The sequence below is a fragment of the Pyrobaculum neutrophilum V24Sta genome, from assembly GCF_000019805.1.
Taxonomy (GTDB): Archaea; Thermoproteota; Thermoprotei; order Thermoproteales; family Thermoproteaceae; genus Pyrobaculum; species Pyrobaculum neutrophilum.
Genome location: NC_010525.1, coordinates 1,153,575 through 1,586,924 on the forward strand (window position 1 = coordinate 1,153,575; position 433,350 = coordinate 1,586,924).

Annotated in this window: 511 protein-coding genes, 22 tRNA genes and 3 pseudogenes (2 of these 536 running past the window's edge); 262 read left to right on the plus strand and 274 right to left on the minus strand. The window is 58.4% G+C overall.

The features are described 5' to 3' along the window. Window positions 1-376, plus strand: partial view of a dCTP deaminase gene (gene dcd, locus TNEU_RS06520; RefSeq protein WP_012350639.1) — the 3' portion only. Its footprint begins 155 nt before the window's first position; the window shows 376 of its 531 coding nt (coding positions 156-531); its start codon lies off the left edge, out of view; it ends in the stop codon at window positions 374-376. Here the strand turns inward: dcd and TNEU_RS06525 are convergent. After that, a complete protein-coding gene (locus tag TNEU_RS06525; RefSeq protein WP_012350640.1) occupies window positions 373-1,212 on the minus strand; it encodes a metallophosphoesterase family protein in 840 nt (279 codons plus the stop codon). The genes dcd and TNEU_RS06525 overlap by 4 nt on opposite strands. Next, a complete protein-coding gene (locus TNEU_RS06530) occupies window positions 1,200-1,904 on the minus strand; it encodes a TatD family hydrolase (RefSeq protein ID WP_012350641.1) in 705 nt (234 codons plus the stop codon). Before TNEU_RS06530 ends, TNEU_RS06525 begins: the two co-directional genes overlap by 13 nt. Before the next feature lie 128 nt (window positions 1,905-2,032). Between TNEU_RS06530 and TNEU_RS06535 the strand changes: the two genes are divergently transcribed. Beyond that, complete coding sequence (locus TNEU_RS06535; protein WP_012350642.1) at window positions 2,033-2,818, plus strand: ArsA-related P-loop ATPase; 786 nt, start codon at window positions 2,033-2,035, stop codon at window positions 2,816-2,818. A gap of 93 nt (window positions 2,819-2,911) precedes the next feature. On the opposite strand, the gene TNEU_RS06540 is transcribed toward TNEU_RS06535, so the two are convergent. Then, window positions 2,912-3,646 (minus strand): amino acid ABC transporter ATP-binding protein, encoded by a 735-nt coding sequence (locus tag TNEU_RS06540; RefSeq protein WP_148682390.1) that lies wholly within the window; start codon window positions 3,644-3,646, stop codon window positions 2,912-2,914. 136 nt (window positions 3,647-3,782) lie between these two features. Continuing rightward, complete coding sequence (locus tag TNEU_RS06545) at window positions 3,783-4,472, minus strand: amino acid ABC transporter permease (protein WP_012350644.1); 690 nt, start codon at window positions 4,470-4,472, stop codon at window positions 3,783-3,785. Window positions 4,473-4,534: 62 nt separating this feature from the next. Between TNEU_RS06545 and TNEU_RS06550 the strand changes: the two genes are divergently transcribed. Continuing rightward, the gene (locus TNEU_RS06550) at window positions 4,535-4,915 is read left to right on the plus strand and encodes a putative metallopeptidase (protein WP_012350645.1); all 381 of its coding nucleotides are present in this window, start codon (window positions 4,535-4,537) and stop codon (window positions 4,913-4,915) included. A 30-nt stretch (window positions 4,916-4,945) separates the two neighbouring features. Continuing rightward, window positions 4,946-5,152, plus strand: coding sequence for a hypothetical protein (locus TNEU_RS06555; protein WP_012350646.1), 207 nt, complete (start codon window positions 4,946-4,948; stop codon window positions 5,150-5,152). Here TNEU_RS06555 and TNEU_RS06560 read toward each other — a convergent pair. After that, a complete protein-coding gene (locus tag TNEU_RS06560) occupies window positions 5,149-6,432 on the minus strand; it encodes a Glu/Leu/Phe/Val family dehydrogenase (RefSeq protein WP_012350647.1) in 1,284 nt (427 codons plus the stop codon). The two genes, TNEU_RS06555 and TNEU_RS06560, sit on opposite strands and share 4 nt — an antisense overlap. Window positions 6,433-6,515: 83 nt before the next feature. Here TNEU_RS06560 and TNEU_RS06565 point away from each other — a divergent pair, with 83 nt between their 5' ends. From TNEU_RS06565 to TNEU_RS06580, 5 genes are read left to right on the plus strand one after another with little or no spacing between them, the layout of a single operon-like run. Then, window positions 6,516-7,409 (plus strand): ATP-dependent glucokinase, encoded by an 894-nt coding sequence (locus TNEU_RS06565; RefSeq protein WP_012350648.1) that lies wholly within the window; start codon window positions 6,516-6,518, stop codon window positions 7,407-7,409. A gap of 43 nt (window positions 7,410-7,452) precedes the next feature. Further along, entirely contained in the window at window positions 7,453-7,923 is a 471-nt protein-coding gene (locus TNEU_RS06570) for an uL15m family ribosomal protein (RefSeq protein WP_012350649.1), read from the plus strand. Further along, the gene (secY, locus tag TNEU_RS06575; RefSeq protein WP_012350650.1) at window positions 7,923-9,302 is read left to right on the plus strand and encodes a preprotein translocase subunit SecY; all 1,380 of its coding nucleotides are present in this window, start codon (window positions 7,923-7,925) and stop codon (window positions 9,300-9,302) included. The genes TNEU_RS06570 and secY overlap by 1 nt, the downstream gene beginning before the upstream one ends. Before the next feature lie 29 nt (window positions 9,303-9,331). Continuing rightward, window positions 9,332-9,457: a hypothetical protein gene (locus TNEU_RS10485; RefSeq protein ID WP_281011705.1), complete on the plus strand. Its 126-nt coding sequence runs from the start codon at window positions 9,332-9,334 to the stop codon at window positions 9,455-9,457. Continuing rightward, window positions 9,457-10,248, plus strand: coding sequence for a putative RNA uridine N3 methyltransferase (locus TNEU_RS06580; RefSeq protein ID WP_012350652.1), 792 nt, complete (start codon window positions 9,457-9,459; stop codon window positions 10,246-10,248). Before TNEU_RS10485 ends, TNEU_RS06580 begins: the two co-directional genes overlap by 1 nt. On the opposite strand, the gene TNEU_RS06585 is transcribed toward TNEU_RS06580, so the two are convergent. Genes TNEU_RS06585 through TNEU_RS06595 form a run of 3 tightly spaced genes read right to left on the minus strand, consistent with a single transcriptional unit; the run spans window position 10,245 to window position 14,330 of the window. Beyond that, a complete protein-coding gene (locus TNEU_RS06585) occupies window positions 10,245-11,468 on the minus strand; it encodes a nucleotidyltransferase family protein (RefSeq protein WP_148682391.1) in 1,224 nt (407 codons plus the stop codon). The genes TNEU_RS06580 and TNEU_RS06585 overlap by 4 nt on opposite strands. A 38-nt stretch (window positions 11,469-11,506) precedes the next feature. Continuing rightward, window positions 11,507-12,955, minus strand: a complete 1,449-nt coding sequence (locus TNEU_RS06590) for a glycogen/starch synthase (RefSeq protein ID WP_012350654.1) — start codon at window positions 12,953-12,955, stop codon at window positions 11,507-11,509. Window position 12,956: 1 nt separating this feature from the next. Continuing rightward, window positions 12,957-14,330, minus strand: a complete 1,374-nt coding sequence (locus tag TNEU_RS06595; RefSeq protein WP_012350655.1) for a glycoside hydrolase family 57 protein — start codon at window positions 14,328-14,330, stop codon at window positions 12,957-12,959. A 42-nt stretch (window positions 14,331-14,372) separates the two neighbouring features. On the opposite strand from TNEU_RS06595, the gene TNEU_RS06600 reads away from it, so the two are divergent. The 3 genes from TNEU_RS06600 (at window position 14,373) to thiI (ending at window position 19,469) form a co-directional block, all read left to right on the plus strand. Next, a complete protein-coding gene (locus tag TNEU_RS06600) occupies window positions 14,373-16,202 on the plus strand; it encodes an aldehyde ferredoxin oxidoreductase family protein (RefSeq protein WP_148682392.1) in 1,830 nt (609 codons plus the stop codon). A gap of 360 nt (window positions 16,203-16,562) precedes the next feature. Further along, window positions 16,563-18,014: a glycogen/starch/alpha-glucan phosphorylase gene (locus TNEU_RS06605; RefSeq protein ID WP_012350657.1), complete on the plus strand. Its 1,452-nt coding sequence runs from the start codon at window positions 16,563-16,565 to the stop codon at window positions 18,012-18,014. 27 nt (window positions 18,015-18,041) lie between these two features. Continuing rightward, complete coding sequence (thiI, locus tag TNEU_RS06610) at window positions 18,042-19,469, plus strand: tRNA uracil 4-sulfurtransferase ThiI (RefSeq protein ID WP_012350658.1); 1,428 nt, start codon at window positions 18,042-18,044, stop codon at window positions 19,467-19,469. A 6-nt stretch (window positions 19,470-19,475) separates the two neighbouring features. Here thiI and TNEU_RS06615 read toward each other — a convergent pair whose 3' ends face one another. After that, window positions 19,476-19,694 carry a hypothetical protein gene (locus tag TNEU_RS06615; protein ID WP_148682393.1) on the minus strand — a complete coding sequence of 73 codons (219 nt, stop codon included), beginning with the start codon at window positions 19,692-19,694 and terminating at the stop codon, window positions 19,476-19,478. A 104-nt stretch (window positions 19,695-19,798) separates the two neighbouring features. Here TNEU_RS06615 and TNEU_RS06620 point away from each other — a divergent pair, with 104 nt between their 5' ends. From TNEU_RS06620 to TNEU_RS06645, 6 genes are all read left to right on the plus strand, one after another. Further along, complete coding sequence (locus TNEU_RS06620) at window positions 19,799-20,746, plus strand: MBL fold metallo-hydrolase (RefSeq protein ID WP_012350659.1); 948 nt, start codon at window positions 19,799-19,801, stop codon at window positions 20,744-20,746. Between the two features lie 145 nt (window positions 20,747-20,891). Continuing rightward, window positions 20,892-22,187: a BMP family ABC transporter substrate-binding protein gene (locus TNEU_RS06625; RefSeq protein WP_012350660.1), complete on the plus strand. Its 1,296-nt coding sequence runs from the start codon at window positions 20,892-20,894 to the stop codon at window positions 22,185-22,187. 4 nt (window positions 22,188-22,191) lie between these two features. Further along, window positions 22,192-23,583, plus strand: coding sequence for an ABC transporter ATP-binding protein (locus TNEU_RS06630; RefSeq protein WP_012350661.1), 1,392 nt, complete (start codon window positions 22,192-22,194; stop codon window positions 23,581-23,583). Beyond that, the gene (locus tag TNEU_RS06635) at window positions 23,580-24,545 is read left to right on the plus strand and encodes an ABC transporter permease subunit (RefSeq protein ID WP_012350662.1); all 966 of its coding nucleotides are present in this window, start codon (window positions 23,580-23,582) and stop codon (window positions 24,543-24,545) included. The genes TNEU_RS06630 and TNEU_RS06635 overlap by 4 nt, the downstream gene beginning before the upstream one ends. Then, on the plus strand, window positions 24,536-25,402 hold the full coding sequence (locus TNEU_RS06640; RefSeq protein WP_012350663.1) for an ABC transporter permease: 867 nt from the start codon (window positions 24,536-24,538) through the stop codon (window positions 25,400-25,402). The genes TNEU_RS06635 and TNEU_RS06640 overlap by 10 nt, the downstream gene beginning before the upstream one ends. A gap of 44 nt (window positions 25,403-25,446) precedes the next feature. Beyond that, window positions 25,447-25,555: transfer RNA gene (locus TNEU_RS06645), tRNA-Thr, on the plus strand. Here TNEU_RS06645 and TNEU_RS06650 read toward each other — a convergent pair. Continuing rightward, window positions 25,556-25,906, minus strand: coding sequence for a hypothetical protein (locus tag TNEU_RS06650; RefSeq protein WP_012350664.1), 351 nt, complete (start codon window positions 25,904-25,906; stop codon window positions 25,556-25,558). Between the two features lie 139 nt (window positions 25,907-26,045). Here TNEU_RS06650 and TNEU_RS06655 point away from each other — a divergent pair, with 139 nt between their 5' ends. Further along, complete coding sequence (locus TNEU_RS06655; RefSeq protein WP_012350666.1) at window positions 26,046-28,400, plus strand: DNA-directed DNA polymerase; 2,355 nt, start codon at window positions 26,046-26,048, stop codon at window positions 28,398-28,400. Here TNEU_RS06655 and dnaG read toward each other — a convergent pair. Next, on the minus strand, window positions 28,397-29,608 hold the full coding sequence (gene dnaG / locus TNEU_RS06660; RefSeq protein WP_012350667.1) for a DNA primase DnaG: 1,212 nt from the start codon (window positions 29,606-29,608) through the stop codon (window positions 28,397-28,399). The two genes, TNEU_RS06655 and dnaG, sit on opposite strands and share 4 nt — an antisense overlap. 139 nt (window positions 29,609-29,747) lie before the next feature. On the opposite strand from dnaG, the gene map reads away from it, so the two are divergent. Next, the gene (map, locus tag TNEU_RS06665) at window positions 29,748-30,623 is read left to right on the plus strand and encodes a type II methionyl aminopeptidase (protein ID WP_012350668.1); all 876 of its coding nucleotides are present in this window, start codon (window positions 29,748-29,750) and stop codon (window positions 30,621-30,623) included. Between the two features lie 65 nt (window positions 30,624-30,688). Continuing rightward, window positions 30,689-32,335: a thermosome subunit beta gene (gene thsB / locus TNEU_RS06670; RefSeq protein WP_012350669.1), complete on the plus strand. Its 1,647-nt coding sequence runs from the start codon at window positions 30,689-30,691 to the stop codon at window positions 32,333-32,335. A 229-nt stretch (window positions 32,336-32,564) separates the two neighbouring features. Here the strand turns inward: thsB and TNEU_RS06675 are convergent, their stop codons facing one another. From TNEU_RS06675 to TNEU_RS06705, 7 genes are all read right to left on the minus strand, one after another. Then, window positions 32,565-34,130 (minus strand): ATP-binding cassette domain-containing protein, encoded by a 1,566-nt coding sequence (locus TNEU_RS06675; protein WP_012350670.1) that lies wholly within the window; start codon window positions 34,128-34,130, stop codon window positions 32,565-32,567. Next, window positions 34,127-34,588 (minus strand): SPASM domain-containing protein, encoded by a 462-nt coding sequence (locus tag TNEU_RS06680; RefSeq protein WP_148682394.1) that lies wholly within the window; start codon window positions 34,586-34,588, stop codon window positions 34,127-34,129. The genes TNEU_RS06675 and TNEU_RS06680 overlap by 4 nt, the downstream gene beginning before the upstream one ends. Window positions 34,589-34,839: 251 nt before the next feature. Next, entirely contained in the window at window positions 34,840-35,574 is a 735-nt protein-coding gene (locus TNEU_RS06685; RefSeq protein WP_148682395.1) for a TrmB family transcriptional regulator, read from the minus strand. Then, window positions 35,564-35,887 carry an archaellum operon transcriptional activator EarA family protein gene (locus TNEU_RS06690; RefSeq protein ID WP_012350672.1) on the minus strand — a complete coding sequence of 108 codons (324 nt, stop codon included), beginning with the start codon at window positions 35,885-35,887 and terminating at the stop codon, window positions 35,564-35,566. The genes TNEU_RS06685 and TNEU_RS06690 overlap by 11 nt, the downstream gene beginning before the upstream one ends. A 146-nt stretch (window positions 35,888-36,033) precedes the next feature. Then, window positions 36,034-36,573 carry a hypothetical protein gene (locus tag TNEU_RS06695; protein WP_012350673.1) on the minus strand — a complete coding sequence of 180 codons (540 nt, stop codon included), beginning with the start codon at window positions 36,571-36,573 and terminating at the stop codon, window positions 36,034-36,036. Then, window positions 36,563-37,591: an ATPase, T2SS/T4P/T4SS family gene (locus tag TNEU_RS06700; RefSeq protein ID WP_012350674.1), complete on the minus strand. Its 1,029-nt coding sequence runs from the start codon at window positions 37,589-37,591 to the stop codon at window positions 36,563-36,565. The genes TNEU_RS06695 and TNEU_RS06700 overlap by 11 nt, the downstream gene beginning before the upstream one ends. Further along, on the minus strand, window positions 37,572-38,039 hold the full coding sequence (locus TNEU_RS06705; protein ID WP_012350675.1) for a TFIIB-type zinc ribbon-containing protein: 468 nt from the start codon (window positions 38,037-38,039) through the stop codon (window positions 37,572-37,574). Before TNEU_RS06705 ends, TNEU_RS06700 begins: the two co-directional genes overlap by 20 nt. A gap of 124 nt (window positions 38,040-38,163) precedes the next feature. On the opposite strand from TNEU_RS06705, the gene TNEU_RS06710 reads away from it, so the two are divergent. Further along, a complete protein-coding gene (locus TNEU_RS06710) occupies window positions 38,164-38,478 on the plus strand; it encodes a hypothetical protein (RefSeq protein ID WP_012350676.1) in 315 nt (104 codons plus the stop codon). A 194-nt stretch (window positions 38,479-38,672) separates the two neighbouring features. After that, a complete protein-coding gene (locus TNEU_RS06715) occupies window positions 38,673-39,104 on the plus strand; it encodes an Lsm family RNA-binding protein (RefSeq protein ID WP_012350677.1) in 432 nt (143 codons plus the stop codon). A gap of 4 nt (window positions 39,105-39,108) precedes the next feature. On the opposite strand, the gene TNEU_RS06720 is transcribed toward TNEU_RS06715, so the two are convergent. Both TNEU_RS06720 and TNEU_RS06725 read right to left on the minus strand, forming a co-directional pair. Next, window positions 39,109-41,847 (minus strand): DEAD/DEAH box helicase, encoded by a 2,739-nt coding sequence (locus TNEU_RS06720; RefSeq protein WP_012350678.1) that lies wholly within the window; start codon window positions 41,845-41,847, stop codon window positions 39,109-39,111. Between the two features lie 28 nt (window positions 41,848-41,875). Beyond that, a complete protein-coding gene (locus tag TNEU_RS06725) occupies window positions 41,876-42,481 on the minus strand; it encodes a FumA C-terminus/TtdB family hydratase beta subunit (protein WP_012350679.1) in 606 nt (201 codons plus the stop codon). A gap of 73 nt (window positions 42,482-42,554) precedes the next feature. Between TNEU_RS06725 and TNEU_RS06730 the strand changes: the two genes are divergently transcribed. Beyond that, on the plus strand, window positions 42,555-43,421 hold the full coding sequence (locus tag TNEU_RS06730; protein WP_012350680.1) for a fumarate hydratase: 867 nt from the start codon (window positions 42,555-42,557) through the stop codon (window positions 43,419-43,421). 81 nt (window positions 43,422-43,502) lie between these two features. Here TNEU_RS06730 and TNEU_RS06735 read toward each other — a convergent pair whose 3' ends face one another. Continuing rightward, on the minus strand, window positions 43,503-43,655 hold the full coding sequence (locus tag TNEU_RS06735) for a ribbon-helix-helix domain-containing protein (RefSeq protein ID WP_012350681.1): 153 nt from the start codon (window positions 43,653-43,655) through the stop codon (window positions 43,503-43,505). 16 nt (window positions 43,656-43,671) lie between these two features. Here TNEU_RS06735 and TNEU_RS06740 point away from each other — a divergent pair, with 16 nt between their 5' ends. Beyond that, a complete protein-coding gene (locus TNEU_RS06740; protein ID WP_012350682.1) occupies window positions 43,672-44,112 on the plus strand; it encodes a flavin reductase family protein in 441 nt (146 codons plus the stop codon). A gap of 14 nt (window positions 44,113-44,126) precedes the next feature. On the opposite strand, the gene TNEU_RS06745 is transcribed toward TNEU_RS06740, so the two are convergent. Both TNEU_RS06745 and TNEU_RS06750 read right to left on the minus strand, forming a co-directional pair. Beyond that, window positions 44,127-44,408 carry a ubiquitin-like small modifier protein 1 gene (locus TNEU_RS06745; protein WP_148682396.1) on the minus strand — a complete coding sequence of 94 codons (282 nt, stop codon included), beginning with the start codon at window positions 44,406-44,408 and terminating at the stop codon, window positions 44,127-44,129. A 36-nt stretch (window positions 44,409-44,444) separates the two neighbouring features. Further along, on the minus strand, window positions 44,445-44,825 hold the full coding sequence (locus tag TNEU_RS06750) for a 6-pyruvoyl trahydropterin synthase family protein (RefSeq protein WP_012350684.1): 381 nt from the start codon (window positions 44,823-44,825) through the stop codon (window positions 44,445-44,447). A 39-nt stretch (window positions 44,826-44,864) separates the two neighbouring features. Between TNEU_RS06750 and TNEU_RS06755 the strand changes: the two genes are divergently transcribed. From TNEU_RS06755 to TNEU_RS06765, 3 genes are read left to right on the plus strand one after another with little or no spacing between them, the layout of a single operon-like run. Then, the gene (locus TNEU_RS06755) at window positions 44,865-45,758 is read left to right on the plus strand and encodes an N-glycosylase/DNA lyase (protein ID WP_148682509.1); all 894 of its coding nucleotides are present in this window, start codon (window positions 44,865-44,867) and stop codon (window positions 45,756-45,758) included. Next, entirely contained in the window at window positions 45,758-46,723 is a 966-nt protein-coding gene (locus TNEU_RS06760; RefSeq protein WP_012350686.1) for a DUF711 family protein, read from the plus strand. The genes TNEU_RS06755 and TNEU_RS06760 overlap by 1 nt, the downstream gene beginning before the upstream one ends. 15 nt (window positions 46,724-46,738) lie before the next feature. Then, window positions 46,739-47,308, plus strand: a complete 570-nt coding sequence (locus tag TNEU_RS06765; RefSeq protein WP_012350687.1) for an ASCH domain-containing protein — start codon at window positions 46,739-46,741, stop codon at window positions 47,306-47,308. On the opposite strand, the gene TNEU_RS06770 is transcribed toward TNEU_RS06765, so the two are convergent. Genes TNEU_RS06770 through TNEU_RS06815 form a run of 10 tightly spaced genes read right to left on the minus strand, consistent with a single transcriptional unit; the run spans window position 47,305 to window position 54,886 of the window. Then, window positions 47,305-48,486: a DNA double-strand break repair nuclease NurA gene (locus TNEU_RS06770; RefSeq protein ID WP_012350688.1), complete on the minus strand. Its 1,182-nt coding sequence runs from the start codon at window positions 48,484-48,486 to the stop codon at window positions 47,305-47,307. The two genes, TNEU_RS06765 and TNEU_RS06770, sit on opposite strands and share 4 nt — an antisense overlap. Before the next feature lie 3 nt (window positions 48,487-48,489). Beyond that, a complete protein-coding gene (locus tag TNEU_RS06775) occupies window positions 48,490-49,845 on the minus strand; it encodes an ATP-binding protein (protein WP_012350689.1) in 1,356 nt (451 codons plus the stop codon). A gap of 11 nt (window positions 49,846-49,856) precedes the next feature. Then, on the minus strand, window positions 49,857-50,492 hold the full coding sequence (locus TNEU_RS06780) for a DUF120 domain-containing protein (RefSeq protein WP_012350690.1): 636 nt from the start codon (window positions 50,490-50,492) through the stop codon (window positions 49,857-49,859). Then, window positions 50,480-51,049, minus strand: coding sequence for a class II aldolase/adducin family protein (locus TNEU_RS06785; protein ID WP_012350691.1), 570 nt, complete (start codon window positions 51,047-51,049; stop codon window positions 50,480-50,482). Before TNEU_RS06785 ends, TNEU_RS06780 begins: the two co-directional genes overlap by 13 nt. Before the next feature lies 1 nt (window position 51,050). Further along, window positions 51,051-52,412, minus strand: coding sequence for a digeranylgeranylglycerophospholipid reductase (locus tag TNEU_RS06790; RefSeq protein ID WP_012350692.1), 1,362 nt, complete (start codon window positions 52,410-52,412; stop codon window positions 51,051-51,053). 30 nt (window positions 52,413-52,442) lie between these two features. Then, on the minus strand, window positions 52,443-53,120 hold the full coding sequence (locus TNEU_RS06795; RefSeq protein ID WP_012350693.1) for a metal-dependent hydrolase: 678 nt from the start codon (window positions 53,118-53,120) through the stop codon (window positions 52,443-52,445). A gap of 20 nt (window positions 53,121-53,140) precedes the next feature. After that, window positions 53,141-53,380 (minus strand): hypothetical protein, encoded by a 240-nt coding sequence (locus tag TNEU_RS06800; RefSeq protein WP_012350694.1) that lies wholly within the window; start codon window positions 53,378-53,380, stop codon window positions 53,141-53,143. Between the two features lie 29 nt (window positions 53,381-53,409). Continuing rightward, window positions 53,410-53,814 (minus strand): Holliday junction resolvase Hjc, encoded by a 405-nt coding sequence (gene hjc / locus TNEU_RS06805; protein WP_012350695.1) that lies wholly within the window; start codon window positions 53,812-53,814, stop codon window positions 53,410-53,412. Beyond that, the gene (locus TNEU_RS06810; RefSeq protein WP_012350696.1) at window positions 53,811-54,296 is read right to left on the minus strand and encodes a hypothetical protein; all 486 of its coding nucleotides are present in this window, start codon (window positions 54,294-54,296) and stop codon (window positions 53,811-53,813) included. The genes hjc and TNEU_RS06810 overlap by 4 nt, the downstream gene beginning before the upstream one ends. Further along, window positions 54,293-54,886, minus strand: a complete 594-nt coding sequence (locus TNEU_RS06815) for a TATA-box-binding protein (RefSeq protein ID WP_012350697.1) — start codon at window positions 54,884-54,886, stop codon at window positions 54,293-54,295. Before TNEU_RS06815 ends, TNEU_RS06810 begins: the two co-directional genes overlap by 4 nt. Window positions 54,887-54,981: 95 nt before the next feature. Here TNEU_RS06815 and TNEU_RS06820 point away from each other — a divergent pair, with 95 nt between their 5' ends. After that, a complete protein-coding gene (locus TNEU_RS06820) occupies window positions 54,982-55,323 on the plus strand; it encodes a 30S ribosomal protein S25e (protein WP_012350698.1) in 342 nt (113 codons plus the stop codon). Here the strand turns inward: TNEU_RS06820 and TNEU_RS06825 are convergent. From TNEU_RS06825 to TNEU_RS06845, 5 genes are all read right to left on the minus strand, one after another. Then, the gene (locus TNEU_RS06825) at window positions 55,313-55,915 is read right to left on the minus strand and encodes a hypothetical protein (RefSeq protein ID WP_012350699.1); all 603 of its coding nucleotides are present in this window, start codon (window positions 55,913-55,915) and stop codon (window positions 55,313-55,315) included. The two genes, TNEU_RS06820 and TNEU_RS06825, sit on opposite strands and share 11 nt — an antisense overlap. Window positions 55,916-55,942: 27 nt before the next feature. Further along, the gene (locus tag TNEU_RS06830) at window positions 55,943-56,167 is read right to left on the minus strand and encodes a FaeA/PapI family transcriptional regulator (protein WP_012350700.1); all 225 of its coding nucleotides are present in this window, start codon (window positions 56,165-56,167) and stop codon (window positions 55,943-55,945) included. Window positions 56,168-56,243: 76 nt separating this feature from the next. Continuing rightward, a complete protein-coding gene (locus TNEU_RS06835) occupies window positions 56,244-57,299 on the minus strand; it encodes a hydroxymethylglutaryl-CoA synthase (protein WP_012350701.1) in 1,056 nt (351 codons plus the stop codon). Window positions 57,300-57,301: 2 nt separating this feature from the next. After that, complete coding sequence (locus tag TNEU_RS06840) at window positions 57,302-57,700, minus strand: Zn-ribbon domain-containing OB-fold protein (RefSeq protein ID WP_012350702.1); 399 nt, start codon at window positions 57,698-57,700, stop codon at window positions 57,302-57,304. Between the two features lie 34 nt (window positions 57,701-57,734). After that, entirely contained in the window at window positions 57,735-58,841 is a 1,107-nt protein-coding gene (locus TNEU_RS06845) for a thiolase family protein (protein ID WP_012350703.1), read from the minus strand. 36 nt (window positions 58,842-58,877) lie between these two features. On the opposite strand from TNEU_RS06845, the gene hmgA reads away from it, so the two are divergent. Beyond that, window positions 58,878-60,065, plus strand: coding sequence for a hydroxymethylglutaryl-CoA reductase (NADPH) (gene hmgA / locus TNEU_RS06850; protein ID WP_012350704.1), 1,188 nt, complete (start codon window positions 58,878-58,880; stop codon window positions 60,063-60,065). On the opposite strand, the gene TNEU_RS06855 is transcribed toward hmgA, so the two are convergent. Then, the gene (locus TNEU_RS06855; protein WP_148682511.1) at window positions 60,055-60,468 is read right to left on the minus strand and encodes a hypothetical protein; all 414 of its coding nucleotides are present in this window, start codon (window positions 60,466-60,468) and stop codon (window positions 60,055-60,057) included. The two genes, hmgA and TNEU_RS06855, sit on opposite strands and share 11 nt — an antisense overlap. A 347-nt stretch (window positions 60,469-60,815) precedes the next feature. Here TNEU_RS06855 and TNEU_RS06860 point away from each other — a divergent pair, with 347 nt between their 5' ends. After that, window positions 60,816-63,380 (plus strand): DNA-directed DNA polymerase I, encoded by a 2,565-nt coding sequence (locus TNEU_RS06860; protein ID WP_012350706.1) that lies wholly within the window; start codon window positions 60,816-60,818, stop codon window positions 63,378-63,380. Here the strand turns inward: TNEU_RS06860 and TNEU_RS06865 are convergent. Genes TNEU_RS06865 through TNEU_RS06895 form a run of 7 tightly spaced genes read right to left on the minus strand, consistent with a single transcriptional unit; the run spans window position 63,372 to window position 68,000 of the window. Further along, the gene (locus TNEU_RS06865) at window positions 63,372-63,779 is read right to left on the minus strand and encodes a DUF2286 domain-containing protein (protein ID WP_012350707.1); all 408 of its coding nucleotides are present in this window, start codon (window positions 63,777-63,779) and stop codon (window positions 63,372-63,374) included. The genes TNEU_RS06860 and TNEU_RS06865 overlap by 9 nt on opposite strands. Before the next feature lie 30 nt (window positions 63,780-63,809). Beyond that, complete coding sequence (locus TNEU_RS06870; protein ID WP_012350708.1) at window positions 63,810-64,370, minus strand: CDP-alcohol phosphatidyltransferase family protein; 561 nt, start codon at window positions 64,368-64,370, stop codon at window positions 63,810-63,812. An 18-nt stretch (window positions 64,371-64,388) separates the two neighbouring features. Continuing rightward, window positions 64,389-64,880, minus strand: coding sequence for a tRNA (pseudouridine-N1)-methyltransferase (locus TNEU_RS06875; RefSeq protein WP_012350709.1), 492 nt, complete (start codon window positions 64,878-64,880; stop codon window positions 64,389-64,391). Beyond that, entirely contained in the window at window positions 64,877-65,173 is a 297-nt protein-coding gene (locus tag TNEU_RS06880) for a 30S ribosomal protein S26e (protein WP_012350710.1), read from the minus strand. Before TNEU_RS06880 ends, TNEU_RS06875 begins: the two co-directional genes overlap by 4 nt. Before the next feature lie 42 nt (window positions 65,174-65,215). Beyond that, the gene (gene proS / locus TNEU_RS06885) at window positions 65,216-66,679 is read right to left on the minus strand and encodes a proline--tRNA ligase (RefSeq protein WP_012350711.1); all 1,464 of its coding nucleotides are present in this window, start codon (window positions 66,677-66,679) and stop codon (window positions 65,216-65,218) included. Between the two features lie 50 nt (window positions 66,680-66,729). Continuing rightward, complete coding sequence (locus tag TNEU_RS06890) at window positions 66,730-67,494, minus strand: tRNA (adenine-N1)-methyltransferase (RefSeq protein ID WP_012350712.1); 765 nt, start codon at window positions 67,492-67,494, stop codon at window positions 66,730-66,732. Window positions 67,495-67,511: 17 nt separating this feature from the next. Next, window positions 67,512-68,000 (minus strand): hypothetical protein, encoded by a 489-nt coding sequence (locus TNEU_RS06895; protein ID WP_012350713.1) that lies wholly within the window; start codon window positions 67,998-68,000, stop codon window positions 67,512-67,514. Window positions 68,001-68,134: 134 nt separating this feature from the next. Between TNEU_RS06895 and TNEU_RS06900 the strand changes: the two genes are divergently transcribed. Beyond that, window positions 68,135-68,235 (plus strand) — tRNA-Arg (locus TNEU_RS06900). A gap of 5 nt (window positions 68,236-68,240) precedes the next feature. Here TNEU_RS06900 and TNEU_RS06905 read toward each other — a convergent pair. Further along, entirely contained in the window at window positions 68,241-68,870 is a 630-nt protein-coding gene (locus tag TNEU_RS06905; protein WP_012350714.1) for a KEOPS complex kinase/ATPase Bud32, read from the minus strand. A gap of 46 nt (window positions 68,871-68,916) precedes the next feature. Here TNEU_RS06905 and TNEU_RS06910 point away from each other — a divergent pair, with 46 nt between their 5' ends. Then, window positions 68,917-70,038, plus strand: a complete 1,122-nt coding sequence (locus TNEU_RS06910; protein ID WP_012350715.1) for a radical SAM protein — start codon at window positions 68,917-68,919, stop codon at window positions 70,036-70,038. On the opposite strand, the gene TNEU_RS06915 is transcribed toward TNEU_RS06910, so the two are convergent. Both TNEU_RS06915 and TNEU_RS06920 read right to left on the minus strand, forming a co-directional pair. Then, window positions 70,006-70,932 carry a hypothetical protein gene (locus TNEU_RS06915; protein WP_012350716.1) on the minus strand — a complete coding sequence of 309 codons (927 nt, stop codon included), beginning with the start codon at window positions 70,930-70,932 and terminating at the stop codon, window positions 70,006-70,008. The two genes, TNEU_RS06910 and TNEU_RS06915, sit on opposite strands and share 33 nt — an antisense overlap. 45 nt (window positions 70,933-70,977) lie before the next feature. After that, window positions 70,978-71,136, minus strand: a complete 159-nt coding sequence (locus TNEU_RS06920) for a metal-binding protein (protein WP_245521949.1) — start codon at window positions 71,134-71,136, stop codon at window positions 70,978-70,980. Window positions 71,137-71,183: 47 nt separating this feature from the next. Between TNEU_RS06920 and TNEU_RS06925 the strand changes: the two genes are divergently transcribed. Then, window positions 71,184-71,726 carry a hypothetical protein gene (locus tag TNEU_RS06925; RefSeq protein ID WP_012350718.1) on the plus strand — a complete coding sequence of 181 codons (543 nt, stop codon included), beginning with the start codon at window positions 71,184-71,186 and terminating at the stop codon, window positions 71,724-71,726. On the opposite strand, the gene TNEU_RS06930 is transcribed toward TNEU_RS06925, so the two are convergent. From TNEU_RS06930 to TNEU_RS06980, 11 genes are all read right to left on the minus strand, one after another. Then, window positions 71,723-72,610 carry a DHH family phosphoesterase gene (locus TNEU_RS06930; protein ID WP_012350719.1) on the minus strand — a complete coding sequence of 296 codons (888 nt, stop codon included), beginning with the start codon at window positions 72,608-72,610 and terminating at the stop codon, window positions 71,723-71,725. The genes TNEU_RS06925 and TNEU_RS06930 overlap by 4 nt on opposite strands. Beyond that, window positions 72,595-72,867 carry a hypothetical protein gene (locus TNEU_RS06935; protein ID WP_012350720.1) on the minus strand — a complete coding sequence of 91 codons (273 nt, stop codon included), beginning with the start codon at window positions 72,865-72,867 and terminating at the stop codon, window positions 72,595-72,597. Before TNEU_RS06935 ends, TNEU_RS06930 begins: the two co-directional genes overlap by 16 nt. 4 nt (window positions 72,868-72,871) lie before the next feature. Next, a complete protein-coding gene (locus TNEU_RS06940; RefSeq protein ID WP_012350721.1) occupies window positions 72,872-73,252 on the minus strand; it encodes a prefoldin subunit beta in 381 nt (126 codons plus the stop codon). 30 nt (window positions 73,253-73,282) lie between these two features. After that, complete coding sequence (locus tag TNEU_RS06945) at window positions 73,283-73,495, minus strand: hypothetical protein (RefSeq protein ID WP_012350722.1); 213 nt, start codon at window positions 73,493-73,495, stop codon at window positions 73,283-73,285. Further along, window positions 73,488-74,027 (minus strand): ribosomal biogenesis protein, encoded by a 540-nt coding sequence (locus TNEU_RS06950; RefSeq protein WP_012350723.1) that lies wholly within the window; start codon window positions 74,025-74,027, stop codon window positions 73,488-73,490. Before TNEU_RS06950 ends, TNEU_RS06945 begins: the two co-directional genes overlap by 8 nt. Window positions 74,028-74,051: 24 nt before the next feature. Beyond that, window positions 74,052-74,357, minus strand: a complete 306-nt coding sequence (locus tag TNEU_RS06955; protein ID WP_012350724.1) for a 50S ribosomal protein L37ae — start codon at window positions 74,355-74,357, stop codon at window positions 74,052-74,054. A gap of 63 nt (window positions 74,358-74,420) precedes the next feature. Next, window positions 74,421-75,242: an exosome complex protein Rrp42 gene (rrp42, locus tag TNEU_RS06960; protein WP_012350725.1), complete on the minus strand. Its 822-nt coding sequence runs from the start codon at window positions 75,240-75,242 to the stop codon at window positions 74,421-74,423. A 1-nt stretch (window position 75,243) separates the two neighbouring features. Then, window positions 75,244-75,984, minus strand: coding sequence for an exosome complex exonuclease Rrp41 (gene rrp41 / locus TNEU_RS06965; protein WP_012350726.1), 741 nt, complete (start codon window positions 75,982-75,984; stop codon window positions 75,244-75,246). 19 nt (window positions 75,985-76,003) lie between these two features. Next, window positions 76,004-76,720: an exosome complex RNA-binding protein Rrp4 gene (rrp4, locus tag TNEU_RS06970; RefSeq protein WP_012350727.1), complete on the minus strand. Its 717-nt coding sequence runs from the start codon at window positions 76,718-76,720 to the stop codon at window positions 76,004-76,006. Further along, the gene (locus TNEU_RS06975; RefSeq protein ID WP_012350728.1) at window positions 76,720-77,418 is read right to left on the minus strand and encodes a ribosome assembly factor SBDS; all 699 of its coding nucleotides are present in this window, start codon (window positions 77,416-77,418) and stop codon (window positions 76,720-76,722) included. Before TNEU_RS06975 ends, rrp4 begins: the two co-directional genes overlap by 1 nt. A 62-nt stretch (window positions 77,419-77,480) precedes the next feature. Then, complete coding sequence (locus TNEU_RS06980; protein ID WP_012350729.1) at window positions 77,481-78,350, minus strand: thiamine-phosphate synthase family protein; 870 nt, start codon at window positions 78,348-78,350, stop codon at window positions 77,481-77,483. A 39-nt stretch (window positions 78,351-78,389) separates the two neighbouring features. Here TNEU_RS06980 and TNEU_RS06985 point away from each other — a divergent pair, with 39 nt between their 5' ends. After that, entirely contained in the window at window positions 78,390-79,313 is a 924-nt protein-coding gene (locus tag TNEU_RS06985) for a hypothetical protein (protein ID WP_012350730.1), read from the plus strand. Between the two features lie 15 nt (window positions 79,314-79,328). Here TNEU_RS06985 and TNEU_RS06990 read toward each other — a convergent pair whose 3' ends face one another. Both TNEU_RS06990 and TNEU_RS06995 read right to left on the minus strand, forming a co-directional pair. Further along, window positions 79,329-79,553: a hypothetical protein gene (locus tag TNEU_RS06990; protein WP_012350731.1), complete on the minus strand. Its 225-nt coding sequence runs from the start codon at window positions 79,551-79,553 to the stop codon at window positions 79,329-79,331. Between the two features lie 14 nt (window positions 79,554-79,567). Next, a complete protein-coding gene (locus TNEU_RS06995; RefSeq protein ID WP_012350732.1) occupies window positions 79,568-80,008 on the minus strand; it encodes an RNA-binding domain-containing protein in 441 nt (146 codons plus the stop codon). Window positions 80,009-80,183: 175 nt separating this feature from the next. Between TNEU_RS06995 and TNEU_RS07000 the strand changes: the two genes are divergently transcribed. Next, entirely contained in the window at window positions 80,184-80,453 is a 270-nt protein-coding gene (locus TNEU_RS07000) for a hypothetical protein (RefSeq protein ID WP_148682398.1), read from the plus strand. A 409-nt stretch (window positions 80,454-80,862) separates the two neighbouring features. Here the strand turns inward: TNEU_RS07000 and psmA are convergent, their stop codons facing one another. Beyond that, window positions 80,863-81,588, minus strand: coding sequence for an archaeal proteasome endopeptidase complex subunit alpha (psmA, locus tag TNEU_RS07005; RefSeq protein ID WP_012350734.1), 726 nt, complete (start codon window positions 81,586-81,588; stop codon window positions 80,863-80,865). 249 nt (window positions 81,589-81,837) lie between these two features. On the opposite strand from psmA, the gene TNEU_RS07010 reads away from it, so the two are divergent. The 3 genes from TNEU_RS07010 to TNEU_RS07020 are packed head-to-tail and all read left to right on the plus strand — an operon-like array spanning window position 81,838 to window position 85,612. Next, entirely contained in the window at window positions 81,838-83,421 is a 1,584-nt protein-coding gene (locus TNEU_RS07010; RefSeq protein ID WP_148682513.1) for a DNA topoisomerase VI subunit B, read from the plus strand. A 40-nt stretch (window positions 83,422-83,461) separates the two neighbouring features. Beyond that, entirely contained in the window at window positions 83,462-84,565 is a 1,104-nt protein-coding gene (locus TNEU_RS07015; protein WP_012350736.1) for a DNA topoisomerase IV subunit A, read from the plus strand. 39 nt (window positions 84,566-84,604) lie between these two features. After that, entirely contained in the window at window positions 84,605-85,612 is a 1,008-nt protein-coding gene (locus TNEU_RS07020; RefSeq protein WP_012350737.1) for a phosphate signaling complex PhoU family protein, read from the plus strand. 32 nt (window positions 85,613-85,644) lie between these two features. On the opposite strand, the gene TNEU_RS07025 is transcribed toward TNEU_RS07020, so the two are convergent. After that, complete coding sequence (locus TNEU_RS07025) at window positions 85,645-86,133, minus strand: methyltransferase domain-containing protein (protein WP_012350738.1); 489 nt, start codon at window positions 86,131-86,133, stop codon at window positions 85,645-85,647. Next, complete coding sequence (locus TNEU_RS07030; protein ID WP_012350739.1) at window positions 86,133-86,930, minus strand: helix-turn-helix domain-containing protein; 798 nt, start codon at window positions 86,928-86,930, stop codon at window positions 86,133-86,135. Before TNEU_RS07030 ends, TNEU_RS07025 begins: the two co-directional genes overlap by 1 nt. A 118-nt stretch (window positions 86,931-87,048) precedes the next feature. Between TNEU_RS07030 and albA the strand changes: the two genes are divergently transcribed. From albA to TNEU_RS07055, 5 genes are read left to right on the plus strand one after another with little or no spacing between them, the layout of a single operon-like run. Continuing rightward, window positions 87,049-87,327 (plus strand): DNA-binding protein Alba, encoded by a 279-nt coding sequence (gene albA, locus TNEU_RS07035; protein ID WP_012350740.1) that lies wholly within the window; start codon window positions 87,049-87,051, stop codon window positions 87,325-87,327. 32 nt (window positions 87,328-87,359) lie between these two features. Then, window positions 87,360-88,634 (plus strand): UbiD family decarboxylase, encoded by a 1,275-nt coding sequence (locus TNEU_RS07040; RefSeq protein ID WP_012350741.1) that lies wholly within the window; start codon window positions 87,360-87,362, stop codon window positions 88,632-88,634. Between the two features lie 30 nt (window positions 88,635-88,664). Beyond that, window positions 88,665-89,786, plus strand: coding sequence for an aconitase X (locus TNEU_RS07045; protein WP_148682399.1), 1,122 nt, complete (start codon window positions 88,665-88,667; stop codon window positions 89,784-89,786). Then, window positions 89,779-90,186, plus strand: coding sequence for an aconitase X swivel domain-containing protein (locus TNEU_RS07050; protein ID WP_012350743.1), 408 nt, complete (start codon window positions 89,779-89,781; stop codon window positions 90,184-90,186). Before TNEU_RS07045 ends, TNEU_RS07050 begins: the two co-directional genes overlap by 8 nt. Continuing rightward, a complete protein-coding gene (locus TNEU_RS07055; protein WP_148682400.1) occupies window positions 90,116-90,409 on the plus strand; it encodes a hypothetical protein in 294 nt (97 codons plus the stop codon). The genes TNEU_RS07050 and TNEU_RS07055 overlap by 71 nt, the downstream gene beginning before the upstream one ends. Here the strand turns inward: TNEU_RS07055 and TNEU_RS07060 are convergent. Genes TNEU_RS07060 through TNEU_RS07075 form a run of 4 tightly spaced genes read right to left on the minus strand, consistent with a single transcriptional unit; the run spans window position 90,324 to window position 94,151 of the window. Then, a complete protein-coding gene (locus TNEU_RS07060; RefSeq protein ID WP_012350744.1) occupies window positions 90,324-91,127 on the minus strand; it encodes an N-glycosylase/DNA lyase in 804 nt (267 codons plus the stop codon). The genes TNEU_RS07055 and TNEU_RS07060 overlap by 86 nt on opposite strands. Beyond that, window positions 91,093-92,142 (minus strand): DNA primase large subunit PriL, encoded by a 1,050-nt coding sequence (locus tag TNEU_RS07065; protein WP_012350745.1) that lies wholly within the window; start codon window positions 92,140-92,142, stop codon window positions 91,093-91,095. Before TNEU_RS07065 ends, TNEU_RS07060 begins: the two co-directional genes overlap by 35 nt. A 28-nt stretch (window positions 92,143-92,170) precedes the next feature. Further along, complete coding sequence (locus TNEU_RS07070) at window positions 92,171-93,244, minus strand: vWA domain-containing protein (protein WP_012350746.1); 1,074 nt, start codon at window positions 93,242-93,244, stop codon at window positions 92,171-92,173. Further along, window positions 93,231-94,151, minus strand: coding sequence for an AAA family ATPase (locus TNEU_RS07075; RefSeq protein WP_012350747.1), 921 nt, complete (start codon window positions 94,149-94,151; stop codon window positions 93,231-93,233). The genes TNEU_RS07070 and TNEU_RS07075 overlap by 14 nt, the downstream gene beginning before the upstream one ends. 87 nt (window positions 94,152-94,238) lie before the next feature. Between TNEU_RS07075 and TNEU_RS07080 the strand changes: the two genes are divergently transcribed. After that, window positions 94,239-95,516: a Clp1/GlmU family protein gene (locus TNEU_RS07080; RefSeq protein ID WP_012350748.1), complete on the plus strand. Its 1,278-nt coding sequence runs from the start codon at window positions 94,239-94,241 to the stop codon at window positions 95,514-95,516. A gap of 326 nt (window positions 95,517-95,842) precedes the next feature. On the opposite strand, the gene TNEU_RS07085 is transcribed toward TNEU_RS07080, so the two are convergent. The 3 genes from TNEU_RS07085 to rimI form a co-directional block, all read right to left on the minus strand. Beyond that, entirely contained in the window at window positions 95,843-96,625 is a 783-nt protein-coding gene (locus TNEU_RS07085) for a metallophosphoesterase (protein ID WP_012350749.1), read from the minus strand. Window positions 96,626-96,637: 12 nt separating this feature from the next. Continuing rightward, window positions 96,638-97,123 (minus strand): hypothetical protein, encoded by a 486-nt coding sequence (locus tag TNEU_RS07090; protein WP_012350750.1) that lies wholly within the window; start codon window positions 97,121-97,123, stop codon window positions 96,638-96,640. Between the two features lie 159 nt (window positions 97,124-97,282). Next, window positions 97,283-97,762, minus strand: a complete 480-nt coding sequence (gene rimI, locus TNEU_RS07095; protein WP_012350751.1) for a ribosomal protein S18-alanine N-acetyltransferase — start codon at window positions 97,760-97,762, stop codon at window positions 97,283-97,285. A gap of 238 nt (window positions 97,763-98,000) precedes the next feature. Here rimI and TNEU_RS07100 point away from each other — a divergent pair, with 238 nt between their 5' ends. From TNEU_RS07100 to TNEU_RS07110, 3 genes are read left to right on the plus strand one after another with little or no spacing between them, the layout of a single operon-like run. Beyond that, on the plus strand, window positions 98,001-100,853 hold the full coding sequence (locus tag TNEU_RS07100; RefSeq protein ID WP_012350752.1) for a hypothetical protein: 2,853 nt from the start codon (window positions 98,001-98,003) through the stop codon (window positions 100,851-100,853). Further along, window positions 100,843-101,355 (plus strand): hypothetical protein, encoded by a 513-nt coding sequence (locus TNEU_RS07105; protein ID WP_012350753.1) that lies wholly within the window; start codon window positions 100,843-100,845, stop codon window positions 101,353-101,355. Before TNEU_RS07100 ends, TNEU_RS07105 begins: the two co-directional genes overlap by 11 nt. Beyond that, window positions 101,355-102,104 carry a DNA double-strand break repair nuclease NurA gene (locus TNEU_RS07110; protein WP_012350754.1) on the plus strand — a complete coding sequence of 250 codons (750 nt, stop codon included), beginning with the start codon at window positions 101,355-101,357 and terminating at the stop codon, window positions 102,102-102,104. The genes TNEU_RS07105 and TNEU_RS07110 overlap by 1 nt, the downstream gene beginning before the upstream one ends. Before the next feature lie 16 nt (window positions 102,105-102,120). Here TNEU_RS07110 and TNEU_RS10280 read toward each other — a convergent pair whose 3' ends face one another. Further along, window positions 102,121-102,261 (minus strand): hypothetical protein, encoded by a 141-nt coding sequence (locus tag TNEU_RS10280; RefSeq protein WP_187146718.1) that lies wholly within the window; start codon window positions 102,259-102,261, stop codon window positions 102,121-102,123. A gap of 88 nt (window positions 102,262-102,349) precedes the next feature. On the opposite strand from TNEU_RS10280, the gene TNEU_RS07115 reads away from it, so the two are divergent. Both TNEU_RS07115 and TNEU_RS07120 read left to right on the plus strand, forming a co-directional pair. Continuing rightward, window positions 102,350-103,531 (plus strand): pyridoxal phosphate-dependent aminotransferase, encoded by a 1,182-nt coding sequence (locus tag TNEU_RS07115; RefSeq protein WP_012350755.1) that lies wholly within the window; start codon window positions 102,350-102,352, stop codon window positions 103,529-103,531. Further along, entirely contained in the window at window positions 103,528-104,004 is a 477-nt protein-coding gene (locus tag TNEU_RS07120; RefSeq protein WP_012350756.1) for an 8-oxo-dGTP diphosphatase, read from the plus strand. The genes TNEU_RS07115 and TNEU_RS07120 overlap by 4 nt, the downstream gene beginning before the upstream one ends. On the opposite strand, the gene TNEU_RS07125 is transcribed toward TNEU_RS07120, so the two are convergent. Further along, a complete protein-coding gene (locus TNEU_RS07125) occupies window positions 103,984-104,547 on the minus strand; it encodes a transcription factor (protein WP_012350757.1) in 564 nt (187 codons plus the stop codon). The genes TNEU_RS07120 and TNEU_RS07125 overlap by 21 nt on opposite strands. A gap of 74 nt (window positions 104,548-104,621) precedes the next feature. Between TNEU_RS07125 and TNEU_RS07130 the strand changes: the two genes are divergently transcribed. The 10 genes from TNEU_RS07130 (at window position 104,622) to TNEU_RS07180 (ending at window position 114,651) form a co-directional block, all read left to right on the plus strand. Further along, entirely contained in the window at window positions 104,622-105,494 is an 873-nt protein-coding gene (locus tag TNEU_RS07130) for a radical SAM protein (RefSeq protein ID WP_012350758.1), read from the plus strand. A 42-nt stretch (window positions 105,495-105,536) separates the two neighbouring features. Continuing rightward, window positions 105,537-105,842, plus strand: a complete 306-nt coding sequence (locus TNEU_RS07135) for a hypothetical protein (RefSeq protein WP_012350759.1) — start codon at window positions 105,537-105,539, stop codon at window positions 105,840-105,842. A 237-nt stretch (window positions 105,843-106,079) separates the two neighbouring features. Further along, a tRNA-Ala gene (locus TNEU_RS07140) sits at window positions 106,080-106,151 on the plus strand. 61 nt (window positions 106,152-106,212) lie between these two features. Continuing rightward, window positions 106,213-107,373: a glucodextranase DOMON-like domain-containing protein gene (locus tag TNEU_RS07145; protein ID WP_012350760.1), complete on the plus strand. Its 1,161-nt coding sequence runs from the start codon at window positions 106,213-106,215 to the stop codon at window positions 107,371-107,373. 229 nt (window positions 107,374-107,602) lie between these two features. Then, window positions 107,603-110,194, plus strand: a complete 2,592-nt coding sequence (locus TNEU_RS07155; RefSeq protein ID WP_012350762.1) for an ABC transporter substrate-binding protein — start codon at window positions 107,603-107,605, stop codon at window positions 110,192-110,194. Between the two features lie 60 nt (window positions 110,195-110,254). Beyond that, window positions 110,255-111,331: an ABC transporter permease gene (locus TNEU_RS07160; protein ID WP_012350763.1), complete on the plus strand. Its 1,077-nt coding sequence runs from the start codon at window positions 110,255-110,257 to the stop codon at window positions 111,329-111,331. Then, entirely contained in the window at window positions 111,328-112,743 is a 1,416-nt protein-coding gene (locus TNEU_RS07165) for an ABC transporter permease (RefSeq protein ID WP_012350764.1), read from the plus strand. The genes TNEU_RS07160 and TNEU_RS07165 overlap by 4 nt, the downstream gene beginning before the upstream one ends. 28 nt (window positions 112,744-112,771) lie before the next feature. Then, window positions 112,772-113,233: a 30S ribosomal protein S13 gene (locus TNEU_RS07170; protein WP_012350765.1), complete on the plus strand. Its 462-nt coding sequence runs from the start codon at window positions 112,772-112,774 to the stop codon at window positions 113,231-113,233. 33 nt (window positions 113,234-113,266) lie between these two features. Continuing rightward, window positions 113,267-113,746: a 30S ribosomal protein S4 gene (locus tag TNEU_RS07175; protein WP_012350766.1), complete on the plus strand. Its 480-nt coding sequence runs from the start codon at window positions 113,267-113,269 to the stop codon at window positions 113,744-113,746. Further along, a complete protein-coding gene (locus TNEU_RS07180) occupies window positions 113,743-114,651 on the plus strand; it encodes an isoaspartyl peptidase/L-asparaginase (RefSeq protein WP_012350767.1) in 909 nt (302 codons plus the stop codon). Before TNEU_RS07175 ends, TNEU_RS07180 begins: the two co-directional genes overlap by 4 nt. Before the next feature lie 18 nt (window positions 114,652-114,669). Here TNEU_RS07180 and TNEU_RS07185 read toward each other — a convergent pair whose 3' ends face one another. After that, window positions 114,670-114,873: a hypothetical protein gene (locus TNEU_RS07185; RefSeq protein WP_012350768.1), complete on the minus strand. Its 204-nt coding sequence runs from the start codon at window positions 114,871-114,873 to the stop codon at window positions 114,670-114,672. Between the two features lie 36 nt (window positions 114,874-114,909). Beyond that, window positions 114,910-115,263 carry a hypothetical protein gene (locus tag TNEU_RS07190; protein ID WP_012350769.1) on the minus strand — a complete coding sequence of 118 codons (354 nt, stop codon included), beginning with the start codon at window positions 115,261-115,263 and terminating at the stop codon, window positions 114,910-114,912. Between the two features lie 30 nt (window positions 115,264-115,293). On the opposite strand from TNEU_RS07190, the gene TNEU_RS07195 reads away from it, so the two are divergent. Both TNEU_RS07195 and TNEU_RS07200 read left to right on the plus strand, forming a co-directional pair. Next, entirely contained in the window at window positions 115,294-116,010 is a 717-nt protein-coding gene (locus tag TNEU_RS07195; protein ID WP_012350770.1) for a DUF72 domain-containing protein, read from the plus strand. Between the two features lie 25 nt (window positions 116,011-116,035). After that, window positions 116,036-116,136, plus strand: a tRNA-Lys gene (locus tag TNEU_RS07200). Window positions 116,137-116,143: 7 nt separating this feature from the next. Here TNEU_RS07200 and TNEU_RS07205 read toward each other — a convergent pair. From TNEU_RS07205 to TNEU_RS07240, 8 genes are all read right to left on the minus strand, one after another. Then, window positions 116,144-116,719, minus strand: a complete 576-nt coding sequence (locus TNEU_RS07205) for an HAD family hydrolase (RefSeq protein ID WP_012350771.1) — start codon at window positions 116,717-116,719, stop codon at window positions 116,144-116,146. 29 nt (window positions 116,720-116,748) lie between these two features. Next, window positions 116,749-116,860 (minus strand) — tRNA-Pro (locus TNEU_RS07210). A gap of 91 nt (window positions 116,861-116,951) precedes the next feature. Continuing rightward, window positions 116,952-117,081, minus strand: a tRNA-Val gene (locus TNEU_RS07215). A 73-nt stretch (window positions 117,082-117,154) separates the two neighbouring features. Continuing rightward, window positions 117,155-117,388 (minus strand): hypothetical protein, encoded by a 234-nt coding sequence (locus TNEU_RS07220; RefSeq protein ID WP_012350772.1) that lies wholly within the window; start codon window positions 117,386-117,388, stop codon window positions 117,155-117,157. Beyond that, window positions 117,388-117,546: a DNA-directed RNA polymerase subunit P gene (locus TNEU_RS07225; RefSeq protein ID WP_012350773.1), complete on the minus strand. Its 159-nt coding sequence runs from the start codon at window positions 117,544-117,546 to the stop codon at window positions 117,388-117,390. Before TNEU_RS07225 ends, TNEU_RS07220 begins: the two co-directional genes overlap by 1 nt. Window positions 117,547-117,553: 7 nt before the next feature. Next, window positions 117,554-118,069 (minus strand): nicotinamide-nucleotide adenylyltransferase, encoded by a 516-nt coding sequence (locus TNEU_RS07230; RefSeq protein ID WP_012350774.1) that lies wholly within the window; start codon window positions 118,067-118,069, stop codon window positions 117,554-117,556. 128 nt (window positions 118,070-118,197) lie between these two features. Further along, window positions 118,198-119,004 carry an agmatinase family protein gene (locus tag TNEU_RS07235; RefSeq protein ID WP_012350775.1) on the minus strand — a complete coding sequence of 269 codons (807 nt, stop codon included), beginning with the start codon at window positions 119,002-119,004 and terminating at the stop codon, window positions 118,198-118,200. Continuing rightward, window positions 118,997-119,878: a cation diffusion facilitator family transporter gene (locus TNEU_RS07240; RefSeq protein ID WP_012350776.1), complete on the minus strand. Its 882-nt coding sequence runs from the start codon at window positions 119,876-119,878 to the stop codon at window positions 118,997-118,999. The genes TNEU_RS07235 and TNEU_RS07240 overlap by 8 nt, the downstream gene beginning before the upstream one ends. A gap of 74 nt (window positions 119,879-119,952) precedes the next feature. Here TNEU_RS07240 and glyS point away from each other — a divergent pair, with 74 nt between their 5' ends. From glyS to TNEU_RS07260, 4 genes are read left to right on the plus strand one after another with little or no spacing between them, the layout of a single operon-like run. Further along, window positions 119,953-121,704, plus strand: coding sequence for a glycine--tRNA ligase (glyS, locus tag TNEU_RS07245; RefSeq protein ID WP_012350777.1), 1,752 nt, complete (start codon window positions 119,953-119,955; stop codon window positions 121,702-121,704). Between the two features lie 28 nt (window positions 121,705-121,732). Next, a complete protein-coding gene (locus tag TNEU_RS07250; RefSeq protein ID WP_012350778.1) occupies window positions 121,733-122,083 on the plus strand; it encodes a hypothetical protein in 351 nt (116 codons plus the stop codon). After that, complete coding sequence (gene endA, locus TNEU_RS07255; protein ID WP_012350779.1) at window positions 122,080-122,631, plus strand: tRNA-intron lyase; 552 nt, start codon at window positions 122,080-122,082, stop codon at window positions 122,629-122,631. The genes TNEU_RS07250 and endA overlap by 4 nt, the downstream gene beginning before the upstream one ends. 22 nt (window positions 122,632-122,653) lie before the next feature. After that, window positions 122,654-123,274: a hypothetical protein gene (locus tag TNEU_RS07260; protein ID WP_012350780.1), complete on the plus strand. Its 621-nt coding sequence runs from the start codon at window positions 122,654-122,656 to the stop codon at window positions 123,272-123,274. Here the strand turns inward: TNEU_RS07260 and TNEU_RS07265 are convergent, their stop codons facing one another. Further along, on the minus strand, window positions 123,275-123,661 hold the full coding sequence (locus tag TNEU_RS07265; RefSeq protein WP_012350781.1) for an Hsp20/alpha crystallin family protein: 387 nt from the start codon (window positions 123,659-123,661) through the stop codon (window positions 123,275-123,277). It abuts the gene before it with no gap. Window positions 123,662-123,708: 47 nt separating this feature from the next. After that, entirely contained in the window at window positions 123,709-123,933 is a 225-nt protein-coding gene (locus TNEU_RS07270) for a hypothetical protein (protein ID WP_012350782.1), read from the minus strand. 44 nt (window positions 123,934-123,977) lie between these two features. On the opposite strand from TNEU_RS07270, the gene TNEU_RS07275 reads away from it, so the two are divergent. From TNEU_RS07275 to rkd4, 6 genes are read left to right on the plus strand one after another with little or no spacing between them, the layout of a single operon-like run. Beyond that, window positions 123,978-124,694, plus strand: coding sequence for a nitroreductase family protein (locus TNEU_RS07275; RefSeq protein ID WP_012350783.1), 717 nt, complete (start codon window positions 123,978-123,980; stop codon window positions 124,692-124,694). Between the two features lie 30 nt (window positions 124,695-124,724). Further along, window positions 124,725-125,066 carry an arcadin 1 gene (locus TNEU_RS07280; protein ID WP_012350784.1) on the plus strand — a complete coding sequence of 114 codons (342 nt, stop codon included), beginning with the start codon at window positions 124,725-124,727 and terminating at the stop codon, window positions 125,064-125,066. A gap of 23 nt (window positions 125,067-125,089) precedes the next feature. Next, window positions 125,090-126,379 carry a crenactin gene (locus TNEU_RS07285; RefSeq protein WP_012350785.1) on the plus strand — a complete coding sequence of 430 codons (1,290 nt, stop codon included), beginning with the start codon at window positions 125,090-125,092 and terminating at the stop codon, window positions 126,377-126,379. Continuing rightward, window positions 126,361-126,978, plus strand: coding sequence for an arcadin-2 (gene rkd2 / locus TNEU_RS07290; RefSeq protein ID WP_281011706.1), 618 nt, complete (start codon window positions 126,361-126,363; stop codon window positions 126,976-126,978). Before TNEU_RS07285 ends, rkd2 begins: the two co-directional genes overlap by 19 nt. Before the next feature lie 28 nt (window positions 126,979-127,006). Further along, entirely contained in the window at window positions 127,007-127,177 is a 171-nt protein-coding gene (gene rkd3, locus TNEU_RS10285; RefSeq protein WP_012350787.1) for an arcadin-3, read from the plus strand. Then, complete coding sequence (gene rkd4 / locus TNEU_RS07295; RefSeq protein ID WP_012350788.1) at window positions 127,155-129,542, plus strand: arcadin-4; 2,388 nt, start codon at window positions 127,155-127,157, stop codon at window positions 129,540-129,542. The genes rkd3 and rkd4 overlap by 23 nt, the downstream gene beginning before the upstream one ends. A 258-nt stretch (window positions 129,543-129,800) precedes the next feature. On the opposite strand, the gene TNEU_RS07300 is transcribed toward rkd4, so the two are convergent. Continuing rightward, window positions 129,801-130,520: a TrmB family transcriptional regulator gene (locus TNEU_RS07300; RefSeq protein WP_012350789.1), complete on the minus strand. Its 720-nt coding sequence runs from the start codon at window positions 130,518-130,520 to the stop codon at window positions 129,801-129,803. 82 nt (window positions 130,521-130,602) lie between these two features. On the opposite strand from TNEU_RS07300, the gene tes reads away from it, so the two are divergent. After that, window positions 130,603-132,324 (plus strand): tetraether lipid synthase Tes, encoded by a 1,722-nt coding sequence (gene tes, locus TNEU_RS07305; protein ID WP_012350790.1) that lies wholly within the window; start codon window positions 130,603-130,605, stop codon window positions 132,322-132,324. A gap of 6 nt (window positions 132,325-132,330) precedes the next feature. Here tes and TNEU_RS07310 read toward each other — a convergent pair whose 3' ends face one another. The 3 genes from TNEU_RS07310 to TNEU_RS07320 are packed head-to-tail and all read right to left on the minus strand — an operon-like array spanning window position 132,331 to window position 136,054. Continuing rightward, window positions 132,331-134,166 (minus strand): hypothetical protein, encoded by a 1,836-nt coding sequence (locus tag TNEU_RS07310; RefSeq protein ID WP_012350791.1) that lies wholly within the window; start codon window positions 134,164-134,166, stop codon window positions 132,331-132,333. After that, a complete protein-coding gene (locus TNEU_RS07315; RefSeq protein ID WP_012350792.1) occupies window positions 134,163-134,927 on the minus strand; it encodes an ABC transporter ATP-binding protein in 765 nt (254 codons plus the stop codon). Before TNEU_RS07315 ends, TNEU_RS07310 begins: the two co-directional genes overlap by 4 nt. Continuing rightward, a complete protein-coding gene (locus TNEU_RS07320; RefSeq protein ID WP_012350793.1) occupies window positions 134,918-136,054 on the minus strand; it encodes an ABC transporter permease in 1,137 nt (378 codons plus the stop codon). Before TNEU_RS07320 ends, TNEU_RS07315 begins: the two co-directional genes overlap by 10 nt. 53 nt (window positions 136,055-136,107) lie before the next feature. Between TNEU_RS07320 and TNEU_RS07325 the strand changes: the two genes are divergently transcribed. Genes TNEU_RS07325 through TNEU_RS07345 form a run of 5 tightly spaced genes read left to right on the plus strand, consistent with a single transcriptional unit; the run spans window position 136,108 to window position 140,770 of the window. Beyond that, a complete protein-coding gene (locus TNEU_RS07325) occupies window positions 136,108-138,699 on the plus strand; it encodes an MMPL family transporter (RefSeq protein WP_012350794.1) in 2,592 nt (863 codons plus the stop codon). Between the two features lie 42 nt (window positions 138,700-138,741). Beyond that, the gene (locus tag TNEU_RS07330) at window positions 138,742-138,924 is read left to right on the plus strand and encodes a hypothetical protein (protein WP_012350795.1); all 183 of its coding nucleotides are present in this window, start codon (window positions 138,742-138,744) and stop codon (window positions 138,922-138,924) included. Beyond that, on the plus strand, window positions 138,921-139,532 hold the full coding sequence (locus TNEU_RS07335) for an HAD family hydrolase (RefSeq protein WP_012350796.1): 612 nt from the start codon (window positions 138,921-138,923) through the stop codon (window positions 139,530-139,532). Before TNEU_RS07330 ends, TNEU_RS07335 begins: the two co-directional genes overlap by 4 nt. A 24-nt stretch (window positions 139,533-139,556) precedes the next feature. Then, window positions 139,557-139,778, plus strand: coding sequence for a hypothetical protein (locus tag TNEU_RS07340; RefSeq protein ID WP_012350797.1), 222 nt, complete (start codon window positions 139,557-139,559; stop codon window positions 139,776-139,778). Window positions 139,779-139,780: 2 nt separating this feature from the next. Continuing rightward, window positions 139,781-140,770, plus strand: coding sequence for a TIGR00269 family protein (locus TNEU_RS07345; protein WP_012350798.1), 990 nt, complete (start codon window positions 139,781-139,783; stop codon window positions 140,768-140,770). Here the strand turns inward: TNEU_RS07345 and TNEU_RS07350 are convergent. Next, window positions 140,754-141,413, minus strand: coding sequence for an ACT domain-containing protein (locus tag TNEU_RS07350; RefSeq protein ID WP_012350799.1), 660 nt, complete (start codon window positions 141,411-141,413; stop codon window positions 140,754-140,756). The two genes, TNEU_RS07345 and TNEU_RS07350, sit on opposite strands and share 17 nt — an antisense overlap. A gap of 73 nt (window positions 141,414-141,486) precedes the next feature. Here TNEU_RS07350 and TNEU_RS07355 point away from each other — a divergent pair, with 73 nt between their 5' ends. Then, complete coding sequence (locus TNEU_RS07355) at window positions 141,487-143,886, plus strand: valine--tRNA ligase (protein WP_012350800.1); 2,400 nt, start codon at window positions 141,487-141,489, stop codon at window positions 143,884-143,886. Here TNEU_RS07355 and TNEU_RS07360 read toward each other — a convergent pair. The 3 genes from TNEU_RS07360 to TNEU_RS07370 are packed head-to-tail and all read right to left on the minus strand — an operon-like array spanning window position 143,878 to window position 147,679. Then, a complete protein-coding gene (locus TNEU_RS07360) occupies window positions 143,878-146,112 on the minus strand; it encodes a DEAD/DEAH box helicase (protein ID WP_012350801.1) in 2,235 nt (744 codons plus the stop codon). The two genes, TNEU_RS07355 and TNEU_RS07360, sit on opposite strands and share 9 nt — an antisense overlap. Beyond that, window positions 146,109-147,188 (minus strand): MFS transporter, encoded by a 1,080-nt coding sequence (locus tag TNEU_RS07365; protein ID WP_012350802.1) that lies wholly within the window; start codon window positions 147,186-147,188, stop codon window positions 146,109-146,111. The genes TNEU_RS07360 and TNEU_RS07365 overlap by 4 nt, the downstream gene beginning before the upstream one ends. After that, window positions 147,185-147,679 (minus strand): adenosine-specific kinase, encoded by a 495-nt coding sequence (locus TNEU_RS07370; protein WP_012350803.1) that lies wholly within the window; start codon window positions 147,677-147,679, stop codon window positions 147,185-147,187. The genes TNEU_RS07365 and TNEU_RS07370 overlap by 4 nt, the downstream gene beginning before the upstream one ends. Before the next feature lie 77 nt (window positions 147,680-147,756). Between TNEU_RS07370 and TNEU_RS07375 the strand changes: the two genes are divergently transcribed. From TNEU_RS07375 to sucD, 5 genes are all read left to right on the plus strand, one after another. After that, window positions 147,757-148,149, plus strand: coding sequence for a Fur family transcriptional regulator (locus TNEU_RS07375; RefSeq protein WP_012350804.1), 393 nt, complete (start codon window positions 147,757-147,759; stop codon window positions 148,147-148,149). A 195-nt stretch (window positions 148,150-148,344) separates the two neighbouring features. Further along, window positions 148,345-149,595, plus strand: coding sequence for an NAD(P)/FAD-dependent oxidoreductase (locus tag TNEU_RS07380; protein WP_012350805.1), 1,251 nt, complete (start codon window positions 148,345-148,347; stop codon window positions 149,593-149,595). Continuing rightward, on the plus strand, window positions 149,592-149,762 hold the full coding sequence (locus tag TNEU_RS10290) for a hypothetical protein (RefSeq protein ID WP_012350806.1): 171 nt from the start codon (window positions 149,592-149,594) through the stop codon (window positions 149,760-149,762). Before TNEU_RS07380 ends, TNEU_RS10290 begins: the two co-directional genes overlap by 4 nt. A 43-nt stretch (window positions 149,763-149,805) precedes the next feature. Next, window positions 149,806-150,951 carry an ADP-forming succinate--CoA ligase subunit beta gene (gene sucC / locus TNEU_RS07385; RefSeq protein WP_148682401.1) on the plus strand — a complete coding sequence of 382 codons (1,146 nt, stop codon included), beginning with the start codon at window positions 149,806-149,808 and terminating at the stop codon, window positions 150,949-150,951. After that, window positions 150,948-151,826, plus strand: coding sequence for a succinate--CoA ligase subunit alpha (sucD, locus tag TNEU_RS07390; protein WP_012350808.1), 879 nt, complete (start codon window positions 150,948-150,950; stop codon window positions 151,824-151,826). Before sucC ends, sucD begins: the two co-directional genes overlap by 4 nt. On the opposite strand, the gene TNEU_RS07395 is transcribed toward sucD, so the two are convergent. Then, window positions 151,803-152,063: a zinc finger HIT domain-containing protein gene (locus TNEU_RS07395; protein WP_012350809.1), complete on the minus strand. Its 261-nt coding sequence runs from the start codon at window positions 152,061-152,063 to the stop codon at window positions 151,803-151,805. The two genes, sucD and TNEU_RS07395, sit on opposite strands and share 24 nt — an antisense overlap. A gap of 47 nt (window positions 152,064-152,110) precedes the next feature. Between TNEU_RS07395 and TNEU_RS07400 the strand changes: the two genes are divergently transcribed. Genes TNEU_RS07400 through TNEU_RS07415 form a run of 4 tightly spaced genes read left to right on the plus strand, consistent with a single transcriptional unit; the run spans window position 152,111 to window position 156,762 of the window. Beyond that, a complete protein-coding gene (locus TNEU_RS07400) occupies window positions 152,111-153,310 on the plus strand; it encodes an aminotransferase-like domain-containing protein (protein WP_148682402.1) in 1,200 nt (399 codons plus the stop codon). Beyond that, window positions 153,307-154,518 (plus strand): threonine ammonia-lyase, encoded by a 1,212-nt coding sequence (ilvA, locus tag TNEU_RS07405; RefSeq protein ID WP_012350811.1) that lies wholly within the window; start codon window positions 153,307-153,309, stop codon window positions 154,516-154,518. The genes TNEU_RS07400 and ilvA overlap by 4 nt, the downstream gene beginning before the upstream one ends. 25 nt (window positions 154,519-154,543) lie before the next feature. Further along, the gene (gene alaXM / locus TNEU_RS07410; protein WP_012350812.1) at window positions 154,544-155,260 is read left to right on the plus strand and encodes an alanyl-tRNA editing protein AlaXM; all 717 of its coding nucleotides are present in this window, start codon (window positions 154,544-154,546) and stop codon (window positions 155,258-155,260) included. After that, window positions 155,260-156,762, plus strand: a complete 1,503-nt coding sequence (locus TNEU_RS07415; protein ID WP_012350813.1) for a cation:proton antiporter — start codon at window positions 155,260-155,262, stop codon at window positions 156,760-156,762. The genes alaXM and TNEU_RS07415 overlap by 1 nt, the downstream gene beginning before the upstream one ends. Here TNEU_RS07415 and TNEU_RS07420 read toward each other — a convergent pair. Further along, on the minus strand, window positions 156,715-157,089 hold the full coding sequence (locus TNEU_RS07420; protein ID WP_012350814.1) for a hypothetical protein: 375 nt from the start codon (window positions 157,087-157,089) through the stop codon (window positions 156,715-156,717). The genes TNEU_RS07415 and TNEU_RS07420 overlap by 48 nt on opposite strands. Before the next feature lie 82 nt (window positions 157,090-157,171). On the opposite strand from TNEU_RS07420, the gene TNEU_RS07425 reads away from it, so the two are divergent. Then, window positions 157,172-158,146 carry a hypothetical protein gene (locus TNEU_RS07425; RefSeq protein ID WP_012350815.1) on the plus strand — a complete coding sequence of 325 codons (975 nt, stop codon included), beginning with the start codon at window positions 157,172-157,174 and terminating at the stop codon, window positions 158,144-158,146. On the opposite strand, the gene TNEU_RS07430 is transcribed toward TNEU_RS07425, so the two are convergent. Next, complete coding sequence (locus tag TNEU_RS07430) at window positions 158,136-158,906, minus strand: HD domain-containing protein (RefSeq protein WP_148682516.1); 771 nt, start codon at window positions 158,904-158,906, stop codon at window positions 158,136-158,138. The genes TNEU_RS07425 and TNEU_RS07430 overlap by 11 nt on opposite strands. Before the next feature lie 186 nt (window positions 158,907-159,092). Here TNEU_RS07430 and cutA point away from each other — a divergent pair, with 186 nt between their 5' ends. Further along, on the plus strand, window positions 159,093-159,404 hold the full coding sequence (cutA, locus tag TNEU_RS07435; protein WP_012350817.1) for a divalent-cation tolerance protein CutA: 312 nt from the start codon (window positions 159,093-159,095) through the stop codon (window positions 159,402-159,404). Beyond that, complete coding sequence (locus TNEU_RS07440) at window positions 159,397-160,632, plus strand: 2,3-bisphosphoglycerate-independent phosphoglycerate mutase (protein WP_012350818.1); 1,236 nt, start codon at window positions 159,397-159,399, stop codon at window positions 160,630-160,632. Before cutA ends, TNEU_RS07440 begins: the two co-directional genes overlap by 8 nt. A gap of 6 nt (window positions 160,633-160,638) precedes the next feature. Here TNEU_RS07440 and TNEU_RS07445 read toward each other — a convergent pair whose 3' ends face one another. Beyond that, the gene (locus TNEU_RS07445; RefSeq protein ID WP_148682404.1) at window positions 160,639-161,259 is read right to left on the minus strand and encodes a hypothetical protein; all 621 of its coding nucleotides are present in this window, start codon (window positions 161,257-161,259) and stop codon (window positions 160,639-160,641) included. Window positions 161,260-161,424: 165 nt separating this feature from the next. Continuing rightward, window positions 161,425-162,183, minus strand: a complete 759-nt coding sequence (locus TNEU_RS07450) for a D-aminoacyl-tRNA deacylase (protein ID WP_012350820.1) — start codon at window positions 162,181-162,183, stop codon at window positions 161,425-161,427. A gap of 47 nt (window positions 162,184-162,230) precedes the next feature. Between TNEU_RS07450 and TNEU_RS07455 the strand changes: the two genes are divergently transcribed. After that, window positions 162,231-163,430: a M20 family metallopeptidase gene (locus TNEU_RS07455; protein WP_012350821.1), complete on the plus strand. Its 1,200-nt coding sequence runs from the start codon at window positions 162,231-162,233 to the stop codon at window positions 163,428-163,430. Here TNEU_RS07455 and TNEU_RS07460 read toward each other — a convergent pair. After that, window positions 163,427-164,254 carry a SagB/ThcOx family dehydrogenase gene (locus tag TNEU_RS07460; RefSeq protein WP_148682405.1) on the minus strand — a complete coding sequence of 276 codons (828 nt, stop codon included), beginning with the start codon at window positions 164,252-164,254 and terminating at the stop codon, window positions 163,427-163,429. The genes TNEU_RS07455 and TNEU_RS07460 overlap by 4 nt on opposite strands. A gap of 4 nt (window positions 164,255-164,258) precedes the next feature. Between TNEU_RS07460 and TNEU_RS07465 the strand changes: the two genes are divergently transcribed. Continuing rightward, window positions 164,259-164,585, plus strand: a complete 327-nt coding sequence (locus TNEU_RS07465; protein ID WP_012350823.1) for a hypothetical protein — start codon at window positions 164,259-164,261, stop codon at window positions 164,583-164,585. 4 nt (window positions 164,586-164,589) lie between these two features. After that, on the plus strand, window positions 164,590-165,288 hold the full coding sequence (locus TNEU_RS07470) for a class I SAM-dependent methyltransferase (RefSeq protein ID WP_148682406.1): 699 nt from the start codon (window positions 164,590-164,592) through the stop codon (window positions 165,286-165,288). Here the strand turns inward: TNEU_RS07470 and TNEU_RS07475 are convergent. Genes TNEU_RS07475 through TNEU_RS07495 form a run of 6 tightly spaced genes read right to left on the minus strand, consistent with a single transcriptional unit; the run spans window position 165,254 to window position 168,908 of the window. Beyond that, window positions 165,254-166,213 carry a hypothetical protein gene (locus tag TNEU_RS07475; protein WP_012350825.1) on the minus strand — a complete coding sequence of 320 codons (960 nt, stop codon included), beginning with the start codon at window positions 166,211-166,213 and terminating at the stop codon, window positions 165,254-165,256. The two genes, TNEU_RS07470 and TNEU_RS07475, sit on opposite strands and share 35 nt — an antisense overlap. Next, entirely contained in the window at window positions 166,210-166,503 is a 294-nt protein-coding gene (locus TNEU_RS07480; protein WP_012350826.1) for a hypothetical protein, read from the minus strand. The genes TNEU_RS07475 and TNEU_RS07480 overlap by 4 nt, the downstream gene beginning before the upstream one ends. A 53-nt stretch (window positions 166,504-166,556) precedes the next feature. Then, on the minus strand, window positions 166,557-167,189 hold the full coding sequence (locus TNEU_RS07485) for a hypothetical protein (RefSeq protein ID WP_012350827.1): 633 nt from the start codon (window positions 167,187-167,189) through the stop codon (window positions 166,557-166,559). Beyond that, complete coding sequence (locus TNEU_RS07490; protein WP_148682407.1) at window positions 167,189-167,551, minus strand: hypothetical protein; 363 nt, start codon at window positions 167,549-167,551, stop codon at window positions 167,189-167,191. The genes TNEU_RS07485 and TNEU_RS07490 overlap by 1 nt, the downstream gene beginning before the upstream one ends. Before the next feature lie 44 nt (window positions 167,552-167,595). Then, window positions 167,596-167,982, minus strand: coding sequence for a transposase (locus tag TNEU_RS10455; RefSeq protein WP_245521951.1), 387 nt, complete (start codon window positions 167,980-167,982; stop codon window positions 167,596-167,598). Then, window positions 167,979-168,908, minus strand: a complete 930-nt coding sequence (locus TNEU_RS07495) for a transposase (RefSeq protein WP_245521952.1) — start codon at window positions 168,906-168,908, stop codon at window positions 167,979-167,981. Before TNEU_RS07495 ends, TNEU_RS10455 begins: the two co-directional genes overlap by 4 nt. 501 nt (window positions 168,909-169,409) lie before the next feature. Between TNEU_RS07495 and TNEU_RS07500 the strand changes: the two genes are divergently transcribed. The 6 genes and pseudogenes from TNEU_RS07500 (at window position 169,410) to TNEU_RS07520 (ending at window position 174,672) form a co-directional block, all read left to right on the plus strand. Beyond that, window positions 169,410-169,880 carry a hypothetical protein gene (locus TNEU_RS07500; RefSeq protein ID WP_012350829.1) on the plus strand — a complete coding sequence of 157 codons (471 nt, stop codon included), beginning with the start codon at window positions 169,410-169,412 and terminating at the stop codon, window positions 169,878-169,880. 87 nt (window positions 169,881-169,967) lie between these two features. Continuing rightward, window positions 169,968-170,099, plus strand: coding sequence for a hypothetical protein (locus TNEU_RS10490; RefSeq protein WP_281011707.1), 132 nt, complete (start codon window positions 169,968-169,970; stop codon window positions 170,097-170,099). A 346-nt stretch (window positions 170,100-170,445) separates the two neighbouring features. Further along, a complete protein-coding gene (locus tag TNEU_RS07505) occupies window positions 170,446-171,939 on the plus strand; it encodes a hypothetical protein (protein WP_148682408.1) in 1,494 nt (497 codons plus the stop codon). A gap of 251 nt (window positions 171,940-172,190) precedes the next feature. Continuing rightward, window positions 172,191-173,108, plus strand: coding sequence for a hypothetical protein (locus TNEU_RS07510; RefSeq protein WP_012350832.1), 918 nt, complete (start codon window positions 172,191-172,193; stop codon window positions 173,106-173,108). A 774-nt stretch (window positions 173,109-173,882) separates the two neighbouring features. Next, window positions 173,883-174,020: pseudogene (locus TNEU_RS07515) on the plus strand (exosome complex exonuclease Rrp41); the annotation flags it as partial. A 1-nt stretch (window position 174,021) separates the two neighbouring features. Further along, window positions 174,022-174,672, plus strand: a complete 651-nt coding sequence (locus tag TNEU_RS07520) for a hypothetical protein (RefSeq protein WP_012350835.1) — start codon at window positions 174,022-174,024, stop codon at window positions 174,670-174,672. Between the two features lie 22 nt (window positions 174,673-174,694). Here the strand turns inward: TNEU_RS07520 and TNEU_RS07525 are convergent, their stop codons facing one another. The 6 genes from TNEU_RS07525 to TNEU_RS07550 are packed head-to-tail and all read right to left on the minus strand — an operon-like array spanning window position 174,695 to window position 179,333. Next, a complete protein-coding gene (locus TNEU_RS07525; protein ID WP_012350836.1) occupies window positions 174,695-175,336 on the minus strand; it encodes a trimeric intracellular cation channel family protein in 642 nt (213 codons plus the stop codon). Further along, window positions 175,318-175,770, minus strand: a complete 453-nt coding sequence (locus TNEU_RS07530) for a hypothetical protein (RefSeq protein WP_012350837.1) — start codon at window positions 175,768-175,770, stop codon at window positions 175,318-175,320. The genes TNEU_RS07525 and TNEU_RS07530 overlap by 19 nt, the downstream gene beginning before the upstream one ends. Then, window positions 175,763-176,230 carry a 2'-5' RNA ligase family protein gene (locus TNEU_RS07535; RefSeq protein ID WP_012350838.1) on the minus strand — a complete coding sequence of 156 codons (468 nt, stop codon included), beginning with the start codon at window positions 176,228-176,230 and terminating at the stop codon, window positions 175,763-175,765. The genes TNEU_RS07530 and TNEU_RS07535 overlap by 8 nt, the downstream gene beginning before the upstream one ends. A gap of 2 nt (window positions 176,231-176,232) precedes the next feature. After that, a complete protein-coding gene (locus TNEU_RS07540; protein ID WP_012350839.1) occupies window positions 176,233-178,005 on the minus strand; it encodes a ribosome biogenesis/translation initiation ATPase RLI in 1,773 nt (590 codons plus the stop codon). A 42-nt stretch (window positions 178,006-178,047) separates the two neighbouring features. Next, the gene (locus TNEU_RS07545) at window positions 178,048-178,272 is read right to left on the minus strand and encodes a hypothetical protein (protein ID WP_012350840.1); all 225 of its coding nucleotides are present in this window, start codon (window positions 178,270-178,272) and stop codon (window positions 178,048-178,050) included. Then, on the minus strand, window positions 178,269-179,333 hold the full coding sequence (locus TNEU_RS07550) for a glycosyltransferase family 2 protein (protein ID WP_012350841.1): 1,065 nt from the start codon (window positions 179,331-179,333) through the stop codon (window positions 178,269-178,271). Before TNEU_RS07550 ends, TNEU_RS07545 begins: the two co-directional genes overlap by 4 nt. 132 nt (window positions 179,334-179,465) lie before the next feature. Here TNEU_RS07550 and TNEU_RS07555 point away from each other — a divergent pair, with 132 nt between their 5' ends. Beyond that, window positions 179,466-179,975, plus strand: a complete 510-nt coding sequence (locus TNEU_RS07555) for a ribbon-helix-helix protein, CopG family (RefSeq protein WP_012350842.1) — start codon at window positions 179,466-179,468, stop codon at window positions 179,973-179,975. A gap of 29 nt (window positions 179,976-180,004) precedes the next feature. Continuing rightward, window positions 180,005-180,289: a hypothetical protein gene (locus TNEU_RS07560; RefSeq protein ID WP_012350843.1), complete on the plus strand. Its 285-nt coding sequence runs from the start codon at window positions 180,005-180,007 to the stop codon at window positions 180,287-180,289. Here TNEU_RS07560 and TNEU_RS07565 read toward each other — a convergent pair. Next, a complete protein-coding gene (locus tag TNEU_RS07565; protein WP_012350844.1) occupies window positions 180,277-181,002 on the minus strand; it encodes a hypothetical protein in 726 nt (241 codons plus the stop codon). The two genes, TNEU_RS07560 and TNEU_RS07565, sit on opposite strands and share 13 nt — an antisense overlap. Window positions 181,003-181,043: 41 nt before the next feature. Between TNEU_RS07565 and TNEU_RS07570 the strand changes: the two genes are divergently transcribed. Further along, complete coding sequence (locus tag TNEU_RS07570) at window positions 181,044-182,048, plus strand: sugar phosphate transferase (RefSeq protein ID WP_012350845.1); 1,005 nt, start codon at window positions 181,044-181,046, stop codon at window positions 182,046-182,048. Here the strand turns inward: TNEU_RS07570 and TNEU_RS07575 are convergent. Then, entirely contained in the window at window positions 182,025-184,808 is a 2,784-nt protein-coding gene (locus TNEU_RS07575) for a DEAD/DEAH box helicase (protein ID WP_148682409.1), read from the minus strand. The two genes, TNEU_RS07570 and TNEU_RS07575, sit on opposite strands and share 24 nt — an antisense overlap. Window positions 184,809-184,849: 41 nt before the next feature. Here TNEU_RS07575 and TNEU_RS07580 point away from each other — a divergent pair, with 41 nt between their 5' ends. Beyond that, window positions 184,850-185,383, plus strand: coding sequence for a hypothetical protein (locus TNEU_RS07580; RefSeq protein WP_012350847.1), 534 nt, complete (start codon window positions 184,850-184,852; stop codon window positions 185,381-185,383). Here the strand turns inward: TNEU_RS07580 and TNEU_RS07585 are convergent. From TNEU_RS07585 to TNEU_RS07615, 7 genes are read right to left on the minus strand one after another with little or no spacing between them, the layout of a single operon-like run. Continuing rightward, window positions 185,360-186,208 (minus strand): CBS domain-containing protein, encoded by an 849-nt coding sequence (locus tag TNEU_RS07585; protein ID WP_012350848.1) that lies wholly within the window; start codon window positions 186,206-186,208, stop codon window positions 185,360-185,362. The two genes, TNEU_RS07580 and TNEU_RS07585, sit on opposite strands and share 24 nt — an antisense overlap. 53 nt (window positions 186,209-186,261) lie before the next feature. Next, window positions 186,262-186,822 carry an XTP/dITP diphosphatase gene (locus tag TNEU_RS07590; RefSeq protein ID WP_012350849.1) on the minus strand — a complete coding sequence of 187 codons (561 nt, stop codon included), beginning with the start codon at window positions 186,820-186,822 and terminating at the stop codon, window positions 186,262-186,264. Beyond that, window positions 186,823-187,554 (minus strand): protein disulfide oxidoreductase, encoded by a 732-nt coding sequence (pdo, locus tag TNEU_RS07595; RefSeq protein WP_148682410.1) that lies wholly within the window; start codon window positions 187,552-187,554, stop codon window positions 186,823-186,825. Between the two features lie 41 nt (window positions 187,555-187,595). Further along, entirely contained in the window at window positions 187,596-187,985 is a 390-nt protein-coding gene (locus TNEU_RS07600) for a hypothetical protein (protein ID WP_012350851.1), read from the minus strand. A 28-nt stretch (window positions 187,986-188,013) separates the two neighbouring features. Further along, window positions 188,014-188,940: an NAD-dependent malate dehydrogenase gene (gene mdh, locus TNEU_RS07605; protein ID WP_012350852.1), complete on the minus strand. Its 927-nt coding sequence runs from the start codon at window positions 188,938-188,940 to the stop codon at window positions 188,014-188,016. Window positions 188,941-188,987: 47 nt separating this feature from the next. Further along, entirely contained in the window at window positions 188,988-190,334 is a 1,347-nt protein-coding gene (locus tag TNEU_RS07610; protein WP_012350853.1) for an FAD-dependent oxidoreductase, read from the minus strand. A gap of 28 nt (window positions 190,335-190,362) precedes the next feature. After that, a complete protein-coding gene (locus TNEU_RS07615) occupies window positions 190,363-190,785 on the minus strand; it encodes a thioredoxin family protein (protein ID WP_012350854.1) in 423 nt (140 codons plus the stop codon). 79 nt (window positions 190,786-190,864) lie between these two features. Here TNEU_RS07615 and TNEU_RS07620 point away from each other — a divergent pair, with 79 nt between their 5' ends. Then, window positions 190,865-191,746, plus strand: coding sequence for a UbiA-like polyprenyltransferase (locus TNEU_RS07620; protein WP_012350855.1), 882 nt, complete (start codon window positions 190,865-190,867; stop codon window positions 191,744-191,746). On the opposite strand, the gene TNEU_RS07625 is transcribed toward TNEU_RS07620, so the two are convergent. From TNEU_RS07625 to TNEU_RS07680, 13 genes are all read right to left on the minus strand, one after another. Beyond that, entirely contained in the window at window positions 191,700-192,827 is a 1,128-nt protein-coding gene (locus TNEU_RS07625; protein WP_012350856.1) for an MFS transporter, read from the minus strand. The two genes, TNEU_RS07620 and TNEU_RS07625, sit on opposite strands and share 47 nt — an antisense overlap. Then, window positions 192,787-193,377 (minus strand): 50S ribosomal protein L6, encoded by a 591-nt coding sequence (locus tag TNEU_RS07630; RefSeq protein ID WP_012350857.1) that lies wholly within the window; start codon window positions 193,375-193,377, stop codon window positions 192,787-192,789. The genes TNEU_RS07625 and TNEU_RS07630 overlap by 41 nt, the downstream gene beginning before the upstream one ends. A 38-nt stretch (window positions 193,378-193,415) precedes the next feature. Next, window positions 193,416-193,538, minus strand: a tRNA-Ile gene (locus TNEU_RS07635). A 90-nt stretch (window positions 193,539-193,628) separates the two neighbouring features. After that, window positions 193,629-193,716: transfer RNA gene (locus TNEU_RS07640), tRNA-Leu, on the minus strand. A gap of 48 nt (window positions 193,717-193,764) precedes the next feature. Continuing rightward, window positions 193,765-193,929, minus strand: coding sequence for a hypothetical protein (locus tag TNEU_RS10295; RefSeq protein ID WP_187146719.1), 165 nt, complete (start codon window positions 193,927-193,929; stop codon window positions 193,765-193,767). 40 nt (window positions 193,930-193,969) lie between these two features. Then, the gene (locus TNEU_RS07645) at window positions 193,970-195,358 is read right to left on the minus strand and encodes a gamma-glutamyltransferase (protein ID WP_012350858.1); all 1,389 of its coding nucleotides are present in this window, start codon (window positions 195,356-195,358) and stop codon (window positions 193,970-193,972) included. 124 nt (window positions 195,359-195,482) lie between these two features. Continuing rightward, complete coding sequence (gene guaA, locus TNEU_RS07650) at window positions 195,483-197,000, minus strand: glutamine-hydrolyzing GMP synthase (RefSeq protein ID WP_012350859.1); 1,518 nt, start codon at window positions 196,998-197,000, stop codon at window positions 195,483-195,485. Between the two features lie 28 nt (window positions 197,001-197,028). Beyond that, on the minus strand, window positions 197,029-198,243 hold the full coding sequence (locus TNEU_RS07655; protein ID WP_425357491.1) for a tRNA pseudouridine(54/55) synthase Pus10: 1,215 nt from the start codon (window positions 198,241-198,243) through the stop codon (window positions 197,029-197,031). 41 nt (window positions 198,244-198,284) lie between these two features. Next, a complete protein-coding gene (locus TNEU_RS07660; RefSeq protein WP_012350861.1) occupies window positions 198,285-198,761 on the minus strand; it encodes a hypothetical protein in 477 nt (158 codons plus the stop codon). Then, a complete protein-coding gene (locus TNEU_RS07665; RefSeq protein WP_012350862.1) occupies window positions 198,758-200,059 on the minus strand; it encodes a signal recognition particle protein Srp54 in 1,302 nt (433 codons plus the stop codon). The genes TNEU_RS07660 and TNEU_RS07665 overlap by 4 nt, the downstream gene beginning before the upstream one ends. A 29-nt stretch (window positions 200,060-200,088) precedes the next feature. Beyond that, window positions 200,089-200,934, minus strand: a complete 846-nt coding sequence (locus tag TNEU_RS07670) for an ATPase domain-containing protein (RefSeq protein WP_012350863.1) — start codon at window positions 200,932-200,934, stop codon at window positions 200,089-200,091. A gap of 78 nt (window positions 200,935-201,012) precedes the next feature. Continuing rightward, on the minus strand, window positions 201,013-201,426 hold the full coding sequence (locus tag TNEU_RS07675) for a class I SAM-dependent methyltransferase (RefSeq protein ID WP_012350864.1): 414 nt from the start codon (window positions 201,424-201,426) through the stop codon (window positions 201,013-201,015). Further along, window positions 201,405-202,502, minus strand: a complete 1,098-nt coding sequence (locus tag TNEU_RS07680; protein ID WP_012350865.1) for an MFS transporter — start codon at window positions 202,500-202,502, stop codon at window positions 201,405-201,407. Before TNEU_RS07680 ends, TNEU_RS07675 begins: the two co-directional genes overlap by 22 nt. A gap of 109 nt (window positions 202,503-202,611) precedes the next feature. Here TNEU_RS07680 and TNEU_RS07685 point away from each other — a divergent pair, with 109 nt between their 5' ends. Continuing rightward, window positions 202,612-202,806, plus strand: coding sequence for a hypothetical protein (locus TNEU_RS07685; protein WP_012350866.1), 195 nt, complete (start codon window positions 202,612-202,614; stop codon window positions 202,804-202,806). Here TNEU_RS07685 and TNEU_RS07690 read toward each other — a convergent pair. Genes TNEU_RS07690 through TNEU_RS07710 form a run of 5 tightly spaced genes read right to left on the minus strand, consistent with a single transcriptional unit; the run spans window position 202,772 to window position 207,171 of the window. Further along, window positions 202,772-203,101 carry a DNA-directed RNA polymerase subunit K gene (locus tag TNEU_RS07690; protein ID WP_012350867.1) on the minus strand — a complete coding sequence of 110 codons (330 nt, stop codon included), beginning with the start codon at window positions 203,099-203,101 and terminating at the stop codon, window positions 202,772-202,774. The two genes, TNEU_RS07685 and TNEU_RS07690, sit on opposite strands and share 35 nt — an antisense overlap. A gap of 40 nt (window positions 203,102-203,141) precedes the next feature. After that, entirely contained in the window at window positions 203,142-204,803 is a 1,662-nt protein-coding gene (gene thsA, locus TNEU_RS07695) for a thermosome subunit alpha (RefSeq protein ID WP_012350868.1), read from the minus strand. A gap of 51 nt (window positions 204,804-204,854) precedes the next feature. After that, complete coding sequence (porB, locus tag TNEU_RS07700) at window positions 204,855-205,760, minus strand: pyruvate synthase subunit PorB (protein WP_012350869.1); 906 nt, start codon at window positions 205,758-205,760, stop codon at window positions 204,855-204,857. Next, a complete protein-coding gene (locus tag TNEU_RS07705; RefSeq protein ID WP_012350870.1) occupies window positions 205,757-206,905 on the minus strand; it encodes a pyruvate ferredoxin oxidoreductase in 1,149 nt (382 codons plus the stop codon). The genes porB and TNEU_RS07705 overlap by 4 nt, the downstream gene beginning before the upstream one ends. After that, complete coding sequence (locus tag TNEU_RS07710) at window positions 206,902-207,171, minus strand: 4Fe-4S binding protein (protein ID WP_012350871.1); 270 nt, start codon at window positions 207,169-207,171, stop codon at window positions 206,902-206,904. Before TNEU_RS07710 ends, TNEU_RS07705 begins: the two co-directional genes overlap by 4 nt. Before the next feature lie 125 nt (window positions 207,172-207,296). Between TNEU_RS07710 and TNEU_RS07715 the strand changes: the two genes are divergently transcribed. Then, complete coding sequence (locus TNEU_RS07715; protein WP_012350872.1) at window positions 207,297-207,830, plus strand: 2-oxoacid:acceptor oxidoreductase family protein; 534 nt, start codon at window positions 207,297-207,299, stop codon at window positions 207,828-207,830. Here TNEU_RS07715 and TNEU_RS07720 read toward each other — a convergent pair. After that, complete coding sequence (locus TNEU_RS07720; RefSeq protein WP_012350873.1) at window positions 207,827-209,176, minus strand: nucleotide sugar dehydrogenase; 1,350 nt, start codon at window positions 209,174-209,176, stop codon at window positions 207,827-207,829. The genes TNEU_RS07715 and TNEU_RS07720 overlap by 4 nt on opposite strands. Window positions 209,177-209,222: 46 nt before the next feature. On the opposite strand from TNEU_RS07720, the gene TNEU_RS07725 reads away from it, so the two are divergent. The 4 genes from TNEU_RS07725 to TNEU_RS07740 all read left to right on the plus strand — a co-directional run bounded on the left by TNEU_RS07725 (window position 209,223) and on the right by TNEU_RS07740 (window position 212,137). Continuing rightward, on the plus strand, window positions 209,223-209,930 hold the full coding sequence (locus tag TNEU_RS07725) for an MBL fold metallo-hydrolase (RefSeq protein ID WP_012350874.1): 708 nt from the start codon (window positions 209,223-209,225) through the stop codon (window positions 209,928-209,930). Next, the gene (locus TNEU_RS07730) at window positions 209,927-210,433 is read left to right on the plus strand and encodes a DUF359 domain-containing protein (protein WP_012350875.1); all 507 of its coding nucleotides are present in this window, start codon (window positions 209,927-209,929) and stop codon (window positions 210,431-210,433) included. Before TNEU_RS07725 ends, TNEU_RS07730 begins: the two co-directional genes overlap by 4 nt. A 22-nt stretch (window positions 210,434-210,455) precedes the next feature. Continuing rightward, entirely contained in the window at window positions 210,456-211,070 is a 615-nt protein-coding gene (locus TNEU_RS07735; protein WP_012350876.1) for a thioredoxin domain-containing protein, read from the plus strand. Between the two features lie 74 nt (window positions 211,071-211,144). Next, entirely contained in the window at window positions 211,145-212,137 is a 993-nt protein-coding gene (locus TNEU_RS07740) for a pelota family protein (RefSeq protein ID WP_012350877.1), read from the plus strand. 14 nt (window positions 212,138-212,151) lie between these two features. Here the strand turns inward: TNEU_RS07740 and cc1 (TNEU_RS10300) are convergent, their stop codons facing one another. Continuing rightward, window positions 212,152-212,325 (minus strand): DNA-binding protein CC1, encoded by a 174-nt coding sequence (cc1, locus tag TNEU_RS10300; RefSeq protein ID WP_187146720.1) that lies wholly within the window; start codon window positions 212,323-212,325, stop codon window positions 212,152-212,154. A gap of 232 nt (window positions 212,326-212,557) precedes the next feature. On the opposite strand from cc1 (TNEU_RS10300), the gene TNEU_RS07745 reads away from it, so the two are divergent. After that, entirely contained in the window at window positions 212,558-213,046 is a 489-nt protein-coding gene (locus TNEU_RS07745) for a Rab family GTPase (RefSeq protein WP_148682412.1), read from the plus strand. Here TNEU_RS07745 and TNEU_RS07750 read toward each other — a convergent pair. The 3 genes from TNEU_RS07750 to TNEU_RS07760 are packed head-to-tail and all read right to left on the minus strand — an operon-like array spanning window position 213,043 to window position 214,650. Then, complete coding sequence (locus TNEU_RS07750; RefSeq protein ID WP_012350880.1) at window positions 213,043-213,570, minus strand: NTPase; 528 nt, start codon at window positions 213,568-213,570, stop codon at window positions 213,043-213,045. The genes TNEU_RS07745 and TNEU_RS07750 overlap by 4 nt on opposite strands. 43 nt (window positions 213,571-213,613) lie before the next feature. After that, window positions 213,614-214,405 (minus strand): polyprenyl synthetase family protein, encoded by a 792-nt coding sequence (locus TNEU_RS07755; RefSeq protein ID WP_012350881.1) that lies wholly within the window; start codon window positions 214,403-214,405, stop codon window positions 213,614-213,616. 53 nt (window positions 214,406-214,458) lie between these two features. Continuing rightward, window positions 214,459-214,650: a helix-turn-helix domain-containing protein gene (locus TNEU_RS07760; protein ID WP_012350882.1), complete on the minus strand. Its 192-nt coding sequence runs from the start codon at window positions 214,648-214,650 to the stop codon at window positions 214,459-214,461. Between the two features lie 82 nt (window positions 214,651-214,732). On the opposite strand from TNEU_RS07760, the gene ribH reads away from it, so the two are divergent. Further along, entirely contained in the window at window positions 214,733-215,185 is a 453-nt protein-coding gene (ribH, locus tag TNEU_RS07765) for a 6,7-dimethyl-8-ribityllumazine synthase (protein WP_012350883.1), read from the plus strand. 3 nt (window positions 215,186-215,188) lie between these two features. Here ribH and ilvC read toward each other — a convergent pair whose 3' ends face one another. The 4 genes and pseudogenes from ilvC to TNEU_RS07785 form a co-directional block, all read right to left on the minus strand. Next, complete coding sequence (gene ilvC / locus TNEU_RS07770; RefSeq protein WP_012350884.1) at window positions 215,189-216,172, minus strand: ketol-acid reductoisomerase; 984 nt, start codon at window positions 216,170-216,172, stop codon at window positions 215,189-215,191. Between the two features lie 12 nt (window positions 216,173-216,184). Further along, a complete protein-coding gene (locus TNEU_RS07775; protein ID WP_012350885.1) occupies window positions 216,185-216,418 on the minus strand; it encodes an ACT domain-containing protein in 234 nt (77 codons plus the stop codon). After that, window positions 216,405-218,126, minus strand: a pseudogene (gene ilvB, locus TNEU_RS07780) (biosynthetic-type acetolactate synthase large subunit); the annotation flags it as partial. The pseudogene ilvB and the gene TNEU_RS07775, both read right to left, overlap by 14 nt. A gap of 68 nt (window positions 218,127-218,194) precedes the next feature. Next, on the minus strand, window positions 218,195-218,644 hold the full coding sequence (locus tag TNEU_RS07785; RefSeq protein ID WP_012350887.1) for an NUDIX hydrolase: 450 nt from the start codon (window positions 218,642-218,644) through the stop codon (window positions 218,195-218,197). 45 nt (window positions 218,645-218,689) lie between these two features. Here TNEU_RS07785 and TNEU_RS07790 point away from each other — a divergent pair, with 45 nt between their 5' ends. Continuing rightward, on the plus strand, window positions 218,690-219,181 hold the full coding sequence (locus tag TNEU_RS07790) for a hypothetical protein (protein ID WP_012350888.1): 492 nt from the start codon (window positions 218,690-218,692) through the stop codon (window positions 219,179-219,181). On the opposite strand, the gene TNEU_RS07795 is transcribed toward TNEU_RS07790, so the two are convergent. The 3 genes from TNEU_RS07795 to TNEU_RS07800 all read right to left on the minus strand — a co-directional run bounded on the left by TNEU_RS07795 (window position 219,178) and on the right by TNEU_RS07800 (window position 221,375). Further along, entirely contained in the window at window positions 219,178-219,465 is a 288-nt protein-coding gene (locus TNEU_RS07795; protein WP_148682414.1) for a hypothetical protein, read from the minus strand. The two genes, TNEU_RS07790 and TNEU_RS07795, sit on opposite strands and share 4 nt — an antisense overlap. After that, entirely contained in the window at window positions 219,437-219,607 is a 171-nt protein-coding gene (locus TNEU_RS10305) for a hypothetical protein (protein WP_012350890.1), read from the minus strand. The genes TNEU_RS07795 and TNEU_RS10305 overlap by 29 nt, the downstream gene beginning before the upstream one ends. Before the next feature lie 490 nt (window positions 219,608-220,097). Further along, complete coding sequence (locus tag TNEU_RS07800; protein WP_012350891.1) at window positions 220,098-221,375, minus strand: MBL fold metallo-hydrolase; 1,278 nt, start codon at window positions 221,373-221,375, stop codon at window positions 220,098-220,100. A gap of 203 nt (window positions 221,376-221,578) precedes the next feature. Between TNEU_RS07800 and rplX the strand changes: the two genes are divergently transcribed. Then, window positions 221,579-221,947 carry a 50S ribosomal protein L24 gene (gene rplX, locus TNEU_RS07805; protein WP_012350892.1) on the plus strand — a complete coding sequence of 123 codons (369 nt, stop codon included), beginning with the start codon at window positions 221,579-221,581 and terminating at the stop codon, window positions 221,945-221,947. Between the two features lie 3 nt (window positions 221,948-221,950). Then, window positions 221,951-222,667, plus strand: coding sequence for a 30S ribosomal protein S4e (locus tag TNEU_RS07810; RefSeq protein WP_012350893.1), 717 nt, complete (start codon window positions 221,951-221,953; stop codon window positions 222,665-222,667). Here the strand turns inward: TNEU_RS07810 and TNEU_RS07815 are convergent. From TNEU_RS07815 to TNEU_RS07825, 3 genes are all read right to left on the minus strand, one after another. Continuing rightward, entirely contained in the window at window positions 222,664-223,095 is a 432-nt protein-coding gene (locus TNEU_RS07815) for a hypothetical protein (protein WP_012350894.1), read from the minus strand. The genes TNEU_RS07810 and TNEU_RS07815 overlap by 4 nt on opposite strands. 211 nt (window positions 223,096-223,306) lie before the next feature. Then, window positions 223,307-224,281 carry an ABC transporter ATP-binding protein gene (locus TNEU_RS07820; protein WP_012350895.1) on the minus strand — a complete coding sequence of 325 codons (975 nt, stop codon included), beginning with the start codon at window positions 224,279-224,281 and terminating at the stop codon, window positions 223,307-223,309. 1 nt (window position 224,282) lies between these two features. Then, window positions 224,283-225,251: an ABC transporter ATP-binding protein gene (locus TNEU_RS07825; RefSeq protein WP_012350896.1), complete on the minus strand. Its 969-nt coding sequence runs from the start codon at window positions 225,249-225,251 to the stop codon at window positions 224,283-224,285. A 47-nt stretch (window positions 225,252-225,298) separates the two neighbouring features. Here TNEU_RS07825 and TNEU_RS07830 point away from each other — a divergent pair, with 47 nt between their 5' ends. Then, window positions 225,299-226,069: a PfkB family carbohydrate kinase gene (locus TNEU_RS07830; protein WP_012350897.1), complete on the plus strand. Its 771-nt coding sequence runs from the start codon at window positions 225,299-225,301 to the stop codon at window positions 226,067-226,069. Here TNEU_RS07830 and TNEU_RS07835 read toward each other — a convergent pair. Continuing rightward, window positions 226,047-226,907 (minus strand): CBS domain-containing protein, encoded by an 861-nt coding sequence (locus tag TNEU_RS07835; RefSeq protein WP_012350898.1) that lies wholly within the window; start codon window positions 226,905-226,907, stop codon window positions 226,047-226,049. The two genes, TNEU_RS07830 and TNEU_RS07835, sit on opposite strands and share 23 nt — an antisense overlap. A 154-nt stretch (window positions 226,908-227,061) precedes the next feature. On the opposite strand from TNEU_RS07835, the gene TNEU_RS07840 reads away from it, so the two are divergent. Genes TNEU_RS07840 through TNEU_RS07850 form a run of 3 tightly spaced genes read left to right on the plus strand, consistent with a single transcriptional unit; the run spans window position 227,062 to window position 229,776 of the window. Next, entirely contained in the window at window positions 227,062-227,985 is a 924-nt protein-coding gene (locus TNEU_RS07840; protein ID WP_148682415.1) for a D-2-hydroxyacid dehydrogenase, read from the plus strand. Next, on the plus strand, window positions 227,982-228,992 hold the full coding sequence (locus TNEU_RS07845; protein WP_012350900.1) for a pyridoxal-phosphate-dependent aminotransferase family protein: 1,011 nt from the start codon (window positions 227,982-227,984) through the stop codon (window positions 228,990-228,992). The genes TNEU_RS07840 and TNEU_RS07845 overlap by 4 nt, the downstream gene beginning before the upstream one ends. Then, window positions 228,982-229,776 (plus strand): ARMT1-like domain-containing protein, encoded by a 795-nt coding sequence (locus tag TNEU_RS07850; protein ID WP_148682416.1) that lies wholly within the window; start codon window positions 228,982-228,984, stop codon window positions 229,774-229,776. Before TNEU_RS07845 ends, TNEU_RS07850 begins: the two co-directional genes overlap by 11 nt. Here TNEU_RS07850 and TNEU_RS07855 read toward each other — a convergent pair. From TNEU_RS07855 to TNEU_RS07880, 6 genes are all read right to left on the minus strand, one after another. Then, window positions 229,760-230,179, minus strand: coding sequence for a hypothetical protein (locus TNEU_RS07855; RefSeq protein WP_012350902.1), 420 nt, complete (start codon window positions 230,177-230,179; stop codon window positions 229,760-229,762). The two genes, TNEU_RS07850 and TNEU_RS07855, sit on opposite strands and share 17 nt — an antisense overlap. Window positions 230,180-230,375: 196 nt before the next feature. Then, window positions 230,376-231,623 (minus strand): CCA tRNA nucleotidyltransferase, encoded by a 1,248-nt coding sequence (gene cca, locus TNEU_RS07860; RefSeq protein WP_012350903.1) that lies wholly within the window; start codon window positions 231,621-231,623, stop codon window positions 230,376-230,378. Next, on the minus strand, window positions 231,620-232,180 hold the full coding sequence (gene thpR / locus TNEU_RS07865) for an RNA 2',3'-cyclic phosphodiesterase (protein WP_012350904.1): 561 nt from the start codon (window positions 232,178-232,180) through the stop codon (window positions 231,620-231,622). Before thpR ends, cca begins: the two co-directional genes overlap by 4 nt. After that, the gene (locus TNEU_RS07870) at window positions 232,177-232,617 is read right to left on the minus strand and encodes a helix-turn-helix transcriptional regulator (protein ID WP_012350905.1); all 441 of its coding nucleotides are present in this window, start codon (window positions 232,615-232,617) and stop codon (window positions 232,177-232,179) included. Before TNEU_RS07870 ends, thpR begins: the two co-directional genes overlap by 4 nt. A 34-nt stretch (window positions 232,618-232,651) precedes the next feature. Then, complete coding sequence (locus tag TNEU_RS07875; protein ID WP_012350906.1) at window positions 232,652-233,548, minus strand: TFIIB-type zinc ribbon-containing protein; 897 nt, start codon at window positions 233,546-233,548, stop codon at window positions 232,652-232,654. After that, window positions 233,545-233,790 (minus strand): Gar1/Naf1 family protein, encoded by a 246-nt coding sequence (locus TNEU_RS07880; RefSeq protein ID WP_012350907.1) that lies wholly within the window; start codon window positions 233,788-233,790, stop codon window positions 233,545-233,547. The genes TNEU_RS07875 and TNEU_RS07880 overlap by 4 nt, the downstream gene beginning before the upstream one ends. A 151-nt stretch (window positions 233,791-233,941) precedes the next feature. On the opposite strand from TNEU_RS07880, the gene TNEU_RS07885 reads away from it, so the two are divergent. Genes TNEU_RS07885 through TNEU_RS07895 form a run of 3 tightly spaced genes read left to right on the plus strand, consistent with a single transcriptional unit; the run spans window position 233,942 to window position 235,370 of the window. Then, window positions 233,942-234,337, plus strand: a complete 396-nt coding sequence (locus tag TNEU_RS07885) for a 30S ribosomal protein S8e (protein WP_012350908.1) — start codon at window positions 233,942-233,944, stop codon at window positions 234,335-234,337. Next, window positions 234,334-234,621: a signal recognition particle subunit SRP19/SEC65 family protein gene (locus TNEU_RS07890; protein WP_012350909.1), complete on the plus strand. Its 288-nt coding sequence runs from the start codon at window positions 234,334-234,336 to the stop codon at window positions 234,619-234,621. Before TNEU_RS07885 ends, TNEU_RS07890 begins: the two co-directional genes overlap by 4 nt. Beyond that, entirely contained in the window at window positions 234,621-235,370 is a 750-nt protein-coding gene (locus TNEU_RS07895) for an ATP/GTP-binding protein (protein ID WP_148682417.1), read from the plus strand. Before TNEU_RS07890 ends, TNEU_RS07895 begins: the two co-directional genes overlap by 1 nt. Here TNEU_RS07895 and TNEU_RS07900 read toward each other — a convergent pair. Continuing rightward, on the minus strand, window positions 235,355-235,657 hold the full coding sequence (locus TNEU_RS07900) for a 50S ribosomal protein L21e (protein ID WP_012350911.1): 303 nt from the start codon (window positions 235,655-235,657) through the stop codon (window positions 235,355-235,357). The genes TNEU_RS07895 and TNEU_RS07900 overlap by 16 nt on opposite strands. 85 nt (window positions 235,658-235,742) lie before the next feature. Here TNEU_RS07900 and TNEU_RS07905 point away from each other — a divergent pair, with 85 nt between their 5' ends. Then, entirely contained in the window at window positions 235,743-236,081 is a 339-nt protein-coding gene (locus TNEU_RS07905) for an RNA polymerase Rpb4 family protein (protein ID WP_012350912.1), read from the plus strand. After that, window positions 236,078-236,659 (plus strand): DUF655 domain-containing protein, encoded by a 582-nt coding sequence (locus TNEU_RS07910; RefSeq protein ID WP_012350913.1) that lies wholly within the window; start codon window positions 236,078-236,080, stop codon window positions 236,657-236,659. The genes TNEU_RS07905 and TNEU_RS07910 overlap by 4 nt, the downstream gene beginning before the upstream one ends. On the opposite strand, the gene TNEU_RS07915 is transcribed toward TNEU_RS07910, so the two are convergent. Continuing rightward, the gene (locus tag TNEU_RS07915) at window positions 236,660-237,058 is read right to left on the minus strand and encodes a translation initiation factor IF-5A (protein WP_012350914.1); all 399 of its coding nucleotides are present in this window, start codon (window positions 237,056-237,058) and stop codon (window positions 236,660-236,662) included. 29 nt (window positions 237,059-237,087) lie between these two features. Further along, on the minus strand, window positions 237,088-237,930 hold the full coding sequence (locus tag TNEU_RS07920) for an S-methyl-5'-thioadenosine phosphorylase (protein ID WP_012350915.1): 843 nt from the start codon (window positions 237,928-237,930) through the stop codon (window positions 237,088-237,090). Between the two features lie 31 nt (window positions 237,931-237,961). Between TNEU_RS07920 and TNEU_RS07925 the strand changes: the two genes are divergently transcribed. From TNEU_RS07925 to TNEU_RS07935, 3 genes are all read left to right on the plus strand, one after another. Further along, window positions 237,962-238,453, plus strand: coding sequence for a hypothetical protein (locus TNEU_RS07925; protein ID WP_012350916.1), 492 nt, complete (start codon window positions 237,962-237,964; stop codon window positions 238,451-238,453). A gap of 375 nt (window positions 238,454-238,828) precedes the next feature. Further along, window positions 238,829-239,191, plus strand: coding sequence for an SUI1 family translation initiation factor (locus TNEU_RS07930; protein ID WP_148682518.1), 363 nt, complete (start codon window positions 238,829-238,831; stop codon window positions 239,189-239,191). Continuing rightward, entirely contained in the window at window positions 239,169-239,510 is a 342-nt protein-coding gene (locus tag TNEU_RS07935) for a hypothetical protein (protein WP_012350918.1), read from the plus strand. Before TNEU_RS07930 ends, TNEU_RS07935 begins: the two co-directional genes overlap by 23 nt. On the opposite strand, the gene TNEU_RS07940 is transcribed toward TNEU_RS07935, so the two are convergent. Next, the gene (locus tag TNEU_RS07940) at window positions 239,440-239,997 is read right to left on the minus strand and encodes a VRR-NUC domain-containing protein (RefSeq protein ID WP_012350919.1); all 558 of its coding nucleotides are present in this window, start codon (window positions 239,995-239,997) and stop codon (window positions 239,440-239,442) included. The genes TNEU_RS07935 and TNEU_RS07940 overlap by 71 nt on opposite strands. After that, on the minus strand, window positions 239,994-241,892 hold the full coding sequence (locus TNEU_RS07945) for an arginine--tRNA ligase (protein ID WP_148682418.1): 1,899 nt from the start codon (window positions 241,890-241,892) through the stop codon (window positions 239,994-239,996). Before TNEU_RS07945 ends, TNEU_RS07940 begins: the two co-directional genes overlap by 4 nt. Window positions 241,893-241,968: 76 nt before the next feature. Here TNEU_RS07945 and TNEU_RS07950 point away from each other — a divergent pair, with 76 nt between their 5' ends. Both TNEU_RS07950 and TNEU_RS07955 read left to right on the plus strand, forming a co-directional pair. Beyond that, window positions 241,969-242,202, plus strand: a complete 234-nt coding sequence (locus TNEU_RS07950) for a 30S ribosomal protein S28e (protein ID WP_012350921.1) — start codon at window positions 241,969-241,971, stop codon at window positions 242,200-242,202. Next, a complete protein-coding gene (locus TNEU_RS07955; protein WP_012350922.1) occupies window positions 242,199-242,375 on the plus strand; it encodes a 50S ribosomal protein L24e in 177 nt (58 codons plus the stop codon). Before TNEU_RS07950 ends, TNEU_RS07955 begins: the two co-directional genes overlap by 4 nt. A 1-nt stretch (window position 242,376) precedes the next feature. Here the strand turns inward: TNEU_RS07955 and rpl7ae are convergent, their stop codons facing one another. From rpl7ae to TNEU_RS07970, 3 genes are read right to left on the minus strand one after another with little or no spacing between them, the layout of a single operon-like run. Then, window positions 242,377-242,832, minus strand: coding sequence for a 50S ribosomal protein L7Ae (gene rpl7ae, locus TNEU_RS07960; protein WP_012350923.1), 456 nt, complete (start codon window positions 242,830-242,832; stop codon window positions 242,377-242,379). Window positions 242,833-242,862: 30 nt separating this feature from the next. After that, window positions 242,863-243,954, minus strand: coding sequence for a branched-chain amino acid ABC transporter permease (locus TNEU_RS07965; RefSeq protein ID WP_012350924.1), 1,092 nt, complete (start codon window positions 243,952-243,954; stop codon window positions 242,863-242,865). Further along, window positions 243,951-244,919 carry a branched-chain amino acid ABC transporter permease gene (locus TNEU_RS07970; protein WP_012350925.1) on the minus strand — a complete coding sequence of 323 codons (969 nt, stop codon included), beginning with the start codon at window positions 244,917-244,919 and terminating at the stop codon, window positions 243,951-243,953. The genes TNEU_RS07965 and TNEU_RS07970 overlap by 4 nt, the downstream gene beginning before the upstream one ends. Before the next feature lie 92 nt (window positions 244,920-245,011). On the opposite strand from TNEU_RS07970, the gene TNEU_RS07975 reads away from it, so the two are divergent. The 5 genes from TNEU_RS07975 (at window position 245,012) to TNEU_RS10310 (ending at window position 248,032) form a co-directional block, all read left to right on the plus strand. Next, window positions 245,012-246,397, plus strand: coding sequence for an ABC transporter substrate-binding protein (locus tag TNEU_RS07975; protein WP_148682419.1), 1,386 nt, complete (start codon window positions 245,012-245,014; stop codon window positions 246,395-246,397). A 30-nt stretch (window positions 246,398-246,427) separates the two neighbouring features. Continuing rightward, the gene (locus tag TNEU_RS07980) at window positions 246,428-247,195 is read left to right on the plus strand and encodes an ABC transporter ATP-binding protein (protein WP_012350927.1); all 768 of its coding nucleotides are present in this window, start codon (window positions 246,428-246,430) and stop codon (window positions 247,193-247,195) included. Window positions 247,196-247,264: 69 nt separating this feature from the next. Then, window positions 247,265-247,352 (plus strand) — tRNA-Ser (locus TNEU_RS07985). Between the two features lie 129 nt (window positions 247,353-247,481). After that, window positions 247,482-247,569: transfer RNA gene (locus TNEU_RS07990), tRNA-Ser, on the plus strand. A 322-nt stretch (window positions 247,570-247,891) separates the two neighbouring features. Further along, the gene (locus tag TNEU_RS10310; protein ID WP_187146721.1) at window positions 247,892-248,032 is read left to right on the plus strand and encodes a hypothetical protein; all 141 of its coding nucleotides are present in this window, start codon (window positions 247,892-247,894) and stop codon (window positions 248,030-248,032) included. Between the two features lie 3 nt (window positions 248,033-248,035). Here TNEU_RS10310 and TNEU_RS08000 read toward each other — a convergent pair whose 3' ends face one another. Continuing rightward, the gene (locus TNEU_RS08000; RefSeq protein WP_012350928.1) at window positions 248,036-248,764 is read right to left on the minus strand and encodes an ABC transporter ATP-binding protein; all 729 of its coding nucleotides are present in this window, start codon (window positions 248,762-248,764) and stop codon (window positions 248,036-248,038) included. Window positions 248,765-248,822: 58 nt separating this feature from the next. Between TNEU_RS08000 and TNEU_RS08005 the strand changes: the two genes are divergently transcribed. The 6 genes from TNEU_RS08005 (at window position 248,823) to TNEU_RS08030 (ending at window position 252,294) form a co-directional block, all read left to right on the plus strand. Next, window positions 248,823-250,103: an ABC transporter substrate-binding protein gene (locus TNEU_RS08005; RefSeq protein WP_012350929.1), complete on the plus strand. Its 1,281-nt coding sequence runs from the start codon at window positions 248,823-248,825 to the stop codon at window positions 250,101-250,103. A gap of 33 nt (window positions 250,104-250,136) precedes the next feature. Further along, window positions 250,137-250,228 (plus strand) — tRNA-Gly (locus tag TNEU_RS08010). Window positions 250,229-250,267: 39 nt separating this feature from the next. Beyond that, a tRNA-Leu gene (locus tag TNEU_RS08015) sits at window positions 250,268-250,352 on the plus strand. A gap of 33 nt (window positions 250,353-250,385) precedes the next feature. Further along, window positions 250,386-250,841: an aspartate carbamoyltransferase regulatory subunit gene (gene pyrI / locus TNEU_RS08020; protein WP_012350930.1), complete on the plus strand. Its 456-nt coding sequence runs from the start codon at window positions 250,386-250,388 to the stop codon at window positions 250,839-250,841. Then, window positions 250,838-251,419, plus strand: a complete 582-nt coding sequence (gene pyrE, locus TNEU_RS08025; protein WP_012350931.1) for an orotate phosphoribosyltransferase — start codon at window positions 250,838-250,840, stop codon at window positions 251,417-251,419. The genes pyrI and pyrE overlap by 4 nt, the downstream gene beginning before the upstream one ends. Next, entirely contained in the window at window positions 251,407-252,294 is an 888-nt protein-coding gene (locus tag TNEU_RS08030; RefSeq protein WP_012350932.1) for a beta/alpha barrel domain-containing protein, read from the plus strand. Before pyrE ends, TNEU_RS08030 begins: the two co-directional genes overlap by 13 nt. Here TNEU_RS08030 and TNEU_RS08035 read toward each other — a convergent pair. Genes TNEU_RS08035 through TNEU_RS08045 form a run of 3 tightly spaced genes read right to left on the minus strand, consistent with a single transcriptional unit; the run spans window position 252,272 to window position 255,461 of the window. Then, window positions 252,272-252,760 (minus strand): Mut7-C RNAse domain-containing protein, encoded by a 489-nt coding sequence (locus tag TNEU_RS08035; RefSeq protein ID WP_012350933.1) that lies wholly within the window; start codon window positions 252,758-252,760, stop codon window positions 252,272-252,274. The genes TNEU_RS08030 and TNEU_RS08035 overlap by 23 nt on opposite strands. Then, a complete protein-coding gene (rqcH, locus tag TNEU_RS08040; RefSeq protein ID WP_012350934.1) occupies window positions 252,754-254,595 on the minus strand; it encodes a ribosome rescue protein RqcH in 1,842 nt (613 codons plus the stop codon). The genes TNEU_RS08035 and rqcH overlap by 7 nt, the downstream gene beginning before the upstream one ends. A 35-nt stretch (window positions 254,596-254,630) precedes the next feature. Further along, window positions 254,631-255,461: a TIM barrel protein gene (locus tag TNEU_RS08045; protein WP_012350935.1), complete on the minus strand. Its 831-nt coding sequence runs from the start codon at window positions 255,459-255,461 to the stop codon at window positions 254,631-254,633. Window positions 255,462-255,508: 47 nt separating this feature from the next. On the opposite strand from TNEU_RS08045, the gene truD reads away from it, so the two are divergent. From truD to TNEU_RS08070, 5 genes are all read left to right on the plus strand, one after another. Next, window positions 255,509-256,747: a tRNA pseudouridine(13) synthase TruD gene (truD, locus tag TNEU_RS08050; protein WP_012350936.1), complete on the plus strand. Its 1,239-nt coding sequence runs from the start codon at window positions 255,509-255,511 to the stop codon at window positions 256,745-256,747. 135 nt (window positions 256,748-256,882) lie between these two features. Then, window positions 256,883-257,680 (plus strand): DUF362 domain-containing protein, encoded by a 798-nt coding sequence (locus TNEU_RS08055; RefSeq protein ID WP_012350937.1) that lies wholly within the window; start codon window positions 256,883-256,885, stop codon window positions 257,678-257,680. An 87-nt stretch (window positions 257,681-257,767) separates the two neighbouring features. Continuing rightward, window positions 257,768-258,202, plus strand: a complete 435-nt coding sequence (locus TNEU_RS08060) for a 50S ribosomal protein L14 (RefSeq protein WP_012350938.1) — start codon at window positions 257,768-257,770, stop codon at window positions 258,200-258,202. A 65-nt stretch (window positions 258,203-258,267) separates the two neighbouring features. Beyond that, window positions 258,268-258,588, plus strand: a complete 321-nt coding sequence (locus TNEU_RS08065) for a hypothetical protein (protein WP_012350939.1) — start codon at window positions 258,268-258,270, stop codon at window positions 258,586-258,588. After that, window positions 258,570-258,941 carry a hypothetical protein gene (locus TNEU_RS08070; protein WP_012350940.1) on the plus strand — a complete coding sequence of 124 codons (372 nt, stop codon included), beginning with the start codon at window positions 258,570-258,572 and terminating at the stop codon, window positions 258,939-258,941. The genes TNEU_RS08065 and TNEU_RS08070 overlap by 19 nt, the downstream gene beginning before the upstream one ends. A 35-nt stretch (window positions 258,942-258,976) precedes the next feature. Here the strand turns inward: TNEU_RS08070 and ahcY are convergent, their stop codons facing one another. Further along, window positions 258,977-260,287: an adenosylhomocysteinase gene (gene ahcY, locus TNEU_RS08075; RefSeq protein ID WP_012350941.1), complete on the minus strand. Its 1,311-nt coding sequence runs from the start codon at window positions 260,285-260,287 to the stop codon at window positions 258,977-258,979. Between the two features lie 48 nt (window positions 260,288-260,335). On the opposite strand from ahcY, the gene TNEU_RS08080 reads away from it, so the two are divergent. The 3 genes from TNEU_RS08080 to TNEU_RS08090 are packed head-to-tail and all read left to right on the plus strand — an operon-like array spanning window position 260,336 to window position 262,276. Then, entirely contained in the window at window positions 260,336-261,181 is an 846-nt protein-coding gene (locus TNEU_RS08080) for a KaiC domain-containing protein (protein WP_148682421.1), read from the plus strand. A 4-nt stretch (window positions 261,182-261,185) separates the two neighbouring features. After that, window positions 261,186-261,611 carry a helix-turn-helix domain-containing protein gene (locus tag TNEU_RS08085; protein WP_012350943.1) on the plus strand — a complete coding sequence of 142 codons (426 nt, stop codon included), beginning with the start codon at window positions 261,186-261,188 and terminating at the stop codon, window positions 261,609-261,611. Further along, window positions 261,611-262,276 (plus strand): B3/B4 domain-containing protein, encoded by a 666-nt coding sequence (locus tag TNEU_RS08090; protein ID WP_012350944.1) that lies wholly within the window; start codon window positions 261,611-261,613, stop codon window positions 262,274-262,276. Before TNEU_RS08085 ends, TNEU_RS08090 begins: the two co-directional genes overlap by 1 nt. Here the strand turns inward: TNEU_RS08090 and TNEU_RS08095 are convergent. Then, on the minus strand, window positions 262,268-263,569 hold the full coding sequence (locus TNEU_RS08095; protein ID WP_012350945.1) for a cyclic 2,3-diphosphoglycerate synthase: 1,302 nt from the start codon (window positions 263,567-263,569) through the stop codon (window positions 262,268-262,270). The genes TNEU_RS08090 and TNEU_RS08095 overlap by 9 nt on opposite strands. A 47-nt stretch (window positions 263,570-263,616) precedes the next feature. Here TNEU_RS08095 and TNEU_RS08100 point away from each other — a divergent pair, with 47 nt between their 5' ends. Further along, on the plus strand, window positions 263,617-264,216 hold the full coding sequence (locus TNEU_RS08100; RefSeq protein ID WP_012350946.1) for a metallophosphoesterase family protein: 600 nt from the start codon (window positions 263,617-263,619) through the stop codon (window positions 264,214-264,216). On the opposite strand, the gene TNEU_RS08105 is transcribed toward TNEU_RS08100, so the two are convergent. Further along, window positions 264,178-264,660 carry a hypothetical protein gene (locus tag TNEU_RS08105; RefSeq protein ID WP_012350947.1) on the minus strand — a complete coding sequence of 161 codons (483 nt, stop codon included), beginning with the start codon at window positions 264,658-264,660 and terminating at the stop codon, window positions 264,178-264,180. The two genes, TNEU_RS08100 and TNEU_RS08105, sit on opposite strands and share 39 nt — an antisense overlap. After that, complete coding sequence (locus tag TNEU_RS08110) at window positions 264,657-265,157, minus strand: DsbA family protein (protein ID WP_148682422.1); 501 nt, start codon at window positions 265,155-265,157, stop codon at window positions 264,657-264,659. The genes TNEU_RS08105 and TNEU_RS08110 overlap by 4 nt, the downstream gene beginning before the upstream one ends. Before the next feature lie 127 nt (window positions 265,158-265,284). On the opposite strand from TNEU_RS08110, the gene TNEU_RS08115 reads away from it, so the two are divergent. From TNEU_RS08115 to TNEU_RS08155, 10 genes are all read left to right on the plus strand, one after another. Further along, complete coding sequence (locus TNEU_RS08115; RefSeq protein ID WP_148682423.1) at window positions 265,285-266,019, plus strand: thioredoxin; 735 nt, start codon at window positions 265,285-265,287, stop codon at window positions 266,017-266,019. 81 nt (window positions 266,020-266,100) lie between these two features. Then, window positions 266,101-269,823: an intein-containing adenosylcobalamin-dependent ribonucleoside-diphosphate reductase gene (locus tag TNEU_RS08120; protein ID WP_012350950.1), complete on the plus strand. Its 3,723-nt coding sequence runs from the start codon at window positions 266,101-266,103 to the stop codon at window positions 269,821-269,823. A 42-nt stretch (window positions 269,824-269,865) separates the two neighbouring features. After that, window positions 269,866-270,339 (plus strand): hypothetical protein, encoded by a 474-nt coding sequence (locus TNEU_RS08125; RefSeq protein ID WP_012350951.1) that lies wholly within the window; start codon window positions 269,866-269,868, stop codon window positions 270,337-270,339. 63 nt (window positions 270,340-270,402) lie between these two features. Further along, window positions 270,403-270,675, plus strand: a complete 273-nt coding sequence (locus TNEU_RS08130) for a hypothetical protein (RefSeq protein WP_148682424.1) — start codon at window positions 270,403-270,405, stop codon at window positions 270,673-270,675. Window positions 270,676-270,714: 39 nt separating this feature from the next. Then, the gene (gene serS / locus TNEU_RS08135; protein ID WP_012350953.1) at window positions 270,715-272,058 is read left to right on the plus strand and encodes a serine--tRNA ligase; all 1,344 of its coding nucleotides are present in this window, start codon (window positions 270,715-270,717) and stop codon (window positions 272,056-272,058) included. Between the two features lie 102 nt (window positions 272,059-272,160). Next, window positions 272,161-272,682: a hypothetical protein gene (locus TNEU_RS08140; RefSeq protein ID WP_012350954.1), complete on the plus strand. Its 522-nt coding sequence runs from the start codon at window positions 272,161-272,163 to the stop codon at window positions 272,680-272,682. Then, window positions 272,666-273,319: a UMP kinase gene (gene pyrH, locus TNEU_RS08145; protein WP_012350955.1), complete on the plus strand. Its 654-nt coding sequence runs from the start codon at window positions 272,666-272,668 to the stop codon at window positions 273,317-273,319. The genes TNEU_RS08140 and pyrH overlap by 17 nt, the downstream gene beginning before the upstream one ends. 108 nt (window positions 273,320-273,427) lie before the next feature. Beyond that, a complete protein-coding gene (locus TNEU_RS10315; RefSeq protein ID WP_187146722.1) occupies window positions 273,428-273,565 on the plus strand; it encodes a hypothetical protein in 138 nt (45 codons plus the stop codon). A 174-nt stretch (window positions 273,566-273,739) separates the two neighbouring features. After that, window positions 273,740-274,159 (plus strand): HIT family protein, encoded by a 420-nt coding sequence (locus tag TNEU_RS08150; protein ID WP_012350956.1) that lies wholly within the window; start codon window positions 273,740-273,742, stop codon window positions 274,157-274,159. 18 nt (window positions 274,160-274,177) lie between these two features. Next, entirely contained in the window at window positions 274,178-274,636 is a 459-nt protein-coding gene (locus tag TNEU_RS08155) for a sigma factor-like helix-turn-helix DNA-binding protein (protein WP_012350957.1), read from the plus strand. On the opposite strand, the gene TNEU_RS08160 is transcribed toward TNEU_RS08155, so the two are convergent. After that, entirely contained in the window at window positions 274,637-275,842 is a 1,206-nt protein-coding gene (locus TNEU_RS08160; RefSeq protein WP_012350958.1) for a redox-regulated ATPase YchF, read from the minus strand. Window positions 275,843-275,873: 31 nt separating this feature from the next. On the opposite strand from TNEU_RS08160, the gene TNEU_RS08165 reads away from it, so the two are divergent. Genes TNEU_RS08165 through hsp20 form a run of 4 tightly spaced genes read left to right on the plus strand, consistent with a single transcriptional unit; the run spans window position 275,874 to window position 281,898 of the window. Continuing rightward, a complete protein-coding gene (locus tag TNEU_RS08165; RefSeq protein WP_012350959.1) occupies window positions 275,874-277,085 on the plus strand; it encodes a hypothetical protein in 1,212 nt (403 codons plus the stop codon). Window positions 277,086-277,114: 29 nt separating this feature from the next. Beyond that, window positions 277,115-279,085 carry a CBS domain-containing protein gene (locus tag TNEU_RS08170; RefSeq protein WP_012350960.1) on the plus strand — a complete coding sequence of 657 codons (1,971 nt, stop codon included), beginning with the start codon at window positions 277,115-277,117 and terminating at the stop codon, window positions 279,083-279,085. A gap of 31 nt (window positions 279,086-279,116) precedes the next feature. Beyond that, window positions 279,117-281,330: a CDC48 family AAA ATPase gene (locus tag TNEU_RS08175; protein WP_012350961.1), complete on the plus strand. Its 2,214-nt coding sequence runs from the start codon at window positions 279,117-279,119 to the stop codon at window positions 281,328-281,330. Window positions 281,331-281,379: 49 nt separating this feature from the next. Then, window positions 281,380-281,898, plus strand: coding sequence for an archaeal heat shock protein Hsp20 (hsp20, locus tag TNEU_RS08180; protein ID WP_148682425.1), 519 nt, complete (start codon window positions 281,380-281,382; stop codon window positions 281,896-281,898). Here the strand turns inward: hsp20 and TNEU_RS08185 are convergent. Continuing rightward, the gene (locus TNEU_RS08185; protein WP_012350963.1) at window positions 281,895-282,344 is read right to left on the minus strand and encodes a DUF2258 domain-containing protein; all 450 of its coding nucleotides are present in this window, start codon (window positions 282,342-282,344) and stop codon (window positions 281,895-281,897) included. The genes hsp20 and TNEU_RS08185 overlap by 4 nt on opposite strands. A 102-nt stretch (window positions 282,345-282,446) precedes the next feature. Here TNEU_RS08185 and TNEU_RS08190 point away from each other — a divergent pair, with 102 nt between their 5' ends. The 6 genes from TNEU_RS08190 to TNEU_RS08215 all read left to right on the plus strand — a co-directional run bounded on the left by TNEU_RS08190 (window position 282,447) and on the right by TNEU_RS08215 (window position 286,926). After that, the gene (locus TNEU_RS08190; RefSeq protein WP_012350964.1) at window positions 282,447-283,541 is read left to right on the plus strand and encodes an SPOUT family RNA methylase; all 1,095 of its coding nucleotides are present in this window, start codon (window positions 282,447-282,449) and stop codon (window positions 283,539-283,541) included. A gap of 20 nt (window positions 283,542-283,561) precedes the next feature. Beyond that, window positions 283,562-283,969: a 30S ribosomal protein S11 gene (locus tag TNEU_RS08195; RefSeq protein WP_012350965.1), complete on the plus strand. Its 408-nt coding sequence runs from the start codon at window positions 283,562-283,564 to the stop codon at window positions 283,967-283,969. Next, window positions 283,969-284,244, plus strand: a complete 276-nt coding sequence (locus tag TNEU_RS08200; RefSeq protein WP_012350966.1) for a hypothetical protein — start codon at window positions 283,969-283,971, stop codon at window positions 284,242-284,244. The genes TNEU_RS08195 and TNEU_RS08200 overlap by 1 nt, the downstream gene beginning before the upstream one ends. 139 nt (window positions 284,245-284,383) lie before the next feature. Further along, entirely contained in the window at window positions 284,384-285,475 is a 1,092-nt protein-coding gene (gene amrS, locus TNEU_RS08205; protein ID WP_012350967.1) for an AmmeMemoRadiSam system radical SAM enzyme, read from the plus strand. 30 nt (window positions 285,476-285,505) lie between these two features. Next, entirely contained in the window at window positions 285,506-286,162 is a 657-nt protein-coding gene (locus TNEU_RS08210) for a DUF47 domain-containing protein (protein ID WP_012350968.1), read from the plus strand. Then, window positions 286,162-286,926, plus strand: a complete 765-nt coding sequence (locus TNEU_RS08215; RefSeq protein WP_012350969.1) for a hypothetical protein — start codon at window positions 286,162-286,164, stop codon at window positions 286,924-286,926. The genes TNEU_RS08210 and TNEU_RS08215 overlap by 1 nt, the downstream gene beginning before the upstream one ends. On the opposite strand, the gene TNEU_RS08220 is transcribed toward TNEU_RS08215, so the two are convergent. Together TNEU_RS08220 and cc1 (TNEU_RS10320) are read right to left on the minus strand one after the other, a co-directional pair. Then, on the minus strand, window positions 286,883-287,548 hold the full coding sequence (locus TNEU_RS08220; RefSeq protein ID WP_012350970.1) for an MBL fold metallo-hydrolase: 666 nt from the start codon (window positions 287,546-287,548) through the stop codon (window positions 286,883-286,885). The two genes, TNEU_RS08215 and TNEU_RS08220, sit on opposite strands and share 44 nt — an antisense overlap. Before the next feature lie 22 nt (window positions 287,549-287,570). Then, window positions 287,571-287,744, minus strand: a complete 174-nt coding sequence (gene cc1 / locus TNEU_RS10320; RefSeq protein ID WP_187146720.1) for a DNA-binding protein CC1 — start codon at window positions 287,742-287,744, stop codon at window positions 287,571-287,573. 163 nt (window positions 287,745-287,907) lie between these two features. Here cc1 (TNEU_RS10320) and TNEU_RS08225 point away from each other — a divergent pair. The 7 genes from TNEU_RS08225 (at window position 287,908) to TNEU_RS08255 (ending at window position 291,284) form a co-directional block, all read left to right on the plus strand. Next, window positions 287,908-288,016: transfer RNA gene (locus tag TNEU_RS08225), tRNA-Gly, on the plus strand. A 35-nt stretch (window positions 288,017-288,051) separates the two neighbouring features. Continuing rightward, window positions 288,052-288,129, plus strand: a tRNA-Arg gene (locus TNEU_RS08230). A 32-nt stretch (window positions 288,130-288,161) separates the two neighbouring features. Beyond that, window positions 288,162-288,974: an aldo/keto reductase gene (locus TNEU_RS08235; protein WP_012350972.1), complete on the plus strand. Its 813-nt coding sequence runs from the start codon at window positions 288,162-288,164 to the stop codon at window positions 288,972-288,974. Next, entirely contained in the window at window positions 288,962-289,489 is a 528-nt protein-coding gene (locus TNEU_RS08240) for a GNAT family N-acetyltransferase (protein WP_012350973.1), read from the plus strand. The genes TNEU_RS08235 and TNEU_RS08240 overlap by 13 nt, the downstream gene beginning before the upstream one ends. Window positions 289,490-289,527: 38 nt before the next feature. Continuing rightward, a complete protein-coding gene (locus tag TNEU_RS08245) occupies window positions 289,528-289,755 on the plus strand; it encodes a hypothetical protein (protein ID WP_012350974.1) in 228 nt (75 codons plus the stop codon). A 468-nt stretch (window positions 289,756-290,223) separates the two neighbouring features. Then, window positions 290,224-291,147: an ATPase domain-containing protein gene (locus TNEU_RS08250; RefSeq protein WP_012350975.1), complete on the plus strand. Its 924-nt coding sequence runs from the start codon at window positions 290,224-290,226 to the stop codon at window positions 291,145-291,147. A gap of 43 nt (window positions 291,148-291,190) precedes the next feature. Beyond that, window positions 291,191-291,284: transfer RNA gene (locus TNEU_RS08255), tRNA-Trp, on the plus strand. Window position 291,285: 1 nt separating this feature from the next. On the opposite strand, the gene TNEU_RS08260 is transcribed toward TNEU_RS08255, so the two are convergent. Together TNEU_RS08260 and TNEU_RS08265 are read right to left on the minus strand one after the other, a co-directional pair. Then, window positions 291,286-291,975 carry an acetate--CoA ligase family protein gene (locus tag TNEU_RS08260; RefSeq protein ID WP_012350976.1) on the minus strand — a complete coding sequence of 230 codons (690 nt, stop codon included), beginning with the start codon at window positions 291,973-291,975 and terminating at the stop codon, window positions 291,286-291,288. Then, window positions 291,972-293,357: an acetate--CoA ligase family protein gene (locus TNEU_RS08265; protein WP_012350977.1), complete on the minus strand. Its 1,386-nt coding sequence runs from the start codon at window positions 293,355-293,357 to the stop codon at window positions 291,972-291,974. The genes TNEU_RS08260 and TNEU_RS08265 overlap by 4 nt, the downstream gene beginning before the upstream one ends. 83 nt (window positions 293,358-293,440) lie before the next feature. On the opposite strand from TNEU_RS08265, the gene TNEU_RS08270 reads away from it, so the two are divergent. Beyond that, complete coding sequence (locus tag TNEU_RS08270; protein ID WP_012350978.1) at window positions 293,441-294,151, plus strand: hypothetical protein; 711 nt, start codon at window positions 293,441-293,443, stop codon at window positions 294,149-294,151. Here TNEU_RS08270 and TNEU_RS08275 read toward each other — a convergent pair. Continuing rightward, the gene (locus TNEU_RS08275; protein ID WP_012350979.1) at window positions 294,148-294,717 is read right to left on the minus strand and encodes a mechanosensitive ion channel domain-containing protein; all 570 of its coding nucleotides are present in this window, start codon (window positions 294,715-294,717) and stop codon (window positions 294,148-294,150) included. The two genes, TNEU_RS08270 and TNEU_RS08275, sit on opposite strands and share 4 nt — an antisense overlap. A 97-nt stretch (window positions 294,718-294,814) precedes the next feature. Between TNEU_RS08275 and TNEU_RS08280 the strand changes: the two genes are divergently transcribed. Beyond that, on the plus strand, window positions 294,815-295,273 hold the full coding sequence (locus TNEU_RS08280) for a Rab family GTPase (RefSeq protein WP_012350980.1): 459 nt from the start codon (window positions 294,815-294,817) through the stop codon (window positions 295,271-295,273). Here TNEU_RS08280 and TNEU_RS08285 read toward each other — a convergent pair. Further along, window positions 295,257-297,188, minus strand: a complete 1,932-nt coding sequence (locus tag TNEU_RS08285; protein ID WP_012350981.1) for a hypothetical protein — start codon at window positions 297,186-297,188, stop codon at window positions 295,257-295,259. The two genes, TNEU_RS08280 and TNEU_RS08285, sit on opposite strands and share 17 nt — an antisense overlap. 407 nt (window positions 297,189-297,595) lie before the next feature. Between TNEU_RS08285 and TNEU_RS08290 the strand changes: the two genes are divergently transcribed. Continuing rightward, window positions 297,596-297,757, plus strand: a complete 162-nt coding sequence (locus TNEU_RS08290; RefSeq protein ID WP_012350982.1) for a 50S ribosomal protein L40e — start codon at window positions 297,596-297,598, stop codon at window positions 297,755-297,757. Here the strand turns inward: TNEU_RS08290 and TNEU_RS08295 are convergent. Beyond that, window positions 297,744-298,043, minus strand: coding sequence for a transcriptional regulator (locus tag TNEU_RS08295; protein WP_012350983.1), 300 nt, complete (start codon window positions 298,041-298,043; stop codon window positions 297,744-297,746). The genes TNEU_RS08290 and TNEU_RS08295 overlap by 14 nt on opposite strands. Then, a complete protein-coding gene (locus TNEU_RS08300) occupies window positions 298,043-298,351 on the minus strand; it encodes a hypothetical protein (RefSeq protein WP_012350984.1) in 309 nt (102 codons plus the stop codon). The genes TNEU_RS08295 and TNEU_RS08300 overlap by 1 nt, the downstream gene beginning before the upstream one ends. Before the next feature lie 141 nt (window positions 298,352-298,492). On the opposite strand from TNEU_RS08300, the gene TNEU_RS08305 reads away from it, so the two are divergent. Genes TNEU_RS08305 through TNEU_RS08325 form a run of 5 tightly spaced genes read left to right on the plus strand, consistent with a single transcriptional unit; the run spans window position 298,493 to window position 303,415 of the window. Beyond that, window positions 298,493-299,704, plus strand: coding sequence for a BMP family lipoprotein (locus tag TNEU_RS08305; protein WP_012350985.1), 1,212 nt, complete (start codon window positions 298,493-298,495; stop codon window positions 299,702-299,704). After that, window positions 299,704-301,140: an ABC transporter ATP-binding protein gene (locus TNEU_RS08310; RefSeq protein ID WP_012350986.1), complete on the plus strand. Its 1,437-nt coding sequence runs from the start codon at window positions 299,704-299,706 to the stop codon at window positions 301,138-301,140. The genes TNEU_RS08305 and TNEU_RS08310 overlap by 1 nt, the downstream gene beginning before the upstream one ends. Then, entirely contained in the window at window positions 301,137-302,144 is a 1,008-nt protein-coding gene (locus TNEU_RS08315; RefSeq protein ID WP_012350987.1) for an ABC transporter permease, read from the plus strand. Before TNEU_RS08310 ends, TNEU_RS08315 begins: the two co-directional genes overlap by 4 nt. Further along, complete coding sequence (locus TNEU_RS08320) at window positions 302,141-303,040, plus strand: ABC transporter permease (RefSeq protein ID WP_012350988.1); 900 nt, start codon at window positions 302,141-302,143, stop codon at window positions 303,038-303,040. Before TNEU_RS08315 ends, TNEU_RS08320 begins: the two co-directional genes overlap by 4 nt. A 27-nt stretch (window positions 303,041-303,067) precedes the next feature. Continuing rightward, complete coding sequence (locus TNEU_RS08325; RefSeq protein WP_012350989.1) at window positions 303,068-303,415, plus strand: Hsp20/alpha crystallin family protein; 348 nt, start codon at window positions 303,068-303,070, stop codon at window positions 303,413-303,415. Here TNEU_RS08325 and TNEU_RS08330 read toward each other — a convergent pair. From TNEU_RS08330 to TNEU_RS08400, 15 genes are read right to left on the minus strand one after another with little or no spacing between them, the layout of a single operon-like run. After that, on the minus strand, window positions 303,412-303,840 hold the full coding sequence (locus tag TNEU_RS08330; protein WP_012350990.1) for a RecB-family nuclease: 429 nt from the start codon (window positions 303,838-303,840) through the stop codon (window positions 303,412-303,414). The genes TNEU_RS08325 and TNEU_RS08330 overlap by 4 nt on opposite strands. Window positions 303,841-303,864: 24 nt before the next feature. Next, on the minus strand, window positions 303,865-304,101 hold the full coding sequence (locus TNEU_RS08335) for a hypothetical protein (protein ID WP_012350991.1): 237 nt from the start codon (window positions 304,099-304,101) through the stop codon (window positions 303,865-303,867). After that, window positions 304,082-304,858, minus strand: a complete 777-nt coding sequence (gene udp, locus TNEU_RS08340; RefSeq protein WP_012350992.1) for a uridine phosphorylase — start codon at window positions 304,856-304,858, stop codon at window positions 304,082-304,084. The genes TNEU_RS08335 and udp overlap by 20 nt, the downstream gene beginning before the upstream one ends. Before the next feature lie 8 nt (window positions 304,859-304,866). Then, a complete protein-coding gene (locus TNEU_RS08345) occupies window positions 304,867-305,109 on the minus strand; it encodes a CBU_0592 family membrane protein (protein WP_012350993.1) in 243 nt (80 codons plus the stop codon). Further along, entirely contained in the window at window positions 305,106-306,050 is a 945-nt protein-coding gene (mvk, locus tag TNEU_RS08350; RefSeq protein ID WP_012350994.1) for a mevalonate kinase, read from the minus strand. Before mvk ends, TNEU_RS08345 begins: the two co-directional genes overlap by 4 nt. After that, window positions 306,050-307,075 carry a 50S ribosomal protein L10 gene (locus tag TNEU_RS08355; protein WP_012350995.1) on the minus strand — a complete coding sequence of 342 codons (1,026 nt, stop codon included), beginning with the start codon at window positions 307,073-307,075 and terminating at the stop codon, window positions 306,050-306,052. Before TNEU_RS08355 ends, mvk begins: the two co-directional genes overlap by 1 nt. A 33-nt stretch (window positions 307,076-307,108) precedes the next feature. Beyond that, window positions 307,109-307,777 carry a 50S ribosomal protein L1 gene (locus tag TNEU_RS08360; protein ID WP_012350996.1) on the minus strand — a complete coding sequence of 223 codons (669 nt, stop codon included), beginning with the start codon at window positions 307,775-307,777 and terminating at the stop codon, window positions 307,109-307,111. Further along, window positions 307,774-308,277 (minus strand): 50S ribosomal protein L11, encoded by a 504-nt coding sequence (locus TNEU_RS08365; RefSeq protein ID WP_012350997.1) that lies wholly within the window; start codon window positions 308,275-308,277, stop codon window positions 307,774-307,776. Before TNEU_RS08365 ends, TNEU_RS08360 begins: the two co-directional genes overlap by 4 nt. 30 nt (window positions 308,278-308,307) lie before the next feature. Then, window positions 308,308-308,772: a transcription elongation factor Spt5 gene (locus tag TNEU_RS08370; RefSeq protein ID WP_012350998.1), complete on the minus strand. Its 465-nt coding sequence runs from the start codon at window positions 308,770-308,772 to the stop codon at window positions 308,308-308,310. Beyond that, window positions 308,772-309,071, minus strand: coding sequence for a preprotein translocase subunit SecE (locus tag TNEU_RS08375; RefSeq protein WP_012350999.1), 300 nt, complete (start codon window positions 309,069-309,071; stop codon window positions 308,772-308,774). Before TNEU_RS08375 ends, TNEU_RS08370 begins: the two co-directional genes overlap by 1 nt. A gap of 29 nt (window positions 309,072-309,100) precedes the next feature. Further along, window positions 309,101-310,018 carry a signal recognition particle-docking protein FtsY gene (gene ftsY, locus TNEU_RS08380; RefSeq protein ID WP_012351000.1) on the minus strand — a complete coding sequence of 306 codons (918 nt, stop codon included), beginning with the start codon at window positions 310,016-310,018 and terminating at the stop codon, window positions 309,101-309,103. After that, window positions 310,019-310,417: a prefoldin subunit alpha gene (pfdA, locus tag TNEU_RS08385; RefSeq protein WP_012351001.1), complete on the minus strand. Its 399-nt coding sequence runs from the start codon at window positions 310,415-310,417 to the stop codon at window positions 310,019-310,021. Between the two features lies 1 nt (window position 310,418). Continuing rightward, window positions 310,419-310,655, minus strand: coding sequence for a 50S ribosomal protein L18Ae (gene rpl18a, locus TNEU_RS08390; RefSeq protein WP_012351002.1), 237 nt, complete (start codon window positions 310,653-310,655; stop codon window positions 310,419-310,421). Between the two features lie 38 nt (window positions 310,656-310,693). Further along, window positions 310,694-311,359, minus strand: coding sequence for a translation initiation factor IF-6 (locus TNEU_RS08395; RefSeq protein WP_012351003.1), 666 nt, complete (start codon window positions 311,357-311,359; stop codon window positions 310,694-310,696). Next, the gene (locus TNEU_RS08400) at window positions 311,356-311,631 is read right to left on the minus strand and encodes a 50S ribosomal protein L31e (protein WP_012351004.1); all 276 of its coding nucleotides are present in this window, start codon (window positions 311,629-311,631) and stop codon (window positions 311,356-311,358) included. Before TNEU_RS08400 ends, TNEU_RS08395 begins: the two co-directional genes overlap by 4 nt. 503 nt (window positions 311,632-312,134) lie before the next feature. Here TNEU_RS08400 and TNEU_RS08405 point away from each other — a divergent pair. From TNEU_RS08405 to TNEU_RS08415, 3 genes are all read left to right on the plus strand, one after another. Then, window positions 312,135-312,899 carry a radical SAM protein gene (locus tag TNEU_RS08405; RefSeq protein ID WP_012351005.1) on the plus strand — a complete coding sequence of 255 codons (765 nt, stop codon included), beginning with the start codon at window positions 312,135-312,137 and terminating at the stop codon, window positions 312,897-312,899. After that, window positions 312,896-313,639 carry an HhH-GDP family DNA glycosylase gene (locus tag TNEU_RS08410; protein WP_012351006.1) on the plus strand — a complete coding sequence of 248 codons (744 nt, stop codon included), beginning with the start codon at window positions 312,896-312,898 and terminating at the stop codon, window positions 313,637-313,639. Before TNEU_RS08405 ends, TNEU_RS08410 begins: the two co-directional genes overlap by 4 nt. A gap of 121 nt (window positions 313,640-313,760) precedes the next feature. After that, window positions 313,761-314,894, plus strand: a complete 1,134-nt coding sequence (locus TNEU_RS08415) for a tryptophan--tRNA ligase (protein ID WP_012351007.1) — start codon at window positions 313,761-313,763, stop codon at window positions 314,892-314,894. On the opposite strand, the gene TNEU_RS08420 is transcribed toward TNEU_RS08415, so the two are convergent. Next, window positions 314,887-315,126 (minus strand): TRAM domain-containing protein, encoded by a 240-nt coding sequence (locus TNEU_RS08420; protein WP_012351008.1) that lies wholly within the window; start codon window positions 315,124-315,126, stop codon window positions 314,887-314,889. The two genes, TNEU_RS08415 and TNEU_RS08420, sit on opposite strands and share 8 nt — an antisense overlap. 74 nt (window positions 315,127-315,200) lie before the next feature. Here TNEU_RS08420 and TNEU_RS08425 point away from each other — a divergent pair. From TNEU_RS08425 to TNEU_RS08450, 6 genes are all read left to right on the plus strand, one after another. After that, window positions 315,201-315,296, plus strand: a tRNA-Lys gene (locus TNEU_RS08425). 58 nt (window positions 315,297-315,354) lie between these two features. After that, window positions 315,355-315,446 (plus strand) — tRNA-Val (locus TNEU_RS08430). A gap of 42 nt (window positions 315,447-315,488) precedes the next feature. Further along, complete coding sequence (locus tag TNEU_RS08435; RefSeq protein WP_012351009.1) at window positions 315,489-315,914, plus strand: hypothetical protein; 426 nt, start codon at window positions 315,489-315,491, stop codon at window positions 315,912-315,914. 21 nt (window positions 315,915-315,935) lie between these two features. Continuing rightward, window positions 315,936-316,961: an RAD55 family ATPase gene (locus tag TNEU_RS08440; protein WP_012351010.1), complete on the plus strand. Its 1,026-nt coding sequence runs from the start codon at window positions 315,936-315,938 to the stop codon at window positions 316,959-316,961. A gap of 123 nt (window positions 316,962-317,084) precedes the next feature. After that, window positions 317,085-317,837: an inositol monophosphatase family protein gene (locus tag TNEU_RS08445; protein ID WP_012351011.1), complete on the plus strand. Its 753-nt coding sequence runs from the start codon at window positions 317,085-317,087 to the stop codon at window positions 317,835-317,837. Then, window positions 317,821-318,207, plus strand: coding sequence for an SWIM zinc finger family protein (locus TNEU_RS08450; RefSeq protein WP_012351012.1), 387 nt, complete (start codon window positions 317,821-317,823; stop codon window positions 318,205-318,207). Before TNEU_RS08445 ends, TNEU_RS08450 begins: the two co-directional genes overlap by 17 nt. Window positions 318,208-318,343: 136 nt before the next feature. Here the strand turns inward: TNEU_RS08450 and TNEU_RS08455 are convergent, their stop codons facing one another. Beyond that, complete coding sequence (locus TNEU_RS08455) at window positions 318,344-318,922, minus strand: hypothetical protein (RefSeq protein ID WP_012351013.1); 579 nt, start codon at window positions 318,920-318,922, stop codon at window positions 318,344-318,346. Window positions 318,923-319,080: 158 nt separating this feature from the next. On the opposite strand from TNEU_RS08455, the gene TNEU_RS08460 reads away from it, so the two are divergent. Then, entirely contained in the window at window positions 319,081-320,082 is a 1,002-nt protein-coding gene (locus TNEU_RS08460; protein ID WP_012351014.1) for a hypothetical protein, read from the plus strand. A 32-nt stretch (window positions 320,083-320,114) separates the two neighbouring features. Further along, window positions 320,115-320,777, plus strand: coding sequence for a phosphoribosyltransferase (locus TNEU_RS08465; protein WP_012351015.1), 663 nt, complete (start codon window positions 320,115-320,117; stop codon window positions 320,775-320,777). Here TNEU_RS08465 and TNEU_RS08470 read toward each other — a convergent pair. Continuing rightward, window positions 320,774-321,994, minus strand: coding sequence for a molybdopterin molybdotransferase MoeA (locus TNEU_RS08470; RefSeq protein ID WP_012351016.1), 1,221 nt, complete (start codon window positions 321,992-321,994; stop codon window positions 320,774-320,776). The genes TNEU_RS08465 and TNEU_RS08470 overlap by 4 nt on opposite strands. 174 nt (window positions 321,995-322,168) lie before the next feature. Here TNEU_RS08470 and TNEU_RS08475 point away from each other — a divergent pair, with 174 nt between their 5' ends. Then, the gene (locus tag TNEU_RS08475; RefSeq protein WP_012351017.1) at window positions 322,169-322,459 is read left to right on the plus strand and encodes a hypothetical protein; all 291 of its coding nucleotides are present in this window, start codon (window positions 322,169-322,171) and stop codon (window positions 322,457-322,459) included. Beyond that, window positions 322,446-323,165 (plus strand): phosphoglycerol geranylgeranyltransferase, encoded by a 720-nt coding sequence (locus TNEU_RS08480; RefSeq protein WP_012351018.1) that lies wholly within the window; start codon window positions 322,446-322,448, stop codon window positions 323,163-323,165. The genes TNEU_RS08475 and TNEU_RS08480 overlap by 14 nt, the downstream gene beginning before the upstream one ends. Here the strand turns inward: TNEU_RS08480 and TNEU_RS08485 are convergent. From TNEU_RS08485 to TNEU_RS08495, 3 genes are read right to left on the minus strand one after another with little or no spacing between them, the layout of a single operon-like run. After that, window positions 323,162-323,317 carry a 50S ribosomal protein L39e gene (locus tag TNEU_RS08485; RefSeq protein ID WP_012351019.1) on the minus strand — a complete coding sequence of 52 codons (156 nt, stop codon included), beginning with the start codon at window positions 323,315-323,317 and terminating at the stop codon, window positions 323,162-323,164. The two genes, TNEU_RS08480 and TNEU_RS08485, sit on opposite strands and share 4 nt — an antisense overlap. Before the next feature lie 29 nt (window positions 323,318-323,346). Then, entirely contained in the window at window positions 323,347-323,679 is a 333-nt protein-coding gene (locus tag TNEU_RS08490; RefSeq protein ID WP_012351020.1) for a DNA-binding protein, read from the minus strand. Next, on the minus strand, window positions 323,679-324,155 hold the full coding sequence (locus TNEU_RS08495) for a 30S ribosomal protein S19e (RefSeq protein ID WP_012351021.1): 477 nt from the start codon (window positions 324,153-324,155) through the stop codon (window positions 323,679-323,681). The genes TNEU_RS08490 and TNEU_RS08495 overlap by 1 nt, the downstream gene beginning before the upstream one ends. A gap of 77 nt (window positions 324,156-324,232) precedes the next feature. On the opposite strand from TNEU_RS08495, the gene TNEU_RS08500 reads away from it, so the two are divergent. The 8 genes from TNEU_RS08500 to TNEU_RS08535 all read left to right on the plus strand — a co-directional run bounded on the left by TNEU_RS08500 (window position 324,233) and on the right by TNEU_RS08535 (window position 328,385). After that, on the plus strand, window positions 324,233-324,565 hold the full coding sequence (locus TNEU_RS08500; RefSeq protein ID WP_012351022.1) for a transcription factor S: 333 nt from the start codon (window positions 324,233-324,235) through the stop codon (window positions 324,563-324,565). Window positions 324,566-324,669: 104 nt separating this feature from the next. Continuing rightward, a complete protein-coding gene (pcn, locus tag TNEU_RS08505) occupies window positions 324,670-325,419 on the plus strand; it encodes a proliferating cell nuclear antigen (pcna) (protein WP_012351023.1) in 750 nt (249 codons plus the stop codon). Continuing rightward, window positions 325,416-326,354, plus strand: coding sequence for a DNA primase catalytic subunit PriS (gene priS / locus TNEU_RS08510; RefSeq protein ID WP_012351024.1), 939 nt, complete (start codon window positions 325,416-325,418; stop codon window positions 326,352-326,354). The genes pcn and priS overlap by 4 nt, the downstream gene beginning before the upstream one ends. Continuing rightward, window positions 326,347-326,823 (plus strand): DNA replication complex subunit Gins51, encoded by a 477-nt coding sequence (locus tag TNEU_RS08515; RefSeq protein WP_012351025.1) that lies wholly within the window; start codon window positions 326,347-326,349, stop codon window positions 326,821-326,823. The genes priS and TNEU_RS08515 overlap by 8 nt, the downstream gene beginning before the upstream one ends. Before the next feature lie 37 nt (window positions 326,824-326,860). Continuing rightward, the gene (locus tag TNEU_RS08520; RefSeq protein ID WP_012351026.1) at window positions 326,861-327,136 is read left to right on the plus strand and encodes a 50S ribosomal protein L44e; all 276 of its coding nucleotides are present in this window, start codon (window positions 326,861-326,863) and stop codon (window positions 327,134-327,136) included. Between the two features lies 1 nt (window position 327,137). Beyond that, window positions 327,138-327,341 (plus strand): 30S ribosomal protein S27e, encoded by a 204-nt coding sequence (locus TNEU_RS08525; protein WP_012351027.1) that lies wholly within the window; start codon window positions 327,138-327,140, stop codon window positions 327,339-327,341. 28 nt (window positions 327,342-327,369) lie between these two features. Continuing rightward, window positions 327,370-328,164 carry a translation initiation factor IF-2 subunit alpha gene (locus TNEU_RS08530; RefSeq protein WP_012351028.1) on the plus strand — a complete coding sequence of 265 codons (795 nt, stop codon included), beginning with the start codon at window positions 327,370-327,372 and terminating at the stop codon, window positions 328,162-328,164. Continuing rightward, complete coding sequence (locus TNEU_RS08535) at window positions 328,161-328,385, plus strand: RNA-protein complex protein Nop10 (protein ID WP_012351029.1); 225 nt, start codon at window positions 328,161-328,163, stop codon at window positions 328,383-328,385. The genes TNEU_RS08530 and TNEU_RS08535 overlap by 4 nt, the downstream gene beginning before the upstream one ends. Here TNEU_RS08535 and TNEU_RS08540 read toward each other — a convergent pair. Genes TNEU_RS08540 through TNEU_RS08545 form a run of 3 tightly spaced genes read right to left on the minus strand, consistent with a single transcriptional unit; the run spans window position 328,382 to window position 331,505 of the window. Then, window positions 328,382-330,727 (minus strand): STT3 domain-containing protein, encoded by a 2,346-nt coding sequence (locus tag TNEU_RS08540; protein ID WP_012351030.1) that lies wholly within the window; start codon window positions 330,725-330,727, stop codon window positions 328,382-328,384. The genes TNEU_RS08535 and TNEU_RS08540 overlap by 4 nt on opposite strands. Before the next feature lie 30 nt (window positions 330,728-330,757). Further along, complete coding sequence (locus TNEU_RS10325; protein WP_012351031.1) at window positions 330,758-330,928, minus strand: hypothetical protein; 171 nt, start codon at window positions 330,926-330,928, stop codon at window positions 330,758-330,760. Between the two features lie 43 nt (window positions 330,929-330,971). Further along, entirely contained in the window at window positions 330,972-331,505 is a 534-nt protein-coding gene (locus tag TNEU_RS08545; RefSeq protein WP_148682429.1) for a hypothetical protein, read from the minus strand. 42 nt (window positions 331,506-331,547) lie between these two features. Here TNEU_RS08545 and TNEU_RS08550 point away from each other — a divergent pair, with 42 nt between their 5' ends. The 5 genes from TNEU_RS08550 to TNEU_RS08575 all read left to right on the plus strand — a co-directional run bounded on the left by TNEU_RS08550 (window position 331,548) and on the right by TNEU_RS08575 (window position 337,126). Next, a complete protein-coding gene (locus tag TNEU_RS08550; protein ID WP_012351033.1) occupies window positions 331,548-332,498 on the plus strand; it encodes a DHH family phosphoesterase in 951 nt (316 codons plus the stop codon). 50 nt (window positions 332,499-332,548) lie between these two features. After that, complete coding sequence (gene glmS / locus TNEU_RS08555) at window positions 332,549-334,351, plus strand: glutamine--fructose-6-phosphate transaminase (isomerizing) (protein WP_012351034.1); 1,803 nt, start codon at window positions 332,549-332,551, stop codon at window positions 334,349-334,351. After that, a complete protein-coding gene (locus TNEU_RS08560) occupies window positions 334,351-335,442 on the plus strand; it encodes a nucleotidyltransferase family protein (protein WP_012351035.1) in 1,092 nt (363 codons plus the stop codon). Before glmS ends, TNEU_RS08560 begins: the two co-directional genes overlap by 1 nt. Before the next feature lie 38 nt (window positions 335,443-335,480). Then, a tRNA-Gln gene (locus tag TNEU_RS08565) sits at window positions 335,481-335,592 on the plus strand. Between the two features lie 769 nt (window positions 335,593-336,361). Continuing rightward, entirely contained in the window at window positions 336,362-337,126 is a 765-nt protein-coding gene (locus tag TNEU_RS08575) for a TM1812 family CRISPR-associated protein (protein WP_148682430.1), read from the plus strand. A gap of 858 nt (window positions 337,127-337,984) precedes the next feature. Here TNEU_RS08575 and TNEU_RS10515 read toward each other — a convergent pair. Both TNEU_RS10515 and TNEU_RS10520 read right to left on the minus strand, forming a co-directional pair. Then, window positions 337,985-338,326, minus strand: coding sequence for a carbon-nitrogen hydrolase family protein (locus TNEU_RS10515; protein WP_342606865.1), 342 nt, complete (start codon window positions 338,324-338,326; stop codon window positions 337,985-337,987). After that, complete coding sequence (locus TNEU_RS10520) at window positions 338,298-338,741, minus strand: carbon-nitrogen hydrolase family protein (protein WP_342606866.1); 444 nt, start codon at window positions 338,739-338,741, stop codon at window positions 338,298-338,300. The genes TNEU_RS10515 and TNEU_RS10520 overlap by 29 nt, the downstream gene beginning before the upstream one ends. A gap of 47 nt (window positions 338,742-338,788) precedes the next feature. On the opposite strand from TNEU_RS10520, the gene TNEU_RS08585 reads away from it, so the two are divergent. Beyond that, window positions 338,789-338,885, plus strand: a tRNA-Pro gene (locus tag TNEU_RS08585). 136 nt (window positions 338,886-339,021) lie between these two features. On the opposite strand, the gene TNEU_RS08590 is transcribed toward TNEU_RS08585, so the two are convergent. Both TNEU_RS08590 and TNEU_RS08595 read right to left on the minus strand, forming a co-directional pair. Then, window positions 339,022-340,365: a hypothetical protein gene (locus TNEU_RS08590; RefSeq protein ID WP_012351037.1), complete on the minus strand. Its 1,344-nt coding sequence runs from the start codon at window positions 340,363-340,365 to the stop codon at window positions 339,022-339,024. Then, window positions 340,362-341,078, minus strand: coding sequence for a PaRep2b protein (locus tag TNEU_RS08595; protein WP_012351038.1), 717 nt, complete (start codon window positions 341,076-341,078; stop codon window positions 340,362-340,364). Before TNEU_RS08595 ends, TNEU_RS08590 begins: the two co-directional genes overlap by 4 nt. Window positions 341,079-341,957: 879 nt before the next feature. Between TNEU_RS08595 and TNEU_RS08600 the strand changes: the two genes are divergently transcribed. The 6 genes from TNEU_RS08600 (at window position 341,958) to TNEU_RS08625 (ending at window position 346,608) form a co-directional block, all read left to right on the plus strand. Beyond that, window positions 341,958-342,049 (plus strand) — tRNA-Thr (locus TNEU_RS08600). A gap of 571 nt (window positions 342,050-342,620) precedes the next feature. Continuing rightward, complete coding sequence (gene tsaA, locus TNEU_RS08605; RefSeq protein ID WP_012351039.1) at window positions 342,621-343,103, plus strand: tRNA (N6-threonylcarbamoyladenosine(37)-N6)-methyltransferase TrmO; 483 nt, start codon at window positions 342,621-342,623, stop codon at window positions 343,101-343,103. 459 nt (window positions 343,104-343,562) lie between these two features. Beyond that, on the plus strand, window positions 343,563-344,588 hold the full coding sequence (locus TNEU_RS08610) for a hypothetical protein (RefSeq protein WP_012351040.1): 1,026 nt from the start codon (window positions 343,563-343,565) through the stop codon (window positions 344,586-344,588). A 561-nt stretch (window positions 344,589-345,149) separates the two neighbouring features. Continuing rightward, on the plus strand, window positions 345,150-345,599 hold the full coding sequence (locus TNEU_RS08615) for a hypothetical protein (protein WP_012351041.1): 450 nt from the start codon (window positions 345,150-345,152) through the stop codon (window positions 345,597-345,599). A gap of 102 nt (window positions 345,600-345,701) precedes the next feature. Beyond that, entirely contained in the window at window positions 345,702-346,361 is a 660-nt protein-coding gene (locus tag TNEU_RS08620; RefSeq protein ID WP_245521953.1) for a hypothetical protein, read from the plus strand. After that, entirely contained in the window at window positions 346,333-346,608 is a 276-nt protein-coding gene (locus tag TNEU_RS08625; RefSeq protein ID WP_012351043.1) for a helix-turn-helix domain-containing protein, read from the plus strand. Before TNEU_RS08620 ends, TNEU_RS08625 begins: the two co-directional genes overlap by 29 nt. Window positions 346,609-346,979: 371 nt before the next feature. On the opposite strand, the gene TNEU_RS08630 is transcribed toward TNEU_RS08625, so the two are convergent. Together TNEU_RS08630 and TNEU_RS08635 are read right to left on the minus strand one after the other, a co-directional pair. Continuing rightward, on the minus strand, window positions 346,980-347,183 hold the full coding sequence (locus TNEU_RS08630) for a DUF1646 family protein (RefSeq protein ID WP_245521955.1): 204 nt from the start codon (window positions 347,181-347,183) through the stop codon (window positions 346,980-346,982). 143 nt (window positions 347,184-347,326) lie between these two features. Beyond that, window positions 347,327-347,773: a hypothetical protein gene (locus TNEU_RS08635; RefSeq protein WP_012351045.1), complete on the minus strand. Its 447-nt coding sequence runs from the start codon at window positions 347,771-347,773 to the stop codon at window positions 347,327-347,329. Between the two features lie 236 nt (window positions 347,774-348,009). Between TNEU_RS08635 and TNEU_RS08640 the strand changes: the two genes are divergently transcribed. Then, complete coding sequence (locus TNEU_RS08640) at window positions 348,010-349,272, plus strand: zinc ribbon domain-containing protein (protein ID WP_012351046.1); 1,263 nt, start codon at window positions 348,010-348,012, stop codon at window positions 349,270-349,272. A gap of 122 nt (window positions 349,273-349,394) precedes the next feature. On the opposite strand, the gene TNEU_RS08645 is transcribed toward TNEU_RS08640, so the two are convergent. The 4 genes from TNEU_RS08645 to TNEU_RS08660 all read right to left on the minus strand — a co-directional run bounded on the left by TNEU_RS08645 (window position 349,395) and on the right by TNEU_RS08660 (window position 351,488). Next, window positions 349,395-349,934 (minus strand): DUF6036 family nucleotidyltransferase, encoded by a 540-nt coding sequence (locus TNEU_RS08645; protein WP_012351047.1) that lies wholly within the window; start codon window positions 349,932-349,934, stop codon window positions 349,395-349,397. A gap of 619 nt (window positions 349,935-350,553) precedes the next feature. Further along, entirely contained in the window at window positions 350,554-350,967 is a 414-nt protein-coding gene (locus tag TNEU_RS08650; protein ID WP_012351048.1) for a pepsin/retropepsin-like aspartic protease family protein, read from the minus strand. Beyond that, complete coding sequence (locus TNEU_RS10330) at window positions 350,939-351,079, minus strand: hypothetical protein (RefSeq protein WP_167827602.1); 141 nt, start codon at window positions 351,077-351,079, stop codon at window positions 350,939-350,941. The genes TNEU_RS08650 and TNEU_RS10330 overlap by 29 nt, the downstream gene beginning before the upstream one ends. Window positions 351,080-351,296: 217 nt before the next feature. Beyond that, entirely contained in the window at window positions 351,297-351,488 is a 192-nt protein-coding gene (locus TNEU_RS08660; protein WP_012351050.1) for a hypothetical protein, read from the minus strand. A 273-nt stretch (window positions 351,489-351,761) separates the two neighbouring features. On the opposite strand from TNEU_RS08660, the gene TNEU_RS08665 reads away from it, so the two are divergent. Further along, complete coding sequence (locus tag TNEU_RS08665; RefSeq protein ID WP_012351051.1) at window positions 351,762-352,826, plus strand: hypothetical protein; 1,065 nt, start codon at window positions 351,762-351,764, stop codon at window positions 352,824-352,826. Window positions 352,827-353,414: 588 nt separating this feature from the next. Further along, on the plus strand, window positions 353,415-355,052 hold the full coding sequence (locus TNEU_RS08670) for a hypothetical protein (RefSeq protein WP_012351052.1): 1,638 nt from the start codon (window positions 353,415-353,417) through the stop codon (window positions 355,050-355,052). 78 nt (window positions 355,053-355,130) lie between these two features. Here the strand turns inward: TNEU_RS08670 and TNEU_RS08675 are convergent, their stop codons facing one another. From TNEU_RS08675 to TNEU_RS08685, 3 genes are read right to left on the minus strand one after another with little or no spacing between them, the layout of a single operon-like run. Further along, a complete protein-coding gene (locus TNEU_RS08675) occupies window positions 355,131-355,760 on the minus strand; it encodes a hypothetical protein (protein WP_012351053.1) in 630 nt (209 codons plus the stop codon). Beyond that, the gene (locus TNEU_RS08680) at window positions 355,739-356,053 is read right to left on the minus strand and encodes a hypothetical protein (RefSeq protein ID WP_012351054.1); all 315 of its coding nucleotides are present in this window, start codon (window positions 356,051-356,053) and stop codon (window positions 355,739-355,741) included. The genes TNEU_RS08675 and TNEU_RS08680 overlap by 22 nt, the downstream gene beginning before the upstream one ends. A 22-nt stretch (window positions 356,054-356,075) precedes the next feature. Beyond that, a complete protein-coding gene (locus TNEU_RS08685; protein WP_012351055.1) occupies window positions 356,076-356,450 on the minus strand; it encodes a RidA family protein in 375 nt (124 codons plus the stop codon). Window positions 356,451-356,494: 44 nt separating this feature from the next. Here TNEU_RS08685 and TNEU_RS08690 point away from each other — a divergent pair, with 44 nt between their 5' ends. After that, window positions 356,495-357,100: a cysteine hydrolase family protein gene (locus TNEU_RS08690; protein WP_012351056.1), complete on the plus strand. Its 606-nt coding sequence runs from the start codon at window positions 356,495-356,497 to the stop codon at window positions 357,098-357,100. Between the two features lie 1,759 nt (window positions 357,101-358,859). Here the strand turns inward: TNEU_RS08690 and TNEU_RS08700 are convergent. Beyond that, a complete protein-coding gene (locus TNEU_RS08700; RefSeq protein ID WP_012351057.1) occupies window positions 358,860-359,861 on the minus strand; it encodes a THUMP domain-containing protein in 1,002 nt (333 codons plus the stop codon). Window positions 359,862-359,903: 42 nt separating this feature from the next. Here TNEU_RS08700 and TNEU_RS08705 point away from each other — a divergent pair, with 42 nt between their 5' ends. Together TNEU_RS08705 and TNEU_RS08710 are read left to right on the plus strand one after the other, a co-directional pair. Next, the gene (locus tag TNEU_RS08705; protein WP_012351058.1) at window positions 359,904-361,460 is read left to right on the plus strand and encodes a PINc/VapC family ATPase; all 1,557 of its coding nucleotides are present in this window, start codon (window positions 359,904-359,906) and stop codon (window positions 361,458-361,460) included. After that, window positions 361,457-362,236, plus strand: coding sequence for a class I SAM-dependent methyltransferase (locus TNEU_RS08710; RefSeq protein ID WP_012351059.1), 780 nt, complete (start codon window positions 361,457-361,459; stop codon window positions 362,234-362,236). Before TNEU_RS08705 ends, TNEU_RS08710 begins: the two co-directional genes overlap by 4 nt. Here TNEU_RS08710 and TNEU_RS08715 read toward each other — a convergent pair. Together TNEU_RS08715 and rsmA are read right to left on the minus strand one after the other, a co-directional pair. Beyond that, a complete protein-coding gene (locus TNEU_RS08715; protein ID WP_012351060.1) occupies window positions 362,226-363,089 on the minus strand; it encodes an MBL fold metallo-hydrolase in 864 nt (287 codons plus the stop codon). The two genes, TNEU_RS08710 and TNEU_RS08715, sit on opposite strands and share 11 nt — an antisense overlap. An 18-nt stretch (window positions 363,090-363,107) precedes the next feature. Then, entirely contained in the window at window positions 363,108-363,791 is a 684-nt protein-coding gene (gene rsmA, locus TNEU_RS08720; RefSeq protein ID WP_012351061.1) for a 16S rRNA (adenine(1518)-N(6)/adenine(1519)-N(6))-dimethyltransferase RsmA, read from the minus strand. A 32-nt stretch (window positions 363,792-363,823) separates the two neighbouring features. Here rsmA and gatE point away from each other — a divergent pair, with 32 nt between their 5' ends. Genes gatE through TNEU_RS08735 form a run of 3 tightly spaced genes read left to right on the plus strand, consistent with a single transcriptional unit; the run spans window position 363,824 to window position 367,676 of the window. Further along, the gene (gatE, locus tag TNEU_RS08725) at window positions 363,824-365,647 is read left to right on the plus strand and encodes a Glu-tRNA(Gln) amidotransferase subunit GatE (protein ID WP_012351062.1); all 1,824 of its coding nucleotides are present in this window, start codon (window positions 363,824-363,826) and stop codon (window positions 365,645-365,647) included. A gap of 21 nt (window positions 365,648-365,668) precedes the next feature. Next, on the plus strand, window positions 365,669-366,931 hold the full coding sequence (locus tag TNEU_RS08730; RefSeq protein ID WP_012351063.1) for a Pre-mRNA processing ribonucleoprotein: 1,263 nt from the start codon (window positions 365,669-365,671) through the stop codon (window positions 366,929-366,931). A 37-nt stretch (window positions 366,932-366,968) separates the two neighbouring features. Continuing rightward, window positions 366,969-367,676 carry a fibrillarin-like rRNA/tRNA 2'-O-methyltransferase gene (locus TNEU_RS08735; RefSeq protein ID WP_012351064.1) on the plus strand — a complete coding sequence of 236 codons (708 nt, stop codon included), beginning with the start codon at window positions 366,969-366,971 and terminating at the stop codon, window positions 367,674-367,676. Here the strand turns inward: TNEU_RS08735 and TNEU_RS08740 are convergent. The 3 genes from TNEU_RS08740 to TNEU_RS08750 form a co-directional block, all read right to left on the minus strand. Continuing rightward, a complete protein-coding gene (locus tag TNEU_RS08740; RefSeq protein WP_012351065.1) occupies window positions 367,663-368,712 on the minus strand; it encodes an FAD-dependent oxidoreductase in 1,050 nt (349 codons plus the stop codon). The genes TNEU_RS08735 and TNEU_RS08740 overlap by 14 nt on opposite strands. A 108-nt stretch (window positions 368,713-368,820) precedes the next feature. Further along, the gene (cmk, locus tag TNEU_RS08745; RefSeq protein ID WP_012351066.1) at window positions 368,821-369,375 is read right to left on the minus strand and encodes a (d)CMP kinase; all 555 of its coding nucleotides are present in this window, start codon (window positions 369,373-369,375) and stop codon (window positions 368,821-368,823) included. A 3-nt stretch (window positions 369,376-369,378) separates the two neighbouring features. Beyond that, the gene (locus TNEU_RS08750) at window positions 369,379-369,633 is read right to left on the minus strand and encodes a 50S ribosomal protein L34e (RefSeq protein ID WP_012351067.1); all 255 of its coding nucleotides are present in this window, start codon (window positions 369,631-369,633) and stop codon (window positions 369,379-369,381) included. A 77-nt stretch (window positions 369,634-369,710) separates the two neighbouring features. Between TNEU_RS08750 and tuf the strand changes: the two genes are divergently transcribed. Continuing rightward, complete coding sequence (gene tuf, locus TNEU_RS08755) at window positions 369,711-371,045, plus strand: translation elongation factor EF-1 subunit alpha (RefSeq protein ID WP_012351068.1); 1,335 nt, start codon at window positions 369,711-369,713, stop codon at window positions 371,043-371,045. 48 nt (window positions 371,046-371,093) lie between these two features. On the opposite strand, the gene TNEU_RS08760 is transcribed toward tuf, so the two are convergent. Genes TNEU_RS08760 through TNEU_RS08775 form a run of 4 tightly spaced genes read right to left on the minus strand, consistent with a single transcriptional unit; the run spans window position 371,094 to window position 375,741 of the window. Further along, complete coding sequence (locus TNEU_RS08760) at window positions 371,094-372,668, minus strand: helicase HerA domain-containing protein (protein WP_012351069.1); 1,575 nt, start codon at window positions 372,666-372,668, stop codon at window positions 371,094-371,096. A 39-nt stretch (window positions 372,669-372,707) separates the two neighbouring features. Continuing rightward, window positions 372,708-373,013: a hypothetical protein gene (locus tag TNEU_RS08765; protein WP_012351070.1), complete on the minus strand. Its 306-nt coding sequence runs from the start codon at window positions 373,011-373,013 to the stop codon at window positions 372,708-372,710. Between the two features lie 15 nt (window positions 373,014-373,028). After that, window positions 373,029-373,940: a diphthamide synthesis protein gene (locus tag TNEU_RS08770; RefSeq protein WP_012351071.1), complete on the minus strand. Its 912-nt coding sequence runs from the start codon at window positions 373,938-373,940 to the stop codon at window positions 373,029-373,031. Next, window positions 373,927-375,741, minus strand: a complete 1,815-nt coding sequence (locus TNEU_RS08775; RefSeq protein WP_012351072.1) for a DNA topoisomerase — start codon at window positions 375,739-375,741, stop codon at window positions 373,927-373,929. The genes TNEU_RS08770 and TNEU_RS08775 overlap by 14 nt, the downstream gene beginning before the upstream one ends. A 71-nt stretch (window positions 375,742-375,812) precedes the next feature. Here TNEU_RS08775 and TNEU_RS08780 point away from each other — a divergent pair, with 71 nt between their 5' ends. After that, window positions 375,813-376,274 carry a hypothetical protein gene (locus tag TNEU_RS08780; protein WP_012351073.1) on the plus strand — a complete coding sequence of 154 codons (462 nt, stop codon included), beginning with the start codon at window positions 375,813-375,815 and terminating at the stop codon, window positions 376,272-376,274. Between the two features lies 1 nt (window position 376,275). On the opposite strand, the gene TNEU_RS08785 is transcribed toward TNEU_RS08780, so the two are convergent. Continuing rightward, complete coding sequence (locus TNEU_RS08785; RefSeq protein ID WP_012351074.1) at window positions 376,276-378,000, minus strand: ATP-dependent DNA helicase; 1,725 nt, start codon at window positions 377,998-378,000, stop codon at window positions 376,276-376,278. A gap of 30 nt (window positions 378,001-378,030) precedes the next feature. On the opposite strand from TNEU_RS08785, the gene TNEU_RS08790 reads away from it, so the two are divergent. Then, complete coding sequence (locus tag TNEU_RS08790; RefSeq protein WP_012351075.1) at window positions 378,031-379,188, plus strand: nicotinate phosphoribosyltransferase; 1,158 nt, start codon at window positions 378,031-378,033, stop codon at window positions 379,186-379,188. Here the strand turns inward: TNEU_RS08790 and TNEU_RS08795 are convergent. Then, window positions 379,189-380,283, minus strand: a pseudogene (locus TNEU_RS08795) (geranylgeranyl reductase family protein); the annotation flags it as partial. Between the two features lie 35 nt (window positions 380,284-380,318). On the opposite strand from TNEU_RS08795, the gene TNEU_RS08800 reads away from it, so the two are divergent. Continuing rightward, a complete protein-coding gene (locus TNEU_RS08800; protein ID WP_012351077.1) occupies window positions 380,319-380,732 on the plus strand; it encodes a YkgJ family cysteine cluster protein in 414 nt (137 codons plus the stop codon). Here the strand turns inward: TNEU_RS08800 and TNEU_RS08805 are convergent. The 3 genes from TNEU_RS08805 to TNEU_RS08815 are packed head-to-tail and all read right to left on the minus strand — an operon-like array spanning window position 380,716 to window position 382,711. Next, window positions 380,716-381,375, minus strand: coding sequence for a 3,4-dihydroxy-2-butanone-4-phosphate synthase (locus TNEU_RS08805; protein ID WP_012351078.1), 660 nt, complete (start codon window positions 381,373-381,375; stop codon window positions 380,716-380,718). The genes TNEU_RS08800 and TNEU_RS08805 overlap by 17 nt on opposite strands. A gap of 20 nt (window positions 381,376-381,395) precedes the next feature. Beyond that, window positions 381,396-382,049 carry a 2,5-diamino-6-(ribosylamino)-4(3H)-pyrimidinone 5'-phosphate reductase gene (locus TNEU_RS08810; RefSeq protein WP_012351079.1) on the minus strand — a complete coding sequence of 218 codons (654 nt, stop codon included), beginning with the start codon at window positions 382,047-382,049 and terminating at the stop codon, window positions 381,396-381,398. Further along, the gene (locus TNEU_RS08815; protein WP_012351080.1) at window positions 382,046-382,711 is read right to left on the minus strand and encodes a GTP cyclohydrolase IIa; all 666 of its coding nucleotides are present in this window, start codon (window positions 382,709-382,711) and stop codon (window positions 382,046-382,048) included. The genes TNEU_RS08810 and TNEU_RS08815 overlap by 4 nt, the downstream gene beginning before the upstream one ends. A gap of 89 nt (window positions 382,712-382,800) precedes the next feature. On the opposite strand from TNEU_RS08815, the gene TNEU_RS08820 reads away from it, so the two are divergent. Further along, entirely contained in the window at window positions 382,801-383,430 is a 630-nt protein-coding gene (locus TNEU_RS08820; RefSeq protein ID WP_012351081.1) for a creatininase family protein, read from the plus strand. Here TNEU_RS08820 and TNEU_RS08825 read toward each other — a convergent pair. After that, window positions 383,411-383,602 (minus strand): hypothetical protein, encoded by a 192-nt coding sequence (locus TNEU_RS08825; protein WP_012351082.1) that lies wholly within the window; start codon window positions 383,600-383,602, stop codon window positions 383,411-383,413. The genes TNEU_RS08820 and TNEU_RS08825 overlap by 20 nt on opposite strands. Window positions 383,603-383,661: 59 nt before the next feature. Between TNEU_RS08825 and TNEU_RS08830 the strand changes: the two genes are divergently transcribed. Next, window positions 383,662-384,672 carry a histone deacetylase family protein gene (locus tag TNEU_RS08830; protein WP_012351083.1) on the plus strand — a complete coding sequence of 337 codons (1,011 nt, stop codon included), beginning with the start codon at window positions 383,662-383,664 and terminating at the stop codon, window positions 384,670-384,672. Here the strand turns inward: TNEU_RS08830 and TNEU_RS08835 are convergent. From TNEU_RS08835 to TNEU_RS08845, 3 genes are read right to left on the minus strand one after another with little or no spacing between them, the layout of a single operon-like run. After that, window positions 384,667-385,524 carry a ribose-phosphate diphosphokinase gene (locus TNEU_RS08835; protein WP_012351084.1) on the minus strand — a complete coding sequence of 286 codons (858 nt, stop codon included), beginning with the start codon at window positions 385,522-385,524 and terminating at the stop codon, window positions 384,667-384,669. The genes TNEU_RS08830 and TNEU_RS08835 overlap by 6 nt on opposite strands. Before the next feature lie 48 nt (window positions 385,525-385,572). Next, the gene (locus TNEU_RS08840) at window positions 385,573-386,346 is read right to left on the minus strand and encodes a class I SAM-dependent methyltransferase (protein ID WP_012351085.1); all 774 of its coding nucleotides are present in this window, start codon (window positions 386,344-386,346) and stop codon (window positions 385,573-385,575) included. Then, the gene (locus TNEU_RS08845; RefSeq protein ID WP_012351086.1) at window positions 386,333-387,370 is read right to left on the minus strand and encodes an L-threonylcarbamoyladenylate synthase; all 1,038 of its coding nucleotides are present in this window, start codon (window positions 387,368-387,370) and stop codon (window positions 386,333-386,335) included. The genes TNEU_RS08840 and TNEU_RS08845 overlap by 14 nt, the downstream gene beginning before the upstream one ends. A gap of 46 nt (window positions 387,371-387,416) precedes the next feature. Here TNEU_RS08845 and TNEU_RS08850 point away from each other — a divergent pair, with 46 nt between their 5' ends. The 4 genes from TNEU_RS08850 to TNEU_RS08865 are packed head-to-tail and all read left to right on the plus strand — an operon-like array spanning window position 387,417 to window position 390,343. Next, window positions 387,417-388,217 carry an NAD(P)-dependent oxidoreductase gene (locus TNEU_RS08850; RefSeq protein WP_012351087.1) on the plus strand — a complete coding sequence of 267 codons (801 nt, stop codon included), beginning with the start codon at window positions 387,417-387,419 and terminating at the stop codon, window positions 388,215-388,217. Then, window positions 388,214-388,468: a hypothetical protein gene (locus tag TNEU_RS08855; protein WP_012351088.1), complete on the plus strand. Its 255-nt coding sequence runs from the start codon at window positions 388,214-388,216 to the stop codon at window positions 388,466-388,468. Before TNEU_RS08850 ends, TNEU_RS08855 begins: the two co-directional genes overlap by 4 nt. Then, the gene (gene asnS / locus TNEU_RS08860) at window positions 388,468-389,763 is read left to right on the plus strand and encodes an asparagine--tRNA ligase (protein ID WP_012351089.1); all 1,296 of its coding nucleotides are present in this window, start codon (window positions 388,468-388,470) and stop codon (window positions 389,761-389,763) included. Before TNEU_RS08855 ends, asnS begins: the two co-directional genes overlap by 1 nt. Then, a complete protein-coding gene (locus TNEU_RS08865; RefSeq protein ID WP_012351090.1) occupies window positions 389,738-390,343 on the plus strand; it encodes an adenylate kinase family protein in 606 nt (201 codons plus the stop codon). Before asnS ends, TNEU_RS08865 begins: the two co-directional genes overlap by 26 nt. Before the next feature lie 479 nt (window positions 390,344-390,822). On the opposite strand, the gene TNEU_RS08870 is transcribed toward TNEU_RS08865, so the two are convergent. From TNEU_RS08870 to TNEU_RS08885, 4 genes are read right to left on the minus strand one after another with little or no spacing between them, the layout of a single operon-like run. Further along, window positions 390,823-391,200, minus strand: coding sequence for a hypothetical protein (locus TNEU_RS08870; RefSeq protein WP_012351091.1), 378 nt, complete (start codon window positions 391,198-391,200; stop codon window positions 390,823-390,825). Between the two features lie 39 nt (window positions 391,201-391,239). After that, complete coding sequence (locus tag TNEU_RS08875) at window positions 391,240-392,232, minus strand: DUF354 domain-containing protein (protein ID WP_012351092.1); 993 nt, start codon at window positions 392,230-392,232, stop codon at window positions 391,240-391,242. Then, the gene (locus TNEU_RS08880) at window positions 392,225-393,937 is read right to left on the minus strand and encodes a glutamate--tRNA ligase (RefSeq protein ID WP_012351093.1); all 1,713 of its coding nucleotides are present in this window, start codon (window positions 393,935-393,937) and stop codon (window positions 392,225-392,227) included. Before TNEU_RS08880 ends, TNEU_RS08875 begins: the two co-directional genes overlap by 8 nt. Next, on the minus strand, window positions 393,927-394,613 hold the full coding sequence (locus TNEU_RS08885; RefSeq protein WP_012351094.1) for a nucleotidyltransferase family protein: 687 nt from the start codon (window positions 394,611-394,613) through the stop codon (window positions 393,927-393,929). Before TNEU_RS08885 ends, TNEU_RS08880 begins: the two co-directional genes overlap by 11 nt. Window positions 394,614-394,702: 89 nt before the next feature. Between TNEU_RS08885 and TNEU_RS08890 the strand changes: the two genes are divergently transcribed. From TNEU_RS08890 to TNEU_RS08910, 6 genes are read left to right on the plus strand one after another with little or no spacing between them, the layout of a single operon-like run. Further along, a complete protein-coding gene (locus TNEU_RS08890; RefSeq protein WP_012351095.1) occupies window positions 394,703-394,915 on the plus strand; it encodes a hypothetical protein in 213 nt (70 codons plus the stop codon). Further along, window positions 394,912-395,049, plus strand: a complete 138-nt coding sequence (locus TNEU_RS10335) for a hypothetical protein (RefSeq protein ID WP_012351096.1) — start codon at window positions 394,912-394,914, stop codon at window positions 395,047-395,049. Before TNEU_RS08890 ends, TNEU_RS10335 begins: the two co-directional genes overlap by 4 nt. Continuing rightward, on the plus strand, window positions 395,046-395,471 hold the full coding sequence (locus TNEU_RS08895; protein ID WP_012351097.1) for a hypothetical protein: 426 nt from the start codon (window positions 395,046-395,048) through the stop codon (window positions 395,469-395,471). The genes TNEU_RS10335 and TNEU_RS08895 overlap by 4 nt, the downstream gene beginning before the upstream one ends. Then, window positions 395,468-395,797, plus strand: a complete 330-nt coding sequence (locus TNEU_RS08900; protein ID WP_012351098.1) for a hypothetical protein — start codon at window positions 395,468-395,470, stop codon at window positions 395,795-395,797. The genes TNEU_RS08895 and TNEU_RS08900 overlap by 4 nt, the downstream gene beginning before the upstream one ends. Window positions 395,798-395,819: 22 nt before the next feature. Next, window positions 395,820-396,239, plus strand: coding sequence for a CBS domain-containing protein (locus tag TNEU_RS08905; protein WP_012351099.1), 420 nt, complete (start codon window positions 395,820-395,822; stop codon window positions 396,237-396,239). Continuing rightward, window positions 396,236-396,760 (plus strand): DUF309 domain-containing protein, encoded by a 525-nt coding sequence (locus TNEU_RS08910; protein ID WP_012351100.1) that lies wholly within the window; start codon window positions 396,236-396,238, stop codon window positions 396,758-396,760. The genes TNEU_RS08905 and TNEU_RS08910 overlap by 4 nt, the downstream gene beginning before the upstream one ends. On the opposite strand, the gene cobB is transcribed toward TNEU_RS08910, so the two are convergent. The 4 genes from cobB to TNEU_RS08930 all read right to left on the minus strand — a co-directional run bounded on the left by cobB (window position 396,723) and on the right by TNEU_RS08930 (window position 399,369). After that, window positions 396,723-397,481 carry an NAD-dependent protein deacetylase gene (cobB, locus tag TNEU_RS08915; protein ID WP_148682431.1) on the minus strand — a complete coding sequence of 253 codons (759 nt, stop codon included), beginning with the start codon at window positions 397,479-397,481 and terminating at the stop codon, window positions 396,723-396,725. The two genes, TNEU_RS08910 and cobB, sit on opposite strands and share 38 nt — an antisense overlap. Then, window positions 397,409-398,035, minus strand: coding sequence for a hypothetical protein (locus TNEU_RS08920; protein WP_148682432.1), 627 nt, complete (start codon window positions 398,033-398,035; stop codon window positions 397,409-397,411). The genes cobB and TNEU_RS08920 overlap by 73 nt, the downstream gene beginning before the upstream one ends. Before the next feature lie 132 nt (window positions 398,036-398,167). After that, complete coding sequence (locus TNEU_RS08925) at window positions 398,168-398,578, minus strand: DUF192 domain-containing protein (RefSeq protein WP_012351103.1); 411 nt, start codon at window positions 398,576-398,578, stop codon at window positions 398,168-398,170. Next, complete coding sequence (locus TNEU_RS08930) at window positions 398,560-399,369, minus strand: ABC transporter substrate-binding protein (RefSeq protein WP_148682433.1); 810 nt, start codon at window positions 399,367-399,369, stop codon at window positions 398,560-398,562. Before TNEU_RS08930 ends, TNEU_RS08925 begins: the two co-directional genes overlap by 19 nt. Window positions 399,370-399,535: 166 nt before the next feature. On the opposite strand from TNEU_RS08930, the gene TNEU_RS08935 reads away from it, so the two are divergent. Further along, window positions 399,536-399,730, plus strand: a complete 195-nt coding sequence (locus tag TNEU_RS08935; RefSeq protein ID WP_012351105.1) for a hypothetical protein — start codon at window positions 399,536-399,538, stop codon at window positions 399,728-399,730. Here TNEU_RS08935 and TNEU_RS08940 read toward each other — a convergent pair. After that, window positions 399,690-400,823 (minus strand): hypothetical protein, encoded by a 1,134-nt coding sequence (locus tag TNEU_RS08940; RefSeq protein ID WP_012351106.1) that lies wholly within the window; start codon window positions 400,821-400,823, stop codon window positions 399,690-399,692. The two genes, TNEU_RS08935 and TNEU_RS08940, sit on opposite strands and share 41 nt — an antisense overlap. Window positions 400,824-400,875: 52 nt before the next feature. On the opposite strand from TNEU_RS08940, the gene TNEU_RS08945 reads away from it, so the two are divergent. From TNEU_RS08945 to TNEU_RS08955, 3 genes are read left to right on the plus strand one after another with little or no spacing between them, the layout of a single operon-like run. After that, window positions 400,876-401,184, plus strand: a complete 309-nt coding sequence (locus TNEU_RS08945) for a hypothetical protein (protein WP_012351107.1) — start codon at window positions 400,876-400,878, stop codon at window positions 401,182-401,184. Between the two features lie 32 nt (window positions 401,185-401,216). Continuing rightward, window positions 401,217-401,438 (plus strand): hypothetical protein, encoded by a 222-nt coding sequence (locus TNEU_RS08950; protein WP_012351108.1) that lies wholly within the window; start codon window positions 401,217-401,219, stop codon window positions 401,436-401,438. After that, window positions 401,435-402,202: a MinD/ParA family ATP-binding protein gene (locus TNEU_RS08955; RefSeq protein ID WP_012351109.1), complete on the plus strand. Its 768-nt coding sequence runs from the start codon at window positions 401,435-401,437 to the stop codon at window positions 402,200-402,202. Before TNEU_RS08950 ends, TNEU_RS08955 begins: the two co-directional genes overlap by 4 nt. Here TNEU_RS08955 and TNEU_RS08960 read toward each other — a convergent pair. Further along, window positions 402,189-402,944, minus strand: a complete 756-nt coding sequence (locus tag TNEU_RS08960; RefSeq protein ID WP_012351110.1) for an HAD family hydrolase — start codon at window positions 402,942-402,944, stop codon at window positions 402,189-402,191. The two genes, TNEU_RS08955 and TNEU_RS08960, sit on opposite strands and share 14 nt — an antisense overlap. A 70-nt stretch (window positions 402,945-403,014) precedes the next feature. Between TNEU_RS08960 and TNEU_RS08965 the strand changes: the two genes are divergently transcribed. The 6 genes from TNEU_RS08965 to metG (TNEU_RS08990) are packed head-to-tail and all read left to right on the plus strand — an operon-like array spanning window position 403,015 to window position 409,224. Beyond that, a complete protein-coding gene (locus tag TNEU_RS08965; protein ID WP_012351111.1) occupies window positions 403,015-405,432 on the plus strand; it encodes a hypothetical protein in 2,418 nt (805 codons plus the stop codon). 6 nt (window positions 405,433-405,438) lie between these two features. Continuing rightward, window positions 405,439-405,834, plus strand: coding sequence for a hypothetical protein (locus TNEU_RS08970; RefSeq protein WP_012351112.1), 396 nt, complete (start codon window positions 405,439-405,441; stop codon window positions 405,832-405,834). Window positions 405,835-405,857: 23 nt separating this feature from the next. Further along, the gene (gene metG / locus TNEU_RS08975) at window positions 405,858-406,184 is read left to right on the plus strand and encodes a methionine--tRNA ligase subunit beta (protein ID WP_148682435.1); all 327 of its coding nucleotides are present in this window, start codon (window positions 405,858-405,860) and stop codon (window positions 406,182-406,184) included. Next, window positions 406,162-406,878, plus strand: coding sequence for a polyprenyl diphosphate synthase (gene uppS, locus TNEU_RS08980; RefSeq protein ID WP_012351114.1), 717 nt, complete (start codon window positions 406,162-406,164; stop codon window positions 406,876-406,878). Before metG (TNEU_RS08975) ends, uppS begins: the two co-directional genes overlap by 23 nt. A 5-nt stretch (window positions 406,879-406,883) precedes the next feature. Next, on the plus strand, window positions 406,884-407,501 hold the full coding sequence (locus TNEU_RS08985; RefSeq protein WP_012351115.1) for a DedA family protein: 618 nt from the start codon (window positions 406,884-406,886) through the stop codon (window positions 407,499-407,501). A 25-nt stretch (window positions 407,502-407,526) separates the two neighbouring features. After that, window positions 407,527-409,224 carry a methionine--tRNA ligase gene (gene metG / locus TNEU_RS08990; RefSeq protein ID WP_012351116.1) on the plus strand — a complete coding sequence of 566 codons (1,698 nt, stop codon included), beginning with the start codon at window positions 407,527-407,529 and terminating at the stop codon, window positions 409,222-409,224. On the opposite strand, the gene TNEU_RS08995 is transcribed toward metG (TNEU_RS08990), so the two are convergent. Next, window positions 409,216-410,463, minus strand: coding sequence for a tRNA (N(6)-L-threonylcarbamoyladenosine(37)-C(2))-methylthiotransferase (locus TNEU_RS08995; protein ID WP_012351117.1), 1,248 nt, complete (start codon window positions 410,461-410,463; stop codon window positions 409,216-409,218). The two genes, metG (TNEU_RS08990) and TNEU_RS08995, sit on opposite strands and share 9 nt — an antisense overlap. A gap of 22 nt (window positions 410,464-410,485) precedes the next feature. After that, entirely contained in the window at window positions 410,486-410,788 is a 303-nt protein-coding gene (locus tag TNEU_RS09000; protein ID WP_012351118.1) for a hypothetical protein, read from the minus strand. Window positions 410,789-410,821: 33 nt separating this feature from the next. Here TNEU_RS09000 and TNEU_RS09005 point away from each other — a divergent pair, with 33 nt between their 5' ends. Further along, window positions 410,822-411,754 (plus strand): dihydropteroate synthase, encoded by a 933-nt coding sequence (locus tag TNEU_RS09005; RefSeq protein ID WP_012351119.1) that lies wholly within the window; start codon window positions 410,822-410,824, stop codon window positions 411,752-411,754. On the opposite strand, the gene TNEU_RS09010 is transcribed toward TNEU_RS09005, so the two are convergent. After that, window positions 411,683-412,276, minus strand: coding sequence for an alpha/beta fold hydrolase (locus TNEU_RS09010; protein ID WP_012351120.1), 594 nt, complete (start codon window positions 412,274-412,276; stop codon window positions 411,683-411,685). The genes TNEU_RS09005 and TNEU_RS09010 overlap by 72 nt on opposite strands. After that, window positions 412,273-412,797, minus strand: coding sequence for a THUMP domain-containing protein (locus tag TNEU_RS09015; protein WP_012351121.1), 525 nt, complete (start codon window positions 412,795-412,797; stop codon window positions 412,273-412,275). Before TNEU_RS09015 ends, TNEU_RS09010 begins: the two co-directional genes overlap by 4 nt. Window positions 412,798-412,853: 56 nt before the next feature. On the opposite strand from TNEU_RS09015, the gene TNEU_RS09020 reads away from it, so the two are divergent. After that, window positions 412,854-413,612, plus strand: coding sequence for a hypothetical protein (locus TNEU_RS09020; protein WP_012351122.1), 759 nt, complete (start codon window positions 412,854-412,856; stop codon window positions 413,610-413,612). Between the two features lie 12 nt (window positions 413,613-413,624). On the opposite strand, the gene TNEU_RS09025 is transcribed toward TNEU_RS09020, so the two are convergent. Next, window positions 413,625-413,745: transfer RNA gene (locus TNEU_RS09025), tRNA-Gly, on the minus strand. A 57-nt stretch (window positions 413,746-413,802) separates the two neighbouring features. Between TNEU_RS09025 and TNEU_RS09030 the strand changes: the two genes are divergently transcribed. From TNEU_RS09030 to TNEU_RS09040, 3 genes are all read left to right on the plus strand, one after another. Continuing rightward, window positions 413,803-414,756: an aldo/keto reductase gene (locus TNEU_RS09030; RefSeq protein ID WP_012351123.1), complete on the plus strand. Its 954-nt coding sequence runs from the start codon at window positions 413,803-413,805 to the stop codon at window positions 414,754-414,756. Window positions 414,757-415,193: 437 nt separating this feature from the next. Beyond that, window positions 415,194-415,742 carry an NADH-quinone oxidoreductase subunit B gene (locus TNEU_RS09035; protein ID WP_012351124.1) on the plus strand — a complete coding sequence of 183 codons (549 nt, stop codon included), beginning with the start codon at window positions 415,194-415,196 and terminating at the stop codon, window positions 415,740-415,742. Between the two features lies 1 nt (window position 415,743). Next, complete coding sequence (locus TNEU_RS09040; RefSeq protein ID WP_012351125.1) at window positions 415,744-416,277, plus strand: NADH-quinone oxidoreductase subunit C; 534 nt, start codon at window positions 415,744-415,746, stop codon at window positions 416,275-416,277. Window positions 416,278-416,900: 623 nt separating this feature from the next. Here the strand turns inward: TNEU_RS09040 and TNEU_RS09045 are convergent. The 14 genes from TNEU_RS09045 to TNEU_RS09110 form a co-directional block, all read right to left on the minus strand. Then, window positions 416,901-417,170: a hypothetical protein gene (locus tag TNEU_RS09045; protein WP_148682436.1), complete on the minus strand. Its 270-nt coding sequence runs from the start codon at window positions 417,168-417,170 to the stop codon at window positions 416,901-416,903. Between the two features lie 2 nt (window positions 417,171-417,172). Then, complete coding sequence (locus tag TNEU_RS09050; RefSeq protein WP_012351127.1) at window positions 417,173-418,396, minus strand: NADH-quinone oxidoreductase subunit D; 1,224 nt, start codon at window positions 418,394-418,396, stop codon at window positions 417,173-417,175. After that, window positions 418,383-418,826 carry an NADH-quinone oxidoreductase subunit B gene (locus tag TNEU_RS09055; RefSeq protein WP_012351128.1) on the minus strand — a complete coding sequence of 148 codons (444 nt, stop codon included), beginning with the start codon at window positions 418,824-418,826 and terminating at the stop codon, window positions 418,383-418,385. The genes TNEU_RS09050 and TNEU_RS09055 overlap by 14 nt, the downstream gene beginning before the upstream one ends. 90 nt (window positions 418,827-418,916) lie before the next feature. Continuing rightward, the gene (gene ndhC, locus TNEU_RS09060) at window positions 418,917-419,276 is read right to left on the minus strand and encodes an NADH-quinone oxidoreductase subunit A (protein ID WP_012351129.1); all 360 of its coding nucleotides are present in this window, start codon (window positions 419,274-419,276) and stop codon (window positions 418,917-418,919) included. Continuing rightward, entirely contained in the window at window positions 419,270-420,232 is a 963-nt protein-coding gene (nuoH, locus tag TNEU_RS09065; RefSeq protein WP_012351130.1) for an NADH-quinone oxidoreductase subunit NuoH, read from the minus strand. Before nuoH ends, ndhC begins: the two co-directional genes overlap by 7 nt. Before the next feature lie 81 nt (window positions 420,233-420,313). Beyond that, on the minus strand, window positions 420,314-420,712 hold the full coding sequence (locus TNEU_RS09070; RefSeq protein ID WP_012351131.1) for a NuoI/complex I 23 kDa subunit family protein: 399 nt from the start codon (window positions 420,710-420,712) through the stop codon (window positions 420,314-420,316). Next, on the minus strand, window positions 420,709-421,719 hold the full coding sequence (locus TNEU_RS09075; RefSeq protein ID WP_012351132.1) for a thiamine pyrophosphate-dependent enzyme: 1,011 nt from the start codon (window positions 421,717-421,719) through the stop codon (window positions 420,709-420,711). Before TNEU_RS09075 ends, TNEU_RS09070 begins: the two co-directional genes overlap by 4 nt. 46 nt (window positions 421,720-421,765) lie before the next feature. Next, the gene (locus TNEU_RS09080; protein WP_012351133.1) at window positions 421,766-422,974 is read right to left on the minus strand and encodes a transketolase C-terminal domain-containing protein; all 1,209 of its coding nucleotides are present in this window, start codon (window positions 422,972-422,974) and stop codon (window positions 421,766-421,768) included. Continuing rightward, complete coding sequence (locus tag TNEU_RS09085; RefSeq protein ID WP_012351134.1) at window positions 422,971-423,909, minus strand: 2-oxoacid:acceptor oxidoreductase family protein; 939 nt, start codon at window positions 423,907-423,909, stop codon at window positions 422,971-422,973. The genes TNEU_RS09080 and TNEU_RS09085 overlap by 4 nt, the downstream gene beginning before the upstream one ends. An 81-nt stretch (window positions 423,910-423,990) precedes the next feature. Beyond that, window positions 423,991-425,094 (minus strand): proton-conducting transporter transmembrane domain-containing protein, encoded by a 1,104-nt coding sequence (locus TNEU_RS09090; protein WP_012351135.1) that lies wholly within the window; start codon window positions 425,092-425,094, stop codon window positions 423,991-423,993. Beyond that, window positions 425,082-426,698, minus strand: coding sequence for a proton-conducting transporter transmembrane domain-containing protein (locus tag TNEU_RS09095; protein WP_012351136.1), 1,617 nt, complete (start codon window positions 426,696-426,698; stop codon window positions 425,082-425,084). Before TNEU_RS09095 ends, TNEU_RS09090 begins: the two co-directional genes overlap by 13 nt. Beyond that, entirely contained in the window at window positions 426,686-427,975 is a 1,290-nt protein-coding gene (locus TNEU_RS09100) for a complex I subunit 5 family protein (RefSeq protein ID WP_012351137.1), read from the minus strand. Before TNEU_RS09100 ends, TNEU_RS09095 begins: the two co-directional genes overlap by 13 nt. Then, complete coding sequence (locus TNEU_RS09105) at window positions 427,968-428,204, minus strand: hypothetical protein (RefSeq protein WP_012351138.1); 237 nt, start codon at window positions 428,202-428,204, stop codon at window positions 427,968-427,970. Before TNEU_RS09105 ends, TNEU_RS09100 begins: the two co-directional genes overlap by 8 nt. Beyond that, a complete protein-coding gene (locus tag TNEU_RS09110) occupies window positions 428,197-428,604 on the minus strand; it encodes a hypothetical protein (protein WP_012351139.1) in 408 nt (135 codons plus the stop codon). Before TNEU_RS09110 ends, TNEU_RS09105 begins: the two co-directional genes overlap by 8 nt. Before the next feature lie 164 nt (window positions 428,605-428,768). Between TNEU_RS09110 and TNEU_RS09115 the strand changes: the two genes are divergently transcribed. After that, window positions 428,769-428,861, plus strand: a tRNA-Phe gene (locus TNEU_RS09115). Here TNEU_RS09115 and TNEU_RS09120 read toward each other — a convergent pair. Both TNEU_RS09120 and TNEU_RS09125 read right to left on the minus strand, forming a co-directional pair. Further along, window positions 428,840-429,949: a branched-chain amino acid ABC transporter permease gene (locus TNEU_RS09120; RefSeq protein ID WP_012351140.1), complete on the minus strand. Its 1,110-nt coding sequence runs from the start codon at window positions 429,947-429,949 to the stop codon at window positions 428,840-428,842. The genes TNEU_RS09115 and TNEU_RS09120 overlap by 22 nt on opposite strands. Continuing rightward, on the minus strand, window positions 429,946-430,917 hold the full coding sequence (locus tag TNEU_RS09125; RefSeq protein WP_012351141.1) for a branched-chain amino acid ABC transporter permease: 972 nt from the start codon (window positions 430,915-430,917) through the stop codon (window positions 429,946-429,948). Before TNEU_RS09125 ends, TNEU_RS09120 begins: the two co-directional genes overlap by 4 nt. Window positions 430,918-430,964: 47 nt before the next feature. On the opposite strand from TNEU_RS09125, the gene TNEU_RS09130 reads away from it, so the two are divergent. The 3 genes in view from TNEU_RS09130 to TNEU_RS09140 are tightly spaced (each overlapping or abutting the next) and all read left to right on the plus strand, a layout consistent with a single transcriptional unit that may run on beyond the window. Further along, on the plus strand, window positions 430,965-432,356 hold the full coding sequence (locus TNEU_RS09130; RefSeq protein ID WP_012351142.1) for an ABC transporter substrate-binding protein: 1,392 nt from the start codon (window positions 430,965-430,967) through the stop codon (window positions 432,354-432,356). Then, window positions 432,328-433,068 carry an ABC transporter ATP-binding protein gene (locus TNEU_RS09135; protein WP_012351143.1) on the plus strand — a complete coding sequence of 247 codons (741 nt, stop codon included), beginning with the start codon at window positions 432,328-432,330 and terminating at the stop codon, window positions 433,066-433,068. Before TNEU_RS09130 ends, TNEU_RS09135 begins: the two co-directional genes overlap by 29 nt. Continuing rightward, window positions 433,065-433,350: the beginning of a branched-chain amino acid ABC transporter ATP-binding protein gene (locus TNEU_RS09140; protein WP_012351144.1), read on the plus strand. Its footprint extends 416 nt past the window's final position; 286 of the gene's 702 nt are visible here — the first part of the coding sequence; its start codon is at window positions 433,065-433,067; its stop codon lies beyond the right edge, outside the window. The genes TNEU_RS09135 and TNEU_RS09140 overlap by 4 nt, the downstream gene beginning before the upstream one ends.

The window sequence follows — 433,350 nt, forward strand, 5'->3', positions numbered from 1 at the left end:
CTGCGAGCTGGATTCCGCTAGGCCGCTCTTTAGGGTGGTCAAGGCAGACGAGGTGGTGATCCCCCCGCGGAACTTCGTCCTCTTGACGACGGAGGAGTACGTCAAAATGCCCGACGACGTGGTGGGCCTCGCCAACCTGCGCTCCACGCTGGCGCGGTACGGCTTAGTCATACCTCCCACCGTGGTAGACGCCGGCTTCGAGGGCAACATCACCATCGAGGTGGTGAACGAGTCGCCGAACACCATAGTGCTGAGGAGGGGGATGAGGTTCCTCCACCTGATACTAGTCAAGGCGGAGGGCCGCGCCCTCTACTCCGGCACTTACCAGGGGCAACGGGGCGTCACCCCGCCGAAGGGCCTCAGGGGCGAGTGCTAGAGGAGGTCGGGGTCTTCTGGACACCGGGCTGGCTCCTTCGTGGATAGGTCGTAGACCTCGACGTTTTGCCGCACGGCCGCCACCTTCGGCTTTGTCTTACGGTACGGCCCCACCGCCGATGTAAACACGGTGACTACGGCTCCGCCGTGGTGTACGGCGCAGCCGGCGGGCACGTATGTGTGTCCCCTGAGGAGGACGGCTGTGTCGTTAGCCGCGTGGAACTCCTTCGTGATTTTTCTGCCGAAGAGCCACGCGCCTGGGCCCCGGGGGCTTGGCGCGTATGTGTCGCACGGGCACGGGTCGTTCCAGAGGGCTTGGAAGACTAGGGGGTCCGCCGGGGTCACCAAGTCTCCGCCCGCCCTCCTCAAGTCCTCTAGGGAGGCGGGGGTCATGTCCTCCTTTAGCGGGATCCCGCCGTGTAGCGCCACGATCTTCCCATTTACCACCGCAGCTACTGGGAGCGAGGCGAAGGTCTTCTCGAACTCCTTGTAGACGGCGCCGCATCTACTGCCGATTTTTTCGCAGAGCTCGTCCAGGAACCCCCCCTCGATGTTCATAACCGGCGACTCGTGGTTGCCGCGGAGGACAACCGCCTTGCCCTCTACGTAGAGCTTGAGCACCTCGGCGACCACCTCCAAGCCCATGTCTCCCCTATCTACGTAGTCCCCCAGGAAGAGGTAGGGGCTTTCCCACTCTTCGAGGATCTGGCCTAGAGTTCTGTAGTCGCCGTGGATATCGCCCACGGCTGTGAAGCGGCCCTCCGCCTCAACCACGAGACTCCGCGTCTTCTCCCTCGCCTTTGCCAGGAGGTCGACCAGGGCCTCTACAGACGCCATAGCCTTCTGGCGTTTGACTCCACGGTCTCCACCACCTGATCCCTCGGCGATTCCCAGAGCTCCGCCAGCTTCTCCACGGTCTTGTTTATCAGCGGGGGCGCCAGCCTCATCCCCCGGTACTCGTACGGCCCATCGCTTTCGAGCAACACGATCCGTCTGTCGGCAACCTTCGCCACCTCCTGGTGCTTCTTCTGGATCACCACGGCTGGGTTTATGGAGATGTAGTAGCCCAGGTCTCTGATCGTCTCCAGTAGGTCGAGGGGGCCTGTGTACCAGTGTATCAACGCCCTATCGACGTCGGCTCTCCTAAGCTCCTCCACCACGTCGGCCCATGCATCCGGCGCGTGGACGTTAACCACGAGGTCGAGCTCCCTGGCCAGCCTTAGGAAGGCTCTGAAGAACTCGCGCTGTTTGTCAAACGTCTGGGGGACAAACCTCCTGTCTAGCCCCACCTCGCCTACGCAGGGCACCTCCGCCTTTTCGGCGAGGCGGACTACAGCCTCTAGATCCCCCGGCTCGGCCTTGTCCACCTGCCAGGGGTGTATCCCCACGCAACGCACGGCTCCCCTCAGCTCCGCGGTCCTCTTCGAGGTGGCTAGGTCGTCTGAGACGCAGACCAGAGTCCACTCCCTGGTGTACCCCTCCAGCTCCTCCCTCGGAAACTCGTGACAGTGGACGTGGTTGTCAAACACATGGCGCAATGCGTTTGGTATTTAATTACTCCCTCCGCAGTTCGCACGGAGCGCCTTAATGAATGAGCCAAGTTCCTTAGTAGGTCATCGACTCCAATAATTTTTTATATCTCGCATGTATAGGAACCGTGTACAAGAGTTTGATTCTCGGAGTTTTTGGAAAAGGTGGTGTTGGCAAGACAACCGTATCTTTGGCTTTAGCTCTTTCGCTCAAGAAGGCGGTTGTCATAACAACAGACCCTTACCCTGGGCTTAAGGAGCTCCTCCCCAACCCCCCTAACGGAATAGAGCTTGTTGAGATTAGCTATGAACATCTAAAGCAGGAATGGAAAAAGGAATTTGGAAAGGAAGCCTATGAACTTTTCAGAGGAGTCGCCGACGTCGACGAAGAGTTTATTGAATACCTTTCATCTGCCCCAGGCTTAGTTGAGCAATATGCTGTGTACAGGGTAATGAAAGAAAGGGATAGAGGCCATGTTGTTATATGGGACACGCAAGCGGCGCCTGGGGCGATGAGCCTTATAAAGGCCGAGCTCGAATTCTATAACCACCTGAATAAGGCTATATTCTACTGGGGCAAACTAAAGAAGCTTCTAAGCAGGGACGTCAATTTAGAAAAAATCATAAAAAAGTGGAGAGACGTAGCAGAGTTCACTTTAAATTCGCTGAAGGACACAAGAACAGTTATAGTAGCAAATGAAGACAAGCTTAGCCTTAAGGTTGCAGAGAGCATCGCTAACGAGCTGAAGGAGTTTACAGACTTTAGAGGTTTTATTCTCAACAAACTCAAGTCCACAAAACCCATCCAATTAAGCGGGGAAGTGCTAGCGAAAATACCTGAGCTAGATAATCCAAGTCCAGAATCGGTATCTCGATTCATTAGCCCAAAGCTCCTCGATTTGTTACTGCGCTAGAAAAGCATAAACCGTGAAAATAAAAGGCAATTCGCAAGAATTTGGTTACCGGCTCGAATATGCATGTATCGTAGCAGTCGCGGGCGCAGGCGATCACGCCATGCGCTTGTGTAGCCTTTTGAGGAACTGGCGGAACCGCTCCGTCTTGGGGTTGTAGAGTATGTCGACGGGGCCCTCCTCGACGATCTTCCCCCCTTCGAAAAACACCACCCGGTCTGCCACGTCAAGCGCGAAGTCCACCTCGTGTGTGACAATGAGCATGGTGGTGCCGCGGCGCGCTATATCCTCAAGCACCTGCAGAACCTCCTCCACCAGCTCCGGGTCGAGGGCTGAGGTGGGCTCGTCGAGCATCAAAACTCTGGGGTTTTTAGCCAGCGCTCTTGCGATGGCGACCCTCTGCTGCTGGCCGCCCGACAGCTGTAGAGGATAGGCGTCGGCCTTGTCCTCAAGGCCCACGAGGCGGAGGGCCTCCCTAGCTCTCACCAGGGCCTCCTGGGGCGGCACGTTGTGTATTTTGACGAGGGGGAGTGCTATGTTTTGGATGACCTTGAGGTGGGGGAAGAGGTTGTAGTGCTGGAAGACGAACCCAACCCTCATACGCACCTCCCTCAGCGTCCCAGGCCCCACCTCCAGCCCGTCTATCACAACGCGCCCCTCTCTAGGCTTTACCAGCCATATCAAGGATCTGAGAAACGTCGACTTGCCGGAGCCCGAGGGGCCCATTATGACGATCTTCTCCCCCTGGGACACCCTCAGGCTCACCCCCTTCACCACGTCCTGGCTTCCGTAGGCCACGTATAGGTTCTCCACCGATACGATCGTAGCCACGGCCCACACTACCACACGTTAAAAAGGTGTTTACACCCACATCGCCCCCGCCTAACGTCTACACCTCTGGAGCTGGCCGACACACGGCTGTGTCTGGGCGTCCTGCCGCTACCCCGGCGGCCCCGTCGGGCGGCCGTCATATTACGCCTCTCCTCAGGTAGCCGGGTATTGCGTATTTGCGTTCTATGTGGTGGCTTATCTTGACCATGGCGTAGCAGATGATGAAGTACACCACTGCGGCCGCCAGATACGCCTCGAAGTATGTGAACTTGGAGGCGGCGTAGTAATCCGCCCTTCTGAAGATGTCGGGTGGGGCTACGCCGATGACGGCCACGAGGGAGGAGTCTTTTATCAGTAGGACGAGCTCGTTCATGAGCGCCGGTAGCGCAATCCTGAGCGCCTGCGGGAGTATTATGTAGCGGAAGGTCTGGGTTTTGGTGAAGGCGTACGCCTCGGCGGTTAGGTACTGCTCCAACGGTATCGCCTGTACAGCCGAGCGGAATATCTCGGCTTGGTAGGCGGCGCTGTTGAGGCCGAGGGCTATTACGCCTGCCGTGAAGGGGTCGATGTTTAGCCCGTAGTCTTTGAGGTAGCCGCCTACGCCGAAGTATATTATGAAGATCTGGACGAGGAGGGGCGTACCCCTGAACGCCTCCACGTACGCGGAGGCCAGCCAGGGCAGCGGTCTCGGAAGGAAGAGCCGGACGAGGAGCAGGACTGCGCCGAGGAGGAGGCCTATTGTGAAGGAGAGGAGAGCCAGGGAGAGCGTCGTCGGTATACCTTGGGCTACGTAGGGGAGCGCCTCTATAAAGTCTTGGAGAGCCACGCGAGGGGGGCCAGGGCGTGTTATATAGTTTTCGAGTTTAAATACCGCGTAGAGCTGGGGCCGTGTACAGGAGGCTGTGCGACGTGGAGGAGGACATAAGGAGGGCGGCGGCTAGGTACGGGCTGAGACATCTACTCGGCGTGGAGATCTCCGTTCTCTACAACCCCGCCTCTAGGTCTAGGGCTGTGGCCAGGATCTGGGGCCTCGGGCGGATCTTCCAGGTAGCCTTCGGCTTGAGGCCTGGCTACGTCATAGAGCTTCTCCCTCCCTTCGCCCAGCTCGGGTGCGAGGACAGGCTTAGGGCTGTGGCCCACGAGCTGGCGCATGTGCCAGACACAGCCAGCGGCTCGCTGAGGCCGCACAACAAGGCCTTCTGGAGGACGTATAGGAGCTATCTACGGCTCTTTAAGTGCGACGACTTCCCCTCTCTAACCTATGTATAAAGCTTATATCTCCCGAGGCCGGGTGTGCATATGTACTACCTCGCCGACCAGCGGCTTAAGGTGGCGGCTGAGAGGTTCTCAGCGGATAAGGCCCTCAGGTGTAGGACCGTGTACCAGATATATAAGCTCTACAAGCAGGGGCTGGTGACTCAGAAGGTGGGCGAGAAGGCGGCTGAGATATTGGAAAAGGAGTGCCCCCGGGAGCTGCTGGAGCTCGTGGCGCCTACGGTCGACTAGATCCAACCTCTGAGCTTCATGGCGTTGTATATCCTCTCAAGCGCGGTCACTATCGCGGCGTCCCGCATCGTCCACCCCTTCTCCGACTGCCACCTGTTGTAGACCCGAGCCACGTTGTTGGCCATTATGGACTCCAGCCTTTTCCTCGTCTCCTCCTCATCCCATATGAACCACTGGAGGTTCTCCACCCACTCTAGGTAAGACATGATTACCCCGCCTGCGTTCGCCAAGATGTCGGGCACCACCAAGGTCCCCCTCTCGTAGAGCGCCTTCTCCGCCTCGGGCGTCGTGGGGCCGTTGGCGCCCTCCACGACGAGCTTCGCTTTTACGAGCTTGGCGTTGTCTAGCCTAATCACGTTCTCGATGGCGGCTGGGACCACTATGTCCACGTCCATATACAGCGGGAGGCTCGGGTCCTTGCTCTTCTCGCCGTCCAGCTCCAGCACAGACCTATCTCTCGTCTGGGCCTTCGCTCTATATATCTTTATGATGTCCTCGGCGGGGATCCCCGACTTGTTAACCACAGACCCTTTGGAGTCCGAGATCGCCACCACCTTCGCGCCCATCTTCTCAAGCCAGTAGGCCGCCCACGCGCCGGTGTTTCCAGCGCCTTGGACAGCCACGGTTCTGCCCTCGATGCCTCCCCACAGCCTTCTGGCCATCTCTCTGGCGGCCACCGCGACGCCGAATCCCGTCGCGTACTCCCTCACTGGGTTCCCCCAGAGCTGAGGAGGCTTCGAGGTAAATACCGCCGGCACGTTGTACCCCCTGAGCTTCGAGTACTCGTCAACCATCCACGCCATGATCTGGGCGTTTGTGCCGACGTCTGGGGCGGGGATATCCACGGTCTCGCCTATGAGGGGGGCTATGGCTCTGGCGTAGCCTCTTGAGAGCTCCTCCAGCTCTCTGGGGGAGAGCCTCTTTGGGTCTACGCGCACGGCGCCTTTAGCTCCGCCGTAGGGGAGGCCGGCGAGGCTGTTTTTCAGAGTCATGAGGGTGGCCAGCGCTATGTCGTCGGCTAGGGTGACCTCTGGGTGGAAACGTATGCCTCCCTTGTAGGGGCCAAGCGCGCCGTTGTGTTGCACCCTATAGCCCTCGAAAACCTCGTACCGGCCGTTGTCCATCTTGACAGGTATGTTGACGATGAGTATGCGCTGGGGTCTAGCCATCATCTCGAAGAACTCCGGAGGCAGGTTGGCAAGCTCTACGCCGCGTTTGACCATGAGGATGGTGTTTTCAAGGAATGCGCTTATTGTGTAGGCCCAACTGGCGTGAGCCATGTTTTCTCCTTCTTTCCTAAATATAAATCTTTTTTTACATAGTGCAAATGTAGATCTATATATCCACGTTTTTAATCCGGTTCATGGCGGAGAGATACCTCGGAGTCGACATAGGGGCGACCTGGACGCGGGTTCTCCTGGTAGATAGGGAGGGCCGGGTCCTGAGGAGGGCCAAGTTTAGAACCGGCGTAGATCCGGCGGCTCAGGTTGTTGAGGCCGTCTCGGGGTGGGAGTTCGACGCGGTGGGGGTGGGCTCCATAGGGCCTCTCGACTTACGGAGCGGCTGGGTTGTGAATTCCCCAAACTCGCCGGCGAGGCGTTTTCCGCTCGTCGAGCCTCTTAAGGCGTTGGGAAAGCCGGTGGCCGTGGCTAACGACTGCGTAGCTGCCGTCTGGGGCGAGCGCGTGTTTAAATACGGCGTGGAGAACATGGTTTACGTCACGCTGTCGACGGGGGTGGGAGTTGGGGCAATCGTCGACGGCACTCTGCTCCTCGGGAAAGACGGGAACGCCCACGAGCTGGGCCACGCCGTGATCCAGTTCATGGAGGGGAGGCGGTGCGGATGTGGGGGGCGTGGACACTTCGAGGCGTATGTAGGCGGCGCCCACATACCCTCTCTCTACCGCGAGCTTACTGGGGACGACCCGCTGGACCCCGCCGAGATCTTCAGAAGATACAGAGAGGGGGAGGAGAGGGCAAGGCGGTTCGTAGATCTCTGGCTTGAGGCCCTTGCAGCTGGCTTAGCCACAGTAGCCGCGGCCTACGACCCCGAGCTACTTATCATGGGGGGATCCATAGCCTTGAACAACTGGGACTTGATAAGCCGGGAGGTGCCGAGGAGGCTCAGGGCTTATCTGGGCGTGAGGCCGCCGGAGCTTCTCCAGGCCTCCTTTGGCGACGACGAGGTTGCCGTGGGGGCCGCCGCGCTTGTGTATAAAGTCCCCGAGAGCTTGAGGAGGTTTGGATACCCGAGGTAGGGGTTGTAGAAAAGTTTAAAAAACGTCATAGACGGGGCTTTGTATGGTTCGGCGTTTTAAACGCGCAGTGAAATACAGACGCGGTAGCAGGACACACGGCTGGGGTAGGGTGGGACAGCATAGGAAGAGCGGCGGCTCCGGCGGCAAGGGCATGGTGGGGTTCCACAAACATAAGTGGTCTCTAGTTATGAAATACGGCGAGAGCGGAACGGGCTGGCCCTTCTACGGTAAACACGGGTTTAAGCAGCCACAAGCCATATCTATAGAGTGGAGGCCTATCAACGTGGGGACCCTCGCCGAGGTCGTCAGAGGGCTCAAGAGGGAGGGCCGCGTGAAGGAGGAGGGCGGGCGCTACGTGGTGAACCTCGTAGAGCTTGGCTTCAACAAGCTACTGGGTGGAGGCGACGTGGATCTGCCGATCGTGGTGTACACGCCGGCGGCGAGTAGATCAGCCGTTGAGAAGATAGAAAAAGCCGGAGGAGAGGTCAGGATCGTCCCCGCCGTCCATAGGTGATGGATTTCCTGACGCTTATTCCCACAGTCTCAAGGCCACCTGGCAGAGTTCCCCTCTCTCGGAGGCTTTTCTGGACGGCCGTCGTAGCGACCGTCTATATACTGATGACGATTACGCCGCTTTACGGCGTACGAACTCAACAGGAGGGGACCCACGCAGCTCAGCAACTACTCTCCATAATATTCGGCACAGCATACGGCACCTTGGCCCACTTGGGCATCGGCCCTATCGTAATCGCGGGCATCCTTCTAGAGGTGTTCGCCTTCTCCGGCCTGCTGAACCTCGACCTCAACAAGCGCGAGGACCGCCTCAAGTTTACTCTACTGCTCAAGTGGGTGGCCTTGGGCATAGCGGCGCTGGAGGCAACCGCGTATGTACTCAGCGGGCAGTTTGGGCAGGTGGGGCCTGTCGCCGGCTTCCTCATAGTTGTCCAGCTCTTGGTAGCGACCGTGATCATAATCCTCCTCGACGACCTAATGTCGAAGGGCTGGGGCATCGGTAGCGCCATAAGTCTCATAATCTTCCTCGGCGTAACCCGCCAGATCTTCCTAAGTCTCTTCTCGTGGGACGTGGTGACCGACGTGCATAACCAGACGCACGTGGTCGGCTTAATCCCCGCGCTTGGGGCGGCGCTCTACGACTTGTTTGCAAGGGGGGACGCGGCTCCTCTGGTAAATCTGATAAATAGGCCGGTGTTTCTACCGGGGCAACCGACACCCACGTATCTTCCGGACCTCTTCGGACTTCTGTCAACCGTGCTCCTCGGCTACATAATCCTCTACCTGGAGATGATGAAGGTGAACATCCCGGTGACCGCTGGGCAGTACAGAGGGATCAAGTTCAACATACCGCTTAGGTTCGTCTACGTGTCTGTGCTACCGATTATCTTCACCACGTATTCGCTCCTTCTGGTCGGCCAGATGCTTTTCCCGCTTAGCCGGGACAATCCCGTGATCGGGGCCGTGGTCAGCGTCGTGTTTCCACCCCACCGCTACTTTTTCGACGTCCCGCTTCTGGTGGCCCACTTCTTGATCTATGTGGCGTTGGCAACCGCCTTCGCCTGGGTGTGGGTCCAGCTGGCTGGGCTAAGCGCCGAGGATCAAGCGAGGCAGTTTACCCAATCCCAACTCCACGTGCCTGGCTTTAGGCAGAGCGAGAAGATTCTGGCCAAGCTACTGGAGAGGCCTATCAACGCGTTGACTGTAATTAGCGGGTTTGTGGCAGGCGCCTTCGCGGCGCTGGGCAACATACTGGGGGTCTGGGGAGGCGGCACTGGGCTTATACTTCTCGTCGAGATCGCGCTTCAGTACTACGCCCTAGTCATGAGGGAACAGATCATGGAGATGTACCCAGGTCTGAAGGACGTACTGGGAAGATAGTTTAAAAAACCAGCTCTTCTCTAATGGGCATGGGCGGACGCCAGAGGACGTCTCTCTTCATGACGACCGAGGAGGAGGCGAAGAAGCTCGGCATAGAGGCGGAGGGCGAGAAGAAGGAGGAAAAGAAAGGCGGAGAAAAGCAGAAGAAGAAGTAGTGTCTTTTTCCATCGCCGTACCCCACGACTTTCTTTTGGAGGCGCCGGACGAGGCGGGTAAGGTCAGGAAGCTTGGCTACCTGGCGAGGGCGGCGGCTATATTTAGGGTGGAGGAGGTCGTTATATACCACTACGGCGAACCTCTGAGGGAGGAGATAGACTTCGCCAAGACCATCCTCGAGTATATGGTCACGCCTCCCTACCTCCGTAGGAGGGTGTATAAGCTCGACAGAAGACTTAGGCTGGCCGGCCTCCTGCCGCCTCTGAAGATCCCCAGCCACACCGTGCCGCGTGAGCCCGCGGTTGGGGAGATCCGCGAGGGAGTGGTGGAGAGGTGGGACGGGTACTACTCGCTTGTCTACATCGGTGGGGGGAGGTACGCCAAGATCCCTAGGCCGTACCCCATAGGCACGCGCCTCCTCGTCAAGATAGAGGCGCCCACTGGGCGGCCCGACACCTACAGAGCTTCGGTGTACAGGGGCGCCCCGCCTAACTACTGGGGCTTCAGAGTGGAGGTTAGGTCTCTACGGGAGCTCGCCGAGGGTTTCGACGCGGTTGTGTTGACGGGGAGAGAGGGCAGGTCGATCTGTGAGGTGAAGCCTAGGCTTGGCAGAAGGACTCTTGTGGTGTTTGGGGGGCCTAGGAAGGGCGTAGACGAGATCTATAGGGAGGAGGGGGTCGAGATGCCGGGGGAGTTGATAAACTTCGTGCCGGGCCAGGGGGTTGAAACCATTAGGACCGAGGAGGCCGTCTTCATAGTGCTGTCTGTTTTGAACTTGAGGAGGTGCTAGACCAGCGAGAAGCCCTCTAGCTTCACCCCCCTTTCCACCGTCTTGTGCGGCCACACCCTTACGTTTTTTAGCTGGGCCCCCTCGCCCACGTAGGCGTTGTCAGCTACAACTGAGTCCTCCACGACGGCGCCGTCTCCGATGTATACATGGCGTCCTATGATAGACCGCTTTATAGAGACGCCGCTACCGACGTAGGTTCTGTCCATCACCACGGACTCCTCCACCGCCGTTTTTTCCCCTATTATGACGTAGTTGTCCACCACGGACTCTCTTAGGTATGCGCCGCCTCCGATTTGTACATGGCGCCCTATCAACACGGGGCCCTCCACCCTTATCGCGTTATTGACGATGTCCTCTCTGATCTTGGCCTTCAGCGACTTAGACCGCTCGCTGGTGCCTTGGGCGTATATCTGCGGCGCGATTTCCTCGGCCTCGAGCTCCTCCGGCGGGAGGTGTCTAAGGAGGAACCGGACGGCTTTTAGGTAGCGTTCTGGGGTCCCCACGTCGAACCAGTAGCCGCTTGTCACGTAGCCGTAGACGGGTAGGCCCGTCTCTATGCAGGCCGGTATGACGTCTCCGCCGAAGTCCATCTTGCCCTCGCGGTAGAGCTTCTGGCCAACTTCGCCTTTGAAGAAGCTTCTGAAGTCCTCCGATAGTATGTATAGGCCGGTGTTGACCAGGTTGCTGGGGGCCTCCTCCCTCCTCTTGGGCTTCTCCACGAACTTCAATATACGCATGTCTTCCCCCACCGCCGCAACGCCGAACTCGCTTAGGTTGCCGGCCTCCTCCTTTAGGGCGATGGTGATGAAGGCCTTATGCGAGCTGTGGAACCTGTACATGTCTTGGATGTCGAGTTTAAAGATGTTGTCGCCTTGTACGACGAGGACCGGCTCTGCGATGTCGTAGTACTCAAGAGTGGCGAGGACGGCCTCGGCGTTGCCTCTGGTCTCAACCCTGGGCATGTATCTAATTCTGACTTTTCTGCCGTATCTCTCGTAGAGCCAGCCCCCCTCCCTAAAGTAGTCGTATATGTCGCGGTAGTTGTGGTAGCCTCTAACGCCGAAGTAGAACTCCTCAACCCCCTGCTGAGCTAGGTGTAAAATCGAGAGCTCCACGAGGGGTCTGTTGAGTATGCGGACCATGGCCTTGGAGGTCTCGACGGTGAGGGGCCTGAGCCTAACCGCCTCCCCACCTACCGGTATCACAGCTATCTTTACCATGTAATAAACTCTTTCCATTTTTTTATTTTGCGGACGCGCTAGCTTACGGCGCGGAAGTAGGCGAATTGTCTTGCTTTTTCGTAGCAACGCTCCAACATGTCTACGACGTTTCCAATTCTGAACTTGGCGTCGACGTAGCTCGCTATATATTGTCTCGGCGGCGGTTTGTAGCGCCCTGAGGCAACGGCCTCCATGGCTCTCCCCAGCCCCTCCACGTCTTCGGGCTCCACCAGTAGGCCTAACCCGTCTACTACCTCGGGCAACCCGCCGACCTTAGCCGCTATCACCGGGGTGCCCAACGCCATGGCCTCTATGGCGGAGATGCCGAAGGGCTCCCACCTAGACGGCATAACCAACGCCTTCGCCACGTAGTGTAGGGCTTTGTAGAGCCTCGGCGGGATTTTAGCCGTCGAGAGCGCCGCCCTACCCCGCCTCTCCCACACCAGCCTTTTGACGTATTCCTCGTAGCCGAAGTCCCCCGACGGGATGCCCAACACGAGGAGTCGGGCGGAGGGGGCGTGGTCCAGCGCTCTTACGGCTAAGTCGATGCCCTTCTGGGAGGTGAGTCTCCCCACCGCGAGGAGCAGTCCGCCGTTTTTGTCTAAGCCGCCTACGACGCCGAGGCGTTCCACCTCCTCCACCAGCCGCCAGACGTCTCCCTCCGACACCCCCTCCACCTCCTTAAGGCTCCAGTCCGTGGCGTTGTATACGACGCAGGTCTTCGGGCGTATCCACTCGCCGTATTTACGCAGGAGCTCCTCAAGATACCCATAGCTGACCGTAGACACCGCGTCTGCCTCCACTACGCCGAATCTCTCCACGCTCCCCCAGCCCTCGTCCCACACAGCGCTGTAGTGCTCCCACCGGTGGCAACAGACCCGCCAGACTGGGTGCCGCCGGTTCTGTAGCCCGCTCCACTCCGCGTAGTGCCAAGGGAAGCGGTAGTCCCAGGAGAGGTGTACCGTGAAGAGGAGGGGGATGGCGAGGCCTCTCCTCTCCGCCGCATCGCGTAGCGCAACGCCGGCTAGGACGGTGGGCCAGTCGTTGACGTGTATTAGGTCCGGTAGGCCGAAGCGCTCCGCAAAGGCGGCCGCCGCCCTCGCCAGGAGGGAGGCCTTCTCCTCGGCGTATTCGTAAACCCCCCACCTGTCGAAGATGTGCCCCGTCGTGTAGTCTAGCCCTTTAAACATCACGACCTTGACGCCTTCTACGTACGTTGCCTCTGCCCCTAGGCAGTAGGGGTACGCCCCCCCGTCTTGCCCCCGCCGTTCTCCACACGCTCGAAAGTCCAGGGGGTAAAGATCGAATCCTCTGTTTGGGTCGAGGTGTCTGCCGTGGCTGGGCATCAGGACTGTGACGTCGTATCCCCTCCTCGCGAGGCCAACGGCGTACTGCCTAACGGCTTCGCCGAGGCCGCCCACTTTTACCAAGCCGCCGAACTCCATAGCTATGATGTAGACGCGTCTTATCTTCTCCGGCGCCCGCATGTCAGCCGAGGATCCTCTCCGCCTCTTGTGGAGAAAGGAGGAAGACGTCTGTGAGCCACCTTTTGAGGTCTTGGCGGTGGCGTTTCTTGAAGCCGGCGTCTGTGTTCCTCAGCTCCTTCAGCGAACAGATCCTCGCCCCGTGGCCGTGGAAGCACCTCTCGTCGTTAAACACAAGCCTTTCTGCGGCCTCTGCGCTCCACTTCTCCCTGATCTCCACCAACAAGGCCGTCAGAGCCGCCATGTAGACGTCGTGTGCCTTGTAGGCGGAGCCGTAGGGGCTGAAGTAGGAGTGGACCTCCCCCGCGGGCCCCGTCTTGGTCGCTTGGTAGTAGAAGTGGTCGCTTGTGGAGAGCTCTCTCCAGAGCTTCAGCGTTTCCCCGCCGAGGGCTTTCGCGTATGGGTAAAGCCACGTGAGTAGGGCGAAGGAGCTGCGCTGCATCTCGTTCCCCAGCCACGCAGATAGGTCTCTTTCGTCCGCCCAGCTGATGGTGGCCCAGGGGGGGACGTCGTATGTATCCCTTGGCGGGTGGAGGGACGCCGCCTCTGAGACCGTGGCGAATCTAAGACGCGGCCTCTTCGCGATTTCTCTCGGGAGCCACCTGAGGAACTCGTGGATGCCGGACTCCGGCCAGTGGTGTTCCCCAAACGTCTCGTAGTCTACTGCTATGAACGCCACGTCGCCTGGGGTTGCGTCAAGCCACGAGGCGTACTTGTCCGCAGTCAGCGGCCACTGGTCCCACCACCTAGCCCCGAACCTGAAGCCTATGTCGTCGCTTAGTCTGTAGTTGCGGACCAGCACCCTCGCGTCGCAGCCCCAGGCCTTGTAGACGTAGTTGGGGGAGCGCCACCCCAAAACCCAGTCCACCCCCTCCGTCACCACCGTCTCGAAGCCCATGGAGTGGAGGAAGCACGCGATGTCGTTGTTGTAGATGAACTCGGTGTTTTCGGCAGCTCTCGGCCTTACGCCGATTAGCTCCTCCACGGCCTTCCTCTGCATCTCCACCTGCTCCCTGAACTCCTCCCTGTCTATGAACCATGCCAGGCTGTGGTAGTAGGTCTGGGCGGTGAACTCAGCCGCCTCCCGCGATGCCAACGCCCGGAAGAGGTCTAGGACGTCTGGGGCGTGCCTCCGGAACTGTTCAAGGGCTAGGCCGCTTAGGCTGAAGGTCACCTTGAAACCCGGCGTTTCCAGCGCCGCCTCATATATGATCTTGGTGGCCTTCCGGTAGACTCTTTCGGAGACCCTCCTGAAGATGGCGGCGTTTAGCTCATCGTAGAAGATCTCCACGTCGCTCGGCCTTCTTGGGTATACCCTGTGGAGGTCCGGCCTTATCCTCCGGGGCTGGTGCACCTCTAGAAAAAGCACAACGTGCATAGGGCTTAGCACACCTTTAAATATATCCGCATCGTGGATTCTGTGGCTGGTTGGCAGGGGAGGTTGCTGAGGGTGGACTTGACGCGGAGGAAGGCTGTTGTACAAGGGCTTGACGCCGCGGTGGCGCGGGATTTCATAGGGGGGCGCGGCCTCGCGGCTAAGATACTGTGGGACGAGCTCCCTCCGGGAGTCGACCCCCTGTCGCCCTACAACAAGCTGATCTTCGCCGCCGGGCCGTTGACGGGCTTGCCGGGGCCTAACTTCGGGAAACTCGTCGTAGCGGCTAAAAGCCCCCTCACGGGCGGCTACGGCGACGGAAACATAGGGACGTGGGCAGCCGTAAATTTGAGGAAGGCAGGGTACGACGCCTTGGTCGTGGAGGGGAGGGCCGAGAAGCCCTCCTACATCTTCATAGACGGCGATAGGGTGGAGATCCTAGAGGCGGGGGACCTCTGGGGGCTAAACGCGTGGTCTGTGGAGGAGAAGTTGCAGAAGATCCACGGGAGAGATGCGGCGGTGATAACCATAGGGCCGGCTGGGGAGAACTTGGTCAGATTCGCCACGGTGGTTTCCCACAAGGGGCGCTCGGGAGGCCGGCCGGGCATGGGCGCAGTTATGGGGTCGAAGAACTTGAAGGCTGTGGTGGTTAAGGGCAAGGGGGAGGTCCCCCTGGCGGACAAGGCGGCCTATCAGCGCCTCGCCGTAGAGGCGGTAAGGGAGGGCTCCTCAAGCCCCAGCTACGGCTTCTGGATGAGGCAGGGGACCACCTCCACCGTGGAGTGGGCGCAGGAGGCGAGCGTTCTACCCGCCTACAACTACTCGGAGGGGCAGTTCGACGATTTTTCCAAGATCGGCGGCGGCGCTGTGGAGAAGCTTGAGACGGATCTCAAGTCATGTCCGCTCTGTTTTATGGCGTGTGGCCACTGGGTCCCCGCGGAGTCGGGGAGCGTGGAGGTGGACTACGAGAACTTGGCCATGCTGGGGTCTAACCTTGGGATAGGCGATCTATACAAGGTAGGGGAGTTAAACAGGATCGCAGACGTGATGGGCATGGACACCATTTCGCTTGGCAACGTGCTGGGCTACGTGATGGAGGCCTCGGAAAGGGGATACGGCGATAGGCTGGGCTTTGTGGTTGAGTGGGGCGACTACGAAGCCGCGAGACAGCTGGCCCTCGACATCGCATACAGGAGGGGGGTGGGGGATCTTCTGGCAGACGGCGTTAGGAAGGTCGCGGAGAGGATAGGCGGGCAGGACTTCGCGATGCACGTCAAGGGGCTTGAGATCTCGGCCTACGACTGCCACGCGGCGCCTGCCATGGCTCTTGCCTACGCCACCTCCCCCATCGGCGCCCACCACAAGGACGCTTGGGTTATCGCCTGGGAGGTGAAGACGGACCGCTTTGGGTACACGAGGGATAAGGCGGCGAAGGTGGTGGAGCTACAGAGGATCAGAGGCGGTTGGTTCGAGACCTTCGTCGGGTGCCGCTTCCCCTGGGTGGAGGTGGGGCTCTCCCTCGACTGGTACCCGAGGCTCTTCAAGGCTGCCACTGGGGTAGACGCCACGCCTGAGTACTTCAACGAGGTTGGCGACAGGATCTACGCGCTTATCCGCGCCTTCTGGGTGAGGGAGTACGGGTGGTGGAGTAGAGAGCTGGATATGCCCCCGGCTAAGTGGTTCAAGGAGCCGCTTACGAAGGGGCCATTAAAGGGCGCCCGCCTAGACCCCGAGGGCTACGGCCGACTCCTCGACTACTACTACGAGCTACGCGGCTGGGACAGGCGGGGAGTGCCCAGGCGGGAGACGTTGGAGAAGCTCGGCCTCGGCTACGTCGCGGCGGAGCTGGAGAGGCTTGGGCTAGCCGGAGGTTAAGACCCCCTTCGAGGCGTCTGCCGCCCCGGAGGTAGCCCGCCCACCGCCGCCGTTGGGTCTCTCAAGGCGGAGGAGGCGTCGGGATCCAGCGGCTCTGCGCTTGGATAGTTTTCTTCAAATTCGGCTGGGCTCTTCGGCGGAGGAAAGCGGCTTGTTATGCATCTACAGCTGTGCGGGGGCCGACCCATGTGTCTGCCCCGGCCGGGGCCGCAGGAGACCTCCCTCGATGCCCCCGCGCGCCTGGGTGTCTGCCGATGGGGGCGCCGGCGGGCGGCGTGGGCCTGCGACTGATGCCGGCGTCCGCCTTGGGCGCGTCGGCCCAATAGTAAAAAATATTTTGGGATTCTTGAGGGGCTCCTCATGATCGTGTCTATCACGCCTGAGATCGGCATTGGGGAGCTTAGGAACTTCGCCGGCGGTCTCGGAGTGTTGGAGGGCGATAAGTTCTACGCCGCGGCGAGGCTGGGGGTGCCCTACACGGTCATCACGCTGTTTTACCCAGAGGGCTATGTCTCATATGCCGAGGAAAACGGCGAGCTTGTCCCAACCGCTGAGGGGAATCTCCTCGACAGACTTACGTACCTGGGCGGGTGGGAGGTGGAGGCGCGGGGAGAGAGGGTTTCGGGGGGGTACTACATCTATAGGGCGGGGAGCGCCGCCGCTGTGTTTGTGAAAGTGGACGCTCCCGAGTGGGCCGCGAGGGCTACCAGGAGGCTGTACTACGAAGACACCGAGAGCGACCGCTTCTACAAGTACCTCATATTGGCCAAAGCCGCCGTCAGCTATGTCGAACGCTACATCGGGTGGGACAACGTGAGGTATCTCGACCTACAGGAGGCCTACACGGTATTCGCCCTGCTGGTCAAGAGACATCCGAGGGCCAGGCTCGTGGTCCACACCCCGGCGCCGTGGGGGCACCCGACGTTTAACAAGAGGTTTTTCAGAGACGAGTTCGGCTTCGAGATGGCTATGGAGCCCGTGGTGCTCACGGAGTTGGGCCTCTCTATGGCTCAGGAGGGCATCGCCGTGTCGAAGAAGATGGTGGGGCAGCTCTGCAACACCTTCCCCCATCACTGCCACAAGATCAGGGGGGTTACAAACGCTGTGGAGGTGCCGAGGTGGGAGCACCCGGCTCTCGCCGGTCTCAAAAGCGCTGAGGAGCTACGGAGGGCCAGGGAGAGGGCGAAGGAGGAGGCGCTTAGGGCACTTGGCGTAGAGGCGAGGGGCAAGGTGGTTATCTCCTGGGCCAGGAGGATGACCCACTACAAGAGGCCCCATTTCGTACTACAGCTCATAGAGGACGTCGATAGAGACGTCGTCTTTATACTCGGGGGGCGGGCCCACCCGAATGACAGATACGGGGTGGAGATGATGAAGAAGTTTAGAGAGGCGTCGGCGAGAGACAACGTCTACTACTTCCCGCATCTGGACGTGGAGACGGAGAAGAGGATCATATGGGCGTCTGACATATGGCTCTTCACGCCGTTTAGCGGCTGGGAGGCGTCGGGGACGTCCTTCATGAAGGCCGGCATAAATGGGGTGCCCTCCGTGGCCTCCCGCGACGGCGCTGTGGTTGAGGTTATGGAAGACGGCCGCAACGGGTGGCTCTTCGGCGGAAACCGCGAGAGGCTGTTGCCGCTGGACAGCCCCGACATAGATCAAAACGAGTATAGAGAGTTTAGGCAGAAGGTCGAGGAGGCCTTGGACGCGTACAGCAGCGGGCGGTACTGGGAGATCGCCTACAACGCGTACGTAACCTTCCGTAGCTACTTCTCCATGGAGAGGCTTTTTAGAGACTACGGCTACATCTAGCTTATATAGCTACGCCTCGGCTGAGCCGTGGAGAGGGTTCTCCTCGTGAGGGTGGGGGAGCTCACCGTAAAGAGGGGCTGGACCCGCGTCGAGATGGAGAGGCTGTTGCTACGGGCGGCGAAGGAGGCGGCTGGCGAATGCGGAGGGGCGAGGTTCGCGAGGGAGCCGGGGAGGATATACGCATATGGCGACGTCAATTGCCTCAAAAAGGCGCTGTCTAGAGTCTTCGGGGTTAAGTCGGTGAGTCCTGCGTACGTCCTCCAGTTTAAGGATCTGGCGGAGGTGGCGGCCGCCGCCGCGGAGCTCTGGGGCGGGGAGGTGGCCGGGAGGCGGTTCGCGGTTAGGGTCCACAGGGTGGGGACGCACGGCTTCACCTCAAGAGACGTGGCCGCCGCCGTGGGCGCGGCGTTGGTTAAAGCAGGAGGTTCGGTGGATCTCGAGACCCCGGAGGTGGAGCTTTATGTGGAGGTGCGGGGGGACCGGGCCTTTCTATATAGGGAGGTGCTGGAGGGGCCGGGGGGCCTCCCCCTGGGGTCTGAGGGGAAGGTGCTGGCGTTGGTCTCCGGCGGCATCGACTCGCCGGTTGCAGCGTGGATGCTCATGCGTAGGGGGGCACACGTGGACGTCTTCTACTGCCACCTCGGCGGGACCTACGCGCTAAGGCTCGTTGTGGAGGTGATAAAGAGGCTACTGTCTTGGTCCTACGGCTACAACGCGAGGGTGGCCGTGGCGGACTGCTCCCCAGTGGTGCGGGCCTTACGGAGGGGGGTGAGGGAGGAGCTCTGGAACATAGCCTTTAAGAGGGCGCTCTACCTCGCCGCTTCCAAGGTGGCTGAGGCCGTGAAGGCGGCCGCCTTGGTCACGGGGGAGTCGCTTGGCCAGGTGTCTTCGCAGACGTTGCAGGCGCTTGCGGCGGCTGAACGCGGGCTCGATATGCCCATCTTTAGGCCTCTGGTGGGCATGGACAAGGACGAGATCGTGCATCTCGCCGAGAGGATCGGGACGTACGAGGTTTCGGCTAGGCTTCCCGAGTACTGCGCCCTCTTGAGCAGAAGGCCTAGGAAGTGGGCAACGCGTCAGGAGGTGGAGGAGATAGATCTGGCGATCCACGACGCCGTGGCGGAGGTCGTAAACGGCGTTAAGGTAATTAGGAAGAGCGAGCTGGAAAGCTTCGCGTCTTCTCTAAAGCCGCCGCACGACCTAGAGCTGGAGACCCCGCCCCCGGACTCCGTGTTGGTTGATCTACGAAGCGCGGAGGACTACAGAAGGTGGCACCTCCCAGGCGCTCTCAGGGCGGACCCAGACGACGTTTTAACGCTGGTCGACCGCCTAGGCAGAGACAAGACCTACGTCTTCTACTGCTACGGAGGAGGCACAAGCTTAGACGTGGCGGAGAGCCTCCGGAGGCTTGGGATCAAGGCCTACTCCCTCAAGCTTAAACCGCAGGGCGGTTGAACGACCTCAGCCTGTGGCGTACCTCGTCACCGCCTCTGCAAAGGGACACCGCATCACCGCGTGGAGACCCCCGACTGTCCATAGGCGGTCACCGCCGGCGGTTGCCGGCTCGCGCCTGGGGGCTTTCTCCTCGCCCGCGCCCCCACCGGCATCCAGCGCGGGCAACAGCCCATCTGCAGAGCTCGGGGCAGACCCAGTCAGCCCCTCATGGAGCTGCCCCCTCACAGCTATAGAGGCATGCATTTAAGCCTTCCGCCCGCGCCAAAGACGCGGGATTTTTCGGCGACGGAGACACCCCACTACATAAAAACTTGGCGCTTTTCAGCCACGTGAATCTTTACTACGACGGCGGGATATACGTGGAGGGGAGGGGCGTGAGGTTTGTGGTCGACCCCGTGGGGCCCATCAAGGGCCGAGTCGATTTCGTCTTGATAACCCACGGCCACAGCGACCACATCTCCAGATACGCCTTGAGGTACCCCGTGGTGGCCACCAGGGAAACCCTAGCCGCCATGTCGGTGAGGCTCGGCGCGGCGCCGGCTAGGCGGATCACCGTGGCGGCTGGGAGGGTGGTGGAGGTGGACGGCGTGGAGGTGGCTGTGTTGGAGGCTGGGCACATCCTGGGAAGCGTCATGTATCTAGTGGAGGTGGACGGCCTCCAAGCCCTGTTCACCGGCGACTTCAACACGGTGGGCACCATCTTGACAGACGCCGCGGAGCCCGTGGAGAATGTGGACGTGTTGGTGATGGAGGCCACCTACGGCGACCCAGCCTACGTGTTTCCCAACAGAGCCGAGGTGTATAACGAGCTACTGGATCTGGTGGAGCGCCACAGCGGAGACGGCGGGGTGGCCATAGCGGCGTACCCCCTTGGTAAAGCCCAGGAGGTGGCCCGGCTGTTGGGCCACAGGGCGGGGGCACACGCCGCCGTGGCTAGGTACAACAGGGCTTTGGGCATCTCCACGGGCGGGGGGAGGGAGGTCGTGATAGTCCCCAGCCTGAGGTGGGCGCCCCGGGGCTACGTCCGGGTAGAGGTGAGCGGGTGGTACGCCGAGGAGGAGGCCAGGAGGAGGGCTTTGAGGGAGGGAGTGTACGGCATCCCGCTGAGCGACCACAGCGATTTTCCAAACCTCGTGCAGTTCGCCCAGGAGATATCGCCGAGGTTGATCTACACCGTGTACGGCTTCACGGAGAGGCTGGCGCGGCACCTCCGGAGGCTTGGCTTGAGGGCCTACCCGATCCCCAAGTCAGCCGGCCTGCCGGCTCACTCCATTTAAAACCATGCCAACTGTCTATCGTGTGATGAGAATCATGCCCGGGAGCCATATGCTCGGTCCTAGGGTAGCTGAAGTTTAATCCTTCGCTTAATCTTGCCGTTGTTTCTGTGGGAAAAGTTTATATTCTGTTTTAAACATCAGCGTCATGTCGGCCAGCAGGAGGGAATGGCTTAAGGCCGTCGCCGCTTTTGCGGCCGGCGCGATAGTTGGCTCCGGGGCTTCCTACCTCGCCCTACAGAGCGTTAAAACCGCCGTGGAGAAAACGGCCACGACGCGGCCCGCTGAGGCAACAACGGCGCCTAGTACGGCGGCCGGCTTACCTAAGATGAAAATTCACTTCATCTACGTGGGGCCTATAGGCGACTACGGCTGGACGCACGCGCACGACGTCGGCAGAAAATACCTCGAGAGCGCCCTCTGCCCAGACCCGAAGAAGTGGTGCATAGTGGAGACCTCATACACGGAGAAGGTGCCCGAGGGGGAGGCCTACGACTACATAAAGAGGGCTGTGGCCGACGGGGCAAACATGGTGATAACCACGTCCTACGGCTATATGGACGCCACCAAGAAGGCCGCAAGGGATTACCCAGACCGCTTCTTCGCCCACTGCTCCGGCGAGTTCAAGAGCCAAGACGAGCGGGCAAGTCTCCCCAACTTCGCCGAGTATTTCATAGACCTCTACGAGGCCTACTACCTCAACGGCATCGTAGCCGGCAGGATGACCAAGACCAACAAGCTGGGCTACGTGGCGGCCTTCCTAATACCGGAGGTCATACGCCATATGAACGCCTTTCTGCTAGGGGCTAGGGAGGTCAACCCCAAGGTCACCATGGACGTGGTGCAGCTAGGCGAGTGGTATAGCCCAGAGCGCGCCAAGAAGGCCGCCGTGGCGCTTGTGGAGTCAAACGGCGCCGACGTGTTGGCCTTCACCGAGGACTCCCCCACGGTGCTTCAAACAGCGGAGGAGTACCAGAGAAGGGGGAAAGCCGTGTGGTCGTTCTCGCACTACAGCGATATGTCGAACTACGGCCCCAAAGCCCACCTAACAGGACAGGTGGTCAACTGGGGCCCCATGTATGTGGAGATGGCCATCAGGGCGTATCTGGCTTGGGTCTCTGGCGAGACGGCGCTGTGGTCCGAGTGGCCGCCGGAGAGGCCCCGCGACTACTGGTGGAGCATGAAGAACTCGTACAGGTACTACGACTACAAGAAGAACCCAACCGACATAATACTCCCGCTGAACCCCGCCGTGCCGGAGGAGGTAAAGGCGTACGTCGAGAAGCGGAGGGCTGAGGTCATAGAAGGAGTGTGGGACCCCTTCACTGGGCCTATCAAGGACATGAAGGGCGTCCTCAGGGTAGCCGACAGGATGAGGTTGAGCAAAGACGACCTCTACAACATGGACTGGTTCGTCGAGGGCTACGGCCAGCTTCCCACATAAACAAATGGCTTTTTTGAAGGCGGTTGGGATTAGGAAGGTTTTTCCAGGCGTGGTGGCCCTTGACGGCGTAGATTTCGAGGTGGGGAGGGGGGAAGTCCACGGGCTTCTTGGGGAAAACGGCGCTGGGAAGTCCACGCTTATATCTATCCTATACGGCGTTTATCTGCCGGACGGCGGGGCTATATATATAGACGGCAGGAAGACCGATATAAAGTCGCCGCGCCACGCGGCTGAGCTGGGGATCGCGTTGATATCTCAGCACTTCGCCCTTGTGGACACCCTAACCGTGGAGGAGAATCTGAAGCTGTCGGGGGTCGACGTGGAGAAGGCGGTGGAGCTGGGGGGTAGGGTTGGCGTGGAGCTACCGCTGGATAAATACGTGGGCGAGCTCACCGTCGGCGAAAAGCAACGGGTTGAGATCGTCAAGGCGCTGGCTCGCGAGAGCAAAATCCTCCTCATGGATGAGCCCACAGCGCTTCTAGGGCCAAGGGAGGCGAAGAGGCTTCTGGAGACCGTGAGGGCGCTGGCCTCAATGGGGAAGGCCGTGGTGTTTGTGACGCATAAGATTAGGGAGGCCATAGAGGTGGCGGATAGGATCACGGTTCTGAGGAGGGGGAGGAAGGTGGCCACCTACGAGAGGCCGTACGACGAGGAGACCCTCCTCAAGGCCATGTTCCAGGGGGTAGTTAGGAGGGGCTCCCAGAGGTCTAGAGGGGCGGGGGAGGTTGTATATAGGGCCGTGGGGATCGCCGGGGAGAAGATACGGAAAGCCGACATCGAAATTAGGCGGGGGGAGGTCGTGGCGGTGGTGGGAGTCGCCGGCAACGGCCAAGAGGAGCTGATGGCTCTGCTGGCCGGCTTCAAGAAGCCGCGGGCCGGCAGAGTCTACATAGAGGGCGTAGATCTAACCGGTGAGCCCTTCCACGAGTTCCTGAGAAGGGGTGTGGCCTATCTGCCGGAGGACAGGGGGTACGCCTTGGCTAAGGAGTTAAGCGTCGTCGACAACTTTAGGATTAGGTGTATAAACAGGTGCGTTGAAAAGCTCATGGAGGCTAAAGAGGCCTTGGACATAGACTTCCCAAGCCCCAACGCCCGGGTTGCGGCTCTCTCAGGCGGCAACCAACAGAAGCTTCTCCTGGCGAGGGAGCTGTGGCTTAGGGAGCCGTACATCCTCGTCGCCTCGTACCCCACCCGCGGCCTCGACCTAGAGACGGCTGAGAAGTTCTATGCGTTGGTTAGATCCAGGGTGAGGGGAGGCGCCGTGGTTAGCTTGGAGGACGTGGATGAGGCCGTGGAGCGCGCAGACAGAATCTACGTAGTCTCTAGGGGGGAGGTGGTGGCCGAGTTTACTCCCCCCTTCGACTTGGAGGAAATCGCCGAGGCCATGACCGTATGAGGCTGATACAGAGGAAGGCCCCGTCTCCGCTTGCCTACCCCCTGGCCTTCGCCGGCTCCCTAGCCACGGTGTTGTTGGTGGTCTTCGCGGCCAGCGGAGACGTCGACACGGCCATCGGCGTTCTTTCGAGGGTTGACCTAGGCTTCTTGGCCAGGGTTTTCGTGGTGGTGGGGCTGGTGGGGCTCTCAGGCGTCTTGTCGTATAGGTCTGGGCTGTGGAATATCGGCCAAGAGGGACAAGCCATCGTGGGCACCCTGGCCGCCGTTTCCGCGAAAAACGCGGCGGAGGGCCTATTGCTGGCGGCGGCGGCCGCCGGGGCTTGGACCGCCGTCCCCGCCCTCCTTAGATCTTTCCTCGGCGTAAACGAGGCCGTGACCACGTTTTTGACGGCTCTTGCGGCGGTTTACGTGGCGCGGTACTTCGTAGAAACGGTTTTGAAGGACCCGACCAAGAAGGGGTTCGTGGTCACCGTGGAGGCTCCTCCCATGGCCGTCGTATACGCTGAGCTTCTGCTCCTTGCCGTCTTAACCGCCGTTGTTGTCCTATATACGTCGCGGTTTGGCCTCGGCCTTCGTCTGCTGGCCTCTGGGGAAGACGTGGCGCGGTACGCCGGGGGGCGGCCAAGGCTACTGGTGTTCACGGCCATTGTGTTGAGCGGGGTGGTCGCCGGCTTGGCGGGGGCCGTGGAGATAATGACGAGGGACTCGGGCCGCTACCTAACTCTGCAACAGGTAAGCTCGGGCTTTGGGCTATACGGAATAGCCGCGGCTTGGCTCGGCGGTCTCCACCCCCTCGGCGTAGCCGTCTCGTCGCTGTATATAGCGTGGCTCTACGAAGTGGCGGTGAACTTAAAGACGGCCGCCAACTTCCCAGCGTTGGTGGCCAACGCGCTCATCGGAATTGCGTTGCTCTGGGGCTTGGCTGGACATCTTCTGTATAAATACAGGGTGGTATGGCGGTAGAGCAAGCCGTTGCGCTGACCTCCGAGGCTCTCCGGAGCGCAACGCCTATTCTGCTGGCTACGCTTGGGGCAATCGTGGGGCAGAGGGCCGGGGTGTTGAACCTAGCCCTGGAGGGGGTGGTCTATCTGTCGGCCGCGGTGGCGGCCGTGGTTGGCCCTCCCTGGGGCATCCCCGCCGCCGTCGTTGTGGGGACGTTGTACAACCTGCTGTACTACTTCCTATCTAACGACCTTGCCATGAACCAGATACTTACGGGATTCGCCTTCACGATGGTTGGATACGGCGTGGGGTCTCAGATCGCTAAAGATGTAGTTGGGAAACCGGTGGAGACCTACGTGGTGCACGGCACAGAGGCCTACCTAGCCGCCGCGCTCGTCGCCGCCGCCGTGTACTTTCTGCTCAAGAGCAGGCTAGGCCTCGCGATTAAGGCCTCGGGCGATGACCCCGCCTCGCTGGACTTAATCGGGGTCGACGTCTACAGAGTGAGGAAGATAGCTGGGGCCGTAGAGGGGTTGCTGGCGTCTGTGGCGGGGGTCTACCTAGTGTATGTATACTACGGTAGCTGGAGCGAGCAGCTGGTGGTGGGCTGGGGGTCCCTTGCCGTTATCACGGCCATGATCTCCCTGTGGTCGCCTCTGATCGCGGTGGGGGCCTCCATCGTGCCCTCCGTTTTTATGTCGCTTTCATACGTGCTACAGAGGTACCTCGCCGTGTCGCCGTATCTGCTTAACGTAACGCCCTACGCGGTGACCATCGCGGTGCTCGCTATTGTACAAACCGTCGCAGGTAGGACGAGGCTTAAGGCCGGCGTGCCGAGGTGGCTAGCGAGGCCGTACATAAGGGAGGAGAGGGCCTAGCGCTTCCGCGGAAAACTTTTTAACCTGTGACAACCTGTCGTTAAGCCCCGGTAGCTCAGCCCGGTCGGAGCGCCCTGGGGCTCAGCCCCGCGCAGGCCTCGTAGCCGCTGGCGAGACAGCGGGAGGTCCCGGGTTCGAATCCCGGCCGGGGCTTTAGAACAGCAACGCCCGGATTATCCTCCTGGCCTTAGCCCTCTTTATCTGCAACACGTAGAGGACTAGGGCTGAGGTAAACGCCAGGTTTATCGCCCAGGAGGCGAGCCTCAGTAGCCATAGGAGGTGGGTTAGGTGGAGCGGGGGGTTTAGAGAGCTGTAGAGGATCTGCGAAGCGGTTTCATACAGCAGAGGCCCGGCGACGGGCACCACGGAGAGGACGAGAGACGTTGAGAGCATGAAGCCCACGATGCCGTTCCACAGCAACGAGCGCGGCTCCTGGGTGGCGCCTAAGGTCAGCGCCAGGATGTAGGCGGTGGTCAACACGGCTAGGGCTAGGTAGAGCTTCATGTCTCCTCAAGCCTTTCGATGAGCCACTGAATTATGTGGCCATGCGGCGTCCCCGGCCTCCTGGGGAGTTGCTCGAGGCACCTCTTGAGGGCCTCCATGGAGGGCGTTTGTAATTTATTTATATGAGTTTTGTGGTTCTGTGGAACTTAAGATCTGGCCTCTAGATGTGACGTACGCGGTGGTCGGCGGGTACCCCGAGGTGAGGGTCTTCGGGTTGACGGAGGGGGGAGGACGGGTGGTGTTGGTGGATAGGTCCTTCAAGCCCTACTTCTACGTCGATTGCCCAACCTGCGAGGTAGGCGTTGTGAAAAGCTCGCTGTCGCGGGTGGCCCCCGTGGATGAGGTATCTGCGGCTGAGAGGAGGTTTCTAGGCCGGCCGAGGAGGTTCCTGATGGTGGTTGCACGTGTGCCCGAGGACGTGAGGAGGCTGAGGGAGGCGGCGGCGCAGATACCCGGCGTGGCCGGCGTATACGAGGCCGACATCCGTTTCTACATGCGCTATATGATTGACGTGGGGCTTCTCCCCTGTAGTTGGAATAGGGCTGAGGTGGAGGGGGGCGGCAAAGTGGGGGGATTGCCCCAGTACACGGTGGTCCAGTGGCTGGGGCCCGCCGGGGGGTTTCCGCCTCCGTTGCGGGTTCTGGCGTTTGATATAGAGGTGTACAACGAGAGGGGTACGCCGGATCCTGCAAGGGATCCCGTGGTGATGATCGCGGTGAAGACAGACGACGGTAGAGAGGAGGTTTTTGAGGCCGAGGGAAGGGACGACCGAGGCGTCTTGAGGTCCTTCGTCGAGTTCGTCAAGAGCTACGACCCCGACGTAGTAGTGGGCTACAACTCAAACGGCTTTGACTGGCCTTATCTCGCGGGGCGGGCGAGGGCAATCGGCGTACCGCTTAGAGTTGATAGGCTGGGCGGCCTCCCACAACAGAGCGTATATGGGCATTGGTCCATCGTGGGGAGGGCGAACGTGGATCTATACGGCATCGTAGAGGAGTTTCCAGAGATTAAGCTGAAGACTCTGGACCGCGTCGCCGAGTACTTCGGCGTGATGAGGCGCGAGGAGAGGGTTTTGATACCGGGCCACAAGATCTATGAGTACTGGAGAGATCCGGGGAAAAGGCCTCTGCTTAGGCAGTACGTTCTTGACGACGTGCGGTCTACCCTTGGTCTTGCGGATAAGCTCCTGCCGTTTTTAATACAGCTCTCCTCCGTATCTGGTTTACCGCTTGACCAAGTGGCGGCGGCGAGCGTTGGCAACAGGGTGGAGTGGATGCTTCTTAGGTACGCGTACCGCTTGGGCGAGGTGGCCCCGAACAGAGAGGAGAGGGAGTACGAGCCGTATAAGGGGGCCATCGTGCTTGAGCCGAAGCCGGGGATGTACGAAGACGTGCTTGTGCTCGACTTCTCCTCCATGTACCCCAACATCATGATGAAGTACAACCTGTCGCCGGATACATACCTAGAGCCCGGCGAGCCGGATCCGCCCGAGGGCGTAAACGCGGCGCCCGAGGTGGGACATAGGTTTAGGAGAAGCCCCCTCGGCTTCGTCCCCCAGGTGTTGAAGAGCTTGGTGGAGCTTAGGAAGGCGGTAAGAGAGGAGGCTAAGAGGTACCCCCCAGACTCGCCGGAGTTTAGGATCTTAGACGAGAGACAACGCGCCCTCAAGGTTATGGCCAACGCCATGTATGGATACCTGGGCTGGGTGGGGGCCCGGTGGTACAAGCGGGAGGTAGCCGAGTCTGTGACGGCTTTTGCCAGAGCGATCCTAAAAGACGTTATTGAACAGGCTAGAAGGCTGGGCATCGTGGTTGTATACGGCGACACAGACAGCCTATTTGTCAAAAAGCATGTGAACGTGGATAAGCTCATCCAGTACGTGGAGGAGAAGTACGGCATAGAGATAAAGGTGGATAAGGACTACGCCAAGGTGCTTTTCACGGAGGCCAAGAAGAGGTACGCCGGCTTGTTGAGAGATGGGCGTATAGACATAGTGGGGTTTGAGGTCGTGCGGGGGGACTGGAGCGAGCTCGCCAAAGAGGTACAGCTGAAGGTCGTGGAGATAATTCTGAATTCGAGAGACGTGGCGGAGGCCAGACGACGCGTGACACAATACGTCAGGGAGATAATAGAGAGACTTAGGGAATACAAATTCAACGTAGACGACTTGATTATATGGAAAACCCTGGATAAAGAACTGGGGGAGTATAAGGCGTATCCGCCTCACGTCCACGCGGCGTTGATTTTGAAGAGGCACGGCTACAAGGTGGGGAAAGGCAACATGGTGGGCTACGTAGTTGTCAAAGGCGGAGGCAAGATCTCTGAGAAGGCGCTCCCCTACATCCTCCTAGACGACGTGAAGAAGATCGACGTCGAGTACTACATAGAACGGCAGATAATACCAGCCGCTTTGAGAATCGCGGAGGTAATTGGAGTTAAGGAGGCCGACTTGAAAACTGGAAAATCCGAGAGATCCCTACTCGACTTTTTCTAGGCAACCTTCTGAGTGAGCTTTTCGAAAGTTATTATCTTCATGTCTTCCGGCACCTTGGTCAACGGGCCTACCCTGGCTGTTACTATGACTTTCACCCCCTTCTTCGCGGCTAAGTCCACTATTCTCTGTGTCACTATGCCGTCCATCACAATGGCGTAGAAGGAGTCTCCCTCCCCCGTGAGGAAGTCGGGTAGCTCTCTAACGGGTAGCTTTTTCACAAGTCCCCAGTTGGCGTCGTATATCTCGGCCTCCAGTGTCCCAAGCATCTCCTCCACCTTCTTCGACATGTCGAAGGGGAACTGTATAGGCGCTTCCGCCGGAGGCGGTTGCTGTTGCGTGGGTTGAGCCGGCGCCTCCGTCTTCTCGCCTGCGGCCTTCTGCTGGGCTAGCCACTCCTCTAGCGTGACCTTGTTCCTCAGGGCCTTCGCTATCTCTTTTGCCGTTAGTTGCTCTACCTCTTTGCCCGGAGGGGCTCTGGCTATATAGTCTATGTGCGCCACCTTCAACAGCTCTCTGAGGACGAGTTCTCCTCCCTTGTCGCCGTCGATAAACACCGTCACCGACTTCTTCTTGCTTAGGTCTATTACGGTCTGCGGGATACCCCTGCTTATGCCCTCTATCGCAATCACGTTTCTATACCCGTGTTTTACCAAGTTTACAACGTCGGCTCTGCCCTCGACTATTATCACGGAGTCTGACTTCTCTACGTCGGGGCCTGCGGGGAGCTTTTCGGGGCCGTACTCCACTATCTCCGCCTTGGCGACGTCTTCCTTTAGCTTTTCAATGATTTCTTTTGTGTCGGGGAGGATCTCCTCTTCGATCATCTTTACGAGCTCTTTCGCCTTTTCAATTATCCTCCTTCTCTTCTCCTCGCGCAGATCCTTGATCTCAAGCACCTTTATGTTGGCGAGATAGGGCCCCACCCTTTCTATGCTCTCTATCAAAGCCGCTACCAGCGCCGTCTCGTAGCGGTCTAGGTTGCTGGGTATGTAGATCTTGGCCTTTGTCTTGCTGTTTTTCTCGAATATGTCCACTTCTATTCTCCCTATGCGGCCCATCATCTGGAGCTCTCTTAGGTCCATGTCTTTGCCAAGTAGTCCCTCAGTTTGTGAAAACAAAGCCCCTATGATGTCTGATTTATCTACGCTTCCGTTTACCTCTATCTGAGCGACGATCATGTACTTAGCCACTATGGTTAAGGCACCCATGTGTGCACCTCTATACTGCACTTTATAAACTCTTTGTCCACGGGAGTTTGGCGGCTTAGAGGGCGCGTGGACGGCGGGAGGCCGGCCTTGTGTCGTAGTTGCCGTTTTATTTTATAAACCCCTGGGTCTGTTTTGCGAGATGTTGAGAGTTCTGCGGCAGGTTGGCGATGTTGTACACAGGGCGTTGAAATACGCAATAGATCTGGCGCAGGCGGAGACGCCGGTTTTGGAGATCTGTGAAAAGGTAGAGGGGTTCATAAGGGCTAACGACGCGAAGCCCGCGTTTCCCGTTAATGTAAGTATCAATGAGGTGGCGGCGCATTACACGGCGAGAAGGGGGGATGTCCTCAGGCTTCCGAAGACGGGCGTGGTGAAGATCGATGTGGGCGCGCAGAGGGATGGCTATATTGTTGACGCCGCCGTGACTATCGCCGTCGGCCCCGTGTTTTCGAACTTGGCTAAGGCCGCGAGAGCGGCGTTGGAGACCGCGTTAGGCGCCGTCAAGCCGGGGGTTAAGGCGTGGCAGGTGGGCGAATCGGTGGAGAGGGTCATCAAGAGCTTTGGGTTTAACCCGATATACAACCTCACAGGCCATAAGATCGAGCGGTACATACTGCATGCGGGGTACGTCGTGCCCAATTACCCGGACAAGACAGCTTCGCAGGCGTTTGCCGTCGGCGATGTGTATGCCGTAGAGCCGTTTGCCACAAACGGGGAGGGCTATGTGACAGATGGGAGAGATATCACCATATATAGGCTCGTCCGCATGAGACACAAGACGCATCAACACGTCATCGATGTGGTAAGCGCCGAGGCCGGACCTCTGCCGTTCTCTCCACGATGGTTTCCACAGCTCTCCGATGCCGATATAGAGAGCGCTCTGAAGGCCGGCGTGTTGCAGGGGTATGAGGTGTTGGTGGAGAGGTCGAGGGGGTATGTCGCACAGTTTGAAGACACCGTCTACGTGAGCGAGGACGGGGCTGTGCCTCTTGCGCGGACGTTGGAGCTTCTGTAGCTCCTGCGGGAGGCCTTTTTGTCTCATCGGCGTAAAGTTTTTATATACACAATTTTTGTAAAGCCATGAGCCAGGCGGTGTTAACCCAGATAGGCGGCGTGCCAGTGCTAGTGTTGAAGGAGGGCACGCAGAGGGCTTTCGGCAAGGAGGCGCTCAGGCTTAACATAATGATAGCCAGAGCAATTTCCGAGGTAATGAGGACGACGCTGGGTCCAAAGGGTATGGACAAAATGCTCATCGACTCCCTCGGCGATATAACGATCACGAACGACGGCGCGACGATCTTAGACGAGATGGACGTACAACACCCCATAGCGAAGCTGCTCGTAGAGATCTCGAAGTCTCAGGAAGAGGAGGCTGGAGATGGCACCACGTCGGCGGTTGTCCTCGCCGGGGCTCTCCTCGAGGAGGCTGAAAAGCTTCTCGATAAGAACATCCACCCGACGGTGATAGTAAGCGGATTTAAGAAGGCGCTTGACGTGGCGACTGAGCACCTACGCAAGGTCGCCGTCCCCGTGAACAGAAACGACGCCGATACCCTGAAGAAGATCGCGATGACGTCCATGGGAGGCAAAATATCCGAAACTGTGAAGGAGTACTTCGCCGACTTGGCCGTGAAGGCGGTGCTCCAGGTCGCCGAGGCCAGAGATGGGAAATACTACGTCGACCTTGACAACATCCAGATAGTGAAGAAGCACGGCGCTTCGCTCCTCGACACACAGCTGGTATACGGCGTTATCGTGGATAAGGAGGTCGTCCACGCCGCCATGCCTAAACGCGTGGTAAACGCCAAGATAGCGCTACTTGACGCCCCGTTGGAGGTGGAGAAGCCTGAGATAGACGCCGAGATTAGAATAAGCGACCCGCTTCAGATGAAGGCCTTCCTTGAGGAGGAGGAGAAGATCCTGAAGGGGTATGTGGACAAGCTCAAGGCTTTAGGCGTAACCGCTCTGTTTACCACCAAGGGCATAGACGACATCGCGCAGTACTACCTAGCCAAGGCGGGTATTCTCGCCGTGAGGAGGGTCAAGCGTAGCGACATAGAGAAGCTCGTCAGAGCAACGGGAGGGAGACTTGTCACAAGCATTGAGGATCTCACCGAGGCCGACTTGGGCTTCGCCGGGCTTGTCGAGGAGAGGCGCGTCGGCGATGAGAAGATGGTGTTTGTTGAGCAGTGCAAGAACCCGAGGGCCGTCTCCATACTTGTGAGAGGCGGCTTCGAGAGGCTTGTGGACGAGGCCGAGAGAAACCTCGACGATGCGCTCTCCGTCGTGGCCGACGTCGTGGAAGAGCCATACATACTACCCGCCGGAGGAGCCGCCGAGATCGAAGCTGCTAAGGCGGTGAGGGCCTTCGCCACAAAGGTGGGTGGGAGAGAGCAGTACGCGGTTGAGGCCTTCGCAAGAGCTCTTGAGGCTATACCGAAGGCCCTCGCCGAGAACGCAGGTCTCGACCCCATCGACATATTGACTGAGCTCACACACAAGCACGAGCAGGCCGACGGCTGGAAGTACGGCCTCGACGTGTACCAAGGCAAGGTGGTAGACATGGCGGCGCTTGGCCTCATAGAGCCTCTGACAGTTAAGCTCAACGCTCTAAAGGTAGCGGTAGAGGCTGCGTCGATGATCCTCAGGATCGACGAGATTATAGCCGCATCTAAGCTAGAGAAGGAGGAGAAGAAGGAGGAGGGAAAGAAGGAGGAATCTGACTAGGTTTTTCACGTCTTTCTCCAGGCCACTACAATCAATAACACTACCAACATTATTGCTATGTCTTTATGTAATTATTAGATGAGGTACTACCACCGCTATTGAGGGGGCGTAGGGTACAATCCTGACTTCACCGTTTTGTGTTTTATACTGTAGAGGGGGGCGGTTATACGTAAATATGGCCTGTGCCTCTGCAGAAGGTGATTTCGGGAGGTGGCGCCGCAACTAGGCTTTAAGTACTATTAAGCCGCCGGGCCTCCACCAACTTAGCGACTCCGCCGGACACCTCTATAATTTTCGTGGCGTACTTCGCCGCCGTAGACCGATGAGATATAACTACGACTATAGGAACAACTTTTCTCAACGCATCCAGCACCCTCTCCTCCACCTCTTGGTTTAGGCCGGAGGTCACTTCGTCCAACACCAGTAGCTGGGGTTTCCTCAATAGAGCTCTCGCTATCAGTACTCTCTGTCTCTGGCCTTCTGAGAGCTCTGAGCCCCCCTCGCCGCATTTTTTGTCCAGCGGGAAGTCTATCTGGGCTAGCTCGGCGGCTCTCCTCACCTCCTCCTCTGGGAAGTCCTCCCAAAGCGTGATGTTCTCACGTACAGTGGCGTCGAAAATATAGTCGTCGTTACCCACGTAGATGGCCCTCGGCGCCTTGATCTCCCCCTCCAGAGGCTTTACCAAGCCCGCCAAGGCCTTTCCCAACGTCGACTTACCGCTACCAGTAGGCCCGCGCACCCACACGAAATCCCCCGGCCTAAAGACGACGTCAGCGCAACGCAACACCACAGTTCCGTTGTAGCCCAGCGTAACTCTCTCAACTACTACATGCGCTTCTCCACGCGCTGGCGCTTCAGCCACAACAGCGTCGAGGTGCGGGGCTACTCTTTCAAACGACCTCTTGAGCTGGTAGTATGAACCTGATTTCATCACTATTTGGGCAAGCGGCTCAAATGCCTCTACCAGAAGGGTTCTCATAGCTACGGCCGCGCCGACGGTGGCAACTCCCTGTAGTGAAAGGAGCAGACCGAGGCCGAAGGCGAGGTTAGGCACGCCGTATGTGATGGCGTTGGCGCCGAAGCCGAGGGATTTTGAGTATAGCTCATACTTTTTGTACCCGGCGAGCCACCTCTCCGAGGCCTCCAGCAGGATTTTGGGCAAGGCCCTCACTCCGGCTCTGTAGAGGCTGTGGGCCCCGTCCACGACCTCCTTAATTCGCCTAAACCACTGGCTGTAGAGCTCCCTCTCCCTCCTCCCCCACTCCAATATGGGCGGCCCAAGCTTCTTCGCCACTAAGAGGTACAAAGCTATTAAGGGGGCCACGAAGATGGTGATCTCCGGCGATATGTAGAGCGACGCGGCCACCACGGCTAAGAACCTCGCCGCCTGCAGAGCCACGTCCAGCGGCAGGGCGAGGTACAACACCACGTTAAGGACGTCACCGCTTATCCGCGACAGAACCTCCCCCCTGCTGTTGCCGGGGGATAGAACAGTCGAGTGGACTATGCGGTGCGACACGTCGATGATAGCTCTCTGCGTCCACACCGCCGCTCTGTACTCAGAGAGGAAATTTAAGACGGGTATTGAAAAGGCGATTCCGACAACGGCGGCGATCTGGAGGACCAGCGCGCTGGCGTCTCTGACCCCGTACACCACCGCGTCGATGACTTGCTTGATGAATAACGCCTGGACAACGCCGAGAATTATCATGGCGCCCCACAGCGAGAAAATTACCACCTCGTCTATCCAATACCTCTTTGTAAACTCAAGAACGTAGTACCAATAACTCTTCATACGTTCTTTGTTAGTAATTCGATATTCTGACCTACTTTGGTCAAAGTGTTAGTTTTAGCAAATTCATAAACCACGCTGAGCATGCCATCATATATAAGCCTTAGATGTTCTTTACTATTTTCTACTACCTCTTCTGTGTTTTTAAGTGGACATTGTTCAAAGAGCATCTGTGTATAATCTTTAATTAGCACTTCAGGTAAAATTTTCCTCACAATATATTTATAATTTTGATTTATTTCTTTAATATTATTATGTAACAAGTTGCCTATGCACCCCTTGGACTCGGTAATTAACAAATTGCATGTAAAAACGTCGCCATTTGGCGCAATAGATAAAAATTTTTGTCCTGTCTTTATGTCTACTTCTAGAAACGACTGGGAAAAGGGATGATAAACCACCCATGCATCTCTATCAATTTTAGAAGGTCCTAATACGTGGTAAGTGGTGCTGGTGATCATACCCTTCAGATGTTACAAACCTAAAATACAATGTCTAGTAACTACTACTGCAGTTGATATTGTAGTTGCAAAACCCATTATAAAAAGTTATTGGTAAGGCGACAACATGCCGACGACAATAAAAATCGCAGTAGTGGAACTAAATACGCAGATTAAAGAAGCGCTACTGTTCTGTTGCTGATTCATTGCGTGTGGACAAGGGCAAAAATCATAAATTAATTAAATGAAAATAGAAAATATTTTTTTATCTCTTAACTTTCTACACATATACCTTTCATATTTTCTATTATATTATCAATTATTTTTTCTATTATGCTATTTCCGCTCCTTGTCTCTCTTACATATTCCTTTATCAGCTGGGTAGCTTTGCAGTATGCCTCTTCCCAGCTCAGCGCTGTCATTTTCTTAAGTACGTAGAGTAGAAATGTAAAGAAGCCGTAGGCAGGTTCATAGTAGCCTAAGCTTTCCAGACCAACTCCACGTATCCACTGTAACCTATTCTCGTCCTCCGGCACCAGCACGACGCGGTAGAAGAGGAGGCTGAGCCTCGGCCACTCCCCCAGCCTCGCTAGGTGGGGATCCATATTCTCCCTCGCCTTTAAATCTAGCTCTATCAGCCTCGTAAAGGCCTCATGTCTTTTCGTCCTAAAGGGCAGGGTGATGTAGAGCTCGTCGCTTAGGTATACGCCGTCTTTCCTAGCCAGAAGTGGGGTGACATGGCCGAAGTTCTCCGCGACGAAGTCCTCCGTGAGGTAGCCCAGCTCCAGCGTCTTGGACAAGTCCTTGAGCTTTATTAGGTGTTCCCGCCCGAGTCTAATCGCCTTCACCACCCCCTCTGCCTCTAGTCTATACACGACGTCTCTCACAGTGCTGTAGGGGGCGTTTAGCAAGCGGGATAGATTACGTAGCGTTGTGTCTACATCGTGGTGTTTTATAAAGAGTAGTTTAACTAACCTCTCCTCAAGACCGCTGGCGCTACGTCTCATAGCCATCTACAAACGCCTTACATATCTCCAGGTCTCTGACTCTGTACAGCTTAACTCTGCCGACGGGCACCTCCTCGACGAGGCCAAGCCCGCACAGCGAGTCCTCTGCCTTGTACCTGCCGCCTAGCCCCCTCAGGGCCCCTAGGACGTTTTCGTAGCTGGCGCCTACGGCGTCTGCTATCAGCGCTGGGTAGGCCGACTCTGGGTAGATGGAACAGAGGTATTTCAACACATCTCTCTTCACTCTGCTCCTCCTGAGGGCCATCATGGCTCTGCCGTATCCCACCCCCCTCCACGACACTGCTGTGATCACATGATCAATCACATGATTACTTATAAATTTTTCGCTGGTATGGGATTCAACGGCTTTTAGAACGGGAGGGCTCTTATTACCTTCCTGGCAATTTTCAAGTGTAGAATATTAGCGCAGTGGTGAAGGCAATGTTTATGATTAGTTTTTCACGTCTTTCTCCAGGCCAGTAGTATCAACAACACTGCTAGCGTTATTACCAAGTCTTTTGTGATGATGAGGTGGGGTAGCGCCACGGCTATTGAGGTGGCGTAGGCTACAATCCTGAGCTTAGACTTCAGAGTTTCGTGTTTTATACTGTAGAGGGGGGCGGCCGCGTCTACGGCCTTTCTTTCTCTTCTTACGAGCGGGTCTTCTACGGTTGGTTCACGTGCTAGCCTTTCTAGAAACTCTCGGGCGTTGTAGCTGTCCTTCAGCTTTGCGAAGTATGTCTTCACCCTTAGCTCTTTCTCCGGCGCCGCAAGGAGTTTTCTAGCTTTTTTAGCGCCTCTTTTGGCCAGCTCTCGGGAGATGAGGAGCCCCGCCGCCAGTGTGGCCGTGGCTAGGTACTTTAGCGATGGGTTGAGTACGACAGCTATCCCGCTCGTCATCACGCTTGTCAAAGACGTAATCGATAACACGAGAACCAGCTTGTTGTAGGTTTTTTCTTCTATCTCCTGTATTTTCTGCGCGATGTAGTCACTTAACATATATATCGATCACCCTTCTTTCTATCCTCTTGCCGTAGGTTTTGGAGAGCTGTATAATCGCTGTGTTTTCTACCTCTACGTACTTCGCCAGCCTTCTCAGCGCGCCTTCAACGCTGGTGGAGTGCATAGTAGCGAGGGTCTGTATTCCCATTTCCGTAGCTGTTCTAAAAGCGTGGAAGTGATCCTCGTACTGAAGCTCCCCGACGAATATTACGTCTATGTTCCTGTTGAGAGAGGCGTAGACCTCACGCATCTTGTTGACGTTATGGATCTTTATCTGGTTCTTGTCGGGATCCTCCTCGAACTCGTCAGCCTCGTCTATATAGACCCTCTGAAGATTTGGGGGGATTATATCGTCGAGAGCAACCAAGAGGGTGGTTTTCCCAGAGCCTGGGGGCCCCGTCACGACTATGTGCTTTCCTTCTCTCACATATCTGTAGATCTCCTGTAGCTGTTCCAATGTGAGAAATCCGCTTTTTAGGAGGTCGCCGATTCTGAGCTTTTTTCTGTGTATCCTGACGTATGCTTGCGGGGAGGGCACCACGGGCGGGAGGTCCAGGGAGATGCGCATCCTCACCTCGCCGATTCTTATGCCGAATCTGAGGGAGGGGGTCGCCGTCGTTAGCTCAACTCCCTTGAGGTAGGCAAGCCTCATGAGGTTTTTCACGAGGCGCAACGTGGCGACTTCTTGCCCCTTTTCTTTTCCGCTTCTTCTCGTTATGTAGATCGGCCTCCCCGGTATCAGCAGGAGATCCTCCACATCGTCTTGTTCAAGATACGGCGCAAGCTCCTCCAGCCCCACTGTGGCGAGCGTCGCCCTAAGCGCAGCGCTTCCCTTTATCTTCTTGAAGAGTCCGTATCTGAAGTCCAACGTGGCGTCTAGGTCTCTCTTGAAAATCCTGGATGCCAACTTCACAACGTCCTCGATTTCCTCCTCCGTGAAGTTGCACAGGCCTTTTTCTCTGCATGAATAGCGACACTCGGCGCACTCCAGTATTCTAGTCAGTAGCTGGTACATAGCGCCTAAGCCTGGACACGGTGTCTCTCACGGTGAACTTGCTTATGTTCACCAGAGCGGCTATATCGCGCTTGTGTACGTGGTACCTCGCCCTTTCTGTGGCCAGGTATACCACAGCCGCCGCCACCGCCCTTGGGCTTTTGCCCTGGTAAGCTCTTTTGTCCAACACCGAAAAAAGCCGCATAGCCTCCTGTTCTATTCCGGCAACGCCAAGCTCTCTTGCGATTTTTGAGATGTAGAACTTTACCATGTCGCTGTATTTCATCTTCACGGTTTGTTTGTCCTCCTCCTCTAAGAGAGCTATAATGCGGCGGCTTTTAATTACCGGCGTAGCTAGCTTAACTCTGGGCGGCACCACCTCGTATCCCACAACCGTGCCGCACTCTGTACACACATACTCGCCGTCTCGCAACACTATTTTGTCAGAACTGCAGTACGGACAAATCATGAGTCGTTGCATTCCTCTATCTTTTTAATCAATACCTTATAACAAGATATACGAAGAGAGAGTTTTCTAAAAGTTTTGAACTTCAGTCATCAACGTTTTTATACAGATTTTTACGAGCCGCCACATGGAGTTTTTGCTCGAGGTTTCTGACATCACCAACGATCTGCCAAACGTAATAAAACTCAGCGGTGAGGTAAATGCGACGATAGAGATACCGCTGGAAAGGCTAGGCGTTAGCCTGCAGAAAGGGGATAAAGTCAAGCTGGTCATACAAAGGGAGAAAGACCAAGACATGAAGAAGTATAAGATCTACGCATGGGGGATAGTCTACTACATCGGAGATGGCATCACCAGGATTTCCATAGGTGGACTACAGCTAGACATAATGAAGGAGCTCCCCCTCCAGATAGGCGATAAGGTCTACATAGGAATCATATAGCCCACCTCTCCCCCTTCTACAACCCGCCTTCTCCAGAGAGCTCGGTGTATCTACCAGCTCTGCGGAAGGGCTCGGCGGACGTAAAGGCCGTTGTGTCCCCCAAGGCCGGCAAATGCATGGCCGGGGTCCCTAGACAACGGGGGATTGTCGGCGAAGTGGACATAAGTTTAAAAACACATCCCCCGTCGTGCGGTATGTCAACAACTCTAGCTGAAGCAAGCAAGCGGTTTGTCGCCGAGTTGAACAACCTCATCGGTAGGGAGGTTCAGGTAGTCTTGTCTAATGGGGAGGTCTACAGGGGCGTGCTGCATGCGGTAGATAACCAGTTGAACATAGTGCTGGCCAACGCCGCGAGTAAAGCCGGGGAGAAGTTCGTCCGTGTGTTTATCATGTATAGATATATCGTTCACATAGACAGCGTCGAAAAAAGGATAGACCTGAGGGAGTTTGCAAAACACGCCGAGAAGGTTTTCCCAGGTATGGTTAAATATGTCGAGGAGACCAACACGGTCCTCATAGGGGACAAGGTGCGCGTCAGCGAAGTCGGCGTAGAAGGGGTAGGGCCCGTAGCCGAAAGAGCCAAGAGGCTGTTCGAGGAATTCCTCAAGTCGAAGGGAATTGAATGATTTTTTAGTCCCAGAAGGCCCTGGTCGTGGAATACTGTCTTTCGGCGTCCAAGATGGCGCTCCAGAGGTCGGCGCCTTCGAAGACCTTGTTTAACACTCTAATCGCGGTTTTTGGGCCAACGCCGTGCGCTAGCTGAATTATGACTCCGGTTTTTCCATGCTCTAGCACAATTGAGGCGCTCTGCTGTAGATGCTCCAGGAGCCTCCTCTCCTCGGCGCTGAGCTTCTGCCTAAGCTTGTGCTTGTTTAAAACCTGCCGGGCCTTCTCCAGGTCCACCCCCTTCACGACGGCCAGAGCCCTCATCCCGCACCTCTGACAGCTGACGTCCTCCGGGATCATTGACGCGCGGGCTGTGAAAGTCCAGCCGCAGTTGAGACACAGAAGAGTTGCGAATTTGTTCAATATCCTCTTCCTCGCCAAATCGGCGAGGGTCTCCCTTGAAAGCCCTCTGAAGGTGAAGTCCAGCCTAAGCGCCTCTTCTAAAATGGGCCTCTCCAACAATGTGGGCTTAGCCAAACGCCTCACCACGATCTGTAGCTTTCCCCCGGAAATCCTCTCCACAAGATCCAGCAACGCTTTCACATCCAGCTTCTCCACAAAGATCTCGTTCAACGTCTCTATCCCAGGTACGTCGTCCATATATACGTCTACTAACTTAGACGGGACATCCTCCGCCTCCTTCGACACTAGACCAACCCTCCTAGCCACTTGGAGAAATCTATACCTAAACATCCTGGAGCTTTTCACGGCGTTTCTCAACGTTCTAAAGATGAACTCGGGGGGTCTCTTAAGCATCTCCTCGAGCGCGTTTACGGGCACGTGGTCTCTAAAGATGAGCAGGACTCTGTAGGCGTCTGCCCTATAGCCGACCGGTCCCACGTACCCCGAGAGGGCGTGGGATAGGTAGAGACCCAGCGCCTCGTTACCCTTAGACCCTAGGCAACTGTGCAATACGGCGTATTTCCCACCAACGATGTGTATATGTAATCTGTCCGACATCGGCACGAGATCCGGCTCTAGACCTTCGAGATCCGCCTCCAGATCGCCCCGGCCCTCTAGAGCCTCCCTGAGGAGATCTGCACGCTTTGTGCATACCTCCTGTGCCACCTGCCGCGGGACCGGTATCTGCTCGCCTATCCACGAGGGGAGGGCTCCCGTGATGTCGAAATCGGGGTATAGATACACCGTCTCGCCTTCCTTCCTGGAAAAGACCCACACCCTCCCCGACAACACAATCTTAGTGCCTGGCTCAATAGCGTATACGAACTCCCTATCTAGTTGCCCCACGACTCTGCCGGTGGTCTCGTCCACCGCCCTATAGCTCTTCTCGTCTGGTATCGTGGACACCCCCTCGTAGTAGTAACGCACGCTTCCCCTCCTGGGCCTCAGCCCCCTCAGCAACCTATGTCTCTCCGCGAAGTCGAGGACGAGCTTGAGGTCGTCCTCGGTCAAGTTCCTGTAGGGGTGGGCCCTCTTCACCACCCGCATGACGTATCCAACGTCGATATCTCTCCCCTCTACTCTAGCCTCCAGCGCTATGCCGACGATCTGGTGCACGAGGACGTCAAGCGCGTTTTCGTGGTATTCCACATCGTCTACTATCAAACGCGCCAGGGCCATGGCGGATATGACCTCAGACTCCAGCATGTCCTCTAGATCGGACGCCACTACGACTCCCCGCGAGATCTGTCCCAGCCTGTGGCCGCTTCTGCCTACTCTCTGGATCAGCTTAGCCACCTGGCGAGGCGAGCCGTATTGAATAACGAGGTCAACCTCGCCTATGTCGATCCCCAGCTCTAGGCTGGAGGTGGCAACCACGGCCTTCAGCTCGCCTCTCTTGAGCCGCTCCTCGACGGAAACCCTGTGCTCCCTAGACAGAGACGAGTGGTGGACCTCAACCACTGAACCTAGGAGGCTCCTCAGCCTTGACGCCAAGAACTCAGCGCCGTCTCTAGTATTCGTGAAAACCAACACTGCGCCTCCCGAGGATTTCACAAACTCGGCGACTTTCTTAACTCTGGCAACGGCCTCGGGCGTCGCGTCTAGCTTCTCGGCGTCTATGTAGTCCTCGTCGGTCGGCGTAGGCAAAACCACCTCTACCTCGAACTTCTTCTCCCCCGACACGTCGACGATCTCCACCCTTCGACCGACGCCCCCTAGGAACTCAGCCACAAGCGCCGGGTTGCCCACCGTCGCGGAGAGCCCAACCCTCTGGAATTCGCCCGCCAGCTCCACGAGACGTTCAAGCCCCACCGCTAGCTGTACACCTCGCTTGCTCCCCACGAGCTCGTGTACCTCGTCTACAACTACGAAACGCACGGAGCTTAGGCTCCGCCGCAGGCGGCGGTGTAGGAGAAGTATCTGGAGGGACTCCGGCGTCGTAATTAAGATATCCGGCGGACGTGTCGCAAGCAATCTTCTCTCAGACTCAGGGGTATCCCCATGTCTAACCGCCATCGATAGCCCAAGGGCTTCTGCAAGCGCGTAGAGCCGGCGGAGGAGGTCGCGGTTTAGCGAGCGCAACGGCGTTATATAGAGCGCGCGGCCGCCCCCCTCCAACATCCTGGAAATTATGGGGAAGAGCGCCGCCTCTGTTTTCCCAAAGCCGGTGGGCGCGATTATTAAAACGTGGGAACCCGATAAAACTGCGGGTATCCCCCTCTCCTGCGCCGGCGTGGGCTCCAGATAGCCCAGCTCCCTGATCGCCGCTTGTAGCCGGGGGTGCAACAGATCGAAAACCACGCGGTTCCGCCGCCGGACAGTTAAAAACTTAATGAGGCCACTCCAGGGACTTCAAGATCTCAGGTATCCTCCTCTTCGCCTCCTCCCTCAGCTCGTCGTAGTAGTTTCTGCCAGTGGGGTCTATCATCACCGTCAGCGGCCCGAAGTTCTCCACCTCAAGAACCCACATGGCCTCGGCTACGCCCAGGTCTAGCCAATACACGTCAACAACCCTCTTTATCGCCTTCGCCGCAAGGACTCCAGCCCCTCCTGTGAATATAGCGTAGGCGGCCGTATATTTCTTCATGGCCTCCGCGGTCCTCCTCCCCATCCCCCCCTTGCCCACCACCAGCTTCACCCCCAGCCTCTCGATCACATCTGCCTCAAAGGCCTCCATCCTCGCCGAGGTGGTGGGCCCCATGCTTATCACCTCCCACCCCCTCTCGGTCTTTCTCACGACAGGCCCCGCGTGGTATATAACGCCGCCTCTTAGGTCCACCGGCAACGCCTCTCCACGCCCTATATGCTCCAACATCCTCTTATGCGCGGAATCCCTAGCGCTGACCACAACCCCGCTTATGTAGAGCGTATCGCCGACCCGGAGCTTAGCCACATCTTCGCTAGAGAGGGGCGTTTTCAAACTGTATGTGGCCATGTTGGAGGCTCGAGCCCGCGTTATAAACATTCCCGGTAGAGTAATAGATTTTAATCCACGTCAGCATAGCGGCATGCTGGAGCACGTCATTCTCAAAGCCGCTAAGGAGGCCATCATACGGGCAAGCGTCGGCCCCGCCCTAGATGTGGCATCCGCGCTGAAGAGAGCCAAAGAGGAGGAGGAGGCCGAGGCGGCTCGGATACAGCTATCGGCCATATTGAAAAACATTGATCTTTCCACGGACAAAAAAGCGGCAGTGTGTCAAGACACCGGCTTCCCAAACTTCTATGTAAAACTGGGTGACCGCTTCCCCGTGAGAAGCAAGATATACGACATATTGACACAAGCGCTTAGAGAGGTCACAAGGGAGCTACCGCTGAGGCCCAACACGGTCCAGCCCTTCACCGAGAAAAACCCAGGCGACAATACGGGGGTGGGAGCTCCCTGGTTTGAGGTTGAGCTATTCGACGGGGATTACCTAGAGTTCTACTACGTGCCCAAGGGCGGAGGAACCGAGCTACCGAGCAAAGCCTTCACTCTGCCCCCAGGCGTCGCCATGAAGGAGCTACCCCGCCTGGTTCTAGAGGCCGTCGTCGACGCCGGGCCTATGCCTTGTCCGCCTGTCATCGTCGGCGTGGGCATAGGCCCCTCTGTGGACATAGCGGCGAAGTTGGCTAAGAAAGCCGCGGCGCTGAGACCGGTGGGCTCGCGCCACCCGGAGCCCGAGGTTGCAAAGATGGAGGAGGAGCTACTAAGGGCTATAAACAAACTCGGCATAGGAGCCCACGGGGTTGGGGGAAGGATCACAGCACTAGACGTACACATCGAGTACATCTACCGACACCCCGCCGCGTTTTCAATAGGGATAGTGTTTTCCTGCTGGGCCACCCGCCGCGCCGGCGCCAGGATCTACCCAGACGGGAGGTACGAGATCCTCTAGCCCCCTCTCACGCCGTCTGTGAAGGGGATCGCGGCAGGCGGCTTGCAGCGGCCTACGTAGCCGTTGAGGGGCGCGGGATTACTAGGCCGAGTACTTCTCAAGTAGCCTCTCAACGGCGTATTTTATCGCGTCTCCCCTGTTTTTGAAATAGCCGCTTGTGACGAGCCTATCTACCTTCCTGATGAGGGCCTTGGGCAGGATCACGGTGGTGACGTTGGATCTCTCGTACTCCATATATATAGAGGGGGCCATGTCTATAAATGTGGCATGTGAAAATTCGCCGCTACCGACCCCCGTGCTCGTAGTGGTGGTGGCCGACCACGGCGCCGTGGTGGGGTGGCCGCTTGTGATACCGGGCGAGCCCCCGACGGTGGCTATCCCCCTCCACAAGAACAGAAAGACGCTGGAGCTCATCAGAAGACACCGCGTGTTTTCCGTGAATCTTGTGAAAGACGCCGATAGGGCGTATGAGGTCTTCGGGAAACCCGGCGAGCGGAAGTTGGAGAGGTGGGGTTCCGTCGCGCCGTGTAGAGCGCTGCCTTGTTTAACGCTTGGCGACGCCTCTAGAGCCGTCGAGTGCCTATACCAGGGGGAACACGACGTGGGGGACCACGTTATCGTGTTCTGTAGCGCCGTCGCGAGCTACGGATGCGGCGACTACGCCGTTTGGGACCCCTGCCGCCGGCGGTAGCGGCTAAACCGCGGTCAGCCTCCAGCGGCGGGGGGTATAAAGACCACCTCGTCGCCCTCCCTTAACGCGGTGGCTAGGCCGTTAAGCCACTCCACAGCTCTGCCGTTGACCAGAACGTTGTACATGGGCTTTAGACCTCCGCTCTCGTCCAACAACTCAGACTCAAGTCCTCTGAAGCGCGAGTCCAGGATCTTTATGAGGTCTCTGACAGACGAGCCCTCAGGTATCTCCACCTCCGTCTTGAGAACCCCGGTCCGCTCGTACAACGTTGCCAGGAACTTCACCCTCACCTTCACATGTGAAACGGCGCCTTCCATATATATCCTTATGGGCTACCTCTCGAAGTAGAAACAAGGCGATCCCAACCCGCTTTCGCACACCCGCACCCAACTCGCGCCCATCAGCTCAGCTATGTACTTCGCCAAACACTCCCCGCTCACGCCCGGTTGTCCACACGGCACTGTATATACGCCCGAGGGTTCAAGCGGCGGGTTTTCGAGAGGGGAGGCTAGGTACTTCCCGTCTATCGAGGCTAGAAGCGCTCTGAACTTATCCCCCGCCTCTGCGGCGTCCACTACCACATCTGTATAACCTTCTCTACATATGCCCACCGTGATCACGTAGTCGTGCCCATGTATCCGGGCCCACTTAGGCGAAAAAGAGGGGTTATGAGCCACAGACACGCTTCCCTTCAGCTCCACGCAGGTTCTCATGGCGGCGACATAGCTTTATTTATTAACCATATGCCAGCCGTGGAAACGATAGACGTAGATAGGGCCGAGGCGGTTGCCGGCATCCTGAAGAGTCTAAAGCCCAATAGGGATAGCTACTTAGACAGCCGCTTCTACCCGCCTCCAGAAGACCCGGTGGAGGATCAGCTCGCCTTCTTCGTGACGATGGTAGCCATAGACCACAGGACCAGCCTCTGGGAGCCCTTTGAAGGCCAGATCGCAGGTGAGTTCTTCCACGGGGCAGACGCCCTATATAGGCTGGGCAGGCTGGCGTACGACAGAGGCTTCTTCAAGGCGGAGAACCTCGCCGGGCTTACGCCCGACAAGGCCGAAGCCCTGCTCTCGCTGGGGGGGAAAAAGATCTGGGACTTCAACGTCAGGGTGCTTCTGATGAGAGACGTGGGCCGCAAGGCGGCGGCCCGCGGAGGCTTTGAGAAGATGGTCTCAAGGGAGAGCATCTCCGGACTTCGCAGATCGTTGGAGGGCCTTAGAGCCTATGAGGACCCGGTGGGAAAGAAGGCGCTACTACTCGCCAAGTTTCTCGACGGGAGGAGGCTGGCGGATTTTAAAGACCTCGAAGAGGCCGACGTGCCGGTGGACAACCACCTCTCCAGAGTTGCCTACCGGCTCGGCATCGTGGACATAAGCTTCGACTTCTTAGAAAGCGGCGCCGAGGTGACGCGCGAGGAGGACGTCAGACTTAGGGAGGTGGTAAAAACCGCGTGGAGGATCGTGGCTAAATTCGCAGACGTACACCCCTTCGCCCTAGACGACTACCTCTGGAACTTCGGACGTCGGGTATGTACAAGAGATGCGCCCAGGTGCCAAAGCTGTCCGTTCAAGGACATGTGTAAGGCCTACTCCCTCTCGCGGTTTCCGCCAGAGCATCTACACCTCTTGACGTGGTACTACTGATGAGGGTCAGATCCGTCACCCTACACCTCGGGTGGAGCGACGACCTCTCCATCGCGGAGAGGTTTTTAGACGCCGCCAGAGAGGCAGGAGCCCTAACTCTGCGCGTGTCCGTCTCGCCACCTCCGCCTAGATACGCCGAGGAGGTTATCAATAAATTGAAAAATCTAGGGGCCGAGTACATATCCGCGTTACATCTCTACTACGGTGCAGAGGATCTCCACAGGCTCGTGTCGCTTTATGGAGTCTTCGGAACTCTAAACGACGTCGTTGAGTATCTGAGGTTCCTAAAGATCATACACTTAAAGGGCGAGGTTCACCTATCGCGTTACGTCTCCCTCTTAGTGGGGGAGCCCACCTACAACTCCCCCTACTTTCCGGCCTCTATCACAACAGAGCGCGGGATCTCGATATCGCTCCTCTACCCCAACGACCTGGAAAAGATAGAGGATGTCGAACGCGTGCTGAAGAGGGGGGAAGACGTCGGTAGATACATCGCGGAGACCTTAGGCCTGAAGTTCTTGGGCGTAGACGGGTCGCTCTCTCCGTGGGGAGAGGAGAGCGTGGCAAGGGCCGTGGAGAGGCTTTTCGGCGTAAGGCTGGGCGATGTTGGATCGCACCACGCCATCTACACCTTAAACAAGGCCATCGCGGCGGCTAGCGTGAAAAAAGTCGGTTTCAACGAGGTGATGCTCCCGCTGGCCGAAGACGAGGAGCTTAAGCGGCTGGTTGTAGAGGGCGCGCTTGATTTAGCAAAGCTCGTCAGCTATATACCGGTGTGTGTTCCAGGCCTCGACATGGCCCCGATCAAGGTAACAGATTGGGGGAGGCTGAAGCGGCTGTTGTACGACGTGGCCTCCCTGGCCACATCGAAGCGCCGACCTGTCGGCGTGAGGATTTTCCCGGTTGAGGTCGACGAGTACTACGTAGAGGGCTTTGGCAAAACGCCCGCACTAGATTTAACCTAGTGCAGTTGCCTAGGTGTGATACGGCACCTGATGCTCTCCTCTAGGTACGTTAAAATGTTGCTGGAGGGTAGGAAGAGGAGCACAGTTAGACCTGGCGTTCTCCGGGTGTCGGACAGGCTGTACATCCACAGCAGAGGGCGTATCGTGGCCGTGGCGGAGGTCTCCGAGGTTGTGTATAAACGCGTCGCCGATCTCACGGAGGAGGACGCCCTTGTAGACGGCTTTAGAAGCAGGGAGGAGCTACTCCGGTTTCTAAAGAGGCGATACCCCGGCATCAGGGAAACCTCCACCGTGACGATAATTAGGTTTAGAGAGGTGAAAAAGGTGGACATGCCGGAGGACTCCTTCTACGGCGGGCTATCGCCGGTAGAGATCGCGGCTATGGCTTTAAACAGACTCAAGCTAGACAGGCGGGAGGAGCGGATTCTAAAGGCCGTAGTGGAGGCGGGTAGCTTACGCAAGGCATCGCTCAGGCTGTTTGGCACAGTAGAGAAGAGGGGCATAATCAGGAGGGTCTTGAGGAGGGCCGCCTCGAGGCTTTTCGAGGAGCTAGGCGGCAGAGACGCGGAGGGGGCGGGCGCTTAGAAGCGGCCTGCGAGTCTTTTTTGGGCGTTTGTAGGCCACATGATGTATGCGAGCGAATCCGGCGTCTTCGTAAGCAACGCCGTGAGCACGGCCTCCACGAGGTCTTGGCTCACTCTCACATACTGATCGACCGAGTCTAGGATCTGGGGGAACCCCGTGACTGTTGAGGCCGTCGAGGCGAGATACGATATTACGTTGTCGACCCCCAACGCCCCGAAGTCCAGCACCTCCACGCGTATGGCCGTCTTGTGCCCCGGCGGTACGTAGTACGCCACCTCGACGTCTCCCAGGTGGCGGAGGTTGGGGTAGTCCCCCGACTCGAGAACCCTTCTGAAGTTTATGCCAAATTCCCTAAGCCTGTTACACAGCCTCTCTCCCCGCTCGCTGAGCTTTACGGCCTCGCCGCCGGCGCACCTCAGAATGTGGTCCCTCTCGGCGCGGCCTTCGCATTCGGCGTAGTGCAGCTGCGCCCACCGGGGCAGGATGTCTCTCAGTTTTCCAAGGACTAGGTATTCGCCTTGTCTCAAAACCGCGGAGGCGGCGATTTTGTCGTTCACAGGCAGGCATCTGCCCGCCGCCACAGAGAGGTACCTAGATCTGACCCTTTTTACAACCCCCACAACCGTCGTTCTGCTTTGAGCTGCCGCCCTCAGCATCCTGTCTACAGCCCTGTTTACCTCCTCGTATCTGCCGCCCCTCGCGGCGAGGTTATACGGGAGGGGGTGTAGGGCTATTTCGCCGTCTAGCAACAGGAGGTCTAGGCTTTTCCTGCCATTGGCCTTAGCCTCCAAAAGCCTCGCCGCCAGCCGCTTCTCGAGCAACGACGAGAACCTAGACACATCCCCCTCTCTGCTATCGCTGAAGTAGACGGCGCCTGTGAGATATCTGTCCTGTACCCCCTTTACAACCCCTACATAGCCGTACGCAACAACTGTGAAGACGCCGCCTATCAATTCAAGAGGCGGAGAGCCGTAGGAGGAGTCCACGGCGTATACGTCGAACTGGCGTGGGGCGCCTATCTCCCTAGGCTGCACCCTATCCCTCAGGGCGGAGAGCTCCTCCACCAACTTCCGCAGCTGCGTAAGCCTCTGGGCGTACCTCTCCAGGTCGTGTCTCAGGGCGACAAGGAGATCCGGCTCGATCCAGTAGTCTAGAGTCTCGGCGTCGTGTAGCGCCATGTGTTAAACCTCCCTGGTCTTGATCAAGATAGGCTTGCGCAACGGGTTCATGAGACCGGCAACGAAGAACTCCCTAGGCTGTAGCTGCGCCAAAACGCTCTCGTTTATGTCCGCAAGGTCTAGGTATGTCGATATCTCTCTGACGTCGGTAGGCGCCGTGAGCCTGGAGAAAAACACCGTCCCCAGGTTGGCTCTTATGGAGGGGTCTATGTCTCCGACTATCCGCTGGCTGGCGAGCACCACCGAGAGACCCCACTTCCTCCCCTCCCTCACCGTTGTCTCAATCGCGTCTTTAGATATTGTCCACGTCTGGGGGGCGTAGTTCTGGGCCTCATCTATCACAAACACGGTGTTGGCGGATGCCTTCCCCCTCTTGACTCTGGCCCACGCCGCTTCGATAACCGACGCAACGATTGCCTGTTTTACGGAGAGGTCCGTGTCGTAGCTTAGGTCCACCACCACGGGGGTTGAGCCTATGGAGAGTATGTCATCTGGCGACTTCACCCTGTTGTTGAGCTCTTCGAAAAAGGCGCTGTCCACGAGGTGCTTGAGGTACAGCTCCACCTTCTCAATCGTCGAATCTCTCGCGCCAAGTCTCTTCATCACCCTCTTGACGTGGGCTATGAAGGCGTCTTTCGACCACCTACCTTCGTATGTCATAGTGGCGATCTCTAGGTACTCGCCGTGGGTCTGCCACTGGAGCTGCGCTACTCTAGCTATGACCGAGGCCAGGATGTTGGGAGGGATCTTAACCTCGGTGGATTTCACCACGGCGGAGTAGTGGGGGGCGTAGTCCACGCCGGTGTGGTCAAACACCACCACCCTGTAGCCCCTCGCCGCGAGCTCGTTCACCAACGCCCTTACCAACCTGGACTTCCCCACGCCCGTTGCGCCGAAGACGCCGACGTGGTGGGTTATATATCGGACATCTAGGGGCAACGCCCAGCCGGAGTACTTGTGCGCCCCAACGTATATGTAGTCGCCTTTGAGAGCCCCCTCCAACAGCGAGGCGTCTAGTAGATAGACCTTGGAGCCGGGGGTTACAACGTTTGTAACCTCGCCAACCCGGCCGTCTCTCACGGCGATGTAGGGCTTCACGATGGCGGAGGTATACGGCAGTAGTATGCCGTAGTCCACCATCTCCGGCTTGTCCACGTAGGGGGTCCTAACTCTGTCTCTAATTACAGGCTCTAGCTTCGTGATTCTCCTGAGGAAACCGACGACGACCTCCCCGGGGTTCTCCCGATCTACTACACCCACTAGCTGTTCTTCTACGGCGTAGCGCTCCGCGTTTCTGTATATCTGGACCGGTATCGCCCCCACCGTGGCGCCGCTTACCACAATCCCAAGCTCCCTCACGTTCCCCTATCCTAGTCAAGATATATCTCTATCTCCACCTTATCCCCGTCTCTCAAGCCTAACGCCTCGCGGAGCTTCACGGGGGCGATCACCTCTACGACGTCGGTCGGATGGTGCGTCCTCTCCGGCATCACCACGGCGCCCTCTATATCCCTTATCCTCGCCCGGAAGGCCTTCACGGCGCCGTATGTCCTAACCCCATCTGAAAAGCCGGGGATGTGGACGCCCGGGAGGCTGTCGAGGTACCTCCTATACGCCATCGACTTTGGGTCTAGCTTCAGATTTAACGTGCCGGGATACGGCGTAAACCCCAGTAGCCGCTCAACCGCGCGTCTGTAGCCTTCGAGGGACATATAGAAGGCCCCCTCCCCCAAGCCGCTTACCACCTGCCCAAGGAGCTTGAGGGACGCTATGTTGAAGTAGATCAGGAGGTCCCTAAGCACCGAACTGAGGAGGTCTTTCCCCCTCTGGCTCAGCTTAACCACCGGCCCCTCCTCGACGTATCCCCCCTCCCTCAAGTGCCTAAGGAGCTTGTAAAGCCCCTGGCGTGTTAAGCAAAGCCTTCTCGCGGCTTCAGACACCGGGAGGCCCTCAACCGAGGAGACGGCTATTAGATCCCCCACGAGCCGCCTATCTACGCACTCCATAGCTTTGAGGCGATGAGGCTGTAGAGCGTGGCCTTCGCCACGTCTGACACAACCTCTGCCCTGTTGACAGCCTCGGCAAGATCCCTCCCAACCGTCACAACGCCGTGTCTCTTTAACACGGCTGCGTTACGCCGCTCCAACGCCGATGCCACGGCCTCCGCCAACTCGGCCGTGCCGGGTTGGATATACGGCACCACGGCTATCTCGGTCCCAAGCTGCAACTCCGCCTCAGAGAGAAGCGATGGGTTTAGCCTCTCGGCGAGCACCGTCGGCAGTATGTCGTGTACGTGCACCACGGCGTTTACGTCTGGGCGTCTCCTGTATATAGCCACATGCATACGCCACTCGCTAGTCGGCTTGAGGCCTCCCTTGACTACCCTCCCCTCGAGGTCGATCCAGACAAGGTCGTCCACAGTTAGAAAGGGCTTGGGGCGGGTTGTGGGGGTGACCAAGACCTTATCTCCCACGCGCAACGAGACGTTGCCGGAGAGCAGAGTTAGATAGCCTCTCTCGTACAAAAGTTTTACATATCGTAAAAACTCCTCCTCTACCCCCATCCTACTCAGCCGGCAGAGGCCCTAGCCCGATTTTCTCGCGGAACTCGTTGTACTTATCCACCACCCTGCTGTGCCACCGCTCTAGCTCAGCCCTCTCGCCTGGGTAGGCCAGGTAGAGATCCCCTATCTCCTTGGCGTACTGGATAGACGTGCTGAGCTTTTTCAACAAGGCAGGTCTGCCGATGAACTGCATCATCACCCTCAGCTTGTCGACTATGGATATGTTCGTACCCTTCGCCGCCAGGTGGTATATCTCGTCCTCGTTGAGGATCTTCCGGGAGAGCCCGAAGTTGAGGTCGTCGTTGTCGAGAGTCTGAAGCATGAGGCGTAAGACGTCGAGCTGAGCCTGCCTATACCCCCACTCCCTCATGTAGAGGAGGTTGTACTCCCACAGCGCCTTCTCCGAGAAGTCCCCCGCCTCAAAGGCCTTCGATATAGCTCTAGAGGCGAGCTCCGCCGTGAGCAACGCTTGGCCGATCCCGCCGCCGTGTATCGGGTTGACCGCGGCGGCCGCGTCCCCAAGCGCAACTATCCCGTTCCCCACCAGGCTCTTCAGCGGTCTTCTCGTCGGTATGAACCCTCCCCCGATGTGGTACTTGCCCTTTATCTTAAACCGCGGCAGTATATACCTCTCGTAGTTCGTCCTCGGGTTCTGCTTCAGTATCCCCCAAATCCCCAACCCGACGTTGAGCATCGTGGCGCTCCTCGGAAAGATCCACCAGTAGCCCCCAGGCGCCGTGACCATGTCAAGATATATCTTGATGTACTGCGGAGAATCCAGAGGCTCCTCCACGTACACGATTTCCCTATAGGCGTGGGAGACGTCCTCAGGATGAAGCGGCTCCGAAATAGGCCAGCCCGCCAGCTTGCTCCTCAACACGGCGGCTGATCCCGAGGCGTCCACCACCACCTTCGCCGCAAACTCCTTAGGGCTACCCGTCCTCCTCTCCACAGCCCTTACGCCCACCACCGCCCCGTTGTCGACTAGGGGGGTCGTGGCCGTGTGTCCCTCGTATAGGACGGCCCCGGCCTTCACCGCCTCCTCAACCAACCACTTCCCCCACGCAAATCTATCCAGCACGTAGCCCTCCCCCTTTATGACAAGCCTGGTTTTCTCGTCAGGACTTATCAGCTCCACGCCTTCGATCTTGTTCTGAAACACCTTGGGGTTGGGGGTTATGTGCCTAGAGATCCTCTCCACGTGGTGTAGGCCTAGCCCATCGCCGCAGGTCTTAACCCCTATCTCCTGGCCGCTTTTAGACTCGAGGAGGGCGACCCTAAACCCGTTCTTGGCGAGGAGGTACGAGGCAAAAGCGCCAGCTGTCCCAGCCCCCACTACAACAACGTCAAATCTCTCTACCATCGAGGGGGAGATGCGTTGGATATTAAAAAATTAGAGCTTGAGGACGTCGCCAGGCTTCATTATGTACACCTTAGCCCGCGACACCGCCTCCACCCTCGCCTTGAAATCCTCGGGGTCTTGTCTAATAAGCGGGAAGGTGTTGTAGTGCATGGGCACCACCCTCCTAGGCCTCAGAAACTGCGTAGCTATGGCGGCCTCGCGCGGCCCCATGGTAAAGACGCTACCTATCGGCAACATCGCCACGTCTATGTCGTACAACTCCGCTATCAGCTCCATATCTCTAAACAAGCCCGTGTCCCCGGCGTGGTACACCGTCCCCTGGGGGGTAGCTATTACGAAGCCAGACGGCGCACCTCTGTTCGCCGTGTGTAATGCAGGGGTCATGTAGACCTCCACGCCGTCTCCCAACTTTATGGTGCCGCCTATGTTCATAGGCACAGTCTGCGCCTCGGGTATCCCCTTCTCGGCGACCTCAAGAGTTAGCTCGTATGTCCCAACTATCGGCGCGCCGGCGGCCTTGCTTATATCCACGGCGTCGCCCATGTGGTCGAAGTGGTCGTGCGTTATCAAGATGTGGGTTGGCCTCATGTTGGCAACCTCCTGTGGGGAGGTGGGCGACAGGGGGTTGGAGATCCAAGGGTCGATCAAGAGCTTCAGGCCCTGCACCTCCACCATAAACGCCGAGTGTCCAAACCACCTAATCTGCATAAACCGTGGTAGCTTGGAACTTATATCTTTTTCTTTAGGTCTAGCCTAAGCGCGTGGGCGTGAGGCGCGTAGACCCTAACGGAAAACCCCCTCTCGAGCTCTTTCACTATTTCCGAGAGCACCCTCCACTCCACCGGCTTCACGAGATATATCTTGAGGTGGTAGGTGTCGGTGGCAGGTGCGTAGCTCCACTTCACGTATCTCACGTAGCCTCCGCCCAGCCTTCTTACCAGCTCAGCCACCTTCTCAAACTCCTTCACGCCTTTAACCACCTAGGCCTTTATAAACACTACCGGAAGTACTCCTCCAACCTCGCGGAGAAGAGCGACTCTAGGAAAGCCCTGAGCTCCACGCTCTTCTCGTACTCCTCCCTGTCCACCTTCTCCCTTGCCTCCAGCACTCTCCAGGGGTCTCGCCCGTATTTGACCAGGAGCAGGGGCCGGCCGCCGGCACGTCTCGCGAACTCCACGAGCTTTTCCAGCTTCTCCGGCTCTAGCCTTATAGGCGAAGCTTTGGAACGGTATTTTACCTCAAACACCAACACCACCCCTCGGCATATAGCCACTATATCTGGGACGTACCTCTTCCTCACCCCGCCCCCTGAGGAACAGCCTCTCAACACGGCACAGCCACGCTCCCAGAAGTAGTTAGCCAGCTCTCTCTCCTTGGCTGAGCCCTTGCGTTTGACGCTCATAGGACCTCCACCTCCCTGTATACGTCGCATAGGAGTTTTTCCACCACGTCGCATCTAGCGCAGTCGCAACGGACCGCGCCTTTCACGATCTGTTCAACTAGGTGCGGGTCGAACGCCCCCGCGTCTAGAACTACGCCGTCTATGGCTCTGCCGAGTAGCGCCTTCAGCTCGCGCCTGCTTCTTACGTAGTAGAGGCCCGGCCCCCTATATTCGCCCCCTGGGTACACCGGAATTACGTTGCCCCTACGGATGGGAAGCCCCCACGCGTATATGACCGCGTCTGGCTTAAGCTCGCGCGCTAGGGCGAGCCAGATCCTGCTTCTGGCTTTTAAGGCCACCGCGCGGCTCTTCCTCAACGCGGCGTAGAGGCAACGAAGGTCGTCCCCCACCAGGGGAATCACTCTGGGGTCGGGCGGTTCACATGTAGGCGTAATCTGGGGGAGATCTACGTCGATATACCTCTCGCTGTAGATGTAGATCACAACTCCTCCTCGCCCTCTTCGGCTTCGCCCTCCTCTATGTACAATACGCCCAGGTCCTTGAGCTGGTTGTAAAGCTTCTGAACCGCCGTAGCCACGTCCTTCTCAGACTTAGCGCCTGTGCACACTATCTTCCCGGAGCCGAAGATGAGGATGACCACCCTCGGCGAAGACATCCTGTAAATGAGGCCGGGGAACTGCTCAGGCTCGTACATGGCGTTCTCCAACATAAGAACCGCCTGCTCTAGGTCGACCTCGGCGAAGAGGTTTCCGCTAGCCACAATGTTCTGTATCTGCACCTCGGGGTCGAAGGGCACATCCGCGCCGTGGTCCTTCAAGAGCTTCACTAGGGCTCTCACCGCGTTTTTTAAGTCCTCCTCGTTTTTAGCCCCCGTACACACCATCTTGCCTGTGCGGAAAATTAGGGCGGAGATCCTGGGCTTGGTAAGCCTAAGTATTAAGCCGGGGAATTGATCAGGGTTGTACTCGGCCATGGTGAGCCTTTCGGCGAGTTTTTCAAGGTCTAGCTCGACCCCTAGGTTGACGGTGGCCACAATGTTTTCAATGCGGTATGACGGCCCTTTTGAGGCCATACGCGAATTTATAAACCCATATTTAAATATCCCTAGTTTAAAATAGCGTAGACGGCTCCTCATTAAGTTTAAATATCTCCGCAGTCGTATCCCACATGGGAGGGAAAAAGAGACCTACTCTTAGCCAGCTGGCGAAGAAGGCCGAGAAGGAGAAGGTCCAGCAACAGCCGCAGAAGGGCAAGAAAGAGGTAAAGAAGGAGGAGGCCCAGGCCAAGAGGACAATACAGACGCTTGATGAGAAGGTCTTTCAGACCATCGCCAAGGAGGTCCAGAGCCTAAAGGTTGTAACCCCGTACGAGGTCGCCTCGAAGTACGGGATAAAGATGTCCATAGCGTTTAAGGTTCTTAGGAACCTGCGCGACAGGGGAGACTTGGTCCTAGTATCGAAGGGGCATAGGACCGAGATCTACGTGCCGGCCGGAAAGGCTAAAGCTTAATATCGCCTCTTCTCACGAGCTTCCTCAGGTTGACCACCCCCTCCTCCCTGAGCTCGACCACGTCCGCAGATCTGAGGATTTCGAGGGCGGCCCTCACCGCCCTATGTTCGACCTTCGCAAGCCTTGACACGTCCTCGACAAGTCTGATGACTCCCACGCTGGGGTATATAGAGAGGTAGTTCATCAAAGCGTCTATGACGGCCTCCGCCTTGGATCTATCAACCCTGGCCTCCTCCGCGAGTAAAGCCACTAGGGAGCCCCAGCTCGCCTCCTCCCTCTTCTCCTCGACTTTTGTCTCTTGGGGCTTTGGGGGTTGCGAAACGGCGGCAGGCCTCTGCTCCGGCGGCTGTTGTTGCTTCTGCTCCTGTCGCTTGGGCTGTGGCTGGGCCAACTTAGGCGTCTGCCTCCTCTGTTGCGGCGCTTTCTGTCTCGGAGCTGCCGTTAAGCTCTCGGTTAGGGGGAGGGCCAAGTTGCCGAAAACCGCCTCGGGGCCCGAGGTTAGACAGCCGGTTTTTGCACATATGACGGACTTGGCTAGGACGCCTAGAGCTTCCTGTCTAACCTTGCCGGCCTTGTAAAGCTCAGTGAGCACAGATATACGCCAGGGGGGAGATAAAAACTATGCCTCCTTGGCCTCGACGAGCCGCCAGTAGGCGATCTTCCCCCTCTTCACCTCTTTAACCACGTTCTCCTTCTCCAAAAGCTTCAGTATGTAGAATATCTGGGAGTGGCTAAGCCCAGTGAGCTGGATCAGTCTGCTGGTCGTTAACTCTCCGTAGGTCTTAAGGTACTCAATGATCTGCTCCTTACGTTCAAACACCTTGTCAGTCTGCCTCCTCGGCATGTAGGATGGCGCCTCTGGGCTTTTTTCACTGCCGTTGAAAAAAAGTAATACCCTAACCGTCTCTGAGTATGGCCACTCAATACTCGAAGAGCTTTATCATCTTGCGCATCTTGAGGTACTGGGCGTAGTCTACGTAGATCTTGTCGCGTAGCATCGCCTCGACGGTGGGCACAGCCGCGTTTTGTCTCTCCTTTATGAGGTCGGTGGCGGAGAAGACGTACGCGTTAGACCCAGCCCCGCTTCCAAACGTCACCACCAGTATCTTGTCGCCCGGCTTAGCTTGGTCCAACACCTTGGCGAACCCCATGAGCGCCGATGCGTTGTATGTGTTTCCAATGTGCGTCACCACTATCCCCGGCTTTACCTTTTCCATGGGTATATTAAGTGTCGAGGCCGCCCGTACGGGGAATCTCCCGTTTGGCTGATGGAACACCGCATATGCGAAGTCCGAGGGTTTGTACCCGTACGCGGCCATCAGCCCCCTCGCGGCGTTGATCACGTGGCGGAAGTAGGCGGGTTCGCCGGTGAAGCCTTCGCCGTGCATGGGATACGGCGAGCCTTCCCTTCTCCAGAAGTCCGGCGTGTCTGAGGCGTAGGCGTACGCCGCCTCAAGCTCCGCAGCCACCCCCTCTCTGCCCACCACCAGAGCCACTCCGCCGCTACTAGCGGAGTACTCCAGGTGCTCCCCGGGCTCTCCCTGCGACGTGTCGGCGCCGACGGTCATGCCGTATTCCACCTTCCCCGACTCCACTAGCCCAACCGCGGCCATCAACCCCTCGCTCCCGGCCTTACATGCAAACTCCATGTCGACCGCGAAGACGTTGTTGGAAAGGCCAAGCGCGTCGATTAAGATGGAGGAGATGGGCTTTACGGCGTATGGCTTAGACTCTGTGCCTACGTACACTGCCCCTATCCTTCTGGGGTCTAGGGTAGCCCTCCTCAGCGCCCTCCTGGCGGCCTCGACGGCTATTGTCACGGCGTCTTCGTCTATACCCTCAACGCTCTTCTCATCGACGAGGTATAGATCCACGATGCGGAGCGGGTCGTCGCCCCATATCCGCGCCACCTCCTCCGTCCTTATCCTGTACTTCGGTATATATGCCCCCCAGCTGACAACGCCGACGCGGCCCATGGTCACTCTACCGGCCGGAACTTATAGCCGTACATCACAAGCCCATGTTTCCCGTCTACCACAACCCTCCGGAAGACCGTCTCCACCTTCGTGCCTGGGGTCAGCTTATTGGGCTGGGCGTCTATGATCTGGCCGGTTACTCTTACGCCGTTTGCCAACTCCACGATGCCTATGATCAAGGGCTTCTGTTTGAGGAAGTCAGTCCCCACTTGGTAGAGCACGGTGAACTCGACGAGTTTTCCCTCTCGCGGCAACTCCACGTTTTCCAGCTCTAGGGATCCACATCTACATCTAACCACGGGCGGGAAATACGTAGCGCCACATTTCTTACACCTCTTCGCGACGAGGCGGTAGTACTGGGGGATGTTCCTCCAGTAGATTGGGACAGACTCGTGTTTCATACGTCGGCTTATAGCGTTTTGCTTTTATACTTTGTCATAACGCGACTACTGCAACGGTCGAAAACCGATCAACACCTCCCATGCTGTGTATAACGCCGTAGCTTCCATCTACGCGTTTGAACTCCCTGCCGAGGAGTTGCCAAGCCACCTCCACCAGCTGGTAGACCCCCGTGGCGCCAAGCACGTTGCCCCTCGACTTAAGCCCCCCGCTGAGGTTTACCGGTAGAGCGCCGTCTTTCACGGCGGCTAAGGCGCCGCCCTTCTGCGCCATGCCTAGACCCTCCACCGCCAACACACCCAGTATGGAGAACGAGTCGTGGACTTCGGCTGTGGCGATGTCCCTAGGCGTGATCTTTGCCTTTTTAAAAGCCAGCTGCGATGCATCGCGCAGGCTGTATAAAACGTCGTAGTCCTCTCTTGCGTTAAACGGCGTAGAGTTTGTGGAGGCGGATACCGACAAGAGGCGGGGTCCGTCTTTCCTGTTGTTACACAACACCGCCGCAGCCGCCCCATCGGCGAGAGGGCCTATGTCGTATAGACGTAGCGGCTCGCTTACAAGCTCGCTGTTTACCGCATCCTCTAGCTTGACCTGCCTCCTCAGGTAGGCATAGGGATTGCCAACGCCGTTATTGTGCATCAACAAAGCCCATTGCGCCAGATCTTCATACCTGTATTCATACTTCTTGAGATACATCTTCGCCATCAAGGCCGCTTGCGATAGGGGGGTAACGCCGAAGTACCTCTCGAAGTAGGTATCGACCACGGCAGCGTATATGTCCTGCTGTTGGTTTGACAACACGTCGTTGGGTTTATCTACGCCCACTACCGCGACGCAGTTGTACTCCTCGGACTTGAGCAAACCATAGGCCATGGAAATGGCGGCGCCTCCGGAGCCGTCGCCGTTTTCGACCCTAAACGCCGGAGTTTTGTTAAGCCCAAGCGACTCAAGTATGTAGGAGCCGAGGAGCTGTTGCCTCTCGGCAAGTTCGGCGGTCGAGGAGGCCACCAACACGGCGTCTACGTCGACTCCGGCGTCGCCTATGGCCTTTTCCAACACCTCGGCCGCCATGTCGTCTATGTTCTTGCCGTAGTGTCTGCCGACTGGGTGAAGCGCCGCGCCTACTATATATACGTCTTTCATCGAAGAGTTTTAAAGCCAAGATATTAAAAATTTCCAATGGAAGTTAAGCTTCACGAGTTCGAGAAGATATACGGCGACGCCAACAAAGCCGCGGAGGCGCGCCGACAGTACCTGGAGAAGGTCACAGGCGTCAAGCTGGAGAACATCGGCAAGACCGTGATAGACCTAAACACGGTGGTGGGCCGCAACATAGAGAACGTGATTGGCGCGGTGCAGGTGCCGGTGGGGGTCGCGGGTCCTTTGTTAATCCACGGCGATTACGCCCGCGGCCAGTTCTACATCCCCTTGGCCACCACCGAGGGCGCTCTGGTGGCCTCGGTAAACAGAGGGGCTAAACTCATCACAGAGTCCGGCGGAGCTAGAGCGAAGGTTTTGAGAGACGGCATGGCTAGAGCCCCGCTCTTCAGACTCCCCTCTCTCATAGACGCGGTGGAGTTCGTCCAGTGGATAAACCAGAACGTGGAAGAAATAAAGAAGGCCGCGGAGTCTACGACGAGCATAGGAAGGCTGAGGGAGATACAGCCATACGTCGTAGGCAACTACGTGTGGCTTAGGATGGTTTTCTTCACCGGCGACGCCATGGGCATGAACATGGTCACCATAGCGTCAGACGCCGCCGCGAGATACATACAGGAGAGGTTTCCAAAGGCCAAGCTCGTGGCGTTAAGCGGAAACCTCTGCGTAGACAAGAAGGCCAACGCGGTGAACTTCCTCCTGGGGAGGGGGAAGACTGTGGTTGCCGAGGCGGTTATCAAGAGGGAAATCCTCCAGAGGATGGGGGTCACGCCTGAGGAGGTGCACGAGGTGAACATCAGGAAGAATCTGCTGGGCTCGGCGCTGGCGCACTCCTACGGCTTCAACGCACATTTCGCGAACATAGTCGCAGCGGTTTTCATCGCCACCGGCCAAGACGTAGCTCAGGTGGTCGAGTCCAGCATGGGCATCACGTCCACCGAGGCGAGGGAGGAGGGGCTCTACATCTCCGTCTTTCTACCAAGCCTGGAGGTGGGCACCGTCGGCGGCGGCACCAGACTGCCGACGCAGAGGGAGGCCCTGGAGCTACTCGGCGTCGCTGGCTCGGGAAACCCGCCGGGCACCAACGCCCTCAAATTCGCCGAGATCATCGCGGCGGCGGTGCTCGCCGGCGAGGCAAATCTGCTCATCGCCCTAGCCCGGAACGAGCTGGCGTCGGCACACGAGAGACTTGGGAGAGCTAAGAGGTGAGAGATTGGCTTATCTTGTGGGCGAACTGCCGTATCTTGGGAAGTAGGTTCTCTATGTGCCAAAGCGGGTTTACGAACACTATAAGCCACCCCCTCTTGTTTGGAAGCTCAAAAATGCCGACTTTGTAGTTCGCGTATTTCACCGTCACGTAGTTGAACTCGCCGAGGCTCTCGTCTTGGTTCTGCTTAATTATGTTTATTATCTCTATGAGGTTTGTAACCTGGCGCAACGTTTTCGCGGTCAAGGTGTTGGGCAGGTGATGTATAAGAGGGACGCCTCGCTCGTCTAGGATAGTAACCCCGTGTATAGCCTCGTTTATTATCTCGGTTACTATCACCCTTTTCAAGTCCGTAGCCGCCGAGGTCTTGTTGTCCGTCTTATGCGGCGAAACGTAAATTACCACGAACATACGTGTACAAGCTGTTTAAAAGCTTTTATATGGCTGTGTGAAAAGGACGTCTTTTCCATCGACCCGGACCGTTTGTCTCCAGGCGGCCATAGCTGATCTTGACCCACGCCTAGGGACTTTCTCCTCGCCCACGCCGTCATGGGCATCCACGATACCTCAGGCATGGGGCGGGGTGACCCTCCGCGGATGCTCTCCTTTCGAGCTGAGGTGGGAGCTGGGAGGCGGCTGTGCTGGACATGTACGCTGTTCTGCGTCTCCTTTTAGCCCATCCTCGCCCTAAAGGGCGGGGCTCCAGTTTGTAATACGGCTAACGGTTTTTAACCACAAGCTACGACAGTTATGTGGCCGAGTTTGAGGAGAACTTTGAGGAGTTTGAGGAGGAGGTTAAGGAGTACGAGGGGGAGGCCATAGAGGAGGGGAAGATAAAGGGCGTTGTGTCCAACTCTATCCCGCCGTCGATCGTGCTCTCTATAGTGTATGATGGAACCGAAGGGAAGGCGTTGGTCAAGCTCTACGACCCGGTTAACGACGTCGTCTACTACTGGTACGACAACAGCGGACACAAGCCTTACCTAATAGCGATGAAGACCCCCGAGGAGCTGGTAGAAAAACACCCAGAGGTCTTACGTCACCCCGGCTTCAGCCACTTAGGGATAGAGGAGAAGTACGACGCGTTGCACGACCGCAAGGTCGTCGTTACGAAGGTATACGCCAAGGACCCACTGTCGGTTGGCGGGGGGAAAAACTCGCTTAGGGATATCATAGGCGAGACTTGGGAGTCGAGGATAAAGTACCACCATAGCTACCTCTTCGACAGGAACATCATCCCAGGGATGTGGTACCGGGCGAACGGCAACGGGCTTACGCCGCTGGAGATCGCGATACCCGAGGAGGTGAAGTCGTCGCTGGGCAACATATTCAAGTCTGAACACGCCAAGGTGGCCGAGGAGTGGATACCGCTTTTCCAAGCCCCAGTTCCACACATCAGAAGAGTGGCGATAGACGTGGAGATATACACGCCGCAGGAAAACAGAATCCCGGACCCCAAGGAGGCTGAGTACGAGGTTATCTCGGTAGCGCTTGTGGGGAGCGACGGCCTAAGACGCGTCTTGATGCTACGTAGGCCAGATGTCGAGGCGGAGCTAAGGTATAGGCCCGACTATGAGATAATGTTCTTCGACAGCGAATACGACCTGCTTAGGGAGGTTTTCAAAACCATCGTGCAGTACCCCATAGTTGTGACCTTCAACGGGGACAACTTCGACCTGCCGTATCTATACAACAGAGCCGTAGCCCTCGGTATACCGAAGGAGGAGGTGCCGATAGCCGTGAAGAGGGATTACGTCAGCGTGGCCCCCGGCGTCCACATAGATATGTTTAAGTTCTTCGCCATAAAGGCCGTAGAGGCCTACGCCTTCGGCGGCGTCTACAGAGGAGAGAGGGGGCTCGACGGGATAGCTTACGCGATACTCGGCGTGGGCAAGGTCGAGAGGCAGAAGAACGTATCTAGGATGGGGTACTGGGAGTTGGCCGAGTACAACTACAGAGACGCCTTGATCACCCTATACTTCACCTTGTACAACGGCGAGATGGTAATGAAGCTGATAATGTTGCTGTCCAGAATAGCCAAAATGCCCATAGAAGACATCACGAGATCCCAAGTCTCAGCGTGGATCCGAAACATGCTGTACTATGAACACAGAAGGAGGGGGTGGCTTATCCCCAACAAGGAGGATATCCTAAGGGAGAAGGGGTCTGTCCACACAAAGGCGATAATCAAGGGCAAGAAATACGCAGGCGCCGTTGTGTTGGATCCGCCGCTCGGCGTGTTTTTCAACGTCTACGTGTTAGACTTCGCCTCTCTGTACCCCTCCATAATAAGCAAGTGGAACCTCTCCTACGAGACCGTGAACTGTAGACAAGACGCCGAGAGGCCTATACCCGAGCTACCCCATACCATATGCCGCGATAGGCCGGGGCTGACGAGTACCCTGGTGGGAATACTCAGAGACCTCAGAGTTCACGTGTATAAGAAGCTGGCTAAGAAGGCGCCTACGCCAGCCGAGCGGCAGCTCTACGACGTAGTCCAGAGCGCCATGAAGGTCTTCATAAACGCCTCATACGGCGTTTTCGGCGCCGAGACCTTCCCCCTCTACTGCCCGCCCGTGGCGGAGCTCACCACGGCGCTTGCTAGATACATAATGACGAGCACGGTGCTCAAGGCCATAGAGCTTGGCATGATCCCTGTCTACGGAGATACAGACTCGCTATTTCTGTGGAACGTAACTGAGGACAAGATAAAGCGGCTTGTGCAATACGCCGAGGAGATAGGCATAGACATCGAGCTAGACAAGATCTACAAATTCGTCATGTTTAGCGGGAGGAAGAAGAACTACCTCGGCGTGACAAACGATGGAAGCGTCATAGTGAAGGGGATTGTGGCTAAGAAGCGCAATGCGCCGTTGTTTGTAAAAGAGCTAGTCGAAGAGATCATAGACAACCTAAAGAACATAAATAACGTAGATGATATGGTCAAGGTGAGAGATGTTGTAATATCTATGGTGAAAGACACCGAGGCTAAGATCAGAGAGAAGAAGATCACCCTTGATAAACTCGGCATAAAGATGGTCTTAAGCAAAAACCTAGACGAGTACACCAAGAACAAGCCGCAACACGTGAAAGCCGCCGAGCAGTTGGTCAAATACGGCATACCCGTGGGGAGGGGAGACGCCATTATATTGATAAAGACGAAGGACGCCGTCGGCGTTAAGCCCATACAGCTGGCACGCGTGGATGAAATAGACGAAAAGAAGTACATGGAATATGTAAGCACGTCCCTTGAACAGATCCTCGAGGCGATGGGGGTCTCGATAGAGGAACTACGGGGTGCTATGAAGCTACTCTAGCTCCTCCTCTTCGGCGGTTAGATTCGTCACAACCCCCCTCAAAATCTCGTCGGTTGTGGCGTCGTCTATGTAGGGAAAGACCACCGTGGCGTCTCCCACCTGTAGATTCTCGCCGGCCCACTGGGCTCCGTGTACAATCTCGAAGATGGGCAACGTCACCTCGACCTTGTCCTCTATCCTTTTTGGGGAGTACTTCCTCACCTTTTCCAGAAGCTCCCTCGGCAGAGGCGCCGGGTAGGAGACCGAGTAGAAGTCTCTTAAAACGATGAAATCCGACGCGGTGGGGTCCCAAGACTTCAACAACTCAGCCGCCACGTCTTTTACGGCATTGAACACGTCTTTGTTGACCACCTCCTTGTTTAACACCGCGCCTTTGGAGATCTTGGCCACGACGCTCACGACGTTGGCCACCTCTTGCTATTTAAATTTTCAGGAGCCTCTCAGGCCCGCCGCGATGCGGGCCATGCGGTAGACCGCGGCGATGTTGACTAGAGCTATATATAGATATAGCATGGGGCTCTGTAGTTGCGGCGCTACTTCCCCCGCCACCGCCGTCAGAAATAGGTACGCCACACGTTCTCCCCTTTCCATAAATCCGACCCCGCGCACCTCCAGCCCTAGGGATTCGCCACGGCATCTGGCGTAGCTTATGGCAAACGTCCCCAAGAGCCCTAGATAGAGAGCCAGCGGGTCGGCTTGGCGTAGGAAGTACAGGAGGTAGGCGGCGTCTGAGTACCTATCCATGAAAGAGTCTAGAAACGCCCCCCTCCTCGTGGCGACGCCTTTGCTTCTCGCCACCGCCCCGTCGAGGCCGTCTAGCAAGCCGGAGAGCAGTATATAGAGCCACGGGGGGTGGCCGAAAAACAACACCAGCGGTACGCCGGCCCAGGCAACCAGGGCAGACAGAGCTGTTAAAACGTTTGGGCTCAGCGGTATGTACCTCCCTACTCTGTCCATGTTTACATACCTCCTGAGCTTCTCAGAGACCACGGCGGGCTGAGTCCACAGCTAATTATCTCTATCGAGCCTGAGCTTGGACAGCCTCCAGGCCACGTAGACTGCGGCTTGCCACGACATATACGGCGTAGGACCTAGGGAGATCCAGACCGCATGTTTTGCCAAAAACGCCTCGTCCTCGGAGGACAGCCCGTCGTGATCTCCGAAGACGTATAGGGCATCCCCCTCCAGAGGTACCTCCGAGATGTCCCGCCCCCTCTCGTGTAGGTAGTAGACGCGCCTGTAGCTGTTGACCACGGACCTTAGATCCGTCTTTAAGGCCTGCGTCGAAAGGAGCCACGACGCTATCTCGCGGCTCCGCCCTTTGTGGGGGGAGACGAGGTGGTATGTAGTGCCGTCGCAGAGCATGATGTAGACCTCCCGCGCGCCGCCTCTTAAGGCCTCTACGGCGAAGTCGATAAGTACGTCGAAGCGCCCCTTGACGAGGTTGTGTGGATCTATAGACCAGGGGCAGGCGACGTCGCTCTTTATTAAAAAGCTCAAATGACCTGTTGCAGAGGTATCCTCTTCTTCCTCTCCTCCCTCGGCCGTACCTTTATGATTCCGAAGAACACGGCGCAGTTTATGCAGTACGTCTTTGTGACAAGGTAGCGGGATATGATGACTCCCTGCTTCTCAAGCTCCCTCGCCAGATCGGGCGGCACCGGGGAGTAGGGGACGGTTAGCCTAACGGATTTAGATCTAGGCGTTATTTTCCCACAGTTGTCGCAGTGGACGTATGGCTCCCTCCCCTTGTCGCCCTTCTTTCGACCTCTATTCTTCCTCTTTTTTGGCACAGCGCTACCATCTAAACCGTTTTAAAATTTTTCGCTTTGGGCCTAATAGCGCTCTGAAAGCCTAAGCCAGAGCTCCGCCCGCCTCTCGCCACACGCCAGATCGCGCGCGTCGTAGCCCCCAATGGATGCCTCGGAGTCCATGGGTATGCCGAGCGCGTCTGCGCCTAATAGCTCCTGTATCTTCATGCCGCACTGGTTGTCGCCGCTCCAGGGCACCTCCACTACCTTCCCCTCCTTGATAGCTTTTTTCGCCTCCTCAAGACTCTGGACTTTAACGATCTTGCTTCTGAGCTCCTCCCAAGCTCTCCTGCGGAGGTTGTCCTCCACCGCCTTCATGAGCTCTCTCACAGCGTCTACCAACTCGCCTAGCGCAACGGCGTATTTCTCCAAGGTATCTCTCCGCGTCACCACGACCTGCCTCTTTTCCACATCCCGTTTTCCTACCTCGAGGCGCAGGGGGACGCCCTTGAGCTCCCAGTAGTAGAACTTCCACCCAGGCGTTTTATCCCTCCTATCGTCTACATGTAGGCGGAGCCCAGCCCCTTTTAGAGCGGCGACGACCTCCTCTACGAACTTCATCACAAGCGGCATCTCCTCGTCGCTGTAGTATATCGGCACCACGGCTATCTGGATGGGGGCTAGTTTAGGCGGTAGCGTTGTCCCTCCGTCGTCGCCATGTGTTATAAGCATAGCCGCTATGCTTCTCTCTGAGATCCCGTAGGAGGTCGTGTGGGCTAGTTTCCGCGTCCCATCGGCGTCTAGATAGGTCACCTCGAACACCCTAGTGAAGTTTGTGCCGAGGTAGTGCGCAGTCCCTATCTGGAGCGTTCTGCCGTCTGGCAACACCGTGTCAAAGGCTATGGTGTATTCAGCGCCGGCGAACTTATCCCAGTCCGGCCTTTTGTTTATCATATAGGCTAGGCACATCTCGTCGAAAATTCTCTTGTATATCTCGACGGCTTCGCGGACCTGACGCTCCGCGTCTTCTCTATCTACGTGGACGGTGTGCGCCTCCTTAAACATGCTGATCTCCCTCAGCCGTATCATCGGGTGCGTCATCTTCGTCTCGGCTCTAAACACGCTCACTATCTGGTACAGCCTCAGCGGTAGGTCTTTATAGTCTTGGATCCAGAGTTTCACCATCGGCATTATCGCCGTCTCTGAGGTAGGCCTTAGGACAAGTCTCTCGCCGCCCTCGCCGCCTTTAGATACCCAGAACACCTCCTTCTCGAATCCTCTTATGTGTTGCGACTCTTTGCCAAAGAACTCATACGGTATAAAGACCGGAAAGAGCACCTCCTCGTGCCCGGTCTCGTCGTGTACGCGCCTGATCAACTCTTCCACGTTGCGCCGCAACTTCATGCCGTAGGGCCGCCATACGTAGGCGCCTTTTACGGGATATCTAACATCGTAAAGCTCGGCCTCTCGGAGAAGCCAGTGGAACCACTCTATTACGTTCTTCAGCTTCTCCTTCGGGTGAGGTCTAGCAGATCTCAGGAGCTCCATGCCGGTGTGTAAGGGATCTCGTTAAATAATTTGCCGCCTCAACAGCGCCGCTAAGCCCTCCTCGCGGCTATGATCCAGCCTGTGTGAACTACGTCGAAGGTTTCGGGGCGTAGCTCGCCTGGGATGGGCTTCCAACGGCGTATAGACACCTCCTCTACCGATATAAGGAGGAGGCCGTTTTTCCTCAGCGCCTCTATGGACTTCGACATGTGTTCTACGGTGGTTGAGAAGATGGCAAGCGTGCCTCCGGGCTTTAGGATCTCCAGCGCGTTTCCCACCGCGTTCCAGGGGTCGCCCATGTCTAGCACCACTGCGTCTACACTAAGCGGTCCGAAGCCGCTCTCCACCACGTCCCTTAGCTGCAGTTCTACATACTGGTCAAGGCCGGCGATTTTTATGTTTCTCACTGCTATTCTTAGGTGCTCAAGCCTCTTCTCAAAGCTGTAGATCACCCCCCAAGGTCTTACGTACCAGGCCAAAACGGCGGTTAAAAAGCCAGAGCCTGTGCCAGCCTCGGCGACTACCGAACCAGGCCCTATGGAGGCGGCTTTTAGGATGTATAGGGCGTCCTTTGGATATATGGCTTGGGCCCCTAGGCGGAATCTGTGCTCGATGACGTCGAATACTGTAGCCGGCAGCGCCTTGAATCTAACGCCCAGCGATGTGGTGATAAACGCGCCGTGGGGTAGCCCCACCGCCTCGTCGGTATCTATGTAGCCTCTCACAGTCTGGATCTTCCCACTCCCCACCCGGGCCACCGTCTTGTAGCCTCCACGCTCTTCGACGAAAAGAGCCCAATCGCCTTTCTTAAACACGGGGAGCTACGCCGCCTCTATTTAAAACTTGCCACAGTCCACCGCCTAAAGTACCGCATGACCGTCTCAAGATCTCTATCCCCCCTAGACGCCGCAGCTCTAAAACTGGCCAGGAGGATGTTCCCCTCGTCGTATCCAGCCGCGATGCTTGCGACGGCAAGCGGCACCACCACCTCCCCCATGGCTTTATACAACGGCTCGCCGCCTTGGGTTCTAAGCGCTACGCAGAGCTGATACAGCTCAGGCATGAGGTCAAGCAACAACTCGCACTTCGGGGCCCCCCCGAGTCTCATCCCGATTGTGGAGTTCACAAGGACGTCTGGGGCGTCGCTCCCTATCTTAGCCGCGAGGAAGGAAAGCATCTCGGGCTGGATAACCCGTATGAGGCGGCGCCTCAACAAGCTGTGGGGAGGTAGTATAGAGGTGTTCACCAGGGCTAGGTAGGCGAACTCCGCCGCGAGCCCCCTCAAGACGCGTCTCACCCTGCTTTCGAGGAGCGGGAGCACGCCTAAACGCTCCACGCCTTATATATAGCCGATGTCTAGACGGCGGCGGGTGTAAACGCCGTCAACAGCCGAGGCAAGGCCCTTGTCTGTAGAACGGCCACGAAAGTTTAAAAACGTGTTCTTTATGATGTGCAGGGCCCGTAGCTCAGTCAGGATAGAGCGGCGGAGGACCCAGCCAGGTCCGCCGTGCCTCCTAAGCCGTAGGTCGTGGGTTCGAATCCCACCGGGCCCGCCACCACCTCATCGCCTTTCCACGTAACGTCCCGAGGCTCTGATCCGGGCGACCTCCTTCTCCACGACGGAGGCCCTCGGCCCCATCTCATCTCTGTATCCGTTCCAAAACAGCTGCCTCAGCTCCTCCGCTCTATCTCCGTAGAGATCCAACGTCCTCAACAAGACGTTTACATCTCTGGCCATCAGAACCGCGGTCTTGCGGCTCCACCCAGCCCTCGCCTCGCCTAGGCCGAAGTCGATGAAATATAGCTCTCCGCCAGATTGGATTATATTCGTCGGCGCTAGGTCCCCGTGTATCAGCCCCGCCTTGTGCATCTTGCCCACGTAAGCCCCCGCTCGTAGTAAAACGTCGAAACGGCCTCTATTCAACAAATCGCGTAGGTTCTCCCCCTCGATGTATTCCATAACGATAGAGGCCTTCTCGGGGTCGAAGAAGTAGACCGAGGGCACCCTAACCCCTGCCGTATATGCTATGTACATGTTACGGACCTCGTTTATGGTTCTCCTCCTCCTGATCAAGTAGTCCAGCGTCTGATCCCTATACGTCTTTGGCTTTCTCCACTTCAGCACGGCCCTTATCCCGAACCAGTCCACGAGGTAGATCTCGGCCTCTGCGCCTTTTGCGATGAGGAGCATCCGGGGGACCCGGCCAAGGAATTTAAATTCATGCGTGGTATATCTCGTGAGCTGGCTACTGTATAGACCGGATGCGGTCACCGTGTGGGAAAGCGCTACAGTTAGGGAGAGGTTGGCGTGGTACTCCGCTGTCATGCGCAACCGGGCTCCCGCCAAGTACCACATAGCGGCTAGGCTGGAGGCGCCTCGGGATTACAGGGAGATGGATGGGGGAGAGCTCTGGAGACTACACGAGGAGTTGGGGAGGAATTTCGACGAGGAGTGGCGCCGCCAGAGGGAGAGACCAGACCCAACTCTGGCAAAAAGGGAGCTCCCGCCGGCATCGTTTCTTGACGTGAAGATAGAGCTCGCCAGGAGGCAACTGAGGCGCTGTATGCTCTGCGAGAGGAGGTGCGGCGTCGATAGAACCACGAGGAGGGGGGCGTGTCTCCTCGACCACAGGCCGCGCGTCGCCAGCTTCTTCCACCACCTAGGCGAGGAGGCCCCGCTTGTGCCGTCTGGCACGATCTTCTTCGCCGGGTGCAACTTCCGCTGTGTCTACTGTCAGAACTGGGATATCTCACAACATCCAGAGGCGGGCGTCGAGGTCACCTCGGAGTCGCTCGCGGCGATCCAGATAGGGCTGAGGGAGGAGGGCGCTAGAAACATAAACTGGGTAGGCGGCGAGCCTACCCCCAATATTCCGTACATCCTAGAGTCGATGAAGGTTCTGGCGTCGCGGGGAGTCAACGTGCCTCAGCTATGGAACTCAAACATGTATCTAACGCCCGAGGGTCTATCCCTGATACTCCACGTTATGGACATATGGCTTCCCGACTTCAAATATGGAAACGACGGTTGCGCCCTGCGCTACTCGGTAGCCCCTAGGTATTGGGAGGTGACTACCAGGAACTTCGAGGTTTTATGTAGGAGACGTGAGGATATTATAGTCAGACACTTGGTTCTGCCGGGCCACCTCGACTGTTGCACAAAGCCGGTCTTAAGGTGGCTCGCCGAGAACTGCCCCCACGCCCTCGTCAACATAATGGATCAGTACAGACCTGACTATCTAGTTCCCAAGTTGGAGAGATATAGAGAGCTCAGGAGGAGGGTGTCCGAGGCCGAAATAGAGGAGGCGTACCGCTACGCAGACTCCCTAGGCCTTGCCTGGAGAGAGGTCAGCAGGTGACCTCGAAAATATGTAGAGCCTGCTGGAGGTAGCCGCGTCGTGTTTAACCTCGACCTTGCCGGTGAGCATAAGCACGGCTGGTATGTAGGGACTCTCCTCTATTTTCCTCCTAGTCTGCGGCTCCCTCAGCGCCACACGCCATTCGTCGTGTATTTTCGCAGGCGGCGCCATCCTCAGAGCCCTCTCCAACAGCTTTGCCGTCGTCTTGATGCATCTCCCCTGGGGGCAGTCTTGCCCGGCCGCCGCCACCCTAACTGCGTAGTAAACCATCGGTATCGTCAAGCCCAACCCCACCACGGGGTCTCTGAAAATTACGGCGGAGCGGTTCCTCAGATGCGAGATCAGACGCCACATGAGGTGGGAGACGGCGTCTGGATCGTCTACATCAAACGCCCCGCTTCTTATCACCCAATCCGCTATGTCCTCCTCGTCGTCTTTGTCCACACGTAGAGACCTCAGCCTGGTTATTACGTCGAAGTAGCGGCCGTCTCTACCTCCTCCTATGACCTTCGAGTTCAACATCTCTATAGGCTTGCCGCCCGTAAACAGCTTCTCTAAGCCCTCTACCTTACTGCAGCTGTATATAGAGACGGCGGTTGAGTTGCCCAACGCCACCGATCTCACCAGCGGCGGGCCGGCCGCGAGACACTCCCTATCTCCCTCTAGCTTATACAGCGCTGTGTGTAGCCTTGGCGCATATCTCACCTCGGCGCCGTAGTTATCCATAGCCTCCAACACGGCAACCTTGTTAAACACGGGACCCGACGTCACTACTGAAAGCTTCACTCTCTGTGCCAGCGCTAGCACGCCGAGACCTCCCAAGGGGCTTGAGACCGCGAGCACCTTCTTGGGCTTCGCGAACTCTAGACACTCCGACAGAGTTGTGCAGATCACAGCTCTGTGTAATAACGCTGTTTATAAATTACGCGCGCCGGCAGCCTAACCTTTCTTCGAGAGGTACTGCGCGTATATGGGACACCCGTTGCCTCCGCCGTTGCAGTACTTCTCAAGCTGGGCCCTCCTCAGCCGCCACTCCTCAGGAGGCATCAACACACACCTTACGCCGTCTGCCGTCGACCGGTACATGGGACAGCGCATGTCCATATACCAGGCTAAAGTTATTTAATGCTGATGTTTGGGCAACTGTGGAATGCGACGTCGTCCTAAGCTATCTAAAAGAGCGGGGAGTGGCCGGGAGCCGCCGGAGGCTTGACTTCGTCGCCGCGGTTGCCGGCTCTCTCCAGATAGGCTTCTGGTGCCCCCGGGAGGATTTCCCGAACTTCGACGATATAGAGGACGCCCGGAAAACCCTTGACCTCGACCACACAGATGTACTAGTGGTCGTGGCCTACAGGCCGTACGTAATCGTAGATTACCTGAACTCGCTCATGGAGAGGGCCAGCCGTTGGTACGGCGTCCAGCTTCACACCAAACTCCTCGGCGTGAGCTCCGTGGAGCTCGAAACCGGCCTAGAGGAGGCGCTAGGCCGCGCCTTTGTGGAAAAGCCGAATAAGCTCGGGACGGCGATTAAGACAGAGTATGTGTGTCCACACTGCGGCAGAGACGCCCTCGGCCTATATAGACAAGAGAGGTACTTCTCCAGGAAATACCGCGGTAGAGTCATAGAGGGGATATACGCTTGTGCCAGCTGCGGATTCAAGATCCGGCGCGTTGAACTCCTCGACTAGGCCATTCTCGCGTTTCTGTCTATCTTCTTCACCACGTCGCGTAAGATGGCGGGTAACTGCCCCTTCTTAGCCTGTATGTGCAACACCGCCACAGCCGCCTCCCTGTGTCCGCCCCCCGCGCCCAGCGATTTAGCCAACGTTGCCACGTCATACCTACGCGACCTCATTACTATGTGAACCCCGTCCTTTTTCCTAGATGCCACAAGAGACACGTCGCAGCCCACGGATATGAGAAGCGAGGCCAGATCCGCCTCGTAGGCGCCGACGTAGGACGTACACACTATGCCGGCGGAGGTCTCGTATATCTCCAAGCGCTGCATGCCCTTGAGCAACGCGAAAGTCCTCTGTCTAGCCGTGCTCTCCCCGCCTTCGCCTACGGCGTCTCCAAGCGTGCCGCCTGTTTTCTCAAGGAGGGAGGCCAAGAGGCGGAGGGTTCTGGCGTCGGCCCTCTTCAGCTTGCCCGTGTCGGCGTAGATGCCTAGAATGGCGAGCTTGGCCACGTCGGGAGGTATTTCTACGCCGGCCTCCTCGGCGAGCTCCAGAGCGATCTCTGTACAACTCGGCCTATCTAGCGAGATGCCAGGTATGTCGTCTCCCACGGCGTGGTGGTCCACCTTGATGAAGCTCTTGCTCATGGGGGGAACCTGATTTAGCGACGCCACGTCGGCTAACACGTACATATCCACATCTTGAGGCAACGCCTCAGTGCAACCCCCGAGGGGAGACCCCTCTGGACACGACACTGCGACTACGGCGACGCCTAGCTTCGCAAGGACGAGCTCCAACACCTTCGCACAAGCTAAAGCGTCGGCGTCTGCCCTCCTGTGTGTAACGATGGCTACCCTGGCGGAGCTTCCCAGTAGCCCTCTTAGTTTTTCCAACATCTCCCAGCCTCCTTGCTATCCAGCGGCCACCCCCTCTCCTTTATTAGATCAGCGATGCAGATGCCCAACTCGGCGGCTTCGTCGGCGATCCGTTGGAGGTATGCATCGTCTACCAACACGCTGGCTTCTATGTCCACCTCCACCTCTACGCCTTCTTCGGCAAAGGAGACGAAAACCGTTACGTTTTTTACCGCGTCTCCCAACTTCCTCTCTATATACCTAACGACCTGGGCCGATATGTACTCGGCCTCATCCATCAACCTAGGACCCTCCCTTGGCGGCCTCCTGGGCTCCTCCCCTCAGCTTGCCCAGCTCCTTGTTTATCTCGTCTCTAAGTTTGTCGATCTGCTCCCTTAACATGGACTCTTGCCTAGTCAAGGTCTTCGCGTGGAGCTCCAAAAGCTCCTTCCTCTCCTTAAGCTCTTGAAGCGCGGCGTCTTTCGTCTGAGGTATGAGGAAGTTGCCCACGCTCTTGTAGATCTTGGCGTCTTGCGGGAGCTTTTCGATCTCCGCGAGGGCCTTCTCCACCTCCTTAAGCTCGGCCTCGTACTGTTGTTTCCTAAGGAGGACGCTCTGTAGCTGTGCCTGCGCCTGGTTGAACCTGTTTACCAAGTCTTGCAAAGAGGGCGGTATCTGAGCCATCGGCTTCTTACTGAACCTTCTATATAAACGTTATTTAAGGGCGGCTACCTCCTCAGCGATGTACAAAGCCCGCATGGCGGTGTGTAGAAGCGACCTAAGGCTGGAGGCGTCGGCCGCCTCCGCCACTATTTTACCCCCGGCCACATACAGGCGCCCTCTGGCGAAACGCACCTCTCCCTCGAGGATTTTGAACACCCTAATCGCCAGCTCGTCCCCACCTACGTCGATCTCAAGCCTATACATGTCTATAAACGATCTTTTCGATCTTAAGCATAGACGCCCTAGGGCCGAGGTCGGGGCCTAGAAGCTCCACCACGTAGCCGTCCCCGCTCCTGATGAGGATCACGGTGTCGAAGCGCCCCCTCGCCGCCTCGAGGTCATACATTATGGGGTAGTGGAAGACCTCAGCCAACACGTCGCCGACCTCTCCACCAGCTAAGTCAACTATGACGGCCGTTTTGGCGCGCGGCCTTCTAGCCACGTAGACTGGGAGCTCTCGCCTGGTCCTTATGCCCGAGATCTTGAGCATATACGGCCTCCACGCCCTCTGTGCCACGTCGTAGAAAAGAAGGGCGGAGGGCATGCCCCTCCTATCCCATATGAACAAGATGTATCGAGCTTCCGCAATCGCCGCCTCCTCAAGAAGAGCCATAAAGGGCTTCTTACCTCTAACCACCTTGTCGGTCCCCGGCAGGGAGTTTACAAGGTCGTTAACCAACTCAAGGGTCTTCTTGGAGGGGAGCCTGGAGGTTGTTATCAAAACGCGAACCCCCACGGCGCGGGGAGGAACCCGCTGGCTCTACCTCGCTGTCTCTCTCCAACGCGCCTTCTGCGCCTCCACCTCTTTCAGCTCCTCGGGAGCGAGGGCTTTGCCCATAATCGTTTGAGGTGTCCACGCGCCTCCCGCAAAGGTAAAGCCGCACTTGGGGCATTTCCAAATTCCAAAGGCGATTCTCTGCAGCCTTACCAAAGATCTACAGCTTGGACACCTGTGTTTACCCCTCTGCTTCACCTCTATGGCGGTTATCTTACGCCTAATCCCCATTCCGTATCTAGCGCCGTATCTACCCGCTGGCCCAACGATCTTAGTATGGCTAAACGGCATAGAGCCGCTCGATAAGCTACTTTATAAACTTTTCCAAGTGATACAGACCTACGGCCAGAGGGCTTAGATGCCGGCGTTCTTTAGAAACTCGGCGTATTGGCCCCTCCCCTTCCAAGCAAGATCCAGCGCCGCCTCCAGCTCCTGGGGGGCGAAGGCGCCTATGGTCTTCTGCGCCGCCACGATACGGTCCTCAGATATCGTGAAGGTTATACGGCCGTCTAAGCTGAGCTCCTCCTCCAACGTTGGGTCGAGCAGGAGGACGCTTCCTATTTTGCCGATAGACACCGCGATGGGCGCTTTGTTTAAGTCCACGGGCAACGGCGTTTTGTTATTGCGGTCCAGTTTAACCCCCTGCTCCTCTTTAACGACGGCGGGTAGCTGCGTGTTCTTCAGCGCGGCGACAGCGGCTAGGTTAGCGGCATCTACCAAGTTGCCGTCGTCGTTTATGACGTATAGGTCTACCCACAGTATATACGCCTTGCCCCCCTCCACGGCTAGCTTCTTGAAGTCCACGTAGCCGCAGTGCCTGATGCCGCGGTCTACAACTCTGGCGAGCTCTATAGCCGACTCGTCTGGAGGCCCAACCTCGGTATAAGGCGAGGCGTGAGGCAACACCTCGGCGCTGACGACTAGCACCCCCTCGTCGGGGGCGTCGGGGAAGGGCTGCCCAAGCCCCACCTTTACTCCAGCCACTACATGTGTCCTCCCGAGCTTCACCTCGGCGGAGCCGTCGGCTGTTTTAACAACGCCTGTTCGTATCTCTACGCTTCTGACTCTCTCCGGCTCTCTCCCGTCTACCCTGTATCTCGTCGCTAGAAGCCTCTTGATCTGCTCCCTCCGTAGGTAGGAGATAAAGCGTTTGCCGTACGGCGAGATGGAGGCCATGTCACCTCCCGTAGATCTCCTCTGCTATCGCCATGTATCTGTTCTTCAAAGCGTCGCGGGCCTTCTGATATACGAACTCGGCGCCTTTAACGGCGAGGTTGAGGGCCTCCAGAAGCTTGTCCCTGCCCCATGCTCCGTCTAGCTGCAGAAGGGTGTACCTCCTCAGATTCGGCATATAGCCCACGGGGAGGTCCCCCTCGCCGTATTGGTCCTCAAGGCCGTTTAAATCGAGCACAACTGTGCCGTCAACCAACCCCACCGACACGCCTATGACGAGGTCCCTCATGTATATCCCAGCATCGGCGAGGGCTAAAGACGCGGCGGTTAGCGATGCCACACGGGTGGAGCCGTCTGCCTGAAGGATTTCGATGAACACGTCTATCCTAGACCTGGGGTACTGCTCCAGCATGACCGCCGGCTCTAAAGCCTCCCTCAGGACCTTACTTATCTCGATCTCCCGCCTAGAGGGCGTCGGGCTCTTGCGCTCGTCTTTTGTGCTAAACGGCGCCATGTGGTACCTCACCCGCATGACCCCTCTATCTGGTAACGAGAGGTGCCGCGGGTGCATCTCCCTAGGCCCATATACGGCGGCCACGGCGGTTGTAGCGCCGTAGGAAACCATCGCGGATCCGTCAGCATTGCTGATGACCCCAACGGAGATCTGAACCTCCCTCATCTGGTCGGGGGCTCTGCCGTCTGCTCTTACGCCCCCCTGGAGCAACGGCACAGGAGGTTTCTTCATAGCGCGTCTCCTCCACCGCCTACTTATAGTTTTCGGGCGCCTTTGTAGAAGCCGCCCTCCACTTCTCGATTTCTGCCTTCACTCTGTCTGTAAGCCCCATCACGTGGCTCTCCGTCTCGATCTTCTTGATCAGACTGGCGAGAAACACCTCATCTCTCGCATCTTTACATCTGGCCCAGATTCTGCCGTTTTGCCCAACCACTATGTCGCAGCTCAGCTCCATAAGCGTGTTCAACATGCTGCCCTTTTTCCCAATCACCCGGGGGACCTTGACCGGGGAGATCTCCACCACCGTCCCCCGCTCCACTTTGCCCACCCTCTCCTCCTTAAGCGTGAGTATGACCGGGTATTCGTCGGTCAGATCCACATCTTTCACCTTAGCCACAACGACGTCGCCGATGTTGAGGAAGGTGGTCAACGGCGTGGTTTCCAAGTCCACGTGTCTATGAAGCGCTTCGCTGACGGGTAGATAGGCGGGCATGAAGGATCTTATGTCGACCTCCCACCCGGTGGCCAACACGTCTGTGACGTATCCCACGACTAGGTCGCCCTTCTTTGGCCTGTAGGTGCCTTCAAGTGGAACAATGACTACTACGTCGTCTCTAAACTCGACTAGCCCAACCACTAGGCTTCTGTATCGCCCGTTGTCTAGAAAAACCGGGCCCTCAACCTTGCTATCCGCCGTGGCTACCACGTCGCCTGGAAATATGAGCTGGCGGGGGGTCACGAAGTACATCAGTACACTATCTCCAGGATCCTAATATCTGCATCCCCGTGGGTTATGTCGTTCACCCTTGAAATTAACATGTCCTGTATACCCGCAGGCATCTCCAACACGGCCTCCCAAGAGCCGTCTGGCCTATATCTCTCGCTTACTATCTTCGCCATCTTAGCCACCAAGCCCTTAACCCTCTGCGCATGACTCGACGAGACAGATAGGGAGACTCTAGCCGTGGCGACCTTTATCGGGATGATCCTCTGTATCTCCTTGAGCACCTCCTGCACCTGCTCCTCCACCGACTTGAAGGGGTCTATAGATACGCGGGCTTGCTCTATCGCGTTTTCAACTCTCTGGGGAGGCACCGGCGTCTTAGTCCTAACATCGATGCAGTTGCGGGAGATCCACTCCACAATCTGCCTCTTCTTGTCCTCGACGAGCTTCCTCCTCTGCTCAGAGGTTAGAGGTATCTCGCCCTCCTTTATTATTATCTCGGCGATCTTTCTAACGTCGGTGGTGCCGAAGGCCTTCTTTAGAGACTGCTCCGACGCGCGCAGGCCCTTCTTGGCGTCTTTGTATATCTCCTCGTGTATGAGCACCTTGTCTATTCCCAGAGGCTTTCCCAGCTTCAGCTCTAACGCCGCGTCGGGATCTATCAGAATTTCGAAATGGTCGCCGCCTCTGTCAAGTTTAGCAACGGCCACCTTCTTGGTCATCGCCTAGATCTCTCGACCGTATTTAAAACTTAACTCAGTCAGCTATGAGGCGCAGAGGGAGGCTAGACGCATCTGGCGATTTCTAGGATTTTCGTCGCGACATCTATAGCGTCTATCCCAAAAACGTAGGCGTTGGGCTCTATCCCGCGGCCGCCTGAGTCGTAGACCACGTCGAAGATCCCCCTCTTGAAGACGGACGCCACGTTTGTAATTATCTCCTCCTCGCTGTTGCTGGGACCCACCTCCGCCGTCTTCAACCTACCCCTTACACAGTCCAGTCCCACATATGCGATGTTTGCAACGGCCTTAACCTCGCTGTGTATTTTGTTAACCTCCTGAATCAACGAGGTTAAGAACTTGGAGACGTTGGGCTTAGGTCTTCCCCTGGCCACGAGCTGGTTCCCCTCTACGTAGATCCTCCCCGGGAATCCTACGCCGCCCTCTAAGCCCAACTCTACGATGTTCGTAAGCACCTTGGGAATCAGCTTGTGGCATCTGTCGCATCTACGGAGGATCTCAAACGCCGTTTCTACCCTCCTAGCCGTCTCGGTATATATCTGGACGTCTCTACAGATCTCGCAGTTCTGTAGCACCGGGTAGGTTGCCCTGTGGAGTGGGCAGAGCTTAAGCGTTGACAGCAACGTAAGGCCGTAGTTGTTGACGTAGCGCAACACCTCCTCAGGGCTTGCCGACTCCACGAGACTGGCCGCCGATCGGAGCAACCTCTCCAGCTCCCTCTTGTCTATCACCTTGAGGAGCTTTTCCTCGTAGATATCCCTGGGGTTCTTCAGATAGGCGCTGACAGCCGGCTGCGAGATCCCCAGCAACTGGCCTATCTTGCTCTGTGAATAGCCCCTCTGCGCCAGCTCATGCGCCAACAGCCCCTTAAGCGGCGCTATAAACACCTCGACTAGGAACTCTACAGGTACCACGGTGCTACATTTTTAATTATATTTTAGAGTTTAGACGCGATGGTTGACTACGTGGAGGTTGGCGTCGGCGACTCCAAGGCCTCTGCCCGTTTCACAGATGTGACGTTTATAACAGGCGTGGGCAAATCCACGTTCCTCGACATAATAAACCGTGTTGTTTCAAACATCGGAAAGAAGGTGCCGAAGACCTCCCAAAGCTGGAGCCTCTACCTACAGAGGGGCGACGTCTCCTACTACATCTCGGCGAGCAAATGGCGGGTGAGGCAGATAGTCTCTGTGAAGGGCGAGGAGGTGGTCTTCGAATACATCCCCACTAAGCCTATACACAGGCTTCTCAAGCCCATCGAAGTGGCTCTGACGTCTGCCGACGTGATAATACCCATGGTTGAGACGCAGGAACACGTTTCTGTGGTGGCCGAGGAGGACATAGAGAGGGTCAACGGCCTTCTCGCCTCCGCCAGGAAGAGCCTCGGCGCTAGGGTATACATGTTGGGGCCCTACATAAGTCCAAGGTCTCTCGTAGACGCATCGGCGGTCCGCGTAGATAAGCTAGACCGCCACGCGCGGAATCTAGCAGGCGTCTTATCGTACCTAGCTCTGCACAAGCCCACAGCCTACGACTCCATCAGGGCAAGCCTCAGGAAGTTGGGCCTGTCGGTGTCTGTAGGCTTGGCGAAGCCCGGCAAAATAGGCGTCTTCGTCACCTCAAAAAACCAGAAGATGCCCCTCTCAAGAGCGCCCTGCTCTGTGAAGTATCTACTCTCCATAGCCACGGCGCTTGAGATGAAGCCCGATATCCTCCTGATAGACAACTTCGACTACTGCCTCACCCGCAAGGCGGCCGAGGTTCTTTCATCGCTGTTTAAACAGAAGCCGTCGAAGATCGTAGCAGAGATCCACAACGAAGATGTCGCAGATTGGCTCGACCTCCCCAACAAATCGATTGTTGAGGTGAGGCTGTAGACGTATAGAAAACGTCTACGCCACCAACTTCCTCACCTCTTCTATCACCTTCAGAACCTCATTTAGCTCAGCCATCTCCAACTTCACCAACTGCTCCGCCTCGTCTAGGATCTCCGGCGAGGGCCCCCCCACCTCAAACTCGTAAAGTATGTAGTTAACTATGGATCTCGCCCCCAGCCCCTCCAGCTCCTGAGACAGTTTTTTGAGTTTGGCTACGACGTCTTCAGGTAGCCTCTCCATATGGGCGACCTCCCCTAGGTTTTTAACGCTTTTCTTAGAGAGAGTAGGAAACTCCTCATGTCGTCAACCGCGATGCCTCTACCTCTCGCCTCCACGTAGATCACGTCGTCGCCGTGGGAAATCCTCAGAACTCCTCTATACGCCTGCTGTTTATCCAACTTCACGTAGACCCTCCTCTCTTCGACCCCCGAGAGCAACAGCGTAAATTCAACGTCGTCTAGCCTCGCCACTAGCGATTTGACGGCCTCAAGCGCCTCGCAGTCGTGGAGCTTCAACTCCACTATCTGTATAGGGTTGCCGTGGTGCCCCTTGGCCGATCTCGCCACGTAAGGGCCCTCAGCCACGTTTTTCAAAGCAGCCAACACCTTGTCCGGATCCTCCGTGGCGTGTACATACACCCGCGCGTAGAAAAGCGAAATGGGGCGGCAATTCGCCTCGCGGTCGTTGGAACCCACGAGTTCTAGAACGTGAGAGGCATAAATACGTGGTTTATGCCTCAAGGCGGTGTCTACCGGGCGCCCGGCCCCGGCGATCCCACGCCCGGGCTGGATGCCGTGAAGGAGGAAGTCCCGCGGCGGGAGCAGACGACAGTGTTGGTCAACTATATAAACAAATAATATCGCGGATGGCGTGAGCGTATATGTGGTTCAGGCTGGAAACGCGCAGCTGGAGTGCGATATGGAGTATGCGGAGGGTAGAGACGTCATATGTCGACTATATGGGGTGGAGATGTCGTGCCTTGAGGACGCGGTTAGGAAGACAGGATTTCAGAACTACATCAAGATAGAGGGCGACCGCTTCTACATATCAACCGCCATATTTAAGGCCGGAAGAACTCCCGGCGAGCTAATTAGAGAAATCGCAACGCTGTTGCGCCTCTGCCGTTCAGAAAACTCCTGAACGGAACGCTTTAGATCCGTAATTTTTCGAAGTTGTAAGCGAGTTGGGTAGACGGAGAAATCTGAAATCCATGCGTCGACTTTCAGCGAGCTACTCAGGAATCTTCCCTGAAATGTGGTTGCCAACCGCGATATTTCCGCTGAAGGTCGCGTGGCATGCAGTTGAGGAGCGGCCGGAAATCCTTAACCTTGCCGCTGGGATGCACCTAGCCGCCAAGGAGTTCAAGTGCTCAAGGAAGTCACGAAACAAGAGGAGCCAAGCTCACGCCAAGGAGCCAGACTGCTTACGCGCTCCGGACAAGCGGGAGTTGACGCATAGGTTCTAAAAGCGGGAGCAAAGCCAACCCCTCGTCCGCGGCATCTCCGCAGGCAAGCCCCTCCCAGGGAGGCCGGGAGCCGCAAAGGGGGTCTTAGGACTTCTTGGGTAGTTTCGCCACCAGGGCGGCGACCTCTTCCTGCGTCATCTTCTTCATCTTTTTCTCCTCTACTGTGGCGTAGGCCACCTCGATGTTGCCGCTTTCTGTGATCTCCACCGCGGAGGCTAAGGCCTTTACAGCCAGCTCCACGCACTCGCCCATTCCCAAGTCGAATTTGTAGTTCTTCTCTAGGAATTCCGATATCGTTCCCGAGTCTGCGCCTATTGCCGTGGCGAAGTAGCCTATATATACCCCTGAGGGGTCCGTCTGAAATAGGCGAGCGCCGTGTCTATCCACCCCAGCCACCAACAGAGCTACGCCGAAGGGTCTGGTGCCGCCGAACTGCGTATACTGCTGTTTTAGATTGCAGACAGCCTTTGTTAGAAGCTCTATGTCGATCGGTTCGTCGTAGATAAATCTGTGACTGAGCGCCACATCTCGCGCGTAGTCTATTAGGATCCTCGCGTCGGCGAGAAGGCCGGAGGGAGACGCGGCCACGTGTTCGTCGACAAGGTATATCTTCTCAAGGGAGGATGGGTCGAAGAGCGCCGAAATCTTCCTCTTCTCCGCCACGAGCACCACGCCGCTTCTACACTTCACGCCGACGGTAGGCCAGCCTCTTTTTACGGCCTCTCCCGCGTATTCCACCTGGTAGATCTTCCCCTCAGGCGAGAATATCGTTATAGCTCTATCGTAACCTGCCATTGCCGGCGGAAACATGGCCTAGCTATGTTGTGGCTTTAAATACGTTAGTATCTTGGGATAAGCCCTCTTGCGGCTTAACCGCTGGGAGTCCGCCGACGGATGTACTTCGGCCACCGCCTGCGCGCCGGGGGCCTCCTATCCAACCTGTCTAGTGGCTACGTGTCGCCTAGCGGTTGAAACGTTCTCGTAGTGATTTTCCGGAGAGCGCCGAGTTCTCGCCGTCAAAAGCTTAATAATGTATTTGAAGGTGCCGACATGTCTTCGATGTATGCATACGAGGCTTTGCCTGTCGCGGAGTGGTTTCGGCGGAATAGGGAGCTCGCCGGGTTTCACAACCCGACAAGAGCGCTTTATCAAACCATAAGGGAGCTCACGGAGAACTCCCTCGACGCCACCGAGACCTACGGCATCCTCCCCAATATATACCTTAGGATCAACGTAGAGGACGAACAGAAGGGGTGGGTGTCTGTATACGCCGAGGACAACGGAATTGGGATACCCGGCAACGAGATCCCTAACGTGTTTGGTAGAGTCTTCTATAGTAGTAAATATAGAATAAAGCAACACAGAGGCGTCTTTGGGCTAGGTCTCAAGATGGTGGTTCTCTACTCTCAGAGCACCACCAACAAGCCTGTGTTTGTACGCTCGGCGACTTTGAAGTCCGATAAAATCTACGAGTTCCAAATCATGATAGATACAAACAGCAACAGCCCCATTATATTAGACAGGAGGGAGTACCCCAACAAGTACAGGTGGCACGGCACAGCCGTAAAGGTGTACCTAGAAGGGAACTGGCTAGCGGCTAAGAAGAGGATAGAGGACTACCTAAAGAGGACCGCCATAATAGCTCCCTATGCCGAAATTGTGTTCAAGGGCCCCGACCTAGAGCTGTGGCTGAAGAGGAGGACGACGAAGCTACCTCCAGCCCCCAAGGAGGGGTTGCCGCATCCAAAAAGCGTAGACGTAGACACAATAAAGCAGATGTTGCAGGAGAGCAGGGGGATGACGCTGTTGGAGTTCCTCATGGAGAACTTCGACGCTGTGGGGGAAGGCACGGCGAAGACCTTCCTCGAGTGGGCCGGGTTTAACCCCAACGCCAAAGCCACCGCCTTGACCCCGGAGGAGTTGGTGAGGCTCGTGGAGAAGATGAAGCAGTTCGAGGGGTGGCGCAGGCCGCGTTCAGACTGGCTGTCTCCCGTCGGGCCTGAGCTCTTGGAAATAGGCGCCAAGGCCATCCTAGGCGCCGAGGCCGTATTCGCTGTGACCCGGAAGCCCGAGTCCTACGGAGGACACCCCTTCATAGTTGAGGCGGCGGTGGCGTGGGGCGGCCAGATACCGCCCGCCGACAAACCCCTGCTGTTGAGATACGCCAACAAAATTCCGCTTCTCTACGACGAGGGGGCCGACGTCGCTAGAAAGGTGGTCGACGAGTTCAACTGGCAGAACTACAAGGTTAAGTTCCCGGCGCCCCTCGCCGTTATTATACACGTCTGCTCCACCAAAATACCCTACGCCTCCGCCGGCAAAGAGGCGGTGGCGGAGGTTCCTGAGATAGAGAAGGAGATGAGGTTGGCTCTAAGAGACGCGGCCAAGAAGCTGAGGCTCTACCTATCTAGAAAGGAGAAGGAGATGGAGCTTCTAAACAAGTACATCTCCTTGGCTAAATACGTCGACGAGATATCTCACAACCTCAACATAATTACCAAGCTGGATAGGGAGGCGCTTGCGAGAAGTCTCCACAAGCTCATCGAGAACAAGATAGGGCTAACCGTGGAGGACCTCGTGAAGCACACCCTCTCGCTGTCGGCCCAACAGGAGGAGGCAAGCGCCCAGGAGGTCGCCCAGTAGGCGCCGCACAACTTTTTAAAAACTTGGAGTTGGGGCGGATGTGACTAGCCGCTCGGAGTTTCTCAAGCGTTTGGAGAACTGGGGGGCGGATCTCGCCAAGGCGATACTGGAGTTGAAAGAGCCGGTGATGGAGATACCAGCTAGAACCCTTAGCAACACCATTTGGGACGAGAAGGCGAAGATGCTGAAGCTAGGCCCCGAGAAGATGCACAGGAGGTTCCTAGACGTGAAGGAATCGCGTAGGTTTATGCAGACCGTGTTGATGCTTAGGCTTATCGTGGAGGCGATCAGGGAGGACGTGTACCCGACGATACGTGACCTCTACTACAACGGCAAGCATACGATAACGTTTAAAGACCCTCTGGGGAGGACACACAGGGAAAACACGTGGGATGAGCAAGCCGAATCCAACGCCGTTATAGAGGACATAGAGGTGGCGGCCAATGTGCTTAGGGAGGAGATGGGCGTCTCGGCGGATGTGAAGGGGAAGATCGTGGGGCCGATCGTGGTTAGGTCGCAGGGCTACGAGCTAGACGCGAGCAAATTCGGAGAGACGGCGCTGAGCCTTCCCGTCAACGTAGATGGGCTGGAGATCGTGAAGGTGGAGGCGTCGTATGTGCTAGTCGTCGAGAAAGACGCAATATTCCAGCGTCTAGTTAGAGAGAAGTTCTGGAGCCAGGAAAGCGCCGTTTTGGTCACAGCCAAGGGCATGCCGGATAGAGCCACGAGGCGTTTCATCAGGAGACTTAACGAGGAGTACAAGTTGCCGGTCTACGTCTTGACAGACGGCGACCCCTACGGGTGGTACATCTACTCGGTGTACAAAAGCGGCTCTATAAAGCTTAGCTACGAGAGCGAGCGCCTCGCCACCCCCGACGCCAAGTTTTTGGGGCTGACAGCCACCGACATAGACGCCTACAAGATTTCGGATAACTACGTCATCGCGGCTAACGACCGCGACATAAAGAGGGCGCAGGAGTTGCTGAGGTACCCCTGGTTCCAGAAGTCCGAGTGGACGAAGGAGATAAACCTCTTCCTGAAGAAGAAGAAAAAGGTCGAGATAGAGGCCCTCTCTACCCACGGCTTGAAGTTCCTACACGACTACCTTAGAGACAAGATCAGAGGGCGGAAATTTATAGACTAACCAGAAATATATATTTATATATGTTGGCTATTTAGCCATATGCGAGGCGAAACCCGGCGTGTGCAACTAACCGGCGGAGCCACCCTTATCGTGAGCCTTCCGAAGGAGTGGGCGAAGCGTATATCTCTATCGCCGGGGGATGAGGTGATAGTCGTGACGCAGCCCGACGACACCCTGGCGATAATACCAAAGAAGTTGGGCCGCCGCGCCGGCGTCATAGCCGAGCTCGTGATAAACCAGCCGGTGGAGGTGGAGGAGGTCGAGAAACTGTTCATGGCTCTTTACATCGGCGGCGCTGAGACGATAGTTATTAAGTTCTCGCCATCGGCCATGGGGCTTAGGAGGCAGATAAAGGACTTCATAAGGAGAAGGGTTATAGACATGGAGATCATGGAGGAGGCCAGCGATAAGCTGATAGTCCAGTCCATGGTTTCTGCCACAGAGCTGGCGGTGGTGGACATAGCGAGTAAGATGTTGCGCCTGGTGCACAACATGTTGAACGACTTGGTGCAGGGCCTGGAAAAAGACGACATGGCTATGCTTAAAGACGTGATTGAGCGCGACGACGAGGTGGACAGGCTCTACTGGCTGATGGAGCGGCAGCTCAAGAGAGCTGCGATGTCTAGGTACATCATGCTGGAGCTCAAGATAGACGACCCCAGAGACCTCGTGGAATACGTCATAATAGCCAAGTCTATCGAGCGGATGGGGGACCACATATGTAGAATCGCGTATGTGAACCAGGAGGAGAAGATAGACGTGAGAGTGGTGGCGCCTATCTTATCCAAAGTGGCAGAGTTTTTAAGACAGGCGGAGGCGCTGTTGGGAGGCGACTCGACGCCTCAGAGGATAGCGGAACTCCAGAGAGAGATCACGCAATGGGGGCAGAAGGTGAGGCGGGAGGAGATACCGTCTGACCCCGCCACCTCTGTGGCTAAAGAAAGCGCGGTTAGAATAGGCGAGTACATAGGCGATATAATCGAGTCGCTTGGGCGCATCAGGCTAAAGGACAAGGCTATTTCGGTTGGCGAGAAGGTGGAGAGCTGAGAAACGCCTCGTAGAAGCCAGAGGTTTGGACGCTAGCTGTTGCACACGGCCACGACTGTGTATATGCTCTCGAAGAATAGGTGTAGCCGGGCGAGCCGTACCACTGTACACATGGGCCGTAGAGCCTCCATCACTAGATCTGCCCTTCCAAGCGAGCTAAAGGTGAGAACAACCTTGTGAGGCCTAGCGTACGAGATCCACCTCAGCAGTTTGGGCACAACGCCGGTGTCGTGTATCGCCGGGTCCACGGGCTCCTCGGGAGGTAGATACGGCAGGTTGGACACCACCACATCTCCAGCCCTCAGCGCGCTGGCGGCGTCGCCGCAGACGACGTCTACTCCTTTACACGTCTTACACGCCTCTGGATCTAGATCAACTGCGACGACATGCCGACATCTGCCCGCCAGCGACTTGGCCAAGATGCAAGTGCCCGTGCCCACGTCTATACATACGTCTCCGCCCTCGACGTCCTCAAGCGCTTCGAGGGTTAGATAGCTATCCTCAGCCGGCTGATACGGCATCAGCGTATCGGGGCGAGGTAGAGGAGGGCGGGGGCTACGAAGAACACGAGCAACGTGCGGACAAGCACCCCCTCGTAGGTGCTACCGACCTCCAGCGAATACACGGCTGCGTATATGGTGGCGGTGAACAATAGGGCTATAAACAGAAGCACCTGCGACAACGTGATGAGGTGGGTGAGCTCCCACATGTGCGCCAGGTGGACGAGGGTTAGGTGGAGAGATGGATAGAGTGCAATAGGCGCCAGCCCCACAGCGGTTTTAGGAGGAGCTAGCCTCCCCTTTGAGAGCAAGTAAGTCGCTAGAAAAAGCGCCGCTATGGACAAGAGCGATACGGCTAGGGAGACCGTTTTTGAGAGCCCTATGGAGATGGGGAGGTTGTATCCCACGTAGGCAACGCCCAATAGCGCGAGAGGCGGGCTTTGAAATGCGCCGATTGCCAAAGCGGCGGCCCAACCGATAACTAGCGTGTATGCGGCGATGTGGAGATACGGCGAAAGCAACAGCCACACCACCAGGGGGCGTAGGCCGACGACTGACAGAAAGCTTAAGGTCTTGAGAGGCTCCGCCGTCGCAATTATCGAGGCCGCCCTCTCCCCCAGTTCCGTTAGATAGACCATGGAGTCCTCCCTCTTCACCACGCCTAAGCTCTCCAGCGCAGATAGCTCAAACAATAGGGTGGAGGCGGAAATCCCAAGCGCCGCCCGTAGCTTTGCAAGAGTTAAAGGCCCCTCCCTATGTAGGAGAAGCACGATGTCCCGTCTCCTCCCAGCGGCTACGCCGTATAGAACGCGTTCCACGGCTAGATCACTCAAGGTTAATAATTTTAGTAGAGGCACCCTCAAGACTCCACGCTGGAGCGGTTGGGCGAACACTAGGGGCACAACTGTTAAAAACCCGCGTTGTTCAGCCTAACCCATGGCAACCGAACAAACGATATTGGTGGGCAAGAAACCCGCGACAAACTACGTAATTGCGACAGTAATGGCGTTCAACGCCGGCGTCAAAAGAGTGGTGCTTAAGGCAAGAGGCGCGGCTATTTCGAAGGCGGTTTCTACCGCCGTGATGGTGAGAGACAGGTTCCTGCCTGGCAAGGTGCAGATAAAGGACATTAAGGTGCTCAGCGACAAGGTCCAGGGCCAGGGCGGTAGGGAGAGGACAGTTGCTGCCGTCGAGATAGTACTCGAAATGGCGTAGTTGTTTTTTCTGCGACTCACGGACCTTTTTAGATGTCGCTGGCCGACGTCGTAAGAAAGCTCTCAAACGTCCAAGTCTACGGCCCTCCCTACGGCGAATTCACGGTAGCCCGGATCCTTAAGGAGTCGGAGGGCCGGTGGACCCCCGTCTTTGAGAGGGTGGGAGAGGGCTTCACCGGCGTTGGAAATATCGTAGATACAAGGGAAAAGCTGTACTCCTACCTAGGCGTAAAAAGCGACGAGGAGGCTTATACGAAGTTGTTAAACGCGGAGGAGAACCCGGCAAATCTAGAGACCGCATCTACGTGGAGGGACATGTATAGGGAGGTCGAGTCTCTGTACGATCTGCCTATGGTGCGGTATTACGAGAGAGAGGCGAGGCCGTACATCACCTCAGGCGTTGTGGTAGGGGTGGGCCAAAGCGGTGTTATGAACGCCTCTATTCACCGGTTTTCTCCCATTGGGGCGAGGCGGGCGGTGGTGAGGTTGGTCCCGAGGCACCTCTACCAGATCTACAGGTCCGCTGTGGAGAAAGGCGTGGAGGTCCCCGTGGCGGTGGCCTGGGGGGTACATCCACTGGTTCTGCTGGCCGCCGCCTCCTCGCCCTCCTTCGGCGTGTTTGAGCTCGGCGTTGCAGCCCGCCTCATGGGGGGGCTGAAGGTCGTCGAGTTGGAAAACGGGGCTGTGGCGCCGTTTATGGCGTCGGTGATAGTGGAGGGCTATCTGACGCGGGATATGGCCGAGGAGGGGCCCTTCGTGGATATAGTCGGCGTTTACGACAGGGTGAGGCTCCAGCCAGTGGTGCGGGTGGAGAGGATCTACGTGCTGCGGGAGGGGGCCTACGTCCACTACCTGTTGCCGGCTGGACTTGAACACATGTTGCTCATGGGGTTTGAAAAAGAGGCGAGGATATGGAGAGCCGTGAGGTCCGTGGCGCCTAGGGTGAGGAAGATCAGGTTGACTAGAGGAGGCTTCGGCTGGCTTGTAGCCGTGATTTCTCTGGAGAAGTCCGTAGAGGGCGATGCGAAAAACGCGCTTCTAGCGGCGTTTGCGGCTCACCCCAGCCTAAAAATCGCGATTGCGGTAGACAGCGACGTGGATCCGGAGGACCCCGTCGCCGTTGAGTGGGCGGTGGCGACGAGGCTCCGGGCCGACAGGGGTTTGTTCGTGGTGCCGTACGTCAGAGGGTCAACTCTCGACCCGGTGGCGTTAAACGAGGAGGGCTTGACGCATAAGGTGGGCATAGACGCCACAAGGCCCCTAGATGCAGATCCTTCGTTGTTTGAGAGGGCGAGGATACCAGGTTAAAGGTTATATATGGGATCCGGTTTGGTGGCGGTGGCGTTGGAGTACGCCAGAGAGGCGGTTTTAAAGATCGCAGATGCCATCTCCGAGGGGGAGGTCGTTCCCGTGGAGACGGCTCACGTGTCGGGGGTTTCCTACATAACCATAGGGGAACACGGAATCGAGTTCCTGGAGTTCTTAGCATCGTCGGGGGCTAAGGTGGCCGTTTTCACAACCTCGAACCCAGCCGCCGTGGACCTAGGCGGCGTGTTGGAGGTAGATGAGAAGACTCTGGAGGGGCAGAGGCGGATATACAAAGCGCTACTGACGATGGGTGTGTCCACCATATCGTCGTGTACCCCCTACGAATTTATCATGACTAGGCCGCGGACCTTCCACGCATGGGCTGAGTCAAACGCCATCACCTACATAAACACCTTCAGAGATGCGTGGTCAGATAAGAACCCTGGCCCCCTCGCTTTGTTGGGCGCGATTGCGGGTTACGTGCCTAAGACCCCCCTTTATACCATCGAGGGGAGGCGCCCAACGGCGCATGTTAAAATCGAGGTGGGCCCCTTGGATTCGTTGGAGGCGGGCGTCGTGGGAGCTCTAATAGGAGAACGCCTAGGCTCTGGGGTGCCCTACCTCAGCGGGGCTGTTTTCCGAGACGAGGAAAGCCGGAGGGAGTTCGCCGCTGCGTTATCCACCTACTCCTCCATGGTCTTCGCGGTGGTCGAGGGGACGACGCCTCATTGGCGGGAGTATCTACATATGGGGGACTTCCGCGACAGGATCACGATTTCGAGAGAAGACGTGGCGAAATACCTAGGCGACGTGGAGACGCCGGACGCGGTGTATATAGGCTGTCCCTTCGCCGATCCAGATACAGTGCTGTGGGTGTTGGGGGAGGTTAAGAAGAGGGGGCCCGCCAAGAGGCCGATATACGTTTCGACGTCGCCACACGTCTATCGACAGCTCGGTAAACTGGTTGAGGCGGCTTCGCGCCTCAACGTGGTAATCTTCGCAGGCACGTGTCTAGTGGTATCGCCGTTTACCAAGAGGTTCAAGTCCATCGCCACGGATTCGCTAAAGGCGGCGTTCTATATACCGAGGCTCCACGGGGTGAGGGTAACTCCCTGCAGAAGAGAGAGGTGTATAGAGCTTGCCTATGCTTAAGGCCCTTGTGAGAGGAAAGGGGCGCGTGTCGGCTGAAGTCGTGAGGTTGGAGCGGCCGGTGTCGTTTCTGGGGGATCTCGACCCGGCGACTGGGGTTCTAGCCGGCGTAGACGTAGTCGGCAAAATAGTGGCGCTTCCGTACGTCAAAGGCTCAACGGTGGGTCCCTACGTGTTGTGGAGCGCCGCGAAGAGGGGGAAGTCGCCGCTTGCCATCGTGGCGGAGAAGCCGGATCTGATGTTGGTTACGGCGTGTGTTCTCGCTGGGGTGCCGTTGTTTGAGGGACGGGTCGACGCGGAATGTATTAATATCGACTTGGAGACGGGGGAGTATGACCGCTGTAGATCGGGAGGCTCTGTCGAAGTTGGCTCTTCTCATGTTGGAGGAGTTGGCCCTACGTAGGGGGGCGAGGGCGAAGATGCGGTACTGGAAGTCCTTTAGGCTGGCTCAGTTCTGGCTCGGCGATGAGACGGCTCGTAGGATAGTGCAGAGGTTGGCGGAGGGGGGGTACATAAAGACGGAGGGGGAATACGTCGTTCTCATGAAGCGCTTCGCTCCTCAGAAGTCTCTCCGCGCCGTTTTGAGAGACGTCTACACTCTTGTCTCCACTGGAATGCGGAGATGATCTCTGTGGGGATGTTGTGTATGTTTTCCCCATAGAGGACAGCCCGCCCGGCTAGCCACAAGACGGTATCGATGTGTAGAGGAGGAATGCCAGCTTCTCTAGAAATCGTGTTCCAGACCTCTTGAACCTCCCTATATCTCCTCATGGCCTCGTGGGGCGGGATGTCTATCAACCCGGCGCACCACGTCAAGTGGGCAACCCGGTAGTCTACTGGTATCGGTATATCGAAGGGCAGCGGCCTATCCACTCCCCGGCTACACATATAGACGTAGTTTAGGATCTTTATGGTGAAGACGAGCGTCTTCTGGTTGCGGTCTGCGCCGAGCAGGGCCGCGAGTCTGTCAGGAACGTTGCCTAAGTCCTCCAGGTCGGGGAGGTAGCCGCACGCCTTCTGCACACGCCTCTTCCTTGCCTCTACGCCCAGTCTGAGGTAGGGGCTCGTCTCGACGTATCTGAGAAACTCGGCGCAGACGTCGTAAACCCTTCTAGAGAAGTATCGGCCGAAGTAGCCCCAGTGCTCTTCCCCCTTCCCGGACAGCCTATAGCTCACCAAGGCGTTAAGCATGGCGAGTCTCGCGGCGGTTTCTTCGCCGTTGTGCTGTAGGACTCTACAGACGGCGTGGTACTGGGGGTCCTGCCTCTCTAGCCTCAAGACGCCCCGGACCCCCAGAGCTCTCAGGAGCTCAACTACTCTTTTTAACTGCAAGTCTTCTCCCATACTGAAGCGGGTTTTTAACGCCGCATCTGAGGTTGGTGGGGCACAAGCCCCACGAGTTCATGGTTTCGCAGCTGGGCACGGCGTACTCCTTTCTACCTCCTGCTTGGCCGGCTATGTGCATAACTTGGTACCTCGTTATCTTCTCGTTGAAGTCAGGTGAGGCGCGGAACAACTCGACTATCTGCTCCACGTCCCATCCCCTCTTGATTAGGTAGGTCGTGATGGCGAATCTGGCGGTGTGTGGCAGGTTCTCCCCCTTCTTGAGCGCCGCGAGTATCGCCTCCATACAGGGGGGGTCGGCGCCTCCCGTAGCTTGCCCCGCTTGTAGCACTGGGCGTTGGGAGTACCTCTTTATTACATCCTCTAGCTGGGTTAGGTCTATGGACATGGCGACTTTTCCGACGGCTAGCTCGTTTTCTCTAACTATCTGAAGTATACGCTCTTCATACGACTCCTCGAGAAGCCTTTCGAAGTCCTCCATGGGCACGATCACCCATCCCCTCACGACGGGCCTATTAATCATGGCCCAGTAAGGGTCTTGCGGCGCATATCTAAGATACGACGTCCACCTCACCGCTACAGGCGAGTTGTACACCGCCATGATGATGCCCGCTGCTACCTCGCCTGCTGGCCTCGCGTTTACGCCCAGATCTCTTGCCAGCTCTATCTTACACCTCGGGTCCTGTATGCCGGGAACCTTCCTTAGGAGCGCGGTGAAGTTCTTGCTCTCGGAATCTGCAAACCTCCGCAAGACGTGTGGGTTTTTCGTGGCGGCGGCTATATACAAGGCGAGCCTGGCCGCGGCCGCCGTTGCGTCTGGAGCGTCTAGACACTGACGTGGGTTAGGCAAGCGGCGCTCCAGCGAGGTCCTTAGTCGCTCAAGCGCCTTCTCCACAAGAGCTCCGTCGGCTAAAACGGCATCTAGGAGGAGGCCCCTCCTCGATAGATACGCCGCCGATTTGTCCAGAAACGGGAAGAAGCACGCCAGTTCTCCAAGAGAAACGTTGCATGCCACATACACATTTCCCTACCCCCTTTATAAACTAGCTATGTAGTTCCAATATGTCAAGTGTGGGGGCTAGCTCTCTGTACCTCCCGCCTGTTATTTTAGCTATTTGTTTCAAAAAGGGGTTTTTCTCGGTGGCGATGACGTGGAGCCGCCTGAACCTTTTGGCTAAGTCGAGGACTTTTTCAACGTCGCTGGTTCGTCCATCTGTGATCACAACGACGTCGTTCACAACGCCGTGGTTGTGTAATAGCTCTAGCGCAGAGGCAAGCTCTGTGCCCCCCATGGCGTAGATGTACCTCAAGATCTCCAACATATCTCCCAGGTAGCGGTGGACGGGGTGGGGGGTCCACATGAAGTCAGCGCCTACGTTAAACAAGACGAGCGAGACGGAGCCGCGTAGCTGGGCTACCTGGCGTAAGTATCTCGCGACGGCGTTTTTGGCGACCCTAAGCTTCGTCGAAGGGCCGAGGTACTCCTTCATGCTTCCTGAGACGTCTAACGCCACGTAGATAGGCTTGTCTATCACGTGTGTGTACTCCCGGATGTACAGATCGCCGTCCGATATCGGTCTGCCCAACGCAGCCTTCCTCGCCACCGAGACGGCGGTTTTTATGAGATCTACATCTGAGGGTGGGGAGTAGGGCGTGTACTGCCGTATGGATCTCACGGCGGATTTCACGTGTAGAAGGCCTGCGCCGCGTGCCACGATGTTCGCCTTGGACTCCTCAACCGCGTCCCGCGGTAGGCTAAGCCTCTTTATGACCTCCAGTTTTACGCGGGGCGTCGCGTCGACTGGGACGTATCTGTTGACCAGGTGAGCCAGGGTGGGAGCCTCCTCCCTCCCCACTGCGGCGGTAGCCGCCGTTGTGTAACCCCCCTCGGCTGACGGCGTGCAGCTCAACGCCGCCTCTATGACCCTCTTAGCCTCAGAGGGGCTGAGGCGTAGGTAGCCGGCTAGGTTTTGGGCCAATATCTCGAGAACCTTGTTCCCGTCCACGTCCCCCAACTGCGCTCTCGCATATACGTCCGCCAACGCGTATATCAAGCTCCTTGTGGAGATCCCGCCTAGACACCGGTGAATTGCGACCAGGAGATCAGCCAGCTCCATGTATAGCTCTGTCGAACAGCTCAACGACGGCTTTCTTATCCTCTGGGCCGTAGGGGGTGTTGGCTAGGAGGGCCCTCTTGAGGTCCCGTAGCGTTGGATCTCTACGTTGAGCCCACGCTTGCGCTGTGGCGTCGGCGAGGGCGTAGCTGAGAGATCTCACCGACTGCGGATAGCCGGCTTTCTCCGCGGCTTGTGCAAACTTCGCCAGGATCTCGGCCAACTTAGGCGGGATCTCGGCTCCGAGGTCGCCTACCGCCTCCTTTGCTTTCCAGAGGAGGATCGACTTGAGTAGATCCACGTCTGGCGTCTTAACCTCAACGAACTTCAGCCTATCTGCGAGCGCCTCTGAGAGATCGTACACCCCCTCGTATTCGCTTGGGTTTGCCGTCCCAATTAGGGCGAAGTCTGCGCGTATCCTGTAGCCTCTTACATAGATGTAATGCTCCTGTATCGCCTGCAGTAGTGCCGCTTGGGCGTAGGGGTTCAGGCGGTTGAGCTCGTCCATTATCAAGACTGTTCCATGCGCCAACACCAGGGGGCCTGGTATGTAGGAGAGCGGGTGGTCGAAGCCGGCTTGTAGAACCACGGCTATGTCTATATCGCCGGTGAGGTCAACTGCCGTCATGTGGGAGTGGCAAGCCACGGTTACGTAGGGGGGTTCGCCCAGCGCGAGGATTTCGGCGATGGTCTCAGCCAGCGTCGTCTTCCCGAGGCCTACGGTGCCCACCAACACTACGGGTCTCCCTATCATCAACCCGCTTAACACGTCCAACACGACGTCGTCTAGCCCCCTTAATACGCGGCTTACCCTGGACCTTATCTCCTCCACCCCCAGCTGCCTAACTCTATCTCTGACGAGCTTGGGTATATCGACGGCCCGCCTCTGTAGAAGCTCCGAAAGCCTCACGCACAAAACGGATCCCGGTTTTATAAATGGTAAGGCACTGCCTCCGCATTGGACATTGTTATAAATGGGCTTCTTGACGCTTAGTGTATGACTATTCGCGTTCTCAAGACCGGCGATATGTACCGCATAGAGGGCCCCGCCAAGGTGGTGGTTAGGAGGGGCCAGATATACGCCACCGGCGTTGTATACGGCGAGGGGCAGAGCTTTACGGTCCTCAGGGCGAGGAGGCTTGTGATAAAGGCGCTGGGCGATTCGGAGGTCGAGTTGGTGTTGGGGCCTGGTGCCCTCATGGAGAAGGTGGCTCCCCAGGAGGAGATCGTGGACGAGTGGGAGCGTAGGATCGCCGACGTGGACCCGCGGGGCGTGGCGTTGATCATAGGCATGATGGACGTGGGGAAGTCCACCTTGGCGGCTATGTTGGGCAATAAGGCGCTGTCGCGCGGCTACAAGGTCGCCGTGATAGACGCAGATGTTGGCCAAAACGACCTAGGTCCCCCCACCACAGTGTCTATGGCGAGGCTTACGAGGTATATTACGCACCTTAGGCAGCTGGCGGCGGAGAAGAGCATATTTCTACAGTCCACGAGTCTCGAAAGGGTGTGGCCGAGGGCTGTGGAACAGATCGCAAAGGCTGTGGACTACGCGAGAGAGAGGTGGGGCGTAGAGACCATAGTGATCAACACAGACGGGTGGGTCCTCGACGAAGAAGCGGTCGCGTTTAAGCGCAAGTTAATCGAGAGGCTCAAGCCGTCTCTCATAGTCGCGATACAGGTGGAGAGAGAGCTTGCGCCCATTATAGAGGGCTATGGGAACGTGGTGGTTCTCCCCCCGCCTCCCCACGTGAGAGTGAGGACGAGAGAAGACAGGAAGATACACAGAGAGATGGGCTACGGCAGATACATATTTCCGCCTGTGGAGCTCGCCCTCTCTCTCGACAAAACCCCTCTATGTAATCTGCCGATCTTCAGAGGCGTGGAGCTCTCCGATGATCTAAGAAGGATGCTCACAAGGGCGGTGGGGGCCCCCGTGTTGAAGGCGTTTCAAGCCGGGGGGAGGGTGTATGCGGTTGTCCAAAGCGATACGTGGTCGCTCAGGAAAGTCGGCGGTTTCCAGGTGGTGTGTCTACCTAACGAGTTCGAGAAGGGCCTACTCGTGGGGCTCGAAGACCGGGAGGGGTTTCTCGTCGGGTTAGGCGTGTTGAAGAAGATATACTACGACAGAAGAAAGGCTGTCGTCTACACATCAAGCGATGTGGAAAGGAGGATAGGCGAGGTCAAATGTATAAGGCTTGGTCTCGTCAGACTCGACGAGAACTTCAACGAGGTTGAGAGGGCGACGAATCTGCTCAAGGTGGAGGAGACCTAATCCGTCTGCACCCGGGCGGTCACCGCCGGCAGTCGCCGACTCGCGCCTAGGAACCCCCCGTCTACGCACTCATCGGTAGCCAAGCTACCTCCGGCCCTGGCATGGGGCGGCCCTCCGCGGATGTCTTCGGGGCAGAGCCCCTAGGGTGCACACCCCCTTTTTGCATCCACGGCGACCTTAGCCCGAGGTATTATGGATGCCCGTGTTGGCGTGGGCGAGGAGAATCCCCACCCTTTAGGGCGGCGGAGGCAAGAAACTATATAAACATCCGCCTAGTCTGAGGTCGTGAGCGTAGCGGGCAGCGCCTGAACGCTGATGAGCTCATCTCAGGGCGAGCTTTCTTCCCGCGGCTCCGAAAGATCTGCTACGGTCCCCAGGTAGGTCATGTCGGCTAGGTATACCTCTATGTTTTCCGGCTTCCACTCCACATGTCTAAGGAGCGTGCGCCCCTCCGCCGCGAGGCTCGGGATCTCTCTGATGTCTACCCCCGTTATAAGGGGATGGGCAGCCGGTAGCACCACTATCCGTATGTGGCCCCTCCTCTTGCAAGGTCCGCCGTATAGAGATCTACAGAGCTTCGTACGTGATGCGCGTATCTTGAGTATGGCGGGCTCCTTCACGGCGTAGCCAATTTCGTCTCTGATCACCACGGCGGGGTGGGTGTGGCCCATAACGACGACCTCAGCCCGCTCTAGGTCCTCCCTGGCAGGTTTAACGTGGCCGTGTAGCAGGAGGTACCTCCCCAGTAGCACCCCCCTGTTAGGCGCAACCTCCACGCCCTCTATACCCACCGCGATCTGTTCAAGCAACGAGTCGTGGTTGCCCGGTATCAAGAGGAGGGGCGCCCTCTTGGCGATAGCTCTCAGGAAGGTCTTCACCTCCTCCACGCTTTCCCGCGGCACGGGAAGCTCGTGCTTCACGTCGCCCAGTATCGCTATAGACGTGGCGTTGTGTTGTTCTAGAAGCTCAAGGATCCCGCCTATTAATCTGCCGGTCTGGCTAACCGCGTTGACCCCCCTCTCCCTCCTCAGCTCTACCTCGTAACCCACGTGCGTATCCGCAAGCAACAAGATCCTCTCGCGCCGCAACGGCAGAACAACGCCCCGCACGCCATATCCCGACTACAGTTTATTAATAATATCCACGGCGGCTTTCGCCATTTCTAAAACAGCGATAGACCTCATCTTAAACGGCGGCACGCCGACGCTTCTGTGTATGGCGAGACGCTCATCGAAATGGACGACATAGACCTCGCCCATCCACCTGTACAGCCTCGTGAACTCTCTTCCAGGTTTGCCCAAGACCTTGTTCAGAATCACCCCAAGCACCTCTCCCCGAGCCACCGCGTGGAGGATCTCCACCGCGCGGACGGTTTCAAGATCCTCATCAACCACATAGACCACATGTTTACACCTAAGGAAACGCTCGAGGTAGCGCCTATCTGTGAGCTGAAACGCGGGAAAGTCGACTACCGAGCTGGACCGGCCAAGAGGTTTTGCAACGCGGATAGGCGCGCCGGATATGACGCTCCAGACGTAAGCCATAACCTCTGCAAAGGTGGTTTTACCCGTGCCGCCCTTGGAGCCGCTGGTTATACACAGATCCACGGCATATATGCCAGTTTTAAGGCCACTGCGCAGTAGAAGAAAAACGGACGTATCAACGTGGAGAAGAGAGTCCTGCGGGGGGAGCTATCCCCTGAGGACTACATAAGGCTGTACCACCTAAGGAAGAGAAATATAGTGAAGTATCTACTCTACAAAATCCTATATCTTTTCAGATAGCCTGCCGCAGAACTCAGCCGCTTTTTTCCTATCTCCTAGAGACAGCCTATATCCATCTTCGCCATCGCTGTAGTAGCTCTTCAACAGCTCGACCACCTTGAAGCCGGCGGCTTGGTACAGCCGCAACGCCGGCTCGTTGCTGACTCTAACCTCTAGGAAAACATCGGAGACTTTGCCATCGGCGAGGAGCCTAAGCGCTGTACACAACAACGCTTTACCGACGCCTCTACCTCTGAAGTCCGGATCCACAGCTATCGCTATAACATGTGCCCTGCCCCCCTCGATACATGTGACGATGTAGCCCACCACCTTGCCGCCCGCCACGTACACATACGAGTTGTCGTAGCAGTAGGAGCAGAGGAACTTCAACAACTCAACGCTGTAGATGTCGTCGGGCTTGAAGGACTTAAGCTCTATCTCGTAAAGACTCGGTATATCAGACGCCTGACACCTCCTCAACACAGGCCGCCAAACCCCCCGCGTTTATAACCTTGTCTCACGGCGCACCGCCCCTTGCGGCTGAGTGCGCGGCCGTCTAGGGTCCAGTGGCCGCGGACGAGGGGCGGCTTGGCACGCCCCGCGTTGACCAGCGCCCGATGCAGGGACTACGTGACGCTAGTCTCGATACGCCGGTCCCAGCGCGCCCGGCGCAGGTGGTTTTTTATCTACAGCAGATTTATAGGAGCCCCCCAGTGGGTACGTGTATGCCTTTGTCGACACGCCCTTCAGCCCCAGCGGGGTGACCCACCTGGTGAGACTACACAGGGCGGTGGGCTTCGAGAAAGAGCTCCAGGAGCTGGAGGAGGTGCTGAGGGCCGCGAAGGCGGGTAACAACAACGTGTTGGCCGTGGTGATAGCCCCCTACGGCTGGGGGAAGAGCGAACTGTTGGACGAGGTGGAGAGGGCCGCCGCCGCCGAGGGGTTTGACGTAGTGAGGACAGCTCTATCTCTAGAGGGCGACTTCGCTATGGGGATTTCGAAAAAGAGGGATAAGCCGTTGCTTGTCCTGTTAGACGAGGCAGACGAGATCTCCCGCATCGCCGCCGTACATAAGCTGGGGGCGCTAAGCGACGAGAAGTTTGTCCAGATGATCCAGAAGGTGGCGACGTACATAAGGGCGCTTCTGGAGCCGCGTTCATACCGCCACCTGCTGGGCGACCCGGAGCGGTACAACAAAATCGTCATAGTTGCGGCGCTCACCCCCCAGCTCTACTACACAATACTGAAGAACGTCATACCGGACGTGTTCGATATAACAGCAGGAAGGGTATACAGAGAGATCGTGATAGACACGCGCTTCCCATTCTGGCAGTACGTAGAAACGGTGAAGCAGAGGCTCCTGGCGTACTCAAAGGAGGAGCGTCTTAGGAAAATCGAACAAGGCGACATCGACCCCCTCAGCCCCTTCACGCTACGGGAGCTAGCCGCCTTGTACCACCTAGCTAGAAGAAAGGGAGAAGCGGCGCCGAGGCCTCTTATGAAACTCACGGCGAGGCTCTTCCAGATGAAGAAAGAGGGCAGGGGGCTCGCCCATCTGCTGAGGGAGGAGGGGATAAACCCGGAGATGGAAGACGAGGTTTTAGAGCTGGCGTTTGCCGGCGTGCCACACGACGAGAGGACCCCATTCTCCAAGGAGGTCTACCTATACAGGATCCCCTATGTAGATAGAGACGCCCTGGCGGCGGCTAGGGAGTACCTAATAGCCAGAGGCAAAGACCTAGATCTGAAAGATCCCAAAAACGTCTCCTACGAGCCCAACCTCTACTACTCCCTCGTCGAGGACGGTAAGCTCTACGTCTACCTAGCCGCGGAGGAAGACCTAGGCTTGGGCAAATACCTGTTGGGCAAGAGGTACCTGGTTTCAGACGACGTAGCTAAGTTGGTGGGGGGAGAGGAGGTTCAAACGGCGGCTGCCGTGGCGAAGGAGCTGGGGCAGAGGTTTGAGAATCCACACGCGTTGCTCGAAGAGGTGGGGAGGGTGGTTGGGGTCGAGGGGATACATCTGAAGCTCTGTTGCGGCTACGCGGTGTGGCTCAACAACATGGGGGTGCGGGAGGGGTACCTATATCTACACGTAGATAGGGAGGAGGAGCTGAAGAAGGCGGCGGAGGCGCTCGCCGACGTGTTCTCCCAGGGGTCTGTCCAGGGATACGTTGTCGACTACGTCAACGTGTTTCTGACAAGCAGAGTCCTGCTCACGGAGACCATATACTCCGCGGTGGTCCCCGCCCTCTCCGCTTACTGGAAGAGGCACTACAGGGAGCCCGTGGCGAATTACGTCTCTCTGCAGATCTACGGCGCAGATAAGCTCGAGAAGCTGAAGTACGAGCTGATCAAATACCAGGTAGACAAGCTACTCAAGAGGGAGACAAAGCAGCCCGAGTTTATAGATGCGATACGCCTAGGGAGAGAAAAGGCCAGGTCGCACATAATGCGGTACACGCTCGCCCTTAGAAAAGGCAAGGAGAAGAAGCAACTGGCGTTGATAAAGGCCGCGGAGGCCCTAGACGAGGGCGGCGAAGTTGAAGGGCTTAAATCCTATAGGCAGATAGAGGAGATACTGCTCAACGCGTTTGAGACCTCTATACATGAGAGGGAGTTGAGATCTCTCGTCCACGTGCTCTTCCCGGTACAGCTGTGGAGGGAGGTTAAAGAAGACGACGTGGTTGAACTGATGAAGCTAAGAGGAGTCTTGGTGCCAAACGGCGAGAGGTTGGTTAAATACAACGAGGAGGCGGCGAGACGCCACATAGAAAACGTCGTACGCCAAATCGAGGCTCTGGGCGAGGTGAAGGTCGAGGTGAAGACCCCCCTCGGCGATGTAAAGCTGTCGAAGAAGATAGATACCTCGAAGATAAATGCCGAGTTCAACGATAGGAAGTCCTATGCAAAAGCGTTGAGAGAGGCAATGCTTAAATTGCTGGAGCTGAGGGACAGGTATGAAGAGGTGAGGAGGGAGCTGGAGCGCGAAGCGGAGGAGAAGTCGAGACTGCTCAAAAGGTTGGCCGCCGTCCTCGAGAGATATCTCCAGAGATCCAAGTTCATAGACATCGGCAAGATAGGCGAGGTGGACGTCAAAAGAGAGGAGTCGATAGCCCAGAGGGCAGACGAGGCCCTGAGGCTGTGGAACGAGATCAAACATATGGCTAGGCACGTAGGCTCCGGCTTAGACGTGGAGAAGGACCTGGCAACGCTCCTAGAGCTACCGGAGCCCTGGCTAGACGATTACATAGCCGCGTTGAGGCTCTACGCGTATGAGATATCGAAGAAGTACGAAAGACAACTCCAGCTCGAGAAGGAGAGGAAGACCGCACTTGAGTGGCTACAGTCGAGGTTCGGAGTGGGGGGAGACCTGGAGGAGGCCGTTAAAGCCGCTGCGTTGAAAGCCGGCGTAAGCGCGAAGCTCGTGGAGGCTGTGGCGCGCCGCGGCAGAGGGGCGGTGTTAGACGTAGACGCGCTAGCCACCGAGACAGGACTTAGGCGGCACGAGGTAGAGGAGGGCTTGGAGAAGCTCTACAAGGTGGGGGCTGTCGAGAAGAGATATGTCGCCTAAGGTGGTGGTACTTAGAGACGGCGGCGCCCCCCGGGACGGAGACGTGATAATAGACGCTAGAGGGACGCCGCAGTTTTACGACGCGGTGATACTCAGCGGGAGAGAGCTGAGGTCTATAGTGGCCACCGGCGTGGTCAACGGCGGCATACCCATCGGCATAGGCAAATACACCAAGAAGACTGTCGCGGCCGTAGTCGGCGACAAGATATACATAAGGGGGGTACCTCTGACGTTGTACGAAGAGGCTGGGTTGCTGGAGAAGGAGATCTCGGAAGTCCTCGCCAAGGCGGGGGCAGACACGGACTACATCCTCAGAAGGCTAAAGGAGATTGTGGTGGCGGAGAGGCGGAGAAACAAGAGGTCGCAGACCCTAGCCCAGCTGAGCCAGTACCTCTCCGGCCAAGTCGACAGCCTGCCGCCGCACATAGCCGACCTCGTGGGCAACCTCGACCGCGCGGCGCTCCAGAAGCTCTTCGACAAGCTCGTGGAAGAGCTATACTGATGCGGCAGCTACTCTCCGAGGTTCTAAGGTTCGCCGAGCTCGAATTCGCAACGCCCGAACCTGAGCCAACCGGGGAGCTCGTGGAGCTTGTGCATGCCTGTGAAGCTGAGGAGAGCCCAGAGTACTACGCGGTGGACTCCGGCTACGCAGTGTACCGCGTGGGCTCCGTAGACGTGCTGTTGCAGTCCCTCGTCGCCGTTGGACGAGATGTGAGGAGGAGGTTCATACTCAGGAGGGTCGAAAAAGACCACCACCTAGAGGCCAGGGAAAACGAGCTGAGGTTCGCCGAGTCGATAGGCGCCGAGGTGGTGCTCGTGGACGGCCCCCTAACGCCCTATGTAAACATCTCCGAGCTCATCGGAGTCTCCAAAGAGCCGAGGTTGGTGAGATACGGCCCTAGGATAGAGGACCCGGAGAAAAGACGGCGGTTTATGAAGCTGGCGGAGCTCCTAGGCGAAAGAGAGGCCGCGGGCCTTCTACTCCGCCGCGCGCCACGCGGCTCTTTCCTAACGCCGGTGGATCTAGGCGGTCTCTACGGCACGTTTTTCAAGTCAGACTGGGTTATCTACGTAGAGTTTCCAAAGAAAACCTCCGCGGAGCGTATATGCGCCTTGTTTAAAAGATACCCCATAAAGCTCAGGCTGGCCCACCACCTGGCAAAAGTGAGCAGTAGACAGGCAAACGCCGTGTGGACCGTGTTGGCAAACGTCCTACATAGGCCTATCCACAGGCCAAGGGAGCTTCTATGACCACGCCCCTAGGTGGCTATGAGCCCTTGTAGATGTAGATAAGCTGTGCAATAGCCATGTTGATGCAGTCGTCAAGAGACTCAATGTTGTACTTTCTGCATATTCTACTTATCTCCTCCAGTTCCTCCTTTGTAACAGGTATAAGAACCTCCTCCATGTCTTTCTACCCGGGGGAGGTTTTATAGCCCCTTTACAAAAAACGTACACGTAAACATATATATACAAACCCCGCGAGATCCCCTCCAATGAGGGGATTTTCGTCCAAGATAGGGGCTCTTCGAGAATCCCCCACTAGGAAGATTGACGAATTGCGAGAGAAGCTGAAGAGGGAGAACAGAGACGTCATCTTGCTCTCTACGGGGCAACCCAGCGTGCCCCCTCCTAGGGAGGTGAGAGAGGCCATGAAGAACCTCCTCGGCGTGGACTCCATGGAGCTGTACGGCTACACGCCGTCGCTGGGAACATACGAGGCTAGGGAGGCCATCTCGGAGGACCTAAAGAGGCTGGGAGGCGTCGACGTGCCGCCGGAGCAGATCGTGCTAACGGCGGGGGGGCAAGCGGCTATGTTTTCAACGCTCGCCACCCTCCTTGAGGCTGGGGACGAGGTGGTTGTGACAGACCCCACCTACTTCGGCTATAGGCCCCTTATCGAGTACTTCGGCGCCTCGGTTAAATATCTAAGGACCAGGTTGGAGGACGGCTTTCAGCCGCGCCCTGAGGAGCTCCGGTCTCTTGTAGGCAGGAGGACAAAGGCGCTGGTTCTTGTGTCGCCGGATAACCCAACCGGCAGAACGCTGAAGCCGGAGGCGGCGAAGGCGATTGTGGATCTGGCAAGGGATTACGACTTTTGGATTATCGTCGATGAGGCCTACAAGACCTTGATATACGAGGGGGGCCACGTCTATCTTTACAAGCTGGCGCCCGAGCGGACGATTTCGATAAATACGTTCTCGAAGGACCCCGCGATACCCGGGTGGAGGCTCGGCTACGTCTACGGCCCGCCCGAGGTTATGCCGAAGATAAAGCTCATGAACGAGGAGATGGTGTACTGCCCGCCCTCCTTCGCCCAGAAGATGGTTACGCTGTATTTGAGGTCTGAGGCGCGGATGAGATACGTAAGAGAGGTCGTTGAGATATACCGCCAGAGGAGAGACGTGGCGGTCTCCGCTCTGAGGAAGTACCTCCCAGAGGCTAGGTTTGTGGTCCCCTCCGGCTCCATGTTCGTCTTCGTTGACCTCTCCAGCTACGTCCTAGACGGCGAGAGCTTCGCAAAACAGCTACTTGAGAGATACGGAGTAGCCGTCGTCCCAGGCTCGTACTTCAGCGAGGTGTATAAGGCGGCGGTGCGCATATCCTTCGTCTCAGAGACGCCGGAGAGGATAGAGGAGGGCATCAGGAGGATGGGAGAGGCGGCGGGGGCTCTGTGATATACGTAGAAACGTTGCTATACGTGGTCAAGGACGGCAGAGTCCTCCTCATTAGAAAAAAGAGGGGTTTGGGCGCTGGGCTCTTCAACGGAGTGGGGGGGAAGGTCAAGCCTGGGGAGACACCTGAGGAGGCGGCGGCGAGGGAGGCGTTGGAGGAGGTGGGGGTGGCCCCCGTGGGCTTGGAGTGGAGAGGGCTTTTGGAGTTCTGGAACTTCGAAGATGGCGCAGTCGAGTCGGCGCACTACGTCCACGTGTTCGTGGCTAGGGGGTACCGCGGCGAGTTGCGTGAAACCGACGAGGCGGCGCCCGTGTGGTTCAACGTCGAGGAGATCCCCTTTGGAGAGATGTGGGAAGACGACAAGTTCTGGCTCCCGGTGGTTTTGCGCGGCGGGAGGGTGTACGGCCGTTTCGAGTTCGAGAGTTGGAGGTTGAAAAGGTGGCGCCTCTATAAGTTACTTGAGGAGACTGGCTAGCCTCTCCTTTATCTGAGCTAGCTCTTTCCTCAGCTGTTCCACCTCCTGCCTCAGCCTTGCGTTTTCCTGAGCCAGCTCCTGGCAGTCCTTCGGCGCTGCGACCTGGTGGCACCTATCGCTTCTTACCCAGTAGTAGAACTCGGTCTTGTCTCTACGCCACCGGAGCTCGCCCGTGGTCAAGTCCAGCTCTATCTCTGTGATTATCATAAAGATGTCGCCTTTGTCTAGGCCGTGTTTAGGCGCGAGTTCGTTGAAAAACCACTCCTTAGCCGCGTCGAAGATCTCCCTGCTGCTTCTCCTGAACTCCTCCGAGTCCCTTATCTTGCTGAAAAGCTCCTCTCCCTGGGGGCCGAACTTCTCCCTTAGGGAGCCCGCCACTGCGCCAAACAACAGCCTGAAGAAGTCCGGCCTCCCGCCGGCGCCGTATCTACCGAAGAGGCGGCCGGCCGACGTCTTTCCGGTGTTCCACCTCAAGACAAGTATCTGCCTCCCCTCCCGCTCCTCTACGTGTGCCCGCTCTACCGTCCTCTCCTCCTCGGCCATGTAGATGTGGGGGCACCTATTTAAATAGCAGTCAAGGCCTGTGTGTGTATTACAACGTGGTGTACCGCGGAGCTATGGCGAAGGGTTGCGAGCTGTGTCTCCTCGGCGCTAAAAGCGTCATTTTCATAACTGGGCTCTGCCCCTTGAGTTGCCCCTACTGTCCAGTCAGCGCCGAGAGGTTTGGAAAAGACGTCATGTATGTAAACGACATGCCCGTGAGCAGGTTGGAGGATATACCCAGGGTGGTGGCCGAGTACGCCTCAGAAGGGGCGGCCATCACAGGCGGGGACCCCTCGGTGGTGGCGGAGCGCGTGAAGACGGTGGCGGACCTCCTAAAGAGGGAGTTCGGCGAGGGCTTCCACATACACATGTACACACACGTGTTGAACCTAGACGGGAGAAGAGCCGGGCTGATCGCGTCCAGCAGAGTAGACGAGGTGAGGATCCACGCGACGTCTATAAGCCAGGTGCGGGGGAGGGAGAAGTACGTAAAAGCCTTGGCGGCCTCTGGGAAAACCGTGGGCGCCGAGGTGCCTGCGTTGCCGGGGCTAGAGCGCCAGATCGCCGAGGCGGTAAACGCGCTGGCGCCGTACATAAGCTTCGTAAACATCAACGAGCTCGACATCTCCGAGACCAACCGGGAGAGGCTAAGGGCTATGGGCTACAAGGCGGAGGGGCTAAACGTGGCAGGTAGCCTAGAGGCGGCGAGGAAGATAGCGGAGATGGTCACGGTGCCGGCACACATATGCACAGGAAGATCAAAGGACTTGATACAGATGGGGACCCGGCTGTTTAGACACGCCATGGCCACCGCCGCGCCGGCTGAACACGTCCAAGACGACGGCACCGTGGCGTATGACGAAGAGGGGCGACACCCCAGAAGCCTATCGGCGAGAAAGATTCGTATAAAGCTAAAGACGGGAGAAAAAACCCTCGAGATACAATAGCCCACCCCAACGCAACAGTTGCTAATATTTTGAGAAAACTACGTGAAATCCGCAACGGCCCTGCTCCTCCTGGTGCCGCTTGCCCTCGCCGCCACAAACTCCACAGACCCCTTTGGAAAGATCGCAAAAACCATAGACAGCGTGCTCACCTCGGTGGACAACTTCCTCCAGAACCTAAAGGAGGTGCTGAAGACGCACGTGGCTTCCATGTCGAAAACGCTGTCTGTCATACTTGGGCTCGTAGGCGCCTTCCTCTACTTCTCCGGCATAAACAAATACGGCGGACGAAGCATGCTGATAGGAGCAGTAGTTCTGTACATACTAGCCGAGTTCGTAAACGGGTTATAGCCCCCGTTGCGGCTTCCGCCCCGCCAGAGGCTCAGGGCCCGTCCGCAGAGACGCCTAGGCCGCGGGCCGTGGGGGGCTGCAGCGGAAGGCCTTCGCTGTAGACCGTCTTGATACCTTTGATTGACCGGCCCCCGAGAACTGCAGCTTCTCTTCAAAAGATAGGCCACCGGGTAGACCCGCCCTGAAGGGCGGGGTCTCCAGTTATAAAGCTTATAAACCCGCCCATATCTTGACATGGGGCCGGTAGTCTAGCGGAAGGATGCCCGCTTGGCGTGCGGGAGATCCCGGGTTCGAATCCCGGCCGGTCCACTTCATTAAATCTGGTGTTCTAGACGGTAATCTATAAAAACAACCATAATTCAATCTATTTATGAACTCCAAGTATGGGCTTCTGATAATTATGCTGGCTACGTTGATATATGCACAAGGCCTATTTACTGTCCAAACCGCGACGGATCCTAAGGGGGATTTCAACGGCCCGGGTTGGTACACACCCCCTCTTAACCCAGTGTTCAAAAACGGTACTGTTTTCGACATCACCAAGTTCGAGGTGCTCTATAACGCGTCATCTGACGCGCTTATTTTGAGGATAACCTTCTCGGACCTGGGCGGAAACCCGCTTAACTCAGAAACCGGGTTCTCTCTGCAGTACATCCAGGTGTATATACACAGGGGGTTCCCCGGCAACCCGTGGGGGACGGTCAGTTGTAGCGTTCTAAGGCCGGAGGACGGCAACCCCGCGGCCGGCAATGCCTTTTACGACGAGGCCACGCGCTTCTTCTGTCCAGATCCCGCGAACCTAACGCAGTTCAAGTACACGCCTGGGGTTAAGTTCTCCAGCTCCGCGCCCTGGGATGTGGCGATCTTCATAGGGCCGAAGTGGGGCAACGATACGGTGAACCTAGTCGCCGTGGCCGATGTCACAGGTGGGACAATAAGCGTGTCCCCCCTGCCGCGTGTCTACACACAGGGAAGCTCTGTTGTGGCCGTTGTGCCTAGGAAGCTGATACCCCCAACGACCAGGTTCATGAGCGACTTTCCACAACCCACATGGAGATACTACGTGTTGGTAACCGCGTACGACCGCAACGGGCCTGGGAGGATAATACAGTTTGCCACGCAAGCCGACGCGTCTAAGGCCGGCGCCGGCTCTGCCAACGCCTCGGCGATTGCCTCAGGCACGTTGCCTAGAGTGTTCGACGTGTTGGGACCCAACGCCCCGCTTAGGACGTTCTCCAAGGACTCCCCAGCTACGCTAGAGCCGCAGGCTTTGAGCTGGGGCAACTTCCCGTTGGCCTATACCACATCCACTGTCAACAGGCTCGTGCCTGTGACGGTAACTAAGACGGATACGTTGACTGTGACAGAGACGGCCACAGCAACGCAATACATCACAACAACAGCGACATCCTACGTCACGCAGACGCAACAGATCTACGTGCCGTATGTCGACCCGGTCAGCTACGTCGTACTTGGGATAGGGGTGTTAGCCGGGATAGCGGGGGCTCTTGCAGCCGCTAGACGTAAGTAAAAAGCTAATAGCCATAGGTTTTTTCTTGCTATTCCTCTCCTTTTCCATAGCTCTTCAGCAGTCGTATGTGCAGGCCCACTGTACAGAGGGCAGATGCCTAGACCCCTCCCTAGTTCTCTTATCGTTTCTACTTCTAATTGCGGGCGCCGCCGTGTTGTTCTACTCGGTTACGCTCTTTATAAACACAAAAATTGAGGAAAACTTAAAAAGAAGATGAAAACAATTAATCATGAGACACAAAATGTTCCTATTGGTGCTCATGCTAGGCGTGTTCCTAGCGGCCCAGTACACCGCGCCGCACACGAACCCGGGACCTGCCGCGGATAGAATAGTCGGCAAGTCTGTCCCCATAGCACAGGCGGGGGCCGCGGTTAAGGCTGGAGACATAGACGTCTACATATTCGGCATGAGGGCAGCTCAAGCGGCTCCCCTCAAGGGAGACCCCTCTGTGGTTCTCTACACGGCTGCGGCTGGCTTCAACGACATTGTTCTGAACCCAGCGCCCTCGAACCCGCCTTGTGCCAACCCCTTCTCAAGCCGGGCGATTAGATACGCGATGCAGTTTGTAGTAGACAGAGACTACGTGGCAAACGAAATTTTCAAAGGCTTCGCAGTCCCCATGTACATATGGCTCTCCCAATACGACCCCACCTACTCGATAGTGGCGGACATAATCTCGCAGCTCGGCATTAGATACGACCTAGACTACGCAAAGGCGATAGTGGATAGCGAGATGCCTAAGCTCGGCGCCACCAAGGGGCAAGACGGCAAGTGGTACTGCAAGGGCAAGCCGGTCACGCTGATCGGCCTAATCCGTGTAGAAGACGAGCGTAAGGACATCGGCGACGCCTTTGCCTCCGCGCTTGAGCAGTTAGGCTTTACTGTAGACAGGAAATATGTGACATTCGACGTAGCTATTCAGACGGTCTACGGCACAGACCCAGCCCAGTTCCAGTGGCATTTCTACACAGAGGGTTGGGGCAAGGGCGGTATTGACAGATGGGATACGAGCTCCATATCTCAGTACTGCGCCTCGTGGTTCGGCTATATGCCGGGCTGGGGTACCACGGGTTGGTATAACTATGCCAATGCGACAATCGACGAGATAACCGACAAGCTGTACAAAGGAAAATACACCTCCTTCAAAGAATATGTAGAGCTATATAGAAAGGCCACCTTGATGTGTATACAGGAGTCTGTGAGGGTCTTCGTCAATACAAACCTCAACGCCTTTGTGGCATCTCCGCAACTTAAGGGAGTCACAGTTGACCTAGGCGCCGGTCTAAGGGCTTCTGTCTACAACGCCCGCAACTGGTACGTCCCAGGTAGAGACGTAGTAAACGTGGGGCACCTATGGATATGGACCGCCTCCAGCGCATGGAACCCTGTGCCGCAGGGCGGTTTTACAGATGTCTACTCCGTAGACTGGTTCAGGATGATGTACGACCCCGCCGTGTGGAACCACCCATTCACCGGCGAGCCGATGCCCTTTAGAGCTACGTATGTCGTAGAAACCAAAGGCCCGGCCGGCTACTTCGACGTCCCTGCTGACGCGTATAGGTGGGACGCCAAGCAGAAGGCTTGGGTGAGCGCCGGGGGGGCCAAGGCTAAGTCAAAAGTCGTGTTTAATTACGCCAAGTACATAGGCGCTAAGTGGCACGATGGACAGCCGATTAAGCTTGCAGACGTATTGTTCATCTACGCATTCATGTGGGATATTTCAAACGACCCGCAGAAGGTCGCCCGCGAGTCCGGCGTTGCCTCGTATGTAAATGCCACGATGAGCTTAATCAAGGGTATACGGGTGGTCAACGATACAGCTATAGAGGTGTATATAGACTATTGGCATTTCGACCCCAACTACATAGCGTCTATGGCTGTATATACGCCGGATATGCCGTGGGAGATCTACTACGCCACGGATCAGCTCGTCTATGTAAAACAGACGTACGCCGCCTCCAGGGCGTCTGCGACTAAGTACAACGTCCCCTGGCTTTCCCTCATATTGAAAGACCACGCCAAGGCGGCAGCCGACGTGCTACAAGACGCCCTGTCTAAGGGCGTGTACCCAGAGAGCTGGTTTAAGATAGGCAACAAGACCTTGTTAACAAAGGACGAGGCTTTGGCGAGGTACAAAGCCGCTATCGACTGGTTTAACAAATACGGCCACTTGATAATATCGCAGGGGCCCTTCTATCTATATGCGATAGACACAGCTAAGCAGTACATAGAGCTACGCGCCTACAGAGATCCCACCTACCCCTACAAACCAGGGGCCTTCTACTTCGGCGTAGCTACACCGGTTTCCATAAAGGCCATAAACGTGCCGGCCGTCACGGTGGGCCAGCCTGCGTCTGTATCGGTCTCTCTGGAGGTGCCCACCGGCGCTGGAAAGATATACTACAAGTGGGGCGTGGTGGACCCCACCACTGGAAGATTCATTTACATATCTGAGGAGGCCTCCGCGGCGGGCGCCCCGCTAACCATAAACATGCCCGCGGACGTCTCGTCTAAGCTTACGGCCAACAAGCCGTACAAGTTCTGGGTTCTTACATACGCCGAAAATGTGCCTATAGTATCCGAGGCCACGCAGGTCTTTGTTCCAAAAGCTGCCGCCCCCGCAACTACCACGCCCGCCGCCACCACGCCTCCGGCGACCGCCACGCCGACTGCGACACCGCCTCAGCCGACTGTTGCGACGACTACGGCGCCTGCGGCCGGGTCCACCACGGCCCTAGCGGCAGCTGTGGTGGGTATATTGGTGATCATAGCAGCGCTGGCCCTCGCCTTGAGGAAGAAAAGCGGCGGAGCTCAGCAATAGTCTATAAATAACTATATAAAAACCCCAGAAGCTTTTTAAAAACCGTTTTTGTCCCTTCCTATGGCTTCTCTTGTGAAGACCTTGGTCGTCAAGGCTTTGACTCTTGTGGTTGTCCTAATCGGGGTGCTTGTATTGTTGGCTGTGATACTGGGCGCCACCGGCCTTTCCAACAAGATTCTGAAATCCATACTAACGGCGGAGGTGCAGGAGTACAAACAGCAACTTATCAGACAGGGGCTTGACCCGGCTTCCGTGGAAAAGGCCGTGGCTGAGTACAACAAGACAAGGGCAGAGGCGCTTGGGTTAAACAAGGACTGGTACGTCAGACTGCCGCAGACAATTGTGCAGCTCTTGCTCCTAGACCTAGGCACCTCGAGGACGTTGCAGTCGTCGTGGGGCTCTAACAAGATTTCGGATCTGATAATGGACAGGCTCCCCAACACGATCATACTGACGACGAGTGGCATAGCCGTAACGGCGCTGGTGGGCATCTGGATAGGGCTCTACATCGGGTCAAACGTGGGGGGGGGGGGGAGAGCCGACAGGGTCATATCGATACTCTCTGCCGCCTCATACGCACTACCGCTGTGGTTTGTGGGCCTGGTGCTGATCCTAGTGCTCGCCTATGCGCCGAAGATCCTCTGGGGAGTCCAGATATTTCCGCCGGGCGGCATGGTGTCAACGCCTCCTCCTAGGGAGCCGCTGGCCTACGTCTTAGACGTCTTGTGGCATCTCTCGTTGCCCCTTATAGCTTCCTTCATCGTGTTTTTCGGAAGTTGGGCCTACAGCACGAGAAACATCGTGCTAAGCGTATCTCAGGAGGACTTCGTCGCGTTCGCGAGGGCTAAAGGGTTGCCCGAGAGCTTGGTTAGGAGGCGCTACATCCTCCGCCCCTCTCTGCCGCCAATTCTGACAAACCTAATCCTCAGCCTCGCATTCTCCATCTCAGGCTACATAATAACCGAGAGGGTCTTCAACTGGCCGGGGATGGGGTCTCTCTACTACGCCGCGATAACAGCTCTAGACGAGCCGGTTATATTTGCGCTGACCTACATCTTCACGCTGGTGTACATAATAGCTAGGTTCATCCTCGAAATTCTCTACGTCGTTGTCGATCCCAGGATAAGGCTGGCATGATTAGGGAGTTTGTCAGAAGCCCAGCCGGGTTGGTGGGGGCGGCTATACTGGCGTTGTTTACCTTAATCTCGTTGTATGTGCTAGTCACATATCCGCTGGACTATGGGACGAGGTACTGGTCCAACCCCAAACACTGGGAGGACTACCCAAAGCTGGTGCCGCCGGAGTGGGTGAACTACTTCTCCGCCCAGAAGCTGCCGAGGCACTACGTAAGCGAGCTCCATAGGCCAAGCGAAGTGGCGGGGAACATAAAGAGGTGGGTGTTTATCTACGAGTTTGACGCTGACAAGTTCCCAACAGGCATAATCCTCAAATACGACAACTTGACCTTCTACGGCGATCTACCCATCGTATCCCTGAAGGTGAAAAGGCCAGATGGGAAAGAGGTCGTGTTGTTGGACTACGACGGCGGAATACCTCCTCCACGCCCCGGCGAGCAACCCCCCTACGTCAGATTTGTGGAGAGCCCCAGGACGATCGTGCTGGGGGCAGAGCCCCAGGTCATAAGGAAGGCTACGGTATTTGCAAACGAGCTCGGGGTCAACTGCACCATCGCAGACGTGAGAGACGGCAATTTGCTCCCCTATATAGTATTCGGAGAAGCGGTGGGGCCCGGATGCGTCGCCGACTCCTTTAAGCCGCTTAGGGGCAGGTACGTATTTGAGGTGGAGCTTGTGGGGGACCCAAGAGACGGCGTTGGCCTCGTTAAACTAGTGGTGCAAGGCGCCGTGTACGGCTTTATGGGCACGGACTACCTAGGCCGCGACCTCGCCCAGGGGTTGCTCTTCGGCTTCCCCGTCGCCCTATTCATAGGAGGCGTCGTTGCGCTGTTCTCCACCTTAATCGGCATGGCCTTGGGCATAGTGAGCGGATACATAGGCGGAAAGGTGGACGAGGCTATCCAGAGGTTTGCGGATGTTATGAACAACCTACCGACGTTGCCTCTCCTGATACTCTTCGTCTTTGTTCTGGGGAGGAGCCTTTTCAACATAATACTGGTCCTGGTCCTATTTGGCTGGGCCGGCGTTACGATAATCGTGCGGTCTATGGTGTTGAGCATAAGAAATAGCCAGTTTATCGAAGCGGCGAAGCTCGCCGGCGCGGGGAGGCTTTGGATAATGAGGAAGCACGTACTGCCGCCGGTGCTGCCGTACTCCTTCGCGCTCATCATTTTCAACATCCCTGGGGCAATCCTCTCCGAGGCGGGCTTGAGCTTCCTAGGTCTAGGCGACCCCTCGATACCGACGTGGGGCCAGATACTGCAACAAGCCTTTGACAACGGGGCGTTGCAGAACTTCGCCTGGTGGTGGATCTTGCCCCCCGGCATCTTGATCGTCCTCACCGCCGTCGGCTTCGTCCTAATCTTCTTCGCCTTGGAGCCGCTGGTAAATCCGAGGCTTAGGAGGCAATAAATTTAAAAAGCGGCTTTAATCCACGTCTGTGTCTCAGGAGATACGCGCCATTGTACGCATAGGGGATACCGACCTAGACGGCAACAAGCAGGTGGCATACGCCCTGGCTAAAATCAGAGGTATAGGGATCGCCACCGCCTACGCCATCTGTTGGAAGCTCGGCATTGATCCGCATGCCGTACTCGGCATGCTTACAGACGATCAGATCAACAAGCTGGACTGGGCCGTGAGGAACCTAAACGAGCTCGCCCCCGCGTGGTTCTTAAACAGGAGGAAGGACCCGGAGACTGGCAGAGAGCTGCACCTAATAGGCTCAGAGCTTGTGCTAGCGGCGAAGAAAGACGTTGATCTGATGAAGAAGCTGAAGAGCTGGAAGGGCGTTAGACACTCGCTCGGTCTTAAGGTTAGAGGCCAGAGGACTGTCACCACCGGCAGATTCGGCGCCACAGCCGGCGTCACCAAAAAGAAGGCGGCGGCCGGCGGTAAGTAAAAATTTAAAAAACGTGATGTGTAGCCCGGCGGTATGGGCGGTTTAAAAAAGCCGAAGAAGAAATACCTCGCCGGCAAGCCCAAGAAGATATGGAACAAGCAGCTCCTATTGGAGGAGCTACAGCTAATGGGCGAGTACGGCCTTAGGAACAAGAAGGAGCTCTGGCTCGCGAGAGCCCACCTGAAGTGGATAGTGAGACGCGCCAGATCTCTACTCTCTATGACGGCAGAGGAGCGCGCCCCGCTTGAGCTGCCCTTCAAGGAGAAGCTGTACAAGATGGGCTTCATCGAGGACCCGAACGTCCCCCTCGACAGAGTGCTATCTCTTGACGTGAGGGCTATCCTGGAGAGGAGGCTCCAGACTATTGTATACAGGATGGGCCTGGCGAAATCCATATACCACGCGAGGCAACTCATCGTCCACGGCCACATAGCCGTGGCCGGGAGAAGGGTCTCCTCCCCAGGGTTTTTAGTGCCTAGGGAGCTTGAGGACAAGATCTCCCTAATACAGTGAGGCCGACGGTCGCGGTACACGGAGGAGCCGGCCTCTGGAACATCGGGGAGGAGGAAAGGGAGAGGGTTAAGAGGGCTTTGAGAGACGCGGTGGAGGAGGGGCTTACCGCAGTGCAGAGGGGGTCCGCCCTAGACGCCGTGGTTGCCTCGGTGGAGTACATGGAGAAGAGCGGGGTCTTCAACGCAGGATACGGCGCGGCTTATGCGGCAGACGGCGCCGTTTATCTAGACGCGGGGGTGATGGACGGTAGGACGAAAAAAGCAGGCGCCGTCGCCGCCGTGGGGGCCGTCAAAAGCGCGGTGAGGCTGGCGCGCTTGGTCATGGAGCAGACGGACCACGTGATACTTGCCGGGGAGGGGGCCATGTTGCTCGCCGCCAGAGCTGGGCTACTGGAGGCGAGGCATAGGTTCTATTCGGAGGGAAAAAACAGGAGGTTCGGCGAAGTGTTGGAGGAGGCTAGACGGGGCCGGTGGCCCTATAGGAGGTCCGCCGGCTTAATAGGAGACACGGTGGGGGCGGTTGCCCTCGATAGAGAGGGCAACGTGGCCGCCGCCACCTCCACGGGAGGCGTTTGGCTCAAGTGGCCTGGGAGGGTGGGAGATAGCCCTATACCCGGCGCGGGCTACTGGGCGGAAAACGGCGTTGGCGCGTTCAGCGCGACGGGACTGGGGGAGGCGATCTTGATGAGTCACCTCTGCCTGAGGGCGCGCGACGCCCTTGTGGAGATGGGCGACGTGGCTAAGGCGGTGGAACGTGCCGTGGGACAGATCACAGAGGCCTACGGCTCCGACACAGCGGGCATCATTGCCGTAGACGCCAGAGGCAACACGGCCTACGCCTTTAACACAAAGGCCATGGCCAGAGGTTGGGGTAGGCCTGGGGAGCCGATATACGCGGAGCTCTAGCGGAAAAGTGAAATTTCCCTAAGCCCTCTTCCTCCAGGTCTTCGACTCTGGGTCGAACTTGAAGCCCATCTTCTTCAGCTCGGTTATGGTCTCCCTGAACTGGGACTCTGGCAATCTCCTGCCTTTGCCCACCTTCACCACGATCTCGCCCTCCTCCTCTGTGTACTCTACGGGGAGTCTGCGGAGGACGTCCTCCACGTTTTGCCTCTTTTTCTCGTCCATTGGACCCACAGATCCGTGATATATAAAGGTTTGGGTTTAGAAAAGCCGGGATATCTTAACGATCTTCTTCATCGCAAGATCCAAAGCCCACGGGGGGAGCTCGAAGTTCTTCAACACGTGGTTTACGAGCTTCTCCACCTCGCCGCAGTCTAAACCGCCCTGTTCTCTACAGAGCTTAACGAGGTACCTAGATCTGGCCTCGAAGAGCTCGGGGGTCATCTCAACGCGTCTACACCTGTGGTCGTAGGTGTAGCCCCTCTCCAGGTCGCGCATGTGGAGGTATAGATGAGCCGCCGCCTTACCCACGTCGATTCTGCCGCCTTCCACATACATCCCCTCGTTTACGGCGTAGCAACTCCGGAGGCCCGAATATATGAGTCTATCCTCCACGGCCATTTAAATCTACGGCTTTTTAAAGGCATGGAGATATATGTCGGGACGTGCGGCTTTCCGAAGTCTCGTCGGGCTATATACGAGGCGTTAGACGCTGTGGAGCTACAGGAGACGTTCTACAACATGCCGAACCCCGAGAGGATGGCTAAGCTGAGGCAGGAGGCCCCCCAGTTCCGCTTCACGGCGAAGGTGTTCCAGGGCCTCACGCACCCGCCGGGTAGTCCAACCTTCAAGAGGACGAGGGGGTTCAAGCCCGGGGAGAAACACGGCCTTCTAAAGCCCACGGGCGAGAACCTGGAGCTCTGGCAGAGGTTCCTCGAGGCCGTGGCGCCGCTTAAGCCGGAGGTGTTGGTGTTTCAGACGCCCCCCAGCCTAAGGCCTGAGCCGTACATCTACGACTTCTTCGCCTCGGTGGTCGGCGGTGTAAAAATAGCGTGGGAGCCCAGAGGCGAGACGTATAGAGACCCCGCCTTGATACGGAGGGTGGCAGAGCTTGGCGTGATAATCGCCGTCGACCCCCTGAGGAGAGAGCCGCCCCCCGGCTTCACACGCTACTTCAGACTGCATGGCCTCGGCGGAGGCGAGGTGAACTACAGATATAGATACACTGGCGAGGATCTGTCCAGAGTCGCCGGCATACTGACGAGCTTGGGGAGCGGCGAGACCTACGTCATGTTCAACAACGTGTATATGTACGAAGACGCGCTGGCCCTCAAACGCTTGTTAAAACAGCAAAAAACTTAAAAAGACGGTCGTAGTGCCAACTGCCGGGCCCGTAGCTCAGCCCGGTTAGAGCGGCGGAGGACCCAGCCGGGTCTGCCGAGGCTTTTAACCCGTAGGTCGTGGGTTCGAATCCCACCGGGCCCGCCAGTACTCCTCACAGCTCAAAAAGACTGTAGATTACCCTCCTGGCCCCCCGGCAGACGCCCCTCCTCGCTATACAGATGCCGTAGGCCCCCGCCTCCTCTGCCATCCTCATGTCGTACTCCGAGTCTCCCACAACCACCATATCCCTCGTGTCGACGGAGAAGCGTTGGCCTACCACATAGAGGGGGTCCGGCGCCGGCTTCCCCCGCGGCACCTCGTCTCCCCCGAGGACAAAATCCACCAGATGCGACAACCCCGCCGCCTCGATCACCCGCCGCGCCACGTAGCCGCTTGACGATGTGACAACGGCTATGGGTCTCGGAAGCCTCTCCAGCGCGGAGACGTCCTCGTAGGGCCTCACTAGGGCGAGGTACCTCTCCAGGAACAGCCTATTTTTAAGAGCTGCCAGCTCTGCGGCCCGCTCCGGGAAAAGCGCCGCCGCAATGTCGCGGGCAGGTAACCCCATCAACGGCTTCACCTCCTCGTATCTCCTCTCGACGCCCATAAGCCTCAATGCCTCCAGCCACGCCGCGACGTGTGCGTCGACGGACTCCACCAACGTGCCGTCGAGATCGAACACGTACACGCCACCCGAGTCCTGCCGGTTTAAAAACGTGGTGGGGCCGCCGGGATTTGAACCCGGGACCACGTGGGCTCCCGCCGATGGCGGTCCCAAGCCACGCCTCAGGGGGCAACGCCCGATCCTACCAGGCTAGACGACGGCCCCCAATATCCGATCTCCCCGATTTATAAGCTTTACAACGTCCAGCGGTAGCTTCGTGTTCTACGACACGGCCTCTTAGGGCGAGGAGGGGTCCTGGTGGGCCCGCCGGGATTCGAACCCTATCCCAACCCCCCTCGGCGGGGGGTTGACGGGACCACCCGCGTTCTTAGGCTGTTGCGGGTGTGCCGTGTAAGGCGGGCATCATGCCGCTAGACTACGGGCCCTGCCCAACTTTTGAGGGGGTTTTTTAAACTTGTCGCCGTTGTGCCTAAGGCAAGCGTCGGGCCCAGCGCGTGGCTACTGCCCTCTGCCTCCAGCCCAGGTCACCGTGTCGGTTTCTGGGTCCCACACGATGGTGTAGCCGTCTATCCTCATCCGAACTCTCCCCCTCCGCACCGCGATTATGTAGCCCCTCACCTTCCCCGTCTCTACGTCTACTACGAGCCTGCCTCCGACCACGTCGATTCTAAGCGCCTCCGCCAGTTTGGACCTCCTTAGTTGCTCGGCGACTTGGGGGAGGTCTGCGGCCATCAGACGGCGGGTATCCGCTTTACGGTTGGGCTTCTGACCTTCATTATTATCTTGAAGTTGCAGTAGGGGCACCTGATGCCGGGGAGGATCTCCATCTCCGGCTTTGAGAACACCCTCCCACACCTCATACACATATAGAGCTTCCTCTCCTCGGCCACGTCGCTTCTAACGCCCCCATTTATAAACGTTGTCGTGGAGGAGTCTTACCCTCTCAACGCCCCCTATCTCGTCAATGTACTGGGCCACCGCCGGCGGCACCAACGCCCTCCAGCTGTCGTCTCCCTTTGCCATCAGCTGGCGTACCGCCGTGGCTGAGTAGTCGCCGAAGTGGGGGTGGCCTCTGACCTCCACGCCCCAGTGCCTTAGCGATATGGCCACCCAGGGGTTGTTCGAGTAGACCACGTGGTGGGGCGGGCACCAATGCCGCAGGTAGGCCCCCCAGATGCTCGACGGCCCGTTGGTGTCTGGGACCGTGCAGAAGAGCAGCCGGCGGTCTGGGCCGAAGTGTCTCCTAAACATCTCGATCCTCTCCCCCGGCGTGAAGGGGTTGTCCGGGGTAAACGCCTTGTCGGCTGAGCCTATGGCTATCACCACCTCGTCGTGTTGAGAGAGGAGCCACTCCACTGCTTTCACGTGGCCCCAGTGGAGCGGCTGGAAGCGCCCTACCAGAAGCGCCCTCATCGCCTTATTGGAGCTACACATTTATTAACCGTGTCCCCGGCCTCCTTGTGATGTTGTAGCTCGCGGCTGACGATGAGGAGAGGCATACTGGCTGACGTCTTTCACATTGTTGAAAGCCGCGGGCGCGGTCATCTTCCGCCTAGTAGGGACGCCATGTGCATGATGAGTCTGACGGCTTTGACAGCTGTTATGTCTGAGACGTCGTTGGGGGGAGAGTACTCCATGATGTCGACGGCGGCGGGCTTGAGCGATAGGATGAGGTCGGCCAGCAGGTACTCCAGCTTCCTGTAGCTCAGCCCTCCGGCCTCGGGGGTGCCGACGCCGGGGGCCTCGGATGGGTCCAACACGTCGATATCTAGGCTCAGATACACCCTCCCCGAGGCGGTGGACACGGCGTCTGACACGTCCTCCCTACTGAAGTCGGGCCCCTCCAACACGTAGAACTGCGCCTCTTCTGCGTATCTGCGCTCCTCGTCGTCGTACGCCCGAACGCCTATGTAGATGGCGTAGAAGCCCAGCCTCTCGTGGGCTCTCCTGGCGAAGGTGGCGTGTGACAACTTCTGGCCGGGGGGCCACTCGTCTCTGAGGTCGAAGTGCGCGTCGATGTGGACATAGGTGTCTGGCCTCAGGGCGTTCAACGCCGCCAGGGTGGCCGTGTGTTCCCCGCCTACCATTATGAAGGGGGGCTCCACCTTCTGTATAAACCGCTCTATCCTCGCCACGTTTTCCGCAGGCGCGCCCTGGAGGAGCTCCACATCGCCGAGGTCGCAGAGCGGCCCCCTGGGGTTGCCGAGGATGGTCGTATATTCGAGGTAGGGCAAGATGGCGCGGATCCTCTGGGGGGCGAACCTGGTCCCCGGCCGGAAGCTCAGGGTGTCTTCCATCGGCGCTCCGAAGAGCTTGACGTCTCCCGGGCCGCAGACGTTCTTAAGCATGTCTCCCCTCTCGTCCACGTTTATATTTAGGCACTATCTTGATATCGACGTGGACAATCAGCGGATGCATCTTCGATATCGCCCTAATAGCTCTTGTTCTCAGAGCGTGTAGCCTGCCCACCGTCATGTCTGGGCTTACGGCGACTAGCGCATATACGACGAGGAAGCTACCCGCCCTCCTTATTTTAACGATGACGGGTCTGCCCAGCTCCGCAAGCCCCTCCTTGATTTTCTCCTCGAGGTCTGGGTCTTTATACAACGCGCCGAGTATACCGTACATGGCCTCCTTGGACAGCTTTACCAGCTCGTAGAGGACGTAGCCGTATATCACAAACACTGCGGCGACCTCCGCCACGGTGAGGTGGAGGAGGTTGCTCACCACTACGGCGGCTGCGGAGGCGGCTGAGAGGGCTGTGTCTATCTTTGCGTGGAGCGCGTCGGCCTTGATGATCTCCAGCCTGAGCGTGTTGTAGTTGTGTCTCTCCCAGAGATACATGAGGTAGGTGAGCCCTCCCCCCGCGAGGAGGAGCGTGGTCATCCAGAGCGGCGTGGGCTCGCCGCTTAATCTCACCGACGTGGCGAGGAGGTACGTGTAGAAGCCCAGCACCGCGAACGCCGAGAGCAACGTGAGCAAGCTCTCGAGTCGGTAGATCTCCCAGGGGAATGACCGCCCCCTTCTAGAGGCGTAGTAGAGGCCGAACCCAGAGACGTAGGCGATGGCGGAATCCATAAACCCGTGGAAGGCGTCGCTGGTGACCAGTAGGCTACCGTACATAACCCCCAGCAGGAGCTCCACCATGGTGTAGGCAAGCGAGATTGTGCCCATGACGAAGAGGTAAAGCGAGGCGAGCCACAGTCTGACAGAGGGGTTCACGGCCTCCCCAGCCGGGTTATATAAAAGGAAAGGGTCAGGGCGCAGTGCTTAATAATAGGTGCTCTCCCACCCGCGTGAGCCGCGCGGAGGTGCTTGAGGAGATCGTGAAAAAGAGGTTGCTGTACTGGCCCTCGTCGGAGATATACGGCGGCGTGGGGGGGTTCTACGACTACGGCCCCCTCGGCGTTCAGATAAGGCGCAACATAGTGGAGAAGTGGAGGAGGGTCTTCGTCCTGCCGTATCAAGAGACGATTGTGGAGGTGGAGACGCCGGTGGTGATGCCGGAGCCCGTCTTCAAGGCCTCCGGCCACCTAGACCACTTCACAGACTACATAGTGGCGTGTACAAAATGCGGTAGGAAATACAGAGCTGATCACCTTGTGGAGGAGGAGCTGGCGAAGAAGGGGGTTAAGATATCGACGGAGGGTCTATCCGCGGCGGATCTACAGCGGCTGATTGGGGAGTACAAGATAGTGTGTCCAGCTTGCGGAGGGCCGCTGGGGGGCGTGGAAACCTTCAACCTCCTCTTCAAGACCACCATAGGCCCCTACAGCGAAAGCGCCGGCTATCTCAGGCCCGAGACAGCCCAGGGGATCTTTGTCGCGTTTCCGCGCCTCGCCGAATACGTGGGCCGGAGGCACCCCTTCGGCGTTGCCCAGATAGGCAGAGTCGCGAGAAACGAGATATCGCCGAGAGGGGGCTTGATAAGGCTGAGGGAGTTCACCCAGATGGAGATCGAGCTGTTTTTCGACCCGCAGAACCCCAGCTGTCCATATCTGCCTGAGGTTGAAAACACCGAGGTCCCCATAGTGCCCGAGGAGTATGTAGCCAAGGGCAAGACCGACCCCCTCTACCTAACGGCGAAGCAGATCGTGGAGCGGGGGTACGCAAACGAGTGGATGGCCTTCTTCATGGCCTTGGCCACGAGGTTCCTGAGGGAGCTGGGGGTCCCCGTCGAGAGGCAGAAGTTCCTCGGCAAGCTACCCCACGAGAGAGCCCACTACTCCGCCAAGTCGTACGACCAGATGGTGCTCACGGAGAGGTTCGGCTGGGTGGAGGTGTCCGGCCACGCATACAGGACAGACTACGATCTGTCTGGACACAGCAGATACAGCGGGCGGGAGATGTACCTCGAGAGGCGTCTGCCTGTCCCGAAGGAGGTGGAGGTGGCCAGACTATACCCCAACCCAGCCGCGATAAGGGAGAGATATGGGGATAAGATAGGCGAGGTGATCAAGGCGATAAAGGAGCACGAAGGCGCGCTTCTGGAGGCCTTCAAGGCGGGCAAGGAGGAGGCCGTAGCGGGGCCCTTCGTGGTGACGCGCGACATGGTGTACATAAAGACGGAAAGGAGGAAGACAGACCTGGAGAAGTTCATCCCACACGTCGTAGAGCCGTCCTTCGGCCTTGACAGGATCTTCTACGTCGTATTGGAACACGCGGTTACGGAGGAGGACGGGAGGAGATACCTAAGGCTACCGCCCGACGTCGCGCCGGTGGCGGCGTGTATCCTGCCGATTGTGAAAAAGAGCGAATACGTGGAAATCGGCAAGAGGCTCGCCCGTAGATTAGCTCAGGAGGGCTTCTACGTGCTCTACGAAGACGACGGCACAATAGGTAGCAGATATGCCCTATGCGACGAGATAGGCACGCCTCTCGCGGTAACCATAGACGAGAAGACGCCCGCCGAGGGCACGGTCACCGTGAGAGACCGGGACACCAGGAGACAGGTGAGGGTTAAGACGGAGCAGGTGCAGGCCTTCGTAGCGTTGGTGACGAGGGGAACCCCGTTTCAGGAGGCGGCTGAGGCGTTGGAAGCTCGATAAGTTTTAAAGTCGGTGCTACCCTATTCCTATGGCAGAAAATAGAGATGTGGAAAGGGGGAGGAAGCTCCTCATACCGCCATTTCTATCGCCGCAGCAGGAGAAGAAGGAGCAGAGGAAGGGGGAGCGCAGAGTCAAGGTGAAGGCCGCCGAGGGCGTTGAGGAGGGGGTGGCCAAGATACCCACCGAGATATACGAGGCGTTGGATAAGCCCGAGGAGGTGGAGGTGGTGGCCCCAGGTGGCTCCTCCCACGAGAAGAGGCGGGTCTTCAAGGCGGTACACGACGGTAAAGTGCCGGGGGGCGAGATACACATCTCCGCCGAGGATCTCAAGGCGTTAGGCGTAGCCGACGGCACCGTTGTAACTGTGAGAAAGAGATGAGCGGAGTTTTAAGAGGGCTCGCCGTAGTTGTCCAAGACGTAGAACTCGCCAGGGCGTTATACAGGGAGGGCTTCTACGGCAGATTCCTCGGCTACGACAAAGTTAAGCGAGACGAGGTGGACAAGGTATCTGCCCCGCTAATCCTAGCCCTATACGAGGCGCTCTACCTAGCCGAGAGGGGGAGGATCAAGGTTGTGGCTGAAGACGGAGCCGAGATCCCTCCGGAGAAGCTCGCGGAGCTTGGGAGAGGGATGATCAGAAACTTCGACGACGTATACAAGATATACAAGTACTTCCGGGACCTCGGCTACGTCGTAAAAAGCGGGCTTAAATTCGGCGCGTTGTTCTCGGTCTACGAAAAGGGCCCCGGCATAGACCACGCGCCGATGGTGGTGGTTTTTCTAGAGCCAGACAGGGGGATCTCGGCCACGGATATAACGCGTGGCGGCAGACTGGGCCACAGCGTGAAAAAGACCTTTACCCTGGCGACTGTGCTCCGACAGACCGGAGAGGTGGTACTCCTCGGCTTTTCCTGGGCTAAGCTTTAAAAGTGGAACTCGAAGCCGTTTCATGGCAACGGCAAGCAGGGCATCCCTGGAACAGGAAATATACCTAAGATCCCTGACGGGGTACCTAGTGGGGCAGAACCTGTTGGAGGGCTACAAGCGGGTCGCCGTGATAACGTACCCAGACAGGATCTGTAGCGCTATGGCTGCCGCGCTCGCCACGTCGTATATCGCGAAGGGCAACTACAGAGACGAGGCGGCGGCGGTTTTCACATATGAGGACGGGAAGGAGGCCGAGGTGGCGAAGAAGGTCGTGGACTACAAGCCCGACATCGTATATCTATCCTTCGGAGGCGAGCAGAAACTCAGCTACGTCGCTGAGATCACCAAGAAGATCCTATCCGCCCTCTCACAAGCCGGCTACAAGGGCGCCCTCGGCATCCACGTAAGGGTCTGGCTCGCCACTAAGCAGCTGTCCGCGGTGTTGGCGGACAAGAAGCTTGCGGACTATCTCGCCTCGCTGAAGGAGGTGCGCCTCTTCACCGCCGATGTTCCAAACCGCAAGTTCCTCTTCCACAAGGTCAAGATCGAGGGCGGAGCCGCCAAGCCGGAGAAGTACAAAGAGGTGGAGATCACGGCGGAGCACGCAAAACTCCTATCGATAAGCCTACCGCCTCCCGAATAATCAATCTATTTTTAGCTCGGCTACCCCGTACTCCCCCGCTTTTGCCACAACTATCTGTAGCACCCCGTCTCTATAGATTGCCCTGGCGCTGTCTACCCTCAGCCTGTAGGGCACCTCGACCTTCCTAGACACGGGGAAGTTGCTTATCCTCTCCCTCCTCAGCGGTTTCCCCCCTCCCTCAGGCTGCACCGGCGCGGCCGTCACCTCCACAGCTCGGTCGTACACCCTGACCTTGATGTTTTCCTTCCTCATCCCCGGCATATCTATGTAGATGACTATGTTGTCGCCGACGTCGTATATGTCTACGTCGGGCTGTCTTTCAACCTTCCCGGCGTTGTTGTCGTACAGCTCCTTAAGCCCCTCCTCAATCTTCCTTATGGGCTCCATGTCCTAAAACCCGCCTGTTTAAAAAACGGCGCGGCGTAATACCTGTGTTATTTCTTGGGCTCTACGACGCCTATCACCTCGCCGTACATGTTAATTGGGAAGGACCTCCCGCACTTGGGGCAGTTGATGCTGAAGCCGATGTTGTACCAACTCTCTCCTATCTCCACCTCGAACTTATGTTTGCAGTAGGGACATGTGGCTCTGACCTTGAGGGTTTTCTCGAGCTCTCCCCCTGAATATTCCCAATCCTCTGGGAACTCCTGGGCAACCATGGCCCGGCGACCAAATATTCATATAAATATTTTGCCCATCTGCCATGGACTGTCTCGAGGCGGTTCAGAGGAGGAGATCCATAAGGAAGTTCAAGAGGGTTGCGATGCCTGAGGATGACGTCAAGAGGATCATGGAGGCGGGCCGTCTGGCGCCAACAGACGCCACCCTGCACCTATGGACGGCGGTTAGGGTTGCCGACTCGGCCGTGCGGTCTGAGGTGGCGAAGCTCATAGGGCAGAGCCACGTGGAGGAGGCCTCAGAGTTCTTTGTATTTCTCGCGGACTTGTACAGGCTTAGGGAGCTTCTGAGATATCGGGATGTCCAGATGGCGGAGCGTAAGCTTGCGCTTTTTATCTTCGCGGCCGTAGACGCCGCCATCGCGGCCGAAAACATGGCTTTGGCGGCGACTGCCCTTGGGTACGGCACGTGTTTCATAGGGGCTGTCCAAAACGCGCCTCGCGAAATCGCTAGGATGCTTGAGCTACCCGACCTCACATATCCCCTCTTCGGCTTGGCCATAGGCGTACCCGATGAGGACCCGGAGCCGCGGCCCCGGCTTCCCCTGGAGCTGTTGTTCCACAGGGATAGATACAGGAGGTATGGGGAGGCGGATCTAGAGGATGCGTATAAGGCCATGGCTAGGGTCACTAGGTCGGGCGACTGGCTTAAGGTGCTGTCTAAATATGGAGGCGTGGGTGGCTACTTCGACCTCCGCTCCGCCGAGCTGGAGAGACTCCTTAGGGAGTTCGGCATCCTCTAAAGTATATATACTCGTGGCGGGCTGGTCGGCATGGCCACCATAAGAGGCGTGGTTGTCTCTAAGCAGCTGGTGTACGACCCCACGGGGGCTAAGTACATAAAGATAGACGTGGTGGAAGAGAGGGAGTTGCCTGGTCCAGTTGCGGCTTTTTCGGCGCAGGATGAACAGACGGCGCAGCTGATGAGGGAGGTAATGCCGCTTGTGACCCAGATCGTCCGCTCGCTTCCGTTCGGCGGAGGTAAAATCGCGGTTCCCAGGCTCACCCTCTGGCTTACGGACGAGGAGGTGGAGGTGTTCGGCGATATCGACGTCGGCGATGTGGTTTTGATCAGCGTGGAAAAGGGCGAGATCAGGGTGAGGCCGGAAGGTTAAAATAGTGGTGTCCCGCTGGGTTTGTGATATCCGACGCCTATAGGCTCAAGTACACCTTCGGCGTAGACTACGGGACCAGCCACGTAAAGTTCGGCCCCATCTCGCTCAACGAGCCTAGAGTCGCCCAGACCAGGGGCCTCTTCCTCAGGGATCTCCCCGAGTCCGTCAAGATGAGGATCCCGCCGGAGGTGCTGTCTAGGGGTCTCGTGGTGGGGGACGAAGAGGTGCGCAAGTATCTGTCCAGCGTTAGGGATGTCCAACGCAACCTGAAGTATCCTCTGAGAGACGGAATCGCGAGGAGAGACGACGAGGATGCGTGGAGGGTTCTGAAAGAGCTCGCCAGATACACGCTGGCTCAGTTCCCGGCGTCCGACCCCGAGTTCAGGGGGTGGCTCATCTCCGTGGCGCTTTCCGCGCTCGCGCCGGACTACATGTACAAGTCCTTCTTCGACATATATGCCGAGCTCGCCAGCGAGTTCAAGATACATGCCGTGACGATACTGCCTCAGCCGCTGGCTGTCGCCATCGCGGAAAACGCGGTCAACTGCATCATAGTGGAGGGGGGCCACGGCAATATACAGATAGCGCCGATTAGCTTCGCCCTCATCAGGGAGGGGCTGGTGGCGTTGAACAGAGGCGGGGCGGAGGCCAACGCGATCACTAGGGAGATCTTGAAGGACATAGGCTACAGCGATATAGCCAGGGAGGAGTACGCCGTTGAGATGGTGAAGAGGGCTGTAGGCCTCGTCCCCAGAAACCTCAGGGAGGCTATAAGGACCGCCAAGTCCAACCCGGAGAGGTTTGTCACAAAGGTTAGGCTTTCGCCGGTGGTCGAGGTGGAGTTCCCAAAGGAGTACGCCTGGACTAGGTTCCTAATCGGCGAGATCGTCTTCGACCCCAACCACGAGGAGATAAAGAGCTACATAGAGCAGTCGCGTCTCCACATAGAAAACGCCGTTATAGGCGACGTGACCCTCTACGGCGAGATGGACGTGGCGACCGCGATTGTTACATCGCTTAGAAACGTGTCTGTTGAGATACAGGACAGAGTCGCCTCCCAGGTGATCCTAAGCGGGGGGGCCTTCAGCTGGCGCGTCCCCCCCGGCCTAGAGGACGTGGCTGTAGACAGCGTAGCCAGGGTGAAGATAGCGCTGGAGGAGAAAAACCCGGTGTTGGCCTCAAAGGTCAACGTCCGCCTCGTCTCTGAGCCGCAGTACTCCGTGTGGAGGGGGGCGGTGATCTACGGCTACGCCCTGCCCCTCTCGCTGGAGTGGTCGGACTCCACCAAGGAGGGGTGGTACTTCATCAAGTAGACGTGGATCTCCCCAAGTTGCTGCTGGTGAAATTCTTCTCCGAGACCCTGGGCATGAGGTACGCCGGTGAGAGCGGTTGGGTCCTCCTCTTCGACGAGGGTTTAAACAGAGTGGCGGTGGGGGTCTACCTGGCGGAGGTCTACGAGGAGGCCGAGATGTATAAACGCGTGGGCGAGCTGTTGGGCCTTGGCGCGTCGAAGATCTTTCTCGCGGTTCTGCCGGAGGCTATGCCGTTTGTGGATCCGAGGTACTTCAAGAGCCAGGGGTTGGGCCTGGTGGTTGTGGACCCCTCGAAGGGCCCCGAGGGCGTCGAGATAAAGATCTTCGCAAAGCCGCGGCCTACCCCCCAGGCGGATCTAGGTAGAGCAGACGCGGTGCGGACCGCCCTCATGGAGTACGTCAACTCGCAACTGAAGAAGCTTGAGGAGACGCTGTATGAGAAGTTGAAGAGGTACGTTGACCAGAGGCTTGAGGAGATCAAGCGGCGTGAGACAACGCCGGAGAGCCCCCGCGCGGAGCCCCAGCCGGCGGCGCCGAGCTCGGTTGCGGAAAACGAGTGGGTTCGGATACTTAGGTCTAGGGGGAGAGGGGGGAGTTAGTATATAAAGGCCGGCCGCCATTTCCGACGTGGATATACTCCTGGAGGAGATAAGGAGGACCTTTGGAGCCACCGACGAGGGGAAGCTAGCCGAGGCGTTGGTCGTAGCCTATAGACAAGGCGGCGCTAAGGCGGCTAAGGCGGTGCTCCACGAGTACCTGAGGAGGCTGGGGGTCGATGTGGAGGATAGAGAGGATTGAGTTGGAGAACTTCAGATCCTACAAAGGCAGACATGAGCTACGCATAGGCGACGCCGCGGTCTTCTGGGGCAGAATAGGCGCTGGCAAGACATCGATACTGTACGCAATAGAGTACGCTTTGTTTGGTAGACAGCTTGAGGTGAAGGAAAGAGTTGCGAGGCTTGTCGATCTAATCAACGCAGATGCGCAAGAGGCTAGGGTGGCGCTGGAGTTGCGGAAAGGCGGCGAGTTGCTGCGCGTTGAGCGAAGGCTGGGGAGGAGAGGCGGCGAGAGGGTTGTCCTGCACTACGGCGGCGTAGAACACCGGGGGGATCAAGCCGAGGAGAAGCTGGCGGAGCTCCTGGGGGCTGACGAAGACGTCTACGAGCGCCTAGTCTACATATCGCATAGGACGCTTGAGGGCTTCATATACGGCACAACGCAGAAGAGGGCTCTCTCGGTGGACCGTCTCTTCGGTATAGACGTCGTAGACGGCGTGATCAAGGCCGTGTCTACATATGAGAAAGCCCTGCTCAACGTTGCGGAGGATCTCAGGAAGAGGCTTGCGTCGTATGAGAAATACAGGGAGGTCATCAAGCGGTATGGGGGCTACAGAGGCGTAGAGGCTAGGCTGGGGGCTGTTGAGCAAGAGCTTGAGGCGTTGAAGAAGAGGGAGGAGGCGCTTTCGGCCGAGGCCGCTGACCTCGCGAAGAGGAGGACCGCCTACCTGGAGAAGATCAGAGAAAACGAGGGCCTTCTCCTGGAGTACTACAGAGCGAAGTCGGAGCTTGAGGTCTTGGAGTCAGATGCCGGCGGAGATGTCGACGTATCTGCGGTGGAGAAGATAAGGGAGGCGCTTCGGGAGGCACTAGAGGAATACGAACATCTGTTGGGCCGCGAGCTTGCCGAGAGGCTGGAAAAGGCGGCAGATTTAGAATCTCTATCCACGGCCATGTCCGAGGCCTACGAGGCGCTCCTCAAGCTGGCGGGCGAGTTGGAGGCGCAGATCTCGGAGACTAAGAAGACGTATGAACAATTGCTGGCTAGGGCGAAGCGGCTTGACGAAGAGGTGCGGGACGCCGAGGCTAAGCTCAAGAGGTTGGAGAAGTCGTACAACCGCTTTAAGGAGCTTCAGCGGTCTTTCCAGTCTCTAGACGCCGCAAGAGCGGCCCTCGCTGAGGTGAGGAAGCGGCTTGACGAAGTGGAGAGATCCGTGGCGTTTCACTCGGCGTTGAGAACAGTGGCTTTGTACACGGCGGAGACTGGGGCTGAGCGGTGTCCGCTGTGTGGCTCGCCGATAGATCGCAGAGCCGCGCTACGGGTTGCTGATGAGGTAGAGGGGAAATTCGGCGAGCTTATCCGGGAGGCGGAGGCCCTCAGGGAAAAGGTAAGAGAGCTTGAGAAGGCCGTAGATGAGATGGACGCGTTAAGCGGCGAAGTCGCGGAGTACCTAGCCACGAAGGCAAAAGCGCAGGAGCTCGCGCTTGAGAGGGAGGAGGTGGTCAAGAGGGTTCTCCAGGCGGAGAAGTCTGTGAAACAGCTGGAGAAGAAGGCAGAGAGGCTCCGGGCCCTCCTCGCGAGGATAGATAAGCGCATTATAGCAGAGGCCGTGGCTAAATACGGAAGAGCGCTGAGGGCTAGGGAGCTCCGCCGTAGAGTTAAAGAGCTGGAGGAGGCGTTGGCAAAGGCGGGGGTGGGGGGCGAAACTCTCGACGTGGAAATGCGGTGGAGAGAGGTTGTGGCCGACTTAGAAAAAACGTCGAGCCGCATGGCGGAGCTTCACAGGGAGAAGACGAGCCTGGAGGAGGTGGTGAGGGAGGTAGGCGGCGACGCCGAATCGCTGAAGAAGAAGCTGGACTCCGCCCTATACGCCTACGGCAGACTCCAGGAGCTGAAGGCCAAGCTGGAGCTGGCTAAGGTAAACGCCAGGGCTAGGTTGCTGGAGGTGGCAAGATCGAAGTTCAACGAGGTTTTTCTCTCGCTCTACAAATACGGAGATTTAGTCGGCGTCAACGCCGACTTAGAACAGCGCAGGGGGTACTACGAGTTCTACGCGGTGACGCCCACGGGGGAGCGATACGGCATTTCAAAACTGAGCGACGGGCAGAGGCTCTCCATCGCCCTCGCCCTAGCCCTGGCCCTCCGTGATGTCTCGAACATCCACATAGGCTTTGTGATCTTCGACGAGCCGATACCATACGTAGACGTCAACATAAGGAAGGCCTTCGTAGATCTGGTACACGCTCTATCAAACAAGTACCAGATAATCGTCGCGACGCAATCCAGGGAGTTCGCAGATCTAATAAAAAACGCGCTAAACGCCAAGCTCTACTCGGTGGCGAAGAGGGAGAGCTCCGAGGTGAGGGAAGAGAGAGATCAGAGCTAACGGCTAGCGGCCCCGCACGAGAGATATCTCGGCGGCCGTCCCCCTGCCAAGGCCATCTGCGAGTTGCTAGCGTGCAGAGCACTCAACCCTTCTTCGCGGCTCTTCCATAGAAAATTAGACCACGGGGCATCTCCGCCCTAAAGGGCGATGTGTGTTGTCGCTGTCAGTGCTCCAGACCTCACTCACATGTCGTAGGCCCCACTGTGGACCTCATCACGGAGCTGTGTAGCTGGTTGCTTATATGTCTGTCGGCTGAGGCTACCTTGCCCTCTGCCAGAGGTGGTTGAAGTATGTACGGGCTATCTCCGCAATAAATCTCTCGTTTGAGTAAATGCCGGAGATGTCTCCGCCGTATTTTACAAATATAACAACGGCGCCTCCGATGGCGCCTCCGCCGAACATCTCCTGGGTTGTCCTAACCTCCACCCGCGGGGGGAGGTCAAACCTCTGCCTAAGCGCCTCAGTGGTCAACACCTTTATGGATATGCGCCTGGACTCCTCAGTCAGCGTGGCCAACAGCCTATATGTGGCGACCTCTGGAAAGGGTATCGCGAGATAGGCCTCAGCCTCGGCGGCGGTGACCACCTCCTGTATGAGATCCACTACTCGATCTTGGCCTCGAATAAGCGTGAGAAACGTCGGCGCCACCTCTCTGTAGCGGCTTTCGTACAGCATCTGCAAGGTGTCGAACGTGGGCTTAAGCGTCTTCAACACGTCGGAGGCCGTGTTAACCAACCTCCTGTAGACCTCCGAGGGCGGGACAGCCTTAAACTTAGCTGGCCTAGACCCCCTCTCCTGGTTGACCGCCCCCGCCTTCTCAAGCCTGTTGAGGTGTTGGTAGACTTTTGTATATGGGATCCCCAGGGCGTCTGAGATCTCCCTTGCCGTCAGAGCCCCCCGCTCCACCAGCGTTATGTATATCTGCACCTCCCTCTTCCCCACCCCCAACAAGGCCATAACCCTCTCCAGCCCCTCCACGGCGTCTTCTCCCTATTTCCTTTTTAACCTTCTTCCGGTAACTCAGTTAAAAAGTATATATCTTGGTGAACTAGCGCCGTCAATGACAACTCAGGTGTTGGTCGAGAGCCCGAGGAGGCTCGTGGATCTGTCGAAATACAGCCTCCCCGAGAGGTACAGATCCACGCTCACGAACGAAAAGTGGCAACAGACGCTGAAGAGGCAGTTCGGACTACCTGAGCACGCCAGGGTTGTCAAAGCCACGCTCTCTCTATGTCCCGTGTGTAACCGCAGGATACCGGCGGCGGTGTATGAGGAAAACGGCGCCATCTGGATGAAGAAGAGGTGCCCAGAACACGGCGTTTTCGAAGACCTCTACTGGGGCGACGCGGAGATGTACTACTACTTCCTTCAGTGGGATAGGCCCGAATATATTGCGAAGGGCCTCGCCAACCCCTACACCGACCTTGAGTTCTACAAGGACATGGGCTCCTGTCCAGAGGGTTGCGGGCTCTGTCCAGTCCACAAGTCCAACACGGTCTTGGCTATAGTAGACGTCACAAACAGATGCAACATGGCGTGTCCCGTCTGCTTCGCCAACGCCGGCGCCGCGGGCTACGTCTATGAGCCCACCATAGAACAGATAGAGTACATGCTGAGGACTCTGAGGGCCCAGAAGCCCTGGGCTCCAAACGCCGTACAGCTCTCCGGAGGCGAGCCGACCCTTAGAGACGATCTGCCAGAGATCATAAGAATGGCGAAGAAGCTAGGCTTTACGCACATAGAGGTGAACACCAACGGCATTAGGCTAGCCAACGACATAGAGTACTACAAGGCGCTACTTGACGCTGGGCTCTCTACCTTGTATCTCCAGTTTGATACAATTGACGAGAAGAACGAAGGCGTGTGGAGACACAGGATGTATCACCCCAAGGCCTACAAAATCATCAAGGAGCGTGTTATCGAGAATGCGAGGAAGCTGGGCCACCGCTCTATTGTGCTAGTTGTAACCCTGGCGAGAAACTATAACGACAAGGACCTTGGGAAAATCGTAGACTTCGCTATACAGAACAGAGACGTCGTTAGATGGATTAATATCCAGCCTGTTAGCTTTGCCGGGCGCGCCAAGCTTTACAGCAAGGAGGAGCTTAGGAAGTTCCGCATCACTATACCGGATACCATCATAGAGATAGAGAAGCAGACGGGCGGGGCGATAAGCAGGTGGGACTGGAGGCCCACCAACTGGCCAGTCGCCGTGGCCAAGATGGTGGAGGCGCTGACAGACTCTCCAAAGCCGCTGTTCTCCATGAACCCCATGTGCGGCGCCGCCACCTTCATATACTACGACGAAGACGAGAAGCGCATATACCCAATCACCAAGCTAGTAGACGTAGACGCCTTCGAGAAAGGGGCGTGGGATGTCTACTACACGGCGGCGAAGGGCGGCGTGTACAAACACGCGGCCAAGGTTAAAGCTCTGAAGCTTCTGAAGGCCGTGAAGCACAAAAGGGTGAGGGATTTGATATACGACTTCCTGGTCAAGAAGGACTACGACTCGCTAGGCCGCTTCTTCTTCAACGTGGTGGGGATAGGCATCATGCACTTCATGGACACCATGAACTACGACATAGAGCGCGTCCAGCGTTGCGATATTCACTACGCGACGCCCGACGGCCGCGTCTTCCCGTTCTGTACCTACAACGTAGTAGGCCACCGCGAGAAGGTAGAAAGCTCGTTCAAGATAGACGCGAAGACCTGGACGAAGGTCACGGGGCTATCCCTAACCGGCTGGAATAGGCAACGCTTTGCGGAACTAAAGGCGTAATTTTTCCTACCTCTTCTCCCTCCGCCTTAGGGCCAGAAACATAACTGTGGCTACTACCGCAGTCGTAGCCAGTGCGAGGACGGGGGGGCGAGGCTCAGCCTTTGGTTTATTCGTCTGGTGGCCCGCGGGGGGTAGGGCGAAGGTTATGTTTTTCACGACTATGGGGAGTTGGATGTAGTACTGTAGCTCGACTCTGGAGACGTTGACAGCGCCGTAGTACCTCTTCAACGCCGCTATCTGTAGATCTAAGTCCCTTTTCTCCCTCTCCACAGCCTCCGTGAGGTTGTAGACTGTGGATTCCACATAGCCGAGCTTGGGCAGAGCCCTCAGCTGTTCCTCTCTGTAGCGCTCGAGAGCGCCGGCGGATTCCACGAGTCGCCTCCCGAGATCCCGCAGGAGGCGGGAGGCGTTGTGGAGCGGGGCGACGAATCTGTAGACCTCCCCCGCCGTCTTGTAGAGGTTGTCCGCCACAGCGAGGAGGTTCTTCGAGGCGTTGAGGAGGATCTGCGGCATGTCCTTCCTGAGGACTGTGGCGTTGGCGCGGGTGGAAGACGCCGTGTTGTTAAGTAGCGGGGCCAACTCCCCCAAGCTCCTTCTAGTGGCGTCGAGCGTGGCGATTGTAGAATCGATGGTGGAGATAAGCGCGTCGACTGTTGAGATATAGGAGTCCACGGCGGCTCGGGCGGCGGCTAGTTGCGCCTCGGTCGCGTCAAGCAGAGATAACGTGAAGTTTACCGCTTGTTTAGCCTCCCTCGTGGTGGCGTTGAGCGCGCTTAACCTCCTCTTGGCCTCCTCCACGTTTTTGATCGCGGTATCTAGCTGTTGTCGTGCGGCGATTAGGTTAGCTCTAACCGTATACAGTTGGCTACGGGTGTTGATAAGGCTTTTCTCCGCCTCGCCGGCGGCGGCGTTGTACGAGGTCAACGCGGCAGACTGCACCTCGAGGAGGTTCGCCGCGGTGATCAAAGCCGTGTATTGATAATCGACGAGGAGGAGGCTTTGGTTAAGCGTCGTGGCGACTCCGCGCGCGGCGTCGCCCAAGGCAAGCATCTGCCGCCTCAGCGCCTCCACAGCGTAGGTGGAGGCGTTGACGGCCACAGCACCTTGCTCCATCGCGGCGCCTGTCGCGTTTAGGATCTGGATCAGGCGCGTGAGGTTCTGGATCTGTCCGTAGGCCACGTCGGTAAACGTGGAGACAGCCCTTGTGAAGTTCCGAAGCCGCGCTAGAGCCCCCTCAAGGCCCTGTCTACGCGCCTCTAGGGACTCGACGGTCTTGTTTATGTCCAACACGGCGACTGCGGACACAGTGGGCATTCTAACTGCGCCGAAGCTGCCGAACTGCCTTACCCTCAGCCTTATCCGGAACTCGGTGTAGTTCTGCACGAGGAGGCTCCAGTAGTAGACCGTGGTCCCAGATATCTGGGATATAGAGGAGGGGGCCTCGCCGTAGAGGAGAGCCACCTTGTCGTCCACGGGGATAGAAACCACCACGGGCACCGCCGCCGGCACGAGGCTGTACATCCTCAGCGTAAGATCTACGGCGGTTCCCCTACCCCCCGACAGCGTCCCCTCCGAAAGCGTTCCGTTGACGTAGCGCACGTCAACGTCGATCCTCAGGAAGGGCGGGTAGATGTTCTCCACCGGCCTCTCCACGACCACCGCCGAGTAGGGGGGCACCACTACCCCGGAGTAGTTGAGGGGGGCGGAGCCGTTGTTTATAACCACCTCCCTGACTGCGGCCTCCGCCGAAATCGCTCCCCCCGGCTTCACTGTGTATGTCACCACGAGGGTAGAGGCCGCCAGCAGATACGCCAAGACAAGCGCGTAGACAAGCGCCTTCATATCCCAACCAGCTCGTCGATGTGTTTCAACTTCTCATACACCGCGGCAGCCCGCTCGACGTCTACCTTGAGCTCCCTCCTAGGTGGCTCCGCTGTTTCGTAGAGCCTGCCGCCCCTCATATACACCAGCCTGGTGGCTATGCGGGCCACCTCGGGGTCGTGCGTGGCGATAAACACAGTGGATTTAAACAGCCTGTTGACCACGTGAATAAGGCCGAGGACCTGCGAGGCGTTGTCGGGATCCACGTTGGAGGTCGGCTCGTCTAGGATGAGGATAGGCGGGTTGGCCGCCAAGGCTCTCGCCACGGCGGCCCTCTGCTGCATACCGCCGGACATCTGGTGGGGGTAGAGCGCGGCCGCCTTTTCAAGACCCACCAGCTCCAGAAGTAGCCTCGCCTTGAGCATGGCGAGCTCCTTCTTGACCCCCAGCGTGACCAGGGGGAGAGCCACGTTCTGCTCCGCCGTGAGGTAGGGCACTAGGTTGTAGCTCTGGAAGAGGTAGCCTATGTTGCGCAGGCGGAACCTCTCCAGCTTCCCCTCCGACATCTTAACCACGTCAACCCCCAGCACGTACACCTCCCCGCTGGTGGGCCTATCCAGCGTGGCGATTATGTTCAACAGCGTCGTTTTGCCGGACCCCGAAGGCCCCATTAGGACAACCGCCTCGCCTTGTGCAACACTAAGCGAAACGCCGTCTAACGCCACCGTTTTAACGCCGCCGCTGCCGTATACCTTAGTTACGTGTTTCAGCTCTACCGCCATAGTTGCATTATCTCAAGCGGCCTTAGCTTGGCCACCTTGTAGAGGGGCGCGACGGCGCCGGCCATAGCCACGGCTAGGGAGGTGGCCATCCCCAGAAGCGCGTACTGCGGCCTGAAGGCTATAGGCACGTGGAAGTTAACCCCCATGCCAACCAGCGCCTCCTTAACCGCGTTTGCCCCAAAGTAGCCCACCAGAACTCCCACGGCTCCTGCCACGGCGGCTATTATGAAAACCTCTACGAGGAGGGAGAGAGCGAGGTCGCGGGAGGGGACCCCCATGGCCTTGATGAGGCCGAACTCCCTTAGACGCTCCCTGACGGTTATAGACATAACTGCGAAGGTGGTTATGGCGGCGGTCGCCAGCGCTGCGCCGCTTATTGCGGAGAAGACGAAGTTCAAGGCGTTGAAGACCTGGGTGACGGTCTGGAGCAGGTTTTCCTGTGTATAGACCTGGGCGTCTCCGTACGTCTCCTTAAGCGCTTGGTAGAGGGGGGCCACGTAGGATTTATCCCTCGCGGTGATCAACACCGCGTTGACGAAAGGCCCAGTGCCCAGCTTGCTCTGTAGCCAGTCCAGGGGCACCACCACGAGGTTTAGCCTAAAAGCCCCTATGAACCCCCTTAGGAAGCTCCTCATCACCCCCACGGCCTTCACCTTGATGGTCTTCTCGCCGCCGGATGCGCTGTATATCTTTATCTCCATCTCGTCGCCGGGCCTAACGCCAAGGGACTCCTCGACGACGGCCTCCCCGCCCGACGCAGGTAGCCGCCCCGCGGCTAGGTCGACGGCGAAGTAGTCCACGTCCCTAAGAGGTATCCCCACTATGGAGACCACCTTCCCCCGGTAGACGCCCGTCGTTATGATTATGCCCTCGGCCGTCTGAACGAGGGGGTACCCCCTTAGGTAGTCCACGAGGCGCATGGGGATGTTTATAGACTCCGAATACAGCATTATGTCGGCTGGGTACAGCCTCAGGAGGGTCTGTTGCACGTAGTCCCTTGTGGCGTCGCTCACGGCGGTGAGGGCGACTAGGAGGGCGACCCCAACCCCTATGGCCAAGGCAGTGAGTATGTAGCGGACGGCCCGCGCTTTGAAGTCGCCCACGGCGATCATCAAGATGTGTTCCACAGCTGACACCCGCCACTGATATATAATTTTAAATAGGCAAAGCGGTTGTCCACGTGCGCAAGACCGTCGTTGCCGCGCTTGTCCTCTTGGCCATGTACATCTACCTAGCCGTCCAGGCGCCGCACGTCTTCGACGTGTTGATCTACGACGAGTCCAAGCTCATGCCTCCCGACATCGAGCCGAAGCTCGTAGAGTCGATTGTCGGAAGCGGAGGCGGGAGCAAGGCTGTGCCCATCGTCATCTCGGGCCCCCACCTGGAGGAGAAGGCGAGGAATCTAACGCGGATTTATCCCAACGCCGTAACGCCGTGGACGATCCTCGACGCCGCCACGAGGATCTACAGGGATAAAATAGACGCTGCCGTGGACAACGCCACCGCCCGCTTCAGAGAGGCCGCCTTCCACATATCCAACTCCACTAGGGAGATGTGCGACAAGTTGGAAATCCTTGCGAGAGTCTATGCGGAGTCCAGAGAGGCGGCAAAGCGCCTTATCCTCGCCACATACGGCGTTGCGGCCTCTGGGAACGCCTTCGACAACAGGACGAAGAGGTTCTTAGAGGCGTATGCGAGATACGTTGCGATCTACGACGTAGACACCGCCGTCAGGAAGGCGGCTGACGAAGCATATGGCAACGTCTCGACGTATCTAGCCAACGTGACCTGGAGAACATGGGCAAGCGAGGGCGCAGTGGAAAACGTCACATATGCCATACTCAGGGGCAGGCTGAATTCCACAGCCCTGGAGATCGCCCGGGCCGTGGCAACGGTGGGGGTGAGGCAATACGTGTACCTCTCAGCCCTGGATAAAACCCCTCCGATTCTCAGGCCATATCTGCCTCAGCTGGTGTGTGGGGGAGACGTGGAGAGAGCCGTGTCGATGTTTAGAGAGGAGCTTATGCGGAATCTCACTGCGCGTTTCCCGCCGCCTACCATATATACGGTGGAAGCAGCGGCGAAGTTGGTCTACCAGGGCAGATACGCCCTGGCGATAGTCGAGACAAACCAAACGCCTAGTGTGCCACGTGGGCTTGGGGTCCCCGTCTCCTCGGCCCTCCTCCTCAAGAGCTTTACAAACGTAGTGACCGAAGACGTCTCAAAGATAGACAGAGCGACAGCCGCCTCTCTCTTCGTGGTACTCCTCTACGTCATGGGCACACTCCTCACCCCAGCGCTGATAGTATCGACAGTGGGGCTTACGTATCTGGCGGTCCTGGGCTTCTTCCACCAGATACACGACATCCAGGGGATCTACTACATCACCGTGTATATGGCGGCGCCCGTGGTCTTCGCCATAGGCGTTGACTACATGCTACTGATGGCCAGCAGATATGCGGAGGAGCGCGCCCTGGGGAAGGAGAAGGACGAGGCCATAGTGGCTGTGAGGCGCTACGCCAACAGAGCCATAGCGGCTAGCGCCGCGGTGGTCGCCACATCTCTCGGCTCCTTCGCCCTATCTCGCCTGCCCTTTATGCAGACGATAGGGATAGGGTACCTCATAACCACAGCCTTCGTCGTAGCGACCGTGTTTCTGATCCTCCCCGCCCTCCTCTACCTCCTCGGAGATAGGATATTCTGGCCTAAAAAGACCGTTTCCCACGCCGGCAGATCGCGGATAATGGAGAGGGCCGTTGCGGCGGCCCTCAGAAGACCTCTCCTCGTGGCGGCTCTCGCGGCGTTTGCCACCGCCCTCTCCGCCCTCTACTTGGCGACCAGCTTGAAAATAACGGCGAATCCGGTCGTGGCGATGCCGGAGACGGAGTACAAGAGGGCGCTTGAGATAGCCACCACCTACTTCCCCAACGTGACTGCAATATCAACTACGTACATAGCGATGAAGAGCCCCCCACCGCCGGGCCTACTACGGGAGGTGGAAAAGCTACCTCACTACGTTAACTACACGGTCGAGAAAAGGGGTGAGTGGTACATCGTGTCCATAAGGCTGTCTGTGGAGGATACGTCGGACGCCCTTCTGGAGATATACCACAGGCTTGACGAGCTTAGGCAGAGGTACGGCCCCTACTTGATAGGGGGCTCGGCCTCCTGGAAAAACGTGATCTTTAGCGAGATATACGTGAGGTTCTGGACCTTCCAGGTTTACGTCGTCGTCGCGGCCGCCTTCGTGGTTCTGGCGCTCCTCCTCAGGAGCTTCGTAATACCGCTACGCCTAATCGCTACGGTTCTGATGTCTATCGCGTGGAGCCTAGCCGCGGAGGTGGCGCTGTTTCAAGACCTATTGGCGCAGCCCACCTATTGGCTTGTCCCCATCATACTCTTCTCCTTCCTAATGGCCGTGGGGACGGACTACGACATTTTCATAGTCACGAGGATAAGAGAGGAGCTGGAGCGGGGCTACGACGAGAGGGAGGCCATCCGGAGGGCCATAGTCACCACGGGCCCCGTGGTCACCGGCGCCGCAATAATACTAGCCGCGGCCTTCTCCACACTAGCCCTCTCCCAGATACTGCTGTTGAGACAGGTGGGCTTCACCATAGCGCTGGCCGCTCTGATAGACGCCTTCGTCGTTAGACCCCTGGTGGTGCCTGCGCTCATGGTGTTGGCCGGGAGGTACAACTGGCTCTGGGTGGGGGGTATCAGAACAGTGCCAATTAAAGGCCAGCCCCCCGCCGGCGTTCGGCAGCGCTGAGGCGCATGTGCTATACATTTAACCCCGCCATATTCCCCCAACGTGGAGGCCATATACGAGATACTGGCTCGCCTAGGGGGCGAGGCCGACTTGGATACTATAGTAGAGGAGGCTCTAAAAATAGGCATCCCGCCGCCGGTTGCCACTAGGCTTCTGATGCGCCTGGTGGAGAAGGGCAGGGCGAGGGTGATCTGCGCCCCGTCTATCCGATACCGCGCCGTATGATCTTTATACTCAGCTTCTGGGGGCTCCTAGCCGAGAGAGTTGACTTCTGGGAGGTGTGGCGTAATGTGTTGGGCAGACGCGACCTCGTGGAGGAGGTCTCCTGGTTCGTGGAGGAGGTGAACGCGGCTGGGTACGAGGTGCCTCTCCAGGCCGTGGCCAGGCTTTTTGCGAAGAGGGCAGGCGGCGACCCGCGGGAGCTCGCCGGGCGGTTTGTGGAGGAGGTGTCTGCGCGCCTCGCCCCAAGGCCCTGCGCTGTAGATTTCCTCAGGTGGTTGAGGGGGAGGTGGAGGTTCGCGGTCCTCTCCAACACCCCCTGTAGATGCTTCCCCCGGCTCTTCCTGGAGAGGTGGGGGGTGGAGGCGGATCTGGTGGCCACATCTGACGTCTTACTGCGGAGGAAGCCGTCGAAGGCGGTCTTTAGGTACGTTCTCGGCAGACTAGGCGTCGAGCCCCACGAGGCGGTGTACGTCGGAGACGGCGAAGAGGATCTCGGGGCGATGGGCCTAGGCCTTTTCACAATCATGGTGGGGTCGAGGGGAGGCCATCTGGATTTTCCAACTCTGTGTGAGGCGTGGAGCTGGGTACGGGCCAACCTTGCAAAAAGCTAATATATGGATTATGTGGACTGAGGCGTGATCACGTGTCCGCGCTGTGGACTGCGCGAGTGGGAGGCGTTGCCGGCTCCCTACACCTACCGCCACAAGGGGCCGGAGAACACGGTCATGATTGCGAGGTGTAAGAACTGCGGGCTGGTCTTCTACATCTTTAGAACCCCCCTGGAGACCTTCACGCTGGAGATGGAGAAGGCCGAGCGGAAACACGGCGCGATTCCCCATATAGACCTTGAGAAGTAGCGGTGGCGCTCTGCGACCGTTGCGGCAAGAGGCAGGCGCAGTACTTCCGGGCCGCCAGCGGGGAGAAGCTCTGCCTCCGTTGCCTATTTGGCTCCATCGAGAGGAAGGTGCTAGACACGATCAGGAGACATAGGTTGATAGAGCCGGGAGACTACGTCGCGGTTGCGGTGTCGGGGGGTAAAGACAGCTTGGTCCTCCTCTATATGCTGGGCAGGTTCCTGCAACGCGGTTTGTTAAAAGACGTAAAGATGGAGGCCTTCACCATCAACGAGGGGCATCCCTACAGTTGCTTCTACAGGATGGCTAAACGCGACTACGTGAGAGAGCTCGCAGGCAAACTCGGCATAGAGTACAACGTCTACAGCTTCAAGGACATCTTCGGAGTGACGGCGATGGAGCTCGCCGAAAACCTCTCGAAGAGGGGGCACGAGGTACATATGTGCACCATAGACGGCGTTTTACGACGCCGTGTTATGAACATCATAGGGAGCAGAAGGGGGTGGACGAAGATAGCTACGGCGCATAACCTTGACGACGAGGCGCAGACGGTGCTTATGAACGTCCTAATGGGGAACCTCTCGCGCTTCCGCTGGTACGGCCGCCACGAGGACGCGGAGGAGAAAGACCTCATCCCCCGCATAAAGCCCCTTAAATACGTCAGAGAGGAGGAGGTGGCGATATACGCCTACTACCACGGGATACCGCTTATGGAGCTGGAGTGTCCATACGTGGTAGCGAACCCGAGGTACAACCTGAAGTTCCTCCTCGCAGACATGGAGAGGGAAATGCCGTCGGTTAAGTACAACCTCGTCTCCTTCGGGGAAAAACTCTCCAACGCCTTGAGGGAACCCCAGGGAGCCAAGTCCCTGAGGCGGTGTAAGTACTGCGGCGCCGTCTCTCCCAGGGATATATGCAGGGTGTGCGAGCTTTTTGAAAAAGCCGGCCTCCTAGACCCCTACCTCGCCAAGACCGGGGCTAGGCCTCCAACCTGAGGCAGACGCCCCCGTCATCTACGATTCTTGCCTGGAGGCCCAGCTCCCTGAGGAAGGTCTCGAGGTACCTCCTGGCAAGCGGCTGCGCCAGGTTGCACAGCCTTGCGGTGAGCTTGCCGTTGGCTACCGCTGTGCTTTCTACCGAGGCGAACCCTCTAAGCTGTACCAAATAGAGGGCCTCCTCCAGCACAACCGCGTTGATAGATGCCACAAGCTCCTTCACCGCCTTGGCGTCTCTCTTCGCCATCTCTTCGGCGAGTCTCTGGGGGTCCTGGAGAAAAGCCGCAAGTTCTTTCTCCACCGCTATCGCGGGCTTGCCGTTTATCACGTGAATTATCCACCTCGGGACAAAGATCTGAGCTGCCGATATCCTGTGCCTCACCTTTTTCACGAAGGCAAACATCTGGAGTTGCTTCACGATCTCCTGGAGTTGCTCCTCCGAGACCACGGTGAGATCCGTGATAAAGTGGAGGTGCCTACGCGGCCCGTCTATAGCTATGTTTACAATATTCACATCGTGTTCGGCGAAGATGTTAGAGAGCGTTGCCAAGATGCCCGGCTGGTCGAAGTTGAGCTCGACCAGGAACTCCCCCAGCCTCCCGCCGGACCCATCAGCTATGAGGTAGATCTCACGGTTAAGCATTGGGACGCAACTTATACGATATTTAAATTTTTGTTGCGCCTCAGAACTTAAAAACCCTTCTAACTACATCACCGTGTCGCATAAGCTTCCTACGAGGTGGGACATCAGGTGGGAGGAGGAACTCATAAAGACTTGGGAGAGGGAGGGCAGGTTCAAGACCCGGATTTCGGGGGCCGGCCAAGTCTTCGTCATAGATACTCCGCCTCCCTACCTCTCCAGCAATAGGCCTCACATAGGCCAGACGGCGTCTTACGCCCACTTCGACATGATAGCGAGGTTTCTCAGGATGCGCGGCGTCGACGTTGTCTTCCCGTTCTACCTAGACCGGAACGGGCTCCCGATAGAGGTGCAGGTGGAGAAGAAGTACAACATAGTAGCCCACGAGGTGCCGCGGGAGAAGTTCCTGCAGCTGTGTAAAGAGGAGCTGGACAAATACGAGGGAGAATTCGTCGCAACTCTCAGGAGGTGGGGCCTCTCCTTCGACTACTGGCCTCAGGGCACGGACAGCCCGGAGTATAGGCGGATGACCCAGAAGACCTTCGTCGAGCTCTGGCGCAAAGGCCTAATATACGAGGCTGAGAGGCCCACGCCCTGGTGCCCCCGTTGCCGCACGGCGCTCGCGGAGCCCGAGATTGAGTACAAGGAGGAGGAGACCAGCCTCAACTACATAAAGTTCAAAGTCCAGGAGACAGGCGAAGACATAATCATAGCAACGACGAGGCCTGAGCTTCTGCCAGCCACAGTTGCCGTCATATTCCATCCGGAGGACGAGCGGTACAAAAAGCTGGAGGGGAAACACGCCGTCGTGCCGCCCGAGGGCCAGGTGGTGCCCATACTCCCACACAGAGCTGCCAACCCGAAGTTCGGCACAGGTCTCGTGATGATATCCACCTTCGGAGACACGAGAGACCTCATGATCGTTAACGAGCTGAAGCTACCGACTAGGATCATAATAGACGAGGCGGGGCGTATCAAGACCGGCAGATACGCCGGCCTCACGGTTAGGGAGGCCAGGGCTAAGGTCATCGAAGACCTCAAGGCGGAGGGCCTCCTGGTGAAGCAGGAGAGGCTGACCCACAACGTGCCGGTCTGCTGGCGTTGCAAAACCCCCCTGGAGATAATCGTCACTAGGGAGCTCTTCGTTAAACAGGTGGAGTTTAAGGACAGGCTTGTGGAGTTGGCGCACAAGATGGAGTTCTACCCGCCCGAATACCGCCAGGTACTCATAGACTGGATTAGGTCTCTGGAGTTGGACTGGCCTGTGTCCAGGCGCCGCTACTACGCCACAGAGGTCCCCATATGGTGGTGCGTTAAGCCAAACGGCGACCGCGTCCCGCTTGTGCCAAAGGGAGGCGAGTACTACGTGCCGTGGAGAGATGAGCCGCCTCCCGAGGTCAAGGAGGCGTGCAGAGACGGGAGGCTAGAGGGCGACACGAGGGTGTTGGACACTTGGTTCGACTCGTCCATCTCCTGGATGTACGCCTCGGGGGCGACCAAGGACTTCAACGTCTTCCCGAGGGCGTACCCCCACTCCATATTGAGACCCCAGGGCTACGACATAATTAGAACGTGGCTGTACTACGCCCTTCTTAGGGCCTACCTGCTGTTTGGAGATGTGCCCTTCCGACACGTGAGGATTAACGGCATGGGGCTAGACGAGAAGGGCGAGGCGATGCATAAGTCGAAGGGCAACGTCATAGACTTGTTGTTGCCCGTTGAGAAATACGGCGCCGACCCCGTGAGGTTCTGGGCCGCCGCGGCGGGGAGGCTGGGAAGCGACTACCGCTACAACGAGAACATGATTAGGGAGGGGAAGGAGTTTGTGACCAAGGTCTGGAACATATCGCGGTTCGTCCTCTCCTTCCCAGAGCCTCAGTCCAAGCCGGCGTTGACGCCAGTGGACAAGGCGGTGTTGGCCCGGCTGTACGGAGTTGCCAAAAGGGCGATCTCCGCGTACAGCGAATTCGACGTTTACGAGCCGGCCCACGCCCTCTACAACTTCATATGGCACGAGTTCGCCGACCACTACATAGAGCTGGTGAAGTCACGTGCCTACAACCGCGACGGCTCTTACACAAGGGATGAGCAAGACGCCGCGGTGTGGACCCTATACACGGTGCTGAAGTACAGTCTGAAGCTGTTGGCGCCAATCATGCCGTTTGTCACAGACAAGATCTGGCGTGAGGCCTTCGGGAGATCTATACACGACGAGAGGCTGGAGGACCCGCCGGAGGAGTGGAAAGAGGGCGACGAAAAGTTGTTTGAGCTCATCAAGAAGATAGATAGCGCGGTGTGGCGTTATAAAAACAGGAGGGGCATGAGCCTCGCGGATCCGCTCGACTCGGTGCTCTACGTGCCAGACGCCGCGCTACAGGCCGCCAAGGATCTGAAACACATGCACAAGGTGAGGGAGGTGAGGGCGGGCCGCGGGGTTGAGCAGATCGACGACGAGGGCCTCGTCTGGCTAGGCTAGAGCACCCGCCTTGGGGATCTCCCTCACCGCGGGCGCCCCCGATCTGTTAAGCACCGCCTCTAGAACCCTGATCGCGTTTCTCCGCGACAGCATCTTGTTGTTGTTCCCGCAGTATGGCGAATAGACGCACTTGGGGCACCCGTCTAGGCAGTCGCAACCCTTGACAATCTTAAGCGCGACCTCCGCGACACGCCTGAAGTTCTTCAGCAGGAGACGGGTGGTTCCGTTGCCTCCCACGTGTGAGTCGTATATCACAATCACGCCGTCGGGGTAGCTGATGCCGCCTAGGTCGGTCTTTGAAGCGCCCACCGCGATCTCCGTGGCCGAGATCAACACGTGTTCTGTGGCGTGGTAGCCCTTCGCCCTCGCCTCCCAGTCTATCGTGTCGTCTGAGCTGAAGCGCACGTGGGGCATGTAGAAGACGGCGCCCTTGGTCTCGAACTCGTAAGAGAGAGGCTCTATGTTGTACTCGCCCAAGGTCTCCTCGGTCGTGAACCGCTTGAGGGCGTAGCCGTACACCGTTATCTTTATCTTGAGGCGGCCGAATTGATAAGGCACGCCCTCTACAGCCCCCTCCTCGTATATTTCCACTACGTTTGGCTCCATGTCCTCCAGCGCTTGTGTTACCAGATCCTCGGCGTCTACCGGCTCGACCACCGCCGTCCTCCTGGAGAGATCCAGAGATTTCGAGACGTAGGTCCTCCCCCCGTGCATATAAATCGCCTCTGGATGTAGCTCATACAGCGCCAGCGGTAGCTCCCTCTCGCCTATCACCCTCCCGTCCCCGGTCTTGATCTTAACCACGTGGGGCGACCCTCTGAGGCTCAGCGCCGACAGCGCCTCCCTCCCCCCAGGCGTGATCCTAAGGTAGCTCCCCACCCGCCTTAATAGACCTCTGCCTAAGAGCTCCTCAGCCAGCCTCTGTTCGAAATGCCCCAGCTCTCCCAACCTAAGCGGCATATCTGAGGCGGCTGCGAGCAGATGTAGAGCCGCCACGTCTTCGTTCTCCCTTTCGAATCCAAGCGGCTCAGGCGACCTGGAGAAAAACTCGTGTGGGTAGTTGCGGTAGTACTGGGAGATGGGGTCGTTGCCGAGGATCTGGATTATATAACCGGTTTGGCCCCTCCTGCCAACTCTGCCGACGCGTTGCAGATATCTGTTGTAGGAGGGCGGTATGGAGGCCAACACGGCGGCGTCCACATCGCCTATGTCTACCCCGAGCTCCAGCGTGGGAGTCGAAATCACCACGTTGACATCGCCTCTCTTGAAGGCCTCCTCAACTCCCCTCCTCTCCTCGGGGTCAAGCCCAGCTCTGTGGAGGGCCACCCTGTCCCCCCGGCCCCCCATCTTCAGAGCCCTGAATATCACCTCGCTGTATCTGTGGCTGTCGGTGAAAACGATGCATTTAAGCCCGCCCTCTATACACAATGAGGCGAGGCGCGCCGCCTCGGCCCACTTAGACCTAAACTTGGGCCTTACCAAGGCCTGTATAAGCCTACCCCTCCTCCCCAGGGGTCCCCACACGACGTTGATCCTGTCGCTGTCGAACAGCGTTTGGGCGAACTCGGCCGGGTTTCCAACCGTCGCGCTTGTGGCGATGAAGAGGGGTCTCGTGAACCGCCTCAGCCGCCTCAGCAGATAGTACATGTGTGAGCCGAATACCCCGCTGTAGACATGGAAGTCGTCTAACACGACGTATCTAAGCCGTTTGACGAGCTCTCTGAACTTAGCCACGTGCATAAGGGCGATGCTCACCATGTCTGGGTTGCTTATTATTATGTGCGGCGGGGTCTCGTACATTATACGCCTCTCCCTCTGCGGCGTATCGCCGTCGTACACCATAACCCTTACCCCAACTCTATCGCCAAATCTCCTAAACCTAGACAGCTGGTCTCTAGCCAGGGCTTTAGTTGGATACAGCACAAGCGCCGTCGGCCCCCTCGGCGACTCCAGCGCCGATTCAAGCAACGGCGCGAGAAACGCCTCGGTCTTGCCCATACCTGTCCCTGCGACGATGACGGTATCTCTGCCGCCTCTAATGCTCTGGATCGCGTCGTATTGATGCCTAAAGAGCTGGGAGATGCCGGCGGCGGCGAAGGCGTCGGCCACAGGCGCCGCCAAGACCTGCGAGGGGGAACAACACGCCTCCACGGCCTCAGGCTCGTCGGTCTTGATGTAGACCACCTCCCTACCTCTATCGCTCAAGACCTCCTCCAGGAAATTCACCGGTTTCGCCCACGTAGCGAATTTATAAGCAGAACAGCGACGTTGACCGAAAGGAGGAGAGGGACGTACTCAAGCACTGGAAATCCGTACCTGTCGACAAACCAGCCAAACAGCAGAGGACCCGCGATGGAGCCGACGTCCCAGCCCATGGTGTAGACCGCGCTCGCTAAGCCGGCGCCTCTACTGCCGGCCAGCGCCAGAACTTGATAAGTCACCACCACGGCGCCCTGCCCAAAGCCGTATAGAACCCCCGCCGCCGCGAAAATCAGCGGATCAGTCGCCGAGGCCGCCAGAGCCAACCCCAGCGCGGCAACGGCCGAGGCGGCCCCCGCCGTGGCGCCGTTTACAAGGCCTGCCCTCACCAGGACCGCCCTAGGCGCCAGGCTTGCTAAAGCCGCAGCAGACGAGAAAAGGCCCCAGTAGGCGACCGGCAGACCTCCGTCTCTGAGGCGCACCGGAGTGAAGGTGGACACCGTCATGTAGACCGAGGCGTACAACGCCAGCAACAGCATATAGAGATAAACCCTCCTCTCCACCGCCGGCGGCGACTTGGCCCCTCCGCCTCCGCCCGCGACCCCAGCCACAGCCAAAAGGTTGGCTGTGTGTAGCGCCAGGGATACCGCCACGGCCAACCGCCCGCCGCCTAGGTCGTACAACAGAGAGCCGGCCATAGGCCCGACGACGTTTCCGACGCCCACCGCGAGGGCGCGTGACGCCATAGCCGCGGCGCCCTCGTTGGCGGAGATCGCTATAGACATGGGGAGGAACATCCCTATGGCTAAGCCGTGTAGCGCCCTCCCCATTTGGACAGCCGCCGGGTTGGCGATCAGGTACATGAGGTGGCCAACGACGGCGGCGACGGCGCCCAGCCTCATCACCGCGGAGTAGCCCACCCTCTCCCCGAGGTAGCCCCCCAGAGGCCTAACTACGATGGAGATGAAAAAGGCCGTGGAGACGATCGCCCCTATCGCCGACTCGTTCGACACGCCGAGGTCTCTTAAATACGGCGGAATGACCACCGCTGTGATTCCGTTGGCCGTGAAAAAGAGGAGGGTTGCCAGATTTAGAGACCTCAAAGCTTGTACCTCACCACCTCTCTCAAAAACCTCTTCCTCTCTTCCCTGTCCGCGTCGGTCTCTACGCCGAGAGGAGAGTGGCCGTCTACGACGCCGATAACGCCGCGTCTCTCCGGCTCCACCTCGGCCACGATCACCTTGAGGGGGTTGGCGGTAGCCGCGAATATCCTCACCACCTCTTGCACGTTTTTAATGGCGTTCAGCACGTTGATAGGCCAGGCGTTCCGGAGGTAGATGACGAAGACGTGCCCAGCCGCGATCTTGCCGCAGACCTCCACCGCGAGCTTCCGTAGCTCCTCGTCGTTGGCCTCGTGTCTGATCAGCCTTTTCCCCGACGCCTCGCAGAAGGCTATACCGAACTTAGCCCCGGGCACGGAGGTGGCTATGGCCTCGTAGAGGTCCTCCACGGTCTTGATGAAGTGCGCCTGTCCAATTATGACGTTTGTCCCCTGGGGGATGGGAACCTCAACTACGTCGAACCTAATCGACATGTCCAAATAGACCGCCGAGTTTTTATACTTTCGCGCACCAGAAAATAAATTTATATAGTACTAAGGAGTTACTTTCGATGGAAACAGCCCAGCTGGTGCAAGCGCTTAAGGAGCGCGGCTACAGAGTCACGCCGCAGAGGATCGAGGTGATAAACCTAGTCATGGAGAAGCTTGCCAAGAGACAGCACCCCACCTTCAACGACATACTAAACGAAGTTAAACAAAAGATGCCCACGATAAGCGCCAGCACGGTGTACTCCGTCCTCAAACTCCTTGAGGAAGGGGGCTTTGTGGTGTCGTTTGAACACAACGGCCGCACGTACTACGACAGCGCCTCGCCCCACGTAAACGTGGTCTGCGTAAACACAAACAGGGTGATAGACCTTGAAGACGGGGAGATCACGGAGCTCTTCAGGAAACGTGGAATCCACCCAACCTCCATCGTTGTGAAGGCCGTCTGTAGAGAATAATCAGCTGTGGATTCTGCCATCACGTCTCAACGGCGCGGTATACCTCATCACCGACGAAGGACCACAGGGCCAAGCCCCACGAAGCTCCAACTTAAATAGGCTACGTTCGACACAAGCGATAACAAACCGCCATGGATAAGGCTTGCTGTTAAGTACGGCGACCCAATTTAAATAAGCCGTAGTTGCTGGAGATGTATGTACGACTACCTCGTCGTCGGAGCTGGCGCGGTGGGGATGGCGACCGCCTACCACATCAAGCGCCTCTCGCCTTCCTCCAGGGTCTTAGTTGTCGACCAACATCCGGGCGTCGGCATGGGAGATACGGCGAAGTCCGCGGCTGCGTTTAGGACGATCTTCACATCGTGGATAAACAGGACTCTGGCGAAGACGAGCGTTGGCTTCTACCGCGAGGTTCAAAACAGCGGCTACGATCTAGGGATGAGACACGTGGGCTACCTATTCCTGGTGCCTAGGGAAAACGAAGCTACCATGCGCGCCGTGGCGCACGAGCTAATAAAGGCGGGCACGCCCGTCGAGCTATATGACAAAATGGACATCCCAATTAGGACAAGGGTGTCGGAAGATGAGGAGGCGAGGGAGATGGGTCTGCCGGACGTTAGCGTTGCGTTGTTGGTGAAGGAGGCCGGCATAATCGACCCTGAGAGGCTGGTGAGGTACTACTACGAAAAGTATGTGGAGGCAGGCGGCGAGGTGATGTTCGGCGTAAAGGTGGAGTCTGTTAAGTTTTCGCCCAAGAGGCCGATCGGCATCCCGGGGGAGCCTTTCCCGTGGCAAGACGCGAGGGTCGCGGGCGTCGAGACCTCCGCAGGGCCGTTAGAGGCTAAAAACGTCATATTTGCGACTGGGGCGTGGACAGAGATGCTGATGGACGCCGCAGGCTTCGGCCTCCCCATTAAGCCCAGGAAGAGGCAGGTCTTCGTGGTGAAGGCAAGCGGCGAGTTGGGGGATCTGCTGAGGGCAGGCTTGGCGGATAGGGAGTACGCCCCCATGATAATCCTCCCGCGGGGGATATACGTGAGGCCGGAGCCCGTGGAGGAGTCCTTCTGGATCGGGGTCTCAGACAGGAGACGGTACGGCTTTGAGGAAAACCCAGAGCCGGAGGAGGAGCTCTGGCGCTTCGGCATATACCCAGTTTTGACGAAGTACGTCCCCCTCTTCGAGGGTAAGACTCCGCATAACGCCTGGGCGGGCCACTACGACGAAAACGTCGTAGACTACCAGCCCATTGTAGATAGGCTGGCCGAGGGGCTCTACGTTGCGGCGGGCACGTCGGGGTCTGGCATTATGAAGGCAGACGCCGTGGGTAGAATAGCGGCGTCTCTCGCGCTTGGGCTAGAGAAGGCGGAGCTCCACGGCGGGATGGTTGTCGACAGCGCGGTGCTTAAGAAGACGCGGTGTTTCGAGGAGGAGAGGCTAGTGATATGATCGAAGAGGAATTGGAGAGGTGGGCCGAGGTGGCGAGAAGGAGCGGCAGGAGGGGGTGGGTTTTGGTGAAAGAGGGCAAAGTCGTGGGGGTTTACCCCAGTAGGAAAGACGCTATCCTTTCGGCCAGAGAGCCGGGGATATACCTTTTGTTAGTTATAGATTTTTAACATTTGACATCAACGCTTTTATAAATGGCCTTCGAGGTGAGTTGTGAAGTTGCACGAGTATGAGGCAAAGGAGCTTCTTGCTAAATATGGCGTGGAGATACCGCCTGGGAGGCTGGCCCTCACGCCTGACGAGGCCCTCAAAGCCGCGAAGGAGATAGGGACGCCGGTGGTGCTGAAGGCGCAGGTCGTGGTGGCGGGGAGAGGCAAGGCGGGGGGGATCAAGGTTGCAAAAACGCCGGAGGAGGCCTACGAGCTCTCCAAGGCGATGTTTGGGATGAACATCAAGGGGCTTGTGGTTCGCAAGATCTACGTAACGAAATACGTTGAAGCCGAGAGGGAGATGTACCTCTCGCTCATAATAGATAGGGCCAGCAGGAGGTACCTCTTCCTGGCCTCTCCAGTGGGGGGCGTAGACATCGAGGAGATCGCTAAGGCCAGCCCCGAGAAGATCAAGAGGGTTTACGTGGATCCTGCCGTCGGCTTGAGGGAGTTCCACATAAGGCAGATAGGGCTTTGGCTCGGCTTCAGGCCAGGCACGCGGCAGTGGCAACAGATCTCCTCTATCGTGCAGGCCATGTATAGGGTGATGGTGGAATACGACGCGGAGCTCGTGGAGTCAAACCCGCTTGCGTTGACGAAAGACGGCGACGTGATCCCGCTGGACGCCCGCGTCATAGTAGATGACAACGCTCTGTACCGACATTCCGATCTGGAGAAGGCGCTTGAGGAGGACCCCAGAGATGTCACGGAGTTCGAGGCCTACGCCAAGAAGATAGGCTTCCACTACGTCGAGCTAGACGGGGACATAGGCATAATTGGAAACGGCGCGGGTCTCACGATGTCTACCATGGATCTCGTCTACCACTTCGGGGGGAGGCCGGCCAACTTTTTAGATATAGGAGGCGGGGCCAGCAGGGAGGTGGTTAGAGAAGCCGTGAAGGTGCTCCTCAAGCACCCCAGGGTGCGGGTGGTATTTATAAACATCTTCGGCGGCATCACGCGGGCCGACGAAGTAGCCTTGGGCGTCAAAGACGCCCTCGCAGAGACGGGGGCTACGAAGAAGATCGTGGTGAGGCTCAAGGGGACAAACGAGGAGCAGGGGAGGGCCATCTTGTCCGAGGTCGGCGTACCGCTGTTTGAAAACGCAGAGGAGGCCGCCCAGAGAGCCGTGGAGCTGGCGAGGGTATGACCGTGCTCGTTGGGCCAACCACGAGGGTGGTGGTTCAGGGCGCCACAGGCCGAGAGGGGTCTTTCCACCTGCAACGGATGATGGAATACGGTACCAAGATCGTCGCTGGCGTTACGCCGGGGAAGGGAGGCGCCAGCGTCCACGGGGTGCCCGTTTACGACACCGTAGAGGAGGCGGTGAGGAGACATGGGGCAAACGCGTCTGTAATCTTCGTGCCGGCTAGAGCCGCGGCCGAGGCCGTGCTTGAGGCCGTAGACGCGGGGGTGGAGCTGGTGGTGGTGATCACGGAGCACATACCTGTACACGACGCGTTGAGGGCTATCAACTACGCGAGGTCTAGGGGTGTGACGGTGATTGGTCCGAACTGCCCCGGCGTGGTGGCCCCGCCCGTCAGGACCAAGCTGGGGATTATGCCAAACAGCATCTACCAAACGCCGGGCAAGGTAGCCGTAGTGAGCAGATCTGGCACGTTGACCTACGAAATATCCTACCAGCTGGTTAGAGCCGGTTTCGGCATAAACATCGCCGTGGGGGTAGGCGGCGACCCCGTGGTGGGGCTGGACCTCATGGAGGCCACCTTGAAGGTGGCCGAGGACCCCGACGTGAGGGGGATCGTGGTGATCGGGGAGGTCGGAGGCGACGCCGAGGAGAGGCTGGCTAAGCTATACGCCGAGGGGGCCATCAACAAGCCCGTGGTCGCCTACATAGCCGGCCGCACCGCCCCTCCGGGGAAGCGTATGGGCCACGCGGGCGCCATAGTGATGATGGGCTCCGGCGACGCGCGAGGCAAAATCGAGGCGTTTAAAGCCGCCGGCGTTCCTGTGGCGGAGACGCCCTTTGAGGTGCCGAAGCTACTTTCCAAGCTTCTCAAGTAGCCCGGCGCATTCTCTACAGACTCTGCCGAGGCCCACCCTGATGCTACACCCGTCGCAGACCGGCCTGCCGCATATGGCGCAGGTAGACACCGCGAAGAACCTCCCGCAGAGCCTACACAGCGTGGAGTCGCAGACGGCGCAGCGGTCCCCCGCCCAGTCATGTCGGCATACCCGTCTGCCACACCGCGGACATCGGAGCTCCGCTTTCTCAAATCCGCAGATTTGGCACAGCTCCACGGGCTTGTGGTTGCACAACTTTATATATGGCGCGTAATCTAGAAACTATGAAGGTGGCTGACCTTTTATCGACGCGTACGCGGTATATGACCGCGAGCGAGATAAGGGAGTTGCTCAAGTGGTTGACCACCGACGTCATATCTTTCGGTGGAGGTATGCCGGACCCCTCCACCTTCCCTGTGGAGGATATCGCCAAGATCACGGCGTATGTCCTGGAGACGTATCCGCACGCCGCGTTGCAGTACAGCCCCACCGACGGCGTGCCTGAACTACGCAGGGAGCTGGCGAAGTTCGTGGACACATACGCCGGCATAAAGGCCAAGCCGGAGAACGTGTTTATCACGGTGGGGAGCCAGGAGGCGCTTGAGATTATAGGCCGCTTGTTTATAGACCCCGGAGATGTGGTAATTACCGAAAACCCCACATACATCGCAGCGCTTCAGTCGTGGAGGGTCTACCAACCGCGCTTGGTGGGGATCCCCATGGACAGCCAGGGCATGATCGTGGAGAAGCTCGAGGAGGCTGTGAAGAGGCTGAAGGCTGAGGGCGCCAGGATCAAGTACGTCTACACGATCCCCACGGCTCAAAACCCAAGCGGCCTCACCATGAGCCAAGATAGGAGGAAGCACTTGCTGGAGGTGGCCGAGAGGTACGACTTGTTAATTGTCGAGGACGACCCCTATTCCTACTTCCTCTTTGAGCCGATCCAGGTGACTCCCCTCAAGGCGTTGGATAGGTCCGACAGAGTTATCTACCTCTCCACCGCCTCGAAGATCTTTGCGCCGGGCTTCCGCCTGGGCTGGGTTATTGCCAACGAGGAGCTCGTGAGCTGGTTCAACTTGGCGAAGCAGGCTCTCAACATAAACACCACGACGTTTGTACAGTACATATTCATGGAGGGCCTCAGGCGCAACGTCGTGCTGAACAACCTGCCCCGGGTTAGGGAGCTGTATAGGAAGAAGCGCGACGCCATGTTGGCGGCGTTGGAGACCCATATGCCGCCCGGCGTGAGCTGGACGAAGCCCAGCGGCGGCATGTTCATATGGGCCACGGTGCCGCCGCATATAGACACCAGGGAGCTCCTGAAGGTGGCTATCACCAAGTACAGGGTGGCGTTTGTGCCCGGCCACGGCTTCTCCGTGGATCAATCGCTTAGGAACGCCATGAGGCTGAACTTCACCTACCCCACCTTTGAGCAGATCGAGGAGGGGATCCGCCGGCTCTCCATGGCCATCAAAGGCGCATGATTCTACTTGAGGAGGCACTCGCCGTCATAAGGGAGAAGCAGAGGGAGGGCAAGATCCACAGAACGCCGACGCTCCGATCCGAGTCGCTGTCGAGAATAGCCGGAGGCGAGGTGTACCTCAAGCTGGAGGCGTTGCAGAAAACGGGGAGCTTCAAGATAAGGGGGGCCTACTTCGCCATGTACAAGTACATACGGGAGGGGTATAGGGAGTTTGTCACCGCGTCCTCCGGCAACCACGCCCAGGGGGTGGCCTATGCGGCGCAGCTACACGGCGTCAAGGCCACGGTCGTTATGCCTGAGACAACGCCGTGGCTTAAGGTCAAGAAGACGCAGGACTACGGCGCTGCAGTTGTTCTCCACGGGGAGAGCTATTACGAGGCCGAGATAGAGGCGAGAAAGCTCGCCACCGGTGGGGCGAGGTTCCTACACGCATACGACGACTACTACGTGATATCCGGTCAAGCGACCCTCGGCGTTGAGGTCGTGGAGGATCTGCCGGACGTAGACGTCGTTGTGGTCCCGGTGGGAGGCGGCGGTTTGATATCCGGGGTGGCCTACGCGGTAAAGAAGGCGCGGCCGTCCGCCAAGGTGATCGGCGTACAAGCAAGCGGCGCGCCGGCGGTCTACCTCTCCCTCAAGGAGGGTAGGCCCGTCGTGATTGAACGCGTTGACACGATCGCAGACGGCATAGCTGTGAAGAAACCCGGCGACATCACGATGAAGATGATCCAGGAGTACGTCGACGATGTGGTGCTGGTAGATGAGAACGAGATCGTAGACGCGCTCTACCTACTCCTCGAGAGAACTAGAGTTGTCGCCGAGGGGGCCGGCGCTGTTTCGGTGGCGGCGCTTATGACCGGCAAAGTCAACGTTAGGGGCAAAAAAGCCGTGGCTGTGATCTCCGGCGGAAACATCGACGCCCCCATCCTCATGCGGGTTCTTATGAAGGCCTTGGCGAGGCAGAGACGCGTGGTGAAGCTGGTGGGCGAGGTCCCCGACAGACCCGGCACGTTGGCTAAAGCCTCGTCTCTACTCGCCGCACACAACGTGAACATTCTCGAGGTCTACCACGAGCGTTATGACCCAGAGCAGAGGCCCAACTACGTCCGCCTGGTGTTTGTGGTAGAGGTGCCGGGGACGTTGGATATGTCGAAGCTCCTCGACGAGTTGGAGAGACACGCCTTCTACTTCAGCGTAGAGAAAAGTTAAATAGAGAGGTGGCGTAGAGCCCTCGGTGAAGACGAGGCTCCTCTATCAGGAGGACTCCTACCTGAGGGAGTTCAACGCCACCGTCTTGGAGTTGTCGGGAAACGAGGTGGTGTTGGACCAGACCGCGTTTCACGACGGCACCGGCGGTGTGCAGGCGGACACGGGGGTGCTCTACTACGGCGGCGAGAGCTACGCCGCAACCGCGGTGCACAAGGGGGGCGAGGTTGTCCACGTCCTTGACAGAAGCCCATCTTTTAAGCCGGGCGAAGCTGTGAGGGGGGTGGTGGACTGGGACAAGAGGTATAGGAAGATGCGTCTACACACGGCGGCCCATATACTTTCCGCGGTTCTCTACAGGAGACACAACGCGTTGATCACGGGCGGCGATATAACGCCGGAATACGCCAGAGACGACTTCAACGTGGAGGGGGACATGGCCACCGTAAAACGGATCTTCGAGGAGGCCGTAGCCGAGGCTAACGAGATAGCGAGGAGGGGCATAGAGGTTAAGGTGTACTGGCTACCCAGGGAGGAGGCTCTGAAGATCCCGGGCGTCGTAAAACTCGCCGAGAAGATGCCCCCAGAGGTTCCCCGGCTGAGGATAGTTGAGATCCCGGGCGTCGATATACAAGCCGACGGCGGACCCCACGTGAGAAACACATCAGAGATAGGCACAATCAAGATTTTGAAGGTGGAGAACAGGGGGAGGGGCAAGAAGAGGATATACTACACGGTGGAGTAGTGCTCCTTGGGGAGATCTCCATCGCCGTATTTATCGGGGTTTTATTCGCCTACTTCCTCGACCGCGTCGGCTTCCCATCCTTCCTCGGCTTCTTCCTCGCGGGGGCCCTTGTGGGGAAACTCGCCGGGGTGGCGCTCCCCGAGATTTACATACAGCTTCTCCTGTCTCTTGTGGCGTTTGAGGTGGGGCGGCAGCTGGGGGCCGGCGGCTTCTCACCCGCGGCCTTTTTCGCCGTAATCATTGAGGCGTCTCTCATCGTGAGCTTCACCACGCTTATCTACAAACTCGCCGGCTTGACGCTGGGAGACGCCCTGGTGGCCAGCGTCGTTATGCTCAGCTCCTCAAGCCTCCTCACCACAAAGCTGGTTTCCGGCCTCCCCAGCGAGGCCAGGTCCGTGGCGCTGTCTCTCACCTCGCTGGAGGACGCCGTCCTCTTCTTCACCCTTAGCCTCCTCCTCGGCGGCACAAACCTCGGGAACCTGCCCATCAGCCTCGTCATGCTTGTGGCGCTGGCCGCCGTTGCGCTGGCGCTCTTCAAGTTCTTCTATAGATATATCGTGGGCCGCGACTACGCTCTGCCCTTCGCGTTAGCTACAGCCTTCGCGCTCGTCTACATCGTACAGTCTTTGCACATAGCATCTCCCTTCCTCGGCGCCTTCATAGGAGGCTACCTTTTCTCAAAGGCAGATGTACACGGGGTTCACACGAGGGAGGCCGCCGCGCTCTCCAACTTGATAATCTATATCTACATGCTGGCCCTGGGGGTATCCATCCCCGCAGCCGCCGTAGATCCGTTGCTTCTCGCCTTGAGCATCTCCGCGGCTCTCCTCGCGGTGTTTATCAGAGCCGCCGCGGTGTTTACAAGCTCGTGGCTGGTCACGGGAAAGCCCTCCCTCTCCGTAGACGTCTCCCTAGCCACAGCGCATATCTCGGAGATCTCTATCACGATCCCCATCCTGGCCTACCAACTCGGCGTTATCAAAAACGCCGAGCTGGCGCTGGCGCTCGCCATAGCTCCGGTCATCACCCTCTTCTTAGCCCCCTGGGCTTGGGGGCGTAGAGGCGCCTTGGAGAGGTTCGTAAGCCGCCGCGTGGGGGAGCTCAAAACGGCCGTGGCGTATGAGAAGCTCTATAGAGTTCTTACACACGCCTTCTTGGCCGTGGCGAAGTTGGCTATCTTGTCCGTCGCCACGGCGCTGGCGATAGCCTACCTCTGGCCGGCGTCGCCGGTACTTCTCGTCCTTACGCTTCCGTTTATGGTGAAGTACTCAAGAGCCATGTACAGGGATCTCCTCATAGCGCTTAGAGAGGTGGGCAAGGCGCGTGCGGCTAGCATTGTGGTGGTTACGTCGGTGTTTGCACTGTCCATGTACGTGGCCTTTGCCCTGGTGGTTAAAATCGCGGAGGTGCACCTCTACACATCTCTGTTGGTGGCCGCCGTTCTGCTCTACAATCTATTTGCCGTGTTGAGGGCTACACGCAGATCTGATAATCCGGTTTAGCTCCTCCAAGACAACCCTATAGAAGCCGTCTTCAACTACGCCGGGGAGCTCGGCACATTTCGCCAAGCCCTCCTGGAAGGATCTAGCAAGGCGGTAGTCCAGGCCCGTGACGCTGTCTGGATCCACCTCAACCTCCGGCGCTATAAGCGACATGAGCGCGATGTGGTAGGCGTGTAGCCTAGCCGCTTTCTCCAGCTCCTCGGCCACATATTCGGCGTCGGCGAGAGAAAAAGCCTTAGCCCTATGCACCTCCACAAGCGCCTTCCTCACCTCCTCCGGGTTTTTCCTCCTTAGAACCTCCACTATGTCCACCGCCCGGTGCACCACACTGCTTTAAATACAAAACGCGGCTGGCCGCGCCGTCTTGTCATATCTGTAGCACCTGCTCAGGTTTTTATGTCTCCAGGCGATGTCTAACGTGGTGCTTGTCCGCGTCGGCGACCGCGACATACGCGTGGACACCGTGGAGGATCTAGAGAAGCTTTGTAGCTCTCTTAAGGAGCTACTACAGGGGGAGTGCCAGTACCACTCGTGGTATATACGGATACCGCCCGAGAGATTGCTGGCCCTCCTCAGGAAGGCCTACGTAAAATACACACAAGGCGTTGTAAGCGTCGGAGATGTGATCTCCGAGTATCTAGAGGAGAACAAGCTGTCCAAGAGCCTCGCCAGAACCATCACGCCGACTCTCAGCTCCCTGGGCCTTGCCTCCTCCGGGCGCTTCACCTCATCCGCGGTGGAGGTGGGGAGGTTGCTGTACGAGGGGAGGAGCTCAGACGCTAGGGAGAGGCTACGCGCCCTCGCTCTCAAGAACTGCGTCTTGAAGGAGATCCTAGAGAGGATAAACGACTGTGCGGAGCTTGAGAAAGCGACAGAGACCGTCTTGGCGTCGTATGGGAAAAGCGTGAGATTCGACGAGTTGAAATACACTGTGGAGTTGCTCAAGATGGTTTCGCCCAGGTGTAGGGAGTGCGACCTCAGATGCGCGACGGCCGAGACGATCTACGCCTGCGGCGAGAGGATTATCCAGCTGGCCGCCCCCCACATAAGAGAGCTATTTGAGAAACTAGACATATCGCTACTCCCGGAGCACCTCAACTACGTCAATGCCGAGCCCTCCACCTACCTGCTCAGCGTTAAGGGGACGGCGAAGCAGATAGGCCTTATCTTGCTGGGCCCACCTGTGGAGGGGGCTGACCTCCAGCAGATGAAAAACGCCTTGGCGAGGCTTGACGAGAGGGTGGTGGAGGGGGTCTACGAGGTGTATATAAAGATACTGCCGATTCTCGAGGGGGACGAGCGGTGTAAATCAGTGAAGTTCCTCGTGGAGGTCGTCCGAGGCGACTTGGAGAGAGTTTCCAAGTTCGTAAAGCCTAGCTTCTGATCACGTGGGTTGTTTCAAAAGTCCTCACCGCAAACAGCTTCCCCCTCACGTAGGCTCTCACCTCCACATATGGGGCAAGCCCCGAGGTGGCGATCTTCTGGCCAAGTACTGAGTCCACTTGGAAGATGCCCGTCTCGTTGGACATGTAGACGTTTATCGCGAGAGGTCTTGAGTCGTTGGGGGCCAGCTCCACCCGCTCAATGGCTAGAGCGCTCAAGGCGTGTATGTCGGATTTGCCTATCCTATACGGTATCCTCGCCCGGCCGCTTGACATGTCGGTGCCGTCTGCAATCTTCGCACAAGCCGCCTCAAAGGTGAGACACGTGTAGGCCTCGTCGTGACAGAAGACCGCATGCATAACCTCCTGCTTCAACATGTACCTCTTCTCGCCGTCGCCGTATACCTTCGACAAGATCTTCTCGGCGAGTTTGTCCACGAGCATGGCGGAGTATATCGGGTGGTGGGTCCTATGCACAGAGTTGCCGATGTCGTGTAGATAAGCCCCCATCAATGTGACAACTATCGAGTCTTCCACGTCGCCGACGCCGTCGGCCACCACGCTTGGCTTAAAGCCCCTCTCCGTGAAGATCTTGTATATCGCCAGAGCGCTACCTGCCACAATTCTGGAGTGCACAGGGCCGTGGTCGTTGTACCTCAGCCTCTGGACCGCGAAGACGTTCGCCATCTTCAGATACGCCTGGGTTTCTACGTCTGTGGTAAGAAGCTCCCAGATCTTCCTAACCCTCTCGCTGTGGGGCATCACCTGCTCTATCAACTTAACGCCGACTTCGTAAGTCACCGCCGTTTGCACATAGAGGCTCGCCTTGCATATTTATATACATTCCCGTTTGTCCGCCCGTAGAGGGGCTTTCTCCATGTCAACGCCCTCGGGCTGGTCGTTGCGGCCGCGGCGGTTTGTTTATTAAGGGGTCTTTTACGGCCTCACATGTACATAACTGTGTTTATAACCGCCCCAGACCGAGACAGCGGTCGGAAGATAGCGCGGCACCTATTGGAAAGGCGTCTAGCCGCCTGCGTCAACATGACCCCGGTGAGTTCTATGTACTGGTGGGAGGGGAAGATAGAGGAGGCTGACGAGGTGCTCCTCGTGGTGAAGACCACCACGGATAAGTTGGATCAGTTGGTCAAAGAGGCGAAGGCAGTCCACCCCTACCAGGTGCCGGAGGTCATCGCGGTGCCCGTCGTAGGGGGTCTCGCAGAGTACCTAGACTGGGTTAGGAGGGAGACCCATGCCTAGCGTGCTCTGGATACTCTTCGACGGCGGCGGCGATAGGCCTACAGGCGGGAAGACGCCCTTTTACGTCGCCTTTAAGCCCGTGATCGACTACTTCACCTCGCTCGGCTCCTGCGGCATTCTCGACCCCATTTCGCCGGGGGTGCGCCCTGGCTCAGACACGGCGCATCTAGCCCTATTCGGCTACGACCCCTATAGGTACTACACGGGGCGGGGAGCCTTCGAGGCGCTTGGGGCCGGGGTTGATCTAAGGCCGGGGGATGTGGCCTTTAGGACAAACCTGGCCACTGTGGACGAGTCGGGGGTAGTGGTGGACCGGAGGGCCGGCCGGTACATAGCGCCGGAGGAGGCTAGGGCTGTGGAGAGGCTCATGGCCTCCATCGGCGAGGAGGTGGGTAAGGCGTACGGGGTGGAGGTGCTGTATAGATCCACGGTTGAGCACAGGGGGGTGTTGGTGCTCCGAGGCCCCGTGAGCCACAAGGTCAGCGACACGGATCCGCACAAGGTCGGCGAGAGGATACACATGTCGGAGCCGCTGGACGGTAGCAAGGAGGCGGCGCTTACCGCGCAGGTGGTGAACGAAATCACGAGGAGGTTCTCGGCGGCGGCCGAGGGACTTGAGGTCAACAAGGCGAGGAAGGCCAGCGGAAGGCCGCCTATAAACGCCATACTGCTCAGGGGCGGGGGCTATATGCCGCAGATAGAGCCTGTAAAAGAGCGGTACAAGGTGAGGGCGGCCGCCATCGCTGGGGTTGCGCTTATTAGGGGCGTGGCACGCGCCGTGGGGATGGACGTCTACACCGCCCCCGGCCTCGGCGGAACCAAAGACGACGTCTTCGACGAGGCTGTGAAACTCGCCGTGGAGCTCATGTCGCGGTACGACGTCGTCTTCCTACACGTGAAGGGGACCGACAGCACGGCTCACGACGGGGATTTCAGAGGAAAGGTCTCTGTGATAGAGAGGTTGGACAAGGCGCTGTCTCCCTATGTGGACAAGATCGCCGGGAACTACCTAGTAGTGACCTCGGACCACGCCACCCCGGTCTCCATAAGAGAGCACACGGGGGAGCCCGTGCCATTCCTCCTCTACGGCCCCGACGTCGTGACAGACGACGTGGGTAAGTTCTCGGAGCTGACCTGCTGGAGGGGGGCGCTGGGTAGGCTGAGGGGGATAGACGTGATGCCGACGTTGAGCAGCTACCTGGGGCTGGCGGAGAAATTCGGCGAGTAGACGCCGTTATATAAACCTCAGGGTTAGCCTCTGGGAGAGCCTAGCAAGCAGGTGCTGCGCCACGGCCAGCTTTTTCCTCTTCACAGCGTCGTCTCTTTTCAGCGGAATGTCGGGATAGAAGCCGGATATGTCCACCTCCCTCGCCCCCATGTAGTAGGCGAGGTAGACGGCCCTATCGCCGTCTGTAAAACCGGAGACGTTGAAGGTGCACCCCACGGGCCACGTCTGAACTGTGTAGACCCGCCGCCCCGGCCCAACTCTCCAGAAGTTGTCCCCATGTACGTGGACAACCTGTGTCTTCCCCAGCTGGACCGCCTCTGGGTCGAAATCTAGGTCGCTCACCACCACGTCTGCCCTCACGCCGCGCCGCATCAGCTTCTTAGCCGTGTACCCCTCCACGGCCACAACCACGGTGCCGTCTACCACCCGTTCAAACGGAGGCATATACACGGCGGGCTTCCCCCAGTCGAAGTCCCGCAGGACCTCGATAGAGACGCCGCCCAGCCTACTCGCCGCCGCGGCCGCCTCGCCGTCTCTGTGGAAAGACAGCTCCGGCAACAGGGCCTTCACCAGGGTCATCACGTACCTCCACTCCCCAGGCTCGTATATAACCGGCTTACAGCTCACCGTTTGCCCACAAGCGTTCACCATTTAAGAGATCTCCTCCTCGCCCGCACCTCCGCCGGCAGCCCGGCCGCTTCCAACGTGGGGATACGACGACCCACCAGGGATCTTGCAACAGCGCCGCTAACGTCCTTCGATATAGGACATGTGTTTTGCCGAAGGCGGATATCACCCCTTAAGCACGACCTCAACTTCCCTCTCCCTGAGGAACTCCACCACCTCTGCTCGTGCCGGGTTTTTCACGTTTTTCCTAAACACGACGACGCGTCTGACGGGAGTTGTGTGTTTGTAGAACGCCGTTTTCACGTGTTGAAGCGTCGTCTCTAGGTACTTCGGGAGGATGTGGCCGAGCTCCACCTCCCCGTTGAGGGCGGAGTCGGCCACCGTGGAGTAGTGTAGGTCGCCCACGACCATCGTGGTGGCGCCGGCGCCGAGCTCCCTCCCCAGAACCTCCTCCAACGCTTGCACGAGCACGCCCACGGCCCTTCTATCTCTCCACTCGGCCTCCGTGCTCCCCACCTCTACGAAGGTGGCCGAGGCGGCCGAGGTGTTTGGGGGGTGGTGGGTGGCCTCGAATGCGCATTTAAACGGCTCCTCGGCGTGTCTACATAGGGCTCTAAATATGGCGGTGGCAAGCGGCGGGTTGGCCACAGAGACGTCGGGCCAGCTACCCGGCGTGTGGACTGTGAACATGGGCCTGGGGTTAGCCATTTCATGTCTCGATATAAATATGGCGTATTTCCCCAAGGAGAGGAGCAGATCCTCTCTGTTGAAGTCCGTGGGCTCCCCCTTGTGAACCACGGCGGGCCACTCGCCGAACTTCCTCACCTCTATCTCTCCCCTTGTCTCGACGAGGGGCATCTCGGGGACGAGCTCTAGGAATGTGCGGGAGACGGGGTCCCCCAGCGATAGGACAACTACGTACACGCTGGGGCAGGGGTGCAACTATTTAAAAGTAGCACGGGGTGCGGCATATGGAAGAAAAAGCCGTGTCTCTCCTGAGCAAGCTCATCTCGATACCTACCGTGAATCCCCCCGGTGAGAACTACGCCCAGTTTGTAGACGCCGCCGAGAGGTACTTCAAATCTCTGGGTCTCGACACGGAGGTTTTGGAGGTCCCGAGGTCGGAGGTGGCGAGCAGATGTCCAGAGTGCGCAGACCACCCCCGGTACATACTGTTGGCTAGGCTGGGGGAGCCGAAGATACACTTCAACGGCCACTACGACGTCGTTCCTCCGGGTCCGCAGGAGAGCTGGAAAATCACAAAGCCCTTTGAACCCCTCTACAGAGATGGGAGACTATACGGCAGAGGCGCCGTGGATATGAAGGGGGGGATCACGTCGATTATGCTGGCCGTTGAGAGAGCTACGGCGGCCGGGCTGAAGAACTTCGAGGTGTCTCTGGTGCCAGATGAGGAGATAGGCGGTGAGACGGGCGCCGGCTACCTAGCCCGCTCCGGCAAGGTCAAAGCGCCGTGGGTCATCATCGCCGAGGGCTCGGGAGAGGACAACATATGGATCGGCCACAGAGGCCTCGTCTGGTTCATGGTGGAGGTCTACGGCAAGCAGACCCACGGCTCAACCCCCTGGCTTGGCCTAAACGCCTTCGAAGGAGCGGTCTACATCGCGCATAGGCTTCAGGAGTACATAAGAGCGGTCTCCACTAGAGCCAGCAGGTACGAGTACGACGACCCGCGGGGGGCGACGCCCACGGTCACAATAGGCGGCGAGGTGAGGGGGTCCGTGAAAACCAACGTGGTCCCAGGCTACTTCGCCTTTTCCGTAGACAGGAGGGTTATACCCGAGGAAAACGTCGAAGATGTGAAACGAGAGTTCATCTCGTTCATAGAGAGGGTCGCCAGAGACATACCGCATAAGGTGGAGGTGAAGGTCACAAACGTCTCCGAGGCCGCCCTCGTCGAGCCCAGCCACCCGTTGGTCGAGACGCTGGCGTCGGCTGTCGAGAAGGTAATCGGTAGAAGGCCTAGGAGGACGGTGTGTATTGGCGGGTTAGACGCAAGGTTTTTCATAAAGGCTGGGCTACCGACGGTCACATACGGGCCGGGGCCTATAGGGATGGCCCACGCGCCTGATGAATACGTCGAAGTTAGACAGGTGGTCAACGTGGCCGAGGCGTACCTCAACCTCATCAAGAGCGTAAACGCAAAAGGTTAGGAGCTCCGCCGAGCGCTGTAGAAAGCCCTGAGATCCTCCTCCTCCAGCCTATAGGGAACGCGCGGCCTCCCCACGGGCATTATGTAGAGGGGGGTCTCCTCCGGCGGTAGCCCCAGCGCCTCAGCCACAGCCCCGTCGTCGAAGGCCCCCACGGCTACTGTGCCTAACCCCAGCGCGACGGCTTGGAGGTAGAGGTTCTGGCCGGCGTGGCCCACGTCCATCGGCACATAGCGGACGCGCCCCCTCTCGCCGTATACCCTGGCGGTCCTCTGGTAGACGGCGGCGATGACGATCGAAAGAGGGGCGGCAAGCACCCAGTCTTGCTCGAGCGCGGCGCGGTAGAGAGCCTCTCTGAAGTCGCCCCTCCTACGCAACACCAGGCTGTGTCTATACACGTCGTAGTGGTACACGCCGGCTTCTAGAAACCCCCCTCCGTAGGCCACCCCCCTCTCTCCAACCACCGCGTAGATCTCCAATGGGTACAAAGCGCCGGCGCTTGGCGCAGTTCTAAAGCCGTGTCTCACCTCGGAAATGCCGTAGGTAGCCCATAACAACTGCCCGAGCTCCTCCAGCGTGATGGGGTCGTCGCTAAACTCTCTCACAGACCTCCTGTTCGCCAAGGCCTCCTCTAGCGATATAGAGCCGCGTAGACGGGGGAAGGGGAGCAACACCTCGTACAATCCTCCACGGGCCGCCTTTCTCACGTCTCTTTGGGCAGTATCTAGATATATCAGTGCCGCCGATATAGACGCCGCCGCGACGCCCGCTACCAACCTCCCGAGGGGGGTCGCGGTTAGGAACTTTATAAAGTCCCTTCTGCGCATATATATGTCCAGGGTAGCCACTATAAGCGTTTTTATCCTAGATGTCACAGCAACACTGGCCGCGCTCTTTGGCCTGCTCACGGCGGTTTCGGGCCTCTGCTTAACGAAGCCCGAGGTTGTGGCAGAGGCGACGATGGGGGTGTTCAGCTCCTACGCCATCTGCTCTAAGCTACACCTCGGGTGGGTCTCCATTACGGCTATCGTTCTGTCGGTGATCCACGGGACGGCTGGGTTCTACATCTGGCTTCTGAGAACAGGCCGAGATTGGCCGTGGATTTGGGCTCTTGGCTTAGTTCTATCGATCTGGTTTATATATGTCTACGCGGCATAGCGCCGTGGGGCTTGGCCAAAGCTGGCATTACGTCAGAGAGGCGTATAGGAGGATCTGGAGGGCATACGAGAGGGCAAACCTCGTCGCTACTCTAGGCGGGGTCGATCGGTGGCGTAGAGAGGCTGTCTCCCTGTACTACAGAAGATTTGGAGAGAGCCCTCTTAAGGTTGTCGACGCCGGCGCCGGCCCCGGCAACATGGCCCGTTGTCTAAAAGGCATTCGATACGTCGTCGCCCTCGATGCAACTCCAGAGATGCTAAGCCTCAACGCGGAGGCCGATGAAAAAATCGTTGGGATTTTTGAACAGATGCCGTTTAGAGATGGGAGCTTCGACCTCTTGGTCGCCGGCTATTCGCTACACGCCTCGATAGACATTGAGCGGGCAACGGCTGAGTTCGCCAGAGTAGCGAAGCATCAAGTGGTGGTGTCTATAGGTAAGCCGGACAACAAGCTGGCTAGGAGGCTACTGCTCCTATATACAAAACACGTCTTGCCCTGGCTAGTGTGCCTCTTCACGCCTAGAGATGTCTGCCTGGAGTACAAGAAGATACATACAATAGTGCAAGCGCTGCCTACCAACTCTAAGCTCAGAGAGGTCGTGGAGAGGTACGCGGAGGTGATCGACTTCCGCGTGAGAGCTTGGGGGGCCGTCTACCTATATCTGGCCTCTAGCCGCCTATCTTCCACACAGCAACGTAGATAGGAAAATATCTCAGATAGCGCCTCTCCAGCCGGAAGCCGGCCGCTTTAAGCGTCTGCTCAACGCCCCTCCAACTCAAGACGTGTTTTGCGCCAAGCGCCGCCATCATGGCCACAAACCCGGGCATGGTCTCCACCACTTGCTGGCCAACCAACAGTCTGCCGCCGCTGGCGAGGGCCGACGCTACACATGACAGCTCCATAACGGGGTCCACTAGCCAGTTAAGCGTAAACAACATCAAAACCGCAGACACGCCCTCCGGCGCATATCTCCTCACGGCTTTAGCCGCGTCGCATATATTGGGCGCGCTGAAGATGCAGATGCCCCTGACGCATTCCTCGGGCTTTGCCTTTAACACGGTTGCCGCAAGCTCGACATTCTCCCTCTTGTAGTCCGACGCTATGTAGAGCTTTGGCCTATGTAGCTCAAACACCGAGAGGGCTACAGCCCCGTCTTTCGCCACGGGTTCGTATATGGTGTCGAAACGTCTCACGTCTACCACGTCTAGAAAGGTCCGCCTAATGGCTCTGCACCAACCGGAGGTGGGCACAGCCGAGGCGAGTATCTTTACGACTTCTCCGGCTTTGTTCAACGCCAGGTTTACAGCTCCAACTCTGTCAAGAGACTCATGTAGCTCTACAAACTCAAGCGCGTAGCTATTTGTGGGGTAGCCAGGCCTCTCGACCTTCTTTCTGACGCGGCCGTCTTCCCCAACGTAACCCCTAATCTTCAGCGAGATGTAGAGGGCGCGTGCAAAAACGCTTTCTCTTATCGAGGAGAGGCCAAGCTCCTTGAATATCTCCTCCCACCACTTCACCGCGTACCAATCGCTCCACATCAAGGTCTTCTTCAGCTGGCCCACGCCGCCGACGGCTTCTACGAAAGTCCTGTAGCGACGCGCAGCGTTTATCTCCTCAAAAAACCTCATGTGCAGACAACGACGCCTGCGTCTTTGAGCCTGGTCATCAACGGCCGTAGCTCTCTGGGAATACGGCCGCTCTGAATAGCCTCAAGCACCGCGTGTTGGATAGTCTGAGGCAGAAGGCCAAACCTCTCCCAGTCCCTAATCTCGCAGTCAAAAACCGCGTCGTTGTCGATGTGGATAGTAAAGACGTGCCCGTTTGGGCACCTGACCTCGGCCTCGCCGTCGTCTATAGACTTGACCTCAGGCCTAAACTCAACGCCACATATGGGACATCTCGCAACCTGAAGATACACAGAGAACTCTCTCCCGCTCTATATAACCGATTTGGTCTACCCCGCTTTAAATACTAGAAGGAGAGCTTGTATACATTGTAGAAGTAGTCAGGTCTGTAGAAGCCGACGTCTATGGAGTCTAGGCGCCCCTCCCCGGTGGCTATGGTCACATATCTACCGCCGAGTCTTCTAGCTTCACATATGGCACTTTCTACGGCGTCTCGCAACGCGGATGGCGCGGCGAGCCACAGGTGGTCAATGTTGAAGTTCCACCGGTTTAGATATAGGACGTATCTAGCGTCTGCGCCAGAGGAGAGGATTACGTGGTCTGGACTAGCCTCGGGCTGGCCGTCGGGCGGCCTATCGAGATATATGCCTGTGGCGCAGGGTCTCGACGTGGAGTAGATGTGTAGGGAACCCCTCATCTGTGCCAGATCCCTATCTACCGTGTTTGGGGTTATCAGGATCTTTGTGCCCCTCATCGTGGTTAAAAAGTCGAGCTTCTTCAGCTGCTTCATTATGGCTATGTAGGCCTCCTCCAGCCTCGGCTTTTCAGACGACCACCTTGCCTTCAGCACGCACCCCTCCGCTAGCTTGTAGAGCGGGAAGAGCTCCACAAGCGGCTTGGCCCAGAAAAGCCTCTGCCTCCCCAGATGTCTATACCAGTTGGTGAATTCGTCTGGCGTAAACGGCTCTAGGCAGACCATTAGGAAAATAGAGAATTACGCCGTGTAACCAACTTCTCGAGTTCGGAGACCGCCGAAAGCAACAGGCCGTAGTCTTTGCTAGAGAGTGCCGAGAGCATGGTGTTCATCTTGTCGAAAATGACGGCGTCTATCTGCTCGATGTCTTTCTTAGATGAGATCTTCCCAGAGGGAGATTTGACCTTCACGGCAATCATATTCACGGCCTTGAGGGCGCGGCCGAGCTCCTCGACGTTGTCAGAGTTGAGCATCCGCTTGCGTATCTCAGTCTCAAGCTCCTTCAGCCCCTTGTAGATCATTTGCCTAATCTTAGGCTCGTCTTCTACGCTCTTGTAGCCTGGGTAGACAAAGAAGCGAGGGGCCACGAACCCCGCGTTAAGTTCCATTTAAATATCTTTTTCGCCTGTCCCTAGGCTGTTGCGCCTAGGGACTTCCTCCTCGCCCACGCCGTCATAGGTATCCAAGATACCTCGGGCGTGGGGTCATCGGGCATGGGGCCGGGCGACACACGGCCCTCCTCGAGTACCTCCAACGCTCTTCTTTCAATGTTTATCACCGCCGCCACATCCCTCCCCCCTTCCCACCCGCAGTTGGGGCAGAGGAGGTGCCTCGGGGCAGAGCCCCTCACCAACCTCCTCCCGCACCGCGGGCAGGAGGAGGAGGTTCCCCGTGGGTTTACTTTCACCACGGGGATCCCCCTCTCCCTAGCCTTACGTATAATCTCTTTCAACATACCTCTAAATGACGCCTTATATATTTTATCTCTGAGCTTTGGATCATCTATTTTTGATATCATATTTTTGGTGCATCCCTTGGCAAATTTTCAACTGCAATTGCGGCGCCGAGGCGCTCTGCCTCTTTGACGATGAGGTTGGCGATCTTTCTCCTAATATCACTCTTCTTGCTCAATTCATTCCTCTTAAGTGCGCGGCTTGTATAGCGGTTGCCTTTGACGGACTGCATAACCTCTCGCCTGCTGTTGTAACCGAGCGTGATGCCTCTGATTCTCGTCTCAAACATAAACACCTTGTTGCCGATCTTCACCGTCACGTTGTTCTCGTTGAGGTCAACGGCGACGACGCCCTTCGCCAGCTTCTCTTCTATCTCTTTCTCAAACACAAAGTAAACGTATACTACTCTCCTCTTTTCGTCCAGCTTGAGCTTCGGCTGTGACTTCAGCCTCCACCCGCCGTTGATGTGCTTCCAGAACTGCTTGGTCGGCCGCAGCGGTATCGTTATCCGACCTCTGTGCGTCGCCACCCTTACCGCCGTGTATCCGTCGGGCGCCCAGAGACGGTCGTCGAGCCATACGGATACCTTCCTCACCTCCGGCCTCTCGGTCCTCGCCTTGCCTTCTCGCTTCAGTGCGAGGAAGCTCTTTATGCGTTGGGAAGCGTCCTGCGCCGCCGTGTAGATGTAGTGAGAGGGGAGGTCTGGATGTCTTCTGCGTAGCTCTTCATACAGAGCTTTGCGGAGCGAGACGTGCCCAGTCACGCCGTGTTTAAAGCCGTATTCGACGAACTGGATGACGAGCTCCTTATACTTCTCCTCCAGCTCCTTTAGGAGGTTTATCTTGCGCCAGCTGAGTCGGGCGCTGGGGACAACGACGGCGTGCGTCAGAACGTCTTTCTTCACGTCTTTATTCTCAGCGTTTTTGTTCTTCTTGCGCCTCCGGCTACGCTTCTTCCGTCCGCTTCCCTCTATACTATCCCCTGTTTCCATAATAAAATATAGTCCGCCGCACTGCGTTTTTCAGTATAACTCCTGTATGGCGCGCCGTTTTTCGCCGAGGTGTTTTCAGTAATTTTCAGCGAGTCCGCCGAAGCCGCTGAGAATTCCTGAAAAGACTACGCCGTTAGAAAGCGCGCTATACAGGAGGAATCCTGTAAAAAGTCCGCTTTTGGAGCCAAGCGCCGTAGTGTCTGCTGGGTTGTAGATGCCGCTCAAGCGACGGTAGGCAAGCGAAACAGCGAAAACGCCGCTCCAAACTTCACGCTGAGTTGTAGACGGCGTGTATAGCTGGGTTATAGGCGGCACATTTGAACCGAAGACACAGCGGAACCGCCGACTGACCTTGGGTTATAGATGGCGTAGTTTCGTCAGAATTTGTGTCGTATATAACCCAACGTGTTTATCCAGTCCGGCGGGGTCTGCTGGGTTATAGACGGCGCATATTCGGCGCCGCTGTCCGCTGGATGACGTCAGCTATAATACAATTTTTACGTGAGGTATGTTGGGGTTGAGCCGATAGGGACTCTTTACGGCTGGAGGGGTAGCGCGTATTTGTACATCGGCGTCTACTCCACGGCCGGCGGCTCGCCGCTGAAGTACCTCTACGTCCAGATAAGGAGGGGGAGAAAGCAGACCGTCTACCTCGGGCCAGCCGCGGAGGCGGTTAAGGTCATCGCCGCGGCGGCTGGGAAAATCGCCGTCGAGGCCGGCATCGATATGGAGAGGGTAGAGGGGTGGCTGAGGGCGCGGCTCAGAGAGGCAATAGAAAGAGGCGCGCTGGGCGATGCGCCGGCGGCGCTCCAGCTCCTCAGGGGCAGGGGCGTGGACGACGTAATCGCCTTTCTAGAGGAGGTGGCGATGGACATCGAGGCCGAATACGGAAAGCGGGCGGCCGAGTGGATACGGACGCGCTGGCGGCGGCTGCTGGATCAGCTCTGGCGGCTTGCGCCAGATGCGGGGTAGAATGGTCTTACTGAAAGGTTGACATTAGAGGGGTCTGTCGAAATAGAGCTCAAAATCAGTGTTAGAGATGCGCTGTTAGACTGGATCGTGAGCCAACGCAAAGCGTTGCAGATCTCGCTTGACGAAGGCTACGCCGCCGTAAGCGACGGCACAAACGGCGTGTTGATCAGATACGAAGTACGCGGCGACAAAGTCGTCCTTAAGTCGCTCGTTAAATAAGCCGCAACGAGGTAGGACGCCGAGGCGGACATCAGAATTTTTCCATGGAACCCAAGGGTTGGCAGGAAAAAATCGTTGGTTGTATTTCTGAAGGAGGGTGGAGGTCATGTCCGGAGGATGTAAGACAAATGTTCGACACGATTAGTTTGGAACATATGGACGAGTATGCACAAGAGGGGTGCAGGGAAACATTGTGCCTAGCTATTACAAGAATTATCGTCAGCGATAAAAGATTGACTTTGCTGTTTCACTCCCTCAAAAAGGTGCTTGAGCTTCCGCTACCTGAGCTGAGGAGGCAGGTTCGCAGGATGGGCAACTTTAACTATTTATTAGTTAAGATTTTTCCGTGGAGCTCAAGGAGTGGCAAGAAAAAATCGTAAGTTGTATTTCTGAAGGCGGTTGGCAGTCCTGTCCTCAGGAGGTGAGGCAATTGTTTGATGAAATTAATCTGGCGCATATGGATAAATATGCACAAGAGCGGTGTGATGAGAAAAATTGCTGTGTTCTCGTTTCTGCCGCCATTATTGAAGATACTAAGCTAATCCTTTTGAAATATACTGGATGCAAATCCCCCAAAGGTTCTTTGGAAGAGATGAGGAAACATATCGAGGAGCTGAGGAGGAAGGCTTGTGAAAACAGTTACCACTACACCGCCATAGTAATAAGCAACGAGAGGTCTAGGCTGTCTGTAAGCACAGACTGGCTGTCCTGCGATATTATACGTAATGACGCCGTCTGTGAAGAAAGAAATGGGATAAAGATCTGCCGCCAGGAGAGGACCTTCGACTACATCGACGCTAACTACGAGGAGGTCATCGTGACGCCAGAGTTACTACGGCACAACCTTCCGCTGAGGGTATATGAAGATCTGGCCCTCGAACGTGTAGGCGCAGTCAACAGTTTGACCAACCTCTACACTCCCGACATAAACGCGATATACGATGCGCTTAAGTGGCTCGTAGAGTTGGCCTTTGCTGAAATTGGGATTGCGGTCTACTGGGAAGATGATGCCTTTTTTATACCTGCAAACCATGCCAGCAGATTAGGAGAGGTCGTCGTCACGCGCAAAATACACAGCATATTATCTAGATATATACCATCAGAGGTGGACGGCAATCGGATTAAATTCGAATTTGGGCACATTACCATATCGAAAGACAGCTTTGATAATTATTTATGCAAATTCTCGAAGTTCGATATATCGAGACTCAACGGCGTCCTAAAGCCGTTTAAAGACGCATACTACGGCACAATTAACAGCCTCAAGAGAGTCGACGTGCGGATGAAGATTGACACCTATGTCGTAGAGATTCACAACACATATCCTTTGGCGCTTACCATACCGGTGACTATCAATATCGATGGAGAAGAGAGGACGTACGTGCTCACAGCGAAGGTGGCAGAAAACCACTTTTACGCCGACGGGCAGACCGAGGCGATTGTCAGGCACATGGGGAGCGCTGTTGTGCGCATAAAGTTTGCTATACCCGGTGTATACAAGTTCAGCCACGTGCCACATGGAAAAGATGATGATCTAACTAACACCATCATAATTAGGCAGCTGATTAGATCCACGCCTATCGATGCGCAACACATCATCAACAATTGGGGTAGCATTGTTGATGCAGTTTATGCGTTCGGCAGAATAGAGGTTCCGGTCGTGTTAGAGATTGAGGGCAGTATTGAAGATACACTGCGCAAATGGATTAAAGATAGTAGAGCAAACCAGATGAAATTTGACGGCAATACCGTCTTAGTTGGCACTGGGAATCGCAGCGTATTGATTAGATATGAGGTACACGGGAACAAGGTCATTCTTAAATCGTTTGAAAAACCTTGAATTTTTTACCACGGCTGTTCTGCCAATGCCTGCGGGATCAGTTATGGCGATCTTTGGCGTTGTGATGTTATCAGATACTTTATGTGAATAATAATATAGCAAATAGAGGTTGAAGGTAGCGTTGAGGAATTATCACTGAATCGTTTGGGTTATCCCAACCTCCATTTTTTAAAGCCATTGTCGTAGTCGACTGGGGATGTAGTGGCAGGTCGTGAGGAGCAGAATACCCCAGAGGCGGGCGTAGTTTCTTTATGAATCTCAAAGATTGGCAGAGGAAGTTGGTGGAGTGCATCGCCGCTGGCGGATGGAGGTCATGTTCGGAAGAGGTGAGGCAGATGTTTGACGAGGTGGGGCTGGCGCACTTGGATAAATATGCGTGGGAGGGGTGCAGGGGCAGTTTGTGTCAAGCTGTGACACATATCTTCCTTGCTGACACCAGAATGACTCTGAAAGTGCACCTGCTTCGAAAAATGCGGGAGCTCCCACTGCCTGAGCTGAGGACGCAACTGCGTAAGAATTATGAGCACCACCGCTACGTAGTTATTGGATATGACGGCAACAAGCTGTTCGTAAACCTGGCTACATCGCTAGATCCGATCGTCAAGAGGGAGGAGTGTACGGAAAGGGGCGACATCGAGATATGCCGCGCCGAGAGGGATTTTGGTTACATCGACCTCGATTTCGAGGAGGTCATCGTAACTCCGGAGGTGGTGAAACGCGGCCTCCCGCTGAGGGTGCAGGGCGATCTTGTACTGGGATATATACGGAAAGTTAATGACCTGGCCGCCATTTACCTTCGCACCAGAACAGCCACCATTGAGGCCGCGCTACGCGCCATTGTGGAGCTTGCGTTTGCAGAGGCCGGAATCGCCTTTGAGCTAGAACCTGAAGGGCGGTACATAATACGCGTGCGCGACACAAACGAATGGGACACGTATGCCATTGCCCACATTCTACACAACACCATATCTAGGTATGTGCCGGCAAAGCTTGAAGAAAACCGCATTAGGTTGGAGTTCGGGCGGATAGAGGTAACCATCGGCTCTTACAATCACTACGCGTGCACCATCGAGGTATTCAACGATATGTCGCGGCTCAACGGCATTATGAAAACGTTCGCCGACGCATACTACAACGCAATTAACAACCTTCAAAGAGTTGATGCATAGATGAGAATCGGCAATCACTTCGTGGAGATCCGGAACACATATCCTCTATCGATGGTCATCCCGGTTGTGCTTGAAATTGGCGGCGTTAAGCGGACGTATCTGCTTACGGCGATGATGAGGGAGGGCCACTTTTATGCGGATGAGAAGACCGAAGCTGTTATATCGCATCCCGAACATGGAACTACCCGCATAAGGTTTGTCGTACCGGGGCTGTACCGATTTGGGCATGTACCACACGAAAGTTCCTATCGGCTCAGCCGATGCCGCCAAGCGGACAGCGGTGCCATCTACAACCCAACAGACTCTAATGGGCTGGATAAACACATTGGGTTGTAGATGACGCAAATTCCGGCGTATTTATGCCGTCTATAACCCAGCAGTTCTGGCGTGTCTTCAGTTCAAACGTACCGCCTATAACCCAATGACCTGCCGCCCATGGGCTACAGAGCAACTACGCCGAAGCGCCATCTACAACCCAGCGGAGGCCGCTGTGCGGTACCTGCAACTGGCACTCCTCACTAATCTAACTTCGACTGTCGATGTCCCTCTGTTAGCGCCTTGAAGTAATGAACACATGCGTTGTGCCTCCTCGTAGGCGCTGGCTAAGGTAGCAGGCAGACAACAGTACGCTCCGCCGTGTACAACGTACAAACGGGGGAATATAGACTTCGTTGAAAAATGTACAATACGTTAGGCATAGTCAATGAAAAATATACGAAACAGTAACATGTTGAATAACCGAAAACTATAAGTAGGCGGTGGAGGAGACGCGCTATGAAGAAACCTCCTGTGCCGTTGCTCCAGGGGGGCGTAAGAGCAGACGGCAGAGCCCCCGACCAGATGAGGGAGGTTCAGATCTCCGTGGGCGTCATCAGCAATGCTGACGGATCCGCGATGGTTCCCCACTACGCACATGAACGCCTCTGAGAGCAAGATCGTCGGATGGGTAGACCACTTCGACTACTATGGCCCCCTCGAGGACCCCTCTATTCTAGAGGAGCCGAAGTACCTAACGGCGTCGGTGATCTTGTCGCAATCCGAGGCCGGTTTTCAACACGCCGTGAGGGGCTGGAGCAGGTTCGGAACTCCCGAGGTCGTGGAGGCGGTCTACGCCTACGTTATACAGATGAGGAGGGGGGTGCTCGACAGGTGGGGCCTCCTCCAGAAGCTACTTAACCTGCTTCCACGTGCGACAGTGGGAGACATCCTCGCCCTACAGAGGGTCCTAAAGCTGGGTCTCGGCATAACCACGTGCGACCTCGGCCTCGTGGTGTTGTCCTACGTGCAGGTCGCCGGCGGGCCGCCGCCTCGGCGGCCCCCCACGGCGTTGTTTGAACTAAGAGAAAGCGACGCCGTCTTGTACGTGACGAGGAACAACAGCGGAGCCGGCGTCTACGATGGGGAGACCATGTGTGTCTTGCCCATGTCGGAGGTGGAGCCTCGGCACCCCCTCTACGAGGCCTATACAGCAGGATTCAGGATCTACACAGAGGGTTTCCCCTCCCAGGGGGATCTATGCGTCGTGCACAGGAAACTCGGCTTGAGGTGTAGAGAGCTCGCCTAAGGTCTCGCCTTAAGGAGGCCCTTCAGTGTGCGCCGGGTTGGGAAACAACCTTGGGTAGCTCCCAGCCCTTCCACAGCGCCGCAATTCTGATGGCGGTTACCGCAGATATGGTGATCAACATGGCCGCCTCTCTTCCAAGGGGGAGCGTCGCGAGGTATATCACCCCGCCTGCGGCGGCTGCGGAGGCGTAGACCTCCCTCCTGAGGATAAGCGGGATCTCCCCCGCCAGTATGTCCCGCACCACGCCTCCGCCCGCGGCGGTGATGGAAGACAGCATCACCACCAACAGCCAACAGCTCGCCGCCCCGTGGTGAGAGCAGTACGACGCTGTGACGTCGGCTCCTATTGCAGCGAAGGCGCCCAGCCCCAGGGCGTCTGGGTACAACACCACGTCTTTGTGCCTCCGTACATGTGGATACAGGAGGAAGGTGGCTACCGACGCAAGTATCGCGGTAGCTGGGTAGGGCAGATACACTATGTTGACAGGCGGCACCCTGCCCAGCAGAACATCTCTGATTATGCCTCCGGCAAGGGCTGTGGAAAAGCCAAGGGTTATGAAGCCTAGGAGGTCCATGTTTTTCTCGCCCGCTTTCAAGGCGCCGGAGACAGCAAAGGCGACGATCCCCACGTAGTTGAGAACCTCGACTATGACCTCTGCGTACATAGGCCCAGGAGCCGCGCCGTCGCGGGGTCCTCTACCACCGGCTTAACCAGCTTTACGAACCTTCTGACGTCTCTTGGCCGGTAGACAACGACGTACTTCCTCACGCCTTTCTCGTCTGTGGTTTCGAGGGGGTCGATGCCGAGCAACCTCAGCGATTCTACTAACCTACTGTCCGCCACCTTGAAGATGGCTATTACATCTCCGCCGTGTGGATCTCCTGCGAAGAACTCGCCGTATGTCTCAAAAGCCCCCTTTAGGAAGTAGAGGTGCTCAAGCAGGGCGATCGGCCGATACCTGCAGTACCTCTCGTCTAGCTCAACCCTCTCCCTATATATCCCAAGAGACTTCAGCCAGCTGGTTAAATAGGGGGGCGGCCTCTCCACCACGCAACCCCCAACCGCCATGCCCCCCAGGTAGGCCTCCACCCTACGCATAGAGGGGTAGGCTGTATATAGGCATGTAGACGCCCCCCGTGGTGTCTATCAGGTGGATCGCCTTGACCTCGAAGGAGGCTCCCACGTACTTCGAGGCCTCCTCCACGGCTGGAGACAGCTCGTCGGCTGTAGGCCGCTTCAAGCGCACCGCATAGACCGACAAATGCGGCTTGAAGTCCGCGTGTCTCTCCTCTACTGCATCTCCAAGCGCCGATTGTAGAAGAGACCGCAAGGCAGCTAGTTCCCCGTAGGGCTCAGCCTTCAGCGCGATGTATCTCGGCCTTGCGGCGCTTGGCATAAGAACCACCGGGCCTAGCCTAACTACGAACTGCCTATACCTAACCTCGACCTTCGCCGGGCTTCTAATCTTCACCAGCGTTATGTGGGGCTTAAGGGGGACAACCCCCTCGAAGGGGCGTAGGGGGGGTATGGGCGGCAAAACGCCGTAGATGTAGCCCATGGCTAGACGTAGTAGAGCTCCCCCTTCTCCTTCTGTTCTCTGTCGAGAGCCGAGCCGGGTTTGTTAAGCCTTGGTCTACCCGACTTCACGTCGCGCCTAAACGACGCCTCCGCCCACTTTAGAAAGGTGTTCATCCCCGTCCTCATGTCTGTGGGACCTGGGGAGTAGCCCCGCCGCCCCGGCTCGCCGATGAACGGCATTATGGCGTTGGACATATAGTCGAGCATCGCGATGTCGTGTTCAACCACCAGCATAGCAGCCTCGCTCTCCTCTATAATGCGGCGGATGGTCCTAGCCACCGTTATGCGCTGTTCCACGTCTAGATAAGCCATCGGCTCGTCCAACACGTAGAGATCGGCCTTCTTAAGCAACGCCGCGGCTACCACCACGCGCTGGAGCTCCCCGCCCGACAGCTCTCCCATCTTCCGCTCCAGGAGAGGCGCTAGGTTGAACCCGCTGTTTAGATCCGGCCATATCTGGCTGTCTGAGAAGCTCCCCACCTGCTGGGCCAGCCACAGAGAGACCGGCACGTCTTGGTTCCTCACGGCTATGTCTCTTATGTACTGCGGCTTGTAGCTGATGGTGAGGGCGGCGCTTATCTGCCCCTTAGCCGGCTTGACCTCGCCCACTAGGACTTTTAAAAACGTCGTTTTCCCTATCCCGTTCGGCCCCACGACCCCCACGACCTCTCCCTTGGAGATGTAGGAGGAGGCCACCTCCAGTCTGAAGTTGCCCAACTCAACGGCGAGGTCCTCCCACTCGACTAAGCGCTGGGCTTTGACCGACTTCCTCTCGGGGGGACGCGTCTCGAACTTTATCGGCCTGTCCCTGATCCGCATGTTTTCCGACGGTATATAGCCCGAGAGGTACTCGTTGATCGCCTCCCTGGCCCCCGCCGGGTATGACACAATGCCGTAAGCCCCCGGCTTGCCGTAGACGATTACGATGTTGTCCGCCAGGAAGTCCAACACTGTGAGATCGTGCTCAACCACAAGTACGTATTTATCCGCCGTGAGATCCCTTATCGCGTCGGCGATTTTCACCCTCTCCACGATGTCTAGGTGCGTCGCCGGCTCGTCGAAGATGTAGACCTCGGCGTCTTTCGAAAGCGCAGCGGCTATGGCCAGCTTCTGTAGCTCGCCCCCCGAGAGATCCTCAACTCTTCTATCGAGTAGTCTGTCTAGGCCAAACCTCTTTAGGACGTCCTCCCTAATGCCGGCTTTTTTAACCACGTCGGCCACAGGTCCCTTTAGGTACATGGGGATAAGCTCGATGTATTGGATCTTGTGGACAGCCCTCGCCTTCTTGCCGTAGAGCTCCGCGAAGTACGTCTGTAGCTCGGTCCCCCTGAAGTATTTAACCACCTCCTCAGGCGTTGCGCCGCCTGACGTGTTGCACAGGTTGGGCACCAGCTCCCCGGCGAGGATTTTAGCCATCGTGGTTTTTCCCAGGGCGTTTCTGCCCAACACGCCGATGACCTTACCCCTCTTCAAGAGAGGTAGGCGGTAGAGCTTAAACCCGCTGGGCCCGTACCTATGTACGCAGTCTTTCTCAAGCTCGTCCGGCAGATTGACTACTGTGATCGCCTGGAAGGGGCACTTATGGACGCAGATGCCGCAACCGATACACAGCGCCTCGGAGATAACCGCCTTCTTCAGCTGCTCGTCTATGTAGACCACCTTCCCGGATCTGTTCACCGGGCAGTACTTCACGCACTCCTGTCCACACTTCTTGGGCTGGCAGGCGTCTCTGTCTACAACAGCTACACGTGTCACATCGCGGCTATGGCACGCATTTATAACGCTTAAAGGGACGCCCTATAGATATGCCAGCAGAACCACGGCCACTATCGTCACAGCCAGCGCAACGCCGACGGCCTTCCTAGTCCTCTTGAAGACGCCCGCCATGAAGAAAAACGAGGCGAAGAGCAAGGCGGCCATCACGCGCCCGCCCCACTCCCCCAGGCCGGATGCGGCCAAGAGGTGCGCCACTAGGTTAAACACGCCCTTGAGGATGCCCCAGAGGAGCTGGTAGTCGATCATCTACATATCCTCCTGCCTCTCCAATTTATGCATTTTGTAAAAGCCGAGGCCCAGACCGCGAGCGGAATTACGAAGTTGCCAATGGCCCACGCCGCCGCTACGTCTAAAGCCCTGACGGGAACCCCCGCGTGCTTCCGGACCCCCCGGGCCCTCACGAGGTCTTTCACGAGGTTTATTGGATGCAACGCCAATCCGCTCAACAGCCAGATGTCCCCCGTTAAAACTCCGATTACCGGCAACGCCACCGACAGGAGGAATCCCAGAGTATATATGAAGAGCCCGGCGTACCAGCCCGCGGGGGCGTGCCACTTCACCATGAGTATCTGGCGGACCCCCCACCAGAAGGCCTCCCCAACCCCACACTGGGGGTCCGGCGTCGGCGCAATGGCGGATTTGGCGAACCATATAGTGCCTCCCACCTCCTTAATCGCTGAGTAGACGGCGTAGTCGTCGCTGACGTACTTGGGGAGCCTCTCCGCGAGCTTCACCTTGTCGGCGAACTCTTTCCTAAAGGCGGTGGAGCCGCCCCAGACGAACCTCGACCTCTTGTCCATCATCGCTGGGAAGCCGGTGTTGCTTATGGCAAGCCTCACCTTGTGGCACAGCCCCCTCCCCAGGTACCATCTATAGGTCGTAGCCGCCGTGTACCTCCACAGCGGCGACGTCAACGCCTCGAGCCACTGCGGCCCAGGCCTAATGTCGTCGTCAGCGAAGACAACACACTCGCAGTCCACTGCCTTAAGCGCCGTGGCTAAAGCAGCGCTCTTGCCCTCCCCCTCGTTGAGCAACACTCTACCATACTTCTGGGCAAGGCTGTAGGCGGGGTCCTCAGGCGAGTCGACCACGAACAGATACTCCACCTCCGCCCCCACCCTCTGGGCCGTGATAGCCCTTAGGTTCTCCTCGGTCCAGGGGTAGACCCCCCTCATGGGGATCACGACGCATATCTTCCCGCACCTCTGCCCCTGGGGTGGCTCCCGCCTGCTCCAGAACCGTATCTCTCTGAATAGCCCAGCGGTGGCAAGCCCTATGAAGGGGAGTGTCGCCGCCAGCTCTATCACCGGCGTGAGCGACCTCGGCCCTTTTAAAGGTTTTATAAGGTCAGCGGATAGGTTTTGTCCAGGTCGGGACATAAACGGTATTGATATGGAAATTAGGCGTTTGAGGTATATAACCCGGGGCACCGGATATACATGAGCAAACCTCTTAGGGAGTTCGACCTCACATACAACGACCTCTTCAGAGCACCGGACAAGGAGGGAGCCATAGTGTCGGTGCGGGTACACAGGAAGGTCAAGGCGGTCCTGGAGGAGCTTGCCAAGAGCGAGGGCTTAGATGGCGTTTCTGAGCTTGTGAGATACCTAATAGCGGGGTATCTCCTCGGCAAATACAACATAGAGAGGCCCAAGGAGAAGGTCCTCGTGGAGCCCATCGTCTTAACGGTGAACGTCCAGAGAGGCGGCGGCCAGACCGTCGACGACGTTGACTACGAGCTCGCCGCCGAGAAGGTGACCGCCGTGATCAGAGACGTTGAAGACTACATCAGGAAAATCAAGGCAGGTCTAGTGCCGAGGAACCCAGAGATAGCCATGCGCCTTGGGGAGAAGGTGGCCAGAGCTTTGAAGACCGCTAAGAAGCTCGGCATGGAGGAGGAGTACATAAAGCTCATGAAGCTCAAGGCGCAACTCTCAATGTACGGATAAAGTTTTTAAGTTGTCTCTTGTGGGGCCATATGCCAACGTGTGCCAGGTGGGAGCGCTTGATATCTTGGGCTGAGAAAAACGGAAACAAGCTGAAGGCGCTTGAGTTCAAGGAGAAGCTCGTGGAGTGCATTGTGTACACCGCTAGGGAGAAGGTCGCCAGGAGGGAGCTGGCCGAGGCCGAGGAGCTGATTAAATATGGGAAAGAGGCGGCTAAGAGGTTCGGGATAGAGGAGCTGAGCTTCCACCTGTCCCTCCTCGAGAAGGAAATCGCCAAGATTAGAGAGCGGAGGAGGGCTCAGGCTCAGAGCACGTAGACCGAGTCCACGACTTTTCTAAGCCTCCCCACCTTCCTCCTCCCCGCGCCGCTCACCACCGCGTACTTTCCCAAACCGACTGCGAGGAGGTCGACGGCGACGCCTCCGATCTCTCTACCGACCAGCACCAGGTAGCCTCTTTCCCGGAAGTAGCGCCAGTAGTAGTAGAGGTCTCCGTACCTCCTGTTCACCTCCGCCTGTATAGGCCTGCTCCCGTCGATTAGCCTCGCCACGTTTGCCGAGACGTAGAGGTAGTAGTATGGAGGTTTGTCCACGGTCACCACCTCTGCAAGGACGCCCTCCACCTCCTCCGTCGTCGTCAGCTGGACAACGCTCTCCCTCAGCCTCTTGCTCTTGGCGGCGAGGTAGAGGGACTTCCTCTTGCCGTCAAAGATCGTGACCACCGGCGTGTAAAGCCGCTCCCCTCTAACGGCGGCTGGGAGAGTGTGTCCAAACAACTCGACGAATTGAACCCCGTACCCCAACCTCTCAATCAGCTCCGCCGTCAGAAACGGCGACGCCTTTCTAATGCTGGCTCGGCCAGGCCTAAACTTGGCCAGGTTGGCCCTATGTATCTCGGAGAGCCTCGGCGCGAGGTAGTTCACCGCACTGGCTATGTCGAGACCCTCCTCCACTTTTTTAAATACCTCTCTCACGAGCCAGGGAGGCGCGTCTTCAACCCCCACAACCCTTTTAACAGCCTTCTCTATCATTGCTACATACTGACTTTTTATAACCGTTAATAAGCTTATCCGTGGAAATAGGGTTGGTTGGACGTATAAACCCGCCCCTCTTGACGCCGGCGCCGTATCTAGTAGCCGGCGGGTTTAGAATAGTCGAGCTCGCCGCCTTGGCCCTATGCGACGAGGGGAAAGTGGTAGTGTATGTGGAGGAGGCCGCCGACCTCCCCCTCACGTTGGAGGGCTGCCGTTTTGAGGTAAGAGCCGGGGTTCCGCCCGACGTGCCGAAGATCCACGTGGGGTGTGCCCCCCACCTCCTTAGGTCCAGGAGCCTCGTCTGCGGCGGCTCCAGCGTTAGCTTGGGCGGCGAGCCCGCCGTAGCCGAGCCTCTGGAGTCTGTGGCCGACCTAGTGGAGGCCAACGTCGACGTGATGAAGCTCGCACTCCGCCGACTGGCGGAACTCGGCGTAGAGCTGGTGAAGGGCGACTACAGGGGCGAGGTCAAGGGGCCTGTCTACCTAAGAGGCCGCATCTACGAATACACGTATGTGGAGGGGCCCGCGGTGGTGGGGCCGAAGTCTGCAGTGTTGCCCTTCACCTACGTGCGGCCGGGCACAACGCTCTACTTCGACTCGAGGCTACGCGACGAGGGGAAGAACGCGATTCTCGACTCCTACGTCCGTAAACAACACGGCGGCTACCTCGGCGACTCCTACGTGTCCTCCTTCGTGAACTTCGGCGCAGGCACCACCGTTTCTAACTTGAAAAACACCCTTGGCCCTATCAGGCCCTCCTACACCCCCAAGTCCTATAGGAAGTTGGGCCCGGTGGTTGGCGAGTTCGTTAAGACCGCCATCGGCACCTTGATATATGGGGGGAAGTACGTGGGGCCTCTGTCCCACCTATACGGCCTTGTGGACAGGGATGTGCCGCCGCTCACGATATACCGCGGGGGGGTGGCCCAGCCGATGGACGCGGAGAAGGCTAGGGAGTACATACGCCGCGACCTGGCGCAGTTCGGGAGAGAGGACCTCTACCGGTTCTACATCTCTAAGCTATTCGAGAAGCCTCTGCTTTAGGTACTCCCTCTCCGCCTCCTGCAACGCCTCGGTGAGCTTGTTTAGATCCGATGTTCCCACGGAGTTGAGCACCTCCTCCACAGCCTCTATGGGCAACCTTGACGCCAGCGCATATAGGCCGACCCACCCGTACCTCCTCAGTAGTTCGGCGGTACGCCTCACCTCCTCCGCCCCCCTCTTCGCCTCTCGCTCCAGGTTGTCGCTACGCACCACTCTCACAACCCCCACGTTGACACCTCCGCATCTTGGACAGACAAGCTCGGTCACCTCGCCTACTCTCACCAAGCCGTGCCAGCCGCAGTCTTGACATACGGCCAACATTGTGTAGTTGAGTAGCCTGGCCTTGGTGCTGTCTAGGACAAGCCGCTTGAGCCTCTCTGGCGGGATTATCTCAAGCCTGTGCGATAGCTTTTCGTAAAGCACCTCGCCCAGGTACGTGGGCGATGCGGAGTATACAACGGCTATCTCTCCATTTCTCATGCGCTGTATTACGTCGACCGTGTGCTCCAGGTCTAGGTCTCTCTCGAGGGTCTCCCTCAGAGCCTCGTCGAAGACCACCGTGCCGCTGAAGGCCTCCACCAGCTTGGACATGCTTACGCTGTAGACATCGGCATCTTTATCCACCGCGCCCATCTTCTTCGCCACGTGAAGAATCCTCCTCTTGAAGGAGCCCGATTTCACAAGCGCCGACTTGAGGAGCTCGGCTATTTCTCTCACGTCTAACGTGGCCAACCTCCTGAGCTGTTCGCCCACGAGCTCGGCGGCTAGAGGCTCGGCGGACTGGATAATTATGCCGTATGGGTCTTGATGTATGCCGACCGGCTTCTCGAGAGCCTTTATCAACAGCTCGCCTACCAACTTGCCCAAGGTCCGGTTTACCTGAGTTCCAAAGGCCGCGTGTACGATTACGACGTTTTCCCTAAACTGTTCAATGACAACCGTTTTGTCGTCGGGCAGAGGCCCTCTGTGTTTAGACATCTCCTCCACTATGTAACGCGCCACGTCCTCATTTACGCCGTATTCCTCCGCGATCGCCCTATGGTCCCCGCCTTGAGCCCTACGCCTCAAGAGACCCACCTCCTGGGCCACCTCGTAGGGCACCGGGATTTCCTCCCCAATCCAGCTCGGGATAGCCCCTGTGGGGTCGGAGACCTCCACCACCTTGATGCTCCTCTCCTCTATCCCAGTGATAAGCCAGGGCCTCCCCCTGAAGATGAACTTCACCCCCACGTTTCCGTACTCGGCTACGAAGGACTCGTCCAGCGTCCCCACGAGCTCGCCCGTCTTCTCGTTTACGACGGCGTACTGGCGCTCATCTGGAATCATGGAGAGGGTCTCGTAGAAGTAGCGGTAGAAGCCGCGGCCCCTCGGCCTTGCCACAACATCGCTGTCTTCGTAATAGAAAGCCAGCCTGGGGTACAGATCGTTCATGAACTTAACCACCCTCCTCAGCTCCTCAATGGTCAAGTCTCTGTATGGGTAAGCCCTCTTGATCACCTGGTGTAGCTCCTCCAGCCTCCACCTCGGCTTCAGCATGAGAAACGCCACCACCTGGTTCACCAACACGTCGTAGGGCTTACGCGGTATTTGGGTAGGCTCTACCAAGCCGCTCCGCGCCCTCTTCACCACCACCACGGCCTCTATCACGTCGTTTATGTCTTCGCCGACGACGACCCCCCTAGGCACCGAGGTAAGTCTGTGGCCGCTTCTGCCCACCCGCTGTAGAAGCCTTGTGACTTGGTGCGGCGATATGTATTGGACGACTAAGTCCACATGTCCAATATCTATCCCCAGCTCTAGGCTGGACGTGGCGACCACGGCCTTCAGCTCGCCTTTCTTCAGCCTCTCCTCCACCGATATACGCACCATTTTGGACAAAGAGGAGTGGTGCACGGCGATTGGCAAGTCGTTGAACAGCTGCGAGAAGCGGAACCCAAGCAACTCCGCCATGCTTCTCGTGTTTACGAAGACCAGAGTGCTTCTGTTTTCCTCTACAAGCCTTTTTATATATCTGAGGCGGGCCACGACGTCTGGGAAAAGGCCTGAGACCTCGGCGATCTTGTGATCCTCCTCATCCGGCTTGGGCCGGGCCACGTCCAGCTTCATGTATCTGGCGAAGCTCACCAGGACCACCTTGAAGGGCCTTCCGTCCCCCACCAGGAACTTGGCAACCTCCACGGGGCTCCCCACGGTGGCTGAAAGCCCAACGATCTGGAAATCTCTGCCGACGTGATACCGCAGACGCTCCAGCGCTACGCTGAGTTGCACGCCTCGTTTATCTTCGGCGAGCTCGTGCACCTCGTCCACGACGACCCACCTAAGCTCCCTTAGGTGCTCCAACAACCTCCTCCCTGTCATTATAGCCTGCAACATCTCCGGCGTCGTGATCAAGATGTGGGGAGGCGTCTTGCTCTGCCTCTGTCTATCGGCCTTGTCTGTATCGCCGTGGCGCACGTCTACTCTAAAGCCGACCCTCTCCCCCCACCACCTGATCCGGTCGAGCAGATCTCTGTTGAGGGCGCGTAGAGGCGTGATGTAGAGCACGTATATGCCCGGCTTCTCCACCCCGCCCTCCAACATCTTGGAGAGGATGGGCAACATGGCGGTTTCCGTCTTCCCGCTACCGGTGGGCGCGATGACAAGTACGTTGTTGCCGGCTAGGATCTCGGGGATTGCCATCCTCTGGGGCTCAGTAGGCTCGGATATGCCCCTGTCCTTCAACGCCTCCCTCAACAGCGGATGAAGCAGGTGAAAGACCACGCTAGACAAAAGGTTTATTAAATTAACCACACGACGGCACAATGCAGAAGCCGGCCGTTCTACTCCTCCTCCTGCTGACGGCGGCTGTCTGGGCAGACATAGTTTTGGTTAAGGGACCCTCGGGCAACTACACAGCCGTTGTAAACGGGTCAACCTTGGCGATAGACGGGCAGAAACACGCAATACCGCAGAAGCTGAGCTGGTATTTCAACGGGTCCTACACCGCGTACGGAATCTACTACGGTAACCCCCAGTGCGTCTTGTCCATATGGCCGGACAGGCCGGAGTTCTACATCACTTGTACGGTTGGCACCGACATGACGGTGGTGGCTTTGAAGGATCCTAAGGCGAAGATCACATGTCGAGATAAGAACAACGTTCTAGCCCCAGCCGTCTCCACACAACACCTAGAGATATACAACGCCAAGGGGCTGTACCTCGAGTGCAAGTCGGGCTTCTCGGCGACTGTCTCCACCCCCAACCTACTGCTTGCTCTACTTGCTGGGGCCTCGGCCGCCTCTGCAACCCTCCTTATAGCGCTGGGAGTCCTCCTACTCCGCAGAGCCTTCAAATAGGAGCATTAGGGTCTTCTCAGTGACCATTCCGACCACGGCGGTGCCCTCCTCGTTTACCACCGGCACCCCGCCCACGTCGTACTCCAGCATCTTCCTAATGACGTCTACCACCGGGTCGCCGGCTTTGACGAGAAATATAGGCGACTTCGCTATGTTTATGGCGTAGCTGTTCAACACCTCGTCCACTGCCCCCTGCTTTATCTTGTCTATAGTCTCGTCGGCCGCGAAAAACCTCAGGAGATCCTTGGCGTGGAGCATGGCCACGACCTTGCCCGTCTCGTCTACGATGGGGTATCTCCTGAACTTGTAGATGGTTATGCCCTCCAGCACGTCCATGACCGTGGAATAGGGCGTCAATACGTACACTATCCTCGTCATGACGTCCCGCACCCTGTGTGGAAAATCGAGCTCAGACGCTATCTTCAACACGTCCCACTCTGTGAAAATCCCGAGAAGCCTCCCGGCCTCGTCTACGATTGGCATAGACCCAAAGTTGTGACGTAGGAAAAGCGATATGACCTCTCCGACGGGGGTGTCTGGCTTGGCGGTGATCACGCTACGCGTCCCGATCTCCGCCACGCTTTTCATGTATATATCGCTGTAGAGGGAGCCCTCCGCGTTTTTATCGCTCACCCACGAGTAGATGGCGTCTAACACGTCTAGCATGGTGATTATCCCCACAAGCTTGTCGCCGCGTAGAATGGGCAACCTCCTTATGTCCAGGTTCACCATGGTCTTTATGGCGTTTACCACCTTCTCCCCCTCCTGGACCGACACCACGTTTCTCGTCGCGAACTCTATCACAGGCCTGGTGAACATATCCACGGATATGTCACCATCCACGTTTATATAAGTTGCTGAAGTGGGCGCCCAGCTGGCTACAGGCTACGACGTGTGAGCAACCAGTTCCCCAGCGATATAAAGGCCTTCGCCCTGTGCGACACCCTGTTCTTTACCTCGTCGCCTAACTCCGCATAGGTCTTGTCGAAACCCTCCGGTATGAAGACGGGGTCGAAGCCGAACCCCCCCGACCCCCTAGGCTCCTCCGAGATGCGGCCCCTCGTCTCGCCCAAGAAAACCTTCACATCGCCGCCGACGCAGAGCGCAGCGGCGCACCTAAAAACCGCGCTTCTGTTCTCCACGCCCTCGAGCAACTTCAGCAGGCCTCTAAGGCCTATTGTCCTGTAGACGTACTCCGCGTAGGGCCCTGGAAAACCGCCGAGGGCATCCACGTAGAGCCCTGTGTCTTCCACAACCACGTTGTCGCCGTAGTCCCGGCAGAGGGCCTCCGCGGCGTGCTTCGCGACGTTGACAACGTCGTCGTCCTGCACCTCGATTTTCCTAGCCTCAAGCCTCTCTACGGCGATACCCAGCGGCTTGAGGATCTGGGAAATCTCGGAGATCTTGTGGGGGTTGCCCGTCGCGACCCTAATCCTCATCTAGGAGAGACCCATGTGGTTCTTCACACGGGCCAGTAGCTCGTGCTCGGGGGGCACCCCCACGAACTCCACGTCTCCCACGGCGGCGTCTTCTGCTTGGAGTATCACCGTGGGCACGCCTGTGACTCCGTACATATCCGCTATGTCAGGGTTCTCGTGTGCCTCGACGACGACAGACACCACCTTGCCCTTACTCTCATACGCGAACATGTTGGCCAAGAGCACCGCGTATGGGCAGTAGGGACAGCTGGGCGTCACCACGGTAATCACGTTAACCCGCTTCGGGGCGTTCTGAGCTAGCGCTGCCAGCTCCGATCTGGTCTTCTGGCGCAGGCCTGTCTTCCCCGTGCTCAACCTCACCACAGTCTCTATAAAGGCCCTCACCTCCTCGCCTATAGGCGAGCCGAGGTATCTGACAAACCCGTCGCCAAATATTACCGCGGGGACCCTCTGGGGTTCTATTCCGAATTTCTTGAAGACCTCTTGATCCTTGTCGTAGCTGTACTTGTTCACCTTGAGTTTACCAGGCGGCGCAAGCTGGGCGAGCAGATCGATAAGCTCCTCGGTAGGGACGCACCAGTTTGTCTCTCTACCTCCGCAGTTGGCGCTGGTGAAGAAGTTGACCTCCACCACGTTTTCCATCTGCGACAGCATCTCCTTGATGATTTCCTTCGTCTCCTCATCAACTTCGATATGGGGCACCTCTTCAGGGCCGCCTATTGGAACCGCCATGTCAACACAGCCGACATGCATTTTTTAAACTTAACATACGGCTACTTCGACCGCCTCTTCCTCCTCTTCCGCCCAGCTGTCTTCTTCCTCTTCTTCTTCTTTTTCTTCGCCTTCCTCTCCTCCGACTCCCTGCTGGAGACCTCCTCGAGCATTTGGACAACCTCGTCGATTGTCTCCCTGTACTTCTCTACCTTGTTTTTTATCTCCTCAGCCCCCAGCTGAGACTCCGACTTCCACGCGGTTAGATCAAGCACGAAGCCAACCCCCTCTACATAACGCCAGGGGTCAAGCGTTCTCTCCCGGAGCTCCCGGATGAGCGTTGGGGTAGCCCTCTTGCCGTATGGGATAACGGCGAAGACGTGGCCCACCTCAGGATCCTCCACCACCACCAACTTGCCCTTCTGCCCCTGGATCTCTAGGATTGTGGACACGTCGCTGGAAAATATGTAGATTTTAAACTTAGAGCAGGTTAGGCGGTATCGAGGACACCAGCTTCTTGACGGCCTCGACGCTCTGCATGAAGCTCTGGAGCTCGCCGGGGGTAAGCTCCACCTCCAGCACCTTAACCACGCCGCTTCTGCCGAGGACGATTGGCACCTCCACTGGGATGTCTCTAACGCCGTATTCGCCCTGTAGCACCACGGACGCGATGAGGGATCTCCTCGTATCGCGCTTAACGGCTTCAGCCATAACGGCGAGCCCGGCGCCGGGCGCCCAGTTGGAGGAGAAGCCCCTGAGCTCGGTTATTTTAGCCCCGGCTTTTACCGTCTCCTCAGTCACTTCCCTAATCTGCTCCTCCGTCAAAAGCCTGGTTAGGGGTACGCCGTGTATGAAGCTCTTGCTTGGCACGGGGAACATGCTCTCGCCGTGTTGACCTAGCACAATCGGCAGTATTGAGCTGGGGGAAACGCCTAGCTTCTTCGCCGCGTAGTAGGCCAGTCTCCCCGCGTCTAGCACTCCGCTGAATCCAATGACGCGCTCCCTGGGGAAGCCTGTGGCCTTCCACATGACGTACGTCATCGCGTCGAGAGGATTCGTCGTCAGAATCACCACCGAGTCTTTCGCATACTTCCTGATCTCTCTTCCGATCTCGCTCACTATTTTGGCGTTGGCCTCAAGTAGCTGTTCTCTGGTCATGCCGGGTTTTCTGGCAAGCCCGGCTGTCACTATCACCAGATCGCTACCCTCCATATCTCTGTAGTCGTTTGAACCCATGTACTCCACGTCTAAGCCCAGTATGGAGCTCATGTGGTTTAAGTCGAGGGCCTCGCCCTGGGGGAGGCCCTTCACTATATCGACTAGAAGGATCTTGTTGTCTAGCTTCATTATCCCGATTATCGCGGCGGCGGAGGACCCAACCCTGCCGCTTCCGATGATCGTAATCATAGTCTGGCGATGTGCGACCGTTAAAAATATTGATAACTAAATTACAATTACAGCTTGCCTCTGCTGAGGACCCTCGCCGCAACTATCAGTGGATGCCAGACGGGGGCTGTGTCTGGCATGTAGCCGATGTCTGCGAAGAACATGTCGGAGACCGTGTAGCCCCTCTCGGCGGCCACCGCGACGATATCTACATACGCCGCCACGATCTGGCTCCTGCCAAGCACCTGCGCGCCCAAGATACGGCCCGTGGACTCCTCGGCGATAAGCTTCATGTGTACCGTCTCTGCGCCGGGCATGTAGTGCGCCTTCGTCCTAGCCTTTATCAAGGCGCTTTGGGTCTTTAGCCCCAGCTGCGAGGCCTCCCTTTCGCTGAGCCCGGTCCTGGCTATGTACAGGTTGTAGAACTTGGTGACGGCTGTGCCGACTACGCCGGGGAACTTCAGAACTCTGCCCCTCACGGCGTTTCCCCCCGCTACCTGCCCCTCCTTGTTCGCAGTGGGGGCGAGCGGGATCCACACCCTTCTCCCAGTCAACCTGTGGGTCTTCTCCACGACGTCTCCAGCCGCGTAGACGTCAGGCACCGTGGTCTCCATGTACTCGTTGACGTACACGGCGCCGGTCTCCCCAAGCTTTGCGCCGGCCTTTAGAGCTAGGTCCACGTCTGGCTTAACGCCTGTGGCGAGGATCACCTCGTCTACGTTGTACTCCCCCTTCTCGGTGACCACCTTGCTCACGTGGCCTGTCCCGGCCAGCTCCACCACCTTTTCGCCAAGGTGTAGCTCCACTCCGCGGCTTTTCATCTCCTCAGCCACGATGGCGGCCGTGTCCGGGTCAAGCGTAGCCGGCAGTAGCTGGTCCGCCATCTCAAAGAGAAGCACCTTCTTGCCCATCTCAAGCAAGACCTCAGCCATCTCAACGCCGATGTAGCCGCCGCCCACCACGGCTACCGTCTTAGCTTTCTCAAGATGCCCCTTTATCTCGGGGACCTCGTCGGGGTGCCTCATGGTGAGCACCCCCTTCAGATCCACCCCTGGTATCTTCGGCACCAGAGGCTTCGCGCCGGTTGCGATTACGAGCTTGTCCCACTGGATCTTTTCCACGGAGCTCCCTCTCTGGACGGCGACCATCCGCTTGTCGACGTCTACGTCTAGCACGGCGGCCCTGGTCAAAACCCTGATGTTGCGCTCTTTTTCAAACTCCTCCGGCCTATACGTCATCAGATCCTCGTGGCTTTTCACGATCCCCCCAATCGCATAGGGCATGCCACAAGGCGCATGTGTAATCATCGACCCCCTTTCTATCAAAACCACCTCGGCGTTTGGGTCCAACCTCCTCGCCCTAGCCGCTGCCGAGGCGCCGGCCGCGCCTCCGCCTACTATTACGACCCTAACCATACATGGGGGCCGATATGTTGTTTAAAAGTTATCTACAGCCGGCCCTCGACAGGACGGACTCCACAAAGGCCTTAAACTGCGGCGCCGTCAAGAAGCCAGACACGGCGTCTAGAGGCCTCCCCTCTACGAAGGCAACTGTGGTGGGGGTGCCCATCACGCCTAACCTAGCCGCCAGGTCGAAAAACACCTCAACGTCTGCTTTCACGAAGTTGGCGTAGGCCCGGTACCTCTCCCCCACCTGCCTAAAAATCGGGTCGAACATCTGGCAGTAGGGGCACATCTTCCCGAAGAACATAACAAAGGCCGTCTTGCAGCTGGCCACCGCGTTTCTGAGCTGGTCAACGCCGTAGAGCACCTGTCCAGGCGCGTAGCTGACGTTGCAACACTGCGGCGTTTTTCTGCTCGTCAGCTCTACCGCCTTTTTCCACAAGAGCCTCTCCACGTCGTCCATCGCCAAGCAGCCTGGAAACGCCTTAAAAAACATTTCCCCGGGGGCCCATTCCTATTTAAAGACCTTTGTGAAAACCGCCGTGGCCTTCGACCCCGAGGCCGTGGGCGCAACCGCGGCGAGACTACTGAGGTTCATAAGAGTGGAGCATACGGTATTTACATTGCCCATGGCGTACGCCGCAGCGCTTCTCGCAGGCGGCGCGTTGGACGTTTTGAGAGCCCTCTTCATAGGCCTAGCCGTTTTCGGCTTGAGGACTGCCGGCATGGCTTGGAACAACATAGCGGATTACCCAATCGATAAGGTCAACCCCAGGACGAGGGGGCGCATGCTGGTGTCAGGTAAGGTGACCTTTAGGGAGGCATACGCCGTGTTCCTCTTCGGCGTAGCCGTCTTCCTAACCTCGGCGGCGGCCCTCGGAAAGATGCCCACGGCGCTCTCAATCCCGTATCTGGCCGTCGTAATTGCCTACCCCTACGCCAAGAGGCTCCACTGCCTCCCACACCTCCACCTCGGCCTTGTATACGCCTTGGTGCCCCTCGGCGCCTCTATAGCCATGCACCCCGACAGTCTGGAGGCCGCCCTCGCGAACACGCCCTGGCTACTTGTGGTAGCCTCAGCGCTGTGGGTCGCCGGCTTCGACGTGGTGTACTCCAAGGGCGACTACCAGTTCGACAGATCCTACGGCCTCGGCAGCATACCCGCGTGCTACGGCCTAAAAACCGCCGATGTCGCCGCGGTAGCTCTTCTAACTACGTCGGCCGTCTTATACGTGGCGAACTACCTAAGCTACGGGCTTAGCCCATGGGGGCTCGCCCTGACTTTAGCCGGCGCCGCCCTTGAGATATACTCAGCCCTGCTGGGGGCTACCGGAGATGTGGCGCGCGGGTTCAACCTAAACCTAGCCGTGGGCGTGCTCATGCCGCTCGGCGTTTTTGTAGGTTACTACACACAGCCGCCGTGAGCAAAGCCGCGGAGAGGGGGGCCAGCGCGGGGGTGAAGGGGTCGTCGAAGAAGCCCGAGACGGCTGCCGCGGCGGAGTAACCCAGATTGTACAACGCCTGGTAGAGGCCGTAGCCCCTACCCCAGTAGGACCCGGCGACGTGTCTAACCAGCCTCTGGTCTAGGGAGGTTGAGACGGCGGCGACCCCAAGGCTCTCGATGGCCCAAAACGCCGAGAAGACATACGGCGATGGAGAGACCGCCATGCCCACGAGCGCTAGAGCCATCGCGGCGCCTCCCGCGATCAACCTCGCATAGGCGGGCCCCGCAAGCCTAGGCCCCACTATCCACGACACCACCGAGGGTAGATACGCCACGACGGCGGTGTAGGGAGACAGCGAGTACCTCCTGTGGAGGTAGAGCATCACCTGAGGGCCGTAGAGGCCCACCGCGGAGCCGAACGCCGTAGCCAGCGACATCACGCAGAAGGTCTGGACCCGGTCGCCCTTCTTGTGTCTGGCGGCAAGGTGCTTCGTCTCGCCCGGGACGGCCAAAAGAGCTGAGACGGCCAGAAGTGCTAGAACAGCCGCCACAAGCCTAAAGGCGTCTGCGAAGCTGAGAAGCCTAGAGAGGACATACACAGCCGGGATGGACGCCCCGCCCGCCAACGCGCCTAAGGCCGCCGCGGTCTTCAGCCTCGAGTAGAGCGCGGGGTCCTCCAGCCCGCCGACGTCTGACACATAAGCCAGAGCCGCCACGTTGACTAAGCTGGACGCCGCTCCAGCCAAGAAGAGGGATATGTACACGTGGGCCACCCCGGTGGAAAGTGCCAGAAGGGCCATCGAAACCGCCAGCGTTGCGCCACCCAGTAGCATAACCCTGCGTCTGCCGAACTTATCCGCCAACGCGCCCGACGTAGGACGCGTCACCACCACAGCCGCCGCATATGACGCGTAGGCCACGCCGACCTCTACCGAGCCGCCGCCTATCTCAAGCACATAGAACGGCAGTAGGAAGACTACGAAGGAGTAGGGCGTAGAGAGGAGGACGTAGGCTCTTAAATCAGCTCTTGACGTGTTCGTAGCCGACGACGTATATCCCATCCACAACGCCCAAACCGCCCTCGCGGCCGTGCGGAGAAGGCCTCTCGTCTCCCCTAAGCTCCGTGGCCGACTGAATCGCGGCGGCGAGCTGGCTCACCACGTCTCTATCTATGCCCTCAATCACTATATCCTCCTTGCCCTTAACCTCAACCTTAACCCCCTTGGGGATGGCCACCACGATCTTGGACTTCCGGCCAAGGAAGTTCTCTATAACAAGCTGGCTCCCCTGGACCTTTACGAGCATGGGGAAGTGCGTATATATCACCTTAAGCTTGTACCTCCAGCCCTTGGTCACGCCTAGGAACATGTTCCTGAGCACCCCCTTGTAGGTGCCCAATATGGAGTACTCCCTCTTCCTGGCATTATAAACCTCAAGAACCACCTTCCCGTCCCTCACCTCCATCGCCACCGGCGTGTTTCTAAACTCCTTGGCGATCTCGCCGAGCGGCCCCTTCACCTTAACAACGTAGTCAAACGGGCCCACCTTCTCCACAGACACCTTCACGTTCTCCGGTATCTCAACCTCCTCAACCGCATACACAACCTGCATAGGGCCCCACTTTTCCCCAGTTTAAAAATTTACAAACGTGGTGGGCCCGCCGGGATTTGAACCCTATCCCAACCCCCCTCGGCGGGGGGTTGACGGGACCTCCCGGTCTCTGACCAGCCGGCTATCAGCCGGGCGCTCTAACCGGGCTAAGCCACGGGCCCTTCGTGATTGATATTGGCCAGTTATAAATTTTTATCCAGACCGCCAACGAGCGCGGCTGTATCAACTCCACTAAAGCTTGTGAGAAGAAGTGGTGCGGGGGGTGGGATTTGAACCCACGCAGGCCTACGCCACAGGGACCTCAACCCTGCCCCTTTGACCTGGCTCGGGCACCCCCGCCCCGCCTCCTACAATCATGGCGATTTAAAAATTTTACAGATTTTGACGTCAGCCGCATGCGCAACCTCCGCCGCTTGAGCCTACCACGATCTTGTTCTCCGCCATGAGCTTATACCAACAGTCTGGGCATATCAACGCCGGGCCTCTGCCTTTGATGTTCGCCTCTAGCAGCGGCGTATCTTCTCTTCCACATATGGCACATCTATATGCCATGTGTGTACATAGTGTAGTCTAGAGATAAACTTTTCCCCTTTTAGAGCCCCAACGCCAGGCCGTCCCCGCGTATGTCTGCAACCGCGGCCACCGTGGGGCCTTTTCTCGCGGCGGCGGCCGCCACGCCCATCCTGCTCGGGTATTTGACCAGTTGCACCCCGGGGCCCGTTTCCCAGCCCTCCTCGGCTTGGACCTCGTCTCCTCCCCTCCACATGAAGCGGGGGGCCCAGACGGCCGCGCGGAGATCCATGCCGTACCACACGATGTTTTGTACAAGCTGTACATATATCGCGGGTCTGTAGTGCCCAGCGCTTGCGCCTAGAGCGTACACTCCGCCTTCGCCCTCCAGGACTACGGCGGAGAGCGTGTGTGCCGGCCTCTTATGTGGCGCGGCTCTGTTTAAGCCGGCTGTGAAGTCGCTGGCCCTGTTGTTGAAGGTTACTCCCCACGCGGCGTCGGTGTACCCCGCGCCGAATGGGTAGTAGAGGGACTGGATAGCCGACACCACAAGCTCTCTGTCTGCGGCGGCTAGGTAGGTTGTGCCCGGCGTCGGCTCAGGCGACTCCGCCTCCCCCAGCTCTACGCGCCCCTCCAAGATGTCGCCTATGGGGACATCTCCGTCGTGTAGATAGCGGTCGCGGGCCCAGTGGGCCTTCTTCAACGCCGACACGACGTCGCGTATCCTGGCGTAGCTGAAGGCCCCCTCGGCCCTCTGCGTCAGCTTTAAGGCGAGCAACACCGCGAAGCCGAGGGAGGGCGGGGGCGCCTCGTATACTGTCCACTCACCCACGGCGAGAGACAGCGGGCGCCTCACCTCAGCCCTAAACCTGGAGAAGTCGTCGATCTCAAAGTAGCCGTGGAGTAGATCCGCCGCAACCTCGTCGTAGAAGGACAGGGGATTATCCCTAAGCCTTCTCCAAAGCCTTAGAAGCGGTTCGATGCGGTACGGCTCGCCGGCGTGTCCCGGGAGACTTAGGTAGATGCGTCCTCCCGGGTCTGCGAGGAGGATGTCTCTGTACTTCTCCAGCGCGTATGCAAGAGAGGGATGTAGAGTGGCCTTTTCCATAGCCCCAAGCGCGATGTCGACGACCTTCTCCCAGGTTAGCGAGCCGTATCTCCTGTGTAGCTCGTAGAGCCCCGCCAAGTATCCAGGCACCACGGCCGACTGGATCCCCCTCCTCGGGGGCTTCTCTGGCACGCGGCGGGGGGCCCAGCCCAGGCCTAGGACCGCCTCGACTCCGCTGCCCCGATGTATCAACGCCAAGAAATCGCCGCCGACGCCCCCCAGGTGGGGAAGCGTATAGGTAAGCACAATCGAGGCGCATGCGGCGGCGTCTGCCGCGTTGCCCCCCGCCTTATACGCCTCGTAGCCAGCCCGCGTCGCTAGATAGCTTTCTGTGGCTATGGCGAACTCGGTCCCCGCGTACACGACAAAGCCTGAGAGAACTTATAAATCCGTTGCTACAGTGGCACAGCCCCCGGTTCCCCGCCCGCCAGATGCGCCCGCGTCACGGGCGTAGGTGACGGCGGGGCCGGTAGGCCGACCACAAACGTCAACAGGGCTCTATTGTGGAAGGAGGTTTCGTGGTGATGGCGTAGGTCACCATTGTCACTTGGGGTATCTCCGAGGTTATCCGCGCCGATATCCTCTCCAGCACCTCGTAGGGGAGCCGCGACCAGTCGGCGGTCATAGCGTCTTCGCTTTCTACAACTCTGACAGTGACGACGTAGCCGAGGGCGCGTTTATCGCCCTTTACCCCTACCCACCTATCGTCGCCCACGACCGCGAAGGCTTGCCAGACGCCTCTGAGGAGCCCCTCTTTACCGAGCTCCTCCTCCACTATCTTAGACGCCTTCCTCACAATATCCAGCTTTTCCCTGGTAAAGGGGCCTATGATCCTCACGGCAAGGCCAGGCCCTGGAAAGGGATGTCGGTACACCACCTCGTCGGGTAGACCAAGAGCCTTGGCCAACCTCCTTACCTCGTCTTTGTAGAACTCCCTCAGCGGCTCCACAAGCTTTAAGGTGAACCACTTCGGCATCCCACCCACGTTGTGGTGGCTCTTGATCTTATCGGCCCCCTTTACCGCCCCGCTCTCGATGACGTCGGGGTAAAGCGTGCCCTGGGCTAGGTATTTCGCCTGCGGGAAGAGAGATATGGCCTCTGCGAAGACCTCGGCGAAGGTCTCCCCGATAATCCTACGCTTCTCCTCGCAGTCTGAGACGCCCTCTAGCCTGGCGAGGAAGCGCTCTCTGGCGTCTACATAGTGGGTTTTTATGCCGAGGGAGCTCAACAGGGCCACGACCCTCTCCGGCTCCCCCTCTCTGAAGAGCCCGTGGTCGATAAACACGGCCTTGGCCCTATCCCCAACCGCCATGTGGACAAGGATGGCTGTGACCGTGCTATCTATCCCCCCGCTCACCCCTATGATCACATCGCCGTCTTTCACCTCCTCCCTTATCTGGCTCACGATTCTCCCAATCTGATCCTCCGGCCTCCACATGGACTCTACCCGAGCCACCTCCCTGGCGAACCTCTCCAGAAGAAGGCCGCCCTTGGGGGTGTGGGATACCTCAGGGTGGAACTGCACGCCGTAGATATTGCCTTTCTTCATGGCGGCTATATACCCATTTTCGCTTACCGCCAGCACCTTGAAGCCCTCTGGGGGCTTCGCCACGTAGTCGCTGTGGCTCATCCAGACGACCTCCTCCCTTTCCCAACCTCTGAATATGACGTCGTCCTCGAGAACCTTGACCAGAGTTTTCCCGTACTCGCCCTTACCTCTCTCCACCACCCCCCCGAACTTCTTGGCAATCAGCTGGTGGCCGTAGCAGATGCCTAAGATGGGCTTCCCCAGGGCAAAAAGGTCGTTTGAGACGTCGGGCGCCCCTTCTTGGTACACCGAGCTGGGGCCTCCCGAGAGAACTACGGCCTTTACCTCCTGCGACTTGGCCGCCTCTACGGCGTCCTCGGGAGCTACAACCTCCGTGTAGATCGCCCTCTCCCGCAGTCTCCTAGCTATAAGGTGTGCGTACTGCCCGCCGAAGTTGACGACGAGAACCTTCTCCACGGCCGATTTAAAACATTGGGTTAAAAATCTATTCTATAGACAGCACATCTAGCTCGAGAACCTCTAAGTACGTGTTTAAAATCTCAGCCACGCTTGGGGTTGTCCGACCGCCGTCGCCGTGGATGAACTCTTTTACGTAAAGGCCGCCTTGGCACCTGATGTAGAGCTCAAATACGTGGGGGGATACTAGGCGCCACGCCAGCTCGTAGACCATGCGGGTCCTCCTCTTCCTGGGACTGAGGCGTTTGATCCTACGTGGGGTGTACTGCAGGATCGTCTTACCCGTAAGCTCGCCGAGTTTAGCCAAGTCGGTCTCGGTAAGCGGATTCTCAGAATAGACAAGCGCGCGGTAGAGTTTTATGTCGGTTTTAGCCTTATCTTTCAACCTCCTTATCTCCTCCCTTACCGTAAAGCCGCGTGGGATATAGATCACGTCCCCGTCTTCATATCTCCCGGGTAAACCTCGGTATCTACTTGGATTCTTCACCTCTATAACGAGGGGTCTGCCTGGACCCAACATCCTGGCGTCGCTGTCTTCTCTGCCGGAGACGTGGATTAGGTGTTCTACGCCGCCGTATAAATCCCGGACGTGCGCCAGCTTCTCCAGCAGTGAGGCTTTGACATCGCCGAATTTTTTTGCCTGAGAGACTCTTCTGCTCAGCTTGAGGTAGACCCCCTCTATGAGGAGGGGGTTCCTTACCACGTCCACCTTACCGGTCACTAGGTCTATCCTTACCAACACGTTGGGCCTCTGCTTATCCACCTTCTTACCGGGCAACAGTTTAAGGATCTCCCTCCCTATTCTACGGTTTATTTCGTGCTTGATCGACTCGCCTGTGGAGATGAGGAACCTCTTTACCACCTCGGACTCCCTCTCCAGCACCTCCCTAGGTAGAGTTGTCCCAACGGCAAAGGTCTCGAAATCGACGCCGGAGAGTTGAACTACGGCGTCTTTGGCGTAGCGCTCGACGGAAGACGTGAGACCGCCACATATGTAGCACTGAGAATCCTCTACGGCTACCCCAACGCTGGCGAGAAACCGCCGAGTCGGCCTGTGGACGCGGGCTAGGCTCTTTAGATCCCCCGACACGTCTGCCCCCTGCCTATACTCCGTAACGAGCTTCATATGTAGCAATGTCTTAATCGCCGATCCCCTTTCTGCGTTCTCCAAGGCGTAGCCCAGTTGGGCGAAGAGTCTTCCGAGGCAGGAGTCGCATAGCGGGTACGCCCTCAATATCTCCATAGATCTCTCTAGGACGTCCACAGGCGCCTGTTTAAAGTTCTTTATAAATGGAGACCTCGGCGTAGCGCTCTATCCACCTCGATGTTCACTATAACTACTTGGTGATGAGGCGGGATCTTCTCTAGGCCTAGACCGCACTCGGGCTCCACGTCGTACTCCACAAACTTGAGGATGTAGGTAAAGGGCGTGCGGGGGGCGCAACGGCCTCTTCCGGAAGGCCCCAGCGCCATTCCGACCACGAGATCTCCTTGGTCTCTCTTTACCACAACCCCCGGTAGCTTCTCACCCGCGACGGCCTTTCGGAGAAAGCCAACCGACGACTCCTCGTCGGGGAAAAGCCTCTTTACTCTAGCTCCGATTATCTTAACGGTTTTTCGCTGGTCTACCAGGTGATAGACGGCCTCGGCGTCTTGTCTCACGCCGTTTGAGATGAGGAGGGCGGCCACCAGGATTTTCGCATATATGTGCGGCTCCTCGTTTATCTTCTGCTGAGTTGTGATGACTAGGAAGCGCCTCACCTCGGCATTTTCATCCTGAGTTGTCTCTTGAGCGTTTTCGACATCCTTTTTAGGTTCTCGTACACCGTCAACATCTCTTTGACGTCTCTAGGCGTAACGCCTGCGCCTAGGGCTATCCTCCTTATCCTAGAGGCGTTGAGGAGCTCTGGGTTTTTGAGCTCCTCGACGGTCATGGAGCTGAGGATGGCGCGCCACTTCTTTAGGTTCTTCTGAGAAAGCTCTATCTGCTCCTCCGAGATCTTGGCGGCGAGTCCCCCAGGCAACATCTGGAAGACCTTACTCAGAGGGCCGAGCTTCAGGAGGCCGTCTATCTGCTTCTTGAAGGTGAGGAGATCTAGCTTGCCGGATTCTATCTCCTGTATCACCTGTTCCTCCTCGAAAACCGCCTTTATCCTCTCGACAAGAGCGTCGAGGTCGCCCATCCCTAGGACCCTCGCCACGAACTTCCTCGGGATAAACATCTCTAGCTCGTCTACGTCTTCGCCCACCCCTATGAACTTGACCTTTGCCCCGGTTTTTGCCACGGCGGCTAAGGCTCCTCCGCCTCTCGCCGTGCTGTCCATCTTAGTGATTATTACGGAGTGTATAGGGAGGTACCTCATGAACGCCTCAGCTTGCGCCGCCGCCAGCTTACCCACGGTGGCGTCTATTACGAGCACGACCTCGTCGGGAGACACCGCCTCATATATCGCCTTTACCTCCTGGAGTAGGGCCTCCTCGTTTCTATGGCGCCCCGCAGTATCGACGATCACCACGTCTAGGTTTTTCAAGTTCTGTACCCCCCGCCGGGCTATCTCCACCGCGTCTTTACCATCCCTTTCTCCGTAGAAGGGGACGCCTATTTTCTCGGCTAGCTGCCTCAGTTGGTCAAAGGCGGCTGGTCTCACGGTGTCTGTCTCCACGAGACCGACCTTGTACCCCCTCTTTACCAGCAACTTGGCAAGCTTGGCGGCCGTGGTTGTTTTTCCGCTTCCCTCCACGCCGAGGAGCAGGACGACGTAGGGCTTCTTGGTTGGCTTAAACTCGGGGGGCTGCTCGCCGCCCAAAAGCTTAACCAGCTCCTCGTACAGAACGTAAAGGAGGTACTCCCTAGGCGGTATACCGGCGGGGGGCTTCTCCTCTTTTATCCGCTTTACTGCCGCGTCGGTAAAAGCCTTTACCATGTCTAGGGGGACGTCTGCCTTGAGGAGGGCCCTCTGGATCTCTCTCGAGAGGTCTTGTAGAGTTGCCTCGTCTATGTAGCTGACCCCCCTTATCTTTTCGACCAGTTTGCCAAATACCTCGCTAAGGGCTTTCACAGGTGAGCCGCCGCGATGGTTTAAATTCCTTATGTGGCAGGCGGCGCCTGGGCCTGCTGACCTAAGGTGGCGTACCAGACGTCTATCTGCTTCATGAAGTTCTCTAGGCGGTCTAGGACGTATATACCGTAGTGTGGATAGATCTCGAAGACCAGCTTCTGGGGCCTGACGGCGGTCCACCGCATCTTCCTGATGAACATGACTCTGAAGACGAAGCCTCTGTACTCCATCAGCTCCAGCTTTATCACGCCGCTTGCCAGATACTCCTCTACGCCGAAGCGGCTTATCTTGTTTTCGCCCGTCGGTATCTCAGACGTCATTAGGGTGGTTATGTCCTTTAGACGCCTCAGCTGGAACACCAACTCTCTCATGTATTCCCTTACCCACAGCACGTCCGTGTGCGAGGTTATGATTAGGGGGGCTATGGGGTCGATCACAAGTCTCTTTACGCCGAATTTCTTCACGTATTCCAGGATTATCTTCGCGATGTCGCGGGGATCCGCGGAGACCTTCTCCTCCTTTGCGTACGTCCTAAAGTGGGTCCTCAGATCTACGAAGATGAGCTTGCTCTGGCTCTCTAGGGCGTCTAGATCCCAGCCCAGGGATTCCCGCACGCCCCTTTTGACGTCCTCAGAGGGCTCGTCTATGGTGATGTATAGCCCCGGCTCGTCGTACATCTCGGCTCCCGTTTTTAGGAACTGGAGGCTGAAGATGGTTTTCCCCTGGCCCGCCTCGCCGGCCACGAGGTAGATCTCGCCCTTTCTGAAGCCGCCTTGTAGAAGCTGGTCGACGTACCAGATGCCCGTGGGGGCTCTGTTGTCGTAGACGGGATAATAGTCCTGGTAGTCATAGCTATACTGCTCCTGATAAGACATACGCCATCGGTGGGGGGCGTAAATATATTTGTTTTGTTTACATATCTATACACCTGGCGGCCACCTTAAATAACCTGTTTACGTTGGTAGAACAAGCCAGCTACCGCGAAATTCGAAGTACGCCCTAGCCGCAACGCGGCGCCACCTCTCGTAGAGCGCGCCGAAGTCTTTGGGGTCCGCGGAGGAGAGGAAGAGAGCCGAGTGGAAGGCCCCCTCTCTAAAAGGGGGCTTCCAGTAGTCTGCCTGAACCAGATCGCCTCTGCACGACGCCCTTTCCCTAGCCTTGGCCAACATATCTATCGAGATGTCTAGGCAGACGACGTAGCTCTGGAGAACCTCGTAGGCTATCCCCACGCCGCACCCCGCGTCTACCACCTTTTCCCCAACCTGCGAAGAGATCATCCAGTACTTCCTCCTCTGCTCTACGCCGTAGACCTCCTCGTACAAAGGCGCCAGCTTTCTATAGAGCTCTAGGACGTGGTCTGTCTCCATAGCAACGCCAGCGAAATTATGGCCGAGACGGCTGCTGTTACGAAGGCCAGGTGGAGCGCGCCGACGTCTTGGAGGTAGCCGTAGAGCGTGCCGCCGATGAGGAGCCCCAGCCCCCACATGGCGTTTACCACCCCTAGAGAGGCCGCCCCGCCTGCTCTCGCCGCCTGTGCCTTTGCAACGACGTCGGCGTACGAGGTCACGACCGAGTAGACGACAGCGCCTACGAAAAGCGCTGGTAGGGCCCCCGAGGCGTAGCACGCCGCAAGCAACACCGAGAATACAGGCGCGATCAAGATGGCTCTGGCGTCTCTATCGTAGAGGTGGCCTTGGAGTAGGGAGAGGGGCACCTCGGCGACCATGGCGGTTAGGTAGAGAAGCGAGGCGAGCCACGGGACGCCGGATAGTTTATACATGAGGAGCGAGATGTGTATCGTGGAGAGGCCGAGAAACAGCTGCGCGGCCCCGAACTTAAGTACTGAGGGGTCTGCCGACTGTCTAACCCCGCGCCTCTCCGGCTTGATGCCGCTGGTGGCGTAGGCGATATACAGCACGGCTAAGGCGGCGAGGCCGGGGGCCAACGAGGCGAGAAACACCTGGCGCGGTGTGTAGCTGTAGTACAGCATCAAGGTGGCCATCAACGCCCCGGCTATGGCTCCGATCTGGTCCAAGGAGGCGTGTATCCCGAAGGCCCTCCCCCTGGCGCCTGGCCCCCCCGCCGCCGAGATTATAGCGTCGCGCGCCGGCGTGCGCAACGCCTTGCTGAACCTCTCCAGGAATATCAAAGCGGCGACTTGCCAGACGTCTCTAGCGAAGACTAGGCCGGCAACGGCGGCAACCTGTATGGCGTAGCCGAGAAAGGTCTCTAGCCAGTACCCCCCTCTCCTATCGGCGAGAGGGCCCGTTATAAACCTCGCCGCGTATCCCAGCGCATCGCCTAGGCCGAACACGAAGCCGACGAAGGCCGCCGAGGCGCCAAGCTCGACCAAATACTGCGGCGCTACGGAGCGCATGCCCTCGTAGAGCCAGTCCGCAAGAAGCGAGACTAAGCCAAGCAGGAGAATCAGCCTAAGGTTCATGGCCTCGCCAATCACCACATAATTAAGTTTGCACCGGGGTCCAAATCTGGGGACTGATCTCTCCGGCACGTGGCGTGGGTACCTTAAAAACAGGGCTGTGTAATAGAGCATGGATCTGCCGGAGGGAAGATACAAGGTGTATAAAACGAAGAAGTACACGATATACTACGTGCTTGATGATGTAGAGATAAGGGGGAACTACGACAGAAAGCTGGAGAGGGGCGGCCACGAGTTCTACTTCGCAGGCGATGTCGTTGTCGTTAAACCGCTTAGAGAGACCTCTCAAGCTCAAGAAGCTCTTTGAGCCTAAGTCTCTCAGTTTTTCCGTCGGGTAGCTCTCTTACGATGATGAAGTCGAGGAGGCCCCGCTTGAGCTCCTCTGCGGCTATGAGCACAGGGTCTGTAGTGCCTAGCTCCCGTACGTCGACGAGCGGCTGTGCGCCCATCGCCAGTTGCATCGCCCGGGCGCCTAAGATCCGGGCGATCTCGTACTTTGTGAGGCGGGGCGGGTAGAAGTCCCGTCTCACCAGCGCTCTCTCCAGAAGGTCGACTAGTTTGTTTATACGGTCTAGGAGTTCGGCGGTTGTGAGAGCTTCCACGAAGGGGGGATACAACTCGGTATTTAAATATTTAAAAAATCTAGTCGAATTTGGTCTCGCTCTTCTCCTCGCCTTCCTCCCCGCCCTTCTTGCCCTTCTTCTCCTCCTTCTTCGGAGCCCCGGCGGCAATTATGTCGTCTATGCGGAGTATCATGATGGCGGCCTCCACCGCCGACTTTATCACCTGCTTCTTAACTATCAACGGGTCCCACACGTTGAGCGACGCCATATCTGCTATCTTGCCCCCATGTACGTCTACACCAGCGGAGAACTCGCCGTTGTCATGTCTACGCCTCAGCTCGGCGATGGCGTCTACGGGGTCAAGGCCCGCGGTCAACGCCAAGATCGTGGGTATGTGCTCCAGAGCGTCGGCGAATTTTAGGGCGGCCAGCTGCTCCTTCCCTGGAAGCTTTCTGGCGTACTCCCTCACCTTTCTACTAACCTCTATTTCAAAGGCGCCGCCGCCGGGCACTATCTTAGGCTCTCTGAAGAGGTCGCGTGCGACGTGGAGGGCGTCCTGGAGCGACCTCTCGACCTCGTCAAGGATCCTGTCGCTACCGCCGCGGACCAGTATTGTTACGGCCCTCGGATTGGGTATGTTCTCCACAAACACCATCTTCTCCTCGCCCACCTTCCTCTCCTCCACAAGCCCGGCGGTGCCTAGGTCCTCAGGCTTGGCGTCCTTGATGGAGGTAATGATCTTGGCGCCAGTCGCTCTAGCGAGCTTCTCTATGTCGCTTCTCTTGACCCTTCTAATTGCCATTATGCCCTTCTTCGCTAGGAAGTGCTGAGCAACCTCGTCGATTCCCTTCTGCGTAATTACAACGTTGGCCCCTATGGAGGCCAGGTGGTCTACGTATGACTTCAGGATCTCGGCCTCCTGGTCTAGAAACGCCTTTATCTGGTCAGGGCTTGTGACGGAGATCTTCGTGGTCCACTCGGGCTTCTCGATCTCCAGGGGGGCGTCCAAGATGGCGATTTTGGCGTTTGTCACACGCTTAGGCATACCTGGGTGAACTACCTCCTTGTCTAGCACGATGCCTCTGACTAGCTGGGTCTCGTAGATGGATTTGCCCTTCTTCTTCTCGATTTTGATCCAGTCTAGGTCGAGATAGGGCTTCCCGTCTCTTGTCTCAACGGCCTGCAGAGCCGCCTCCACCACGAGGCCCGCCAGGTAGTCTCTGGTCTCCGCCACCACCTTGGAGGAGAGGGAGCTCGAGACGACTTTAAGCAGTTGCTCCTTTGTGAGGTCGATCGGCTTCGCGAACTCCTCGGCTACCTTAAGGGCGTAATCTGCGGCTTTCTTGTAACCGTCGATCACGATGGTTGGATGGATGCCCTCCTCCAACAGCTCCTCGCCTAGCTCCAGCAGTTTGCCGGCTAGAACAACCACAGTGGTTGTGCCGTCACCCACCTCTGCATCTTGCGCCTTCGCCACCTCGATTAGGAGTTTGGCGGCTGGGTGCTGGACCTCCATCTCCTTGAGGATTGTGGCGCCGTCTCCGGTTATTGTGACGTCACCAAATGCGTCGATGAGCATCTTGTCCATCCCTCTAGGCCCTAGAGATGTGGCGAGTATCTCCGCAATTACCTTAGCCGCTTGGATGTTAGAACGGCGTGCATCTACGCCGGTTGTCCTCTGGCTCCCCTCTTTCAATATCATGACGGGCACGCCTGTCCTAGGGGCTTGCGCCTGCGCCATGGCTTGACATAAATTGTGCATATAAAAACTTTTCGCAGAGTGAAAAGCGGCTTAACGCTGGTTGAGGGCGCTAGAAAGCGCAAGTATGAGACGCCACCTTTCCTCGATCTCCTCCTCGAGGGCCTTTATATCGCTTTCGGACAAATGGGCGAACCTCCCCTGTAGTTTTACATACTCTACAAGAGGCCTCCTCTTGGACTTATCGGCAAACCTATCGCTCGGCGGATTCACCTTCAACACCCCTTTGTCGTACTCCCAGAGTATCCACGCGCCCGTCTCCACGGCGAGTCTAGCCACCTCCACGGTCTTCGCCGGATCGAACCTCCAGCCTGGAGGACACGGCGTTTGCAGATGTATAAACCTGAAGCCCTCCACTTCCGCAGCTCTCTTCAGCTTCCTGTAGAAGTCGTGTGGATAGGCTATGCTGGCCGTTGCCACGTACGGCACTCCGTGCATGGCCATGAGCAAGGCGACGTCTTTCCTCCTCTCGCGTTTGCCGCTCGGCGTAGTCGTTGTCCAAGCACTCCGCGGCGTGGAGCTACTGCGCTGTATGCCGGTGTTCATGTAGGCCTCGTTGTCGTACATCACGTAGATCACGTTGCTATTTCTCTCCGCGGCGCCGCTTAAGGTGGCGAAGCCTATATCCGCGGTCCCCCCATCGCCAGCCCACACCACCACGTGTCCTCTTACGCCGAGCGCCTTGTAGGCCTCGGCTATGCCTGTGGCTACGGCTGCCGAGGAGGCGAAGGGCACGTTTAAGATAGGGAATGCGAGGCCGGTCTTAGGCGCCAGGCCCTGCACAACGGAGGCGCAACTCGCCGGTATTACAAGCACCGATTCGTCGCCCAGTGCCATGCCCAGTATCTTTAGACCTATCATCATACCGCAACCGGCGCATGCGGCGTTGCCGGGTATGACGTAGCGCTTCTTGGGGAGTTGATCCAATCGGAAGGTCATACCACAAACTCCACTCCCCTATACCTGCCCTCCACTGCGTTGCTTATAACGCGGTAGAACGCCTCCGCGTCGAAATCAACGCCGGCAATCCCCGCGACTATGTTGACCACCTCTGCGTCTGGCACAGCCGCCTTGAGCTCCACGCCGAGCACGCCGCCTAGGGGGGTTATATCGCGGTCAAACACCACCGCTCTTCGGTACTGGCTCAGCCTTTTCACCTCCTCGGTTGGAAAAGGCCTTATGAACCTCAGCCTCAGTAGCCCTACCGGGATGTCTCGGCTCCTAAGTGCGTCTACGGCGCGTTTCGCATCGCTACACCAAGCCCCCGCACAGACCACTACGTCTTCCGCATCCTCGGCCCTGTACCACTCCACGAGACCCCCGTAGCTTCTGCCCGTCAGTTTTCCGTATTCTCTATCTGCTTGTACAACGACGTCTTTTGCCTCCTGCTGCGCCCTATACACGGCCTCTATTTTGTACCTTGCATGTATCCTGTTGTCTGAAGGCAGATTTCCAAAGGTGATAGGCTCGCCGGGTCTCAACAGAAGAGGCACATCCGCCCTCCTGGGAGGCAGGAAGCTGTCTACCACCTCTTGAGGAGGCACCTCCACGGGCTCGGTGGAGTGGCTGAGCACAAACCCGTCTATGCCCACGGAAACCGGCAAAACGGCGCTTTCCGCGATCTTAAACGCCTGTATCGTTAAATCAAACGCCTCCTGGGCGGTCTCCGCCATGGCTATCAGCCATCCGGAGTCCCTAAGAGTTAAGATGTCGTTATGCTCAACGTGTATGTTCCAGATAGGCCCGATGGTCCGGGTAGCCACCGCCATCACAATTGGCGCTCTGCTCAACGCCGCCCACCACGTCATCTCGTACATGTACAATAGGCCGTGGGACGACGTCGCGGTGAAGACCCTAGCGCCGGCCATCGCCGCGCCATATACTACCGACATAGCGCCGTATTCGGACTCGACATTGATAAAACGCGCCTTGAGCTCCCCCCTTTCTACGAATTCGGCGAGTTTCTCCACTATGGTCGTCTGAGGCGTTATGGGGTACGCCGCTATGACGTGGGGCTTCGCCATCTTGACGGCATAAGCCACGGCGTGGTTGCCGGTGAGGGCGGTTTTTAAAAGGGCCGTCATGTCCCCTCAGGCTCCATAGAGATTGCTTTTACTGGGCACACATCAGCGCATATTCCACAGCCTTTGCAGTACATATAATCGATCGCGATCTTGCGGCCTTTTTCCCACTCTATTACAGACTCGGGACAGTAAAGCCAACAGATGCCGCAGTCAACGCATTTGGCCAAATCCACCACGGGCTTGTACGTGCGCCAAGTTCCAGTGGCGCCCGCCGAGGCGGGCGCGGGCTTCGAAATAGGTAACACACTAAGATCTTGGTTTCTCATTTATATCTTTTATAGTCGTATATAGAATTAACGGGAAACGAGATAAAGATATCATGATATAATTTATAAAAACCTCTAATATAATGAGCAGAAAATTTTATTAAGTGTTACTACGTAGTAAAACAATGTATGAGGTTATCTTCATCGGAAGAGGAGGCCAGGGGGCGGTCACCGCGGCGCAGCTCCTAGCCTACGTAGCTGCGCTAGAGGGCAAGCAAGCGCAGGCTCTGCCGGAGTTTGGCGCAGAGAGGAGAGGCGCGGTGGTGAAGGCCTATCTGAGGATAGGAGAACCTCCTCTACACTCCTCTATGAAGAAGGCCGACTACGTCGTTGTGTTAGACGGCCGTATTGTGGATCAGATAGATGTGAGACAGTACGGGAAGCCCAATGCGGTGTATATAGTGAACACGAAGAGGGAGGCCTCTTGGTACATCGCTATAGACGCCACGTCTATAGCTATAAAACACGGCCTTGTCGTAGCTGGGTGGCCCGTGGTTAACCTAATCATGGCGGCGGCCTTCGCGGCTGTGAGCGGCGCGGTCTCTCTTGAAGGCATCTTGAGGGCGCTTCCAGAGTTCGTGCCCAGGAGGTACGTAGATGCCAATAGAAACGCGGTTGTGGAGGCCTTCAACCTAATGAAGCTGGCTAAGGCGCGCTAGGGCCACGCCCCGGAGTCTATTGCGTAGATGTCCACGTCTGGTATAAGCACTCCTCTGGCGTCAACTATAAGCGGCGTCTTCATGAGCTTCGCTATTTTGCTCGCCTCGATGCGGTAGGTGGAGTGGTCTGTCGCGACAAGCGCAAGATCCGCGCCTCGGAGAGCCGCCTCCAGCTCGTTGACAAGCGCCACGCCCCACTCGGCCAGTTTGCTGTCTTGTTTAACGTACGGGTCGTGTACCACTATCTGCTCAGGCCTTATCCCAAGCTTCAGGAGGGTGGCCACTACGCCGTAGGTGGGGCTCTCCCTGGTGTCGTCTATGTCGCCTCTGAAAGCCAGGCCGAGTATGGCTATTCTCGCCGACGCGGGGTTAACCCCCCGTTTTAACATAGCGCGGAGAGCCGCAAAGGCGACCTCTTCGGGCTGCCTCTCATTGATCTGCCTAGCCAAACGCGTGAGAGGTAGCTCTATGCCGAGCCTAGCCGCGCTCCACATCAGGAAGTATGGATAGACAGGTATGCAGTTCCCCCCAACTCCCGTCCCCGGCTTGTGGACGTGGCTGTAGGGCTGGCTGTTGGCCGCCTCGCGGGCTCTCCTAAAGGAGATCCCCAGGGCGTTGGCCAACTTCGCCATTTCGTTGGCCAGCGCTATGTTGACATCTCTATAGACGCCCTCTAGGAGCTTCTCGAACTCGGCCTCCCTTGTGCTGTTTAACACAACTACGCCCCTCTTGGCCACCTGCCTGTAGAGCTCGGCAGCCTCCTCGGCGCTTCTAGGCCCCACCCCCGCCACCACCTTCGGGTAGTTCTCCACAATGTCTTTCAAGGCGTGGCCTACCATGATCCGCTCTGGGCTGTAGGCTAGGTAGAAGTCCTCCTCTGCCACTAGGCCCGAGACGCCCTCGAGGACGGGCCTCACGACGTCCTCAGTAGCGCCGGGCGGAACGCTCGACTCCACGATCACCAGATCGCCCTTCTTCAGCCCAGCGCCTATGGCCCTAGCCGCAGAGGTCAAGGCGGTGAAGTCCACCTCCACGGAGGTAGGCGATTTCTTCAGATAGACCGGCACAGCCACGATCTTGACTTGGCTTCTCAACGAGGCGACTACGCCGTCTGTAGTAGCGGTGAATCTACCGCCTCTCGTGGCCTCTGTGAGAACCTTCACGACGTCGTCCTCTGGGTACTCTACGCGCCCCGCGTTTATCTTCTCGACCTTCGCAGGGTTGACGTCAACGCCGATGACTTTGGCGCCGGCTTGAGCCCACGCGGCGGAGAGGGCAAGCCCGACGTAGCCGAGACCATATATCGACACCGTAAGCTCGCCTCGTCTGAGCAAATCGGCTAGCATGGCCCCCTCTGAGGCAACCTTTTTAAAAGGTGTTCCTCCGGCTCAGGTGGAGATCTACGTCCTGGGCTACGGCGGGTGGACCTCCCCACCGCACATGGGCCACACCTCGATATATGTAAAAACGGATGTAGGTATCCTAGTCGACGCCGGGGAGTGCACCTACGCCAGGCTGACGCAGTGCGGTCTGCCTTGGCCGGACGCCATCGTGATAAGCCATAGACACGGGGACCACATACTGGGCCTTCCGACGTTTATGCTCCTGGCGAAGAGGCTGGGAAGGAGGTTAACCGTTGTGGCGAACAGGGAGGCCGCCGAGGCGGCAAGGACGCTTGCGGTAGCCACGGGGATAGAAAACGCCCTGGCGTACATAGACTTCGTTGAGGCATCCGGCGAGGTGGTCGTGGGCTCGACCAAGCTCAAGTTCGCAAAGACGGCACATACCGTGGAGACCACTGCCGTTAGGGTGGAGCACGGCGGCAGGTGTGTTGTATATAGCTCAGACACGGCCCCGACCGCCGGCGTGGTGGAGCTGGCGCGGGGTTGCGACTTGTTGATCCACGAGACCTCTGGAAACCCGGGGCAGGAGGAAGAGGCGCACAGGGTGGGCCACAGCACCACAGCCGACGCCGTCAATATAGCGAGAGAGGCAGGCGTTAGATATCTCATGCCTGTACACTACTACCTGGAGCCCCCGAGGATCCCGCCCGCCATCGACATCATTGTGCCCATTCCATGCGGCAAGGTGCAGATATGAGATGTCTGAGGATTAGAGAGCGCCGGGATCTCTTCGCCTTCCCCTATCCCATAGCGGTGTGGAGGGAGCCGCCTAGGTCTCTGGAGGTGGTGTCTGACCTAGCGTTGTCCTACGGCGTTGAGCACATATATACCGTGGGGGACGTAGTCACGAAAAACTTCCTAGATTACGGCGTTACGCCCACGTCGGCCGCCGTAGACGAAAAAACGCGCAGGGGGCTACCCGTCGAGCAACACCGCAAGTTCCAGAGGGTGATCAAGGTGGTTAACCCGCCGGGCTACATAACCGAGGAGGCGTGGGCCGCCGTGGAGGAGGCCGTGGGGGGCGGCGTCCTCATTAAGGTAGAAGGCGAGGAGGACATGTTGGCTCTGGCGTTTATAAAAATGGCCCCTCCGCGCTCCTTGGTAGTCTATGGGCACTACAAAGGCGCGCTCATCGCCGTGATGGTGGATTGGTACAGAGACGCAATAGACCGCCTCCTCCAATATCTAGAGAAATGTTAATATACAACCCGCCTTTATCCCCATGCGGATTGGAGCTCTTCTCCTCCTGGCGACGGCGGCGTTTGTCCTAATAGCGGCCCTCTACACATACAAGATCCTGGCGAGCCCGCCTCCGCCAAAGCCCGCCTCAGGCGCTATACCCATCCCCAGCTGGGCGATCTCGGTGGGGAGCCCGGAGGCGCCTGTGGTTTTGGTGGAGCTTTTTGATCTCCATTGTCCCTATTGTGCCGAGGCGCATGAGGTTCTTGACCCTCTCTACCGGCGGCTTCTGGCGGAGGGCAGGCTGAGGATAGTCTTCGTAGACTTCATAGTGCATCCAGACGCCGTATTGGCCCACAGATATCTACACTGCGCCTATCAACAGCTCGGCAACAAGACCTACGACCTAATAACCGACCTCTACAAAGCCTACATAGACGGCGGCCCCGACAAACAGCTACAGCTACTAACACGCTACCAATGCCCCAACGCCCCCACACAAAAAGACTTCGATGCCGTAGCCAAGGCGATGGCCAAGGCGCTGGCCCAGATGGGGATCACCCAGCTAGGGACACCCACCTTCATAGTAATTAGAAACGGGACCGTCAACGTCGTAGTTGGCAAATACCCCGACAAAGTCGCCGCCCTCATAAGCTAGCTCAGCCAGCTGCCACCTCTTCACGAGTCGTAAATGGTCGGGCTCATCACTTATATCATCCACATGGTAGAGGTGTGAAATATGAAATTGACGCCAAGCGCAGAACCGTAAGGGTTGTGCCCGAGAGGGAGGAGGACCTCTACTTCGTATATCTGCTCGTGGAGAGAGGCGACGTAGTCCGGGGCTGGACAGTTAGGGAGTACAAGCCAGAGGGGGCCAAGGAGGGCGAGCGGGTGAAGATGTACCTCGCCGTCAGGGTGGAGTCGCTGGAGTACCACAAGTTCCGTGGTAGCCTGAGGATTAGAGGACCAGTCGTGGAGGTTCAAGAGGGGGTGGAGGGCGTCAAGGGCAGGAGGCACACCTTCGACGTCGTCCCGGGGAGAGAGATAGAGATAGAGAAGGCGGCGGAGTTTCCGCTAGATGTAGTGGAGGAGATCCTCAAAATGGCGCAAGCGTTGATGCCCAAGGTGCTACTGGTATCTATCGACGACGAAGAGGCCGCCTTCGCGTATATAACAGCCTTAGGCGTGGAGCTCATCCAAGTGGTACATAACGCTAGCAAGGGAGAAGAAAGCTTGTTCGATGGATATTTGGAATCTGTAAGAAAGCAGGTGGACGAGCTCTCCAGGAGGTTAAAGCCAGACAAGTTGGTAGTCGCCGGGCCCGCCATGTTGGTAGAACACATAGCTAGATACATACGCGGCGATAAGGCCCCACAGGGCTCCGGCGGCCTCGCTGGGGTATACGAGTTCATACGCAGCGGCCTATACGACGAGTTGAAAACTCAGATGGGGGTCAAGGCGTATGAGAAACTAATCCACATGGCGGCCACAAGCCGCGAGTCGGTGGCTATCGGCCCGCAGGAGGTTGAAGAGGCCGCCTCTCTAGGCCGCGTGGATTTCGTACTGGTTCTAGACAGCTACATAAAGGAGAGCCCGGAGAAGGCTTGGGTCCTCTTGTCGCAGATATATAAAACGAAGGGGCGAATCTATATAGTAAGAGAGGATACGGAAGTGGGCGCCGGCATAAGGGCTATGGGAGGAATAGCGGCCGTATTGAGGTGGTAAAAAAGGGGGGTTGTTTATTTCTTCTTGCCGATTAGTCTGTATACTTTTATGCCTGTGTAGGGGGATTTCGCTACGGCGAATATCATCGGCCCTCTGGCGGTCTGCTTCTCCACAGTCTCGTACTGGTCAGTCTCAAACGCCTGCTTCGCCTTTATGTCATAGAACTTCAACTTCTGCTTCCTCGACATGAGCTTTTGGTACATCTTGGTTTATAAAGCTTTTGTTTATTATAAATACTCGATTTTTTTCAATGAGATATTCAATAAATTAATTATTGAGCATGTTCTATTTCTTCTTTCTAATGTTTATATAGTTTTTCTCTTTCTTTATAATGTAGTTTCTTCTCTAACTTTTTAGATTATGCTCTGGGGGTATTGAAAAGGGCTCTATAGAGCTAAAAGGATGCAACAACATAAAGTTATGGCCTTTAGAAGAGTGGTCGCCTTGTTGGGCGTAGGCGGCGTCGGCAAAACCACGTTTGCGTATAGGCTCCTTGGCCTGTCGGATGTTCCCGTCATAACTCTGAGACCTAGCTACTACAGGCTCTACATAGGGAACTACGAATACGATATACTAGACGTGCCAGGTCAACTTGTATACGAAGTGGCGCTGAAGTTCGCATCATTTAAAGTAAGTATAGTAAATAGATTAATATATATGTACGATGTAACTAACTATGAATCTTTACATGCTATTGCGGAGCTCCACTCTATTTTTATAGAAAGGAAGTCGTCCATCTCGGAGGAGGTGGTGATAGTGGGGAATAAGAGGGACCTCGCGGAGGAGGTGGGGTTCTATATAGAAGCCGACGAAATAGCTTCTTCTATAGGAGCGGACGAGGTTTATTACATATCTGCCGTGAAAGACCCTCCAGAGGTTCTTATGAAGATACTGCGTGGGGTCAACTAGGCAAGGGGTAGCCCCAGCTTTCTCAACACCTCCTCCCGGACCGCTTCACGGTTTTCTCTGGATAGCCAAAGCACCTCTATGCCTAGCCTCTTCGCCACATCTAAGTAGTTGCGGTGGACCACCGCCAAAACCCTGGGAGAGGATTTAACGGCCTTTTCTAGGCTTACGAGGAAATTCGGGCATTTTACCTCCATCGCCCCTATCTCGTCCACTACTAACAAGTCGCAACTGGCGGCGTCTAGGATCCTCTTGATTACGTCACACGCCGAAAGATCGACCACATACTTGCCGACGGTCACGGCGCCGGCGCCCACTCTAGCCAGCGGGACTCGGGAACCTGTGGAGATGTCGTATACATCGAATCCAACGCGGCGGCCGGCCTCCCTCACCTCAAGAGTTATAAATCCGCAAACCGTCATACGTCGCCTAGCTAGGTTTGCCACCTCCATGGCAAGCGTTGTTTTCCCTACTCCTGGCATGCCGGTGATGCCAACCTTGGACTCAGCCCTTTCACGCGACGTCATGAAGTCGGCTTAGTCTAGCCTCATCACATTTACAGAGCAGGTCCTAGGTTATTAAGCTTCTTGCCACGGTCAAGTCGCCGCTGGCGGCCCTCTCCAGGAGCAATCTTATCAGGTTTTCAAATGGGGCAATAGCCTCCCCCATCGTTTCTCTAAGCCTCGAGAGGGCCCTCTTGACTTCGTCGACTAGCTCTGTGGCTTCTCTTCTTTCGATCTTTTCATCGCTGTAGTCGTCCGCGTATTGGTATAAGACCCCGAGGAGCTGACCCAGCTTTTTGGCGCTGTCGAGGATCTCTCTTCTTCCTAGAAGCATCGCGGGCAGAACCAACGAAGCCTCTATCAAAGGCGCCGTCTTGAACTCGGCCGCCTCGTCGTATCTGCCATCTAGGTCCAACGCTTGCCCAATGGAGAGCCTCTGCGCCACGTCTGCTAGGTATTTCACTATGTCGGGCCCGAGCTGTAGCGCCCTCTTTATGGACTCGGCTATAAGCCAATCGCTAGCTACGATTGATCTCCCGTCTCCATACAGCGCCCTGGGGGTCTTTGCCCCCCTCCTCTCGTCGTGTTTATCCATTACGTCGTCTTGTAGAAGGGATACAACATGTAGAAGCTCTACTATAGCCGCGGCTTGTATTATCCTGAGGTCAAGGACGGACCTCCTGTCAAGTGTATAGGAAAAGGTGAGAAGCAGGAGAGGCCTGAGTAGCTTGCCAGGCCTCTCTATGTAGTAACGGACAGCCTCTCTTAGGGACTGAGGCCTTATATCACTACCGACGTTCTGCAGATGCGTTTTTACGCGCTCCAATGCGGCGAGAACCTCTCCCGGCAGTACAGACACGACAGCAGGTGTAAATGGATTATTTATCTATTAGGGGGAAAAAGGTTATGTAATTATGCTTTCACTTTGTAGCGGCCTTCGGCGGTTTTTTCGACTTTACCCTCTCTTATCAGTCTAGTCAGTTGGGCTTTTACGACTGCTACTTTCTCGACGCCTATTATCTTAGCGATCTCCTCAGCGGTGAGCTCTTTACCTTTATTCTGGGATAGGTATTCATATATCTTGTTTTTCACGCCTGACGGCATAAGTAAAAATAAAATCTCTACTATTTAAAATTTAAAAGCGTAGTGGACGCTAAGTTTAATAACGGTGGGTCTCCCCGTCTCCATGGTAAGGCTGGCCTTGGTGGTGGCAGAGTTTAACTACGATATCACAAGCTTGATGTTGCAGAAGGCAATTGAGCACGCCAGATTCCTCGGCGCCGAGGTCACATATGTGGTTAAGGTGCCTGGGGTCTACGACATACCGATGGTGTTGAAAGACGTAGTGGCGAAAAGCGACGTGGACGCCGTAGCTACACTTGGCGCCGTTATACAAGGCGCTACGAAACACGACGAGCTGGTGGCGCAACAAGCGGCGAGAAAAATCCTAGACATCGCCGTAGAGGTGGACAAGCCAATTACACTAGGCATCATCGGCCACGGCGCCAACCGTATGCAGGCTCTAGAGAGGGTTGAAGAATACGCTAGGCGAGCCGTTGAGGCCGCGGTAAAGCTCGCAAGAAGAAAGAAGCTACTTAAGGATGCGAAATACAGCGGCGCGACGGTGTACGTTGAGTAGCCGCTAGCCAAAGAGCAACTTTCTCATCTCAGCGCCGACTTTCTCTATGGGGTGTTCTTTAACAGATTCCATAAGTCTCTTGAGGTTGGGGCTCCCCCTGGCGTATTCCTCAACCCACTCCTTTGCGAACTCCCCGCTTTTTACACGCAATGCGGCGGCCTTCATCTTGGACTTAACCTCCTCGTCGATTATCTTAGGCCCCACGGTGAGTCCTCCGTATTTCGCGGTGTCTGAGACGCCGTTTAACATGCCGTATATCCCCCTCTGCCATATGAGGTCCATGATAAGCTTTGCCTCATTTAAAACCTCGAAGTACGCCACCTCCGGCTGGTAGCCCATCTCCACCAGCACCTCGAAACCCCTCTTGATGAGCTCCATAAGGCCGCCTACTAATACCGTCTGTTCTCCGATTAGGTCTGTCTCTGTCTCCTCGGCGAAGGTCGTCTCTATAACTCCTGCTCTTGTCGCTCCTATGCCCTTGGCGATGGCTAGGGCGTACTTTAGCGCCGAGCCGCTGTAGTTCTGATGTACAGCCACTAGGGCGGGGACGCCTCTACCTGCGAGAAACTCCTCTCTTACCGCTCTGCCCGGCGCCTTGGGGGCGACCATTACGACATCTACGTTCTTAGGCGGTTTGATCAAGCCGTAGTGTATGTTAAAGCCGTGGGCGAAATCCACAACAGCGCCCTCCCTGAGATGAGGAGCTATCTGGCTCTGCCAGACCTTCGGCTGCTCCATGTCGGGTATAAGCACCATAACTACGTCGGCCCTGGAAACAGCCTCGCCTACCTCGTAGACTTCGAATCCCTCGGACGCGGCAACGTTCCATGAGTTTCCGCCTTTCCTAAGCCCCACTATAACCTTCAGCCCGCTGTCTCGGAGGTTAAGCGCTTGAGCCCTCCCCTGTATGCCGTATCCAATCACCGCTATTGTTTTACCCCTTAGCGGTTCTAGAGAGGCGTCTTTGTCAGTATATATCTTGGCCATGGCTTTAAGATATCAACGATTTATATGTATCTCCTCGATTTTTAACACCTCTGGAAGCTTGTCGAGCTTAGCCACAAGCCACTGCACCTCGTCTTGCGGCCCCTCCACCTCCATATGTATCCTGTAGACCGAGTCCTCCTGGACAACCTGCATATTCATCACCTGGACCTTAGCTCTGCGGGTAATCGCGATTACGCGGCCTAGAGAATCTAGAGACCTAGGCGTAACTATGTTAATACCCCTCATATGTCAACTTGACGTCCATGCCCTGTGGTAGGACCGCTGATGTTAACCAATCTCCCGGCTTAACCCACGGCAACACTATATCGCTTTCGCTGTCAATGGTCATGTCAACTATCAACGGCTCGTTGTTTTTCAAAGCTCTGGCAACCGCGATCTCCAGATCCCTGTAGCTCTCCGGCTTGACGGCATCTATGTCATAAGCCTCCGCTATCTTCAAGAAGTCGGGTCTCTTGCTGAACTCAGTTGCTATAATTCTATTTTGATACAGGTATACCTGCCACTGTTTCACCAACTGGAGCGCCCTGTTGTCAAATATGACGACCACAATCGGCAGGTTGTAGTCTCTAACTAGGGACAGGTTGTTCATGGTCATTTGGAAGGATCCATCGCCGTCTATACAGAGCACCGGCCTATTGGGCGCCGCCAGCTTGGCGCCCAGCGCCGCTGGGATGCAGAAGCCCATGGTCCCCAACCCCGCCGAGGTTATGAACGACCCCGGTTCGTACACCTCCCAAGCTATCTCGGCCCACATCTGGTGGGAACCTACGCCGGTCACGGCGATGGTGTCCCTAGGCGCCGCCGCCCTCAACACCTTTAAGGCCTTCCATGGGTGGAATGCCGGCGTAGAATCCGCGATCTTAGCCATCGCCTCCTCATATTTCCTTCTGATCTCCAAAAGCCATGACATAAACCGCTGATCTCTCGCACTTGAGTGTACATATCTCAGCAACATGTCTAGGGCCTCTTTTGCATCGGCGACGATGCCGACGGTCGGCTTGACGTTTTTACTGATCTCGCTCTTGTCCACGTCTATATGTATCAGCTTCACTCTACCGCTGTTTACGGAGTCTATCAGCTCCTTGAAGCGTCCCCAGGTCCTATCGCTGAACCTGGTCCCAACGGCCAAGATAACGTCCGCGTTTGCCAAGGCGGCATCTGCCTCAGCTCTGCCGTGCATTCCGGCGGGCCCCATATACAGCGGGAAGTCGTGGGGCACCGCGGCCTTCCCCGGCAGGGTGGAGACGATGGGGGCATATATCAGCTTAGAGAGCTCCAGCACCTCCGGCGTAGCGCCGGACCACAAGACGCCGCCGCCTACCAATATCACAGGTCTCTTGGCCTCCGCTAGGTACTTCGCCGCAATTCTGATCTTGTCAGGATCTGGGGGAGGCGGTATGAACTTTTCCCTGTTTACAACAATTCTGTCTTCTCCCTCGGGCGCAGCTGCAATCTGGATATCTCTTGGTAGATCTATTAGGGTTGGACCCGGCCTCCCTAGAATCGATATCTCATACGCCGTTTTAAAGGCGGCTGTGGCTTCGCTGGGTTTTCTCACCTGATATACAAATTTTGTAATTGGCGTAACAACGCCAGGTATGTCTGTCTCCTGGAACCCATCTCTCCCAAATATGCTGGTGGCCACTTGTCCAGTGATCGCCACAAGCGGCGTTGAGTCCATATAGGCGTTGGTTAAACCAGTGACTATGTTCGTCGCGCCGGGGCCGCTTGTGACGGCGACCACCGCCGGCTTGCCTGAGACTCTGGCGTAGCCCTCAGCTGCATGCATAGCGCCTTGCTCGTGGCGGAATAGAATTGGCTCAACCTCTTGCCCATATAGAGCGTCGTATAGCGTCATTATAGAGCCCCCAGGAATACCCAGGACGTGCCTAACGCCGTATGTCTTGAAGACCTCAACTAGCTTGTCAACTACTCGTTTTGAGTCTTCCTTTCGAGCCCCGAAGTTACCCCCGACATTAGGAGGGCTGTAAACACGTCTATTTAAACTTTTCCAGACCTATATAGATGCTGCATTGTCTCATAAGCCAGCTGAATCACCCTTCGCACGTTTGGATAAGTCGGCACCTCCTCGAGTTTCTCTACCTCTAGCCACGCGCCGTTTTTCAACGCTCCGCCTGCCTCCCTCACCAAGTATATGAGGTCAAAGTGTATATGTGTTTCCTCTGGGTAACTAACTACCTCCTCTAAAATGGCGAAAGGTAGCGGCCTCTCCACCACGCCGCTGTCTACAATTCCATGCATCAAACCGAGAGGTTCCACTAGTAAGCCGGTTTCTTCCTCAAACTCGCGTATAAGGGCCTCGATAGGCGTCTCTCCAGGTTCCACATGTCCGCCGGGATAGAGGTATACGCCTAGGCGTTTGTGCTCAATCATAAGCACCCTCCCGTCTCTTATCAACACGCCGCTAGCGACAACGCATTTCTTGACCACATCTCCAATTTAGAAGATTTTTAAATAACTGGCTACAGTGACGAGGTGTTTGGCAAGATAAAGCTTGGAATAGAGGAGTGGAAGAAGGTGGAAAACGAGCTTACTAGGATATCCTCTGGGGAGCCTCTGGAGATCGTCATCAACCTTACTCTTGTTTCAAGTCTCGAGGGGGAGGAGCTTGAGGAGGAGCACCACCATCACCACTTCGAAGAGAACGAATTCACAAGAGAGGTGGCGAGGTTGATAGATCACATATCGCAAACCTACAACGGCCACGTACATCCGCATCTACACAGCAACCACGGCAGTGTTATGTTCTCTGTGAAGGGCTCTCCGCAAGAGCTCATAAAGACGCTCAGGGACTCCGTGGAGTTTGTAAAGCTAAACTGTGAAAAGTGTATCCTACATACGCTAGACGGGGAGTTCCACATCGGAGAGGACCTAGCCGGCATCTACTTCGGCGACGCCTACAAAATCACGGTAATCCTCCCCGCAGAAGACGGGAGAAGGCTTAAGGTGCACGAGGTCCACCTCTAAAGTCTGGAAAGAAGACACTCGACTACATCACTCGGCCCCTTTATCTTGGCCATATCTTCGAGAGAAATGTGGGGGTACCCTCCCACCCAAATATGTCTATGGATGAAGGAGGGGTCTTCGATGGTCCAAACGCAGTCCCTAGATCCAACTCTCTCCAGATCGTCCCTGTGTATAACAACATCGCATTCGCATCTGGTAGGGCAACCCAAGGCCTTTGCCAAAAGGGCGGGGCCTAAGACCACTGGAATACCCATTTCATAGATCTCCCAATAGATGTCGCACATCCTCCGCTTTCTCGAGCAGATTAAAGTCTTCCTCCAGTATGATGTATAGGTCAGACAGCCGCACCTTGGAAAGCTTATTAGGCTTAACCTCCACGAATTCGGGCACAAGCGTATCGTCGATTTTTCTTACGTAGATTTTCACGTATAACTGCGTGTTTAAGTGCTACTACAGAGGTGGAATAGCTGAACCTTAGCTTTCCGTATGCCGCCCGTCCCTGGGCGATGCCTAGGGATTCCCCTCGTCTGCCGCTTCGCTGGCCCAGCTACCTCGGGGACGGCGCTTTTCTGGCAACCCCGCTCGGGACAGACCCCTAATGAGAGGCCGCACCTCATAACTATTTGCACATGCGTTATTCAAGCCTTTCCCTTACGCCGAACATGCAGAACTTTCTCGACGATCACGAAGAAGAAAGATGTCCCTCAGTGTTTTGGTCCTCCGTCGACGTCTGTTTGCCCCCTACACGCGGCTTCTGTCTACAAGCCCGCGTTCGCCATAATATAAATAGCGTTGCAAACCAGGGACGCTCAGAGGCAATAGGCCTTGGAGGAGGGCTCTTGAGGTGTAAGTTGCTCAGCCCCTTGGCCGTCTCTTGAAGGGCACAGTAGCAAGTTTCGGCGGCCGCAGATCGCGGTTATTGTAGCACCGCCTCTTCGCCTGGCTCCGTTGGCACGTATATGTTATCGAAGCCCTCTCCCGCAAGTCTCCTCACGAGGGGGGCGGCCGCCTTGGGCTCCGTGTGTACCAAGATGATCCTTGTGTCCGCTGAAAACCTCTTGATGAAGTGAACAATCTCTCTTCTACCCGCGTGCGCGCTGAAGTCGAACCATTCGAGCCTCGCCTCTACTTTCACAAGGGTGCCGTCTACGACGGCGTGGCCTTTGCTCAGGATTTCGAAGCCCGGCGTGTTGGGGGCTTGGAAGGAGGGCAGGAAGATGCCGTTCTTCCTGTTTTGCGCCAATCTCTTGAAGTAGTACAGGGCCGCGCCCCCCTTCAACATCCCGGCAGGCGTTATAATCACAGAGGCCTCCTCTATAGCGCCTTTTCTCACGTACGTATTTGGCACCTCTATCGCGGCCTCAAGTGCTTTTCTATAGAGCGTGGGGTCTCTCAGCAGGTAGGGGTACCTCCCGACGATCTGATTTATCTGGCGGGCCAAACCGTCTATGTAAATCGGAGCATTGACCCCGTGTTTTACGAGAGTCAACATAATCTCCTGCGCTCTACCGAGGGCAAAAGACGGTATTAGCACAGTTCCGCCTTGGTCCAAAACCTCCTTCACAGCTTGTACAAACTCTTTCTCGAGCTTTTCGCGGGGCGGATGATCGGCGGAGGCGTAGGTGGCCTCCATGATTACGACATCGGGCGCCTTCGGCAGGTTGTACAAGTCGGCCCCCCTTAGCAGATTTGTGTCAACTGTGTTGAAATCCCCGGTAAAGACGACCACACGCCCCTCGATCTCTAGCACGCCTATGGCGCTACCGGGGATGTGCCCGGCGTTATAGGCGGTCAACACCGCGTCTCTGCCTATTTCCACGGGCTCGCCATAGGTGAGCGGCACGGCGCTCGCCATAGTTTCGCGAACCTCCTCCTGGGTGTAGGGCAGGTAGTAGCCCGAGAGCTTTATGGCGTCTGTGTACATCAAGTCGCTTAGCTCCATCGTCAGCGGTGTGGAATACAGAGGTGTTCTAGTTGAGACGTAGAGAGATGGGAGTCCGCCGCTGTGATCTAGATGGGCGTGGCTCAGAAAAGTCGCCGTTAGATCCTTAGGCCGCACGTGAAGGGGAAACACGGGCTTATCCTCCGCGTCAAACGAAACGCCGTAGTCGAGCAGAACTCCGTTGGCCGCCGTCTTTATAAATACGGCAAGTCTCCCAACCTCCCCCGCGCCGCCGAGGAACTTGATTCTCACATTGTGCCTAATCGAGGGGTAAAATATTTTTAACCGCAACGCCGGCCCAATAGGTGGACCAGGTGGAGAAAGCCCTTGAACGGCTGATCCAGCTAAACAAGCGAATACTTGCCGAGCTGGAGGATATAAACAGGGCCTTATCGCGGGGGAAGAGCCGGGCGTAGTTGGAGAAAAATTTTATAAATGTTTAATAAGGCGGGGGCATGCCGTTTACCACCTCTGCACAGCCGAGGAAACAGAGGTTGAGCCTATACAAGGCGCCGCTACACCTCCGGCACAAGCTCCTCAACGCGAAGCTTTCGCCGGAGCTGAGCAAGAAGCTCGGCGTTAAGAGGTTGCCCGTGAGGCGTGGCGATACCGTTTTGATACTAAGAGGCGACTTCAAAGGCGTAACGGGGAAGGTCGTCAGAGTAGACCTAAAGAGGGTGAGGATATACGTAGAGGGCGCCACTAGGACAAACAGCAAGGGCCAGACCGTTTACTACCCAATACACCCGTCGAAGGTTATGATAGTCGAGGCCGATACCTCAGATAAGGTAAGACAGAAGTTGTTGGAAAGAAGGAAGAGGTAGGCCATGGTGCATCTACGTCGTACAACCTCGCCCTATTGGTGGCCTATTCCGCGAAAAGCCGGAGGCGTATGGGCTGTAAGACCCTCCCCTGGCCCGCACTCTCTTGCCTATTCTATCCCCTTGGCGCTGGTTATAAGAGACGTCCTTAGGTACGCCAAGACGTTAAGAGAGGCGAGGATGATAATCTCCAGGGGGTACATAAAGGTAGACGGCGTTGTGAGAAGAAACTACAAATTCCCAGTGGGTCTCATGGACGTAGTAGAGATAGTGCCCACGGGGGAGATCTACCGCGTGGTACCCGACGAGAGGAGCTACTACGCGTTGGTCCCCATAACCTCGGAGGAGGCTGACCTCAAGCTACTACGCGTCGAAGGCAAAACGGCTGTGAAGGGAGGCCGGCTACAGGTACACTTCCACGACGGCAGAAACCTAATAATGCCTGCCGAAACAGCCCGCCAGATAAAAACCTTCGACTCGGTGCTCTACGACCTAAAGGCCAGGACAGTGAGAAGCCACATACCGATGCGGCTAGGCGTCTACGCGGTTGTGACACACGGCGGTAACGTGGGGTTCCACGGCCAACTCAGCGAGATAGTGTGGACCTTGAAGAGGAGACAGTCGGTCGTCTTGTTGAAAAGGGGCGAAGAGGCGAAGAGGACTATCCTCGACTACATAATGGCAGTTGGGGCAGAGGCCCCTGTTATAAAGATATCTCCCTAGTCGGTCTGAGGCCTTTCTTCTTCGGAATATACGTCGGCCATCTTCTTAGCGAGGAGTTTTTCCTCAGCTCTCCAGAACATCTCTCCGTAGTACTCAAGCGTTTTTCCAATATCTGAGAGACTTATCGCAATCGGCTCATAGATCTTCACTACATCGCCTTCCACCAGCCAGCCCTCCACAACGCCGCCGACAGCCCAGTCGTATCTCGCAATCACTACATAGCGTTTTTCAAACGCCACAGTCCTCAACCTGATATACACCGTTGCTATGCCGAACTCCGTGAAAAACCTAGACACCACATCTCTGTACTTCTCGCCGGCGCGGGGGGAGGGCACCCTCTCCAGGTGGACTATATCGTCTCTCTTTAGATCGTCCTCCAACAGCTTCAACAGGGCGCTCACGGGCTGACCTGTTCTCTCAATTCGCATAGGTCATCGAACTTTACATATTTTTATCTTTGACACGCCACCTCCCTTCGCGGATCCCGGTCCCCGGGGCCCGTCCGGGGAGTCCGCCGCGGGCGAGGGGTTCGAGGGCCGGCGGCGCCCCCGCTTTTCCACCGGGCCCCAGAACTCGACGAAACATAAGGGGGATGCTCTTTTGTGGAAACGTCTAAGCGTGCGGGCACCTGAGCAGATGCTAGGAGGAGCCGGTGTACCAACACGAGACGTAGTGGCCCTTCTTCACTTGGGACATGGGAGGCTCCTCTGCGTCGCACTTCCCCTTTATCGCATATGGACACCGGGGATGGAAGCGACAGCCCGACGGCGGATTCAGCAGACTTGGAGGCTCTCCCGGCGGCACCTCCCTCATCTTAAAACGGTTGTTGGGGTCAGGGTCTGGGAGCGCGTTTATGAGGGCTTGCGTGTAGGGGTGGCTTGGGTTTTTTACCACCTCTCTAAACGGGCCGTATTCAACCATCTTCCCGGCGTACATAACCAGGACCTTGTCTGCGATATATTTGGCGGTGGCAATGTCGTGGGTTATGTACATCATGGCTATGCCGTGTTTCTCCTGCAACGACCTCATTAGAGATAGGATCTCCGCCCTGATGGAGACGTCAAGCATGGAAACTGGTTCGTCGGCGACGATAAACCTTGGCTTTGTGATCAAAGCTCTCGCAATGCCCACGCGCTGTCTTTGTCCGCCGCTTAGCATATGTGGATACTTCCTCAGGAAGTCTTCGGGAGGGGTTAGCTTAACCTCCTCTAGGGCTTTAACCACCAGCTCGTACCTCTCCCCTGGGGGCACCCCTCTGAGTATAAGCGGCTCCTCTAGTATGTACTGAACAGTGTGGTAGGGGTTCAGCGAGCCGAAGGGGTCCTGGAACACCATGGCTGTAGAAAACCTATACCACCTCAGCTCCGACTCCGGGACGTCGGTGATGTCCCTCCCATCAAACACTATCCTCCCCGCCGTCGGCTTCACAAGCCTTAACACAGTTCTGCCAAGGGTGGTTTTTCCAGAGCCCGACTCTCCGATCACGGCCAAAACCTCCCCGCTTTCAAGCGTAAAACTCACGCCGTCTACCGCCTTGATAAACCTCCTCACTCCAAAAAGCCCCCTCCTCACGGGGAACCAAGTTCTCAGGTCCTGAACCTCCAGCAACGGCATGTTAATACAGCCAGCAGTACACCTCCCCCTCCTCAATCTGCTTCCTAGGCGGCTCCTCTGCGTCGCACTTCCCCTTTATCGCATATGGACACCGGGGATGGAAGCGACAGCCCGACGGCGGGTTTATTAGGCTAGGCACATCGCCGGGTATGTGCTCTATTGTCTTCTCCTCGCGAAGCGAGGGCACTGCAGCTATAAGCTTCTGCGAGTACGGGTGCCTCGGCTTACTGTAGAACACGTCGGCCGGCGCCACCTCGACGAGCTTCCCGGCGTACATAACGCCCACTTTATCGGCGATCTCAGAGGCAAGCGCTATGTCGTGGGTTATCAATATATACGATAGGCCGAGCTTCCTCTTTAGATCCTTCAGTAGGTTCATGATATTCGCCTGGGTTATCACATCTAGAGCCGACGTCGGCTCATCTAGTATGACGAGCTTTGGCCGCATCATTATGGCCATGGCGATTACGACCCTTTGCTTCATGCCCCCAGACAGCTCAAATGGGTACCGGGCCATTACGTCTTTAGAAAGCCCAACGGAATATAACGCCTCTTGAGCCACCTTCACCGCCTCGTCCCTCGACATTCCGAGGTGCAACATTAGAGGCTCCACCATCTGATCCTCCACGCGCATTATGGGGTTCAACGCGTTCATAGACGCTTGAAACACCATCGAGATCTTCTTCCACCTGATCTTCTGCCTTATTTCGTCATCTTTCATCTTCATAAGGTCGACGACGCCCAGCTCCTCGTCGTGAAAGAAGATTTCCCCGCCTAGTTTCGCCACGTTGCGCGGCAGAAGCTTAATGATCGTGAAGGCTAGGGAGCTCTTGCCGCTACCGCTCTCTCCCACCAACGCCAACGCTTCACCTCTATTTAATCTCAGCGAAATCCCGTCCACGGCTTTGACGACGCCCTTAGAGGTGCCGTAGTACATCACAACGTTGCGCAGCTCCAACAGTAAAGTCACGTCGAGGTGCTGAACAAGGCTATATATACTTAGCCCTTCCCCGTCTCATGGAAATAGTCGTGGCAAGTAATCCCACGGTCGACATAGTATACACGTCGTCTGGGGTCTCCCGGAGGCTCGGAGGCCCCATCTATTATGCGTCGCAGGCGCTGAGCGCTCTACACGCCAACGCTAGAGCTGTTGGAGTCGCGTCGCTTGACGTAGCCGCCGAGTTGGAGAGAGTTCTCGCAGCTTTAGGAATAGTAGCCGAGGTAATTATCGCCGATGCCACAACCACCTTTGAGCTCGACTACCGAACTAAACCAAGGACCGTTAAACTAGTGCGAAAGCCCAGCATAGGCATAGGGAAGGTCAGAGGAGACGTGGTGATCCTCTCGCCTGTATACGACGAGCTGAGAAACGCCAGAGTTGAAGCTAAGGCCGTGGTGGCCGACCTACAGGGATACCTAAGATCCAGCACGGAGCCTCCCCAGGCAGATCTGGTACACTTTTCGCAGGACGACCTAGTGCTGAGTTTGAAGGAGCTCGTCGAGTTCGCCGGCCGTTGGCCCACCGCCGTATACACGCTCGGCGAAGATGGGGCATATGTAGTGCAGAGGGGCTCTATACACTACGTCAACAGCGCTAGGATACCTGTCGAAGATGTAACAGGTAGCGGCGACGTGTTCCTGGCGAGCTTGACCTACCTCCGCTACGTGAAAGGGCTAGACCTCCTACAGGCGGTCTGCGAAGCCAGCAAATACGTCGCGGGTTTCTTAAAACACCGCAGAGTCGTGAGACACGACTTCGACTGTACTATACAAGCTGTTCAAGGGTAGCGATCCTCCGCAAGATGTCGGTCCTGGTCACGATCCCCACCAACTTGTCCTCGGAGTTGACCACCAGCAATCTGCCTATCCCCCCAGACACCATTATCCTGATAGCCTCGTGGATGTCCTCCTCCTCGTGTATGACGGGGGGCTCGCCTACCATCAAGTCCTTAACCTTCACGTCTTTTCTACAGCCGTATAGAGCCTCCATCAGCTTTGAAGCCATCAGCAACCCAATCGGTTTCCTCTCCTCGTTAACGACAGGTATCCCCCTGTACCTCTTCTCGATGAAGAGCTTAACGTAAGGCTCTATCGAGTCGTCTGGTTTCGCCGCAACGGGGTTCGGCGTCATGATGTTTTTCACCGAGGTTCTCGGTATGGAGATTATAGAGGAGATCTCCATGAGGGATTCTATGTCCGCCTTTATCACACGGCCGATAAGCACCAAGCCGCTAGGGAGGGGGCCCACCCTAACCTCACGGTCTACATACCCCGCTAGATCGCCTACGACTCTCATGGAGGCAAACGGCTTGTCTGACAGTAGGCCTATCAGCGTTATATCGAGCGCATACCCCACAACGTTGCCGAGGGATGCTATCGGCACAGAAAACGTCTGGCGCGAGAGAACGTCTGTCGCCTTTGACGTCGGTATGTACCCCCCGTGCGGACCCGCCTTGCTTATCACCAAGCCCATGGACTTGAGTATAGACAACATGTTACGCACATAGCCCTCGTGTATACCCAGGGCATTTGCGATATCTCTAGACTTGACGGGGCTGTTCTCCTTGTTATAAAGTTCCACAAGAGCCTTTAGTACGTTGTATACAGAATCTGATAGACTAGCCATCGTCCAACTAAAGGTTGTATATAAAAATATGTTCACCGCCTATCCGCCGCTGTGCTTCAGCGATCGGTCTCTCGTTCACAGTTCGCCAGACCGTACATCTCATCACGACATGGACAAGTGTAAACATTTATAAGACAATCTAATGGGCGCCCTAATGTCGGCCCTTGTGGCAGACAGCGTAGACCCGTTAATTAGGGAGCGGCTCGAGAGACGCGGAATAAGGGTGGATATGCGGCCGGGCATCAGCAGAGAAGAGCTCCTATCTATCATAAAGAACTACAATATCTTGATTTTCAGAGGCAGGCTGAAGATAGACAGAGAGGTGATAGACGCAGGTACAAACCTGAAGATCCTCGCGAGATACGGCGTAGGGCTTGACAACGTGGACGTGGAGTACGCGGTTAAGAGAGGTCTCGTCGTAGTCTCAGCGCCGAATGCGCCAACCCAAAGCGTCGCCGAGCTCACAATAGGTCTCATGTTGGCGGTTGCCCGGAGGATCCCGCTACTCAGCGGAAAGGTGAAAGGCGGAGAGTGGCCCAAGGGGAGGTACGTGGGGGTTGAGCTGGGAGGCAAAACCCTCGGCGTTGTGGGATTCGGCAGAATCGGCAGAGCGGTGGCGCATATAGCGCGAGGCCTCGGCATGAGGATAGTGGCAAGCGACGTGATAGACGTAAGCTCTGAGGTGGAAAAACTCGGGGGCCGACAGCTTCCTCTTGAGGAGCTCCTCAAGACCAGCGACGTGGTTACCGTCCACGTCCCCCTAACCCCCAACACCTATAAGCTGATAAACGCCGACAGGATCGCGTTGTTGAAAGACGGCGCGATCTTCGTGAACACGAGCAGAGGCGAGGTTGTTGACTACGAGGCCCTATACCGCCACATCGACAGGCTATGGGGTGTGGGGTTGGACGTTCTCCCAGAGGAACCCCCCAAAAGCCCCTACCTAAGGGAGCTGGTGGCGCATGAAAAGGTGGTGGTGACTCCACACGTGGGCTCTGAGACGTATGAGGCCATGAGGAGACTCGCCGAGGAGCTAGCCCTCAACATAGAAGAGGTAATCTCGAGGATCAAGCTATGAAGTACCTCACGCCGGGGCCCGTACAGCTACCGAAGTTCGTAATAGAGGCCACGGCGCGCCAGCCGCCGTTTCACAGGGGCGAGGAGTTCAAGAAGCTCTTCAAGTCGGTACTCGACAAATTAAACGCGCTGTATCCGGCCAAGCCAATAGTTATGCCGGGCACCGGCACGCTTGCCGTTGACACGATGATATACAACTACGTCAACCCCGGCGAGAAGGTCCTCGCGCTGGTCTACGGGGAGTTTGGAAAACGCGCTGTAGATAGCGCAAAATCCCGGGGAGCCAACGTGTTGGAGTTGGAACGAGATTCGCCTCCGCCGCCAGATGAGGTAGAGGACATCTTGAGGAAAGACCGCGAGATAAAGACGCTCTTGGTTATCCACAACGAGACGAGCACAGCCATAGCCTATAAAGACATGAAGAAGCTCGCCGATGTGGCTAAGTCCTACGGCGTGTTGCTGTTGGTAGACAGCGTTTCTGGCTTCCCTGCCGAGCCTCTACCGCCGGGCGTAGACGTGTTGGCCACGGCCTCGCACAAGGCCTTGCTCGCGCCGCCGGGGGCCTCGGTTTTGTACATAGCGGTGGAGCCGAGATACACCGCGGGGGTTCCCCCCTCCATGGATCTAAAGAAGTTCATCAAGATGGCGGAACATCTGGAGACGCCCTATACTCCCCCCATCCCTGTGCTATACGCCCTCGACGCCTCGCTGAGCTACATCCTGGAGCTCGGGCAGAGGTATACGGAGATACACAGGGAGAGGGTCGACTACCTCTACTCGGCCGTAAAGCTAAACCCCATACCGCCGAGAGACTACAGGAGCTTCACGGTAGCCGCCTTCTTGTGCGAAAAGCCTAAGGAGGTTCTGGCGAAGCTTAGGGAGGCCGGCTACGTGGCGGCGGGCGGCATGTATAAATACAGAGAGCGGTCTATCAGAGTTGGGGTTATGGGCGATGTAACAATAGACGATTTAAAGACAGTAGCCGAGGTTATTAATCGTGTGGCTTGACGAGGTGAGTTGCAAACTCTGTATAATAACATCGAGGACCGGAGACCTCATAAGGCTACAGAAGCCGGATAAGCTACCCCAGATCTTGAGCGAGCTCTCCCAGCTTATCCAGAGGAGTAGCAGAAGCGAGGCCTTCGCCATGAGCTTCCAGACCGTGGCTAAGCTCGCGGGCTCCGAGGACCCCTACAGAGACTACAAGGAGAAGCTCGCCGCTATTGGGAAAAGAGTGGCAGAGGCTGTGAGGCAGAGGCTCCAGGAAACGTCGTGGGACCTCAAAACCGCCCTGAGAATCGCCGCAGCCGCAAACATCGTCGACACAAGCGTTCTGGGCTACAGGCCTAAGAAGTTGGAGGAGGCCGTGTGGGATCTACCCGCGATAGAGGAGTACGTCGATCTCCCCCAGAACGTCTACTACGTACTAGACAACTCGGGGGAGGCGCAGATAGACCTCGTCATCGCGGAAGCTCTGGAGAGAAACGGGATAAGGCCCACCTTCGTCGTTAGATCCGAGCCCTACGAGATAGACGTCTTAGAGCGCGACCTATCTGGATATAGGGTTCTGGCCACGCCGGGGAACATATCGCCGGTGAGGTGGATACGCGATGGTTTCATCGTAGCTAAGGGCATAGCGAACTTCGAGGCCTACATGGAATGGGGCGAGACCCCTGCGCTTCTGCTGTTTCGCGCCAAATGCGACGTTCTATCACGGGTGTTCTCGGTGCCGAGGAACTCGCCGATTATTATCAGCGGGGAGAAGGCAAAGGCAATCAGCCTGTCACAATAAGCTTCACGGGGACGCCGTTTTTAAACTGAACAGTAATCCTCAAAGACTCCAAGCCGCCCTCTCTAATGACAGACTGGGCTACCTCCCTCACCTTCTTTAGAACGCTTAGGAGGTCCGCCATGTGTCTATAGGACTCCTCTAGGATCTCATGACGCGAGATCGGGCTCGGGTCTATGTACAGTTGCAAGCCGGTTATTTCAATGGGGGCGCTCCTCTCGGAGCCGCCGCCGCTGAATTTTTTGAGCAGATCCTGCAACCTTCTATACCTCTCCAGAGAGGGCTTAAGGCTCTCCAACTCCGCAGACACCGCCCTCACGGCCTCCTCCAACTCCCTTATCTGTCTGTCTAGATCCGCCAAGAACTGGCCGGCGTCTGGGTAGCTCTTTACAGAGTATACGTCCATATATATCTCGTCCGACGGAGTTTATAAGCACATCGCTTAACTAAACCCCGACCACCGAGAAACTATACGCCAGGGAACTCGTGCGGGGCTCCTTGGCGTCGCCCCCTCGGAAGGCGCTACCAAGCCGTTACGGGAACAGAAGAGGCGAGGACTTCCGGCTCCGTGTATGTCACTTCTTTGGGAGTCCCTTGGAGACCTAGGTGAGCCATGGGGTTTTTCGTACTAAACCTCCGCCGTATTGGTTTATCCTTATGGCGTAGCCGCCGCCTAATTTAGCCCTTATGCAATCACCTATGTTGGTGTAACGCCTCCTCTTGATCACGTAGGCTCTTGTGCCTAGGACAAAGGGCCCCACCACCTCCTCCCGGAGATACTTCTCCACAAACGCGTCGATGGCGTTGTCATACACCGGAGGCCCTCTGTGGAGGACATAAGGCGGTAGCTCCACATCCTCAACCACGTATATGATGGACACGTAGGTTTTCTCGTCGCTTTCGACGCCCCAGCGGTAGATCTTGAAGCCGCACTCCCTCAGGTGCTTATACAGCGATTTTCCAAGCCGCTTATAGCGGCCCCAAACCACATCCGGCGATTCGCCGGGGTAGGGAAACACGACCTCTACGGCGTTTACCCCTAACGCGGGGGCTTCAGGCGGCGAGAAGTACGAGAGCGATGGCTTCTTTAGGAAACGTCTTGAGGCGAGCACAAAGGTGGACATCGACGTCAACGACACCGCCGCCGCCACGTTCCTGTTTGGGTCAACCGGGTCGACGACGACTAGGGGGGCCTTGAACTTCGTCTTAGACTCGGTAAAGGATATGTACGTCCTGTACGGCCTCCAGCCCGACGCCGCCTTTAACACGTCGACGAAGGAGCCGTAGTAGGCCACCAGAAGCTCCGTCAAGTAGCCGGAGAAACCCTCGACCTTGATCTCGGCCCCGTATACCCCAATCGATTTGAGGAAAAGCTTTAGCAGCCTCACGTCGCGTCTCTGATCCTCCGACAGCCTCTCCGACAGGAACTTGTGGTGTAGCGGCGATCTATCCGCCGCAGTGATGGGCCGCTCCCCCGGCGCGATCTTGTAGCACGGCACAACGTCCACTTCGTACCCCTCCACATACAGCGACAGGTAGGGATGTTGGGCGTACCTCAAGCTCCACGGTACACCAACGCCGTCGAAATACCTAGAAAGCGTCTGGACCACATCCTCGGGCTTGATGGATCTGTCACGTAGAACAACGAAGATATCTATGTCGCGTTGGCCAGGTAGCCACGTCGACCTAGCGCTTGAGCCGTACATGTCCACCTCGGCTGCGACTCCGGCGAGGGCCTCCGACACCCACTGCCTAACTCTCGACCCGACCTCGGCGACCTTCCTCTCTTCCTCCGGAGTTGGCGTGACCAACTTGTAGGCCTCCTTGAGCACCTCCTCGACCTCGCTCACGTGAGCACCTGTACGAAGAGGTCGCTATATATAGGCCCCCTCGGCGTAAGCACAGACCTCTTCAGCTTAACTTTATCCACAACAGCGGCTCCAAACTCGGTGTTTTTGTGACGCTCGACGAGCTCTCTCAACTTGTCCACGTTTCGCCCTGATTTAACCCTGCCGATGGTTAAATGTGGAGTGAAGTCCCTCTCCTCCCTGTGTTCTGCGTATTTATCCACGGCCGCCCTCACGGCGTTAGCCAACCTCGTAAGCTCCTCCGCCCCCTGTGCAACCCCTACCCAGAGGACCCGGGGGCTGGCCATGTGTGGAAACACGCCGAGTCCCACAAGCCTAATCTCGAACCTCTGGTGTTTCAACGCGGCCAGCGCCCTAGCTATATCGTTTATCCTGCCCTGGGGAACCTCGCCGAGGAAGCGGAGGGTGATGTGCAGGTTCTCCCTCTCAACAAGCTTGACGTCTACGCCAAGGCCGAGAACCTCCCGTTGTATCTGCTCAACCCGCCTAACCACCTCAGGGCTGTCTATATCAACGGCGATGAAGGCCCTCACGCTCATGGCGTAAACCTCGACACCCACTTGGTCAATAGGTCGCATGTGTGGGGCGCTATGAAGCCTATGCCGCAACGGTCGGAGTATGGACAGTAGACGCACGGGATCGATAGAAGGGTCCTAATCTCCCTCGGCATAGACTCCACGTTGATGGTAAAGCTCTCCACAGACTCTTCGCGGATTTTGCCCAACAGCCTATACGCCTTTTCCGTCAACTTAATGACGTAAACCCCCCTCTTGTTTCCGCCCACCCTCTCCCGGGCTATCAAACCCCTTTTTTCGAGCCTAGCCAATATGGGGAGGCCAGTCTTGCTGTCTATACCTATGTACTTCCAGAGGTTCCTCTGCTGGTAGCTCCCTCCGAGCCTCTCAAGGCCCTGCAAAATCTGGATCTCAACCTCGGTCAAAACATCTGAGTCCTCGGTGAATTCCTGCGCAGCCACGACAGAAGGATTTTCCCGCCGCCTTATAAAGTTTCTAAAGCGTTATCTCGATGTAGAGCCTCTCGGAGAGCTCCTTCAGGAGCTCTCTGACAGGGCCCTCGGTGGAGTCCGCCGCCTTTGCGAGCTCCTTCTGGGTAACCTCCACCCCCGCTAGATAGCAGGCGTAGTACACCGCGGCCGCTGCGAGGACCTGAGGCTTCCTCCCGTTTCTAATACGCGGAGACGACATTATGTAGCGGAGAATATCCACGGCGATGCGGAGAACCTCCGCGGTTTTCTCATCCCCAATCCCGAGCGCCGCCACGATCTTGGGTATGTAGATCTTAGGATCTGTACGCGGTGGCCTTAAGCCAAGGCTGTTCGCTACCTTCAGCAACTCCATGTACGCCGACTGGAAGGCGGACCGGTCTACGCCCAGCTGTTCGTAGAGCGTCTTAGGCGTGACGGCGGCGACGCCTCTGCTCTTCAGCGTAAAGAGCAAAGCAGCGGCGTAGCCCTCCAGCCGGGGGGCACGGTACCCCGCCTCATACAGCCTCTTGTAGAGTTGCACGGTCTCCTCGACGATGCTGGGGTGTAGGTTTAGCTTTTCCCTGGCGGAGTCCAGAAACTCCCTGATGTCTATCTCCACGCGCTCGAGGGGCGTCGTGAGAGGCCTGGCGAACTTCTTTAGGCTTATCGCCTTCAGCTTGTCCATGATCTTTATATTGCCGTACTCTATATCCCCCAGCGAGGACCCCACCGGCCCCGCGTGGGCTCTAGAGGACTCGGGCCTCCTCCACTCTGGCCCAAGATCTGCGATGCTCTCTCTCAGGACGGTGCCACAACTTCTACACACCACCTGGCCGCGCTCGTAGTCGACGGCGACGTCGTTTACCGCGCCGCACGTTGGGCAACGGTACTCCTCCAGCTCAAAAATCAGCCTCCGCGTCATCTCCCCCTCTTCCTAAGGTCTTGCGGTTTTACATACAGCGGCTGGCCCAGTATAGACTCGTCCCTAGCCGCCGGCTTTATAAGGCCGTAGGGGTTTTTCACATTGCCTATCACGTCGTAGAGAACCCCGACCTTTTTCATCGTGTAGGTATAGACGTTGACGTAGAGGGGGGGAACCTCGGCCAACCTTACGACGAGGTTCCCCATATGTGAGTAATGAAGAGCAGTGCCAATGCGCTTCATTAAAGCAACTATAGGCCCCGATTAATAATAGTTTGCCCCTCCATACCCGGATAATACCTCGCCGGCGAGCGGTGCCGCCCTGCTGAACGCCGATTTATGACGTCGGCAGGCAAGACGGAGGTGTTTATATACCCCATATTTTTCCTCTGTCGTGAAGCTAGGCGCCTTTTACAAGGGTGGGGATTTAAAGAAGCCAAGCGGCGGGAAGAAGAGGAGAGTAAGGAGGACGAAAAAGAAGGCATTGGGAGGTGGACCTCCCCAGATTCCGAAACTAGGCGAGAACGACGTTAGGGTCGTGGAGAGGGTGAGGGGAGGCAACATAAAGGTGCGGATGAGGGAGGCAAGGTTCGCAAATGTATATGTGCCGAAGGAGAAACGATATGTGAAAGCTAGAATCGTCTCCATAGTATCTACCCCGGCCAATCCCGACTACGCGAGGCGTAACTTCATAGTAAAGGGCGCGGTTATACAGACCGAGGTCGGCAAGGCGGTGGTTACGTCGAGGCCGGGGCAAGACGGCGTTATCAACGCGGTACTTATAGAATGAAGAAGAGGGGCGGGAGGATCCTCTGGCTAGTCAACATCGACGCCTCGGTTCCGCGCTCCAGGGGGAGGATCCTACCCAGGGGGCAAGCCTTGAACAAGCCGACGATACAAGAGGTCGCAAAAGCGCTGGAGAGGCTGGGCTATAGGTACCAAGTCTACCCCGAGAAGAGACATCCGGCTATCTGGTTCGAGGAAAGACTCGCCGGGTACTTCGTGGTCGAGACAGAGGAGGATGTCAGGAGCTTGGCTTCTAAGGTGGCGGAGGAGGTCAGAAAATCCAGGTGATGTATACGGTGTTTTTCATAGGCACAGCCGGCTCTGGCAAATCCACTCTGGTGTCCGCGCTGTCGAACTGGCTGGAGGATCAAGGCTTTGACGTTGGCGTAGTCAACCTAGACCCCGCCGCCGAGTATCTGCCGTATGTCCCAGACATAGACGTAAGAGATAGAATAAGCGCGAGGAGGATAATGAAGCAGTTTAAGCTAGGCCCAAACGCGTCGATTGTAGCAGCAGTGGACATGATGGTCACCGAGGCGGAGAGGATCAAGGAGGAGATGGAGGTGGTGGGCGCCCCCATCTTCCTCATAGACACCCCCGGCCAGATGGAGCTGTTCGCCTTTAGGCAGAGCGGCGCCTACCTAATACAGAGGCTGTCAGACGTCCACAGCCTCGTGGTATATGTAGCAGACGCCGTCTATATGCAGACGGTAGACGGCTTCGCCACCACCATGTTGCTGGCCCTCTCCAGCAGAATTAGGTTCAAGAAGCCCCAGATCGTCGCGGTAAACAAGGCCGACCTCCTATCGGAGGAGGCGACCGTCACTATAAACAACTGGGTGGAAGACCCCGAGGCCCTGCTGGAGTCGCTAGATATGCCGCAGTACGAGAAGGAAGTGTTGCGGTCTGTGGCCAACATGGGGGGCTTCGTCGAGCCCGTCTTCGTGTCGGCCAAGACGGGGGAGGGCCTAGATAGGCTGTACCACAAGCTCCAGATGCACTACACTGGAGGCGAGGACGCTCAGCTCCCGCCTTGATACGGAACTAGGTGGTCAGCCGTGGTTATGACGATCTTCTTCTTATCGCCGAGGTACGTCTCTATGACGTACGCCCGCCCCCTCGTGCCCACCACCACGCCGACCTTCCCCTGGTACCGCCGGTGCGGCGCCGTCGTGATATAGGTGGGGTCTATGTCTATGACTACCTTATCCCCAGGCTTGTACTCATATAGAAGTCTGGAGAGGCCGGACATCCCCCTCTCCCTTGGCTTCTTCCTCAGCAGCTTCCTGCTCTTGTAGCGGTAGCCATGGGTTCTTTTTACCATAGCCGCCGGAAGCTTAGAGATTTTAAAAGTTTTAGGTCGGCTCTCGGCGGCGTATAAGTTATAAACTATAGAGAGATGTGGACAAGTGAGCGTGAAGAGGATACGTAGGTCTGAAGAGGTGACAAACGCAAAGGCCCTGGAGATTCTCAGGAGTATCTCCAACACGGCGCAACAGCTGACCGAGGACCAGAGGAAAACCCTGGACTACCTGGAGAAGGTGACGAAGAGGACCCCGGAGGAGGCCGAATCCCTCGTGAGACAGCTAGTCGAGAAGTTCGGATTTACCAGAGTAACCGCGATACAGCTTGTCAACCTCTCCATAGAGTCCATAGACGAGCTGAGGACAGCCCTGTCTTACCTAGAGAGGAGGGACTACTCAGAAAGCGAGCTGAAGGAGATATTCAAAACGCTCACGGGGCAATGAGGGGCAGGAAGGAGGAGTACGCATACGTAATAGACATACTACCGCCGGAGGTCGCTCTCTACAAGCTACCGCCAAAGATGAGGCGGGACTTCCCCCACGATGTAACATATGCGCATCTGGTGGGGGAGGACCACTTCGCCCTACTGGAGGTTACGCTGAAGAAGGGCGTCTCGGTCGAGATCGGGGAGCGGCTTTACGTGGGGCTAGGCACCAGGGAGAAGGTGGACAAAATCGTGAGACGCATCAGATATGAAGATCTGCAACCGCAGGGGAGAGACAACCTGAAGATTGTGGTGAGGAAGATTGTGGAGCAACAGGAGTCCAGGTTTGTGAAGTGGATAAACGAGACCGGCCCCGTGACGCTCAAGTTGCACAGCCTGGAGCTCCTAAGGGGGGTGGGTAAGAAGAAGGTGCACGAGGTGTTGGAGGAGAGGAAGAAGAAGCCCTTCTCGTCGTACGAAGAGGTGAAACAGAGGGTGGGTCTCGACTTGGTCGAGTTGATAACAGACAGGATACTCAGGGAGATAGCGGGAGAAGACCCGTACTACCTCTTCGCCTCGCCGCCGCCTAGCCAGTAGCTACTTAACGCGCACTATCTTGAACCTATCCAGTATCTGCCAGACCTCCACCTCAGCCCCAGGGGCAAGCCTGCCCTTAGCCTCCTCCTCGACGTACGACATAGGCACCTCAATCGTCTTGTAATCCCTCATATCCATAAGTTGGATGATGTCTCCAGAGATGGAAAGCACCTGAGCCGTGAATTTCTCGATAATCGGCACCTCAACCTGGGCATCCACCGGCAGACTCAACGTCCTCTTCCCCCCGTCGAACACCCCCACCGCCACTATCCTAGCCTTTGCGCTTCCGTGTTTACCAGTTTTGGACTTCTCGATCTCGACTACTCTGCAAGGCTCCCCGTCTATAACCACGTAGGACCCCTCCTTGAGCTCCCCGGCCTCCACGTACTTCGTCGACATGGCCCCCTCAGGTCACTGGTATATAAATTTTAGACGCATGCATACTTCAGGACGTCGCCACACTTGGGCAACTCGGCGGGTATTCTGGGGATCGCCTCCGCGATCACCCTCTTGATTATGCCCATCTTCTCTATCATCATCTTCTCAACGGCCTCCGCGGTTACCGGCTGGTGCGGCACCCACACGTCGTAGTCTGTGACCAGCGCTATCAAGCCGTAGCACATGCCCAGCTCCCTGGCCAAGTTTATCTCCGGGACGAGGGTCATGCCTATTATGTCGCATCCATACACCTCCCGCCATATTCTCGACTCCGCCTTCGTGCTGAACCGGGGCCCCTCTATGCACACGTAGCACCCCCCGTCGTGCGTCTTGTTGTACCTGCCGGCCACCTCCACCAACACCTTTCTAATCTCTTGGGTGAAGGGCTCTAGGCCTATGGAGATGTGGCAGGTGCGGGGGCCGTCGTAAAACGTGTACTCCCTCGTCTTTGTCATATCCACAAACTGGTCGGGGACCACGAAGTCGCCTGGAGCATAGTCGGGTCTCAGCGAGCCTACCGCGCTTACGGCGACGATAGATCTGACACCCAGGGCGTGGAGGGCGTAGATGTTGGCGCGGTACGGGATCCTATGCGGCGGATACTTATGCCCTCTGCCGTGTCTAGGCAGAAAGGCCACCACTCTGCCCGAGACCCGCCCCACAATCACGTTGTCGGAGGGTAGGCCGTAGGGCGTATGCATCTGAACCTCTACAGCGTTTTCGAAAATCCCAGGGTCGTACAACCCGCTTCCCCCAATTATGCCTATCTTTGGGAACTCCTCAAATCCTATCTCCCTCGGGTCCCTTGGGGGCTGCGTGAGTTTCACCGCCATAAAGGTAATATGGCCCCGTGTTTTAACAGTTGTGGAGACGTTTGCTCCATCGCCGGCTGAGCTGGTGAAGAGATACGGGGCAAGGAAGCTACAGTCCGAGAAGTACGAAGTCTCTGCCTCAAACCTTCCATGGGTGATAAAACGAGACGTGGCGCTGGAAATACTACCGGGTAGGAGGTACTTAGTCGAGGGGGTGCAATTAGAGGGGCTCCCGCAACCTTGGGAAGCCTACGTGGCTCTCCTCGACGAGAGGGGGGAGTTCGGGGTTGGGTACATAGTGGCCAAGAGACGCAGGATGTTTAAGTGTATATACAAGACATACACGAGACCACCCGGCCTGCAGGTTGCCCCCTACATCACGATAAAGCCCGTAGAGCTACACCTAACAGATAAGGAGGGGCTCGTGGACTGCGTCGAGAGACCTCTCTACGCGAAAACCATAGCCGTCTTCATAAACGCCCCGCCCGACGTGATCAACGGCGTGAAGGTCGCAATGGCGGAGCCCCGCATACTTCTGACTTGAGCCGCAAAGCAAATTGCCGCGAGAGCCATCTGCGTCTAGGAGAGCATTGTATCCAAGTCTCCGCCCCCTTTCTACATCGCTGAAAAGCGAGGCGATGGGGCACTCACTACTGGTCAAAACAGAGGGGCGGAGGTCTTCCAAACACCTCCTCTTTTTGTCAACGACAGCGGAATTTCCCTGCGGAGAAGTCCTCGGGGGGCCTAAGCGCTCTTCCCATTGCCGCAACGATAAACCACAAATGCAAAATGCTCCTTCCGGCTCCAGTTTAACCCCACGTCTGTGGTATCGCGGTATCCATGACGGCGGGATCGGCGGCGCCGTATTGCCTATTGTTGAAGGAAATCTTTAAATATGAGCATCTCTACAGTGGCTAGAATGGAGATAAAACTCCCAGGTCAAGACGCCGAAGATATCATTGACCAACTGTTAGGCGGCGGTGAAGACCAGTCGCTTATGCAGACGCTGACGAAGGAAAAGGCCCTGGTGAGGATCAGGCTTGAAAACAGAAGGGGACACTATGTGACAATAGTGGATTTTGGAAACTCGGAAGATGCGAAGCAACTAGGGATAAAGGACATGGCTAGGGAACTTAAGAAGAGGTTGGCTGCGGGGGGGACCATTAGAGACAGTTGGATCGAGATACAGGGGGACCACCGCCAGAAGGTGAAAAAACTGCTTATCGAAATGGGGTTCAAGGAGGAGAACATACTCATAGATGAGGGAGTTACTGAGACATAAGATCAGAGAGGCGCTAGAGAAAAGCGACTACAGAGCGCTTGCGAGGCTCTGCCTTGAGGTACTCAACGCAGAGGGGTGGCTCGACTGTTGGAGAAAGATGGAGGGGGTTGTCCAGCGAAGTGGGGAGTACGTACTTGCTAAGTTTCTAGCCTCGGCCTACGCACTGGCGCAAGACGAGATATATACAATCCTGTCGCCGGCCACGAGGGAGTTCCTCGCGAGAGACGTCGTGGTGTGTCTCGAGAAAACTACGCAGGTCCTAGAGCTTCTATCTTCACAAGAGGCGTCTGGAGATATACGCGGACGAGGAGGTGTCTAATGCCGCGTAAAACGGCGGCTTTTTCCCTCTGAGTCTCGGAGACGCGGCCCCCGTTTGTCTTCACCTCAACGGCGTAGAACACCCCGTCTTTGAAGGCGAAGAGGTCCACAGTCTCCATGGCTCTTCTCTCGGCGAGGAGCTCGACGAGGGGGGTAGCGGCTTCGAGGATCGCCCCGAGCTCCCCCTCTATGCATCTCTTGACGCAGGGGACGTAAACGCTGTATTCCAGCGGCTCCGCCCGCCGGCCTTCTATGGGGAGGCAACGGCCCCTCCAGTACGTCAGCTTGACGTAACCCACGGCAGTTGGTATAGAGAAGGTGATGGGCTCCTTGGGCTCGCCTCCGCATTCACCCTCTATAGCTCTGTAGGCTGCCGCCATCTCCAGTAGCCGTATAAACTCCTGGGGTCGCCAGGTCTTGTAGCCGTGTCGTTTGAGAAAAACCTCCGCTATATATTCGCCGAGTTGGCCGAGGTCGGGCGGATTCACATCTTGGTGAGCGTTGGGATGCCCAGGATGTAGAATCCAGCCGCCAGCACGTTCTTAACGGCGTTGACCAACGCGAGTCTGAAGCTCCTCAGCGGCTCCTCCGCCTTCAGCACAGGCGCCTTCTCGTAGTAGCTGTTGAAAACCAGGGCTAAGCCGTCTAGGAACTCGGCCACGTAGTCGGGCCTGAGCGCGTGGACCGCCGTCTTCACGACGCCGGGCCACTCCGCGACTTTCAAGATAAGCTCCCGCTCCTCCGGCAGAATCTCGCCGGGGATAACAACGCCGGCGAGGTTTGCGCCGGTTGCCTTCTCTAGTATGGAGTAGGCTCTCACATATGTGTACTGGAGGAAGGACCCGGAGTTCTGCCTCATGTTGAGCACCGTCTCCCATTTGAACTCTATGGGCTTTCTAGGGCCGGTGGACAAGAAGGCGTATCTCACGGAGCCGACGCCGACTCTCTCGGCTATTACGCCGGCTACCTCCGGGTTCTTCTCCTTAACCAATGCCGCCGAGCGCTCAGCCGCCTCGTCTAAGATCTCGTCGAGGGCTATGTATTGGCCTCTCCGGGCGGACATCTTGGCGCCCGGCAGGTTGACCATCTCGTAGGCGTAGTGCATAAGCCTTTTGGCCTCCTCCTGGAAGCCGAGGGCGTACAGTATTATGCGTACATGCGCTTGCTCATGCGTCTGCTCGGTCGATATGACCCTAATCACTCTGTCGAACTCCTGCCTAGTCTGCCACAGGGCGTACGCCACGTCCCTCGTCACATAGAGCGTAGTCCCGTCGGACCTAGTAAGAGTCACAGGCGGGATAAACTTGGGGAGGTCTAGTACATCCCACAGCTTGAAGTCCTCCACGAACTTATCCGCGCGGAAGACCACTGCGCCGCCCCGGCTCTCGACGTACTGGGGCCACCTCCTCTGTAGCTCCGCCACAATCCGCGCCGCCTCTCCAGACCAGACGGAGATCTCGCTCTCGTAATCCCAGCGATCTATCTCGATGCCGAGCCGCGAGAGGGTTTCCCTCTGCCCCTTTAGCACTAGGTCTACCACCTCTCTGACCGCCCGCCTGGCCTCGGGATCCCCCGCCTCATACCTCCTGTTTAGCTCCGCCGCCTCCGCAACGAGGTCTCTCCCCCCAAGGGACTCCGCCAGCCTATTTACTATATCCCCCTCGGCGTCCATTATACGCTTCAGAACCCCAACCCACTCGTCTATCTCTGAAATTATCTCCCGCCTCCGCTCCTCGTCTTGGACTGCGGCTAGCTCCCTCTTAAGTCTCCCGATCTCTGCCACCGCGTTTGTAGCCGAGTATATAGCGCCGACGACCACGTCGGGTTTAACGCGCCTTATCCTCTCCCCCGCGAGATCCCTAACCGCGTTGTAGCCTATCGCGGCGTACATCACCTGCACGCCGCAGTCGTCGACGTAGAAGTGCGTCTCGACGGAATTTCCGCAGAACCTCAGCAACCGCGCCAGCGAGTCCCCCAATATGGCGTTTCTGCCATGGCCGATGTGGAGCGGGTGTATCGGGTTAGCAGAGGTGTGCTCAACCAGAAATCTCCCCAGCCTACACTCGTCTGTGTAGCCGTATCTCTCGCCCATCTCGGAGACGGCCTTGAAGACGAGCTCTGCGATTTTATCAACGGCGAGGTCGGCGTTTAGGTATAGCCCCTCCGCGGAGACGGAAGCGAGATACTCAAGCCGGCGCCCTCTCAGCCCGTCGGTGAACTCCCTCAGACGCTGGGGGTCAACCCGGTATTTGTGGAACTTGGCCGAGTAGTAGCCGTAGCGCCTCGACCTCTCCACCTCAGGCACCTCCCCTATGCCCAACGCCTCCGCCGCCTCCTTCACCAACCTCTCGAACTCCAGACGCGAGGGCTTTAGAGGATCCACGGAGCCCACAAAACCAACATATAAATAGATCCCCGGCGTCAGAAAAATTTATAATACTGTCAGACATCGAGCGGCCATGGCGGAGGAGGTAAAGTTCTCGCCTTATGAAGACGCCGTGGCGGGGCTCGTGGTCCAGATACTCGGGAGGACGGGAGTAGCGGGGGAGGTAACACAGGTAAAAATCAAGGTGCTTGAGGGGAGAGACAAAGGCCGCGTGTTGACGAGAAACGTAAAAGGCCCAGTGAGACTCGGCGACATAGTAATGCTCAGGGAGACAGAAAGAGAAGCCAGGAGGATCACGGCAAGATGAAGATCCACAAGTGCTCCTTCTGCGGGGCCGAGATACCGCCGGGCTACGGGATTATGTACGTAAGAAACGACGGCACCATACAGAGGTACTGCAGCAGAAAGTGCTTCGTAAGCGCCACGAAATACGGAAGAAACCCAAGGAAGCTTGCCTGGGTTAGAAAACGCCAAAAATAGACTACTTTCTACCAGGTAGCGGAATCGCGTTAAGCCCGTTCTTCGCCCTAATCTCGTTTACCTTAGACACCAAAGCCTCGAGCTCCCCAGCGGCCTGCCCAGGCTCGATAACCACAGCTGCGGCTGCGGAGACGTTTATACCGGCGGCCTTACCCAACTTCTCCTTTGAAGGCACATAGACGTAGGGAACCTTTTTCTCCTCGCACAGAAGCGGGAGGTGCGCCACAACCTCAGGCGGATCCACGTCCTCAGCTATAAGCACGAGCTTCGCCAAACCGCGCTCAACCGCCTTAGTAGCCTCGTTTGTCCCCTTCTTGATCTTGCCAGTCTGCTTCGCCACAGAAAGCACCTCCAGAGCTTTCTCGGCCACGTCGGCCGGCACCTCGAACCTCACATAGAATGGCTTACCCGGCGGCGGATTTGCGTAGAACGTCTTTGGGTCAATCGTCACTGCCATGGCCTCGAAAAAGACCCAACTATATAAATTTTAGGCCTCCCCCCTAACCCTCTCCAAAACCCGACGGCTCAACGTCTTAGACGGCCTCTCTCCCACGAGACCCTGAGGCCTAAACATGACCATTACGATAATCACGATACCAAATATGATGTACTGAAGAAATGTCGGATCGGCGTTTATTACGGCTCTTAGGCTATCCTTGTATATCTCAAGCGACCTGCTCACGATGTAATAAACAGCAACGCCGACCAACGCCCCCACGTTGTTGCCCATACCCCCAACCATTAACATAGCCCATGCGACAAAGGTGTAGTAAGGTACGAATTGACCCATATTCACAAATGTGTTGTAGAAGACGAATAACGCGCCAGCCACCCCTCCCAGCGCCGATGCTACGCCCAGAACCCTTGCCCTGAACTTTACGATATCCTTTCCAAATACCCTCGCCGCGGTCTCAGCGTCGCGTATAGCCCTTAATGCGCGGCCAAACGGCGAGTTGACAAGCCTATCCAGCATGAAAAACGTGAAAACGAGGAAAAGCAGAGTAACAGCGAGGTAGCCCCAAGGCCTGTAGTCGCCCATCCAAGCAAAGGGGTCAGGCACAACGGCGCCAAACACGCCGCAAGCAACCTGCGGCGTGTATGTGGAGACGACTCTCACCAGCTCGGCGCTGACCAGAAAGAGAATGCCCAGGTAGTCCTCTCTCAGCCTCAGAGCTGGTCCAGCCATGACGACGCCCAACACCCCAGCCAACAAAGCAGACAGGGCTACTGCGACAAGGAAGAAGAGGATCCCCTCCAGCGGGGATGACTTGAAAATGTCATTTACCACGGCAATAGATTGGTATTGATATGCGGCGCAGTACGTATTTAAATCTTTCAGCGGGCTTATTCCCGCTTTTGCGGATATGGCGCCGCCGTATATCCAAAGGGCCAACTTAGTGGCGATGCCCCCCACAGCAACGCCGCCCATCGCCAAGTACATCACCTTTCCGAACTGAGGCAAGCCTAGGTAGCCTGCCTCCAGATTTAGGCTAAGCACATATACGCCATATATAGCAAACATGATGAGCGTCTCGCGCAGAAGCACGAGAAGGGCCCCGGGATCGATCTGCGGTATCATCCCCTTGCCCTCTGCAACGCCTGGGATATCACTCCCACGAGACCCTGCGGCGCAAACAGCAGAATAGCTATCACAAACGCGAAAGGTATAGCCAGCTGGAACTCGGTCGGAATGTTAAGCGGTGTCAGTATGTAGGCGGCTCCAAGCACCATGCTTAGCCCGACCACATAGCCGCCCAACACAGCGCCGTAGATGTTTGACAGGCCCCCCACCACCGAGGCCACAAACACAAGCGCAAGCCTCAGCCACCCCAACTCCTCCGACATTGGGTAGTACATCGCCATGTAGACGCCTGCGATGCCGGTGACGGCGCCGATGAGAAGCCAAGCAACGGCGAACACCCTCTCAACGTTTATACCCACCGCCCTAGCCAGATACAGGTTATCAATGCTAGCCCGCATGATAACGCCGTATCTGGTTCTATACAGCAGGACATACAGCAACGCCGTAGTGACGACAACAGACAAAGTCGTGTTAATTAGGGACGACGTGAGGAAGTCGGTGCCCGGCCAGATGAGCTCCCACCTAGAGAGTAGAACGTTTCTCGTGAGAACGCCGTATCTGCTCTGGACATAGTCCGCCGCGAGGGCCACCGAGGCAAATATGACGAAGTGAAGTCCAAAAGACGCGATCATAAGCGGCGTGATGCCGGCACCCCTCTTGATCATAGGCCTAAACACCAGGAGATAGCTTAATACCGCCACGGCACCTCCCGCCAAGGCAACCAGCGGGAAAGTCAGATACACATTTACTGGGATACCCAACTGCGAGAGGTATGGCATGAGCAGAAAGTAAATAGCGAAGTAGCTTATATATGCGCCGACCGTCGCCAAATCGCCGTGGGCAAAAGAGGGTATCTTCGTGGTGATATATGTTAAATTAAGGCCCAGGCTCAACAATACATAGATATTTGAGAAAATAATCGCGCTCGCCAAGGTATTGTAATCCACGCCGAAAAGCCCCATGGTCCCCAAGATCTATCTACATTAAATACTTTAGGATATACAGTGCTATATAGAGTCTCAAACTATTTATATTTCGAGAATCATACGGCCGCATGGCTTCAAAAGCCCTATATATAGGGGCCGCGGTGCTAGCGATAATAATAATCGCGGCCATTGCACTCCTCGGTGGCGGCGGAAAACAAGCGCCAACTACAACGCCAACAACCGGTACACCTATAGGAGCCGCCGGAGGAGCGGCGCCAACGACCGGCACCGCATCCCCTACCACCCAGACGCCAACAACGACGACACAGACAACAACTACACAACCATCAACGCCAACAAAGAAAGTGGTCTACATCGGCGCCGCGTTGCCTTTGACTGGTGGTCTGCAGTCGTACGGCGTTGGTGTTAAGAATGCTGTGGAGCTGGCTGTGGAGGATGCCAATAGGATGTGTCCCAGCTATAGGTTTGAGCTTCTTGTGGAGGATACTGGGACTAATCCGCAGCAGGCTCTTCAGAAGGTGCAGGCTCTATACGCCAAGGGCGCTAGGTTTATCGTCGGCCCCATGGCCAGTGGAGAGGTCAGCGCTGTTAAGCCCTTCGCAGACCAGAACAAGATCATAATCTTCAGCCCCTCCTCCACCTCGCCCCTCCTGGCGATACCCAACGACTGGATCTACAGGATAGTGCCTACGGACTTCGCCCAGGCGGCGGCGATAGCCGACCTCCTAAAGCAACTGGGCGTTAAGAAGGCCGTCATCCTCTATAGAAACGACGCCTGGGGCGTCGGCCTTAAAGACGCCATAACAAAGGAGGCTGAGAAACTCGGCATACAGATCGCCTCAGCCCAAGGCTACGACCCAGACCCTAAGGCCTTCGCCACCGCGATTCCAGAAGTTGTTAGAAAGCTCTCAGCCGCCCTCGGCCAGCCGAGTAACGACTCCGCCGTGATATTCCTCGTGTTTGAAGACGACGGCGTGGTGGCTATCCAGTCCGCGGCGCAGGACCCCGTCCTCGGCAAGATCAAGTGGATCGGCACAGACGGCATTGCCTACAGCGACGCCTTGATTAAGCAGGTGGGGAGAGAGATGGCGGATCACAAGATGCTCGGCACCATCGCCGCCCCCGACCCCAACGACCCCAAGTATCTGGAGTTTAAGAAGGAGTATAGGGCTAAATACGGCAAAGACCCAGTTGCCTACGACGCATACGGCTACGACGCCGCCATGATGCTGATGCAGATAATCTGCAAGACGGGGACAGACGACCCGGAGAAGGTGCGCGCCGCTCTAGAGCAGTGGGGCAGAGATGGCACATACCAAGGCGCCACAGGCAAGGTATATCTAGACCAGGCGGGAGACCGCGCCTACCCCAACTACGTGATATGGGGCGTCGCCGTCGTCAACGGCACAGCTAAATACGTAGACGCCGCCTACTACTACGGCACCGAGAGGAAGATCACGATCTTTGATCAGGGCAAGTCTCTCTTCCGGTAAAACCTAATAAATACCTGTTTTTTCTCTTCAATGCTTATTTTGTCGGCGCAGGGTGTAGTTAAGAAATTTGGCTCATTTAGGGCGCTGGACGGCGTCGACGTTGAGGTAGAGAGGGGGAAGGTGACGCTGATTATCGGACCTAACGGCTCTGGGAAGACAACGTTTGTGAATGTGGTGACAGGTGTGTATAAGCCTGATGGCGGAAAGCTACTCTACTACACAAAGGAGGGCAAGGCGGTGGATATCACAGGGCTCCCCTCTCATAAGATCTTCGAGACTGGCATCGTAAGGACTTTCCAGATCCCCCAGGTGTTTCAGAGGCTGACGGTGTTGGAGAATCTCCTTGTTGTTGCCAGGGGACAGCGCGGCGAGGGGTTGTTGCCGGCGTTGGCAAGAAACTGGGTGAGGGAGGAGGAGGAGCTGGCCCGTAGGGCGTTTAGGATACTCAAAGCTGTGAGGCTCGCGGATAAGTGGGATAGGCCCGCCTATCTGCTCTCGGCCGGCGAGATGAAGTTGCTGGAGCTCGCGAGGGCGTTGATGGCCGGGGCCGACCTGATAATTCTTGACGAGCCGATCGCCGGCGTCCCAGTCGATCAAGCTCACGAGGTTTTTAAAACGGTGAGAGATATCAACCAGAGCCAGTCTGTCACCTTCCTCGTGATTGAACACAGAATCGACATAGCCTTTAGATATGTAGACTATGTATACGCCATGGCCAGCGGCAGGGTTATAGCTAGGGGGCTCCCCGACGAGGTCGCCAGTGATCCAAAAGTAAAAGAGGTGTACATCGGGAGATGACCGCGCTCCCCGCCCTAAAGGCGGGGCTTTCGGTTGTAAAGCTTAAAAATACCCCGCCGGGGGGAGTCGGCCGGGGTGGCCGAGCGGCCCAAGGCGCGGGACTGGAGATCCCGTCCCCGTCTAGGGGGCCCGGGTTCAAATCCCGGCCCCGGCGCCAGCGGCTCAAAATCTCTATATTCACCTGCTTGCCCTAGTGTAGGTGATGAGTCTGACAGTCATGGAGAGGGGTGTCCTAAGTGGCCAGGTCTGAGCTCAACTTTATAAAGTGGGCGAAAAAATGGACGGAGCCGGGGTGGCCGAGTTGGTCCAAGGCGCGGGCCTGCTAAGCCCGTCCCCGTTCGGGGGCGTGGGTTCAAATCCCACCCCCGGCGCCACTATAGAAACGTTTATAGAGATGTTGTACTGTAGCGCTTATGAAATCGATCTATCGGTTAATTACGGCGTTGGCGCTGGCCTTTCTCCTCAAGGCTTAGTTCCTAAACGTTGCCGTCTCGTACACACCGCCCTATGTCTACCCCGGCTCAACCCTTCAGCTCTACACCACTCTTACCGCGGCGTAGCCCATCGCCGATCTGCACGTGGCGGTGGAGTCGCCCTTTAAGGCCGCCCCCTCCACGGATCCGGCAACTGGCTCCAACAGCGCCGTATGTTTTAACCACAACTGTACAGATTCCTTTAAACGCCACCCCCGTCACAGTGCCTGCGAAAGAGGCCTATGTGATAAACATCGACATAGCCACCGCGATGTTTCTCACCTCGCTGTTGTTGATCATGGCGACGCGTGAGGTTTTCGAGAGAGCTAACGTAGTCGGCCGCCGCGAGGGAGGCAGTTCCTAACCGTCAGCCCCCCAGAAACAGCGCCGCGAGTTTTTCCTCGTCTAGAGATTTGGCGCTACCGCTGTACTTAATTCTTCCAGTTACCAACACGTACGCCCTATCTCCGATCTCCAGAGCTTTTTTGGCGTTTTGCTCAACCAACAGGATGGATATGCCGAACTTATCCCTTATATCTCTGATCGTGTGGAAGAAGTCGGAGACGAGCTTAGGCGCTAGGCCCGCAGTCGGCTCGTCCAGCATCAACAGCCTTGGGCTTTTCATAAGCCCCATCCCTATTGCCAGCATCTGCCTCTCGCCGCCGGAGAGAAACTTGGCCTTCCTATCCCTAAGCTCCCTCAGCTTTGGAAACACGGCATAGACGTCCTCCATCCTCTTGAAGACCTCAGCCTTGGGAACGCCTGTGGAGGCGGCCACTAGATTTTCATATACGGTCAGCTCGCCGAATATATTCGGTGTGCCGAAGTTATTAGGCGACTGCATGACGTAGGCAACCCCCATCTTCATGATCTCATGCGGGGGCTTCCCCACTACGTTGGTGCCCATCAACGTTATACGGCCCGAATAGACGTCCGCCATCCCGACAACGCTATTTAACAGAGTGGATTTCCCAGCGCCGTTAGGCCCAAGCAACACCACGATCTCCCCAGAGTTCACCACCAAGTCAACTCCAAAGAGAACGCGAAACTTCCCGTAACCAGCCTCAAGGCCCTCAACCCTCAAGACCTCCGACATCGGCCACTCCCAAAACGCCGATTAATAACATTTTTTAGGAAGACTTTCGCGGATACACATGTCTAGGGTATACATAGTTGCGTTGGCAGTAGTGTTGTTGATCGCGGTGGGAGTCCTCCTATCAATGCAGAAGCCGGCCACGGCGCCGACGTCTACGACGACGCAGAACGCCACAAAGGTGTTTAAACTTGGCGCTTTGCTCCCGTTGACGGGAGGCTTCAGTAGCTATGCAAAACTGGCGCAGTGCGCCGCGGAGTTGGCGGTAGATGATCTAAACGCAGAATATGCAAGCCGGGGCTACAGATTCGAGCTATATGTTGAAGACACGCAGCTAGACCCCAACGTGGCTCTTCAGAAGCTTCAAGCCCTATACGCCAAGGGCGTTCACGCGGTGCACGCGGGGCTTACGAGTAGGGAGGCCTCCGGCGAGAAGCCCTTTGCGGACAAGAACAAGATCGTGCTCTTCAGCGCGTGGTCCACCTCCTCCCTACTGGCGATACCTAACGACTGGCTGTACAGAATCGTGGGCACCGACGCCAAACAGATAAGAGCCATAGGAGCCATCATAAAGGAGCTGGGCGTAAAGAAGGTGGCCATCGTATATAGGAAGGACCCCTATGGGGAGGGCCTTTACCAGGAGCTCCAGAAGGAGGCGGCGAGGCGGGGCTTCCAGGTGGTAGCCGCCGAGTCCTACGACCCAGACCCCAAGGCGTTTACTGAAGCGGCGCCGCAGGCTGTAAGAGCTATATCGGCTAAGGTTAGGGATCTCGTGGGCCCAGACTTCGCCCTCGTCGTTGTCTCGTTTGAAGACGACGGCCAGGTGGTGCTCAGAGCTATAGGACAAGACCCAGTGCTTTCAAAGGCGAGGCTCATAGGGACAGAAGGCATGGCCTTCTCCCCAGTTCTACTACAGAGCGGTGGCGACGTAATGGCGGCCGGCAGGATCATAGGAACCGCCAACTGGGCGCTTCCCACGACCCCTGAGTACAAGGAGTTCTACAGAAAGTTCAAGGCTAAATGTGGCGCGGAGCCCATAACCCCAGCTCCACAGTCATATGACGTAATCAAGATGTTGGGCGAAATAATGGCCACGATAGGCACAGACGACCCTGACAAGGTACGCGCTACGTTGGAGCAGTGGGGCAGAGAGGGGCGCTATAGAGGCGCCACTGGGGTCGTCCTCCTCGACGAAAATGGGGATAGGGCGAACCCCAACTTCCTCCTCTGGGGCGTAGCTCTGAAAAACGGGACCGCCGCCTATATAGAGGTCGGCTACTACAACTTCGACAACGACTCGATAGTGTTCACCACAGAGGGGAGACAGTACTTCCGCGGGTAAAGATTAAAAACCTCTTTTTCATGGGTTTTTCTAGCGGCGGTAGTCTAGCCTGGTTTAGGATGGCGGCCTCCCACGCTACGGGCGAAGAAAGCCGTTGATCCCGGGTTCGAATCCCGGCCGCCGCATGGGTAAAGTTTTTAAAATTGGGAGTGGTCCCTCAGAGGGCGGGGGTGCCCGAGCCAGGTCAAAGGGGCAGGGCTTAAGACCCTGTGGCGTAGGCCTGCGTGGGTTCAAATCCCACCCCCCGCACTGTCTTTATTAACTGGGGCGGTGCAGTAGGTGATGTCTAAGGAGCTTATGGTTAGCAAGATCGAGCGCGGAACCGTTATCGACCACATCCCAGCTGGTAGAGCCTTGGCGGTTTTGCGGGTTTTGGGGATCACCGGTAGGGAGGGCGTGCGTGTCGCACTCGTCATGAACGTGGAGTCTAAGAAGCTCGGTAGGAAGGACATCGTGAAGATAGAGGGGCGGGAGCTGACCCCCGAGGAGGTGAACATCATATCCGCCGTCGCCCCCACCGCGACGATAAACATCGTCAGGGACTACACGGTAGTTAGAAAATTCAAGGTATCGCCGCCGGAGGTGGTCAAGGGGAGGTTTAGGTGTAAGAACCCGACGTGTATTACAAACGCGCCGCGGGAGCCGGTGGAGCCGACCTTCCTGCTGGTGAGGAGGGAGCCGCCTCTCTTCGTCTGTACCTACTGCGGCCGGTACCACGAGCTGGGGGATCTGCTATGATCGCCAGACTGGTGGAGCTGGGCGTTGTTAAGTTCGGGCTGTTTAAGCTGTCCAGTGGACTAGAGAGCCCGTATTACGTGGATCTGCGGCTTGTCTTGGGGGACCCCCAGCTACTTAAGTGGGCTGTGGAGCGCTACAGAGCCGTGGTAGAGCGGTTGGATTTCGACATAGTTGCGGGGGTCGCAACTGGGGGAATTCCGTACGCCTCTATACTGGGGTTCCTGTTGGGCAAGCCGGTCAGCTATGTGAGGCCGGAGGCTAAGGGCCATGGGCTGGGGCGTCAGATAGAGGGGGCGGAGGTGCGGGGCAGAAGGGTGGTTGTAGTCGACGACGTTTTAACCACCGGCAAGAGCGTGGTGGGCGCCGTCAACGCGTTGAAAAACGCGGGGGCCTCCGTGGCTGGGGTGGTGGTTTTCCTCGATCGAGAGCAGTGCGGAGCTGGTCATGTCAGCGCGGCGACGGGGGTCCCTGTATACAGCGTGTACAAGATGGGGGAGTTGCTTGAGGCTCTCAAGCCCTACATAGGCGAGGGGCACTACCGAGCTGTCTTGGAATACCTCTCCTCATGGCGTTGTTGACGTTTTTCGGGAGGCTGGTGCACTACGTCCACCCGGAGATTAGCCACAGGCTCGGCTCGCTTCTGTTTTCTCTGCCTCTCCCGCCCTGCCGCTGTAGAGACAGTTGGGAGGTGGGCGGGGTGAAGACGTGCGGCCCGGTGGGGGTGGCGGCTGGGTTAGACAAGACGGGGGCCTACTCCAGGTTCCTCTCCTTCTTCTGCCCTGGCTTTATAGTGGTTGGGTCTACTCTGCCGCGCCGGCGTCTTGGAAATAAGCCGCCGAGGGTGGCAAGGGTACGGCCGTACTCCCTCGTCAACGCGATGGGCCTCAACAGCCCCGGCATAGCCTCTGTGGTATCTAGGCTGGCGGGGCTTAACTACCCCATATTTATCAGTTTGGCGGGCTTCAGCGTGGAGGACTTCCTAGTTCAGCTGGCCTACCTGCGGAGGTATTACAAGCCGGCTGCCGTCGAGGTCAACATATCAAGCCCCACGTACAAGGGATTTTGGCGTAATGTGCCGCAACTCGCCGATGTGGATCTGCCCGTTTTCGTCAAGGTAGGTCCTTCAACCGACGTAGCATCCGTCGTCAGAAACGTGAGGAGGCTCGGATGGGGGCTTGTGGTGACCAACACCTTCCCTGTGGAGGATGGGCGCATCAGCGTCGGCAGGGGGGGACTCAGCGGGCTTCTGCTCTACCGACACGGCTATAGGCTCCTGGAGCGGCTTAGAGAGGCCGCGGGCGGAGATGTCCCGATTATATACAGCGGCGGCGTCTTCACCTGCCGCCAGCTTGGGGAGGTTCTGAGGTTGGCCGACGCGGCGGAGGTGTTGACCTCAGTCCTCTACTTCACGCCGTATATCTTAAAGGCACTCAACCGGTGTGTAGACAGGTGACCTGGGCCTCGGCCGCCTCATCTAGGAGCTGCCTCAGGCGGCGCCAGTGTGAGCCGACCCAGTAGTAGCGGCCACACGACGTACACCTCCAACACGCCGCGCTCGCTATTGGATGCCCCACGGCTTTCTCCGCCTCCGTGCAGTCTACCTCCACCAGCTCGCCGCCGCAGTGGGGGCAGACGGATTTCTCCAGAGGCCTCAAGCCGAGCTTCAGGAATATGGACACCCATTTGACGTGGTCGTCGGTCTTTATGAGGAGGGTGGGGCCCCTCCTCGTCTTGAAGAGCTCCTCGTCTCTTGTCACCACCAGGCAATCGGCCTCCGCCAGCTCAGAGTCGTCAAGGTCGGGGCTGTATATTGCCCTGGCGCCGAACAATATCCTCAACATCCGGGCAAGCCACCCCAACATGGAATCCACGTATATACACCCGACGTCTGGCCTGCCCTTTATTACGCAGTCTACCACGTTGAAAAAATCTGCTCCACCTCCTCCCAGGGGATGGGCGATCCGCGGCCCTCCTCCGACACCCTGGAGGCGCCGGGGAGAGCCGCCGCCAGCTCCTCCGGGTGGCAACCGCCCCACCTCCCCGCGAGCTCTCTAGCCAGCTTCCCCCGTTCCACGTTCCCCGGGGTCACCACGACGTATCTCTCGGCCAACAGGTGGATCGACCTAGGGGGGCCCGCCACCGCCCTGTAGCCGTCGTGGTCTTTTCTACAGCCGACCGCCAGCTCCAGTCTGACGTTTCTCACGTACTCCCTCTTGCCATATATCATGAAGGAGCCGCGGGCTAGGTACTGGCCCGCCGGCGCTTGCTTTGTGACCTGCTCGCCGCGGACGTAGTAGACGTCCACCGCGTGTATGCCTATCTTCCACGCCTTGCTGTACGCCGCGGCGAACTGCGCCGCTTGAAGTAGCTCTAGGGGATCCTCCGCCGGCGGCATCGCCACAGCCGAGGCTCCAGGGATATCGGCGTGGAAAAAGAGGTAGCTGTCCTTCAGGTACTTTCTAACCACCGTCTCGTTCTGCGAGGCGTCTCTACCGCCTATCACGGGCCTCCTCCCCGTCGTGATCGTCCAGTGGAATTTCTCAAACCAGCTCCTCCTGGCTACAGGTCTCACCGACGTCTTCACCCTCTCCTCCGCACGCCGCCTCTCTTCCTCCAATTTGGCAAGCTCCCCCCTAAGCTTCTCCAACACCCGTTGCGCCTTTGACGCCTTCTCCTCCAGCTCCTTCGCCTTGTCGAAGAGCTTGGTGATCTGCCGGCCCACAGGGACGCCGGTCTCTATATCGAAAGCCGTTCCATCTGGGAGCTCAACTCTAGCTCTGCTGTTTACGTATACTATACGTATACTTGTTTCGCTACCCCTCAACGCCTCCTCTATCTCGTGTTTATACATGAGAAGTTTGTGGGCTAGAGTCTTCAGAGCGGAGGCCTCGCTCTTGTACTCAGGTATCTTCTTTTCCAACTCGGAGATCGTCGCCTCAAGCCTCTTCCGCCTTTGGGCAAGCTCCTGAGTCTCCTGCGCCGCGGTTGTCTCCAGCTCCAGCGGGGAGAAGTAGTAGTCTAGAGCTTCCCAGAAGTGTGGGAAGTTTTTAACTTCGTCGCATTGGATAGAGACAGGCCTTATGGGTAAGACGGTCACCGGCGCGCCGCCTCTAAGACATACGGAGGGCTCGGCGCCTCCCGCCTGTATCTTCTCCACAAGTCTCTTGAACTCCTCGGCTAGGGCCCTCGGCGAGGGGCCCGCCCTGGCTAACAGCTCCTCGGCCAGCTCCGGGCCTGTCCCCAACCGTTTGATCAAGCTCCTTTTGACGTCGTTTGGGTCTATCGCCTTTTCTACGGCGTCTACGTCGGAGGTTAACACGTCCACAAAGGCGGCTGGGGGGTAGACATATGGCAGACCTGGCCTCAGCTCGCGGTCTTTACCTCTATAGCCGTGTAGCAACCAGACGACCTTCCCCCCTCTAACGGCTACGACGTTGAAGGGCTCGAGGAGCTCCACGACCAGCTTGCCGGACGTGAACTCGAACTCCACTATTCTGTCAAAGCGGGGCATGGCGACGGCCTTTAGCCTGTCGTCCCGGAAAAGCCCCCTGAGCGTTTCAGCTCCTTCGTGGGTCTTCTCGGGCACCACCCCCGTGAGCGAGGCTCTGAACTTGGTAACTGCGACGAAGCCCTGTGGAAACTTGAGGAGGTAGCCTGCCCCGGTCTTGTATATGTTCTCCACCTTCGACCCGGCCAACTTGGCCATTTCGACGGTGGAGGCCAAGAGGTCAATCGCCGTGATTACCCTCTTCACGGGCTTCTGTGTCCAGAGAGTTATATGTATTAGCGTTATGTGGCAAGGCTAACGCCGTGTTTTTCGAGGATCTCCTTCATCAGGAGCGCATCTTTTTCCAAAAGCGGCGATTCGCAGATTAGGGTTATCGCGAGATCCCTCCTCTTGAGCTCCTCAGCCAGCGGCTCAAACGGCGGCATGTTTCGCTCTATGGGCTCGTGTTCGTCCACGTACTTCCCGTTTCGGTAGCGGACGGAGGTGAAGTGTGTGTGCATATGTCTATCTCCGAACTCCCTCGCCCAGAGGTCTAGGACTTCTCCGTAGTTTATAACTCCGTTGTTTCTGGCGTAGAGGTGGCCCCAGTCCACCACCGGCGTTACGTAATGTAGCTCCTTTGCGAGCTTAAACGCCTCCTCTACGCTTCCGAACTGGTTTGTCCTGGCTGTGATCTCCACGCCTATATACACGCCGGATCCGATCCCGGACTCCCTATACGCCTTCTCCAACTCCTCCTTGACTTTCTCGAAGCACCTCTGGGGACCCAACTTCCCGTAGTACGCGGCGTGGACGACCACAACCCAAGCGCCCATGTGATATGCTCTGTCTAGCGAATCCACCAGCCTCTGCCGAGATTTCTCCACCTTATCCGCCTCTTCGGAACACAGGTTGATGAAGTAGGGGGCGTGCACGGAGAGCTTGACGTCGTAGTCCTGAGCCGCCTTCCCCACCTGCTTCGCCAACTCCCTCGACATCCTCACCCCCTGTACGAACTCCACCTCCATGGCGTTGAGGCCCAGCTCCCTCACTGCTTTTACCGCGTCTAGCGTGGACTTCGCCTTTACGACGTATTGAGGAATGCCGGCTGGGCCCAGGTAGACCTTTGCCATCGGCCTTAATGCTATTCTGTATTTAAAGAGGTGGCGCCCCGGCACCCGTGATCGAGGCCCCTCCCTTCGACAGAAGCCTAGGGATGCTATACTACGCCACAGACACCTACCCATCGGGGGGCGTGATAAAGGCGAAGCCGGAGGACTTCCTGGTCGAGGAGGTGTTGTACGACGGGACGGTGGTCGCGCTAGAGGGGGTATCTATAGAGCCGAGGGTGGGGGGCTGGACGTGGATCCACGTGGTTAAGAGAAACGTAGACACAGTGAAGTTGGTGTTGCGCCTAGCCAAGGCGCTGGGGCTGAGGAGTAGAGATATATCCATCGGAGGCATAAAGGACACAAGGGCTGTCACATCCCAGATAGTCTCGGTCAGAGGGAACGTTGCAGATCTTCCCAAGATTCCAAATGTCCAGTTCCTAGGCCTCTGGCCCATGGACAAACCCATCGCGCCCTCTCTGATATATGGCAACAGATTCACCATCGTGTTGCGCAACGTCGAGAGGCGGGAGTGCGCGGAGGCCGCCTTAGCGGCCTTGGGGAAGGCGGCGTTGCCCAACTACTACGGGTACCAACGCTTCGGCACAATACGTCCAGTCAGCCACCTCTTAGGCAAGGCGCTCCTGAGGAAAGACGCCGAGGGCTTCTTCCACGTCATGTTCTGCAAGATCTTCCCCTACGAGTCCGAGGCGGCGAAGAAGGCGCGGGAGCTGGCGTGTAGGGGGGAGTACCAAAAGGCCCTGGAGGCCTTCCCAAGGGGGTTCGTTGAGGAAAGGGCGCTCCTTAGGAGGCTCGTGCGGGGTTCCGACCTGTGGAACGCCGCTATGGCGATACCCCTACAGATACTCAGGATATACATAGAGGCGGCGCAGTCCCACCTCTTCAACCTACTCCTCTCAAAACGCATGGAGCTCGGCCCACTAGATCGGCCAGTTGAGGGGGACCTGGTGGAGGTCAACGGACAGGTGACGTACTACGTGGAAGACCTAGGCGGCGAGGTCGTGGTGCCTGTGGTGGGGGCTGGGGTGAGGATGCCCCGCGGGAGGGTCCTCGAGGCTTTCGTGAAGGTGTTGAAGGAGGAGGGCTTGGAGCCCTCCGCCTTTTTACAGATGCCGAGGGGCCTCAGGGCCTACGGTAGCTACAGACGGGCTAGGCTACAGGCGAGGGACCTAGCCTACTCCCTAGGGGACGACTTAGTGCTACGGTTTGTGCTACCGCGGGGGGGCTACGCCACGGTTCTCCTTAGGGAGGTGGTGAAGCCGACGGAGCCCTACAGACACGGCTTCTAGGCGGGCCGTACCATTGCGCCGAGCCCCTCGTCTGGGATTGCCCAAAGGCGGCCCCAGAGTCCCTCTCGGGGAGGCCGAAAGCCGCAAAGGGGGGCTCTAGGCGGGAAACATTTATTTCTACCCGGTGTTAGGGACGTGGTTGAGGCATATCCGGCAGACGCCGATTTGCCTATCCCAAAAAGAGATGCGTTGGTTGTCCTGGCCGTGCACAGCTACATACCATCTCAGTCTAACCCCAGGGCGGAGCTCGTGGAGATGTTGCTGAGGAGCCTCCAGGGGAGAGACGTCTCCATCACCTTCTCCATGCCTAAGTCGTACTTCGAGAAGGCGGTCAAGATCATGGGCCTTGAGAAGCTCGCCGCGAGCTACGGCGCCAAGATAATACAGCCCCAGCAACACGCGACATATAGGCTTGAGCTGGAGACCCCCAGAGGGGGTAAGATCGCCGTGAAGGCCATCGGCGCCGCGTTCGACGAATCTCTGCTTAAGATCGTGGTTTCGATACCGGTGAGCCACCCCCAGACGATCCTCTACCTCACAATGCCCGCAGCCGCCCTCCAGATACTGGACCCAAAGGACGCGCAAGGCCTCTACGAGGGCTTTAGAGCGCTGTATAAATACATAGCTGAGATCTATAGGTTGGAGAAAAACACCTTCTGCATCGCCGACGGCAAATTCGTCATCGAAGGCGATGGGCCCATAAAGGGGTTCCAGCGCTACTGGGGAATCGCCGTAGTAGGCGAAAACTGCGCCGAGGTGGACTACGCCACGGCGCAAGCCCTTGGCGTAAGCCCAGAGGACCTGGGCTACCTTTACTTCTACTACGGCGGCGTTTGGCCCAAGCTTAAGCTGCCGCAGTTGTTGGAGAAGAACAAAATCCAGGTAAAACTCACGAGCAACGTGGGGATTCTCTTAAGTTGGAAGAGGGGGTGATGAGTGCGTTGGTGAACGAGAGGTGAGTGGCGACGGACGGGCTGAAAAGGCGGTGGAAAATATATAAACTAAGGGAGTAAGGGGGCTATGGCAAAACGCGGCGGCAAGAGGACGGTGGGCGTGCCCTATAGGTTCCACGTTACGCCAGGCATATTCATGAACAGCCTCGTCCCCGTGGCCGACAACTCTGGGGCGAAGCTCGTACGCGTAATAGGCGTAGTTGGGCACTACTCCAAGACGGTGCACAGGAGGATTCCCGGCGCCGGCGTCGGCGATATGGTCGTAGTGGTCGTGAGGGAGGGGAAGCCTGAGCTGAGGAAACAAGTGTTTAGAGCCATCGTCGTGAGGCAGAGGAAGCCATTTAGGAGGCCGGACGGAACGTGGGTTGCCTTTGAGGACAACGCTGTGGTTATAGTGACGCCCGAGGGCGACCCCAAGGGCTCTGAGATACACGGCCCCGTGGCCATGGAGGCAACCCTTCGCTGGCCGACCATAGCAAACCTAGCCTCAATCGTTGTTTAATTTCGGCCAACCCCCCACAGGCAGTTGTATCTACTGGACTTTTATTGCGGTAGAGAGACCTCTACGTGGCCACGGCAGAGCTCGACCTCCTTCTGCTGAGACTAGGCAAGCTCTCACCTGCTAAAAAAGCGGCGGTGCTCTACAGCCTGAAAGATACGCTAGATGAGGAGAGCTTTAGACACCTTGCCGCGTTGCTTGCCATAGATCTCAGCAGGGGCGAGAGCCCGAGAAGGTGGACGCCTGCGGAGGGCGATGACGTAGTCGAAGAGCTCTTCGACACGGTGGAGGAGCCCGCGGAGACGTACGACGACCCCGAAGAGGTTGTGGAAGACGACGAGTACATAGGCAAGAGGGTTGTGGAGAGGATATGGAGGTCGAGTATCTAATCGAGAAGCTGGGGCGGCACCTCGGGGGGATAGACGTGGAGAAGGTGAAAAGCGCGTTGAGGAGCCGGGCGGAGGGCGCGGAGAGGATCCTCGGCATTAGGCTGGAGGAGACCGAGGCGGAGGTAGAAGCCGAGTGCCGGAGGATCAGAGGTCTCCTGGGCCGCTACAAGGAAGAGGAGAGGAGGTTGACCGACCTCTACAGGGAGCTCAAGCTCCTGGGGGTTGCGCCCAGCGATTTGGAGGCCCTTAAGAAGAGGATGAGGGAGGTAAGAAGGAGGATACGGCTCTACAGAGAAATCGAGAAGAGGTGTCAGGGCAGGTCAGTGTCGTCACAGGTCGGACCCCAGAGTTGACATCACGGGAAAAACGCGGCAGGGGAATTTAAGCTCTACGTGCCCAGCTCCCAGGAGGTGAGGTACTGCCTCTGCTCTTCTGTGAGCTCCTCGATCTCTATGCCCATGGTCTTGAGCTTCAGCCGTGCCACCTCGCGGTCTAGCTCGTCGGGGAGCTTGTAGACGTCTATGGCGAGTTTGTTCTTCACGACGTATTCCGCCGCCAGGGCTTGGTTCGCAAAGGAGAGGTCCATCACTTCGGAGGGGTGGCCCTCCGCCGCCACCAGGTTCACGAGCCTGCCCTCCCCGATGAGGTAGACCCGTCTGCCGTTCGGCAGAGTGTACTCCTCAAGGTACTGCCTTATCTGCCTTTTGGCGACGGCTACGCGCTCCAGCCCCGCCACGTCGATCTCCACGTTGAAGTGGCCGGCGTTTGCGAGAACAGCCCCGTCCTTCATCTTGAAGATGTGGCCCAGGTTTATCGCCCTTATGTTGCCAGTGGCGGTTATGAATATGTCCCCCACCTTGGCCGCCTCGTCCATGGGCATGACTTCGAACCCGTCGAAGACGGCCTCTAGAGCTCTCACGGGATCCACCTCCACCACAATCACCCTCCTCGCGCCTAGGCCTCTAGCCCTCATCGCGATGCCTCTGCCCACCCAGCCGTATCCCGCCACAACGACGTTTTTACCAGCTATGAGGAGGTTCGTCGCCCTTAACACGCCGTCCCAGGTGGACTGGCCCGTCCCATATCTGTTGTCGAAGAGGTACTTCGTGTAGGACTCGTTGACGGCTATGATTGGGTAAAGTAGCTTTCCGGCGCTTTTCAGCGCGCGGAGCCTCAGCACGCCTGTGGTGGTCTCCTCGGTGCCTCCGCGGAGGCCAGCCACGAGCTTCTCGGCGTCTACTGACCCTGCGGTCTCCATTACGTAGTCCAGCGTCTTGTCCCGAATCCCATGTCTAAGCTTGTGAATGGTGGAGGTCAAGTCGGCTCCGTCGTCGAGAGTGACCGTTGGCTGGAAGGAGAGGGCGAAGCCTATGGCGTTGTAGTAATCCCGCTCAGACATGCCGCGCCACGCATAGACGTGTATCCCCTCCTGCGCCAGCGCCGCCGCCACCTCGTCTTGGGTAGAGAGTGGGTTAGACGGTATAACCACCACCCGAGCCCCGCCGGCCGCCAAGGTACGCACAAGGACCCCTGTTTCCTTTGTCACATGTAGACAGGCAGCCACAGTCTGGCCTGCGAGAGGCTTCTCCCGCTCGAAACGCCTTCTGATCTCCAGCAGAACCGGCATATTTCTCTCGGCCCAGTACAGTTGCTCCCTCCCCTTCTCCGCAAGAGAGAGGTCCTTAACCCGGGACTCCATCGGCGTAGTGAGGTGGCAAGTATTAAAATATGCGGGCTTTACACAACTGTGATCCCCAGGGTTCGGACTTATGTGCAAGGGCTTGACGAGATCTTATATGGCGGCGTGCCCGAAAGGAGCGTCGTGCTCCTCAGCGGAGGGCCTGGGACAGGCAAATCAATACTGGGGAGGCAGTTCCTTTACAATGGTCTAAGGAGAGGGGAAACGGGCGTTTTCGTGGCGCTTGAGGAACACCCGGTGGCGGTCCGCCGAAGCTTCCGCCACTTCGGATGGGACATATCCCAGTACGAGCGGGAGGGGAAATTCGCCATTGTGGACGCCTTCACCGGAGGTGTCGGAAGCGCAGCCCAGAGGGAGAGATATCTCGTGAAACAGGTAGACGATGTCTACGAGCTAAGCGATGTGTTGAGACAGGCAATTAGGGATATAGGCGCCCGCCGTGTGGTAGTTGACTCAGTGTCTACCCTTTATCTGACGAAGCCGGCAGTCGCCAGAGCCACCATCATGACGCTGAAGAGGGTCATAGCGGGGCTGGGATGTACGGCCTTCTTCGTATCTCAAGTGTCGGTGGGGGAGCGGGGCTTCGGGGGCCCTGGCGTAGAACATGCGGTAGACGGCATAATCCGCCTCGACTTAGACGAAATAGACGGCAAGCTACATAGGTCCATCATCGTGTGGAAAATGCGAGATACAAAACACTCGATGCTACGCCACCCCATGGAGATAAAAGACAGCGGAATAGAGGTGATGTGGGATAGATATCTAAAGATCGTAGGAAGTACCGTTAAAATAGAGCCGATCTCTAAGGAGGAGGTAGAGGCTATGCGAAAGGCTGTGGAAGAGGTCGAAAAACAGCCGGCTCAGAGAAAAGTTGAGATAGAGGTGGAGGACTAGGGCCATGGCTGAGATCCCGCTAAAGCCGACGGGACGTGAGGAAATTAGAAAGCTGGAGTCTGCGCTATTGGTAATGTCTTTGTTTGACAAAGAAACTCTTGAAGCGATTAAAGACCCAGCCACTAGAGTGACTTGGGTAGACTCGCTTTATACCGCCGCTGCTGCCTTAGCTAGAGAGAGAGCTGGCATTTCTACATCTAAAATAGCTGAAGAGCTTGGAGTCACTGAGGCTACTATAAGACGTCATTTAAAAGGCGAAACCAAGGCCGGCCAATTAGTGAAGAAAGTATACGATAAGTTGTCTAAGGAAGGTTTTAAAGTAGAGTTGCCGACGGAACTGGCTGAGGAGTGTACAAAACAGATAACTGAACTGAAAGATAAAATAGAAAAAGTAAAGAAGATGTTAACGGAGATTCAAAGTTGGCTTTAATGATTACTATCCTAAATGATGTAAAAAGCTTAGGAGTTTTCGTAGCTTACGACGTAGTATATGGGGTGGATAATATGAAATATACACCGCAACTTGAGGAGGCGATAAACGCGGCGGTGGAGGAAACGAGAAAGACTCTGTCTTTGGAGACGCTAAGGGAGCACCCCGTAATTAGGGCCTACCGCGACTTCTACTGGAAAACCCTGAAGATAGACCCTACGAAGCAACGGCCTGCGCAAGAGGCCCTCCTCAGGAGGGTGTTGCGGGGGGAGCCTCTGCCGAGGATTAACCCGGTGGTAGACGCGGGGAACGCCGTTTCGATAAAATACGTCGTGCCCATAGGCATCTACGACATAGCGAAGATCCGCGGCGAGACCCTCCGCCTAAGGCGTTCGAGGAGGGGTGAGGTCTTCCGCCCAATTGGGGGCCAGCCGTACGAGCTGGATAACCAAATCGTCCTAGCCTCCGACGGCCAGATACTCCACGTATATCCCTACAGAGATAGCGTGGAGACCAAGGTGGATGAAACAACTAGGGACGTGCTTGTGGTAATCGCTGGGGTCCCCGGCGTCGAGGAGGAGCGGTTGTTGGAAGCCGCGCGCCACCTCCGCGCCCTCCTAACGCTTCTGGGAGGCGCCGCCGCGGGCGACATAAGGCTAGCGTAGCCTCTCGAGGAACGCCTCTACGAGCTCACCCACGGTGGGCCCCTCCAACACCCTCAGCCTCCAGCTCGCCCGCACGACGGGCTTGTCTATCTTAATCGCCTTCTCGATCCTGGCGGGCGTCGCCACAATTACCACGTCGGCGTCGGCCCTCTCGATGGTGGCCTCGAGGTCCCTCCTCTGCTCAGGGGTGTAGCCTAGGCTGGGCAAGACGGGCCCTATCTTGTAGTCCTCGTACACCTTCTTTATCACCCCCACGGCATAGGGCCTGGGGTCGACGACGGTTGCGCCGTATTTCAGCGCCGCGATGTAGCCGGCCCCGTATGGCAAACCGCCGTGTGTAACAGTGGGCGCGTCCTCTATGACCAACGCCCGTTTCCCTGCCACATCGCCGCTGAGGTACACCTCCAGATCCGCCTTCGTGATAGAGGCCCGCGGGTTCACCCGCGTCACGTTGGAGACAACTCTTCTGACCGCCTCCTCGCCGGCTTCGCCGACCTTGGTAATTACGACAGCATCTGCGAGGCGCAGATTCACCTCGCCCGGGAAAGATCCCACCTCGTGCCCAGCCCTACGCGCGTCTGTAACCACGACCATGTAGTTGGGCCTAAAGAAGGGGAAGTCGTTGTTGCCGCCGTCCCAAACGATGACGTCACCCACCTTCTCGGCTTCCCTAAGCACCACGCCGTAGTCGACGCCGGCCAGCACCGTCACGCCCATCTCCACATACTGCTCGTACTCCTCCCTCTCCTCAAAGGTCAGCCGCTCCAGATCCCTCTCGCTCTTAAACACCTCGGCAACGCTAACCTCAAGCTCCCGGTACGGCATCGGGTGTCTAACCACAACGGGTTTGTACCCCCTACCAGCCAAGTCCTTGACCACCTCCCGGGAAACGGTGGATTTGCCGGCCCCCGTCCTAGTGGCCGTGATCGCGAAGACGGGCCTTATGGAGTGTAGATAGGTCTCGTTTGGCCCATGGATCCTAAAGGAGGCTCCGCTCGCCAACACGGCGGAGATTATGTGGCCAACCTCGTCGTAGAGCAGATCGCTGTACGCTAGAACCGCCTCGTCGACGCGGAGCTCCCTCAGATACCTGGTGAGCTCCTCGTAGCTCCTCCAGACATATATGGGCACCCCCTCGGGGACCCCCGATAGGGAAGGGGGGTACCTCCTCGCCGGTATCGGGATCTGCGTCATGAGGAAGGCCACCACCCTCGCCTCGCCGGAGCCTCGGTAGACCGTGTTAAAGACGTGGAAGTCTCTGCCTGCTGCCCCGATGATTGCAACCCTACGCATGTATACCGCCGAGGCCAGAGTTTAAAAAGTGGTGGGGGCATGCCTAAGTGATCGTCTTCGGCGACGTGCACATAGGCTCACCTCACGCCAAGATACAGGAGCTTAGGAGATGCCTGAAGGCGCTCAACACGGACGAAGTAGCGATAACCGGCGACCTCTTCGATGACCAACATAGGCTTGTGGGCTACGACGACGCGGCAAGGCTCATAAAAAAGGCCATGGAAATCCTCCAGATAAAGCCGCGCCGCCTCTACATATCCTTCAGCTCCTCCTCGCACGACCCACAGTTGCCCGGCCCCCTCGTAGCTAGGATAGACGGCGTTGAGGTATACGCCGATAACGGCAACGTTTTGATAGAGGACGTGGTCAAAGCCGCGTTGACCCACGGCGACGCCGCCGTGAAAAACGGCTTTGCCGCGTACCTCATAGACCTCGCCAGGAGAGGCCAGGTGGGCAGGTGGCTGAGGAAGAAGCTGGCGCTGGAGGACGGAGTTTGGCTGATCTACGGCCACAGCCACGTGCCGTATCTAAACGCGGAGGAGAAGATACTGAACCCAGGTAGCTGGAAGATATACGGCGTGAGGAGGCTCAGGGGAAACGTCTACCAACTACCTTCTCCCAAGCCTCTCTGCCAGCCAGACCTCTAGCCTCCCCAAGGCCTCGGGGAGCCTCCCCAGGTTGACCACCTCCCTCTGCTGTAGGTCGCCCCCCAAGCACCTTCCCCACATCACCCGGAACTTTACATTGCCCCGCGCCACCCTCCTCACGTTTTCAAGAGTCACCTCCTCCTGGTTTACAACCGCGCCAGGGCCTGCGTAGGCCAGCCTATGGGCGTAGCCGACGTAGAGGAGCTCCCCAGACGCCTGGGAGAGAACCCGCTGGATAGTCTGCCTCCTGCAAGTGGACATGTTTAAAACCCGCGTCCTGTATCCCATCTTCGCCACCAGTGCCCCAACTACGGCGAATTGATACGACGAGCCAGGCGGCGGGGGGATCACGGTCACATCGCCTAGGGGGTTCGAGACGTCAAACAGCAGGTGGGTGTAGAAGTCGCGGAGTAGGTACCTCCCCGCGGCCTCTCCAAGCATCATAGGGAAGAGAGAGTCTCCATAACCTCGCTGGGGGACATATAGCCGAAGTGCACATAGCCTCTGTCTTTCCCCAGGTGGTAGAAGAGGAGGGTGGGGGTGCCGTATACGCCAACCTCCTCAGCCACCTTTTCGCACTCCCTCAAATTCCCCTCAGGGCAACTGCCCGTCTCCACCCTCTTTCCCGAGAAGACCTCCCTGATAAAGCCGAGCCTCTCCCCCTCCGAGATGCACCTGAGAGCCCTGTGTAGATGCTCAGCCTCCCTATGTACAACGTAGTCGCACATGGCGTATATGATTAACCCCCTCTGCGCCATCTCCAGCAACACCTCTTCTGTCTCTCTAAAGAGCTTGGCGCAGAAGGGGCACCTCAGGTCGAAGAACACAACTAGCGCCCTTTCGCCGCTTCCCACCTTCACAGACGCCAGCTCAAGTATCCTCCTTACGGCGTCGCCCCTCGTTACAGGCGTCAGACGGGGCCTAGGCCTTCTGAAGAGCACGGCGATAGAGACAAATAGCCCATAAAAACATTTCACCGGTGGCGACATTGGTCTTAGCTGAGCTGTGACGAGGGGAACGATTGCGGTACCGGAGATAGGTACTTATACAGCAATGTACGTGGGCCTTATGATCAAGGTGGTGATACACCACACCTGCAAGTCGTCGTATGTGCTGTACAAAGCGCTCAGGGGAACCCCCGGCATAGCCTTCGAAATGGTCGGCACAAGGTACCTCCCATACCTCAAGAGCTACATCTTAAGCGTCCCCGCGGTGTTTAACGACGGGAGGCTCATCTTGCTTGACCCGGTGGAGCCAAACGACGTTTTGGCCTTAAGAGACGGCAAGACGGAGAAGGACCTAGACCTCGACGAAGCCGCGGAGAACTTCATGAGAGGCGTCATGGCGAGCCAGGCCATACTGGCCGCGGTTATGTTGTACAAATCGCTGAAGCCCGCCCTCGAGCCGGAGCTGGTGGCGGTGCTCTCGAGGGCTAGGTACCACCGGCAGGAGGATAAGACCGACCAGATCACGAGGAGACTCGCCGAGAGGGAGGAGGAGCTGATACGCGAAAACTGGGAGCGCCTCGTCAAAATACTGACCTTCGGCCTAGTTAGAGAGATGTACTGGCTCGGAGCCGACGTAGACAACGTCGAGCCTATCCACGTGAAGATGTGGCTGTTGGCTAAAGCGACGGTGGGCAGGCTGGGCCTGCCCTACCCAAAGCCCGCAGTCCCAGAGGACGTAGCCGCGGCGGTGTACACAACGCTGAAGGAGTCTGGCAGGAGGTACCTAGACAAGGTGGCCGAGGAGCAGACCACCATATTGACAGACGCGGACTTTATGTCGTTAGCCAAGGTTTGACAGGAATATAGAAACTTCCGGGGATCTCCCCCCTGAAAGTTATTAACTGTAGCGAATATATAGAAAAACAGAGGATCAGCCATGTATCCAGTCACCAAGCTCGATGGGTCCACGGAGCCTTTCTCGCCGGAGAAGTTGAAGCTCTCTGTCCAAAGGGCGGCTGGCGAGGTAGGGGTTGAGGTAGACGGCGAAGTCGATATAAAGATGGACCGTGCTGTGGGGTCGTGGGAGCTGGCGGATCTAGTCCAGCTTGAGTTGCTCAAACGCGCCATAGATAGGCCGGAGCTTGCGGAGGTGGCTAAGTCCCACCTCCTGGGCAGGGTCTACAAGGAGGTCTTCGGCAAGGACTTCCTCAGGCACAAGTCGGGCTATCTAGAGCGGGCTCTCGCGAGGTATAGACAGCTGGCGGAGGCCGGCCTGCTGAAGGAGGAGTCTCTACGCCTACTGGAGGCCTTCGAGCCCAAGCCCGACTTCGACCGGTCGCTCAGCTACAACGCCCTCCGTCTCTTCACCAACGGCAACTACGCCCTGAGGGGCGGAGACTTCAGGTTGGCCGAGACCCCCAGCATGGCGGCTTGGCGTGTCGCCACAGCCGTCGCCCGGGATGTGGAGACGGCGAGGAGGTACTACGGCGTAATCACGTCGCTGAGGATAGTGCCGGCGTCGCCCTTCTGGTTCAACGCCTGGACTAAGAAGGAGATGTTCGCCTCGTGCTTCACGCTGGAGGTGGAGGACTGCCTATCCTCCCTCTCCCACCCAGGCCGCTTCTGCATCTACGACGCCCTTGCCTACTCCGGCATAATACAGCAGTTGGGCGGCGGCGTCGGCTACGACTTCTCCCTGCTGAGGCCGGAGGGCGACGTGGTGAGGGGGAGCGTCGGCGTTGCCTCAGGCCCCGTCAGCTTCATGAAGCTGTTCGACACCAACGTCGAGGTGATTAAGCAGGGGGGCAAGAGGAGGGGCGCCCAGATGGGCACGCTACACGTGTGGCACCCCGACGTGAGGAAGTTCATAAAGGCCAAGACGGGGGAGCTCAAAGACGCCCACCTCCAGAACTTCAACATCTCGGTCTTCGTAGACGACGCCTTCATGGAGAAGGCGCTGGGTCTCGACAAACCGGAGTACCCCCTGGTGAACCCGAGGATATATCTTGAGAGGGCCGGGAGGAAGCCCGTAGAGGAGACCCGCGTCAGCCCGCCGCAGGAGGCTGTGGCCGGCTGGGTAGACGCGAGGGAGCTCTTCCGCGAGATCACGGAGGGCGCCTGGGACTCGGGAGACCCCGGCGTGATATATAAGGACAACCTAAACGCCTCCAACCCCCTCCTCGGCGAAGAGATAGAGGTGGCCGGCCACAGATTTAGATACGTCTGGAGAGCCGTCAACCCCTGCGTCACGGGCGATACGAAAGTGCTAACTAAGGAGGGCTATCTCAACATATCGGAGGTATACAGAAGAGCTAAAGAGAGGGGAGAGCTCGCGCTGATTACCGAGGGCGTTGAGGAGGATGGAGATCCCAGAGGGTTCGCCGCAGAGGTCGTGGTTCCTCATGTAGTGGTCACCGCGGATGGGAAAACTCAGGTGAGGTACGATGTTGTTAAGTCTGGCGTGATAAAAGTGGGGACGAAAGATGTCTACAGAGTTGTGACTAGGGAGGGCTTCGAGATAAAGGCTACGCCAGATCACCGTCTGCTAGTGGTGAAAGGAAGCAGGGATAGACCGAGCGGGTTTGAGTGGAAGCGCGTGGATCAGCTGAGGCCAGGGGACCTGCTGGTCATAGCGCCTGTGGATATCGAGGGCGAGGACATCGGCGAGGACACGATGCCTTTGTCTGTTGCCTACATGCTGGGCCGGGTGGTGGGAGACGGCTCTGTAACCGTAGACAAGCACAACAGGGCTCACATATTCATATACTTCGGCAGGGACGAGCTGGACGACGCAGTAAGCCTAGTTGATATGTTGAAGGCGGAATACGGCTCCGACCTCAGCTACAGCCTTACTGAGACGAAGAGCGAAATTAAGCTGGAGATACCTGGCGCGTTAGGTAGGGCGATCGCCTCGTTGGTACCTGAGCTGATACACGCCAAGAGCGGCGAAAGGAGAGTGCCGGAGATCATCTTTAGAAGCAAGCCGAGGATTATCAAGGCGTTCCTCAGAGGCCTGTTCGACGCAGACGGCACGGTTGACGCGGACAGCGCCATAAGACTCACCTCTCAGTCTCTGCAGTTGCTCAGAGATGTGCAACAGCTATTGTTGCTGTTCGGGATATACTCGGTTATCTACACGCGCAAGCGTTCCGGGGGCGGATTCACGTACACTACTAAGAGCGGCGAGAAGAGGGAGTACAGAGGCTCTGGCCAGTACTACGAGTTGGTGATCAAAAACGAGTCGAGGTGCAGGTTCGTGGAGAAGATAGGGCTGACGCCGCGCAAGCTGGCGAAGGTCAGCACGAAGAAGTGTAGGCGGGAGAAGCCGTTTGCCACGGTGGAAAGGGTGGAGTATATAGGGAGGGAGGTGGTTTACGACTTCGGAGTTCCCCAACACCACCGCTATATTGCCGAGGGAATTGTAAGCCACAACTGCGCCGAGACCGTCCAAAACCCCTTCGAGGTGTGTAACCTCACCCACATAAACCTGGTCAAGTTCGCCAGGGAGTGCGCCGGGAAGACCTTCGAGGAGAAGCTGGCGTGTATAGACTGGGAGGGCCTCGCCGAGGCGGCCCGCCTGGGCACTAGGTTCCTCGACGACGCGATAGACCGTAGCTACACGGGGATAGAGGTGATAGACGAGATGAACCGCGCCACGAGGAAGAACGGCCTCGGCATCATGGGCTTCGCTGAGCTGTTGATAAAGCTGGGCATCCCCTACGCCAGCTGGGAGGCGGTGGAGCTGATAAACAGGATAATGGCGTGGATATACGTCAACGCCCTCGACGAATCCGCCGAGTTGGCCAGGGAGAGGGGGCCCTTCAAGTTCTTCGAGAAGTCGGCGTACGCCAGAGGCGAGATACCGGTTCTGAAGTTCCAGGACTACGTCTGGGGCAGGTGGGAGCGCGTCAGAGGAGCCCTCCCGCCGGAGCTGAGGGAGGCAGGCGACCGCCTCCGCGGGATAACCATGAGGACGAGGGAGTGGCTGAGGCCGAGACTTGAGGCGCTGAGGGAGAAGGTCAGAGGCGGCGTGAGGAACTCGGTGGTGTTGTCCATAGCCCCCACGGGCAGAACCAGCATACTGGCCGGCACCACAAGCGGCGTGGAGCCCGTCTTCGCCCTGGCCTTCATAAGGAACGTGACCGTCGGCACCCTCATAGAGTACTACTGGCCGGCGGTGGAGTGGCTGAGGGCGAGGGGCCTCTGGACGCCCCAGGTGAGGAAGACTGTGGAGGAGACCGGCATGCTCAAGGACGCCCCTCTGCCGGAGGAGGTGAAGCACCTCTTCGCCACCGCCATGGAGATCGGCTGGCTGTGGCACGTCCTAATGCAGGCGAGCGCGCAGCAGTGGGTGGATCAGGGCATATCCAAGACCATAAACATGCCCGCCAACGCCCCAAAGGAGGACGTATACTGGGCTTTCGCCCTCGCGTGGGCCCTCGGCGTGAAGGGCATAACGGTGTATAGAGACAAGTCCAAGTCTGTGCAGGTGATATACACAGGGCTGAAGCAGGAGATAAAGAAGAAGCTGGCCGACACGAAGATAATAGTGAAGCCCGTGGCCCTAGAGGCCTCCATAGAGGAGGCCGCCGAGAAGGCCAAGTTGAAGGCCCTAGAGGAGGGCAAAGACCCCTACTGCAAAACCGGAGAGTGCGGCTAGTTTTTCAGAGTTGGCCTAATAAATGGAGGCGGCGTCTACGCCATGATTAACATCATATCTAGGTCCGTGAGGATAGGTCTCATCTTTGTTATTTTCAGCGTACTATACACGTTGTTTAACGTCTGGTGGGCAGGCGTGCTGGACGTATACCCCCTGTTGGTGGGGGTGTACATGATGACATTCGTCTCTGTTGTGCCGTACATCGTTGTAAACATTGCGACTGCCCTTAGAAACAGGGGCGACGGCAGATGGCTTGTGACCGTGGGGCTCTCGCTAGCCCTCTTCGCCTCTCTAACGGCGGCGATGGTTAAGCTGGGCTACTTGCGGGGGGCCGTAGCGCCGTTTTCGCTGACCCAGCTGAGGTTCGACAGCACGTTGGCGCTCTCTCTAGCTCTGCTTGGCCTATCGTCCCTCGTGTATTTAGGCGGCGTGCTTCCCGAGGGAAAGAAGTTGGCCCGCGCGATCTACTTCAGCTTGGTTGAGGGCGGCGAAGACGGCGAGACGGAGGTCGTGTGACCGCGCCCCGGGGACTAGGCTCTGCCGGTGCCACAAGATATAAAGACAAACGTCTTCAGCGTTGTGGAGGGCGTTTTGCTGATACGTGAGCTAGAGGGCGCGCCCTACGAGTTAGTCGACATACTTAGGTTTGAGAAAGGTCGCCGCTATATATACAAGCTCCCCGCAGGGGACCGGGAGTACTACATACACGTTGTATCTCTGAGGGATGCCGTCTACGTCGAGCTCTGGCACCCCAGCTACGCGGTGCCGCTGTTGGTCTTCCGCGTTTCCGACCGAGACGAGATGTCCCGCCTCTTTATCCTTCTCAAGTCGCTGGCGGCCGCCCTCCGCTAGTGGCGTCAAAAGTTTTATAGAGCGGCCGCCCTCCGCTCTATGTCCTACAGCGTTTTAGAGGCGCTTAGGAACAACCCTGACCACGTTAGAAAGGTCCTGGCGGCGAGGAGACTAGACGTATCTCTCGTCGATCGGTTCATAGAGCTAGACGGCAGATGGCGGCAACTCAAGAGGGAGGTTGACGAGCTGAGGCGCAGCTACAACCAACTATCGAGGGAGGGGGCAAGGGCTCCTCCCGACAGGAGGAGGGAGATCGTGGAGAAGGCGCGGGAGCTCGCGGCTAGGCTTGAAAAAGTGGAGAAGGAGATGGAGGCAGTTGAGCGGGAGAGGGAAGAGCTGCTCTGGAGCTTCCCCAACCTTATACACGACTCGGTGCCGGTCTGTCCCGAGGGCGTGGACTCGGTGCCGGTGAGACACTGGGGCACCATAAGGGTCGTTAAAGGCGCGGCGGCTCCAGAGGGCGTAGAGTATGTAGTAGTGGAAAAGCCGCCGGTCGGCCATGCAGACATGGCGGAGGTTGTCCTAGGGATGGCTGACACCCTTAAGGCGGGGGAGGTGGCGGGGAGCCGCTTCTATTACCTATTCGACGACTTGGTATGGCTGGACTTCGCCCTGGCGATGTATGCCCTTGACCGCCTTGCGCAACAGGGCTTTAGGCCCGTGGTTCCGCCCTATATGCTTAAGTTTGACGTAATAAGGAGGGTTCTCGACTTTGATACGTTTAAAGACGCCATATACAAAATAGAGGGCGAGGACCTCTACCTCATAGCCACCGCGGAGCACGGGATAGCCGCCTACCTCCACAAGAGGGAGCTCGTGGAGGAGGAGCTACCCCTCCTCTTCGTCGGTTGGTCGCCCTGTTTCAGGAAAGAGGCGGGGGCCGGCAATAGGGATCTAAAGGGCATATTTAGGGTGCACATATTCCACAAGGTGGAGCAGTTCGTGTTTTCTCTGCCCGAGGACTCTTGGAAGTGGCATGAGGAGATCACGAAAAATACGGAGAGCCTCATAAGAGATCTAGGACTCCCCTACAGGGTGGTCAACATATGTGCCCACGATCTGGGGGCGCCTGCGGCTAAGAAGTACGACATAGAGGCGTGGTACCCAGCCCAGGGGATGTACCGGGAGTTGGCCAGCTGTTCAAATGTGACAGATTGGCAGTCGTATAGACTCGGGATCAGGGTAACTAGGAAGGGAATGAGGCGGGAGTTTGTACACACGCTCAACTGCACAGGGTTAGCCACCACGCGCACCATCACGGCAATACTGGAGAACTTCCAGAGGGAAGACGGGGCCGTGGAGATACCGAAGGCGCTGAGGCCCTATCTAGAGCCGATAAGGGCTGCGCCGAAGGAGTACATTTATCCCAGGAGGAGGGGCTAGTCGGCGTTTAGATCCGTCGTCATAAGTCGGCTAGCCTGGATTCGTCACCACACGCCTCCCCTGCCTAAAATAAAACTTTTTAACAGGGAGCCACAACGTGCCGTGTCGGCTCACGACGTGGTAGTCGGCATAGTGGCCGACGCCGTTAAGGAATTCCTAAACAGGCTGTGCGAGTGCCAACGGCTGATGGAGACACACGCGCGCGACATCGAACTGGCCAACGTCGCCGACGCGGTCACCAAAGCCCTATCGGAGGGGAGAGAGGGGGAGTTCGGCCCAGTCGTGGTGAAGATACACAAGAAGTTCCTCGGGCGGAGGGAGGTGAGGGCGGCCCTCTACGGCAGGGAGGTGACGGTAGACGAGCTACTCGCCGAGATCTCAAAGGCGAAGTCCCGCGCTGCCTGGCTCGCGGCCGACTGCTCCGAGCAAGCCCTTGTGGAGGCTCTGTATAGATTCGAGGATAGGTACCTGATCGACGTGGTTCAGAGGAACTTCAGTAGCTTTAGAAAGGCGTGTAAAGGGGAGACCCCCCATATCGACTTCGGCGAAGCGCCAGCCCACGTGATAGAGGGGACGGTGAGGGGGGTAAGAGAATACTTGGCCAACCATGGCGGTGGTAGTTAAGCTGTCTGGGCGGATATTCGAAGACGAAGAACTGGTTCTCAAGTACGCGGAGGCCATTAAGTCATACGGCGTGAAAATCGCGGTGGTTACCGGCGGCGGCGAGCTCGCCAGGAGGTACATATCCGCGGCCAAGAGGGGAGGCGCCTCCAACACCTTCCAGGACCTAATAGGCATCTATGCCAGCCGCCTAAACGCGCTTCTCCTAATCTCCCTCCTAGGCGACGCCTATCCAAAGGTGCCCACGAACATCGAGGAGTTCTTGGAGGCGTGGCGTAGCCACAGAGTCGTGGTGGCGGGAGGCTTCCAGCCGGGCCAGTCCACCGCCACAGTAGCCGCCCTCGTGGCCGAGGCCGCAGGGGCATCGGTCTTGTTAAATGCCGCAAATATCGACGCCGTATATAGCGACGACCCGAGGAAAAACCCAAAAGCCGAGAGGTTGCCCCACCTGAAATACGACGAGTTCGAGAGAATAGTGAGATCCTCGTCGTTGCCCGGAGGCTACGAGCTGATGGACGTCTGGAGCATCTCCATACTTAGGCGTAACTGCATCACGGTGTATATATTCGACGGGCGTAGGCCAGAGCACATCGGGGCAATCCTGAGGGGGGAGAACCCGGGCACCAAAATCACCTGTTGACCTCAGCCATTGCCCCAAGGCCGAGAATGCGGCGTTAAGCGGAGATATGCGAACCGCCTAGGCGCCTTGGAGTCTCCCTCGCCAATACCCTGCCGGCGTCCAAGATACATGTGGCGAGTAGTCGGGCCGCGCGGCACGCGCCCCTCTCTGCCCCAGCGCCCGAGGGCGTTGCGCCTCTCCGGCGTGGGGGTGGCTGAAGCGGAGCTGTACGAGAGGCTAACCCACTCCGCTATGCAGAGTCTCTAGATCGTGGGCCGTTGGAATTCCAGCTGGAGAAGCTGAAGCTCGGCGGCGAAGGGTCAAAACGGCGTGTGTGAACCCCGCGGCAGGGGGCCTTGTCACAGGAGCCCTCTGGGCCGCTCTAGACCCCCCACCCGTCTCTAGGCGCCAATAGATTTAAATGCTTTTTCTCCGGGGGCCATGGACTGCATATTCTGCAGGATCGTAAGAGGCGAGGCCCCTGCGTGGAAGGTGTACGAGGATGAGGATTTCGTCGTTATACTTGATAAGTACCCGGCGTCCTATGGCCATCTGTTGGTGGTCTCCAGAGAACACTACGTCAATATACTCGACGCTCCTCTGGAAAAAGCGGCCCGAGGCTTCGAAATAGCCACGAGGCTTGCTAAGGCTTGGGCTAGGCTGGGGGCCCCCGCGGTGAATGTGGTCACAAACGCCGGCAGAGAGGCCGGGCAGATGGTCTTCCATATGCATATCCACGTCATACCGAGGTGGGGAGGAAACTTGGCGTGGCATGGGAGGGAGGAGATAAAGGAGAAGGAGGCTAGGGAGGTCGTGGAGAAGCTTACCTCCATATTACCCGAGTATTTCAAGAAACCCTAATTAGCCGACATCGTCATCATGACGGTGAGGTTGACGGAGACGGAGAGGAAGGTCGCGGATCTCTACTCCAAGGGGCTTAGGCCGAGGGAGATAGCGGAGAGGCTCGGGATATCTATAAACACAGTGTACAAAGCTCTGTCAAAGGCCCGGAGGGCGTTGGAGCTCGCCGAGGAGCCCGTGGACGGACAACGCTACTACGCCTTCAGCGCCTCGGTGTACATGTATAACGTGTTCAGCCAGGCGCAGCCTATATCGGTTTCCTCAAGCAGAGCCGTATTGATACACGAGGTTCAAGACGCCGTCTTGAAAAAGCTGGATGAGATACTTGCCATACTTAAGTCAAGCAGGCCGGAGCCGCGCGCGGCCAAGGCCCCACCTGCGAGGGAGGCGGATCTCGGCAACGACGGCAACGGCCACCTCCCAGAGCCGCTGAGGAAAAACATCTGGATCTCCCTCCTGAGGAGCAAAGCCGTATAGCTACCTCGCGAGTATCTTGATGATGAGTCCGTTGGAGACGGGCTCATCGGCCGCAAGTCTCCTGCCGCTTCTAGCGTCTACGGCGGATACGAATCTCTCTCCCAGCTCTGTATGTATCGCGTAGGCCACATCCCTGGCGGTGTACGTATGGGGCACAAGCAGTAGGTCGGGTAGGACGTTGCCGCTTTTGTCGCTCAGCTTCTTCTCGTCCTCCACGGGGTAAACTGCTACGTATTTAAGGGCGTCAAACACCGCCGTGTTTATGGCCTTAGTCACCCCTGTGCTACCCCACTTCTCCAGCAATGTAGCTATCTTGTCTAATACGGCTTTCTGCTGAGGCGTCAGCTGGCCAACCACCTCGAAGCTTCTGTCGCCCGGCTTGTACCTAATGAGCCCCCTCGCAGCGGCGCGCCTAAGGGCCAGCTCGGCCTCGGCGGAGGTCGGCACCACGATTCTGTCGGGAAACGCCTCCTTCAGCCTCCTGTAGCCCTCCTCCCCCTCCGGGATGTCGATTTTGTTCGCCGCGATCACGATGGGCTTGCTATACGCCCTAGCCAAGCCGACGAACTTCAGAAGCCCCTCTTCGCCCCACCTACTTGGCGGCTTCTTGGAAAGGTCGGCCTCCTGTAGAGCCCTCTCTATCTGCGCCCTCCCGATCCCCAGCCCCGCCAGCTTCTCGAGCAACACCTCTGCGGTATCCCTCTTGCTGAACTCCACCTGGCGGACGACCCTGTCCCAGTCCTTGCGGAGTATTGACGCCATCCACATATCGACCTCCCTCTCCAGGAAGTAGACGTCGGAGACTGGGTCGTGCGACCCCGGCTTGACCAACCGCCCCTCTTCGTCCGTGGACCCCGAGGCGTCTACGACGTGTATTAGGACGGGGGCCCTCCTGAGGTGGTCGAGGAATTGGTTGCCAAGCCCCCTCCCCTGCCACGCGCCTGGGACAAGCCCCGCCACGTCGATCAGCTCCACCGGCGCGAAACACACGCCGTCTACCACGGCGTAGGTCCGCGGACTGCACTTGATCTCCGAGCAGGGGCACCCGTCTATCCTCACATAGCCTATCCCTATGTTGGGGTCTATCGTGGTGAAGGGGGTCGGCGAGATTTTGACGTCTTTAAGCGTGGCGGCGGCGAAAAAGGTGGATTTGCCCGCGTTGGGCTTGCCCACAACGCCGATCTGCACCCTTGCTTGAGTAACCACGTATTTTTACCCCGGGACCGTGTTTATATAGATGCGGCGCGCCGCGTTGTTTGTAGCGCTAGCCGCGCTCCTCCTAATAAGCCCACCGCTGGCCGTCCTAGCTGCTGTCCTATACGCGGCCAGATACTACATATATGCATATTCAGCGCTCTGGCGCCAACTTGTGAAGTGTGAACTCTACACGCCGGCGCTCTCGGCGCTGGGGGCGGCGGGGGCGCTTCTCTCGCCCTACTCGGGAGCCGCCAAGGCTCTGCTACTAGCTATGGGGGCCGTTGCCGTCTACCTAGCGCCAACTATGCCCCGCCTATCACGGGCCGTCTCAGTGCTAACGCTTGGGATGGCCGTCGAGACGCCCGCTAAGCCTCTCGTGCTCGTCCTAGCGGTCGCCGTAGCCTATCTAGCCTATAGGCGGAGCGCATGCGGCTTCATATGCCAGAGAACCGCGGCGGCGCCGGACGGCGATGTGTACTACGACGCGCGTCTGGGGCTCGTCTGCCTTTTCGCAAAAGGGGGCCGCGACCTCCACAGCTTCTTCGTCAAACTAGGAGGGTCGTACATAAGGTGCTTTTACTCCATATGTAGAAAGGTCAACGAAGAGGCGTTCCGACGGGGGGTCGGCACGCTTGACAGATATCTGCCGGAACCCGCCGCGGCGGATTTCAAAGGGCTTATACACTTCGTCGGGCCCCCAGAAGTTGCGTTGAAGCTGGTGGAGAGGTACTTCGGCGCGGGGGTCGCATATGGGGCAGTCGACGCGCCCCCGGCGCGTCTAGCCTCTCTCTCGAGCGCCAGCCCGGAGGTAGCCGTTGCGGTTTTAGAGACGGCCTTGGGCCTCACGCCTGAGCAAACGGCCTTGGTGAAGGACCTCCTCTCCAGGCGTTCAAGGGAGGAGGCCGCGGCTTGGTCCCTCCGCTACCCGTGGCTTAGGCCCATCTTAGAGCTGTGGAATGGCGGGGCTGAGCCGCGGGGGGTCGCCAAAAGCGCTCTGCCGGGGCGCCTCGGCCTAGCCGACGCCTTGCTCTACGCCAAGGCGAAAAACGTGCCTCTGGTGACCGACAGCGGAGAGGCGGCGCAGATGGCGGCGGGTCTTGGGATAACTGTGTTTCTAATCGCAGATAGGCCAAGGGGCAACTTCGTCGTAGTAGGCCCCACCTCTCTGGAAGTTGGGGGGAGAAGGGCGGAGGTGGCGGCTGGGCGCTTCTTGGCGCAACTCGGAGGCGAGCTCTACGCGGACGACTTGTAAATCTTAAAAAACCGTGCGTAATATAGCGTGTGTTAAAGAGGGAAGAGGTTGAGAAGGTGGTGGGGCCTAGGGCCCCCCAAAGCGTTAAAGACGTCGTTGAGCATCCCCCGTTTAGAGTTACCACGAGCACTGCCCTTGAAACCCTGGCCTCGTACCTAAGGAAGTTCCCAATAGATGTCGTGCCTGTGTTTAAGTCGGTCTTCTCGGAGGAGGTGGCGGGCGTGGTTTATCCACACACCGCCCTGTTGATAAAGAGCAAGAAGCTGGACGCCAAAGTCGGCGACTTCCTCAACCCCCCCGTGGTGGTGAAGGAGAGCTGGAGGATCGAAAACGTGGCCGAGATCTTAATCGCGGAGTCAAAGTGGGGAGCGCTGGTGGTAGACGAGGAGGGCAAATACGCGGGGGTTGTAACCCTCAGGGGTCTACTCTCGGCGCTTCTCCTGAGGGAGCCCAAGGCTAGGTCGGTCGCTGCGGTCTACACCTCCGTAGACGAGAGTAAGAGTAGGGCGGGGTTCGTAAAAGCTATCGAGAGGGTGTCCAAGATCTTCAAAAAGCTCGTCGGCGGCGAGGTAGACGGCTACATAGTGCTAAACAGAGAGGGAGGCGCGGCGGGTGTACTGACTGTTTGGGACTTCCTGAAGTCGCGGAGGTGGTTCAAGGGCGCCGGGGAGCCAAGGCCGCTGTTTGGTACCCGCGTGGCTAGGGGCGAGAGCAAGCACGTGGGCGCCGCTAGGGTGTGGAGGATCATGTTTAGAGGGGTGGCTGTGGCCACCCCGGAGACGCCTATAGAGGAGGTGGCTAGATACATGGCCTCCACGGGACAGTACGTGGTGCCCGTCGTGGACAAAGACCAGAGAGTGGTGGGGGCTGTGACCGCGTGGGATGTCTTACATGCATACATATACGGCCCCAAGGAGGGGAGAGAGGACGTGGAGGTCAAGAGGGCAGTTGAAGTCGCTGTGGAGAAGCCGGCGCTGGAGGCCGCCATAAGAGTAAGGCCCTCTAAACATGTAACAGGCCTAAGGGCGAAAGACGTCATGTTAACCGACATACCCTCCGTAAACATCAGAGATTCGCTTTCGAGGATACGCCGGGTGTTCCTCAAAAGCCGTAGCGGTATAGTTGCCGTGGTCGACGACGAGGGGAAGATCGTGGGCTTTATAACCAGACGCGACTTTGTAACATATATAGCGGAGAAGTCGCTGGGCTACTGGCGTAGACAGAAGGGCAAGATGCTGGTGCTAAAGGAACAGGTGATGCCCGGCGAGACGGCTAAGGTGCTAGTGGAGGAGGGAACCGCCGGAGACGTCATGAAAACAGACTTCCCCACGGCCTCCCCGGACACGACTGTGGAAGAGGTGGCGTACAAGATGCTTGCGGCCGGCAGAGAATACGTCGTGGTGGTCGGAGGCGACAACGCGCCGGTTGGCGTAGTGACAAAAGACGAGCTTGTGAAAGCCTACAAGGAGCGCGGCAGAAGGGCAAAGGTGGGCGAGCTGATGACGCCTCCCGAGGTCGCCACAGTAAACCTCTTCAACAGCCTATCCTCCACCATTAGAAAGATAAACGCCTACGAGCTAGACGGCGTTGTAGTGACGGAGGGCAACGAGGTGAAGGGCATAGTCACAGTAGACGACCTATCCCTAAGGCCTATAGAGGAGAGCCTTAGAGGGGAGAGGCTAATATTCTTCACGAAAGCCGGCGTTTTGAAAAAGGTGACGTCGGGCCTATCTAGGATCCGCTACGCTAAAGCCGGCACGTTGACAGCCTCCGACGTCATGAAACTCGTCGAGCTTAAGACGGGGCCGGAGGCCGAGGTGGTGGAGGTTGTCGACAAGCTATTGGAACACGGCATAGTCCCCGTATTTGACGACCAGGGTAGACTGGTAGGGGTCCTTAACAAGATGGACGTGGTCAAGGAGCTGGCCAGGGTATACATCACCTACGCCGCCCCGGAGAAGATCCCCGAAGTCGAGGAGGCGAAGCAACTGGCTAGGTAATTCTTTTTATACTCTAGCCGAGGGTTCCATCATGTCTGAGGTCATTCTCAAGGTGGCTGAGGCTAAGTCGCGCGACGTGGGTAGAAGCATCGTCAGAATCCCCGTCCGCATAATGAAGAAGCTCGGCATAGAGCCAGGAGACTACGTGGAGATTTTCGGTAGGAAGTCCGCCTACGCCCAGGTGTGGCCGGCGTATCCGGAGGACGAGGATAAGGACGTCATTAGGATGGACGGCATCATTAGGCAGAACGCGGGCGTCGGCATAGGAGACACCGTGAAGGTTAAGAAGGCCGTCTTGAAATCGGCGCAGAGGGTTGTCTTGGCGCCCACGGAGCCCGTCAGAGTAGACCCGGAGTATCTCAAGAAGCAGGTGCTCCTCGGCAAACCGGTGGCCAGGGGACAGGCCATAGACGTGCCCTTCTACGGCGGCGCCATCAGATTCGTCGTGGTGCAGGTGCAGCCCGGCCCGGCGGCCTACGTCTCCATAGACACAGAGGTGGCGGTGCGGGAGGAGCCTGTGAAGGAGGCCGAGCTGACGATCCCTAGGGTCACCTGGGAGGATATTGGTGATTTGGAGGATGCTAAGCAGAAGATTCGTGAGCTTGTGGAGCTTCCTCTTAGGCATCCTGAGTTGTTTAAGCATTTGGGTATTGAGCCTCCGAAGGGTATCCTCTTGATTGGCCCTCCGGGCACTGGCAAGACCCTCCTCGCCAAGGCTGTGGCTAACGAGGCTAACGCCTACTTCGTCGCCATAAACGGCCCCGAGATCATGTCTAAGTACTACGGCGAGTCAGAGGCGCGGCTTAGGGAGATCTTCGAAGAGGCGAAGAAGAACGCCCCCGCCATAATCTTCATAGACGAGATAGACGCCATAGCCCCCAAACGCGAGGAGGTCACGGGGGAGGTGGAGAAGCGGGTGGTGGCCCAGCTACTAACCCTAATGGACGGGCTACAAGAGAGAGGACAGGTAGTGGTAATAGGAGCAACCAACCGCCCAGACGCAGTAGACCCAGCGTTGAGAAGACCAGGAAGATTCGACAGAGAGATCCACATACCCATGCCGGACAAGAGAGCCAGACGCGAGATTCTGGCAGTACACACGCGCAACATGCCTCTTTGTACAAAAGCCGACGTGGAGAACAAAATCTGTGCACAGGGGGAGGAGGTGGATCTAGACAAAATCGCTGAGATGACCCACGGCTACACCGGCGCGGATCTCGCGGCGCTTGCAAAAGAGGCCGCCATGGCGGCGTTAAGAAAGGCCATGAACAGGGGGATGATAAACGTTGAGCTAGACGTCATTCCACAAGAGGTTTTGAACAAACTGAAGGTCGGGATGTCCGACTTCCAAGAGGCTATGAAGTACGTCCACCCCACCGTGTTGAGGGAGGTCATCATCGAGGTGCCCGAGGTGCGTTGGGACGACATCGGGGGGTACGAAACCATAAAACAAGAGCTGAGGGAGATAGTGGAGTGGCCTATGAAGTATAAACACTACTTCGACGAGCTTGGCGTTGAGCCTCCTAAGGGCATACTGCTCTTTGGGCCGCCCGGCGTTGGGAAGACGTTGTTTGCGAAGGCGGTGGCCACCGAGTCCGGCGCCAACTTCATCGCAGTAAGGGGGCCCGAGCTCCTCTCCAAGTGGGTTGGCGAATCTGAGAAGGCCATACGCGAGGTCTTCAAGCGGGCGCGAATGGCGGCCCCCTGCGTTATTTTCTTCGACGAGATAGACTCGATAGCGCCTGCAAGAGGGTCCCGGCTGGGCGACTCGGGGGTTACGGACAGGATGGTAAACCAGCTACTCGCGGAGATGGACGGAATCGGGACGCTCAAAAACGTGGTTGTCATGGCCGCCACAAACAGGCCGGATATACTGGACCCGGCGTTGCTGAGGCCCGGCCGCTTCGACAGAGTCATCTACGTCCCTCCGCCCGACCTAAAGGCGAGAGTTGAGATACTCAAGGTACACACCAAGAGGATAAAGCTGGGGGACGACGTAAACCTAGAGGAGCTGGCGAAGAGGACAGAGGGCTACACCGGCGCAGACCTCGCCGCAGTCGTGAGGGAGGCGGCAATGCTAGCGCTGAGAGAGACAATTAAGGAGAGGTCTGTAAAGGCTAAGCCGGTTTCTGCCAAGCACTTCGAGGAAGCTCTAAAGAGGATACCGCCGTCGCTTACCCCAGAGGACATAAGGCGCTACGAGGAGATGGCCAAGAGGGTAAGACGGGCTATAGCCGGGCTTTAGCCCAGAGGACGTCGACTAAAGCATAAATAGAGCAAGCAATATGTTACACATGTCCATATTCGACGAGTTCGAGAGGTTCATGAGAAGGTGGCAGAAGTTCTTCGAGGAGGTGGAGCGCCAGATCGAGGAGGATTTCAGAAGGCTGTCGGCGGGCGGGCCCGGGAGACCTCGCTACTACTACTACGGCTTTGAAATAACCATGGGCCCAGACGGCCGGCCGGTGGTGAGGGAGTTCGGCAACGTGAGGAGGAAGCCGGATGTGGAGAGGATCGAGGTAGTCGACGAGATAGATCCGCTCACCGACGTCGTCGAGGAGAACGACAAGATTAAGGTGGTTGTGGACATGCCCGGCGTCGAGAAGGAGGATATAAAGCTCTACGTGAGCGAAGACGGGAGAACGTTGACGATAGACGCCAGGGGCAAGGAGAGGAAGTACCACAAGGAAATTAGGCTACCGGCCGCCGTGGATCCAAACAAGGCCAAGGCTACGTATAAAAACGGCGTGCTCTCCATAGAGCTGGAGAAGGTAGAGAAGAAAAAAAGGGGATTTGAGATAAAGGTCGACTAGGGCAGTTCCCTCAGTAGCGCCTCTATCTTCTGCCTAACCTCGCCCATTTTTTTCTCGCACTCCTCTAGTTTCTTCTCGAGCGCGGTGTGGGGGATGAACCACTCTATCTTGGGCTCGCCGAAAACCAGCCTTCCGCCCTCCACGGACGCTTCTACGGTTATCCTCACTATGTCCAGCTTGCCGACGCCCATCGAGATGAGCTTCTCGTAGATCTTCCTGTTGAGCTCCGAGGTGGCTCTCACTATCTCCTCCCGCGGCACCACCCCGCCGAATACTGCGAAGGCAGTACGCCTCAGCTTATCGGCGAATCTGGCCGCCACGACCACGCCGGTTCTAATCTCGTACCTGTTGGGGGCCTTGAGGACGTGGCCGCCGTAGAGCTCGACAGCCTCCTGGGCCTTCTCCATATCGCGCTGTATGTTCTCCTCAAGCCTCCAACTTGCCATAGTTATATATGGCCGTATATTTAAAAACTACGTTATAGGCGGAAGCCCCGCCCTTTAGGACGGGGAGGGGTCATGTTTTTTTGCCTGTAGTTGGCGGGTTCTGTGGACCTTGTGATAAAGACCAGAAGGGGCCTAGAGAGGGCGGCGGCCTCCGTGGTTAAAGAGCTGTTGGGCCCCGGGGCGGAGGTGGAGGCAGCGCCCCATGGATATTTAGGGATAGTCGTAGCGAAGGGCTTGGGCCCGGACAAGTGGAAAGCCGCCGAGTTGATAGCCGAGAAGGCTCCCGAGGCGGACAGAATCCTCGTGGTAGAGGCGCTGGTCAAGGCGGAGCTCCCCGAGATAGAGAAGGCTGCGGTGGAGGTGGCCAAGCGGTATATAAAAGCCGGCGACACGTTTGCGATACGCACCACGAGGAGGGGGGTCCACGGCTTCACCTCGGTGGACGTCAACGTGAGGGTGGGGGCGGCAGTTAAGGAGGCCACCGGGGCCGAGGTCGACCTGGAGGAGCCCACGAAGCCTTTGTATATAGAGATCTTCCAAGACGTCGCGGCTGTATGTGTACCGGCCACCCGGGAGTACAGAAAACTTAGGCGAGATAAGCCGCTCCCCCTGGCCGTTTTTAGGAAGATGGCGGTGGGCCAGTTCGTCTACGAGGGCGACGAGGAGGCCGTGAGGAAGATGGGCGAGAGAATCGGCAGGGCGGCACAGACCTTCGAAGTCGGCGAGCTAGCCGTCCTCCTTCACAAGCCCGTGTCTGGGAGAACTCTGAGGATCTTCCTGGAGGCGGTGGAGGAGGGCATAGAGAGTAGATATCAGATACAGGCGAAGAGCTACGGCAGGCCGGTGAGGAGGGTTCCGCTCTACGTCCACGAACTGTATCAATACGTGAGAGATAGACATGGCGAGCCCATCGTGGTCACAGACCCGAAGGGCGACTACATCACCCACGTCAAGGACAAGCTAGCGGATCTGTTCAGAGAAGACCGGGTAAACGTGTTGGTGGGGTCCAGGGAGGGGGTGCCGCCCGGCGTCTACCGCTTCGCCGCCCTGGTGGTGGACCTGGTCCCCGAGGTGACGATAGCCACAGACTTCGTCATACCCTCCCTGGCCATAGCCATAGCAAGCGCGTTGGAGGAGGCGGGGGCTCTCCCCAGATATGTGGGAAAGAGGGGGAGGGCTGGGCAAAAAGATAAATAGCAGAGGTAGTTGGGGGTTCGATGTCTGCGGAACAGCAGCCGCAGAAGCTGAGGTGGGGGATCGCCTGGATATACTCCTCCTCAAACAACACGATAATAACCATCACAGACCTAACAGGCGCAGAAACCGTGGCCCGCGTAAGCGGCGGCATGGTGGTACGCGCAGATAAGGACAAGCCCTCTCCCTGGGCCGCCATGCAGGCGGCGTATAAGGCCGCTCAGCTGGCTCTCGCAAGGGGGATAAACGCCGTTCACATAAAGGTAAGGGGGCCAGGGGGCTACGGCATGAAGGTGCCCGGCCCCGGCGCTTCGGCCGCGATAAGAGCGCTCGCCCGCTCGGGCTTGGTGATAGGGAGGATAGAGGACGTTACGCCGATACCCCACGACATCATTAGGCCGCCCAGCGGGCGCAAGGGCAGAAGAGTCTAATGGAGAAAAAGGACTGCCTCTTCGCCATCCTCGATTTCTGCGGGGGCGGAAGCTACGATCAGCAGAAGCTGAGGGAGATCTTGAAGCAGGGCAGGATACGGGCGCGCAAGCTCGTCCTCATAAGCAGATGCGGAGGCGCCGCGGTCTACCTCCCCGCGGTGCGGGCTCTCGCAAGCGAAAATATGGACTTCCCAGTACGCCACTACCACGAGCTTGAGGTGGCTGAGGCCGCTGAGCTAGAGGGGTGTGGCACCTACGAAGTTTTAAACCTATAAACCCCTAGAGTACGTGATGAAGAGGCATTTGTGGCCACGGGTGGCCGGCGCTGGAACGGCTGATGAAAACAAACCGGTGAGAGGTGAACGGGCTGAGCTACGCTGAGATAAACTTTATTAGCCGCAACGCGGTGGAGGCGTGGAGGCTGTTCTCAGCAGGAGGCTTCCCGACGGCCGCATAGAGTGCCTCGCCTGCGCCAGGAGGTGTAAGCTGAGGGAGGGCCAGACGGGGTTCTGCGGAGTTAGGACAGTGAGGGGAGGAGCTCTGAGGCTGGACGTCTACGGCTTGATCTCGGCCATCGCGGTGGATCCAATAGAGAAGAAGCCTCTGACGCACTTCTATCCAGGGGCTCTGGTCCTATCCTTCTCCACCTTCGGTTGCAACTGGGCGTGTCAGTACTGCCAGAACTACGAACTGAGCCAGAGGAGGAGGGCCGAGGGGTTCGAGGTGACGCCCGAACTTCTCGTGAAAATAGCGGAGAGCTACGGCGCCCACGGCATAACCTACACCTACAACGAGCCTACCATATTCATCGAGTTCGCACACGACGTGGGGGTGTTGGCCCGCGCCAGAGGCCTCTTCAACACCTTTGTAACCAATGGGTACATGACGCCCGAGGCCGTGAGATACGCTAGCGAGTTCCTAGACGCAGCAACGGTGGACTTCAAGGGCAACGCCGACGAGAAATTCCTCCGGAGGTACGTATATGTACAAGACGCAGAGCCCATCTTCGAGACGCTTTCAGAGTTGAAGAAATACGGCATATGGGTGGAGGTGACAGACCTCGTGGTGCCCCAGATAGGAGACGACCTAGAGAAAGCGAGGAGGTTGGTTAGGCGGGTGATCGACATACTTGGGCCCGACGTGCCGATGCACTTCCTCCGCTTCCACCCGGATTACAACCTACGCCACCTCCCCCCCACCCCAGTCGAAACGCTGGAGAAACACGTGGAGGTGGCTAGGGAGGAGGGGGCCAGATTTGCCTACGTGGGAAACGTGCCGGGCCACAAATACGAACACACGTACTGCCCTGAGTGCGGCCGCGTCGTAATAAGGAGGAGAGGCTTCGACATACTGGAGATAAACCTGGAGGAGAGGGGAGGGGAGTACAGGTGTAGGTTCTGCGGGGCCAAGATACCAATCAGGGGCAGAGTGGCGCCGACTTGGCGCGACGAACTCAGATTTATCCACGTTCCCATACACGCCTACGCTAGGTGGGTCAAGAGGTGAGAGTTATTAACCTGTGGAGAGGTAGAGGGGGTGAAGAGGCTCAAAGCCCTGTTCTCAAGCGGCTTGGAGGAGGTCAGGGAGAGCCTCAGGTCCCATATAAGGCTGTCGTTTGAATCGCTTAAGTTATTGCAAGACGTCGTGGCGACCAGGAACCTCGATAGAAGCGTGGTCGACGAGGCGCTGAGGAAGGCCACCGCCTTGGAAAGAGAGGGAGACGAGGTGATCAGAGAGCTTGTGGACAAGGTGACACAAGGCGCCGTAGTTCCCACCATCACGAACATAATCCTCATCCTTCTAGACAGCGTAGACAACGTCCTGGACTTGATATACTTTGCCATTAAGGAGGTGAAACGCGGCTACCACCTCTGGGCCAAGGACCAGATATACTCCATAGTGTCCTCCGAGATAAAGGAGATGCTGGATTTGACGAAGTCCATGATGGAGTACCTCAACACCATGTTAGACGTGGAGAAGCCCGAGGAGCTCCGGCGCTACGCCCGCCTAATAAGCTCCCTGGAGGAGGAGATAGACGAGATAAAGGAAAACATCCTGGACAAGATATACGGCTTGGAGCTGGACGCGGTGGAGTTCAACCACCTGGTCTCCCTGGTATACACAGCCGACAAGATAGCAGACAGCATACAAGACGCCGCCTACAACCTCACCACGGCGCTGGCCTCCGTCTAATGGAGGAGATCTACGCGTTTATACTGGCAACACTCCTCATCTACAACAACTCCCTGGTGGTGCTGGGGCCCACGGCGTGGGGCACGGGGCTGGGGCCGAGGAGGTCCTACGCCGTGGCGGTGGCCGGCCAGCTACTCGGCGTTGCAACGAGCACCATGAGGCCGATACACATGGGCACCGCGGAATTTCTCTACATATCCTTTCTCTACGTCGCGATATCTGCCGCGAAGATAAGCCTCCCTATTTCTGTGGCTGGGTACGCCATCTCCAGCCTCAGCCCCGGCGCGGCCGCCATCTGGCTAACCTCCCCAGCGACCTCCGCCGCGACGTATGCCCTATGCAGGACGAGGAGTATCGCCAAACTGGCCGCCCCCTCACTGCTACTCGTCATGTACATGTTCGGCTACAACAACGTCGCCCTCTTCAACCTCAACCCGGCTCTTACAGCCGCCGCGGTCCTGATAGGCACATACCTAGGCCTTGGGTACTCCAGGTGGGTTGTAGACATAGCCGCGCTGAGGCCCAGAACCGCGGCCTCCATCAACCTAACGGCGTCGCTGGGGGCGCTGTTGGGCACCCTAGCCAACGTCCCCATCTCCTTCACCCTAGTGGCCTACTCCTCCATGTTGGTCTCCGCCTACACCTCCAACGTCAGGATAATACGCGCGAGGAAGTTCGTAAAAGCCTACGCCGGCATTCTAATCGCCTTGCTAGCCGCCTCTATATTTCCCTATCTAAAATCACTACCTCTACCCCACCTCTAACCAGAGATTTAAACCTCTCGGCGTCTCTCCTCGATCCAACTATGGAGCCGTAGTGCATCGGGATGGCCACCCTCGGCGACACAGCGTTTACAAACTCGGCCGCCTCCTCCGCGGTCATTACATACACGCCGGACACCGGCACGAGGACTATGTCGGCTTTAACCTCCCTAAACTCCGGCACAAAATCGCTGTCGCCCGCGTGGAACACCCTCACGCCGCCCCACTCCACCAGATACGCCACTCTCCCATCCTCCCTTGGGTGAAACACAACGCCACGCGACTTGTCGCGGAACTTGTTGACGTTGTAGGCGGGGTACGCGACCACCTTAAACACGCCCAAGTCTTTCACGTCGCCAGGCCCCACCTCCACCACGCCTACGCCCTCTAGACACCGCCTAGCTATACGCGGCGCAACTACAACAGTAGACGGCTTAGCCAACCGCTTAATCGAAGGCGGGTCGCAGTGGTCGAAGTGCTCGTGCGTAACCAGTATGTAATCAGCCTTGGGCTCCCCCACCTGCACCTGAAACGGGTCGAAATACAGAACAACGCTGCCCCTCACAACCCTAAAGGTGTCGTGTCCTAGCCAAGATATCTCAAAATCCCCAAATCTAAAGGGCATGGAAGAAAAAACGTGGAAAAATTTATTTCTTCTTGCCGATTAGTCTGTATACTTTTATGCCTGTGTAGGGGGATTTCGCTACGGCGAATATCATCGGCCCTCTGGCGGTCTGCTTCTCCACAGTCTCATACTGGTCAGTCTCAAACGCTTGCTTCGCCTTTATGTCATAGAACTTCAACTTCTGCTTCCTCGACATGGGCAAGCATTTCGCCCCCATATTTATAAGGAACGGTTAAAATAGCTGTGCAAGCGGGAGGCAACCCGCCGGCGTGCCGCCGCGGTTGGGGACCTCGAGCCGCGTTGTTGGGCGGCCTTCACTGGGGCGAAAAGCTTTTAAGTATCGCTTTCATCTAGCTCACGCGGCGGTAGTCTAGCCTGGTTTGGACGACGGGCGGTCCCGTCGCCCCGGAGTAGGATGGCGGCCTGCCAAGCCGTTGATCCCGGGTTCAAATCCCGGCCGCCGCACCATTAATCTTTTTATATCGTGGCGGCCAGCTCCTTTAGGGCCCGTAGCTCAGTCAGGACAGAGCGGCGGCCTCCGGAGCCGTAGGTCGTGGGTTCAAATCCCACCGGGCCCGCCAGTTGGTTTATTAGCACATGTCTCTCCACAGCTGTGAAGCGGGCGTGCTTCAGGCTGGTTGGGTGCATCCCGGCCGTGGGTCTGGGGACGTGGGGGATAGGCGGCGGCTACTGGGCCCCAGATAGAAGTAGAGACGCCGAGTGGGTCGACGCGCTGAGGTACGCAGTAGAGCGCGGCATCTCCCTCATAGATACGGCTGAGATGTACGGAGGCGGCCACGCAGAGGAGCTCGTGGGCCTTGCGATAAGGGGCTTCCCGAGGGAGGAGCTCTTCCTCGTCTCAAAGGTGTGGCCTAGCCACGCGCGCTACGAGGATGTGTTGAAATCGGCTGAGCGTAGCGCGGCTAGGCTCGGCACCTATATCGATCTATATCTGCTCCACTGGCCCTCGGACGTCCCCATATGTGAGACGGTGCGGGCGTTCGAAGCTCTTGTGGATAGGGGCTTGATCAGGTTTTTCGGGGTGAGCAACTTCACGCTGGACCAGATCAAGGAGGCTGAGGCCTGCGCCAAGAGGTACGAGCTTGCGGCGGTTCAGAACCGCTACTCCCTCTACTACAGGAGGGATGAAGCCGATGTTGTGCCCTACGCCTTGGCCAATGGGATTATGTACATGGCGTACACCCCCCTCGAAAAGGGGGCTCTGGCGAGAGATAGGAGGCTTGCCGAGGTCGGAAGAAGATATGGGGCAACGGCTACGCAGATCGCCCTCGCCTGGTACGTCAAAAGAGGCGTCGTCCCGATTCCCAAGGCCGAGAAGAGGGCGCATATAGACGAAATCGCGGGCTCTCTTGAGGTGGAGCTTAGAGAGGAGGATTTCCTAGAGCTGGCGCGGTGGAGTTCGTAGCGGATAGAGAGGCCGCGTTGAGGCTCGTAGAGCTCTACTACGGAGGCCCCCCTAAATACGCGAAGGCCGTGTTGGAGAGATGGCCCAGCGCGGGGGCGGTGGTTGTGTACATAGGCTCAGAAGCGGCTGGGGCCGAGGTGTTTTACGCAGTCCGCCTCGCCGAGGCGGCGTGTGTCCACTACTACGTAGTAGTGGCGCCTAAGTTCAGAAGACGGGGGGTCGCGACGTCTTTAGTTAGATACGTGGAGGGGCGGTGCGGCACGCCGATAAACCTAGCTACGTCCACCGCCGAGAACGCCGCCGCGGCGAAGCTCTTTAGGAAACTGGGCTACAGCGCTTATTTCTGGGGCGAGATGCCCACCGGCATTAGGGAGGTTCTCCTGAAGGCGACCTGCGGCTACGATGACGACGTCTTGTACGTGAAGGGGGGTAGGCCGGCGGATGTGGCCCTCCCCACGGCCGAGGTGGAAGCGCTTTGGCGGGAGACCTGCCTAAAGCCCTATCTGGGCAAGTAGCTACGCATGATTTTTTTAACTGGATGTACGGCTAAGGCATGGAGGTGGTCATGGTGTTTAAAGGACGCCCGCCGGAGAGTTGGAGGGGGATCCCCGGCGTGAGGGCTATAGCGGCGGAGGAGCTGGGGGAGGTGGAGGGGAGGTTCGTGTTGGTAGTAGGCGATTGGGAGCTCGCCAGGAGGCTGGGAGTCGGATTCTTGGCCGAGGAGGAGGCGGAGGAGCTCCTGGCATACATGAGGAAGAGGCTGGGCGTAGACCCCAACTAGAAGCGCCCGCCTCTGCCCCAGCCGCGGCGCCATCGGCAGGAGGGGTACTGGGATGTATGCCTCACGTGCCAAGGAGGACCCGCCGGCGGGGACAAACTCGTTGACCAAACGGCGAATGAACCAACGGCGGTGGTTGCGTAGACCGTCCTCGTGTAGAACTGGCCGCCGCTAATGCGGCGCCCGCCTGGGCGACGCATGTGGAGCCGATGCGGCAACACGCGCCGCGGGCAGTAAGGATGCGTAACGCATTTAACGTGCCGTTGCCCCCGGACCAACGTTGGAGCTTTCTACAGCGGCAGAGCGCGCTCTGCGGCCGCCGTAGAACGTGCGGAGAAGCCCCTACGCGAAGAGCTTTATCACATATATACCTCCGTCTTGGCATGAAGTGTGATGATGTCTTGGGGAGCCTAGAGGTGTGAAGAGGCGGTTATCCCACTGAAGTTTATAAGGTGGGTGGTTGGCTGACGCATGGGTAGAGACTTCGGCTTAGAGGGGGTGGGGCCTCGGACGTTAGAGAAGTTGAGGGAGTTAGGCGTCCAGTCTCTTGAGCATCTCTCGGAATTCACCGTGGAGGAGCTCGTGGAGGCCGGCGTTGAGTACGATAGAGCTGTGAAGATACTTCAGCAAGCGGCTCAGAGGGTGGGGGCGGCCAGGGCTGTATCCCTGGGGGAGCTCAGGAGGAGGGAGTTCCGGGTTTTTAAGACGGGCTTGGGAAGCTTCGACGGCGGGACGCCGTGGGGCGGCATCAGGGAGGGGTTTATATACGAGTTCGCCGGGGAGTACGGAACCGGCAAATCGATGTTTGCCCATCAGTTGGCTGTGGCGGGGGTACGCGAGGGCTTCACCGAAAGGGTTGTGTATATAGATACAGAGGGGACCTTCAGCCCCACGTTGGCGGAGGCCATCGCCAGGCGGTTTGGGGTAGAGATTGAGCGGCTTGACTCGGCGGTTGTCGTGTATCAGCCGGCCAATGCCACGCAGCTGGAGCAGATCGTGAAGTTCGAAATTCCGCGCCACATCGGCGAGGGATGTCGCTTGGTGATAGTGGACACGATCACGGCTCTCTACCGCGCCGAGTTCCCCGGGAGGGAGATGCTGGCGGCTAGGCAACAGAGGATCCACTACCTGGTCGACTGGCTGAGGCGCCACGCCAGGACCTTCGGCGTGACGTCGGTTCTCACGAACCAGGTGATGGACGTGCCGGAGATCTTCGCGGGCGGCGTGAAGCGCCCGGCGGGCGGCAACGTCCTGGCCCACGCGGTGAACGCCAGGTTTATGATGGCGCGCCCCAACAAGGCTAAGCCGGAGGGGTACATGTGGCCACTGGACGTGCCCGGCATGTCGCCGGAGGTAAAGATCGAATACAGAATCACCGAGGCCGGTCTCGAGTAGCGGGCGCGGGGAAAAGCTTAAAAAACGGTGCATAGATGGCCTAGGGGCCGTAGCTCAGCCAGGCAGAGCGGCGGGCTCCAGACCCGTAGGCTGGCGACAGGCGGAGGGCGGGGGTTCAAATCCCTCCGGCCCCACCACCTACAGCATAAACCTCGCGTCGACCACATAGGCGCCTCTCCCCTCCTCCAGAGCTATGATGGGGTTGAGGTCGGCCTCCCTTATCTCCGGGTTGTCCACCAGAAGCCTGGAGAACTTGGTCAATATGTCGACCACCGCCGCCGTGTCGCGGGGCGGGAGCCCTCTGAAGCCCGTGAGTAGCCGGTACGCCCTTACCTCCCGTACAACCTCCCAAGCGTCTTGCTCGGTGAGGGGGACCAGCCGCATCGCCACATCTCTGTAAAGCTCGGTGTAGATGCCGCCGAGTCCGAAGAGTATCACGTGTCCGAAGATTTCGTCGTATAAAGCGCCTGCGATGAGCTCAACGCCCCTGGGCACCATCTTCTGGATCAAGATACCCTCGAGCTCGGCGTAGGGCACCCTCTTGAGCACTTCGCCGAGTTTTCTACAAGCCTCCCTCACACCCTGCGCGTCGGCGACTCCAAGCACTACGCCGCCTACGTCCGTCTTGTGTATTATCTGGGGGGATATTATCTTCACGGCGACTGGATAGCCTATCTGCTCGGCGGCTTCCACCGCCTCCTCCTCGCCTTTAACCGCGGCGAAGTCCGGGACGGGGATCCCATAGGCCTTGAGCAAAGACAGAGCCTCGTCTTCCCTCAGCTTGTTTCTCGCTTCGGCGAGGGCCCTTGCCACGATCGGGTGGGTCATAGCCTCCTCCTTATCTCCCCGTATTTGTACAAAGCCCAGAGGGCCTTCGCGGCGCGTTCCGGCGTTGGGTAGACGGGGATTCCGCTGTCTTCAAGCACCTCCTCGAACCTCTGGACCAGCTCGCTACCTCCGAAGTTTACCACCGCTATGGGTTTTCCGTACCTTCTGCTGTCTATTATGTACTCGGCGAGATTCTTCGTCAGCCCTGGCACCTGCATAAGGGTGATGACCAGAGCCATGTCGAAGAACGCTGTGGGGAGGAGGGCGTCTAGCACGACCTTGTAGTGCTGATCTGTGGCGCTACCCGTTACATCAATGGGGTTAGACACCGCTGCGAAGGGGAGAAGCTCCCTCTTCAGCTCCCTCGCTATGCTCTCCGGCACCTCCGGCACCTCTAGGCCGAGCGCCTCGAGGGCGTCTACGGCTTGAATCGCCATGCCCCCGCTGTCGGAAACAACGAGAGCCCGGGGGCCCCGGGGGATGGGCTGGGTAGCGAGGGCCTTGGCCATGTCGAACATCTCCCTCACCGAGGAGGCCTCCAGCGCACCTGCCTGGCTGAAGAGGCCTTTGTACATCTCGTACGTCCCTGCCATGGCGGCTGTGTGGCTTCTCACGGCGCGTTGCGCCGCGCGGCCTCTGCCGGCTTTATACACGACGACGGGCTTCTTAGGCACCGTCTTCCTAACCGCGTTTAAGAACTTGGCGGCCTCCCCCCTATATTTAAAGCCCTCCAGATATATCGTTATCACCCTTATTCTATCATCAGCGGCGAAGTGCTCAATGAGCTCCACCTCAGTGACGTCGGCCTTGTTTCCGTAGTTAACCACAAGCCCGAGGCCGATCCCCCTCCGCGCTGCCCAGTCCATGATCGCAGCCGCCACGGCGCCGCTCTGGCTTATCAACGCCAGGGGGCCGGGGGGCGGCCTACCCGCTCTGTCGAGGGGGAGGAAAAGAGTATCGAAGTTGGAGAAGGCGTTGTACACGCCTATGCAGTTGGGGCCCAGCAGCCTCACCCCGTACTGCCTAGCTGCCGAGGCCAGCCTCTGTTCAAGCTCCTGGTTTCCCGCCTCGGCAAAGCCGCTGCTTATAACCACGGCGGCTGGGATCCCCCTCCTCCCCGCCTCCTCCACTATGCTCGGCACGGTGGGAGCCGGCGTTGCGACGACAACGACGTCTACCGTTGCGTCGATTTCAGACACAGACTTGTAGAACTTCAGCTTTCTCCCCCAGAGCTCCACCTCGTCGTATTTGGGGTTCACGGGGTAGACCGCCCCTCTGAACCTCGTCACGAGGTTCTCCAAAATGACGTAGCCGACGGTACCGGGCTTAGGCGAGGCCCCCACCAACGCCACCGATTGGGGGTCAAGAAGCTTCGAGATCATGTCTATACCTACGCCGTTATATAAAGCTTGGGCTACTTTAAACGATGTGTTGATAAAGGCGAACGCCGAGGTAGGCGTTGAGGGTGAACCTCCTCCAGGCGTTGGGGGCCGACGTGGGATACCTCGGCGAGTACGTGTTCTCAAAGGCGTTTCCCAACGCGGCGAGAGGAGAACATGTGGCGATGTTGGTGGAGGGGGTCTACTCGTCCCACAGGCTGAAGCCTAGGCCCGCCGGACCGCCCGCCGAGTCTGGGCCTGGGATATATTCAAGGCACGTAAACGTCGAATGGCCTATACACAAGTCCTGGTTTGTGCCGGTGGTAGACTACGGGGAGCCCGCCGTCTTGGTGGATCCTCCGAAAAGGCTTGTGAAATACGTGGGTAGAGACGTAGACGGCGCCTACGCCTATATACTATCGCTGGGCCTCGCCGAACTTACATGGTATATACAAAGGGAGGACCCCCCGTCGTTGCTACGGGGCTTAGAGGCGTTTACAGAGGCTGAGCTCGAGGCGGCCCGCCTGTTGTACAAAAGGCTCGGGGGAGATCCGGAGTTCGTGGCGCAGGTGGTGGAGACCCTAAGGGAGGTGGATTTCCTCTTGGTGGAAGACGGCGAGATCTACCACGTGGAGGTGAAGACAACCGCGCGCCCAACCGATGCGAAGCTAAGGAAGAAGAGGGCTATGTTGCAGAGGAGGCAGGCCGTGGTGGGGAAGCTGGGCCTCAAGCCGGCCCTGGCCGTGGTGGTGCCGAGGGAAAACTGGGAGGTGGAGCTCTGGCTGGAAAAAGGCTAGGACTTTTTGATCTTAAGTATATCGCCCACCAGCTTGTTGCTCGGCACAAGGATCTTGTTCCCCTCTGCGTCTCTGAGCACCGTGTACATAGCGCCGATGTCCTCCACAACGCCCTCCTGCCCAGCGCCGACTATCTTATCGCCGATCTTAAAGGGCCTTGCCAACAGCAGGAAGGTGCCGGCTATGGCTTGGCTGAGGACCTGTTGGGTGGCGAAGCCTATGACAAGGCCTATAAAGCCGCCGAGGGCGGCCGCCGCGGCGCCGCCGGACACCGCGCCGGCTAGGGAGGCGACCAGCGCGCCTATGCCCAACAGCTTTATCAAGTTGGCGACGGCCTTGCCCGCCGCCTCGCCCTGTCTCTTGGCGACCGGCGCCGCCACCACGTCTGCGAAGGCCTTCACTATCTGCCAGCCGAAGAACAGAGAGAGAAGGATGTCCACGTACACCTTGTAGTTCATGGCCTCTTTGTATATATTCTGCGACACGAAATTGAAGGCGTACTGCATCACCGCCATCACCACCACGTACACCACTATCAACACCACCAGTGTTCCCACCGATTTCATGGGCTTCGTCTTACAAATTATTTTTAAGCATTGCGGCGTTGTGTGGAACGCGTGTTTTATATATAGTTTTGAAGATGATGACGTGCGCCACATAGTTGTGCTCCTCGGCGTAGGTGGCGTGGGGAAGACGACGCTGGCCTACAGGCTGATGGGCCTCTCCATTAGGCCTACGGTGACGCTACGCCCAGGCGTCTACAGGCTTTACGTGGCAAACAAGGAGATAAACCTCATCGACGTGCCTGGCCAGTACGTGGTAGAGGTCGTGCAGAACTTCGCCAAGATGTGGACCTTCTACGTGGATAAAGCCGTATACATGTACGACGTTCTACACTACGACACTCTGAGGTCGTTGGTGGAGATACACAGCGGCCTTCTAGACCGGGGCATAAAGCCGTTCAAGAGACTCGCCGTTGTTGGCAACAAGATGGACCTAGCCCGCGAATACGGCTTCCAGGTCGAAGCCGACGAGATCGCCGCGGCCGTAGGCGCAAACGAGATCTACTACATCTCCGCGCTTAAGGACGACGCCAAGGACCTCCTCAAGGTGGTTCTGTAAGCGTCTCAAGGGCGACCTGCTTGTAGAGCTCCTCTATCTCCTGGAGAAACTGTGGGGTGTACTCGTGGCGTGGGTCTCCCCTCCTCACCTCCGAGACCACGAAGTCTAGGACATTAAGCGCCTCTTGGCGCCGACCTGCCTCGGCGAGGCTCTTAGCTACGACATAGCCCGCGTATACCTTTAGGAAGGGGCAGTCGCAGTTCGGCAACAGAGCCAGCGCCTCGTTGGCATCTAAGGCCGCCAGCTTCGCCACCGCGGCGGCGGTAGCCTTATAGTCATCCTCCCTTCTGGCGATCTGCATAAGCACGGACAGCGCGTCCTGGGGCGCATCTCCCAGGTAGTGCGCAATCGCCAGAGCCCTCAGCGCTGGGGGCGTGCCCCTCTCCGCTGTTATATGTACATAGTCGCCGTATAGCTTGTAGAAAACGCCGAGGGCCTCCCTCCTCCTGAGAACGGCGGAGCGGAGAACCTCAGCGAATTTCTCCAGGCAACGCGCCGGCGCCCGCCTTGCGTCTATTAACGCAAGGCGGGCCAGGAGCTCGGCCCCCTCCTCCTCGCAACGGGGGATAGGCGCCGTAAGTAGCCCCTCCATGGCGAGCCTCCTCCCCGTGGAGTTCCCCAGCGCTTCGACAACAGCCGGAGGTACCCCGCCGCCGTAGCAGAGGTATCTCCCGAGCTCACCGCCGCAGACCGAATAATCCCCCAGCGCTATCAACCCTGTGTATTTGGCGAAGTCGAAAACGTACTCGGGGCGCAACGCCATAAGCCCCCTATATACCGTCCTCAAGGCTTGGACCGCGTCGCCTTGCGTCTGCATACAAGGGTCCCCCGCCATCTCTCGCGTCAGCGCTTCTACTACAACGCTCTCCTTAGGCGCCGAGGCCCACTCCACGGCGTAGCGCGCCTCTTCCTGGGGCTGGTACAGCTCACTAAGCTCCTCCACCACCTCCTCCCTAGTGACGTCGTCTAGCTGGGAGATCCGCCCCAGTATCCTCAGCCGCCTCGATATCTTCTCCACGTTGGCCAGCGGGAAGGCCAGTTCCGGCGGGATGTGCTGGCCTCTGAGGCTCAGCTTGAGAGGCGCCGCCACGAGCTTCGCCTCTCGGCATGTGGGGAAGAAGGCCTCCCTGTAGAGGCCGTAGTACAGCTTCGAGAGGGCTTCTAAGGCTCTGTGGTACAGCTCCTCCGGCCTATAGGAGGCGCACCTCTCGCCGGCGTGGATCCTTCCGCCGTAGGCCGCCAAGGCGAACACGCCGCTGAAGTCCCCGTGTTTCTCCAGCAGATAGTCCACATACGGCCCCGGGTTGGACTTCCTACATCCAAGGGCCGCGGCATGAGCAGAAAAAACCTCCCGTAGGGCCTGCCGCACGTCTACGTGGCGTAGGTACTCGGCTAGATCTATAACCTTCATGTTTCTCTCGACAATTTCACTACACGGCGAGTGGCGGAATAGGGAGTACGGAAGCACGAGCAAGGTGGGGACGTCCCTGGACGCGAGATACAGCGCCCTCTCTACTATATATCTGCACCTCTTGATCCAAGCGGCCGCGAGCTCATGCCTAGGCACAAGCGGGCTGTCGTAGAAGGATATCCCCAGTGGGTCGTGGAAGCCGAGCGCCCCCGGCACCTCCGAGAGCATCTCCAACATGCTGTCGAAGGACGCGACGTCTACGCCGAGGTCGATTACGGCGTAGTACTCGCCGACGAACCTGGCGGCTATGTAGCGCGCGAAAACCGACTTCCCCGAACCGTGGGGCCCCAGCAGGACGACCGAAGTCCCCGTCTTGAGGCTCGCCGCCAACCTGTCTTCCAACTCCTTAAACCAGCGTACAAGCCGCGCCTTGTACCCCTCAGTTATATTAAGCACCACGTAGTCCTCACCCTCTCTGGCTATCCCCAACAGAGAAGTAGACACTTCCGGGACTCAGCAACCATTTATATATCCTGCTGTGGAGATATGGCTGAGGGGGCGGCTCTCTACGTGATAATCGCTGAAAAATCCCGTATCTCTGGCGCAGGTTAAGGGGCTTACGCGTACGTGTCTATCTACGGTCGCGAGGGGTCGTGCCCCGACCAGGTCCCGAGCTCTGCAGAAGGGGGCCGTGCCGCCGTCCCCCATGCCCTGTGGCCCCACGCCGGAGGCATCTTGGATACCCATGACGGCGTGGGCGAGGAGAAAGCCCCCAGGCGCGAGTCAGAAATTATGACCGCGCTCCCCGCCCTAAAGGGCGAGGCTTGTCGTTTGCGCTGTCGGCAATGAGCGCCTAGGGACAAACGGGCAGAAGAGCTAAACTATATAAACTGCCTCTCTCCATACCTCCCATGCCGATCACCCTAGACCCCGAGAAGTTGGCGATAGTGATGAAGCATAGATTCCAGTACAAGATATGTAGAGAGTGCGGCGCTAGGAACCCCCCAGACGCCGTGAAATGCCGTAGATGCCGCTCCAAGAACTTAAGGCCGAAGAAGTTCAAGAAGAAGTGACGTAGAACCTAGGTGGGTCTATCCTCTCGCTTTTACACCGGGGACAGCGGCTGGGCTTCTTCAGCCTCTCCCGGTCTGTGAACTGGAACCCACACCTCTTGCACGTCGCCGGCACCACCTCAAGCCGGTACCCCATCCGCTTCAGAGTCTTTTTAACGTGCTCCAGCTCTTCGTACAGCTCGCTCGGCTTTAAGTCGGTCTGGACTAGTGCGTGTAGCTGGTATATGTCCAGGGGCTCCTCAGCCTCCAGGAGGACTTTTGCAAGTCTTTCTCTGACGGTCTCCATCACTTCTCGACCACAGCCGACTGGAGCCACAGCGGTTTGTAGACCCCTCCGGGCTTCAGCAACGCGAAGGTGAATATGTGGGTGTTTCTGTCCCCCTCCCTCCGCGCCTCTAACCTAATGAACCTGGCCTGCTCCGGCCGCTCCGCTGGGTCCACGTTGGCGTCTAGCAACTGGGCGGCGGTTGGGGCGTAGCCGGCCTCCCTCAGCCGCTCTTTTATGCAGTTCACCACGTCTAGGGGGGTGGACCCGGTGCATTGGGCTTTCTCGACCAGCTCCTTCACCCGTGCGTGTTCTATGCTGTAGTCCATAGGCGTAGATCTGGCGCCCCTATATAAATGGTCAGCCGCTCAGCCCTCTTCACTTGTCAGACCTTGTAAGCTTCTTCACCGCAAAGCGCCACATGCCCGTTTTTAAGCTGAACTGATAAATAGATGTAAATAGATCGATACATGAACAAGATCTGGATCGCTCTTGGGGTAGTTGTAGCGATCGCGGTTATTGGGGCGCTTCTCGCGACGCAGTCGGCGCAGAAACAACAGCCTACTACACAACCCCCGCCCCAGAAGACTATATACGTTATATACGACATCGGGGGGCGCGGGGACCTCTCATTCAACGACATGGCGTATCTAGGGGCCTCTAAAGCCGCTAGAGACTTCGGGCTCGGGCTTAAGGAGGTGCAGAGCAAAACCCAAGACGACTACGTGCCCAATTTGAGAGCAGCCGCGAGATCAGGAGACGCCGCTTTGGTGGTCGCAGTCGGGTTCCTTATGACAGACGCGCTGAAGCAGGTTTCGCAGGAATACCCCGCCGTCCACTTCGCGATTATAGACGGCTATGTGCCCAACAGGTCAAACGTGGTTTCCGTCCTCTACCGCGAAAACGAGGGCTCGGCGCTGGTCGGCGCTCTGGCGGCGCTCACAGCCTACTACTACAACTGCACCAAGGTTGGGATAGTGCTGGGGATGGAGATCCCCGTCCTCTGGAAGTTCGAGATCGGGTATGCCTACGGCGTGAGGTGGGCTGAGAGGTATATAAAGCAGAGGTTTGGCAAAGACGTAAAATTCGACGTCTTGTACGTATACACAGGGTCCTTCAACGATCCAGCTAAGGGCAAGCAAGCTGCTGAGGTCATGCTGTCGCAAGGCGTATGCGTGATATACCAAGCGGCCGGCGCCACGGGCCTAGGCGTGTTTGAGGCTGTGGCTGAGGCGGGGAAGAGGGCGGGCAGAAACATGGGCCCGCCCTTCGCCATAGGCGTAGACGCCGACCAGGACTACATCAAGCCGGGGTTCATACTGGCCTCTATGATGAAGCGCGTCGACGTCGGCGTCTACAGAGCGGCTAAGATGGCCGTCGAGGGAACCTTCAAAGGCGGCGTCTTGGAGCTTGGCCTCAAGGAGGGCGGCGTGTCTGTGAGCACCTTGGACGACCTAGGCCAGTTCCTCGAGATAGGGATAAGAGCCGGCGCTGTGAAGCAGGAGGACGCCCAGAGGATCATCGATACCGTGAAGGAGATGAGGTCTAAGATCCCCACCTGGGTGTGGGAGGCCGTGGACAAGCTTAGGCAGGACATAGTGGCTGGCGTGGAGAAGGTGCCTCTGCCTACGACACAGGACCAGGTTGTGAAGCTGAGGAGAGAGCTGGGCTTAGCCGGCTGATGAGGCTGGAGCTCCGGGATATCCACAAGGTTTTTTCAGACGGCACACACGCCTTAAGGGGGGTTACCCTCGAGGTTTTGCCCGGCGAGGTGTTGGCTCTGTTGGGCGAAAACGGGGCTGGCAAAACCACCTTGATGAAGATCGCAGCCGGGATCTACAAGCCCACATCTGGCGATATCTACATAGACGGCAGGCCCGTCAAGATGAGGAGCGCCAGAGACGCCTTAAAGCTGGGCATAGCCATGGTGCACCAGCACCTATCCCTTATTCCAGGCCTCACGGCGATGGAAAACCTAGCCATAGTGGAGGGAGCAGGCCTACGGCCTATCTCAGCGGAGCTGAAGACCAGAGCGCTCAAGGTGGCCGAGGAGCTTGGGTTCGAGGTGGATTGGGATAGAGACGTGGAGGAGCTACCGCTGGGCGTCAGGCAGAGGGTGGAGATAGTCAAGGCGCTTGCGTGGGGCGCCGACTTGCTCATCTTGGACGAGCCCACCACGGTGCTCACCCCGCCCGAGGTCAAGCCTCTATTTCAGGTCATTAGGAGACTGAAGGAGATGGGCAAATCCGTGGTCTACATCACCCACAAGATACCCGAGGTCTTGGAAATCGCGGACAGGGTGGTTGTGTTAAGAAGGGGGGTAAAAACGGCTGAGTTCACGCCGCCCTACGACCCCAAGAGGCTTGTGGAGTCCATGGTGGGCGAGCTGAAGACCGAGAGCGTGGCTAGGGAGGGGAAGCCCGGCGAGAGGCCGGTGTTGGAGGTGGAGGATCTGTGGATATACGAGGGGGGCAGAGCCGTGCTCCAGGGGGTCAGCCTAAGGGTGAGGGAGAGGGAGATCCTGGCGGTGGTCGGGGTGGAGGGGAACGGCCAGGAGCAGCTCGTAGAGGCTGTGGTGGGCGTGAGGAGGGGGAGGGGCCTTGTTAAAGTCCACGGGGGCTTGGCCTACATCCCGGACGATAGGCAACGGAAGGCCCTTCTGATGGAGCTCTCGCTTGTGGAAAACGCGATAGTTGGGAGGGAGAGGGAGTTCGCGAGGCGCGGCTTGATATCGTGGAAGCTTGCCGCGGAGTACACCGAAGGCCTAATTAGGGAGTTCGGCATAGTGACCCCTGGGCCTTGGGCCTCGGTAAGACAGCTCTCGGGGGGCAACCAGCAGAAGCTCGTCGTTGGTAGAGAGCTTGGCAGAGGAGCCAAGCTCATAGTGGCGCACCAGCCCACCCGCGGCCTCGACGTGGCTACCACGGAGCACGTCCACAGCCTTCTCATAAAGGCAAGAAACGGCGGCGCAGGAGTTCTACTCGTCACAAGCGACTTGGACGAGGCATACAAGCTGGCGGACACCATAGCGGTGATCTACAGAGGGAGGATAGCGGCGCTGGGGCCCGCCGGCGAGATGGGGGTTGAGCTGGTGGGGAGGAAGATGGCGGGGCTATGAGGCGGCTTCTGCTCTCCATATTGAACACGGCCGTGGCCCTGGCAGCGGCCTTCGCCATAGGGGCGGCGGCCATGTGGGCGACGGGCTACGACCCAGTCGCCTCCTACAGCGCTATGTTGTTCACGCCTCTGGCAGACCGGGTGTATCTGCTCTCCGCGCTGGCCTTCTCAGCCCCAATAGTTTTGACAGGGCTCACCTTCGCGGTCGGGCTTAGAGCGGGGTTGTTCAACATCGGAGGGGAGGGCCAGGTATACATGGGGGCGCTGGGCGCCGTGGCGGCCTCATACCTAGCAAGAAACGCGGCCGCGTTGCCGTTGGCGGTCGCCCTAGGCGTTGCTCTGGCGGTGGCGTGGTCGGCGGTGCCGGCGCTCCTAAGGATCTGGAGGGGGGTAAACGAGGTGATAAGCACGATAATGATGAACTGGGTAGCCTACTGGCTCGTCATCATGTTGGTGTCGACTGTGTTTGTAAATCCTCTACAGCCCGAGGAGTCCATAAAGACGCCTGAGGAAGCCCGCCTCCAGCCTCTTGTAGCCGGGACCGACCTCACCCTGGCGGTCCCCCTGGCGTATGCCGCCGCCGTGTTGACGTATATCTTTGTCAGATACAGCGTGTGGGGCTACAGGATCTCCATAAGCGGACAGAACCCGCTTGTTGCAAAGGCCTACGGGGTTAAGCCGGAGCGGGCTCTCCTCCTGGCCTTCGTCGTAGGCGCAGTCGCCGCTGGCCTAGCCGGCGTTTTACAGGTGGTCGCCAGGCCGCCCTCCTACAGCCTGGCGAGGAACCTAGCCAACGTCTACGGCCTCGGCTTCGACGGCATCACAGCGGCGATGCTGGGCCGCGGCCACCCCCTCGCAGTGGCTCTCGCGGCGGTCTTCCTCGGCATTCTACAAGAGGGGGCTAGACATATGCAGATCGAGGCGGGGACGCCGTTTGAATACGTGAGGATAATCCAAGGCCTCATAATCCTGTTTCTAGCTATTCAGATGCTGAGGCGGCCATGACGGAGCTCTTGTACCTCCTGGCGCTCCAGGCGTTGCTCGCCTCCGTGCCTATACTCCTGGCAACCCTCGGCGAAATTCTGACGGAGAGGAGCGGAGTTGTCAACATAGGCGTAGAGGGGGTGATGCTTCTAGGCGCCTTGGCGGGCCCGCTTCTGGTCGACTACATGCGCCTCAGGGCTGGCCTCCAGTTGCCCGAGCCCCTCTGGCCTCTAGTCGCTATGTTGGTAGCCGCGGCAGTGGGCGCGCTTGTGGGCCTTATACACGGCTACATATCCGCCTACCTAGCCGGCGACCAGATAATAAGCGGAGTGGCCATAAACCTCTTCGCGGCAGGGGCGGTGGCCTACGGGATACAGGCCTACTGGGGGGTGGCCGGGTATAAGCAGATCCCCGACTGGGCGAAGGCGGACCCCGTGCCTGTGGCCGCCTTCTCCATAGCCCTAGCCGGGCTCATGTGGTATCTACTATACAAGACCAGGGCTGGGGCCGTGATTAGGGCGTGTGGAGAGAGCCCGGAGGCCGCCTTCAACGTAGGCATAGATGTGTACAAGGTCAGGCTTATCTCGACAGCCGCCGGCTCCTCCCTCGCGGCGCTGGCGGGGGCGTACCTAAGCGTGGCGTACCTCTCGGTGGTGACGAAGGAGATTTCGGCTGGGAGGGGCTTCATCGCTCTGGCCAACGTGGTGTTTTCCAACTGGAACCCGGCGTTGGCGGTCGCCGGCGCCTTCGTGTTCGGCTTCTTCGACGCCCTGTCGTACTGGCTTCAGACGCTGGGGGTGGCCAGGTACGAGATAACGAGGATGATCCCTTACGTGGCGACCCTGCTCATCGTAGCGGGAGTGATAGGCAGAGCCAAGCCGCCGCGCGCAGTGGGGAAGGCCTTTAGGAGGGAATGAATTTAAGCATGAGGTAGAGGGAGAAACATGGAGGACTTCAAAAAGGCGATGGAGGAGATCACGCGGTCTATCCAGAGGATGGTGGAGGAGGTGAAGGAGAGGAGGGACTACAGGCTGTTGGAGGAGGGAGATGTTGTGCGCATCGAGATAGACATGCCGGGCCTAGAGCCGGGCGATATTTCGCTGTCGATTTCGAAAGACGGCACGTCTCTAAAGGCCGAGGGCGCGCGGGGCGACAGGAGATACACAAAGCTGATACGTATGCCGTTCAAGATAGATCCCTCAACTGCCGAGGCGTACTACAGAAGCGGGGTCCTCACAATCACGGCGAAAAAGGTGAAGGAGGAGGAGATCAAGATCCCCGTCCGCGGCTAGGGGCCCAGGAGCTTATATAAGGCAACCGCCAGCTGACCCACAGAACCTACGTCTTTTGGAACAGCGTGGCTCAGCACTGCGTAGGGGGGGAGCTCCCTGGGCGAGAAGGGGAGGTCGGCGCCGTGGATCAACAGCATAACCCTCTTGTCCACCCTCTCAACAGGCCTCGTGTCTTTGTCGGGGCGCCCAATGGCGTACACCACCTCCGGTCTTAAAACCTCCAAGGCGTCTCCTATGTCGTTAAAGACGAGCACCTCGCCGCCCATCTTAAAGGCGAGTTTGAAGAGGTCTCCTATCTGTTGAGCCGCAGCGCCGAAGACCTTAATAAGCGCGAAGCGTTTTACCCCAAAGCCGTAGGTCACCTTCGCCAGCTCCAGCATCTTTGGGACAGAGCTGACGTTGTATACAGCAACGGCCACCTCCATCACACCGCCTATAAAAACGCCTTTTTATACGTGCGCCCTCGCGGCCACGCACCTACCCATGTCGCACTCCACGAAATACGGCACTCCCCCCAGCAGAAGCAAGCCCCTCCTAAACTCCTCGATTTCTCCGTCGAGGACGTAGCTACTTCCACATATCTCAAGCTCCCTCCCCTCGGCCCTAAAGATAAAAACGTCTGCACACGGCGCGGCGTCCAACTTTATGATAGCCACGTCCCGTATCTTAACCACCTTTACTATCATACTCCGCGAGAATCCTCACGGCCTCGTTGGCGACTCGAACAGCGTCCTCCACCCCCACCTCCGGCGCAAACTCGTCGGTCTCTCTGTTGGCAATCGCCGCGTAGACGCCGCCTGCTCTAGCGCCGTAGATTGAGGAAAGCGTATATATGGTGGCGCTCTCCATCTCAAACGACAAGACCCGGAGAGATCTAAGCGTGTCTATCAACCCCCTGGACCAAGGCGGTAGGAATCCGCCGTGGCCGGGGCGCTCTTGGCCTACATAGAAGGAGTCTGTCGAAGCAACAATGCCCACGTGGTATCTCACGCCAAGTGAAGCCGCCGCGTCTACCAGAGCCTTCACCACAAGCCAGTGGGCCACGGCGGGGTACTCAGGCGGCGCGTACCACCTAGAGGCGCCGTCGTAGCGCACAGCCGCCGCCCCTATAACCAAGTCCCCGAGCTTTACCTCCCTACGCAAGGCGCCCGTGGTGCCCACCCTTATGAAGGTGTCCGCACCGGCGTATAGGAGCTCCTCCACCGCGATCGCCGTCGATCCCGAGCCTATGCCCGTGGAGGTGGCGCCCACGGCAACCCCTCTGTACGCCCCCACCCAAGTCACGAACTCCCTATTTCTCGCCACCTCCCTAGCCCCCTCCCAGTGCCTAGCGATGAGGGGAACCCTCCCCGGGTCGCCGGGTAGCAACACGTAGCGGGGCACGTCGCCCGGCGCCAGGAGGAGGTGGTAAGCCCTAGCCCCCACCCTCGGCCTCTGGGCCATGGCAGGGCCTACCTCCCACTTTTAATACGTAGCGCCCTTACGATGTTCACGAGGGAGAGCACGCTAGAGACTCCGTTTAACACTGTGAAGACGACGTCGCCGGAGGCGGCAGCGTACACCGTCAAGGCCACGCTACCTAGGAAGTACAGAACTGTCAGGTCCAGCGGCGGCGGCGGGCTCCTCCGCATTATGTTCACAGCCCACGCCGCCACGATGAACAGAAGACCCGCCAGGCCTACGGCCTGCATCATACCAGCGTCGCCCCGGAGGCGAAAAGCGAGACTTTTATGTAGGTCTGGCCCATGGCATACAGCGCTTTTTCCACGGCGTCTGCATCCCTGGGCAACAACAGCACGACGCCTCCCCTCCCCGCGCCGCTTATTTTACCGCCGTAGATAAACGGCCTCAACGTCTCCAGCAGGGAGACGGCTCTGCTGTCGACGACGCCCAGAGCGCCGAGAAGCCAGTTGTTGATATACATAAGCTCCCCCAAGCAGACGAGGTCGCCTTGTCTGAGGCAAACCTCGGCCTCATCCACAACAGCTCCAATCGCGTCGAGGACGGCTCGCGCAGACGGCCGCCTCCCCAGTAGAGCTCTTACGTCGGCGACTATCTCCCCCGTGGTGCCTCTGCGGGGGAGAACCGCCACGTAGAGCTGGGGGAGCTGAACCTCCAGCCTCTCCGCCCTAAACGGGCTGGCCCATATCTTTAATACGCCGCCGATAGAGACAGCGGCGGTGTCCATGGGCGAGGCGATGCCCTGCACCTCCAGCTCCACCCTATGGCCCAGCTTCGCGAGCTCCTCGCCGCCTACGTCAACGCCGGCGCAAGCCGCGTAGGCCTTAAGAAGGCCCACAGCCACCGCGGCCGAGGTCGCCGCCCCCACGCTGGGGGGCAGATCGCTTGTGATGGTGAACCTAGCGCTGACGCTTCCCCACCTCTCCTCCCCAACCCGCAACGCGGCGTCTACATACGCGAAAAACCTCTCGAGGCCAAAGGCGTCGAACCGCCTCTCGCCTGGTATATACCTCACGGAGGCGGGAGGAGCCACCGTCACGACCTCTAGGCGCTCCCCGCGTACGCACTCGACGTGTACCCCCTTATCTATCGTCGCAGCAATGGCGGGTTTCCCGTAGACAACCGCGTGTTCTCCGAAAAGCTTTATGACGCCCGGCGCAAAAACCCTAGGCATTAAAAGAGGGAGGCTAGAGAACCTGCGACGTCTTCCTCGCTAGGCCCCTCCCTCTTCTCCTCCTGGGCCTCCTTCGGGGCCTCGGCCTGCGGAGCCGCTTGTTGCTGAGGCGCGGCCTGTTGTACTGATAGGCCCAGCTCCGGCGCCTTTGGGGCAACGGCCGCCGCGAGGGCGTTGGCCTCAGCAACAGCTCTGCTCAACAGAATCGGCAAAGTCTCCCTTGTCACAACGCCGAGCTTAGCCGCCAGCGCCACAGCCCTCATGTGGGCCGCCGGTATGACGACCTGCAACACCTCCCTCGTCGGGTACACGATGTTCAACGCTAGGTTCCTTGCATATACAGCCGCCGCCTCAAACAGCTCCCTGTATCTGCCTACGTCTATTACCAGCTCTGATATATCCACATATCTGCTACCCCTCCAAATTACGCCGAGTAGCCTCAGTTGCTCAAACACCGGCTCTATGCCGACGACCCTAAGCACCTCGGCGATCTCCGCGGTGATCTCCTGGCCGGCCTTCGCCACAACGGTGTCTTTAGCTATCCAGATCTTCCCCTCCTGCACCCTCGTCGGTATCTTAAGCTTGCCGAACTTCGAAATTATGGGGCCGGGGGAGGCGTTGGTGGGCCCTGCAGGTACAACGATGTCGAAAGGCGCCTTGTCGCCAGGCTGAGCGGCCCTCCTCACGCTGTTTTCAGCCACGATCTTCACGACCTCGGCCGGGTTTACGTTGGTGAAGAAGAACGCAACCTCGCCCCTCACCCTCTCGGCCACCTCGGCTGGTACGCCGCCGAAGGCTTTAGCAAACGCTATCTTGAAAAGCGTCGGCTTTATGACCTTCACCTCGCCATATCTCCTCAACCTATACCTATACTCGTTGAGGATCCTAGAGGAGAGGCCGTGGAGGTCGAAGAGGAAGACGTATTGATACTTCTTAAGTAGCTCCGTGGCCTCCTCGACGATCCTGGTCTTGCGTTGCGGATGCGGCCTAGATCGTACGTACCTCCTCTTGCCTAAGGTGATCATCAAGACGGGGAGGTTGCAAGCTGTTTAAATAATTTAACGCGCTAAAACCTCAAGCGCCTTGGCCTTGACGGGAGGCCCCATCGTCTTCTTTATATAGACGTCCTTGAGGTACTGCCTAAGGGAGAACTTCCTGTTGACATCCTCCAGGACGGCTAGGGCGTTCTCCAGAACCTCCTCGGGCTTCTGGCCCTCAGCCCCTATCCTCACCTTGATAACAGGCTCATTCCTCAGCTTCACCCTAACCGACCGCCTCAGCCTCTCCACCAGCGATTTAACGTCGACGTTGGGCGGAGCCACCTCCGGCATCTTGCCCCGTGGGCCAAATATCGGACCCACCACCCTGCCCAACAACGGCATGAGGTCGGGCGGAGCGATGAAGAAGTCGTACTGCTTGGCCAGCTTCCTAATTGCCCTCTTGTTGCCGGACAGCCCCTCCACCTGGTCTCTCGATATCACGGCGTCAACGCCTGCGTTTTTCGCCTGCACCTCGAACGCGCCGTGTGCAAACGCCGCCACCTTGTTGGGCTTCGGCGGATGGGGCAACTCCACGAGCAGGTTTATACGGTTCTCCGGCTTGCTTAAGTCCACCTCTCTCAGCACCAGGATGAGCTCCACGCTCTGTCTAAACCTCCTGGGCTTCCCCCTCCTCAACGCCTCCTCTATCTTCGCGAGCAGAGCCTCCTTGTTTATTACGGCGCTCATTGCGACCACAACTTCTCAAATTTATTAATTATTTCGTCGTACTTCCCAGCGTCAACCTCCTTCAAGACCTCCCCCGCGGGCTTGCCGCCGACGGTAATGCCCATCGCCTTACAAGTGCTCAATAGTTGCTTCACCGCGGCCTTTAAACTCCTCGACTTAAGCTCGTCCCTCTTCAGCACAGCTATTTCCACGAGCTGCTCGAAGGTTAGATCGCCGATAACTTCGTTTCTCGCGTCGTGGGCTCCTGTGTCTTTGCCGAAGAGCTTGAGAAACAAATCGCCGATGGGCGGCAGATGTACCTTAACATCGTACTTCGCCGGCGGCACGACCTCCACCTCCACCTTCTGGATGGGGTATTTGCCGTATTTCTTCACCTCCTCCTGCACCCTCTGCAGCACCGCGTTTGGGTCCAAGCCCATCTGCTTAAGCGAGTCCTGAAACTGGGGGTTAGGGGCCACCTTGCCGCCTTGCAGAGGCACAGCTACCACGCGCTTCGACATCGGCCCGATAAAGGGCTTGGTATTAAAGCTTTATCCTTGCGACGACTTCTTCACCAGCTTGACCTCGCTGATTTTCAAATCAAGCGGCATGGGGAAGGCGCTGTCGAGGAGCTCCACGCGCACCACGCCCTTCTCCCTATCAACAAAGGTCACCCTGCCTCTGCTGCCCTTGAGGACATCGGCAACGATCTCCACCTCGTCGTTTACGTCGATCTCCACGGCGGGTTTGGCGGGCTTTATCACGTTCATCACCTCCTCCACGTTTGTAACCCCCCTCATCACCCCCTTTACGTGCTTCACTCCGTAGACGGCCCGCTGGACGGCAGGCAGAGACTCGCCCTCAATAAACAACACGCCGAAGGACTCCGGCGGCACCACGACTGAGTAGATCGGTATTTTGCTAGACTCGGCGCGCATCTTGAGCACAATAACAACGTTGTACTCCTGCCGCGTAACGGTGCTGACGGTGTATACGGGGCACCTCTCCTGCGACATCACCTCAGCTTGGCGGTGAGGTATATAAGCCCTACTACGATCACCGCTATAGACGCGAGCACAGCCGCGGCCTCTCTAGCAGGCTCGCCCAACGTGGGGACCGGCTGGTTGTACACCACGCCCGAGATATATACGCCAGCTAGGTGGAACACCAGCTGGAAAGCCCCAGCCACGAAGGCAAGCAACAGGAGGAACTTGGAGACAAGCTTGAACTCGTCGTCGTCGGGCTTCGAGGCCGTGGACACCACCCACCTCACGTCTCTCAGAATCTGCTCAAGCTTCTCCCTTAGGGAGGCCACGGCCCCCCGTATGAATAGATATATAAGCTTTAGCTCAGAAGACGGCCCACGTATTCGGACTTAGAGAACTTGACCAAGTCGCGGTAGGTCTGGCCAACGCCTAGGAAGTAGACGGGCCGCTTTAGGACGTACATAAAGGTGAGGATGGAGCCGCCCTTCGGATAGGCGTCTACCTTAGTGGCGATCATGCCGTCGATCCTTACGTATTTTGAGTAGTACCTCGCGATCTCGAGAGCCTCGTTACCCAGCTGCGCGTCGAATACGAAGATCGAGAGGTGCGGCTCAGCCACACGCTGGATCTTCCTAAGCTCCTCCATCAGGTTCGCGTCTGTGTGCATCCGCCCCGCGGTGTCGATCAACACGAAATGGTAGCCTCTGGACCTAGCATGTTGAACCGCGTCGTAGGCTACGGCGGCTGGGTCAGAGCCGTAGGGGCCGCCCACCACCCTAAAACCAACCCTCCTCCCGTGCTCCTCCAGTTGCTCCCTGGCGCCGGCTCTAAAGGTGTCCGCGGCCGCGGCAACCACCCTAAACCCCATCTCCTGGAGGTTAAAGGCGAGCTTCGCCAAGGTGGTGGTTTTCCCATAGCCGTTAGGCCCGAGGAACATAACCACATAGGGCCTCGACCTTTCCAACGCCCGCCTCGCCTCCTCGTAGAAGTCCACGTCGGGCACATCGCCGAGGACGCCCAACAAGGCGTCGTGAACTGCCTTCCTGACAACGGACTCCCTATCCCCAAACCGGGGGACCTTAGTCCCGACGAGCCTCCTCCTGAGCTCCTCCACAACGGCGTCGGCCACCTCGACAGCCACGTCGCTGTCTACCAGATCCAGGTAGAGATCTGAAACAAGCTTCTCCACCTCTTTCCCGTCCAGCTGATCCTCCTTAACAGCGCTGACGACAGATTCGACGAACTTAGAAAGGGTCTTCCTCAGCTTGTCAAACATCTACCTGGCTCCAAGCCTCTCTAGAACCTGGCGGATCTGAGCCGCCCTCTCGGCCAGCTTCTCTATGTTCTCCTCCAGAGAGGTCTTTAGGCGGGAGTACTCCTCTATCCTCTCCTTCAGAATCCTCTCTGCGTTTTCCAGATCTACAAAGGCGTGGTAGCCCGCCCCCAGCGGCGTCAGCACCTCCCTAGAGCTGAAGCTCCCCCCCACGTATAGGCCAGCCCCGATGTGTACAAGCCTGTCGGGCCCCTCGGACTTCAGAAGGCGCACTCCGTCGAGGGCCGTGGTAAGCTCCTCAAGAAGCTCAGACACCGTGGCGTGTTGGGCCTGGAGACCCGACAGAAGCTCGCTTATTACCTGGTACTCCTCCAACAACCTCTGTACATCCTGCCTAGACATGTCAATACCTCACCACCCTATCCACCGCCATCAGCAACTTAGCGGCGTCAGACCTAGCCTCCTCAGGCGACACGACGGCGACCTCCCTGATCTTGATCTGAACCCTCGAAAGCTTATGCCTGCTCCCTATAAGCGAGTAGACCTTCTCAACCGCGTCGTAGGGCTTCTCAGCCGTCACCTCAACCCTAAACCTCATCCCAGTCGCCGTCTCGCCCACAACCCTATAAATCCTAGGCATGACAGCCTCAACAGAAACCCTTATAAGTTTGTCGCCGCCTAGCCCAAGACCTGCGTTATCCTCATCAGCTCCGGACCCGCCGTTTCATCCCCCACCAGGGCGCCTCTGTCGTTCACCACCAAGCCGCCTCTTAGGAAGCTCTTCCCCTTGTTGACGGTCCCCACGTCCACCCTCGCGTTGAAGTACCCAGCCAGCTTTTTCAAATCCTCGTCTGTGGCCTCCGGCGCCACCAACACCCCCCTGGAGTTAGCCACAGCCAGCGAACCGACGAGCGGATTTCCGGCGATTGTGTCGACGACTGCCTCAACGCCTAGGACGTCAGATACCACCTTCCTCGCCTCCGCCTCAAGCAGGGGGGATACCACGGCGACCTTGTTGTTAGCCAAGACCAGGTTGGAGATCGCCGTATATCTGCTGTTGACCACCCCCACGTTGAGCCCAAGCGATTTAAACAGCCTCACCTCCTCCTCCAGAGCAAGGGAGGGGAGAACCACGCCGTTGTCGTTCAACACGAGGAAGATGCCCAACAGCGGAGATCTAGCAACCGAAAACCTAGCCACAGAGGTACGGAGGGTGCTCCGCACGACGTCATCTATCTTCTCAGGCACGTCGGGGGGGAGAAAAGTCACGGAGTTGTTAGTCGCCAGGAAAACCCCCACAGAGGAGCTCCCAAAAACCTTAAGGGGAGCTACATCGAAGCTCATTCCTTCAGCTCCACCAAGGCCGTGCCGTCGCTGTACTTCTCGACGGACACCCTCACCCTCCTCGGCGGCTTCTCTATGCCGCGGGACCACAGCTCCATGTTCAACTTCTGCCCGATCTTTACAGCGCTGGGCTCCACCTTCAGATGCCTAGCCACAAACCTCCTAATTAGGCCAACGGCGTACTTAGCCCTCTTCGTCCTAGACACCACGTAGGCCCTCCTCAAGCTGATGACGTACTCCCGCGAGGCCACCACCTTCCTCTCCTCAGACACAGGAAAGGTGGAAAAACGCGTTAATAAACATTGCCTAGGCAACGTTAGAGACCCTCTACGGAATCCCCTCAATAATATAGGTGTTACTCACGGCGCCTTCGCCAGAGCCGAGCTTCTCTCGCCAGGTTCAACGCCTCAGTTTGAGATACACGGCGTGGCTCTTAGTAGCACAGGCAGTACCCGAGGCGTCAGCCTGTATCGAGGCGTGGAGAGGCCAATGGCGGTTTTCGGGAACCGGCGGAGAGGAGGGCCGTCGCCACATGGCTGTACGCGGTTGCTCAACTGCGGCGGGCCTGGAGGAGCCGCAACAAGGCTTGAGGAACAAAGGCTCGTGGACCAAAAAGCCCTAGCCCCAGTACAGCTCGGGCTTCTTTTCTTTATCTGGCGTGCATTTCTTAGGGTTAATCGTTTTGAGCATATGTGTTATTTGTATACCATCCTAATATAGATTTCTATGTACATTTTACAGGCAAAGTAAATTTAAAAAACATGTCGGGATTTATGTGATCAACCCGGAGAGGTTGCTTGAGCTCGTGGAAAGATATACGGTGAAGGCAGAGGGAGGGGTGGTGTATAGACGCTACAGGAGGTTCAGAGCGGATAGGTGGTACGGGGGGATAGCCACCGCCGACGTGGTGGGTTGCAACCTGCGCTGTGGAATGTGTTGGGCGTGGAGGAACACCTCCTTCGTCCTCACCGCGGGCCAGTGGATGCCGCCGGAGGAGGTGGCCGAGAGGCTGAGGAAGATCGCGCGGGAGAGAGGCTATGAGCAGGTGAGGATATCGGGTGGGGAGCCCCTCATAGCGCCTAGACACGCGCTTGCGGTTATAGACGAGCTGAGGGACTACGTCTTCGTGGTGGAGACAAACGGGATCCTCATAGATAGGGCGCTGGCCAGGGAGCTCGCGGCGAGGCCCAACGCGGTGGTTAGGGTCTCGATAAAGGGGGCGACGCCCGAGGAGTTCGAGAAAATTACGAGGTCCCCCAGAGCCTACTTCCACAGGCAGCTGGAGGCCATAAGGCACCTCCTGGAGAGCGGCCTAACGCCGTGCCGCGACGTCTACCCAGCGGCGATGTTGGGCTTCTCCACGGAGGAGAGCGAGCGGGATCTCAAAAGAAGGCTAGAGGCGGTGGACCCCCGGCTACCACAGTGCCTCGACGTTGAGTACGTAATACTTTACCCACACGTCGTGAAGCTCATGGAGACCCGCGGACTTAAGCCCATCCGCGCCGTGACCCCGAGCGGCATTCCGGCCTTCATGATATGAACTCTGACTGCCTCCGCCTCACTCTATACCCCAGCCTAACGCTGGCGTTGCTGGACGAGCGCTACGTTAAGATCTTCGGCGTGAGGAAAGGCGTGGCGGCGCAGGACGACCACTATATATCCGGCCGGTGGTACAACCCCTGGAGATATATAAACGACGCCGAGGGGAAAACGCGCGATATAGTGCACCAACTCGTCGAGAGATACGGAGGATGCGTAAGCATATCCACATCCCCAGGCGACGAGGACCTCCTCTTCGTCGTAGCCTTCCTCACCCAGAACACCGACTACCACGGCAACGTGCTGAGGTGGACCCGCCGCCTCTTCCAGCGCTCCGAGGATCTGCGGAGGATCGCCCAGCTCGCCCCGTCGGTCGGGCGGAGCTACCAGCTCCAGCGCCTTCCCCAGGCTATACAGGACTTCACGGCGTTGGGAAAACCGCGGGCCAGAGATGAGCTGCTGAAGATAAGGGGGGTGGGCCCCAAGGTGGCGGACCTCTACCTGCTCTACACCGGCGACCCCACCTCCGCCCCCGTGGATAAACACTTCATGCGGACAGCCCCAAAGCTGGGGCTCTCCGGCGAAGCTCCTCGGGCTGAGCTATGCCGCAGGTACACATGCGGGCGGTGCCCCCTCTCTGCCCGGTGTCTAAGAGCTGAGGCAACCCGCCGCCTCGGCCGCCTAGCCGGCTGGGCGCAGACCATCTCCTACCTCCTAGACAAGGGGCAACTACCCGCCTAGCGGTTGGGGAAGGCGAGGGGGGCCCACCCTGCGCCACTCAGCCGGAGCCGCCGGCGAAAACGCCGCCTGCGGGCGCTCGGCGGCTTAATTTAAAAAGGGAGGCGGGCCCCAGCACCATGGGGTGGACGTAAAAGGGGAAGACTTCGTAGTTACGCCGTGGGAGGTAAGAGGGAGAGTCGACTATGACAAGCTCCTTCAGCACTTCGGCGCGCGGCGGCTCACGCAGGCCGAGGTGTCGATACTCGAAAGATACGCGGGCGAGGTGCACCCCCTGATTAGGAGGGGCTTCTTCTACGCCCATAGAGACTTCGACGCCATATTGAAGTGGCACGGGGAGGGGAAGCCCTGGGCTTTATACACGGGGAGGGGGCCAAGCGGGCCTGTACACATAGGCCACATGGTCCCGTGGATACTGCTGAAGTGGTTCTCGGACAAGTTCGGCCTTGAGGTCTACTTCCAGATGACAGACGACGAGAAGTTCTACGACGACCCGGATATGAAGCTCGACGAGGCCACCGGCTGGGCATACGAAAACGCCCTAGACATAATCGCCCTGGGCTTCACGCCCGACAAGCTACACCTCATAGTGGACACAAAAGACATCAAGCCGCTCTACCCAATCGCGGTGAGGGTAGCCAAGAAGCTCACCTGGAACACCGTCAAGGCCACCTTCGGCTTCACCGACTCAACCAACATAGGCCTCATCTTCTACCCGTCGCTACAGATAGCCGTCGCCTTCCTCCCCACGGAGCTCCGAGGCCAGCCCACCCCCGTGTTGATACCATGCGCCATCGACCAAGACCCCTACTTCAGGCTGGCGAGAGATATAGCCGACGGCCTCGGCTACCCCAAGCCCGCCACGCTCTACTCGAAGTTCATAATGGCGCTCACGGGGGAGAGCAAGATGTCCGCCTCAAACCCCGACTCGGCGATATATACTATAGACGACGAGAAGACCGTAAAGAGGAAGATAATGAACGCCTTCACCGGAGGCCGGCCCACGGCGGAGGAGCAACGTAAATACGGCGGAGACCCAGACATATGCCCCGTCTTCCACTACCACATGTTGTTCGACCCAGACGACGCCTCCGTGGAGAAAATCCGGCAGGACTGCAAGTCGGGCGCCATGCTCTGCGGAGAGTGCAAGCTGAGGCTCTACGAAAAGATCACGAGATTTCTAAAAGACCACAGGGAGAGGAGAGAAAAAGCACGCGGGAGAGTCGACGAGTACCGCATAAGCGTTAAGCTCAAGTGACCACCTTACCCACCGCGTAGGTGTCGCCCACCTTTTCGATCTGAACCCTAACCCTCTGCCCGGGCTCAGCCCCAGGCACAAACACCACGAAGCCCTCGACCCTAGCTACGCCGTCTCCCCTCCTGGACTTCTCCACGATCTCGACCTCAACCACGTCTCCCTCCTTAACCGGTTTCGGCCCAGACGGGCCGTGCCGCCCGTGGGGCGGCCCCCTTCTCGTTCTCCGTTCCATCTGCCCTGGGGAGACCGCCTATATAAATCTTTCTGGAGAAGAAAAGCTTATAAAGTTGCCAACTCTAGGTCGCAGGGCCCGTAGCTCAGCCTGGTAGAGCGGCGGGCTCTTAGGGGCGGTTGCCGCCCGTGGAAACCCGTAGGTCGTGGGTTCGAATCCCACCGGGCCCGCTAAGTTTTAGCGCCGTATCGGCAAAAAGCTTAAAAACTCGGGGAAGGACGTCCCCCAGGGCCCGTAGTCTAGCGGTAGGATGCCCAGGGGCGGAGCCCCGCAGAGGCCTGACGCGCGGGTGACCCCGGGTTCAAATCCCGGCGGGCCCATCTAGAGGCGGAACCTTAATAACCGGCCTCAGTGTAGGCGCGGTGTCCGTCTTCGAGGTGCTGTCCACGGTCTTCGTGATCAGGGGAAGGGACTTCGAGTGCGCCACATCTATAGGGGACTACCACGTGGCTGTGACGGAGCAGGGGGCAGTCTACGCCATGAGGTGCAGGGAGGGCGGCGAATGTAGAGACTGTGTGGAGTTCCCCATATATGAAGACGTCGTTGCCTACCTCCCCAGGCGCTTCTACAACTGCCTCGGTTGCCTACTCGGCGAGTTTTTCAACGCGGGTCTCTTCAACATATCTGTAGGCGGCGTGGTGGTCACACAGCGGCGGGCGTACCTCGTCCCGCCTATGGCTAAGGAACGCGGCGACCCGGAGCGCCTCGCCAAGAGGGCCGGGGGGATACTGGAGAACTACATGCTGAAGGTGCTTGCGGCGTCTTTTAAAACGTGCTGTAAGCTTTAAAATATACACCGGAAACTCCGTGTGCTTACCATCCAGGAGGTTGCGTCTAAGGGCTTTACGGCGATCTACGGCCCGCCTGGTAGCGGGAAGACCAGCGTGGCGGCCAAGCTAGCCGACAGGATCGCAAACAGGGTGCTCTGGATTAGCACAAACGAGCCTCCCTCGACGCTGAAAAACGCGTTTCTTAGGGTGGGGGCCAACGCCGAGAAGTTCTACGTATACGACTTCCCAAGAGCCTTCAGGACCAACATCGCCAAGTTTATAGCCGACCACATACACGAGTACGAGGCCCTCGTGGTAGACACGGTAAACGGACTGGCGCCGCAGGGGGAGAAGCTGGAGGAGCTGGTCCACGGCTTCCTCTACCAACTGTCTAAGGAGATGCCGATAATAGGAGTCGTGGAGGGCGTCCCGAGGCAGGTCTTCTACATAGCCGACAGCCTAGTCCGGGTTGGAAGTAGGGAAAACGCGCTGGGCCACACCGTGCGGCACATCAAGCTTGTGAAATCCAGGTTCGCCCCTCCCAGCGAGCGGATACTGTTCGACATAGTAGAGGGCGTCGGCCTGGTGTACATATACCCAAACAAAAGACCGACCGTGGCGAAGACCCCCCTTGTGGACGACGCGGCGCTTCTTGGGCTGGGCGAGCTGTATAAATCCCAGATAGTAGGCGTATACAGCGCCGACAAGAAGAGACTCGCCAGAAGGCTGGAGGAGCTGGCCGCGGCGCGCGGCGTCTACTACCTATCGCTCTACCCGCCCACCACGATCCCGGCAGAGCTGGACGAAGACAAGATGAGAGTCGCCACGACCTTCCGCGACATAGTGGAGGTGATCTACGGCATATACTCCGGCCGTATAAAGACGAGGGTCTTCGCGGTGTCCGGCTTAAGAGACGTGGAGAGGATCGCGGGCAACGACGTGGTGGACTACATAACCGCGGTAGCAAGCGTGGCTAAATATGTGGACTACGTGGTAGACTTCGAGCTGTCGGGGGATGGGGGTGGGCTCTCCGAGGCCTTCCTAGACGCAAGGGTGAAAATCTAAAAGACCCCCACCGACGCTATGACGAACCGTTTTTTCAGCTTCTCCATGTCGCAACAACGCCCCAGTCTTAAATCGGCGGTGGACGCATAGGCGTACTATTTAAATAATGCATTAAGCTGAGCTGTGCTCGGCGTTTTGGAGGCGGCGGTGGCGCGGGCCTCGCAATACCTAATGTCCGCCTTCAGAAGCGGCGGGGGTAGGGCCGTCGTCTTAGACAAGGGAGACGACGTGACTAGGGAGGCCGATCTGGCCGTCGAGGAGATGGTGTTTCAGATGCTGAAGGAGAGCTTTAGAGAGGGAGGGGTGCTCTACGCCGAGGAAAGGGGGGTCTATAGATGGGGAGACGAGCGCTACATCTTCGTCCTAGACCCGCTCGACGGCTCCCTCAACTTCGCCGTTGGGATCCCCCTCTTCGCCGTCTCCCTAGCGGCGGGGAGAAACAGGGAGGGCACCCTCCACGACCTGGAATACGCCGCGGTCGCCATACCGCCCACGGGGGACGTATACACGGCGGGGCCCGGCGTGGGGGCTAGGAAAAACGGCAGGCCCGTGAGGAGGGAGGTGAGGAGCAACGTGGTGTTTGTGGCGGTGAGCAACGGCTTTCCTGACAAGACCTGCGACGTCGTTAGAAGGCTGGGGCTCAAGGGCAGGAGCTTGGGGAGCTCGGCGGCTGAGCTGGTGTTTACGGCCGAGGGCGCCGCCAGGGGCTTCCTCGACCTAAGGGGGAGGCTCCGTGTGTTGGACATAGCCGGCGCCCTCACCTTCGGGAGGTACGTGCCGGGGTTCAAGTATATACTGTATGGAGAGCCCTACCCCGACTCCAGGGTGTCCATAATAGCGGGGGACGGGCCATTTGTAGATGCAGCCGCCAATTGACGAACGCGTCAGAAGCTTCCTCCTCTCCCTCTCCAGAGCGCTGGGGACGAGGATAGAGAACGTGCTGGATCTCTACCTATACGTGTCGCCTGAGACCGTGCGGATCGTAGAAATCGTGGAAAGAGGCGGGAAGATAGCTGGGCTTAGGCTGGCTGTCCGCTCCAGGAAGAAGCCGGATGTGTGGTACTACGTGGCCGTGGGGGAATACGGCGCAAAATGCACATGCGAGGGGAACACCATAGGGGGCAAGATCTGTAGACATATAATCATCGGCGTTATAACATGGAACATGATCTCGCTCATAAAACGCGGAGAGGACATAGATCCGACCAAGCTCACCTGGCTCAGCCAAGGGGAAAGAGAGATCTAAAGACGAAGACGCAAGAGACGCCTACGCGTCCTCCCGGCGAGCTGGGCTCAACGCAGAAAAAGGCTTGAGACGTCGAGAGAAAAGTGACTAACCGACAATGAGCAGAGTGCGACTGGGGAAAAGGGGGGGGGGGGGGTTACTGTGGGCTCATTTGTATGTTTACTTGGTATGTGCCGAGTATTGTCTGGCCGTTGGCTAGGCTTAGGGGTATTGCTGGGTCTATTGCGACGTAGGCTCCTATGTCGATGCAGGCGCCTGGGTTGATGGTGTAGGGGCCTGCCTGGGTGTATGTGGTTGTGCCTACGAAGCCTACGCCTTTGCCGTCTGGGCCTTTGACTAGGAAGGCCTTTATGTACCCCTCATAGCCGGTGGTGCCCACCTGGCCTACCCACACCAGATAGGCTGTTATGGGGGTGGTGCCGTAGTAGTTGCACACCTTCACGACGGAGGTGTAGTTGGTGGGGTCTCCTGTGAAGCCTATGATGGAGATCCTCGTGATGTTTACGCCGCGTCCGCTGTCGTAGTAGTAGCTGACTTTGACGTACTGGCCGCCGGCCACGGCGGTGTCCGCGCCGGGGTACTTCATGGCAGGCGGCTTAGTGGCGTTGATAAGCCAGTAGGTGACGTTGGTAAACGTAACAGTGGCAGCCACAAGCGCAGCCACAGCCAACACCGCAACCGCTGCCAGAGGCCTATAGTTCCTCCTCCTCACCATAAGCGCCACACACGCCAGAGCTTAAATATTCAACGTTGCGCCGTGCACACGCGGCGGAGATGCAGTCCCGCGTGTGGCACCGGTGGCTAAACGCCTCGGCTAAAGAATTTTAACCTCTGTGTAAATCTTCCCGAGTGACGAGAGGCGAGAGGCGACCGGTGAGCGAGGATTTGAACGCTGACGTCGTCGTCAAGATATCGCCCAACAGAGCTCTTCTCGTGGGTAGCGGCAAGATACAGTTGGGTAGTAGCAGCGTGGTTGGCCGGGTGGAGGTGCGGGAGGACGGCCTCTACCTAGATGGCAGGTTGGTCGTTCTTAGGCGGGCGCTGAGGTGCCCGGTGAAGGTGGGGGGGCTGTACCTCTGCGGAGGCCCTCCCGAGGTGCCGCGCTTCTTCTACAGGGAGGTCTACGCCGAAGGCCTCAACCTCGGCTTGAGGCTCTCCGAGCTCTACGCCACAGACAGGCTCAACGGAGGCGACTGTCTTGCGGAGTACCTATATGCGCTCGTGAGGGGGTCACCCGCGCTTTGGGAGATATACAGGCGGGGGGACCCGCCGCCTCCCCGGAGGTGTAGAGATGTGGTGGGGGTGTTGGTGGCGCGGGGGATGAGGGAGCGGCGGCCGTACGCGCCTCCGAGCTTTGGGAGAGAGACGGCGGCGCTCCTAGGCCTGTTGCGGTTCGGCGAGGCTCTCGAGATGGTGGAGAGGTCCTGGCTGGGGTTTGCGGTGGCGATGCGCTACGGCATATACAGCGCCGTGAGGTGGAGGCTTCCCCCAGGCGGAGACAGCTGGCTGATGCTGTTCGGCATATACGCGGCGTTGGACCCCGTCGTTGTGCCGGGGGGAGTTGCCGTAGATCTAGGGCTACTGAGGGCGCTTCCATACATCGTGGCCAGGGTTGTGGGGAGGTGGCTCGTCGCCTTCAACGTGGCGGGGCTATACATAGCCGCGGGGAACTTCAACATGATGGTCGACGGGGGGAGGAAGAGGGCGCGGTACGCGGCGTGTGAGGGGGATAGGTGCGTGGTGGGAAACCTCCACTTCAACCAGTGTCTAGACGTGGAGTGCGGCATTTTGCGCACTTCCGATTTCGAATTTAAGGGCTTGGTTAAATGCCGCGACTTTGGAACCACCTTTATCGCCGTGGAGCCTTGTAAATAACGTATTTAAAGTGGCCGGAGAAGAAGGCCACCGTGCCGAAGATCCCCGTAAAAGTCGTCTCGTTTGACGAAATCGTTGAATGGAGCAGGAAACTCGCCGAGAGGATCAAAGAAAGCGGCTGGCAACCCGACGTCATCGTGGCTGTGGCGCGCGGCGGATACGTGCCGGCGCGTCTCCTCTGCGACTGGCTCGGCGTAAGCGACCTCCTCAGCGTCCAGGTGGTGCACTGGCCCACAGCCGCCCAAGTCGCCGAGAAGGCGTACGTCAAGTACCCAGTTAACGTGGACCTCAGCGGCAAGAGGGTTCTGGTGGTAGACGACATAGTAGACACCGGAGACAGCATAGAGCTGGCGAAGAGGACCATAGAGCAGTGCTGCCGCCCAGCGGAGGTTAAGACAGCCGCTTTACAGGTTATCACAAGCGTCGCCAAGTTCATGCCGGACTACTACGCCATAGAGGTCAAGGAGTGGGTCTGGTTCGCCTACCAGTGGAACGCCGTGGAGGACGCCGCCGGCTTCATAATGAAGATAGTTAAGGAGACCGGGAAGGCGGACTGGTGTCTCGACGAGATGATACAAGCCCACATGGAGTGGTACGGCGGCGACTATGTAGAGAAGAGGTTTGGCTATATAATGTACGCGCTGGAGACGCTGGCCAAGAGGGGGCACATCAAGCTACACAGGTGCAGATCCTAGCCCCTCCTCAAGTCCCGATAGGCGAGGACCAGAACCACGTCTCCCCTTTTCGCCCCTCCGGGGGGCACCAGCGCCACCCCGCACGCGTCTGGGTCTGTAAAACTGTGGTGCCTCGTCTTAATAGGCGTTGCCTGTAGTCCCCCCTCGCCCACCTCAAGCCTCACCCTCACGATCTGGGCCATCTCCCCCTGCACGTCCTGCGTAATCACCGCGTAGTGCCACCCGTGGCCAAGCCCCCTAGCCACGTTCGCCATGTGGCGGAGGACCGGCTCCACGATCCTCACCACGCCGTGGAGCGCGCTTATTGGGTAGCCGGAGAGGCCGAAGACCGGCTTTCCGCCGACTACGGCCACGCTGGTCGGCCTTCCCGGCTTCATGCGGAAGCCCCTCAGACCTCCGAAGCCGAGCTTGTAGAAGTGATCTATCTCGCTAGGCCCCGCGCCCCCGGTGATTACAACGGCGTCGTACTGCTGGAGAAACCTCTCCACGGCGGCGCGGACCTCCTCATGTCTATCCCCCAACACCGCCTTCTCCCGCACCTCCACATAGGGCATGTAGGTCTGTATATACCACGAGACCAGAGACGCCGTGGATTCGATCACCCTCCCCCTCATCACAAGCTCGGCGGCGACCTCTGGATCTATAGGCGGAGCCACCAGCTCGTCCCCCGTCGCGATTATGCCAAGGCGTAGCTTTCTATAGACATATAGGGAGGTTATCCCCACGTCGAGAAGGCCTACTACGTCAAAAGGCGTTACGACCGTCCCCTGCCTCAGCAACACCGTGCCCTTACGCACGTAGGAGCCAGGCGGATCCACGTTGGCATATTTCTCAAACCTCCTCTCCACCGCCACCAGCTCGCCCTCCTTCCTAGCCGCCTCCTCGGGAACCACTGCGTCGGCCCCCTCGGGGAGGAAAGCCCCCACTGTGACGTAGGCGGCCTCCCCCCGGCCGAGGACGAGGTCCCTCCTGTACTGGCCCACCAGAACAGCCCCGACGAGCTTGAACCTCCCCGGCGTCTCCTCCGAGCTCACCGCATATCCGTCGTAGGCCGCTCTGGGATACGGCGGGTAGTCGTGGGGAGCCACCACGTCTCTCGCGGCGACTCGCCCGGCGGCGTCCCACGCGGCGACCTTCTCCACCTCCTCAACCCTCTTTACCTGGGGCAAGATGTCGGCCACCTTAGAAACCGGGTTTAAGCCCGTGAGATACCTCATGGACACATCCACAGATAACCTTTTAAAATTGGCGCCTCTTGAGAAGCGGTGATGCTGTCAGGGTTACGGCGATGAGGTGACCGGAGGCGCTACGGCTGATATCTGTCGGCGAAACAAACCCCGCCCTCTTGGGCGCGGCCATCTATATTTATATAGCGGCTTACTGGGGAACCCATGGGCAGACGGAGGAAGACGAGGAAGGTGCTTCTACGGCCTAAGAAGACGTTGCCCAAGATCTTCACCTGTCCCCACTGCGGCGCCCAGCTGGTCACGGTCAAGAAGACGGAGGACGGCTACTTGGTGGTCTGCGGAAACTGCGGTTTGAGGCACGAGTTCGAGGAGAGGCCCGGCTGGATGCCCGTAGACTACTACAACGCCTTTGTAGACCTCTACCTCGAGGGGAAGATAGCCCCTCCCGAGAAGGCGAAGTCCGGCGAGGCGGGAGGCGGAGATGAAGCTCTATGAATATCTGCTAGAAGGCACGAAGCACTTCACGTTGATCGACCCAGATAAGTCTGTGGACTATCTAAAGATAGCTAGATACGCCCTGGAGGCGGGGACAGACGGCATCCTCGTAGGCGGATCCCTAGGGATTAGGGAGAGCCAGATCGCCCAGGTGGCCAGAGATATAAAATCCGTTGCCCACGTGCCGGTGGTCATATTCCCAGGCTCCGTTTCGCAACTCACCGAGGAGGCAGACGGCGTGTTGTTCCTCAGCGTGTTGAACTCCCTAGACCCCTACTACATCATAGGGGCTCAAGTCCACGGCGCCGTCCTACTGGCTAAACACTACCCGAGGCTTGAGGTCATATCAACCGCGTATGTAATCGTCGGCGACGGCGGCGCCGCCGGCTTTGTATCCATGAGCAAGCCGATACCGTACACCAGGCCCGACATCGCGGCGGCCTACGCCCTAGCCGCAAACTACATCGGGTTCAAGGCGCTCTACCTAGAGGCCGGCAGCGGCGCCCCCCAGCCGGCGCCCCCCGAGATGGTCAAAGCCGTGAGGAAGGCCTTCCCCAGGGTCTTGATAGTTGGCGGCGGCATAAGAAGCGGGGAGGCCGCGCGGGCCGTGGCGCGGGAGAGGCCCAACGTAATCGTCACTGGCACGCTGGCGGAGGAGAACCCCGAAAAGCTGGGCGAGATAGTGAAGGCGGTCAAGTCGGCCTAGGCCTTCAGCTTAACCCTCCTCCAGTGTCTACGCGCGGGGGATCTGACAACCCGCCTCTTGGTCTTAGCCACTACCCAGACGGGCGGGTTCCTGTTTGACCTAAGGGCGGCGGCGAGCCTGAGCTTTTTGCCAAGAGGCTTGTTACGAGCCATAACGCCGGGTGAAACGCGGATTTAAAAATTTAGAGCCTGAAGCGGTACTCCCTCTTCGACTGGCTGTACACCGCCTCCAGGATCTCCTTGAGGGTGTCCTCGTCGATCGGCACCCTAACTCTGCCCGAGGACGCCAAGGCGATCAGCTGTTGCTCAAGCGCCTCCGCCAGCTCGGGCCTAACCACCCTGATGTTGTCAAGCCTCGCCAAGGCTGCCGGCGTTAGTATCTTCTTCAGGGCGATCCTCCTCTGGGCAGCCGCAATCTGGGCCTGGCGCTCGAGCTCGGCCTTCTTCTGCAACTCCTCCAGCTTCTTCCTCCTGAGCTCCTCCAGCTCCCTATCTTCGTAGCCCCCCTCAGCCATTACTCCTTGGGGGGAGCTAGGTATTTCGCGAGCTCCGGCCTAGCCTTCGCGAGGTCCCTCGCTATCTTCGCCGCGAGCCTATCCACGAGGGATTTGCCCTCCGGAGTCAACACCCTCCCGCCCTTGGTCTTCGCCACGAAGCCGGCCTGCTCAAGCTGCTGCAGTAGCTTCCTGATGATGGCCCCGCCGGCTTTCCTAGTCCTCTCGGGCCTCGTCTTATCGCCGATCTTCGCCCTGTATCCATAGGCCGTCCTCAAGCTCCCCACCCCCACCGGGCCGTAGAGGTACAGCTTCCTCATCAGCGAGGCTGCTCTCACGTACCACCAGTCCTGCGTCATGGGAGGCCTCTCCTTGTTGGCGCCCGTCTTCACAAAGGGCGCCCAGACGGGCGGCTTCACCTGCGGCACGTTCTCCCTTATGTACCTAGCCAGCTCTGCAATTAGCAGATCCGCAGGGACGTCCTTAACCGAAGTCACGCCTCAGCTATAGCCCCGATTTATAAGATTTTTGCCTCGTAAAAGTTTTTATATACCACCTGGCGCTGAGACGCGTCATGAGGTTCTGCCCAAACGACAGAAGCCTCCTCGTCCCCGTGAAAAGAGGAGATAAGACGGTGCTCAGGTGTCCCAAATGCGGCTACGAGGAGGAGGCATCCGGAGACGTAAAAAGCAGGTACCAGAGCAAGGCCGCCGTGGAGAACAAAAACCCGGTGATAGTGGTTGCGGACAACCCGGTGAACCTACCCAAGGCGAAGACCAGGGGTTGCCCCAAGTGCGGCCACGACGAGGCCTACGTTTGGGTCCAGCAGACGAGGGCGGCGGACGAGCCCCCCACCAGGTTCTACAGATGCACAAAGTGCGGCCACACCTGGCGGGAGTACGAATAAAGCCTGCCGCGCCGGAATTGAGCGCCGCTCTAGGCGTGAGACCGCCTAGGGACAGACGGTCGTAATATCCCACTATCTTTTAAAGCCGGGATAATGTGGTTGTCATGTCTAAACACGTCATAACCTATCTAGATGCCAAGGAATTCGCCTACATCGTCGACGCCGTTTCCGTGTTGGTGGAGGAGGCCAACTTCGTCGTTAGAAGCGACGGTCTCTACTTGAGGGCCTTAGACCCGTCGAGGACCGCCATGGTTGACCTCTCCATACCTAAGGAGGCGTTCGACGAGTTTCCAGAGGTCGAGGAGCTGCGGGTGGGGGTCAACTTCAAGGACCTCAAGAAGATCCTCAGGCGCGTCAAAAAAGGCGACAAGATCTCCATGGAGGTGGAGGAGGGGAGGATAAGGATCAAGCTGGTGGGCAAGTCCGTGAGGTCGATAACCCTGCCCTCGATAGAGGTGGTGGGGGAGGAGCTCCCAACGCCTAAGGTGGTGTATACGGCGATGGTGAAAACCGCAAGCGACGTCTTAGCTTCGGCGATAAAAGACGCAGACGCCGTGGCGGACGAGGTGAAGTTCGAGGCTAACGAGGAGGCGCTGGTGATAGGGGCGACGAGCGACAAGGGAGAGGTGGAGGTGAGGCTCGACAAAAACAGCGAGCTGGTCTACGAGTTCGACGTGAAGGAGCCGGCGTCTGCCAGGTACTCGCTGGAGTACCTCGTGGACATGGTGGGGAGGACGTCGAAGATCAGCGACATAGTGACCATCGAGCTTGCCACAGCCAAGCCGCTGTTGCTCACCTTCGACATACCGGCCGGCGGCAAGATAGCCTACTTCCTAGCCCCAAGGGTGGAGTGATAGTCGAGGTCTTTTTCCGCAACTACTACAGGAACTACGCCAAGTTCGACGTAGACGCGGTGGAGAAGAGGGAGTTCGCCTTCCAGCCCTTCGGAGGGGGGATGGTGAGGCACAAGGCCTTCAAGTCGGTGGAGGAGCTGCGGAGGTTCGCCGTTGAGAAAACGCCGAGGCACATGTACCACTCCTCCGCCTACTACGAGAGGCCGGACGAGGGAGATATGGAGCGCAAGGGCTGGCTGGGGGCGGATCTGATCTTCGACATAGACGGCGACCACCTCGACACGGAGGCGTGTAGAGAGAGCAAGCTCGTGTCCATCGCCTGTCTAAACGACGCGCGGGAGGAGGCCAACAAGCTCCTCGACGTCTTGACCAGGGAGCTGGGGCTGAAGCCCAGGCGCATAGTCTTCTCCGGCAACCGCGGATTCCACGTCCACGTCGCCGACGAGGAGGTGCTGGCGCTGGGCGCTAGGGAGAGGAGGGAGCTGGTCAACTACCTAAAGGCAGCCGGCTTCGACCCCACCCGCTTCGCCGCCAAGCTTGGGAGGAGGAAGGTGCTCCTCTACGAGGAGGAGGTCGAGGGCAACCTCCTCAGGATTAGGCAGGGGGTGGAGGACCCCAGGGCGTTGAAGGTGGAGATAGACGAGGTGGTCACCCAGGACATCCACAGGCTTATCCGGTTGCCAGGCTCCCTAAACGGCAAGACGGGCCTCGCGGCGCTCCCCCTAACCCAGCAGGACCTGGAGAAAGACGCCGGCGAGATAGTGGAGAAGGCGGTCGCGTTTAGGAAGGGCAACCTAAAGGTGAGGTTCACCAAGGACCTGAGGGGGCCCGTCCTCTTCGACAGGATCGACGCCGGGGAGGGAGACGTCAAGGTCCTCCCCGCATATCTAGCAATATATTTAGAGCTGCAGGACTTCGGCAAGATATATGATTGAGAAGCTGAGGCTCTGGCTCTCGGCCGAGGTAAACTCGCGCTTCTTGACAGACCCCCCCTACGGCTCCTACGCCGAAGCCGCCGAGGAGTTCGCAAGGGAGCTCCAGAGGTCCCCCCTTCCGCAGGCCCTCCAGGATAGAGTGAAGGAGCAGGCGGCGTCTATGCTCCTCACGATAATGGAGATCAGGACGAGGAAGATCCTCTGGGAGCTCAGCCAGGGGAGGGTCCCGGGGAGGATGACGGCCGAGGAGGAGAGGCTGGTGGGCCCCATAGCCAAGATAAAACAGGCCGGGCCGCAGAGGAGGAGGGCTCAGGACTACGTGGTGGTGCAGTTCCTGGTCCCCCACCCCGCCATCGTGACGGAGGAGTTCGTCCAGATAGGGCCCTTCGCCAAGGGGGACCTCGCCAAGCTCCCGGCTAGAGACGCCAGAGACCTCGAGGAGAGGGGGGTGGCGAGGAGGTTCCCCTAAGGCGAAAGGTTTATTTTGACGCAAATTCGCCAAGCACATGAAGTTTCCCAAGGCCGTCAACATGTACTGCCCCCGTTGCAACACATATACGAAACACAACGTGTCTAACTACCACGCCGGCCAGAGGCGCACGCTTGCCGAGGGTCAGAGGAGGTATGAGAGGAAGCTAAAGGGCTACGGCTCCACCCCCAAGCCGAAGCAGAAGCGCTTCGCCAAGGTGAACAAGAAGGTGACCCTCGTCTTTACATGTAGCAAGTGCGGCTACAAAACCGTGAAGAGCCTCGGCAGGATGAAGAAGGTGGAGCTGGTCTAGTATGCCCGCCAGATTCGGCAAAACCCTAATCCCGCAGCCCCGCTCCAGGTTCATAAAGGTGAGGTGCCCAGACTGCGGCAACGAGCAGGTGACCTTCTCCCACGCCGCCATGGTGGTCCGCTGCCTAGTCTGCGGCAGAGTCCTCGCCCAGCCCACTGGCGGGAAGGCGAGGCTCGCCGGACACGTCATAAAGGTCCTAGAGTAGGGTTTTAAACCCCCGCCCCCCGGAGGCCATGAGGCTTTCGAGGAAGGAGCTCCCAGACGTGGGCGAGGTGGTGATAGGGACCGTCAAGAAGATAGCTGAACACGGGGCCTACATCTACCTCGACGAGTACGAGCTGGAGGCCTTCGCCCCAACCCAGGAGATCATACAGTCTTGGTTCCACTCCATCAGGGACTACGTGAAGGAGGGCAACAAGACTGTGTTTAAGGTAATCAGCGTAAACCCGAGGATGAGGGTCGTGGAGGTTTCGCTGAAGCGCGTCCGCGTCGACGAGAAGGAGAAGAAGCTCCTGCTCTACCGCCACAAGGTCAGGGTGCTCAAGATGCTCGAGATAGCCATGAAGAAGCTAGGCAGGCCCCCCGAGGAGGCGCTCAAGACGCTGTGGTACCTGGAGGAGCAGTTCGGAGACCCCTTCAAGGTGTTTGAAGAGGTGGTGAAGACGGGTCCCCACGTCCTCGACGACCTGGAGCTGGACCCCCAGCTCAAGGAGCAGATCGCGGAGCTCGCGAGGCAGCAGGTGGAGATACCCCCCACCAAGATATCCGGCATAATAAAGGCCGTCAGCGTCGAGGGAGACGGGGCGGAGCGGATAAAAGCCGCCCTGGGGGAGCTGGCGAAAGCCCTACATGAGAAGTACCCCGGCGTCTCCGCGAAGATATACGTCGTGGGGCCCCCGAGGTACCGCGTAGACCTCGTGGGCCAGGCGCCTAAGCAGGTGGAGGCCGCCTTCACAGAGCTGGCCAACATACTACAGACGTTGCAGAAGAAGCACAAGGTGATAGCCACGGTGCAGCGCCTAGAATGAGGTCGCTCCTGAGGCGCTGCACAAAATGCGGGGCCTACACGCTGTCTAAGGAGAGGTGCCCCAGGTGCGGAGGCCCCGTCAAGGTGCCGCACCCGCCCAAGTACTCGCCGGAGGATAAATACCAGAGGTATAGAATCCTGCAGAAGCTGTCGACGGGCGCCCTCCCCGTCAGAGAGGAGACAAAGGAGAGAATTCTGAAAGACCTCCTCGGGGGGCCCTAGCTCCCCTCCACCTCGTACACCACCACCCAGCCGTAGGGCTTGGAGACGTACACAAGCCTCAGAGGCCGCGGGTCGGCCGTAACCAGGGGGATCCTCTGGGTGGCGTTCGTCAACGGGTCAACGACTACGTCTACCCCGCCGCGGTCCCAGCCCTTAATCACGTAGGCCCCCAAGCTCTGGAGCTGCGGCGTTATGTCGGTCGGCAGATAGACGTTGCCCCCGACGAGCCTCAGAGATCTAAACGACGTGAAGCCCCCGCCTGGCTGCTCCACGCCCTCGAAGATCCAGGGGAGGAACTGGCTGTAGTTGCCATATATGGGGAAGAACCTCTCCTTGGAGAAGAGCATAGCGTACAACGTCCTGTTTAAATCCAGCGGCACTGGGTAGTAGCTACCCCCGATGGTGAAGTAGGCATACGCCGCGTTAGGTGGAGGACCCGGGTAAGACATCGCCCTCGTGTATATATAGTCCTCGGGGCTCATGCCGCGCGCCTTTAACACATCCGCGGCGTCGCGCACGTTCTCCAGAGCTATCCTCGTCATCCAGTAGGACTTTAGGAAGTCGCCGCCAGGCGGATACTCGTGCACAAGCAGAGGCGTCTGCAGGCCCGTGGGCAAGGTGGCGGGGTATATGGCGTAGGGCATGATGGCGAGGACGTACTTGGTGCCGAACTGCTTTGTAAATATGGCGGCGCCTACCTGAGGCGGCGCCATAAACGCAAGGCCTATTTCGCCGATCTGCGTCGCGTTTATCGTCGAGTTGTCGGCGAGGCTCGTCTTGTTCCCGACGACAGAAATCCAGTAGCCGTAGTCCCACCACGACGCCACGGGCTCGTAAGGCGGCAGACGGGTCTTAAGCCACATCAACGCGTCTATGAAGTCGTCGCTCACCGCCCCAACGGCCGAGGTGGCTATCTGTGTAGGCTGCCTAGCGAGGCCTAGGACAAAGCCCTGGCCCTGCGAGACGGCCGGCATCACGGCGGAGAGCAACATCACTGTGGAGACCACGGCCGCCGCCATTACGATATGGCCAAACCTCCTGTTGTCAAAGAGCTTAACCATGCCCACGGCGGCCGCGATCAACGCGCCGGGGGCCAGGAGCACGAGGAGGCGCACCATGGTGGCGGCGGCGTAGCCCGCGGTAACTAGGTAAGTCAGCGCCAGCAAGCCGCTGGGCGTGAAGAGATACGGCAGAGAGGCCACTATGAACGGGATTAGGGGGCCGTACCTACTCAAGATCTGTATAAACTGAGTCGTCGAGTGCTCCGCGACGCTGGCCACGATGGCCGATCTGCCGAAGGGCAGGAGGGTGGCGAGGAACTTCCCTCCGATGAGCCCAGCGGCGATAGCCGCCGCGAACGCCGCCAAGCCGACGGCTACGACGCCCGCCACGGCCCATATGTAGCGCCTAAGTAGCTCGGCTGTTCTGGCGGCGCCGAGCTTTAAGCCAAGCGCCCACGTCAACGCCGCCGAGGCGAGGCCGAAAGTCGGCAGTATGTTGAAGGCGCTCGCCACCGTGTGCACGCCGTATCTAGGTATAGACGCCACAAAGGCCGCGTACACCGCGTAGAAGAGGAGGTAGGACAGGAAGAAGTTCCTCGCGTCGAAGGGCAGCTCCGGGGGCCTGCTCTTCTTCCCCGGCTTCGCCAGGGCTAGCTTTAGGTAGTAGTAGGCGGGGAGGACCATGGCGTATAGGCCCACTAGGTTCCAGACGTAGAAGTGCCCACCCCACGTCCACACCACGTAGCCCAACGCGGCTCCTGCCAAAGCCCCGGCCCACGGCCTCCTAAGGCCGTCTATCAACAGGGCAAGGCCCAGGGGGATTAGGAAGAGGCTTATCGGCTCGTCGTCGAACCAGGCGGCGAAGCCGCGTTCGACGAAGGCCGGCGCTATGGCGGTGAGCAACGCGGCGGCTAGGCCAACTCTAACCCCGCCGTTTGGTATACCCAGCTCGCCCCCCACCCTGTACCCCAGGTAGAACATGGAGAAGACGGCTAGGGAGTTCACCACCGCCGGGGCCGCTATGACGGCGTGCCACAGATCCACCCCGAAGGGGCGCAGGAGGGCGTAGATGAAGAGGCCGTAGAGGGAGGTGCCCGGGAGGAGCACCCTGCCCCAGTCTATGCCGTAGGGGTGCCAGAACTGGGTAAACTGCGCGCCGCTCCACCACCACCCAACGCCGTGTTCAAGCATGTACTTGGCCAGGTAGTACCTCACGTAGGGGTCGAACTCGTCCAGCCACCACCCCCAGAGAAACACCCTATACATCCTGGCGTAGAGGGCGATGGCAAACGCCGCCAGGAGGCCGGGAACAACTACCAGCAACTTCTCCCTTCTGTCCATGGCTGGGCGGGAGGCCCCCCCAATATATCTTTAACTCACCTTCTTGACGAGGCCGATCCCTATCTTTATCGGCCTCCTCTCGAGGGGGGAGAGGCACTTGGGGCACACCCCGCCCCACATCTTGAGCACAGCCTCCACCGTCTTGGGGTCGGGCCCCCTATATAGCACAAACCCGCACGAGTCGCACTTCACCACAAACACCGACTCTCCCCAGGCCCCCGTTTATTAGAGTTTCGCGGTAATATTAGCATATGGAGGCGGCCACCCCGCCGTAGTAGGTGAAGGCCAGCGCGTCCACCTCGTCCTCCTCCAGCTCCGGGTACCTCGCCCTGATCCACCTCCTGGACCAGCTGGCGGCTAGCTCGTCCACCAGCCTAACCTCCCGGCAGCCGGCCAAGGCGGCGGCCTTCTTGACGTCTACGTAGGGGGAGGAGCCGATGTATATCTCGAGAGGCCCCGCGTTTCGCAGCACAGCCTCCACCGTCTGCCAGTCAACCACGGCGTGTAAGACGGGCTCCCCCCGCCAGACGTAGGCCAGCCCGTTCCTCGCCGCGCCTAGGTCCACCCCCAGGCTCCCGCCCCCCAGCAGCTTGGGCAGAGCCGTGAAGAGCTCCCGCGCGACGCAGCGGTAGTCGCCGCAGCTCAGAACCACGTCCCCCCTCTCCCGGTACATCGCGTCTACGACGGTTATATCGCCCCGCTCAAAAAGCGCGACGTTGAAGGCAACTCTCCTCACCACCTCGAAAAGGCTCCTCCTCCCCAAGTAGCCCAGCCTCAACGCCTCTAGAAAGACAAATAAATTTATGTCTAACGGCGGCGTATGTTGCTGACCGCGCTTAAGGCCAAGCTAGCCCGGAGGCCGCTCGCCCTCTGCGACGCCGGCGACGTAGACGGCGTTGCCTCCGCCGCCCTCTTCAAGAGGGCCTACCCCCGGGGGGCCGTGGTGCTGGCGGGGCCCACCGACGTGAGGAGGTGGTGGGTCAAGGCGCTGAGGTGGGACTTCGTGGCGGACCTCCCGTGCCCCGGCAAGGCGAGGGTTAGAGCCGACCACCACAAGACAAACAAGCCCTGCGCCGAGGTCGAGTTCTACGACCCAGACGCCCCAGCCGCCGCCGTGTTAGCCGCCAAAGCCCTCGGCCTCGAAAACGACGAGGTGGCCCGGCAGCTCGTGGACGCCGCCGTCCAGACAGACACCGCAGACGTCAGAGACCCCAAGGTCAAGCTCCTGGACCTGGCCATAAGATATGCAGACATGCGGGAGAAGCTGGCCGCGGTGGAGAAGCTGGCGCAGAGGGGCCTCGCGGCGCTTGAGGAGGAGCCCCTCAAGTCGGCGGCCCAGAGGGGGCTGGAGAGGGACAGGCTGGTCCAGCAGATCGCGGCGGCGATACCCCCCGAGGAGGTCCTGGTCATCTACAGCCCCACGCGCCTCGGCATCTCCTACCGCGCCTTAGCTATAGAGCTGGAGAAGAGGGGCTCCTCCTTCGTGAACATACTAGTCAAGAGGGGCTGGAGGACCTACAGGCTCTACTGCGGCGCCCACAGAGACAGCCCCTACGACTGCACACAGGTGGCGGGGAGGCTGGGGGGCGGAGGCCACAAATACGCGGCGGGGGCCCTCGTGAAGGCCCCCATCTACCGCAGGGCCAAGCCGCTTGAGGACCTCCTAGAGATGGTGAAGCCGCGGGCGGTGTACGTCCTGGGGCCCTGCAACGGTTTAAAAATACCCTGTAGAAGCGTGGAGGTGATGAGGAGAGGTTCAAGCGAGGCGTGAGCGCCCTTCAGCGGCACTGAACCTATATATAGGGGGACCCCGAGGAAGCTGTGTGCGGCATCTTCGGCATAGTATACGCCGATAGGCCGAGGAGGAACCTCGGCGAGGTCCTCAGGAAGGCCCTCGAGCGTCTTGAATACAGGGGGTACGACTCAGCCGGCATAGCCGTGGTGGACCGGGGGCTCGTGGTGAGGAAAGACGCCGGCAAGGTGGCCGAGGTGGCCGCGAGATACGGCTTCGACTCCATACAGGGGGTGGCTGGGCTGGCCCACACCCGCTGGGCCACCCACGGCAAGCCCGACCAGGCCAACGCCCACCCCCACACCGACTGCCGCGGCGTAATCGCGGTGGTGCACAACGGCATTGTGGAAAACTACGCAGAGCTGAGGGAGGAGCTCGCCGCCAGGGGCCACGTCTTCCGCTCCGAGACAGACACGGAGGTCATCGCCCACCTAGTCGAGGAGTACAAGAGGCAGGGCCTCGACACCTTCGCCGCGTTTAAGAAAGCCCTCTCGAGGGTGAGGGGGGCCTACGCCGTGGCCTTGATAGATGCGGAGAACCCCAAGGCGATATACTTCGCCAGGAACCTGTCCCCCCTCATAATCGGCGTAGGAGACGGCTTCAACATAGTCGCCAGCGATATACCCACCGTCCTCGACCACACGAGGAGGGTGATCGCGGTGAGAGACGGGGAGTACGGCTATATAACCCCCCACCAGGTTTACATAGAGGCAGACGGCGTGCCGCAGGACGCGTCCAGCCGCGTGGAGGAGATCCCCTGGAGCGCGGAGATGGCGACGAAGGGCGGCTACGCCCACTTCATGCTCAAGGAGATATACGAGCAGCCGGAGTCTCTGGCCACCACGGTGGCGGGCCTGGAGGGGCTAGAGGCCGCCGCCGCCTCCCTCCTATCGGCGAGAAACATATACGTGGTGGGGGCCGGCTCGTCGCTACACGCCGGGCTGGTCTTCGCCCAGCTCCTCCTGAGGATAAAGGCGACGCCGGTGCCCGTCGTGGCCTCGGAATACGCCGCCTACGAGCCCCTCTTCGACAAGGGAGACGCGGCCGTGGCCATATCCCAATCCGGCGAGACCATAGACACGATAAAGGCCGTGAGAGCCATGAGGGAGAGGGGGGTCAGGGTGCTCTCCGTCACCAACGTCGTCGGAAGCACGATAACTAGGGAAAGCGACGTCGTGGTCTACACCAGGGCGGGGCCGGAGATAGGCGTAGCCGCCACCAAGACCTTCACCACCCAGGTGGCCACCCTCTCGGCCATCTACGCCGCAATGCTCAAAGCCCTGGGCTACGACACAGCCCCCATGGAGCGCGAGATAAAGGCGCTCCCCGACCTAGCCAGGAAGGCCGTGGAGAACACGGCGGGAGCCGCCAAGGACCTAGCCAGGAGGCTCAAGGCCAAGCCCAGCGCCTACTACCTCGGCAGAGGCTCCGCCGTCCCCGTCGCCATGGAGGGGGCGCTCAAGCTCAAGGAGGTGGCCTACATACACGCCGAGGCCTACCCCGCAGGCGAGTCCAAACACGGCCCCATAGCCCTCGTGGAGGACGGCTTCCCAGTCCTCTTCGTCTTCTCCGACCCAAACACGAGGGAGAAGACCCTAAGCAACGTCGCAGAGATGAAGGCCAGGGGGGCCTACACCATAGGGACGGTGCCCGCCAGAAGCGACATCGCGAAGAGGCTGGACTACGCCATAGAGGTCCCCGAGTCCGGAGAGCTGGCGGCCCCCATACTCCACGTCATCCCCCTGCAGCTCCTGGCCTACTTCACCGCGGTGGAGAGGGGCTACGACCCCGACAAGCCGAGAAACCTCGCAAAAACCGTCACCGTGGAGTGATGAAGATCGCCCCAGTGGTGCTGGCGGGCGGGAGGCCCGGCCCCTTCGAAAAACTGACGGGCCCCCTCCCCAAGACCTACGTGAGGGTGGGAGGCCGCAGGCTCTACCAATACGCCGCGGACCCCCTCGCCGCCACCTTCGGCAGAGTGTACGTAGTGACCCCCCACCCCGAGCGGGGGCCCTACATATACGTCGAGGAGAAAGGCCAGGGCATAGAGCAGGCCATAGCCGCCGCCGAATCCCACCTAGGCGCCGAGACCCACATCCTCCTGGCATACGGCGACGTGTACGTGGACCCAGCCGCCTTCAGAACGCTAGTGGAGAGCGCGATATCCGCAGGAGCAGACGGCGCCATCTTGGCCGTCCCCAGAAAAACCACCAAGGGCTACGGCGCAGTGGAGACAAAGCCGGGAGGCCTCCTGGCCAAGATAGGGGGAGAAAGCCAGTGGATCTACGCAGGCGCCGCCCTCCTCCCACGCGACGTGGCCAAAGCCGCCGCCCAAGCCGGCTTCTACGAGGCCTTAAACGAGGCGGCGAAAAACAAGAAGATAGCCGTGGCGCCCTGGGGCGGCGTGTGGCACGACGTAAACTACCCCGAGGACCTCCTACCCCTCCTCGAACACGTAGCCCCCCGCCACACCTACATAGCCGAGGGCGCCAGGGTAAGCCCCACTGCCGTCCTCCAAGGGCCGGTGGTCGTGGAGGAACAAGCCGAGGTGGACCACTACGCGGTGGTGAAAGGCCCTGCCTACATAGGAAAGAGGGCCTTCGTGGGGAGCCACTCCCTAGTCCGCAACTACGCCTATATAGAGGAGGAGGCCGTCGTTGGAAGCGCCGCCGAGATAAGCCACAGCCTAATAGGCCAGAGAGCCACGGTCGGCCGCGCCTCCTTCATCTCATACAGCGTAGTCGGCGAAGAGGCGGTGGTGGAGCCAAACGCCATCACCATGTCCGTCCTAAGGGAAGGCAGAGAAAGGCTAGAGCCCGTGGAGGTAAGAGGCGCCAGGTACTACAAACTCGGGGCACTCATCCCACGAGGCGCCAGGATACCCGCCGCCGCCGTCCTCAAGCCAGGCACCGGCTGGCAATAGCGGCAAAAAGTTTAAAACCCACACCAAAGAAACAGACGAGCCCGGTCGTCTAGCGGCCAAAGGACAACCCGGCTTGGGATGCGGGGCTCTGGACAGTGCCGCCGGCACCCACAACCCGTGGCCCGGGTTCGAATCCCGGCCGGGCTACCACCACCCTCCTACCTACGGCCCCCAGCGGGAGAACCCACCCGCAGACCCACAGAAGAACCCCCCCCACCCAATCCGGCGCCTCGAACCCGTCAACGTCCAGGCAGGGCCTTACATCCAAGACGGGGCTCCCACCCCCCCCCCCTCCACGCGTCTAGCCCAAGCACCCTCCGGGCGGGCCCACCATATCCACAATCGCAAGCACGGGGCGCTACGGAAACCGCGTGGCATACCCCCCCCACCTCGGGAAGACCCCCCTCCCCCACGGCCTAAGACGCGGCCCCCCGCCTCGCGGAATGCCAGAGGATAAAGGCGCGGATGCACGCCTCAACCCCCACCACCCACAAACTCGTCAAACACCCCAACCACAGACACGAAGTCAAACCAATCCACCCTCCCCCACCTCCACCCACCCCCCCTACGCGCCGCCAGACACGCCTCCACATCTACCGACGAATAGCCGGCGGTGCACCATGGCCTCAACGACGCCAGCCAAGCACGCGAAGGACATCAGAAGCCACCCCCCGTTAGAGGCGGAAAGCGGCACCGCCACCGCGAACCCCCCAAAGCAACAATCGACAAGGACATAAGGCGGCACGCCGGCGAAAATACCACCCACAACAACCACAAGAACACAGGCAGGAAAGCGCCAAGAGACGCAAAAGGAAAAACGCCGAGAAAGACGACACGCCCCCACCCAAACCGCCACCAGCCGCTCAAGGTATGTACTGGCGGTACATCAAGTATAAAAAGCCTGGTCTCGGCCATCGCCATGAGGTTGGGCGTGGCGGTGGTTGCGGCGGCGCTGGCGCTGGCACTGGCGGTATACATCGCGGCGGCCGCCGGCTCGGACAGCAAAGCGCAGCCCGCGCAGAGCGCCTCAGACAGCCAACAATATACACAAGACGCGGCGGTCGAGGGGCTGACCATCGGGGGTAACGACCCCTTCTGGTATATGGAGGGTAGACTGCCTAAGAAGATGAACATAGAGGTGGACGACGTGGTTAGGCGTATCCTGGAGAGGCCGGTTAGGGCTCCCGGCCCTGCGAGAGGCGAGTTTCAGATTGACGAGAGGCTTAGGGAGTGGTTTCACAACGACACGGCGGGTAGGGAGGTTTACGAGAGGTGCTATGGGGGGATGTTTGTAGACGCGGCGAGGATATACATCGTGGTGACAGACAGAGCCTGCGGAGAGAAGATAAGAAGAGCCGTGGAGGATCTCGCCAGCCGATACGGCACAGAGCTCGTCATCCTCAAGGGCAAATACACATACAGACAGCTAAGCCAGTGGGCAGACGCGCTGTTTCACAGGGTTAAGGAGGGGCTTGAGGATAGGCTGAAGCAGATATGCGGAAAATACGTCGTCACTATGCTCATGGTAGACCAAGCAACTAACCAGATCGTCGTGGGCATAAACCCAGACTGCACAAGCCAAGCGGTCGTCAAAGAGATAGCCAAAGCCCTAGACGAGCTGGGAATCCCAAAAGACGCAGTGGTCCTAGAAAAATTCCCCGGTTTTGTGCTGTTGTCTGACTAATTTACAGCGGTCGCCAGATTTATAGCTACAGCGACGAGGTTAAGACAACGGGGTCTTGCTCCCTCGGGTTTACTGGGGTTGACGCCTCCGGAAACCCCGTCGCCATCACGGCCGACCACTGCGTAGCGCTTAACGTAGAGGTGCAGTATTACCACCCGACGAATGGGTGGATAAAGCTGGGTAAGGTAGTTAGGGAGGGCGGCGTCTATAGCGACTCCGCCTTGATTCAGCTGTACCCGGGCAACTACCCCTCCTACGCCGTATGGTCCTACGGTAGCGATCCAACGAGAGACATTCTACGTAACGGGAGAAATACCCAGCAGCGGCCAAAAGGAGGGCTGGGGAGTTGGAAAAAGCGGCTTTAAGACTGGGGTTACGTGGGGCAGATTACAGGGCTGTGGTCCTGCGCGGGTAGAAGAAACTGGCGCGTGGTACTATGGATGTCTGGTGAATTCGACTAGCGTTATAGCGGCGAAGGGGGATAGTGGGGCGCCCGCCTTCATCCCGGGGTTGTCCCGGCCGGCCAACCGCCAGACTACTGGCTCTACGACGACTCTGTCCACGCGCTGGGGATACTATTCGGGGGCGCGGGCTGTTCACCTGATGGATACTGCACGTCCTACGGCTACTCGCCTATTGACTACGTTAAGCTAGATCTCGGATACGTGAAGCTGACGCGGTAAACCCACCCGCTCCCCCCCCCCTCTCCCGCCTTTTTAGCCGCCTCTCCACCCACCAGGGGCGTCGCTCTCGGGGGCAAGGGCTGGGGATTGAGGCGGTTTTCTTCATCACGCCGACGGCCGAGGAGGCACCCGCGAGCAGTCGGCAGCTGTCGGCGGCGGGCCTAGGTGCAATGGCCTATAGGCCGACTAAATCAACGCCACCCATGGCCTTTACATCGTCTAAATACCTCCTCCTAGCCCTAGCCGCAATGACCTCCCCCCGGTCCAGCTCGGCCACATAAACCCCAGCCTCTGAACCAAAGCCCCTAAAGCCGCCGTTGGGAGAAGCCACGTAAGACCCCCCAGCCACAGGCCTGCCGTCGGCGTACACAAACCCCGTCCCCACCGCAGAGGCGACGTAGATCGAGTTCTCAAAGGCGCGCACAAGCCCCACAGCCCCCCACAGCCCCCTCCTGTCGGCCGGGATGCTCGCCGGGTTCACAACCAGCTCAGCCCCAGCCAACGCAAGCCTCCGCACCAGCTCCGGATATCACGAGATCTACGCAGACCAAACACCCCACAGCCCACCCCGAGACGGCAAAAAGCGCAAGCCTAGAGCCGGCAGACAGCCACCCCCTCTCCCCCGTCGCAGCCGACGGGAAGATCTTCTCACCCCATGTCAAAAGCCCCTCCCGCCCCACCACCGGACAAACCCCCCTCACAGACGACCCAACAGCCACCGCCACCCCACCCGCCACGACAACCCCACCCACAGCAGAAGCCACATCCACAAAAGCCCCCACAAGCCCCCGCAAGCCATCCCCATCCAGCACAGATCTCCCAAGCCAATACTCCGGCAAAACCACCACATCAGCCCTAGGCAGCCGCTCCAGAAGCCAGCGAACCCCCTCCCCAAGCCCAACCCTAGGCATCTGGACAAGAGCAACCCTCACACCAAAAACAACCCAAAAGTTAATAAACACGCCCCAACAGACCCACAGGGGCCGTAGTCTAGCCTGGCTAGGATGCCGGCCTGGGGACAAACCCCGTAGTTGCCAGCGCGCCGGTGATCCCGGGTTCAAATCCCGGCGGCCCCACTACCTTTATAGTATAAAACAACGTGTCAGCTCCGCCGGAATGGTCACAACTCCGCGCGGCGAGGAGGCCATCACAACGCCATCTATACGGCTTAACAAGGTCTAGACCCCCGCCCACCACGGTACATACAACCTCCTAAGGTAACCCGGGGATGTTGCCGTATATCTTATCGGCGATCCACCTGAGCTCCTCCTCGGTCGTTGCCTTGAGCATGCCGGACTTCTCCCACGCCTTGACCCCCCTCTCCACCACGGCCAAACCCCTCCATATGGCGCGGTGGAGACGCCCTAGATAAACGTCGAGAAGCTCCTCCAACCTCCTAAGGTCCAGCTCGGCCCCTCTGCAGGAGGCGTCAAAACACATACACTCGCCCACCCTCTCCCCAGGCCTGTAGCGCCTAACGGCGAACTCGACGGACTTAGCAAGGGAGGCCGGCCACTCATCCTCCGGGACCTCAGGATCCTCGCCCAACATACAGACGCAGTAGGAGCCCGGCAGAAGGAGAGTCAACTCCGCAATATAATCCCATTTCTCAAAAAACTCCCACCGCCACTTGCGGTACGCCTTCTTTAGCCTCGGCTTATCTATACACTCATCCACGGTGTCGGACATCTCGTCAAATATCACGTAGCCTAGGCCGGCCGCGCAGCCGAACCTCATTCCAAAGTCCATACCCGCGTCGGTGTCTATCCCCTCTCCCTTGAGCTTTTTGTACAGTGCTTTGACTATCGCGTCTGGTATGGAGATCCTCCCCTTGGGCGTTATGACGGGCCCGAACTCGAACGCGGCGCCCTCTACCCCGACCCCCGCCGCTTCGAAGAACCTCATGTCCTCCTCCGAGTACTCCACCCGGGTCTCCCTGGCCAGCTCCTCCAGCCTGTCCCACACGGGCGCCAGCTCCGGCGTCCGCTCCCTCAGCAGATCCCCAGCCTCCGGATTGTCGAAGAGAGACAGGAGAGTGACCGCGTTGTACGCCCATGTGTAGAAGTACATGTTGCCGTCCGGCATACGCTCGTTGTAGAGGAGGAGCAGGCTCGAGAGCTCCACGTAATCGAGGACGTCCTCGTACTCGATGTAGTCGTGTATCAGCTTCAGCCCGGGCCACTTAGGGGCCGGCGGATTTGTATCTACCTTGAGCGCCCTCACCGGGCCGATGTACATGCCGCTCCTTGGATCAACGCGTAGCTCCGAGGATTCTATATATAGGCTGGGCGTCGGGTGAGAGATAAACAATTTGAGAGGATCCAAGTCGATTGAGGGTATGTATCCTACGCGGCTACCGTAGTACACATCTGCCGAGAGCCCGACGTGGTCGAGTACGCTGTACACATCTTCCGGCAGCTCTCCGTCCAGCCGGAAGAGGGGGTATTCTAACGTCACCGGCGGTATTGGGAGGCCCATGGCCTCTACGCCTAGGTAGTTGTTCGCCCTATACGCCATGAGCAGCTTGTCCACGATGGGTCTCGGCAGCTCGATCATGCCCCCTCAACCAGCTTCTTCAGCCTTTCCCTCGCCCTATCGTCGCTGGCCCTCTCTATGAGGTGCGTCAACAGCGCGGCCGCCTCCTCCCTCGCCCTTGGATCCTCGGCGTGTTTTGCTATATAGGCCAACCTTCTGACGCCGTCTGGCGTGATCCGGAGGCGCTCCATGTTCCTCCCGGAGTACCTCCTGTAGTCTGCCCCCTCGGCGAGACCCAGGGCCCTCAGCTTGGCAACAACCTCCTCCATCCGCTCCCTTCTGCGGGTGTTGTGCTCAACGCGTAGCTCGCCCTTGTCCACCCGCACCGAGAAGTCCGGCCAACCGGGCGGGCTGGGCGACCTGAGCTTCCTCAGCCAGCCCTCCGCCACCTCCTTCTCCACCGCCCCCCTTTCTGCGGCGGCTTCCACTGCGCGGGCTACGGCTTCTCTCAGCGCCTTGTGGGCTGAGGCTATGGCGTTTGTGGTCACGTACACCCTCCACCTGCCCCCGTGCTGGCGCGGCTCGGCCTCCACCCCCAGCGCCCTAAGGACGCGCGCCGCCTCCTCAGCCCTCTCCCTAGTGGAGGGGCCGAAGACCAGCTCAAGCTTCTCCCCAACCCTAATGCCCAGGCGGAACCTGACCGCGGAGCCGCCCGCCTTGACGACTAGGTGGGCGGAGGGCGATCCGCCCTCCAGCTTCAGATCCTCCACCGAGACCTCCACATCGCTGGACACTCTAAAAGACCCAGCGCCGCCAGATAAACCTTTCGCTAATTCTCAACCGCGCCGAGCCGCGGCCGGCGTCTGAAGTGCTCCAGCTCTTCCGTTATCAGCTGTGGAATTTGGGCTTCCTCTCCGCGGGCTTCTGCCGGTTAGCTGGACGTAGACGCCGTCTAAGCCCTTGGCCTCGTTCCCGTCGGCGGCGAGAGGGGCGGTGGCCACGCCTACGAGGGACCTACCGACCGCTATCTCGACGGCCTCCGTGGTACACCGACCTGTCACTCACCACAAGCCCCTCGTGGCGTATCTAAAGCCCTCCTTGTCGCAGTTGGCCATTAACTCTGCCTGCATCAGAACCTTGCGGATTGCTTATTTCTGGCCTTCTCCCTTCTGGTTTGTCCCTCTCGGCTCTCAGAAGAGCGGGAAATTCCCAAGGCGGGCTACAAAGTCGCGCGCTGTAGGAAGTGCGGCGGGGAGTTCGGCAATCCTACTTATCCCAGAATAGCGTAGCTGTGGACAGCCCCCGTTGCTTGGCCGAAGTTCAAAGGGGACCCCTGTCGTGTGTCTGCTCGCTTCATGGACCGCCTGGAGGAGGCGCCCAGGTGAGCCATGGGGCGGCGTCCTACCCCCGCGAGGGCGTGCCACCAGGTCTCTGCGGTGGATATCCGCTGACTGGTCCACGCTGAAGTACCTGACCGCTGTGCAGGTTCTAGAGCGGTACTGCCAGAGAAGCCTCCTGCCGGCGGACGCAAGACGCTAACCTGTCGGGTCGGCTGTAGCGCCACCCGGCGTTGTGGAGAGGGCTAATTGGTGCCTGGCCGCGGTAGTGGAGACCGGCGGCGTGTGCATGGCGGGGGGACAAAATTTTTAAAAATCACTGCCTTTTTCTACCCAGCCCCGGTAGCTCAGCCTGGTGGAGCGCCTCACTGGTAATGGCGGTCAGCCGCCTAGTGAGGAGGTCCCGGGTTCGAATCCCGGCCGGGGCTCTGGCTTCCCATTTCATCTACGGTGTGTGAAATCGTTTGTGTCTACCCCCTACAGACTTCTTTGAAACGATGGGCTTCAGTTCTGCTCTGCGGCTATCTCTTTGGCTTGAGCCTCCCGTAGGCTTGTGTCCGCCCATTTTGATATGGTGGGCTTCGTCCAGGTTTATCCTTTGACATCTATATGACGTATTCCGCCACCCAGCCAGCTCTGGCTTCGCCTGGGGTGGGGCCGGGCGTCGCTGGCGAGCTCGAGGGGTGGGGTGCCGCAGATGGCCGCATCTCCTGCTGGGGGTTCGCCGAAGATGGGGGCTGTGAAGTGGGGGTCCCACTCCCTCAGCTCTATCTTCCCGTAGGCCCTCGCCTTGGTGACTAGGGCGGCAAGGTTGACGGCGGCGGTTTCTCTGGCTTTGAGCTCCTGGGCCGTCGTGTAGCACCGCCGCCTTGCCCTGGCCTAGTGGTGGAGGTTGAGGGGCTCTAAGGGCTTGAGGGGGCCGAGGCGGCGGTGTCTGGAGGACGTGGCGGGGGGGGGGGCGCCGGAGGTTGACTTAAATACCCACGGCCTACAGGCGACGTGTCGTGTCCAATCTGCCTAAGGCCTGTGGGGGTTGTGGAGGTGGGCCTCCCGCGGCTGGGGCGGGTGGATAAGTACGACTTCGTGTCTGTGATTAGGATTTTCGACGAGTATGTGGAGGGGCTTGGGGGGCTGGAGGAGTACAGCCACGCCTTCATAATATGGCTCTTCCACGAAACGCCGGGCGTCAGGCTGAGGCTGAGGCCCTGGGGTCGGGAGGACTTCCCCGAGGTGGGCATATTCGCGACGCGCTTCACGCAGAGGCCCAACCCCATCGCCCTCTCCATAGTCAAGATCGTGGAGGTGGACCCGCCCAGGCTCAGAGTCCTAGGCCTCGACGCGTGGAGCGGGAGCCCCGTGCTGGACATAAAGCCCTACGACCACCTCGACGTCGTCAACGAGTTCAGAACCCCCGACTGGTTCGAGGAGTTTTTCAAAGAGACACGCGGCGGGCTCCCCAGGTGGCTAGGCCCAAGCCGCTGAGCCGCGCACCTATCGCACACCCACGCCCCCCACGAGGCCCCGCCAGTCCACGGCGAAGCCGCCGTCGGCGGCGTTCGGGTGGAGGTCTTCTAGCTACGCGCCTGGGATGACGCCGGCGTCGTGAATCGACCACGCCGGGCCGCGGTTGCGGCTGCCGGCGCCGCTGGATGAATGTGAGAGAGCACCGCGCCGCGGGTCTAGACGGGGTAGCACCTACCGCCCCGTCCAATTCGTCGTGTTTTACGTTGTATCTCCGCAGCTGTTGTAGACTTGGAGTAGACAAGGTTTATATGGCCCGGCACAGCGGCGTTTCATGAAGGTACCGAGATCCGGCGGTTGCGTTGGCGGCTATTGTGCTGGTGGTTGCGTTAACACAATTGTCTATGTCAAGATCCGCTGTTTTCGGGGGTGAAGATTGCGAGACCAGATATGTAAATAGATTCTACGGTCTTGGTAGGTATGGCAACTAGGTTGCTGATTCTCCTACTGCTGGCGGCTGCGGTTTTAACGGCCGTAGAGGTGTATCACGGCCAAGTTGTAGAGTTTGGCAACCTCACTGTGGTGTACTCTGTTTACGAACTCCCGGCGGTGGGAGTTGAGCTAAACGGATGTGTCTACTACGTAGTACGTGGCCACGACCCGAAGGTTGTAGATATGTGGAGCCGCACGCAGAGAGAGCTCGCCGAGTTTTACAATTTCACAGAGAGGTGGCGGAGGGAGTTTCAATACGGGACGTGGCCTATTATAGCTGAGGAGCTTAGATCTGCCAACTACAGCGGATACCTAGATTTCTACTACTGTTGCGGCCCTCTTGTAAATAAGTCTATCGCGGAGAGGCTCTCAAAATCAAGCAGGTGGGTAAATAGGACGGTTTCGCTCGCCGACGCCGTAAGTAAGACGCTTAAGGCCGCAGGTCTAGACGTTGGGGGCGTCTACATCAACGTGTGGCAGGGCTTCATAAGCGTGGAGGCCTTCACAGACCCCCGCAGAGGCCTCAGCCAATATGCCAAGGTGAGAGGCGATCTTGACAGCGTATTTAAGGCGTATAAAGATAAACTGCTAGTGATTATAAACATAAAAGAGGCACCGGCTCCATCGCCTTATGTGGTGGGGCTGGATCCTGAGTCGGTCAGGAAGAAGCTCGCTAGGCTTAAAGAGGCTATATTCCAAGCGTATAGAGAAGTGGGAGTAGATGTGAATCCCATTGACGTCGTCACTGGCATAGGCGCCAGGGAGGGGCTCTACCTAGTTTTAATAGCACCGCCTAACGAAACGCACCTCCTAAGAGCACTTACAGAGAGAAGCGTCAAGGAGCTGGGGATATGCCCCAACGGCTCCGTAGTGATATTCTTTAAGACCGGCGCCCTTAAACCTGTCGGCGTCGACATACCGTGGCGCCTAGCGGCGCTGGAGGCCGCGGCAATGGCGACGGCCATCTCCGCCGCTGTCTACGTTGTCAAGAAGAAGTTGGTTAAGCCGAAATAAGGGTCCCGCGGGGGCGTTAACCCCCCTAGCCGCTTCAACAGTTGGATGCGACTATTACGACGCCTCAAGCCCCGTTGGGTTTGATCCGATACATAAGGCAATACTGACGTGCCGCCTCTTGTGTTAACCTCTAATGCGAAGAGGCGCGGCACTTTTCTGCGGCAATAGTTGAGATAGCTAACATAGAGCGCCTCCTGGAAATCTAATACCGCCGCCCTTCCGCGCCGCTTTGGCTAGACTGGGAAACACCCATGGCTAGCTGAGAGCTATTTAGTAGGAGATTTTCCGCGGAGTCCGGGACCCAGTGGCTAAAAGGTTGTAGGCTTTGTTTTTACGGCACTTCAGCCGATGTGTAGTAGAGGCTGATCTTTTCTTTATAGGTGTTTTACAGCGGGTCGCCGCTGGCTCTACATGTGGTTTACCGCCAAGGACTTACAACGCCGTTGCTATGTCTCACACCACCTCTAGCCCAACTCTTCCCGCCGCGTTTTACGTTGTATCTCCGCTGCTGTTGTAGACTTGGAGTATGCAAGGCCTATATATCCCGGCACAGCGGCGGGCGTGGAAAAGAGATCCAAAACGGTCAAGCTGGCGGCGCTCCTCGCCGCATTGGCGGCCGCGGTGATGGCCGTCGCCCTGAGCGCCGGCGCGTTTAAAGTGACGTACACATATGAGAACGGGGTTGTGAAGATGGTAGATCCCCAGGGCAGTGTACACACAGTTGCGCTGAATCTAAAGGAGGGGGTTAAGAAGGCTGAGATAAGGCTGTTGCCAAACGGCTCCGCCGTGTTGCTAGAGGGTGGGAGGCCCATTGCCATAATTAAGGAAATAGTCATGAAAGGGGGTGAGGCCAGGCGAGTCGAGTTCAAGTTGTTGCCCAACGGCACACTTCTGGTAATAGACGGCGGCAGGATCTGGTCTAGGGGTAGAATCGAGTGGAAAGGCGGCGCAGAGGGCGCCGGCCAGGCCGGTGAGAAGCCGAGTCCAGACATAATCAAATCGCCACGCTAACGCTATACTACCAATAATGCCTCTCCAGAAACCCATCTTTTTCTCTCGACGTCTCGGTTTGTTTTTCTGCAAATGATATTAAGCAGAGCCCCCCTCCGCCCCATGTCTCTACTTTTCCGTCTGTGCAGGTGGGCCCCTCCCCTCCTCTACCTAACCCTGGTTCACGTATGGCTGCTGCCTGTCTTGTTCCTCCTCTATGTTGGAGGCGCCGTGGGGGGCTTTGTCTTTCTGGCCACAGCCGCCTCGGCGGTGGCCGCCGCGGTTGTCGGCCTTCTCCCCGGGAGGAAGGGGGCCGGGGGGCTGGATCTGCTGGAGCTGTTCCACAGACGCGGGGGCGTCTGCGTCGCGGCTCCTGTTTTGTACGTCGCGTCCTACGCGGCGCTTGCGTTTGTCGCCACCACCTCGCTGTATCTCTACACAACCCCCCTGATAGTGATTGAGGGAGCTCCGGCGTCTGCCGCGACAAGCGCGGAGGGGCTGGGCAACCACACCGCGGCTCTCGTCGGCAATGTAACAGAGGTGGTGCTCCACGTAAGGGCCGTGGGAAGCGTGGCCCCGGGTGGGAGGTTTATAGTGGTTGTGAAGGGGGACGTGTTCTGGGGGTCAGCCGGCTGGGTTTTGTACACGGCTCTGTGGGCCGCCTTCTTCTACAGCGCCTTGGCGGTGGCGTTGGTCCTGGCGTGGAGGCTTGTGATGCGGTCGGCCGAGCTGGCTAGGAGGGCCGAGGTGTTTTATGAAAAGGCGAGGGAGATTCTATCCTGATCTCTACGTCGTGACGAAAATCCTGCTCCTCCTCGCAGATGGACGTAGCAGGAGAGAGGCGGCGCTGCTGTCCGGGGTGAGCTACAGCCGCTTTCAGCAATACGTGGAGTATCTAAAGGAGAGGGGGTTCGTAACGGGCGACGAGGAGCTGAGGCTGACGCCCAAGGGGGCAGAGGCCGCGGCTAGGCTCGCCCAGCTTATAAAAGAGCTAACGGGAGAGGAGCCTAGAGGCGTAAAGAGGAAGTAGCGTGACAACGCAAACGACAAGCCCCGCCTTTAGGGCGGGGGTGGATTTAAGCTATTTTCATGGGAGCGGTGAAGAGGGCTGAGAAGGGCTTAAACAGCAGTGCGCGCCATGCGGCGGGTCCACGGAAGATGGCCCCGGCGGGGGACACCCCGCCGCGACGCCCGCCCCAGCCGCGGCCCACCAACCCGGGGCAACGGGCGAGACCCCGGCAAACCCCGCCTCAGGGAGGTCATATCCCGATCGGGAGGGGGTTCTATGTGTTCCGCTTCGATGGGAGGCGCTGGGCTCTGGCGTCCTCTGAGGACGGGGGCTGTGTATACTACGGCGATGGGATGCGCCTCCGCCGATTCCAGTGCGCACTGTTTCGGGATTTAAACGACGCGTTTTTCTCGTCGAGGCGATCTCAGGAATTCGGCGATTCTCGGTACGACAGCTACTGGGTGGGGAGGCGCCTCTTTGAGAAGCTCCCAGCTCCACAAACCCGCCAGAGACACGCCGGCGGTACCCACGGCGAGGAAAAACGGCTCAATGTTACGCTCCACCCTCTTCGAAACAAGCGGCGTCACCACAAGCACAATGAGAAAGACCGTTTAGAGCGAGAACTGCTCAAACGCCGTAGAGGAGCCTCCGCGGCCCCCATGTCCAGTCCGCCATCACGTACGAGACCTAAGGAGCCTCAAGCGGATGTGCCCCGTACCTACCCTAGGCTTGGACAGCGTTAACCTAGCCTTTTATGCAGGCACAAGCCCTCCTCTACGTATCTCGGCAACAGCTTTAGATACTTCGAGCCGGGGCCGTGTGTTGCGATGTGTCTAACCGCCTCGTCGCACCGCTGTACATACAGCCCGCAGCGGAATCGCTCGCCGGTGACGGATCCTTCAACTACCTCGGCCTCCTTGCCCAGCCTGGTGCCGAGGGAGACGCGCCTCCGCCCCCTCCAGACGCGTAGCGAGGTTTTCACAGCCTTCTCAACAACTGCGTCGAGCGACGGGCATACGAACTGGAGATACGGGGGGTGAAACGGGAGGGGCTGCGCCGTACCTAAATGGGCGGCGAGGGCGGACCAGCCAGCCAGGGCACAGCCCTCCAAGACATATACGGCCTCGGCTGACAACCTAACAGCTCCGAAAAGCAGACACTCCCCTTCTCTAAAGGCGAGTACCATGCACCCTCCGCCATGAAAAATATAGTTTAAATTTAAACACGCCCTAAAGGGCGAAGCTTTCTGTTGTAACTGTAGGAGAGTAGAACTAGGGGAACCTTCAAACTACTATTTTAATAAGGAGTGGGAAGTAGACGAAAAGACAAAAATAACCGTGGAACGAGGCTCCCCTATGCGGCTCCCGGCCTCCCCGGGAGGATCGGAGGCCGTAGGGAGGTCGCTATCGAGTTGATTTTTCCATGGGAGTATACAGAGCGCTCAAGATCAGACTGCCCTATCGCCTAGTCGAGGAGCGGCCGGACGTCCTAGACCTCGCTGTAAGGATGCACCTAGCGGCCGAGGAGTACGCCAGGAGGCTGTTGAAAGAGCTGACGGGGCAGGAGGAGCTGAAGCTGACGCCGGAGGAGCTTGACGCTCTGTTGACGCCGGACAAGAAGGAGTTGGCGCACCGGATAATAGAAGAGACGTTCCCCAAGTACGGCCTCAGGAAGTACTTCATAGACCAGGCCAAGGTGTTCTGGCGCGACGTGGTGTTCCACAGGATGATCCCGCTGAACGCCCAACTTAGGATCGAGAACGAAAGGGACAGGAGCAAAGCCGTCTTCGTCGACCTTAAAAACGGTGTCATCAAAGTGCGGAGGTTAGAGGGGACTTTCGTCATTCGTATCAGGGAAAAGACAGCCAAGTGGATAAGGGAGAGAATAGCGGAGGGGGCCAAGTTGAAGCTCGCCTTTCTCGGCATAGAGAGGCAGAGGGGCAAGAGGGAGCCGACCTACAGAAAGTTCTACGTAGCGCTCGTCTTCGCCAGAGAGGTGACGCCTGTGGAGCCCAGAGGCGTTGTAGCCGTCGATGTGAACCGCCTCGACCACGGAATTGTCGCCGGCCTCCTTGTGGACGGAAAGCTGAGGCATACGCTGAGGCTCCCCGGCGAGCGGGCAATAAAAGAGCTGAAGAGGCTCCACGAGGAGATAAGCCGCCTCGACGAGCGGGCCGCAGGGGAGGCGGATCCCGCAAAAAGGAGGCAACTTGAGGATAGAGTCCGCTACCTCAAGTCCAAGCGGTATAGGAAGATAAGAGGCGTCGTTAAAGACGTCGTTGGCGAGATAATTAAGCTGGCGAGGGAGCATCAAGCCGCCATAGTCGTCGATACGATGGAGGAGGAGACGTACCGGGAGCTCAAGGAAGGGAGCTGGAGTGGAGAGAAGAAGCACCTCCTCGACGGTTTGGGCCAGCTAAGGAGGAGGTTGAAGGAGCTCGCCGAGTGGTACGGACTGCCGTACCTTGAGGAGCGCCTCTACAGCACGGTCTGCCCCCGCTGTGGAGCAGAGATGGAGGAGTTGAACAACAGGCGGATGCGCTGTCCTTCTTGCGGATTCAACGACGACAGAGACAATATCCCGTTGTTGTGGGCCAAGAGGCTGTACAACGAATTGATCGCCAAAGCCGTAGCCGGAGCACAGACTACTTCCGCCCAGATGGCGCTATCTCAGACCCAAAACTAAGGGTTTTTCTATAATTTTTTTCATGGAAGCGAGTCCCGGCCTCGGAGTCCGGCGCAAAGGCGGGGGCGCCGCCAGCCCCCAATGACCCGGGCTCCCTCGCCTGGGGTTGCCCGAGGGCGGCCCTAGGCGTGTCCGAGCCCTCCCGGAGAGGCCGGGCGCCGCAAAGGGGGGCTCCGCCAGATCTTCCACAGCTCCTTATCCAGACCCGCCTGGAGAGCCCTCTTTTTGAGGTAAGATAAGTCGAGCGGCAGTCTGAGAAGCCTCTTCAAGTCATCTATGTCTTTACGCTCGCCGCTGGCAAGCTTTAAGATAACTAGATCCTCCGGGGATGGGATAAAGACGCCTCCCGCCTCTCTACACCTGGAAATAAAGTCGCTGTCTAGCATGAGGGGCGCGTGGTATATATGGACGCCCGCCGCGTCGACGTACAGTCCCCACTTCCTCCACTGCACAGCGTAGCCTGCCCCCCTCAACGCTTCGGTGAGCCTATCCCTCACCTCCACAGTGAACGGCTGATCTATAGCCAGGTCCCAATCGGCCGTGTGCCTCACCACGCCGTAGAACTCCAAAGCCCGGGCCCCGATTAGAAATACCTTAAACCCCATGGAGCGGCATATCTCCACGACCCTCTTGACGCTGGGCGGTAGCCTCAGCTCGCTCACACAGTGTGTTGAAGAGCGCTTTTATATGGTTAAGCGCCGACGGCCCTCTGAGGTTCTGCTTCACCTCAGCGCCGAGCCGTAGCACATCGCTGTGTTCAGCTTCCAGAGGCGGACGCTTCGATATCCACACGGCCGCCCTGTATTTCAAAAAAAATCGGTAGCGTTGCTCAAATTAGCCGAGACATCGAACATCAGGCGGGGAGGGGGTCATCCCGGGGAATACGGCCGCCTCCGCCGAGCGCGCGGGGGGGTCACCCGTGTGCGCATGCGCGTTGCGGCGGCCCCGACTACGAGGGGGAGCTGAAAACGGGAATGTTTTCTCGGCGGGTTTACTTCAGGTATCTTCCTGCAAAGAGCGCTTGTTTTCGGCGGATTCATTTCAAGAAATTTCAGCGACTTCAGCGGAGGCGCCGAAAAAACCTGAAGTAAGTCCCCTGATTTTCGGCGCGCCGTACGGGAGGAAACCTGAAAGGCGTTGTGCAGTGATAAGGGTGGCAGAGACTGGACTGTAATACCTCTGGGCCTACCAAGCAGTTCTGGCGCCACATCAACGGCGGCTGGAGGCTGAAGACACAAGCCCAAGCTGGACGAGAAGCTGGAATTAGGCCAGCTGTTGGGTTTAGCCGCGGCGGGGCCAGCGTTGCGGCTCTACGGAGCTCCTCAACGCCTCCTCATCTTTAAAACGCCAGTGCCCCCTCTTCGCGTCGAGTATGACGATGCCCAGCTCCCCAGCTAGGAAGTCGCTTATTAAAACCTCGTCGATGTAGGGGTTCACGAGTATGTTTACAGAGGCCCGCCTCCCCTCCACTTCGATCTCAGCGCCTGCCTCAATATACACCATCTCAACCTCGCCGCCGCCCGTATCGGCCGACACGACTCTGGCCGACTTGGGAGGCCACAAGCCGAGCCTCCTAGCCACCTCGACGGGAACCGCTACGTCAGGAGCAGAGGACTCAAAGCCGGTGTTTACAAGCGCGGAGGTCTCGACCTCGCGCCTTCCGGCCCTAAGTCTTATCCTCACCCTCAACGCCATAGAAAACACCCACCACCCTCTTCACCCTGATGTAACCTATCTTGATCTGGGGCCTCTTAGCCTCCCTATACGCCTCGAGCAGAAGCTCCACCTCTCGCGGAAGCTCCTCCACAAACAGAGTGTCGTCTATATTTAAAAATTTTGCTAACGGCGGCGTAGAGGCCGCGTGGCTTTTAAACTTCGGCCACACCTAACGCTTTGTGGCAACGCAAACAACAAGCCCCGCCCTTCAGGGCGGGGAGGGGGTCATCCCTCTGAGGCCCAGGTGTGGAGGTGCCACATCTGCGCCTGCCGGCGTGGACGCGGCCCCGCCGGTTTAAATCGTGTCGTCAACGTGGCTGTTCGGACTTAGCCTTCTGCGACACCTCGCGGCGGCGGGCGGCGTTGTAGGGTCCCAGCCCGGTGGCGTTTACCAAAACCTCAACCCTCACCCCCCTGGTGTAGCCAGCCCTCAGCCAGAGGACCTGCTTTTGTGAACCTCGGCTCTGAGACACGCCGTGCGCCTTAGCCACCTCGGCCATGGTGCCCAGCTCGGGAATCCGCTTGCCCTCACCAGCGCCCCCTCGAGGCCGAGGTGTCTAGGTGGTTCCGTCGAGCCCCCGCAAGGGGGGCTTGGGATAAGGTTCGAATCCCGGCCAGGGCTTTTTTACCGGTATGATCCTCAGCGAAGGCAGGTGTTTATGGGCGATTGCCGACGTGTTGCTCAGTTTTCCTGCCGTGTTTTACGTTGTATCTCCGCCGCTGTTGTAGACTTGGAGTATGCAAAGCTTATATATCCCGGCACAGCGGCGGGCGTGATTCTAACTCAAATATTCAGGCTGGCGGGGGTTGTGTTGCTTGTCGCGTTGGCAACCGTGTTTGCGTCTTCCGCGTCGCTTATTGAGAAACGTGGCTCGGTTGTGGTGGAGAACCTGACAGCGCTGACGGACGTCCTAAGGCCTACCTATGTGTTTGACTTGGGTGCATGCTCGGCGTATGTCTACGTGGCGAGGAGTTTCAACGACACAACCCCCATGCTGTTCCTCTCAAGGATGGAGAGGCCTCTGCCGCCGTTCCCATCACACAGCTTTGAAGAGCTTGTGGACGCCGTTCTACCTCTCGTGGGTCCAGAGGTGGAGGTGGAGGTCAGCATCTACGGGGTCTCGGACGCAGGTAGGGGGGCATATCAAGTATCTAAGATCGTGAAAGTAGCCGCTCGCAACTATACAGAGCTTGAGGTTGCTGTAGGCAGGGCGCTTGGGTTGGAAGTCTATAGAGACCCATCCAAGGGGCTTAACGGAAATGGGACTGCGCAGAGTGGCCGACGGGAAATTGCAGTGATTGATCGGGTTGTGATGAAGACGCCGAAGGTCAAAGTCTTACTACGGCGCGGCGACCCCCTCATTATAGATACTATAAGCTCCGCCGAGGCGGAGGGGATAATCAAAGCGGTTAAAGAGAGGATAGGCGACTTCTCGGCTATCGTAACTGTGGGCCCATATTGGGCGGGGGGCGACGAGGAGAATGAGAGGCTCAGAAACGCCGCAATGCGACTAGAGGAGGAGATGGGGACTGTGAGAAAAACAGAGAGAGGAGTTGAGGGCATTATCCACCTCTTTACACTATCCTCCGCAGGCCCCCGGGTATTCGTCTTCCCGTACCCCAACGGCACGAGGCCGCCGGATGAAAAGACGGCGGAAAAAATAGTGAGGCGCTTCGTCGAGCTTTCTGGGTACTGCAAGTCGCCGCTGATAGTGGAATTCTGGCCTAAGACTGGCTACGAATTTAGAGAGCCCCGCGATGCGCCGCCTCTATGGGCGGCCGCCGTGTTGGCAGCACTTGTACCACTAGTAGCTATATATCTCCGCAGACGGAAATGACCTCCTCCCCGCCCTAGAGGGCGGGGCTTTCTGTTGTAGCGAGGGCTTAATAGCGGCAACCAACGCTTTTTCAAACGTCGATAATCATCTTCCCCTCGACGGAGCCTTCATCATCTCTAAGCCGCCCAGGCGCCCACAGCGCGATTTCAAGACCCCCCCAACGGCCGTAGGTCTACCGTCTACCCACCTGGCGGGTTGTAAAGAATAGTCATCACACGTCCCTGGGAGTCCTTACGACGCTGCCTGTGTTCACCAAGGCAACGAGGACGTCGGCTCTAGGCGTGGAGATCGGGAGAGGCGCAACGTAGCGCCGAGGGATACGGCCACCCCATAAGCGACGCCGACGATAGGCGTTGGATGATAAGACAATGGCCGTAGAAGGCCCGCTCCGTGATATGCTTAAGGGACGTCGGCCACGAGCTAATCGGGTTTTTACAACCGAAAGCCCCGCCCTTCAGGCGGGGAGGCGGGTCAGCTGTCCACTTTCACAGGCTACGCACATTTCTCCGCCGCGTTTTACGTTGTATCTCCGCTGCTGTTGTAGACTTGGAGTATGCAGGGTTTATATGGCCCGGCACGACGGTCACTATGGCTCATAGAAGCCGAATACTCAAGCTGGCGGCGCTCCTCGCCGCATTTGTGGCAGTGGTGGTAGCCGTGGCTTTAACCGCCGGCGCGTTTAAAGCGGCGCCTTATTACCAGAGTAAAGACGGGAGGGTTGTCGCCTACCTAGCTCCTAGCGGTGGTGCAGATCTGGTCTTGGAAGTTGTAGACAGCGAGGGGCGGCCTGTAGATTTCACGGCGTTTCTAAGCGGCCCCGCTGTTGACAAATTTAGGGATATCGGTGTGGTGAAGGGGAGGGGGAGGGGCAGGATCGCAATCGGCGAGTACGTGGCCGAGGCCGCCCAGCTGGCGAAAAAACTTGGCTACAAGCCAAACGAGGTGAGGTTCGGCATTGTGGCGTTTATCACAACTATTGAAAAACAGGGGAACGAAACCTACCTCCTCACAGACATAATCTCCATCCCGGTGGGCCCCGGCGAGGCGGTGGGCAGAGAAGTCGTGGCGAAGGTTAAATTTAAGCCGAGGTTCAAAGTCAAGGTAGACACAGGCAGGCCGCCGAACGCCGCCGGCGACGTAGCCCAAGCCGCAAATGCCCAAAATACGCCGCCAGACACGATGGATATGGGCTGCGTCTCGCCCATAGGCCACACCACTTGCTACAGATATAGAGCAACAGAGACCTACTCCTCATCTGCAGAAGGCGTACCGCTCCTCATAACGAGAGTAGATAGCTATGACAGTAAATATATATATGCAGTCCTGCATAAACACCATATAGATCTAAATTCTCAAACTACAACATCAATTTCATTTGAAATGTCATTTGCAGTATTTAAAAAAGATGTTAATAACAACGACTTTGAAGTCCAGGCTATAGGCCCAGGATTCGAAATTGTGCTTGGCCAGCAGACAAAGAAGATATTACTAGATCTTTCATGTCGTTTTGCTCCGGGTACATCTGCGGTATGCTACTCTGGAACATCTATGTTTACGCCGGCTAATTCTTACTATGCCGGTGATAGTATTCTGGCTACAGGTCTTGTGGGGGATGTCAGAGCGGTGAAATACGTTTTAGAGGAGAGGTGGTGCTACATTTCCCCCTCGGGAGCCGTCTACTGCGGCCAGTGGACGCCTACGTCAGTAGAGGCGTGGGGTGTCTGGCTGGCTGGGCTTTGGGGCGGAGACTCCTTCCTCCTTTACGCCGAGGTTAGCAACAGCCCCTACAGCCGGGACGATAAACTTGGCTATCTATACCAATCTATGTTGGAACTCTACCAGTTGGGAAAGGTAAATACAAGATGGCTACCGGATTACTATGTTGATTACTATTCAATTAGTTGGAAAACTCTTGTGTCGAGCTCGCAGTCGAGCAACTACTTTGCCATAGGCATACCCGCCGGGGCTGTTATTAACTGGGTTATTCTCAAGAGGGGCGTTGTCCTGCCTGATCGCATTTCAAAGGGACTTGATAGTTTAAGTGTAGGCGTCTCCGTGGGCACATCAAGAATTGATGTATTTAGTTATTATGCTACGTTAGATATTATTGCAAAAACCAATGTTTATTGGTCGCCATTTTATTATGAGCTTGAAAACTACTATATCAAAATGGAAGATAAGTACTACAACGTACCTGTCGCTATAGTTAGGCCATATATTTGGTAGTTAATAGGAATTCCCTACCCTTTTTTCGTTCCTGAGAGTTTGGGAGTGGTGTGGGCTGTTTTGGTCTATTTGTTTTTCTCACCACTTTGGCTGTGGCCTCGAGTTGCCTAGTATTGTCTTGTATGTGTTTTCCCAGCCTTCTCTTATGAGTTTGTGGTATGCCTCGTCGAGGTTTATGCTGTCTACTATATGTGCTATGAATTTGGTGATCCACGTGGCTAGTTCTGTCTTCTTCTGTGGGGTGAGGGTGTGCCACAGCTCGTGTGCGGCTTCTATTGGGTTGGGTGGGTGGGCTCCGCATATCACGAGCTCCTCTCCTCCCACGGTGCCGAAGACAAGGGAGGGGGTGGGCGGGGGGCTCGGCGGGCGGCTGAAGTAGGTGTCCCACTCCCTTAGGTCGATTTTCCCATATACCCTCGCCTTTATGACCAGGGCGGCTAGCTTGGCCGTGGCCATCTCCCTCCGCCGGAGGTCCTCTGCGGAGCCGTAGCAACGCCAGTCTGCCTCTACCTCGTGGTAGAGGGCTAGGAGTGGCTCTAGGTACCTCTCCAGGGGGCCTAGGTCTACTGGCCGGCCGGCGCAGAGCTCCCTGGGGAGCGGTAGCCAGAACTCGCCGAGTCTAGGTGCGGTTGCCTCTAGGAAGTCTGCGCAGGCCTCGACGCCTGACCTCGTGAGGGATGTGGTGGCTATGAACAGGGCTTTCCGCATCTATACTCGGCGCAGAGGGGGTGGCCCTCCGGCGCCGCCACGACTACCCTGTCCCGGGGGAGGCTGGGGAGTAGCTGGGCGAATTCGGGGTAGAGGTATATCTTCTCGGCGGCGTCTAGGAGGAGGATGGCGAGGTTTGGGTCCTCGACGTGTGCCTGGATCCCGCCGTCTACCTCCTCTGGGTTGACCTCCGCGTATTGGTCTATGTGCACCGCGCCTATCTTCTTGGCGCAGTGCATGGCCTCCCTCCCGCCTCCGATTATGAAGGTGGTCGGAACCCGGTTCGTCTTCACCTCTCAGCGCTGCGAGTCGTCGTCACCTCACGGCTATTACCGCCACCTCTATTAATACGTCTTTCGGCAGGCGGGCTGCCTGTACCGTGACGCGGGCGGGGGGCTTTTTGAAGTACTGGCTGTAGACCTCGTTGTATTCCTGGAACGTGCTTAGGTCTGCGAGGAAGACGAAGGCCATGACGACGTCCTCCAGGTTGTAGCCGGCGGCCTCCAGCACGGCTTTTATGTTCTCCATGACCTGTTTGGTCTGCTCTCTTATTCCGCCTCTCACCACCTCCCCCGTCTTTGGGTCTACCGGTATCTGGCCTGATACGAAGAGCATGTTGCCTGCCTTGACCGCCTGGGAGTAGGGGCCGATGGGCTTGGGGGCGTTTTCCGTGTATACCACCTCCTTCACGTCTGGCCGTTTGAACGTATTTAAATGTGCTTCGGGGCTTTTTCATGTTGCCGGAGGTGGTGCGGGTGCCCAGGGTGAACGTGGTGGATAGGGTCTCGCTCCCCTCTGGCAAAACGGCTGTGGTGGTGGTGGATATGCAGAACGACTTTGCCCACCCCAGCGGGAGGCTGTACGCGCCTTCCTCCCGCGAGATCATCCCGAGGATCGCCTCCCTCCTGGAGAGGGCGAGGAGGAGCGGCGTGCGGGTGATATACACAAAGGACACGCACTACGGGGACGACCCGGTGGAGTTCCCCATCTGGGGGCCCCACGTCGTTAGGGGAACCTGGGGCTGGGAGATCGTAGACGAGCTGAAGCCCAGGGAGGGGGACGTCGTGGTGGAGAAGATGAGGTACGACGCCTTCTTCGGCACGCCCCTCGACCACATACTCCGGATGTACGGCGTCCAGCACCTGGTGGTGACGGGGACCGTGGCCAACATCTGCGTCCTCCACACGGTGGCCAGCGCTAGGCTGAGGCTCTACGACGTGGTGGTGCCCGTCGACGCGGTGGCGGCGCTGAACGAGTTCGACTACGCCGCCGCCCTCAGGCAGATGGACTACCTCTACCGCGTAACCCTCACCAAGACAGACGGCGTCGAGTTCGTATAGGCGCCAGCCTCTGCGCTCGGCGCCCGGGCCGCCTTCATAGCCCTGACGAGATGGCTCTATACGTCCCCCTATCTTCTTCCTGGCCCCTCCCGGGGGGACTCAGGGGCCCGCCCCGGGTACACCGGGGCAAGGGGGCGGGTCATGGGACGGCCGCGAGTCGCCTGTTTTTACAACAGTTTGGCGCCCCCGCCAACCGCCCCCAGGGGGCCGTGCGTCGTTCATGGGTGAGAGGTGGTTACGAGGTTAAGAATGTGATGGTCGCCGAAAAAGTTTGTTGATTTGTCTTCTGGAGGAGTTCCCAGTAGCGTTTTTCTGCCCATATCACCGGCACGTTGTCGCGGTGCGCTCTGAAGCCGCAGGCGGGACAACGCATGAAGCGGCCGTTTTCCTCAACCATCCTAGCGTTGCATCTGGGGCAGACGGCTGAAGGCAGGCGCTCCTCCATATACGGCAGTCCGTGTAGTTGCGCCAGCCCCCCCTCAGCCCCCTGAGGCCTTCGGACTCCAGCCTCTCCGCGAGGTCTCTCGGGTTCACCCTGTCCTCCTCCGCGCTCACCACGACCGCGGCCCGGCGCGCTCTGGCCCTCCGCCGGAGTTGAAACGTTCACCCGCCTGACGGCGCCGTCGGGCAAGTGAGCCGAAATAGTTAAGAGGATGCTTCTGGCTATTCACCTCCGTGCCACATGCGGATATGGGCCAATCTGAACGTCGTCTCACAGGGAGACATTCTGTTAGTAAAATAGCATATTTTTTAGTGCCTATTATTCCAATTTCATTTTTCTCTTATTTTGTCTTTACTGGCAAGTTTGATATGCTCGTGTTTCTGCTTCACACAGCCGTTTTCCTGGTGCTGTATTATGTAGCTCTAGCATACTGCGGCCCTGACGGCACCACATTCGTGTTCCTAGCTTATACGACGGCGGCGTCTTTTTCTGATCGCGATATAAGTCGCGATATAATTAATATATTGCTTATGTTTGTGTTATACCCTGTATCGCTTGGCTTGGTCTACTTATTCAGGCGCGATTTCTGTAGAGCTGCGCGTGAGGTGTAGCGCCGATTTGCCGCGGGGCTCGGCGGAGGCGGCTCTAACGCGGCCTCTTCACAACAGCGCTCCCGACTCAACCGCCCGACGGCGCCGTCAGGCAGTTGAGTCAAAATAGTTGAAAGGGTATTTCCGGCTTTTTGTAGTGGCGGGCGGGGGGAGGCGTGAAGCTACCGTGCACACCGCCAGCGCCGCCGGGCGGATGCTGACCGCGGCTTCCCCGTTTACCCAGCGTCAGCTTTCCGGCGCCCTACTCGCTCAAACCTCGACGCCTAGCTTTCCCCCTCGCGCCCTTTACGCATATGAGCCAAGTATACAGAACGTTGAAGGTGGAGATACCGTGGCTTTTCGTCGAGGAGCGGCCGGATACGCGCCTGGGAAGCCGCCGCGGCCGTAGAATACGCCGCCTCCGTGTTGGCAATGTACTGGCCGAGCGCGGCGAAGATGATTCTGGACGGCGGCTAGCGCCTTCTGCGCGTGGGATTCGGCGGAGTCGACGCGGCATCGCTTGCCGCCACGACGGCAAGCCCGACCTTCGCCCATGCCTCCCTTAACCTCGTAGCTACACTCTTCACATGAACGGCGTCTGGCCCTGGGGCGGTTGACGGGGGCGGGAGACGGCGAAAATCGTTCGACGCCGGGTCCCCCGGGTGGGCCGTCTCCCCGTCCCGGCGTGTGCGGGGCGGGCCACCGAGTCCCCAGGCGGCCACGAGAGTTAGGGGGAGGTGGGGCATATTCTCCCCACTATGATGCTGCTGTATAGGCCTCCTTGGTATATGACTCTTCTCATGATTATCTCGCCTCCTACTTGGCTTGTGAAGGTTTTGTGTCTGGGGGTTATTGTGACGTAGGTGGCGCAGTGGCGGGTGAGCTTGCGCATGGCTTTTCCGAGGAGGCGGTATAGCCTTCCTATCTTGCCGGGTATTCTGAAGCCGTATGGGGGGTTGAATATGTATTTGTCGCATATGGGGCGTACCGCTCTATGTAGTTTGGTGGAGTCGAACCAGAGGAGGTCCACCTGGGGGTAGCGGGCCGTGTTTAAGGCGGCGCCTTTTATGTGTTTTAGGGATATGTCTACGCATATGTATCTGGCCCAGGGGGCGTATTCGGCCGCCTCTGCGGCTATGGTTCCGCCGCCGCATGTCAGATCGCATATGGTCTCCCCGGGGGCCGGCTTGGCGAGTCTGGCCATGGCGTGGGCGATTATGGGGTTTAGGCTGGCGTAGTGCTCATAGGCGCGCCAGGGCCTGTCTTTGAGGCTTTTTTTGGCCACGGTGATCCACACCGTGACGTAGTTGTGTACTACGTCGACGTTTATCTCGACGTCTGGGTCGACTAGGCTTATGACGTACCCCCTCTCCTTTAGCCACCTCCCCACCTCTCTCTCCACGTCGCGTGAGGTGAAGGGGTGCTGGCCTACTCTTTCGCAGCGGATGCCGGCTGTGGTGTTTCTGGTGAGGTACCTCTCCGCCTTTGGGAGGTGTGTTGCCGCCAGGGCGACTACGTCTTGGAGGGTTTGGGCCGTGCCTTCCCCTAGGAGGATGCCGAATCTCTCGGCGGTTTTCAGCTTGTAGAGGTGGGCGGGGGGCGCGTCTATCTCGGCGGCGACTCTGCCGGTCATGTATATGGCTTTTGCCCGCCTGGCGTGTAGCCTCTCGGCCAGCTCCTCGGCGGCTATGTCCTCGAGGCCTGGGACGGTGGTTATTAGGTAGTGCACAGTGTCTGTAAAATCTTATATATAGAGTGTATGTTGGGTCCGGTGGAGAAGTACGTGGCGGATAGCTCCGTGGTGTTGGACGGCTCTTTGAAGGAGGCCGTGTTGGGGGGGAGGATACGGGGGACCCTCTTCCTCCTGTCGGAGATGGTGGAGCACTTCGCGTCGCTGGCTAGGAGGGGGGATGGGATCGGGCTGGTGGGGATGGAGGAGCTGAGGGACCTCTTCGAGTCTGTGGAGAAGCTGGGGCTGGGGGATTTCCTGAAGGTGGAGGTGGTGTCTGTGGGGAGGAGGGTGGAGGCGGAGGAGGAGCTGGACGCCTACGTGAGGCGTTTTGCGAGGGAGAACGGCTGCGTCTACGTCACGAGCGACGAGCTGGCGAGGGATGCGGCGGCGGTGCAGGGGGTCAAGGTGCTTTTCCTGGGGAGGCCGCGGGAGGTGTTGGCCATAGAGAGGTTCTTCTCAAAGGACGTCATGTCTGTCCACTTGAAGGAGGGGCTTCCTCCGTATGGGAAGGTGGGGCGGCCGGGGAGCTGGCGGTTTGTCCAGCTGTCGCCGGAGCCGCTGGATAGGAGGCAACTTGACGTGATCGTGAGGGAGCTGGTGTCGGAGGCGGCGAGGCTCAGCCCTAGGACGAGGGTGGAGATCAGGCGGCCCCACTCCTTGATCATCCAGCATAAGGATCTGAGGATCATCATAGTGTTTCCCCCCGTTTCGGAGAGGCTTGAGATCACGGCGGCGAAGCCCGTGGTGCGGAAGAGCATATGGGACTACGGGCTCGATGGGAAGGTGGTCGAGCGGCTTGAGAAAAGCGCCGAGGGGATACTGATCGCGGGGGCGCCTGGGGCGGGCAAGACCACCTTCGCCCAGGCCCTCGCGGAGTTCTACCTGAGCAAGGGCAAGATCGTGAAGACGCTGGAGTCGCCGAGGGATATGGTGCTGAGCCCCGCCATTACGCAGATCTCGAAGAACTTGGCCACGTCTGAGGAGGTGCACGACATCCTCCTCCTGTCGCGGCCCGACTACACCATCTTCGACGAGATGAGGGACACGGCGGATTTCCAGCTCTACGTGGACCTCAGGCTTGCTGGGGTGGGGATGGTGGGGGTCGTCCACGCCACCTCGCCTATAGACGCGGTCCAGAGGTTCATCAGGAGGGTGGAGCTGGGCATGATCCCCTCCATAATCGACACGGTGATCTTCATGAAAGACGGCGAGGTGAAGAAGATATACGCCCTCTCCATGGTGGTGAAGGTGCCGGCGGGGATGAGGGAGGAGGACCTCGCCCGGCCGGTTATCTTGGTCAAGGACTTCCTCACGGACGAGGTGGAGTACGAGATCTACGTCTTCGGCGAGGAGACCTTCGTGGTGCCGGTGAAGAGGGGCGAGGAGAGGGCGCCGAGCCGCAAGATATACTCCATGGTGGTGTCCGCCTTGAAGCGCTACGTGCCCCCCGGCGAGATCAAGCTTGAGGAGAGGGATGGCCTCATCGTGATCAAGGTGCCCGAGGAGTACCTCGGCGTTGTCCTCTCGAGGGGGGTGACGAAGCTGGAGAAGCTCCGGAGGAAGCTGTCGGTGGACTTCAGGATAGAGCCGAGGTGAAGCCCGCCCAGCCTTCTCGGCCGCCCGCCGCGAAGGCCGTCGCGGAGTACTACGACTCGGTGGCCCGCGCATACGGCGATAAGTACCTGGGGACGTGGTACTACAGGACGCTGTATAGGAAGCTGGGGGAGGTCCTCGACCTCTACATCAGGAGGGGCATGCGGGTTCTAGACGTGGGGGCCGGCACGGGGTTCTGGACCTTGTACATGCAGGCGAGGGGCGCCCGCGTCACGGCTCTGGACATATCGGGGGAGTCCCTCAAGGCGTGCCGGTGCGGCGATAAGGCGCAGGGGGACGCGGCGTCGCTTCCCGTGAGGGCGGGGGCCTACGACGCCGTCACGGCGCTGGGGAGCGTCTACAACCACCTCGGCGATTTGGAGAAGGCCTTCGCGGCGGCGGCCCACGCGCTGAGGAGAGGGGGGCTCTTTATCGCCGATATAGACAACGCCGTGTGTCTAGACATGCTGTATGAGTACCTGCTCTTCCAGGGGCTGGGGCGGCTGAGGGACGCCCTTATCCGGGGCGTGGTAAGGGGGGTGTGGGAGTCCGCGGATGGGGAGCTCCCCTTCAACTACTACTCCTACTTCTACGTAAAATCGGCGCTGAGGAGGGCGGGGCTGGAGGTGGTGGACGCCCGCCCCATATACCTCGTGCCGCCTCTCCCCTCTAGGCTGTTGCAGAGGCGGTTTAGGCTGAAGGCCTTTGAGAAGTTCGACCTGCTGAGGAGGCTGGCGCCTCTGGCCACCACAGTGGTGTACGTGGCGGCTAAAGTCTGACGAGGACGGTGTCGAAGTCCTCCGGCACGTAGACGTGGGGCGGGGGCTTCACGGAGGCCGCGAGCTCCCTGTGCCTCCTCTTGTCTGGGTACCTAGAGCTGACGTGGGTGAGGATGAGCACGCCGGCGTTGAGGGCCTTCGCGGCCTCCACCGCGTCGGCGACCGTGGAGTGGCCCTCCTCGTGGGCCTTCTGGGGCTCCACGTCGTCTGCGAAGGTCGCCTCGTGTATCAACACGTCCACCTCGCCCACCTTCCTCCACATCTCTGGGCAAGGCGCCGTGTCCCCCGTGTAGAGCAGGCGGCGTAGCCGCTTGTGTCCAGGCTCCGCCACGTCCTCCGGCTTGATCAGCCGGCCCCCCACCTCCACGGGGCTCCCCCTTATCAAGCTGGTGAGCGCCCACCGGGGGAGGCCGGCCGCCTTGGAGAGATCCAGCTTGTAGCCCACGTCCCACTGGAAGAGCCATCCGCAGGCGTCCACGGTGTGGCACACCTCGACGCAGCTGACCCTGAGGCGGTCCCCGCCGTAGCTGTCCATCACCTCTACCCCCAGCGCCTCCAGCGCCTTGTGCATCGACCGGGGGGCCAACACGGCGGTTCGCCCCCCGAGGAACCTGCTGGTTATGACGAGTCCCGGCAGGCCGAGGGTATGGTCCTCGTGCTGGTGGGTGATGGCCACGGCGGTTAGGGAGGCCGGCGACACGCCGATCTGCAGTAGCCTATACTGCGCCCCCTCCCCCGCGTCTAGGAGGAACCTGTGGCCGAGCCAGTCCTCGAGGTATATGGCTGGGAGCGTCCTGTCCGACCTAGGCACGGCCCCGCCTGTGCCGAGGAACACCAGCTTCAAAAGAGGCATAGGCGGAGGGCGGCGCCGCTACATATGTTTTTTGTACAGCTCCACGATCTCCTCGAGGGAGAGCTGGTACACTCGCCTGTCCCCCTCCCCGAGCCCAAGCCGCCGGAGGGTCTTGCGCCGCGCCGAGAAGAGCCAGGCGGTGAAGCGCTGGAACCCGTCGAAGTCCTCTACGCAGGGCGGTCTGGGGGTGAGGCGCACGACGGCGGAGTAGACCCTTGGGGGCGGCTGGAAGACGCGCGGCGGTAGCGTCCTCAGCACCTCCACCTCGTAGTGGCACTGGACGGCAACCGTCAGCCTGCCGTAGTTCTCCCCGCCGGGCGCTGCCGCGAGCCTCTCCGCCACCTCCCTCTGGACGGTCACGACGGCGGGCATCCTGTGTCTGGCCAGCTTCATGAGGAGGGGGGAGGTGATGGAGTAGGGGATGTTTGAGACGAAGTAGTCCGCCCTGGGCCACTCCACCTCAAGCGCGTCCCCCTCGATTACGACGACGTTGGGGGGAGCGGTTTTTCGGAGGAGCTCGGCGAGGCGCCTGTCGACCTCTATGGCGTAGACCGTCCTGGCCCTCTCGGCCAGGGGGATAGTTAGGGCTCCCCTGCCCGGCCCGACCTCCAAGACGTCGAGGCCTGGGGGGACCAACTCGGCTATGTACCGCGCCGCCGAGGGATCTCTGAGGAAGTGCTGGCTCCACCGCCTCCTCCGCACGACATATTTAAAACCGGTATTTATATCGCCACGTGGACTACAGATCGCTTGGGCTTAAGACGGGCCTTGAGATACACATACAGCTGAACACCAGGAGGAAGCTCTTCTGCCACTGCCCGCCCGTGTTGAGAGACGACGAGCCTCACTTCCGCCTCGAGAGGAGGCTCCACGTCTCCGTGAGCGAGCTAGGCGCCGTGGACCCCGCCGTGATGTGGGAGGTGAGGAAGAGGAGGCGCTACGTCTACGAGGGCTACCGCGATACCACATGCCTAGTGGAGCTGGACGAGGAGCCACCTCATCTGCCCGACGAGGAGGCTCTGGCGACGGCGGTCGCCGTGGCGAAGATGTTCAACGCGAAGCTTTTCGACGAGATCCACGTCATGAGGAAGACCGTCGTCGACGGCTCCAACGTGTCCGGCTTCCAGCGGACCATGCTCGTGGCCTACGGAGGCAGGGCCAAGATCCTGGGCTACGACATCGGGGTGGAGACCATAGCTCTTGAGGAAGATGCCGCTAGGAAGATAGCGGAGGAGGGCAAGACGGTTATCTACCGCCTCGATAGACTGGGCGTACCCCTCATAGAGATCGCGACGGAGCCTATGACGTACACGCCGCAGCAGGTGGAGGAGGTGGCCTGGATAATTGGATACAGCGTGAAGATCACGGGGAGGGCCAAGAGGGGCCTCGGCACGGTTAGGCAAGACGTAAACGTCTCCATCGCTGGGGGCGCCAAGACGGAGATCAAGGGGGTGCCCGACCTCTCCCTAATACCGAAGGTCATAGAGTACGAGGTGCAGAGGCAGCTCAACCTTCTGAGGATCGCCGAGGAGCTCAAGAGGAGGGGGGTGGGCAGGGTGGAGCCCTCCCTTGTGGACGTCACGCAGGCCTTCGCCAACACGAAGTCGAAGGTGGTCAAGAGGGTGCTTGAGGCGGGGGGGCGCGTCGTGGCTTTGAAAACCCCAGGCTTCCAGAAGCTTCTGGGGGCCGAGGTGCAGCCGGGCAGACGCTTCGGCACAGAGCTGGCGGACTACGTGAGGGCTTGGACGGAGCTCGGCGGCCTCCTCCACAGCGACGAGCTGCCGGGATACGGCATTACGGCGGAGGAGGTGAGGGAGGTGGCGGCTAGGGCGGGCGCGGAGTCCTTCGTCCTCCTTATGGGCACAGACGAGAGGGAGCTCGCGGAGGCGGCGGCGGTAGTGGCGGAGAGGCTTAACGCGGCTCCGCGCGGCGTGCCGGAGGAGACCAGGGGGGCTAACCCAGATGGCACAACGCGGTTTCTCAGGCCTAGGCCGGGCGCCGCTAGGATGTACCCGGAGACCGACATCCCGCCTGTGAAGATAACCTTCGAGATTTTGAGGAAGGCCGAGGAGGTGGCGAAGGCGAGCATCGAGGGGAAGCTTGCCGAGCTGACGTCGATGGGCTTGAGCAGAGATATGGCGCTTCAGTTGATAAAATCCCCCCACCTGGAGAAGTTCGAAGACCTCGTGGCGAAGTACAAGGTGCCGCCTCAGCAGATAGCCACGATCCTCCTAAACGTCTCCAAGGCCTTGGCCAGGGAGGGGGTGGAGGTGACCGACGAGAAGATCGCCTCTGTCCTAGACGCCTTGGCGAAGAGGGTCATCACGAAGGAGGCCGTGGAGGAGGTGCTGAGGAACATGAAGGCCGGCGAATCCGCCGAGGAGGCGGCGAGGAGGCTGGGGCTGCTGAGGATGCCCTACGACGAGGTGAAGAAGGTGGTGGAGGAGGTGGTGAAGGCTGTGGGGAGGGAGAAGGCGCTGGGGGAGGTCATGAGGAGGTACAGGGGGAGGGTAGACGTGGAGGACGTCAAACGCGCCATCTCTGAGATACATTTTTAAGGGCACTCTTCTAAAGGGCCAATGGCGAAAGTTTACATAGCTACGGACGTGCTGGGGTTTTTCGCCGTGGACGAGGGGGGGAACCTGGTGGATAAAGAGCTGTACGAGAGGAGGCCTGAGGCCATCGCCGCCAGGTTGCTGGAGCTTGAGAAGTCCAACTACGTCCCTGAGCTTGTCTCTCTGGTGGAGAGGCTGAGGGACAGGGGGGCCAAGGTGGTGGTGGAGGACCCGGAGCTGGCGAGGAAGCTGGTCTCGGCCGTAAAGGGGGCTGAGATCGTTGCCGAGAGCCCGTCGCCCGTCCTCGTGGCGTTTAGGCAGAACTTCCCAAGGTATCTGCAGGCCGTTGGGCTGAGCTGGGAGGACTACCGCTCCTTCCTGTTTGAGGTAAGCGATTTAGTGACTAGGCTGAAGCTGAGGCAGGCGGTGGAGAAGAGGGATCTCTTCATAGCGCAGGCCATAAGCACGCTCGACGACGTCGACAAGATCTTGAACTTAATCGCCTCTAGGATTAGGGAGTGGTACGGTCTCCACTTCCCCGAGCTGGAGGAGCTGGTTAGAGACAACAGGGAGTACGTGAAGATAGTCTACCACATCGGCCACAGATCCGGCATCACGGAGGAGAGCTTGAGGAAGATCGCGGCCGAGATGCCGGAGGAGAGGGTGAAGAGGATCGTTGAGTCGGCTAGGAAGAGCATAGGCGCGGAGATGTCCGAGTGGGACCTGGCGCAGCTCAAGTCCTACGCGGAGGCCTACCTGAAGCTCGACGCGTATAGGGAGAGCCTCGCCAACTACATCGACGAGGCTATGAAGGAGGTGGCGCCCAACATAAGGGAGCTTGTGGGGCCGTTGCTGGGGGCTAGGTTGATCAAGCTGGCCGGCGGGCTCACGAGGATGGCGTTCCTCCCGGCGTCTACGATACAGGTCCTCGGGGCTGAGAAAGCACTCTTTAGGGCTCTGCGCACGGGGGGCAAGCCGCCTAAACACGGCGTGATATTCCAGTACCCGGAGATCTTCAGATCGCCTAGGTGGCAGAGGGGCAAGATCGCGAGGGCGCTCGCCGCCAAGCTGGCAATTGCGGCAAAGGCAGACGCCTTCACGGGCAACTTCATAGCGCCGCGGCTGAAGGAGGAGCTAATGAAGAGGATCCAGGAGATAAAAACGCTCTATGCCAAGCCTCCCCCCAAGGCTCCGCAGCAGCAGCCCTCCGCCAAGACGCCCCCGCCGCCTCCTCCGCCTAGGAGGGGAGGAGAGAGGAGGCCGCCTCCGCGGAGGGGCCGCCGTTGAGGCGATAAGTATATAAATCGCGGCGAGGGGGAGCACTATGTCTATAGAGGTGGTCGAGGTGAGACCTCACGAGCGCCACTTCGGCGTCTACGCCCTCAAGTTCGAGGACGGCTCGGAACGCCTGGCGACTAGGAACCTCACGCCTGGGAAGAGGGTGTACGGGGAGAGGTTGGTCAAGTGGGGCGGGGCGGAGTACAGGGAGTGGAACCCCTACAGGTCGAAGCTGGCGGCGGCTATAGCGAACGGGATAAAGTTCGTCCCCATCCAGGAGGGCACTCATATTCTGTACCTAGGCGCGGCCTCCGGCACGACCCCCAGCCACATGAGCGATATCGTGGGGGAGAGGGGCTTGATATATTCGGTGGAGTTCTCGCCGCGTGTGTTCAGGGAGTTCATGGAGAAGCTTGTGGACCAGGGGAGGAGGAACGTGGTGCCGATACTGGGAGACGCGAGGTTTCCCTACCAGTACGCCCACTACGTAAAAGGCGTTGACGTGGCGTATATCGACGTGGCGCAGCCCGCCCAAGCCAAGATACTGGCCGACAACGCCGACTACTTCCTAAAGCCCGGCGGCTACGTTATGCTTGTGATCAAGGCCATGAGCATCGACGTGACGGCGCCGGCGACGGAGACCTTTAAACAGGAGATAAATACGCTCAAGGAGAGGGGCTTCGAGATCCTCGAAACCGTCCACCTGGAGCCCTACGACACCGCCCACGCGATGGTCGTCGCTAGGAAGAGGTGAGAAACTCGTGGATGTGTTGAGCGGCTTTCATACCTGAGCTCAGCGCTTTGCCTATCAGCGAGGGGCCGATCACCACGTCCCCAGCCGCGAAGACCCCCCGCTTCGTCGTCTGCATCTTCTCGTCCACCTTTATCGTGCCGTCTGGGTTCAGCTCGATCCCTAGGCACCTCCCCGGCGGCGTCGGCGCCTCGCCTACCGCCACAAGCGCCGTGTCGAACTCCTCCTCGAACTCGCTGCCGGGCACCGGCTCGGGCCTCGGCCTACCCGTCTTATCCGGCGGCCCAAGCCTCATCTTGACGAACCTGGCCCTCTCCAGCCTCCTCTCGCCTAGGAAGGCCACCGGGGTTAGGAGCTCCCTGAACTCCACTCCCCGGGCCAACAGCTCCTTCTCTATGGTGGATCTGCCGGCGGGCGCCTCGTTGATCGTCCGTCTGTAGGCCACGACGACCTTCTCAGCCCCCTGTAGCTTCGCCTCAATTGCCGCGTCTACTGCCACAAGCCCCCCGCCCACTACCAGAACCCTCCTCCCAGTTGGGTAGACCTCCTCCCTGGGGAGGTACCCGAGCTGGTTCGCATAGATTCTGAAGAGGTAGTCCAGGGCTTTGTAGACGCCTTCTAGGTCCTCACCGGGTATGCCCATTTCTCTGCTCCGCCACGTCCCCGTGGTGATCAACACGGCGTCGTATTTCTCGACGAGGTCCTCAAGCCTTACGAACTGTTTCACGAGGCGGAGGGCCTCGTGGTCGTGCGGCTTCTCGCCGCAGTATACGAAGGTGGACGTGTAGAAGACGGCGCCTGCCTCCGCCAGCTCTTTGACCCCCTCCCTCACCCCCTCCCTGGGGACCCGGAAGGAGGGTATCCCGAAGATGAGGAGGCCGCCGGGCTCCGGCAACGCGTCGTAGATGTGCACCTCGTGTCCATTGCAGAGGAGCACCCCAGCCGCCCCGAGGCCGGCTGGGCCTGCCCCAACAACGGCGACCTTCTTCCCCGTAGGCGGCTTTTTCGTGTTGGGCCTACACCTCAGGAGGAACTTCATATGGGCGAGAACGCACTGGTTTTTATGGATGGTACGGCTCTAGGCTAATTGTATATCTCGTAGCGGGTTCAATACAACTGTATCGTTATAATTACGCGAGGCGCGCGTTTAGCAGATCTTCTTCGAGTACTTGATTTCAAGCGTCGTGCATATGTAGTCTAGGCTTATCCTCACTGCGTCGTTGATAGATAGGTAGGAGGTGTCTAGGACGAGGTCGAAAATTGTGAGGTTGTGGATGTCGATGCCGTAGAGAGATAGGTACCTCTTCCTGTTTAGCTCCTCCCTCTCCCTCACCTCTCTAAGGGCTTCCTCGAAGCTCTTCTTGTCGCGTATGGAGACCCTTTTGGCTCTAACCTCGCTAGAGGCCTTGAGGTATATACAGACGTCTGCGTAGGGCCGGGCCACCCAGGCGGCTAGGTGGCCCTCCACCACCACGTCTCCTGCCTTCGCCTTTTCGGCGGTTAGCGCGTCGATCATTTTGTCGATTTCCGGGTTTGTCTCCGCGTATCTGTGGAACTCCACCAAGTCCATCCCCATCTTCGCCGCAAGCTCCCTGAAGATGGTCCCGGAGGACACCAGCGGTACCTTTAAAACCCTGGCGACCTCCCGCGCTATGGTGGTTTTGCCGCTGCCCGGCTGTCCAGATACCGCTACTACAACCACGGCTTATTTCCTCACGGCCAGGCGGATAGCCCTGGCCAACGCCTTGTGTGAAAAAACGCCGCCGTACGGCCTAGTCGGCGCTCTGTTGGAAACGCCAAATCTGTAGATCTTCTTGTTCATGCCCCCGATGGCGAGGCCTGTGATGGGGCAACGCGGCGCGCCCTTTGCCCTCTTCTCGTAGTGTACCGCTGTCCTTCCGCCGGGGGTCCTCACCTTTATTCTCCTGACGCTTCTAGATCGATAGGCTGGACGGGGCATGGGCGGATTTTTACACGGGTTTTAAAACTTTAGAACCGCTAATCGAAAAATTTATAAGGACGGGCATAAAGCCGCCTATGCCGTCCATAGTACTGCCACCAAAACCAACTGCTCTACAAAAGCCACACTTGAACCTGGCTGTGGTGGGGCACGTCGACAACGGCAAGTCGACGTTGGTGGGCCGTCTGCTGTATGAGACGGGGTACGTCGACGAGAAGGCGTTTAAGGAGATCGAGGAGATGGCGAAGAAGATGGGCAAGGAGGACTTCGCCTTCGCCTGGATACTTGACAGGTTCAAGGAGGAGAGGGAGCGCGGCGTCACCATCGAGGCCACCCACGTGGGCTTCGAGACGGGGAAGCTCTTCATCACGATCATCGATCTGCCCGGCCACAGAGACTTCGTGAAAAACATGATAGTGGGCGCGAGCCAGGCCGACGCCGCGTTGTTTGTGATATCTGCTCGCCCCGGCGAGTTCGAGACCGCGATAGGGCCCCAGGGCCAGGGCAGGGAGCACCTCTTCCTCATAAGGACGCTCGGCATACAGCAGCTGGTAGTCGCCGTGAACAAGATGGACGCCGTGAACTACGACCAGAAGAGGTACGAGCAGGTGAAGGCGGAGGTGTCTAAGCTCCTGAAGCTCCTCGGCTACGACCCGTCCAAGATCCAGTTCGTCCCGGTAAGCGCAATCAAGGGCGACAACATCAAGGCCAAGTCCTCCAACACGCCGTGGTACAACGGGCCAGCCCTCCTAGAGGTGTTGGACACGTTCCAGCCGCCTCCGAGGCCGACGGACAAGCCGCTTAGGATGCCCATACAGGACGTCTTCACGATCACCGGCGCCGGCACGGTGGTGGTGGGCAGGGTGGAGACCGGCGTGTTGAAGGTAGGCGACAGAGTGGTGGTGGTGCCGCCCGCCAAGGTGGGCGACGTGAGATCTATCGAGACCCACCACATGAAGCTGGAGCAGGCGCAGCCCGGCGACAACGTCGGCGTAAACGTTAGAGGCATCGGCAAGGAGGACGTGAAGCGTGGAGATGTGTTGGGGAAGGTGGACAACGTGCCGACGGTGGCCGAGGAGATCGTGGCTCGTATAGTAATCCTCTGGCACCCCACCGCCATAGGGCCGGGCTACGCGCCAGTCATGCACATACACACGGCCACGGTGCCTGTCCAGATCACAGAGCTGATCTCGAAGCTCGACCCGCGTACCGGCCAGGCGGTTGAGCAGAAGCCGCAGTTTATAAAGCAGGGCGACGTGGCGCTGGTGAAGATAAAGCCTCTTAAGCCGGTGGTCGCCGAGAAGTTCAGCGACTTCCCGCCGCTCGGCCGCTTCGCCCTCCGCGACATGGGCAGAACCATCGCCGCTGGCCAGATAATCGAGGTCAAGCCGGCCCAGGTGCAGATCAAGTAAACGCTCGTTTTCCCCCGTCACGGCGATCGCTCCCGTCTCGTATTTTCCTCAGATACGGCTCTCCCTCCTTAGTTTTGGCGTCGCGCCTCCGTGGTGTGTCCACCTCTCCCCCACCGTGACCAACAGGGGGGCTGGCACGGACACCCCAGTCACCACCGCCTCCGCCTCGTCTAGCGTTCGCAGGGGCCTTGGGTCTTCCAGGTGTTCTGCGACGGAGGCTACGTACTTTAGGTCGTGTGGGTTTATCATCCTCTTGAATATCTGCGTCATGGCCTGCGACGCCACGTCTTGGTCGAGCTTGGAGGGCCTTTGGGTGATTAGGCAGAGCCCAAGCCCGAACTTCCTGCCCTCTCTGGCGATCTTTGCAACGTAGCTCTTGCTCACGGCCGCGGCCGCCGGGGCGAAGTTGTGGGCCTCCTCTATCACTATGAAGGTCGTTAGGTTCTTCCTCTGCACCGCCACTCTGTACATCTGGTCGAGTAGGGCCGCCAGGAATATCTGCTGGTCGAGGCTGTCTAGCCCGGATACGTCGAAGACGTGTATGGCGGGGGTCGTGAGGTAGGAGTGGGGGTCGAGGAGCTTTATGGGCTCCCCCTGGTAGGTTTCGCCGTATCTGGTTATGAAGATCGGGCTTGTGTATAGGAGCGTCCTGAGCCTCCCCTCTAGCCCCCGGAGGGCCATGTCGCCGGCGTAGCCCGGCGGCGCCGCGTGTCTACCGCCCTCCACGACCTCCTTTATCAGCTCCTCAACTGTGGTCAACGGTTGCCTCTCGCCGTAGCTGGTGGCGGCTTGCCAGCCCTCCTCCAGTATCCTCCGCTGGGCGTCTGTGAGGCCGTATAGGCTGTCCAGTATTTTTTCAAGTGTGCGGAGGGGGAGGGTCCTCGGGTTTACGCCGACTCTGGTGTAGCTCCTGGGCCTTCCAAACCTCCTTCTGAAGGCCTCGTCTATAGGCGTGGTGTCCACCTTGCCGACTACATAGATCTTGACCTTCTCCGCGACGGCCTTCCCCTCCTCGGAGGCGGGCTGAGACATGGCTGAGTACTCGCCGTGGGGGTCGACCACGACTATGGGTATGTCCAAGGCGCTGATTCTCTCTATTATGACCCCCGCCAGCCAGCTTTTGCCCGCCCCAGTGCTGGCGAGTATGGCGCAGTGGTGGGTCACAAGCCTCTCCGCGTCTACCCAGGCCGGGATGTCGGTCCCCTTTATCCTGCCTATGGTGACGTAGGTGCCCTCGTCAGGCGGGGCAAAAAACTCCTCAAGCTCCCTCTTGGAGGTTCGGTACACGAAAGCCAGCGGTTTGACGGGCTTCTGTGGCCGCACGATCCGGCGGCCCTCCCTTGCCCCCAGAACCGCGGCCTTGGCCTCCGTGTAGTACAAGGCCTCTTCTATGCCCAACACCTCCTTCACCTCCTCCACCGCCTCGGCGTCGTCGAATTGTGAGATGAGGCGCGGCTCGGCGGCGGCGTTTCTGTACCTCAGCGCGACGACACGCGAGATGACGCGCCTCCCGTCGATCTCCACAGCTACGAAGGAGCCGACGTCTAGCTCCACTCCTCGGAACGTCTTAAATATGTAGTGGTATATAGAGGGGGATCTCACCACGACGCCTATCTTCTCCACTCTAAATGCCGACGCCGCCGTTTTTAAGACCGGCCGCCACTATCCAGCCAGCTTCTTGACCACTTCGGCCAGCTGGTTGGGCTCCACCACGTATACGTGGCCTCTGCCGTCGACGATCTCGGCCCTGTCTTCGAAGATGTATACCGTATACAGCGGGGGGTCCACCGAGGTGAAGTGCTCCACGGGGAAGGCCCTCCTCACCACGCCCTGCCTATCTATGTATACTTTTACATAGTGGCTCTCGTGTTGGACTAACACCTCGTGGAGTCCGCCCACCGGCTCCTTGTCTATCCTCAGCTCTATCTTGACCTCTCTCCCGCATATTGGACATCTAAACGTAGCCACGTGGTAATCTGGGGGTTAAATTAATCTTATGGCGGTTCTCGGGTCCAGCCTGCCCTCTATGAACTCGTGGAAGTTCAACACGGGGGTTCTTATCCTGTCGAGGTCGTCTATCCCTATGCGGGGACACGCCGTGTTTACGACGAGGTCGAACTGGAGGTCGTCTATGTACTCGGGGGCGGCCTCGTCGAGTAGAACCACGGTGAGGCCGCGTCGGGCGAGCGCCTCGGCTTTTTCGTCCTGCCGCTGGCCCGGCTTCGTGGTGAGCAAAACCGCGATGCGCCGTGGGGCGGCCACGTGGGCGCGCGCCTTGAGCTTCATAACTCTGGCGAAGTCCTGCTCGACGTTTCTCACCTCGCCCCGGAAGGGGTCCACCTGGTACACCTCGGCCTCGGGGTAGAAGAACTTGAGCGTCAGCGGGTAGAACAGGCCTGTGGCTACCACGTACGCCGGCCCCTCCGGCGGCTCCCCCACCCAGCAGCCCGTGATGGGCTCCCTCGCCGTGGGGATGCCGCTCTCCCGCCGGATGGCCTCGGCTATTTTCCTGTAGGGTAGTGGGAAGTAGAGCTTCCCCGCTCCTTCGATCTTGGGGAGGCGGGGCGGCGGCTTGTAGTATACGGGGATGAAGTATATCTGGACGTTCCCCGTCTTAAGCCTGTAGAGGTCCTGCTCTATCTTCTCCAGGTCGCCTCCGAGGTTCCTCTGGAGGAGGTGGGCCACGTTGGGGGGCACGCCGTGGCCTAGGTGGAATATCCGCCTGTAGCGGGGGTCCGTTCTGACGTCGCAGGACCCCCAGACGGGCCGGCCTGACGCGGTTGCGCCGGTTTTCTCCGCTATCTCCAACGCCAACCACTTGAAGCCGGGGGGCGCCTCGATGAGGGTGTCCGGCCCCGCCTCCCATGCGAGGGGGTGTACCTCAACCGCCTCCACTGCCGTCCTCCGACATGGATTTTAAAGCCGTTTCGAGGGTCGTCTTGAGGTCCTGCCTGCGCTCCTTCAGCGCTTTGTAGTACCTCTCGAACTCGTCCTTTATCTCCTGGATTAGTCTCGTTGGCGCCGCCGCCCCCCTTACGACGTCTTGGAGAGCCTTCTCCATCTTGGCGCGGACTGTCGGCTCTATGAGCTCTGGGGCGTACTGAAACAGCGCCGTGGCCAAGGCCTCGCCGAGCTTAGTGGGGATGCACTTGCCCCTCTGGAGGCGCATGTAGCCCCTCTTCACGTTGGTATGTATGTGGTCCTGCATGGTGGCGTCGGTCCCAATTCCGTACTTTTTCATAAGGGCGAGTAGCTCGGACTCGGACATCTGAGGCGGCGGCTCGGTCTCGCGCTCGACGACCTCCACGCGGATGGCTTTGGCGGCTTCGCCGGCCTCCACCCTCGGCAGGGGCTTATCCCTCTGCCGCTCCCAGGGGTATATCCTCCAGTAGCCCTCCTCAATCGTCCTCTGGCCCTCCGCCTCAAGCTCAACACCTCCGAAGGTCGCCACGATCCTCTGCTTTTCTACGAGAGCTGGCGGGCTGAGGGTCGCGAGGAAGTGCCTAACGACTAGGTCGTATATGGCCCACGCCTGTCTGCCAAGCTTGCCGAAGACCTTGTAGATCTCGCCCTGGGTCGCGCCCCTGGTGGGGTATATCGGGGGGTGGGCTCCGTCGTCTGAGTCGCCTCTGGTGGGTTTGAAGCCCCTTTTTAGCAACTCCTCGGCATAGGGGCCGTGTTCCCCGCCCGCCAGCTCCTTTAAAACCTCCCGAAGGTCCAGCGTGGAGGGGTATATGGTGGTCTCCGTACGCGGGTAGGAGATGTAGCCGGCGCGGTATAGCTCCTCGGCGGTGTCTAGGGCCTTTTTCGAGCTTATGCCGAGCCACCTGCTGGCTCTGCGCTCCAGCTCAACTGTCTCCAGCGGCTCGGGGGGCTGTACGGCGTGCTGTCTATAGACGGCGGTTTTCACCACGCCTCTTTTGACGGAGGCGGCGGCTGTCTCGGCCTCCCTCCTCGTCTTAAACCTCTCGGTTGACGCCATCTCGACGGCGTGACCCCCTATCTCCACCAGCGCCTTTATGACGTAGTACTTCTCGGGTTTGAAGTTCCTGCGCTGTAGCTCCCTCGTGACCACGATGCCGAGGACCGGCGTTTGACAGGGGCCGTAGCTGAGGAACCTCCCCCTCTCAAGCGAGTTTCTGACGGTGAGGGTGAGGAACCTGGTGAAGACGGCGCCCAGCGTTAGGTCTATCTGCATCCTCGTGAACACCTTCTCCACCTGTCTCAGGTCCAGCTTCGTGGGCTTCTGGAAGGCCGACCTCACATCTCTATACGTGACCGCGTTGAAGCGCACTCTGTAGATCTCCGCCCTCCTATTGACGAGTTTTACGACGAGGGCTGCCTCGTACGCGATGGCCTCCCCCTCCACGTCGGCGTCGAGGGCGAGGTACACCCGCTCCGCCTTCTTCGCCAGCGACCTCAGGGCTTTTACGTAGTTGGCGGTCTCGGGGCGGAAGACGAGGACTGGGGTGGCTCTAAACAGCTCCTCGGGCGGGATCCACGTCCACACGTTCTCCCTGGCGGTGAAGTCGTAGTCCATGATGTGGCCGCTTAGGCCGAGCGCCGCGGCTTCTCTGCCGAGGTAGGTGAAGGAATAGAACGGCACGCCGTAAAGCCTCCCTGACTTGTAGGACCCCCCCAGGTATCTGGCTATGGCCTGGGCGACGGATCTCTTCTCTGCTACGATTAGGTCCACATGTTTTGGCGGTTCGGCCGTATATAAGCAGTTGCAAGAAACCTTTATATAGCGGGGAGTGGGGTTGGGCGATGGCCGTAGACGACAAAGAACAGGACAAGCCGCTGAGGAGGCCGCCTCCGCCGCGCCAGCCGCCGGTGCAGCCTATTCCGCCTCAGCCCCCGCCTCCGCCGCCGCAGTATCAGCAGCCTATCCCCCCGCCTCCTCCTCCGCCCGGCGCGTATCCCATCCCGCCGCCTACCGTGAGAACTCAGAGGACGGCCCCTCCGCCGCCACCGCCCCAGCCCTCGCAGCCGGCTTCTCAGCCTGAGACCGTTGCTAGGAGGGGGGTCAAGGCGGAGAAGACGCAGCCGTTGCCTCTCGTGGGCATCATCATCGCGGTTGTCGCAGCGCTTATGGGCGTGATAACCACGGTGTTCTCGGTCTTCAACGAGGCGCTTAGCATCCCCCTCCTGGCGGCGGCGGTGGCCGGCACCAACATAGCCATGATCATAATAGCCATGGCGATATGGAGGCTCTTGGGCAGGAAGTAGGCTAGCCGCCCCCTAGAAAGCGCTCCACCTCGCCGAGGACTTCCTCGACGCTGTTTACCACAAGGGAGCCCTGCAACACATCTGCGAGGGCGCCCCAGAGCTCCGGCTCTGCATACCTCCTATCTAGGAATATCAACACCCCCCGGTCTTTTGGGCTTCTGAATAGCCTGCCCATGGCTTGCCTTACGGCCACCACCGCCTGGTATAGATAGACGGCGCCCCACGCCTTTTCTCCCAGCCTAGGCTTCAGCATTTCCACCCGCCTCTCTAGATACGGCGTTGGCTCGGGATAGGGGACCCCCACCACGACGACCGTAGATAGGAGGTTTCGGCCGTCTCTTACGTACTCCACGCCTTCTGTGTATCTCCCCCTTGCCACAGCCCCGATGAAGAACTTGTCGGGTAGGTCTCCCAAGCCCGCCTCGCCCCCCTCGTACCAGTGGGGTATCGATATGCGTAGGTACTTCTTCACCCCCTTCAGCACCTCGTAGGAGGGGAAAACCGCCAACACGCCGCCCGGCGATATGTTGATGGCGTGTGCAAGCCTCCGCGCGATCTCCACATACATCTCCTCGCCACGCTCGCCGTATCTCGTCGTAACGCCTATATCCACCACCGCGAGGTAGTTCTGCCGCGGGATGTACTCCCCAAAGGGGATGTCGACGTAGCGGTATTTGGCCTCCCCAAGAGCCTCCGCGAAGAGCTCCACTGGGAGCGTCCCGCTTAGGTAGACAACGCTTTTTACGCCCCTCAGAGCGTTTTTCACCAACGTAGCCGGATCCAGCGGTTGCAGGACCAGCCTCCTGCCCCCCTCGCCGTCTTTCACCTCCCCGAAGTATCTAACGCCGCTCCTAAGCGCCTCCCTCAGCTCCTTCAGCAGGAGGAGGGGGGTGTAGGGGTTGAGCCTCCTCTCGGCCTTCCTCCTCGATATTTCCAAGATAGCGGCGTCTAGCTCGAGATCTCCCACCAAGCCGAGGACGTCGCCGACTTCGATGACGCCGGACGTCCTCCTGATGAAGGTCAAAACGCCATATATCTTGGCGGCCTCCTCCAGAAAGCCGAACTTCTTGGCCTCTCTGTAGGCGGCTCTCACCTCAGACTCCGGGATCTCGACTGCGTGTAGATGCGCCACCGCCTCAAACAGGGAGTGGGCCTCGTCGACTATGACGGCTTTGTTCCACAGGGCGGGGCGCTCCCGCCCAAATACGTAGTAGTACGTCGATATGACCAAGCTGGCGCGCGCAAGCCTCTCTTTAGCGTATTCATACGGGCAACTCCCAGCTGCGCAGAGGAATCTGACGTAGGCGTCCACGCTCTTGAGGGGGGTCTCCACGTCGCGTGGGGGGTAGTAGGCGCATCTCCCGGAGCTCCTCAGGAGGTTGCACTCGGCGAGGAACTCCAGGTAGCTCAGTCTCCTGAGCTGGGGGTAGCAACACATGTCTTGTCTGCTCTTGATGACTGCATAGTCTACGCCGAAGCCCCGCTGTATTATCCTCGACAGCTCTCTCACCGGCGGCTCGAGCTCGGACCGGGTCCTCACGACGTAGTGGACGGCGCCGCCGCCCTCGGCTATGTACTTCACGGCGGCGCTTAAGACGGCCGCGGTTTTGCCGAGGCCGGTGGGGGCGTTGATCAGCAGTACCCCCCCAGCGGTAAGCGTTTCGTAAACCCTCTCGAAGATCTCCCGTTGCCGTGGTCTAAACTCGCCGTAGGGAAAGGGCTCCACACTTTAAAACCAGCCGCAACATCAATATTAATGTTTTACACGGCGTCGCCTGAGGATGTAGTCTCGGGGAAGACCACGGACATCTACTTCCTGAGGACGGTGGAGGTTTTAAAAAACGCGGGTCTCACAGACGTCAAAGTGAGAGCCGAGTTCCACCTCTCCTCCCTCCCCAAGGACTACAGGTGGGGTCTTTTCACGGGGCTTAAGGAGGTGCTCGAGCTGCTGAGGGGCAGGAGGGTCACCGTCTACGCCATGCCGGAGGGGACAGCATTCTACGAGAACGAGCCGGTTATGGTCATAGAGGGGCCATACCTCGAATTCGCCGTGTTGGAGACGGCCATCCTGGGCATACTTAGGCACTACTCCAGCATTTCCACAAAGGCGGCTCGGGTGAAAAAGGCCGCTGGGGGCAAGACCTGCCTCTTCTTTGGGGCAAGGGCGTTGCACCCCGCGGTGCAGCCTATGGCGGATAGGGCTGCCTATATAGGCGGCTGCGACGGCGTGGCCACGGTGAAAGGCGCCGAGATGCTCGGCGTAAAGCCCTCGGGCACCATGCCCCACGCCCTAATGATAATCTTCCGCGCCGCCATGGGCGACCACACGCTGGCCTGGCTGTGGTTCGACAGGTCGGTGCCCCCGGACGTGCCCCGGATCGTGCTGGCGGACACCTTCCTCGACGAGAGGGAGGAGGCGCTTCTGGCGGCCAGGATGTTAGGCCCTAGGCTACACGGGGTTAGGCTCGACACGCCGGGTAGCAGACGGGGAAATATGAGGAGGATAGTGGAGGAGGTGAGGTGGGCCCTCGATCTGCACGGGTATAGAGACGTCAAGATATACGTCAGCGGAGGGCTAGACGAGCCTCAGGTGGCTGCGCTACGCGATGTGGTGGACGGCTTCGGCGTGGGGACAGCCATCGCCTTCCCGCCCTCGATAGACCTCTCCATGGACATAGTGGAGGTGGAGGTGGGGGGGAGGTGGGTCCCCATAACCAAGAGGGGGAAGCTCCCCGGCTTTAAACAGGTGTACAAATGCGGTAGCCGGCGCGCGGTTGCCAAATGGGGGGAGCCGGCGCCGTGCGGCGAGCCGCTACTGCAGAAGTGGATCGAGGAGGGGGCCCTGGTGAAGACGCCTCCCAGCGACTCCGAAATCAGGGAGTACGTCCTAAGGCAACTGGCCGAGCTTGAGTAGCTACCTCCTCTCCACCGGCTTTAGGAGGAGGCTGTAGGTCGCCTCCCCCGTGTATACCTTGGAGTAGAGGTTGAGGAGGCGCCTCCCCAGTAGCTTTGCGACCCACCGCATAGTCCCAAGGGTTTTCGCCATGCGGGAGAGCCATCTGGTTTTCTTCACCTCCTGGACGTAGGGCTCCACGAGCCCCCTGTAGATCTCAAGAGCGCGTTTCTCGTTGCCGTAGATCTTGAGTGCCACGTACGCCGCGGTCGCCGCCGCGGCGCCGGTGGACACGGCGTAGTAGATGCCCTCGCCGGTGGTGGCGTCTACAAGCCCGGCGGCTTCGCCGGCTAGAAGGACGTTTCCTCTGCCTAAGCCCGCGGTGTAGCCGAGGGAGAGGGGGTGCCCCAACACGGGGCCCGGCTTGTATCCGGCCCCCTCAGCGTACTCCACGACGAAGCTTCTCAGGTCTAGCCAGCTGCCCCAGCCGACACCGGCGCCTACGTTGGCGCCTCCCTCCAGGGGGAAGACCCAGGCGTAGCCCGCCCTGCCCGTTTTTCTCACGACGGCGTCGAAGTCGATTACGCACGTGTCTGTGGTCGGGCCCCTCGCTATTGTCATATACGCTATGGCGTGGCTCTTGTGCTGGCGGTAGTTCACAACGCCGATGGATCTAGCCACGGCGCTGGTGGCTCCGTCTGCCCCTATGACGACCCTCCCCTGGTACTCCCCGGCCCTCCCCAGGACCCTCCCCCCCTCTACCCCAAGCACGTGGTCTTTTATAAATTCGGCGTTGCTCTGCCTAAGGATGGCATAGTCGAACTCCGGCCTTCTCGTGATCAAGATAGGCTCTTTCCTAAGGACGTATCTATAGCCGGCAGCCCTGGTCTCTATGTTCTGGCACGACCCGTAGACGGGGTACTCAACGCCGAGTCTGTTCAACAGCTTCCACGTCCGGGGTGTTAACCCCCCGCCGCAGGGCTTCTCTCTCGGGGGCTGGAGCCTGTCGATAACCGCCGCCTTAAGCCCCAACCTAGCGGCTACCAACGCCGCTGTGGAGCCGGCCGGCCCCGCGCCGACTATAACCACGTCGTACACAGCTACACCATCTGTGGCGGTAAAATATTTTACCTACGCATCGGCGGCTGTCCGTGTGGAAAAACGCCAGCTGGTTCGAGGTGAAGTTTAGGTGTATCAAATGCGGCATCTGTTGCATAGGGACTGAGATGGAGCTGCTTGCCGACGACATAGCTCGTATAACGTCGAGGGGCTACAAACTGGAGGAATTCGCCGAGGAGCGAGACGGCGTGTATAGGCTGAAGAACGTCGACGGCCACTGCGTCTTCTACGACCCAAGCACCAGGAGCTGTAGGATCTACGACATAAGGCCCGTGGGGTGCCGCCTCTACCCCCTCATCTACGATGGGGAGAAGGTGGACGTGGATAGGACCTGCCCCACGTGGGACACGGTTCCGCAGGAGGAGATAAAGAGGCTGGGCAGATACGTCGTGGAGTTCCTTAGGGAGGCGGAGCTGACCAGGATAAAGATCAGGCTAAGGACTTGACCTCCTCCCCCCTCACAAGGGGGATTCCCAGGGCCTCGGCGAGCTTTTCGGCGTCTTCCAAGGGAAGCGCCTCTTGGCTTTCGCCAAGCGCCTCGATGATCACGAGAGCCGGCGGGAGCCCCGCGGCCTTGGCCAAGATCAGGGCCAGCTCTGTGTGGCCCCACCTAGCCCCCAGCCTGCCCCCGAGCACGGGGACGTGCCCCGGCATGTAGAAGCTTTTGGCGAACTCCTCTCTTGCGGCCTCCGGGTTCCTCAACGCGAGTTCCACAACCCTCGAGAGCTCTCTCACGGTGAGGGCCTTGTCTCTATCTCTAATGCCGGTTTTGGTTTTGACGTGGTTTACGTAGCCCATGAAGGCAGGCTCGTCGCCGTAGGGAGCCCGCGTGGAGAAGCCCCTCCTCCCGTAGTATTCGCTGAGGAACTCCAGCCCCAGCGCCTCGCCCACCTCCCTTGTCGTGACGAAGCAGAGTAGCCCTCCCGCGTTTCGCCTCAGCCAGTGGACTAGGGCTGGGGTGACCGCGTCGCCGCGTACCACGAAATCCACCTCAGCCTCTCTGCCGTCGCCGTCGTAGAGCATCACGAGGCGGCCTGCCCTAAGCGCCTTTATCGCCTCCTCGAGAAGCACAGTAAACTTAGGGTTCATCCTCTTATATTTTTTGTAAACTATTGTTTACATCTAACGCGGTATGTCAGCACCACCTCCTGCCCGCATTCGCACAGCTTTATGGAGGTGAGCGTTAGGGTGAAGGGGGCGTCCTCCTTCGTCGGGAAGCCGGCTCCCTCCACGAGGGAGACTCCGCTTCCGAAGACGTAGGGCGTCACGGTGAGCACTATCTCGTCGACGAGGCACTTAGATAGGAACTCCCAGTTCGTCCTCCCGCCTCCCTCCAACAGCGCCTTCCTCACGCCGCGTTGGTACAGGACGTTGAGAACCTCAGCTGGGTCCACTTGGTCGCCCTCCGCCACGTAGACCTCAACGCCCCGCGCCTTGAGCTCAGCCGCCTTCTCCGGCGGGGCTTTCCTGGTGGTGAAGACGATGGTGGGGGAGGAGGAGTCGAACATACGTAGGTCAGTTGGCGCCTTTAGGGATCCGTCGATTAGCACGCGGAGGGGGTTCCTCCCCTCCACGTATCTCACGGTGAGCCTGGGGTTGTCCACTATGGCTGTGTTTGCGCCCACTATCACGGCGTCGACGGCCGCCCTTAGTGCGTGTAGCCTTCTCAAGTCGTGGGGGCAGGAGAGGCGCGAGTAGCCCGTTTTACTCGCTATCCTGCCGTCTATGGTGGCCGCCGCGGCTAAATAGACGTAGGGCCTCATTTTACCACCTCCACGCCTTCTCTCCCGGCTGATCTAAGTCGGTCTAGTGCCCATGTGGCTCTTACGAAGGCGTTGTATGGCCTTTTCGCAACGCCGACGCCCACCCTCACCCTTAGATCTACGCCGTCTAATATGCTGTATATTGCGTTGGGGCTTGGGAGGAAAAGCGCTATGTTGTCCCCGCCGAGGTAGAAGGCCATGCAGCCGAGGTCTTTACACCTCTCCCCCAGCTGGCCGAGGAGCTTAACCACCTTGAGATACACGTCGAGAGGCCCGTTTCGCCTAGTCGCCTCGGTGCTGTTTATCACGTCCATATGCGCCACAACGGCTGGCGAGGCGGCTCCGCCCCCTCCTCCGCCGCATCTGAGGTAGGCCTCGTAGGGGGTTTCGCCGACGCCGAGGCAGAAGCCGGCCCCCACAGGCGAAGCCCTAGCCGCTTTCTCCACGGCGCGTTTTACGAGGTCGAGACTTACCCCGTTTACTAGGGCTATGTAGAAGTCGTATCTGAAGTGGTGGGGCAGAGCCCCCACGGCTGTGAAGCTCCTCCAGACGGCGGCCTGGATCCTGGATTGGACCTGCTGTATTATGTGCTCCCGGCGTGGGCCAAGGCTCTCGGTCCACTCCCTATAGCCCTTGAGCTCCACAACCACAACCCCGTGCACATCGCTGTAAACCTTAGTAGATATTTAAATGTGTAAGTTGTAAACTTCTGTTTACAGAAAGGGTTTATAGCGCAGAGGTGCCGCGGACTGTGGTCTGCGTGTTGCCCATCGGCTCATATGAGCAACACGGCCCGCACCTCCCCCCTACTGTAGACGCGGAGGTGGCTCTATACATCGCCTCTAGGCTGGCCGAGCGGTTCGGAGGCCGCCTCCTGCCGCCCATATACTACACCTGTAGCGACGAGCATAGGGCGTTTCCCCAGACCATATCTGTGAGGTGCCGAAGCTTCCTCCCATATCTAGAAGACGTGTTGAGATCGGCCGTGGAGAAATGCGGGAGAGTTGTGGCGGTGGTCGGCCACGGCGGGGTGTGGGAGGCCGTCAGCCTCACGGCCCAGCAGCTGAACTACGAGCTGGGGCCCTCGGTTTTGCCGATAAACGTGTGGGCCTACGCCGCCGTGAGAGACCACGCCGGGACAGACGAGACGAGCGTGTATCTGGCCATCGGGGGGAGGCTCACCGGCGACATGCCGGAGATCTGCGAAGGAGACGTCTCCCTATTCGGGAAGATGGCCGTAGACCGCTTTTCTAAAACCGGCGTTGTAGGCTGTCTCAAGCCGGGGGAGGTTTCGGCAGACAGAGGCAGGGAAGTTCTGGAAAAAGCGGTGCAAAAAATGGTGGAGCGGGTGGAGTGGTGGCTCAGCCGTTGCACTTCTTAAGGGCCTCCGTCAGCTCCTGAAGAGCCTTGACAAGCTCCCTAAGCCCCGCTATCTGTATCGTGACCGTGGCCAGTCCCCTCCCCTCTCCGTCTTCCTCCTTCAGCTCAGAGAGGATCTTCTCCAGCTCGTCCTCCTCCTCGTCTTCCCTTTTCTTCCTCTTTAGGATTGACACGTACTAATGGGTCTTTAAATCCAGCTGAAGGCTTATAAACAGCCCACGCGGCGAGAAGCGTGTTGGTGTACTTCTCAGAGGTGTTCAAAGGCCACGTGCCTCCCTACCGGCACCCCGAGGCGCCGGACCGGCTGGACTTCCTCATAGAGGGCGCGCGCGAGGCCGGGGCCGACATAAAAGAGCCGAGGATGAGGGAAGACGTCTGGCAACTCGTCGAGTCGGTACACGACAGGAGCTACGTAGAGCTGGTGAGGCGCTTGTGTAGAAAAGGCGATGTGCAGATAGACGGGGACACCTACGTGTCCGCCGGGACATGCGACGCGGCGGCGCTTGCGGTCTCTGCCGTGGTAGACGCCGTTGATAGAAAGGAGACGGCCTTGGTCGCGGCGAGACCCCCCGGCCACCACGCCGGCTTTGCGGGCAGAGCGCTTTCGGCGCCTAGCCAAGGCTTCTGCATATTCAACACCGCGGCCATCGGCGCTCTCTATGTGGGCGAGGGCGCCGCCGTGGTGGACATAGACGTCCACCACGGAAACGGCACACAGGAGATACTATACGACAGAGACCTGCTCTACATCTCCACACACCAGCACCCGCTAACCCTCTACCCAGGCACAGGCTATCCGGAGGAGGTGGGCGTGGGGAGGGGGGAGGGCTACAACGTGAACGTGCCGTTGCCCCCCCGCACCGGGGACGACCTCTACGCCAAGGCGGTAGACGAGGTGGTGGTTCCCGTCCTCAAGCAGTACGGCCCCCGCCTAATAATTATCTCCCTGGGATGGGATGCACACAGGGAGGACCCCCTCGCCGACATGAACCTCACCCTCAAGAGCTACCTATACGTCTTCGACGCCGTCTTACGCCTCCAAAAGCCGACCATCTTCCTCCTGGAGGGGGGCTACAACCGCGGCGTTATAAAGAGGGGCACCAAGGCCCTCGTAAGACTCGTTGACGCGGGCGAGTTCGCCCCAGGCGAAAGCCAGACATCCACCGACGGCCACACCGCGAAGAGGTACGAGGAGGTCATGAGGGAGGTGAAGAGCCACGTGGGGAGGTACTGGAGGTTATAGAAGCCTCTCGAGCTCCCTCCTCAAGATAGGTCCAACCCTCACCTCCGCGAACTCGTTGAGGATGGAGTCTGTACATATAAGCTTATCTAGGCAACTCCTCACCCTCTCCCGCGCGTCTTTGAGAAGCTGGCAGTGGGTCACCGCGGCGAATACGGCGGCGGCGCCCAGCGTTTTAGCAGATCTACAGGCGTCCACGAGGGTCCCGCCCGTGGACAATATGTCGTCGACTATAGCCACCTTTTTACCTCTGAGCTCCACGTCGTGTCGGGGGTAGAGGGCGATGGCGCCCGTCTCCCTATCTCTATACTTCTCGAAGTAGGTGTGGGATACCCCCAGGGCTTTGGCGACGGCCTCCGCCCTGTGGACTGAGCCGAAGTCGGGGCTCACCACTACGTCTACGCCAGAGAGCCTCTCCGCGTATTCGGTAGCCGGGTAGAGGTTCCTGACGGCCACCCGCGGCACGTAGTCGGCCACGTACGGCTTGTGTAGATCCAGCGTAACGACGGCAGAAATGGGGTAGCCGCCCAGTATCTTAAGCAGAGCCTTGGAGCTTATAGGCTCCCCAGGCCTAAAACGCCGGTCCTGCCTAGTATACGGGAGATACGGAGCCACCAACACCACCCTCTGAACCCCCGCGTCGCTCAAGGCGTCAAGCGCCAGAACCAGTTTTACAAAGTTGTCGTTGACGTTGGGGTACAGCCTCAGCACCAGGGCCACCTCTCTCCCCACGGGAGGGATGCGGACCAGCACCTCGCCGTCTGGGAAAACCCGCTCCTCCACCTGCTTCACCTCGCCGAGTCCCTCGAACTCGGCGGCGATGTCGAAGGCGTTTTGAAACGCCAGTATGTCCATGCTCTGGAAAACCGCCGGAGATTTAACAATTACAGCCAGGGGCCCTGGCTACGCGCTCCACTGGGCAGCCTCCCTAAGAGCCTTGGAGACGGCCCCCGTCTTGACGGCGACGACTATCAGCCTGTCGGAACGCCTGTCGTACCTCTCCCCGTTGAAATCGCCGTATACCTCGACGACGGTGAACCCCACAGCGGAGAGGAGAAGCCGTAGCTCGCCTAGGCTGTAGAGGGTTAGCTCAAGCGTCCTCTCCCCCACGTATTGGCCCCCCCGGTATATGTGCCTCACCTCCCGGATGCGCGACGTTAGGGGGTTGTAGTAGGCCGTGCTCAACACCCTGTAGGGCCCCGCCGAGATCCAGAAGTTCCACATCTCGCCGAGCGAGGCGTAGATGTCCTCGATCTTCTCCTTGTTGGCCACATCTATGAGCAGGCGGCCGCCCTGTTTTAAAACGCCCGAAAGCCAAGTCAGCATCTCCATCTCAGCCTCTTCTCCAAACATGCCGAAGGTGGAGTGCATTATATAGGCGCCGTGGAAGGCCCCCCTCCTAAAGGGCAGATTTCTCACGTCTGCCTGCACCACATCGCCGTGGCGCTTCGCCTGTCTTAGGTAGAGGGCGTTTATATCAACGCCGACGACGGAATCCCTAGGCATGTAGGCCATGTGTCTCCCGTGGCCGCAGGCCACGTCTAAGACCCTAACCCCGGGCTCCACCCCCAAAGCCCGGCGCACCAGCTCCGCCTCAGCTCTAGACGCCTCCTCGCCCCTGTAGTGTTGCATAAAGTCGAGGTAGACGTCGTCGAAAAACCGATCAACCCAGCTCATACCTCAGCAGATCCTCCAGGTTAAAAGCCTCTCTATGGCCCGCCGCCTTCCTAAGCCTGTTCATGACGGCTAGCCCTATTCCCCTTTCCTCCACCGCCGGCACGAGGCCTACGTCGACCGAGAGCCTATCGAGCTCCCGGAGCGCCCCGTATAGGTTCTTGGCAACCTCATATATGTCGTCCCCCAGCCTCAGCACCGCGTCGGCCTCCGCGCATTTCCCCACGGCGCATAACACGGCGACCCTCAAACCCCTCGACCTCAGCGCTGCCGCGGCGGCGCTGAGGTCGAAGTGCACCACGACCAGCGGCGTGTCTGGAGCGTAGTGTCTATACTTCATCCCCGGGGCGACGGCCACGTCGGCCTCGGAGAGGCCCCTCGCCACAGGCGGCACCTCGATAGGGCCGAAGAACCTCTCCAGCTCCTCCACGGTGAAGGGGCCGGGGCGGAGGAGCAGAGGCGGCCTCTTAGTCACATCGATAATTGTAGACTCCACCCCGAAAAACGTCGGGCCGCCGTCGACCACCACGTCTACCTCCCCCCCGAGGTCCTCTACTACGTGCTCAGCCGCGGTGGGGCTGGGCCTACCCGCCTTGTTGGCGCTTGGCCCGGCGATCGGCGCCCCCAGCTCCCTAATGATGGCCAGAGGTACGGGGTGCGCAGGCGCCCTCACGGCCACCGTCTCTAGGCCAGCTGTGACACACCGCGAGACAACGCCCTTTGACTTAAGCACAAGCGTTAGGGGGCCCGGCCACACGCGCTTCAACACCTCATACAGCTCAGCCGGCACCTCGGCGACCTCCGTAGCCATCTCCACGGAATCCACGTGGACGATGAGGGGGTTGTCGGGAGGCCTCCCCTTCGCCTTAAAAACCCTGGCGCAGCCGGCGTCGCTACGCGCGTCGGCGAAAAGGCCGTAGACGGTCTCGGTAGGCGCCGCGACTATGCCCCCTCTCCTCAAGACCTCAGCCGCCGTCTTCACCACCTGGGGGTCAGGCCTAAGCGGGTCAGTCCGCAGAATCTTCACGGGAGCGCCGGGGCATAGATATATAAGCTTGCGCATACTCCGCCACATGGACATCACGGTGATTGGGATGGGCAACATGGGGAGGGCCTTCGCCAAGCGCGCCGCCGCGCAGGGGTTCAACGTCTACTGGTGGAATAGGACGAGGGAGAAGGTCAAGGACGCGCCTGGGAAAGCCATAGGCAAGCCCTCTGAGGCGAGGGGGCTTGTGGCCGTGTTCGTGTCCGACGACGCCGCGCTCTTCGACGTTTTGCAGAACATAGGCGGCGACTACATAGCGCTGTGCGGCACATACTCCATCGACGCCGTGAGAAGGGCCGTGGAGAGCATGGAAAAAGCCTTCGCGATGCCGGTGGTGGGGAGCCCCCGCAACGTGGAGGGGGGAGACGCCATATACATCGTAGGCGCGCCCGACGACTTGTACATGAAGCTGAGGCCCACCCTTGAGAAGTTCGGCTCTCTGTTCCACGTAGGCGACAGCGTGAAAGCCGCCGCCTTGAAACTCGCGTTCAACTCCCTGTTGATTTCCACAGTAGCCGCGTTGGGCGAGTCCCTCGCCCTCGCGGAGAAATACGGCATAAGGCCTGAGGTTTACAAGGCGCTCCTCTCCATGACGGTATTCAAAGACGTCGCCGGCCGCTACATAGACAGGATGTTAAGCGGCGCGCAACCCACCTTCACCGTCCGAAACGCCGCGAAGGACATGCGCTACGCGGCACAAGCCGCGGGAGAAGCCGGCGTTGGAAACGCGGCGATTAGCGGAGTAAAAACGCTGTATGAGCTCCTCACCGCCTTGGGCCACGGCGAGGAGGACTACGTAAAAGCCGGGTACATCCCCGGGAGGAGATGAGCTGGGACTACCTCGCGGTGCTCCTCATCTCCTTTATAATGCTGATGTTTTTCATGTACATGTTCTGGAGGGAGTCGGCCGTGAGAAGCCGTGAGAGACCGGCCGAAATGTACACTGTGGTCAAATGCGGAGACGGCGTTGAGAGGAAAAGGAAGTACCAGGAGGGCGACTACGTGGGCAAGCCCGTGGAGGACTGCGCAGGGGGCGTCGTCGTGGGAGTTTTTAAAGAGGTCGCTCAACAACAGCAGTGATGGAGGCGTTCAAGCGGGCTATTCCAATTGCGGAGGCGCTGAGGAGAGGCGAGGGCTACGCCACAGTAAGGGGGTGGGTCTACCGCAAGAGGTCGCTTAAGGAGAAGGTGTTCGTGGTGCTTAGGGACGCGACGGGCGTGATCCAGCTGGTCTTCCAGAGGGATAAGTTCAAAATCGCCGAGGACCTCAACATAGAGTCGGCGCTTGTGGCCACGGGGCGTCTAGTTAGAGAGCCCAGGGCGCCAGGCGGCGTGGAGCTCCACGTGGAGAAGGTGGAGTGGGCCTACGCTGGGGAGCCCTACCCCATAAACGAAGACGCGGCGGCGGCGGACAGCGAATATCTGCTAGACGTCAGACATCTATGGCTGAGGAGCAGGAAGATGCAGGCTGTGTTGAAGATAAGACACACGGTATTCGAGGCCATCCACCAGTACTTCAGGAGGAGCGGCTTCTACGAGGTTCAGACCCCCATGTTTATCACTGCGGCGGTGGAGGGAGGGGCCACCCTGTTTAAGGTGGACTACTTCGGCCAGCCCGTATATCTAACCCAGAGCTCCCAGTTCTACCTAGAGGCCCTCATCTACAGCCTAGAGAAGGTCTACGTAATAGCGCCGAGCTTCAGAGCTGAGCCCTCTAGGACAAGGAGGCACCTAACCGAGTTCTGGCACGCCGAGATGGAGATGGCGTGGGCCGGGATGGAGGACGCCGCCAAGGTGGGGGAGGAGGTGATATCCTACGTGGTGGAGAAGGTGCTCCAGGAGAGAGCCGAGGAGCTCAGCCTACTCGGTCGGAAGACCGAGCCCCTCGAGAGGGCGAAGCCCCCCTTCTACAGGGTGAGCTACGACGAGGCGGTGGAGATCCTGAGGAAGAAGGGGGTTTCGATAAGCTGGGGGGACGACATCGGCGCAGATGAGGAAAGAGCGCTCACCCTGGAGTTCGACAAGCCTCTGGTGCTCTACGGCTTCCCCGAGAAGCTGAAGGCCTTCTACCACAGAAACAACCCAGATAGGCCCGAGGTCACCCTGAGCTTCGACGTTTTGCTCCCCGAGGGCTACGGGGAGGTGATCGGAGGCGGCGAGAGGATCTACGACCCGGTCGAGTTGGTGGAGAAGATAAAAAGGTTCGGGCTAAACCCGGAGGACTACCAGTGGTACATCGACCTACGCCGCTACGGCTCGGTCCCGCACGCGGGCTTCGGCCTAGGCGTAGACAGATTAGTCATGTGGATAACGGGGGCGGACCACATAAGAGACGTCGTGCCGTTTCCACGTGACGTCAGGAGGACGAGGCCCTAAGGCCCTAATAACGGGCACCCCCGGCGTCGGGAAAACCACGCAGTGTAGGAAGCTGGCCGCTTGGCTCTCCACCGTCTGCGTATCGGTAGGCGAGCTGCTGGCGGGGACCCCATATGTGCGGTATATCCCCGAGCTGGACACACACGAGATCGTCGACGTTGAGGCCGCCACACGGCACGTCCATAAAGCCGCGGCTCCCGGCACCGTCGTAGATACCCACGTCGTCGACCTACCCCCAGACCCCGAGTTGGTAATTGTCCTAAGGAAGGCCCCCGACGTTTTATACAGAGAACTCTCAAGCCGCGGCTGGCCCCAGAGGAAGGTGATAGACAACGTGTGGGCCGAGATACTAGACGTAGTGTATACAGAGGCGAGGGGGAGGTGGGGGCGGGTCTACCAGATAGACGTCACGCGGAGGGACCCCCAGGACACCTTCGAGCTCATAAGGCGCTGCGTTTTGGGGGAATGCCCAAACGACGAGGTGGACTGGCTCACCTACTCAGAGGAAACCGGCTTCCTACAGTTCATCGAACGCGAAAGCGCGAAGTTCTACTCCCCGTCTGCCCCTACTCGCACATAGCTGACGCTGCAAACGGCAAGCCTCGCCCTTTAGGCCCGGGGAGGCGGCAATAGTTGATTAACCGCCGCCGGAGCCCCCCTCAAGCACCTCTTGAGACCCAGGCCGCGGAGGCCAGATCGTGGCTAACCGGACGGCCATGTAGGCAGACGGGAGAGAGTTTTACCGTCAGCCGACGCTCAGCGGCCCCCTACCTGGATAGCTGTAACAACAGTCCAGGGCAAGAGGCTTCATTCCCCATCGTTGGTCGGCGTGGCGCAGGCGGAGGGGCTTAAAGCGCGTATCTACAGAGGAAGGGGTATCTCGTAGGATGCCCCCGAGGAGGAGGGCCGTCCAGCCCCATGCCAGACGACCGCCACGCCCAAGGCGCCGGCGAAGGCGCAGGCGAGGAGGAGACCCCTAGGCGTGAATCGCCAAGAACTCAGCGGCCGCCTCCGGGCGCCTCAACGGGCGGGCCCCCGGGGCCGGGAGCCGCAGGGGGGCTACCGAACGTCTGTCTCGTTCTTCTTAACCGCCTTCTTCTCTATTAGGACGAGTAGCCTCCAGCCGTGTGCCGTGAGCTTCCTAAGCAGGCTCCCGAGCTTGTTCTTCTCGGAGATCAACACGGCGTAGTAGACGATCCCCCCATATGTGTAAAACCTAGCCACGAACCTCCTCCCGGCGGTATCTTCCAGAGCCACGTCAAGCGTGTACATGTCCTTCAGCTTAGGCATGATCTTCACCAGATCCTGTTGGATGGCCTCCAGCGTCTGGGCGTACCTAGCCGGCGCCCCCTCCGCCTCCCTCAGCCCGGCCAGCTTGAGGTCGAGAAAAACAACGCCGTAGTCCCTATCGACCTTTAGGAAGGCCACTGCCCTCATCGACCCAAGCTACGTTTGGGCTTATAAACATACCGTCCATCATTTCTTCACCGCCGCCAGGGCCTCCTCCAGTATGAGGGGGGTTGGGTCCTCCAGACGCGGCGGCTGGGTCCTCCCCAGCCGAAGCATCTCGTCTAGAGCTGAGGCGCACGTCTCGGCATCTCTACAGCGAAACAGCGGCGCCCCCCTCTCCGCCAGGTATCGGTCTAGGTGGTAGTCGCCTGGGAAGTAGGAGAGCGCCGGCACCCCCAGAAGCGCCGCCTCGGTGGCCATTGTCGCCCCCCCGCTTACGACGCCGGCGGAGAAGTACGCAAGCTGTAGGTGGTCCACGGCCTTGGTCAAATTCACCACGCCCTCCACGAGCTGGTCAGGGTACCTCGGCACGTTGACCACCACGTACCCCCGCCTCCTCAGCTCCGCGAGGAGCACGGCCCTGATCCCCCCCGCGTCCCATCTGTAGTAAGCCGCGTGGGCCTCCTCCGGCCTAAACACCACGTATTCGCCCGGCTTAAGCCCCAGCCTTCTGACGACGTCTTCGTCAGGCCGAAACCTCGAGATCCACATGTACTCAAACACGCCGTCAAAGGTCACGACGCGCCTCGGGCAGTAAGGCCTCCACGCCTCGGCGGGCACAGCCGCCGGCGCGATCAGGACGTTGGACAGGGGTATGACGAGCCTGTTTACATGTTCGGCGTGTGGGGTGTCGTTTAAAACCACCAGGGGCTTCCCCAAGCCGAAGAGGACCCGCGCGGCGTCGGGAGAGGGGAAGCTCAACATGCCGTCTACCCCCCTCGCCAGCTCAGCCAGACGCATCTGCCTCTCAAGGCCGTAGACGAGCTTCTCGTAGAGACCAACGCCGTATCTCCCGACGCAGATGTGGGACACGCCGTACATCTCCAAGACGTCCGAGAGGTGGAGGTAGTCGCGGCACGTTATCAAGAGCTCCACCCCCCTCCCCGCGCCCTCCCTCTGTAGAACCGCCGCTATCCTCGCCTGCTTCGGCGTTAGCGCGTCGAAGAGTAGCTTAGTCATGGACGTAGACGAAGTCCAGCCGCCCCACCTTCTTCACGAACCCATACCTAAAGAACTGGAGGTAGGCCCCCTCCTCGACGGCCTCAAGCGCCCTCTCGCCGAGGCCCACCTCCTCCACCTTCTTCCCCACAGCCACGGGTTTGACGACCCTCACCTCCACGGGGTCCGCAACCCACTGGACTATCGGCGCGCCCACCCGCCTCGCGGCCTCCAGCTCTAGGCTGTGTAGCCTCCCCCGCGCCGCCCCGCCCCCCACCTCCAGCACCTCCACGTTGGCCAACTCCATCAGCCTAACCACGGCGCCGGGTCTCACGTCGCGGGACGACACATATACCTCAACCCTCCCAGGCCCCAGCTTGTACACCCGCTCCCCCCGCTCCCTGTAGCTGGGGTGTAGCGGGATCTTCGCCACCAGCTCCCTATCTGACTCAAAGACGAGCTTCACGGGCTCCGTCACAAACATGTACCTATTCGCCGCGGGCTCCACCCTCTTCCTATTCAGCGCAAATAGGTTGGAGAGAGCCACCGTGGTGTCGGAGGGCTTTATGCCCACCGTCAGTATGAGCTCCCAGATCGCCTCGGGCAGAATCCCCCGGCTTCTCAAGCCGGCCAGAGTCGGCAGACTCACGTCGTCGTATCTAACCCTCAAGGCCTTCAGCTTAGACTTGCTGAGGGAGGCCCCCTCGATCCTAAGCCTCCCGAAGTGGATCGTGACTGGCTGCTCCCAGCCGAAGTGTTTAAAGACGTAGGACTGCTTCACCGTGTTTACGCTGTGTTCCTGCGCCCTAAGCACGTGGGTGACCCCCATAAGGTGGTCGTCTATAGACACGGCGAAGTTGTAGGTAGGCCACACGACGTATCTATCGCCGGTCAGGGGATGAGGCGTCTTGGAGGTGTCGATTACCCTAAAAGCCACCCAATCCCGCACGCTTGGGTCGGGATGGGAGAGGTCGGTCTTAATCCGCACGACGGCCTCCCCCTCCCCGAAGTCGCCCCTCAACATCCTGTCCCACAGCTCCAGCGCCTCCTCGGGGCTCTGACCCCTGTGTGGACAAGCCCTCCCGGCGTTTCTCAGCCTCCTCCACTCCTCAGGCCGGCAGAGGTCGACGTATGCGGCGCCCATTGACAGAAGCATCCTGGCGTGGTCGTAGTAGATCTCCATCCTCCTGGACTGGATGTGCTCCTCGTCCCACCTCACCCCCAACCACCTGAGGTCCTCCCTTATGGCCTCGTACGCGTTCACCTCGTCGGAGACGAGAGGCCTCTTCGTCCGGGGGTCCGTGTCCTCGAACCTAAGTATGAATCTGCCCCCGTATCTCATCCTGTAGGCGTAGTTCAATATGGCCGGCCTGGCGCTCCCGAGGTGAAGCACGAAGTCTGGATTCGGGGCAAAACGCACCACTACGCCCCCTCTGACGTTGGGGAGCTCGGGCAGACTCTCTATCCCAGGCCTCCTCTGCTCCACCCGCCGCTCCTCCAGAGCCTCGGGCCACCTCTCCCTAAGCAACCTCAGTTGCTCCTCCGGCTGCATGGAGTTTACCTTCGCCACGACGGCCTCGACGAGCTGCCTCACCTCCCTAGCCCTAGGCCTTAGGTCCGGCACCTCGGCCATTATCTTCGCCATCACGGCCTTGACGTCTGCCCTACCGCCGTATTTCACCGCGTTGGCTAATGCGTACTTGAGAACTACGTCTTCAATGTTCATTGCCGGCGAAGTGCCTATCTACCTCCTCTAGATCCTTCAAGCTGTCTACCGAACGCCAGAAGACGTCCCTAAATACGACGGCCTTTAGACGCCTCTGCTTAGCCAGCGACGGGAACAGGGTCTCCTCTATGTTGCCGCGGTCGGGTAGCTCAGACAGCACCCTTTTCCTCAGGGCGTAAACCCCCGCGTTTATGTAGAAGCCCTCCAGAAGCGGCTTCTCCCTAAACCTAGAGATGTAGCCGCTTGAGTCGAACTCCACAACGCCGTAGGGGCTCCTAAGGGGCACAAGCGCTATCGCCCCGTCAGCGCCCTCTAGCGCCTCCACCAACCCCTCTATTGGGAGGTCCGTGAGCACATCGCCGTTTACAACGATGAACACGTCGTCTGTTATATACGGAGCGGCGTTTTTTATGGCGCCTCCGGTCCCCAGCGGCTCCTCCTCGACGCTGTAGAAGAGGCGGACGCCGTATTTCCGCCCGTCTCCCAGCGCCTCAAAGATCTTGTGGCGGAGATAGCCCACCGCCAAGACGATGTCGACAATCCCGTACCTCCTCAGCCACTCGATCTGCCTAACCAAGATAGGCCTCCCCCCCACAGGCAACAGCGGCTTTGGGACCTCAGAGGTGAGAGGCGCCAGCCGCTTCCCAAAGCCGCCGGCTAGAACAACGGCCTGCATGGGCGCAGACGTGGAGACCGTATAAATACGTTACAGGCCGCGGGGGCCCTCTTAAAGCAAAATATAAAAACAGCACCGATGTAGTCGGCATGATTATACACACGTCTCAGATACACCTGATCGAGGACGTGGAGACGTTGCTGGAGAAGTACAAGGTGAAGCCCGTGGCGGTGAAGGGCTCCCGGGTTAACTTCTACTGGCCGCCTCAGCCCACGGGTGTGCCCATAAACCTCCTTAGATATTTCCCCCCGGATATGTACGTGGTATTCAGGGGGAAAAACACGCTGATAGTGGTGCCATGAGGGGCATCCAGAAGAGGAGGGTGGCAGACCTGCAGATAGAGCCCAGGATAAAGGAGGTGCTGATGAAGATCCTCGGCCCAGAGGAGGAGGTGTATGTGGAAACGTCGGGGGGGCGCATTAGGATAATCATATGATAGTCGTGAGGTCGAACCACGTGGAGAAGCTGATGTGGCAGCTGAGGAGCCTGATCCCCCAGATGGAGTCTACCCCCATACTGCTGGCCCGGCGGCAGGTGGGGAACTACGTGGTTGGCCTAGGCACCCTGGGCTACCTATACGCAGCCCTCTCCTCCGTGCTAGAGACGCTGGTGGAGGCCGAGAAGATGGCGGATGACCTAAAGCTCCGGGACTACACGCTGGTGGTGGGGCCCGAGGAGAGCTATATCACCCAGGCGCAGCTGCCGGAGGTCATACCGCCTCTGCCGCAGCCAAGAGACATACCGCCGTTGCCCAAGGAGGAGGCTGAGCTAAACAGCTTCGGCTGCCCCAGCCAGACGGCCGGCATGGTCAAGTTCTGCGTAGACAACGTGGAAATAGCCTACTACCTGTCGCGATGATACTGGTAACCCTGTCGGAGCTTGAGGCGCTGCTGACCTCGCTGAGGGACTACGCCGAGAAGTACCGCACAAACAGGCTTACGCTGGAGGCAGTGGAGGAGAGGTGGCTCAAGTTCCAGGAGCTCGCCTTCGCCTTCGGCATAGAGCTGAAGCCCGCCGAGGGTGTCGAGTTCTACGCCGGCGGCCCCCTGCCCGACAACGCAGACCTCATCAGAAGGCTCGACAGGATGATCTCCATTGTAAAAAAGATGAAGGAGGTATATGGAGATGTAAAAGTGATGGTCGATCTAGATCTAGTGATAAAAAGGACCATTATAAAAATTTAAATAGAGCTGAGAACTAAATGCTATGCCTTTGATAAAAAGACGGGAGCTACCGCTGAGGGTTTCAGACATAATGGTGAAAAACGTCGTAACTGCGAAGGAAAACGAGAGGGTGAGGGAGGTGGCCATCAGGATGTACGAAAACAAGGTGGGGAGCGTGGTCGTGGTAGACGACGAGGGAAGGCCCGTGGGGATAGTCACGGAGAGAGATCTGGTGTACGTTGTCGCAAGAGCTCTCGCCCCCGACACGCCCGTCTGGATGGTGATGACCGAGGACCCGGTCGTCATAAACGAAAACGCGCTGGTGACCGAGGCCATGGAGAAGATGCGCCAGCTAGACATCAGACACCTCCCCGTCGTGGACTCGGCGGGTAAGCTAGTGGGCATGGTGTCCTTTAGAGACATAGTGGACTTCATGGCGGTTTTGATGTCGCTCACCAAGTGAGGGTCCTAATAATCGCGGAAAACCCAGGTTTTACCCCAAGCCAGAGGCGCCACCTCATACGCCGCCTTAGGGAAAGGCTTAGGGTGATCACCGTCCGCATCGCCACTAGACACGTCGAGATAGACGTGGACGCGGAGGACCCCCCGGCGGCGGCCGCATACGTGGAGCAAGCCGTGGGGAGGGTGCTGGAGGTGGCCGCGCCGGAGGAGGGAGGCGGCTTCATTAGGTACGTAGAGCTCTTCAACAGGGAGCGGTTCTGGGAGGCGCATGGGGCTTTGGAGAGGATCTGGATGGAGACCAGAGACGAGGCGGTGCGGGGGCTGATACTGCTGGCGGCGGCCTTCGTAAAACTCCAGGAGGGGCTCCCGGAAAGGTTCGAGCACATGCTGAGGGAGGCTCTGGGGTTGCTCAGAGACGTATCGTGTATAAAGGCGGAGGAGATCAAGGCCAAGGCGGAGAAGGCGCTCATGGACAAAACGCCGTTTAAGATAGAGTGTTCAACACCCTCTCCGCCAGCTTAGGCAGAACCACCTCGGCCCTCCCCCTTACGACGTAGTCCGCCAGGTGGTCTAGGGCGGTCTCCTCCGCGTTTATGATCACCAGCTTTGCCCCCTGCCTCTTGGCGCGGAGTGGGAGGGTGTTGGCCGGGTAGACCGTTAGGGAGGTGCCCACGGCTAGGAAGACGTCTGAAGTCTCAGCGAGCTCCAGCGCCTCCTCCAGGGCCCCTCTGGGGAGGGGCTCGCCGAAGAAGACCACATCAGGCTTGAGGACGCCCCCACAGAGGGGGCACCTGGGGGCTCCGCGGCCCTTCACCACGTCGGCAAGGGGGAGGCGGGCGCCGCATTTTGTACACACGGCGTCTTTAAGCGAGCCGTGTAGCTCCACCACCCTCCTGCTCCCGGCCCTCTGGTGTAGGCCGTCCACGTTCTGGGTCACCACAGCGCAGAGCTTTCCCGCCTCCTCAAGCCTAGCCAGGGCGTAGTGGGCTGGGTTGGGGACAGCGGCTAGGAGGGGGGTAAACAGAAGCCTGAAGAGGTCCCACACCTCGTCTGGGCTTCTTCTGAAGTAGGCGATGTCGAATTTGTCAGAGTCGACGGTGCGCCAAAGGCCCTGGGGCCCTCTGAAGTCTGGGATGCCGCTGGCCGTCGATATGCCGGCTCCCGTCAGCGCTACTGTGCAACGGGACCTGGCGACGAGGTCGGCAACGCCGTCGAGGACCTCATCTGGGATATCCACCTCCACACTTGATACAGCCAGTAGTAGTATAAAAACCCCGTCGTCACGAGGCTGAGAACTATGTAGAAGGTGGCGCTGGAGGGCTTAAAGGCCCCCACCCCAGCCACAGCCCTGATGAGGTAGAGATCCCTAGTGAAAACCTCAATGAGGTAGGCCCAGGCCACCAGCCCCACCCCCACCAGCGCCAGCAGGCCCAGAACCAGGGCGACCACCCCCACAAGCCTTGTCAAATCTTGGCCAACCGGCTGAAAACCAACTGGCTGAAAGGCCATTGACCTCAGGAGGTCGGTTAAAACGGCCCCCACGGCGTGTACGCCGACGCCCGAGATGACGTAGAGCCATATAGCGGCGACGTACTCCCCGCCTAGCCACACGCCGGAGATCCTCTCCCAGAAGGCGTCCCTAAGCGCTTGGAGCCACGCGTACGCCCTCGCCAGAGCCAGCCCCGAAAAAACCACAGACGCGACGCCCGCCGCCGCCGACGCCGCATGCAAACCCGCTATCCCCAGGGCGAAGGACGCGACGTATGCGGCAAGCGAGGCGTAGACGTACTGAAGCATATAGGAGGAGGCGGGCACGTATATAAACATGGGCGCCGCTGGCGCCGTGTGAAGAGGATGAACCCCACCGACCAGTGACGAGGTCGTTGCTCGCTGACGGCCAGCGGGCCGCTCAGTAGCCGCCGGCCGGGCTCACGGCCCAGGCCTCCGCGGCCGCTCCACGGCCACCACCGCAGGCGGGGGGAGGTCCGGCCTTAGCTCCAGGACTTTGTCTCCGTAGCCGCAGATGGGGGTAGTATCAAGCGGCGCGGCTAGAGCAGATTGCGTAACGGTCTCGCCGGCAATCCACACCATCCTCAGGGGGAGGTAGGTGTTCTTCATCCAGAAGCAGTAGGTCGAGTTCTTGGGGAAGACGAAGAGCATGCCCACGGCCCCCACGCCCCGCGGGTCGTAGGCGGTGACGTTCATGTACCCGATGGTCCACCTGGCCAGGTTGTCGGCGGTGTACACGGCGTATTTAGCCCCATCTAGCTCCACAACAGCCGTGTTGGTGAAAGGCGAGGCCAGAGCTATGGCGACCCCCACTATGAGCCATAGAGCCATCTCTCCACCCATCCGCTGATGAGCCGCTCCAACTCGCCGCTCTGAAGCATGTCGTATATCACCCGGTCGATCTGGATCTTGAGGTCGTAGGCGCACAGCGGCACCGCCACGGCGCTGTACCGCACCCCGACCGTAAAAGCCTGTTCGAGGTCCGGGAACCTCTTAACCAACGCTTTCCCCACGACGCCGCCGACAACGATGGCGTCCACGTCGCCTTTACGTAGCGCCTCAACCATATAGGGATAGACCTTGTCGTACCTCACAATCTTGGAGTAGTTGCCCAGCGTCTTCACCGCCCAATCCTCCTGGACCGTCCCCACCTGCACCCCGATGCTCTTCCCCCTAAGCGCCTCTACGCCCGAGACCGCCTCGCCTCTCCTCACGATGACCACTGAGGTGTCCACCTGGTACGGGATAGAGAAGAGGACCTGCCGCTCTCTCTCCGGCGTCACAGCCATATCTGCTATGACCATATCCACATCCCCCCTCTTCACCGCCTCGATCAACGCGGAGAACTTCATGTCGCGTATCTCCAGCTGAACCCCGAGGCTGTCCGCGATCCTCCTCGCGATGTCTATATCTATGCCGACGATCCTCCCGCCCTCGACGTATTCATAGGGGGGCCAATCCGCCGAGGTCCCAACCACGAGCTTCCCCCTTTTCTTTATCGCCTCGACGGAGGTTGGGCAAGCGGCGGCGGTCTGCGGTTGGGATTGGCCGGCGAATAACGCCATAGCCAAAACGCCGAGGGCTACGCCTATGGCTATGCCGAGGATCAGCCTGTAGTCCATGTAGGCCTTGGGGACGCTCACTTAAATATCTGTCTCCGCTTAAAGACGGTGTTGAGGTTCGGTCGGCTTGAGGGGTGAAGAGGCTAGACGACGCTGAAAGTTCCACTGTGGGGCGCAGATGGGTTTTTACGCGTTGGAAATATAGCTTGGGGTTGAACCACTAGGCGTGAAGGCCTATCTCGTGACTAGGGATCCGCGGGGGGCGTGGCCCCGCGACGTGAAGATCCTCTACCTCCCCTTCGCGGAGGAAGACGTCTTGTATGTAGTCGACGAGAGGCGCGGGTTCGTGGAAATCAGCGGGCGGGAGAAGATAGAGGAGTTTATCGGCCAACTGAGAAGCGGGAGGCGAACTTCTCAATAGCCTCGTAGAACCTCCCGGGGGTTTCCTCCACCGAGCTAGGGTCGAAGGGCGAGTCCATCCCGGTGGCTCTATCCTCCGGCGGGAGGTAGATGAAGACCCTCTTGTGTGCGGTGTTTACGGCGTACATTATCTCGCTGAAGACCCCCCTGTGGAGCGTCCTCCTCATGAAGGGCCGGTAGACGGCCACGGCATCCGACTGCAGTATGAACCTGAAGTCTCTAAACCTTATGAGGTTGTCTATGTCCGCCTCCACCTCCTCCACCTGGTCCGCGGGGATCTCCATGGGGTAAAGCTCTGGCTCGTCGCCGACGGCCGGCTCCAGCCCCTGGGGTAAAAGCCACCGCTCAGGCCCCTCCAACACGGCGACGTCCCCCCTCCTCTTCGCCGACTTGAGAACCCGCTCGTCCATGGTCAATGGGTCGAAGGCGTGGTACCTCCTGTGCATCTCCAGCCTGAAGCCGTCTATCTCCCTCCTCGCCTCCGGGTCGCCCCTCACTAGGGATATGGGGAAGGACAGGTAGAAGCGTGGCCTGGCGCCCTCCACAGCCATGGCGTAGATGGTCTTGGCGGGGTGCTTCACCGCGGTGACGATGTTGTGGACGCCGATGGCCCTCGCTATGGTGTCGCCGAGGAGGATGGAGACTGTCCGCCAGGCGAAGACGTCCTTCAGACGGAGTGCCGCCCCGGTCTTCTCCCGGCCCTCCCGGAGCTGGATCCTGCGCCACACCACGTGGGCCTCCTCCATCAGCGTGACTACGAGGTCGGGCCTATACGCCTTCACCACCGCGATGTCTACCGCGGGGAAGAACCTGCTCTTGCGGAAGTAGGGCAGGTTCATGAACAGTATGGCGTGGTCCGGCGCCTCCTCCTCGACTCTGGCGACGGCGCGCGCCACTGCCTCCCTCCACACGCGCTCCTGCCAGTGGTAGTCGTCGCTGTCTAGGAAGCTCACCCAGTCCACCTCCCTTTTCAGCTCCTCCTCCACGAAGTAGACGCCGAGCCTCCCCCTGCCTCTCTCACCGTGTACCCTCTCCAGCGACGCCGCCAGCTCCCTCATGTTTAAGCCGGTGGTGCCTATGGCCAACACGCGCACGTCTAGGCGGCTGAAGGTATTTATATACGACACGGGGGAGTTAGATGTGAAGATGTGTGAGGTGTTGGCTAGGTTTCTCGTGGAGATTGTGGCGGGGGCCAAGGGCAACGTAGTCAGCTTCGTAGTCGGCGACGTGTCGCGGTGGGCTGAGGCCAAGATGAGGCCGACGAAGTCGGTGGTGTTTAAAGTCGCCAACATGTGCGAAGCCCTTCTGGCGGCTGGCTACCTGGAGAAGATCGGGAAGAAGTACATACTGAGGAGGGACACCCCCCTCTGGGCGAAGGCCAAGGCGGGGGACGTGGAGGGGATATGCGACGTCATTGAAAACGCTGTTTTCAACTACACCAAGGTTGTTAAGTGAAACAGATATAAGAGGGCGAGCCCCTTCCCACCGTGAGGTACGCCATAGGCCTGTCGCTAAACGCCGCCGCCTTCATACTCGCAGTGCTGTGTCAGTGGCCTATCGCAGCCGCCGTGGTGTACATAGCCAGCGTGGCCCTCCTCCTCCCCACGGCCCAGAGGAAGAGGGCCGAGGAGAGGCCCCCGGCTGAGGCCAAGAGGGAGCCCACACCCGACGAGATAAAGAGGAGGCCGGTCTCTGCGCCGGAGATATGAAGAGGATCCTCTTCCTCTCGGGGACGAAGGGGGGCACCGGGAAGACCACCGTCGCGTTGAACACCGCCGTGTTGCTGGCCTACCTCTGGCGCGACGCGGCCGCATACCCCGTGGTCTTCCTCGACCTTACGCCAAACGTGGGCACGGCGGCGCTTGTCCTGATGGGGGACCCCCTGGCCACGTGGGGGAGGCCCTCCCTGTCGGACTTCTTCGCGGGGAGGCTCGGGGACCCGCTCAGGGGCTTCTACATGAGGAGGTGGAACACGGAGAAGGGGGCCTTCCAGGTGGTGTTCGCGTACCTGGGCCAAGACACGCCCGTCGCAAGGCGGCAGCTGGAGCAGGTGTTAAACGCCGTGGAGACGAGGCTGAGGCCCCGGGCCCTGTTTATAGACACGCCGCCGCTCTCGGCCAACACGCCGGTGGCCGGCCTCGTGGACTACGTCGTGCCGGTGGTGACGCCGGATGTCTCAGCCATAGAGACGACAAAGAGCTACCTGGGGGTCGTCGGGGGGAGGAGGCTCAAGCCCATTTTGAACATGTACATACCGGAGTACCCAGTAAGCACGGTGCACTCAGCCCCCTGGGATGCCGTGGTGGAGAAGGCGCTGGGGGAGCGGCCCCACCTGGTTCCCTTCGACAAGTTGCTCCAGGCGGCGAGGCAGGCGCTGGAGGTGGAGGTGCTGAAGCTGAGGCTTTCGGAGTCGCCGGCCGTCAAAGCGATTATAGAGTACGCAAGGTACCTAGCCGGCGCTATTGAGACCTAGGGACGCAGCTCTCCGCCTCGTGGAGCACGAGGGGTAGCGTCTTTAGGCTTTTGACGATGTAGGCTCTACAGGTGACGGACTCCGTCACGTCGCGTTTTGTGTACTGCCCCCACCTGTCTATCAACACTGCGCCGTAGCCCGCCATCAACGCGCCTAGGAAGTCCTCGTAGAAGTCGTCCCCGATGTGGAGGTAGACGTCTGGCACCACGTCGCCGACGAGCAGAGCCCTAGCCGCTTCGAAAATCTGAACCGCCGGCTTCACGTAGCCGACGTCGTCTGCGTACAGCTGGAGGTCGACGAGTTGCGATATCCCTAGGTTCGCCAGAAGGCCCCTCGTGGCCCGTGAGCGCCAGAGCAAGACGTTGGATATTATTCCCACCCTGTAGCCCTCCGCCCTTGCGTGCTTCACCGCCTCAACCGCGTCTTCATAGGGCTGAACCTCCAGGCGGGAGACCGCCTCGTCTATGGCGTCTTGCACCTGGTATACGTCAAAAGAGGCGTTTATGCCCCTAGACCTCAGCTGGCGCTGGATGTTGAGCAGGGTGTAGATGGGGGGCACCACCTCCTGCCTCTCCCTCCTGTTTAACTTCATCTTCCTCCTCTCCTCGTTGACGAGGGCGTGTAGCGTCTGATACGGCACCCGCCCCCCCAGACTTCTGTGTATGGCGTCCACCACCGCCTTAACCGCGGGCTCCACAGGCACCAGGGTGCCCCACACGTCTATAGTCATCAGCTTAACCACGGCGGAACTACACACAAGACTTAATAACTTTACCCCAGGAACCTTTTTATACGGGGGGCCGGCTGTCCACGTGCGCCTCCTCGTCCTCCCCCTCCTCGCGGCCTTGGCTTGGGCCTTCCTCTTCGGCCCCACCATAGAGCCCAAGTACGTCAACGCCTACACCTACACCAACCTCACCATCCGCGGCGCGAAGCAGGTCTATGTGGCTGAGGGCGCCGTGGTCGACTTCAACGCCACGGCTGGAGGCGCTATATACCTAGGCCTAAAGCCGCTGAAGCCCTCTGGCTACGTCGCCCTGGTGGTGGACAACGAGACGGTGAGGCTCCCCATCCTAGACAGGTGTAGGATCGAGATAAGCGCTTTAAACATGACGTGGAGGATCTCCGTCAACGTAACCGCGGAGGGCAGCTGCGGGGAGGTCAAGCTCTACGCCAACGGCACAAGGGCGCCGGCGGCTAGCTACATCCCGCCGTACTCCGGCGTGTACGTCGTAACGGCTACAGATGGGGTGTTCTACCAAAGGGTTAGAATCGCAGTGGTGCCCAACGTGACCATCGTTGACAACGTCTTCGGCGGCGTCATGAAGATAAGCTTCGCCCCGCCCCCCAGAGGAGGATCCATCTCGTTGGGGGGGCTGACGTTGCCGGCGTCGGGCAAGGTGGCCGTGGACACGTGGATGCTCGGCGCTGGCAATTACAGCCTTGTCCTGAGGATCGGAGGCCTGGCGGCGTTCTACAACGTGACGGTGGCCAAGGCGGTGCCCCAGCTGAGGCTGGGCTATAGAGGAGAGTACACCTACGGCGAGCCCGTCAACATCACAACCGCCGTGTTGGTGGGCGGCAGGCCCTACAGGACGGCCGTCCAGCTGGCTTTAAACGGGACTAGGTTTGCCGTGGCGCAGTCGCCGGGGTTCCTCTACATCCCGCTGATCGACGCCGGTCTCTACATCCTGGAGGCGCAGGTCGCCGGCGATAGAAACATCACGTCGGCGTCGGCGCGCGCGGTCTTCCGGGTGAGCCCCGCGCCCGTCCGCCTTGAGCTGAGGATCAACGGCACCGCGGCGAACCCCTACGTCGCCGAATATGGCAAGGTGCTGTTGGTGGACGCGAGGGCTATTTCCCTGGTGGAGCCCCGCGGCCGCGTGGCCATATACGTAGACGGGAGGCCTGCCCAAGCCCTCGTCGACACTCTGGAGACGGGGCCGGGCTTGCACAACATAACCGCCGTCTTTACGCCGGCGAGCGGCAACTTCCGGACTGCGCGCGCCTCGGCTTTGGTATACGTTACCCCCTCCGCGCCGGAGGTGGCTGTGGAGAAGATCTTCTCCATAGTCTACGGCCAGCCGCTTGAGATCCCCATATATGTGCGGCTGTTTGGGAGGCCGGTAAACGCCGTGGCTAAGGTGGAGCTGGTCAGTAGGACCTACGTCTTCAACTACACGGTTAAGGTGGTCGGGGGGCTCGGCGTGTTGAAGATCGATAGGTTGCCCGCCGGGACCTACCTCGGCACTGTGACTGTGGCGGAGTCCCCAGGTATGCTTTCCGCGAGGGCCACCTTCAACGTGTTCGTAGGTAGCGCATATGTGAAGCTGATCCTCGACGTGCCGAAGAGGGGGACCTACGGCGATGCCCTCCCCATAAGGGTAGCCCTCGAGCCCGGCAACGTGCCGGGCAGGCTCTCCCTAGTGATAAACGGGACCGTGGTGTACTCCGGAAACGCCTCCCGCTACGAAGGGATGTGGGCGCCCCCCCGCGGGGGGGTTTTCAAGATAGCGGCGCGTTTCGAGAGCCTAGACCCCAACTACGCCAGCACGGAAAACGTCACCTACGTCTACGTGGACAGGGCGCAGTGCGCCATACGCTTCCAGCTGGAGGGGGACCTACTGCCGAACGCCACGGCGTATGTCTTGAGGAGCTACGCAGTGCGGGTGCTGTCGCCTCTGCCAGCCCGCATCTATGTAAACGGGAGCGAGGCCGGGCCCCGCCTCGTCTTCAACAGGACGGGTCTCTACAACGTCACGGTCTACTTCCCGGGGGACGACAGCTACTACCCCTGCGGCTCCACCCAGCTCTACAGGGTGGTGAGAAACCCGACGGAGGTGGAGCTCTCGGCCCCGAGGAGGATAGCCCTGGCGGATGGGGGTCTCACCGTGACGATATACGTCAAAAGCCCTGTGGGACACGAGGCCGGCCCCGTCAGGATCTACATGATAAACAGGACCTACAACTCCACCGAGGTCGTTGACACTACGGCGGAGAGGGAGACGCGGGTGAGCCTCCGCTTCAAGCAGACGGGGGTCTACACCATATACGTGGAGTACCTCGGCAACAGCTACCTCATGCCGAGTAGGTCCAACCCCATCACGGTCACCGTGGAGCCGAGCTACCTGGGCATCCCCGCGTTTCTATTCGCCGTATACCTCGTCCCCCTCGCGCTGGGCTTCGCCGCCGCGGCGGTTGCGAAACGCATATTAAAGAGGGGTATATGAGGCGGCATGTATGCCGTACCCCCCGCGGTTATACTGATCCCGCTGGCCTCCAAGGAGCAAGTGCTCCAGACGGTGAACTACGTCGTTGGGAGACTTAGGCAGATCGGCGCGCCGGTGAGACACGCCCACTCCGACTCCCCCCTATACCTAGGCTGTAGGGTGGCCAGGGAGGAGGTTGAGAGGGTTGACGTCTATCTCGCCACGGCGGGGGGAGACTTCGCCAACGTTCTGCCGCAAGCGGAGGAGATCAAGGAGGGGTTCGTCGAGAGGAAAGGCTACGTCCACCTGGTTCAGGGAGTCGCCATATGCTTCAGGTACCAACTGGGGCAGGAGCCGAGGTTGGCGGAGGTGGTTGTATATACCGTCGGGGCTCCCTACCGGGATTTCAAGCTAAACCTTTAAATATATGTATAGACGGCGTGGTGATGTCGCTAGTCTCGATAGATGACTTTAAACGCGTCGATCTCCGGGTGGGGAAGGTTCTTGAGGCGGCTAGGGTGGAGGGCTCCAGGAAGCTTATAAAGCTCGTTGTGGATCTAGGCGCCGAGAAGAGGCAGATCGTGGCGGGCCTAGCGGAATATTATAAGCCGGAGGATCTGGTGGGGAAATACGTCGTTGTGGTGGCTAACCTCGAGCCCAAGAGGCTCATGGGCGTGGAGAGCCAGGGCATGTTGTTGGCCACCTGCGACAAGCCTGTACTGCTTACGATAGAGAGGGGAGGCGATGAACATGTGGGAGAGCGGGTCTGTTAAAATACCAAGCCACATAGCCGTAATTCCAGACGGCAACAGGAGGTACGCGAAGAAGGCCGGCCTAGACTTCTACCACGCCTACAAGCGGGGCGTGGAGAAGGTGCGGAGCTTCCTCCTCTGGACTCTGGAGCTTAGGGAGATCAGAAACGTCACCTTCTACGCCCTCTCCACCGAGAACCTCAGGAGGAGCAGGCTGGAGCTTGAGATACTCTTCAGGATATTCGAGGAGGAGTTTAGGAAGACTCTGGAGGACCCCCTGATACACGACAACAGGGTTAGGATAAGGTTCATAGGGGATAGGTCGCCCCTCCCGGGCAGGGTCGTGAAGCTGATGGAGGAGCTCGAGTCCGTCACGAGGAACTATACGTCATACAACCTGACCTTCGCCCTGGGCTACGGCGGGAGAGCCGAGATAGTGCGGTGTGTAAAAAGGCTGCTAAGCGGCGAGGTGAAAATCGCCGATATAAATGAGGACACGCTCTTCCAGTGCCTAGACACCAGGGATCTCCCCAACCCCGAGCCGGACGTGGTCGTGAGGACGGGGGGCGAGAAGAGGCTGAGCAACTTCCTACTCTACCAGGCGGCCTACTCGGAGCTGATCTTCCTAGACAAGCTCTGGCCCGAGGTGGAGAGGGAGGATTTGGCCTACATAGTGGAGGAGTACTCCAGGAGGCAGCGGAGGTTCGGCAGATAGACGCCGTGGACTACGGGCTCCTCGGCGTTTTCCTAGCGGTCCTCCTATCCCACTTCATCCCGTTTATCCCCCTGCCGGGGTACATAGCCACTGTGGCGTATGTGGCGGCGCACGGCGATCTTCCCCACATAGCCGCCGCGGTTGTGGCCACCGCCCTCGGCGCGGCGTTGGGTAAAGTAGCCGTCTTCTTATACGGATACGGCATTGGGAAGGCGGTTATGGGCGAGGAGCTCCAGTACGCCAAGAGGTTCTTCGACAGGGTATCTAAGTGGGGGCTGGACCTAGCCGTTTTCATATTCGCCGTATCTCCCCTCGCGGACGACGTCTTGTACATACCGCTGGGGGCGGCGGGCTACAGCCTAAGGCGGTTCTTCCTCGCCGTGTTTGCCGGCAAGCTGGTGCTGTCGGCGGCCATAGCCCTCTTCGCCGACGCCGCGTTGATGGCCGTTGAGAGCTACACGGGGGATGTGAGACTGGGGGCGGCGGCGGTGGCGGCGCTCACAGCGGCGGCGACGTTTCTAGTCCTCAGGATAAAGTGGTCGCGGGTGCTGGCGGCGTATGAAGACGGCGGGCTTAAAGCCGCCCTCCGGGAGGCGCTCCGCTCAATAGCCAGGCGGAAGTGATTTATAGGCGGGCGTTGCATCGCACGTGGCGAAGTACGTAATCGGGTCGGCCTGGCCCTACGTACAGACGGTGCCCCACCTGGGCAACTTGATAGGATCCGTCCTCTCGGCCGACGTATACGCCAGGTACCTCCGCCTCCGCGGCCACGACGTCGTGTTCGTCTCGGGTAGCGACATGCACGGCACGCCGATTGAGGTGGAGGCCATCCAGCTGGGGGTAGACCCCGCCGACTACGCGGCGAAGATGCATAACATAGTGGCGGAGCTCTTCAAGAGGTGGGACATATCCTTCGACCTCTACACCCACACCCACTCCGATGTGCACATCAAGTTCGTCCAGGACTTCTTCCTAAAGATATACAACAACGGCTACATCTTCACTAGGGAGGAGGAGGTGCCCTACTGCCCCAGAGACAGGATATATCTCCCGGACAGGTTCATCATCGGGAGATGCCCCTACTGCGGCTACGAGAGAGCCAGGGGGGATCAGTGCGAAAACTGCGGCCGCCTCCTCGACCCCAAGCAGCTGGTTGAGCCGAGGTGCGCCATATGCGGCTCCAAGCCGGAGTGGCGCCTCACCAGACACTGGTACCTAGACCTGAGGAGGCTCGAGGACAGAATCAGGAGGTACGTGGAGGAGAACCCACACCTCCCCCCCAACGCCAAGGAGATGTCTCTCGGTATGCTGAAGGAGGGCCTCAAGCCGAGGGCGATCACGAGGGACAACAGGTGGGGCATACCGGCGCCTTTCCCAGGCGCCGAGGGGAAAACCATCTATGTGTGGTTCGAGGCGGTGCTCGGCTACATCTCTGCGGTGGCTGAGCTCAAGGGCGAGGAGGGCCTCCGGCGATACTGGAAGAGCCCAGACACGAAGATCGTCTTCTTTGTGGGGAAGGACAACATACCCTTCCACGTCATAATACTCCCAGCCCTGCTGCTCGCAAACGGGGATGGCTACGCCCTGCCCACCACCACCGCCTCCACGGAGTACCTCCTCTACGAGGGGGACAAGTTCTCCAAGAGCAGGAGGTGGGGCATATGGATAGACGAGGCCCTCCAGCTCATGCCTCCGGACTACTGGCGCTTCGTCCTCGTATACATGAGGCCCGAGAACCGCGACACCAACTTCACCTGGCAAGCCGCGTTGGAGGTCATAAACAAGGTGTTGAACGACGACGTCGGGAACTACGTAAACAGGGTGCTGACCCTTATCAAAAACAGGATGGGCGGCGCCGTGCCGCCCCCGGGCACGCCGGCGAAGGAGGACGAGGACTTCGTTGCAAAGGCGACCGACCTCTTCAAAAAAGCCGAGAGGCACTACGATGCGATAGAGCTTAAAGACGCGCTACACGCCGTTGTGGAGATAGCCAGGGAGGGCAACAGGTACCTCAACGCCAGAGCCCCCTGGGACCTCCTCCGCAGAGACCGCGAGTCTGCAAACGCCGTCATGTACCGGGCCTACTGGTCGCTTAAGATGCTGGCGGCGGGTCTAACGCCCGTCACGCCGAGAAGCGCAGAGGAGCTCTGGAGGATGCTGGGGGTGAGGCAGCCCAGCTGGGAGGAGGCCTACAAGCCGCCGGAGGCCGGGGCCCCCCTCGGCGAAGTAAAGCCGCTGTTTAGGAAATACACGGAGGAGGAGGTGAAGAACCTCCTCAAGAGGCTGGAGGAGCTGAGGAGCCAGAAGGCCGCCAGGAGGTACCCCTGGGAGCAGGCGCTACTCTAGAATCTCGCCGTAGAGGTAGACGGGGCCAGCCCCGGCGATTCTCACGTCTACAAACCGGCCCATCAGCTCATCGCCGGCGCCCCTCTTCACCACCACCTGCCTATAGTCGCTTGCCCGCCCCACCACCAGGCCGTGGTCCACCTCGTCCACGAGAACCACCTCCCGCCTCCCCACACGCTCCCCGTTTCTAAGGAGGGCTACCCTAGCCGCCACCTCAGAAAGGATTTTGCTCCTCCTCTTCTTCTCGGCGTCTGGAACCTGCCTAGGCATGACGGCGGCCTCGGTGAAAGGCCTGGGGCTGAACCTCGCCACGTGCACCTTGTCGAACTTCAGCTCCTCCACGAGCTTAACGCTCTCCACGAACTCCTCCTCAGCCTCCCCGGGGAACCCCACTATTATGTCCGTCGCGATGAAGGCGTCTCCCAGCTCCCTCCTTATCTTACGGACCAACTCCCTATATTCGCCAACGGTGTACCTCCTCCCCATTGCCCTGAGCACTCTATCGCTTCCCGACTGGACGGGGAGGTGGAAGTAGCGGTAGACCCTCCCGTCTCTCTTCACCACGTCGAGGAGCTGGTCTGCGAACTTCGCGAAGACCCAGGGCTCAGACATCCCGATCCTCACCCTGTAGTCCCCCTCGACCTCCCTCAAAATCCTCTCCAGGAGGTCGGGCAGGTTCCAGCCGCCCCTCCACCCCGCGTCGAAGCCGTACGTTATGACGTCTTGGCCGGTTAGATACACCTCCCGCGCCCCCCTGGCCACGGCCTCTCTGACGTGCGCCACCACGTCGTCGGGAGACGCGCTTCTTACATAGCCGGCGCCACCCCTCGTGTACTTCGTGGCGCAGAAGGTGCAGTTCCCGAGGCAACCCACCTGCAGAGGCGCCACGTAGACAACCCCGCCCTCGTACCTCGGCAACCTCCTCATCTCCCTCTCCCGGCCCCCCTCCACCTGGGAGGGGTACAGCAGCTCTGCCCCAGGCGCGGCCGACTTAACGGTGTAGGGCCTAAGCCTCGCCAGGCAGCCGGCGACCACCATCCTCCTCCCCAGCCCAGCCAACTCCCTGATCCTCGCGAGCTGCCTCACCTCGCCGTCTTCCCTAACTGCGCAGGTGTAGACCAGTACCAAGTCCGCCTCCTCGGGGCTGTCCGCCCTCTCAAGGCCCAGCCTCTGCCTAACCACCTCCGCGTCCGCCTTGGCCAGCCAGCAGCCGTAGGTCTCGACGTAGATCTTGCCCACGGGAGGGAGGCGAAGTACAAACTTAAGCTTGATGCTCCTTGCAGAGCTTCTTGGCGACGACCCTGTAGGAGACCCTCATCTGCTCGAAATCCCTCAGCTCCTCCAGCTCCAACACGCATCCGCAGGTCGGCTGTACGTGGATCCTCCTCGCGGAGTAGGTAGGCCCCTCGGCGACTTTCCTCACCCTGATCTCGCCGCTCTCTATAGAGTAGACGGCGATTTCGCCCTTCTTCGCCAGCTTGCCCCACTTCTCCAGTAGTGTAGCCGCCTCCTCTGGCAACTCCCCCTCAAATATGTAGGTCTTTCCGCGAATAATCTTCTGCATAATCTTTATTTACAGCAGAAATATATAGTTGATGTGGATAAAATAGAGGGGGAGCTGGGGGGCGTTAAACTAGGCGACGGCAGACCTGTGAGGATCATGGCCGTCTTGAACATATCCCCCGAGTCCTTCTACAAGGGGTCGGTGGCCCTCCAGAACGCCCTGGAAAGAGCTCTAGAGCTGGAGAAACACAGCGATATAATCGACGTAGGGGCCATGTCCACGGCCCCCTACCTCGACAGCTGGATACCTCCGGAGAAGGAGCTGGAGAGGCTAAAGGCCGTTCTGCCCGAGCTTGTGAAGAACCTGAAGGTGCCGGTGAGCGTAGACACCTACAGGCCTCAGGTGGCGGCCTACGCGCTTAAGGCAGGCGCCTCCATCATAAACGACGTGACGGGCGGCAAGCTGTACCCCGACATCTGCAGAATCGTGGCGGACCACGGCGCCTCGGCCGTCTTGGTAGCCAGGGAGAGAGCCGCAAGACCCGGGGCAGACCCAGTCGCGAGGGTTTTAGACGCGCTGAGGGAGTCGCTGGAGCACTTCGAAAAATGCGGGGTCGACCCCAGGAGGGTTGCGGTCGACCCCGGCATAGGGTTCCCCCTCCTCCCCCCCAGGGACGAGCCCCACACGGTAAGAGGCGAGTATAGACACGGAGACGAGCGGTGGCCCTGGTGGAGGTGGGACCTCTACCTCGTGGCAAAGCTAGAGAGGCTGAGGGCCTTGGGACGGCCCATCCTCGTGGGCGTCTCGAGGAAGTCCTTCCTGAGGAGGATCGCAGGCGTGGAAAGCCCCGACGAGGTTCTTCCGGCGTCTCTCGCCGCCGAGGTCGCCGCCGTGTTACACGGCGCCCACGCCGTTAGAACCCACAACCCGCGGGAGACCAGACAAGCTGTTCAGCTAGCCCAGCGGCTGGTAGAACTCCTCCAGGAAGGCCAAGACGGCGTCGGCGAACTCCCCAGGCTTGTCTAAGTAGGCCGCGTGGCCGGCCCCCTCCAGGATCAGCCTCCTCACCCTCCGCCCCCTCAGCGCGTCGGTGGGGCGCGACACCTCGTCTCTCTCGCCCCAGATGGCCAAAATAGGCACGTCGGCCTCCGCAACGCCTGACAGAAGCTCCTCAGTCAGACCGACGGGCCCCACTACCACAGCGGCTCTGGTGGGGAGCCGCTGGGCTATATACCACAGCACCACCTCCCCCGAGGCGCTTGGCCCAACCAGAGGCGGATCCGCCAACCCCAACGCGTCGAGGACAGACCTAAGAAACCTGGCGTACTCCCGACGAGGCGCGGAGAACCTCTCGCTTTTTGTCCTCACGCCGTACGGCATATCGACGGCGTATACGGAATAGCGCTCCGCCAGCCTGGAGAAGACACCACACTCAGCCCAGGTGTCCGCGTTGAAGGACCAGCCGTGTAGAAGAACTACGGGCCTCCCCGAGCCGCCTGCAAGATACCTAACCCTCCTGCCCCCCACCTCTATGTACGCCTCCTTCATGTCGCCGACCTAGCCCTCATCAAGGAGAAGTTCTCCTCCTCCCTAATCACCGAGACGCCGGTTCTGCTTGGAAACATCTCGATCCAAACCACCTTGTCCGGCTTCGTCAGATCCACCCGCCTCTCCACCGCCTTAGCGACGTATTCGATGACGGCGGCTCTGTCGAACTTAACCCCCCTCTTCTTGAGCTCGATCTTGAAGCTCTCGCCGGGCCCGATGTGGGCCTTAGCCAGCTCCCCCACGGCCCTCTGTATCTCGTCTAGGTCAGTCTTCACCACGACCATTATTGGGGTGGCCCTCAGTATGTATCTCGGGATGTAGTAGCCGCTCCTCACCACCTCTATGAGGAGTTTTACAAACTCAACTGGGTCGCCCTCGACCTTAGCCGTGAGAAGTCCGTCGAACCCCGTGAACCATATCTCCTCCACCCTCCTCCCAACGATGTCGCCCACCCTATAGAGCTCCTCCATGCACAGCCTCTCCTGACGCCAACCAGTGGCCACCACCAAATTCCAGCTCATGGAAGCCCCCAAAGACCGTTTATAAAACATTTTTATAAACAGCAGGTGGATGTGCCGTGGATCTGGTCTTCTTCTTCGTGGCGGTGCTCTCAGCCGCCGTGGCCGCCCTAGGTCTGATCATGTACCGCCTCATAAAATCCCTCGAGATATACCTCATCCCACTCTACGCCGAGGTCATCAGGAAGAGGGAGAGAGACTACGTACTCGTCGAGTTCCTCACCTCCCTCCTCGTCTCGAAGGGCATCATAAGCCAGGCCGAGGCCGGCGCGCTGAAGAGCCTATCGGCCACGGGGCCTCTTACAGCCGAGGACCTAGACCGGGTGGACGAGATACTGGACAAGGACCCCAAGCAGCTGACCTACGAGGAGATAGTGGACCTCAAGAGAGTCGCCTACAAGCTACTGGGGCGCCTGGACAAGAAGTCGGTAAGACTCGGCCTAAAGCTCCTCAGATACGCAGCCGGGATAGAGGAGGCCCTCACGGCGGGGGTAAAAGCGCTAGTGGGCGCCCAAGCCGAGAAGGTGGAGATGTCCTACGACCACGACACATGCTCCGTCTACCTCACCACCTACAAGCGAGACGGCACAGTGGAGAGGAGCCAAGGCCCAGACGTGGAGTGCGTAACGGAGACAGTCGCCGTGTTGAAGGCCCTGGCCAGGAGGGACCCCACCGTCGGCGGGGAGCTGGCGGAGAAGGCGCTGGCGCGCTACAGGAAGTGCCGCGGAAGCGACTCGGCAGGGTGTAGAGCACTCCTAAACGCGTTGACCAACCTGGAGAAGAAATCCCTAGACCTCCTCCTGGAAGACCGGCGTTAGGTTAAAGTAACATGCGGCGGCCGGGATTTGAACCCGGGATCAACGGCTCTCCTCGCCCCCCGCGTGGAAGGCCGCCATCCTACTCCGGGGCGGTGGGCACGCCCACCGTCCCGTCCAGCTAGACGACCGCCGCCCGAGTACACAAAAGAGGCCGGTTATAAAGCTTTTCTATGGGCGGTTGCGGTGAGGCATGGACAAGGTCAGGCTTGGGAAAACGGATATGTTGGTGTCGCGGGTGGGGCTCGGCGCGTGGCAGTTCTCCGGCGACGCCTGGGGCGCCATAACCTACGAGCAGGCCAAGGCCGTCGTGGCAAAGGCGGCCGAGGCCGGGATAAACTTCTTCGACACGGCTGCCGTATATGGGAGGGGGAAGAGCGAGGAGTACCTCGGAAGAGCGCTAAAGGAGCTGGGCCTCCGCGGGCACGTGTATATAGCCACGAAGATCCACGGCGACTGGCTCCGGAGAGCTGACGTGTTGACCTCGGCGGAGAACCAGCGGAGGAGACTCGGCGTAGACGCCATCGACCTATATCAAGTGCACTGGCCCGCTTGCTGGCACAACACGCCCATATGCGAAACTATGAAGACGCTGGAGGAGCTGGTGGACCGGGGCCTTGTGAGGTACATAGGGGTGAGCAACTTCCCGGTCCAGCTCCTCGACTACGCCCGGAGTTGCCTCTCCAGGGTAGACATAGCCACGTCCCAGAACAGGTACAACCTGGTGGAGAGAGAAGCCGACAAGGAGCTTCTGCCGTATCTCAAGAGGGAGGGAATAGCCCTCATAGCCTGGAGCCCCCTGGCCAAGGGCCTCCTAACTGGGAAGTACTCGGCGGAGAGCCCCCCAACTTTTGAAGACGTGCGGAGGGCAGACCCCCTCTTCCTCCCGCAGAACCTAAGGCTCGTCCAGCCCCTGATAGACGAGCTGAAGCGCCTCGCCGCCGCCTACGGCAAAACGCCGGCCCAGATAGCGCTTAACTGGCTAACCAGGGACCCCTCCGTGGTGCCGATACCGGGGGCCAAGACCCCACAGCAGGCTGAGGAGAACGCGGGGGCAGCCGGCTGGACCCTCTCGGAGGAGGACTGGAGAAGACTAGACGCGCTCGGCCGGGAGATATCACAGAAGATCACCTATGTCGCTTGGTAGGTTACAAACCCTCGGCGCCCCACATCGCTTGGCCGTATGTAGGTTCTTACCTCCCATATGGCGGCGGCCCGGCGCGTAGAAAGCCTCGAAAATTACGCCGGCCCGCGGCGGCTGAGTCCGGCGGGTTAGATAGCGCCTCCACGGCGCCGCTTGCCGACGCCGCTACGGGCTTGCCTGTTTGAACACGGCGTGGGGCGACAACGGCGGTAGCCGTTCACGACGTCTCCGGCGGTGACGAAGACGGCCTAAGTGGCCAGCGCGTGGCCCCCAACGGCGAGCGCCGCCGCGGCCCATCTGCGGGCGGCTCCGCGCCCCCTGCCGGAAAAGGAAGGCCGGCGGTCCTCATGTAGGGCTAATCCTCACCCCATCGGCGCCGAACCATCCAGCCACCCTTTAGTAAGTAAGAACATATTTAAAGGAATTTCAACCGTGGATACATGTCCCAAGCCCTCAGGGAGTTTCTCATGAGGAAGGCTAAGCTGGAGAAGCTGTTCAAGTGGGGGGTCCGGTGGAGTCTCTGGCCTGTCCACCTGGTAACGTCCTGTTGTGGGGTCGAGGTGGCTCACACATCTGGCCCTGGCTTCGACGCGGAGAGGTGGGGCGTTCTGCCCTTCCACACCATGCGCCAGAGCAACGTCATACTGGTGGAGGGGACCATAACCAGGAAGATGGCCCGCGTCTTAAAGATGGTGTATGAGCAGATGCCCGAGCCGAAGTACGTCCTCGCCATGGGCGCATGCGCCGTAAGGGGAGGCCTCTTCTGGAACTCCTACCACGTGGTTCAGGTAGACACGGTCTTGCCAGTGGACGTCTACATAGCAGGTTGCCCGCCCACGCCCGAGGCCGTGATAAGGGCCTTCATGATGCTCCACAACAAGATAAAAGGCCAGCCGGGGCCGTACATCGAGCCGACCAAGGTAGATCTAACGCCGTATCTACCGCCTCCGCCAAAACCACAACAGAAGCCGGCGGCCCAGGCGGCGTAGTATGGCGGTCAAAGCCCCACCCAAGTGCCCGCCGCCCGCCGACCACCCCCTGCTCGAGAAGCTGAGGACAGCGCTGGGGGACGCCCTCCTGAGCCACGGCGTAACGCCAGAGGGCCACCTGTGCCTCATGGTGCCCCCTGGGAAGGTTAGAGAAGTCGCCGCCAAGCTGAAGGAGCTGGGCTTCGACCACGTCCTCTCACTAAGCGCGATGGACTACATGGCAGAGGGCAAGTTCCTGGTGATGTACGTCTACGCCTCATACCTCAACCCCGACCTCAAAAACCAGCTCCTACACGTCAGAGCCGAGATCCCGCGCAACGACCCCAAGATAGCCTCCATAGCCGACATATACCCCTCAGCCGACTACGACGAGAGGGAGTGCCACGAGATGTTCGGCATATGGTTCGAAGGAAACCAACACATGGGCAAACGCTTCCTACTAGACCCAGACTGCTGCATAGACGAAAAGACAGGCAAACCCCTCTACCCACTACGCAAAGACTTCAAAGTGCCAGACTGGGGACTGATGGGCTAAACCGTTTGCCCCAAGGCGCTCACTGCTGATTACCGCTGCCGCTCGCGCCTAGGCACTTCTCCCCGCCCGCGCCTTTGCCGGCGCCTCGGGCGCGGGGTCGTGGGGCCGGAGGGCACGCGGCCCACCTCCAGGAGCAGGCCCGGTCGGGGCACAGCCCCTCATGAGACACCCCCCACCGCCGTAGACATGTACACGTATTTAAGCCCTCCGCCTGCGCCAGAAATACAGAATTTTTCTCATCATCAAGAAGAGAACTACCCTAAAAACCCCGCCCTTTAGGGGGCTGCTGTCTTTTTCTCGCCTCTGTCGTACCTGGGCGTCATGGCTGAATTATCTGTCCACGGAGACTTTGATGTTCATACGGCTATTTACAAGTCCGCCATGGGTTTGTAGAGATGTGCCATGTAGTGCAAGTGCCAGTTGATTGTGTACACCCTAGGCTGGCGTCTGCAGGCAGGCGGCTTTAACCAGGTATAGAGTCCGCGATAGCTTTTCACCAGACGTCTGTAGCAACCAGGGGAATCTTCTCCCGCCGTTTATCTACATCTATGGTATGTGGTAGGCGCGTGTGTAGCCATGTTGCTTCCAGTTTGACTGGGTTTGGAGCTAAGTCTGTTGAGGGGTTATGTGGTGGTGAGTCCGTAGAGCGGGTATCGTCTGAAGGCGATTACTGTCTTCTTCTGGTTGGCGTAGGCCACTAGCTGTTCTACGTTTGCGGCTGGTACGTAGGCTATCCTCTTCTCGTCGAGTGGGACGCCTATCATAGCCGCCTCGTTTTGTCTCAAGACGCCCATCTCCTTCAGGCGTCTTATCAGCTCTGTGACGTGGGCTTTGCCGTCTATGTCGACTATGACCTCCCGGCGTTGGTCTAGGTCGAAGAGGCGGATCTGCATACTCACCTATCCGCCTCTGGTGGGAAGTAGCCGAATGACATGTACACGGCGGGCATGTCGGCGAGTCTCTCGCCTCTCATGGCCTCCGCCATGGCCTTTAGGTTGCGCCAGCTCGGGGTGACGTACCTCATCCGGTAGACCCTCTGGGTTCCCGTTGTCCACAGGTGTATGTAGGTGGCGCCTCTAGCCGCCTCGGCGACCGCGGCGTATTCGCCGGGCTCGGGGTACATGTAGGTGTATACGCCCAAGACACCTCCCATGCCCTCTCTCCGGTATTCGGGATTTTTAAAGAGTAGCGCTTGGTCTATCACGTCGCCCTCGGGCAGGTTCTTCAGCGCCTGTCTCACGATGTCCATAGAGACGTACATCTCCCTCCACCTCACCAACACCCTGGCCATGGCGTCGCCCGCTTTCTCTGTGACCACCTCGAAGTCCAGCTCCGGATAGGCGTCGTAGGGGGCGGCCTTTCTAACGTCGTGGTCTATCCCGGCGGCTCTGGCGAAGGGCCCCACCACCCCCAGCTCGGCGGCGCGTTTTGCGTCCACAACGCCGACTCCCTCCAGTCGGGCCTTAGTCACCGGGTTGTCGAGGAAGACGGTTTTGAAGTCCCTGAGCTTCTCCTCGGTCTTCCTCAGCAGCTTCTCCACAGCCTCTATGTGCTCCCTCTTCACGTCCCGCCTAACGCCGCCTGGGACGGGGTAGGCCACGGTCGTCCTAGCCCCGGTGATCTTGGCGAAGACCTCCGCGTATAGGTCCATGAGGGCGAAGCCCCACATGAAGGCCGTGGAGTGGCCGAGGAATATCCCCAGCAGAGCTAGGTCGTAGAGGTGCGTCCTTATCCGCGAAAGCTCAGCCATCGCAGTTCTTAGATACTTCGCCCTGGGAGGCGGCTCCAGGCCCAGGGCCTTCTCCAGAGCTAGGGTGATGGGGAGGGTTATGTTCATGCTGTCCATAATCGAGGCCTTCTCCACCAGGGGGATGAGGGTCCAGTAGGGCCTGTTCTCAGCCAGCTTCTCAACGCCCCTATGGACGAAGCCGGGGTCCGGCACCACCTCCTTTATGATGTCGCCGTCTAGCACCACGAACAGCCTCATGTGGCCCGAGCCGGGGTGTTGCGGGCCGACCACCACCACCAGCCCCCTCTCGCCTCCCCTCAGCTCCTCCTCGTTCTGTACGTAGAAGGTGTTGCCGAACTGCAGGTTGAAGGGCCACTCAGCTCTCTGCATGGCTGATCCGCTCCTGGACCTTCTCAACGGCTTTTAGAACCGCCTCGGGGGTAGGCGGGCAACCTGATATGTAGGCGTGGACTGGGACCACCTTGGAGGCGGGCACCATGTGGTAGCTACCGTAGAAGACCCCTCCCTTGATGGCGCAGGCCCCCATGGCTATGACGTACTTAGGCTCGGGCATTTGGTCGTATATGTATTTTACAAACTTTGCCATCTTAAGCGTTATGGTGCCCTCAAGGATGAGGATGTTGCTCTGCCTGAGGCTACCCATGGGCAACATGCCGAACCTCTCCGCGTCGTAGGCCGAGCCGAACGCGTGTGCAAATTCGACGCCGCAACACGCCGTGACCAGATGCGGCGGCCAAAGGCTCCACTTAGTGCCCCACCTAGCTACTCTAGAAACGGCCTGGGAGATTGCACCCTTCATTATCCCACACTCTTTTTCTTTATATAAGAATTTCTGAAATTTTATATAATTAAAAATTCGCCAAATTCGAGGAGAGCGCTCGCCAACTGTCTAACGGGCGCCTCCGCCCCACCTTCTGGCGTCTGCCAGCGTCTTGTAATAACGGGCAACAACCGCGGCGACCGCGGCCATGAGGAGGGCTATAGACAGCGCCAGGGGGAGGGGGTAGTTGTTCGTTAAAACGGCCACTATGGCGAGGCCCAGCGCCGCTTCGACCACGGTCACTAGGTATATGTACCCGATGTACTGCATCACCAGCCTCCTCTGCACTGTGCCGTAAGGCGGCCCGCCTGCCTCGAACCGCCTGTGTTTAACGTCTGAGGGCTTACGGGGCGCCAGGAGGTAGCTGATCAACACCAGAGCAAGTAGGAGCGCGAGGAAGAGCGCTACGAAGACAACGACCGCTACCATAGCAGATCCACGGCGATTGACCAAGCCACGGCCGCCGCCGAGAGGGCCAGTAGCTTGCCCCAGCCCAGCCTAAGCGCTTGGTCTATCCTGTAGCGGGGGTAGACGGCTCTAACCAGTAGGGCGGGTAAGACAAAGACCGCCATCTTCGTGGCGGTCACGGCGGCGCCTAGGAGGCCGGCGGCGGGTGCCCAGCCGCCAAGGAACAAGACGGCGCCTAGTAGAGACAGGGTGTAGAGCTTGACGTAGTTTGCGCCGAAGGCGTAGATGAAGAGGGTGGAGCCGTACTCCGTATAGGGCCCGAGGACAACCTCGGGCTCGGCCTCCGGTATCTCAAAGGGGAGCCTCGTGGTGGACATTAGAAGGGCCACTAGATATACCGCGAAGGCCAGCGGGTTCAGGAGGACGCCCCAGAGGCCGCTCTGCGCCTCCACTACGCCGTATGGGTCAGCCGACTTGTAGAGGATAAACATGGCCAGGGCGGCCAAGAGGAGAGGCACCTCATAGGCCGCGGTCAACAAGATCTCCCTCACCGCGCCGATGTAGGTGAACTTGTCGGCCTCCGTCCAAGCCATAGTCACCACCAGCACTGCCACCAGCAAGACTAGGACGAGGGCGATGGCTAAGCCATACGGCTGATAGGCGATGACGAGGCCGGGCGCCGGCGCTATGAAGATAAGGGGCACGGCCTCCGCAAAGAAGAGGAAAATCGGGGTCGCGGCGAAGAGAAGCCTGTTGGTGTGGGCCGGCAGAACCAGCTCCGAGAAGACGAGCTTAACCAGATCGGCGATCGGCTGGAGGAAGCCCCCAACGCTCTTGGACACATAGAGAGGCCCGTAGCGCCACTGGATCCTCGCTACTAGCTTTCTCTCCAGCCAGATGGCCACCACTAAAAAGCCGAAGACGCCTAGTACCCCTGGAAACACCACTGCCGCCAGTATGTCCATCGGGATGGACATGTGCCTAGATCGGGAGTGGTTAAAATCTTTGTATTCTTGATATAGGCGTATACCCTTTCTACGTCTACAGAAAACTTAATTTTATATAAGTGACTTTGTGCCGGCAAGAGGGGCAACGTCGTCGGGGTCCATCTCGGCAGGTTTACGGTATACGTTCAGATCGGTCCAGACTATCTCCGTGTTGTTCACGTACTTGAGGGATCCTGTTGGACATGCGTCGACGCAGTAGCCGCAGAGGATGCAACGGCCCCAGTCGATGCCGGGGTACCTCCTCCCATCTGCCTCAAGGTGGAACTTTATGGCCTTGGCGGGGCAGACCGCTTCGCACAGCTGGCAACTTATGCACTTTCCCCGGTCGTTCACTATGAAGCCTCTCATCCTGTCGCCGTAGTCTCTCCTCTCCTCCGGCCACCTAACCGTGATGGGGCGTTGGAAGACGTACTTCAGCGCAACCCCAAACATCTTTAGGTGGGCAATCATTTCCGCTCGGTGAGGCAGGGAAGAGATGGGTCGACGGGGCCTATGACCTCCCTTCCCATGATCCGGTTGATCTCCTCCACGTCGCGGTCAATCACCTTCTGTATGTACTCTATCTCGTCTGGCTTAAGGTGTCTGAACCTGCCCTGGAGCTGCAGGAAGCATTTGACGTGCTTCCTCCTGGGCACCGGCAGTGTGACTCTGAACTCGCCGTTTTCGATTTCGTAGTTCACCCAGTAGCCCGTCTCTGTGGCCAGCTCCAGCACCCTGATGGCGTACTTGGGCTCGAAGCGCCAGCCTGGGGTACAGGACTGTAGCACGTGTATGAAGGAGGGGCCGTCCACCTCTATAGCCTTCTTGAACTTGTACACCATGTCGTGCACGTAGGCGGGATTCGCCGTGGCGACGTAGGGAATTCCGTGGGCGGCCGCGATAGCCGCCATGGGCTTCTTATGCCTCGTGTTGCCTGGCACCACCTTGCCCGCGGGCGATGTGGTGGCTGAGGCGCCGAATGGCGTCGTCCCGCTCCGCTGTATGCCGGTGTTCATGTAGCCCTCGTTGTCGTACATGACGTAGATCACCCTGTGGCCCCGCTCCAACATTCCGCTGAGGGCTTGGAAGCCGATGTCTGCAGTTCCTCCGTCGCCGGCGAAGACAACCACGTTTATCTTCCTACTGGGGTCGATAACGCCACGCCTCTTCAACGCCTTGATCGCGGCCTCTATGCCAGAGGCAACCGATCCGCCGTTTCCAAAAGCGACGTGGATCCACGGCACAGCCCAGTTGGTGCGCGGGTAGACCACCGTAGAGACCTCGGCGCAGCCCGTGGCGTTTACAACGACGGTGTCTGGGCCGAAGACCTTCAGCATGTGTCTTGCAATTACTCCGATAGTACAGCCGGCACAAAGCCCATGCCCTGGCAGGAAGAGCTCCTCATTTGGAAGCTCAAAGGTTGCATATTCGTACTGGCCCTCGTACTCCTCAGCAGCCTTTACCGCAGTTTTCACCATGTAGTTCTTTCGGATGTAGACGGGGATCTTGGCGAAGCGGCCTCCGCTACTCATAGCCGCCCCTCAAGCCGATTGTGTAGGTCTGGTTGGGGGCCCACAGCCCCTTGGCCACCTTCAGAGCCGCCTCATATATCATGTCGCTGTCTATTGCCCTCATGCCGATAGTCGCCAACGCGTTGTAGACAGGCCTCTGCAGAGTAGCTGCAACCTCAGTTGCCATTGGCCCTATAAGAGGTCCGCCGTGGTTGATCGCCCTATCTATTACGAAGACCTTATCTACTCTGTCAAGGGCCTTACGTAACTGGTGGCCGGGCCAGGGCCTAATGACGCGTAGTCTCAAGGCGCCGGCCTTGACGCCCTCCTCCCTAAGCCTATCTACTACCTTCTTCACCAAGCCGTATATGGAGCCGTAGGTCACTATGGCGAGTTCGGCGTCCTCCAGCCTGTATGTATGGAAGAGGCCGTAGCTCCTGCCGAACCACTTGCCAAACTCTCTATCCACCTCCTCTACAACCTTGAGAGACTCCCTCAGCGCCTCTGCGGCCTGCCACCTCACTTCCCAGTACCACTCCGGCGTTCCCACGGCGCCTAGCTGGAGCGGGTTGTCCACGTCTAGCTTAACCCAAGATCTGGTGATGGGGGCAAACCTCATGACGTCCTCCTCGTCCTCCGGCACGTCGAGCGGCTGGAGGACGTGGCTGGTCCAGAAGCCGTCGTAGGCCACCACGGCGGGTAGGTGGACCCTCTGGTCTTCTGCAACGCGGTATGCCTGTATAATCGTATCAAAGGCCTCTTGGGCATTTTGGACTATATATATGATCCAGCCTAACTCTCTCATGGTCATCACATCGCTGTAGTCGCCCCATACATTAATAGGCGCAGATATCGTCCTCGCCGCTACCCCCATGACTATCGGTAATCTTAAACCTACGGCGATGGGGAGGTTTTCGTACATATGCATTAGGCCTTGGGAGGAGGTCTCTGTGAAGGTACGGGCGCCCATGGCGGAGGCGCCTATGGAGGCAGACATCGCGCTGTGTTCGCTCTCCACTGGTATATATTCGGCGTCTAGCTCGCCGTTGTTTACATACTCGGCCAACTTCTCCACCACTGGGGTCTGCGGAGTGATTGGGTAGGCCGCGATGACCTCGGGTCTACACATCTTGACGGCTAGGGCAACGGCGTGGTTGCCCGTCAGCGCTATCCTCTTCTGGGCTATCTTCTTCTCTCTCGGGACTAGGGCTTGGGCCGTCATATCTCCCTCACCATCTGTATTGCCCCTGTTGGGCAGACCTCTGCGCAGACACCACACCCCTTGCAGTACTGGTAGTCGAAGTCGATGGCCTTGGTCCTAAAGACGCGGCCTCTAGGCCCCGGCGCCTCCCTCCAAGCCTCTATTATGGCGTCGTCTGGACAATACAGCCAGCACTTCCTACACATTATACACTTGGAGTGGTCTATAATGGGCTTCTCTATCCTCCAGCCGCCTGTGAGATACGGCAAGCTACTGCCGGGGCCGACGGCGCCGCCTTTATTCACCTGTTGCCAGCCCACAAGCTCGTAGGGCCCGGTTAGGAAGGCCGACGTGGTGGATATTACCCCTTTCGGCTTCGCGGAGGCGTCCACCTTCTCGGGCTTGAGGACAACGGCCACCTCGTAGGCCTCCTTCGTGGCGGCGAAGTTCTCCTCAACGGCCTTGCCCAGCTGGTTCTCAAACGCGGTTTTTATCGACTCAAGCCTGGGGAAGCCCATCACCTTGGAAAAGGCGCCAGCCAGCGGGCCGTTGGGCACGGGGAGACCCACGTGTTTCATGGCGATGCCGACAGCGTCTAGCACCACCACGTAGACGTCGTTTCTCCCCACCAGCTTCCGCACCTCCTCGGGCTGCTTAGCGCTGTTTACGATGACGTAGCCGCCGGGCTTCACGGCGTCAATGGCGAACCTCATGGGGTCGATGAGCTTGTCGTCGAATATGATGGCGACGTCGGGAGTCTTAATCGGCTCCTGATCCTCGATGGGGTTTTTATCTATCGTGAGGAAGGCCTTGACGGGCGCGCCTCTCCTCTCCGCGCCGAACTCAGGGTTGGCAATGGCGTAGAAGCCGTCTATCACGGCGGCGTTGGCGACTATGTAGGTGGCCGTGACGATGCCCTGGCCCCCGCGGCCAAGCCAGATCGTCTCAACCCGCATGTATAACCCTCCGTGCGGTCCTAATAAATATTTAGTTCTGTTTCCAACTACCTCTATGGTTAACCTAGTAGAAAATCTATGTTACAATAACGAACTAACATTATAGATAAGCCAGAGCGGAGCCGCCGCGCCTAGGGCCGCCACGGCGACGCCGACGGCGGCTGGAAACGCGCTACGGCCCTCCGGGATTGACTCCATCAGCCTGAAGTAGTAGGGGGCGACGGCAACGACGTTGACCAAGACATATAGGGCAAACAGCGGCCCCACCCTCTCCGCAGTTAGCAGAACCAGCAAGGCCTTAGGCCAGAATCCGAACAACGGCGGGAGGCCGATCTGGTGTAGCGCCAGGACCCTCGCCGCCCAGCGCGGGCCGCCTGAGCCGAGGGCGTAGAAGAGGCCCATCTTCCCGAAGGAGTCGGCGAGGACTAGCGCTAAGGCCACCTCGGGTGACGCCGGGTATATAAAGAGGGCGAAGCCCGAGTGGGCCACCGTCGAGTAGGCAAGTATCCTCCTCGCATCGGCACTGGTCAATGCGCCCAAGTTCCCCGTAGCCATAGACAGAGCGCCGAGTACATGCGCGAGGAGGGCGGGCGCCTTCGGCATAAACGCCAACAGGGCGAAGGCCGCAGACAGCTTGGGCAGGCTGGCCAAAATGGCGAGCCCCACCGCGTTTGTCCTCCCGTATACGTCCGGCACCCAGAGGAACATCGGCGCCACCCCCAGCTCCAGCGCAATCGCCAGGAGGATGTACGCCTCGCCGACGGGCGCCCCCCTCTGTCCCAGGCCGATGAATAGGAAAGAGGAGGCGAACACCGACACCACCATGTATCTGAAGAACCCCTCGAGGCTCCCCCTATCTCTAGCCGTCGCCGCAAGCGCCGCAGGCGCCAACACGGCAAGCACGAACCCCAAGCCCTTTAGATATGCCGCAGGGAGAAACATCAGGTAGACCCCCGTGAGGGAGAGCGCCGAGGCGAAGCCGGCGTAGTCCCTAAACACGCCGCCTCCCACAGCGGCCGCCGCCAGGTAGAAGGGGAGGGAGAGGAGGTACAGGGGGGAGATCTGCCACATGAGGAAGGCCAGCAACGCGACGTAGGCCACGTCGACGGCGGCGCCCCACCTGCCGAAGCCCGCCGCCACCCTCGCGGCGAAATACACCGGCAGGATGAGCTCTATGCCCGCCATAGCGCCACAGCCAAGAAGAAGGCAACTGCTATGCCGACGACGTAGAGGTAGTAGTCCAGCCTCAGCCCAGACACTCTCACGGAGGCTCTGCGCACGGCGTCCACAAGGCCCCCGTGTAGCGCGGTGTCGACCAACCAATCGACCACCGTCACCACGTCTACCAAGAGACGCCAACCGGGGGCAGCGGCTCTCAGCGCTCTGTCGACGAAACCGTCGAAGCCCGCCAGCGCCCTCCAGAGCGCCCTATACAGCGCGGGCCCCACGCGGTCGAACAGAACGGGCAGATAGAGCCTCCTCTTGAGGAAGGCGGGCTCGCCAGCGAACGCCAGCGCTAGGCCGGCCAGGGAGAGGAACAGAACCGGCTTGGGCAACGCGAAGAGTAGGAAGTTGGGCGCAACGACGAGCGCGAGGTAGGGCACCCACATGGGCTCCCACTCGGCCGCCGCCGGCTTCCTCAGTAGCTTCCCGAGGTAGCCCGCGGTTAGCGCCGAAACCGCGAGGGTCCACAGCGGCGCGTCGTTTTTAGCCAGCGCGCCCAGGGGCGTTATGCCGAGGAGCGTAAGCATGGACAACGCCACGGCGGCTTTGGCGGCCAGGGGGTACTCCTCGGGAAAGCGGCTGTGGCTGGCGTGGATGGCGTGGCCCACGGCCATGAACAAGGTCGCCTTGGCGAAGCCGTGGGCGTATATGAGGAGAAGCGCCTCGTGGGGCTTCTCAAGAGCCAGTGCCGTGATCATGCCGAGGTACGAGGCGGTCGACGCGGCGAGCATGAGCTTAGGCTCCCTCTGGCCCAGCGCGATTAAGCCGGAGACGAAGGCGGTTGCGGCCCCCACAGCGAGGGCAACCCCAGCAGCCCAGTGGGGCATGACGTCGCCGAGCTTGAGGAGGAGGATAGGCCCCGCCTTCACCATGGTGGAGCTGTGCAACAGTGCGCTTACTGGCGTTGGGGCCGACATGGCCGTCATAAGCCAGTCGGTGAAGGGCAGCTGGGCGGCTTTTACAAAGGCGGCGAGCAGTATAAGTGCCGCGGCCACGTCCCCCAGAGGCCCCCACTTGCTCATGAAATCGCCGTATTGAGCCGCCGCGGCGGCCAGCCCGATGAGGAGGGCGGCGGTGCCCACCTCCACGGTCAAAATGGCGCGCAGGGCCGACGCGGAGGGAGGCCACAGCCACCTCATCCCGGCGGCGTATTCCCCATCGCCCACGTAGCCCATCTCGTAGCCGTCTCTATACGTCAAGATGAGGCCCCAGCTGGCTAGGTCCAGCCCAGCCCACCCCACCACCAGGAGGGCCCAGTGGTCGGCGAGGAGAAACAGCTCCATGGAGGCGAAGAACACACCCATCCACCCCCAGAACCAGCCCGGCCTCTCGAAGCCCCTCATGTAGAAGTGGGAGTAGACGACGATGGTCAGGTAGATGCCGGCAACGAAGGCAGCAAGCTCCCAGTACTTCGCCGTTAGATATGGAGTGGAGGGGGCAACGCCGAGGAGTACGCCTAGGAGAAAGGCGGCGCTTGCGGCCACCGCGGCGTAGCCTCTAGCGGCTAGGAGGTCGGCCAGCGCTGCGGCGTAGGCAAGCGCCAGGAGTAGCTCTAGCGTAGCCATAGGGGCAAAGCCGCCAGCAGAACGTAGGGCGTGGCGGCCGCCGCCAGAGCGGCGGCGTACATGTCGGGCGGGTACTCCACCTGCGCCTCGCCGGCTCTGTACAGCTGGTTAAGCAAGTAGAAGCTGTAGACCGCGGTGGAGAGAAGCGCGAAGACGGCCAGCGCTGCCGCCGACAAGGTGGCGGGCACTCCCGCGGCGACGTATGCCTTGCCCAGGAGGTTTATGCCGAAGAGGCCGGCCAGCGCCACGAAGCCGAGAATCCCGACGGCCAGGAGGTGTCGGTCCCACCTAGCGGCGCCTATCTCCCTTGTGTGCAACGAGACGATGTAGATGCCTGCCAACATGAAGAGAGCCGCCTTGGCGAAGGCGTGGCCCACGAAGAGGAGCGCGGTAGCTGTATAGCTGAAGTCCCTCGGGATGGAGGCCGCCGCCAACAGAAGACCCATGTTGGCAACTGTCGAGTCCGCCAGTGCGCGTTTGAAGTCTGTCTCCCTAAACACAAGCAGGGAGCCGTAGACGGCGGTGGCCAGCCCGTATAGAAACAGGGCCTCCAGCGGCCAACCTGCGCCGGTTTTGAGACGCCATATCCAGTAGGACATGAGGCCCACGTGTATAGGCGACAAGAGCGCGCTGAGGGGAGTAGGCGCCTCGGCGTGTGCATAGGGTAGCCAGAAGTGGACCCCCGCCGTGCCCATCTTCACCAGAAGGCCTAGCAACACGAGGAAGGTGGCTAAGTCGAAAGCTAGGCGAGCCGTCTCGAAGCCGCTGGCGGTAAACCTGCCGGTGAGGGCGACCCCTATTAAGAAGAGTATCGACCCAATCTGGGCCCAGACGAAGTAGAGAAGCCCCACGAACCTTCTATTGCCGTACCCGAAGTACCATATGAGGAGGAAGCTCGTCACAATGCTGAGCTCCAGCGCCAGGAAGACGAAGAAGAGGTTTTCAAACAACACGATGTAGACGAAGGAGAGGACGTAGAGGGCGTGGACGCCGTAGTACCAGTTGGGGGCGCCTAGATGTTTTAGATACCGAGGCGCGTAGAAGGTGACTATTAGGCCCAACAGAACCGAGGCCGCCACAAAGGGTAGCTTGTGCCCGTCCATGGCCACGGCCACCTCCCCCACGTAGGGGAGGGTCACCAAGACGGCGGAGCCGGGGGCTAGGAACAGCAACATGGAGGCTATGGAGGCGAGGGCGGCCGGGTAGCCAAGCCTAAGCGCCGCCAGCGCCAGGGCGGCGGACAGCGCGGTGGCCAGTATAAACACCTCGCTATACATAGCCCTCCCTCGCCGCTCTAAACAGCGTGGCTACCATGAGGACGGTCTCGGCTACCCCGGCGACTGTGGCGGCGGCTACCAGCGATAGGTCTCCCGACAAGGCGGCGCCCCATATGCCGGCCATCGTGGCTACCTCGGCCCCAATTATGACGCGGACCAGCGACCTGGCCGCGGCCACTATGGCCATGCCCCCCGCCAGCAAGGCGACTAGAAGAAGCGCCTCAATCATGGGTTAACCTCGCCGCTATTATGAAGGCGTAGAGGAGCAACGCGGCGGAGATAGGTATGATCCACACGTCGAGGACGGCGTTGGGCGTCTGCGGCTGGGCGCCCGGCAGGAGGGCCATGGGCAACGCGGCAAGGGCGGCCAGCGCGGCTGGTCTAAGCTCGGCGGAAGCCCCCCTCTCCGTTATGGAGGCCACCGCCACGATGACCAGGGTGAGGGCGGCCACTACATACACCAAGGCCACAAGTATAAACGCAACCGACAGCGTTGGGTAGAGGGCCCAGATAGCCCCGGCCACCACTACGCCGAGAAAAGTGAGGGAGATAGCCGCCAGTATGTTATCCCTCGTCCTCAACATGGCCGCGATTAGGGCTACCGCTGTGATTAGGAAAGCCCAGAGCATGGACGAGCTCTACTACCTGTTTATATATTCACCTAAATGCACTTCAAAAACTAGATAGCCGCAATTCGAGAATATTCGAATGAAATATCACTATAGATAAAGCAATGCGTGTGGAAACCGCCGCCGTCGTAAAAAGCTTAAAAACATCCAAATTCAGTATAACAGCGGCCGTAGCTCAGCGGGAGAGCGCCCGGCTGAAGACAGCTCGCAGAGCCTTCAACGGGCGGGCCCGGGTTCAAATCCCGGCGGCCGCACCACTCCTCTGGATCTTCCTCCTCTTTGCGAGCGGGGTCTGCTCCTCCGGGATCAGACCCTCCGGCTTGGCGGCGATAATCGCCAGGGCCAGGGCGCCGAACAACATGTAGGCCAACCAGACTGGGTCAAAGCCCAGTATAGAGGATAGCTCGTATTTGTACATGTCTATCAGCCGGCGCAGTGTGACAAAGATAAAGACGCCGTTGACAACCCCCAGATTGTTGCCCATCCCCCCTAGGATCATTATGAGCCAGGGGTAGAACGTGAACGTGATCCTGGTGAAGGAGCTGGCGTGTACCGCCCCGGCGTAGAGGGCATATAGAGCGCCCGCCGTCGCTGAAACTGCGCCGCCTACCGCCATGGCCCAGAGCCTCAGCGCCGTGGCTCTGCGGCCGAACACCTCCACGAGCTCGGGGTCCTCCCGGTGGACCCTAAGGGCTCTGCCGTATGGCGAGTTCACCAACCTATCCAGCACAAGGTAGACCGCGAGAGCTACCGCCCCGGCTAACACCGCCGCACCTAAGTATCTGGAGAAGCCGCCTCCGAACACCTTTTCCAGTATCGGCGGTATAGAAACCCCGAATGTCCCCCCGACGAAGGGCTCGTAGTATCTGCCGACATAGAAGAGGACGTCTCCAAAGGCCAGCAGGGTGATGGCTAAGTAGTCCTCCCTAAGCCTCACGGCGGGTAGAGACATGGCTACGCCTATGGCGGCACCTGCGGCGAGCGAAAACAGGAGAGAGAGGGCTAGCAGCAGTAGGGCGCCTTGGGGGTCCATGGCCTTCGCCAGGTTTGACACTATCGTGGGGTTGTCGTAGACGAAATCCCCGCTGACGCCGTAGATCGACATGGCTAACCTAGACACCACGCCGCCGACTATGAAGGCGCCGGCTGTAACGGTGAGCACCTTTCCGAAGTTCGGTATGCCGCCCACCCCCGCCTCGAGGTTTATAGACAGGGCGATTATGGCGAATATAGCCACGTCGACGATGGTGCCGAGGATGTACGAGACTACGTCTAGTCCCGACAGCGCTACGGCCGCTACCGAGAGCCCGTAGACGTAGAGGCCGACTAGGGCCAGAGGTCTCATTTCTTCCTAAGCGACGTCAGCCCCTGCGGTATGACGATAAGGAAGACGGCCACGGCGATTAGGGGCAACAGAGGTCTATACTGGAGTAGTTGATATGGCTCTACGGCGACGGCATATGCGGCGTATGTGGCGAGGGGCACCTCCACGAAGCCCATGAGGTACGCCCCCAAAACCGCCCCAAAGACGCTGTTGAGGCCGCCTGCTATGCTCGCCGCGAAGATGCCGGCCAACATCATCCAGCCTGTGTCCGGCTCCACGGTGAGATACAGGGTGAGTAGCGACCCTGAGTAGCCCGCCAACGCGCCTGCTATAGCCCACGCCGCTAGGTACGCTCTATCTACGTTGATGCCGAGGGATCTTGCCAGCTCCTCGTTTTCTACGGCAGCTCTAAGGGCGACGCCGAGCTTTGTCTTAGTTAGGAAGAGGTACATCACGATGGAGACGGCTGCCACCATGGACGAGCCGACCACCGCGAGGCCTTGGACATCGCCTATGGAGAAGTCGGCTCCCCTAAGCGTGTAGCTCCTGGTGAATACCCCCCACGCCCTCCCCAGGTAGTCTGCGGTGGCGTTTAGAGCGCCGAGCAGTATGATGTTGTAGGCCATAGACGCCATCATGAGAATTATGGGCGACGAGCCGCGTCTGTAGATCGGCATGAGGGTGTAGTAGAGAGCCACCGAGGCTACTACCGCAAAGGGCAGGGCGGCCAGGCCCGCGAGATATGGCGAAAGTCCAAACCTCTGGCTGAGCGCGAGGGCGGCGAGAATCCCGATGCCCATCACAGCTCCATGGGCGAAGTTGGGAACTTTGGTAGTTTGATAGGTCATGGTTAAACCAACGGAGGCTAGGGCCAAGATGCTTGAGTACATTACACCCTCCACCGCGAGCCGGGGGGCATAGGCCGCTGAGGCGGCCCATCCGACGGCGAGAGCGGCTACGATAAGCCAGAACAGCGCGATTCTTTTCATCAACGCGTTGGGAAGAAACGCTTAAAAACGTTATTTATCGAGTGTCCATGAACTCAAAAACTGTAGGAATAATAGTTGGAATAATTGTACTACTGGCAATTGCGGCCTTGCTAATCAACCAACAAGCCCCAGCCCAGAGGACAACAACGCCCCAGCAGACGACCCCGCCTCAGACTACGTCCGCGCCAACAACAGGCGGCCAAACAACCTCGACACCTCCCCAGACCGCTACACAGAGCTGTAGCTGGAAGCTCGTAGGCATGTATATAGCATCCCAGGACAAGGTCGTATTCGGGGAGCCCCAGCCCGTGACGCCTCCCGCCGGGGCTCAAACGCCGGTCATCGTAAACGTGACCGCCACGCCGGCCGACAACGTTGTTGAGATTGGGGTGTTGCAGCCTCTCTCTGGGAGACTTGGGTCGCTGGGAGAGCTTGCAAGAGCTGCGGCGGAACTCGCTGCCGATGACGTAAACCGCTATCTAACCAAGATCGGGGCGCCGTTTAGGGTGAAGGTGTTGGCGGACGACACTCAGGCGGATCCAAACCTCGCGCTAGAGAAGCTGAAGTCGCTACACACCAGGGGCGTTAAGTACTACCTCGTGAGGACGTCGGGCGAGGTCAGGCAGATGAAGCAGTACGCCAACGACAACAAGCTCATTCTAATTTCTGTGTCTTCTACAGCGCCCGGCCTGGTGACCCCCAGCGACTACGTCTTCAGGCTTCCGCCAGACGACACGAAGCAGGCTAGGGCTTTGGCGGCTGTGCTCAGGGAACATGGGATAAAGGCTGTGGCGCTTATATATATCAACAACGACTACGGCCGCGGGATAGCTACACAGCTACAGAACATCCTCAAGGGCGAGATGGAGGTGGTGGTAGCCGCGGCTTACGACCCGCAGAAGTCTGAGTTCTCTGCGGAGGTGAGCGCGCTGGCCGACAAGGTCTCCGGTTTGGTTGGGAAATACGGCGCAGATAAGGTCGCCGTGGTAGCCCCCGGATACGGCGAGCTACAGACCATCTTCCTCACCGCGGCTAACTACCCCGTGCTCAGCCAGGTGAGGTGGTATGGGACCGACGGCTCCACGGGACTGAAGGAGCTAACTGATCCAAAGGTGTGTCAGTTCGCGGTTAGGGTGGGCGGGTTCGTGAGCACGAAGTTCGCGCCTGCTAAAAGCGCCTACTACGACCGCGTCAGGAGCTACATACTGAGCAAATACGGGAGGGAGCCCGACGCCTACGCCTACAACGCATACGACGCCGTGTGGCTCATAGCGCTAACCATACTGCAAAACGGGGGCGACCCAGACACGACGAAGTTCTTCACGAAGTTCCCGGAGGTCGCCGCGAACTACTTCGGCGCCTCTGGGCTAACGAAGCTCAACCAGAACCACGATAGAGACTCCGCCGATTATGCCCTCTGGGCTCTTGTTGCAGGCTAGCGGGGTGGTCAAAAAGTTCGGAGGCCTTACCGCCCTAGACGGCGCCTCTATTTCCGTACCACAGAACTCTTTTGTCATCTTGGCCGGCCCAAACGGCTCTGGAAAAACCACCTTGCTCAACGTGATCTCGGGCCTCTATAGGCCCGACGGCGGCAAGGTGCTCTACCAGGGCTTGGATATAACACATGCGAGGCCCTACGAGCGGGCGCGGCTGGGAATAGTTAGGACTTTCCAAACGCCTAGGGTAGCGACAAAGATGTCTGTTTTAGACAACGTGATTTTTGGGCACATCTCAGCCGATGCTCCGTTCGAATTCGGTTGGGCGAGGCGGGAGGGGGAGCTGGTGGAGAAGGCGTTTAAGGTCCTCAAGGTTGTGAAGCTTGACCACATGTGGGACAGGGCGGCGGGGGAGCTCAGCGGGGGGCAACTAAAGCTTCTTGAAATCGCGAGGGCCTTGATGGCTGACGCGAAGCTGATATTGATGGACGAGCCGGGGGCCGGCCTCAACCCCACCCTCGCCCACGAGCTGTTTAAGCTGATGCGCGAGCTCACCCAGCGGGGCCACACGCTTCTCGTCGTTGAACACAGGCTGGATATAGCGGCGGAGTACGCAGACTACATGTACGTTCTCTACAACGGGCGGGTTCTGGCAGAGGGGAGGCCCGGCGAGGTGCTCTCCGACCCCCGGGTTGTCCAGGCGTTTCTAGCATGATCAAGACCGAGGGTCTCGACGCTGGGTACGGAAAGCTACAGGTTCTATTTGGGGTAGACTTCGTCGCTCAGCCCGGCAAGATAACAGCCGTCTTAGGGCCCAACGGCTCCGGGAAGTCAACGCTCTTAAAGGCCATTTTCGGCATCGCGAAGATATATGGCGGCCGCGTCTACGTGGGAGACCGCGACGTGACTAAGTTGCCCACACACGAGCGGGCCCAGCTCGGCGTCGCCTACGTGTCGCAACTTAGAAACGTCTTCTCTACGCTGTCGGTTCTGGAAA

Coding starts and splice junctions, on each gene's coding strand:
- TNEU_RS06525 (WP_012350640.1), bottom strand. CDS start 1,212: ATGGCGTCTGTAGAGGCCCTGGTCGACCTCCTGGCAAAGGCGAGGGAG.
- TNEU_RS06555 (WP_012350646.1), top strand. CDS start 4,946: ATGTACTACCTCGCCGACCAGCGGCTTAAGGTGGCGGCTGAGAGGTTC.
- TNEU_RS06560 (WP_012350647.1), bottom strand. CDS start 6,432: ATGGCTCACGCCAGTTGGGCCTACACAATAAGCGCATTCCTTGAAAAC.
- TNEU_RS06565 (WP_012350648.1), top strand. CDS start 6,516: ATGGCGGAGAGATACCTCGGAGTCGACATAGGGGCGACCTGGACGCGG.
- TNEU_RS06570 (WP_012350649.1), top strand. CDS start 7,453: ATGGTTCGGCGTTTTAAACGCGCAGTGAAATACAGACGCGGTAGCAGG.
- secY (WP_012350650.1), top strand. CDS start 7,923: ATGGATTTCCTGACGCTTATTCCCACAGTCTCAAGGCCACCTGGCAGA.
- TNEU_RS10485 (WP_281011705.1), top strand. CDS start 9,332: ATGGGCGGACGCCAGAGGACGTCTCTCTTCATGACGACCGAGGAGGAG.
- TNEU_RS06585 (WP_148682391.1), bottom strand. CDS start 11,468: ATGGTAAAGATAGCTGTGATACCGGTAGGTGGGGAGGCGGTTAGGCTC.
- TNEU_RS06590 (WP_012350654.1), bottom strand. CDS start 12,955: ATGCGGGCGCCGGAGAAGATAAGACGCGTCTACATCATAGCTATGGAG.
- TNEU_RS06595 (WP_012350655.1), bottom strand. CDS start 14,330: ATGCACGTTGTGCTTTTTCTAGAGGTGCACCAGCCCCGGAGGATAAGG.
- TNEU_RS06605 (WP_012350657.1), top strand. CDS start 16,563: ATGATCGTGTCTATCACGCCTGAGATCGGCATTGGGGAGCTTAGGAAC.
- TNEU_RS06625 (WP_012350660.1), top strand. CDS start 20,892: ATGTCGGCCAGCAGGAGGGAATGGCTTAAGGCCGTCGCCGCTTTTGCG.
- TNEU_RS06630 (WP_012350661.1), top strand. CDS start 22,192: ATGGCTTTTTTGAAGGCGGTTGGGATTAGGAAGGTTTTTCCAGGCGTG.
- TNEU_RS06635 (WP_012350662.1), top strand. CDS start 23,580: ATGAGGCTGATACAGAGGAAGGCCCCGTCTCCGCTTGCCTACCCCCTG.
- TNEU_RS06640 (WP_012350663.1), top strand. CDS start 24,536: ATGGCGGTAGAGCAAGCCGTTGCGCTGACCTCCGAGGCTCTCCGGAGC.
- TNEU_RS06650 (WP_012350664.1), bottom strand. CDS start 25,906: ATGAAGCTCTACCTAGCCCTAGCCGTGTTGACCACCGCCTACATCCTG.
- dnaG (WP_012350667.1), bottom strand. CDS start 29,608: ATGGGTGCCTTAACCATAGTGGCTAAGTACATGATCGTCGCTCAGATA.
- map (WP_012350668.1), top strand. CDS start 29,748: ATGTTGAGAGTTCTGCGGCAGGTTGGCGATGTTGTACACAGGGCGTTG.
- thsB (WP_012350669.1), top strand. CDS start 30,689: ATGAGCCAGGCGGTGTTAACCCAGATAGGCGGCGTGCCAGTGCTAGTG.
- TNEU_RS06675 (WP_012350670.1), bottom strand. CDS start 34,130: ATGAAGAGTTATTGGTACTACGTTCTTGAGTTTACAAAGAGGTATTGG.
- TNEU_RS06680 (WP_148682394.1), bottom strand. CDS start 34,588: ATGATCACCAGCACCACTTACCACGTATTAGGACCTTCTAAAATTGAT.
- TNEU_RS06685 (WP_148682395.1), bottom strand. CDS start 35,574: ATGAGACGTAGCGCCAGCGGTCTTGAGGAGAGGTTAGTTAAACTACTC.
- TNEU_RS06695 (WP_012350673.1), bottom strand. CDS start 36,573: ATGTTAAGTGACTACATCGCGCAGAAAATACAGGAGATAGAAGAAAAA.
- TNEU_RS06700 (WP_012350674.1), bottom strand. CDS start 37,591: ATGTACCAGCTACTGACTAGAATACTGGAGTGCGCCGAGTGTCGCTAT.
- TNEU_RS06705 (WP_012350675.1), bottom strand. CDS start 38,039: ATGATTTGTCCGTACTGCAGTTCTGACAAAATAGTGTTGCGAGACGGC.
- TNEU_RS06710 (WP_012350676.1), top strand. CDS start 38,164: ATGGAGTTTTTGCTCGAGGTTTCTGACATCACCAACGATCTGCCAAAC.
- TNEU_RS06715 (WP_012350677.1), top strand. CDS start 38,673: ATGTCAACAACTCTAGCTGAAGCAAGCAAGCGGTTTGTCGCCGAGTTG.
- TNEU_RS06725 (WP_012350679.1), bottom strand. CDS start 42,481: ATGGCCACATACAGTTTGAAAACGCCCCTCTCTAGCGAAGATGTGGCT.
- TNEU_RS06730 (WP_012350680.1), top strand. CDS start 42,555: ATGCTGGAGCACGTCATTCTCAAAGCCGCTAAGGAGGCCATCATACGG.
- TNEU_RS06735 (WP_012350681.1), bottom strand. CDS start 43,655: ATGGAGTACGAGAGATCCAACGTCACCACCGTGATCCTGCCCAAGGCC.
- TNEU_RS06740 (WP_012350682.1), top strand. CDS start 43,672: ATGTCTATAAATGTGGCATGTGAAAATTCGCCGCTACCGACCCCCGTG.
- TNEU_RS06750 (WP_012350684.1), bottom strand. CDS start 44,825: ATGAGAACCTGCGTGGAGCTGAAGGGAAGCGTGTCTGTGGCTCATAAC.
- TNEU_RS06760 (WP_012350686.1), top strand. CDS start 45,758: ATGAGGGTCAGATCCGTCACCCTACACCTCGGGTGGAGCGACGACCTC.
- TNEU_RS06770 (WP_012350688.1), bottom strand. CDS start 48,486: ATGGCGCTACACGACGCCGAGACTCTAGACTACTGGATCGAGCCGGAT.
- TNEU_RS06780 (WP_012350690.1), bottom strand. CDS start 50,492: ATGGAGTGCGTAGATAGGCGGCTCGTGGGGGATCTAATAGCCGTCTCC.
- TNEU_RS06785 (WP_012350691.1), bottom strand. CDS start 51,049: ATGGGGGTAGAGGAGGAGTTTTTACGATATGTAAAACTTTTGTACGAG.
- TNEU_RS06790 (WP_012350692.1), bottom strand. CDS start 52,412: ATGGTAGAGAGATTTGACGTTGTTGTAGTGGGGGCTGGGACAGCTGGC.
- TNEU_RS06795 (WP_012350693.1), bottom strand. CDS start 53,120: ATGCAGATTAGGTGGTTTGGACACTCGGCGTTTATGGTGGAGGTGCAG.
- hjc (WP_012350695.1), bottom strand. CDS start 53,814: ATGAGCGTCAAACGCAAGGGCTCAGCCAAGGAGAGAGAGCTGGCTAAC.
- TNEU_RS06815 (WP_012350697.1), bottom strand. CDS start 54,886: ATGGCCTCAAAAGGGCCGTCATACCGCATTGAAAACATTGTGGCCACC.
- TNEU_RS06820 (WP_012350698.1), top strand. CDS start 54,982: ATGGGAGGGAAAAAGAGACCTACTCTTAGCCAGCTGGCGAAGAAGGCC.
- TNEU_RS06830 (WP_012350700.1), bottom strand. CDS start 56,167: ATGCCGAGGAGGCAGACTGACAAGGTGTTTGAACGTAAGGAGCAGATC.
- TNEU_RS06835 (WP_012350701.1), bottom strand. CDS start 57,299: ATGGGCCGCGTCGGCGTTGTCAGCTGGGGGGCATATATACCGAAGTAC.
- TNEU_RS06840 (WP_012350702.1), bottom strand. CDS start 57,700: ATGAAACACGAGTCTGTCCCAATCTACTGGAGGAACATCCCCCAGTAC.
- TNEU_RS06845 (WP_012350703.1), bottom strand. CDS start 58,841: ATGAAAGACGTATATATAGTAGGCGCGGCGCTTCACCCAGTCGGCAGA.
- hmgA (WP_012350704.1), top strand. CDS start 58,878: ATGGAAGTTAAGCTTCACGAGTTCGAGAAGATATACGGCGACGCCAAC.
- proS (WP_012350711.1), bottom strand. CDS start 66,679: ATGGAGCTCCTGAGATCTGCTAGACCTCACCCGAAGGAGAAGCTGAAG.
- TNEU_RS06905 (WP_012350714.1), bottom strand. CDS start 68,870: ATGCTCCTCATCGCAAAAGGCGCAGAGGCCGAGATCTACCTCGTGGAC.
- TNEU_RS06920 (WP_245521949.1), bottom strand. CDS start 71,136: ATGCGCTGTCCCATGTACCGGTCGACGGCAGACGGCGTAAGGTGTGTG.
- TNEU_RS06930 (WP_012350719.1), bottom strand. CDS start 72,610: ATGTTGGAAAAACTAAGAGGGCTACTGGGAAGCTCCGCCAGGGTAGCC.
- TNEU_RS06935 (WP_012350720.1), bottom strand. CDS start 72,867: ATGGATGAGGCCGAGTACATATCGGCCCAGGTCGTTAGGTATATAGAG.
- TNEU_RS06940 (WP_012350721.1), bottom strand. CDS start 73,252: ATGGCTCAGATACCGCCCTCTTTGCAAGACTTGGTAAACAGGTTCAAC.
- TNEU_RS06945 (WP_012350722.1), bottom strand. CDS start 73,495: ATGTATAGGCTTGAGATCGACGTAGGTGGGGACGAGCTGGCGATTAGG.
- TNEU_RS06955 (WP_012350724.1), bottom strand. CDS start 74,357: ATGCCGTTTAGCCATACTAAGATCGTTGGGCCAGCGGGTAGATACGGC.
- rrp42 (WP_012350725.1), bottom strand. CDS start 75,242: ATGGCCTCCATCTCGCCGTACGGCAAACGCTTTATCTCCTACCTACGG.
- rrp41 (WP_012350726.1), bottom strand. CDS start 75,984: ATGAAGAAACCTCCTGTGCCGTTGCTCCAGGGGGGCGTAAGAGCAGAC.
- rrp4 (WP_012350727.1), bottom strand. CDS start 76,720: ATGTACTTCGTGACCCCCCGCCAGCTCATATTTCCAGGCGACGTGGTA.
- TNEU_RS06975 (WP_012350728.1), bottom strand. CDS start 77,418: ATGACCAAGAAGGTGGCCGTTGCTAAACTTGACAGAGGCGGCGACCAT.
- TNEU_RS06985 (WP_012350730.1), top strand. CDS start 78,390: ATGGTTGACTACGTGGAGGTTGGCGTCGGCGACTCCAAGGCCTCTGCC.
- TNEU_RS06990 (WP_012350731.1), bottom strand. CDS start 79,553: ATGGAGAGGCTACCTGAAGACGTCGTAGCCAAACTCAAAAAACTGTCT.
- psmA (WP_012350734.1), bottom strand. CDS start 81,588: ATGTTTCCGCCGGCAATGGCAGGTTACGATAGAGCTATAACGATATTC.
- TNEU_RS07010 (WP_148682513.1), top strand. CDS start 81,838: ATGTATGCATACGAGGCTTTGCCTGTCGCGGAGTGGTTTCGGCGGAAT.
- TNEU_RS07020 (WP_012350737.1), top strand. CDS start 84,605: ATGCGAGGCGAAACCCGGCGTGTGCAACTAACCGGCGGAGCCACCCTT.
- TNEU_RS07025 (WP_012350738.1), bottom strand. CDS start 86,133: ATGCCGTATCAGCCGGCTGAGGATAGCTATCTAACCCTCGAAGCGCTT.
- albA (WP_012350740.1), top strand. CDS start 87,049: ATGGCAACCGAACAAACGATATTGGTGGGCAAGAAACCCGCGACAAAC.
- TNEU_RS07040 (WP_012350741.1), top strand. CDS start 87,360: ATGTCGCTGGCCGACGTCGTAAGAAAGCTCTCAAACGTCCAAGTCTAC.
- TNEU_RS07050 (WP_012350743.1), top strand. CDS start 89,779: ATGCTTAAGGCCCTTGTGAGAGGAAAGGGGCGCGTGTCGGCTGAAGTC.
- TNEU_RS07055 (WP_148682400.1), top strand. CDS start 90,116: ATGACCGCTGTAGATCGGGAGGCTCTGTCGAAGTTGGCTCTTCTCATG.
- TNEU_RS07060 (WP_012350744.1), bottom strand. CDS start 91,127: ATGGGAGAAGACTTGCAGTTAAAAAGAGTAGTTGAGCTCCTGAGAGCT.
- TNEU_RS07070 (WP_012350746.1), bottom strand. CDS start 93,244: ATGGAGCTGGCTGATCTCCTGGTCGCAATTCACCGGTGTCTAGGCGGG.
- TNEU_RS07080 (WP_012350748.1), top strand. CDS start 94,239: ATGACTATTCGCGTTCTCAAGACCGGCGATATGTACCGCATAGAGGGC.
- TNEU_RS07105 (WP_012350753.1), top strand. CDS start 100,843: ATGTCGCCTAAGGTGGTGGTACTTAGAGACGGCGGCGCCCCCCGGGAC.
- TNEU_RS07110 (WP_012350754.1), top strand. CDS start 101,355: ATGCGGCAGCTACTCTCCGAGGTTCTAAGGTTCGCCGAGCTCGAATTC.
- TNEU_RS10280 (WP_187146718.1), bottom strand. CDS start 102,261: ATGGAGGAGGTTCTTATACCTGTTACAAAGGAGGAACTGGAGGAGATA.
- TNEU_RS07115 (WP_012350755.1), top strand. CDS start 102,350: ATGAGGGGATTTTCGTCCAAGATAGGGGCTCTTCGAGAATCCCCCACT.
- TNEU_RS07125 (WP_012350757.1), bottom strand. CDS start 104,547: ATGGCCGAGGAGGAGAGGACGGTAGAGCGGGCACACGTAGAGGAGCGG.
- TNEU_RS07130 (WP_012350758.1), top strand. CDS start 104,622: ATGGCGAAGGGTTGCGAGCTGTGTCTCCTCGGCGCTAAAAGCGTCATT.
- TNEU_RS07145 (WP_012350760.1), top strand. CDS start 106,213: ATGAACTCCAAGTATGGGCTTCTGATAATTATGCTGGCTACGTTGATA.
- TNEU_RS07155 (WP_012350762.1), top strand. CDS start 107,603: ATGAGACACAAAATGTTCCTATTGGTGCTCATGCTAGGCGTGTTCCTA.
- TNEU_RS07160 (WP_012350763.1), top strand. CDS start 110,255: ATGGCTTCTCTTGTGAAGACCTTGGTCGTCAAGGCTTTGACTCTTGTG.
- TNEU_RS07165 (WP_012350764.1), top strand. CDS start 111,328: ATGATTAGGGAGTTTGTCAGAAGCCCAGCCGGGTTGGTGGGGGCGGCT.
- TNEU_RS07175 (WP_012350766.1), top strand. CDS start 113,267: ATGGGCGGTTTAAAAAAGCCGAAGAAGAAATACCTCGCCGGCAAGCCC.
- TNEU_RS07185 (WP_012350768.1), bottom strand. CDS start 114,873: ATGGACGAGAAAAAGAGGCAAAACGTGGAGGACGTCCTCCGCAGACTC.
- TNEU_RS07195 (WP_012350770.1), top strand. CDS start 115,294: ATGGAGATATATGTCGGGACGTGCGGCTTTCCGAAGTCTCGTCGGGCT.
- TNEU_RS07220 (WP_012350772.1), bottom strand. CDS start 117,388: ATGGCCGCAGACCTCCCCCAAGTCGCCGAGCAACTAAGGAGGTCCAAA.
- TNEU_RS07230 (WP_012350774.1), bottom strand. CDS start 118,069: ATGAGGGCGCTTCTGGTAGGGCGCTTCCAGCCGCTCCACTGGGGCCAC.
- TNEU_RS07235 (WP_012350775.1), bottom strand. CDS start 119,004: ATGCTTAAGAACGTCTGCGGCCCGGGAGACGTCAAGCTCTTCGGAGCG.
- TNEU_RS07250 (WP_012350778.1), top strand. CDS start 121,733: ATGGCAGAAAATAGAGATGTGGAAAGGGGGAGGAAGCTCCTCATACCG.
- endA (WP_012350779.1), top strand. CDS start 122,080: ATGAGCGGAGTTTTAAGAGGGCTCGCCGTAGTTGTCCAAGACGTAGAA.
- TNEU_RS07260 (WP_012350780.1), top strand. CDS start 122,654: ATGGCAACGGCAAGCAGGGCATCCCTGGAACAGGAAATATACCTAAGA.
- TNEU_RS07265 (WP_012350781.1), bottom strand. CDS start 123,661: ATGGAGCCCATAAGGAAGATTGAGGAGGGGCTTAAGGAGCTGTACGAC.
- TNEU_RS07270 (WP_012350782.1), bottom strand. CDS start 123,933: ATGGTTGCCCAGGAGTTCCCAGAGGATTGGGAATATTCAGGGGGAGAG.
- TNEU_RS07275 (WP_012350783.1), top strand. CDS start 123,978: ATGGACTGTCTCGAGGCGGTTCAGAGGAGGAGATCCATAAGGAAGTTC.
- TNEU_RS07280 (WP_012350784.1), top strand. CDS start 124,725: ATGGCCACCATAAGAGGCGTGGTTGTCTCTAAGCAGCTGGTGTACGAC.
- rkd4 (WP_012350788.1), top strand. CDS start 127,155: ATGTGGAGGATAGAGAGGATTGAGTTGGAGAACTTCAGATCCTACAAA.
- tes (WP_012350790.1), top strand. CDS start 130,603: ATGACAACTCAGGTGTTGGTCGAGAGCCCGAGGAGGCTCGTGGATCTG.
- TNEU_RS07310 (WP_012350791.1), bottom strand. CDS start 134,166: ATGAAGGCGCTTGTCTACGCGCTTGTCTTGGCGTATCTGCTGGCGGCC.
- TNEU_RS07315 (WP_012350792.1), bottom strand. CDS start 134,927: ATGGCGGTAGAGCTGAAACACGTAACTAAGGTATACGGCAGCGGCGGC.
- TNEU_RS07335 (WP_012350796.1), top strand. CDS start 138,921: ATGATCTTTATACTCAGCTTCTGGGGGCTCCTAGCCGAGAGAGTTGAC.
- TNEU_RS07350 (WP_012350799.1), bottom strand. CDS start 141,413: ATGCTTAACCGTGAGATCTACCTCATAGCTGATGGGTCCGGCGGGAGG.
- TNEU_RS07370 (WP_012350803.1), bottom strand. CDS start 147,679: ATGTCGATTAGGTTCGACGTAGTTGAGGTTCCCATCCCCCAGGGGACA.
- TNEU_RS07375 (WP_012350804.1), top strand. CDS start 147,757: ATGGAAACAGCCCAGCTGGTGCAAGCGCTTAAGGAGCGCGGCTACAGA.
- TNEU_RS07380 (WP_012350805.1), top strand. CDS start 148,345: ATGTACGACTACCTCGTCGTCGGAGCTGGCGCGGTGGGGATGGCGACC.
- TNEU_RS10290 (WP_012350806.1), top strand. CDS start 149,592: ATGATCGAAGAGGAATTGGAGAGGTGGGCCGAGGTGGCGAGAAGGAGC.
- sucD (WP_012350808.1), top strand. CDS start 150,948: ATGACCGTGCTCGTTGGGCCAACCACGAGGGTGGTGGTTCAGGGCGCC.
- TNEU_RS07400 (WP_148682402.1), top strand. CDS start 152,111: ATGAAGGTGGCTGACCTTTTATCGACGCGTACGCGGTATATGACCGCG.
- ilvA (WP_012350811.1), top strand. CDS start 153,307: ATGATTCTACTTGAGGAGGCACTCGCCGTCATAAGGGAGAAGCAGAGG.
- TNEU_RS07425 (WP_012350815.1), top strand. CDS start 157,172: ATGTCTAACGTGGTGCTTGTCCGCGTCGGCGACCGCGACATACGCGTG.
- TNEU_RS07430 (WP_148682516.1), bottom strand. CDS start 158,906: ATGCCCCACAGCGAGAGGGTTAGGAAGATCTGGGAGCTTCTTACCACA.
- cutA (WP_012350817.1), top strand. CDS start 159,093: ATGTACATAACTGTGTTTATAACCGCCCCAGACCGAGACAGCGGTCGG.
- TNEU_RS07440 (WP_012350818.1), top strand. CDS start 159,397: ATGCCTAGCGTGCTCTGGATACTCTTCGACGGCGGCGGCGATAGGCCT.
- TNEU_RS07455 (WP_012350821.1), top strand. CDS start 162,231: ATGGAAGAAAAAGCCGTGTCTCTCCTGAGCAAGCTCATCTCGATACCT.
- TNEU_RS07460 (WP_148682405.1), bottom strand. CDS start 164,254: ATGCGCAGAAGGGACTTTATAAAGTTCCTAACCGCGACCCCCCTCGGG.
- TNEU_RS07465 (WP_012350823.1), top strand. CDS start 164,259: ATGTCCAGGGTAGCCACTATAAGCGTTTTTATCCTAGATGTCACAGCA.
- TNEU_RS07475 (WP_012350825.1), bottom strand. CDS start 166,213: ATGAGGTTTTTTGAGGAGATAAACGCTGCGCGTCGCTACAGGACTTTC.
- TNEU_RS07485 (WP_012350827.1), bottom strand. CDS start 167,189: ATGGTCTGCCTAGAGCCGTTTACGCCAGACGAATTCACCAACTGGTAT.
- TNEU_RS10455 (WP_245521951.1), bottom strand. CDS start 167,982: ATGATATCAAAAATAGATGATCCAAAGCTCAGAGATAAAATATATAAG.
- TNEU_RS07495 (WP_245521952.1), bottom strand. CDS start 168,908: ATGGAAACAGGGGATAGTATAGAGGGAAGCGGACGGAAGAAGCGTAGC.
- TNEU_RS07510 (WP_012350832.1), top strand. CDS start 172,191: ATGAATCTCAAAGATTGGCAGAGGAAGTTGGTGGAGTGCATCGCCGCT.
- TNEU_RS07520 (WP_012350835.1), top strand. CDS start 174,022: ATGAACGCCTCTGAGAGCAAGATCGTCGGATGGGTAGACCACTTCGAC.
- TNEU_RS07525 (WP_012350836.1), bottom strand. CDS start 175,336: ATGTACGCAGAGGTCATAGTCGAGGTTCTCAACTACGTGGGGATCGTC.
- TNEU_RS07530 (WP_012350837.1), bottom strand. CDS start 175,770: ATGCGTAGGGTGGAGGCCTACCTGGGGGGCATGGCGGTTGGGGGTTGC.
- TNEU_RS07535 (WP_012350838.1), bottom strand. CDS start 176,230: ATGGGCTACATCTACGGCGTTTTGCCGCCCATACCCCCCCTACGCCCC.
- TNEU_RS07545 (WP_012350840.1), bottom strand. CDS start 178,272: ATGATCGACTACCAGCTCCTCTGGGGCATCCTCAAGGGCGTGTTTAAC.
- TNEU_RS07555 (WP_012350842.1), top strand. CDS start 179,466: ATGAGCAAACCTCTTAGGGAGTTCGACCTCACATACAACGACCTCTTC.
- TNEU_RS07560 (WP_012350843.1), top strand. CDS start 180,005: ATGCCAACGTGTGCCAGGTGGGAGCGCTTGATATCTTGGGCTGAGAAA.
- TNEU_RS07565 (WP_012350844.1), bottom strand. CDS start 181,002: ATGATAGAGAAGGCTGTTAAAAGGGTTGTGGGGGTTGAAGACGCGCCT.
- TNEU_RS07580 (WP_012350847.1), top strand. CDS start 184,850: ATGCAGAAGCCGGCCGTTCTACTCCTCCTCCTGCTGACGGCGGCTGTC.
- TNEU_RS07590 (WP_012350849.1), bottom strand. CDS start 186,822: ATGAGGATTAGGGTCGCGACGGGCAACCCCCACAAGATCTCCGAGATT.
- pdo (WP_148682410.1), bottom strand. CDS start 187,554: ATGGCGGTTCCAATAGGCGGCCCTGAAGAGGTGCCCCATATCGAAGTT.
- mdh (WP_012350852.1), bottom strand. CDS start 188,940: ATGATTACGATCATCGGAAGCGGCAGGGTTGGGTCCTCCGCCGCCGCG.
- TNEU_RS07610 (WP_012350853.1), bottom strand. CDS start 190,334: ATGGTTAGGGTCGTAATAGTAGGCGGAGGCGCGGCCGGCGCCTCGGCA.
- TNEU_RS07615 (WP_012350854.1), bottom strand. CDS start 190,785: ATGGACGACGTGGAGAGGCTCTTGTGGAAAAAGGCGGTAGAGCTGACG.
- TNEU_RS07625 (WP_012350856.1), bottom strand. CDS start 192,827: ATGGGATATACGTCGTCGGCTACGAACACGTCAAGAGCTGATTTAAGA.
- TNEU_RS07630 (WP_012350857.1), bottom strand. CDS start 193,377: ATGCAGGTTGTGTATGCGGTTGAGGAGGTTGAGATACCGGAGAACGTG.
- TNEU_RS10295 (WP_187146719.1), bottom strand. CDS start 193,929: ATGGCATATAGATGTGCCATATGTGGAAGAGAAGATACGCCGCTGCTA.
- TNEU_RS07655 (WP_425357491.1), bottom strand. CDS start 198,243: ATGGAGATATTGAGGGCGTACCCGCTATGCGACTCCTGCCTCGGAAGA.
- TNEU_RS07670 (WP_012350863.1), bottom strand. CDS start 200,934: ATGTCTTATCAGGAGCAGTATAGCTATGACTACCAGGACTATTATCCC.
- TNEU_RS07675 (WP_012350864.1), bottom strand. CDS start 201,426: ATGGAGACAGACCACGTCCTAGAGCTCTATAGAAAGCTGGCGCCTTTG.
- TNEU_RS07680 (WP_012350865.1), bottom strand. CDS start 202,502: ATGAACCTTAGGCTGATTCTCCTGCTTGGCTTAGTCTCGCTTCTTGCG.
- TNEU_RS07685 (WP_012350866.1), top strand. CDS start 202,612: ATGGATCTGCCGGAGGGAAGATACAAGGTGTATAAAACGAAGAAGTAC.
- thsA (WP_012350868.1), bottom strand. CDS start 204,803: ATGGCGCAGGCGCAAGCCCCTAGGACAGGCGTGCCCGTCATGATATTG.
- porB (WP_012350869.1), bottom strand. CDS start 205,760: ATGACCTTCCGATTGGATCAACTCCCCAAGAAGCGCTACGTCATACCC.
- TNEU_RS07705 (WP_012350870.1), bottom strand. CDS start 206,905: ATGACGGCCCTTTTAAAAACCGCCCTCACCGGCAACCACGCCGTGGCT.
- TNEU_RS07710 (WP_012350871.1), bottom strand. CDS start 207,171: ATGAGAAACCAAGATCTTAGTGTGTTACCTATTTCGAAGCCCGCGCCC.
- TNEU_RS07715 (WP_012350872.1), top strand. CDS start 207,297: ATGTATGAGGTTATCTTCATCGGAAGAGGAGGCCAGGGGGCGGTCACC.
- TNEU_RS07720 (WP_012350873.1), bottom strand. CDS start 209,176: ATGCTAGCCGATTTGCTCAGACGAGGCGAGCTTACGGTGTCGATATAT.
- TNEU_RS07730 (WP_012350875.1), top strand. CDS start 209,927: ATGAGATGTCTGAGGATTAGAGAGCGCCGGGATCTCTTCGCCTTCCCC.
- TNEU_RS07735 (WP_012350876.1), top strand. CDS start 210,456: ATGCGGATTGGAGCTCTTCTCCTCCTGGCGACGGCGGCGTTTGTCCTA.
- cc1 (WP_187146720.1), bottom strand. CDS start 212,325: ATGTCGAGGAAGCAGAAGTTGAAGTTCTATGACATAAAGGCGAAGCAG.
- TNEU_RS07745 (WP_148682412.1), top strand. CDS start 212,558: ATGGCCTTTAGAAGAGTGGTCGCCTTGTTGGGCGTAGGCGGCGTCGGC.
- TNEU_RS07750 (WP_012350880.1), bottom strand. CDS start 213,570: ATGACGTCGCGTGAAAGGGCTGAGTCCAAGGTTGGCATCACCGGCATG.
- TNEU_RS07760 (WP_012350882.1), bottom strand. CDS start 214,650: ATGCCGTCAGGCGTGAAAAACAAGATATATGAATACCTATCCCAGAAT.
- ribH (WP_012350883.1), top strand. CDS start 214,733: ATGGTAAGGCTGGCCTTGGTGGTGGCAGAGTTTAACTACGATATCACA.
- ilvC (WP_012350884.1), bottom strand. CDS start 216,172: ATGGCCAAGATATATACTGACAAAGACGCCTCTCTAGAACCGCTAAGG.
- TNEU_RS07775 (WP_012350885.1), bottom strand. CDS start 216,418: ATGAGGGGTATTAACATAGTTACGCCTAGGTCTCTAGATTCTCTAGGC.
- TNEU_RS07795 (WP_148682414.1), bottom strand. CDS start 219,465: ATGTGCGACATCTATTGGGAGATCTATGAAATGGGTATTCCAGTGGTC.
- rplX (WP_012350892.1), top strand. CDS start 221,579: ATGCCGTTTACCACCTCTGCACAGCCGAGGAAACAGAGGTTGAGCCTA.
- TNEU_RS07810 (WP_012350893.1), top strand. CDS start 221,951: ATGGTGCATCTACGTCGTACAACCTCGCCCTATTGGTGGCCTATTCCG.
- TNEU_RS07815 (WP_012350894.1), bottom strand. CDS start 223,095: ATGCGAATTGAGAGAACAGGTCAGCCCGTGAGCGCCCTGTTGAAGCTG.
- TNEU_RS07820 (WP_012350895.1), bottom strand. CDS start 224,281: ATGCCGTTGCTGGAGGTTCAGGACCTGAGAACTTGGTTCCCCGTGAGG.
- TNEU_RS07830 (WP_012350897.1), top strand. CDS start 225,299: ATGGAAATAGTCGTGGCAAGTAATCCCACGGTCGACATAGTATACACG.
- TNEU_RS07835 (WP_012350898.1), bottom strand. CDS start 226,907: ATGGCTAGTCTATCAGATTCTGTATACAACGTACTAAAGGCTCTTGTG.
- TNEU_RS07840 (WP_148682415.1), top strand. CDS start 227,062: ATGTCGGCCCTTGTGGCAGACAGCGTAGACCCGTTAATTAGGGAGCGG.
- TNEU_RS07845 (WP_012350900.1), top strand. CDS start 227,982: ATGAAGTACCTCACGCCGGGGCCCGTACAGCTACCGAAGTTCGTAATA.
- TNEU_RS07855 (WP_012350902.1), bottom strand. CDS start 230,179: ATGGACGTATACTCTGTAAAGAGCTACCCAGACGCCGGCCAGTTCTTG.
- thpR (WP_012350904.1), bottom strand. CDS start 232,180: ATGAGCGTGAGGGCCTTCATCGCCGTTGATATAGACAGCCCTGAGGTG.
- TNEU_RS07875 (WP_012350906.1), bottom strand. CDS start 233,548: ATGACGCGGAGGCTGATTTTTGAGCTGGAGGAGTACCGTTGCCCAACG.
- TNEU_RS07880 (WP_012350907.1), bottom strand. CDS start 233,790: ATGAAGCGCATTGGCACTGCTCTTCATTACTCACATATGGGGAACCTC.
- TNEU_RS07890 (WP_012350909.1), top strand. CDS start 234,334: ATGAAGAAGAGGGGCGGGAGGATCCTCTGGCTAGTCAACATCGACGCC.
- TNEU_RS07895 (WP_148682417.1), top strand. CDS start 234,621: ATGTATACGGTGTTTTTCATAGGCACAGCCGGCTCTGGCAAATCCACT.
- TNEU_RS07900 (WP_012350911.1), bottom strand. CDS start 235,657: ATGGTAAAAAGAACCCATGGCTACCGCTACAAGAGCAGGAAGCTGCTG.
- TNEU_RS07910 (WP_012350913.1), top strand. CDS start 236,078: ATGAGGGGCAGGAAGGAGGAGTACGCATACGTAATAGACATACTACCG.
- TNEU_RS07915 (WP_012350914.1), bottom strand. CDS start 237,058: ATGTCGACGAAGTACGTGGAGGCCGGGGAGCTCAAGGAGGGGTCCTAC.
- TNEU_RS07920 (WP_012350915.1), bottom strand. CDS start 237,930: ATGGCGGTGAAACTCACGCAGCCCCCAAGGGACCCGAGGGAGATAGGA.
- TNEU_RS07930 (WP_148682518.1), top strand. CDS start 238,829: ATGGAGATAAAACTCCCAGGTCAAGACGCCGAAGATATCATTGACCAA.
- TNEU_RS07935 (WP_012350918.1), top strand. CDS start 239,169: ATGAGGGAGTTACTGAGACATAAGATCAGAGAGGCGCTAGAGAAAAGC.
- TNEU_RS07950 (WP_012350921.1), top strand. CDS start 241,969: ATGGCGGAGGAGGTAAAGTTCTCGCCTTATGAAGACGCCGTGGCGGGG.
- TNEU_RS07955 (WP_012350922.1), top strand. CDS start 242,199: ATGAAGATCCACAAGTGCTCCTTCTGCGGGGCCGAGATACCGCCGGGC.
- rpl7ae (WP_012350923.1), bottom strand. CDS start 242,832: ATGGCAGTGACGATTGACCCAAAGACGTTCTACGCAAATCCGCCGCCG.
- TNEU_RS07965 (WP_012350924.1), bottom strand. CDS start 243,954: ATGATACCGCAGATCGATCCCGGGGCCCTTCTCGTGCTTCTGCGCGAG.
- TNEU_RS07970 (WP_012350925.1), bottom strand. CDS start 244,919: ATGGGGCTTTTCGGCGTGGATTACAATACCTTGGCGAGCGCGATTATT.
- TNEU_RS07975 (WP_148682419.1), top strand. CDS start 245,012: ATGGCTTCAAAAGCCCTATATATAGGGGCCGCGGTGCTAGCGATAATA.
- TNEU_RS07980 (WP_012350927.1), top strand. CDS start 246,428: ATGCTTATTTTGTCGGCGCAGGGTGTAGTTAAGAAATTTGGCTCATTT.
- TNEU_RS08000 (WP_012350928.1), bottom strand. CDS start 248,764: ATGTCGGAGGTCTTGAGGGTTGAGGGCCTTGAGGCTGGTTACGGGAAG.
- TNEU_RS08005 (WP_012350929.1), top strand. CDS start 248,823: ATGTCTAGGGTATACATAGTTGCGTTGGCAGTAGTGTTGTTGATCGCG.
- pyrI (WP_012350930.1), top strand. CDS start 250,386: ATGTCTAAGGAGCTTATGGTTAGCAAGATCGAGCGCGGAACCGTTATC.
- pyrE (WP_012350931.1), top strand. CDS start 250,838: ATGATCGCCAGACTGGTGGAGCTGGGCGTTGTTAAGTTCGGGCTGTTT.
- TNEU_RS08030 (WP_012350932.1), top strand. CDS start 251,407: ATGGCGTTGTTGACGTTTTTCGGGAGGCTGGTGCACTACGTCCACCCG.
- TNEU_RS08045 (WP_012350935.1), bottom strand. CDS start 255,461: ATGGCAAAGGTCTACCTGGGCCCAGCCGGCATTCCTCAATACGTCGTA.
- TNEU_RS08060 (WP_012350938.1), top strand. CDS start 257,768: ATGGCAAAACGCGGCGGCAAGAGGACGGTGGGCGTGCCCTATAGGTTC.
- TNEU_RS08070 (WP_012350940.1), top strand. CDS start 258,570: ATGGAGGTCGAGTATCTAATCGAGAAGCTGGGGCGGCACCTCGGGGGG.
- ahcY (WP_012350941.1), bottom strand. CDS start 260,287: ATGGAGTCCCGGGTTAAGGACCTCTCTCTTGCGGAGAAGGGGAGGGAG.
- TNEU_RS08085 (WP_012350943.1), top strand. CDS start 261,186: ATGGCTGAGATCCCGCTAAAGCCGACGGGACGTGAGGAAATTAGAAAG.
- TNEU_RS08090 (WP_012350944.1), top strand. CDS start 261,611: ATGATTACTATCCTAAATGATGTAAAAAGCTTAGGAGTTTTCGTAGCT.
- TNEU_RS08095 (WP_012350945.1), bottom strand. CDS start 263,569: ATGCGTAGGGTTGCAATCATCGGGGCAGCAGGCAGAGACTTCCACGTC.
- TNEU_RS08105 (WP_012350947.1), bottom strand. CDS start 264,660: ATGATGCTTGGAGAGGCCGCGGGGAGGTACCTACTCCGCGACTTCTAC.
- TNEU_RS08115 (WP_148682423.1), top strand. CDS start 265,285: ATGATCAAGGTGGTGATACACCACACCTGCAAGTCGTCGTATGTGCTG.
- TNEU_RS08120 (WP_012350950.1), top strand. CDS start 266,101: ATGTATCCAGTCACCAAGCTCGATGGGTCCACGGAGCCTTTCTCGCCG.
- TNEU_RS08125 (WP_012350951.1), top strand. CDS start 269,866: ATGATTAACATCATATCTAGGTCCGTGAGGATAGGTCTCATCTTTGTT.
- serS (WP_012350953.1), top strand. CDS start 270,715: ATGTCCTACAGCGTTTTAGAGGCGCTTAGGAACAACCCTGACCACGTT.
- pyrH (WP_012350955.1), top strand. CDS start 272,666: ATGGCGGTGGTAGTTAAGCTGTCTGGGCGGATATTCGAAGACGAAGAA.
- TNEU_RS10315 (WP_187146722.1), top strand. CDS start 273,428: ATGTGGCGAGTAGTCGGGCCGCGCGGCACGCGCCCCTCTCTGCCCCAG.
- TNEU_RS08150 (WP_012350956.1), top strand. CDS start 273,740: ATGGACTGCATATTCTGCAGGATCGTAAGAGGCGAGGCCCCTGCGTGG.
- TNEU_RS08155 (WP_012350957.1), top strand. CDS start 274,178: ATGACGGTGAGGTTGACGGAGACGGAGAGGAAGGTCGCGGATCTCTAC.
- TNEU_RS08165 (WP_012350959.1), top strand. CDS start 275,874: ATGCGGCGCGCCGCGTTGTTTGTAGCGCTAGCCGCGCTCCTCCTAATA.
- TNEU_RS08175 (WP_012350961.1), top strand. CDS start 279,117: ATGTCTGAGGTCATTCTCAAGGTGGCTGAGGCTAAGTCGCGCGACGTG.
- hsp20 (WP_148682425.1), top strand. CDS start 281,380: ATGTCCATATTCGACGAGTTCGAGAGGTTCATGAGAAGGTGGCAGAAG.
- TNEU_RS08185 (WP_012350963.1), bottom strand. CDS start 282,344: ATGGCAAGTTGGAGGCTTGAGGAGAACATACAGCGCGATATGGAGAAG.
- TNEU_RS08195 (WP_012350965.1), top strand. CDS start 283,562: ATGTCTGCGGAACAGCAGCCGCAGAAGCTGAGGTGGGGGATCGCCTGG.
- TNEU_RS08200 (WP_012350966.1), top strand. CDS start 283,969: ATGGAGAAAAAGGACTGCCTCTTCGCCATCCTCGATTTCTGCGGGGGC.
- TNEU_RS08215 (WP_012350969.1), top strand. CDS start 286,162: ATGGAGGAGATCTACGCGTTTATACTGGCAACACTCCTCATCTACAAC.
- TNEU_RS08220 (WP_012350970.1), bottom strand. CDS start 287,548: ATGCCCTTTAGATTTGGGGATTTTGAGATATCTTGGCTAGGACACGAC.
- cc1 (WP_187146720.1), bottom strand. CDS start 287,744: ATGTCGAGGAAGCAGAAGTTGAAGTTCTATGACATAAAGGCGAAGCAA.
- TNEU_RS08245 (WP_012350974.1), top strand. CDS start 289,528: ATGGAGGTGGTCATGGTGTTTAAAGGACGCCCGCCGGAGAGTTGGAGG.
- TNEU_RS08250 (WP_012350975.1), top strand. CDS start 290,224: ATGGGTAGAGACTTCGGCTTAGAGGGGGTGGGGCCTCGGACGTTAGAG.
- TNEU_RS08260 (WP_012350976.1), bottom strand. CDS start 291,975: ATGACCCACCCGATCGTGGCAAGGGCCCTCGCCGAAGCGAGAAACAAG.
- TNEU_RS08265 (WP_012350977.1), bottom strand. CDS start 293,357: ATGATCTCGAAGCTTCTTGACCCCCAATCGGTGGCGTTGGTGGGGGCC.
- TNEU_RS08275 (WP_012350979.1), bottom strand. CDS start 294,717: ATGAAATCGGTGGGAACACTGGTGGTGTTGATAGTGGTGTACGTGGTG.
- TNEU_RS08290 (WP_012350982.1), top strand. CDS start 297,596: ATGCCGATCACCCTAGACCCCGAGAAGTTGGCGATAGTGATGAAGCAT.
- TNEU_RS08295 (WP_012350983.1), bottom strand. CDS start 298,043: ATGGAGACCGTCAGAGAAAGACTTGCAAAAGTCCTCCTGGAGGCTGAG.
- TNEU_RS08300 (WP_012350984.1), bottom strand. CDS start 298,351: ATGGACTACAGCATAGAACACGCACGGGTGAAGGAGCTGGTCGAGAAA.
- TNEU_RS08305 (WP_012350985.1), top strand. CDS start 298,493: ATGAACAAGATCTGGATCGCTCTTGGGGTAGTTGTAGCGATCGCGGTT.
- TNEU_RS08310 (WP_012350986.1), top strand. CDS start 299,704: ATGAGGCTGGAGCTCCGGGATATCCACAAGGTTTTTTCAGACGGCACA.
- TNEU_RS08315 (WP_012350987.1), top strand. CDS start 301,137: ATGAGGCGGCTTCTGCTCTCCATATTGAACACGGCCGTGGCCCTGGCA.
- TNEU_RS08320 (WP_012350988.1), top strand. CDS start 302,141: ATGACGGAGCTCTTGTACCTCCTGGCGCTCCAGGCGTTGCTCGCCTCC.
- TNEU_RS08325 (WP_012350989.1), top strand. CDS start 303,068: ATGGAGGACTTCAAAAAGGCGATGGAGGAGATCACGCGGTCTATCCAG.
- TNEU_RS08330 (WP_012350990.1), bottom strand. CDS start 303,840: ATGGAGGTGGCCGTTGCTGTATACAACGTCAGCTCTGTCCCAAAGATG.
- TNEU_RS08335 (WP_012350991.1), bottom strand. CDS start 304,101: ATGATAGTAAAGGTGGTTAAGATACGGGACGTGGCTATCATAAAGTTG.
- udp (WP_012350992.1), bottom strand. CDS start 304,858: ATGGCCCAGAGGCCGAGGGTGGGGGCTAGGGCTTACCACCTCCTCCTG.
- TNEU_RS08345 (WP_012350993.1), bottom strand. CDS start 305,109: ATGATGCAGGCCGTAGGCCTGGCGGGTCTTCTGTTCATCGTGGCGGCG.
- mvk (WP_012350994.1), bottom strand. CDS start 306,050: ATGCCTAGGGTTTTTGCGCCGGGCGTCATAAAGCTTTTCGGAGAACAC.
- TNEU_RS08355 (WP_012350995.1), bottom strand. CDS start 307,075: ATGATCACCTTAGGCAAGAGGAGGTACGTACGATCTAGGCCGCATCCG.
- TNEU_RS08360 (WP_012350996.1), bottom strand. CDS start 307,777: ATGAGCGCCGTAATAAACAAGGAGGCTCTGCTCGCGAAGATAGAGGAG.
- TNEU_RS08365 (WP_012350997.1), bottom strand. CDS start 308,277: ATGTCGAAGCGCGTGGTAGCTGTGCCTCTGCAAGGCGGCAAGGTGGCC.
- TNEU_RS08370 (WP_012350998.1), bottom strand. CDS start 308,772: ATGTCGCAGGAGAGGTGCCCCGTATACACCGTCAGCACCGTTACGCGG.
- ftsY (WP_012351000.1), bottom strand. CDS start 310,018: ATGTTTGACAAGCTGAGGAAGACCCTTTCTAAGTTCGTCGAATCTGTC.
- pfdA (WP_012351001.1), bottom strand. CDS start 310,417: ATGTCTAGGCAGGATGTACAGAGGTTGTTGGAGGAGTACCAGGTAATA.
- rpl18a (WP_012351002.1), bottom strand. CDS start 310,655: ATGCCTAGGATTTATAGGGTTGTGGGCGAGACGGCGACTGGGATGAGG.
- TNEU_RS08395 (WP_012351003.1), bottom strand. CDS start 311,359: ATGAGCTTCGATGTAGCTCCCCTTAAGGTTTTTGGGAGCTCCTCTGTG.
- TNEU_RS08410 (WP_012351006.1), top strand. CDS start 312,896: ATGAACTCTGACTGCCTCCGCCTCACTCTATACCCCAGCCTAACGCTG.
- TNEU_RS08420 (WP_012351008.1), bottom strand. CDS start 315,126: ATGGAACGGAGAACGAGAAGGGGGCCGCCCCACGGGCGGCACGGCCCG.
- TNEU_RS08450 (WP_012351012.1), top strand. CDS start 317,821: ATGCAGCCGCCAATTGACGAACGCGTCAGAAGCTTCCTCCTCTCCCTC.
- TNEU_RS08455 (WP_012351013.1), bottom strand. CDS start 318,922: ATGGTGAGGAGGAGGAACTATAGGCCTCTGGCAGCGGTTGCGGTGTTG.
- TNEU_RS08470 (WP_012351016.1), bottom strand. CDS start 321,994: ATGAGGTATCTCACGGGCTTAAACCCGGTTTCTAAGGTGGCCGACATC.
- TNEU_RS08475 (WP_012351017.1), top strand. CDS start 322,169: ATGGGCAGACGGAGGAAGACGAGGAAGGTGCTTCTACGGCCTAAGAAG.
- TNEU_RS08480 (WP_012351018.1), top strand. CDS start 322,446: ATGAAGCTCTATGAATATCTGCTAGAAGGCACGAAGCACTTCACGTTG.
- TNEU_RS08485 (WP_012351019.1), bottom strand. CDS start 323,317: ATGGCTCGTAACAAGCCTCTTGGCAAAAAGCTCAGGCTCGCCGCCGCC.
- TNEU_RS08490 (WP_012351020.1), bottom strand. CDS start 323,679: ATGGCTGAGGGGGGCTACGAAGATAGGGAGCTGGAGGAGCTCAGGAGG.
- TNEU_RS08500 (WP_012351022.1), top strand. CDS start 324,233: ATGAGGTTCTGCCCAAACGACAGAAGCCTCCTCGTCCCCGTGAAAAGA.
- pcn (WP_012351023.1), top strand. CDS start 324,670: ATGTCTAAACACGTCATAACCTATCTAGATGCCAAGGAATTCGCCTAC.
- TNEU_RS08515 (WP_012351025.1), top strand. CDS start 326,347: ATGATTGAGAAGCTGAGGCTCTGGCTCTCGGCCGAGGTAAACTCGCGC.
- TNEU_RS08520 (WP_012351026.1), top strand. CDS start 326,861: ATGAAGTTTCCCAAGGCCGTCAACATGTACTGCCCCCGTTGCAACACA.
- TNEU_RS08525 (WP_012351027.1), top strand. CDS start 327,138: ATGCCCGCCAGATTCGGCAAAACCCTAATCCCGCAGCCCCGCTCCAGG.
- TNEU_RS08530 (WP_012351028.1), top strand. CDS start 327,370: ATGAGGCTTTCGAGGAAGGAGCTCCCAGACGTGGGCGAGGTGGTGATA.
- TNEU_RS08535 (WP_012351029.1), top strand. CDS start 328,161: ATGAGGTCGCTCCTGAGGCGCTGCACAAAATGCGGGGCCTACACGCTG.
- TNEU_RS08540 (WP_012351030.1), bottom strand. CDS start 330,727: ATGGACAGAAGGGAGAAGTTGCTGGTAGTTGTTCCCGGCCTCCTGGCG.
- TNEU_RS08550 (WP_012351033.1), top strand. CDS start 331,548: ATGTTGCTGACCGCGCTTAAGGCCAAGCTAGCCCGGAGGCCGCTCGCC.
- TNEU_RS08560 (WP_012351035.1), top strand. CDS start 334,351: ATGAAGATCGCCCCAGTGGTGCTGGCGGGCGGGAGGCCCGGCCCCTTC.
- TNEU_RS08575 (WP_148682430.1), top strand. CDS start 336,362: ATGAGGTTGGGCGTGGCGGTGGTTGCGGCGGCGCTGGCGCTGGCACTG.
- TNEU_RS08590 (WP_012351037.1), bottom strand. CDS start 340,365: ATGATCGAGCTGCCGAGACCCATCGTGGACAAGCTGCTCATGGCGTAT.
- TNEU_RS08610 (WP_012351040.1), top strand. CDS start 343,563: ATGGCAACTAGGTTGCTGATTCTCCTACTGCTGGCGGCTGCGGTTTTA.
- TNEU_RS08620 (WP_245521953.1), top strand. CDS start 345,702: ATGTCTCTACTTTTCCGTCTGTGCAGGTGGGCCCCTCCCCTCCTCTAC.
- TNEU_RS08625 (WP_012351043.1), top strand. CDS start 346,333: ATGAAAAGGCGAGGGAGATTCTATCCTGATCTCTACGTCGTGACGAAA.
- TNEU_RS08635 (WP_012351045.1), bottom strand. CDS start 347,773: ATGGTACTCGCCTTTAGAGAAGGGGAGTGTCTGCTTTTCGGAGCTGTT.
- TNEU_RS08640 (WP_012351046.1), top strand. CDS start 348,010: ATGGGAGTATACAGAGCGCTCAAGATCAGACTGCCCTATCGCCTAGTC.
- TNEU_RS08650 (WP_012351048.1), bottom strand. CDS start 350,967: ATGGCGTTGAGGGTGAGGATAAGACTTAGGGCCGGAAGGCGCGAGGTC.
- TNEU_RS08660 (WP_012351050.1), bottom strand. CDS start 351,488: ATGGCCGAGGTGGCTAAGGCGCACGGCGTGTCTCAGAGCCGAGGTTCA.
- TNEU_RS08670 (WP_012351052.1), top strand. CDS start 353,415: ATGGCTCATAGAAGCCGAATACTCAAGCTGGCGGCGCTCCTCGCCGCA.
- TNEU_RS08675 (WP_012351053.1), bottom strand. CDS start 355,760: ATGCGGAAAGCCCTGTTCATAGCCACCACATCCCTCACGAGGTCAGGC.
- TNEU_RS08690 (WP_012351056.1), top strand. CDS start 356,495: ATGTTGCCGGAGGTGGTGCGGGTGCCCAGGGTGAACGTGGTGGATAGG.
- TNEU_RS08715 (WP_012351060.1), bottom strand. CDS start 363,089: ATGCCTCTTTTGAAGCTGGTGTTCCTCGGCACAGGCGGGGCCGTGCCT.
- TNEU_RS08730 (WP_012351063.1), top strand. CDS start 365,669: ATGGCGAAAGTTTACATAGCTACGGACGTGCTGGGGTTTTTCGCCGTG.
- TNEU_RS08735 (WP_012351064.1), top strand. CDS start 366,969: ATGTCTATAGAGGTGGTCGAGGTGAGACCTCACGAGCGCCACTTCGGC.
- TNEU_RS08740 (WP_012351065.1), bottom strand. CDS start 368,712: ATGAAGTTCCTCCTGAGGTGTAGGCCCAACACGAAAAAGCCGCCTACG.
- TNEU_RS08750 (WP_012351067.1), bottom strand. CDS start 369,633: ATGCCCCGTCCAGCCTATCGATCTAGAAGCGTCAGGAGAATAAAGGTG.
- tuf (WP_012351068.1), top strand. CDS start 369,711: ATGCCGTCCATAGTACTGCCACCAAAACCAACTGCTCTACAAAAGCCA.
- TNEU_RS08780 (WP_012351073.1), top strand. CDS start 375,813: ATGGCCGTAGACGACAAAGAACAGGACAAGCCGCTGAGGAGGCCGCCT.
- TNEU_RS08790 (WP_012351075.1), top strand. CDS start 378,031: ATGTTTTACACGGCGTCGCCTGAGGATGTAGTCTCGGGGAAGACCACG.
- TNEU_RS08805 (WP_012351078.1), bottom strand. CDS start 381,375: ATGAACCCTAAGTTTACTGTGCTTCTCGAGGAGGCGATAAAGGCGCTT.
- TNEU_RS08810 (WP_012351079.1), bottom strand. CDS start 382,049: ATGAGGCCCTACGTCTATTTAGCCGCGGCGGCCACCATAGACGGCAGG.
- TNEU_RS08835 (WP_012351084.1), bottom strand. CDS start 385,524: ATGGACATACTGGCGTTTCAAAACGCCTTCGACATCGCCGCCGAGTTC.
- TNEU_RS08840 (WP_012351085.1), bottom strand. CDS start 386,346: ATGAGCTGGGTTGATCGGTTTTTCGACGACGTCTACCTCGACTTTATG.
- TNEU_RS08850 (WP_012351087.1), top strand. CDS start 387,417: ATGGACATCACGGTGATTGGGATGGGCAACATGGGGAGGGCCTTCGCC.
- TNEU_RS08855 (WP_012351088.1), top strand. CDS start 388,214: ATGAGCTGGGACTACCTCGCGGTGCTCCTCATCTCCTTTATAATGCTG.
- asnS (WP_012351089.1), top strand. CDS start 388,468: ATGGAGGCGTTCAAGCGGGCTATTCCAATTGCGGAGGCGCTGAGGAGA.
- TNEU_RS08870 (WP_012351091.1), bottom strand. CDS start 391,200: ATGAGGGCAGTGGCCTTCCTAAAGGTCGATAGGGACTACGGCGTTGTT.
- TNEU_RS08875 (WP_012351092.1), bottom strand. CDS start 392,232: ATGACTAAGCTACTCTTCGACGCGCTAACGCCGAAGCAGGCGAGGATA.
- TNEU_RS08880 (WP_012351093.1), bottom strand. CDS start 393,937: ATGAACATTGAAGACGTAGTTCTCAAGTACGCATTAGCCAACGCGGTG.
- TNEU_RS08885 (WP_012351094.1), bottom strand. CDS start 394,613: ATGCAGGCCGTTGTTCTAGCCGGCGGCTTTGGGAAGCGGCTGGCGCCT.
- TNEU_RS08890 (WP_012351095.1), top strand. CDS start 394,703: ATGATTATACACACGTCTCAGATACACCTGATCGAGGACGTGGAGACG.
- TNEU_RS10335 (WP_012351096.1), top strand. CDS start 394,912: ATGAGGGGCATCCAGAAGAGGAGGGTGGCAGACCTGCAGATAGAGCCC.
- TNEU_RS08895 (WP_012351097.1), top strand. CDS start 395,046: ATGATAGTCGTGAGGTCGAACCACGTGGAGAAGCTGATGTGGCAGCTG.
- TNEU_RS08900 (WP_012351098.1), top strand. CDS start 395,468: ATGATACTGGTAACCCTGTCGGAGCTTGAGGCGCTGCTGACCTCGCTG.
- TNEU_RS08905 (WP_012351099.1), top strand. CDS start 395,820: ATGCCTTTGATAAAAAGACGGGAGCTACCGCTGAGGGTTTCAGACATA.
- TNEU_RS08920 (WP_148682432.1), bottom strand. CDS start 398,035: ATGCTTCAGTACGTCTACGCCTCGCTTGCCGCATACGTCGCGTCCTTC.
- TNEU_RS08925 (WP_012351103.1), bottom strand. CDS start 398,578: ATGGCTCTATGGCTCATAGTGGGGGTCGCCATAGCTCTGGCCTCGCCT.
- TNEU_RS08930 (WP_148682433.1), bottom strand. CDS start 399,369: ATGGACTACAGGCTGATCCTCGGCATAGCCATAGGCGTAGCCCTCGGC.
- TNEU_RS08945 (WP_012351107.1), top strand. CDS start 400,876: ATGTGTGAGGTGTTGGCTAGGTTTCTCGTGGAGATTGTGGCGGGGGCC.
- TNEU_RS08955 (WP_012351109.1), top strand. CDS start 401,435: ATGAAGAGGATCCTCTTCCTCTCGGGGACGAAGGGGGGCACCGGGAAG.
- TNEU_RS08970 (WP_012351112.1), top strand. CDS start 405,439: ATGTATGCCGTACCCCCCGCGGTTATACTGATCCCGCTGGCCTCCAAG.
- metG (WP_148682435.1), top strand. CDS start 405,858: ATGTCGCTAGTCTCGATAGATGACTTTAAACGCGTCGATCTCCGGGTG.
- uppS (WP_012351114.1), top strand. CDS start 406,162: ATGTGGGAGAGCGGGTCTGTTAAAATACCAAGCCACATAGCCGTAATT.
- TNEU_RS09000 (WP_012351118.1), bottom strand. CDS start 410,788: ATGCAGAAGATTATTCGCGGAAAGACCTACATATTTGAGGGGGAGTTG.
- TNEU_RS09010 (WP_012351120.1), bottom strand. CDS start 412,276: ATGAAGGAGGCGTACATAGAGGTGGGGGGCAGGAGGGTTAGGTATCTT.
- TNEU_RS09015 (WP_012351121.1), bottom strand. CDS start 412,797: ATGAGCTGGAATTTGGTGGTGGCCACTGGTTGGCGTCAGGAGAGGCTG.
- TNEU_RS09030 (WP_012351123.1), top strand. CDS start 413,803: ATGGACAAGGTCAGGCTTGGGAAAACGGATATGTTGGTGTCGCGGGTG.
- TNEU_RS09035 (WP_012351124.1), top strand. CDS start 415,194: ATGTCCCAAGCCCTCAGGGAGTTTCTCATGAGGAAGGCTAAGCTGGAG.
- TNEU_RS09040 (WP_012351125.1), top strand. CDS start 415,744: ATGGCGGTCAAAGCCCCACCCAAGTGCCCGCCGCCCGCCGACCACCCC.
- TNEU_RS09045 (WP_148682436.1), bottom strand. CDS start 417,170: ATGCAGATCCGCCTCTTCGACCTAGACCAACGCCGGGAGGTCATAGTC.
- TNEU_RS09050 (WP_012351127.1), bottom strand. CDS start 418,396: ATGCAGAGAGCTGAGTGGCCCTTCAACCTGCAGTTCGGCAACACCTTC.
- TNEU_RS09055 (WP_012351128.1), bottom strand. CDS start 418,826: ATGAAGGGTGCAATCTCCCAGGCCGTTTCTAGAGTAGCTAGGTGGGGC.
- ndhC (WP_012351129.1), bottom strand. CDS start 419,276: ATGGTAGCGGTCGTTGTCTTCGTAGCGCTCTTCCTCGCGCTCCTACTT.
- nuoH (WP_012351130.1), bottom strand. CDS start 420,232: ATGTCCATCCCGATGGACATACTGGCGGCAGTGGTGTTTCCAGGGGTA.
- TNEU_RS09070 (WP_012351131.1), bottom strand. CDS start 420,712: ATGATTGCCCACCTAAAGATGTTTGGGGTTGCGCTGAAGTACGTCTTC.
- TNEU_RS09075 (WP_012351132.1), bottom strand. CDS start 421,719: ATGGTGAAAACTGCGGTAAAGGCTGCTGAGGAGTACGAGGGCCAGTAC.
- TNEU_RS09080 (WP_012351133.1), bottom strand. CDS start 422,974: ATGACGGCCCAAGCCCTAGTCCCGAGAGAGAAGAAGATAGCCCAGAAG.
- TNEU_RS09085 (WP_012351134.1), bottom strand. CDS start 423,909: ATGCGGGTTGAGACGATCTGGCTTGGCCGCGGGGGCCAGGGCATCGTC.
- TNEU_RS09090 (WP_012351135.1), bottom strand. CDS start 425,094: ATGGCGGGCATAGAGCTCATCCTGCCGGTGTATTTCGCCGCGAGGGTG.
- TNEU_RS09095 (WP_012351136.1), bottom strand. CDS start 426,698: ATGGCTACGCTAGAGCTACTCCTGGCGCTTGCCTACGCCGCAGCGCTG.
- TNEU_RS09100 (WP_012351137.1), bottom strand. CDS start 427,975: ATGTATAGCGAGGTGTTTATACTGGCCACCGCGCTGTCCGCCGCCCTG.
- TNEU_RS09105 (WP_012351138.1), bottom strand. CDS start 428,204: ATGATTGAGGCGCTTCTTCTAGTCGCCTTGCTGGCGGGGGGCATGGCC.
- TNEU_RS09110 (WP_012351139.1), bottom strand. CDS start 428,604: ATGCTCTGGGCTTTCCTAATCACAGCGGTAGCCCTAATCGCGGCCATG.
- TNEU_RS09120 (WP_012351140.1), bottom strand. CDS start 429,949: ATGAGACCTCTGGCCCTAGTCGGCCTCTACGTCTACGGGCTCTCGGTA.
- TNEU_RS09125 (WP_012351141.1), bottom strand. CDS start 430,917: ATGAAAAGAATCGCGCTGTTCTGGCTTATCGTAGCCGCTCTCGCCGTC.
- TNEU_RS09130 (WP_012351142.1), top strand. CDS start 430,965: ATGAACTCAAAAACTGTAGGAATAATAGTTGGAATAATTGTACTACTG.
- TNEU_RS09135 (WP_012351143.1), top strand. CDS start 432,328: ATGCCCTCTGGGCTCTTGTTGCAGGCTAGCGGGGTGGTCAAAAAGTTC.